This window comes from Azospirillum sp. A26, from assembly GCF_042604635.1.
Taxonomy (GTDB): Bacteria; Pseudomonadota; Alphaproteobacteria; order Azospirillales; family Azospirillaceae; genus Azospirillum; species Azospirillum palustre.
This window is the reverse complement of sequence record NZ_CP170472.1, coordinates 2482194-2931331: the sequence shown is the minus strand read 5'-3', so window position 1 is coordinate 2931331 and position 449138 is coordinate 2482194. Positions and strand designations below refer to the sequence as shown.

Annotated in this window: 427 protein-coding genes and 9 tRNA genes (2 of these 436 cut by a window edge); 184 read left to right on the top strand and 252 right to left on the bottom strand. The window is 67.6% G+C overall.

The annotated features are described in order from the left end of the window. From ABNQ39_RS14695 to htpG, 3 genes are all read left to right on the top strand, one after another. A protein-coding gene (locus ABNQ39_RS14695; RefSeq protein ID WP_109048046.1) for a glutathione S-transferase family protein crosses the window boundary here: on the top strand, positions 1-463 show its 3' portion. The gene continues 206 nt to the left of window position 1, outside the view; the window shows 463 of its 669 coding nt (coding positions 207-669); its start codon lies beyond the left edge, outside the window; the stop codon is at positions 461-463. Between the two features lie 94 nt (positions 464-557). After that, positions 558-2195, top strand: coding sequence for a hypothetical protein (locus ABNQ39_RS14690; RefSeq protein ID WP_376958255.1), 1638 nt, complete (start codon positions 558-560; stop codon positions 2193-2195). Between the two features lie 213 nt (positions 2196-2408). Further along, complete coding sequence (gene htpG, locus ABNQ39_RS14685; RefSeq protein WP_376958254.1) at positions 2409-4289, top strand: molecular chaperone HtpG; 1881 nt, start codon at positions 2409-2411, stop codon at positions 4287-4289. A 67-nt stretch (positions 4290-4356) separates the two neighbouring features. On the opposite strand, the gene ABNQ39_RS14680 is transcribed toward htpG, so the two are convergent. Further along, positions 4357-5541: a sensor histidine kinase gene (locus tag ABNQ39_RS14680; protein WP_376958253.1), complete on the bottom strand. Its 1185-nt coding sequence runs from the start codon at positions 5539-5541 to the stop codon at positions 4357-4359. Between the two features lie 458 nt (positions 5542-5999). Here ABNQ39_RS14680 and ABNQ39_RS14675 point away from each other — a divergent pair, with 458 nt between their 5' ends. The 4 genes from ABNQ39_RS14675 (at position 6000) to ABNQ39_RS14660 (ending at position 8293) form a co-directional block, all read left to right on the top strand. Next, complete coding sequence (locus tag ABNQ39_RS14675) at positions 6000-6431, top strand: Fur family transcriptional regulator (RefSeq protein ID WP_042701979.1); 432 nt, start codon at positions 6000-6002, stop codon at positions 6429-6431. 199 nt (positions 6432-6630) lie between these two features. Next, positions 6631-6996 carry a hypothetical protein gene (locus ABNQ39_RS14670; RefSeq protein WP_376958252.1) on the top strand — a complete coding sequence of 122 codons (366 nt, stop codon included), beginning with the start codon at positions 6631-6633 and terminating at the stop codon, positions 6994-6996. A gap of 99 nt (positions 6997-7095) precedes the next feature. After that, positions 7096-7842, top strand: coding sequence for an HAD family hydrolase (locus tag ABNQ39_RS14665; protein WP_376958251.1), 747 nt, complete (start codon positions 7096-7098; stop codon positions 7840-7842). Positions 7843-7918: 76 nt separating this feature from the next. Next, the gene (locus ABNQ39_RS14660; RefSeq protein ID WP_376958250.1) at positions 7919-8293 is read left to right on the top strand and encodes a response regulator; all 375 of its coding nucleotides are present in this window, start codon (positions 7919-7921) and stop codon (positions 8291-8293) included. Here the strand turns inward: ABNQ39_RS14660 and sigJ are convergent. From sigJ to ABNQ39_RS14610, 10 genes are all read right to left on the bottom strand, one after another. After that, positions 8290-9195, bottom strand: a complete 906-nt coding sequence (gene sigJ, locus ABNQ39_RS14655) for an RNA polymerase sigma factor SigJ (protein ID WP_376958249.1) — start codon at positions 9193-9195, stop codon at positions 8290-8292. The two genes, ABNQ39_RS14660 and sigJ, sit on opposite strands and share 4 nt — an antisense overlap. Further along, complete coding sequence (locus tag ABNQ39_RS14650) at positions 9192-9644, bottom strand: carboxymuconolactone decarboxylase family protein (RefSeq protein ID WP_376958248.1); 453 nt, start codon at positions 9642-9644, stop codon at positions 9192-9194. The genes sigJ and ABNQ39_RS14650 overlap by 4 nt, the downstream gene beginning before the upstream one ends. A 98-nt stretch (positions 9645-9742) precedes the next feature. After that, on the bottom strand, positions 9743-10000 hold the full coding sequence (locus ABNQ39_RS14645; RefSeq protein WP_376958247.1) for a hypothetical protein: 258 nt from the start codon (positions 9998-10000) through the stop codon (positions 9743-9745). Between the two features lie 16 nt (positions 10001-10016). Continuing rightward, positions 10017-10505 (bottom strand): DsrE family protein, encoded by a 489-nt coding sequence (locus tag ABNQ39_RS14640; protein WP_376958246.1) that lies wholly within the window; start codon positions 10503-10505, stop codon positions 10017-10019. A gap of 33 nt (positions 10506-10538) precedes the next feature. After that, positions 10539-11327 carry a HesA/MoeB/ThiF family protein gene (locus ABNQ39_RS14635; protein ID WP_376958245.1) on the bottom strand — a complete coding sequence of 263 codons (789 nt, stop codon included), beginning with the start codon at positions 11325-11327 and terminating at the stop codon, positions 10539-10541. A 97-nt stretch (positions 11328-11424) separates the two neighbouring features. Continuing rightward, on the bottom strand, positions 11425-12216 hold the full coding sequence (locus ABNQ39_RS14630; RefSeq protein ID WP_376958244.1) for a hypothetical protein: 792 nt from the start codon (positions 12214-12216) through the stop codon (positions 11425-11427). 156 nt (positions 12217-12372) lie between these two features. Continuing rightward, on the bottom strand, positions 12373-13332 hold the full coding sequence (gene cysK / locus ABNQ39_RS14625) for a cysteine synthase A (protein WP_376958243.1): 960 nt from the start codon (positions 13330-13332) through the stop codon (positions 12373-12375). 110 nt (positions 13333-13442) lie between these two features. After that, entirely contained in the window at positions 13443-13898 is a 456-nt protein-coding gene (locus ABNQ39_RS14620) for an RrF2 family transcriptional regulator (protein ID WP_012972993.1), read from the bottom strand. Positions 13899-14098: 200 nt separating this feature from the next. Next, positions 14099-14392, bottom strand: coding sequence for a DUF2218 domain-containing protein (locus ABNQ39_RS14615; RefSeq protein ID WP_376958242.1), 294 nt, complete (start codon positions 14390-14392; stop codon positions 14099-14101). Between the two features lie 36 nt (positions 14393-14428). Then, on the bottom strand, positions 14429-15055 hold the full coding sequence (locus ABNQ39_RS14610; protein WP_376958241.1) for a PadR family transcriptional regulator: 627 nt from the start codon (positions 15053-15055) through the stop codon (positions 14429-14431). Positions 15056-15262: 207 nt separating this feature from the next. Here ABNQ39_RS14610 and ABNQ39_RS14605 point away from each other — a divergent pair, with 207 nt between their 5' ends. From ABNQ39_RS14605 to ABNQ39_RS14580, 6 genes are all read left to right on the top strand, one after another. Beyond that, positions 15263-17203 carry a hypothetical protein gene (locus ABNQ39_RS14605; protein WP_376958240.1) on the top strand — a complete coding sequence of 647 codons (1941 nt, stop codon included), beginning with the start codon at positions 15263-15265 and terminating at the stop codon, positions 17201-17203. A 53-nt stretch (positions 17204-17256) separates the two neighbouring features. Further along, positions 17257-18261, top strand: coding sequence for a thioredoxin-disulfide reductase (trxB, locus tag ABNQ39_RS14600; RefSeq protein ID WP_376958239.1), 1005 nt, complete (start codon positions 17257-17259; stop codon positions 18259-18261). Between the two features lie 134 nt (positions 18262-18395). Further along, the gene (locus ABNQ39_RS14595; RefSeq protein WP_376958238.1) at positions 18396-19406 is read left to right on the top strand and encodes an ABC transporter permease; all 1011 of its coding nucleotides are present in this window, start codon (positions 18396-18398) and stop codon (positions 19404-19406) included. Next, positions 19403-20323: a nickel transporter permease gene (gene nikC / locus ABNQ39_RS14590; protein ID WP_376958237.1), complete on the top strand. Its 921-nt coding sequence runs from the start codon at positions 19403-19405 to the stop codon at positions 20321-20323. Before ABNQ39_RS14595 ends, nikC begins: the two co-directional genes overlap by 4 nt. 4 nt (positions 20324-20327) lie before the next feature. Further along, complete coding sequence (locus tag ABNQ39_RS14585) at positions 20328-21188, top strand: ABC transporter ATP-binding protein (RefSeq protein WP_376958236.1); 861 nt, start codon at positions 20328-20330, stop codon at positions 21186-21188. A gap of 5 nt (positions 21189-21193) precedes the next feature. Next, on the top strand, positions 21194-21970 hold the full coding sequence (locus tag ABNQ39_RS14580; protein ID WP_376958235.1) for an ABC transporter ATP-binding protein: 777 nt from the start codon (positions 21194-21196) through the stop codon (positions 21968-21970). A gap of 22 nt (positions 21971-21992) precedes the next feature. On the opposite strand, the gene ABNQ39_RS14575 is transcribed toward ABNQ39_RS14580, so the two are convergent. The 3 genes from ABNQ39_RS14575 to ABNQ39_RS14565 are packed head-to-tail and all read right to left on the bottom strand — an operon-like array spanning position 21993 to position 24464. Beyond that, positions 21993-22238 carry a helix-turn-helix domain-containing protein gene (locus tag ABNQ39_RS14575; protein WP_376958234.1) on the bottom strand — a complete coding sequence of 82 codons (246 nt, stop codon included), beginning with the start codon at positions 22236-22238 and terminating at the stop codon, positions 21993-21995. A gap of 31 nt (positions 22239-22269) precedes the next feature. After that, positions 22270-22545, bottom strand: a complete 276-nt coding sequence (locus ABNQ39_RS14570; protein WP_376958233.1) for a BrnT family toxin — start codon at positions 22543-22545, stop codon at positions 22270-22272. Between the two features lie 50 nt (positions 22546-22595). Beyond that, positions 22596-24464: an EAL domain-containing protein gene (locus tag ABNQ39_RS14565; RefSeq protein WP_376958232.1), complete on the bottom strand. Its 1869-nt coding sequence runs from the start codon at positions 24462-24464 to the stop codon at positions 22596-22598. A gap of 626 nt (positions 24465-25090) precedes the next feature. On the opposite strand from ABNQ39_RS14565, the gene ABNQ39_RS14560 reads away from it, so the two are divergent. Next, positions 25091-26641 carry a helicase HerA domain-containing protein gene (locus tag ABNQ39_RS14560; RefSeq protein WP_376958231.1) on the top strand — a complete coding sequence of 517 codons (1551 nt, stop codon included), beginning with the start codon at positions 25091-25093 and terminating at the stop codon, positions 26639-26641. Positions 26642-26663: 22 nt separating this feature from the next. Here the strand turns inward: ABNQ39_RS14560 and ABNQ39_RS14555 are convergent, their stop codons facing one another. Continuing rightward, positions 26664-27200: a substrate-binding domain-containing protein gene (locus tag ABNQ39_RS14555; protein ID WP_376958230.1), complete on the bottom strand. Its 537-nt coding sequence runs from the start codon at positions 27198-27200 to the stop codon at positions 26664-26666. Positions 27201-27397: 197 nt separating this feature from the next. Here ABNQ39_RS14555 and ABNQ39_RS14550 point away from each other — a divergent pair, with 197 nt between their 5' ends. Further along, a complete protein-coding gene (locus ABNQ39_RS14550; protein ID WP_376958229.1) occupies positions 27398-28291 on the top strand; it encodes a LysR substrate-binding domain-containing protein in 894 nt (297 codons plus the stop codon). A gap of 38 nt (positions 28292-28329) precedes the next feature. Here ABNQ39_RS14550 and ABNQ39_RS14545 read toward each other — a convergent pair whose 3' ends face one another. Beyond that, on the bottom strand, positions 28330-29355 hold the full coding sequence (locus tag ABNQ39_RS14545; protein WP_376958228.1) for a zinc-binding alcohol dehydrogenase family protein: 1026 nt from the start codon (positions 29353-29355) through the stop codon (positions 28330-28332). A gap of 241 nt (positions 29356-29596) precedes the next feature. Between ABNQ39_RS14545 and ABNQ39_RS14540 the strand changes: the two genes are divergently transcribed. Beyond that, positions 29597-29866, top strand: a complete 270-nt coding sequence (locus ABNQ39_RS14540) for a hypothetical protein (protein ID WP_376958227.1) — start codon at positions 29597-29599, stop codon at positions 29864-29866. A gap of 20 nt (positions 29867-29886) precedes the next feature. Here the strand turns inward: ABNQ39_RS14540 and ABNQ39_RS14535 are convergent, their stop codons facing one another. From ABNQ39_RS14535 to groES, 6 genes are all read right to left on the bottom strand, one after another. Next, positions 29887-31053, bottom strand: coding sequence for a hypothetical protein (locus tag ABNQ39_RS14535; protein ID WP_376958226.1), 1167 nt, complete (start codon positions 31051-31053; stop codon positions 29887-29889). Between the two features lie 186 nt (positions 31054-31239). Then, positions 31240-31947: a response regulator transcription factor gene (locus tag ABNQ39_RS14530; protein WP_376958225.1), complete on the bottom strand. Its 708-nt coding sequence runs from the start codon at positions 31945-31947 to the stop codon at positions 31240-31242. Positions 31948-32370: 423 nt separating this feature from the next. Next, positions 32371-33288: a DMT family transporter gene (locus ABNQ39_RS14525; RefSeq protein WP_376958224.1), complete on the bottom strand. Its 918-nt coding sequence runs from the start codon at positions 33286-33288 to the stop codon at positions 32371-32373. A 17-nt stretch (positions 33289-33305) separates the two neighbouring features. Beyond that, positions 33306-33695 carry a hypothetical protein gene (locus ABNQ39_RS14520; RefSeq protein ID WP_376958223.1) on the bottom strand — a complete coding sequence of 130 codons (390 nt, stop codon included), beginning with the start codon at positions 33693-33695 and terminating at the stop codon, positions 33306-33308. A 256-nt stretch (positions 33696-33951) separates the two neighbouring features. Continuing rightward, the gene (gene groL / locus ABNQ39_RS14515; RefSeq protein ID WP_376958222.1) at positions 33952-35595 is read right to left on the bottom strand and encodes a chaperonin GroEL; all 1644 of its coding nucleotides are present in this window, start codon (positions 35593-35595) and stop codon (positions 33952-33954) included. Between the two features lie 48 nt (positions 35596-35643). Continuing rightward, a complete protein-coding gene (groES, locus tag ABNQ39_RS14510) occupies positions 35644-35934 on the bottom strand; it encodes a co-chaperone GroES (protein ID WP_042702035.1) in 291 nt (96 codons plus the stop codon). Positions 35935-36382: 448 nt separating this feature from the next. Here groES and ABNQ39_RS14505 point away from each other — a divergent pair, with 448 nt between their 5' ends. The 3 genes from ABNQ39_RS14505 to ABNQ39_RS14495 all read left to right on the top strand — a co-directional run bounded on the left by ABNQ39_RS14505 (position 36383) and on the right by ABNQ39_RS14495 (position 38498). Then, positions 36383-36619 (top strand): hypothetical protein, encoded by a 237-nt coding sequence (locus ABNQ39_RS14505; protein WP_376958221.1) that lies wholly within the window; start codon positions 36383-36385, stop codon positions 36617-36619. A 174-nt stretch (positions 36620-36793) separates the two neighbouring features. Beyond that, a complete protein-coding gene (locus ABNQ39_RS14500; protein ID WP_376958220.1) occupies positions 36794-37288 on the top strand; it encodes a lysozyme in 495 nt (164 codons plus the stop codon). A 136-nt stretch (positions 37289-37424) separates the two neighbouring features. Further along, on the top strand, positions 37425-38498 hold the full coding sequence (locus ABNQ39_RS14495; RefSeq protein WP_376958219.1) for a COX15/CtaA family protein: 1074 nt from the start codon (positions 37425-37427) through the stop codon (positions 38496-38498). A gap of 207 nt (positions 38499-38705) precedes the next feature. On the opposite strand, the gene ABNQ39_RS14490 is transcribed toward ABNQ39_RS14495, so the two are convergent. The 8 genes from ABNQ39_RS14490 to ccoN form a co-directional block, all read right to left on the bottom strand. After that, the gene (locus ABNQ39_RS14490; RefSeq protein ID WP_255635713.1) at positions 38706-39368 is read right to left on the bottom strand and encodes a Crp/Fnr family transcriptional regulator; all 663 of its coding nucleotides are present in this window, start codon (positions 39366-39368) and stop codon (positions 38706-38708) included. Between the two features lie 182 nt (positions 39369-39550). Further along, positions 39551-39754, bottom strand: a complete 204-nt coding sequence (gene ccoS / locus ABNQ39_RS14485) for a cbb3-type cytochrome oxidase assembly protein CcoS (RefSeq protein WP_109048081.1) — start codon at positions 39752-39754, stop codon at positions 39551-39553. Continuing rightward, on the bottom strand, positions 39660-42194 hold the full coding sequence (locus ABNQ39_RS14480; RefSeq protein WP_376958218.1) for a heavy metal translocating P-type ATPase: 2535 nt from the start codon (positions 42192-42194) through the stop codon (positions 39660-39662). Before ABNQ39_RS14480 ends, ccoS begins: the two co-directional genes overlap by 95 nt. A 49-nt stretch (positions 42195-42243) precedes the next feature. Then, complete coding sequence (locus ABNQ39_RS14475) at positions 42244-42774, bottom strand: FixH family protein (RefSeq protein WP_376958217.1); 531 nt, start codon at positions 42772-42774, stop codon at positions 42244-42246. 226 nt (positions 42775-43000) lie between these two features. After that, complete coding sequence (gene ccoP / locus ABNQ39_RS14470; protein ID WP_376958216.1) at positions 43001-43891, bottom strand: cytochrome-c oxidase, cbb3-type subunit III; 891 nt, start codon at positions 43889-43891, stop codon at positions 43001-43003. Positions 43892-43894: 3 nt separating this feature from the next. Next, positions 43895-44056, bottom strand: a complete 162-nt coding sequence (locus ABNQ39_RS14465) for a cbb3-type cytochrome c oxidase subunit 3 (RefSeq protein ID WP_012972963.1) — start codon at positions 44054-44056, stop codon at positions 43895-43897. Between the two features lie 15 nt (positions 44057-44071). Continuing rightward, complete coding sequence (ccoO, locus tag ABNQ39_RS14460) at positions 44072-44809, bottom strand: cytochrome-c oxidase, cbb3-type subunit II (protein ID WP_376958215.1); 738 nt, start codon at positions 44807-44809, stop codon at positions 44072-44074. Positions 44810-44830: 21 nt separating this feature from the next. Beyond that, positions 44831-46327 carry a cytochrome-c oxidase, cbb3-type subunit I gene (gene ccoN, locus ABNQ39_RS14455; protein WP_376958214.1) on the bottom strand — a complete coding sequence of 499 codons (1497 nt, stop codon included), beginning with the start codon at positions 46325-46327 and terminating at the stop codon, positions 44831-44833. A gap of 246 nt (positions 46328-46573) precedes the next feature. Here ccoN and ABNQ39_RS14450 point away from each other — a divergent pair, with 246 nt between their 5' ends. After that, a complete protein-coding gene (locus ABNQ39_RS14450; RefSeq protein ID WP_376958213.1) occupies positions 46574-47161 on the top strand; it encodes a hypothetical protein in 588 nt (195 codons plus the stop codon). 65 nt (positions 47162-47226) lie between these two features. Beyond that, the gene (locus ABNQ39_RS14445; protein ID WP_376958212.1) at positions 47227-48438 is read left to right on the top strand and encodes a class I SAM-dependent rRNA methyltransferase; all 1212 of its coding nucleotides are present in this window, start codon (positions 47227-47229) and stop codon (positions 48436-48438) included. Positions 48439-48556: 118 nt separating this feature from the next. Here ABNQ39_RS14445 and gluQRS read toward each other — a convergent pair whose 3' ends face one another. Next, complete coding sequence (gluQRS, locus tag ABNQ39_RS14440) at positions 48557-49414, bottom strand: tRNA glutamyl-Q(34) synthetase GluQRS (protein ID WP_376958211.1); 858 nt, start codon at positions 49412-49414, stop codon at positions 48557-48559. 77 nt (positions 49415-49491) lie between these two features. Beyond that, positions 49492-49659: a hypothetical protein gene (locus tag ABNQ39_RS14435; RefSeq protein WP_014248815.1), complete on the bottom strand. Its 168-nt coding sequence runs from the start codon at positions 49657-49659 to the stop codon at positions 49492-49494. Between the two features lie 422 nt (positions 49660-50081). Here ABNQ39_RS14435 and ABNQ39_RS14430 point away from each other — a divergent pair, with 422 nt between their 5' ends. Next, the gene (locus ABNQ39_RS14430; protein ID WP_376958210.1) at positions 50082-50645 is read left to right on the top strand and encodes an HNH endonuclease; all 564 of its coding nucleotides are present in this window, start codon (positions 50082-50084) and stop codon (positions 50643-50645) included. Positions 50646-50716: 71 nt separating this feature from the next. On the opposite strand, the gene ABNQ39_RS14425 is transcribed toward ABNQ39_RS14430, so the two are convergent. Further along, positions 50717-51316 carry a demethoxyubiquinone hydroxylase family protein gene (locus ABNQ39_RS14425; RefSeq protein ID WP_376958209.1) on the bottom strand — a complete coding sequence of 200 codons (600 nt, stop codon included), beginning with the start codon at positions 51314-51316 and terminating at the stop codon, positions 50717-50719. Then, complete coding sequence (locus tag ABNQ39_RS14420; RefSeq protein ID WP_376958208.1) at positions 51313-51849, bottom strand: disulfide bond formation protein B; 537 nt, start codon at positions 51847-51849, stop codon at positions 51313-51315. Before ABNQ39_RS14420 ends, ABNQ39_RS14425 begins: the two co-directional genes overlap by 4 nt. A gap of 239 nt (positions 51850-52088) precedes the next feature. Here ABNQ39_RS14420 and ABNQ39_RS14415 point away from each other — a divergent pair. After that, positions 52089-52173, top strand: a tRNA-Leu gene (locus ABNQ39_RS14415). Positions 52174-52205: 32 nt separating this feature from the next. On the opposite strand, the gene ABNQ39_RS14410 is transcribed toward ABNQ39_RS14415, so the two are convergent. After that, complete coding sequence (locus ABNQ39_RS14410; RefSeq protein WP_376958207.1) at positions 52206-52559, bottom strand: carboxymuconolactone decarboxylase family protein; 354 nt, start codon at positions 52557-52559, stop codon at positions 52206-52208. Between the two features lie 192 nt (positions 52560-52751). On the opposite strand from ABNQ39_RS14410, the gene ABNQ39_RS14405 reads away from it, so the two are divergent. The 3 genes from ABNQ39_RS14405 to ABNQ39_RS14395 all read left to right on the top strand — a co-directional run bounded on the left by ABNQ39_RS14405 (position 52752) and on the right by ABNQ39_RS14395 (position 53624). Further along, positions 52752-53135: a rhodanese-like domain-containing protein gene (locus ABNQ39_RS14405; protein ID WP_376958206.1), complete on the top strand. Its 384-nt coding sequence runs from the start codon at positions 52752-52754 to the stop codon at positions 53133-53135. Between the two features lie 85 nt (positions 53136-53220). Further along, entirely contained in the window at positions 53221-53442 is a 222-nt protein-coding gene (locus tag ABNQ39_RS14400; RefSeq protein ID WP_376958205.1) for a hypothetical protein, read from the top strand. Positions 53443-53450: 8 nt separating this feature from the next. Beyond that, entirely contained in the window at positions 53451-53624 is a 174-nt protein-coding gene (locus tag ABNQ39_RS14395) for a hypothetical protein (protein WP_376958204.1), read from the top strand. Positions 53625-53713: 89 nt separating this feature from the next. On the opposite strand, the gene ABNQ39_RS14390 is transcribed toward ABNQ39_RS14395, so the two are convergent. Then, positions 53714-53798, bottom strand: a tRNA-Leu gene (locus tag ABNQ39_RS14390). A 255-nt stretch (positions 53799-54053) separates the two neighbouring features. Here ABNQ39_RS14390 and ABNQ39_RS14385 point away from each other — a divergent pair. Beyond that, on the top strand, positions 54054-54227 hold the full coding sequence (locus ABNQ39_RS14385) for a hypothetical protein (RefSeq protein ID WP_167421852.1): 174 nt from the start codon (positions 54054-54056) through the stop codon (positions 54225-54227). Positions 54228-54260: 33 nt separating this feature from the next. Here the strand turns inward: ABNQ39_RS14385 and ABNQ39_RS14380 are convergent, their stop codons facing one another. Then, positions 54261-54506, bottom strand: coding sequence for a hypothetical protein (locus ABNQ39_RS14380; RefSeq protein ID WP_222527524.1), 246 nt, complete (start codon positions 54504-54506; stop codon positions 54261-54263). Positions 54507-54726: 220 nt separating this feature from the next. Continuing rightward, positions 54727-55512, bottom strand: a complete 786-nt coding sequence (locus tag ABNQ39_RS14375; protein ID WP_376958203.1) for a competence/damage-inducible protein A — start codon at positions 55510-55512, stop codon at positions 54727-54729. Between the two features lie 66 nt (positions 55513-55578). On the opposite strand from ABNQ39_RS14375, the gene sfsA reads away from it, so the two are divergent. From sfsA to ABNQ39_RS14360, 3 genes are all read left to right on the top strand, one after another. Then, a complete protein-coding gene (gene sfsA, locus ABNQ39_RS14370; protein WP_376959793.1) occupies positions 55579-56316 on the top strand; it encodes a DNA/RNA nuclease SfsA in 738 nt (245 codons plus the stop codon). Between the two features lie 60 nt (positions 56317-56376). Further along, a complete protein-coding gene (map, locus tag ABNQ39_RS14365; protein ID WP_098740647.1) occupies positions 56377-57186 on the top strand; it encodes a type I methionyl aminopeptidase in 810 nt (269 codons plus the stop codon). A gap of 564 nt (positions 57187-57750) precedes the next feature. Further along, positions 57751-64530 carry a cadherin-like domain-containing protein gene (locus tag ABNQ39_RS14360; protein ID WP_376958202.1) on the top strand — a complete coding sequence of 2260 codons (6780 nt, stop codon included), beginning with the start codon at positions 57751-57753 and terminating at the stop codon, positions 64528-64530. A 92-nt stretch (positions 64531-64622) separates the two neighbouring features. Here the strand turns inward: ABNQ39_RS14360 and ABNQ39_RS14355 are convergent, their stop codons facing one another. The 29 genes from ABNQ39_RS14355 to ABNQ39_RS14215 all read right to left on the bottom strand — a co-directional run bounded on the left by ABNQ39_RS14355 (position 64623) and on the right by ABNQ39_RS14215 (position 92334). Beyond that, positions 64623-64829 carry a hypothetical protein gene (locus tag ABNQ39_RS14355; RefSeq protein ID WP_376958201.1) on the bottom strand — a complete coding sequence of 69 codons (207 nt, stop codon included), beginning with the start codon at positions 64827-64829 and terminating at the stop codon, positions 64623-64625. Positions 64830-64997: 168 nt separating this feature from the next. Further along, positions 64998-65759: a lysozyme gene (locus ABNQ39_RS14350; RefSeq protein ID WP_376958200.1), complete on the bottom strand. Its 762-nt coding sequence runs from the start codon at positions 65757-65759 to the stop codon at positions 64998-65000. A 72-nt stretch (positions 65760-65831) separates the two neighbouring features. Continuing rightward, positions 65832-66314, bottom strand: coding sequence for a DUF4376 domain-containing protein (locus ABNQ39_RS14345; RefSeq protein ID WP_376958199.1), 483 nt, complete (start codon positions 66312-66314; stop codon positions 65832-65834). A gap of 8 nt (positions 66315-66322) precedes the next feature. Then, positions 66323-68422, bottom strand: a complete 2100-nt coding sequence (locus ABNQ39_RS14340; RefSeq protein ID WP_376958198.1) for a hypothetical protein — start codon at positions 68420-68422, stop codon at positions 66323-66325. Then, positions 68419-69330 carry a hypothetical protein gene (locus ABNQ39_RS14335; RefSeq protein WP_376958197.1) on the bottom strand — a complete coding sequence of 304 codons (912 nt, stop codon included), beginning with the start codon at positions 69328-69330 and terminating at the stop codon, positions 68419-68421. The genes ABNQ39_RS14340 and ABNQ39_RS14335 overlap by 4 nt, the downstream gene beginning before the upstream one ends. Before the next feature lie 3 nt (positions 69331-69333). Continuing rightward, positions 69334-70908 carry a hypothetical protein gene (locus ABNQ39_RS14330; protein WP_376958196.1) on the bottom strand — a complete coding sequence of 525 codons (1575 nt, stop codon included), beginning with the start codon at positions 70906-70908 and terminating at the stop codon, positions 69334-69336. Beyond that, entirely contained in the window at positions 70908-77729 is a 6822-nt protein-coding gene (locus tag ABNQ39_RS14325) for a tape measure protein (protein WP_376958195.1), read from the bottom strand. The genes ABNQ39_RS14330 and ABNQ39_RS14325 overlap by 1 nt, the downstream gene beginning before the upstream one ends. Before the next feature lie 30 nt (positions 77730-77759). Further along, positions 77760-78014 (bottom strand): hypothetical protein, encoded by a 255-nt coding sequence (locus ABNQ39_RS14320; protein WP_376958194.1) that lies wholly within the window; start codon positions 78012-78014, stop codon positions 77760-77762. 14 nt (positions 78015-78028) lie between these two features. Next, positions 78029-78418, bottom strand: coding sequence for a hypothetical protein (locus ABNQ39_RS14315; protein ID WP_376958193.1), 390 nt, complete (start codon positions 78416-78418; stop codon positions 78029-78031). Positions 78419-78498: 80 nt separating this feature from the next. Then, positions 78499-78975, bottom strand: coding sequence for a hypothetical protein (locus ABNQ39_RS14310; protein ID WP_376958192.1), 477 nt, complete (start codon positions 78973-78975; stop codon positions 78499-78501). Positions 78976-79067: 92 nt separating this feature from the next. Then, positions 79068-79487 carry a hypothetical protein gene (locus tag ABNQ39_RS14305; protein ID WP_376958191.1) on the bottom strand — a complete coding sequence of 140 codons (420 nt, stop codon included), beginning with the start codon at positions 79485-79487 and terminating at the stop codon, positions 79068-79070. Beyond that, a complete protein-coding gene (locus ABNQ39_RS14300; RefSeq protein WP_376958190.1) occupies positions 79487-79789 on the bottom strand; it encodes a head-tail joining protein in 303 nt (100 codons plus the stop codon). Before ABNQ39_RS14300 ends, ABNQ39_RS14305 begins: the two co-directional genes overlap by 1 nt. 6 nt (positions 79790-79795) lie before the next feature. Then, on the bottom strand, positions 79796-80125 hold the full coding sequence (locus ABNQ39_RS14295; protein ID WP_376958189.1) for a hypothetical protein: 330 nt from the start codon (positions 80123-80125) through the stop codon (positions 79796-79798). Between the two features lie 3 nt (positions 80126-80128). Continuing rightward, positions 80129-81154, bottom strand: a complete 1026-nt coding sequence (locus ABNQ39_RS14290) for a major capsid protein (RefSeq protein ID WP_376958188.1) — start codon at positions 81152-81154, stop codon at positions 80129-80131. 11 nt (positions 81155-81165) lie between these two features. Continuing rightward, complete coding sequence (locus ABNQ39_RS14285; RefSeq protein ID WP_376958187.1) at positions 81166-81525, bottom strand: head decoration protein; 360 nt, start codon at positions 81523-81525, stop codon at positions 81166-81168. Then, positions 81522-82061 (bottom strand): hypothetical protein, encoded by a 540-nt coding sequence (locus ABNQ39_RS14280; RefSeq protein WP_376958186.1) that lies wholly within the window; start codon positions 82059-82061, stop codon positions 81522-81524. Before ABNQ39_RS14280 ends, ABNQ39_RS14285 begins: the two co-directional genes overlap by 4 nt. Then, on the bottom strand, positions 82058-82906 hold the full coding sequence (locus ABNQ39_RS14275) for a S49 family peptidase (RefSeq protein ID WP_376958185.1): 849 nt from the start codon (positions 82904-82906) through the stop codon (positions 82058-82060). The genes ABNQ39_RS14280 and ABNQ39_RS14275 overlap by 4 nt, the downstream gene beginning before the upstream one ends. Positions 82907-82920: 14 nt before the next feature. Continuing rightward, the gene (locus ABNQ39_RS14270; protein WP_376958184.1) at positions 82921-84516 is read right to left on the bottom strand and encodes a phage portal protein; all 1596 of its coding nucleotides are present in this window, start codon (positions 84514-84516) and stop codon (positions 82921-82923) included. Next, on the bottom strand, positions 84516-84749 hold the full coding sequence (locus ABNQ39_RS14265) for a phage head-tail joining protein (protein ID WP_376958183.1): 234 nt from the start codon (positions 84747-84749) through the stop codon (positions 84516-84518). The genes ABNQ39_RS14270 and ABNQ39_RS14265 overlap by 1 nt, the downstream gene beginning before the upstream one ends. After that, positions 84746-86821 carry a terminase gpA endonuclease subunit gene (locus ABNQ39_RS14260; protein WP_376958182.1) on the bottom strand — a complete coding sequence of 692 codons (2076 nt, stop codon included), beginning with the start codon at positions 86819-86821 and terminating at the stop codon, positions 84746-84748. The genes ABNQ39_RS14265 and ABNQ39_RS14260 overlap by 4 nt, the downstream gene beginning before the upstream one ends. Next, a complete protein-coding gene (locus ABNQ39_RS14255) occupies positions 86805-87323 on the bottom strand; it encodes a terminase small subunit (RefSeq protein WP_376958181.1) in 519 nt (172 codons plus the stop codon). Before ABNQ39_RS14255 ends, ABNQ39_RS14260 begins: the two co-directional genes overlap by 17 nt. 89 nt (positions 87324-87412) lie before the next feature. Then, positions 87413-88159, bottom strand: a complete 747-nt coding sequence (locus ABNQ39_RS14250; RefSeq protein WP_376958180.1) for a hypothetical protein — start codon at positions 88157-88159, stop codon at positions 87413-87415. A 383-nt stretch (positions 88160-88542) separates the two neighbouring features. Further along, a complete protein-coding gene (locus ABNQ39_RS14245; protein ID WP_376958179.1) occupies positions 88543-88806 on the bottom strand; it encodes a hypothetical protein in 264 nt (87 codons plus the stop codon). Continuing rightward, a complete protein-coding gene (locus tag ABNQ39_RS14240; protein ID WP_376958178.1) occupies positions 88803-89594 on the bottom strand; it encodes a DNA-methyltransferase in 792 nt (263 codons plus the stop codon). The genes ABNQ39_RS14245 and ABNQ39_RS14240 overlap by 4 nt, the downstream gene beginning before the upstream one ends. A gap of 72 nt (positions 89595-89666) precedes the next feature. After that, complete coding sequence (locus ABNQ39_RS14235; protein WP_376958177.1) at positions 89667-90173, bottom strand: host-nuclease inhibitor Gam family protein; 507 nt, start codon at positions 90171-90173, stop codon at positions 89667-89669. A 1-nt stretch (position 90174) separates the two neighbouring features. Beyond that, positions 90175-91173 (bottom strand): tyrosine-type recombinase/integrase, encoded by a 999-nt coding sequence (locus ABNQ39_RS14230; RefSeq protein ID WP_376958176.1) that lies wholly within the window; start codon positions 91171-91173, stop codon positions 90175-90177. Continuing rightward, on the bottom strand, positions 91170-91352 hold the full coding sequence (locus ABNQ39_RS14225; RefSeq protein ID WP_376958175.1) for a hypothetical protein: 183 nt from the start codon (positions 91350-91352) through the stop codon (positions 91170-91172). Before ABNQ39_RS14225 ends, ABNQ39_RS14230 begins: the two co-directional genes overlap by 4 nt. A 12-nt stretch (positions 91353-91364) precedes the next feature. Continuing rightward, on the bottom strand, positions 91365-91619 hold the full coding sequence (locus tag ABNQ39_RS14220) for a hypothetical protein (RefSeq protein WP_376958174.1): 255 nt from the start codon (positions 91617-91619) through the stop codon (positions 91365-91367). A 103-nt stretch (positions 91620-91722) separates the two neighbouring features. Beyond that, entirely contained in the window at positions 91723-92334 is a 612-nt protein-coding gene (locus ABNQ39_RS14215) for a hypothetical protein (protein WP_376958173.1), read from the bottom strand. An 18-nt stretch (positions 92335-92352) separates the two neighbouring features. On the opposite strand from ABNQ39_RS14215, the gene ABNQ39_RS14210 reads away from it, so the two are divergent. Further along, entirely contained in the window at positions 92353-92484 is a 132-nt protein-coding gene (locus tag ABNQ39_RS14210; RefSeq protein ID WP_376958172.1) for a hypothetical protein, read from the top strand. 17 nt (positions 92485-92501) lie between these two features. On the opposite strand, the gene ABNQ39_RS14205 is transcribed toward ABNQ39_RS14210, so the two are convergent. Then, on the bottom strand, positions 92502-92792 hold the full coding sequence (locus ABNQ39_RS14205; RefSeq protein ID WP_376958171.1) for a hypothetical protein: 291 nt from the start codon (positions 92790-92792) through the stop codon (positions 92502-92504). Positions 92793-92904: 112 nt separating this feature from the next. Here ABNQ39_RS14205 and ABNQ39_RS14200 point away from each other — a divergent pair, with 112 nt between their 5' ends. The 3 genes from ABNQ39_RS14200 (at position 92905) to ABNQ39_RS14190 (ending at position 95569) form a co-directional block, all read left to right on the top strand. Further along, positions 92905-93444 carry a LexA family protein gene (locus tag ABNQ39_RS14200; RefSeq protein ID WP_376958170.1) on the top strand — a complete coding sequence of 180 codons (540 nt, stop codon included), beginning with the start codon at positions 92905-92907 and terminating at the stop codon, positions 93442-93444. A 2-nt stretch (positions 93445-93446) separates the two neighbouring features. Beyond that, positions 93447-94712 carry a Y-family DNA polymerase gene (locus ABNQ39_RS14195; protein WP_376958169.1) on the top strand — a complete coding sequence of 422 codons (1266 nt, stop codon included), beginning with the start codon at positions 93447-93449 and terminating at the stop codon, positions 94710-94712. A gap of 290 nt (positions 94713-95002) precedes the next feature. Continuing rightward, entirely contained in the window at positions 95003-95569 is a 567-nt protein-coding gene (locus tag ABNQ39_RS14190; RefSeq protein ID WP_376958168.1) for a hypothetical protein, read from the top strand. Positions 95570-95865: 296 nt separating this feature from the next. Here the strand turns inward: ABNQ39_RS14190 and ABNQ39_RS14185 are convergent, their stop codons facing one another. Genes ABNQ39_RS14185 through ABNQ39_RS14175 form a run of 3 tightly spaced genes read right to left on the bottom strand, consistent with a single transcriptional unit; the run spans position 95866 to position 98005 of the window. After that, positions 95866-96561, bottom strand: a complete 696-nt coding sequence (locus ABNQ39_RS14185; protein WP_376958167.1) for a DUF3102 domain-containing protein — start codon at positions 96559-96561, stop codon at positions 95866-95868. A gap of 5 nt (positions 96562-96566) precedes the next feature. After that, positions 96567-97187 carry an AAA family ATPase gene (locus ABNQ39_RS14180; protein WP_376958166.1) on the bottom strand — a complete coding sequence of 207 codons (621 nt, stop codon included), beginning with the start codon at positions 97185-97187 and terminating at the stop codon, positions 96567-96569. Further along, positions 97184-98005: a hypothetical protein gene (locus tag ABNQ39_RS14175; protein ID WP_376958165.1), complete on the bottom strand. Its 822-nt coding sequence runs from the start codon at positions 98003-98005 to the stop codon at positions 97184-97186. The genes ABNQ39_RS14180 and ABNQ39_RS14175 overlap by 4 nt, the downstream gene beginning before the upstream one ends. 516 nt (positions 98006-98521) lie before the next feature. On the opposite strand from ABNQ39_RS14175, the gene ABNQ39_RS14170 reads away from it, so the two are divergent. The 4 genes from ABNQ39_RS14170 to ABNQ39_RS14155 all read left to right on the top strand — a co-directional run bounded on the left by ABNQ39_RS14170 (position 98522) and on the right by ABNQ39_RS14155 (position 101674). Then, positions 98522-99607: a ParA family protein gene (locus tag ABNQ39_RS14170; RefSeq protein ID WP_376958164.1), complete on the top strand. Its 1086-nt coding sequence runs from the start codon at positions 98522-98524 to the stop codon at positions 99605-99607. Positions 99608-99635: 28 nt separating this feature from the next. After that, positions 99636-100682 (top strand): hypothetical protein, encoded by a 1047-nt coding sequence (locus ABNQ39_RS14165; protein ID WP_376958163.1) that lies wholly within the window; start codon positions 99636-99638, stop codon positions 100680-100682. 46 nt (positions 100683-100728) lie between these two features. Further along, positions 100729-101322, top strand: a complete 594-nt coding sequence (locus tag ABNQ39_RS14160) for a hypothetical protein (RefSeq protein WP_376958162.1) — start codon at positions 100729-100731, stop codon at positions 101320-101322. Between the two features lie 64 nt (positions 101323-101386). Next, positions 101387-101674 carry a HigA family addiction module antitoxin gene (locus tag ABNQ39_RS14155; protein WP_376958161.1) on the top strand — a complete coding sequence of 96 codons (288 nt, stop codon included), beginning with the start codon at positions 101387-101389 and terminating at the stop codon, positions 101672-101674. A 14-nt stretch (positions 101675-101688) separates the two neighbouring features. Here ABNQ39_RS14155 and ABNQ39_RS14150 read toward each other — a convergent pair whose 3' ends face one another. The 5 genes from ABNQ39_RS14150 to ABNQ39_RS14130 all read right to left on the bottom strand — a co-directional run bounded on the left by ABNQ39_RS14150 (position 101689) and on the right by ABNQ39_RS14130 (position 104473). Then, a complete protein-coding gene (locus tag ABNQ39_RS14150; protein ID WP_376958160.1) occupies positions 101689-101856 on the bottom strand; it encodes a hypothetical protein in 168 nt (55 codons plus the stop codon). Then, the gene (locus ABNQ39_RS14145) at positions 101856-102134 is read right to left on the bottom strand and encodes a hypothetical protein (protein WP_376958159.1); all 279 of its coding nucleotides are present in this window, start codon (positions 102132-102134) and stop codon (positions 101856-101858) included. Before ABNQ39_RS14145 ends, ABNQ39_RS14150 begins: the two co-directional genes overlap by 1 nt. A gap of 3 nt (positions 102135-102137) precedes the next feature. Further along, positions 102138-103001, bottom strand: a complete 864-nt coding sequence (locus ABNQ39_RS14140) for a hypothetical protein (RefSeq protein ID WP_376958158.1) — start codon at positions 102999-103001, stop codon at positions 102138-102140. Positions 103002-103675: 674 nt separating this feature from the next. After that, complete coding sequence (locus tag ABNQ39_RS14135; protein ID WP_376958157.1) at positions 103676-103921, bottom strand: hypothetical protein; 246 nt, start codon at positions 103919-103921, stop codon at positions 103676-103678. A 288-nt stretch (positions 103922-104209) separates the two neighbouring features. Beyond that, the gene (locus ABNQ39_RS14130) at positions 104210-104473 is read right to left on the bottom strand and encodes a hypothetical protein (RefSeq protein ID WP_376958156.1); all 264 of its coding nucleotides are present in this window, start codon (positions 104471-104473) and stop codon (positions 104210-104212) included. 129 nt (positions 104474-104602) lie between these two features. On the opposite strand from ABNQ39_RS14130, the gene ABNQ39_RS14125 reads away from it, so the two are divergent. The 6 genes from ABNQ39_RS14125 to ABNQ39_RS14100 all read left to right on the top strand — a co-directional run bounded on the left by ABNQ39_RS14125 (position 104603) and on the right by ABNQ39_RS14100 (position 107823). Continuing rightward, positions 104603-104923 (top strand): hypothetical protein, encoded by a 321-nt coding sequence (locus ABNQ39_RS14125; RefSeq protein WP_109048454.1) that lies wholly within the window; start codon positions 104603-104605, stop codon positions 104921-104923. Positions 104924-105574: 651 nt separating this feature from the next. Further along, positions 105575-105961: a ribbon-helix-helix domain-containing protein gene (locus tag ABNQ39_RS14120; RefSeq protein ID WP_376958155.1), complete on the top strand. Its 387-nt coding sequence runs from the start codon at positions 105575-105577 to the stop codon at positions 105959-105961. Between the two features lies 1 nt (position 105962). Next, positions 105963-106145 (top strand): hypothetical protein, encoded by a 183-nt coding sequence (locus ABNQ39_RS14115; protein WP_376958154.1) that lies wholly within the window; start codon positions 105963-105965, stop codon positions 106143-106145. Beyond that, the gene (locus ABNQ39_RS14110) at positions 106142-106462 is read left to right on the top strand and encodes a hypothetical protein (protein WP_376958153.1); all 321 of its coding nucleotides are present in this window, start codon (positions 106142-106144) and stop codon (positions 106460-106462) included. Before ABNQ39_RS14115 ends, ABNQ39_RS14110 begins: the two co-directional genes overlap by 4 nt. Positions 106463-106492: 30 nt before the next feature. Further along, positions 106493-106780, top strand: coding sequence for a hypothetical protein (locus ABNQ39_RS14105; RefSeq protein ID WP_376958152.1), 288 nt, complete (start codon positions 106493-106495; stop codon positions 106778-106780). Next, a complete protein-coding gene (locus ABNQ39_RS14100) occupies positions 106762-107823 on the top strand; it encodes a tyrosine-type recombinase/integrase (RefSeq protein ID WP_376958151.1) in 1062 nt (353 codons plus the stop codon). The genes ABNQ39_RS14105 and ABNQ39_RS14100 overlap by 19 nt, the downstream gene beginning before the upstream one ends. 136 nt (positions 107824-107959) lie before the next feature. Here ABNQ39_RS14100 and ABNQ39_RS14095 read toward each other — a convergent pair. The 6 genes from ABNQ39_RS14095 to ABNQ39_RS14070 all read right to left on the bottom strand — a co-directional run bounded on the left by ABNQ39_RS14095 (position 107960) and on the right by ABNQ39_RS14070 (position 113882). Then, positions 107960-108034, bottom strand: a tRNA-Thr gene (locus ABNQ39_RS14095). Between the two features lie 103 nt (positions 108035-108137). Further along, positions 108138-110066, bottom strand: a complete 1929-nt coding sequence (gene recQ / locus ABNQ39_RS14090; protein WP_376958150.1) for a DNA helicase RecQ — start codon at positions 110064-110066, stop codon at positions 108138-108140. A 413-nt stretch (positions 110067-110479) separates the two neighbouring features. After that, positions 110480-110923 (bottom strand): (deoxy)nucleoside triphosphate pyrophosphohydrolase, encoded by a 444-nt coding sequence (locus tag ABNQ39_RS14085; RefSeq protein WP_161958144.1) that lies wholly within the window; start codon positions 110921-110923, stop codon positions 110480-110482. Continuing rightward, positions 110920-111519 carry a GNAT family N-acetyltransferase gene (locus tag ABNQ39_RS14080; RefSeq protein ID WP_376958149.1) on the bottom strand — a complete coding sequence of 200 codons (600 nt, stop codon included), beginning with the start codon at positions 111517-111519 and terminating at the stop codon, positions 110920-110922. The genes ABNQ39_RS14085 and ABNQ39_RS14080 overlap by 4 nt, the downstream gene beginning before the upstream one ends. Before the next feature lie 21 nt (positions 111520-111540). After that, positions 111541-112779 carry a bifunctional glutamate N-acetyltransferase/amino-acid acetyltransferase ArgJ gene (gene argJ, locus ABNQ39_RS14075; RefSeq protein ID WP_376958148.1) on the bottom strand — a complete coding sequence of 413 codons (1239 nt, stop codon included), beginning with the start codon at positions 112777-112779 and terminating at the stop codon, positions 111541-111543. A gap of 134 nt (positions 112780-112913) precedes the next feature. Continuing rightward, on the bottom strand, positions 112914-113882 hold the full coding sequence (locus tag ABNQ39_RS14070; RefSeq protein WP_376958147.1) for a peptidylprolyl isomerase: 969 nt from the start codon (positions 113880-113882) through the stop codon (positions 112914-112916). 449 nt (positions 113883-114331) lie between these two features. Here ABNQ39_RS14070 and secA point away from each other — a divergent pair, with 449 nt between their 5' ends. The 3 genes from secA (at position 114332) to ABNQ39_RS14055 (ending at position 120567) form a co-directional block, all read left to right on the top strand. Continuing rightward, on the top strand, positions 114332-117067 hold the full coding sequence (gene secA / locus ABNQ39_RS14065; RefSeq protein ID WP_376958146.1) for a preprotein translocase subunit SecA: 2736 nt from the start codon (positions 114332-114334) through the stop codon (positions 117065-117067). A 113-nt stretch (positions 117068-117180) separates the two neighbouring features. Continuing rightward, a complete protein-coding gene (mscL, locus tag ABNQ39_RS14060; RefSeq protein ID WP_376958145.1) occupies positions 117181-117666 on the top strand; it encodes a large conductance mechanosensitive channel protein MscL in 486 nt (161 codons plus the stop codon). 129 nt (positions 117667-117795) lie between these two features. Continuing rightward, positions 117796-120567 carry an EAL domain-containing protein gene (locus ABNQ39_RS14055; RefSeq protein ID WP_376958144.1) on the top strand — a complete coding sequence of 924 codons (2772 nt, stop codon included), beginning with the start codon at positions 117796-117798 and terminating at the stop codon, positions 120565-120567. Positions 120568-120580: 13 nt separating this feature from the next. On the opposite strand, the gene ABNQ39_RS14050 is transcribed toward ABNQ39_RS14055, so the two are convergent. Then, positions 120581-121063, bottom strand: coding sequence for an SRPBCC family protein (locus tag ABNQ39_RS14050; protein WP_376958143.1), 483 nt, complete (start codon positions 121061-121063; stop codon positions 120581-120583). Between the two features lie 53 nt (positions 121064-121116). Then, positions 121117-121440 (bottom strand): DMT family transporter, encoded by a 324-nt coding sequence (locus tag ABNQ39_RS14045; protein ID WP_109449673.1) that lies wholly within the window; start codon positions 121438-121440, stop codon positions 121117-121119. Positions 121441-121655: 215 nt separating this feature from the next. On the opposite strand from ABNQ39_RS14045, the gene ABNQ39_RS14040 reads away from it, so the two are divergent. From ABNQ39_RS14040 to ABNQ39_RS14030, 3 genes are all read left to right on the top strand, one after another. Then, on the top strand, positions 121656-123224 hold the full coding sequence (locus ABNQ39_RS14040; protein ID WP_376958142.1) for a lysine--tRNA ligase: 1569 nt from the start codon (positions 121656-121658) through the stop codon (positions 123222-123224). A gap of 496 nt (positions 123225-123720) precedes the next feature. Further along, positions 123721-124629 carry a hypothetical protein gene (locus ABNQ39_RS14035; RefSeq protein ID WP_376958141.1) on the top strand — a complete coding sequence of 303 codons (909 nt, stop codon included), beginning with the start codon at positions 123721-123723 and terminating at the stop codon, positions 124627-124629. A 251-nt stretch (positions 124630-124880) separates the two neighbouring features. Beyond that, positions 124881-126044, top strand: a complete 1164-nt coding sequence (locus ABNQ39_RS14030) for a DUF2336 domain-containing protein (protein WP_376958140.1) — start codon at positions 124881-124883, stop codon at positions 126042-126044. A 12-nt stretch (positions 126045-126056) separates the two neighbouring features. Here ABNQ39_RS14030 and ABNQ39_RS14025 read toward each other — a convergent pair whose 3' ends face one another. Next, complete coding sequence (locus tag ABNQ39_RS14025) at positions 126057-126542, bottom strand: hypothetical protein (RefSeq protein ID WP_098740657.1); 486 nt, start codon at positions 126540-126542, stop codon at positions 126057-126059. A gap of 270 nt (positions 126543-126812) precedes the next feature. Between ABNQ39_RS14025 and mdh the strand changes: the two genes are divergently transcribed. The 7 genes from mdh to frc all read left to right on the top strand — a co-directional run bounded on the left by mdh (position 126813) and on the right by frc (position 136677). Next, positions 126813-127781: a malate dehydrogenase gene (gene mdh, locus ABNQ39_RS14020; protein WP_376958139.1), complete on the top strand. Its 969-nt coding sequence runs from the start codon at positions 126813-126815 to the stop codon at positions 127779-127781. A 130-nt stretch (positions 127782-127911) separates the two neighbouring features. Beyond that, positions 127912-129108 carry an ADP-forming succinate--CoA ligase subunit beta gene (gene sucC, locus ABNQ39_RS14015; protein ID WP_174475077.1) on the top strand — a complete coding sequence of 399 codons (1197 nt, stop codon included), beginning with the start codon at positions 127912-127914 and terminating at the stop codon, positions 129106-129108. Between the two features lies 1 nt (position 129109). Then, positions 129110-129985 carry a succinate--CoA ligase subunit alpha gene (sucD, locus tag ABNQ39_RS14010; RefSeq protein WP_174475078.1) on the top strand — a complete coding sequence of 292 codons (876 nt, stop codon included), beginning with the start codon at positions 129110-129112 and terminating at the stop codon, positions 129983-129985. Between the two features lie 306 nt (positions 129986-130291). Next, a complete protein-coding gene (locus ABNQ39_RS14005) occupies positions 130292-133246 on the top strand; it encodes a 2-oxoglutarate dehydrogenase E1 component (protein WP_098740660.1) in 2955 nt (984 codons plus the stop codon). 41 nt (positions 133247-133287) lie between these two features. Continuing rightward, entirely contained in the window at positions 133288-134541 is a 1254-nt protein-coding gene (odhB, locus tag ABNQ39_RS14000; RefSeq protein ID WP_376958138.1) for a 2-oxoglutarate dehydrogenase complex dihydrolipoyllysine-residue succinyltransferase, read from the top strand. Positions 134542-134842: 301 nt separating this feature from the next. Further along, positions 134843-135316 carry a PAS domain-containing protein gene (locus ABNQ39_RS13995; RefSeq protein ID WP_376958137.1) on the top strand — a complete coding sequence of 158 codons (474 nt, stop codon included), beginning with the start codon at positions 134843-134845 and terminating at the stop codon, positions 135314-135316. Between the two features lie 110 nt (positions 135317-135426). After that, positions 135427-136677 (top strand): formyl-CoA transferase, encoded by a 1251-nt coding sequence (gene frc, locus ABNQ39_RS13990; RefSeq protein ID WP_376958136.1) that lies wholly within the window; start codon positions 135427-135429, stop codon positions 136675-136677. A gap of 160 nt (positions 136678-136837) precedes the next feature. On the opposite strand, the gene ABNQ39_RS13985 is transcribed toward frc, so the two are convergent. Continuing rightward, the gene (locus ABNQ39_RS13985; RefSeq protein WP_376958135.1) at positions 136838-136984 is read right to left on the bottom strand and encodes a hypothetical protein; all 147 of its coding nucleotides are present in this window, start codon (positions 136982-136984) and stop codon (positions 136838-136840) included. Positions 136985-137240: 256 nt separating this feature from the next. Next, entirely contained in the window at positions 137241-137657 is a 417-nt protein-coding gene (locus ABNQ39_RS13980; protein WP_376958134.1) for an HRDC domain-containing protein, read from the bottom strand. Between the two features lie 201 nt (positions 137658-137858). Between ABNQ39_RS13980 and ABNQ39_RS13975 the strand changes: the two genes are divergently transcribed. Continuing rightward, the gene (locus ABNQ39_RS13975; RefSeq protein ID WP_376958133.1) at positions 137859-138884 is read left to right on the top strand and encodes a hypothetical protein; all 1026 of its coding nucleotides are present in this window, start codon (positions 137859-137861) and stop codon (positions 138882-138884) included. A gap of 113 nt (positions 138885-138997) precedes the next feature. Beyond that, entirely contained in the window at positions 138998-139210 is a 213-nt protein-coding gene (locus ABNQ39_RS13970; protein WP_174475085.1) for a hypothetical protein, read from the top strand. Positions 139211-139379: 169 nt separating this feature from the next. On the opposite strand, the gene ABNQ39_RS13965 is transcribed toward ABNQ39_RS13970, so the two are convergent. After that, a complete protein-coding gene (locus tag ABNQ39_RS13965) occupies positions 139380-139853 on the bottom strand; it encodes a ferritin-like domain-containing protein (protein WP_109049693.1) in 474 nt (157 codons plus the stop codon). 176 nt (positions 139854-140029) lie between these two features. On the opposite strand from ABNQ39_RS13965, the gene hrpB reads away from it, so the two are divergent. Further along, positions 140030-142603 carry an ATP-dependent helicase HrpB gene (gene hrpB, locus ABNQ39_RS13960; RefSeq protein WP_376958132.1) on the top strand — a complete coding sequence of 858 codons (2574 nt, stop codon included), beginning with the start codon at positions 140030-140032 and terminating at the stop codon, positions 142601-142603. A gap of 359 nt (positions 142604-142962) precedes the next feature. After that, positions 142963-143193, top strand: a complete 231-nt coding sequence (locus tag ABNQ39_RS13955; protein ID WP_376958131.1) for a hypothetical protein — start codon at positions 142963-142965, stop codon at positions 143191-143193. Here the strand turns inward: ABNQ39_RS13955 and ABNQ39_RS13950 are convergent. After that, positions 143174-144934 (bottom strand): ATP-binding protein, encoded by a 1761-nt coding sequence (locus ABNQ39_RS13950; RefSeq protein ID WP_376958130.1) that lies wholly within the window; start codon positions 144932-144934, stop codon positions 143174-143176. The genes ABNQ39_RS13955 and ABNQ39_RS13950 overlap by 20 nt on opposite strands. A gap of 770 nt (positions 144935-145704) precedes the next feature. On the opposite strand from ABNQ39_RS13950, the gene lepA reads away from it, so the two are divergent. Together lepA and ABNQ39_RS13940 are read left to right on the top strand one after the other, a co-directional pair. After that, on the top strand, positions 145705-147507 hold the full coding sequence (gene lepA, locus ABNQ39_RS13945) for a translation elongation factor 4 (RefSeq protein WP_109049688.1): 1803 nt from the start codon (positions 145705-145707) through the stop codon (positions 147505-147507). A 158-nt stretch (positions 147508-147665) separates the two neighbouring features. Then, the gene (locus ABNQ39_RS13940) at positions 147666-148265 is read left to right on the top strand and encodes a hypothetical protein (protein ID WP_376958129.1); all 600 of its coding nucleotides are present in this window, start codon (positions 147666-147668) and stop codon (positions 148263-148265) included. Positions 148266-148332: 67 nt separating this feature from the next. On the opposite strand, the gene ABNQ39_RS13935 is transcribed toward ABNQ39_RS13940, so the two are convergent. After that, complete coding sequence (locus ABNQ39_RS13935) at positions 148333-149421, bottom strand: asparaginase (RefSeq protein WP_376958128.1); 1089 nt, start codon at positions 149419-149421, stop codon at positions 148333-148335. A gap of 51 nt (positions 149422-149472) precedes the next feature. Then, complete coding sequence (locus ABNQ39_RS13930) at positions 149473-149697, bottom strand: hypothetical protein (RefSeq protein ID WP_376958127.1); 225 nt, start codon at positions 149695-149697, stop codon at positions 149473-149475. A 158-nt stretch (positions 149698-149855) separates the two neighbouring features. Between ABNQ39_RS13930 and ABNQ39_RS13925 the strand changes: the two genes are divergently transcribed. The 3 genes from ABNQ39_RS13925 to ABNQ39_RS13915 all read left to right on the top strand — a co-directional run bounded on the left by ABNQ39_RS13925 (position 149856) and on the right by ABNQ39_RS13915 (position 153627). Further along, positions 149856-150815, top strand: coding sequence for a LysR substrate-binding domain-containing protein (locus ABNQ39_RS13925; RefSeq protein ID WP_376958126.1), 960 nt, complete (start codon positions 149856-149858; stop codon positions 150813-150815). Beyond that, entirely contained in the window at positions 150812-151759 is a 948-nt protein-coding gene (locus tag ABNQ39_RS13920; protein WP_376958125.1) for an SH3 domain-containing protein, read from the top strand. The genes ABNQ39_RS13925 and ABNQ39_RS13920 overlap by 4 nt, the downstream gene beginning before the upstream one ends. A 62-nt stretch (positions 151760-151821) precedes the next feature. Then, positions 151822-153627 carry a DUF3369 domain-containing protein gene (locus tag ABNQ39_RS13915; RefSeq protein WP_376958124.1) on the top strand — a complete coding sequence of 602 codons (1806 nt, stop codon included), beginning with the start codon at positions 151822-151824 and terminating at the stop codon, positions 153625-153627. Between the two features lie 45 nt (positions 153628-153672). Here the strand turns inward: ABNQ39_RS13915 and ABNQ39_RS13910 are convergent, their stop codons facing one another. From ABNQ39_RS13910 to rpmI, 5 genes are all read right to left on the bottom strand, one after another. Continuing rightward, positions 153673-154086, bottom strand: coding sequence for a response regulator (locus ABNQ39_RS13910; RefSeq protein WP_376958123.1), 414 nt, complete (start codon positions 154084-154086; stop codon positions 153673-153675). A gap of 373 nt (positions 154087-154459) precedes the next feature. Continuing rightward, positions 154460-156871: a phenylalanine--tRNA ligase subunit beta gene (pheT, locus tag ABNQ39_RS13905; RefSeq protein WP_376958122.1), complete on the bottom strand. Its 2412-nt coding sequence runs from the start codon at positions 156869-156871 to the stop codon at positions 154460-154462. 12 nt (positions 156872-156883) lie between these two features. Then, positions 156884-157951: a phenylalanine--tRNA ligase subunit alpha gene (gene pheS, locus ABNQ39_RS13900; RefSeq protein WP_376958121.1), complete on the bottom strand. Its 1068-nt coding sequence runs from the start codon at positions 157949-157951 to the stop codon at positions 156884-156886. Positions 157952-158087: 136 nt separating this feature from the next. Then, positions 158088-158459: a 50S ribosomal protein L20 gene (gene rplT / locus ABNQ39_RS13895; protein WP_098740681.1), complete on the bottom strand. Its 372-nt coding sequence runs from the start codon at positions 158457-158459 to the stop codon at positions 158088-158090. Positions 158460-158495: 36 nt separating this feature from the next. After that, on the bottom strand, positions 158496-158696 hold the full coding sequence (rpmI, locus tag ABNQ39_RS13890; protein ID WP_012975158.1) for a 50S ribosomal protein L35: 201 nt from the start codon (positions 158694-158696) through the stop codon (positions 158496-158498). Between the two features lie 521 nt (positions 158697-159217). On the opposite strand from rpmI, the gene ABNQ39_RS13885 reads away from it, so the two are divergent. Both ABNQ39_RS13885 and ubiB read left to right on the top strand, forming a co-directional pair. Beyond that, positions 159218-159994: a class I SAM-dependent methyltransferase gene (locus ABNQ39_RS13885; RefSeq protein ID WP_109049679.1), complete on the top strand. Its 777-nt coding sequence runs from the start codon at positions 159218-159220 to the stop codon at positions 159992-159994. 6 nt (positions 159995-160000) lie between these two features. Beyond that, positions 160001-161539 carry a 2-polyprenylphenol 6-hydroxylase gene (ubiB, locus tag ABNQ39_RS13880; protein ID WP_376958120.1) on the top strand — a complete coding sequence of 513 codons (1539 nt, stop codon included), beginning with the start codon at positions 160001-160003 and terminating at the stop codon, positions 161537-161539. Between the two features lie 43 nt (positions 161540-161582). Here ubiB and ABNQ39_RS13875 read toward each other — a convergent pair whose 3' ends face one another. Beyond that, the gene (locus ABNQ39_RS13875) at positions 161583-162509 is read right to left on the bottom strand and encodes a 2-hydroxyacid dehydrogenase (protein WP_376958119.1); all 927 of its coding nucleotides are present in this window, start codon (positions 162507-162509) and stop codon (positions 161583-161585) included. A gap of 79 nt (positions 162510-162588) precedes the next feature. On the opposite strand from ABNQ39_RS13875, the gene ABNQ39_RS13870 reads away from it, so the two are divergent. After that, positions 162589-163248: a pseudouridine synthase gene (locus ABNQ39_RS13870; protein ID WP_376958118.1), complete on the top strand. Its 660-nt coding sequence runs from the start codon at positions 162589-162591 to the stop codon at positions 163246-163248. Here the strand turns inward: ABNQ39_RS13870 and ABNQ39_RS13865 are convergent. The 6 genes from ABNQ39_RS13865 to ABNQ39_RS13840 all read right to left on the bottom strand — a co-directional run bounded on the left by ABNQ39_RS13865 (position 163190) and on the right by ABNQ39_RS13840 (position 172347). Beyond that, positions 163190-165010 (bottom strand): acyl-CoA dehydrogenase C-terminal domain-containing protein, encoded by a 1821-nt coding sequence (locus tag ABNQ39_RS13865; protein ID WP_376958117.1) that lies wholly within the window; start codon positions 165008-165010, stop codon positions 163190-163192. The genes ABNQ39_RS13870 and ABNQ39_RS13865 overlap by 59 nt on opposite strands. Before the next feature lie 37 nt (positions 165011-165047). Further along, positions 165048-165974 (bottom strand): electron transfer flavoprotein subunit alpha/FixB family protein, encoded by a 927-nt coding sequence (locus ABNQ39_RS13860; protein ID WP_376958116.1) that lies wholly within the window; start codon positions 165972-165974, stop codon positions 165048-165050. 53 nt (positions 165975-166027) lie between these two features. Further along, positions 166028-166777, bottom strand: coding sequence for an electron transfer flavoprotein subunit beta/FixA family protein (locus ABNQ39_RS13855; RefSeq protein WP_376958115.1), 750 nt, complete (start codon positions 166775-166777; stop codon positions 166028-166030). Positions 166778-166918: 141 nt separating this feature from the next. Continuing rightward, positions 166919-168583, bottom strand: coding sequence for an acyl-CoA synthetase (locus tag ABNQ39_RS13850; RefSeq protein ID WP_376958114.1), 1665 nt, complete (start codon positions 168581-168583; stop codon positions 166919-166921). 157 nt (positions 168584-168740) lie between these two features. Beyond that, positions 168741-169463 (bottom strand): response regulator transcription factor, encoded by a 723-nt coding sequence (locus ABNQ39_RS13845; RefSeq protein WP_376958113.1) that lies wholly within the window; start codon positions 169461-169463, stop codon positions 168741-168743. A 79-nt stretch (positions 169464-169542) separates the two neighbouring features. Then, the gene (locus ABNQ39_RS13840; protein ID WP_376958112.1) at positions 169543-172347 is read right to left on the bottom strand and encodes a cache domain-containing protein; all 2805 of its coding nucleotides are present in this window, start codon (positions 172345-172347) and stop codon (positions 169543-169545) included. Between the two features lie 233 nt (positions 172348-172580). On the opposite strand from ABNQ39_RS13840, the gene ABNQ39_RS13835 reads away from it, so the two are divergent. Both ABNQ39_RS13835 and ABNQ39_RS13830 read left to right on the top strand, forming a co-directional pair. Then, the gene (locus ABNQ39_RS13835) at positions 172581-172904 is read left to right on the top strand and encodes a DUF485 domain-containing protein (protein WP_376958111.1); all 324 of its coding nucleotides are present in this window, start codon (positions 172581-172583) and stop codon (positions 172902-172904) included. Next, positions 172901-174583 carry a cation acetate symporter gene (locus ABNQ39_RS13830; RefSeq protein ID WP_376958110.1) on the top strand — a complete coding sequence of 561 codons (1683 nt, stop codon included), beginning with the start codon at positions 172901-172903 and terminating at the stop codon, positions 174581-174583. Before ABNQ39_RS13835 ends, ABNQ39_RS13830 begins: the two co-directional genes overlap by 4 nt. A 71-nt stretch (positions 174584-174654) precedes the next feature. On the opposite strand, the gene ABNQ39_RS13825 is transcribed toward ABNQ39_RS13830, so the two are convergent. Further along, the gene (locus ABNQ39_RS13825) at positions 174655-174876 is read right to left on the bottom strand and encodes a hypothetical protein (protein WP_376958109.1); all 222 of its coding nucleotides are present in this window, start codon (positions 174874-174876) and stop codon (positions 174655-174657) included. A gap of 37 nt (positions 174877-174913) precedes the next feature. Next, positions 174914-177031, bottom strand: a complete 2118-nt coding sequence (locus ABNQ39_RS13820) for a sensor histidine kinase (protein ID WP_376958108.1) — start codon at positions 177029-177031, stop codon at positions 174914-174916. A gap of 242 nt (positions 177032-177273) precedes the next feature. On the opposite strand from ABNQ39_RS13820, the gene ABNQ39_RS13815 reads away from it, so the two are divergent. Both ABNQ39_RS13815 and ABNQ39_RS13810 read left to right on the top strand, forming a co-directional pair. Beyond that, complete coding sequence (locus tag ABNQ39_RS13815; RefSeq protein ID WP_098740695.1) at positions 177274-177516, top strand: hypothetical protein; 243 nt, start codon at positions 177274-177276, stop codon at positions 177514-177516. After that, entirely contained in the window at positions 177513-177746 is a 234-nt protein-coding gene (locus ABNQ39_RS13810) for a hypothetical protein (RefSeq protein ID WP_174473292.1), read from the top strand. Before ABNQ39_RS13815 ends, ABNQ39_RS13810 begins: the two co-directional genes overlap by 4 nt. Before the next feature lie 28 nt (positions 177747-177774). Here the strand turns inward: ABNQ39_RS13810 and irrA are convergent, their stop codons facing one another. The 3 genes from irrA to ABNQ39_RS13795 form a co-directional block, all read right to left on the bottom strand. Then, positions 177775-178197: an iron response transcriptional regulator IrrA gene (gene irrA, locus ABNQ39_RS13805; protein WP_376959792.1), complete on the bottom strand. Its 423-nt coding sequence runs from the start codon at positions 178195-178197 to the stop codon at positions 177775-177777. Between the two features lie 251 nt (positions 178198-178448). After that, a complete protein-coding gene (locus ABNQ39_RS13800; protein WP_423321381.1) occupies positions 178449-179846 on the bottom strand; it encodes an NAD(P)H-dependent flavin oxidoreductase in 1398 nt (465 codons plus the stop codon). 254 nt (positions 179847-180100) lie between these two features. Beyond that, the gene (locus ABNQ39_RS13795) at positions 180101-180844 is read right to left on the bottom strand and encodes a glycerophosphoryl diester phosphodiesterase (RefSeq protein WP_376958107.1); all 744 of its coding nucleotides are present in this window, start codon (positions 180842-180844) and stop codon (positions 180101-180103) included. 66 nt (positions 180845-180910) lie between these two features. Between ABNQ39_RS13795 and ABNQ39_RS13790 the strand changes: the two genes are divergently transcribed. Then, a complete protein-coding gene (locus ABNQ39_RS13790) occupies positions 180911-181948 on the top strand; it encodes a lysine-2,3-aminomutase-like protein (protein WP_376958106.1) in 1038 nt (345 codons plus the stop codon). A 10-nt stretch (positions 181949-181958) separates the two neighbouring features. Here the strand turns inward: ABNQ39_RS13790 and ABNQ39_RS13785 are convergent, their stop codons facing one another. The 6 genes from ABNQ39_RS13785 to ABNQ39_RS13760 all read right to left on the bottom strand — a co-directional run bounded on the left by ABNQ39_RS13785 (position 181959) and on the right by ABNQ39_RS13760 (position 187745). Beyond that, the gene (locus ABNQ39_RS13785; protein WP_376958105.1) at positions 181959-182306 is read right to left on the bottom strand and encodes a GIY-YIG nuclease family protein; all 348 of its coding nucleotides are present in this window, start codon (positions 182304-182306) and stop codon (positions 181959-181961) included. 79 nt (positions 182307-182385) lie between these two features. Further along, positions 182386-182916: a tryptophan-rich sensory protein gene (locus tag ABNQ39_RS13780; protein WP_376958104.1), complete on the bottom strand. Its 531-nt coding sequence runs from the start codon at positions 182914-182916 to the stop codon at positions 182386-182388. 49 nt (positions 182917-182965) lie between these two features. Further along, positions 182966-183991 (bottom strand): DNA polymerase III subunit delta, encoded by a 1026-nt coding sequence (gene holA, locus ABNQ39_RS13775; protein ID WP_376958103.1) that lies wholly within the window; start codon positions 183989-183991, stop codon positions 182966-182968. A gap of 18 nt (positions 183992-184009) precedes the next feature. Beyond that, on the bottom strand, positions 184010-184516 hold the full coding sequence (gene lptE, locus ABNQ39_RS13770) for an LPS assembly lipoprotein LptE (RefSeq protein WP_376958102.1): 507 nt from the start codon (positions 184514-184516) through the stop codon (positions 184010-184012). Between the two features lie 52 nt (positions 184517-184568). Then, positions 184569-187133 (bottom strand): leucine--tRNA ligase, encoded by a 2565-nt coding sequence (gene leuS, locus ABNQ39_RS13765; protein ID WP_376958101.1) that lies wholly within the window; start codon positions 187131-187133, stop codon positions 184569-184571. A gap of 72 nt (positions 187134-187205) precedes the next feature. Further along, the gene (locus ABNQ39_RS13760) at positions 187206-187745 is read right to left on the bottom strand and encodes a DUF3576 domain-containing protein (protein ID WP_376958100.1); all 540 of its coding nucleotides are present in this window, start codon (positions 187743-187745) and stop codon (positions 187206-187208) included. Between the two features lie 335 nt (positions 187746-188080). Between ABNQ39_RS13760 and ABNQ39_RS13755 the strand changes: the two genes are divergently transcribed. The 3 genes from ABNQ39_RS13755 to ABNQ39_RS13745 all read left to right on the top strand — a co-directional run bounded on the left by ABNQ39_RS13755 (position 188081) and on the right by ABNQ39_RS13745 (position 192118). After that, positions 188081-189244 carry a porin gene (locus tag ABNQ39_RS13755; RefSeq protein ID WP_376958099.1) on the top strand — a complete coding sequence of 388 codons (1164 nt, stop codon included), beginning with the start codon at positions 188081-188083 and terminating at the stop codon, positions 189242-189244. 328 nt (positions 189245-189572) lie between these two features. Next, the gene (locus ABNQ39_RS13750) at positions 189573-190667 is read left to right on the top strand and encodes a porin (RefSeq protein WP_376958098.1); all 1095 of its coding nucleotides are present in this window, start codon (positions 189573-189575) and stop codon (positions 190665-190667) included. A gap of 362 nt (positions 190668-191029) precedes the next feature. Next, entirely contained in the window at positions 191030-192118 is a 1089-nt protein-coding gene (locus ABNQ39_RS13745) for a porin (protein WP_376958097.1), read from the top strand. Between the two features lie 75 nt (positions 192119-192193). Here ABNQ39_RS13745 and ABNQ39_RS13740 read toward each other — a convergent pair whose 3' ends face one another. Continuing rightward, positions 192194-192778: a hypothetical protein gene (locus ABNQ39_RS13740; RefSeq protein WP_376958096.1), complete on the bottom strand. Its 585-nt coding sequence runs from the start codon at positions 192776-192778 to the stop codon at positions 192194-192196. A 168-nt stretch (positions 192779-192946) separates the two neighbouring features. Here ABNQ39_RS13740 and ABNQ39_RS13735 point away from each other — a divergent pair, with 168 nt between their 5' ends. Continuing rightward, positions 192947-193690 carry a YggS family pyridoxal phosphate-dependent enzyme gene (locus ABNQ39_RS13735; protein WP_376958095.1) on the top strand — a complete coding sequence of 248 codons (744 nt, stop codon included), beginning with the start codon at positions 192947-192949 and terminating at the stop codon, positions 193688-193690. A gap of 27 nt (positions 193691-193717) precedes the next feature. Here the strand turns inward: ABNQ39_RS13735 and ABNQ39_RS13730 are convergent, their stop codons facing one another. The 3 genes from ABNQ39_RS13730 to ribA all read right to left on the bottom strand — a co-directional run bounded on the left by ABNQ39_RS13730 (position 193718) and on the right by ribA (position 196740). Next, positions 193718-194281 carry a L,D-transpeptidase family protein gene (locus ABNQ39_RS13730; RefSeq protein WP_376958094.1) on the bottom strand — a complete coding sequence of 188 codons (564 nt, stop codon included), beginning with the start codon at positions 194279-194281 and terminating at the stop codon, positions 193718-193720. After that, positions 194278-195246 (bottom strand): hypothetical protein, encoded by a 969-nt coding sequence (locus tag ABNQ39_RS13725; protein ID WP_376958093.1) that lies wholly within the window; start codon positions 195244-195246, stop codon positions 194278-194280. Before ABNQ39_RS13725 ends, ABNQ39_RS13730 begins: the two co-directional genes overlap by 4 nt. A gap of 216 nt (positions 195247-195462) precedes the next feature. After that, positions 195463-196740 carry a GTP cyclohydrolase II gene (ribA, locus tag ABNQ39_RS13720; RefSeq protein ID WP_376959790.1) on the bottom strand — a complete coding sequence of 426 codons (1278 nt, stop codon included), beginning with the start codon at positions 196738-196740 and terminating at the stop codon, positions 195463-195465. A gap of 292 nt (positions 196741-197032) precedes the next feature. Here ribA and ABNQ39_RS13715 point away from each other — a divergent pair, with 292 nt between their 5' ends. Further along, entirely contained in the window at positions 197033-197551 is a 519-nt protein-coding gene (locus ABNQ39_RS13715) for a glycosyl transferase (protein WP_376958092.1), read from the top strand. A 150-nt stretch (positions 197552-197701) separates the two neighbouring features. Further along, entirely contained in the window at positions 197702-198406 is a 705-nt protein-coding gene (locus tag ABNQ39_RS13710; RefSeq protein ID WP_376958091.1) for a response regulator transcription factor, read from the top strand. 183 nt (positions 198407-198589) lie between these two features. Here ABNQ39_RS13710 and ABNQ39_RS13705 read toward each other — a convergent pair whose 3' ends face one another. Then, a complete protein-coding gene (locus ABNQ39_RS13705) occupies positions 198590-199387 on the bottom strand; it encodes a hypothetical protein (protein WP_376958090.1) in 798 nt (265 codons plus the stop codon). Positions 199388-199638: 251 nt separating this feature from the next. On the opposite strand from ABNQ39_RS13705, the gene ABNQ39_RS13700 reads away from it, so the two are divergent. The 3 genes from ABNQ39_RS13700 (at position 199639) to ABNQ39_RS13690 (ending at position 202170) form a co-directional block, all read left to right on the top strand. After that, positions 199639-200526 carry an MBL fold metallo-hydrolase gene (locus tag ABNQ39_RS13700; protein WP_376958089.1) on the top strand — a complete coding sequence of 296 codons (888 nt, stop codon included), beginning with the start codon at positions 199639-199641 and terminating at the stop codon, positions 200524-200526. A gap of 203 nt (positions 200527-200729) precedes the next feature. Next, entirely contained in the window at positions 200730-201548 is an 819-nt protein-coding gene (locus ABNQ39_RS13695) for a YcbK family protein (protein ID WP_376958088.1), read from the top strand. A 40-nt stretch (positions 201549-201588) separates the two neighbouring features. Beyond that, on the top strand, positions 201589-202170 hold the full coding sequence (locus ABNQ39_RS13690) for a histidine phosphatase family protein (RefSeq protein ID WP_376958087.1): 582 nt from the start codon (positions 201589-201591) through the stop codon (positions 202168-202170). Between the two features lie 57 nt (positions 202171-202227). Here the strand turns inward: ABNQ39_RS13690 and xth are convergent, their stop codons facing one another. Beyond that, on the bottom strand, positions 202228-203022 hold the full coding sequence (gene xth / locus ABNQ39_RS13685) for an exodeoxyribonuclease III (RefSeq protein WP_376958086.1): 795 nt from the start codon (positions 203020-203022) through the stop codon (positions 202228-202230). A gap of 10 nt (positions 203023-203032) precedes the next feature. After that, positions 203033-203716: a fumarylacetoacetate hydrolase family protein gene (locus ABNQ39_RS13680; RefSeq protein WP_376958085.1), complete on the bottom strand. Its 684-nt coding sequence runs from the start codon at positions 203714-203716 to the stop codon at positions 203033-203035. Between the two features lie 412 nt (positions 203717-204128). Here ABNQ39_RS13680 and ABNQ39_RS13675 point away from each other — a divergent pair, with 412 nt between their 5' ends. Continuing rightward, a complete protein-coding gene (locus ABNQ39_RS13675; protein WP_244560711.1) occupies positions 204129-204623 on the top strand; it encodes a MarR family winged helix-turn-helix transcriptional regulator in 495 nt (164 codons plus the stop codon). Positions 204624-204824: 201 nt separating this feature from the next. Here the strand turns inward: ABNQ39_RS13675 and ABNQ39_RS13670 are convergent. Then, positions 204825-204915 (bottom strand) — tRNA-Ser (locus ABNQ39_RS13670). A 96-nt stretch (positions 204916-205011) separates the two neighbouring features. Beyond that, positions 205012-205806: an alpha/beta fold hydrolase gene (locus ABNQ39_RS13665; RefSeq protein ID WP_376958084.1), complete on the bottom strand. Its 795-nt coding sequence runs from the start codon at positions 205804-205806 to the stop codon at positions 205012-205014. A 115-nt stretch (positions 205807-205921) separates the two neighbouring features. Here ABNQ39_RS13665 and ABNQ39_RS13660 point away from each other — a divergent pair, with 115 nt between their 5' ends. Beyond that, positions 205922-207172 (top strand): glycosyltransferase family 4 protein, encoded by a 1251-nt coding sequence (locus ABNQ39_RS13660; protein WP_376958083.1) that lies wholly within the window; start codon positions 205922-205924, stop codon positions 207170-207172. A 56-nt stretch (positions 207173-207228) separates the two neighbouring features. Further along, entirely contained in the window at positions 207229-208107 is an 879-nt protein-coding gene (locus ABNQ39_RS13655; protein ID WP_376958082.1) for a TIGR01459 family HAD-type hydrolase, read from the top strand. Between the two features lie 62 nt (positions 208108-208169). Here the strand turns inward: ABNQ39_RS13655 and ABNQ39_RS13650 are convergent, their stop codons facing one another. Further along, a complete protein-coding gene (locus tag ABNQ39_RS13650; protein WP_376958081.1) occupies positions 208170-208487 on the bottom strand; it encodes a ribbon-helix-helix domain-containing protein in 318 nt (105 codons plus the stop codon). Between the two features lie 274 nt (positions 208488-208761). On the opposite strand from ABNQ39_RS13650, the gene ABNQ39_RS13645 reads away from it, so the two are divergent. The 4 genes from ABNQ39_RS13645 to ABNQ39_RS13630 all read left to right on the top strand — a co-directional run bounded on the left by ABNQ39_RS13645 (position 208762) and on the right by ABNQ39_RS13630 (position 212830). After that, entirely contained in the window at positions 208762-209958 is a 1197-nt protein-coding gene (locus ABNQ39_RS13645; RefSeq protein WP_376958080.1) for a hypothetical protein, read from the top strand. Positions 209959-209968: 10 nt separating this feature from the next. Then, positions 209969-210949, top strand: coding sequence for an SH3 domain-containing protein (locus ABNQ39_RS13640; protein WP_376958079.1), 981 nt, complete (start codon positions 209969-209971; stop codon positions 210947-210949). A 252-nt stretch (positions 210950-211201) separates the two neighbouring features. Then, complete coding sequence (locus ABNQ39_RS13635) at positions 211202-211468, top strand: hypothetical protein (protein ID WP_063633438.1); 267 nt, start codon at positions 211202-211204, stop codon at positions 211466-211468. 198 nt (positions 211469-211666) lie between these two features. Next, complete coding sequence (locus tag ABNQ39_RS13630; protein ID WP_376959789.1) at positions 211667-212830, top strand: TIGR03862 family flavoprotein; 1164 nt, start codon at positions 211667-211669, stop codon at positions 212828-212830. Positions 212831-212859: 29 nt separating this feature from the next. Here ABNQ39_RS13630 and ABNQ39_RS13625 read toward each other — a convergent pair whose 3' ends face one another. From ABNQ39_RS13625 to ahcY, 3 genes are all read right to left on the bottom strand, one after another. Continuing rightward, positions 212860-213174 (bottom strand): CcdB family protein, encoded by a 315-nt coding sequence (locus tag ABNQ39_RS13625; RefSeq protein WP_376958078.1) that lies wholly within the window; start codon positions 213172-213174, stop codon positions 212860-212862. Further along, positions 213174-213467 carry a type II toxin-antitoxin system CcdA family antitoxin gene (locus ABNQ39_RS13620; RefSeq protein WP_376958077.1) on the bottom strand — a complete coding sequence of 98 codons (294 nt, stop codon included), beginning with the start codon at positions 213465-213467 and terminating at the stop codon, positions 213174-213176. Before ABNQ39_RS13620 ends, ABNQ39_RS13625 begins: the two co-directional genes overlap by 1 nt. Before the next feature lie 119 nt (positions 213468-213586). Continuing rightward, positions 213587-214885 (bottom strand): adenosylhomocysteinase, encoded by a 1299-nt coding sequence (gene ahcY / locus ABNQ39_RS13615; RefSeq protein ID WP_376958076.1) that lies wholly within the window; start codon positions 214883-214885, stop codon positions 213587-213589. A gap of 219 nt (positions 214886-215104) precedes the next feature. Here ahcY and ABNQ39_RS13610 point away from each other — a divergent pair, with 219 nt between their 5' ends. Continuing rightward, positions 215105-216196: a PA0069 family radical SAM protein gene (locus ABNQ39_RS13610; protein ID WP_376958075.1), complete on the top strand. Its 1092-nt coding sequence runs from the start codon at positions 215105-215107 to the stop codon at positions 216194-216196. Positions 216197-216246: 50 nt separating this feature from the next. Here ABNQ39_RS13610 and ABNQ39_RS13605 read toward each other — a convergent pair whose 3' ends face one another. The 4 genes from ABNQ39_RS13605 to ABNQ39_RS13590 form a co-directional block, all read right to left on the bottom strand. Continuing rightward, positions 216247-216927: a hypothetical protein gene (locus ABNQ39_RS13605; RefSeq protein ID WP_376958074.1), complete on the bottom strand. Its 681-nt coding sequence runs from the start codon at positions 216925-216927 to the stop codon at positions 216247-216249. A 296-nt stretch (positions 216928-217223) separates the two neighbouring features. Further along, a complete protein-coding gene (locus tag ABNQ39_RS13600) occupies positions 217224-217496 on the bottom strand; it encodes a hypothetical protein (protein ID WP_376958073.1) in 273 nt (90 codons plus the stop codon). Positions 217497-217601: 105 nt separating this feature from the next. Beyond that, positions 217602-218915 (bottom strand): MFS transporter, encoded by a 1314-nt coding sequence (locus ABNQ39_RS13595; RefSeq protein ID WP_376958072.1) that lies wholly within the window; start codon positions 218913-218915, stop codon positions 217602-217604. Positions 218916-218921: 6 nt separating this feature from the next. After that, on the bottom strand, positions 218922-220580 hold the full coding sequence (locus ABNQ39_RS13590; protein ID WP_376958071.1) for a tetratricopeptide repeat protein: 1659 nt from the start codon (positions 220578-220580) through the stop codon (positions 218922-218924). 157 nt (positions 220581-220737) lie between these two features. On the opposite strand from ABNQ39_RS13590, the gene ABNQ39_RS13585 reads away from it, so the two are divergent. Next, complete coding sequence (locus ABNQ39_RS13585) at positions 220738-222318, top strand: adenosine deaminase family protein (RefSeq protein WP_376958070.1); 1581 nt, start codon at positions 220738-220740, stop codon at positions 222316-222318. Positions 222319-222529: 211 nt separating this feature from the next. Here the strand turns inward: ABNQ39_RS13585 and tagF are convergent, their stop codons facing one another. The 6 genes from tagF to ABNQ39_RS13555 all read right to left on the bottom strand — a co-directional run bounded on the left by tagF (position 222530) and on the right by ABNQ39_RS13555 (position 232121). After that, on the bottom strand, positions 222530-223282 hold the full coding sequence (tagF, locus tag ABNQ39_RS13580; protein WP_376958069.1) for a type VI secretion system-associated protein TagF: 753 nt from the start codon (positions 223280-223282) through the stop codon (positions 222530-222532). After that, complete coding sequence (gene tssM, locus ABNQ39_RS13575; protein ID WP_376958068.1) at positions 223279-225498, bottom strand: type VI secretion system membrane subunit TssM; 2220 nt, start codon at positions 225496-225498, stop codon at positions 223279-223281. Before tssM ends, tagF begins: the two co-directional genes overlap by 4 nt. 10 nt (positions 225499-225508) lie before the next feature. Continuing rightward, positions 225509-226864, bottom strand: a complete 1356-nt coding sequence (gene icmH / locus ABNQ39_RS13570) for a type IVB secretion system protein IcmH/DotU (RefSeq protein WP_376958067.1) — start codon at positions 226862-226864, stop codon at positions 225509-225511. Between the two features lie 221 nt (positions 226865-227085). Beyond that, positions 227086-229539, bottom strand: coding sequence for a transglycosylase domain-containing protein (locus ABNQ39_RS13565; RefSeq protein ID WP_376958066.1), 2454 nt, complete (start codon positions 229537-229539; stop codon positions 227086-227088). A gap of 357 nt (positions 229540-229896) precedes the next feature. After that, positions 229897-231381: an ATP-binding protein gene (locus ABNQ39_RS13560; protein WP_376958065.1), complete on the bottom strand. Its 1485-nt coding sequence runs from the start codon at positions 231379-231381 to the stop codon at positions 229897-229899. Beyond that, on the bottom strand, positions 231378-232121 hold the full coding sequence (locus ABNQ39_RS13555) for a response regulator (protein ID WP_376958064.1): 744 nt from the start codon (positions 232119-232121) through the stop codon (positions 231378-231380). Before ABNQ39_RS13555 ends, ABNQ39_RS13560 begins: the two co-directional genes overlap by 4 nt. A gap of 268 nt (positions 232122-232389) precedes the next feature. Between ABNQ39_RS13555 and ABNQ39_RS13550 the strand changes: the two genes are divergently transcribed. The 4 genes from ABNQ39_RS13550 (at position 232390) to ABNQ39_RS13535 (ending at position 237545) form a co-directional block, all read left to right on the top strand. Further along, on the top strand, positions 232390-232986 hold the full coding sequence (locus tag ABNQ39_RS13550) for a Spy/CpxP family protein refolding chaperone (protein ID WP_376958063.1): 597 nt from the start codon (positions 232390-232392) through the stop codon (positions 232984-232986). 213 nt (positions 232987-233199) lie between these two features. Beyond that, positions 233200-235725 (top strand): helicase-related protein, encoded by a 2526-nt coding sequence (locus tag ABNQ39_RS13545; protein ID WP_376958062.1) that lies wholly within the window; start codon positions 233200-233202, stop codon positions 235723-235725. A 179-nt stretch (positions 235726-235904) separates the two neighbouring features. Beyond that, positions 235905-236336: an RNA-binding S4 domain-containing protein gene (locus ABNQ39_RS13540; protein WP_376958061.1), complete on the top strand. Its 432-nt coding sequence runs from the start codon at positions 235905-235907 to the stop codon at positions 236334-236336. A gap of 114 nt (positions 236337-236450) precedes the next feature. Then, a complete protein-coding gene (locus tag ABNQ39_RS13535) occupies positions 236451-237545 on the top strand; it encodes a Tim44 domain-containing protein (protein WP_376958060.1) in 1095 nt (364 codons plus the stop codon). A gap of 246 nt (positions 237546-237791) precedes the next feature. Here the strand turns inward: ABNQ39_RS13535 and ABNQ39_RS13530 are convergent, their stop codons facing one another. From ABNQ39_RS13530 to ABNQ39_RS13480, 11 genes are all read right to left on the bottom strand, one after another. Beyond that, the gene (locus ABNQ39_RS13530) at positions 237792-238859 is read right to left on the bottom strand and encodes an ABC transporter ATP-binding protein (protein WP_376958059.1); all 1068 of its coding nucleotides are present in this window, start codon (positions 238857-238859) and stop codon (positions 237792-237794) included. A 19-nt stretch (positions 238860-238878) separates the two neighbouring features. Continuing rightward, entirely contained in the window at positions 238879-240078 is a 1200-nt protein-coding gene (locus tag ABNQ39_RS13525) for an extracellular solute-binding protein (protein ID WP_376958058.1), read from the bottom strand. Positions 240079-240264: 186 nt separating this feature from the next. Further along, positions 240265-241191 carry a GGDEF domain-containing protein gene (locus tag ABNQ39_RS13520; protein WP_376958057.1) on the bottom strand — a complete coding sequence of 309 codons (927 nt, stop codon included), beginning with the start codon at positions 241189-241191 and terminating at the stop codon, positions 240265-240267. Between the two features lie 112 nt (positions 241192-241303). Beyond that, positions 241304-242869 (bottom strand): chromosomal replication initiator protein DnaA, encoded by a 1566-nt coding sequence (gene dnaA, locus ABNQ39_RS13515; RefSeq protein WP_376958056.1) that lies wholly within the window; start codon positions 242867-242869, stop codon positions 241304-241306. 523 nt (positions 242870-243392) lie between these two features. Further along, on the bottom strand, positions 243393-243653 hold the full coding sequence (gene rpsT / locus ABNQ39_RS13510; RefSeq protein WP_149201672.1) for a 30S ribosomal protein S20: 261 nt from the start codon (positions 243651-243653) through the stop codon (positions 243393-243395). 195 nt (positions 243654-243848) lie between these two features. Beyond that, on the bottom strand, positions 243849-244625 hold the full coding sequence (locus tag ABNQ39_RS13505; RefSeq protein ID WP_376958055.1) for an enoyl-CoA hydratase: 777 nt from the start codon (positions 244623-244625) through the stop codon (positions 243849-243851). 108 nt (positions 244626-244733) lie between these two features. After that, positions 244734-245186, bottom strand: a complete 453-nt coding sequence (locus tag ABNQ39_RS13500; protein ID WP_376958054.1) for a hypothetical protein — start codon at positions 245184-245186, stop codon at positions 244734-244736. A 12-nt stretch (positions 245187-245198) separates the two neighbouring features. Beyond that, entirely contained in the window at positions 245199-246041 is an 843-nt protein-coding gene (gene mutM / locus ABNQ39_RS13495) for a bifunctional DNA-formamidopyrimidine glycosylase/DNA-(apurinic or apyrimidinic site) lyase (RefSeq protein WP_376958053.1), read from the bottom strand. Positions 246042-246269: 228 nt separating this feature from the next. After that, positions 246270-247220, bottom strand: a complete 951-nt coding sequence (pip, locus tag ABNQ39_RS13490; protein WP_376958052.1) for a prolyl aminopeptidase — start codon at positions 247218-247220, stop codon at positions 246270-246272. 144 nt (positions 247221-247364) lie between these two features. Further along, positions 247365-247441 (bottom strand) — tRNA-Arg (locus ABNQ39_RS13485). 199 nt (positions 247442-247640) lie between these two features. Further along, positions 247641-247717: transfer RNA gene (locus ABNQ39_RS13480), tRNA-Arg, on the bottom strand. Positions 247718-247949: 232 nt separating this feature from the next. Between ABNQ39_RS13480 and gpt the strand changes: the two genes are divergently transcribed. Both gpt and ABNQ39_RS13470 read left to right on the top strand, forming a co-directional pair. Beyond that, the gene (gene gpt, locus ABNQ39_RS13475; RefSeq protein WP_012975236.1) at positions 247950-248444 is read left to right on the top strand and encodes a xanthine phosphoribosyltransferase; all 495 of its coding nucleotides are present in this window, start codon (positions 247950-247952) and stop codon (positions 248442-248444) included. A gap of 169 nt (positions 248445-248613) precedes the next feature. Beyond that, positions 248614-250266 carry a hypothetical protein gene (locus ABNQ39_RS13470; RefSeq protein WP_376958051.1) on the top strand — a complete coding sequence of 551 codons (1653 nt, stop codon included), beginning with the start codon at positions 248614-248616 and terminating at the stop codon, positions 250264-250266. An 18-nt stretch (positions 250267-250284) separates the two neighbouring features. Here ABNQ39_RS13470 and ABNQ39_RS13465 read toward each other — a convergent pair whose 3' ends face one another. The 4 genes from ABNQ39_RS13465 to ABNQ39_RS13450 form a co-directional block, all read right to left on the bottom strand. Beyond that, positions 250285-251112 (bottom strand): ABC transporter permease, encoded by an 828-nt coding sequence (locus ABNQ39_RS13465; protein ID WP_376958050.1) that lies wholly within the window; start codon positions 251110-251112, stop codon positions 250285-250287. Further along, positions 251109-252059: an ABC transporter permease gene (locus ABNQ39_RS13460; RefSeq protein ID WP_376958049.1), complete on the bottom strand. Its 951-nt coding sequence runs from the start codon at positions 252057-252059 to the stop codon at positions 251109-251111. Before ABNQ39_RS13460 ends, ABNQ39_RS13465 begins: the two co-directional genes overlap by 4 nt. A gap of 42 nt (positions 252060-252101) precedes the next feature. Continuing rightward, on the bottom strand, positions 252102-253607 hold the full coding sequence (locus ABNQ39_RS13455; protein WP_376958048.1) for an ABC transporter substrate-binding protein: 1506 nt from the start codon (positions 253605-253607) through the stop codon (positions 252102-252104). 112 nt (positions 253608-253719) lie between these two features. After that, the gene (locus ABNQ39_RS13450; protein WP_376958047.1) at positions 253720-255543 is read right to left on the bottom strand and encodes an extracellular solute-binding protein; all 1824 of its coding nucleotides are present in this window, start codon (positions 255541-255543) and stop codon (positions 253720-253722) included. A 164-nt stretch (positions 255544-255707) separates the two neighbouring features. Here ABNQ39_RS13450 and ppa point away from each other — a divergent pair, with 164 nt between their 5' ends. Next, positions 255708-256265, top strand: a complete 558-nt coding sequence (gene ppa / locus ABNQ39_RS13445; RefSeq protein ID WP_012975242.1) for an inorganic diphosphatase — start codon at positions 255708-255710, stop codon at positions 256263-256265. A gap of 96 nt (positions 256266-256361) precedes the next feature. Further along, positions 256362-256565 (top strand): DUF2283 domain-containing protein, encoded by a 204-nt coding sequence (locus tag ABNQ39_RS13440; protein WP_376958046.1) that lies wholly within the window; start codon positions 256362-256364, stop codon positions 256563-256565. Here ABNQ39_RS13440 and ABNQ39_RS13435 read toward each other — a convergent pair. After that, a complete protein-coding gene (locus tag ABNQ39_RS13435) occupies positions 256509-257567 on the bottom strand; it encodes an NAD(P)H-binding protein (RefSeq protein ID WP_376958045.1) in 1059 nt (352 codons plus the stop codon). The two genes, ABNQ39_RS13440 and ABNQ39_RS13435, sit on opposite strands and share 57 nt — an antisense overlap. 101 nt (positions 257568-257668) lie before the next feature. On the opposite strand from ABNQ39_RS13435, the gene ABNQ39_RS13430 reads away from it, so the two are divergent. Continuing rightward, a complete protein-coding gene (locus tag ABNQ39_RS13430) occupies positions 257669-258604 on the top strand; it encodes a LysR family transcriptional regulator (protein WP_376958044.1) in 936 nt (311 codons plus the stop codon). Positions 258605-258606: 2 nt separating this feature from the next. On the opposite strand, the gene ABNQ39_RS13425 is transcribed toward ABNQ39_RS13430, so the two are convergent. Beyond that, positions 258607-259557, bottom strand: coding sequence for an L-lactate dehydrogenase (locus ABNQ39_RS13425; RefSeq protein ID WP_376958043.1), 951 nt, complete (start codon positions 259555-259557; stop codon positions 258607-258609). A gap of 186 nt (positions 259558-259743) precedes the next feature. Here ABNQ39_RS13425 and ABNQ39_RS13420 point away from each other — a divergent pair, with 186 nt between their 5' ends. Both ABNQ39_RS13420 and ABNQ39_RS13415 read left to right on the top strand, forming a co-directional pair. Next, positions 259744-260214, top strand: a complete 471-nt coding sequence (locus ABNQ39_RS13420; RefSeq protein WP_376958042.1) for a DoxX family protein — start codon at positions 259744-259746, stop codon at positions 260212-260214. A 167-nt stretch (positions 260215-260381) separates the two neighbouring features. Continuing rightward, entirely contained in the window at positions 260382-263093 is a 2712-nt protein-coding gene (locus ABNQ39_RS13415) for a bifunctional acetate--CoA ligase family protein/GNAT family N-acetyltransferase (protein ID WP_376958041.1), read from the top strand. A 319-nt stretch (positions 263094-263412) separates the two neighbouring features. On the opposite strand, the gene modD is transcribed toward ABNQ39_RS13415, so the two are convergent. Genes modD through ABNQ39_RS13390 form a run of 5 tightly spaced genes read right to left on the bottom strand, consistent with a single transcriptional unit; the run spans position 263413 to position 266812 of the window. Next, positions 263413-264243, bottom strand: coding sequence for a ModD protein (modD, locus tag ABNQ39_RS13410; RefSeq protein WP_376958040.1), 831 nt, complete (start codon positions 264241-264243; stop codon positions 263413-263415). Between the two features lie 29 nt (positions 264244-264272). Then, positions 264273-265268, bottom strand: coding sequence for a magnesium transporter CorA family protein (locus ABNQ39_RS13405; protein ID WP_109490515.1), 996 nt, complete (start codon positions 265266-265268; stop codon positions 264273-264275). Further along, positions 265265-266170: a bifunctional methylenetetrahydrofolate dehydrogenase/methenyltetrahydrofolate cyclohydrolase FolD gene (gene folD, locus ABNQ39_RS13400; protein ID WP_376958039.1), complete on the bottom strand. Its 906-nt coding sequence runs from the start codon at positions 266168-266170 to the stop codon at positions 265265-265267. The genes ABNQ39_RS13405 and folD overlap by 4 nt, the downstream gene beginning before the upstream one ends. Position 266171: 1 nt before the next feature. After that, a complete protein-coding gene (locus tag ABNQ39_RS13395; RefSeq protein WP_376958038.1) occupies positions 266172-266525 on the bottom strand; it encodes a DUF167 domain-containing protein in 354 nt (117 codons plus the stop codon). Between the two features lie 2 nt (positions 266526-266527). Further along, the gene (locus ABNQ39_RS13390) at positions 266528-266812 is read right to left on the bottom strand and encodes a YggT family protein (RefSeq protein WP_109095889.1); all 285 of its coding nucleotides are present in this window, start codon (positions 266810-266812) and stop codon (positions 266528-266530) included. 317 nt (positions 266813-267129) lie between these two features. On the opposite strand from ABNQ39_RS13390, the gene ABNQ39_RS13385 reads away from it, so the two are divergent. Beyond that, positions 267130-267205: transfer RNA gene (locus ABNQ39_RS13385), tRNA-Ala, on the top strand. A 176-nt stretch (positions 267206-267381) separates the two neighbouring features. Beyond that, positions 267382-268890, top strand: a complete 1509-nt coding sequence (locus tag ABNQ39_RS13380) for a DUF6538 domain-containing protein (protein ID WP_376958037.1) — start codon at positions 267382-267384, stop codon at positions 268888-268890. Positions 268891-268899: 9 nt separating this feature from the next. On the opposite strand, the gene ABNQ39_RS13375 is transcribed toward ABNQ39_RS13380, so the two are convergent. The 7 genes from ABNQ39_RS13375 to ABNQ39_RS13345 all read right to left on the bottom strand — a co-directional run bounded on the left by ABNQ39_RS13375 (position 268900) and on the right by ABNQ39_RS13345 (position 277821). Beyond that, complete coding sequence (locus ABNQ39_RS13375; RefSeq protein WP_376958036.1) at positions 268900-269826, bottom strand: restriction endonuclease; 927 nt, start codon at positions 269824-269826, stop codon at positions 268900-268902. Positions 269827-269830: 4 nt separating this feature from the next. Then, positions 269831-270706, bottom strand: a complete 876-nt coding sequence (locus tag ABNQ39_RS13370; protein WP_376958035.1) for a hypothetical protein — start codon at positions 270704-270706, stop codon at positions 269831-269833. Between the two features lie 14 nt (positions 270707-270720). Then, positions 270721-271464 (bottom strand): M48 family metallopeptidase, encoded by a 744-nt coding sequence (locus ABNQ39_RS13365; RefSeq protein WP_376958034.1) that lies wholly within the window; start codon positions 271462-271464, stop codon positions 270721-270723. A 4-nt stretch (positions 271465-271468) separates the two neighbouring features. Further along, complete coding sequence (locus tag ABNQ39_RS13360) at positions 271469-274492, bottom strand: type I restriction endonuclease subunit R (protein WP_376958033.1); 3024 nt, start codon at positions 274490-274492, stop codon at positions 271469-271471. Positions 274493-274516: 24 nt separating this feature from the next. Continuing rightward, complete coding sequence (locus tag ABNQ39_RS13355) at positions 274517-275782, bottom strand: restriction endonuclease subunit S (RefSeq protein ID WP_376958032.1); 1266 nt, start codon at positions 275780-275782, stop codon at positions 274517-274519. Further along, a complete protein-coding gene (locus ABNQ39_RS13350) occupies positions 275772-277262 on the bottom strand; it encodes a type I restriction-modification system subunit M (protein WP_376958031.1) in 1491 nt (496 codons plus the stop codon). Before ABNQ39_RS13350 ends, ABNQ39_RS13355 begins: the two co-directional genes overlap by 11 nt. A gap of 109 nt (positions 277263-277371) precedes the next feature. Then, on the bottom strand, positions 277372-277821 hold the full coding sequence (locus tag ABNQ39_RS13345; RefSeq protein ID WP_376958030.1) for an IS1096 element passenger TnpR family protein: 450 nt from the start codon (positions 277819-277821) through the stop codon (positions 277372-277374). 98 nt (positions 277822-277919) lie between these two features. Here ABNQ39_RS13345 and ABNQ39_RS13340 point away from each other — a divergent pair, with 98 nt between their 5' ends. Continuing rightward, entirely contained in the window at positions 277920-279350 is a 1431-nt protein-coding gene (locus tag ABNQ39_RS13340) for a hypothetical protein (protein WP_376958029.1), read from the top strand. On the opposite strand, the gene ABNQ39_RS13335 is transcribed toward ABNQ39_RS13340, so the two are convergent. Further along, positions 279294-279941 (bottom strand): DUF6538 domain-containing protein, encoded by a 648-nt coding sequence (locus ABNQ39_RS13335; protein WP_376958028.1) that lies wholly within the window; start codon positions 279939-279941, stop codon positions 279294-279296. The genes ABNQ39_RS13340 and ABNQ39_RS13335 overlap by 57 nt on opposite strands. 897 nt (positions 279942-280838) lie before the next feature. Between ABNQ39_RS13335 and ABNQ39_RS13330 the strand changes: the two genes are divergently transcribed. Further along, the gene (locus ABNQ39_RS13330) at positions 280839-281348 is read left to right on the top strand and encodes a hypothetical protein (RefSeq protein ID WP_376958002.1); all 510 of its coding nucleotides are present in this window, start codon (positions 280839-280841) and stop codon (positions 281346-281348) included. Positions 281349-281354: 6 nt separating this feature from the next. Here the strand turns inward: ABNQ39_RS13330 and ABNQ39_RS13325 are convergent, their stop codons facing one another. The 3 genes from ABNQ39_RS13325 to ABNQ39_RS13315 all read right to left on the bottom strand — a co-directional run bounded on the left by ABNQ39_RS13325 (position 281355) and on the right by ABNQ39_RS13315 (position 282940). Then, positions 281355-281591 (bottom strand): hypothetical protein, encoded by a 237-nt coding sequence (locus ABNQ39_RS13325; protein WP_376958003.1) that lies wholly within the window; start codon positions 281589-281591, stop codon positions 281355-281357. A 220-nt stretch (positions 281592-281811) separates the two neighbouring features. Beyond that, entirely contained in the window at positions 281812-282123 is a 312-nt protein-coding gene (locus ABNQ39_RS13320) for a hypothetical protein (RefSeq protein ID WP_376958027.1), read from the bottom strand. Positions 282124-282358: 235 nt separating this feature from the next. After that, the gene (locus tag ABNQ39_RS13315; protein ID WP_376958026.1) at positions 282359-282940 is read right to left on the bottom strand and encodes a tyrosine-type recombinase/integrase; all 582 of its coding nucleotides are present in this window, start codon (positions 282938-282940) and stop codon (positions 282359-282361) included. A 500-nt stretch (positions 282941-283440) separates the two neighbouring features. Here ABNQ39_RS13315 and ABNQ39_RS13310 point away from each other — a divergent pair, with 500 nt between their 5' ends. The 7 genes from ABNQ39_RS13310 to ABNQ39_RS13280 all read left to right on the top strand — a co-directional run bounded on the left by ABNQ39_RS13310 (position 283441) and on the right by ABNQ39_RS13280 (position 287229). Beyond that, positions 283441-283857 (top strand): hypothetical protein, encoded by a 417-nt coding sequence (locus ABNQ39_RS13310; RefSeq protein WP_376958025.1) that lies wholly within the window; start codon positions 283441-283443, stop codon positions 283855-283857. A 58-nt stretch (positions 283858-283915) separates the two neighbouring features. Then, positions 283916-284284, top strand: coding sequence for a hypothetical protein (locus tag ABNQ39_RS13305; RefSeq protein ID WP_376958024.1), 369 nt, complete (start codon positions 283916-283918; stop codon positions 284282-284284). A gap of 413 nt (positions 284285-284697) precedes the next feature. Beyond that, positions 284698-285060, top strand: coding sequence for a helix-turn-helix transcriptional regulator (locus tag ABNQ39_RS13300; protein WP_376958023.1), 363 nt, complete (start codon positions 284698-284700; stop codon positions 285058-285060). Between the two features lie 270 nt (positions 285061-285330). Then, positions 285331-285702, top strand: a complete 372-nt coding sequence (locus tag ABNQ39_RS13295; RefSeq protein WP_376958022.1) for a hypothetical protein — start codon at positions 285331-285333, stop codon at positions 285700-285702. Between the two features lie 50 nt (positions 285703-285752). Beyond that, positions 285753-286142 (top strand): hypothetical protein, encoded by a 390-nt coding sequence (locus tag ABNQ39_RS13290; RefSeq protein ID WP_376958021.1) that lies wholly within the window; start codon positions 285753-285755, stop codon positions 286140-286142. Positions 286143-286186: 44 nt separating this feature from the next. Then, the gene (locus ABNQ39_RS13285) at positions 286187-286627 is read left to right on the top strand and encodes a hypothetical protein (protein ID WP_376958020.1); all 441 of its coding nucleotides are present in this window, start codon (positions 286187-286189) and stop codon (positions 286625-286627) included. Positions 286628-286644: 17 nt separating this feature from the next. Next, positions 286645-287229 (top strand): hypothetical protein, encoded by a 585-nt coding sequence (locus ABNQ39_RS13280; protein ID WP_376958019.1) that lies wholly within the window; start codon positions 286645-286647, stop codon positions 287227-287229. Between the two features lie 8 nt (positions 287230-287237). Here ABNQ39_RS13280 and ABNQ39_RS13275 read toward each other — a convergent pair whose 3' ends face one another. Continuing rightward, entirely contained in the window at positions 287238-287405 is a 168-nt protein-coding gene (locus tag ABNQ39_RS13275) for a hypothetical protein (RefSeq protein ID WP_376958018.1), read from the bottom strand. Between the two features lie 340 nt (positions 287406-287745). Between ABNQ39_RS13275 and ABNQ39_RS13270 the strand changes: the two genes are divergently transcribed. Next, positions 287746-288489, top strand: a complete 744-nt coding sequence (locus ABNQ39_RS13270) for a flagellin (RefSeq protein ID WP_376958017.1) — start codon at positions 287746-287748, stop codon at positions 288487-288489. A gap of 696 nt (positions 288490-289185) precedes the next feature. Here the strand turns inward: ABNQ39_RS13270 and ABNQ39_RS13265 are convergent. Genes ABNQ39_RS13265 through ABNQ39_RS13255 form a run of 3 tightly spaced genes read right to left on the bottom strand, consistent with a single transcriptional unit; the run spans position 289186 to position 290982 of the window. Beyond that, positions 289186-289587: a hypothetical protein gene (locus ABNQ39_RS13265; protein ID WP_376958016.1), complete on the bottom strand. Its 402-nt coding sequence runs from the start codon at positions 289585-289587 to the stop codon at positions 289186-289188. 46 nt (positions 289588-289633) lie between these two features. After that, on the bottom strand, positions 289634-290029 hold the full coding sequence (locus ABNQ39_RS13260; protein WP_376958015.1) for a hypothetical protein: 396 nt from the start codon (positions 290027-290029) through the stop codon (positions 289634-289636). Positions 290030-290040: 11 nt separating this feature from the next. After that, the gene (locus ABNQ39_RS13255) at positions 290041-290982 is read right to left on the bottom strand and encodes a ParA family protein (RefSeq protein WP_376958014.1); all 942 of its coding nucleotides are present in this window, start codon (positions 290980-290982) and stop codon (positions 290041-290043) included. Between the two features lie 778 nt (positions 290983-291760). Between ABNQ39_RS13255 and ABNQ39_RS13250 the strand changes: the two genes are divergently transcribed. Further along, on the top strand, positions 291761-291925 hold the full coding sequence (locus ABNQ39_RS13250; RefSeq protein WP_376958013.1) for a hypothetical protein: 165 nt from the start codon (positions 291761-291763) through the stop codon (positions 291923-291925). A 278-nt stretch (positions 291926-292203) separates the two neighbouring features. Then, complete coding sequence (locus tag ABNQ39_RS13245; RefSeq protein ID WP_376958012.1) at positions 292204-292530, top strand: MucR family transcriptional regulator; 327 nt, start codon at positions 292204-292206, stop codon at positions 292528-292530. Between the two features lie 31 nt (positions 292531-292561). On the opposite strand, the gene ABNQ39_RS13240 is transcribed toward ABNQ39_RS13245, so the two are convergent. Next, positions 292562-292915: a hypothetical protein gene (locus tag ABNQ39_RS13240; RefSeq protein ID WP_376958011.1), complete on the bottom strand. Its 354-nt coding sequence runs from the start codon at positions 292913-292915 to the stop codon at positions 292562-292564. Between the two features lie 35 nt (positions 292916-292950). Then, positions 292951-293139: a hypothetical protein gene (locus ABNQ39_RS13235; protein WP_376958010.1), complete on the bottom strand. Its 189-nt coding sequence runs from the start codon at positions 293137-293139 to the stop codon at positions 292951-292953. Between the two features lie 1751 nt (positions 293140-294890). Between ABNQ39_RS13235 and ABNQ39_RS13230 the strand changes: the two genes are divergently transcribed. Continuing rightward, positions 294891-295676, top strand: coding sequence for a hypothetical protein (locus tag ABNQ39_RS13230; RefSeq protein ID WP_376958009.1), 786 nt, complete (start codon positions 294891-294893; stop codon positions 295674-295676). A gap of 770 nt (positions 295677-296446) precedes the next feature. Here the strand turns inward: ABNQ39_RS13230 and ABNQ39_RS13225 are convergent. From ABNQ39_RS13225 to ABNQ39_RS13215, 3 genes are all read right to left on the bottom strand, one after another. Then, positions 296447-296857: a hypothetical protein gene (locus tag ABNQ39_RS13225; protein ID WP_376958008.1), complete on the bottom strand. Its 411-nt coding sequence runs from the start codon at positions 296855-296857 to the stop codon at positions 296447-296449. A 560-nt stretch (positions 296858-297417) separates the two neighbouring features. Continuing rightward, complete coding sequence (locus ABNQ39_RS13220) at positions 297418-297834, bottom strand: hypothetical protein (RefSeq protein WP_376958007.1); 417 nt, start codon at positions 297832-297834, stop codon at positions 297418-297420. 122 nt (positions 297835-297956) lie between these two features. Next, the gene (locus tag ABNQ39_RS13215) at positions 297957-298256 is read right to left on the bottom strand and encodes a hypothetical protein (RefSeq protein ID WP_376958006.1); all 300 of its coding nucleotides are present in this window, start codon (positions 298254-298256) and stop codon (positions 297957-297959) included. A gap of 231 nt (positions 298257-298487) precedes the next feature. Here ABNQ39_RS13215 and ABNQ39_RS13210 point away from each other — a divergent pair, with 231 nt between their 5' ends. From ABNQ39_RS13210 to ABNQ39_RS13200, 3 genes are all read left to right on the top strand, one after another. Further along, entirely contained in the window at positions 298488-299261 is a 774-nt protein-coding gene (locus ABNQ39_RS13210; RefSeq protein WP_376958005.1) for a hypothetical protein, read from the top strand. Between the two features lie 379 nt (positions 299262-299640). Then, positions 299641-300222: a recombinase family protein gene (locus ABNQ39_RS13205; RefSeq protein WP_376958004.1), complete on the top strand. Its 582-nt coding sequence runs from the start codon at positions 299641-299643 to the stop codon at positions 300220-300222. Positions 300223-300445: 223 nt separating this feature from the next. Then, complete coding sequence (locus ABNQ39_RS13200) at positions 300446-300682, top strand: hypothetical protein (RefSeq protein WP_376958003.1); 237 nt, start codon at positions 300446-300448, stop codon at positions 300680-300682. A gap of 6 nt (positions 300683-300688) precedes the next feature. On the opposite strand, the gene ABNQ39_RS13195 is transcribed toward ABNQ39_RS13200, so the two are convergent. The 5 genes from ABNQ39_RS13195 to trpB form a co-directional block, all read right to left on the bottom strand. Then, positions 300689-301198 carry a hypothetical protein gene (locus ABNQ39_RS13195; protein ID WP_376958002.1) on the bottom strand — a complete coding sequence of 170 codons (510 nt, stop codon included), beginning with the start codon at positions 301196-301198 and terminating at the stop codon, positions 300689-300691. Between the two features lie 885 nt (positions 301199-302083). Further along, complete coding sequence (locus ABNQ39_RS13190) at positions 302084-303442, bottom strand: bifunctional folylpolyglutamate synthase/dihydrofolate synthase (protein ID WP_376958001.1); 1359 nt, start codon at positions 303440-303442, stop codon at positions 302084-302086. A 52-nt stretch (positions 303443-303494) separates the two neighbouring features. Further along, on the bottom strand, positions 303495-304541 hold the full coding sequence (gene accD / locus ABNQ39_RS13185) for an acetyl-CoA carboxylase, carboxyltransferase subunit beta (protein ID WP_376958000.1): 1047 nt from the start codon (positions 304539-304541) through the stop codon (positions 303495-303497). A gap of 157 nt (positions 304542-304698) precedes the next feature. Continuing rightward, a complete protein-coding gene (gene trpA, locus ABNQ39_RS13180; RefSeq protein WP_376957999.1) occupies positions 304699-305547 on the bottom strand; it encodes a tryptophan synthase subunit alpha in 849 nt (282 codons plus the stop codon). Positions 305548-305567: 20 nt separating this feature from the next. Then, the gene (gene trpB / locus ABNQ39_RS13175; RefSeq protein WP_376957998.1) at positions 305568-306785 is read right to left on the bottom strand and encodes a tryptophan synthase subunit beta; all 1218 of its coding nucleotides are present in this window, start codon (positions 306783-306785) and stop codon (positions 305568-305570) included. Between the two features lie 227 nt (positions 306786-307012). Between trpB and ABNQ39_RS13170 the strand changes: the two genes are divergently transcribed. Then, positions 307013-307897: a response regulator gene (locus ABNQ39_RS13170; RefSeq protein WP_376957997.1), complete on the top strand. Its 885-nt coding sequence runs from the start codon at positions 307013-307015 to the stop codon at positions 307895-307897. A gap of 31 nt (positions 307898-307928) precedes the next feature. Here ABNQ39_RS13170 and ABNQ39_RS13165 read toward each other — a convergent pair whose 3' ends face one another. Continuing rightward, the gene (locus ABNQ39_RS13165) at positions 307929-308138 is read right to left on the bottom strand and encodes a cold-shock protein (RefSeq protein WP_376957996.1); all 210 of its coding nucleotides are present in this window, start codon (positions 308136-308138) and stop codon (positions 307929-307931) included. 336 nt (positions 308139-308474) lie between these two features. Next, positions 308475-309890: a sigma-54-dependent transcriptional regulator gene (locus tag ABNQ39_RS13160; RefSeq protein WP_376957995.1), complete on the bottom strand. Its 1416-nt coding sequence runs from the start codon at positions 309888-309890 to the stop codon at positions 308475-308477. A 220-nt stretch (positions 309891-310110) separates the two neighbouring features. Here ABNQ39_RS13160 and coaBC point away from each other — a divergent pair, with 220 nt between their 5' ends. The 4 genes from coaBC (at position 310111) to ABNQ39_RS13140 (ending at position 318367) form a co-directional block, all read left to right on the top strand. Then, positions 310111-311346, top strand: a complete 1236-nt coding sequence (coaBC, locus tag ABNQ39_RS13155; protein ID WP_376957994.1) for a bifunctional phosphopantothenoylcysteine decarboxylase/phosphopantothenate--cysteine ligase CoaBC — start codon at positions 310111-310113, stop codon at positions 311344-311346. 47 nt (positions 311347-311393) lie between these two features. Continuing rightward, on the top strand, positions 311394-311861 hold the full coding sequence (gene dut, locus ABNQ39_RS13150) for a dUTP diphosphatase (protein WP_376957993.1): 468 nt from the start codon (positions 311394-311396) through the stop codon (positions 311859-311861). A 272-nt stretch (positions 311862-312133) separates the two neighbouring features. Further along, positions 312134-315898, top strand: coding sequence for an ATP-binding protein (locus ABNQ39_RS13145; RefSeq protein ID WP_376957992.1), 3765 nt, complete (start codon positions 312134-312136; stop codon positions 315896-315898). Between the two features lie 174 nt (positions 315899-316072). Next, positions 316073-318367 carry a PAS domain-containing sensor histidine kinase gene (locus tag ABNQ39_RS13140; protein ID WP_376957991.1) on the top strand — a complete coding sequence of 765 codons (2295 nt, stop codon included), beginning with the start codon at positions 316073-316075 and terminating at the stop codon, positions 318365-318367. Positions 318368-318399: 32 nt separating this feature from the next. Here ABNQ39_RS13140 and ABNQ39_RS13135 read toward each other — a convergent pair whose 3' ends face one another. Further along, the gene (locus ABNQ39_RS13135) at positions 318400-319437 is read right to left on the bottom strand and encodes an NAD(P)/FAD-dependent oxidoreductase (protein WP_376957990.1); all 1038 of its coding nucleotides are present in this window, start codon (positions 319435-319437) and stop codon (positions 318400-318402) included. A gap of 323 nt (positions 319438-319760) precedes the next feature. Here ABNQ39_RS13135 and ABNQ39_RS13130 point away from each other — a divergent pair, with 323 nt between their 5' ends. The 7 genes from ABNQ39_RS13130 (at position 319761) to trxA (ending at position 329711) form a co-directional block, all read left to right on the top strand. Then, positions 319761-320198: a hypothetical protein gene (locus ABNQ39_RS13130; protein WP_376957989.1), complete on the top strand. Its 438-nt coding sequence runs from the start codon at positions 319761-319763 to the stop codon at positions 320196-320198. A gap of 55 nt (positions 320199-320253) precedes the next feature. Next, a complete protein-coding gene (gene tsaE, locus ABNQ39_RS13125; RefSeq protein WP_376957988.1) occupies positions 320254-320739 on the top strand; it encodes a tRNA (adenosine(37)-N6)-threonylcarbamoyltransferase complex ATPase subunit type 1 TsaE in 486 nt (161 codons plus the stop codon). After that, complete coding sequence (locus ABNQ39_RS13120) at positions 320736-321764, top strand: aminoglycoside phosphotransferase family protein (RefSeq protein WP_376957987.1); 1029 nt, start codon at positions 320736-320738, stop codon at positions 321762-321764. The genes tsaE and ABNQ39_RS13120 overlap by 4 nt, the downstream gene beginning before the upstream one ends. Position 321765: 1 nt before the next feature. Then, positions 321766-322518, top strand: a complete 753-nt coding sequence (locus ABNQ39_RS13115) for a nucleotidyltransferase family protein (RefSeq protein ID WP_376957986.1) — start codon at positions 321766-321768, stop codon at positions 322516-322518. A 60-nt stretch (positions 322519-322578) separates the two neighbouring features. Further along, on the top strand, positions 322579-325542 hold the full coding sequence (gene addB, locus ABNQ39_RS13110; protein ID WP_376957985.1) for a double-strand break repair protein AddB: 2964 nt from the start codon (positions 322579-322581) through the stop codon (positions 325540-325542). 175 nt (positions 325543-325717) lie between these two features. Next, entirely contained in the window at positions 325718-329239 is a 3522-nt protein-coding gene (addA, locus tag ABNQ39_RS13105; RefSeq protein ID WP_376957984.1) for a double-strand break repair helicase AddA, read from the top strand. Positions 329240-329387: 148 nt separating this feature from the next. Then, positions 329388-329711 carry a thioredoxin TrxA gene (gene trxA, locus ABNQ39_RS13100; protein ID WP_376957983.1) on the top strand — a complete coding sequence of 108 codons (324 nt, stop codon included), beginning with the start codon at positions 329388-329390 and terminating at the stop codon, positions 329709-329711. A gap of 91 nt (positions 329712-329802) precedes the next feature. On the opposite strand, the gene ABNQ39_RS13095 is transcribed toward trxA, so the two are convergent. Then, positions 329803-330657: a hypothetical protein gene (locus ABNQ39_RS13095; protein ID WP_376957982.1), complete on the bottom strand. Its 855-nt coding sequence runs from the start codon at positions 330655-330657 to the stop codon at positions 329803-329805. A gap of 122 nt (positions 330658-330779) precedes the next feature. Between ABNQ39_RS13095 and ABNQ39_RS13090 the strand changes: the two genes are divergently transcribed. From ABNQ39_RS13090 to gyrB, 5 genes are all read left to right on the top strand, one after another. Beyond that, a complete protein-coding gene (locus tag ABNQ39_RS13090; RefSeq protein ID WP_376957981.1) occupies positions 330780-331655 on the top strand; it encodes an SDR family oxidoreductase in 876 nt (291 codons plus the stop codon). 169 nt (positions 331656-331824) lie between these two features. Then, entirely contained in the window at positions 331825-333627 is a 1803-nt protein-coding gene (locus ABNQ39_RS13085) for a hypothetical protein (RefSeq protein WP_376957980.1), read from the top strand. Positions 333628-333779: 152 nt separating this feature from the next. Further along, a complete protein-coding gene (gene dnaN / locus ABNQ39_RS13080; protein WP_376957979.1) occupies positions 333780-334910 on the top strand; it encodes a DNA polymerase III subunit beta in 1131 nt (376 codons plus the stop codon). 64 nt (positions 334911-334974) lie between these two features. Next, positions 334975-336153, top strand: coding sequence for a DNA replication/repair protein RecF (gene recF / locus ABNQ39_RS13075; RefSeq protein ID WP_376959788.1), 1179 nt, complete (start codon positions 334975-334977; stop codon positions 336151-336153). A 90-nt stretch (positions 336154-336243) separates the two neighbouring features. Next, positions 336244-338727, top strand: a complete 2484-nt coding sequence (gene gyrB / locus ABNQ39_RS13070) for a DNA topoisomerase (ATP-hydrolyzing) subunit B (protein WP_376957978.1) — start codon at positions 336244-336246, stop codon at positions 338725-338727. A gap of 100 nt (positions 338728-338827) precedes the next feature. Here gyrB and ABNQ39_RS13065 read toward each other — a convergent pair whose 3' ends face one another. Then, on the bottom strand, positions 338828-339571 hold the full coding sequence (locus ABNQ39_RS13065) for a hypothetical protein (protein ID WP_376957977.1): 744 nt from the start codon (positions 339569-339571) through the stop codon (positions 338828-338830). 258 nt (positions 339572-339829) lie between these two features. After that, positions 339830-340600 (bottom strand): SDR family oxidoreductase, encoded by a 771-nt coding sequence (locus ABNQ39_RS13060; protein WP_376957976.1) that lies wholly within the window; start codon positions 340598-340600, stop codon positions 339830-339832. A 102-nt stretch (positions 340601-340702) separates the two neighbouring features. Between ABNQ39_RS13060 and ABNQ39_RS13055 the strand changes: the two genes are divergently transcribed. The 3 genes from ABNQ39_RS13055 to ABNQ39_RS13045 all read left to right on the top strand — a co-directional run bounded on the left by ABNQ39_RS13055 (position 340703) and on the right by ABNQ39_RS13045 (position 342251). Further along, positions 340703-341143, top strand: a complete 441-nt coding sequence (locus tag ABNQ39_RS13055) for a winged helix-turn-helix transcriptional regulator (protein WP_376957975.1) — start codon at positions 340703-340705, stop codon at positions 341141-341143. A gap of 423 nt (positions 341144-341566) precedes the next feature. Then, positions 341567-341794 carry a hypothetical protein gene (locus tag ABNQ39_RS13050; RefSeq protein ID WP_376957974.1) on the top strand — a complete coding sequence of 76 codons (228 nt, stop codon included), beginning with the start codon at positions 341567-341569 and terminating at the stop codon, positions 341792-341794. Positions 341795-341903: 109 nt separating this feature from the next. Beyond that, positions 341904-342251, top strand: a complete 348-nt coding sequence (locus ABNQ39_RS13045; RefSeq protein ID WP_376957973.1) for a hypothetical protein — start codon at positions 341904-341906, stop codon at positions 342249-342251. 69 nt (positions 342252-342320) lie between these two features. Here the strand turns inward: ABNQ39_RS13045 and ABNQ39_RS13040 are convergent, their stop codons facing one another. From ABNQ39_RS13040 to ABNQ39_RS13025, 4 genes are all read right to left on the bottom strand, one after another. Then, complete coding sequence (locus tag ABNQ39_RS13040) at positions 342321-343130, bottom strand: transglutaminase-like domain-containing protein (protein WP_376957972.1); 810 nt, start codon at positions 343128-343130, stop codon at positions 342321-342323. Positions 343131-343363: 233 nt separating this feature from the next. Continuing rightward, positions 343364-345682: a phosphoenolpyruvate--protein phosphotransferase gene (gene ptsP, locus ABNQ39_RS13035; RefSeq protein ID WP_376957971.1), complete on the bottom strand. Its 2319-nt coding sequence runs from the start codon at positions 345680-345682 to the stop codon at positions 343364-343366. Positions 345683-345684: 2 nt separating this feature from the next. Continuing rightward, complete coding sequence (locus ABNQ39_RS13030; protein ID WP_376957970.1) at positions 345685-346770, bottom strand: NAD(P)H-dependent flavin oxidoreductase; 1086 nt, start codon at positions 346768-346770, stop codon at positions 345685-345687. 52 nt (positions 346771-346822) lie between these two features. Then, positions 346823-348058 carry an aspartate kinase gene (locus ABNQ39_RS13025; RefSeq protein ID WP_098740796.1) on the bottom strand — a complete coding sequence of 412 codons (1236 nt, stop codon included), beginning with the start codon at positions 348056-348058 and terminating at the stop codon, positions 346823-346825. A gap of 183 nt (positions 348059-348241) precedes the next feature. Between ABNQ39_RS13025 and ubiG the strand changes: the two genes are divergently transcribed. Continuing rightward, positions 348242-349036, top strand: a complete 795-nt coding sequence (ubiG, locus tag ABNQ39_RS13020) for a bifunctional 2-polyprenyl-6-hydroxyphenol methylase/3-demethylubiquinol 3-O-methyltransferase UbiG (RefSeq protein ID WP_376957969.1) — start codon at positions 348242-348244, stop codon at positions 349034-349036. 17 nt (positions 349037-349053) lie between these two features. On the opposite strand, the gene ABNQ39_RS13015 is transcribed toward ubiG, so the two are convergent. From ABNQ39_RS13015 to ABNQ39_RS12970, 10 genes are all read right to left on the bottom strand, one after another. Then, positions 349054-349596: a Uma2 family endonuclease gene (locus ABNQ39_RS13015; RefSeq protein ID WP_376957968.1), complete on the bottom strand. Its 543-nt coding sequence runs from the start codon at positions 349594-349596 to the stop codon at positions 349054-349056. A gap of 147 nt (positions 349597-349743) precedes the next feature. Further along, positions 349744-350202, bottom strand: coding sequence for a PTS IIA-like nitrogen regulatory protein PtsN (ptsN, locus tag ABNQ39_RS13010; protein WP_109095955.1), 459 nt, complete (start codon positions 350200-350202; stop codon positions 349744-349746). 34 nt (positions 350203-350236) lie between these two features. Beyond that, positions 350237-350827: a ribosome hibernation-promoting factor, HPF/YfiA family gene (gene hpf / locus ABNQ39_RS13005; protein ID WP_098740800.1), complete on the bottom strand. Its 591-nt coding sequence runs from the start codon at positions 350825-350827 to the stop codon at positions 350237-350239. 152 nt (positions 350828-350979) lie between these two features. After that, positions 350980-352596, bottom strand: a complete 1617-nt coding sequence (rpoN, locus tag ABNQ39_RS13000) for an RNA polymerase factor sigma-54 (RefSeq protein ID WP_376957967.1) — start codon at positions 352594-352596, stop codon at positions 350980-350982. Between the two features lie 33 nt (positions 352597-352629). Further along, positions 352630-353421 carry an LPS export ABC transporter ATP-binding protein gene (gene lptB / locus ABNQ39_RS12995; protein ID WP_376957966.1) on the bottom strand — a complete coding sequence of 264 codons (792 nt, stop codon included), beginning with the start codon at positions 353419-353421 and terminating at the stop codon, positions 352630-352632. After that, positions 353418-354314 carry an LptA/OstA family protein gene (locus ABNQ39_RS12990; RefSeq protein WP_376957965.1) on the bottom strand — a complete coding sequence of 299 codons (897 nt, stop codon included), beginning with the start codon at positions 354312-354314 and terminating at the stop codon, positions 353418-353420. The genes lptB and ABNQ39_RS12990 overlap by 4 nt, the downstream gene beginning before the upstream one ends. Further along, complete coding sequence (gene lptC / locus ABNQ39_RS12985) at positions 354311-355096, bottom strand: LPS export ABC transporter periplasmic protein LptC (RefSeq protein ID WP_376957964.1); 786 nt, start codon at positions 355094-355096, stop codon at positions 354311-354313. Before lptC ends, ABNQ39_RS12990 begins: the two co-directional genes overlap by 4 nt. A gap of 52 nt (positions 355097-355148) precedes the next feature. Then, positions 355149-356186 carry a KpsF/GutQ family sugar-phosphate isomerase gene (locus ABNQ39_RS12980; RefSeq protein ID WP_428846394.1) on the bottom strand — a complete coding sequence of 346 codons (1038 nt, stop codon included), beginning with the start codon at positions 356184-356186 and terminating at the stop codon, positions 355149-355151. A gap of 178 nt (positions 356187-356364) precedes the next feature. Next, positions 356365-356991 (bottom strand): ribonuclease D, encoded by a 627-nt coding sequence (locus ABNQ39_RS12975; RefSeq protein ID WP_109490480.1) that lies wholly within the window; start codon positions 356989-356991, stop codon positions 356365-356367. A 121-nt stretch (positions 356992-357112) separates the two neighbouring features. Then, positions 357113-357199: transfer RNA gene (locus ABNQ39_RS12970), tRNA-Leu, on the bottom strand. Between the two features lie 278 nt (positions 357200-357477). Here ABNQ39_RS12970 and ABNQ39_RS12965 point away from each other — a divergent pair. Together ABNQ39_RS12965 and ABNQ39_RS12960 are read left to right on the top strand one after the other, a co-directional pair. Further along, the gene (locus ABNQ39_RS12965) at positions 357478-358449 is read left to right on the top strand and encodes a complex I NDUFA9 subunit family protein (protein ID WP_376957962.1); all 972 of its coding nucleotides are present in this window, start codon (positions 357478-357480) and stop codon (positions 358447-358449) included. A 196-nt stretch (positions 358450-358645) separates the two neighbouring features. Continuing rightward, entirely contained in the window at positions 358646-359833 is a 1188-nt protein-coding gene (locus ABNQ39_RS12960) for an MFS transporter (RefSeq protein ID WP_376957961.1), read from the top strand. 97 nt (positions 359834-359930) lie between these two features. Here ABNQ39_RS12960 and ABNQ39_RS12955 read toward each other — a convergent pair whose 3' ends face one another. Next, positions 359931-360731, bottom strand: coding sequence for an undecaprenyl-diphosphate phosphatase (locus tag ABNQ39_RS12955; RefSeq protein WP_376957960.1), 801 nt, complete (start codon positions 360729-360731; stop codon positions 359931-359933). Between the two features lie 385 nt (positions 360732-361116). Here ABNQ39_RS12955 and ABNQ39_RS12950 point away from each other — a divergent pair, with 385 nt between their 5' ends. Further along, positions 361117-362565, top strand: coding sequence for an NAD(P)-dependent oxidoreductase (locus tag ABNQ39_RS12950; protein ID WP_376957959.1), 1449 nt, complete (start codon positions 361117-361119; stop codon positions 362563-362565). A 96-nt stretch (positions 362566-362661) separates the two neighbouring features. Then, a complete protein-coding gene (gltB, locus tag ABNQ39_RS12945; protein ID WP_376957958.1) occupies positions 362662-367209 on the top strand; it encodes a glutamate synthase large subunit in 4548 nt (1515 codons plus the stop codon). Positions 367210-367319: 110 nt separating this feature from the next. Here the strand turns inward: gltB and ABNQ39_RS12940 are convergent, their stop codons facing one another. The 3 genes from ABNQ39_RS12940 to ABNQ39_RS12930 form a co-directional block, all read right to left on the bottom strand. Beyond that, positions 367320-367826: a GNAT family N-acetyltransferase gene (locus ABNQ39_RS12940; RefSeq protein WP_376957957.1), complete on the bottom strand. Its 507-nt coding sequence runs from the start codon at positions 367824-367826 to the stop codon at positions 367320-367322. Continuing rightward, positions 367823-368473: a glutathione S-transferase family protein gene (locus ABNQ39_RS12935; protein ID WP_376957956.1), complete on the bottom strand. Its 651-nt coding sequence runs from the start codon at positions 368471-368473 to the stop codon at positions 367823-367825. Before ABNQ39_RS12935 ends, ABNQ39_RS12940 begins: the two co-directional genes overlap by 4 nt. An 82-nt stretch (positions 368474-368555) precedes the next feature. Then, positions 368556-369713 (bottom strand): GGDEF domain-containing protein, encoded by a 1158-nt coding sequence (locus tag ABNQ39_RS12930; protein WP_376957955.1) that lies wholly within the window; start codon positions 369711-369713, stop codon positions 368556-368558. A gap of 227 nt (positions 369714-369940) precedes the next feature. Here ABNQ39_RS12930 and ABNQ39_RS12925 point away from each other — a divergent pair, with 227 nt between their 5' ends. The 3 genes from ABNQ39_RS12925 (at position 369941) to ABNQ39_RS12915 (ending at position 372816) form a co-directional block, all read left to right on the top strand. Next, on the top strand, positions 369941-371320 hold the full coding sequence (locus ABNQ39_RS12925; protein WP_376957954.1) for a leucyl aminopeptidase family protein: 1380 nt from the start codon (positions 369941-369943) through the stop codon (positions 371318-371320). A gap of 81 nt (positions 371321-371401) precedes the next feature. Beyond that, entirely contained in the window at positions 371402-372271 is an 870-nt protein-coding gene (locus ABNQ39_RS12920; protein ID WP_376957953.1) for an AraC family transcriptional regulator, read from the top strand. A gap of 44 nt (positions 372272-372315) precedes the next feature. Continuing rightward, a complete protein-coding gene (locus ABNQ39_RS12915) occupies positions 372316-372816 on the top strand; it encodes a DUF2000 family protein (protein ID WP_376957952.1) in 501 nt (166 codons plus the stop codon). Between the two features lie 40 nt (positions 372817-372856). Here ABNQ39_RS12915 and ABNQ39_RS12910 read toward each other — a convergent pair whose 3' ends face one another. Further along, positions 372857-374053 (bottom strand): sensor histidine kinase, encoded by a 1197-nt coding sequence (locus ABNQ39_RS12910; RefSeq protein WP_376957951.1) that lies wholly within the window; start codon positions 374051-374053, stop codon positions 372857-372859. 69 nt (positions 374054-374122) lie between these two features. Then, on the bottom strand, positions 374123-374620 hold the full coding sequence (locus ABNQ39_RS12905) for a low molecular weight protein-tyrosine-phosphatase (RefSeq protein ID WP_376959787.1): 498 nt from the start codon (positions 374618-374620) through the stop codon (positions 374123-374125). Positions 374621-374728: 108 nt separating this feature from the next. Between ABNQ39_RS12905 and cobB the strand changes: the two genes are divergently transcribed. Together cobB and ABNQ39_RS12895 are read left to right on the top strand one after the other, a co-directional pair. Next, positions 374729-375469 (top strand): Sir2 family NAD+-dependent deacetylase, encoded by a 741-nt coding sequence (gene cobB, locus ABNQ39_RS12900; protein ID WP_376957950.1) that lies wholly within the window; start codon positions 374729-374731, stop codon positions 375467-375469. After that, positions 375462-376088, top strand: a complete 627-nt coding sequence (locus ABNQ39_RS12895) for a uracil-DNA glycosylase family protein (RefSeq protein WP_376957949.1) — start codon at positions 375462-375464, stop codon at positions 376086-376088. Before cobB ends, ABNQ39_RS12895 begins: the two co-directional genes overlap by 8 nt. Positions 376089-376113: 25 nt before the next feature. Here the strand turns inward: ABNQ39_RS12895 and ABNQ39_RS12890 are convergent, their stop codons facing one another. Beyond that, positions 376114-376464 carry a metallopeptidase family protein gene (locus ABNQ39_RS12890; RefSeq protein ID WP_083896940.1) on the bottom strand — a complete coding sequence of 117 codons (351 nt, stop codon included), beginning with the start codon at positions 376462-376464 and terminating at the stop codon, positions 376114-376116. 141 nt (positions 376465-376605) lie between these two features. On the opposite strand from ABNQ39_RS12890, the gene ABNQ39_RS12885 reads away from it, so the two are divergent. Next, entirely contained in the window at positions 376606-376908 is a 303-nt protein-coding gene (locus ABNQ39_RS12885) for a 4a-hydroxytetrahydrobiopterin dehydratase (RefSeq protein ID WP_109490466.1), read from the top strand. 101 nt (positions 376909-377009) lie between these two features. Then, positions 377010-377321 (top strand): polyhydroxyalkanoic acid system family protein, encoded by a 312-nt coding sequence (locus ABNQ39_RS12880; RefSeq protein WP_098740825.1) that lies wholly within the window; start codon positions 377010-377012, stop codon positions 377319-377321. 74 nt (positions 377322-377395) lie between these two features. Here ABNQ39_RS12880 and ABNQ39_RS12875 read toward each other — a convergent pair whose 3' ends face one another. From ABNQ39_RS12875 to ABNQ39_RS12865, 3 genes are all read right to left on the bottom strand, one after another. Then, entirely contained in the window at positions 377396-378445 is a 1050-nt protein-coding gene (locus ABNQ39_RS12875; protein WP_376957948.1) for a site-specific tyrosine recombinase XerD, read from the bottom strand. A gap of 43 nt (positions 378446-378488) precedes the next feature. Further along, a complete protein-coding gene (locus tag ABNQ39_RS12870) occupies positions 378489-380279 on the bottom strand; it encodes a hypothetical protein (protein WP_376957947.1) in 1791 nt (596 codons plus the stop codon). 136 nt (positions 380280-380415) lie between these two features. Then, a complete protein-coding gene (locus ABNQ39_RS12865) occupies positions 380416-380556 on the bottom strand; it encodes a hypothetical protein (protein ID WP_167393297.1) in 141 nt (46 codons plus the stop codon). A gap of 368 nt (positions 380557-380924) precedes the next feature. Here ABNQ39_RS12865 and ABNQ39_RS12860 point away from each other — a divergent pair, with 368 nt between their 5' ends. The 5 genes from ABNQ39_RS12860 to ABNQ39_RS12840 all read left to right on the top strand — a co-directional run bounded on the left by ABNQ39_RS12860 (position 380925) and on the right by ABNQ39_RS12840 (position 384859). Continuing rightward, the gene (locus tag ABNQ39_RS12860) at positions 380925-381632 is read left to right on the top strand and encodes a shikimate kinase (protein WP_428846401.1); all 708 of its coding nucleotides are present in this window, start codon (positions 380925-380927) and stop codon (positions 381630-381632) included. 51 nt (positions 381633-381683) lie between these two features. After that, entirely contained in the window at positions 381684-382829 is a 1146-nt protein-coding gene (aroB, locus tag ABNQ39_RS12855) for a 3-dehydroquinate synthase (protein WP_376957945.1), read from the top strand. A 150-nt stretch (positions 382830-382979) separates the two neighbouring features. Then, entirely contained in the window at positions 382980-383468 is a 489-nt protein-coding gene (locus ABNQ39_RS12850) for an SRPBCC family protein (protein ID WP_376957944.1), read from the top strand. Positions 383469-383635: 167 nt separating this feature from the next. Next, positions 383636-384097 carry a CBS domain-containing protein gene (locus tag ABNQ39_RS12845; RefSeq protein WP_376957943.1) on the top strand — a complete coding sequence of 154 codons (462 nt, stop codon included), beginning with the start codon at positions 383636-383638 and terminating at the stop codon, positions 384095-384097. 114 nt (positions 384098-384211) lie between these two features. Further along, a complete protein-coding gene (locus tag ABNQ39_RS12840; protein ID WP_376957942.1) occupies positions 384212-384859 on the top strand; it encodes a DUF2889 domain-containing protein in 648 nt (215 codons plus the stop codon). A gap of 60 nt (positions 384860-384919) precedes the next feature. Here ABNQ39_RS12840 and ABNQ39_RS12835 read toward each other — a convergent pair whose 3' ends face one another. Together ABNQ39_RS12835 and ABNQ39_RS12830 are read right to left on the bottom strand one after the other, a co-directional pair. Continuing rightward, complete coding sequence (locus ABNQ39_RS12835; RefSeq protein ID WP_376957941.1) at positions 384920-385387, bottom strand: ribbon-helix-helix domain-containing protein; 468 nt, start codon at positions 385385-385387, stop codon at positions 384920-384922. Between the two features lie 302 nt (positions 385388-385689). Further along, complete coding sequence (locus ABNQ39_RS12830; RefSeq protein WP_085087049.1) at positions 385690-385965, bottom strand: BolA family protein; 276 nt, start codon at positions 385963-385965, stop codon at positions 385690-385692. Positions 385966-386115: 150 nt separating this feature from the next. Between ABNQ39_RS12830 and ABNQ39_RS12825 the strand changes: the two genes are divergently transcribed. The 5 genes from ABNQ39_RS12825 (at position 386116) to cobT (ending at position 390704) form a co-directional block, all read left to right on the top strand. Next, positions 386116-386760 carry a J domain-containing protein gene (locus ABNQ39_RS12825; RefSeq protein ID WP_342210695.1) on the top strand — a complete coding sequence of 215 codons (645 nt, stop codon included), beginning with the start codon at positions 386116-386118 and terminating at the stop codon, positions 386758-386760. Positions 386761-386834: 74 nt separating this feature from the next. Continuing rightward, positions 386835-387839, top strand: a complete 1005-nt coding sequence (cobS, locus tag ABNQ39_RS12820) for a cobaltochelatase subunit CobS (protein WP_109490458.1) — start codon at positions 386835-386837, stop codon at positions 387837-387839. Between the two features lie 45 nt (positions 387840-387884). Continuing rightward, on the top strand, positions 387885-388433 hold the full coding sequence (locus tag ABNQ39_RS12815; RefSeq protein ID WP_376957940.1) for a ribbon-helix-helix domain-containing protein: 549 nt from the start codon (positions 387885-387887) through the stop codon (positions 388431-388433). Next, positions 388430-388828: a PIN domain-containing protein gene (locus tag ABNQ39_RS12810; RefSeq protein WP_376957939.1), complete on the top strand. Its 399-nt coding sequence runs from the start codon at positions 388430-388432 to the stop codon at positions 388826-388828. Before ABNQ39_RS12815 ends, ABNQ39_RS12810 begins: the two co-directional genes overlap by 4 nt. 4 nt (positions 388829-388832) lie before the next feature. After that, positions 388833-390704: a cobaltochelatase subunit CobT gene (gene cobT, locus ABNQ39_RS12805; protein WP_376957938.1), complete on the top strand. Its 1872-nt coding sequence runs from the start codon at positions 388833-388835 to the stop codon at positions 390702-390704. Between the two features lie 65 nt (positions 390705-390769). Here cobT and ABNQ39_RS12800 read toward each other — a convergent pair whose 3' ends face one another. Further along, a complete protein-coding gene (locus tag ABNQ39_RS12800) occupies positions 390770-392848 on the bottom strand; it encodes an adenylate/guanylate cyclase domain-containing protein (protein WP_376957937.1) in 2079 nt (692 codons plus the stop codon). Positions 392849-392955: 107 nt separating this feature from the next. After that, positions 392956-394431 carry a M48 family metalloprotease gene (locus tag ABNQ39_RS12795; protein WP_376957936.1) on the bottom strand — a complete coding sequence of 492 codons (1476 nt, stop codon included), beginning with the start codon at positions 394429-394431 and terminating at the stop codon, positions 392956-392958. 256 nt (positions 394432-394687) lie between these two features. Here ABNQ39_RS12795 and ABNQ39_RS12790 point away from each other — a divergent pair, with 256 nt between their 5' ends. Both ABNQ39_RS12790 and ABNQ39_RS12785 read left to right on the top strand, forming a co-directional pair. After that, positions 394688-395527: a thermonuclease family protein gene (locus tag ABNQ39_RS12790; RefSeq protein WP_376957935.1), complete on the top strand. Its 840-nt coding sequence runs from the start codon at positions 394688-394690 to the stop codon at positions 395525-395527. Beyond that, positions 395524-396384 (top strand): c-type cytochrome, encoded by an 861-nt coding sequence (locus ABNQ39_RS12785; protein ID WP_376957934.1) that lies wholly within the window; start codon positions 395524-395526, stop codon positions 396382-396384. The genes ABNQ39_RS12790 and ABNQ39_RS12785 overlap by 4 nt, the downstream gene beginning before the upstream one ends. Positions 396385-396420: 36 nt before the next feature. Here ABNQ39_RS12785 and ptsP (ABNQ39_RS12780) read toward each other — a convergent pair whose 3' ends face one another. From ptsP (ABNQ39_RS12780) to ABNQ39_RS12745, 8 genes are all read right to left on the bottom strand, one after another. Continuing rightward, positions 396421-398292, bottom strand: coding sequence for a phosphoenolpyruvate--protein phosphotransferase (gene ptsP, locus ABNQ39_RS12780; protein WP_376957933.1), 1872 nt, complete (start codon positions 398290-398292; stop codon positions 396421-396423). Further along, the gene (locus tag ABNQ39_RS12775; protein WP_149229309.1) at positions 398282-398584 is read right to left on the bottom strand and encodes an HPr family phosphocarrier protein; all 303 of its coding nucleotides are present in this window, start codon (positions 398582-398584) and stop codon (positions 398282-398284) included. Before ABNQ39_RS12775 ends, ptsP (ABNQ39_RS12780) begins: the two co-directional genes overlap by 11 nt. A 9-nt stretch (positions 398585-398593) precedes the next feature. Then, the gene (locus ABNQ39_RS12770; RefSeq protein ID WP_042690507.1) at positions 398594-398992 is read right to left on the bottom strand and encodes a PTS sugar transporter subunit IIA; all 399 of its coding nucleotides are present in this window, start codon (positions 398990-398992) and stop codon (positions 398594-398596) included. 119 nt (positions 398993-399111) lie between these two features. Next, on the bottom strand, positions 399112-400104 hold the full coding sequence (gene rapZ / locus ABNQ39_RS12765; protein WP_376957932.1) for an RNase adapter RapZ: 993 nt from the start codon (positions 400102-400104) through the stop codon (positions 399112-399114). A gap of 17 nt (positions 400105-400121) precedes the next feature. Then, complete coding sequence (locus ABNQ39_RS12760) at positions 400122-400580, bottom strand: HPr kinase/phosphorylase (protein WP_376957931.1); 459 nt, start codon at positions 400578-400580, stop codon at positions 400122-400124. Positions 400581-400778: 198 nt separating this feature from the next. Beyond that, positions 400779-401177 (bottom strand): hypothetical protein, encoded by a 399-nt coding sequence (locus ABNQ39_RS12755; RefSeq protein WP_376957930.1) that lies wholly within the window; start codon positions 401175-401177, stop codon positions 400779-400781. Positions 401178-401403: 226 nt separating this feature from the next. Next, the gene (locus ABNQ39_RS12750; RefSeq protein WP_376957929.1) at positions 401404-403158 is read right to left on the bottom strand and encodes a stimulus-sensing domain-containing protein; all 1755 of its coding nucleotides are present in this window, start codon (positions 403156-403158) and stop codon (positions 401404-401406) included. Then, positions 403130-403825 carry a response regulator transcription factor gene (locus ABNQ39_RS12745; protein ID WP_109052301.1) on the bottom strand — a complete coding sequence of 232 codons (696 nt, stop codon included), beginning with the start codon at positions 403823-403825 and terminating at the stop codon, positions 403130-403132. Before ABNQ39_RS12745 ends, ABNQ39_RS12750 begins: the two co-directional genes overlap by 29 nt. A gap of 261 nt (positions 403826-404086) precedes the next feature. On the opposite strand from ABNQ39_RS12745, the gene ABNQ39_RS12740 reads away from it, so the two are divergent. The 3 genes from ABNQ39_RS12740 (at position 404087) to ABNQ39_RS12730 (ending at position 408390) form a co-directional block, all read left to right on the top strand. Continuing rightward, the gene (locus ABNQ39_RS12740; protein WP_376957928.1) at positions 404087-404995 is read left to right on the top strand and encodes a HugZ family protein; all 909 of its coding nucleotides are present in this window, start codon (positions 404087-404089) and stop codon (positions 404993-404995) included. A 496-nt stretch (positions 404996-405491) separates the two neighbouring features. Then, entirely contained in the window at positions 405492-407315 is a 1824-nt protein-coding gene (locus ABNQ39_RS12735; protein ID WP_376957927.1) for a phosphoenolpyruvate carboxykinase (GTP), read from the top strand. 292 nt (positions 407316-407607) lie between these two features. Beyond that, positions 407608-408390 (top strand): DUF1003 domain-containing protein, encoded by a 783-nt coding sequence (locus tag ABNQ39_RS12730; protein ID WP_376957926.1) that lies wholly within the window; start codon positions 407608-407610, stop codon positions 408388-408390. A 28-nt stretch (positions 408391-408418) separates the two neighbouring features. Here ABNQ39_RS12730 and ABNQ39_RS12725 read toward each other — a convergent pair whose 3' ends face one another. The 9 genes from ABNQ39_RS12725 to ABNQ39_RS12685 form a co-directional block, all read right to left on the bottom strand. Next, entirely contained in the window at positions 408419-410137 is a 1719-nt protein-coding gene (locus ABNQ39_RS12725; RefSeq protein WP_376957925.1) for a hypothetical protein, read from the bottom strand. 179 nt (positions 410138-410316) lie between these two features. Continuing rightward, positions 410317-410556, bottom strand: a complete 240-nt coding sequence (locus ABNQ39_RS12720) for a hypothetical protein (protein ID WP_376957924.1) — start codon at positions 410554-410556, stop codon at positions 410317-410319. 151 nt (positions 410557-410707) lie between these two features. Further along, entirely contained in the window at positions 410708-411151 is a 444-nt protein-coding gene (locus ABNQ39_RS12715; RefSeq protein ID WP_098740852.1) for a ferritin-like domain-containing protein, read from the bottom strand. 113 nt (positions 411152-411264) lie between these two features. Next, positions 411265-411858, bottom strand: a complete 594-nt coding sequence (locus ABNQ39_RS12710) for a YgjV family protein (RefSeq protein WP_376957923.1) — start codon at positions 411856-411858, stop codon at positions 411265-411267. A 656-nt stretch (positions 411859-412514) separates the two neighbouring features. Next, a complete protein-coding gene (locus tag ABNQ39_RS12705) occupies positions 412515-412763 on the bottom strand; it encodes a hypothetical protein (protein ID WP_109052293.1) in 249 nt (82 codons plus the stop codon). A 203-nt stretch (positions 412764-412966) separates the two neighbouring features. Then, positions 412967-413040: transfer RNA gene (locus tag ABNQ39_RS12700), tRNA-Gly, on the bottom strand. A gap of 47 nt (positions 413041-413087) precedes the next feature. After that, positions 413088-413954: a lysophospholipid acyltransferase family protein gene (locus ABNQ39_RS12695; protein ID WP_376957922.1), complete on the bottom strand. Its 867-nt coding sequence runs from the start codon at positions 413952-413954 to the stop codon at positions 413088-413090. 7 nt (positions 413955-413961) lie between these two features. Beyond that, positions 413962-414852 (bottom strand): GNAT family N-acetyltransferase, encoded by an 891-nt coding sequence (locus tag ABNQ39_RS12690; RefSeq protein ID WP_376957921.1) that lies wholly within the window; start codon positions 414850-414852, stop codon positions 413962-413964. Positions 414853-415263: 411 nt separating this feature from the next. Beyond that, positions 415264-415677, bottom strand: coding sequence for a MucR family transcriptional regulator (locus ABNQ39_RS12685; protein WP_014249126.1), 414 nt, complete (start codon positions 415675-415677; stop codon positions 415264-415266). Between the two features lie 89 nt (positions 415678-415766). Here ABNQ39_RS12685 and ABNQ39_RS12680 point away from each other — a divergent pair, with 89 nt between their 5' ends. Next, the gene (locus tag ABNQ39_RS12680; RefSeq protein ID WP_098740857.1) at positions 415767-416021 is read left to right on the top strand and encodes a sulfurtransferase TusA family protein; all 255 of its coding nucleotides are present in this window, start codon (positions 415767-415769) and stop codon (positions 416019-416021) included. Positions 416022-416024: 3 nt separating this feature from the next. Here ABNQ39_RS12680 and ABNQ39_RS12675 read toward each other — a convergent pair whose 3' ends face one another. Further along, complete coding sequence (locus ABNQ39_RS12675) at positions 416025-416495, bottom strand: GNAT family N-acetyltransferase (protein ID WP_376957920.1); 471 nt, start codon at positions 416493-416495, stop codon at positions 416025-416027. Next, entirely contained in the window at positions 416492-417277 is a 786-nt protein-coding gene (gene tsaB / locus ABNQ39_RS12670; protein WP_376957919.1) for a tRNA (adenosine(37)-N6)-threonylcarbamoyltransferase complex dimerization subunit type 1 TsaB, read from the bottom strand. Before tsaB ends, ABNQ39_RS12675 begins: the two co-directional genes overlap by 4 nt. 221 nt (positions 417278-417498) lie before the next feature. Here tsaB and ddpX point away from each other — a divergent pair, with 221 nt between their 5' ends. The 3 genes from ddpX (at position 417499) to ABNQ39_RS12655 (ending at position 420047) form a co-directional block, all read left to right on the top strand. Further along, positions 417499-418047: a D-alanyl-D-alanine dipeptidase gene (gene ddpX, locus ABNQ39_RS12665; protein ID WP_376959786.1), complete on the top strand. Its 549-nt coding sequence runs from the start codon at positions 417499-417501 to the stop codon at positions 418045-418047. Positions 418048-418274: 227 nt separating this feature from the next. Next, positions 418275-419327, top strand: a complete 1053-nt coding sequence (locus tag ABNQ39_RS12660; protein WP_109096003.1) for a polysaccharide deacetylase family protein — start codon at positions 418275-418277, stop codon at positions 419325-419327. Positions 419328-419504: 177 nt separating this feature from the next. Further along, positions 419505-420047, top strand: a complete 543-nt coding sequence (locus tag ABNQ39_RS12655; protein ID WP_376957918.1) for a hypothetical protein — start codon at positions 419505-419507, stop codon at positions 420045-420047. 95 nt (positions 420048-420142) lie between these two features. Here the strand turns inward: ABNQ39_RS12655 and ABNQ39_RS12650 are convergent, their stop codons facing one another. Together ABNQ39_RS12650 and ABNQ39_RS12645 are read right to left on the bottom strand one after the other, a co-directional pair. Beyond that, a complete protein-coding gene (locus ABNQ39_RS12650) occupies positions 420143-420346 on the bottom strand; it encodes a hypothetical protein (RefSeq protein WP_376957917.1) in 204 nt (67 codons plus the stop codon). 12 nt (positions 420347-420358) lie between these two features. Next, positions 420359-420643, bottom strand: a complete 285-nt coding sequence (locus tag ABNQ39_RS12645; RefSeq protein WP_376957916.1) for a hypothetical protein — start codon at positions 420641-420643, stop codon at positions 420359-420361. 337 nt (positions 420644-420980) lie between these two features. Between ABNQ39_RS12645 and dnaK the strand changes: the two genes are divergently transcribed. The 3 genes from dnaK to ABNQ39_RS12630 all read left to right on the top strand — a co-directional run bounded on the left by dnaK (position 420981) and on the right by ABNQ39_RS12630 (position 425616). Continuing rightward, complete coding sequence (dnaK, locus tag ABNQ39_RS12640) at positions 420981-422897, top strand: molecular chaperone DnaK (RefSeq protein ID WP_109052287.1); 1917 nt, start codon at positions 420981-420983, stop codon at positions 422895-422897. A gap of 151 nt (positions 422898-423048) precedes the next feature. Continuing rightward, positions 423049-424200: a molecular chaperone DnaJ gene (dnaJ, locus tag ABNQ39_RS12635; RefSeq protein WP_376957915.1), complete on the top strand. Its 1152-nt coding sequence runs from the start codon at positions 423049-423051 to the stop codon at positions 424198-424200. Between the two features lie 225 nt (positions 424201-424425). Then, on the top strand, positions 424426-425616 hold the full coding sequence (locus ABNQ39_RS12630) for a GGDEF domain-containing protein (RefSeq protein ID WP_376957914.1): 1191 nt from the start codon (positions 424426-424428) through the stop codon (positions 425614-425616). 6 nt (positions 425617-425622) lie between these two features. Here ABNQ39_RS12630 and thpR read toward each other — a convergent pair whose 3' ends face one another. From thpR to ABNQ39_RS12610, 4 genes are all read right to left on the bottom strand, one after another. After that, positions 425623-426174: an RNA 2',3'-cyclic phosphodiesterase gene (thpR, locus tag ABNQ39_RS12625; protein ID WP_376957913.1), complete on the bottom strand. Its 552-nt coding sequence runs from the start codon at positions 426172-426174 to the stop codon at positions 425623-425625. Between the two features lie 79 nt (positions 426175-426253). Further along, positions 426254-427297: an NADP(H)-dependent aldo-keto reductase gene (locus ABNQ39_RS12620; RefSeq protein WP_376957912.1), complete on the bottom strand. Its 1044-nt coding sequence runs from the start codon at positions 427295-427297 to the stop codon at positions 426254-426256. Between the two features lie 28 nt (positions 427298-427325). Then, positions 427326-428492, bottom strand: coding sequence for an FIST signal transduction protein (locus ABNQ39_RS12615; RefSeq protein WP_376957911.1), 1167 nt, complete (start codon positions 428490-428492; stop codon positions 427326-427328). Between the two features lie 6 nt (positions 428493-428498). Continuing rightward, positions 428499-429119, bottom strand: a complete 621-nt coding sequence (locus tag ABNQ39_RS12610) for an arylesterase (RefSeq protein ID WP_376957910.1) — start codon at positions 429117-429119, stop codon at positions 428499-428501. Positions 429120-429231: 112 nt separating this feature from the next. Here ABNQ39_RS12610 and ABNQ39_RS12605 point away from each other — a divergent pair, with 112 nt between their 5' ends. The 3 genes from ABNQ39_RS12605 (at position 429232) to ABNQ39_RS12595 (ending at position 433402) form a co-directional block, all read left to right on the top strand. Further along, positions 429232-429999, top strand: a complete 768-nt coding sequence (locus ABNQ39_RS12605; protein ID WP_376957909.1) for an ABC transporter ATP-binding protein — start codon at positions 429232-429234, stop codon at positions 429997-429999. Positions 430000-430004: 5 nt separating this feature from the next. Continuing rightward, positions 430005-432530 (top strand): ABC transporter permease, encoded by a 2526-nt coding sequence (locus ABNQ39_RS12600; protein WP_376957908.1) that lies wholly within the window; start codon positions 430005-430007, stop codon positions 432528-432530. 146 nt (positions 432531-432676) lie between these two features. Further along, the gene (locus tag ABNQ39_RS12595; protein WP_063635611.1) at positions 432677-433402 is read left to right on the top strand and encodes a Bax inhibitor-1/YccA family protein; all 726 of its coding nucleotides are present in this window, start codon (positions 432677-432679) and stop codon (positions 433400-433402) included. Between the two features lie 106 nt (positions 433403-433508). On the opposite strand, the gene ABNQ39_RS12590 is transcribed toward ABNQ39_RS12595, so the two are convergent. The 7 genes from ABNQ39_RS12590 to ABNQ39_RS12560 all read right to left on the bottom strand — a co-directional run bounded on the left by ABNQ39_RS12590 (position 433509) and on the right by ABNQ39_RS12560 (position 441494). Next, on the bottom strand, positions 433509-434237 hold the full coding sequence (locus ABNQ39_RS12590) for an SAM hydrolase/SAM-dependent halogenase family protein (protein WP_376957907.1): 729 nt from the start codon (positions 434235-434237) through the stop codon (positions 433509-433511). 86 nt (positions 434238-434323) lie between these two features. Next, a complete protein-coding gene (gene phoB, locus ABNQ39_RS12585) occupies positions 434324-435028 on the bottom strand; it encodes a phosphate regulon transcriptional regulator PhoB (protein ID WP_109452346.1) in 705 nt (234 codons plus the stop codon). Between the two features lie 114 nt (positions 435029-435142). Next, positions 435143-435889 (bottom strand): phosphate ABC transporter ATP-binding protein PstB, encoded by a 747-nt coding sequence (pstB, locus tag ABNQ39_RS12580; protein ID WP_376959785.1) that lies wholly within the window; start codon positions 435887-435889, stop codon positions 435143-435145. Between the two features lie 89 nt (positions 435890-435978). Then, positions 435979-437295 carry a phosphate ABC transporter permease PstA gene (gene pstA / locus ABNQ39_RS12575; protein WP_376957906.1) on the bottom strand — a complete coding sequence of 439 codons (1317 nt, stop codon included), beginning with the start codon at positions 437293-437295 and terminating at the stop codon, positions 435979-435981. After that, positions 437288-438670, bottom strand: a complete 1383-nt coding sequence (gene pstC, locus ABNQ39_RS12570; protein WP_376957905.1) for a phosphate ABC transporter permease subunit PstC — start codon at positions 438668-438670, stop codon at positions 437288-437290. Before pstC ends, pstA begins: the two co-directional genes overlap by 8 nt. A gap of 26 nt (positions 438671-438696) precedes the next feature. Then, positions 438697-439743 carry a PstS family phosphate ABC transporter substrate-binding protein gene (locus tag ABNQ39_RS12565; protein WP_376957904.1) on the bottom strand — a complete coding sequence of 349 codons (1047 nt, stop codon included), beginning with the start codon at positions 439741-439743 and terminating at the stop codon, positions 438697-438699. Between the two features lie 128 nt (positions 439744-439871). Continuing rightward, the gene (locus tag ABNQ39_RS12560) at positions 439872-441494 is read right to left on the bottom strand and encodes an ATP-binding protein (protein WP_376957903.1); all 1623 of its coding nucleotides are present in this window, start codon (positions 441492-441494) and stop codon (positions 439872-439874) included. 161 nt (positions 441495-441655) lie between these two features. Here ABNQ39_RS12560 and ABNQ39_RS12555 point away from each other — a divergent pair, with 161 nt between their 5' ends. Then, the gene (locus tag ABNQ39_RS12555) at positions 441656-442261 is read left to right on the top strand and encodes a helix-turn-helix domain-containing protein (RefSeq protein WP_376957902.1); all 606 of its coding nucleotides are present in this window, start codon (positions 441656-441658) and stop codon (positions 442259-442261) included. A 59-nt stretch (positions 442262-442320) separates the two neighbouring features. Then, positions 442321-442833 carry a GNAT family N-acetyltransferase gene (locus ABNQ39_RS12550; protein ID WP_376957901.1) on the top strand — a complete coding sequence of 171 codons (513 nt, stop codon included), beginning with the start codon at positions 442321-442323 and terminating at the stop codon, positions 442831-442833. A 337-nt stretch (positions 442834-443170) separates the two neighbouring features. Here the strand turns inward: ABNQ39_RS12550 and ABNQ39_RS12545 are convergent, their stop codons facing one another. Next, the gene (locus ABNQ39_RS12545; RefSeq protein ID WP_376957900.1) at positions 443171-443332 is read right to left on the bottom strand and encodes a hypothetical protein; all 162 of its coding nucleotides are present in this window, start codon (positions 443330-443332) and stop codon (positions 443171-443173) included. Positions 443333-443439: 107 nt separating this feature from the next. Continuing rightward, positions 443440-445704, bottom strand: a complete 2265-nt coding sequence (locus ABNQ39_RS12540) for an NADP-dependent malic enzyme (RefSeq protein ID WP_376957899.1) — start codon at positions 445702-445704, stop codon at positions 443440-443442. A 307-nt stretch (positions 445705-446011) separates the two neighbouring features. Here ABNQ39_RS12540 and ABNQ39_RS12535 point away from each other — a divergent pair, with 307 nt between their 5' ends. From ABNQ39_RS12535 to hemW, 4 genes are all read left to right on the top strand, one after another. Continuing rightward, entirely contained in the window at positions 446012-447316 is a 1305-nt protein-coding gene (locus ABNQ39_RS12535; protein ID WP_376957898.1) for an MFS transporter, read from the top strand. 39 nt (positions 447317-447355) lie between these two features. Continuing rightward, positions 447356-448075 carry a ribonuclease PH gene (gene rph, locus ABNQ39_RS12530; RefSeq protein WP_109084942.1) on the top strand — a complete coding sequence of 240 codons (720 nt, stop codon included), beginning with the start codon at positions 447356-447358 and terminating at the stop codon, positions 448073-448075. A 189-nt stretch (positions 448076-448264) separates the two neighbouring features. Next, positions 448265-448864, top strand: coding sequence for an RdgB/HAM1 family non-canonical purine NTP pyrophosphatase (gene rdgB / locus ABNQ39_RS12525; protein WP_376957897.1), 600 nt, complete (start codon positions 448265-448267; stop codon positions 448862-448864). A 2-nt stretch (positions 448865-448866) separates the two neighbouring features. Next, a protein-coding gene (hemW, locus tag ABNQ39_RS12520; protein WP_376959784.1) for a radical SAM family heme chaperone HemW crosses the window boundary here: on the top strand, positions 448867-449138 show its 5' portion. It continues 898 nt past the right edge of the window; only the first 272 of its 1170 coding nucleotides appear in the window; the start codon lies at positions 448867-448869; its stop codon lies beyond the right edge, outside the window.

Sequence of the window (449138 nt, the reverse complement as noted above, 5' to 3'; positions counted from 1 at the left end):
ATATCTGGAGGAGGCCTATCCCGACACCCCCCTGCTGCCGCGCGAGATCGCGGCACGGGCCGAGGTGCGGCGGGTCGCCGACTGGTTCCTCCACAAGTTCGAACGCGAGGTTGCGGAAAACCTCGTCGGCGAAAAGCTGATCAAGCGGCTGTCCGGCCAGGGCCACCCCTTCGCGCCGGCGATTCGCGCCGGGCTGGCCAACGTCACCTACCACCTCGACTACATCGCCTTCCTGTCGGAGCGCCGGCCCTGGCTGGCCGGGTCGTCCTTCACCCTGGCGGACATCGCCGCCGCGGTGCAGCTGTCCTGCCTCGACTATATCGACAACGTGCCGTGGGACCGCAGCCCGGAGGCCAAGGACTGGTACGCCCGGATCAAGTCGCGCCCCAGCTTCCGCGCGCTGCTGGCCGACAACATCACCGGCTGCCCACCGCCGAAGCACTATGCCGACCTGGATTTTTAATATCCTGTTTGGATTTCGCCCAAGAGGGGCATGGACCGGCCGGGCGTATCAAGATTAACGTGCTCCCTAAATCGTATTTGGGAGTAGTTGCTCGATGCGTCTCCGCCGTTCTTCGCCCGCTCCGGCCCTGCCGGTCCGTTCCCTCAGGCCCGCCCTGATCGCCGGCGGCATGCTGGCTCTGGTGGCCGGCTGGTCGCCCGCCCAGGCGGCGCCGGCCGTCGACGATGCCGGCGCCAAGGCGCTCGCCGCGTCGCTGAAGAAGGACCTGCCCCGCTGGTTCCCGCCGCCCGCCGAGGATGGCGAGGGCATCGGCTTCGAATGGCAGGGCGAACCGACGGTCAAGCCGGCCGGCGACCATTACGACGTCGCGCTGCCGCGCCTGTCGGCCGAGGATGCGGAAGGCACCCTGTTCGACATCGGCACCATCCTGCTGGCGGTGACGCCGAAGGACGACAGCCAGTACGGCGTGTCGATCACCCTGCCCAGCGCCATGAAGGTGCAGAACCTCGACGACAACGACGAATATGTCGATGCCGCCACCATCACCATCGGCAAGCAGTCCTTCACCAGCACCTGGTCGGGTGCGCTGGAAACCCTGCTGACGGTCGACGGCGCCTTCAACGATCTGGCGGTCACCGCCGCCGGCGGCAAGGGCAAGGTGTCCATCGCCACCATGACCATGGTGCAGGATCTGAAGCCGGAGACCGGCACCGGCGGCGCCACCCTGTGGAGCGGCCCGGCCGCCTTCGCCTTCGGCGGCCTGTCGGTGCAGGACGACAAGAACAAGGAGCTGCTCAAGATCGGCGGCGTCACCACCGAGGCGACCTACAGCCGCGTCGACCTGACCAAGGTCAGCGCGCTGCAGAAGCTGTCCGAGCAGACCGCCGCCAAGGGCGTGGCGCCGACCAGCTCCGAACTGCTGCCGAAGCTGCAGGGCATGTTCGGCGGCATCAGCGGCGCGATGCGCCTGTCCAACCTGTCCTTCGTCAATCCGGAGGACGGCACCGCGGTGGCTCTCGGCCATCTCGCCTTCCGCAGCGGCTTGACCGATCTCGATCAGGCGATGTCCACCGCCAGCATGGGCATCGAGGCGCGCGACTTCACCATGACGCCGTCGCCGGCCCCGGTCGCCTTCACCCCGCGCGCCTTCGAAATGAAGCTGTCGGTCGCCAAGATGCCGAACAGCGCCCTGTGGAAGGCCTTCACCGAACTGGCCAAGTCCGCCGAGGCCGAAGAGGCCCCTCCGGCGAAGAAGGGCGCCAAGGCCAAGGCAGCCGCCCCCGCCTCGCCCTCGTCCGACGTGATCATGCAGCAGGCGATGGCTGCGATGGGCGAGGCCGGGACCGAACTGCGCATCGACGCGCTGAACCTCGACACCCCGGCGACGGCCGGCACCGCCACCGGCGCGGTCAAGGTCGCGACCCAGGCCGCCTTCGGCGTCACCGGCGGCGCCACCGTCCTGCTGCGCGGCATCGACGCCGCGGTGAAGGCGATGCAGCCGGCCCCCGGCGCCAAGCCGGACAAGGAGACCCAGGATCTGCTCGCCGGTCTGGCGATGGTGCAGGCGCTGGGACAGGCCGGCAAGGACGACACCGGCGCCGACACCCGCACCTACAAGATCGACATCACGGACGCCGGGCAGCTCCTGCTGAACGGCGCCGACATGACGGCCCTGCTGGGCGGCGGCAGCGAGCCCGCCCCGGCCCCGGCGGAAAAGCCGAAGAAGAAATAAGGGATCGGGTACGGGGTGTGGGGGGCCGATCCGCCCACACCCCGCCCACACCCCGCCTCCACAACACCACCCCCCTGCGGCACTCCACCGCGACACCCCGCCGCACACCTCCCGCGGTTGCACGGCACAAGCCTCTTGAACGGCCGGGACGCTTTCACATATCTCCGCCGTCTTGACGCCACCACCCGTGCAAAAACCAACGAAGGTGCCCCCATGACCGAGGAACGGCTCAGTTTTCAAGCCGAGGTCAGCCGTCTGCTCGACATCGTCGCCCACTCGCTCTACAGCGAGAAGGAAGTGTTCCTGCGCGAACTGGTCTCCAACGCGTCGGACGCCTGCGACCGCCTGCGCTACGCGGCGCTGACCCAGCCGGAACTCTCGGCCGACGATCCGAACCTCAAGGTCCGCCTGCTGGTCGACAAGGACGCGCGGACCCTGACCGTCGCCGACAACGGCATCGGCATGAACCGCGACGATCTGGTCGAGAATCTCGGCACCATCGCCCGCTCCGGCACCGCCGCCTTCATGAAGTCGCTGGAAGGAACGGAGACGGGCGACGGCAAGAAGGACGTCAACCTGATCGGCCAGTTCGGCGTCGGCTTCTATTCCGCCTTCATGGCCGCCGATAAGGTAACGGTCCTGACCCGCAAGGCCGGCGAGGCCACCGGCTGGCGCTGGGAGTCCGACGGCAAGGGCGAGTTCACGATATCCGAGGCCGACGGCCTGCCGCGCGGCACGCAGATCGTCCTGCATCTGCGCGCGGGCGATGACGAGTATCTCGACGAGGCCCGGCTCGGCGGCATCGTCCGCAAATATTCCGACCACATCGCCATCCCGATCCTGTTCGGCGAGGGCGAGGAGGCCAAGGCGCTGAACAGCGCGTCGGCCCTTTGGACCCGGTCGAAGTCGGAGATCACCGCCGACCAGTACAAGGAATTCTACCACCATGTCGGTCACGCCTTCGACGATCCGTGGCTGACCCTGCATTGGCGGGCAGAAGGGGCGCTGGAATACACCAACCTGCTCTATGTGCCCTCGACCAAGCCGTTCGACCTGTTCGATCCCAAGCGCGCCCACCGGGTGAAGCTGTACGTCAAGCGCGTCTTCATCACCGACGCGGCCGAAGGGCTGATCCCGCCCTACCTGCGCTTCGTGCGCGGCGTGGTCGACAGCGAGGATCTGCCGCTGAACATCAGCCGCGAGATGCTGCAGCACAACCCGATGCTGGCCAAGATCAAGGCCGGCATCACGCGGCGCGTCCTGTCGGAGCTGTCGAAGAAGGCCAAGGACAGCGAGAACGCGGCCGAGTACGACAGCTTCTGGGAAAACTTCGGCGCGGTGCTGAAGGAAGGCCTCTATGAGGACTACGAGCACCGGGACGAGTTGCTGAAGCTGCTGCGCTTCCGCACCACCGCCGGCGACGAGCTGGTGTCGCTGGAGCAGTATGTCGCCCGCATGAAGGAGGGCCAGGACGCCATCTTCACCATCAGCGGCGACGACATCGACACCTTGCTGCGCAGCCCGCAGCTGGAAGGCTTCAAGGCCAAGGGCGTCGAGGTCCTGCTGCTGACCGACCCGGTCGACGAGTTCTGGATGCCGTCGGTCGGCGTCTATGAGGGCAAGCCGTTCAAGTCGGTGACCCGCGGCGGCGCCGATCTCGGCAAGATCAAGGGCGAGGAGACCGAGAAGCCGGAGGAGAAGACGCCGGAGGGCGAGCTGACCGACCTGCTGGCCCTGCTGAAGCTGACCCTGTCCGACGCGGTGAAGGACGTCCGCAAGTCCGAACGCCTGACCGACAGCGCCGTCTGTCTGGTGGCCGACGACAACGACATGGACATGCATCTGGAACGCCTGCTGAAGCAGCACAAGCAGCTGAACGGCGAGGTCGGCAAGCGCATCCTGGAGATCAACCCGTCGCACGCCCTGATCAAGCGGCTGGCCGACCGGGCCAAGGGCAGCGGCGCCACCGACGCGCTGGAGGATGCGGCGTGGCTCCTGCTCGACCAGGCCCGCATCGTCGAGGGCGAACCCCTGCCCGACCCCGCCGCCTTCGCCCGCCGTCTGGCGAGCGCGATGGAGAAGGGGCTGGCGTAAGGATCGCCAGCGCCGGGAAAGTCTGAAGGAAAGCCCCCTTCTCTGATGAGAAGGGGGCTTTTCCGTTCTAGCCCCGCCCTACCCGCCGGGGTGGGAAGACCAGCGAGATGGTGGTGCCCTCGTCGCGGCGGCTGACCACGTCCATCCGGCCGCCATGCAACTCGATCAGCCGCTTGGTCAGGGGCAATCCCAGGCCGGTGCCGACCTGGGCGCGGGCCAGCGCGCTGTCCACCTGCCCCCAGGGCTCCAGCGCCTTGGCCAGTTCCTCCCCGGTCATGCCGATGCCGGTGTCGTGCACCGACAGCCAGAGCGCACCGTCCGCCGCCAGACGGCCGCGCAGCGTCACGATGCCGTCGGCCGGCGTGAACTTCACCGCGTTGGACAGCAGGTTCAGCAGCATCTGCCGCAGCTTGCGCTCGTCCGCCCGCAGCGGCGGCAGGTCCAGCGGCACCGCGGTGGCGATGCTGACGCCATGGCGCGCGGCCCGTTCGGCCAGCAGCCGCGCCGTGCCGATCGCCACCCGCACCACATCCACCGTCCCGTCCACCAGCTCCAGACGGTCGGCATCGGCCTTCGACAGGTCGAGCAGGTCGTTGATCAGCTCCATCAAATGCCGGCCGCTTTCGGCGATGTCGCGGGCATATTCGCGATAGAGCGGAATGGCGTGCGGTCCCAGAACCTCCTGTTCCAGCAGTTCGGCGAAGCCCATCATCGCCGTCAGCGGCGTGCGGATCTCGTGGCTCATGTTGGCGAGGAAGGCGGTCTTGGCACGGATCGCCTGCTCGGCCTGCCGGCGCGCCTCGTCCAACTGGCGGGCGCGCAGTTCCGTCTGTTCGGCGGAGCGCGCCATCAGCCCGGTGACCGTGCCGACGCCCAGATAGCGGTCTTGCTCCACCACCAGGAAGCCGGTCACCAGCGCCGCCGGTTTCAGCCGCGCCAGCCGCCGCCCGATCTCCGCCAGAGGCGTCGCCCCGTCGATCAGCAGCGGATGCGGGTCCATCAGCTCGGCGACCATCCGCGTGCCGCTCCCTTCGCCGATCCCCTCGCCGCCGCCCTCCTCTCCGCCGCCGTCCGGCAGCAGCCGGCCGCGCTCCAGCAGTCCGGCGACGCGGCCGTCGCCGTCGACCACCGGCAGGGCGGCAAGCTCCGGCTGGCGCTGGAACCGGGCAAGGGCGGCGGCGCACTCCTGCGAGGAGGAGAGCGGAGCGACCGGAACGGCCAAGCCGGCGGCGGTGAAGGCGGGTTCGTCCATATGCGGCTCCGCCGTGAACGAAGAGGTGGAAGGCGGGAAATCGAACGGCGTCACTGCGGCTTCCCTCCTTCCTGTCGGGCATTGTCGGGCCCGGTTGACTGTCAGTCGAACGCACCCCCGGATCGGGGGGCATTCCCTTCGGGAAAACCTAGCAGCGGATTATGAGCAATTGGTTTCCACCCCGCTCCATGACGGCATTGCCCGATAGACTGAAAGTATTATGCCCTTGGCAGTAAAACCGTCCTCTGCTCGGCCGTCCGGCGGGAACGTGGGTGTTTGAGAATGTCTGCGAAACACAGTATGATGGTCGGGTATTCGGGGTGCCGCGAACGGCTGGCCGGGGCGAATTGCACGATCGCCTCCGTTGCCGGCTCGTTCCGCTGGCGTTCCGGGCATCAGGGAGACCGGAGGGGCGAACCGCCGCCCGTCGAACGAAGACAGGATTACAGGGGATGTCCATGCCCTCGCGCCTCGAAGAACTGTGCGTGAAGAAGGGATTGAAGATGACCGACCAGCGCCGCGTGATATCGCGCGTGCTGTCGGAGGCGACGGACCATCCCGATGTGGAGGAGGTGCATCGCCGTGCATCCGCCATCGACCCGCGCATTTCCATCGCCACCGTCTACCGGACGATGCGGCTCTTCGAGGAGGCGCATGTCATCGACCGACTCGATTTCGGCGACGGCCGCGCCCGTTACGAAGAAACCAGAACCGATCATCACCATCATCTCATCGATGTCGACTCGGGTGAAGTGATCGAGTTCACCAACGATGAAATGGAGCGGCTGAAGGAAAGCATAGCCCGCGAATTGGGCTATGACCTGATCGGCCATCGGTTGGAACTGTACGGCGTCCCGCGCAAACGCCGTGCCGATAAATCTGAGTCTTAACTATATACGGAACTTGTTTTCGATGCGCACAAGGGGTGGCGGCTGACTTTGCCACCATCCGGAATCGCCACCCGCATGACGGGTGGGTCAGGCGATCATCGCTTGCGGGGTGCATCGGGTGCCGGTCTGGACCTTGCGGGGCGCTGGCCCAAGGTTAGGCGAGGAGCAAACCTCAAAACAGACCGGAACCGGCCGCACCATGGATGACCGTCCCAACAACCGCCAGGGCCTGCCCCCCCACACCCGGCCCGAGAGCCCGCCGAGCACGGCCGGGCCCGCCTCCCCGACCCTCGACCCCGTTCTGGAACGGCTCGACCGCCTGTCGGATCTGCTGATGCGCCGCATCGACCGGCTGGAGGAACGGGTCCGCAGCCTGGAGCAGGACAATGGCGAGATCATCAACCTGCTGATCGCCGTCAAGGCCGGGCTGGAGGAAGCGTCAGGCGACCTGATCGCCCAGTTGGAGGAAGCCGACGACGGCTCCGGGCAGGATGACGGCTCCGACGATGGCTCCGAAGACGGACCGCTGTTCGAGGTGCCCTGCGGCCCGAACATGCTGCATTGACCCGGACAAGCCATCCGCCTCCGCATCGGGTCAGGTCTTCCTCGATGTCGACCTGAAACTCCTTGCCCGCCGCCCCGCGGCGGCCGGATAACTGCGGTCATGCAAACGACGTCATCCCCGCCGCATGGCCTGGAGCCTCAGACCGGCATCACGCCGCCCCCACCGCTGCCGGCGGCAACGCCGGAGCCGCTCCTGGGGGCGATGCCGGAGTCGCCGGTCTCCGGGCCGGCCGGAGTCGCCTTCTTCGACTTCGACGGGACGCTGATCCATGGCGACAGCCTGCCGATGTTCGTCGGCGAGGTGATCGGCCGGCGCCGCGCGGCCCTGGCGCTGGCCGATGCCATCCGTTCGGCCCTGCATCGCCATGTCCGCGGCCGCGGGCCGGGCTGCGACTTTCCGGGGTCGGTCAAGGCGATCTACCTGAAGCGCACGCTGCACGGTCTGCCGGTGGCCGACGCGCTGGCCGCGGCCGAACGCATGGTGCCGCGCGTGCGCTGGCACCAGCCGATGCTGGACGTGCTGAAGGAGCACCGCCGCCAGGGCCGCCGCGTGGTGATCGCCACCGGCGCACTCGACCTCTACATGCCGGCGCTGCTGCGCGGGCTGGAGGTGGACGATCTGCTGGCGACCGGCATGGAGGTGGTGGACGGCAGGCTGACCGGACGGCTCAGCACCGCCAACTGCGTGCGGCTGGACAAGGCGGAACGGGTGACCGGCTGGATCGCCGGCCATGGTCCGGTCGCCGCCACCTGGGGCTATGGCAACCATCCCAGCGACCTGCCGATGCTGGCGCTGATGCACAAGGGCGAAGTGGTCCGTATTCGACGAAGGTCTAACCGCAGGTAGCAGGCGTTTACAACCCGGGCGCCCGCCCGCATACTCCGTCCGTCCATAACAAAAACATGATGGACGGAGGGGAACCGTGGCTTTCAGCATCGATGCCGACATCCGGATGCCGGTCTATGGCGGACGCCGCGCCGTGATCGCCGATGCCGACCTCGTCCAGCGCGAGGCGCTGGCCGGTCACCTGTCCGGCCGCGGATTTCAGGTCTCGCAGACCGACGACGCGCTGGAGGCGCTGACCATCATCGGTGCCGAGGCGCCGGCCGTGGCCCTGCTTCCGCTCGACCATGAGGGCGACGACGGCGACCGCGCCGCGGCGCTGGCGGCCATGCTCTATCCGCAGACGCGCATCCTGATGACCGGCCCGCGCATGCCGAACCTGCCCTTCCCCATCCTGCCCCGCCCGGTCGATCTGGCCGCGCTGGACCGCTGGCTGGACGAGGCGACGGCTTAAAAGACGGCGACGCGCTCCAGCTTTTCCGGGTTGGCGATCTGATAGACCCGCAGGATCCTGCTCCCGGTGTCGCCGCAGGGGGCGATGTCGAAGGCCCACACGCTGCGGAACGCCCCGCCAAGGTCGGCCAGCAGCCCCGGCCCGCCATTCACCCGCACCGGGATGAAGCCAAAGCTGACGCCGCGCTTGCGCTGGACGCCGATCAGGAAGCGGGCGATGCGGTCGGCGCCGAACAGCGGGTTGACCGCCGTCCGCACCATCCCGCCGCCGTCGCTCAGCCATTGGGCGTCGTCGGACAGCAGGGCGACGATGGCGGCATAGTCGCGCCGGACGCTGGCCTCGGCGAAGGCATCGGCCAGACGCCGCCCGGCATCCGCGGCGTTGGCCGGCTGGCCCCAGGCGGCGGGCTCGGCCAGCCTGGTGCGGGCGCGCCGCATGATCTGGCGGCACCCCTCCACCGACTTGCCGAGCATCGCCGCGATCTCCGCATAATCGAGGTCCATCGCCTCGCGCAGGACGAAGACCGCCCGCTGGTCCGGCGCCAGCCGCTCCAGCAGCAGCAGCATCGCCAGCGGCACCGACTCGGGATCCATGCCGTCCTCCGGCTCGGAGTCCCAGCCGGCGACCTCCGGTTCGGGCAGCCACAGCCCGTAATAGCGCTCCCGCGCCACCCGGGCGGACCGCAGCCGGTCGAGCGCCAGCCGCGTCACCAGGGTGGTGAGATAGGCGGGGGCCGACCCGACACTGCCGGGCGCCACGGCCGACCAGCGCAGCCAGGCGTCCTGCAGCGTGTCTTCCGCCTCGGCCACCGAGCCGAGCAGCCGGTAGGCCAGGGCGCGCAGCCGCGCCCGCTCGCCCGCGAAGGCGGCGAGCGCGGTGTCCGGGTCGGCCAGCGCCGTCATGCCGCTATCCCGACGGCGGTGCCCTCGATATGCTGGGCGATGCCGATGCGGTTCCAGGCGTTGATCTGCGCCACCGTCGCCGTCAGCTGGGCGATCTGCTCGGCGTCGAAATGGCGTTGCAGCTCCCGGTACGCCTCGTCGATGCGGTCATGCTGGGTGCGGGTCAGCACCTCGGCCCAGGCGAAGGCGGCGCGCTCGTCCGGCAGGAACAGGTCCGACCGCTCCCACTCCGCCACGGCGGCGATGCGCTGGTCGGACTGGCCGTCGTGGCGGGCCTCCTTGCTGTGCATGTCGATGCAATAGGTACAGCCGTTGATCTGCGACACGCGCAGGTCGATCAGGTGGATCAGCCCGGTCGGCAGGCCACTGCCGCGGATGGCCTTGGTGATGGCGAGCATCGGCGTGTACAGGGACGGCGCGTCGGCGGCGACGGTGAAACGGAAAGCCATGGTGTTCATCCTCGTCTGGAGTGTCATCGCCCCTATGACGGGCCGCATGCCTCCGGCGTGACGCATGGCTGCCCCGCGCTCCACTCAAGCCCTGGCTTTCAGGCGTCGCTCAGCATTCCCACCGCGTCGCGCAGGATGGCGACCTTGGCGGCGAACCGCCCCTGCGGATCGCTCTCGCCGATCAGCTGGATCATGATGCCGAGGGCATGGGCGACCCGCGGCGCCATCCCCGGCCGCTCGCGCACGCGGGTGGCAAGCGCGGCCAGTGCCGGCCGGTAGGGACGCCCCTCGAACCCGTCGGTGGCGATCGACTCGAACCGGTTGGCGAGGTCGAGGATTTCGCGGTTGTCGCTCATGCGCGTTCCAGCCGTGTCAGACGAACAGCATGGCGCCGCCGCCGGGCGCCTCATTCAGGAAGGTGACGACGCCGCCGGTGGCGACCGGCACGTCCGCACGCAAGCAGACGCCGGGCGGCAGCCCCAGCGCCCGCAGACCCATCTCGCAGGCCATCACCGTGACGCCCATGGCGACGCAGGCCTCCAGCAGTTCCTCGAAGGTGGCGAGGCCGTGGGTGGCGAAATAGCGGTCGCGCGCCACCGGCGTGCTGCCGTCGTCGGCCGGGTCCAGGTCGTGCCAGCCCAGCACCCCCGGCTCCGTCTCATGAACCAGGGCGCGCAGGGCGCGGCCGGTGAAGAACAGCGTGACCTTGCGGTTGGTGGCGGCCGCGGCGCTGGCCATCACCAGCGCGTAATGGACCCGGTCGAATCCGCCGGCGAACAGCACGATGGACAGGGCCGATGTCCCACCGGCTCCGGCAGCCGGCACAGGATTCAGCATGGTCTCAGGCAGGGCAGTGGGCATGATGGCCGCCTCCCATGTTTGCCACGGCGCCCGTCAGTGGGCGGAGAGGTCGTGGATCGTTCGATGATCGCCGCAAAGCGCGCAGTCGGGATCCCGCTTGATGGCGATGCGCTGATAGGACGCATAGAGCGTGTCCATCATCAGCAGGCTGCCCGACAGGCTTTCGCCCAGCCCCAGCAGTTCCTTCAGCACCTCCGTCGCCTGCAGCGAGCCGACGGAACCGGCCAGCGCCCCCAGAACGCCGCCTTCCGAACAGGACGGCACGGTGCCGCGCGGCGGCGGTTCGGGGAATAGGCAGCGATAGCAGGGGTGCGGCGCCCCCAGATGCGCCTTGAAGGTGGTCAGTTGCCCGTCGAACCGCAGGATCGCCGCCGACACCAGCGTCTTGCCGGCCAGGAAGCAGGCGTCGTTCAGCAGGAAGCGCGTGGCGAAATTGTCCGACCCGTCGGCGACGAGGTCGTAGCCGGCGATCAGATCCATCGCGTTGTCGCGGTTGATCCGCGTCCGGTGCGCCTCGACCCGGACATCGGGGTTCAGCGCCTGGATGCGGGCGGCGGCGCTCTCCACCTTCGCGAGGCCCAGCGTCGATTCGTCGTGGATCACCTGCCGTTGCAGGTTCGACAGATCGACCGTGTCGTCATCGACGATGCCGATGGTGCCGACGCCGGCCGCCGCCAGATAGAGCAGCAAGGGCGCGCCCAGGCCGCCGGCACCGACGACCAGCACCTTGGATCGCAACAGCTTTTCCTGGCCGATGCCGCCGACTTCCGGCAGCACGATGTGGCGGGAATAGCGGTGAAGCTGGGTGTCCGTGAAGTCCATGGCCCGCAGCATAGCGCAAGGACGGGCCGTTGCAGCAACATTCGATGCCGCGATTTCCGAGAAGCCGGCAGCGCGCAATCGCCGCGCTGGAGCCCCCTCAGGCCCTGGTCGAAGTCGTCGCCCCTTGGGACGCCCACTGCTGCAGGCGGGCCTGCCGCTCGCGCAGCGTCTTCTGGATGGCGCTTTCCTGATTGGTGCCCGATTCCGTCAGGTCCGGATTGCGCGGGACCAGTCCCAGCCGGAAATCGGTCGGCGACTTCAGGTCGGACGGCGGCACCACCACCATGGTGTATTGGCCGGGTTGCAGCTTGTAGGTCGGCTTTTGCAGGAAGTTCTGCTGGGCATCGGGCTTGCCCGAGTCGCTGGCGGCGACCACCTTGCCGTCCTTGTCCATCATCGCCCAGCGCGTGTTGGGCAGCGAGATGTCGGCGGTGAAGGTGCCGCCCTGCACGACGTTGAAGGTGTGCTTCTGGACGCCGGTGTCGCCGTTCCCCGGTGGCTGGGCGGTGCCCTTCAAGCTCGCGCCGCCGGCCGTCACCAGGATGTTCTGCTTCTCGGTGACATCCATCGAATAGTCGCGCACGCCCGCGGCACGGTTGGCCTGGGAAAAGGTCGCCGTGTAGGTGCCGGGACCGAGCCGCGCGCTGGCATCCGCCGTCGATTCGTTCGACCGGAGGCTGGTCACCACCTCGTTGCGGTCGTTGCGGATTTCGACGTTGGTGAAGCTGTTGTTGATCTTGAAATTAAATTCGCCGGCCTTGCTGACCGTAAAGGTCTGGCTGTCGGCATTCGCCCCGTCCGCCCCGATCTTGGTCGTCTGCCCCTTGAACTGGGAGAAGGCGCTGCTCGACAGGTTCGGGACGTAGGTGGAGGTGGAAATATCCGTCATGGCGGTCACTCCCCGGCGTCGGCACGGACGGAAACGACGTTGCTGATGCCGGGGAGTTTAGCCGAATTCGCAAAATCCGTCAAATTTCGGACCGGAATTTCGCCTTCAGGCTGCGGAGCGGGGGCGGACCACGCCCCCACCCACGCCAATGCCTTTTTATTCAAGCCCTTCGAACAGGGCGGTCGACAGGTAACGCTCGGCGAAGGACGGCAGGATCACGACGATCTGCTTGCCCTCATTCTCCGGACGGGCACCGATTTCGAGCGCGGCGGCCAGCGCCGCACCGGACGAGATGCCGACCGGCACGCCTTCCAGGCGGGCGACCGAGCGGGCGGTCTCGAAGGCGCGCTGGTTGGAGATGCGCACCACCTCGTCGATCAGCTCCTTCTTCAGGATGTCGGGCACGAAGCCGGCGCCGATGCCCTGGATCTTGTGCGGACCGGGCATGCCGCCGGACAGGACGGGGCTGTCCTCCGGCTCCACCGCCACCGCCTTGAAGGAGGGCTTGCGGGCCTTCAGCACCTCGGCGGTGCCGGTCAGCGTGCCGCCGGTGCCGACGCCGGAAATCAGGAAATCGACCTGACCGTCGGTGTCCTTCCAGATCTCCTCCGCCGTGGTGGCGCGGTGGACGGCCGGGTTGGCGGTGTTCTTGAACTGCTGCAACAGATAGGCGTTCGGGTCGGCGGACAGGATCTCCTCCGCCTTGCGGATGGCGCCCTTCATGCCTTCCGCCGCCGGGGTCAGCACCAGCTCGGCACCCAGCAGCTTCAGCATCTTGCGCCGTTCCACCGACATGCTTTCCGGCATGGTCAGGATCAGCTTGTAGCCCTTGGCGGCGGCGACGAAGGCCAGCGCGATGCCGGTGTTGCCGGAGGTGGGCTCGACCAGCGTGGTGCGGCCGGGGGCGATGGTGCCGGCGGCCTCGGCGGCCTCGATCATGGCGCGGCCGATGCGGTCCTTGACGCTGGCCAGAGGGTTGAAGAACTCCAGCTTGCCGATGATCTGGGCCTTCACCCCCGACTCTGCGGCGAGACGGTCCAGCCGCACCAGCGGCGTGGCGCCGATCGTGTCGAGGATGCTGTCGTAGATCTTGCCGCGGAACTCCGGTGCAGCCATGATTCCACCTCTAAGATTTGTGTTATATGTGATTTCAACACCCCAGGCGGAGCATTATCCAGCACAGGGAGCCTGTCAAACGGGAAGTGGCGCCACCCAAGTCCCCTGCGTCAGATGGTGAAGTCGATGCGGTCCTCGGTCTCGCTCTCCACCCCGGCGCGGCGCGCGCGCATGCACAGATCCTCGATGGTGATGGTGTCGAGCTTGGCCATGCATTCGTCCTGGAGTTCGCCCCACAGCGGGCGCACCACCTGATGGCCCAGCACCGAACCCGCCGGCTCCTCGATGGGATCGGTGGCGGTCTCCATCGCGCGGACGACCTTCACGATCTCGCCCAGCGTGATCCGCCGCCGCTCGCGCGCCAGCCGGTAGCCGCCGCGAGGGCCCCGCACGCCGGCCAGCACGCCTTCGCGCACCAGCTGTTGCAGCACCTGCTCCAGATAGCGCTTCGGAATGCCCTGGCGCCGGGTGATCTCGCCGGACTGCACCGGCTCGGTGCCCGCGTTGTAGGCGATGTCGAGGACCGCCTCGATGGCGAACATCAGCTTCTTGGAGATGCGGAGCATCACGAACGACTCCCGGTATTCTGACCGTGGGCGGCCGACGGTGGAACCACCATCCCCTCCCCCACTTCCGCCTGTTGGTTAAGAACCGTTTTACACCGCTGATGCGGTAATTCTCAACAGGATTTGTCGCAGACAGACTCGGGAAAATGCGCCGCCTCGTCCGGCGGGGTGCGGCCACCCCACCCCATCAGCCCGCCCCATCAGTCCACCGGCGTCCAGGCCACCTCCCCCAAATCCTCGCGGAAGGCGAAGCGCTTGAGATGGTCGATCACCACCTCCTGCATGCGCTCCATCTGTCCGGCATCCTCGATTTCAATCGTCAGGGTCAGCCCCGCATCGTCGGCCGCCATCCGGCAGCGGCGGTCGGCGGCGAAGGGGACGAGCCCCTGGGTCTCGTCATAGACGACCTCGAACTTGTGCGCCCAGTGCTTGCACAGCTGGGTCATGTAGCGGCGCCCGTTCGGGGTGGCGATGCGTGCGGTAGATGCGGCCATGTCCTCGTCTCCTGTCCGGTCAGATGCGTTCGACGCTCAGATGCGTTCAACCTTGCGGGCGGCGTCATCGATGATGTCGGCGATGGACTGGGTCTGCTCCGCCGTCAGGTCGCCGCGCGACAGGCGCAGCCGCAGGGCCAGCTTGAAATTCTCGATGGCGCGGTGGATCTGCGGCGAGGATTCGCGCTGCTGCCGGGCCCGCGCATGGGCGATGCGCTCGCGCACCGCGGCGACCGACGGCTCCGCCGCCTTCAACGCCTCCGAGCCTTCCGGCGTGATCTCGTAGAGCTTCTTGTTGCCCTCGGTGGCGCCGACGCGGATGTGGCCCTGTTCTTCCAGCAGGGTCAGGGTCGGGTAGACGACGCCGGGGCTGGGGCTGTAGGCGCCGCCGACCATCTCCTCGACCGTCTTGATCAAGTCATAGCCGGAGCGCGGCTTCTCCGCGATCAGCCACAGCAGGACGAGGCGCAGGTCGCCATGGTCGAAGACCCGCCGCTCGCCGCGGCCGCCGCGGCCCTGACCGCCCCAACCGTGACCGCCCCAGCCTTCCCAGCCGCCGCGATGCCCGGGACGCCCGTGACGGCCGCGTCCTTCCGGAGCCTCGTCCTCGAAGTCGGGACGCGAGAAACGGCGGCCATGTTTGTGAAACAGATGCCGAAGCATGAAACCCTCATCTGATGCAGTTTCGATATAACGAAAACTTAGATATATCGAAACACGCTCTCTGACAAGGGGGATGCGTTCGCCGGGACACGCTTCGGGCGCCCGCGGGCCGCGACAAATCACGTTCGTCCGCAAATCACTGTCGCCCGCCCGGCCGAAGCGGCTATAACCGACGCCCCGGCTTTGCTTTCGCGCGTGTGTGCCCTGATGCCCCTTCGGATCGAGACCTTTTCCAACGTCACCGGCGGTTCCAGCTTCTTCAAGGCGGTGGGCCACCCGCTGGCGGCGCCCAAGGCGGCGATCCTGATCGCGCGGCTGGCCTCCTTCGGCCCGGTGGCGGTCTACGACCCGCTGGGCCTGCTGTCGGGGCTGGCGGAGTTCTACGACCTGTCGTCGATCGACGTCTGCGGCATCTACGTCCAGGACGTGGAGAAGGTCGGGCAGGAGGTGTTCGGCCATGCCGCCCGCCCGGTCACCGACCTGCCGTCCAGCAACGCCCGCACCGTCTTCGTCGTCGCCTTCGATTCGCAGCGCTTGGAAGGCCACATCGCCCATCTGATCCCGAAGCAGGCCGGCGTCGTCTCGCTCGACGCCATGCGCGTGCCGGAAGACATGCTGAACGATCCCGGCCATTACCTGTCGAAGTTCAACTGGGCGACCAACTTCGCCTGGTTCCGCGACGGCGACGGCCACCACACCCGCGTGGTGTCGGCCAACTACTGGCCGCGCTACGGCGCCAAGGGCACCCGGCTGTGGGCCTGCCTGTTCGACGGCGAGGGCCGCCCCATCGCCGACTGGACGGAGCCGATGCCGCCGACCGACGGCACCGTGGTGATCGACAGCCGGCAGGTGCGCGAGCGCTTCAACCTGTCGCCCTTCTGCGGGTCGCTGTTCCTGCACATCATCGGCGCCGCCGGGCATGATGTGGTGAAATACGCGCTCGACACCTATGGCGACGACGGCACGGTGCTGTCCTGCACCCACGACGCCAACGCCTGGCCGGCCGACCTCTATGCCGGCCTGCCGGCCCCGCGCGAGGGCGAGCGGGTGTCGTTGTGGATCCAGAACAGTCACCCGACCCCGATCCCGGCCGGCGCCGTCGGCCTGAACCCGATGGGCTCGTCCGACATCCGCACGCTCGACCGGGCGGTCCCCGCCTTCGCCACCCTTGAACTGGACGTCGCCAGCCTGTTCCCCGAGGCGCGCTGGCCCCAGCAGTTCGAGGTGCAGGCCGGCAAGCATTTCGTCCGCCCGCGCTACGAGATCGTCGCCGCCGACGGCCGCCGCCGCATCGCTCACGCCAATGTCGAGCGCACCGACCTGAAGCCGGACCCCAAGCTGCCGCTGCTGACCGGCGGTGCGGTGGACAAGGGCGTGGTGGGCAAGGGCCACATCCTGCCGGCGCCGCTGCTGCCGATGGGCCGCTGGCGCACCATTCTGCTGCCGACGCCGATGAGCACGGCGCAGACCGAACTGCCGGTGAAGGCCGTGGTCTACGACCGCAGCGGCACCGCCGTCGCCGAACACCGCTTCGGCAACCTCAAGCGCGCCGACAGCGTGGCGCTGGACGTCACCGGGCTGGTCGCCGACAAGACCGCCGACAAGACCGTCGTGGATGGCTGGGGCCATGTCGAACTGGTCTATGATTTCGAAGCCGGAACGATTGCCGACGGCTGGCTGCACGCGCTGGTCCGTTACGAGGACGTAACGACCGGCCATGTGGCGGAGACCAGCTTCGGCAGCCACATGTTCAACATGGCGATGGTCTACCGCGACGAGCCGCAGAGCTACCATGGCCGTCCACCCGGCCTGTCGACCCGCCTGTTCCTGCGGCTGGGCACCGATCCGTGGGACACGCTCTGCCACCTCGTCTACCCTGCCTCGACCCGGTGGCATGCCACCTCCGACACCAGCCTCGTGCTGGTGCGGCGCGACGGGGTGGAAGTGGCGCGCAAGCGGCTGGCGATCCCCTGTGGCGGCTCGCATTTCTGGCGTTATCGCGAGATGTTTACGGAAGCGGAACGGTTGGCTGCCGGCGATCACGCCTATGTGCTGATCCGCGACACCACCTGCCGCCTGTTCGGCTACCATGGCTGCCTTGCGGCCGGTGACACCGCCTTCAGCCTCGACCATATGTTCGGCTTCTAGAACCGTTCGAACACGCACACCGTCATTCGCCGATACACTGCGGGATCAGACCCATGGCCACCACGCACCACACCAAGGTCCTCATCATCGGCGCCGGCCCAGCCGGCTACACCGCCGCCATCTATGCCGCGCGCGCCAATCTGGAGCCGCTGATGGTCCAGGGCATGCAGCCGGGCGGCCAGCTGATGATCACCACCGATGTGGAGAATTTCCCCGGCTTCGCCGATCCGATCCAGGGCCCCTGGCTGATGGAGCAGATGCAGAAGCAGGCGGAGCATGTCGGCACCAAAATGGTGTTCGACCTGATCACCGACGTCGACTTCACCAAGCGTCCCTTCGTCTGCAAGGGCGACAGCGGCGACACCTACACCGCCGACAGCGTCATCATCGCCACCGGCGCCCAGGCGCGCTGGCTCGGCATCTCGACCGAGGAGATCTACCGCGGCTTCGGCGTGTCGGCCTGCGCGACCTGCGACGGCTTCTTCTTCCGCGGCAAGGAGATTGCGGTCATCGGCGGCGGCAACTCCGCGGTCGAGGAGGCGCTGTACCTGACCAACCACGCCAGCAAGGTCACGGTCATCCACCGCCGCGACAGCTTCCGTGCCGAACGCATCATGCAGGACCGCCTGTTCCGCCACCCGAAGATCGAGGTGGTGTGGGACAGCACGGTCGAGGAGATCGTCGGCGAGGGCGATGGCACCATGGGCAACCCGCGCGCCGTCACCGGCGTCCGCATCAAGAACGTCAAGTCGGGTGACGAGCGCGTCATCCCGGTGGCCGGCGTCTTCGTCGCCATCGGCCATGTGCCGGCGACCGGTATCTTCCAGGGCAAAGTGGAGATGGACGAGTCGGGCTATATCGTCACGGTGCCCGATTCGACCGCCACCAACATCCCCGGCGTCTTCGCCGCCGGCGACGTGAAGGACAAGGTCTACCGCCAGGCGGTCACCGCCGCCGGCATGGGCTGCATGGCCGCCTTGGAAGCCGAGCGCTGGCTCGCCCACCACGAGCCGGCCGCCGGCGCACACGGCGATCCCAGCCCGGCCGGGACCTGGTGAGCTGAAGCGGTCCGCCCCCTTCTCCCATCGGTCTGTACAGTCCGGGAGAGGGGGCGCCCCCTTACGCTCTTGACGGTCTTTCCACAAAGCTCCGACTGTGATTCCCTGATGCGTCCAATCGCGAGGGAGTCCTCTTGCCTACGCTGAAACGCGGCCTGACCCTGCTGGTCACGGTGGCCGCCACCCTGCTGGGCCTGCTGCTGGTCACGTTCCTGATCGGCCGCGTCGTGCCGATCGATCCGGTGCTGTCGGCGCTCGGCGACCGGGCGAATGCCGACAGCTATGCGCAGATGCGCACGCAGCTCGGCCTCGACCTGCCGCTGTGGCAGCAGTTCCTCCGCTATGTCGGCGACGTGGCTCAGGGCGACCTCGGCACCTCGGTGCTGACCTCCCGCCCGGTGCTGGAGGATGTGCTGCGCGTCTTCCCGGCGACGCTGGAGCTGGCGACGGTCGCCGCCATCGTCGGGGCGGTGCTGGGCATCCCCGCCGGGGTGTTCGCGGCGGTCAACCGCGGGCGCTGGCCCGACCACGCCATCCGCCTGCTCGGTCTGCTCGGCCATTCGGTGCCGATCTTCTGGCTCGGTCTGATGGCGCTGTTGCTGTTCTACGCCAAGCTGGACTGGGCGCCGGGGCCCGGACGGGTCGACGTCTTCTACGAGGGGATGGTCGATCCGGTGACCGGCCTCGTCACGGTGGACGCCCTGCTGGCCGGCGAGACCGACATCTTCTGGAATGCGGTCGGGCATCTGGTCCTGCCCTCGGCGATCCTCGGCCTCTACTGCGTCGCCTACATCGCACGGATGACCCGCGGTTTCATGCTCGACCAGCTGCGCCAGGAATACATCACCACCGCCAGGGTGAAGGGCCTGTCCGAGACCCGCGTGGTCTGGGGCCATGCGCTCCGCAACATCACCGTGCCGCTGATCACCGTCATCGCCCTGTCCTATGCCAGCCTGCTGGAGGGATCGGTGCTGACCGAGATGGTGTTCGCCTGGCCCGGCCTCGGCCTCTACATCACAAATTCGCTGCTCAGCGCCGACATGAATGCGGTGCTGGGCGGGACGCTGGTGGTCGGCACGGTCTTCATCGCGCTGAACCTGCTGTCCGACCTGCTCTACCGCCTTCTGGATCCGCGAGCCCGATGACCGCGCGCACCGACACCCAATCCGCCGGCTGGCGGGACTGGCTGACCACCGACACGCCGCAGTCGCGGGCCCAGGCCCGGCTGGGGCGCGCCTGGGCCGGCTGGACCGCCTTCCGCCGCAACCGGCTGGCCGTCGCCGGGCTGCTGATCGTGCTGGCCCTGGTCGTCGTCGCCGCATTGGCGCCGGTGCTGGCACCCTACCCCCCCTATGCCCAGGATCTGAACGGCCGGCTGCTGCCGCCCAGTGCCGCCCACTGGCTGGGGACCGACGCCTTCGGCCGCGACATCCTGTCCCGCCTGATCCATGGCGCGCGGCTGACGCTGATGATCGTGGCGCTGGTGGCGGCGACGGCGCCGCTGGCCGGGCTGGTGATCGGCACGGCTGCCGGCTATTTCGGCGGCTGGGTCGACACCGTGCTGATGCGCATCACCGACATCGCTCTCGCCTTCCCCAAGCTGATCTTGGCGCTGGCCTTCGTCGCCGCACTCGGCCCCGGCATCGAGAATGCGGTGATCGCCATCGCCATCACCTCCTGGCCGCCCTATGCCCGCATCGCGCGGGCGGAAACGCTGACCGTCCGCCGCGCCGACTTCATCAGCGCCGCCCGGCTGCAAGGGGCGTCCAGCCTGCGCATCATCCTCGGCCACATCATGCCGCTCTGCATCGCCTCGCTGATCGTGCGGACGACGCTGGACATGGCCGGCGTCATCCTGACCGCCGCCGGCCTCGGCTTCCTCGGCCTCGGCGCCCAGCCGCCGCTGCCGGAATGGGGGGCGATGATCGCCAGCGGCCGGCAATATGTGCTGGAGCAATGGTGGGTCGCCGCGATGCCGGGCCTCGCCATCTTCATCGTCAGCCTGGGCTTCAACCTGCTGGGCGATGGGCTGCGCGACGTGCTGGACCCGAAGGGGGACTGAAGCCATGGCCGACAAAAAGACGGCGGACGACGCTCCCCTGCTGGAGGTCTCCAACCTGCGCGTCGCCTTCCCCACCCGCACCGGCATGGCCGAGGCGGTGCGCGGCGTCTCCTTCACGCTGGGGCGGGAGAAGCTGGGCATCGTCGGCGAGTCGGGCTCCGGCAAGTCGATGACCGGCCGCTCCATCCTGCGCCTCGTGCCCTCGCCGGGCCGGGTCACCGCCGACCGGCTGGCCTTCAACGGCGAGGATCTGCTGGCGGCGTCGCCCAGGCGCATGCGCGACATCCGCGGCCGGCGCATCGCCATGGTGATGCAGGACCCGAAATACTCGCTCAATCCGGTGATGACCGTCGGCCGCCAGATCGCCGAGGCCTACCGCGTCCACAGCAAGGCCGGTGCCGCCGAGGCGAAGCGCCGCGCGCTGGAGATGCTGGCCGCCGTGCGCATCCGCGATCCGGAGCGGGTTTATGACCGCTACCCGCACGAGGTGTCGGGCGGCATGGGCCAGCGCATCATGATCGCCATGATGCTGATCCCCGACCCCGACCTGCTGATCGCCGACGAGCCGACCTCGGCGCTCGACGTCACCGTGCAGATGCAGGTGCTGGCGATCCTCGACGACCTCTGTTCCCAGCGCGGCATGGGCATGATCTTCGTCAGCCACGATCTGAACCTCGTCGCCTCCTTCTGCGACCGCATCCTGATCATGTATGCCGGCCGGGTGGTGGAGAGCTGCCGCGCGTCGGAGCTGCACGCGGCGCAGCACCCCTACACCCGCGGCCTGCTGGCCAGCCTGCCCAGGATCGACGAGCCGCCGGGCGACCTGCCGGTGCTGAGCCGCGATCCCGCTTGGTTGGGAAGATGATGACGATGATCGACATCCAGGATTTGCGGGTCCGCTTCGGCCAGGGGGCCGACGCCGTCACGGCGGTGGACGGCGTCACCCTGTCGGTGCGCGAGGGCGAGAGCTTCGGCCTCGTCGGCGAATCCGGCTCCGGCAAATCGACGGTCCTGCGCGCGGTCAGCGGCCTGAACGACGAGTGGACCGGCCGCATCGCCGTCGCCGGCGCGGAGCAGGGACCGGTGCGGCAGAAGGGCTTCTACAAGCTCTGCCAGATGGTGTTCCAGGACCCCTACGGCTCGCTGCACCCGCGCCACACCGTGGATCGCATCCTGGCCGAACCCATCGCCATCCACGGGCTGCGCGATGCCGACGCCCGCATCGACCGGGTGCTGCGCGATGTCGGGCTCGGCCCCGCCTTCCGCTTCCGCTACCCGCACCAGCTCTCCGGCGGGCAGCGCCAGCGCGTCGCCATCGCCCGCGCCCTGGTGCTGGAACCGCGGGTCCTGCTGCTGGACGAGCCGACCTCGGCGCTCGACGTGTCGGTGCAGGCGGAGATCCTGAACCTGCTGCGCCGGCTGCGGGCGGAGCACGGCCTGACCCTGGTGCTGGTCACCCACAACCTTGCCGTCGTCGCCAATTTGTGCGACCGGCTGGCGGTGATGAACCGCGGCCGTCTGGTCGAGGAGATGAGCGTCGAGGAGCTGCGCCGCGGCGCCGCGCGCCAGCCCTACACGTTGCAGCTCCTGCGCGCCAGCCAGGGCTACGACCGCGCCACGGCGGAGAGCTTCCGGGATTATGCGTGAGGGGGCGCCCTCCGCTTCGCACTCACTCGGCCGCCAGAACCTGGGCGACCATGTCCGGCTGCTTTTCGATGACGCGCAGGTAGGACGCGACGGCGGCATCAGGCTCCCGCCGCCCCTGCTCCCACTCCTGCAAGGTGCGCAGCGGAATGCCGAAGCGCTCGGCGAAGGCTTCCTGCGACAGACCGGTCGAACGACGGACCCGCTTCGCCAGAGGCGGATGCCTCATGGCGGCAAGTTGCTCGTCGGTGAAAATTTCGTGGTCGCTCATCGGGATCACCTTGGGTCTAGGATGCCGTTGCTCAAGCGTTGGCCTTGAAATAGTGGGCTGCTTCACGTTTGTCGGCCTCCCGCACGGAAATGAATCTTACCCCCTCCGCACGTTCAGTATAGGTGACGGCGTAGACCTTGCCTTTGACCATGCCCAGCGCGTTGAAGCGCTCCTCGCCATAATCCATGGACAGATCGAGAGCTTCGATCAGATCGCGGTCACGAAGGACCTCGGCCCCAAAGGACAGGTCCAAGCCGTGCTTGCGGCGATTGAGCAGGTTCTTGACTGGATCGAAAGGCTCGCCCATGGAAACCAATACTACGTCATTGACGGAGTTTGCACCAGAGGGATGTCACTTCAACCCAGCCGCACCACGAACAGCTTGTCCTCCGCCCCCTTGGCGGCGGTCTTGTGGTCGGCGATGGCGGCGTTGATGGCGTCGGGGGTCAGCCCCTGGCTGCCGGGCGGGATCACCACGGCGACCCCGCTGGCCGCCAGCAGCGGGAAGCGCCGCACGGCGCCATAGCGGTCCTTCGCCAGGAAGCCGCCGCTGACCCTGGTTTCGGCGTCGTACAGGCTTTCGGCGTCGGAGCGGAACAGGGCCAGCAGTTCCGCCAGCCGGGCGAGCACCTCGCCCTCCCCGCCGCCGCTGACACCCAGGAAGAAGTCATCGCCGCCGATATGGCCGGCAAAGGCGTCGGCGTCGATGGAGGCTCCGGCGCTGCCGGCCCAGGCCTTCAGCCGCTCGCTGAACATCAGGATGGCGCGGTCGCCCTGGCGGAAGCCGAAATTGTCGTTGAAGGGCTTGAAGTTGTCGAAATCCAGATAGGCCAGAACATGGCCGCGGCTGGGGTCGGCCAGCGCTCCTTCGATGTGGCGCAGGATCGCCGCGTTGCCGGGCAGGCGGGTCAGCGGGTTCTGGTCGGTCGCCATCGCCAGGTTGCGCTCATGCACCAGCCGCAGCAAGGCACCGCTCGACAGCACGCCGGCATAGGCGCCGCCCTCGACGATGACGATGCCGTCGGCCGCCGACTCGGTGGAGAAGGCCTCGATCACCCGGTCCAGCGGGGTGGAGATGTCGCAGACCGGCGAGCGGATGACCAGATCGTCCAGCCGGTCGCCCAGGCCGCGGTTGCGCAGCAGTTCGCCGCCGAAGCGTGAATAGACGAAGCGCTTCAGGTCGCGCTCGCGGATCAGGCCGAGCGGCCGATCATGCTCGTCGATGATCGGCGCGATGGCGGCGCTGCCGTCGCGGCGGAAATAGTCGAGCAGCTCGGTCTTGCGCGAATCGACCCGCAGCGGCGGCAGCCGTTCGATCACCTCCGACAGGCGGCGGTGCGACTCGCTGGGCTGGCGCCGGTCCTTGCGGTTCAGATCCTCGACCACCGGATAGCGGTTGGGCAGGGCGGTCAGATCGACGCGCGGTCGGGCGATCAGGAAGCCCTGGGCGAAATCACAGCCGAGGTCCCGGCAGGTGTAGAACTCGGTGTCGGTCTCCACCCCCTCCGCCACGATCTGGATGCCCAGCGCATGGGCATGGCCGGCCAGCGCCGCCACCAGCGCCCGCTTGCGCGCGTCCGCATCGATGCCGGCGATGAAGAAGCGGTCGATCTTCACATAGTCCGGCCGCGCCTCGTACAGCGTGCGCAGCCCGGAATGGCCGACACCGAAATCGTCGATGGCGATGCCGGCCCCGCTCTGGCGGAAGCGGTCGACCGCAGCGTCCACCGCGACTCCGCTGGGCACCGGGCGGCTTTCCGACAGCTCCAGCACGATGCCGCTGTTGCGCGAGGCGGCAGGGTCGCGGGCAAGCCAGGGCGCGTCGGGCCGGCCGATCAGCCGGGCGTCGAGGTTCAGGAACAGCTTCGCCTCGTTCCAGCCCGACAGCGCACGGTAGGCGGCGACCGCCTTGGCGTGCAGCGCGGTTTCCACCGTCGCCAGCAGGCCGGCGGCCTCGGCGGCGTCCAGCAACTCGCCCGCATTGGCGAAGCCGGTGCGCTCGAACCCGCGCAGCAGCGCCTCATAGCCATGGCAGCGGCCGGAGCGCAGCTGGACGATGGGCTGGAAGGCGTAGCGCAGGGATCCCACCGCCGACGCCCAATCGAACGATGCGGCATCATCGTCAGCGGAGCGGACGGCGTTCCAGCCCGCGCCATAGGAGTCGGCGCGGTCGCTCTCCGGCCTCCCGGTCTTGGCTCCGGCTTTTGTGGTGGTCAGCACAGTCATCGCTCGGTCCGCCAGCGCCGATCGCGCATGGGGTCGGCATCCGCTTGTAACAGAGCTTGTTTGCGGTTTCATGACCGTGGGATCAGGTTGTTGCGCAACGCGATCACCTGCCCGAGAGGCAGGAGCCGGCTCGGCCTGAAAATCCGGTTGATCAGAACCGCTCATGCGCACGGTGCGGTGGAATGCGCATTGCCCGCACCACCGCGCATCGCTATGCATGCAATGGTGGGAACCGGGCGGCGGACAGGCCACCGCCCGCGTCCCACCTACCTGGGAGCACGGAGTGGAAAAAGCACTCGTCCTCCTGGTCCTGGTGCTTCAGCTGATCAAGGCGATCCTCGATCTGCTGAAGTAACCGGACCGGACGGGGGGTGCGGTGCCAGCCGCACCCTCCTGTCCACCAGAATATGGGCAAAATCTCCCTCCGCCGCAAGCCCCAGCCCACCACCGGAACGCTCATCCGCACCGCTCCGGCTCAATCGACCCGAGAGTGATCGCCCGGTCCCGGCCGGCATGTCCCGAATCGAATCCTCGTATTGCCGCGCCCGCCTGCGCTATAGGAAGCCCCTCCCTCTTTCAGAGTTGCGGTTCGGGGGGCGGTTCGGGTTGAGCGGGAGGCGAGCGGGATGAAGGTCGGCATCGACATGGGGGCGACGAACGCGGGCAGCGCCGCGACGCTCGACCTGGAGGAGCTGCTGGCGACCCGTCTGCTGGTCCAGGGCAATTCCGGGTCCGGCAAGTCGCACCTGCTGCGCCGGCTGATCGAACAGAGCGCCCCATGGGTGCAGCAGGCGGTGATCGATCCGGAGGGCGACTTCGTCACGCTGGCCGAACGCTTCGGCCATGTGGTGGTGGAGGCCGATGCGCACAGCGAGGCCGCATTGCAATCCGTCGCCGCCCGCGTGCGCCAGCACCGCGTCTCCGTCGTCCTGAACCTGGAGGGGCTGGACGCGGAAATGCAGATGCGCCACGCCGCCGCCTTCCTGGGCGGGCTGTTCGATGCCGACCGCGATTTCTGGTATCCGATGCTGGTGGTGGTCGACGAGGCGCAGTTGTTCGCCCCGTCGGCGGCCGGCGAGGTGTCGGACGAGGCGCGCAAGGTCTCGCTCGGCGCCATGACCAACCTGATGTGCCGCGGGCGCAAGCGCGGGCTGGCCGGGGTGATCGCCACCCAGCGTCTGGCGAAGCTGGCGAAGAACGTCGCGGCCGAGGCGTCGAACTTCCTGATGGGCCGCACCTTCCTCGACATCGACATGGCGCGCGCCGCCGACCTGCTGGGCATGGAGCGCCGGCAGGCGGAGATGTTCCGCGATCTGGAGCGCGGCCATTTCATCGCGCTCGGCCCTGCCTTGTCGCGCCGGCCGCTGCCGCTGCGCATCGGCGCGGTGGAAACGCAAGGCCGCACCGGCAGCCCGAAGCTGATGCCGCCGCCCACCACCCCGGTCGAGGACGCCCGCGACCTGATCTTCACCACCACCGGGCCGGAACCGCCACGCTATGTGCGCCGCCCCTCCACCTCGGCCAGCGCCGACCTGATGGCGCAGCTGGCGCGCGGCCGCCCCACCGCCCCGCCGCCGCCCGACGACGGCACCGCCGAACAGCCGGCCCTGCTGCCGCTGGAGCCGGAGGAAACCGTCGAACAGGCCGCCGAGCGCGAGGCCCAGTATGGCGAGGTGCTGGCCGAGGTGCTGGCCGACCCGGAGGCGCCCTACCGCTCGCTCGCCGTTCTGTACCAGGATTTCCTGGTGCGCTGCCGGGGCCGCGGGGTGGATGGCGACCGGCTGGCCCTGCCCGCCTTCCGCCGCCGTCTGGCGACCGCCCGCGCCGGGGCCGGCAACGGCGACGATCCCGCCTGGCAACGGGCGACGGAGGTCGCCGCGACGCTGGCGGAGGACATCCAGCCGGTCTTCCTGCTGCTGGCCCGCGCCGCCCTCGACCATGCCCCCTGCCCGTCCGATGCCGATGTGGCGCGCGCCTGCGGCAGCCGGTCGAAGGGACGCGGCCGCCGCCTGCTGACCTACATGGAACAGCGCGGCTTCATCGCCAGCCGCAGCGGCCTGGGCAACACCCGCGCCATCACCCTGCCGGCGCTGGGCTGGGAAACCGCGCTGGGAGATCCGAACGCTGACGACGCGGCGGACGCATCCGACGAGGGCGGGCTGTTCGCGGCGGGGTGAGCCCTCCTCGGCTCCCCGCCGTTCAGCTACCGGCGGTCGGCGCGCTCACCGGCTTGCCGGGCTGGCCCCAGCTGGCGACGAAGTCGTTCACGCCGGGAACCGCCATCATGTGCGAGTCCTTGACGTATACGAAGCGTTTCGGCCCGAAGCCGTACTCGGTCATCGTGATGCCGGCGGAGCGGCAGCGCTGATACTCGGCCGCGCCGATCGGACGGTCGGAGGCCACCATGTCGGGATGGTCCAGCCCGACGCCGCCGCAGAAGGCCCGGAAGCCGGAGGCGGTGCCGCGGGCGTCGAGATGCGGCTTGGTGTCGGGACCGCCGGTGTATTTGGCGGCGGCCTGATCGATGGTGCCGCGCAGGGCCGGGCTGCCGACGATCCAGATGCCGCGGGCCTCCGGCGGCGGCTTGGGCACGGCCGGCGGCGGCAGGGCGGCGGTCTGTTGCGGCGGCGGGGTGAGGCCCGGCATCTGGCAGCCGGCGAGCGAAGCCGCAGCGGCAAGTGCGAGGGCCAGATGTTTGAAAGCCACTCTGCCGGCCGGAGCGGGAAAACGGGTCATCGGGCGTCTCTCTCCTCAAGGATCGTCATGCCGCCGGGCGGCAAGGCCCGGAGGGCTCTGACAATGAGAACGCCACCGGCCCGCTTCAACGGCACGCCCGCCATATGCCGATTGCCGTGCCCCGATGCACCGCTCGCCATCCATGAACAATCGCGATAAGATGGCGGGGATCGATCACCATATGGAATGCATTGCCGATGTCCCTGCCCGACCTGGAGATCGACGCGCTGCGCGCCTTCGTCACGGTGGCGGAGGCCGGCGGCTTCACCGCGGCGGCGGAGCGGCTGGGCCGCACCCAGTCGGCGATCAGCGTCAAGATCAAGAAGCTGGAGGACATGCTCGGCCGCCGGGTGTTCGAGCGCACCAGCCGGTCGCTGGCGCTGACCCATGACGGCGAAGTGCTGATGGGCTATGCTCGCCGCCTGCTGGACCTGAACGACGAGACGGTGCGCCGCTTCGCCGAACCGGCGGCGGAGGGCGAGCTGCGGCTGGGCGTGGCCGAATATTTCCTGTCCGATCATCTGCCCCATGTGCTGCGCCGCTTCGCCAAGCTGCATCCGCGGCTGCACATCGATGTCCGGGTGGGCATGTGCAGCGATCTGGTCTCGGCCCTGGATGGCGGCGAGCTGGACCTCGTCATCTCCCGCCGCGATGCCGGCGACACCCGCGGCCGGGCCATCTGGACCGAGCCGATGCGCTGGATCGCCGCCCCCGGGCTGGAGATTCCGGCCGACGGCCCGCTGCCCTTCTGCGCCCTGCCGGCGCCCTGCGTCTTCCGCAACCGCGGACTGGCGGCGCTGGGCGAAACCGGACGGTCCTGGCTGGTGGTCTACACCAGCGCCAGCGTCATGGGGGTGCAGGCCGCCGTCCGCGCCGGGCTGGGGGTGGCGGTGCTCAGCGAATCCTCGGTGCCCGATGGCGTGCGCCGGCTGGGGGTGGAGGACGGGCTGCCCGAACTGGGCGATGTCGAAATGGCGATCTTCGGCGAGACGCCGCGCAACCGCCGCCTTGCCGAACCGCTGGTCGGCTTCATCGTGGAGAGCCTGGCGGCGATGCGCCCGGCCCGCCCGCCGCTCGCCCTGGCCGGTTAAAAAGACCGGGCACGCGCGGACAGGCCGGAAGACGCGGATCAGAAGCCTTCCAGCACCACCTTGCCGCGGGCCTTGCCGGATTCGATCAGGGCATGGGCCTTGCGCAGGGTGGCGGCGTCGATGCGGCCCAGCGTCTCGGTCAGGGTGGTGCGCAGCGTGCCGGCATCGACCAGCCGCGACACTTCGGTCAGCAACTCGTGCTGGGCGATCATGTCGTCGGTCTGGAACAGCGGCCGGGTGAACATCAGCTCCCAGTGCAGCGAGACGCTCTTGCGCTTCAGCAGGCGGACGTCGATGGGCTCCGGATCGTCGATCAGGCCGATGTGACCCTGCGGCGCCACCAGCTCGACCAGGTCCTGGAAATGGCGGTCGGTCGCGTTGGTGGAGAAGACGTAATCGACACCGGCCAGCCCCAGCGCCTTCACCTGCTCCGCCATCGGCCGGCTGTGGTCGATCACGTCATGGGCGCCCAGCTCGCGCACCCAGTCGGCGGTCTCGGGACGCGACGCGGTGGCCAGCACCCGGACCTTGCTCAGCCGGTGGGCCAGCTGGATGGCGATGGAGCCGACGCCGCCGGCCCCGCCGACGATCAGCAGCGACTTGCCCTCACCCGCATTGTTCCCATCGCCATCCTGCGGCAGGCCCAGCCGGTGGAACAGCATCTCCCAGGCGGTGATGGCGGTCAGCGGCAGGGCGGCGGCCTCGGCGACGCTCAAGCTGGCCGGACGGGCGCCGACGATGCGCTCGTCGACCAGATGATATTCGCTGTTGGTGCCGGGCCGGTCGATGGAGCCGGCATAGAACACCGCGTCGCCGGGACGGAACAGCGTCACGTCCGGCCCGACCGCCTCGACGACACCAGCGGCATCGAAGCCCAGGATGCGCAGGTCGCCCGCGGTCGGCAAGGCGTTGCGGCGGACCTTGGTGTCCACCGGGTTGACCGACACCGCCTCCACCCGGACCAGCAGGTCGCGGCCGGTGGGGGCCGGGCGGTCGATCTCGACATCGATCAGCGCGCCGGCATCGGCGATGGGCAGGGACTTGCGGAAACCAACGGCTTTCATGATCGCCTCGTCTTCTGAATGGGGAAGAAGTCGAGACACAGGATGGCGGCGCCGCCCCGATATGTGAAATTCATAGTTCTTGTTTCATCCATCGGATTCCGGGATGGACGCAGCCCCGGCGGAAGAGCGTCGAGACTCATGACGCCAAAGAGGTATGGAATAGCCGGGCGGGCTGCGGTGTTCGTACAGATGACCGGCCTCACCGTCGAAGCCGGGCCATCGTTGGACAGGAAGCACGGCCATGCGCACCAATCGTCTCCGAATCCTGACCGCCCTGCTCCTGGCTGCGGGGGGTGCCGCCCTGACCGGCTGCGTCGCTTACGATCCTTACTATCCCGCCTACAACGAGCCGGTGGTGGTTCCGCCGCCGACCGTCTATGCCGTGCCGCCGCCGGTGGTGGTCGGGCCGGGCTATTACCGCCGCCCCTGGAACGACCATTGGCATGGCGACCGCGGCTGGGGCCCGGGACGCGGCTGGGGCCCCGGCAGGGGACCGCGCGGCTGGCGTTGATCGTAGGGAACCGACGGTTCTCAGACGGCGTTGGCCGGCACGCAATCGGCGCAGTTGCGCAACACCAGCACGGTGTGGTCGTCGTCGCTCACCGCACCGTCGCGCAGCAGAACCAGCGCCGCCAGCGTCGGTTCGACCCCGTGCAGGTCGCGGTGGATGAACAGGGCGGGCAGCCGGGCGCACCCGCCGGTGTAGAGCACGACATGCTCCCCCGGTGCCCAGCGCAGATGGACCGAAGCGGGGGCCAGCGGGTTGAAACCGATCATCGCCCAGCGGGCGCCGAGCGCCGTGATCTCCTGCCGGCGCACCACCGCCCCGGCCAGGGTGCCGAGCGCCGTGTAATCCACCGCACCGCCATCGAAGCGCAGGACCGCGACGGCCGACCGCCCGATCCGCGTCAAGGTCCGGTCATGGGACAACCCCAGTTCGGGCCGCCCCTTCAGGTCGCGCCGGATGGCGTTGACCACGACGGGAGCCGGCAGCCCCGGCACCGTGGCGGCGACCACCGCCTCCATCTGCCGCACCACGGCGGGCGTCATCATCGTGGGAGGGTGCGCGCTGAGAGTTTGCGTGGCGCCGCTTTGACCCTTGCCGTCCTCCGGACCGGCATCGGCGGCGGTGTCGCCATCGACCATCAAGGCGATGCCGCAAGGGCCGTCCCCGCCACGGGCGGGGGCACAGCTGACGAACCAATGGTCGATGAAGGGACCGCCGCGCGCGGCATCGCCGCCGCTCCGCTCGACCGTCACCGCCCCGGCCTGGGCCAGGGTGCCGGCCGGCGGCGCATCGTCCGCACCCGGCCGCAGGACACGGGCCAGCAGCGCGAGCCCGATGCCCGGCGTGGCATGAACATGGAACCGGTCGGCCTCGCCGCGAACGGATTCCAACGCCGCGTCAAGCGCGGGGAGACCGCCATCCGGCGTTGACGGGGTCAGTGCGACAGTTTTGGGATCGCGGTCGTAGGCCAGGCATTCGACGCCGGCCCCGCTGCGCATCCGCGCGATCAGAATGGTCCCGTCCGGCCGGCCAAGAGCATAGTCGGCCAGCATGGCCACCAGCCGGTCCAGCCGCGCCGCCTCGTCCACCGGCAGCACCCCGTCGGCCCGTTCCGCCGCGATCCGACGCGCCGTGGCGATGTCGTCGGGCGACGCCACGGCGATGCGACGGTGACCATGATCGGGGAACATAGAACCGCTCCTGTCAGCGCTCTGGTTGCTCTTCCCCGGAACTTTACAATCCTCTTCCGGTCAAGCCCACGGAAAGCACTCGCCGGCCTTCAATTTTCAACCGGCCGTGTCTGACGGAGCCGCAATCCGGCAAGGGCGGCGGCCCGCAAAGACGGTCCCCGGCGACGGCCCCCGGGGATTGCGGCATCAGGATGCCGCCACCTCCATCAATGCGGCCGGCTGGCGGATCGACATGGGATGCGGCAGGTCGCGGGCGCGCAGCAGCTCCGCCGACTCCCAGAGGCGGCCCAGGCCGACGATGGAGCGGCAGGCGGTCTTTTCCATGATGCGGGCGCGGTGGACCTCCACCGTCTTGATGCTGATGCCCAGCTCCCAGGCAATGGTCTTGCTCTGCTTGCCCTCGACGATCAGTTCCAGAACCTCCGACTCGCGGCGGCTCAGCAGGGCGAGCCGGCGGACGGCGTCGCGGCTGCGGTCGCGCTGCTGGGCATGCGGGCTGCCGGACGCCAGGCAGGCGCGCAGCCGCTCCAGGAAGGCCGGGATGGCGAAGGGGCGGGCGATGCAGTCGACCGCGCCGGCCTTCATCGCGGCGACGGCGGCGTCGACGTCGCCCTGCTCGGTCATCACCAAGACCGGCAGGTCGTGGCCGTGCAGCGAGGCCTCGGCCATGAACTCCATGGCGGTCATGTCCGGCAGGTCGCTGCGCAGGACGATGCAGGAGGACCCGGTGCCCAGCACGGCCAGCGCATCGGCGGCGGTGCTGTGGACACGGCAGGCGATGCCGACCGCGCCCAGCGCCCGCGAAAGCGTGCTGCGCGACATCAGGTCGCCATCGACAATGTGAACGAGGAAGGTGGTTTGCGGATAAGCGGGCGCGGAAATTTGCAGGGGCATCTTGGGACCTCCACCACATCGGGCCGGCGAACAGCGCCGGCTCTCCATGACAGCCGATCCGTGTTCGAACCGCCGCCATGACCGACATTTTAGCGGTCATCCCTTATTGACCGCTGCAATCGCGAGGGATAGCGGACCTGTCTAAAAGGATACCAGGGATACTACACCGGCGAAAACTTCAACAAGAACGCCGATCAAAGCGCTATCCCACGGTACAACCCGAAACCAAACGGCGAATGCTCCAAGTATTTTCGCAAACTCAGCACCCGGACGATCTACACGCCGACAGGCAACGCTGGCTGAACTTTATCACAAGACAAGAAAAGCCATCCGGATCGTTTGTTGTGATCGCCGGGTTCAAAAATTATCTTCGCGGGAATTTAACGTTCCGCGCAGACTTTCCGGCTGTAATCCCGTGGCCGCTCAGGCGCGGCGGCGGGTCGCCAGGAGGATGCCGGCGGCGATCAGGGCGATGCCGATCCCATGGTAGAGGTGCGGCTGCTCGCCCAGGAACAGGATGGCCAGCAGGCTGCCGAAGACCGGCACCAGATGGATGGCGAGGCCGGCGGTGTTGGGACCGAGAAGCTCCACCGCCCGGTTGAAGCAGAGATAGGCGGCGATGGACGGGAACAGCACGGTGTAGCCGACCGCCAGCAGCGTGATGCCGCTGGCCTGGACCGGATGGCCGCTCAGGCTTTCCCAAATGTAGAAGGGCAGCAGTTCCACCGCACCGATGGCGAAAGTGACGACGACGAAGCTCAGCCCGTGGATCGCCGGCCGGCGGCGCAGCAGCGTGGTGTAGGCGGCATAGATCACCACCGCCGCCAGCATCCAGACGTCGCCGGCATTCAGTTCCAGCCCCAGCAGGGTTCCCGGATCGCCGTGCGAGATCAGGGTCATCGCGCCGACCAGCGAGACCGCGATCCCCACCCCCTGCATCGCCCCGATCCGGTCGCGGAACAGGACGAGGCTCATCAGCACGATCATCACCGGCATCGACGATTGCAGCATCACGCAGTTCAGCGCGGTCGTCGTGTTGAGCGCGATGTATTGGAGGGTGTTGTAGATGCCGATGCCCAGCGTGCCCAGCAGCAGCACGCTCTTCCACCGCGCCAGGATCGGCGTGATGTCGTGGCGCAGATGCGGCCAGGCGAAGGGCAGCACCACCAGCATGCCCAGGAACCAGCGCCAGAAGGCCAGCCCGATGGGCGGCACCGACCCGGCGACCGCACGCCCCAGGACCGCGTTGCCCGCCCAGAACAGGGGCGGCAGCATCATCAGCAGCCAGGCCTGATCGGCGAGACGGGATCCCTTGACGGAGGCGGTGCGGTCGGCGGGCATGGCGCTGTCCCGTGCGTTCAGCTGCGGCGGCGGGGCGAGGCGAAGACGCTCGCCGCGGTCACGGCGGCGCTGCGGTCGCTGCTGTCCTCGGCACGGAAGACGCTTGCGCGGGCTTCGCGGCGGGGATGGCGCGGCGCGTCCTCACGACCTTCGCCCCCCCGACCCTCGCCACGGCCCTCACCTCGGCCCTCGCGGCCTTCACGGCCCTCGCGGGCAGGCTTGACGGGCTGGCGCAGTTCGGCGTCGAGTTCGGCGATGCGCTTGACCAACGCTTCACGGATGGCGGGGGCCGCGTGGGCTTTCAGCGTCGCCAGCTGCTCCTTGAGCTGAACCAGCTGGCGCTGCTTCTGCTCGCGGGTGCGCTTGATGGCGACGTTGTCGGAATGCTGGCCCTCGAAGGAGCGCATGGAACAGGCCCTCGTTTAAAAATACGGAAGTCAGGAGGCCGGCGCCCCACGCTGGGGTGCCCGGCAAGAGAGGGGCGGATTATTGGGAGGCGACCGCGGCAAAGCAAGGCGGACTTCACCTTGACTTTTCAGGGTTGGGGCGTTTCAGGAACAGGGTGGCGCTCCGCCTCCGTCCCGGCCATCCGGGCAAAGGAAAGGGGCGCCCCCTTGCGGAGGCGCCCCTTTCCGAACCGAAGGACGGTCGGACGTCAGGCTATTAGAAGCCCATGTCGTCCATGCCGCCCATGCCACCCGGCATGCCGCCCGGAGCAGCCTTCTTCTCCGGCTTCTCGGCGATCATCGCCTCGGTGGTGATCAGCAGGCCGGCGATCGAGGCCGCGTCCTGCAGGGCGGTGCGGACCACCTTCACCGGGTCGATGATGCCGGCGGCGACCAGATCGGTGAACTCACCCTTCTGGGCGTCGTAGCCGAAGTTGGCGTCGTTCTGGTCGAGCAGCTTGCCGACCACGATCGAGCCGTCGGTGCCCGCGTTGTAGGCGATCTGACGGACCGGGGCCTGCAGGGCGCGGCGGATGATGTCGATGCCGACGCGCTGCTCGTCGTTGACCGGGGTCAGGGCGTCCAGGGCCTTGGTGGCGTACAGCAGGGCGGTGCCGCCGCCGGCGACCACACCCTCTTCCACCGCGGCGCGGGTGGCGTGCATCGCGTCGTCAACGCGATCCTTGCGCTCCTTCACCTCGACCTCGGTCGCACCGCCGACGCGGATGACGGCGACGCCGCCGGCCAGCTTGGCCAGACGCTCCTGCAGCTTCTCACGGTCGTAGTCCGAGGTGGTCTCCTCGGCCTGGGCGCGGATCTGGCCGCAACGGGCTTCGATGTCGGCCTTGTCGCCGGCGCCGTCGACGATGGTGGTGGTCTCCTTGGAGATCACGACCTTCTTGGCGGTGCCCAGCATGTCGAGCGTGACGTTCTCGAGCTTGATGCCGAGGTCTTCGCTGATGACCTGGCCGCCGGTCAGGATGGCCATGTCCTCCAGCATCGCCTTGCGGCGATCACCGAAGCCCGGGGCCTTGACGGCGGCGATCTTCAGGCCACCGCGCAGCTTGTTGACCACCAGGGTGGCCAGCGCCTCGCCCTCGATGTCCTCGGCGATGATCAGCAGCGGACGCGAGGACTGGACGACGGCTTCCAGAACCGGCAGCAGCGGCTGCAGGCCCGACAGCTTCTTCTCGTGCAGCAGGATGAACGGGTTCTCGAGATCCGCGACCATCTTGTCGGCGTTGGTCACGAAGTACGGCGACAGGTAGCCGCGGTCGAACTGCATGCCCTCGACGACGTCCAGCTCGGTGTCCAGGCTCTTGGCCTCTTCCACCGTGATGACGCCCTCGTTGCCGACGCGCTCCATCGCCTGGGCGATCATCTTGCCGATCTCGGCTTCGCCGTTGGCGGAGATGGTGCCGACCTGGGCGATCTCGTCGTTGGTCGTGACCTTCTTGGCGCGGCCCTGGATGTCGGCGACGACGGCGGCGACGGCGATGTCGATGCCGCGCTTCAGGTCCATCGGGTTCAGGCCGGCGGCGACCTTGGTCACGCCTTCGCGGACGATGGCCTGGGCCAGGACGGTGGCGGTGGTGGTGCCGTCACCGGCCAGATCGTTGGTCTTCGAGGCGACCTCGCGGACCATCTGGGCGCCCATGTTCTCGAACTTGTCGGCCAGCTCGATTTCCTTGGCGACCGACACGCCGTCCTTGGTGATGCGCGGAGCGCCGAAGGACTTCTCGATCACGACGTTGCGGCCCTTCGGGCCCAGCGTGACCTTCACGGCGTCGGCGAGGATGTCAACGCCACGCAGCAGCTTTTCGCGCGCGGAGGGGCCGAACTTGACGTCTTTGGCAGCCATGTCTCGATTCCTTTAACGTGTAAATTTCGAAGGGTACGGGCGGAGGACTTAGGCCTCGATGACGCCCATGATGTCCGATTCCTTCATGATCAGGTAATCGACGCCTTCGATCTTCACTTCAGTGCCCGACCACTTGCCGAACAGAATGCGGTCGCCGGCCTTGACGTCCAGCGCCACGACCTTGCCCGACTCGTCACGGGCGCCCGGGCCGACGGCGATGATCTCGCCTTCCTGCGGCTTTTCCTTGGCCGTGTCGGGGATGATGATCCCACCCTTGGTCTTGGTGTCGGACTCCAGACGCTTGACGACGACGCGGTCGTGCAGCGGGCGGAACTTCATGGAATGCCTCCTTGGATCAAGGCTTGGTTCTGACTGACGGAAATTGGCGCGGGCGGCGGCTGTTAGCACTCCAGCCCGGCGAGTGCCAGACAGCTAATCGAAGCGGATTGTGGATTCAAGAGGCTCGTTTCGGAATTTGCCGCAAATGTCTGCAACACTCATCCGATCCTGCCTATAGCACATTGATTCAAAATGATATTCCCACATTGCGGCAGACAGCCGGCGCGGGCAAATTTCTTCAAACGGTCACGAAGAAACCGCCCCTTCCGGCAGCGGACGCATCGCCGGCACAGCGAAAGGGCGGAACCGGGCACTGCCAAATCCATCCAATCCCCCCAACCGCTCCCCCGCCTCCCGCACGTCACGCCTGTGATTGCCGTCACAGCGCCATCCGGCGGAATTTCCTAAAATTTTAGAGAAATCGGCACTGGATAAGGTGGAGGGCGGGATGATGGCGAAGCGGCAGGCGGACGGCTGGACCGGTACTCATGCGGCCGACCGCCTCCAACACAAGCGGGCGGCCCGAATCGCCTCCGCTCCGGGATCGGGCAAGCGGGCACGGTGGCGGGAGCATGAGAGCCGGCTGGTGGAGGCTCTTCTGGAGTTCACCACCATCGCCGGTCTGTTCGCCCTGCTCTTCGCTCTGTTCGTGCTGTTCGGCGCCGCCCAGACCCTGTCACCGTGAGTCTTTCGCCCCGATCTCGCGCACAGTTCCCCTGCCGCGCACTCTCCGCCGCACATCCTTGCAATTCGCGACAAGTTCAAATCCACACTTCCCGCTTCACGCGTATTTCACATAGGATCGCCGCCGATACGGGCGGTACCACCACGCCCGGCGCGCCAACCGGGAGTTCCATCCATGACCATCCAGCCGGTCTGCCAAGCCGCGGTCGATCTCGTGAAGCATTTCGAAGGTCTCTACCTCAACGCTTATCTGTGCCCGGCCGGCGTTCCCACCATCGGATACGGCCATACCGCCGGCGTGACGATGGGGCAGACCATCACCGTCGAGCAGGCCGACGCCTTCCTCGCGTCCGACCTGGCCCAGGCCGCCGGCCATGTCGACGCATTGGTGACGGTACCGCTGAACGACGACCAGCGCGGCGCGCTGGCCTCCTTCGTCTTCAACCTCGGCGCCGGCAGCCTGCAAAGCTCGACCCTGCTGAAACTGCTGAACGAAGGCAATTATGCCGACGCCGCCGGCCAGTTCGGCCGCTGGGTCTATGCCACGGTGAACGGCACGCCGACCAAGCTGCCGGGCCTCGTCGCCCGCCGCGCGGCCGAGGAGGCGCTGTTCCAGAGCCAGACCGCCCAGCCGAAGACCGGCGTCACCACCGAGGACGGCACCCCCTGATCCTGGCCTGATATCAGGCTCCGATATCGAAGCCCGATCCAGCATTCCGGCAGGCGCCGGGCACGAGCCGTTTGACGGGACGGGATGTTCGCCCCACATTTGCGGACATCCCACCGCCGCGCTCCGGAATGCCGCCTTGACCGCCTTTGCCTCCGACGGCCTCGCCGCCGCCACCCGCCCCAATCCGAACCGGCCCATCGCCGTCTGGCTGCTGGTCTGCGCCGCCATGGTGCTGACCATGGCCGTGATCGGCGCCATCACCCGGCTGACGGAATCCGGCCTGTCGATGGTGGAATGGAAGCCGCTGATCGGCATCCTGCCGCCGCTGTCCTCGGCGGAATGGAACCGGGTCTTCAACCTGTACAAGGCGACGCCGGAATTCCGCATCTACAACAGCCACATGGATCTGGCCGGCTTCCAGTCGATCTTCTGGTGGGAGTGGTTCCACCGGCTGTGGGGCCAGTTGATCGGGTTCGTGTTCCTGATCCCCTTCCTGCGTTTCTGGATGCAGGGCCGCATCTCGTCGGAGCTGTGGCCGAAGCTGGCCGGCCTGTTCCTGCTGGGCGGGCTCCAGGGCGGCATCGGCTGGTTCATGGTGAAGAGCGGGTTGGTCGATTCGCCGAACGTCAGCCATTACCGGCTGGCCCTGCATCTCAGCACCGCCATCCTGATCTACGCCCTGCTTCTGCGCACGGCGCTGGGCCTGCTCGATCCGCTGCCGATGGCGGGCTGGCGGCCGGAATCGGCGTCCTTGCGCCGCCACACCGGCTGGGCGCTGGGGCTGGTCGCCGTCACCATCGTCTGGGGCGCCTTCGTCGCCGGGTCGGATGCCGGCTTCGCCTACAACACTTTCCCGCTGATGAACGGCCACTGGATTCCGCCGGAGGTCGACACGCTGACCCCCTGGTGGCTCAACCCGGTCGAGAACACCGCGGCGATCCAGCTGATCCACCGCACGCTGGCGATCCTGACCGGCGTGGTCGTCCTGGTGCTGGCCGCCCGTGTCCTGAACGCCCGCCTGCCGGGACGCGCCGGCCGCGCGGCGCTGGCGTCGGGCGCGATGGTCCTGCTGCAAATCGCGATGGGCGTCGCCACGCTGCTGACCGTGGTGTGGACGCCCATCGCCGCCGCTCATCAGGCCGGCGCCATTCTGGTGGTGTCGATGCTGGTCTGGCTGCTGTTCGAACTGCGGCCGGTCGGGCGGGAGTAACGCGCGCCGTATTCTTGCCGGCTTGCGGGCGCGGCCGGCAAGATCGACACGGATTACACGGATTTTCCTATGGCTTGCCGGCGCGGATGCTCCTCGGCAGGCACAAGCCCTGCGGAGGAACATCCGTGAAATCCGTTTTCTAATCCGTGAAATCCGTGGAAAATTTGCCAGACACGCCTGCACCCCGCGAAAGCGCGAGGCGCCGCGTCACGCCCCTTCGGCCAGATCGTACATCGCGTCGAGGTCGGCGATCAGGACCTTGTTGCCTTCCTGGAGCGAGATCACCCCGGCGGTCTTCAGCTGGGTGAAGGTGCGGCTGACGGTTTCGGTGGTCAGGCCCAGATAGTCGGCGATGTCGGCCCGGCTCATCGGCACGAAGACCGGGTTTTCCTTGTGGCCGCGGCGGGCGGCGCGCTGCGACAGCATCAACAGGAAGGAGCAGATCTTCTCCTTCGCCGTCTTGCGGCCGAGCAGGAGCATCTGGTCCTGCGCGGCGGCCAGCTCGTTCGACGCCATCGAGAACAGGCGCCGCTGCATCTTGGGGAATTCCTCCAGCAGCGCATCGATCTTCTTGCGCGGGAAGCGGCAGAGCGAGGCGCTGGTCACCGATTCGGCGGTGTAGGCATAGCTGTCGTTGACCGCCAGCCCGAGGAAATCGCCGGTCACCAGGAATCCGGTGATCTGGCGGCGTCCGTCCGGCAGCAGCTTGTACAGCTTCACCGTCCCGGAGGTGACGTTGTAGAGCGCATCGGATGCGTCGCCCTCGGCGAACAGGGTGTGGCCGGCATCGATGCGCACATTCTGCAGAATGTCGGCAAGACGGCGCAATTCCTCGGGTTCCAGCGCGGCGCACACCGTCAGGCTGCGCACGGGACAGGCCCCGCAGGGATTCATTTCCGTCGCAGCGCTCTTTTCCCGAGCGCGAACCGTATCAAAAGGTGGCATGGAGGAACCCAGCCTTTCATTCCGCATGGGCCCATATTGGTGGCAATCGCTCAGAATCGCAACCTTGCACGCATACAACCTTTTCTATGCCCATACGAGATTTGGCACTATTGCCCGCGCACGGCCTCCGCCGGCTTGGCCGGCTCACCGCCCGCGCGGGGTGCTGACGGCAGGTCGTCGTCGAACAGGACGCGGTGGGCCGCCCCGTCCAGATCGTCAAACTGGCCGGACTTCAGCGCCCACAGAAAGGCCGCCAGCCCCAGCCCGCCCAGGCTCAGCGCAATCGCGATCAGATAGAGAAGCTCGTCCATCACCCGAATCCTTACCCGGCAGTTCCCGAACGGCGATGTCCCGCACGGGAAGATCCTTGACGACGGCGCCGCGGGCCAGCCGCAGCGCGTTCAGAATGACGATCAGCGACGACGACGACATCGCCAGCGCCGCCAGCAGCGGCGTCAGCATGCCGCCCATCGCCAGCGGCACGGCGCACAGGTTATACACCAGGGCGATCCCGAAATTCTGCCTGACCAGACGGCCGGACCGGCGGGAAACCTCCACCGTCTCGACGATCGGGCGCAGCAGCCGGCCCTGGAACACCACGTCGGCCGCGGTCTGGCTGACATCCACCGCGGTGGAGGGCGACATCGACACCGCGGCGGCGGCCAGCGCCGGGGCGTCATTCAGCCCGTCGCCGACCATCAGCACGGTGCGGCCCTGCCCGGCCAGTTCGGCCAGCGCCGCGGTCTTGTCGGCCGGCGTCTGCTCGGCCCGCCAGTCGGCGATGCCCAGCCGCTCCGCCACCGCCGCCACGGCACCGCGGCGGTCGCCAGACAGCAGCTTCACCTCCAGCCCGCGCGCCTTCAGCGCCGCCACCACCGCGGCGGCATCCGGGCGCGGGGCGTCGAGGAAGACGATCCGCCGCGGCTCCTCGCCCGGACGGGCCAGCCACAGCTCCGGACCGGCGGCATCCTCCGCCTCCAGCGGCGCGCCGGTGAAGCGGCGGCTGCCCAGCCGCACCTCGCCGTCCGCCGTCTGGAGGGACAGGCCGGCGCCGGCGATCTCGCGCACGCCCGCTGCCACCGGCACCTCGGGCGCGGCGGCGGCCAGCGCACGGGCCAGCGGGTGGCGGCTGGCCGCGGCGAGCGAGGCGGCCAGCGCCAGATCCTCCGCTGACAGCCCCTTCGCCGACAGCCCGTCGAGCTGTGGCACCGGGCGCCCTTCGGTCAGGGTGCCGGTCTTGTCGAACACCACCGTGTCGATGGCGGCGAGCCGCTCCAGTGCGGTCGGGCTCTTCAGCAGCGTGCCCTGGCGCATCAGCCGGCCGCTGGCGATCACCTGCACAACCGGCACCGCCAGCGCCAGCGCGCAGGGGCAGGTGATGATCAGCACGGCGATGGCGTTCATCAGCGCGTCCTGCCACACCACCCCGCCCAGCAGCATCCAGCCGGCGAAAGTGGTCAGCGCGGTCAGATGGACGACAGGAGCGTAGAGGCGGGACACCCGGTCGGCGATGGCGACATATTTGGCGCGGCCCTGCTCCGCCACCTCCATCAGCCGGACGATCTCGGCCAGCAGCGTGCCCTCCCCCACCGCGGTGACGGTCAGGCGCAGCGGTGCGGTCAGGTTGAGGGTGCCGGCGAAGACCTGATCGCCCGGCCGCGCGGTGCCCGGCACCGTCTCGCCGGTGATCAGGCCGGTGTCGAGGTCGGACACGCCGTCGGACACCCGGCCGTCGACGGGGATGCGCTCGCCGGCCGCGACCAGGATGACGGTGCCGGGGACGACCTGCTCCGGCGCCACCACGGCACTGGTGCCGTCCTCTTTCAGAATGGTGACGGCATTGGCGCGCAGGCCCAGCAGCTGTTCGGCCGCCGACCGCGCCCGGCCGCGCGCGCGCTGGTCGAGATAGCGGCCGACCAGCAGGAAGAACAGCAGCATGACGCCGCCGTCGAAATAGGCGTGCTCGCCGCTGTGGATGGTCTCGAACAGGCTCATGCCGGTGGCGAGCAGCACGCCGATGGTGATCGGCACATCCATGTTGGTGCGGCCGTGGCGCAAGGCCGACAGCGCCGAGCGCGCGAAGGGACGCAGCGCATAGGCGATGGCCGGCATGCAGATCAGCGCCGAAATCCAGTGCATCAGGTCGCGGGTGGCGGTGCCCATGCCCTGGCTGTGACCGGCCCAGACCGACACCGACAGCAGCATGACGTTGCCCATGGCGAAGCCGGCCACCGCCATGGCGCGCAGCAGTTCCTTCTCGCTCTTGGCCTGGGCGCCGCCCAGCCGGTCGGGGTCGAAGGGAACGGCGCGGTATCCCAACTGGGCCACGGTGCCGACCACCGCGTTGGCGTCGGTCGTCTCGGGCGTCCAGCGCACGGTCAGCCGCCGCGTGGTCATGTTCATGCGGGCCTGCCCGACGCCCGGCTGGCGGTTGAGCGCCGATTCGATCAGCCAGACGCAGGCCGCGCACTGCATGCCGTCGACCATCAGGTGCAGGCTGCGGCTGCCGTCCTGCTCGTCGCGGGCGTGCGGTTCGTAATCGACCGCCGGGGCATCGTCGGGACGCAGCGGGCGGGCGGTGGGATCGACGCTGCGGCGCTCGTAATAGCGCTCCAGCCCCAGCCCGCGGACAAGGTCGTAGGCGGCGGCGCAGCCGGTGCAGCAGAACGGCCCGGCGCCATCGCCGGCGGCAAGGCCGCCACCCTGCGCGCCCTCGCCAAGCTCTTGTCCGCAATGGAGGCAGACGGTCATCTCGACATCACCCTGACTGTCCCGGTCGCGGCGCCTTCGTTCGCCGCCTTCACTGCACCCAGACGCGCTTCTGGTCCTGATAGTCGCCGCTGGCGTGGGTGATGACGAAGCGCATGTCCCACTGGCCTTCCAGGTCCAGTTCCACCGCGGCGCCGTAGCGGCCCTCGCCCAGATAGGGCAGCGAGAGGGTCTTGTCATGCCCCTCGGAGATCGGACGGATCATCGTCACGGTGACGGCGGCATCCTTCAGGACCTGACCCTGCTTGTCGCGGACGGTGATGGCGATCACGCCCTTGCGCGGTTCGGTGCTGGTGAAGTCCGGCTGGACCTGCCAGCCGCGTTCCACCTGGGCGCGGGCTCCGGCCAGATCGCTGTTGTAGCCGAGCCCCTTGATGAAGTGGTTCTCGGTCTCGATCCCGGTCCAGCTCGACACCGCGAAATGGACCATCACCCCGTTCACCGCCAGGACGATCATGAAGACGCCGACGAAGATCCAGGGGATGTACCATCCCGGCTGGCGCGGTGCCTTCGGGCGTTTCGGCGGGAGGGGGCGGTTTCCGGTGGTGGTGCTGATGCTCATGTCGCTGGCTGCCCTTCGACTGGTCGGCGGCGTTTGATCGCGGACACTATGGCGACCGATTGCCGCAGGGACATTGCGATGGATCAAATGACAGGAAGTTAACGAACCGGCCGGCCGAAGCCCAAAAATCCCAGAGAACCAGAAATCCCAAAGAAAAAGGCGCCGGGGAGTGACCTCCCCGACGCCCTTTCCGGTCGGTTCCGCAATGGCCCGCCCGGACTTTGGCTTACTTGCCGCCGCCCAGGTTGTGGACGTAGACGGCCAGCGACTTGATCGTCGCATCGTCCAGACGCTTGGACCAGGCCGGCATGACGCCGGCGCGGCCGTTGGTCACCGTCTCGACCAGCGTCTGCTTGTCGCTGCCGTAGAGCCAGTTGGCCTGTTTCAGCGGCGGAGCGCCGACACCGTCGACACCGGCGGCAACCGAACCCTGGGCCGCGTCGCCGTGGCAGGCGGCGCAGTTCTCGTCATAGACGGTCTTGCCCTTGGCGGCCTTGCCCGCATCGGCGGTCTTGCCGTTCAGCGACAGCACATAGTCCGTGACCTGATCGATCTGGTCGCGGTTGAGGATGCCGTCCTTGCCGAAGGCGGTCATGCCGACGTTCGGCGTGCCGCGGGTGTCGCCGTCATCCGAACGGATGCCGTGCTGGATGGTCTTGTAGATGTCGGCCGAGGAGCCGCCCCACAGCCACACGTCGTCGGCCAGCGTCGGGAAGCCCTTGGCACCCTGGCCGCCGGCGCCGTGGCAGGCGGCGCAGTTCTCGTTGAAGTAGGACCGGCCGCCGGCCATCGCGAAGCCCAGCAGGTCCTTGTCCTTCTGGATTTCGTCGACCGACTTGGCGGCGATGGCGGTCAGGAACTTGGCCTGGCCGGCCTTCGCCTCCGCCATCCTGGTGTCCAGCTCCTCGCGCTGGGAATATCCCAGGATGCCCTTCGTGTAGGTCTTGCCCAGCGGCCAGGCCGGGTAGAACACGTAGTACACCATCGCCCAGGCGATGCAGACGTAGAAGAGATACAGCCACCACTTGGGCAGCGGATTGTTCAGCTCGCGCAGTCCATCCCACTCGTGGCCGGTGGTCTCGACGCCGGACAGCTCGTCCTTGTAATTCTGTGCCATGGTCTAAAGCTCCTGACCATCATCCTTGAGCGGGATCTGGGCGGCGTCGTCGAAGGTGCGGCGGTTGCCGGGCCACATGGCGTAAACCAGGATGCCCGTCAGCAGCAGCATCAACCACACCGTCCAGAAGGACCGAAGCATCACCGTGATCGAATCCAAGTCCATGGATTCCTCCCCCGATTACTGCTGCAACTGCTTGGACTGGTACTTGGTGAAATCCACCATGGTGCCCAGCACTTGCAGGTAGGCGACGAGAGCGTCCATTTCGGTGACCGCCTTTTCGCCGGTGAAGTTCGCCACCACGGCCTTCGGATAGCGCTTCATCAGCCCGGCGGTGTCGCCGTCGGGGTTCTTCTGCGCTTCCAGGTCGGCCTTGGCGTTGGCGATCTGCTCGTCGGTGTAGGGAACGCCGACGATCTTCAGCGTCTTCAGGTGGTCGCCGATGTCGCCGTAGCTCAGCGGACGATCCTTCATCCAGCCGTAGGTCGGCATGATCGACTCCGGCACGACCGCGCGCGGGTTCACCAGATGGGCGACCTGCCAGGCGTTGGAGTATTTGCCGCCGACGCGGGCCAGATCGGGACCGGTGCGCTTGGAGCCCCACTGGAACGGATGGTCGTACATCGACTCCGCCGCCAGCGAGTAGTGGCCATAGCGCTCGACCTCGTCACGGAACGGACGGATCTGCTGGCTGTGGCAGTTGTAGCAGCCTTCGCGCAGGTAGATGTTCTGCCCGGCCAGTTCGAGCGGGGAGTAGGGGCGGACCCCCTCCACCTTCTCGATGGTCGATTCGATGGTGAAGAGCGGGACGATCTGAACCAGACCGCCGATCGACACGGTGATCAGCACGAGCACGATCAGCAGAAGGGTATTCCGCTCGATCAGGTCGTGGCTGAAGCCCTTTTTATCCTGAGCCATTTCTCGCATCCTTCCCTAGCGTCAGGCCGCGCCGACCGTCGCCTTGTGCGGCGTGGTGACATAGGGCTTCTCGATGCGGACATCGCCCTTCGCCGTGCGCCACAGGTTGTAGACCATGATGAGAGCGCCGGTGACGAACAGGACGCCGCCCATCGCGCGGATCACGTAGAACGGGTGCATCGCCGCGACGGTCTCCACGAAGGAGTACTGCAGGAAGCCCAGGTTGTCGTAGGCGCGCCACATCAGGCCCTGCATGATGCCCGACACCCACATGGCGGTGATGTAGAGCACGATGCCGATGGTGGCGGTCCAGAAGTGGTAGCTGACCAGACGCATGCTGTAGAGCTGCGAGCGCTTCCACAGCACCGGCACGAGATAGTAGATCGCGCCGAAGGAGACGAAGGCGACCCAGCCGAGAGCGCCGGAGTGCACGTGGCCGATGGTCCAGTCGGTGTAGTGCGACAGGGCGTTGACCGGCTTGACCGACATCAGCGGGCCTTCGAAGGTCGACATGCCGTAGAAGGCGACCGAGGTGACCAGGAAACGCAGGACCGGGTCGGTGCGCAGCTTATCCCAGGCGCCCGACAGGGTCATGATGCCGTTGATCATGCCGCCCCAGGACGGCATCCACAGCATGACGGAGAAGGTCATGCCCAGCGTCTGCGCCCAGTCCGGCAGGGAGGTGTAGTGCAGGTGGTGCGGGCCGGCCCAGATGTAGAGGAAGATCAGGGTCCAGAAGTGGACGATCGACAGGCGGTAGGAATAGACCGGCCGCTCGGCGCGCTTGGGCACGAAGTAGTACATGATGCCCAGGAAGCCGGCGGTCAGGAAGAAGCCGACCGCGTTGTGGCCGTACCACCACTGCACCATGGCGCTCTGGACGCCAGATACGAAGGTGTAGGACTTCATCCCGAACAGCGACACCGGGATGTTGATGTTGTTGCCGATGTGCAGGATCGCGACGGTCAGGATGAACGCCATGAAGAACCAGTTCGCCACATAGATGTGCGACTCGCGCCGCGTCATCACCGTGCCGATGAACTGGACCGCATAGAGCACCCAGGTGACCGTCAGGTACAGGTCGAGGATCCATTCGGGCTCGGCGTATTCCTTGCCCTGGGTGAAGCCCAGGACATAGCTCAGCGCCGCGAGCACGATGAAGACGTTGTAGTTCCAGAAGATGAACTTCGCCAGCCCTTCGCCCCCGAAGAGATACTGGCGGCAAGTCCGCTGGACCGAATAGAGCGAAGTGGCGAACAGCACATTGCCGCCGAACGCGAAAATCACGGCCGAGGTGTGGACCGGGCGCAGGCGCCCGAAGCTCGTCCACTCCAGCCCGAGATTCAGCGCCGGGAAAGCCAGCTGCAGAGCGATGAAGGTGCCGGCCAGGAAACCGACCACGCCCCAGAACACTGCAGCGATCACGAAGAGTCGGATGGCGTCCTCATGGTAACGCACGTCTTCCGACACCCGCTGGCTGCCCAGGGTGGCCCCTGAAGTCAGAGTCGCTGATGTCATACAATCTCTCCCGTTTGCCCCGGGCGGCCGCGGGGCCGCGCCTTCTGGGTTGCACCACCACTGGGTACGTACTGTTAAGGAGCGGGACAGGTTGCACTCGGAAATGCCGAAAGGGACGCCGGGCGCGCCTGTCTCCAATGGCGCCCACTATGTGTATGGGGGGGTTCTGCAACATTGATCTACGTCAACGACCCTTCCGCCCCGGGGCTGCCATCGTTCAGTGTCCTTGCAATCGGCCGGGCTGAAATGGACGACGGTTTCATCGCTAAACCCCTTGGTCGGCGCCAGATCGACCAGGCCTACCCACTGGTCTGCGCCATGGCGCCGGGCCTGGGGGTCGACCAATGGCGCGCATTTGCCGCAGCGGTTCTGGACAGCGCAACCCTGGGGAGCAGTACGGAAGGTGCCGCCGGCGACGGGGCCGCCAGGGAAGGCCGCCTGCCGGCAAGCCGGGGCATCATGACCGTGCAGAACGCGCAGGGGTACCTGCACGGCCTGTTCTCCTACACGGCCGAACCGCACCTGCTGCACGGGCGGACGCTGTGCGTCGACAACTTCGTCGTGCTCGACCTGTTCGACGTCGCCGGCGTGGCGGAGGCCCTGCTGCGGGCGATGGAGGGGCTGGCCCGGCGGCTGGGCTGCGCCGCCATCCACACCACCCTGCCCGACCGGTTCGCCCGGCCCGATTCCCTTCAAGACTCCCGCCGCGACCCGATCCCCGACTGCTTCCGCACCGAAGGGCACCGGCAGGAGACGATCCGCTTCTGCAAGGATCTGGTGGTGGTCAACGACAATGCCGTGACGCCGGCGGAGGGGCGGCGCGACGCGGAATAGGCGAAGACGGCGGGAAAGACAGGCGGCCATTGCGCGCCGCCGATTTGCCGCTAGGATGCGGGCCCATGAGCGACACCGGCACCAAACCCGTCAAGAAATACCCGGCGATCCATCTGCAGTCCGGCCGCCAGCGGCGCGTCATGCAGGGACACCCCTGGGTCTATTCCAACGAAGTCCAGATGGACACCACCGCCAAGGCGGTGCCGCCCGGCAGCCCGGTGCGGCTTCTGGACCCCGGCGGGACGCCGCTGGGCATCTACACCTTCAATCCGCACACGCTGATCGCCGCCCGGCTGCTGTCGAACGACCCGGCGACCGTGGTGGACCAGACCTTCATCGCCGACCGGCTGCGCCGCGCGGTGGAGTTGCGCGACCGGCTGTTCAGCCGTCCCTTCTACCGCGTCGTCCATGCCGAGGCGGACGGGCTGCCCGGCCTGATCGTTGACCGCTTCGACGACGTGGTGACGGTGCAGGCCAATTCCGTCTTCATGGACCTCCGGATCGACGAGATCCTAGCCGCCATCGACGAGGTGATGGCGCCGCGCGCGGTCATCCTGCGCAACGACGGCAGCCAGCGCGCGCTGGAAGGGCTGGCGGAGGAGACCCGGCTGGCCAAGGGCGAGATCGACGGCTCGATCTGCCTTGAAGAGAACGGCGCCACCTTCTTCGCCAACCCGCTGGACGGCCAGAAGACCGGCTGGTTCTACGACCAGCGCGACAACCGCGCCTTCATCGCTTCGCTGGCCAAGGGCGGCCGGGCCATCGACTTCTACAGCTACAATGGCGGCTTCGGCATCCAGTGCGCGGTGGCCGGCGCCACCCAGGTGATCGCGGTCGACCGCTCCGCCCTGGCGCTGGAGAACGCCACCCGCGCCGCCGAGGCGAACGGCGTCGCCGACCGCTTCGAGGCACGCAAGGCCGACGCCTTCCAGGAGATGGAGCGGCTGGGCACGGCCGGCGAGACCTTCCAGGTCGTGGTCGCCGATCCGCCCGCCTTCGTGAAGTCGAAGAAGGATCTGGCGGCCGGCAGCCGCGCCTACCGCAAGATGGCGCGGCTGGCGGCGAAGATCACGGCACCGGGCGGCTATCTGCTCTGCGGGTCGTGCAGCCACAATGTCGATCCACTGACCTTCGCCGAACTGGTCGCCCGCGGCCTGCACGACGCCGGCCGCACCGGCCGCATCCTGCGCAGCGCCGGCGCCGGGCCCGACCACCCGGTCCACCCGCACCTGCCCGAGTCGGCCTATCTGAAGGCGCTCGTGCTGCAATTGGACTGAGTGCTGCCGGCCTGAGCATCAGGGGCGACGGGGGGGACGTACACAGGAGGTACGTCCCCCCGTACGCCTCCAGCCCCGGCCCGGCGGCGGCACATACGCCTGCTGACCGGACCGAGTCCTATCCTGCAAATCCCGCCATTGCCCGAACCTCGGCCGGGCTGCGGCCCTCGTCCCGCAGCGAACGCAGGGACTGGGCGCGGTCACGCTTGGCCAGCCGCTCGCCCGCCGCGTTCCGCAGCAGCCCGTGATGGTGGTAATCGGGGGGATCGTAGCCCAGCAGAGCCTGCAACAGCCGGTGCAGATGGGTGGCGAAGAACAGATCCTCACCGCGGGTGACCAGAGTCACACCCTGGAGATGATCGTCGACGGTGACGCTGAGGTGATAGCTGGTCGGCGTGTCCTTGCGCGCCAGCACCACGTCGCCCAGCAGCTCCGGCGTCGCCTGCTGCCAGCCCTGCGTCCGGTCGTGCCAGCGCAGCGGTCCGGTCAGCCGGCAGGCGGCCTCCACATCGAGTCGCAGCGCCCAGCCGGTCCCGGAGGCGTCGCCCCGCTCGATCCGTTCGGCACGCTCCTCGGCGGAGCGATGGCGGCAGGTGCCGGGATAAAGCGGCCCATCGGGGCCGTGGGGAGCCGCACCGGCCCGCGCGATCTCGGCGGCGATGTCCTTGCGGGTGCAGAAACAGGGATAGAGCACGCCCAGCGACTCGAGCCGAGCCAGTGCAGCGCGGAAATCGTCGAAATGGTCGGACTGGCGGCGGATCGGACCGTCCCAGTCGAGGCCGAGCCACGCCAAATCCTCGATCAGGTCGCGCTCGTACTGCGGACGGCAGCGGTTGGGGTCGATGTCCTCGATCCGCAACAGGAAGCGGCCGGCGGCGCTGCGGGCGGCGGTCCAGCCGAACAGCGCGGAATGGGCATGGCCCAGATGCAGATGCCCGGTGGGGCTGGGGGCGAAGCGGGTGACGAGATCGCTCATTCCCGCTTTATAACGGCTGGCGTGACCTGGATGTAAGCGCAGATCGGACAGGACAGCCGATCAAGCGGAAGGACGGTTCAGATATAGGGATTGTCGCGGATCGGCTCGACCGGGATCTCTTCGCCTTCCAGATAGAGTGCCAGACGGCGGCGCAGCTCGCGGTCGAACGCATCGATGCGGATCTGGCGCTCACGCTCCTCGCGTTCACGGCGCTTCTGGGCGAGGTCGATGATGACGGCGGTCATGGCGGACTTTCCTCGGGGTCGCTTCCGGCCGGTTCGGACCGGCGGGATCGGCTTGGATCAACGAGGTCCACCATCGCGCCGTCATGGTTAACGAGGGGTAAGCGCGCAAGGCAGGCGCGACTGTTTTTTACCGATGTCACAGCCATCGCGGGTGGTGCCGGCTGACCGCCTGCCCGCCGCATCCCCGCCCGCTCCCGGCTTGCCCACAGCGCGAAAAAGGTTACACAACGGTGAAGAAATTCGGACGCACCGGGTCAAGATATTGAGTCCCGGCCGCCGATCCACTATGTATCTGGTTGTCCCGGAGGACGATTCGGCCGCCGGGTACAGCAGACATGACCCCGCGCACGGTGCCGCAGCAGTGTCGCGTGCCGGGATCCAGACACGGTCTCAGACAACGGTTACAGACAAGGGAGTGGCCATTGGCTCCACCACCCGATCACTGTCCGGCTCTGGTGCTGAACGCGGATTTCCGCCCGCTCAGTTACTTCCCCTTGTCGCTATGGTCCTGGCAGGAAGCGGTCAAGGCGGTCTTTCTGGAACGGGTCAACATCGTATCGCACTATGACCGGGTCGTCAGATCCCCCAGCTTCGAAGTCCAGTTGCCCAGCGTCATCTCGCTGAAAGAGTTCATCCCGGCCTCGCGCCGCCCGGCCTTCACCCGCTTCAACGTCTTCCTGCGCGACCGCTTCACCTGCCAGTATTGCGGCCGCCCCTTCCCCACCCACGACCTGACCTTCGACCATGTGATTCCGCGGTCCCGCGGCGGTCGGACGACGTGGGAAAACGTCATCACATCCTGCTCGGCCTGCAATCTGGCGAAGGGCGACCGCCTTCCCCATGTCTGCGGCATGATCCCCCTCAGTCCGCCCTTCCAGCCCAGTGCCTACGAGCTGCAAGAGAACGGACGCGCTTTCCCGCCAAACTTCCTCCATGAAAGTTGGCGGGATTTTCTTTATTGGGACTCGGAACTGGACCCGATGTAAGGCAGGTGCCGCGGTATCAACGGATGGGGGCCACTGCCGGCCCCTGCATCCGCCGCCTCAAACCCACCCCATCACACCCGTTCCGCCACCCAGATCACCGCCCGCGTGCCGGCCTTGATCGCCGCCGACAGCAGCGGATAGCCCGCCGCGCGCTCCGCCTCGTTCTGCAAGCCGATGTTGCGGTGCTCGACCTCTTCCGCCTGGAATTTGCGGATGCTGTCGGACAGCTCCTGCTCTTCCCCGCCGAGATGAGGCAGCTGCGCCTCGTAATGCTCCTCGATCACCTCTTCGACCGCGACGGTGCAGGCCATCGCCGCCCGTTCGCCGAGGATCGCGGTGCCGGCGCCCAGCAGGAAACCGGTGACGTGCCACAGGGGTTGCAGCAGGGTCGGCCGCACCCGGCGCCGGTTCAGCTGCTTTTCGAAATATTCGAGATGGACCAGCTCCTGCTCGGCCATGTGGCGCAGGGTCTTGCCGTGGCGGCCCTTGCCCATGACGGCGATCTGGCCCTCATAGATGCGCTTGGCGCCATATTCGCCGGCATGATCGACGCGGACGATGCGGGCCAGCCGGTCGCGCCGCGGCAGGTCGCCGGGCAATGCGCCGGGCAGCGTGCCGTGACGGGGGGCACCGTGACGGGAACTGGCGGTGGGAGACGTCGTTTCACTCACAATGCGGTCCTCGACACCGGGGTGCGGGTGTAGGCGATGCGTGCCGCGGCGAAGGCGTAGGCCGCCAGCACCAGCGAGATCACAACGTTGTAGCCCGCCATGGAGATCCCGAACAGCGACCACGCCACTTCATCACAGCGGGTGACCGGGGCGGCCAGCACCTGGGCGCGCAGCGCCTCCAGCGAATTGGCCGCGGCCGAGCCGCCGCAGGACGAGGTGCCGGCCCACCAATGCTGTTCCACCCCGACATGATAGGCGGCGATGCCGGCACCGGCCAGCAGGGCCAGCCCGCTCGCCACCAGCAGCGCGTCGCCCAGCCCCTTCCAGCGGCGGAACAGCCAGGTCACCAGCCCCAGCACCATCACCGCCACATAGGGCCAGCGCTGCATGATGCACAGCACGCAGGGTTGGTAGTTCAGCACGAACTGGAAGAACAGGGCCGACAGCAGCACCCCGGCACTGGCCAGCGCCAGCAGCAGGGCGGCGATGCGGGGATCTTCGAAGGCACGGGAGAGGAAGGGCTTGGTCGTCATGGCCGACAAGGTAGCGCGTGCGAGGCCGTTCGGCCAGCCGTCCGCAACGCCCGCAGCACGCCTGCGACGGCATGACAGGGCGGCGGCATCGGCAGGGAATAAGCGGCACCGCGGCTGCGTCGCCGCGGGCTCGGTCGAAGGGCGAGACGGACCGGACCGGTACAGCGAACGGAGATGCCCGGACACCCGTTCTTTTGCACTTTCCGTTTCCGGACTGTTGCGCTAGAAGAAGCGTCGCTGCGGGCGTGGTGAAATTGGTAGACGCGCCGGACTCAAAATCCGGTTCCGCAAGGAGTGTCGGTTCGAGTCCGACCGCCCGCACCACCCGATCCCCTCTTATGGGATCAAGGTTCCGGTCAGCCGGACGTTTTTTCGGTGAACTGGTCGAACGCTTCGACCGCCTGGGCGGCATACATCACCGACGGCCCGGCGCCCATATAGACCGCCATTCCCATCGTCTCCATCACCTCGTCGCGGGTCGCCCCCTGCTTCATCGCCGCTTCGGCATGAAAGGCGACGCAGCCGTCGCAACGGATCGCCACCGCAATGGCGAGCGCGATCAGTTCCTTGGTCCTGGTGTCCAGCGCATTTGCCTTGAGCGCCGCCTGGGCCATCCCGGAAAAGGCCTTCATGACCTCCGGGGCGCCGCCGCGCAGTTCACGGATGGCGCCGGACAACTCGCCGGTCATCTGCGGCCAGTTCTTGTGCATGGGTCATCTCCTGGTATCGAAAGGACGCGCACCGGACTGCCGGGTCGCCGCCCGGCCGGAACCGCCTTGGCGGAAAGAAGGCTGCGGGCGACATCGCCCCATTGACTTAATATTAGAATACACTAATTTATTGGTCAAAGGCAATCCGATGCCGGCGCCCATCCCGCAATCCCTTTTCAAGGATCGACTCTGATGTTCCTCTGCTCCCTGATGCGACGCCTGCTTCCGACCGCGCAGCCCGACAAGCAGGGTGGCGCCGACCGGATCCAGCAGGTCGATCCGCAGACCGCCATTCGCTGGCAGGCCAAGGGCGAGGCGGTGATCGTCGATGTCCGCGAACCGCATGAGCACGCCGCCGGCCACATCCCCGGCGCCATCCTGAACCCACTGTCGCAGTTCGACCCGTCGCGCGTCCCGGTTGAGCCCGGCAAGCATCTGGTCTTCCATTGCCAGGGAGGCATGCGCTGCGGTCCCGCTGCCGAGCGCATGATCGCCGCCGGCTACACCGGCACCGTCAACCGTCTGCGCGGCGGCTTTTCCGCCTGGGCCAATGCCGGCGGCCCGGTGGAACGCTGACGGGTCCCCCTCAAAGCCGCTGGCCTGCGCGTCACGGTGGACGTATGTGTCTGTCGGTCACAGACAGATATGCAGGGACCGTCGAATGAAGCCCGCCCCCGTTCCTTCCACGGCCTCTTCCCCGATCGTCGTCGACGAAACCGGACCGCAGAGCTTCACCCTCACCGTAACGTTCGACGGCCAGCGGTTCGAGTGCGGCAGATACATCAGCCGCGCCGCGGCGATGCAAGCCGGCCGCCTGTTCCTTCAGCGCAAGGAGGGAGAAGCCGCAAACGGCCGGACAAAACGAAAGCCGGGCAGGAAGTGACGCCCGACATGCCGCCCGATGACGACCGCACCCGCCTCGCCGCCAATGTCGGCGCGGCCATCGCCGTCATGATCGTTCTTGCTCTGGGATACTGGCTGATGGGCGCCCTGATGCATCAGTCAAAGACCGAGGACTGTCTGCTGGCCCATCGGCGCAGCTGCGGCACGGTCGAGCTGCGATGAGACTTCCGGTCGCCGGCCCGAAGCCATCGCCGCATCGCCGCATCGCCGCCCGCCGGCGGCAAGACTGAAATTTAACAGCGCCGTCAAAATGGTGCGGGCGGTGGGACTCGAACCCACATACCTTACGGCGAGGGATTTTAAGTCCCTTGCGTCTACCGGTTTCGCCACGCCCGCGCCCCGGACTCTGCCATTGCAAGTCGGTGCTTGTGCACCGGTTCGACAACGGCAAAGCTCATGCCTACGGACCGGCTCCGCGCTGCCCGCGGAGATTGCATACCAGGATATGCAACGCACCGTTCCGTGGTCATGACTTAGACAATCGCGGGGCTGCGGGTCAAGGGGCCTTCGCAATACCGCAGGCATTCCCATATCGAAGGATGCGCAACTGGGGGCCGGCCCGGACCGGTTCGGGGACAGGAAGGAGATGGCGTGAGCGAGACGCAATGGATGTCGCTGGTGGCGCTGCTGATGGTCGCGGTTCTGGTGGTGCCGGCGGCCCTTCGCCGCAACCGCGGGGTGGTGCTGCGCAATGCGGCGCTGTGGCTGGCGCTGATCGTCGCCCTCGTCTGGATTTACGACCGCTTCGGACCGTTCGGCAACTGACCGCCCCCCTGCCCCAGCATTATGCCCCCAGCGTTATGGGCGGGTGTCCTCGTTCATCGTCATGATGCCGATTCCCATCGACACGCTGCCGAAGGTCAGCATCAGGCCGGCATAGAGCATTACCGTGGCGGTGATGCCGTATTCGCTGCTGCCGATCAGGGTCGCCAGCTTGGCGACGTCGAACCACAACAGCCCGGTCGCCAGCACCACGGCGCCGACGATGCCGGCGAAGAGGTGGCGGAGAAGAAACAGCAGCGCTGATTTCTCGAAGCTCTTCATGGCGGGGCTCCCGCGGCGGGCAAGACGGAGATGAGAGAAATTCAGAGTCTGCCTGATGCCTCAATAAGCATCAGACAGACTCTAACCTTTTGGTTTTCCGTGCAATTCACGCTTCAAGCGATTCCGCTTGAACCGATCACACTCTAATGTAGGACCGGATCGGTCCGCGGCAATCGATCCGCCGACATATCACTCGTCAGAGCGGCCGCCATACCCGCCACTATCCTTTCGTACCGACCGTGAGGGTCGGCGTGCCGCCAAGACCGCGGATGATCTCCACCAGTTCGTCGGCCGCACCCGTCACCTCTGCCTCGTCGGTGCCGCGCAGCACCAGGCTGACGCCGAAGAAGCCGTTGCGGAAGTAAGGATAGCTGCCGATCTCCAACGCCGGATGGCGGTCCTGCAGGGCCGACAGCTCGGCGGCGATCACGCCCTCGCCCAGTTCGCAGGCCACCGTGCGGGCATGCAGCGCCGGGCCTCCGGCCAGCCGCGGCAGGATGCCGTCCAGCATTGCCCGCATGATGTTGGGCACGCCGGCCATGACGAAGACATTGCCGATCTGGAAGCCCGGCGCCTGGCTGATCGGGTTGTCGATCAGGATGCCGCCGGCCGGGACATTGGCCATGCGCAGCCGCGCCTCGTTCAGCTGGCCGGCGGCGTAATGGCGCTCAAGCCGGGCCACGGCCTCCGGATTGCGCTCCAGCGCCACGCCGAAGGCCTTGGCGACGCAGGCGGCGGTGATGTCGTCATGGGTCGGACCGATGCCGCCGGTGGTGAAGACGTAGGTGTAGCGGGCGCGCAGGGCGTTGACCGCGGCGACGACCTCCTTCTCCACGTCCGGCACCACACGCGCCTCGCGCAGCCGCACACCGATCTCCGTCAGCTTTTCGGCGATATGCCCCAGGTTGGCGTCCTTGGTGCGGCCCGACAGGATTTCGTTGCCGATCACCAGCACGGCGGCGGTCGGGTTGGTTCCGGTGGGGTTTGCGGCGGCTTCGGACGTCATCTGGCGAGGATCTCCATCGGAACGCACTTGTCGGGCGGGAAGGCCAAGGGTAGCGTCGCCGCCAAGATGCGCTTTCCCACCCCCCTTCTTCAAGGCCGCCTGATCCGCCGCTACAAGCGGTTTCTCGCCGACGTCCTGCTGGACGGGGTGGAGGTGACGGCGCATGTCCCCAATTCCGGCAGCATGATCGGGCTGGACATCCCCGGCTCCGCCGTCTGGCTGTCGCGCTCCGACAATCCCAAGCGCAAGCTGGCCCACACGCTGGAGCTGGTGGAGGCCGCCGCCCCCTGGGGCGAGGGGCTGGTCGGCGTCAACACCGGCCATCCCAACGCCCTGGTCGCCGCCGCGATCTCGGCCGGCACCATCCCGGAGCTGGCCGGCTACGACCGGCTGCGGCGCGAGGTGAAATACGGCCGCAACAGCCGCATCGACGTGCTGCTGGAGGACGATCCGGCCAAGCCCGGCGCCCGTCCCCTCACCTATGTCGAGGTGAAGAACGTCCATCTGCGCCGCCCCGACGGCCCGCATGGCGACGCCGCCGAGTTTCCGGACTGCGTCACCGCCCGCGGCGCCAAGCATCTGGAGGAGATGACGGCGATGGTGGCGCAGAGCTGCCGCGCGGTCATGCTCTACCTTGTCCAGCGCGGCGATTGTTCCCATTTCCGCACGGCGGCCGATCTCGATCCGGCCTATCATGACGGACTGCGCCGCGCACTGGATTCGGGGGTGGAGGCGCTGTGTTGGTCTTGCGCGATCACGCCCGAATCGATTGAATTGGACCGGCCGCTGCCGATCCGGCTTTAGGGTCGCGGCAGCAGGCCTTCGGCATCCGGCTTTTGGTTACCTGGCATAGGGGCTTTCGTCTTGGAACAGGATCACGTCGAATCCAACCGCGTCCGCCTTCATGGTCCGGAGGGATTCGAAGGCATGCGCAAGGCCGGTCGTCTCGCCGCGCTGGCACTGGACTACATCGTCCCCTATGTGCAGCCGGGCGTCACCACGGGCGAGCTTGACCGCCTGCTGGAGCAGTTCATCCGCGACCATGGCGGCATCCCCGCCCCGCTGGGATATCGCGGCTTTCCGCGCGCCAACTGCATCTCGGTCAACCATGTCGTCTGCCACGGCATTCCCGGCGACAAGCGTCTGGTCGACGGCGACATCCTGAACATCGACGTCACGCCGATCGTCGACGGCTGGTACGGCGACAGCAGCCGCATGTATCTGTGCGGCGACGTCGGTGTGAAGGCGCGCAAGCTGGTGGACGTCACCTATGACGCGCTGATGATCGGCATCGCCGCGGTGAAGCCGGGCGCCACGCTGGGCGACATCGGCCATGCCATCCAGACCTTCGCGGAATCGCACCGCTTCTCGGTGGTGCGCGACTTCTGCGGCCACGGCGTCGGCCGCGTCTTCCACGAGCCGCCGTCGGTCCTGCATTACGGCAAGCCGGGCGAAGGTCTGGTCCTGCGGGAAGGCATGATCTTCACCATCGAGCCGATGATCAACACCGGCCGCCCCGACGTGAAGATCCTGGGCGACGGCTGGACCGCCGTGACCAAGGACAAGTCGCTGTCCGCCCAGTTCGAGCATTCCATCGGCGTGACGGCGGATGGGGCGGAGATCTTCACCCTGTCGCCGGCCGGCTACACGAAGCCGCCTTACCCGGTGGAGTAGGGTTGACGGGTTTGTCGGGGGTGAAAGGCGGGCGCCGTGTCGGGAGATGCGGCGCCCGAGTTGTTTGCGGCAACCGCCAAGCACTCGGTCGACCGGCGCCGCGACGGTCAATAGAGCAATACCTCCGAAACGACCAAGGGCCCGGCAATTTCTTGCCGAGCCCTTGAAGAAACTGGTGCCGCAACAGGGATTTGAACCCCGGACCTACTGATTACGAAAACGTTGACTTTGTTGGCTATCTTGAGATCTTCCCACTTCCACCCATCATCGTGCCCTAAGGAATTTCAATGAGTTAGGGAATAGGTGGGAAAGTCGGACCCCCTCTGACCTGACGGGCAAAATTGCATTCCGCACCCTCCTGGGGTTTGTCCGGAAACCCGTCCGACAAACAAATTTTCCGGGAAGCCATCCTCAGCGCAGGTTTCCTGACAGTTTGGCAACTGGCTATCAAACGGCGGTTTCCCGGACGAACACCATCATCTTGCTCAACTCACGCAAGAATTGACTTCATGTGCATTCCATTCGTACAGCTAACACTCCAATCGCTTGGGGGAGCGCTGTCCGATGTCCATCCTGACGGGTACCAGTGGAAACGATACGCTCATCGGTGGCTTGACCGATGACGAACTGTACGGTCTGGATGGCGACGACCGCCTCGATGGTGCCGGGGGCGCCGACAGCCTGTTCGGCGGGGCCGGCAACGATACTCTGACTGGTGGTGCAGCCGATGCGGTGGCGGGCGCCACCCTGGCCGGCGGCAGCGGCGACGACCTCTACCTGATCGCCAACCCTCTCGACCGGATCGTCGAGGCGGCGGGCGAAGGCACCGACGAGGTCCGCACCGGCTTGTTCGCCTACAGCTTGGCCGATGGGGTCGAGCACCTCACCTATACCGGCTCGGCTGCCTTCGCCGGTACCGGCAATGCGCTCGACAACCGCCTCACCGGCGGTGCGGGGGCCGACAGCTTGGTCGGGCTGGACGGCAACGACACGCTCGATGGCGGCTTGGGTGCCGACACCCTGGTTGGTGGGCTTGGCAACGACGTCTATCTCGTCGACGATGCCGGCGACGTCGTCACTGAACTGACCGGCGAAGGGACCGACGAGGTCCGCACCACGCTCACCGCCTATACGCTCGGCGCCAACATCGAGTCGCTGACCTTCACCGGCGCCGGTGCCTTCAGCGGCACCGGCAACGAGCTGGACAACCGCCTCCAAGGCGGAGCCGGCAACGACACCCTGGCCGGCGGGCTGGGCCTCGATACGCTGATGGGTGGGGCGGGCAACGACACCTACATCATCGACGATGCGGCCGATCTGGTGGTGGAGGCCGCCGGCGGGGGCACCGACGAGGTGCGGACCTCGCTGTCCGCCTTCACCCTGGCGGCCAATGTCGAGGTGCTGACCTACACCGGCTCCGGCAGCTTTGCCGGCACCGGCAGCGCCGGCAACGACACCCTGCGCGGCCGGGCGGGCGACGACACGCTGATGGGGGCCGCCGGCAACGACTGGCTCGACGGCGGCGCCGGTGCCGACAGCCTGATCGGCGGCAGCGGCAACGACACCTACATCGTCGACGATGCGGGCGACCAAGTGGTTGAACTGGCCGGCGAGGGCAGCGACACGGTGCGCAGCGCCGTCGACTACACGCTGGGCGGCAATGTCGAGGCGCTGGTGCTGACCGGTGGCGCCCTCACCGGCACCGGCAATGACCTCGACAACAGCCTGACCGGCACGGCGGCAGACAATGTCCTGACCGGTCTGGAGGGCAACGACACGCTGAATGGCGGGGCGGGAGCCGACACCCTGATCGGTGGCGCCGGCAACGACACCTATGTCGTCGACAACATCGGCGACGTGTTGGTCGAACTGCCAGGCGAGGGCATCGACACGGTGCAGAGCTCGATCAGCCATACCCTGCTGGCCGATTTCGAGAACCTCACCCTGACCGGCTCGGCTGCCCTCACCGGCACCGGCAACGCGGCCAACAATCTGCTTATCGGCAATGGCGCGGCCAACCTGCTGACCGGTCTGGAGGGTGACGACACGCTGAACGGCGGCGGCGGGCCCGACACGCTGGTCGGCGGCACCGGCAATGATTTCTATGTCGTCGACAATGCCGGCGATGTGGTGGTCGAGCAGGCGGGCGAGGGTACCGACACGGTGAACGCCTCGGTCAGTTGGACGCTGGGCGCCAACATCGAGAACCTCACCCTGACCGGCTCGGCGGCGATCAATGCCACCGGCAACGAACTGAACAATGTGCTGACCGGCAACAGCGGCGCCAACGTCCTGGACGGCGGGCTGGGCGCCGACAGCATGGCCGGCGGAGCCGGCAACGACATCTACATCGTCGACGATGCTGGCGACGTGGTGACGGAGCTGACCAGCCAGGGTACCGACGAGGTGCGGACCAGTTTGGCGGTCTACACGCTTGGCGCCAATGTCGAACTGTTGACCTACGCCGGCAGCGGCCCGTTCAGCGGCAGTGGCAACGATCTGGCCAACCGTCTGGCCGGGGCCGGCGGCGATGACAGCCTGTCGGGTGGCGCAGGCAACGACACGCTGATCGGCGGGGCCGGAGCCGACACCTTGGACGGCGGGACCGGCACCGACACCGCCAGCTACGCGACGGCCGCGGCCGGGGTGGTTGTCGATCTGGCGAGCGGCAGCGGCACGGCGGGCGATGCGGCGGACGACGTGCTGCTGTCGATCGAGAACCTGACCGGTTCGGGCTTCGCCGACACGCTGTCGGGCGACGGAGGGGCCAACCTGCTCGACGGCGGGGCCGGCAACGACAGCCTGACGGGCGGCGCCGGCAACGACACGCTGATCGGTGGAGCCGGGGCCGACACGCTGGATGGCGGGTCGGGCAGCGACACCGCGAGCTACGCCACCTCGGCCACCGCGGTGGCGGTGGACCTCGCGGCGGGCGGCGGCAGTCTCGGCGATGCGGCGGGCGACGTGCTGCTGTCGATCGAGCATCTGACCGGCGGGGCCGGCAACGACACGCTGCGCGGTGACGGTGGCGCCAACCGGCTGGACGGCGGTGCCGGCAACGATGTGCTGGAGGGGCGCGGCGGCAACGACACGCTGGTCGGCGGCTCGGGCAGCGACACCGCGGTCTATGCCGGCAGCGTGCGCGACTATGTGGCGACGAAGGTCGGTTCCGACTGGACGATCCAGGCGACGGCGTCTGGCGAGGGCAACGACACGCTGCAGGGGGTGGAGTGGGTGCAGTTCGCCGACGCGCTGCTACGGCTGGACGCCAACAACGCACCGCTGCTGCCGGGCAACCTGAATTCTGCCACCGACGAGGACGCGGCTGTGCTGTCGGTGGATTTGCTGCAAGGGGCCTTCGACTTCGAGGGCGGCCCGTTGTCGGTGACGGGGCTGAGCCAGACTGGCGGGCCGGTGGCGGCGGTGAGCGTGAGCAACGGCGTGCTGGGGCTCGACCCGGCGCAGTTCGGCTGGCTGGCGGCGGGGCAGAGCGCCAACCTGACCTTCGCCTATGGGGTGTCGGACGGCAGCGACGCCACGCCACGGACTCTGACGGTGACGGTCGCCGGCCGCAACGATGCGCCGGTGGTAAGCGGGCCGGTGACGGCGGTGACCGACGAAGATGCGGCGGCGCTGGTGGTGAACCTGTTGCAGGGGGCGAGCGATCCGGACCAGGGCGACGTTCTGTTGGTGACGGGCTTCAGCCAGACCGGCGGGCGGGCGGTGAGCGTGACGCGCAACGGCTCGGCGCTGACCATCGATCCGGGACAGTTCAACGATCTGGCGGCGGGGGAAAGCGCCACGCTGACCTTCGGCTATGGCGTGACTGACGGCATCGCGACCACGGCGCAGTCGTTGAGCGTTACCGTGCAGGGCAGGAATGATGCACCGGTGGCGGCCGACGATGCGCGCGGCTTGAACAGTCGCAAGCCATTGGTGATGACGGCTGCTTCCCTTCTGGCCAATGACCGCGATCCCGATGGAGATCCGCTCCACATCGTCTCGGTTCAGGAGGCGGTCGGCGGACATGTGTCGCTCGATGCAAGCAACAACGTCGTGTTCGTGCCTGCTCCAGATTTCAACGGGACGGCCAGCTTCGAATACACGGTTTCCGACCCCTATGGCGCCATGACAAATGGGATGGTCAGGGTGACGGTCGATGCACCTCCCTTGGCTTTGGGAACTACGGCATCGCTAGTCGCAGGAGTCCAGACGATTGTCGGGCAGGCAACCGGGCCGATTGATTTCGTGATCGACCAGGGCCGCCTCACGACGTTGACCGACGGCGGCTATGTGGCGGTGTGGTGGACGGCGGAAGGCAACAGCTCCGATGTGTATGCCCGACGCTACGGGGCCGATGGCGCGCCGGCAGGAGAGGCGTTCGGGGTCAACACCGTTACCACCAACAGTCAGGGGTCGGCGGTGGTGACCGCGCTGCCTGATGGGGGCTTCGTCGTGGCATGGCATTCGATGGATGGCCCCTGGCTGAATGCGACCAGCGGCATTATTCAGCAGCAGCGTTACGACAGCAGCGGCACGAAGGTGGGTACCGAAGAGACGGTCAACGGCAACACCGGCACTCTTCCACGCCGCTTCCCTTCAGTGACAACCTTGGCCGATGGCGGCTGGGTGGTGGCGTGGACCGCCAAAGGGCAGCCTGGCGATCCTGAATGGGGCAGTTACGCCCAGCGCTACGACGCCCAGGGCCAGAAGATGGGAGGAGAGGTCCACCTCAACAGCTATACGGCTGATTCGCAAAACAACCCGGTCGTCACTGCGTTGGCCGACGGCGGCTGGGTGGCATCCTGGGTGTCGGGCAACGGGCAGGACGGCAGCCTGAGTGGCGTCTACATGCAGCGCTTTGACGCCTCAAACCAACCGGTCGGCGGGGAGGTTCGCGTCACCACCACTACTGCGGACCATCAGAGCTACGCGACACTGACCGGCCTGCAAGACGGCGGCTGGGTGGTCGTCTGGGCCTCGCGCTTTCAGGACGGCAGCGGCTACGGAGCATACGCCCGTGTCTTCAACGCCAACGGTACGGCGCGCACCGGCGAGGTGATGCTGAACCAGTTGACCCCAGGCGACCAGTATCAGCTTTCCGTGCGCGGACTGGCCGACGGCAGCTTCATGACCGCTTGGGTTTCGGCCGATGCGACGAGCTATCTGGTGGAAGGACGGCGCTTCTCCGCCCAGGGACAGGCTCTGGGCGGTGAATTCACCTTGAGCGACGGACGAATTCCGACTGCCCTCACGGTGAATGGGCAAGGAAGCTATCCGTATCAGGCACCGGCGCTCACGGCCCGCCCTGATGGCGGCTTCACCGTGTCCTGGCGCCAGCCTTCCGGCAGTGGAACTGCAATCGTTACACGTAGTTTTATGGCGAGCGATGTGCCGCCGATCGTATCGGCCAATAGTGGCGCCACTGGCCAGGGAACCATACTGAGCGGCGAAGCGCTGGTGTGTTCTTCGCATGTTCAAGGCGAACGCTGGGGGGCGGGGGGCCTGCAACAACTCACTCATTACCAATTCGTCGATCAGACCGGTGGGGAGGGGAGCGGCTATTTCACCGTGAATGGCGTGCGTCAGGAGACCGGTACCGACATCCTGGTCTCGGCCGATGAACTCGGCACGGTTCAATGGCACGGCGGTACAGGCATCGGCAGCGATGACTTTCGGGTCCGCGGTTCCGACGGCGTGCGCTGGAGTGACTGGGCCAGCGGGACTATGACAACACTGCCTCGAAGCAGTTCGCTGATTACAGGCCCAAGCCGGCAAATCGGGCAGGCAACCGGGCCGATTGATTTCGTGATCGACCAGGGCCGCCTCACGACGTTGACCGACGGCGGCTATGTGGCGGTGTGGTGGACGGCGGAAGGCAACAGCTCCGATGTGTATGCCCGACGCTACAGGGCCGATGGCGCGCCGGCAGGAGAGGCGTTCCGGGTCAACACCGTTACCACCAACAGTCAGGGGTCGGCGGTGGTGACCGCGCTGCCTGATGGGGGCTTCGTCGTGGCATGGCATTCGATGGATGGGCCCTGGCTGAATGCGACCAGCGGCATTATTCAGCAGCAGCGTTACGACAGCAGCGGCACGAAGGTGGGTACCGAAGAGACGGTCAACGGCAACACCGGCACTCTTCCACGCCGCTTCCCTTCAGTGACAACCTTGGCCGATGGCGGCTGGGTGGTGGCGTGGACCGCCAAAGGGCAGCCTGGCGATCCTGAATGGGGCAGTTACGCCCAGCGCTACGACGCCCAGGGCCAGAAGATGGGAGGAGAGGTCCACCTCAACAGCTATACGGCTGATTCGCAAAACAACCCGGTCGTCACTGCGTTGGCCGACGGCGGCTGGGTGGCATCCTGGGTGTCGGGCAACGGGCAGGACGGCAGCCTGAGTGGCGTCTACATGCAGCGCTTTGACGCCTCAAACCAACCGGTCGGCGGGGAGGTTCGCGTCACCACCACTACTGCGGACCATCAGAGCTACGCGACACTGACCGGCCTGCAAGACGGCGGCTGGGTGGTCGTCTGGGCCTCGCGCTTTCAGGACGGCAGCGGCTACGGAGCATACGCCCGTGTCTTCAACGCCAACGGTACGGCGCGCACCGGCGAGGTGATGCTGAACCAGTTGACCCCAGGCGACCAGTATCAGCTTTCCGTGCGCGGACTGGCCGACGGCAGCTTCATGACCGCTTGGGTTTCGGCCGATGCGACGAGCTATCTGGTGGAAGGACGGCGCTTCTCCGCCCAGGGACAGGCTCTGGGCGGTGAATTCACCTTGAGCGACGGACGAATTCCGACTGCCCTCACGGTGAATGGGCAAGGAAGCTATCCGTATCAGGCACCGGCGCTCACGGCCCGCCCTGATGGCGGCTTCACCGCGTCCTGGCGCCAGCCTTCCGGCAACGGAACCGCCATCGTCACCCGGACCTTCACGGCCTCACCTACCACTCTGGGCTCCTACATTGGCACCACCGGCAGCGATGTCCTGTTCGGTTCCACTGGGAGTGACATGCTGACTGGAGGAACCGGAGCAGACAGGTTCTTGTTCACCGGTGCAAACCATGGCATCGACACAATAACGGACTTCCAATCCGGGGTAGATCGGATCGAGTTGGTGGGAGTTGGTTTCGGCAACTTACCGGTCGGCCCGCTCGACGCCAGCCACTTTGCTCTCAACGCACCGGCGGATATGGACGACCGTATTGTATTCAGTACCACGACAGGCCAGCTTTCCTACGATCCTGACGGCAATGGATCTTTGGCGGCGACGCCCATTGCTTTGCTGAACGTTCATTCTCTTTCGTCAGACGACATCTGGGTAGTGGCGCAATTCTGAGGCTGGCGCTTCCGCTTCCCTTTACGTTCGTGCTGGTTGTCCGTCAAAGGGTGGTTTGTCGGAAAGCTTGATTGCAGGATGCAAGGTCCATGTCAGCGCGCCGGCGTCCATCCGCACAGCTGGACGCCGGTCAGATTGTGCGCCAGCAGCTGCTCGGCCGTGCCGTCGGTGAGCACGTCGGCCCGGCTGGTGTAGATCGGGCGGAAGGCGGTACAACCGCCCTCAGTCCCGGCTCCACTGGTCGCGCAGCCGCTCAGCAGCGCCAGCAGGATGCCGGCGCAGATCGTCCTCAATGCCATGGCGCACCTCTGCGTTCCGGAGTGCCTGTGTGGTCGACTCGAGGGCGGCATCCTGCCGCCCTGCCCGGCGCTGAAGCGCGCCGAAGGTGGCGATCCCCGCCAGCATCACACTGACGAGGATCAGGGCGGTAGCCGCTCGGCCCCAGCCCGTGGCGAGGAAGGCCAGCATCAGGCCGCCTTGCGCTGGTCATCCCAGCGCCGGTAGAGCATCACTGCCACGGCCAGCCCCAGCAGGGCGGCCACCGCCCAGCCCATCGCCCCGGACGGCAGGGTCTCCAGCAGCTCCTTGATGGCGGTCGAGACGTCACGCGCCTGGTCCAGCAGGACAGCAACGCCGGCGAGGCCGAGCGCACCGCCTCCGCTGACGGCGCTGACCGACTTGGCCATCGGCTTCATCGCCGGCGCCAGCTCGGCAACCCGGCTGACGGGGTGGGCCTCGTCCGACAGAAACAGTGCCGCCTCGGCCGCCCGACGCTTGACCAGGCCGGGCATGACCTTGCCGGCGCCGCGCGTCCATTTGGCGAACTCAGCCGCGGCGCCGGCGGCGTCACCAACGTTCAACTTGCGCAATATCGTGCTGGGCTGGCCGGTCTTCAGCACGACGAACCCATCCTTACCGGCGTCCTTGCCCTTGGCTTTCCGGCCGACACCGACGTTCATGACGAACGCGGTCAGCGCCCCGCGCCGGTTGTCGCTCAGCTCGACGGTGACGGCGCGGTCGACCACCGCAGCGGCGGCAGCCAGATCGTCCTGCAACAGCTGCTCGGCCTGCGCCTCAGTGATGCGCAGGCCCGGCCGCACATCCGGGCCGGTGTGGCCGTAGCCGATCGTCCAGGGTGCCCCGCCGGTGGCGGGATCCGGGTAGGCGGTGAGGCGGAGGCCTTCTGCCTCCTTCACCAGCTCGACGGCGGCTTGCGGAATGGCACGCATGGGATCCTCCGGGCATGAAAAAGGCCGCTCGCGGCGGCCGGGTCGGTCAGGGGTTGGAGTGTTGTCGCGGCGTCAGTCGGGCCAGCCGGCGGCGATGTCCACCGCCAGCACGGCGGCGGCATCCGTGGCGGCATCGATGGCGTCGTGCAGCTCACCCTCCCGGTCGAAACAGGCCTGAACGTGATCGGCAACGGCATCGGCGATGCCGATGATCTGCACCCCCGTCAGGTCCACCCACTCACCGCCGGCTGCCTTCCACCGAAACGTCATGTCCGGGTTCTCACGGGCCTTGGCACGCTTGCCCAGGATCAGCGTCTTGGACCGGTCGTCGGTCGCGACGGTCACACCGCGGATGACGATGCCGCCGGTTTCCTTCTGCCACCGAAGGGCGGTCGCTGCGCCCTTGCGCGCCGCTTTCACTTCGTCCAGCGGGATCGGCTCGATAGTCCATTTTCGGGTGATGCGGCCGGTGCCTTCGTCAGTCGTCTCGATGAAGGCACCGGTCATCCGGTGGGTCTTTGCGTCGAAGGTCTCGACGTTGTCGATCTCGTCCATGGGTCGCCTCAGTTGAAAGCTGCGAAGCCGGTGGGGGCTGCCGCCGTCTGCTGACCGGCGGCAAACGCGAAGGTCAGGCCGGCGCCGCTGCTATTCACAGAATAAGAGGGGAATACCGCCGTGCCGGCCGGAATGGTGTAGGCGGGGCTTGTCCCCGCCACAGGGTCGCCACCGCCTCCCCACACAGCGACGCCGGAAACCACCTTGCCCATCCACAGCCCGCGGGAGGATGGATTGTAAGCGAAGCACAGCCTATCCCCGGCCGACCATGCGGAACTGAAGGCGGAGGCGGAGCCGTTGTTTCCCTTGTTGCCGTTGGCGAGATAGCCCCAACCATAGGCGCTGTTCGTCAGATAATCGGTGACAGGGGCCAAAACGCCAGCCACGCCAGCATTGCTTGTCCCAACTGTGTTGACCACCACTTCCCAGTACACCGGGATCGATATGTAATTGGCAGCGCGGCCTGAAGCCACCACCCCGTCCGCCGTCGTGACGGTGCGATTGCTGTTGGAAAGCGTGGCATTGCCGGACTTGTCGGACGTGCTAAGCGCTTGGGTGGTGTAGGCTCCAAGCGCGCTTCCGTTGGCCCGCTGGTAAGACAGCATTTTCCAGTTGCCGGACCCCAGGCTTTCCATCCGGCAAGTGTCGCCGGCTGCCGCGCTGATGTCACCTCCGCCGGTCAGGATGGCGCTGGTAGCGTTGTAAGTCAGCGTGACGGAGGTGGCGAAGGTGATGTCTCGGTGCGCGCCAGCAGCCACGGTGCCCCAGGCCGTGATCGGACCGGTGCCGGCGGTGACCTTGATTGCCTTGGCGGTCGTGCCGCCGATATCGACGGTGGCCGCCGACGCAATAGAGGTCGCCGTATCCTCGCCGCTACCGATAGCCGTGCCATTGATCAGCACCTGACCTGTCGCAGAGGTCAGGTTCAGTGCGCCGGCACTGGTGCCGATCGAAGGGGAACCGCCGTTGCTCCCGCTCAAGGTGAGATAGCGGGTCGCCCCAGCCACCGGATTGACTGCGGCCTGCAAAGAGTGGTCGCCGCCGCGAAACAGAACAGGGCCGGTGCCCTTGGTCTTGAGATTGATGCCGATGTTGGCATCCGCTCCGATGGGGATCAGATACGGATGGTCGCCGGCCACGGCTGCTGAGACGGTCAGGCAGTTGGCGGCGCTTGCCATCGGGACGGCCCGCAGGCTCTCGGTGCCCCCGGCGACCAGCGAGACGGTGTTCGCACCACCGAGCTGTGCCAGACCGGTGTCGGTATCGCCTGTCACAGCCCAGCCGGGCGCCGCGACCGTGCCTGCGCCGAAGGTGGTGGGGGCGTCGCCGGCCCGGCTGAAGCCGACCGCCACAGGGTCTCCGGCTGCGAAGCCCCCCGGCCCGGTGCCGCCGGTCAGCGTGATCTTGCGATAGCCGGTCCCGTCCACCACAGTGCCGGTGACCTGATACTCCAGCCATTTGGTTGTGTCGGTCCGGTGGCCGATCCGCAGCGTGCCCTTGACCGCGTTGGTGCTGGCTGTCCACCGGTCCAGCACCGCGGCGATGCTCGCACCGGAAGCATCCAGGTTGTCGACAAAGAGGGCTGTCGCAGCGGCTACCGTGGCGCTGTTCAGCCTCACCTTGCCGTTGCCGGGATCGGCGTCGGCCGTCGCCGTGTCCCAGGTCAGCCTGACCGACGGGATCGACCCGCCGGCTGCCGCCGCATACTGGCCGGCAAGGGTGGCGCTGGTAGCGGCAGCCGTGGCGCTGCCGGCCGCCGCACCGGCGCTGGTGGCGGCAGCGGTCGCGTTGCCACTGGCTGCGGTCGCGCTCCCGGCCGCCGAGCCCGCGCTGCCGGCGGCGGCGAGTTCGGAGGTATGGGCGGCATCGGCACTGCCCGCCGCTGCGGTGGCAGTTCCAGCTGCCGCCGTCGTCTTTGCCGAGAGGTCGGTGTAGACGTCGCCCATACCCTGGGCGACCGTGCCGATGTCCTGGATGCAGGGATCCCAGTTGTCGGCCATGCCACCGACACCGGTGAGGCCGCCCGGGTTCTGCGCCGTCTTTTCGTCGCCGTTGTAGTAGCTCAGCAGCCGCTGGGCTGCCGCCAGCATGGTGGCCAGCGTCGTCATGTCGTCACCTCACCAAGATTGATCGTGGCGGCGCTGTGCAGGTCGTTCAGATACTTCTGGCTGAAGTCCTCGATGACCTGGAAAAGCCCGCCATAGCGGTAGCAGTCGAAGGCGCTGTCGGTGTCCGGCAGCCACACCGCCGGCCGGTCGGCGTCGAGGAAGTTGACCAAGTCGAACAGGCGGTCGCGGTCGCCGGCCTCGTTGACGGTGCGGTCGAGCGTGGCGGTCCGCCGGCCGCGGCCGGGCTCCACCGCCACCCCGCCGCCGGCCAGCTCGGTCACCTTGCCGCCGCGGCGGTAGCCTTCCGCCGACGCACCGACATGGCGGTCGAATGCCAGGCTGTCGCCGGCCCAGCCGAAGCCGATGCGATAGGCCTGCTCGGTCGTGCTGTAGCGGCTGCCGGTCACCCGGTAGGCCGGGCCGTAAACCGTCCAGCGCAGCACCTGCGCGCTGCACAGCGGCATCGTCACATGGATGTTCGTCGGGTAGCGCAGGAACTCCCGCGCGCCCAGCTGGCCCAGCACGGTGTTCTCACCGCCGAAGCGCAGGGTCTTCGGATCGTAGAGACCGGGCAGCACCAGGCGGTCGATGCCGCTGGCATGCTGGGTGGTGAAGGCGAGCGAGGTCCGCGCGCTGGTCTTGAAGGCCTCCAGCCGGATGCGGCCGGTCTTCCACAGGTTGGTGCGGTAGAGCCCGGCATAGGTCAGGTCGATGGGCCGGTCCCACTCCCATTCCAGCACCACCGGCTCGTCCCGGCTGCCGATCCGGGTGGACACCGCGGCGTCCACCAGCGGCAGCGTCTTCAGCGCATCGAGCGGCGCCGTTGCTGCCCAGTCGGCCGCGGCACCGGTGATGGCGCAGTCCTGTTCCGACAGCTCATTGATATGAGCCAGAAGTCCGGTGGCCATGGCTCACCGCGCCACATAGAGGGTGGCACCGCCGGTCCGGTCGGCGATGGTCCGGCCGTAGACCACCACCGGCGCCCCATCGGCGAAGCCGGCGATGTCGTCCTCCACCGTCACGGTGTCGCCGATCCAGATGCCGGGCGCCCCGTCCAGCGCCGGCAGCTCGTAGAGGGTGGGCGGCGCCGACAGCTCGGCCACCCAGGCCGGCAGCTCGGCCGCCGCATCGGCGCTGAAGGTCAGGGCGGTCTCGACGGTGGCCACCTTGGCCGAGCTGCCCCAGGCGGCGGCAATCGCCGCGTCGGTGGCCGATGGCACCTCGACCCACTCCTGGGTCCAGCGGGTGGCGTCGGCCGCGGTGGCGTCGGTGGCGGCGCTGCTGGACGGGCTGGGGTTGTGGGCGCAGCGCAGCACCACCTGTTTGGCCGGCGGGTTGTGCTGGCCCTCGACATATTGCAGGCCTGTGGTGGTGCCGGCAGCGCTGCTGTAGGCCCGGACTGCCGCAGCGGCGGTGGGACGGGGAACCCGCGTCACCACCAGTTGGCCGTCGGTGCCGACAAACCAGCCGCCCCGCGGTACGCTGCCGACGAACTTGGCATAAGCGGCGGCATGGGTGGTGCCGTCGCCGGCGGCGAGGAAGAGCCCCACCGTGCGCGGCACCGCGTCGATACCGGCGCTGTCCACCGTGCTGGCCAACCCGGCACCGGTGGCCAAGGCGGCGATCAGCTCCCCGATGTAACGGCGGTAGAAGCCATTGAACGTCCGGCCAAGCACCTCGACCCGGAAGTCGGCATACCTCACCGTGGTGGTGACGATCCCGCTGGCAAGGTCGACCGTGAAGTGGGCATTGTCCGCCGGCACCGTGCCGCTCTGCTTGGCCACCCCGACACCGGAAGACCAGCCCCGCGGCACGTCCTGCACCGGCTTGCCGCCGCCGACGGACCAGCGGTGATACCCGTCGACGATGCCGAGATAGGTCGGCCGCGCCATCGGGCAGTGACCCAGCGGCAGCTCCTTCAGCGTGTCCTTCAGCTCGGCCGGCCCTTCATAGCCGCCGGTGCCCTTGTAGCGCTCGGTCTGGATCGGCGTGTCGTAGTCGAGGCGGGAGTCGTAGATCGGCAGGGCGATCTCGGTGCGCTTGGGCTTGGGCTGACCCACCCGGGCGGTCCAGATGGTCACCGCCTCGGCCAGCGGCGCCCCGTCCTCGATCTCCCGCTCGGTCACCGCCTGGATGACATAGTCGCCGGTCAGCAGCAGGTTGAGCGGCCGGTCATCGAGGGCGAGGCGCGACCACGCGCCGGTGTCGAGGTCCTGCACGGTGGCGAAGCGCTGTCCCGGATTGCGCGAGGCCTCGTTGCGCAGCACCAGATCGCCGATCCGCAGCTCGGCCTGCCCGTCCGCAGCCCCCAGGCTGCCGACCGACACCGACGCGTCGGCGCCGGCGGTCACCAGCGGCAGCCAGGTGACGTTCGGCGGGCTGTCGGCCGGGCCGGACTGGTAGCCGGGGAAGGTGGCCAGCGGCAGCCGGTGGCGATGGCCGCTGGGGCGGTGGAACAGGGTGAGGTCGACGAGACGCACCTTCATCAGGCGGCCCTCCGGGTGTTGGCAAGTTTTCTGGGCAGGTCGCCGGTGGCCGCCTCGACGCGGGCCAGCAGGGCGGCGGCATCGGCGCCGATGCGGGCGCGCTGGGTGAGGGCGTCGTGGCCGATGGCGCGGACTTCGTCGCGCAGGCCCTCCACCGCCTCGAGCAGCTCGGCCACGCCGGCGCCGCCGGCGTCGAGGTCGGGACGGCGGAAGGAGACCGTCGGTGCCGGCGGAGACAGGCCGCTCACCGCCGCGTCGAAGGCCGACGCGATCCGCAGGCTGTCGGCGCTGGAGGCCACCGCCGCCCCACCGCCCTGCCACAGCAGCTCCGGCCCGCGTTCCCCCACCCACACGGCGCCGGGTGGGGTGGACAAGGTGCCGGTGGCAAAGCCGGGGATGCGCCGCGTCCCAGCCAGCACCTCATCGATGCCGGCCCGCAGGAACCATTCGGCCAAGCTGAAATCTGGATTGGCTGCCCGCGCGGCCTGAATGTCCGGGAATTGTCCGAAATTCGCCTCGATGTCGGCAGCACTGAAGGCCTGCAACCGTCTCCGCTTGTCGGCGGTGGAAACCGCGGACTCGAAGCGGCCCGCCTTGCCCGCGGTTGTGGCGAGCCAGATGTTGAAGGCTTCGTCGATGCCCCCTTGCCATCCTATCCGCCGGGCAACACCCAGTTGATCACCGGCCGACAGGCTGTCCCATTGCGCCTGTACAGCAGCCGAAGCTGCGTAGCGGGCAGAGTTGACCGTGGTCGGCTGGGTCGTTCCGGGCGTCGTCCCGGTCAGCGTCTGGAGCGGGGACAGCGCGGCCTGCCAGACGGCAAAGCTCTGGTCCATGACGTCGCGCAGGCCGGACAGGCTGCCCAGCTGACGCTGCCCCATCGATGCCGCGTCGGCCCGGGCGCGTTGCAGCTCCTTCAGCTGGTCCTGCGCCACCTGCAGGTCCTGGGTGGCGGTGTCGAGGCTCAGCCCGCCGGTGTCGCCCAGCTCGGCAAAGACCCTGTCCACCTTGTCGAACAGCACCGACGCGGTGCCGCCGCTGGCCGCCTTCTCCAGCGCCACCAGGGTGGGGCCGACCTGCAGCAGGGTTTGCCGGGCGGTGTCCTTGTCGGCATCGGTCGAGCGGCTGTCCTGCAGCACCGCATAGGCGGCGTCGAAGCGGTCGCTTGCCTCCTGGATCTTCTGCCGCGGTGCCAGCGGCGAGTCGTCGCCCTCGCGCAGGGCGGCACGGGCGTCCTTGAACTGCTGGGCGGCCTGCAACAGGGCGATGGCGCCGGACTGGATGGAGTCGACCACCTCCTGTTTGGCGGCGATCTCGCGGTCATAGGCGTCCAGCAGGTCCTGCTGTGCCAGGGTGAAGGCTTGGGCACCCCGCTCGGCCGCCTGCACCAGGCGCAGTTGGGTGGTGTCGTAGCCGGCAGCTCTGGCGTCGGCCAGAGCCGCCGCCTGCTGGGCGTCCAGCGCGATCAGCCCAGCGCCGCGGCTGTTGCCGAGCGCCGCAATCATCCGGCCGGTGACGTCAGCCTGCCAGGATGCCTTCTGCGCCGCCTTCCCGGCCGCATCGGCGCTGTCGCTCCACGCCTGGGTGAGATAGCCCACCATGGCGGTGTACTGGTCGCCGCCGATGGTGCCGTCGTAGAGCGCACCGTTCAGCCGGCCCAGCGCCACCCGCTCGGCCTCGATGGTCAGCGTGCCGGCGGCAGCGGCCCGCTCCACCCCGTCGATGACACCGGCCAGTCCGGCTACCGCCGCGTTTGCGCGGTCGAGACCAAGCCCCTGCAGCCGGTCCAGGGCGCTGGATTTGGCGTGGGGGTCGATCAGCGCCTCGATGGCGACCGCACCCTGCCGCTGCACATACGCCACCGCCTCGGCGTAGCTGTCCTGCAGCTTCTTCGTGTAGCGCGTCGCCAGCTCGGCCACTTCGCCGGTGGTGTAGCCCAGCGACAGCAGGGCCGGCCGGAACTGTTCGAACTCGATCTCGGCCTGCTTGGTCGCCGCGGCCATGCCCACCAGCGGCTTTGCCGCCGGGCCGAGACCCATCATCGCCTCGATGCCCTTGCGGGCGGCGGCGGTCAGCTCGGTCTCGGTCGCCAGCCCCAGCTCGCTGGCCTTGCTCCGCCAATCGGTGATGTTGGTTTTCACCGACTCGCCGATGGCCTTGGCGTTCTCGGTGAAGGTCTTCAGCAGGTTGTTGGTCGGATCCAGGCTGGCGTTCATCACGTCGAGCTGCTGGCGGAAGCCGGCGGCGAAGCCCAGGTCGTTGGCCAGATCCTCGGCCTTGGTCGCCTTGGACGTGCTCAGCGCCTTCTTCACGTCATCGTTGACGCCGGTCAGCTGGCCGCTGCCGATCAGCCCCTTCAACGACTCCCGCATATAGAAGGCGATGGCTTCGTTCTGGTCGGTGAACGCGGTCTTCTGCCCCGCCTTTTCACCCACGGTCGGGGTGACGTACCACTTGCCGTCTTTCGCGAACTGCTGGATGAGCCCCGTGTTCGCGCCGTCACCGCCGGTCAGCTTGCCGCCGATGCCCGTGACGAGCACGTTCATGGCGGTCGCGACCCCGTCAGTGATCTGCTGCATCTGGCCGGCGTCGGCGCCGTTGTCCGCCAACGCCACGTCGGTGCGGAACCCGCCCGTACCGTTCAGGACGATGTTGCCGCTGCTGTTGGGGCCGACGGTGGGCTTCTGGGAGCCGCCGATCGCCATGACCGCCGCCAGCACCGCCGCGGCGACCCAGCCGTACACCGGGATGGCGGACAGGGCCGCCGTCGCGCCCGCCATGCCGCTGACGCCGGCCGCCGAAGCCGCAGCGCCCATCCCCATGGCGCCCATAGCGGCAGTTCCAGCCGCCATGGATCCGACGCCAAGAGCGGCACCGGTCAGGCCGCCCCCGATTTTGGACCCGCCCATGAATCGGTTGGACAGGTAGGCGCCGCCCATGCCGCCGATCATGCCGTACGGGGCGGCGGCGCTGAGGGTTCCGCCCAGCCCGAGACCGGACCCTCCCACACCCCCGGCGCCGGCGCTGAAGGCTGGTGAGGTCTCGCTGAGCATGGCGATCTGCGACGCCTGGACTGCCGGACTTGCAGCCACAACGGCGCCGTTCGCCAGCGTGACCGTAGGAGCGGCATACCCAACGGCGGCAGCGGTCGGGGCGATGCCAAACACGCTTGTGCCGATCTGGTCCACGATCCCCGTCGTGCTGAACCCCAGCTTGTCGGCAGCCCAGCCGGCACCTTTGCTCAACGCCGTATTGGTCAGGCTGCCGGTCAGGCCGCTGCCCGGCCCCGCCTGTCCCATTTGCCCGCTGCTGCCGCCGAAGAAATCGAACGCCGTGGGCAAGTTGCTGCCCGTCACCCAGTTCTTCAGCGGGTTGATGAGCGCCATCTTCAGCGCGAGCTGCTGCAACTCCACGCTGACGGTGCCGATGGCGTCCGCCCACGACATCGTCGACTTGCCGGCGGCGGACAGCTTCTGCAGAATGGCATCGAAGCTGCGGTCGCCGAACCGCTCCAGCTCCTGGTAGGCGGCGTTGGTCCGCTCCAGCGCCAGGTTCTGCCGGGCGAGCGCTTCGGCATTGGCCAGATAGGCCTGCCCCTCCCGGCTGGCGGCGTCAATGTTGCGGTCGCGCAGATCGATCAGCGCCTGGGTGCGCGCCAGCTCCACCGCGCGCATCTCGGCCGAGGCGCCGATCAACTGCAGCTGCTTCTGTCCCAGCTCCAGCTGGTCGCGCTGCTGCTGAAGCATCGGCCCGGCCGCCGCGGCCGACTCCAACTGCTGCGCCTGGGTCAGCAGCTCGATGTAATGCGCCTTCGCCTCGTTGTATTTTTGAGTCCCTTCCTCGCCTTCCTTCAGCGCCAGCGTGTGGGCCTGCTCGGCCACCTCGACCGCCTTGACCGCCTTCGGACCCTGTTCGTAGGCGTCCATCAGCGCCCGGGCCGAGCGGATGCGGTCCTGGATCGGCTGGTCGGCGTCCTTGCGCAGCTGCTGGACGGTCAGCGCCTCCACCTGCGCCTCGGCCGCCGCCGCAGCATCGCCATAGCCCTTCAGCCCGGCCGCCGCCACGCGGTTGGCCGCCGCCGCCGCGCGCTGGGCGGCTTCGCCCTTGCCGGCCGCCGCCGCCAGCCGCTGCTGGGCGGCGACGTCCATAGTGAGCTGGGTGACCTGGGCGCCCACCTCGCCGGCCAGCTCGGCCCGCGCCTTGCGCAGCAGCTGGGTGCGGGTGCTGCCCTCCTGCGCCGGGTCGAGGCCTTCGCGCAGCCGCTTGGCGACCTCCACCTCGACCTCGGCCGCCTTGATCGTCGCCGGGTTGCCCGATGCCCGCGCCCGGGCCAGCTTTTCGGTGGCGTCGGCCTCCAGCGTCAGCAGCCGCACCGCTTCCGCCGACTCCGCCGGAACGATCCGGCTCTTCAGCCGGCCGCGCACGACGTCGCGCTGGGCGTCCCAGCTCTGATAGGCGGTGTCGTCGGAGGACCGGCCGCGGTCCTGCAGGCCGGTGACGACAGGGGTTTTCTGCTCGGGCGGCGGCCCGACCACCTCCCCGACGCGGCGCTCCAGCCCTTCCGGCAGCGACAGGGTCCAGCTCTTGGCCCCCAGCTCTGCCAGCTTGGAGGCCACGCCGCCCACGGCCGAGCCCAGCCCGGCGAAGCGCGAGGCGGCGGTGTCGGCGGTCTGGCCGGCGGCGAGCACCGCCTTGGCCGCCTCGTCGGCCGGATTGGCCAGCAGCGCCAGCCGGGCGGCCAGTTCCTTCGCCGTCTTGGCCGCGGCTTCCGCCTTGGTCGCCGGATCGGCCAGACGCTGCGCCAGCTCCAGCAACGGCTTGCCGGCGGCGCCGGCGTTGCGGCCGACCTCGTCCAGCACGCGCACCAGGTTGGCGATGGCCTCCGGATCGTCGGCCGCGGCCGAACGGAAGGCCTGGAACGCGACGCGCAGCCGGTCCACCCGGTCGGCCGCCAACCCCATCCGCTCGTAGACGCGGGCCGAGCCGGCGCTGTCGGTGGACACGTTCCAGTCGCCCGACACCGGCCGCGCCACCGAATCCGGGCGGTAGACCGCTGCCGACGCGGCGCTGCGCTGGGCGGCGATCGCCTTGGCCTGCTCGGCCAGAGCCTCGTCCAGCTTGATCCGGGTCACCGCCCGCATGCTGTCGGACAGGCGCCCGTACTGGGTGGCCAGCTGCTCGACGTCCGCGGCCGAGTCCTTCACCGCGTCCTGGGCGGCGCGCTGCGCGTGCTCGAAACTGTCGGCCGCCGCTTCGGCCGCCGTGGTGCGGGTGGCGAAGACCGCCACCGCCGCGGCACCGGCCAGCAGCGCCGCCCCCCACGGCCCACCGACCACTCCGAGCATGCCGGCGCCGGCGGCCTTCACCCCGTTCCAGGCCGCGGTCAGCAGCGAGGCCCGTTGCGCCAGAGCGACGCTCGCGGCGTTGGCGCTCACCGCCATCGTGGTGAGGTGGGCGTCGGCGACCACCACGGCCTCGCCGGCCGCGGCGGTGGCGAGCTGGGCGGCGCGCAGCCGGGCGAGCGAGGCCATCTTTTCCGCGTCGGCAGCAATCGAGGCCTCGCGCGCCATCACCACCGTGGCCTCGGCATCGCGCTCGGTCGCAAGCGCCTTGGCCAGCACATAGACGTTGGTGGTGAGCGCCGTCTTGGCCCGGGCCGACGTCAGCGCCGACTCTGCCGATGCCAGCGTGGTTGCGGCACTGCTGGCGGCGGCGGCCTTCGCCGCGAACTCCGCCTCGGCCGCCTGCACCGTGGCGACGGTGGCGGCCCGCGCCGTCTGCACCCGGATCAGGTCCTGCGCCGCCGCCAGCTTCTCGGCATTGGCGGCCTCGGCCGTAGCCACCGCCTTCGCGTAGAGGGCGACGCGCTGGTCATTAATCGCCTGGGTAACCGCGGCAATGCCGGTCGGCATCGTCCGCGCCGCGGCGATGGCGCCCAGCGCCAGGGCGGCACCGCCGGCAGCCTTGGTCACCGCATCGAGGTTGTCGGCCAGCACCAGGATGCCGGACGAAATGCCGGCGGTCAGGCCGACCGCCTGATTCATCCGGCCGATCTGGCGCTGGGCGGTGTTGGCCAGCACCGTCAGGCTGTCCGACACCGTCGTGGCCATGTGGCCGAACTCGGTGTCGATGGCGGTGCTCTGCTTCAGCAGCGCGGTCACCACCTTGTCGGCGGTCAGCGCTCCCTGCTCGGCCAGCGACTTCAGGGCGCCCCGCGGCACGCCCAGCCCCTCGGCCAGGGCCTTGGCCAGCCGCGGCGAGGCCTCCATCACCGAATTGAACTCGTCGCCGCGCAGCACGCCGCTGGCCATCGCCTGAGACAGCTGCACCAGCGCGCCGGCGGCGGTGCCGGCCTCGGTGCCGGAGATCTTGAAGGTCTTGGAGATGGTCTCGGTCAGCCGGATCACCTCGCCCTGGGACTTGCCCATGGTGAGGGCGGCGTCGGCCAGCGAGGTGTAGAGCCCGACGGTCGGCTCCATGGCCGAGCGGGCGCGCTGCGCGGCCTGAAACAGCTGCTCCTGGACGGCCACCGCCTTTTCGCCGGCACCGGCATAGAGCGCGATCTTCGAGGCGGACAGACTCCAGGCGTCGGCCGCCTTGATCGCTTCGCCGGCCCCCTGCGCCAGCCCGATGCCGGCGACCACGCCGGCGACACGGCCGGCAGCGCTGCCCAGCGCGTCGAAGCTGCCAGCGGCCCGCCGCACGGACCCGTCGACGCGGCCGGCGAACCGGTCGACGCGGGCTTCCGCCTGCGACAGCACCCGCCGCAGGCCGCTGTCGTCCGCACCGACCGGCACCATCATGCCGGGGAAATCAGCCATGCCGGTCTCCGAAAACAGAAAGGGCGCCGGTCACCCGGCGCCCCTGCCCTTGCCCATGCCCATGTCTGGACCCGGGCGCTTCAGGCCGAACACGGCCCGCGCCCGCTCCTTCAGCTCCGCCGTGTCCTTGGGCTTGCGCTTCTGGCGCTTGGCCCCCGGTGTGGTGGCAGCGAGGAAATCGACCTTCCCGTCCAGGGCCAGCTGGATGTCGGGGAACGGGGCGTCCAATGCCTCGCTGCGCGACCATCCCAGCCAGCCCGTGGCGTACTGGAACATCCGGTCCATGTACTCCGGGAAGGTCAGCCGGCTTCCCCCGACGCGGCGGCCTCGCTCTCCGGTTCGGCCTTCCCGGCCTTGGCGGCGTCCGTCTTCGGCGCCTTGCCACCGCCGGCGAGGAAATTGAGGAACAGCAGCACCTGCGGCGCCACGACGACGACACCCTCGGCGAAGATCGCCTCGGCGGTGGCTTCGGCCTGCTTGCCGACGCGGCCGGCGGCGGCGTTGACGACATTCACCAGCGTGTCGAAGTCGAAGGCGTTGGTGTTGGTGAAGGCCTGCTGCAGCCCGCCATACAGGCGGCAGATGGTGCGCGAGGCGCGGACGTTGGCGAACAGCTCGACGTCTTCGCCGTCGAGGCTGACGGTCATCACGCCGTGCGCGAAGCGCGGCGCCGTGCTGGGGACGGTCATGGCAGGATCTCGCTTTGGACGGGGAGAAAGGCCGGCAGCCAGGGCGGGCTGCCGGCATAGGGGGAGGTTGGCTCCGGCGCTTACGGCGCGTCGGCCGCCACCTCGATCGGCTCGGCGTCGATTTCGAGGCCGACGCTGGCCTCGATCACCTTGTCGTTGCCGCCGATTTCGGTGGTGTAGGACATGACGTAGGCGCGCAGGTAGATCGTCGTCGGCGTGCCGCCGTCCGGAGCGTCGTCGAACTCGATCTTGACGTTGTAGGCCGCCTTGCGGTTCTTCGCCGCGGCGCGGATCGCCGTCTGGCCGGCGCCGGTCGGAACGCGGGCCAGCTTCAGCGTGCCCGAACCGTAGTCGACGGTGCCCTTCTTCTTGTGGACGGCCCCGTCGCCCAGCGTCTTGTAAGTGACCTTTTCGAAGGTCTCGCCGAAGGCGCCGATGTCCTCGATCTCTTCGACCTCGGTCCAGGCGAGCGCCTTGTACTGCGCTTCGGTGGTGCACAGGGCGGTGGTGGAAAGGAACAGGCGCGTGCCGGCGCTCTGAACAGCGTTGCCGCTCATGGGTATGCCCCTCCTTCGGGCAAAGAAAAGGCCGCCCGAAAACCGGGCGGCTGGGGAAGCTCCGGAGATTCCGGAGGGTTCAGGCGTCGGACTTAGGCGGTGGGCTGGCCGAAACCGGTCTGGTAGGTCACGGCGAACTGCAGGCGGGTCACCCCGGCCTTCATCTCGCCGCCGGTCAGGCGGTCGGTGACGGTCCGTACCAGCTCGATGCGGTCCAGCGTCCCGCCGAACCTGCCGCCAGCAGCAATCGCCTGCTCGATGCGCAGGGCCATGGCGTCGAGCCGGTCGTCCAGGTCGGCGCCGGCGCGGACGTAGCCATCGACATAGAGGTCCATGCGCCGCATCTGGCGCCGGCTGCCCATGGTGAGTTCCTGTATCGCCTCATCCGGCGTGAACAGGCCGATGCAGGGCAGCGCGTCCGGCTGCAGCGGATCGTCCCGGTTGGCGGTGACGGGGGCGACGGCCCCCAGCGCCGCAGCGATGGCGGTGCGGATCCGGGTGCGGGGATGCATCAACGCGCCTCCCGCAGCAGCAGGACGGTCATACCCTGTCCGTCCGGCCGCGGCTCGGACACCGTGAAGGGCAGGCCGCGCACCTCGATGGCGGCGCCGGCGGGCACCGGTCCGCCCATGTCGGCGTCGACCACGGCCAGCGAGGTCATCAGCGTGGAGACCGGCCCGTCGTCGGTCTCCACCTGGTAGTGCCGGCGGTCGAAGATGCCGATGACAGTGACGTCGGACCGGCCGGGCCGGCGGATCACCGCCGGCTCACCGAAGGCACCGACACAGGCGGCGTTGAGGTCATCGAAGACCATGGCCGATCACCCCTGCAGAGCGGCCCAGGCCCGGTCACGCTGGTCGGCGGTGACGTCCGCCCCCAGCACGTCGCCCAGCGCCTTCAGCTCCGGCTTGCCGCCCTTGAAGTGCTTGGCGTTGGCCGGGTCCAGCTTGCCGATCGCCGCGATGATGCGGTCGAGCGGCAGCTCTTCCCCCTCGGCCACCTCGCCAGCCTTCACCCAGCGGGCGAAGCCGCGGGCCACCAGCGAGGCGGCCTGCTCGTCCTCCGGATCCTTGACCTCGATGACGGCCCCCGGCCGCAACGTGGTCTCCCTGGCCACCTTCACGGTGGCCAGCAGGCGCAGCTTGGCCATGGATCACCTCACCGTCGCGCACATGCAGGCGTTGGGACGCCGCGGGTAGACCAGCGGCGCCGACTGGCTCAGCAGCATGCGCCGGCCCGGGTTCTCTTCGATCCAGCTCTTGGGGAAGACCTCCAGGGCCTGGTAGCCGGCGCGCGGGTCGAGGATGGCGCCATGGGCCTGGATGCCCTCCATGGCGCCGGTGGCGCCCAGCAGCACCGTGTGATCCGACAGCAGCTCCTTGGTGGCGCCATTGTCCTTGTACGTATCGTTGTACGTATAGAACTCCACCATGCCGATCCGGCCCTTGAACACCGGGGTACCGGGCACGCCGGGCTGGAAGCCCATCTGCACGATGGCGGCCTGCCCCAGGTTGCGGTCGAGCACCTTCTCCAGCTTGGAGTCGGCCTCGAACAGGGCCCAGGCCTTGGCGTCCATCACCACGACATTGACCGCGGCGCCGGACTTCCGCCCCACCAGGTCGATCCATTCCGACATGTCGGCATAGGGCGACACCCCGGCCTCGCCCCAGCGGGCGGCGCCGGACAGCACCAGCGACAGATCGCCGTCACGCTGGAAGTCCACCAGGACCTCCGGGTAATCGTCGCCCTTCACCACGCACTTGCCGGTGCGCAGGACCTCGGCCGCCATCACCTCTTTGCGGCGCAGGATCTGGTTCAGCTGGCGCTGCAGCTTACTGCCCAGAATGGCTTGCTCGCGGGCGCCGGCCGACAGGGTGCCGGTCAGCGGTTCCCCGGCCAGCCGGCGCAGCGGCTCGCCCGGCTTGATGTCGTGCAGCGGCTTCACATAGGCCGGGGCGAACATCCTGGTTTCATAGCCGGTGTCCGACCCGACGCGGCCGGCAGCGAGCGGCGAGACGAAAGGGGCGATCTCGATGTCATCGACCTCGACGTCGAAGACGATCTTTTCGTCGTCGCTGAAGCTGGCCAGCGGGAAGAACATGTTCAGCAGGAAGCGGGGGGCCTTGGCGCGCAGCGACTGCAGCACCCCCAGCATGGCAAGGGTCGAATAGATGTCCATGGGTGGGGTCCTCAGAGGAAGATCGACAGGTCGCGCAGCGCGTCGGCCGCCGACGCGGCGGAGTGGCCGGCGCCGAAGGTCAGTTCGCCCGGGTTGAACTCACCGGTGAAGTAGACGACGGCCTGGATGTCGGCCGCGGTGGCGTCCACCGGTTCGGCCAGCACCGCGCGCACCGCTTCGGAGCCGTCGCTGGAGGCGGCGGCCGACAGGGTGAACGTCTTGCTGGCGGCGATGCGGCCGAGCACGGCGCCAGCCGGGAGCACGCCGGCGCCGCTGGCGATCGTCACCAGCCGGGTGACGCGCGGGAAGTCGCCGGCGATCAGGGACGGCAGCGGCTGACTGGTCATGGAGGAGAAGCTGGCGGAGGTCATCGGGTGCCGTCCTTCTTGGGAATGAGCCCGACGGCGGCCATGCTGGCCAGCACCGCGGCGGCGGCCTTCTGGTCGTCGCTCATGGTGGCGGCGTCGGTGGAGGCGCCGACGGTCGGGTTGGGGTGGGCGTCCATGGCGGCGAGTGCCAGCGGGTTGCCGGTGGAGGCGCCGGGCTCGGTGGCGCCGATGGGAGCGGCCTCCAACACGGCACAGGCCTGCTCGACCGTCAGGTCGGTGTTGAAAGCCAGATGGGCGGCGAGCTGGACGCGGCCGGCAGCGGCCGACGCGGCGAAGATCGCGGCGCCTCGCTCGCGCTCGCTCGGGGCGGCGGCCTGCTGGCTGCCGGCGGTCTTGTCGCCACCGTCGCCGTCACCCGGCGCAGGCGTCTCCTTGCCGTCTTCCTGGTCCTGCTGGTCTTCCTGGTCGGCGCCGTCGCCGGTGCCGGTCTTGGTGGTGTCGGTGCCCGCCTGGGTCTCCCCGTCCGCCGCCTTGGAGCGGCCGAAGGGGTTCAGGTGAGCGAAGCTGAACGTCTTCACTGGGTGTCCCTCACATGATCCACCAGGGCCGAAAAGGCCCGGTCGGGTGGCAGGACCGCATCGGCCAGCCCAAGGCGCACGGCCTCGGCGGTGCCGACCGGCCCCTCAAAGCAGCGGGCCTCTGTGGCGAGGACCGCCGCCACGTCGATGCCGCGGGCGCGGGCGACGGTTTCGGCGAAGAGCTGGCGCAGCGCGTCGACCTGCCCCTGCCACTCGGCACGCACCGCCTCGGGCAGCGCGGCGTAGGGGTGACCGTCGGTCTTGTGGGCGCCGGACTGGACGATGGTCGGCTTCAGCCCGGCCTCCTCCAGCATGCGGGAATAGTCCCAGTGCATCAGCCAGACGCCGATCGATCCCACCCCACCGGTGCGCGGCACCGCGATGCTGTCGGCGGCGCAGGCGATGGCGTAGGCGGCGGAATAAGCCTCTTCGCTGCAGATCGCCCCCACCGGCTTGGCCGCGGCCTTCTTCGCGGCGACGATCCAGTCCACCAGGTCGAAACAGCCCTGGGCGATGCCGCCGCCGCTGTCGATGTCGAGGCAGACGGCGCGGACGTCCGGATCGGCGAAGGCGTGCGCCAGTTGGAAGCGCAGCCCGTCGTAGCCCGTGACCCAGCTGCTGCCGATGTAGCCCAGCTTGGGCACCAGCAGCCCGGCGACCGACACCACCGCCACGCCCCGGTCGACCTCGTAGGGCCGTCGCGTGCCGTTGACCTCGCCCAGCCGGGTGCAGCCGGCCGGCAGCTCCCCGCCGGCGCGGTTCGCCTCGGTCAGCTGCACCATGCGGGCAGCCGCCGTCTCGGCCCAGGCTGGGGACACCAGCACGGGCTGCATCGTCTTCAGCATGTCGAAAGGCTCCGTTACGCGCCGGCGGCAGCCGGCTCGGGCTGGTCAGGGGTGGGCATGAAGTTGACTTCGGGCAGGGTCAGCCCGCGCGCCTTCAGCGCCTCCTGCTCCAGCGCGATCTGGTCCAGCAGGTCATCGAGGTCGCGGCCCTGGTCCAGCGCCTCGTCGCGCAGGGTGGAGATGCCGAGCCGCACCCGCATCGCCGCAGCGGTGATTTCCTTGACCGGGTCCACCCAGCCACGGGCCGGACCGCGCCACACCCCGCGCAGCCACGCCTGCCGCCGCGCCCGGCTTTCCGAAAAGCCCGGCAGGTCGAGATAGCCGCGCCACACCGCCTCCTCCAGCACCAGGTCGAGCGTCGGCCGGCACCAGGTCAGGGTCTTGTGCATGCGCAGGAACAGCACGAAGCGCCAGCCCTCCAGCAGCGAGGCGCGGGCGCTGGAGTAGTTGGTCTTGGAGAAGTCGCGCATGAACGTCTCGTAGGTCATGCCGATGCCGGTGGCGATCAGCCGGCTGACCGTGGTGACGAACCCGTCCATGCCGGCGCTGGGGCGGTTGCTCGAGTAGCCCTTCAGCGTCTCGCCGGGCAGCAGCCGCGGGATGGCGCCGCCCGGGCCGATGCCGAGTTGGACCGACGGCTGGGCGTTGCGCATGTCCATGTAGCTGTTGGCGTCGCCGAACAGGTCCAGCAGCGTCTGGCCGTCGGCCGGGCTTTCCAGCACCGCGGCGATCACCGCATTGACCACCGCCGCCTGCAGCTCGGCCCGCTGGAACCGGGCGCGTTGCTTCAACTCGGTCATCACCGGCGCGAAGACCGACACGCCGCGGTGCTGGCCCGGCCGCTTCTGGTCGAAGGAGTGGATCACCACCCGCCGTCCGCCCGGCCCGCGCAACGGCACCCGCTGCCACTCCGCCGCCGCCATCGCCCACGGCATGAACAGGTCGCCCGGGTGGCTGCTGCGGACATGGTAGGCGACGGGTGCCCCGTACTCGTCGATCTCGACACCGTCGCGCAGGCGCGGATCGCCGATGCGGTCCTGCGGGTTGGACAGGCGGTCGGCCTCCACCGTCTGCATGACGGTGGCGAAGCGGCTGCCCAGCCGGCGCTGCCGCTCCGGCAGCCACAGCGCCAGTTGCAGACTTTCGCCGACGACAAGGTCGGACTGCACCGACTGGCGCAGCATCGCGCCGAAGGGCAGCTGGCCGGTGACATCGCAGGCGTCGCGGTCCTCGCTCCACTCGTGCCAGATCGACTCGATCCGCCGCGCGGCCTCCTGCGCCTCGTCGCGGCCGATGCCCAGCGCGCGGTAGTCCGGCATCGACTGGAAATCCAGCCCGAAGCCGATGGCGCTGTCCTTCAGCGACTGGACGGCACCGGAGACCAGGGCGTCGTTACGCTCCAGGTCGCGGGCACGGGCGACGATGGTCTGGCGGTCGCCGTCGAGGTCGGCATCGGGCGAGCCCGCCGCCGGCGTCCAGTCGCGCAGCTCGGGCGCGTTGCCGGATCCGGCGAGAAAGGCGCCCATCGCCGCCTGCACCCGCGCCCGCCGGATCTCGCCCTGGGTGATCGGTCGGCCGTGCCGGTCGAGGATGACGGGAGCGGTGGTCATCAACCGATCGTCCGGACATAGGGCGACACCGCCGGACCGCGCCGGCCCTTGGCCGCAGCGATCTGGCGCTCCAGCGAGGCGATGTAGCTGGCCAGCTGGGTCGCGTTGGCCGGGGCGTATTCGACCACGCGGTCGCCGAAGCGCACGCTGACCGTCTGCCGGCCGAGCCGCAGGGCATGGTGCGCGGCCCGCGCGTCGGCGAGCCACGCCTCCAGGGTGGTGACGTCGGTCATAGGTACAGCTCCCCTTTGTCGGTCGAGGCCGGCGGCGCCAGCGCCACCGGTTGGACGGCTACGGCCGGCTGGCTCAGCCTGCGCGCCCGCGCCACCGCCGCGGCGATCGCGTCGGCCGGTGTCGGTTCCGCGTCGGTATCGCCAACGGCTTCAGCGGGCGCTGCATCGACTTCCGCCTCGCCCAGCTTGACGTATTTGCCGGACAGCGCCTGAAGGCCGCACACGGCGGCGTAGGCATAGACGAAGCACACCCCGGCCTCATGGGCTTCCGACGGCTTCTGCCACACCGTGTATTGCTGGCCGCGCGGGACGATCAGCCGCTCGCGGGTGAGCTGGGCGAAGAACTCGTCGTCCAACTCGCGGGCACCGTCGACCGGCGCCTGTGGGAAATGCACATGGCGCGGCCCGGGCTTGTCCACCGCCAGGCTGCCATAGGCCCAGTCACGCGCGGCGTTGCCGCCGATCATGTACCAGACATGGCCCAGCTTGCTGGACGGCTTGCGCGGCCACACCTTGCCCCGCTGGCCCCGGCTTTCCGAGCGGCCCTTGATCGCCCACACCCGGCGGGAGCGGCGCTTGTTGGCGAAGGCATAGACCTCCTGCGTGTGGTGGCCGCCGCTGTCGATGCAGCTGGCCCGCACGTCCAGCGTGGTGCCGTCCGGCTTGCGGAAGCGGCGCAGCAGCACGCCATCGTCCAGCGCTGCCCACACCTCGCCCTTGGCCGGATCGCCCGGCAGGACGAAATGGCCGATCAGCCAGACCTCCAGCCCGCGGCCCCAACCGTAGACGGAGGCCTCCAGCCGCGGGTTCACCTTGCCGGACTGGACGTCCACCCCGACGGTGATGAACTCCACCCCCGCCGGCACTTCGGCCGGGTACGGCTCCATGCGGTCGATGAAGCTGCTGCTCTTCACCTCCTGCCCATAGATCGCCCGATAGGGGCGGCCCAGCCGCAGGTTCATGAAAGGCTGCACCAGGCTGGCCGGGTCGGCCTGCGCCTCCAGCCATTCCTGGACGATCACCGTCCAGGCGGCGTTGGGATTGAGCGACATGCCCGTCCACAGGTGCATGCCGACATGGCCGGGCACCTTCGCCTTGGCGGTCGGGCGCCATTCGCCGTTGGCGTCCATCCACGCCTTGTGCCGCTCCTCGATGACGCAGCCGCAGGTGCCGACGTACCACACCTTGTCCAGGGTGCCTTCGGCGTCCAGGCTCCATTTCAGCCCGTGCGGCACGTCCGGCCCGCCCCAGTCCAGATACTGCCAGCCGTCGAGCTGGCCGGTGGCATCCGAGCATTGCGGGCACGGCACGAAGTATCGGCGCTGGTCCGACGCCAGCCATAGCTTCCACACCCGGCTCGTCTCGTACAGCAGCGGGGTGGAACCGCGCACCATCGAGCGGTTCCAGAAGGTTTCGCCGCGGGTCCAGAACAGCTTGAGCTTGTCGCCCTGGGTCTTGGCCCCGGGCGTCCAGCCGTCGCCGTCGATTTCGTCGGCGAACAGGAAGCGGGCCGAATAGCGGCGGAAGGCATCGTCCGACGCGGCGCCGACCACGCGCACGCTGGCGCCGTTGCTCAGCTGGTAGAAGGTGGCGTTGTCCTGCTTCTCCCCCTTGCGGGTCGGCCGCATCAGCGGCTTCAGCGCCGGCGTGTCGCGCAGCATCGGGGCGATTTCCCCGCTGCCGAAGTCTTCCGCGTCCGGGATCGTCGGCTGGGCGATGGCGCACAGCGTCGGGTCCTGGTGGAGGTGGTAGGCCACCGCCAGCGTGGCACAGCGCGTGTAGCCGACGCGCGCCGCCTTCAGCACGGTCAGCAGCGGCACAGCCGGATCGCACATCAGGTCCACCAGACCACGCTGGTAGCCGTAGAGCGTCACCTTGCCGTGCTCGGCCCCGGTGCCCTTCGGGATCCAGCCGAAGCGCTCGGCCCACACCGAGCCGCTCATGCGCTCCTGGAACTTCAGGCTGCCCTCGAACAGGGCCAGCAGCGCCCGGCGCAGCTCGCCCCGCCCGGTCCGGTAATCGCCGTGACGGTGGGCGCTGACCCGCGCCGCCGCCTCAAACCCGCGGTTCATCGCCCCAGCTCTTGACCAGCTCGTCGCGGGCGGCGTCGAAGGCCCGGTTGATTTCCGTCTCCGCCATCGCCTGGATTTCCGGCGCCCCGGTCATCGCCGCGGCGCGGCCGGCGATCTTGGCCACCGCGTTGGACAGGCCGGTGCGCAAGGAAATGCAGAAGCCGGCGACGTCGGCCGCGGCCTCATGGCGGTTCACCACTTCGTTCAGCGCCTCGTCGGCCTTGATCTCGGCCACCACCGCATCGGCCACCGCCTTGCGGCGCTTGGCTTCGTCGGCGGTGATGACGCCGATCTCGCCCTCGTAGCCGGCGGCGACGTCGGCCACGGCGCGGTCCACCAGCCAGCGGTGGACGTCGGCGGTCGCGAAGGCCCATTCCCGGCCCTTGGCCCCCTTCTCCGCGAAGGGGCAGCCGTCGCGCACCCACGCGTCGACGGTGGGCAGGCTGACGCCGAACAGGTCGGCCAGCTCCGCCCGGTTCACCCGTTGGCCCGGTTTGGACATAAACAAAAACCTCGATCCGAAAATTTCTCAGAGGGTGGACCGGTGCGGCCCGAATTACCCTCGTGGGTGGTACCCCCCGGAAGGACCCGTCACCGCCGGGCGGCGAAGCGGGCGTTGACCGTCCGCACCGCCTCCTCCAGCCGCCGGCCGATGTTGGCCCGCACCGCCCGCTCGACGATGTCGTGGAAGCGGAAGCGCGGGCGGTAGCTCGGCGCCCGAACGAAGATCACCACCGGCCGGGCGTCGGCGCCGTCGCGCTGGTAGATGCCCGGCGGCAGCCCGCCGGCGTTGCCCGGCAGAGCGGCGAAGTAGCCGTTGCGCCGCCGCTTCTTCCTGCTGCGGGCGCTGTCGCTCCGGTTGGCCGTGTATCCCTGCTCTCCGAAGGCCCGGGTCTGCGACAGGATGCGCACCACCTCGGACCGCCGCATGTTGCCGTAGGCGTCCAGCCTGGCTTCCTCACCGGGGACGGCGAACATGCCGGCCGGCAGCAGGCCGGCGGCCCGCAGCTGGCGCTCCATCCGCTTGTCCCGGCGCGGCCCGCCCTCGACATTCGGCAGCAGGTAGCGCGCCGCCGGTGTGCCCTTGCCGGCATCGTCTTTGAAGCCCACCCAGGCCACCGGGTCCGCCTTGGTGGCGGGCCGGACGAAGGTGGACTTGATCGTGTAGGGCGTCGGCCGGTCGAAGGTCTCCGGCAGCGCCTGCTGCACCGCCAGCTTTGCGTCCTGCGCCGTCCTGGTCAGCGCCATTGGCAGGGCGTAGCGGGTGAGCTGGTCTCCGTACTGGCGCAGCGCAGCCTTAATCCGCTGGGCAGACGCATGAATCCGTGGCTCGGTCACTCTGTGAACATTCCAGTCGGCGCATAAGTCGCAGATTTCATACAACTGCGTGCGGCACCAAGCCCTTTGACACCAACGGAGAGTATAATGAGAGTGATTTTCACCGAAGCACTCCAGACGATCGGATGCTGCCATGGGCGAGAAGAATCAACCAATCGCCGTCTGCCTGTCCTGCCGAAAACCGTACTACGCATTGGCACCCGTCTTTGACGTGTGCATGGCCCAGACCGCTTCCGGACGCTGCGAAGGCGAGGTTGTCATCCGATGGAGCAACGATGACTGGGTTATCTGCCCATCCTGTGATGGCAGCGGTTGCCCTCGCTGCAATGATGTAGGGTGGCTGCCCGCTCGTCCGTAAAACGTTGGCACGCCCCTACATCCCCTCACTGTCTGGGGTCGGCGCCACTGTCAAAGTGTTCACGCGTGAACACTTTGGATGGCCGGCGGAGGCGGTCCCGGACGTCGAGCGCCAGCAGCACCAGCCGCCCGGCCACCAGCGCCACCGTGCCCCAGAAGGCCAGTTCCTGCGCCGGCCCATGCAGGGCGTCGAGCCACCAGCCCATGGTGCCGCCGATCGTGACGATGACGCCGTCGGTGGCGGTGCGGGCGGTGAGGCCGTGCATCACGTCCTCCAGATGCATGGTCATGCCGCCAGTTCCTCGGTGAGGTTGGCCAGCCGCTGCCAGCCAGCCTCGAAATAGCGCCGGTCGCGCTCGATGCCGATGAAGCGCCGGTCCGTGGTCAGGGCGGCATGGCCGGCCGACGCGCTGCCGAAGAACGGGTCGAGCACCGTCTCGCCCGGCGGGCAGACGGTGCCGATCAGCTCGGCCAGCAGCCCCACCGGCTTCTCCGTCGGGTGGGCGCCGAACCGCACCGGCGCATGACGCAGCACGTTGGCGACGTTCCGGCGCAGCGGCTCCGTGCCCTTGCCCTTGGTGAAGTGGTGGATCAGCTCGTGCTGGTGACGGAAGTGCGTCCCCATGCCGAAATAGGTCTTGTCCCACACCAGCAGCCCCACCCGCTTCAGGTCGGCGCTTTCCATGGCGTCGGCCGCATGGCCGGACAGGAACAGCGCGGCCTCGCCCCCGTCGATGGCATCGGCCAGATGATCGCCCATGCGCCAGTCGATGAAGGCCAGCACATGGCCACCCGGCTTCAATACCCGCTGCCACTCCATGGCGCAGCTGCGCAGCAGGTGGAAGAAGCCGCGCGTGCTCAGGCTGTCGGAGCCGAACCACCGGTCGCTGGCGCCCTTGGTCGACCGCGTCATGGTCTTGCCGTAGGCAGTGCGGCCGGCCTCACGGGTGGCCCCGCTGGAATAGGGAACGTCGGTCAGCACCAGGCCGACCGAGCTGTCGGGAAGCTCCCGCATCCGGTCGATGCAGTCGCCCAGCATCAGCGTCGCGGCGCCGATCGTCACGGATTGGGAGATCATTGCGGAAGCCTTGGATTTCAGCCGTTTTTCAGGGGGTAGCTTGCGATAATGCCGATTTTCGCAAGCTCGGTTTCAGGCAGTCGCCACCATCAGCGGCTTGACGAAGAAGGCATCATCCCCGCCATCGATGGAGACGCCGGGGATGGTCACCGCCACCTTCGGCTCCGCCAGCAGGGCGGCCCGGTCGACCTCGCTCTTGGTACGGAGGAAGCGCCGCAGCTTGCGGTCTTCCTCCAGCCGCTTCAGCAGCGCGTCGACATCCGCCACCACCAGCTTGGCCGTCGTCTTCTTCACGCCGATCATGCCGGTGGGCAGCGCCACCGACTTCTTGGTCCCGGTCAGCAGGCTGGCCCGGTTGGCGTCGAAGTAGCCGCGCAACAGCTCCGTGTCGGCGGCGATGGCCGTGCGCAGCACCGCCGCCGCGGTCTCGTAGGCGAGGTTGGCCTGGGCGACAGCCACGTCCAGCGAGGCCTTCAGCCGGCCGAGCTGCGCCTGCGCAGCGCCGATCCGGCCGACAACGGCCGCGGCTTGGTCCTGGGTGCGCACCCTGCGCACCGGAGCGGCGACGGTCTCGCCCATGTCAATCCTCCGCAATGAGCGCCGCCATCTGGCCAGCCAGATCGGCGCGGTTGTCGTCGTAGATCTGCAGGGTCTGGACGTTGCGATGCCGGCTGAAGCGCTGCACCGCCCGGATGTTGCCGTTGCTGGCGTCCAGCGCCGCGGTGATGGCCGAGTGCCGCAGCCCGTGCGGCCGGGTGGCGATGCCCACCCCGGCGCCCAGCTCACGCACCACGTCATAGACGGCGGCGCCGGTCAGGCGCCCCTCGCCCCGGCCGGCGGCATCGAGGCGATGGAACAGCGGTCCGGGGTCCTTCCCCCGCACCGCGATCCACGCATCGAGCGCCGCCCTGGTGGCGGCCGGCAGGGTGACCCGCTCGCGCTGGGTCCGCCCCTTGCCCAGCACCGCGACGGTGCCGCGCCGGCTCTCGTAATGCTCCAGGTCCAGCGACACCACCTCGCCGCGGCGCAAGGCCACGTCGTGCAGCAGCCGGACGATGGCGGTGTCGCGCAGGCCCTTGGCGTCGGTGCGCTCCTTGGCTTGCGCCACCATGGCCCGCACGCCGTCCCGCCCCGGTCCCCGCGTGTCGCGGTAGGCAACGGAATCGACGTTCTCCGCGTCCAGCGTCCAGCTGACCAGGCCCAGCGTGTTGCCCAGCTTGACCACCGACCGCAGCGCCGCCAGCCGGCGGTTGACGGTGGCGGGTTGGAGCTGGCGCCGCAGCATGTCGGTGCGGTAGCCCAGCGCCAGGGCGTTGGCCTGCCCATGCTCCACCGCCAGCAGCATCCGCACCGCCTGTTCGGCGGTGGCGGCGAAGGCGGCGAGCCCATCCTGCCGGGCGACGAAAGTCCGGAAATCCTCATGATCCCGCCGGTAGGCCCGCACCGTGTTGGCCGAGCGCCCGGCATAGAAGGCGTCCAGCAGGTGTTCCTGGATGCGGTCCAGCCGCAGCGCCGGGGCGTGGCGGGCGTCGCTGACGTCCTGTCCGGCCGGATCGCCCGGAAGGACGGGAAGGCTCATCCGTCGATGGCGTCGCGCAGCTCGGCCACGGTCATGTCCTCCGGCAGCTCGCGCAGCATCGCCGCGACCTGCTGGCCGAAGAACTCGACCGCGCCGTCCGATGGGCACACCGTCACCGGGTCGCTGTAACGGGTGAGGCCGGCGCCGGCGGCGACCGCCTCGCGGATCAGCTCGTCCATCCTGCTGTCCTGTCAGGAAAGCTGCACGACCGTCCGTGCATCGGCCAGCCGGCCGGCGGCGTGATCGCGCAGCATGTCGAAGAGAGGCGCGCACTCCTCCACCAGCTCGATCAGCCAGGGCGCGCGGATCCAGCCCTGCCGGGTCCGGATATCGATGGCCTCGATGTCGGCGCGGAAAGGTCCGCCCTGGTAGGTGATGCGCACGGCGAAATGACGATCCACCGGACCGAGCTGAAGGCACAGCACGCCGTCCCATTCGGTCCGCATGGCCAGCCCCCGGACAGCAGAAGGCCCGCCGCGACATCTGCCGGGCGGGCCTTCCTTCACACGCAATTCGTCCCGCTCACCCTGTCAAGGTATTGACCTTTCGTCAAGGATTATATTCCCATGGCGTTGCAGGCACGCTAAAGCCGGTGAGCACATGATCGCGCAGGCTCCAGCCGCCGATTCGCTCCAGCAGTTCCGTCATCCCGGCGTGCCAGCCGGCATAATCGGTGTTGGCCTCGACGATGTCGGCATCGCTGTGGGCAGGCTCCAGCGGGCACCATTTCACCTGCACCTGCCGGCGCCCATCGCCGAAGGAGCGGAAGTGGAAACCCCGCTCGTCCTCGACGATCCGGCGCTGCCCGCGGGCGTCGAAGAGCGATTGCCCGCGCAGCACATAGCGCTTGGCCAGCTCCGACCGCGTCGGCACGAACTCCCACCGCTCGGCCGTGACATGCCGGTATCGGCCGCGCGCCTCGCTCGGCCGCTTCACCGCGACCATGGCAGGCACCAGCGGCAGCCAGTCCGGCCGGGTGCCGGATCGCCCATGGAAGCGGACGAGGCGCCGCTGCCACGGGTCCAGCCACCCCACCGCGTTGGCCACCGCCTCGGCATCGGGATGGACCGTCACGGCGATGCCGCGCACCGGTCCGCCGCCGTCCACCCGGTCGCCGGTCTCATGGCGGCGCAGCAGCTCGGCCACGCCGTCGCCGCTCACCCCTTGAGGCTCCCATCCATGGTCATTCGCCGCGGCCTCAATGTCGAAGAGGCCGGACTGGACACGGTCGGCCTGCTGATCGCGCAACGCCCAGGTCACCAGGCTTTCAAGGTCGAGGCGCCGGCGAGTGTCGCAGTGGGCAAAGGCTAAGGCCACGATGCCCCCGATCAGGCTGCAACCGGCACGGCCACCGGCTGGCACAGCGCGCCAGGAAACAGCATACCGATTCCCACCACCAGCGTGTCCAGGGCCTCCATGGAGATCTGCCCCGGATCGATGCGGCCGGTGTGTTGCAGGTAACGCGCTTTGGCGAAGAGGTCTTGTGGCGTCAGGATGTCACCCTTGACCAGGACCTCCTCCAAGTTGCCACGCAAAGCCTCGATGTGGTCGGCATCGCCGCTGCCCAGCGCTTCATAGGCGAGGAATACAGGCATCAGCTTGGAATCATTGGCAAGCATGGGGCGACCTCCGGCGACCACCCGGCGGCACACATCCGCCAGGGTCGTTAGGATTGTTTGCCCAAAAGGATTACCAATTCCTTGCGACAAATTGCGCGGACAGGATTTTTTGTTGCTTTTCCCCCTCATGGCTTCGTGGAACCGCTGTCAACCGATCAATGTTCTTGAAAAGTTCCTATGCAGCGCCATCCTGACGGCCAGTGTCAGCAGCAAGGAGGAAGCCATGTGCGAGCCGCAATTGGTCTACATGCGTTCGTGCCCAATTGCCTCATACGATGCCATGATCTCGGCAGGCTTCCCCAGCCCGGCGGCCGACTATGTCGAAGGCCGCATCGACCTTGCGGAGGTGCTGGTGCCGCACCCCAGCGCCACCTTCACCCTGCGCATCTCCGGCCACAGCATGACGCGCGCCGGCATCCACGATGGAGATTTGGCGATCGTCGACCGAAGCCTGACGGCTCGGCATGACGACGTTGTGGTGGCCGTGCTGGATGGTGAGCTGGTGTGCAAGCGCCTGCTGGTCCGGCGCGGGCGCTATTACCTCGCACCGGAGTCGGATGATCGCGCGTATCAGGTCATCGACGTCACCGATCGCCACGACTTCGAAGTCTGGGGCGTCGTCAGCGCGACAATCCGGATCCACCGGGGCTGACGATGGCCAGCACCTTCGCCCTGGTGGACTGCAACAATTTCTATGTGAGCTGCGAGAGAGTCTTCAACCCGCGGCTGGAGGGGGTGCCGGTCGGTGTGCTGTCGAACAACGACGGCTGCTTCGTCGCCCGGTCGGCCGAGTTGAAGGCGCTGGGCGTCACCATGGGCCAACCCCTGTTCGAGGTTCGTGACCTCGTCCGCCGCCACAATGTCCGGGTCCTGTCCAGCAACTATGCTCTCTACGGGGATCTCAGCGCCCGCGTGACCGATTGCCTGCGGGGCTTTGCTCCGGCTCTGGAGGTCTATTCGATCGACGAGTCGTTCCTCGATCTGACCGGAATAACGGGCTCCCTGCCCGCCTATGCCGCCGATATTCGCCGGACAGTGCGGCGCTGGACTGGCATTCCGACCTGTGTCGGGATTGCCCCTTCCAAGACCCTGGCGAAGCTGGCGAACTTCGCCGCCAAGAAAGCCTTGCGAGATGATAGCGGCGTCTGCGACATGACCAGCCCGGACGTTCGGGAAGCGATCCTCGCGCAGGTGCCAATCGCTGAAGTGTGGGGCATAGGGCGGCGATCAGCCGAAAAGCTGGCGAAGTTGTCGGTTCACACGGCAGCCGACTTGCGCGACCTCGACCCGCGGCTCGCCCGTCAGGTGCTGACGGTGACCGGCGAAAGGCTCGTCTACGAGCTGCGCGGCATCGCCTGCATGCCGCTCGATCTGGCGCCCAACCCGCGTAGAACCATCGCGGTGACGCGCTCGTTCGGCCAGCCGGTGACGGTGTGGGATGAGATGCGCGAGGCCGTGGCGACCTACGCCACCAGGGCGGCGGAGAAGCTTCGTGCGGAGAAACTCGCGACCGAAGCTGTCCAGGTGTTCTGCCACACCTCGCCATTCCGCCCCGGTCCAAGCTACAGCAATGCGGTGACGGTGGAGGTGCAGCCGGCAAGCAGCGACACCTTCCAACTGATCGCTGCGGCAATCGCTGGCGCCCGCCGGATCTGGCGTGACGGCTACGACATGAGCAAGGCCGGCGTGATCCTGACCGGCCTGATCCCGGAGGGAAAGGTGCAGCCCGACCTGCTCCAGGCCGCTGATCGGCAGCGCGGCGCGAAGCTGATGGCCGCGCTCGATGCGGTCAACACCAAGATGGGACGGAACACCCTTGTGCCGGCGGCCACCATCGGCCGCTCTTGGCGCATGCGTCAGGACCAACGTTCGCCCAGCTATACCACGAAGCTGGACGAAGTGCCGGTAGTGCAGGCCTGACGGACCTGGAATCTCTTTCTTGTTAAACGATTGGCACCCCAACCTTCACGCCAACCGCATAGTAGGGGTCCTTATGCATCCGGAAGAGATGTGAGCTGGACGCAAAGCGCCTTCAAAAAACATTATGCCGTTATGGTTTAAGGGATTTAACTTTTAAGAGAATTAAGTTTCTTGATCTTCCTTTTATGAGACTGATGATGCATGACCTCTACTTCTTATAAATTCCTTGAAAGCCAAAACGCAAATACGATAATATATCATAACAACATCAACATAAGAGAGTATGCAGCGTGTCACTTATTAGCATTTTCCGCAAGATCGACAGGTTCTACCACTATGTGGATGCAAAAGCATACCTAATCCTTATGATTGTATATATACTTCTTGGATATGTATTTTCATACAAATTCAATGACTGGACCTATTTGGAACGCTGGTCCTCGCTTATAGTTGTTTTTGGACTTATACTTCTTTCCAGAAGATATCTTAGACTTGGCCCTCGCGAGATATTTTTACAAGATACAAGAATTGCCAGCAATCGAGCCCCACAAACAACGGAAGAAATTGAAGAAAGAGATCAGCTTATCAGAGACATTGAAGCCATCAAAACCGGTTTTGTTATTTCTTTAGTTGGAACAGTGCTTTGGGGATGGGGATCAATATTTCCATGGCTTCCTCCACTTTTGCTCCTGATATTCCCTCTTCTCTGGGTGTCAGACTACTTTAATGACAAGAGGATAATTAACAGCACGTCAAACAATACAGAAGAACAAGAAAGCTGCACGCCAGAGACACCAGAGACACCAGAGACACCAGAGACACCAGAGACACCAGAGACACCAGAGACACCAAAATGATTGAAATATCATCTTGCTAACAACAAAAACCTTCGCCCTATCTGCAAAAAACCTTATGATCTGCTGTGGCGAATTTTCGTTGAGAAAACGATTTTCCGGCAATATTTGGATGCTATCAGATAAGTTATAGGGGTGCACCACTCCATTCCTCTCAGCACAGATGCCAGAATATTAGGCTGTTAATAATAGATCAAAGCTGGACCTCTATTAAAGTAGCCAAATCATCAATCTTTAGAGAAGAGGGAAAGCGTTTCGATATATAAACTCGGGCACAAATTCAACTGTCTGTAGGCTCATCACGATAGGCCCTCCAACAACCTGTTATGCAACTCCACCACATGCCGGACTACCTCGGCCGCGGCCGGGTCGGGTGCGACCATCACCAGCAGATAGCGGCGCACGCCGTCCAGCTCGACGGTGATGGCGCCGGGGTCGTCCGGATCCGTGCTCCACGGCAGCGACAGCGCCGCCGCGAAGCGTGACTCGCGCGGCGGCGCCGGGGGCGGTGCAGCCACCTCCCCCACCGGCCGGGCCGGCGCCGGCGTCACCGCCGGCACCTTCAGCGCCTCCACCTGCCCACGTGTCACCGCCGGGTGGATCGTGCCGGCGTCCAGGGCCTGCTGGCGGGTGTCGTCCGGCAGGGTGGCGATGGCGTAGAGGGTGCTCATCGCTTCCGGCAGGCGGTCCAGCGGCACCTGCCCCTCATCGACGAAGGCGGCGATCTCGCGCAGCTTGCGGGCGGTGGAGGTGCTGAACGGAAGGTCGGTCGCCACCATCGCCTCGTACTCGCCATGGGGCAGAGCCGCCTTGGCCTCGTTCAGGCGGCGGCCGACGGCGATGGTCGCCTCCAGCGCGTTCGACCATTCGCGGCGGATGTCGGCGGCGAACTCGGCCCGCGTGGTCAACTGGCGCGGGGTGGCCAGCATCGACAGGCGGGCGTCGCCCAGGCTGCGGTGGGCGGGCGGCTTGGGGCCGGAGTCGGATCGGGACATGCGGGTCAGCCCTCCATCGCGGCGGACAGGTGGAGCCAGAGGTCGCGGAACAGCGGGCCGGTGCGGGAGCCTGGGATCTCCGCGGTGCCCAGCCCGGCGATGAAGCTGCGCGGCACCTCCTGAAGCTGCGGGATCTCCACCGGCGCCACCGCCCCCATGGCGGAGACAATGGCGCGGGCGTCGGCGATCTCGCGCAGGCGCGGCACGACCTGGCTCAGCAGCAGACGCATCGGCCGGCGCCGGGCGCGCAGGTAGGGCAGCATGGCCTGCATGCTGACCAGATCCTCCGGGCCGGGGCGGACGGGCACCAGCACCAGATCGGCGCAGTCGAACAGCAGGGCGGTCGCCTGGGCGAAGTTCTCCACCGCGGTCGGGGTGTCGATCACCAGCAGGTCGAGGCCGTGCGGAGTCGGCCGCTCCGTCACCGCGCCCAGCGGGCGCTGTTCGTGGAGGATCGGGGCGGCGTCGGCCGGGCGCAGGCCGTGCCAGTGGGTCAGCGAGCCTTGCGGGTCGGTGTCGAGCGTGCCCACCCGCCGGCCGGCGACGGCGGCCGCGACGGCCAGATTGCGGACGGTGGCGGTCTTCGGACCGCCGCCCTTCCCCTGGACCACCAGGATCGTCCTCATACACGGTCCCCCTGCCCTGCCCGGCCCGCCTGGGCGGCGATGGTCTGGCGGATGATGGTCGCCTCGCGTTCCAGGATTTCGGCGATGGTGTCGAGCGGGGAGTTGATCGCCTCGGTCGCGGCCTTCAGCGCCTTCAGGGCGTCGCTGTGGGCCTTGATGGCGTGCATCAGGCGGAAGCCCTCCTGCCGCAGCTCGGGCGGCAGGGCGCGCAGATGGGCAAGCGCGAGGTCCATGCTCTCCTCGCGGGTCCGGGCGGGCGGCGGGGGCAGAGCGGCGGGCTCATCCGGCCGGGCGGCGGACAGCGAGGCGATGTCGATCCGCTCGCCCCGGCGCAGACGGTCGAGCGCCCGGTCGGTCAGGGCGGAGCGCGCCCGTTGCTCCTCCTCCTGCCCGATCCGTCGGGCGCGGCGGTCGATGGCGTCGAGGTCGGCGCGGGTGAGGACCGGCGCCAGGGCAGGATGCGCGGCCCCGCCGGTCACGGCGTCGAACAGCTCGACGATCTGGATGGTGACGGTGATGGCGCGTTCGGTCTCGGCCTTGGTGCAGAGATAGACGGCCTGCTTCTTCGTCAGCCAGAACTCGGTGGCGGGGCGTCCGCCCTTCCGGGAGGTTTGCGCCACCGTGGCGCAAACCTCCCCGAACCGTTCCAGCACCTCGCGATGCCGCTCGATGAGCTTTCGAATGTCGCGGACTTGGGAGAAGCCCAGAACCTCCGCAAGGCGGAGGTCGAGAACACGCGGCTCGCCGCTGACAGTGGTGTCGATGTCAGACAGAGATAATGTGGGCGTGACTTGCCCGTTATCGCCCATGGTGATCATGGCGAAGCCCTCTTGTGCGGCATTGCCGGCAACAGGAAGGCTTCTGAGGACCGCCCTGGTGCCGGGGGCTCAGAACCTGCACAAGCCAGGCCGGACTATTCCCCTTGCGGGTGTTGTATTATCCGACCCCCGACGAAGGGCCATGCTACGGACGGAATCCGGGCATGAAAAGAGCCGCGTTGCGAAAATCGCACGGGCGGCTATCCGCTTGTGGGGAGGTTCTGAGGCTCCGGGGGAAGAGTCGCTCCGTTGGGGGTGGGGCGTCAAGGGTAGCGAGAGAGTGCTTCCCACATTCCAGATCTTCCACATGTTTCCTTAGAGACCAACATATGCATGTATGATAATCTACATATAACATTTTTGTAGCGCTTCGTGTCGAACAACGCTTACCATAAGATGCTTCCTGAAAAGACTTGAGGTGCGTAACGGTGTATCTTTCTTTCGATAACTGATCCATCTCAATACACCACCCAAAGATGCTGTCTTCCAATCAGCGGACAAAAAAGAGGGCATAAAATGGAAATGAGAGTTTATTCTTTCTATAATAACAAAGGCGGCGTTGGAAAAACGACGCTATGCTGCAATTTGGCAACCAACTATGCAGCAAACAATCCTTCTAAAAAAGTTCTTGTAATTGATATGTGCCCTCAGGCGAATGCCTCACAATTCCTTCTTGGTGGCGGACAAGCTGGCTACAATGTCAACCAGAGGATTCAAAGGACCGCCGGAAGAAAGAATATTGTTGGATTTATTGATTGGATGTTGAAAGGCAATTCAAGTTTCACCACAAAGCCCAGGCAGGCTTACAGTGTTTCTGTCAACACGTATAACAAAAACATTCCGAGCAATCTACATTTAATTGCTGGAGACTCATTTCTCGAGTCACTTTCTCTAGCTCTTAACTATGCAGTAATCAATCCAGCGAATAAAAATTCCTGGAGAGATTATATGACTTCAATAAGGAAGCTCTGCGAATTTGAGTATGAGCAAGAATCAGATAAGTATTCTTCGATGACTGTATTCATCGATTGCAATCCTAGTTTCTCAATCTATACGCAAATGGCGTTGGTTTCTTCGGACTATGTCATACTTCCGGTTATGGCCGACTATAGCTCTCTTGAAGGAATTAAGGGCATATTCATGCTTCTATATGGAGAATATCCATCAGAAGTAAATAAGAAATACGCAGAGGATATTGTTACATTCCCAGGCCAAATCAAGCAATTTGGCCTTAACCTTCCTAAGATATACGAGATCATTTTTAATAATTACACGGCAAACCGAGGAGTTGCCACCGCATACGAATCATTGAGAGGAGAAATCATTGATTATGCTTACGAACAAAAAACGAGATTCCCTCAGATGTTTGCAGAAACAGATCCGCCTTCCGTAACAAAAAGCGATTTCATGAAGAATTATGTCTCAAATATCAAAGATTTTCACACCGCTGGAAAAGTGTCAGCCTCTCTTGGCATACCAGTCATGTCTCTTCCAAAGCACTCCTCCTACGTCATGCCGGATGGAGAGAAAGTAAACCTTCCAGCAGGCAATTACTCTCTATCAATTGACGAAATTAAGCATCTCACAACAAGAATTATGTAAATATCAAAACTTTCCTTAGAGGCTAAAAATGGCAGGCGGCGAGCGGCGATCAGTAACCATTTACTACAAGCGCCTTGCAGATGATGCGAATTATCTCGGCGACCAAACCTTAGAGCAGGCCGTCCGCGAGGCATTGAACAGGCCTGTAGAAGGTGCACGCATCAAGGACTTGTGGCGCGCTCGCTGCCGTGCAAACCCCAAAGATGATCGCGAGAACGTTTTCATCAATCATCATCAAGATGATGGAAACCTTCTGTTCGGTGATCTTGTTTGCTTCACCCAGGGGCGAGCGCAAGCCCTTCTTGCGACGCCAGGCGATGTTGATGAGGTCGATGTAGCGCAGTTTCCACCACCAGAACGCCATGAATTTTTGAACTCCATGATGTTCTGGATGTTGATTGGTAATCATGCCTTTATCATCCAGTCGCCTGGACTACGTAGTGAGGCTCTAGAGGTCTACTTCTCATGGTTCCTTACCGTTAAAACCAATGTGTGCGACCATCGGCTTCAAGTTATCCTGGCCGATGAACTCAACGTGGCCAATGCTGGCGGCGCTGGCGTGGAGGATGTGACTTCGATTGTCATCGGCGGACGGGTGACAGGCCAATCCCTCGCTGCCTCCGATGCAAGAGAGGTCATCCAGCCCGGCGGGGTCGATGCCGTACGCGTCCGACGCGAGCAACGCGATCTGGCGGAGGTGACGGAAGCAGGCGACACTGGGTTTGCTGACAGGGTTTTGAAGGCGGTATATGGCGACCAGGAAAGGGTCAATGCGGCCTTGCGGGCGATGCCGGAGGACGCCACCTTAAAGGTATCGGTCAAGCTCGGCTACGAGCGGCCAAAGAAGGATCTGGATCGCTCCGCGTTGAGAAATCTTCTGATCGCTGCCCGGAATTTGCCGGACAGTGATCTTTCGGCAGATACGAAATCGGGAAAGATCAAGGGCGACGTGATCCGATTGACCTATGGACCGAGGGTCTTGGTAATTGGCGATCTGCTGGATCGGAACGACGTTAAGCGGGCTATGGTTGAAGCTTATCGAAACTTCATCGATAACGGTCGGATTGAACCGTGAGCCTTCCCCGGCTGGCACCCGGATCTGGAGAACGAGCTGAGCGCCCATGAACAAGCGCTTCTTGTTGTATCTTGTGATTACGATAGGAAGCGCTGCAATCCTTGCGGCGTTCGTATCCGTGCCTGACCTCAAGAAAGTATCAACCGTGATTATGGCGCTTTTCGGCGCCCTCACTGGCTTCCTTGTTAACTTGATGATGAGAACCGCTCAAGCGTTGGAAGGGCAAGGACTTAAAGCATCGGAACTGATAGAAATATCCGAGCTTCTAAGAGTACAGCAGAAAGGATGGCGGAAGCTTTTCTATCTGTACATCCTTGTTATTATTTCAATTCTATCTATATCTCTCTCACCAGATATTTGGGAAGTTACAATACGTAACGTCAAAATAAATTTTTCTATGGTCGGTCCTACGATATTTGGCACCATTCTAGCTGTCGCTCTTCTTCGCAGCTTGTCGATGCTCACCGGTATTGAAGCATTACAAGAACTGCGCTCCAGCCTTCTGATTGGCGCCGCGAAGCGTAAAGAGCAGGAGGCTCGGGAAAAGGCTTTGTCAGAAATCACCTACAAGCCTGGGCCAACAAACCCGTCCTATGGCCGGACTATTCCATTCCCCGGAGCCAACCCTCCTGCCGGCTAACTTCGCCACCTACGGCACCAAGACCGGCAATTACCACTGACCGGCCAACGCCAAGGAGGGCGCCATGCGGATCAAGACCCACCCCGGCGAGGTTCTGCGCGAAGAGTTCCTCGTCCCGCCCGATCTCTCGGCCCATGCGCTGGCCCTGGCTCTGCGCGTGCCGGCGCCCCGCATCGGGGAAATCGTCAACGAACGGCGCGGGATCACCGCCGACACCGCCTTGCGGCTGGCGCGCTATTTCGGCACCACGCCGGAATTCTGGCTGAACCTTCAGATGGCGCATGACCTGTCCGCTACCGCCGCCGACCATGGCGAGGAAATCCAGCGCAGCATCGCCCCCCGCGCCGCCTGACTGGGCCGGCGGCGTCACTCCGCATCGGATCGCCGCCGCTCCAGGCGCAGGCCCGGCAGCAGGATCGTCACGTCCGCCCGCCGTCCCAGCAGCCAGCGGGCGGCGCAGCGCCCCAGTTCCCACCCGAAGCCGCCCAGCGTGGCGGTGCCGAGCAACGCGAAGACCAACCCCAGCGCGCCCATCACCGCGCCCCCTCGGGCTGTCGGCACCGCGGATCGGCGAGGCGCAGCCGGATCAGGTCCGCCGTGGTCAACAGGCGTTCGTCCACCTGGTGCAGCGCGCCGCAGCGATAGACCCGATGGCCGGCGGCGCGCAGGGCCTGGACGGCGCGATAGAGGGCGTCGGCCTCGCGCTGGGGCTGCACCGGCCGGTGGCGCGCGGTGCGGGGCGGATCACCAAGATCCAGGCGAAGCTGCCGCTCGGGCCGGCGGCGGGACAGGGTGCCGGGCTGGACGGGCATGGCTCAGGCCCTCCCCGCGATCCGCGCGAAGGCCGAATCGGCGGCGACTGGCGGAACGGCGACGGTGATGTCCACCGCATCGACATGGAACAGCCGCAGCAGCTCCAGCTCGTAGGCCGCCCTAATCCGGTCGGCAACGCAGCGATTCGGCGCGGTGACGGTCAGCCTGCGATCCCCGGATAGCCCAAGCCTGCATCCCCGGAACCACGTCGCATGCTGGACGGCGCCGATCCGGCGGGCGATGCGAGCGTGGCCGTCGCGCTCGATGCCGGTGGCGGATGGCGGCGGGCTGGCGCCGGCGCTCGCGTGTGGGCTCGCGCGCGTGGGTTCACGGGTTTTATCACAGGGTTTGGCCGACACCGGTGTCGGGCGATGAAGGCCGGTTCCGGCGGGCGATCCGGGGGCAGTTGGCGGGCGTTCGGCGCTTTGGCCGACTCCCGTGTCGCCGACACCGCTGTCGGGCGATGGATCGTCGGACGGATCGGGGACGTCGCCGGCCGGGCCGTCCTCGCGCTCCAGCCAGTCCAGGCACAGGCGCATGCGGGTGGGCTGGCCCCGGCCACCGGCGCGGTCGCGGACGATGACGCCGGCGGCCAGCAGCGCGCTGCGCGCCCGCTCCACATCACGGGTGGACAGGGCGCAGAGCCGCGCCACCGCCTCCACCCCGGTCCAGGTCAGCAGCAGGCCCAGCGCCTCGAACATCTGGCGGTTGACGCGCTCCAACATCACGAGGGCGACCAGCTTGTCGCGCGGCTTCAGCGCCGGGCAGGCCAGAACGGCGCAGCGGAAGCGGCCGACGGTCTCGCGGAAGGCGGCTTGCGGCTTGGCGGCGGGGACAGGGGTGGTCGAGGCAAATGGCAAGGACATGGGGGCACCTCCCCGGCGGCGCGGTGACCGGCCGGCGGCAATGCGGCTCCCTGCGGGCACACGACTCCGTGGCTGCAAGGAACAGCGGATTTTAATCCTGATTTCTGATACCCTCCGGACACGCATCGCCGCGTTCCCGCCGTGGGCACGGCAGGGACAAAGGGCATTGGCGATGATTGCGGTCCTAGCGGGGCGGCCTCGGCGGGGCCGTCCCGTCTCAGGGCGGGGCGCGCGGATACAAGGGCCAAGCTCCGGCGTTCACCGCCGCGCGGGCGCGCAACGGTGGGGACAAGACGGGTGCGGCGCGGCCACCGGCGAGGGCGGACGCTGGGCACCGGATGACGGGGGCTTACGGGGAGAAGCCGGCGCCGGTCAGGGTGGCGCGCGTGGCGATGCCATCGGGCAAAGCTCCAGGGTTCACCGGCGCGTGGGCGCGCGGCGGCAGGGGGTGAAGACGCGCATCGCTTCCGGCCGTCTGGCGGCCGAAAGCGGCGCGGTCTTCAAAGTCGATGGGGGCGGCTGACTGGCGACCGTCGAGCGGCCGCACGGCGGGCCGCGCGCCATGGCGCAGCCGGCGCGATGGCGGGCAACGGGGCGGGCTTCGCAGTAGAAGCCGTTGGTTTTCTGGATAGATCTGGGATCCGAAGGGGGGCTGGCTGTCGGGCGGCGCCCGATCATGCGGATCCCCGTTGCGGCGATGCTGGCCGCAAGGGATGCAGGCGGTCGGTGGCGCGCTGCATCAGCGCCAGCAGCCCGGCCGCGTCGTCGTCGGGCAGATCGGCGAGGGAGTCGCGGTGGCAGAGCGTCCGCACCAGGCGGTCGACGCTGCACCATGTCACCGCGGCGGCGGCCTCGAAGGCTGGCCAGGCGGCCAGGACGGCGCGCTGCGCGTCGGTGAGGGCCGGGTCAGCGGGGGGCATGGCTGGCCCCAGACAGGGAAAGCGGCCGGAGTCTGCTGACGACTCCGGCCGCGGCCGCTCCGCCGGTACGGACAAGGAACCCGGCGGATCGGTGGCTGTGGCGACGGGCAACGCGGCCGGCGGGACTCGGGACGCTCCCGATTGACCGGGCCGGGCAGCCGGCGCCTGATTCGGCGGTGGGACAGTGTCGCGCCCAAGCCGGAGCTTCGGGGTTGCGCAGTCGCTCAGTGCGAGCGATGCTTCCCGCCGAAACAACCGAGGGTGTGGCGTCTTGCCGGGTCTCCCTGTTCATTTCCGCCTCTTCCCGCGCGGCTTTCCCAGGATCGGCGCGCACAGGTCGCTGGCGGCCAGCGCGATGGGATCGGTCATGAAGTCGTGGGGAATCACCGCCTCCATGGCCCGCAGGGTCGTGGCGGTGGGGTTGCCTTCCTGGCGGAGCACGTCACGCACGGTGCTGGGCGGCACGGCGGCGGCTCGGCCGAATGACTCCGCACTCCAGCCCTGATGCCGGGCGAAGGCGCAGATCCGATGAATCGAGGCATCGATGTGCATGACGTGCTTCATGCCCATCAGAATTCAACGCTATACCGTGAATGTCAAGGGGGCTCATCGGTGCTGCACGAGATAGATTCATCGGCACAGCGTTCTCGCGCTTTTGCACGGGGTCCGCATAATGCCGGCATGGATACGCCGCCCAAGACCGACATCGCCGCAGCACTCAATCGTGTTCTTCAGACGCACAAGGAGCGCCTGCGGTCCAAGAACCATTGGGCTGGCCTGTCGAAGCTGCCAGCCACAACGGTTCTGGACGCGTTCAATGGCGCCAACAGCACCATCGACACCCTGACCAAGCTTGCGGAAGGCGCCGGCCTGTCACTGGCCGAGCTGCTGGCCTATGGCGATCCCGACTGGGAAATGCAGGTGAAGACCCGCCGGACCTTCCGTTCCTGGTCTACCGAGGATTTCGATGCCCTGATCCGGGTTCTTGAGCGGCGCACCTAGCCGCCCGGCTCCGGCGCATTCTCATCCAGCGATCGATCAGCGGCAGGATCTTGTCCGCGCCCTCGCGTCGGCACAGCTGCGTCACCAGCTCGACCGCGCGATCCTCGCGCGCCTTGCGATGCGATAAGTCTTCGGTCTTTTCGTTCTTCGGTGTGTTCGGCACCGCCAACCCCCCATAAATCAACACTCTACCGGGGCCGGCCCCGGTAGGCGGACAGGTGTGCGGCTGGGCACGGGTGCGCGCCCCGGCTCAGCACGGCTCATCGATGCGGTTGGCAGCCGCGTGGGTGGGGAGATGGCGTCTCCCTGCCTCCGCCTTCCTGGATGGGAAGGTGCGAGGCGCCGGCATCCTATGGCACCACCCCGCCGGGGTAAAAGAAATAGTTGCATCGTTTCTCAACCAGTTTCCACAAGTTGCGCGATGGCAGCCGGCGGCGAAGGCGATCCCGCCGAGTGGCACCCGGCAGGGCTTCAGAATGGTCGCTTTACCGTGATTTTTGCCATTGACGAAATCACGGTATACCGCCCATCCTAATACAGGGTATGGCGTGAACGCCAGCACCCTTGGATGCAGGCGCTGTTGGAGTGCGACCGATGAAGGGAGCGATCAAGGTCCCGTTACAACGCAGGGACGGACCGCAGAACGTTGCGATGGATCGAAGCTTCGGCGATCTGTCGGGGAAGATGGAGCACACGCTGCGCCACATGGCGCCGGCGCTGCCGAAGGACGGGGCGACGCCGCTGGTCACCTACAACGTGGTGATCGCCAACCGCCGGATCTCGCATCGGACCTCGATGCGGCTGGACGTTACGTCCTGGCTGCTGCTCGACCACATTGCCGAGCTGGAGGGCTACGCAAACCGCGACGTGCTGGTCAGCGCGGTGCATGACCGGTTCCACGCCACCGATCTGCCGCTGACGGCGATGGTGCGGCTATTCCTGCAAACCTACACGGCGCCGGAAGCGGTGCTGGAGTTCCTGGGGGAAGCGCGCCGGCCATACGGACGCGGCTTCGTCGCCAACCCACTGAAGAACTGACATGACCTGCGCACGGCAAGAGACCGCGGCATGGGCCTGCCTCGTCCAGTGGCACCTCGAGGAAGCCGGCCGGGCCGAACTGGAGGCTGGGGAGACCGGCTTCCCCTTCCGACGCAAGCGCCTGCTATCCGCCGCGCTCTATCACCGCGACTGCGCCGAACTGGCGCGGGAGGAACTGCCGTGATCTCCACCCTCGAAGCCACGGATTGGCAGGTGTGCCACGCTGCCCGGTTCGACACCCCGGCCGACGTCCGCCGGATCCAGTTCCGGCAGGGCGAGCGGCTGGTCATCCTCGCCGTCGGCGAGGTTCCGGTCGTGTGCGACATCCTCGCCCCCGGCGTCTACAGCGTGGACATCCCCACCCACTACCCGCGCGCCGTCTTCCCCGTGCTGGTGGTCGCCGTGCCCTCCCCCATCGCCTACCTGCTGGCGCATGGCGGACCGACGCGGGCTTTGCCGGCGGTGCCGCTGGCCGACCCGCACACGGGAGGCCGAACGTGACCGTTGCCCTTTGCCGGATGGAGGTGAGCCTTGGCCGCCCGAGTCTCTGACCTCGAAGGCTTGCCGTACTGGCCGCGCATGCTCAGCCGCGCCCAGGCGGCAAGCTATGTCGGTGTTTCGCCCAGCCAGTTCGCCAAGGAAGTCGAGGAAGGCCGCTGGCCGGAGCCTGAACGCCGCGGCGGCGCAGGCCGGCGCACCGCCCGTCTGCTGTGGGACCGGCTGCTGCTGGACAGACGGCAGGACGAACGCAGCGGGCTTGTGCAACACTCATCCACGACGGGCACGGCGGGCGCTGACGAATGGGCAAGGTGGAGTTGACGGTCCTGCGCATGAAGCGGGTGGCTGGGCGCTGGTATTGGCGCACCACCCCGGCGGTCAAGGCGCTGGGCTTCAGCGACGAAGCTCTGGGCGATGACACGGACAAGGCGATTGCCCGCGCTCGCGAACTGAACGCAGAGGTCGAGGCCGAGCGGGTCCGCCGCTCCGGTCTTCAGCCCGCGATCCTCCCGAACAGCGTGGCCGACCTCATCGCGAAGTATCAGGCCTCCCCGCAGTACGCCAAGCTCGCGCCGAAGACCAAGCACGAATACCGCCTCCTGCTTAACCGGATCGAAAAGGTGGCCGGCAACAAGATGGTGGCCAGCATCACCAGGGCGTGGCTGGTGACGGGCTATGAGGCCGTGCAGAAGAAATCCGGCCTCGCCACCGCCAACGCGGTGATGCGGGTCTGGCGCATCGTGCTGGGCCATGCCTGCGACCGCGGCATGATCGACGCGTCGCCGGCAGATGGAATGCGGCTGATCGGCACGCAGGCCCGGACGCAGCTGTGGACACCGGATCAGGTCGAGACCTTCTGCGCCGCCGCCATCGAGGCCGGCCGGGAGTCACTGGCGCTCGCGGTTCGTCTGGCGCTCGACATCGGCCAGCGGCAGGGGGACATCCTGGCGCTGAAATGGTCGGACTATGACGGCACGGCGTTCAGCCTGGTGCAGGGTAAGACCAAGCACGCCCTGCGGGTGCCGGTGACGCCGTCGATGCAGACGCTGCTGGGGAAGGTGAAGCGCGACGCCGTGCAGGTGATCGTCAGCGAGGCGACCGGCCGGCCCTATCAGAAATTCCACTTCGGCCATGAGTTCGCCCGGATCCGTGCGCTCGCCCAGTTGCCGGCGGAGCTTCAATTCCGCGATCTGCGCCGCACCGCTGCCACCGAGTTGGGCGCGGCCGGCGCCACCGATGACGAGATCCGGGCGGTGACGGGGCACCGGTCCCGCGGCGTGGTCGCAGTCTATGTCCGGCCCGACGATCGCATGGCGGCGGCTGCGCAGAGGAAGCGCCATAAGGGAAGAAAAGCGCAACCTTGAGCAGAACATCCCGGAACGCTGCCGGAACGGCGAAAATGGGCAAGTGGGAAAACGCAAATTTTGCAGGTGGGAAAACGCTACATCTGCCGGAAATGAAAAGGCCCCGAAAGCTGTTTGCTTTCAGGGCCTTAGAAACTGGTGCCGCAACAGGGATTTGAACCCCGGACCTACTGATTACGAATCAGTTGCTCTACCCCTGAGCTACTGCGGCGTCGTTGTGGCGCGGAACATAGCGAGGTGCTTCGCGGGATGCAAGCGGTGAATTTCAGAAAAATCGGCGGCCAGTCCTCAAAGCTGCCACGCACCCGAAAGCCTTACCCGTGCTGCCGGATCACCTCCAGGAAGGCGTCGGCGTAGCGTTCCAGCTTGCGGCCGCCGACCCCCGGCAGATGGGCGAAGCTGGCGTGGTCACGGGGGCGCTGGGCCACCATCTCCAACAGCGTGCTGTCGTGGAAGATCACATAGGGCGGCACGCTTTGCGCCTTGGCCAGAGCCGTCCGGCAGTCCTTCAGTGCATGCCACAGCGCGTCGTCCGCCGCCGACAGCGCTCCGCGGGCGCCGGAGCGCGACACCCCCTCCCCGCTCAAGCCGCCGCCGACCGATCCGCCCCGCGCGGTGTGCCGGCGCAGCGCGTCGTGGACGCCGCGGCGGCGCTCCAGCACCGGATCCTTGCGCAGCTTGACCACCCGTTGGCCCTTGATGACGGCCACCCCGGCATCGGTCAGGCGGAAACCGCCATAGCCCTCCAGATCGACGGTCAGCAGTCCGGTCGCGACAAGCTGGCGGTAGACCGACTGCCATTCGACCTTGGTCAGCTCCTTGCCGACGGCGAAGGTCTTCAGCTGGTCATGGTTCTGCTGTACCACCTTCTCGGTGGCGTTGCCGACCAGCACGTCGATCAGGTGGCCGGCGCCATAGCGCTGCCCGGTGCGGTAGACCGCCGACAGCGCCTTCTGCGCGGCGATGGTGCCGTCCCAGGTCTCGACCGGGTCCAGGCAGGTGTCGCAGTTGCCGCAGGGCTCCGGCAGCGTCTCGTTGAAATAATTCAGCAGCACCTGACGGCGGCAGTCCGACGTCTCGCAGAAGCCCAGCAGGGCCTCCAGCTTGCCGCGCTCCACCCGGCGGTGGCTGTCGCCGGCCTCCGATTGCTCCAGCATCTGGCGCAGCATCACCACGTCGGCCATGCCGTAGGCCATCCAGGCATTGGCGGGCAGCCCGTCGCGGCCAGCGCGGCCGGTCTCCTGATAATAGGCCTCCAGGCTCTTAGGCGGGTCGAGGTGGCAGACGAAGCGGACGTTCGGCTTGTCGATGCCCATGCCGAAGGCGACGGTGGCGACCATCACCAGTCCCTCGCTCTTGATGAAGCGGTCCTGGTTCGCCTCGCGCGTCTCGGCGGGCAGCCCGGCATGGTAGGGCAGAGCCTCGCGGCCTTGGCTGTTCAGCCAGGCCGCGACCTCCTCTACCTTGTTGCGCGACATGCAATAGACAATGCCGGCGTCTTCCGGATGGTTGTCGCGCAGGAAGGCCAGCATCTGCTGGCGCTCGCTCTTCTTCGGCACCACGCGGTAGGTGATGTTGGGCCGGTCGAAGCTGGACAGGAAGACGCGGGCGTCGGTCAGCCCCAGCTTGTCCTTGATCTCGGCGCGGGTCTGCACATCGGCGGTGGCGGTCAGCGCGATGCGCGGCACCGTCGGGTGGCGTTCGTGCAGGATCGACAGTTGCAGATATTCGGGCCGGAAATCATGCCCCCACTGCGACACGCAATGCGCCTCGTCCAGCGCGAACAGCGCCAGCCGGGTGCGGTCGAGCAGATCGAGGAAGCGCGGCGTCACCAGTCGTTCGGGGGCGACATAGACGAGGTCGATCTCGCCCTGCACCATCGCCCGCTCCACCTCCCGTGCCTCGGCCGGGCCGAGGGAGGAGTTGAGGAAGGCGGCGCGCACGCCCAGTTCCCGCAATGCGGTCACCTGATCGCGCATCAGGGCGATCAGCGGCGACACCACCACCGTCACCCCGTCGCGCACCAGCGCCGGGATCTGATAGCACAGCGACTTGCCGCCGCCGGTCGGCATCAGCACCAGCGCGTCGCCGCCGCGCACCACATGGTCGATGATGTCGGCCTGCTGGCCGCGGAAGGAGTCGTAGCCGAATACCGTCCGCAGCGCGTCGAGCGCCGTGGCCGGCCGTTGACCGGGGGCATCGTCCGACGCACCCGGGTTGCTGTAGGAAAACAACGAATCCACGCCGATGCGGTTCAGGAAAGTGGTGCCGGAGATCCGGCTTGTCGTCTCAACGCCCCATCATGTCGCACAGATCGCCTCCGGGGCAAAGCCGCAAAGGGTCACGCCCGGGAACAAAGGTCGGACCTGCCCGGACGGCCACCGGCCGACACCACACATTGGTGTGAAACAGTGGCGTCTGTTCATCGTCCGCGTGTAAACTGAAAACGGCGGATGGATTGGCCATCCGCCGTTTCAGAAGGAGGAAGGTGGCATGAAGAAGATGCCGTTCTTCCTGGTGCTCCAGTGGCGGAGATGGCGGATCGAGATCCGCTTGATCCGGCGCTAAGCACTGGAAGCGTGCCGGCGGGTGCAGCAACACCCGCCGGCCACCTCCATACACTATAGTCCCGTTTGGACTATTTTTCAACGCAGGGTCACAGCAGATCCCGCAGCATCGCCACCAGCGGCACGTCGGCCGGCGGCATCGGGTAATCGCCCATCCGGTTCGGGTAGACCCAGGCGAGCGTCTGCCCTTCCCGCGGCATCACGTCGCCTTCCCACACCCGGCAGACATAGAGCGGCATCAGCAGATGGAACCGCTCGTAGCTGTGCGAGGCGAAGGTGAAGGGGGCAAGGCAACTGGCCGCCGTGTCGATGCCCAGCTCCTCCTTCAACTCGCGCACCAGCGCCGCCTCCGGCGTCTCCCCGGCATCGACCTTGCCGCCGGGGAATTCCCACAGGCCGGCCAGCGACTTGCCGGGCGGACGCTGGGCCAGCAGCACGCGCCCGTCGGCATCGACGAGCGCCACCGCGACGACCAGCAGAACCGGCAGCGAGCCGGGTGCGGGGGTGGAGCTGGGATCGAAACAGGCGGTCATGCGGAACCCTCTCGGCGGGCCGGCCACTCGGCGGCGGTGATTTCGAAATAGGGCGCCGACATGCTTCGCCCGCGGGCGGGAAAGTCTTGCCGGCGTTCACCCCGCTGCCGCAAACCGGCTTTGCGTAGCAAGGCCTGGGACGGCAGGTTGTCGGGATCGGTGGCGGCCCAGATCTGCGACAGGCCGAGCGGATCGAAACCGACACCCAGCATCGCGGTCACCATCTCCAGCCCATAGCCGGCACGATGGTACGGCGTCCCGACCCAATAGCCGATCTCGGCGCTGTCGGGCCGGCCAAGGTCTGGCTGCAATCGGTCCAACTGCAACCCGACGCTGCCGACAGGGACGCCATCGGCTGTCCGCACCGCCAGAAAGGCGAGAGCGGCGCGGTCGGCATGGTTCCGCGCCGCCAGTTCCACCCAGTCATGACCGTCGGCAACCGTGTAGGGATGCGGGACCCGGGCGAGCCAGCGCGCAACCTCCCAGTCGCCGATCAGCGGCACGAAATCCGGCACGTCCTCATGCCGGAAGGCGCGGAGCAGCAGACGCGGCGTCGCAACGCTGTCGGGCCAGGGCTCCGCTCCGCCACCTGTCAAGCCGTCAACTCCGCCAAACCGTCAGCTGCGATAGCTGCCGTTGATGTCGATGTAGCCGTGCGTCAGGTCGCAGGTCCACACCTTCGCCGTCCCCTTGCCCAGGCCGAGGTCGATGTCGATGTCGACCTCCTTGCCCTTCATGTGGGCGGTGACCGGCGTCTCGTCGTAACCCGGGACTTCCATCCCCTCGGCGCAGATCAGGGTGCCGCCGACGGTGATCTTGATCAGGTCGCGGTCGGCGCGCTCGCCGGCACGGCCGATGGCGGCGACGATGCGGCCCCAGTTGGCGTCCTCGCCGGCAATGGCGGTCTTGACCAGCGGCGAGTTCGCCACCGTCATGCCGATCCGCTTGGCGGCGGCGTCGCTGTCGGCGCCGCGCACGGTGATGGCGATGAACTTGGTCGCCCCCTCGCCGTCACGCACCACCTGCAGCGCCAGATCGAGCAGCAGATCCTCCAGCGCGGCGCGGAATTCCGCCAGCTCGGCGGCATCGGCGCTCGCCACCGGGGCGTTGCCCGCCTTGCCCGTCGCGAACAGCAGCAGCGTGTCGCTGGTCGAGGTGTCGCCATCGACGGTGACGGCGTTGAAGGTGCGCTCGGTGAACTCCGACAGCATGTCCTGCAGCGCGGTGGCGGCGATGGCGGCGTCGGTGAAGACGAAGCCCAGCATCGTCGCCATGTCCGGCGCGATCATGCCCGAGCCCTTGGCGAAGCCGGCGATGGTCACCGTCGTCCCGCCGATCCTGGCGGTGCGCACCGACCCCTTCGGGAAGGTGTCGGTGGTCATGATGGCGCGGGCGGCCTTCTCCCACGCGGCCGAATCGGCGGCAAGGGTCGGAGCCATCGGCGCCAGGCACTTGCCGATGGCGTCGGCGGCCAGCGGGATGCCGATCACGCCGGTCGACGCGATATAGACCTCGTCCGGGGCGCAGCCGGCCAGTTCGGCGGCGGCGTCGACGGTCGCCTGCACGGTGGCGTCGCCCGCCTTGCCGGTAAAGGCGTTGGCGTTGCCGGCATTCACCACCACGGCGCGGGCCGAACCCTTGGGCAGGCTGTCGCGGCACCAGATCACCGGGGCCGAGCAGGTCAGCGACCGGGTCAGCACGCCCGCCACGCTGGTGCCGGGATCCAGCACGGCCAGCAGCAGATCGTCGCGGCCCTTGTATCGGATGCCGCTGTTCGCCGTGGCGATGCGCACGCCCGCGATGGGCGGCAGCGTCGGGAAGCTTGCGGGAGCCAAGGGGGAGAGGGTCGTGGCCATGACGGAAATTCCCGTGGTGGGGAGTGGTAGTGGTGGTGGCGTGGTGGAGCGATAACTGTCGGAGCCTCAGGCCCCCGTCGCCCTCGTCTCCGCAGGTGCGGGGAACGGGACGACGGGGGCCGGAGCGCCGGAGCTTACTTTTTCGCCGGTTCCGCCGGAGCGGCAGGGGCCGGGGTGGCCGGAGCGGCCGCCGGCTCTTCCTTCGGCATCGGCGAGCCGTCGAGCTGGAAGGTCTCGATCTTCGCCTTGCCGCGCAGTTCCTCGACCAGGGCGGTGACCATGTCCTTCGACAGGGTCTGTTCCAGCTGCGGCTTCACCTCGTCCAGCGTCGGCTGCGGCTGGGTCCGCTTGTCCTCGACCTTGATGATGTGATAGCCGAACTGGGTCTTGACCGGCTCCTTGCTGATCTCACCCGGCTTCATGGCGAAGGCGGCGTTGGCGAAGGGCTCGACCATCGCGTCCTTGGTGAAGTAGCCGAGGTCGCCGCCCTGGGCCGCCGCGGCGGCGTCCTTGGACTTCTCCTTGGCCAGCTTGGCGAAATCGCCGCCCTTCTTCAGCTGGGCGATGATGGCCTTGGCCTCGTCTTCCTTCTCGACCAGGATGTGGGCGGCCTTGACCTCCTCCTGCGCCGGGTTCTCCTTCAGGTATTCCTGATAGGCCTTGTTCAGCGCCTCCGGCGTCACGCGGGCCTTGATTTCCTTCTGGATGTAGGCGCGCTGCACCGCGCGCTCCTCGGCGCGCTTGATCTCGTCCTTCACCTCGGCCGAATCAGCCAGACCGGCCTTGTAGCCGGCCGAGGAGACCAGCTTGCCGCTGACCAGCTGGTCGATCACCGCCGGATAGATCATCTCGATCGGCATCTGCTGCACCTGCGGCGGCAGCTGCGAGACCATGCGGGTGACGTCCGACTTGTGCAGCTCCTCGCCGTTGACGCGGGCGACCACCGGATCGGCCGGGGCGGCCGGCGCCGGAGCAGTGGCGGCCGCCGGGGCCGGAGCGGCCGGCGCCGGGGTGGCGGGAGCCGGCGTCTGGGCGTGGGCGGCCAGCGCGATGCCACAGGCGGCAACCGACAGGAGCGCGGTGCGGAACACTCGTTGAACCATGGCGTGTCTGTTTCCTTCCGGCGGATGCTTCACAATTGGGCGGCCGATGGGTCGGCGCCCGTTTCGCATGGTCTGCGGCATCGGAGCCATCCGCCGCTCCGCGCCCGATTCCGCAGGGGATTAAGCATGGCTAAGCCGCGCGGGGCAAGGGTCCCCATTGTCCCGCACGCGGCCACCGCCCATTAGCTGTGTTCCGCCGCAGGGGATACCAGCCCCCACCGGCGCCGGCCAACCGCCGCGGCGCTTTCTGGACGCGAATTCATCAAACGGTCATGCCCTGAGCGCCCTGCCGCCGGTCAACCGCCGCCCCGCCGCCCCGCCTTGCCCCTCGGCGCAAATGCCGCAACGGCGCCCCCGCCGGCCCGGTCTCGTTGACAGCGCCTTGCCATAGTCCTATGTGAGACCCGTCGATAGGCTGGCCCACATTCCGCTTTACTCCCGAGGTTTTCATGTTCGGCGCTCTCGCCCGCAAGATTTTCGGCACCGCCAACACGCGCGCGGTCAAGGCGCTGCACAAGACCGTGGCTCAGATCAACGCGCTGGAGCCGTCGGTCGCCGCGCTGTCGGACGACCAGCTGAAGGGTCGCACCGACTGGCTGCGCGAGCGGCTGGCCAAGGGCGAGACGCTGGACGACATCCTGCCCGACGCCTTCGCCACCGTGCGCGAGGCGGCCAAGCGCGTGCTGGGCCAGCGTCACTTCGACGTGCAGCTGATGGGCGGCATGGTGCTGCACAGCGGCAAGATCGCCGAGATGCGCACCGGCGAAGGCAAGACGCTGGTCGCCACGCTGGCCGTCTACCTGAACGCGCTGGAAGGCAAGGGCGTCCACGTTGTCACCGTGAACGACTACCTCGCCTCGCGCGACAGCGGCTGGATGGCGCGGGTCTACGGCTTCCTCGGCCTGTCGACCGGCTGCATCGTCCATGGGCTGGACGACGACGAGCGGCGCGCCGCCTACGCCGCCGACATCACCTACGGCACGAACAACGAGTTCGGCTTCGACTATCTGCGCGACAACATGAAGTTCCGGCTGGAGGAGCTGGTCCAGCGGCCCTTCAACTTCGCCATCGTCGACGAGGTCGACTCGATCCTGATCGACGAGGCGCGCACGCCGCTGATCATCTCCGGCCCCTCGACCGATTCGTCGGAGATGTATGTCCAGGTCGACCGGCTGATCCCGATGCTGGTGGCCGAGGATTACGAGAAGGACGAGAAGCACCGCACCGTCAGCTTCACCGAAGCCGGCCAGGAGCATATGGAGCAGCTGCTGGCCGAGGCCGGGCTGCTGAAGACCGGCGGGCTCTACGACATCCAGAACGTGGCGCTGGTCCACCATTCGCAGCAGGCGCTGCGCGCCCACATGCTGTTCCAGCGCGACAAGGACTACATCGTCAAGGACGACAAGGTCGTCATCATCGACGAGTTCACTGGCCGCATGATGGACGGCCGCCGCTTCTCCGAAGGTCTGCACCAGGCGCTGGAAGCCAAGGAGAAGGTGACGATCCAGCGCGAGAACCAGACGCTGGCCTCCATCACCTTCCAGAACTACTTCCGCATCTACCCGAAGCTGGCCGGCATGACCGGCACCGCGCTGACCGAGGCGGCGGAGTTCGGCGAGATCTACGGGCTGGAAGTGGTCGACATGCCGACCAACGTCCCGGTCAAGCGCATCGACCATGACGACGAGGTCTATCGCACCGCGACCGAGAAATACCACGCGATGACCGACCTGATCGAGGACGCGCGCAAGCGCGGCCAGCCGGTCCTGGTCGGCACCACCTCGATCGAGAAGTCGGAACTGCTGTCGGAGCTGCTGACCAAGCGCGGCATCCCGCACAACGTCCTCAACGCCCGCCACCACGAGCAGGAAGCCTACATCGTGGCGCAAGCCGGCCGCGCCGGCGCGGTGACGGTCGCCACCAACATGGCCGGCCGCGGTACCGACATCCAGCTCGGCGGCAATCTCCAGATGCGGATCGAGGTCGAGCTGGCCGAGATTCCCGAAGGCCCGGAGCGCGACGCCCGCATCGCGCAGATCGAGGCCGAGATCGCCGAGGCGCGCGAGACGGTCAAGCAGGCCGGCGGCCTCTACGTCATCGGCACCGAGCGGCACGAGAGCCGCCGCATCGACAACCAGCTGCGCGGCCGTTCCGGCCGTCAGGGCGACCCCGGCACCTCGAAGTTCTTCCTGTCGCTGGAAGACGACCTGATGCGCATCTTCGGGTCGGAGCGGATGGACAGCATGCTCCAGCGTCTCGGCCTGAAGGAGGGCGAGGCGATCATCCATCCCTGGATCAACAAGGCCCTGGAAAAGGCGCAGCAGAAGGTCGAGGCGCATCACTTCGAGGTCCGCAAGAACCTGCTGAAGTTCGACAACGTCATGAACGACCAGCGCAAGGTCGTCTACGAGCAGCGCCACGAGGTGATGGAGAGCGAGGACATCGCGGAGGAAATCCGCGAGATGCGCCACCAGATCATCGCCAACATGGTATCGACGGCGATCCCGGCGAACAGCTACTCCGAGCAGTGGGACATCGGCGGCCTGCACGAGGCGGTCAACCGCGTGCTGGGCATGGACCTGCCGGTCCAGGAATGGGCCAAGGAAGAGGGCATCGCCGAGCCGGAGATCGAGGAGCGCGTGCGCGAGGCCGCCGACCGCAAATATGCGGACAAGGAGGAGGCCTATGGCGCCGAGACGATGCGGCATGTCGAGAAGAGCATCCTGCTCCAGATCCTGGACCAGGAATGGAAGGACCACCTGCTCCAGCTCGACCATCTGCGCCAGGGCATCAACCTGCGCGCCTATGCCCAGAAGGACCCGCTGAACGAGTACAAGCGCGAGGCCTTCGAGCTGTTCGACAGCATGCTGATGGCGCTGCGCGAGCAGGTCACCACCATCCTGATGCATGTCGAAATCCGCATGGCGCCGTCGCAGGAGGAGCTGTTCGCCCGCCAGATGCAGGAGATGCACGAGGGCCGCATGGACCCGGCGCTGGCGATGGCGGGCGATGCCGAAGCGCTGCCCGACGGCATGGTACGCGCCTCCTCGCCCACCTCCTCGCTTTTGGGCACGCCGGAAGACCAGCCGCTGCCGGCCGAGGTGATGGAGAATACCCCGCGCAACGCCGCCTGCCCCTGCGGCTCCGGCAAGAAGTTCAAGCACTGCCACGGCCGCATGGCCTGAGGGTTGACCTTATCCCCCTCTTCCCCCGACCCTGTCCGGGGGAAGAGGGACCTTATGAAACCATCCTTGCTCCGTCCCGTTTCCCTTCCGTGACCACGGAGAAACGGGACGCCATGTTCGAAGAATTCAAGAAATTCATCAGCCGCGGCAATGTCGTGGAGCTGGCGGTCGGCATCATCATCGGTGCCGCCTTTACGGGAATCGTCAATTCCCTGGTTAAGGACATCCTGATGCCGCCAATCGGCTGGGTCATGGGCGGCATCGACTTCTCCAATTATTTCTTCAACCTGTCGGGCGGCCAGTACGATTCGCTCCAGACCGCCGAAAAGGCGGGTGCGGCCACCATCAACTATGGCCGCTTCATCAACGCCTGCATCAATTTCCTGATCGTGTCGGGCGCCCTGTTCATGATCGTCCGGCAGGTCAACCGGCTGCACATCCTGCACAAGGAAACGCCGAAGGTGCCGCCGCGGCAGGAACAGCTGCTGGAGGAAATCCGCGACGCCCTGCGCGCCCAGGCGAATGACCGGGTGAACGACCGGGCCGGCAACCAGTCCAATCCCCGGCCCGCCGCCCCGCCCGCCGACCGCTCTCCCTGATCCCGAGCCGGGCGCGTCCGCCGGCTGCCATCGCTGCGGGAGCTTGTCACAAGCGCGCGAGAACCCTTCGTTGCCGCAGCTTGTCGAACGGGTTACCCTCTTGGATAAGCTGGCGATGGCGGCGAGGAGATGGCCTCGCACGCCTGCGCTGTCCATGACCTCGGCAAGGGCCATGTCCATGTCCGCCACGCGCTGCCCATCGACTGTTCCGTCCGGGGCGTCTCCATGAGGCCCAAGGCGAGGCCCAACGCCATCCCCAAGGCGATCCGCAGCGCGCGGACCGCGGTCTCGCGGGTGCTGGCGATTCTGCTGCTGTCGCTTCTGGCCGGCGACCCGGCGGCGGCGATCAACACGCCGGTGCCGGCAGCGCTGCCGGATGCCGGTCCCCGCCCGGCCGAGATCCGGGTGACGCTGGACAACAACTACCCACCCTACAGCTTCCACACGCCGGACGGCGCCCATGTCGGCATCGTCAGGGACATGTGGATGCTGTGGTCGCAGAAGACCGGCATCCCGGTGCGGATGATGCCGCTCGACTGGAGCCTCGCCCGGCAGGCGGTGGACAAGGGCGACGCCGACGTCATCGAGACCATCTTCCGCAACAGCGCCCGCGAGGCGATCTACGATTTCTCCAAGCCCTACGCCCGCGTCGACGTGCCGATCTGGTTCAGCGCCGACCTCAGCGGCATCACCGGGGTGGATTCGCTGCGCGCCTTCACGGTGGGCGTGAAGGACAGCGATTTCTGCATCGAATGGCTGACCGACCAGGGCATCACCGCCTTCCAGCGCTATCCCGGTTTCGAGGCGATGGTCGATGCCGCCTCGCGCCAGGAAACCCGGGTCTTCTGCATGGACGACCCCTCGGCGCGCTATTACATGACCAAACGCGGGGTGCAGGGGCGCTTCCGCTACACCGAGCCGCTCTACACCGGCGAACTGCACTGGGCGGTGCGCAAGGGCAACGCCGCCCTGTTCCGCCTGATCGCCGACGGCTTCGCCCGCGTCGCCCCGGAGGAGCGCAAGGCGGTGGAGGAGCGCTGGCTCGGCCGTCCGCTCACCGGTCTGGTCAGCCCGCAGACGATGGACCTGCTGGTCAAGCTGCTGGCCGGGCTGGCCGTCCTGGGCGCCGGCGCGCTGGTCTGGGTCCTGCTGCTGCGCCGGCAGGTCGAAAGCAAGACCGAGAGCCTGCGCACCGCCGTCACCGCTTTGACCGCCAGCGAGGAGCGCGTCCGCACCATCTTCGACAACGTCACCGACGCCATCTTCATCCATGACCTGGACAGCGGGGAGATCCTGGAGGTCAACCGCCGGATGAGGGAGATGTACCGGGTGGAGGGCGCCCCGCTGTCCGACCTCACCGTCGAAAAGCTCAGTTCCGGCGTGCCGCCCTACACGCGGGGCGACGCCGCCGCCCGGATCCACAAGGCCGCGGACGGCGAGCCGCAGCTGTTCGAATGGCATGCCCGCCGGCTGGACGGCTCGACCTTCTGGGTGGAGGTCAGCATGCGGCGGGCCGTGATCGACGGCAACGACCGCCGGCTGCTGGTTCTCGTCCGCGACATCACCGAACGCAGGGCGGCGCAGGAGCGGATGGAGTATCTGTCGCGCCACGACGCGCTGACTCTGCTGCCCAACCGCATCCTGGTGCAGGACCGCACCGAGCAGGCGCTGGCCCGGTCGGAGCGCAACGGCCGGCTGGTGGCGCTGGTCGCCTGCGGGCTGGACCGCTTCAAGACGGTGAACGACAGCCTGGGCCACGCCGTCGGCGACGCGCTGCTGCGCGCGGTGGCGGACCGGCTGAAGGCGGCGGTGCGCGACACCGACACGGTCAGCCGCGGCGGCGGCGACGAGTTCATCCTGCTGCTGTCCGGCCAGTCCGACGTCGATTCGGTGGTGGAGATCGTCGCCTCCCTGCACGAGGCGATGGCCGCTCCCTTCCAGGTCGGCGGGCAGGAACTGATCCTCACCCTGTCGTCGGGCGTGGCCATGGCCCCGGCCGACGGGAAGGATTTCGCCACCCTGCTGAAGAACGCCGACACCGCACTCCACCATGCCAAGGCGGCCGGCCGCGACACCCACCGCTTCTATGCCGAGGCGATGAACGCCGAGGCGGTGGCCCATTTGTCGACCCGCAGCGGCCTGCGCCGCGCGCTGGAGCGGGGGGAGTTCCTGATCCATTACCAGCCGCAGGTCAGCCTGGAGACCGGCGCCGTGACCGGCGCGGAGGCGCTGGTGCGCTGGAACCACCCGGACAAGGGCATGGTGCCGCCCGGCGATTTCATCCCGATCGCCGAGGACAGCGGCCTGATCGTGCCGATCGGCGCCTGGGTGCTGACCGAGGCCTGCCGGCAGGCGGCGCAATGGCATACCCAGGGGCTGCCGCTGTCGGTGGCGGTCAACCTGTCGGCCTTGCAGCTTCAGCGCAGCGACCTCGTGGCCACGGTGACGCGGGCGCTGACCGACAGCGGGCTCGACCCGCTGCTGCTGGAGCTGGAGCTGACCGAATCGATGCTGATCCAGAACACCGACCTGGTGATGGACAATCTGCGCCGGATCAAGGCGATGGGGGTGCAGGTGTCGATCGACGATTTCGGCACCGGCTATTCCAACCTGTCCTACATCGGCCGTCTGGCGGTGGACAAGCTGAAGATCGACCGCAGTTTCGTCGCCGACCTCACCCGCAACCACGACAGCGCGAAGATCACCGCCGCCGTCATCCAGATGGCCCACAGCCTGAACCTGACCGCCGTGGCGGAGGGCGTGGAGGATGCCGAGACTCTGGAGGCCCTGCGCGGCCTGAACTGCGACTTCGCCCAGGGCTATTTCCTCGGCCGCCCCGGCCCCGCCGAGGCGGTGGAGCGCGCCGCCCGGCAGGTGAACCCGTTCAGGGTCGGGGTGTAGGCAGCCCCTTTCCCTACAGGACCTTCACCAGGGCGACCATCTGGTCGAGCGCGGCGCTCCATCCCTGCTGGAAGCCCATCTCCTCGTGCTGCGTCTTCGTCGCTTCGTCCTTGTGGAGCGCGACGGCGGTATAGAGGGTGCCCGCGGCCGTCGCTTCGAAACTGACGGAGGCGGTGAGGAAGCTGTTGCCGGTGGGGCGGTAGCCCGGCCCGAGGGCGGAGGTGAAGACCAGCAGCGTCTCCGGCACGACCGCAAGGTAGCAGCCGATGTTGTCGTTCTTCTCGCCGTTCGGCCCTTCCATGACCGTGCGGAACAGGCCGCCCGGCTTCAGGTCGATCTCGCAGGCGGTGGTCCGCCAGGGGGCCGGCGTGAACCATTTCATCAGCAGCTCCGGCTCGGTCCAGGCCCGCCAGAGCAGCGCCGGCAGAACCGGAACCTCGCGCTTCAGTTCAAGATCGAGCCGCGGATCGAAGACGGCAGCGGTCACAGTGGTCATGGTGTCCTTTCCTCCCGTTCGTTCAGGTCCGGCCCCCGGCCGTCCGATTTCGTTTACGCCGGCCCGCTCGCCATGTGCAGGCTGATCACCCCGGCGACGATCAGGAGGATGCCGACCACCTTCATCACCGTCAGCGACTCGCCGAACACGAAGACGCCGATGGCGGCGATGGCGGCGGTGCCCGTCGCCGACCAGATCGCATAGGCGATGCCGACCTCCATGCTGCGCAGAGCCTTGGCCAGCAGCAGGAAGGCGATGCCGTAGCACACCACCACGACCGCCGCCGGGCCGAGCCGCGTCATCCCGTCCGACATCTTCATCGCCGACGTGCCGACGACCTCGAACAGGATCGCCACCACCAGATAGAGCCAGCTCATCGCCCCGAAGCCCCGCCAAACCCATCGACGCCCGCAAGGACGATCCCGCAGGCCGCGCAGGATGGACCGCCCGACCGGGGGCCGCAAGTGGCCCGGAACACGTACCCCGCCGGACTCTCGCGCCGGACGCCCAAGGTTGACGCCACGCCCGCCCGGCCCTAGGGTCTTTGCCCTCATTCCCAACTTTATCTTTGTGGTTTCGAAAGGGTCCGACGATGACCGGCGAACGGGATCTGGCGTTGCAGGCGAAGGCATGGCCGTTCGAGGAGGCGCGCAAACTGGTCGCGCGCTTCGCGAAAGCTCCGCCCGCCAAAGGCTATGTCCTGTTCGAGACCGGTTACGGTCCGTCGGGCCTGCCGCATCTCGGCACCTTCGGCGAGGTGGCGCGCACCAGCATGGTGCGCCACGCCTTCCAGACCATGAGCGACATTCCGACCAAGCTGTTCTGCTTCTCGGACGACATGGACGGGCTGCGCAAGGTCCCCGACAACATCCCCAACAAGGAGATGGTGGCGGCCAATATCGGCAAGCCGCTGACCCAGGTGCCCGATCCCTTCGGCACCCATGACAGCTTCGGCGCCCACAACAACGCCCGGCTGCGCGCCTTCCTCGACAGCTTCGGCTTCGAGTACGAGTTCCAGTCCTCCACCGACTGGTACAAGTCGGGCCGCTTCGACGAGGCGCTGCTCGGCATCCTGCGCCATTACGACGAGGTGATGGCGGTGATGCTGCCCACGCTCGGCGCCGAGCGTCAGGCCACATACAGCCCCTTCCTGCCGGTCTCCCCCTCCACCGGCCGCGTCCTCCAGGTGCCGATGCTGGAGCGCAACGTCGATGCCGGCACCATCGTCTTCGAGGACGAGGACGGTAAGAAGGTGGAGCTTCCGGTCACCGGCGGCCATGTGAAGCTGCAATGGAAGCCCGACTGGGGCATGCGCTGGTTCGGCCTCGGCGTCGATTACGAGATGTACGGCAAGGACCTGATCCCGTCGGCCGACCTCGCCGGCAAGATCTGCAAGATCCTCGGCGGCACCCCGCCGGAAGGCTTCAATTACGAGCTGTTCCTCGACGACAAGGGCCAGAAGATTTCCAAGTCGAAGGGCAACGGCCTGACGATGGAGGAATGGCTGGCCTACGCGCCGCAGGAAAGCCTCGCCCTCTACATGTTCCAGAAGCCGAAGTCGGCCAAGCGCCTCTATTTCGACGTCATCCCGCGCGCCGTCGACGAGTATCTGACCTTCGTCGACAGGGTCCATGGCGAGGAGCCGGCGAAGAAGCTGGAGAACCCGGCCTGGCACATCCACAACGGCAAGCCGCCGGCGGTGCGCTCCGACGTCTCGTTCAACCTGCTGCTCAATCTGGCCGGTGCGGCGAATGCCGAGACCAAGGACGCCATGTGGGGCTTCATCCGCCGCTACGCGCCCGACGCCACGCCGGAGAACAGCCCGTTCCTCGACAGCATGGTCGGCTATGCCGTGCGCTACTACCAGGATCAGGTGAAGCCGACCAAGCAGTTCCGCGCGCCGACCGACGCCGAGCGCGCGGCCTTGCAGGACCTGCTGGTCAAGCTCGACAGCGTGCCGGCCGACGCCCGCGCCGACGTCATCCAGAACGAGGTGTTCGAGGTCGGCAAGGCCCATGGCTTCACCGAGCTACGCGCCTGGTTCCAGGCGCTGTACGAGGTTCTGTTGGGCCAGACCACCGGCCCGCGCATGGGCTCCTTCATCCAGCTTTACGGCATCGAGGAAACCAAGGCGCTGATCCGCGAGAAGCTGGCGGCCTGACGCTGCGGTCCGCATAGGATTGGAAAAGGGGGGTGTCGCGAGACGCCCCCTTTTTTCGTTTGCGAACATTCCCTGGCGCGATGGTTTTCGAATTTGATCGTTCGCCCGTCCCGCAAGCGGCCGCTTGCCCATGAAACGGGCAGAAATCTGCCTTCCCGCATAGGGGCTGGGCAAACCAAACTCTATTTCATACCGCGCTATGCGGATGTCGCACCGCACCAATACGAAAACCGTGGTACCGCTAACACGGCTGTGGGCTTAAACTCCGCCTCGTTACTGCATTTTGCAGTGCGTTTCCTCCCTAGACTAAAGGCCGCGCCCAATTGGGACGCGGCCCTTTTTTTGCCCGCAACGCCCCTTCCCTTCCCCCTGCCCCGGCCCCGCCCTGTGATGGCCGTCACAGCCGGATTAGATAAAATGCCGGATAAATTGTTCCGGTAACCGCGTCCGGCCCACATGCCGGCCGGCTGGGATGAACCGGGAGGGAGGGCGTGGGATGACCGCCGATCAGCCGCCGTTCGAACGCCACCATCGCACGGCCCAGGCTCTGGTCAGCACCTTTCAGGAGGCGCTGGAGCCGCAATTCACCGCCAAGGGCGTCCTGTCGCGCGAGGAATTCACCCGCGCCATGGGGTTGATGATGGCGCACTGGCCGTCGGTGCTGCCGCTGTTCGCCTCGATCTGTCAATCCTGCACGGCGTCGAGCTGCGGGGGCTGCGGCGGAGGCACCGGAACACTCGGGGAAGAGCCGCCGCAGATCGGGGCCGGCGGGCGCCGCCGCGACTTCGTCACCCGCCTGATGGTTTCGGCCCTGCGCAGCCGGCTGCCCGACAGCATGGATCCGATCACCGGCGCCAGCTTTCCCCAGGTGATCCTTCCCGGCCTGCAATCGACCCTGACCGCCCTGTTCTACGAAAAGGAATGGGAAGCGATGAACGCCAGCGTCATCGCCCTGTTCAACCGGCTGGGGACCGACCGCGATGGCGAGGTCTGGCAGCGGCTGGCGCATGAGGAGACGCTGGCGGTGCTGGCCGACACGCCCTTCATCCGGGTGATGCTGCGTTTCCGGCAGTTCCACCAGCAGCGCCAGACCTTCATGCGGCGGATGACCGACCAGCTGCGCGACCGCCATTTCGTCTTCGCCGAGGAGCATTTCCAGACATTGTTCGACGCGCTGTTCGGCCGGCTGCGCGACGGGCTGCGCACGGAACTGGGCCGCGCCCGCACCGACATCCAGTATGGCGAGGGCACGGCGGAGGCGCTGCTGCGCATCTTCGACCAGTTCGACAAGCACCGGCTGGAACAGTCCGTGCCGGTCCGCGTGCTGGGCGGCCGGCAGATGCCGCGGCCGATGCTGGCGCAGCGCAGCATGCTGGGCAGCACCCCGGCGGCCAAGCGGCGCTGAGGTCCGCCGCCAAACGTGTGGGATGTCACGGGCCGGATGTCACAGGCCGCACCGCCGCCGAATTAGGGGGCCGTTAACCAGGGGGGCGTTTCGATGGTTCGCATGATCCCACAGCTGCCGCTCCGCTCCGGCCGCGGCCCAACCACAAGGCTTCAGGTCCGGTGACAGCCCGGCGCTCCCCGTCCCGTCCCTCGGCCCACCCTTCCGCCCATCTCCCGCCGGAGACGGAGTGCGGCGTCGCGCCCGAGCTGATGGACTATCTGTTCGCCGAGTCGCCGGAACCAACGTCAGCGCCAGCCCCGGTGCGGGAACCGCCCCCCGCTGCCGCGCCCCGGCCCGGACGCGGCATCGCTCGTCAGGTCGGCGACGTTCTGGTCGAATCGCGGCTGGCCGGCATGGGCGATGCCGACGTGCGCTCCACCCTGGCCCGCAAGCTGTGCCGGCTGCTGCCCGACCTGCCGCCGGGCGGGGCCGACACCGTCAGCACCGTCGCGACCCGCGCGCTGGAGCAGCTGGCCCGCGACCACATCGTCCGCGTCCGCGAGGCGCTGGCGACGGCGATCAAGGACATCGCCTGCGCCCCGCCCTCGGTGGTGGCGACGCTGGCGCGCGATGTCGAACGGACGGTGGCGGAGCCGGTGCTGCGCTGCTGTGCGGCGCTCGGCGACGAGGACCTGCTGGACATCGTCGCCGCCGCCCCCGCCGGCTGGGCGCTGTCGGCCATCGCCCGGCGCCACAGCATCGGTGCCGCCCTGTCCGACGCCATCGCCGGCAGCGGCCATGCCGAGGCGACCGGCATCCTGCTCGACAACAGCGGTGCGGTGATCGCCGAACCCACTCTGGAAGCGCTGGTGGAGCAGTCGGCCCACCATCCCGACTGGCGGGAGAAGCTGGCCCGCCGCCCGGCCCTGCCCCGCCGGCTGGCGCTGCGGCTGGCCGATTTCGTCGATCTGGCGGTGGTCGAGGCGTTGCGCCGCCGCGGCGATCTCGACGACGCCACGGTGGCGGAGATCGCCGCGACCACCCGCCGCCGCATCGACTGGGCCGAGGCGCCCGACTCGGCAGAACCGCCGGAACGCCGCGCCGTCCGTCTGCACCGGCAGGGGAAGCTCGACGAAACGGCGCTCAGCGATGCGATGTCCTGGAACGAGACCGGCTTCGTGCGCGCGGCGCTGACCTTGCGCGCCCGCGTGGCGCCGGAGGTGGTGGATTTGATCCTCGACGCCCACGACCCGCAGGCGGTCACAGCATTGGTCTGGCGCGCCGGCCTGTCGATGCGCTGCGCCATGCAGATCCAGGCGCGCGCCGCCGGCATCCACCCGCGGGCGATGCTGAACGCCCGGCAGGGCAGCGGTTTCCCGCTGTCCGCCGCCGAGATGGCCCGCCACCTGGAACGCTACGGCGTCGGGCCCTGACTGTTTTCAGCCTTACTGCACGCCGCCGCGCGGCATCGGCTGGCGCGGCGTGGCGCGGCCGGTGTGCGGGATCGGGGCGTCGGGCGACGGCTCCTTGTAATAGGGGCCGCGGTCGGTCGGGCCTTCCATCGCCTCGGCCGGGGTGACGATCTGCTCGCCGGTGCCGGCGTCGAAGGCGATCAGCGCCTGCTGGCGCACCTTCAGGCAGGCGTCGCGCTTGGCGGAGATCTCCGCCGACTGCGTCCCGTCCAACGTCACCAGCGGCATCACCCAGCTGGAGCGCTGGTTGTCGGGGATCGAGGTGTAGACGTAATTGGTCAGCGGCCGGCAATAGGCGGCGCTGGCCTCCGCCGCCGGGTCTGTGATCGGGGCGGCGGCCATGGCGGCGGTGTAGTCGCCGACCGTCTGGGCCTGGGCTGCACCGGCCCCCAGGACACCGGCGGCAAGCGCCAGCGACATGGTCAGACCGGGAATGAAACGGGCCACGAGCTTGGCCATCTGCGCTCTCCTTCGACCATATTCGAACAAGGTAAGGACCGGACGCGAACCATACGTATAAAGCCCAACGCTCCGGCGTTTGGAAAGGATCATCGGGGGTGCGACGCAACGCTGCAATGCTCCGCTTGCGGTCATGCTTGCCCTCCGCGACAAAACGCGCTACCTACGCTTCCGAAATCTCGGGGCGCTGGATCCCTAAGACGTTAGAATGACCAACGGTTCTAGTCTCCCGCTGAATGGGGGACGCTCAAACGTTTTAGGGAACGCTCCATGGCTCGCAAGAAGATTGCGCTCGTCGGTGCCGGCCAGATTGGCGGCACGCTGGCTCTGCTCGCTGCCCAGAAGGAACTGGGCGACGTCGTCCTGTTCGACATCGTCCCCGGCACCCCCGCCGGCAAGGCTCTGGATCTCGCCGAGGCCGCCCCGGTCGAGGGCTACAACGTCAGCCTGACCGGCGGCAACGACTACTCGGCCATCGAGGGTGCCGACGTCGTGATCGTCACCGCCGGCATCCCGCGCAAGCCGGGCATGAGCCGCGACGACCTGATCGGCATCAACAGCGGCGTCTGCAAGACCGTCGGCGAGGCCATCGGCAAGCACGCCCCCAACGCCTTCGTCATCGTCATCACCAACCCGCTCGACGTGATGGTGTGGGTGCTGCAGCAGGCGTCCGGCCTGCCGCCGGAGCGCGTGGTCGGCATGGCCGGCGTGCTCGACTCGGCCCGCTTCCGCTACTTCCTGGCCGAAGAGTTCAACGTCTCGGTCGAGGACGTCACCGCCTTCGTGCTGGGCGGCCACGGCGACACGATGGTCCCGCTGGTGCGCTACTCCACCGTCGCCGGCATCCCGCTGCCCGATCTGGTCAAGATGGGCTGGACCACGCAGGAGAAGCTGGACGCCATCGTTCAGCGCACCCGTGACGGCGGCGCCGAGATCGTCAAGCTGCTGGGCAACGGCTCGGCCTTCTACGCCCCGGCCGCGTCCGCCATCCAGATGGCCGAGTCCTACCTCAAGGACCAGAAGCGCGTTCTGCCGGTCGCCGCCCACCTGAGCGGCCAGTACGGCCAGGACGACCTCTACGTCGGCGTCCCGACGATCATCGGCGCCGGCGGCGTCGAGAAGATCATCGAGATCGAGCTGAACGACGAAGAGAAGGCGATGTTCCAGAACTCCGTCGCCGCGGTGAAGACGCTGGTCGACGTCGTCAAGAAGCTGGACGCCGAGAAGGCCGCTTCCTAAAGAACGGATCGCGCGGTCTCCGGCGTCTGCCCGGCCCCTGTCCGGGCCGGGTGGACGCCGGTGGTGCGCCCGTCTTGTCCTTCAGTCGACCCGTTCTCGTCAGCCGAAACAAAAAACAGATGGACGCCCGATGAACATCCATGAGTACCAGGCGAAAAGCCTGCTGAAGAAGTACGGCGTCGCGGTTCCCCGCGGCGGCGTTGCCTACACCCCGCAGGAGGCCGAGACGGTCGCCCGCGAGCTGGGCGGTCCGGTCTGGGTCGTGAAGTCCCAGATCCACGCCGGTGGCCGCGGCGCCGGCCGCTTCAAGAACAACCCCGAGGGCAAGGGCGGCGTCCGCGTCGTCAAGTCGATCGAGGAGGTCGGCAAGAACGCCGCCGAGATGCTGAACAGCGTCCTGGTGACGAAGCAGACCGGCGCGGAAGGCCGCGAGGTCAAACGCCTCTACATCGAGGAAGGCGCCGACATCAAGCGCGAGCTGTACCTCGGCATGCTGATCGACCGCGCCACCGGCCGCGTGACGATCATGGCCTCGACCGAAGGCGGCATGGAGATCGAAGAGGTCGCCCACAACACGCCCGAGAAGATCATCAAGGTCGCGGTCGACCCGGCCACCGGCATCCAGGGCTACCACACCCGCAAGGTCGCCTTCGCGCTGGGGCTGGAAGGCAAGCAAGTCGGCGCCGCCGCCAAGTTCATCCAGGCCGCCTACAAGGCCTTCGTGGACCTGGACTGCGCCATCGTCGAGATCAACCCGCTGATCGTCACCGGCTCGGGCGACATCCTGGCGCTCGACGCCAAGATGAACTTCGACGACAACGCGCTGTTCCGTCACAAGGACGTGGAAGAGCTGCGCGACGAGGCCGAAGAGGATCCGTCGGAGATCGAGGCCGCCAAGCACAGCCTCAACTACGTCAAGCTCGACGGCAACATCGGCTGCATGGTCAACGGCGCCGGCCTGGCGATGGCCACCATGGACATCATCAAGCTGTATGGCGGCGAGCCGGCCAACTTCCTCGACGTCGGCGGCGGCGCCACGAAGGAGCGCGTCACCGCGGCCTTCAAGCTGATCCTGTCCGACAGCAACGTCGAAGGCATCCTGGTCAACATCTTCGGCGGCATCATGCGCTGCGACGTGATCGCCGAGGGCGTGGTCGCCGCGGCGCGCGAAGTGCACCTGCACGTTCCGCTGGTTGTGCGCCTGGAAGGCACCAACGTCGATCTGGGCAAGAAGATCCTGGCCGAATCCGGCCTGCCGATCCTCTCGGCCGACAACCTCGCCGATGCCGCCGAAAAGGTGGTCAAGGCCGTGAAGGAGGCCGCGTAACATGGCTGTTCTCGTCGACAAGAACACGAAGGTGATCTGCCAGGGCTTCACCGGAGCCCAGGGCACCTTCCACTCCGAGCAGGCCATCGCCTACGGCACCAAGATGGTCGGCGGCGTCACGCCGGGTAAGGGCGGGGCCAAGCACCTCGACCTGCCGATCTTCGACACCGTCGCCGAGGCGGTCGAGAAGACGGGCGCCAACGCCTCCGTGATCTATGTGCCGCCGCCGTTTGCGGCCGATGCGATCCTGGAAGCCATCGACGCCGAGATCCCGCTGGTGGTCTGCATCACCGAAGGCATCCCGGTGCTCGACATGGTCCGCGTCAAGCGCGCCCTGAACGGCTCGGCGACCCGCCTGATCGGCCCGAACTGCCCCGGCATCATCACGCCGGACGAGTGCAAGATCGGCATCATGCCGGGGCACATCCACAAGCGCGGCAAGATCGGCATCGTCTCGCGCTCCGGCACGCTGACCTATGAAGCCGTCGCGCAGACCACGGCGGCCGGCCTCGGCCAGACCACCTGCATCGGCATCGGCGGCGACCCGGTCAACGGCACCAACTTCGTCGACAGCCTGGAGCTGTTCGTGAAGGACCCGGAGACCGAGGGCATCATCATGATCGGCGAGATCGGCGGCGACGCCGAAGTCCGCGGCGCCGAGTTCATCAAGGCCTCGGGCACCAAGAAGCCGGTCGTCGGCTTCATCGCCGGCCGCACGGCTCCTCCGGGCCGCCGCATGGGCCATGCCGGCGCGGTGATTTCCGGCGGCAACGACACCGCCGACTTCAAGATCGACTTCATGAAGTCGGTCGGCATCGCCGTCGCCGACAGCCCCGCCAGCCTGGGCTCCACCATGCTGAAGGTGTTCAAGGGCTGATCGCCTGCGGGCGTCACGGCGACGTGACGCCCGCGGCCTCAGGCCTTTGAAAAGAGGACGCCTTTCGAAGAGGTTGACGGGCGGGACGCTGCGGTGCCCCGCCCGCCGCCCCTTCGGCCTATCCTCTTGGACGGTTGGTCCTGGGAACCCATATGCAAGCGTCGGCGGTGCGTACGGCATCCCACCTCGCATCCCACCGGCTCCCCTCGCCGGTTCTTGCACATGGGTATCCATCGATCTCCCGCCCCCTTCATCACTCGCGATCATCTCCCACAGGGAATCGGGCTCACGGCCCGAGGTGAAACCATGTCGGCAAATCTGGAACAGACCTCGTTCCTCTTCGGCTCGAATGCCGGTTACGTCGCCGAGCTCTACGCCAGCTACCTGTCCAACCCGGCCGCCGTCGATCCCAGCTGGAACAGCTTCTTCCAGGATCTGGACGAGGATTCGCGCGCCGTCCTGGACGAGCTGCGCGGCGCGTCCTGGACCGTGTCCGATCTGGAGGACCCCAAGGCCAAGCGCGACCCGGTCGCCGAGAGCTTCATCGTCGCCACCCCCAACGGCGCTGCCACGAACGGCGCCGCCGCGGCGATGAACGGCCCCGGCAACGGCGCCATGCTGTCCCACACCCAGCAGGTCTATGGCGGCATCAGCCCGCAGCAGCTGCGCGCCGCCACGCTGGACAGCATCCGCGCCCTGATGCTGATCCGCGTCTTCCGCGTCCGCGGCCACATGAATGCGCATTTCGACCCGCTGGGTCTTGAGAAGCGCGAGCCGCACCCGGAACTGGATCCGGCGACCTACGGCTTCGGCCCGGACGACCTCGACCGTCCGATCTTCCTGAATTACTCGCTCGGCCTGGAAACGGCGACGCTGCGCCAGATCCTCGACATCCTGCACAAGACCTATTGCGGGACGATCGGCGTCGAGTTCATGCACATCCAGGACCCGGAAGAAAAGGCCTGGATCCAGGAGCGCATCGAGGGCGGCCGCAACCACACCGACTTCACGGTGAACGGCAAGCGCGCCATCCTGGAGCGGCTGACCGCGGCCGAGGGCTTCGAGAAGTTCCTGCAGCTGAAATACACCGGCACCAAGCGCTTCGGCCTTGAGGGCGGCGAGTCGATGATCCCCGCGCTGGAGCAGATCCTGAAGCGCGGCGGCCAGCTCGGCCTTAAGGAGGCCGTCGTCGGCATGGCCCACCGCGGCCGTCTGAACATGCTGACCAACTTCATGGGCAAGCCCTTCTCCGCCGTCTTCTCGGAGTTCCAGGGCAACCCGTCGAGCCCCGAGGACGTCCAGGGCTCCGGCGACGTGAAGTACCATCTCGGCACCTCGTCGGACCGCGACTTCAACGGCAACATCGTCCACCTGTCGCTGACCGCCAACCCGTCCCACCTGGAATGGGTCAACCCGGTCGTGCTGGGCAAGGTGCGCGCCAAGCAGCAGCAGCGCCGCGACCTCGAGCGCGAGCAGGTGATGGGCGTGCTGATCCACGGCGACGCCGCCTTCGCCGGCCAGGGCATCGTGGCCGAGACGCTGGGCCTGTCGGAGCTGCGCGGCTACCGCACCGGCGGCACCATGCACTTCATCATCAACAACCAGATCGGCTTCACCACCAACCCGACCTATTCGCGGTCGGGCGTGTACTGCTCCGACATGGCCAAGATGGTGCAGGCGCCGATCTTCCACGTGAACGGCGACGATCCCGAAGCCGTCGTCCATGTCAGCCGCATCGCCATCGAGTTCCGCCAGAAGTTCAAGCGGGACGTCGTGATCGACATGGTCTGCTACCGCCGCCACGGCCACAACGAGGGCGACGAGCCGGGCTTCACCCAGCCGATCATGTACAAGAACATCCGCTCCCACGCGACCACGCGCGAGCTGTATGCCAAGCAGCTGGTGGCGGAGAACGTCATCACCCAGTCCGAGGGCGACCAGATCACCCAGGACTTCATGAAGAAGCTTGAGGCCGAGTTCGAGGCGTCCAGCACCTACAAGCCGAACAAGGCAGACTGGCTGGAAGGCAAGTGGGCCGGGCTGGAGGCGCAGGGCGCCAACACCGCCCACCGCGGCGAGACCGGCGTGGAGCTCGACAAGTTGAAGCAGATCGGCTTCAAGCTCTGCGAGTACCCGAAGGACTTCGCGATCAATTCCAAGATCGCGCGCCAGCTGGAAGCCAAGAAGAAGACGCTGGAGACCGGCGAGGGCATCGACTGGGCGACCGCCGAGGCGCTGGCCTACGCCACGCTGGTCGCCGAGGGCACCGGCGTCCGCCTGTCGGGCCAGGATTCCGGCCGCGGCACCTTCTCGCACCGCCATGCGGTGATGTACGACCAGAACACCGAAGAGAAGTACGTCCCGCTCTGCCACGTCAGCCCGGACCAGGCGACCTTCGAGGTCCATGACAGCCCGCTGTCGGAAGCCGCGGTCGTCGGCTACGAATACGGCTATTCGCTGGCCGAACCGCACAATCTGGTGCTGTGGGAAGCGCAGTTCGGCGATTTCGCCAACACCGCGCAGACCATCATCGACCAGTTCATCTCGTCGGGCGAGTCCAAGTGGCTGCGCATGTCCGGCCTGGTGCTGCTGCTGCCGCACGGCTACGAGGGCCAAGGTCCGGAACACTCGTCCGCCCGTCCGGAACGCTTCCTGCAGATGTGCGCCGAGGACAACTGGCAGATCTGCAACGTGACGACGCCGGCCAACCTGTTCCACGTCTTCCGCCGCCAGATCCGCCGCAGCTTCCGCAAGCCGCTGGTGCTGTTCACGCCGAAGTCGCTGCTGCGCCACAAGCTGTGCATCTCCGACCTGTCGGAGATGGGTCCGGGCAGCACCTTCCACCGCGTGCTGGGCGAGACCGCCAACGATCTGGCCGCCAACGACAAGATCCGCCGCATCGTCGTCTGCTCCGGCAAGGTCTATTACGACCTGCTGCAGGAGCGCATGAGCCGCGGCATCAAGGACGTCGTCATCCTGCGCCTGGAACAGCTCTACCCGTTCCCGAAGGATGCGCTGGCGGCCGAGTTCGCCAAGTATCCGAACGCCGAGCTGGTCTGGTGCCAGGAAGAGCCGGAGAACCAGGGCGCCTGGTTCTTCGCCGACCGCCGCCTGGAAGCCGTGCTGAAGGACGTCGGCCACAAGGCCGGCCGCCCGTCCTATGTCGGCCGCCCGGCCACCGCCTCGCCGGCGACCGGCCTGCTGAAGCGCCACAACAAGGAGCAGGCCAAGCTCCTGGATGAAGCCCTGACGGTCCGCTGACCCTCACCCAAGCGAACAAGAAGACGAACGAGGAATAAGAAATGGCTACCGAAATCAAGGTCCCCACGCTGGGTGAGTCCGTCTCCGAGGCGACGGTCGCCCGCTGGCTGAAGAAGGCCGGCGAGGCCGTCGCCATGGACGAGGCGCTGGTCGAGCTGGAGACCGACAAGGTCACGCTCGAGGTGAACGCCCCGGCCGCCGGCGTGCTGGCCGAGATCGTCGCCGCGGAAGGTGCGAACGTCGAAGTCGGCGCCCTGCTGGGCGTCCTCACCGAAGGCGCCGGCGCTGCCGCCGCCCCGGCCGCCGCCGCTCCGGCCGCTGCTCCGGCTCCCGCCGCCGCCCCGGCCCCGGCTGCCGCCCCGGCCGCCGCCGCCGCTCCGGGCAACATCGCCGCCTCCGGCCCGGCCGCCCGCAAGCTGGCCGACGAGAAGGGCGTCGACACGTCCGCCATCGCCGGTTCGGGCAAGGACGGCCGCATCACCAAGGGCGACGTCATCGCCGCCCCGGTTGCCGCTCCCGCCGCCAAGCCGGCCGCTCCGGCTCCGGCCCCTAAGGTCCAGTGGGCCGCCGGCACCCAGGGCGACCGTCCGCGCGCCGCTCAGGAAGAGCGCGTCCGCATGACCCGCCTGCGCCAGCGCATCGCCGAGCGCCTGAAGGAGGCCCAGAACAGCGCCGCCATGCTGACCACCTTCAACGAGGTGGACATGTCGGCGGCGATGGCCCTGCGCGCCGAGTACAAGGACTATTTCGAGAAGCGCCACAAGGTGCGGCTCGGCTTCATGTCCTTCTTCGTCAAGGCCGCCGTCCAGGCCCTGAAGGAGATCCCGGCCGTCAACGCCGAGATCGACGGCACCGACATCGTCTACAAGAACTACTATGACATCGGCGTCGCCGTCGGCACGCCGCAGGGTCTGGTGGTTCCGGTGGTGCGCAACGCCGACCAGCTGGACTTCGCCGGCGTCGAGGGCACCATCGCCGCGCTCGGCAAGAAGGGCCGCGACGGCAAGCTGTCGATGGACGAGCTGACCGGGGGCACCTTCACCATTTCCAACGGTGGTGTCTACGGCTCGCTGATGTCGACCCCGATCATCAACCCGCCGCAGTCGGCCATCCTCGGCATGCACAAGACGATGGACCGCGCGGTCGTCGTCGGCGGCAAGATCGAGGTCCGCCCGATGATGTATCTGGCGCTGTCCTACGATCACCGCATCATCGACGGCAAGGAAGCGGTTACCTTCCTCGTCCGCATCAAGGAGCTGATCGAGGATCCGCGCCGCCTGCTGCTGGACGTCTGATCCGACATAACGGGCTTAACGAGGCAAGGGAGGGCTCCGCCCCTCCCTTGACCCACCCGCCGGGGGCCATCCGCCCCTGGAACCCTGAAGGGGCGCCGCAAGGCGCCCTTTTTCTTTTTGCCGCCTCCCCCAAAAGGTTCGCGCAAACAACAGTTCGCAAAGCGCTCAAATCCTCTTGCCAGAGATATGGTATCTGGTATACCGTATCGATAATGTCAGTGCGGCGGCGGTTTACGGGCCAGCGCCGCACCGGCTCCCCCGGTGCCCAATCCAAGAGGGGGCGGGCACCAAGGAGATCGACATGGACGAGAGGACAGCAGCGGGTTCGCCCGCGGTTGTGGATTGCGAACAGCTGGTGGCGGTGATCGGCGATGCCGTCATCGTGTCCGATCCGGCCGGCGCCATCACCTTGTGGAATGCGGCGGCGGAGCGGATGTTCGGCTTCACTGCCGACGAGGCGATGGGCAAGTCGCTCGACATCATCATTCCCGAACGCCAGCGCCAGCGTCATTGGGATGGGTACGAAAACACCATGGCCACCGGCGAGACCCGCTACGGCCATGACCTGCTTCGGGTTCCGGCGGTCCACAAGGACGGGCACAGCCTGTCGATCGCCTTCACCGTCGCGCTTTTGCGCGGGACCGACGGTGCGGTGACCGGGATCGTCGCCGTGGTGCGGGACGAAACCGCCCGCTGGACCGAAGAGCGGAAATTGCGCCGCCGCCTCACCGACCTCGAAGCCGCCGCCCAATCAGGCGTCGCTGCGGCCGGCTGAGTGCGAGCGGACCACGGGAGCAGGCCCTGAAGATCGAATCAGGGCCGATCTCCGAAGATCGACTCCAGCAGACAAACTGAAACAACGCGAAATAAGGGAGTGTTGCAGTCATGACCAAGCCGCTCGAAGGCATTAAGATCATCGACTTCACCCACGTGCAGGCCGGCCCCGCCTGCACCCAGCTTCTGGCCTGGTACGGCGCGGACGTGATCAAGGTCGAGCGTCCGGGCGCCGGCGACGTCACCCGCAGCCAGCTGCGCGACATCCCGGATGCCGACGCGCTGTACTTCACCATGCTCAACAGCAACAAGCGCTCCCTGACGCTGGACACCAAGACCGCCGAGGGCAAGGAAGTCCTGACCCGTCTGATCAAGGAATCCGACGTGCTGGTCGAGAATTTCGGCCCCGGCGCGCTGGACCGCATGGGCTTCAGCTGGGACAAGATCAAGGAACTGAACCCCGGCATGATCGTCGCCTCGGTCAAGGGCTTCAGCGACGGCCACCATTATCAGGACCTGAAGGTCTATGAGAACGTCGCCCAGTGCGCCGGCGGCGCCGCGTCGACCACCGGTTTCTGGGATGGCCCGCCGACCGTGTCCGCCGCCGCTCTCGGCGACAGCAACACCGGCATGCACCTCGCCATCGGCATCCTGACCGCCCTGATGGCCCGCACCAAGACCGGCAAGGGCCAGAAGGTCGCCGTGTCGATGCAGGACAGCGTGCTGAACCTCTGCCGCGTCAAGCTGCGCGACCAGCAGCGCCTGGACCGCGTCGGCTACCTGGAGGAATACCCGCAGTACCCGCACGGCAAGTTCACCGACGTGGTTCCGCGCGGCGGCAATGCCGGCGGCGGCGGCCAGCCGGGCTGGGTTCTGAAGTGCAAGGGCTGGGAGACCGATCCCAACGCCTACATCTACTTCACCATCCAGGGCCATGCCTGGGCGCCGATCTGCAAGGCTCTGGGCCGCGAGGAGTGGATCGACGATCCGGCCTACAACACGGCTCTCGCCCGTCAGGACAAGATCTTCGACATCTTCGCGATCATCGAGGATTGGCTGAAGGACAAGACCAAGTTCGAGGCCGTCGACATCCTGCGCAAGTACGACATCCCGTGCTCGCCGGTGCTGTCGATGAAGGAGATCGCCAACGACCCGTCGCTGCGCGCCAGCGGCACCGTCGTCGAGGTCGACCACAAGCAGCGTGGCAAGTACCTGACCGTCGGCAGCCCGATCAAGTTCTCGGACATGACGGTCGAGGTCACCGGCTCCCCGCTGCTCGGCGAACACACCGACGAGGTCCTGGCCCAGCTCGGCTACAGCAAGGACCAGATCGCGGCCATGCACGGCGCCAAGGTGGTCTGAAGCCGGGTCTGAGGCCGATTGCCCCCGGCACGCCCCTCTCCCTTCGGGGAGAGGGTTGAGGCGAGGGGGCATCCGGCGGACTTGCGGCAGACTTGCGAAAACAAAAAACGGCGCCCCTTCCGGGCGCCGTTTCCTTTTTCCCAACCGTCCAATCCCGCCGTCAAATCTTCCGACCGCGCTCCAGATCGTCCAGGATCTCGTCCGCCCGGCTGGTCAGGGTGTGGGCGAGCCGGTCGTACTGCCCGTTGCCGGTCATGCGGGCACGCCGGGCGGCTTCCGCGCCCAGCTTGGCCAGTTCCTGAGCCATCTTCCGATAGTCCGGAACCATGGTCCACACCGCGTCCGCCGTAGCCACGTGCGGTGCTGCGGCACGACGTTTCGGATGATCCTTCGAAGCCACAGCCATCCCATCCACCGGTGCCAGTGAAGGGGAAATCCTGGCATACCAAGCCGCCCGAACCAACTGACGCTTACGGCAGTTCCGCCACAGCTTTTGGCTGTGCACCGCCTTGCCGAATCGGATAGGACTCCGCCGGTGCTCGTCCCGGAGTAGAACAAGCCGGTCAATCGATCAGCAGGTCCAGCGTCGAGCGCACCACCTGCACGATCTCGCCGCCCTGGGGCGAGATGGCCTGTCCGCGGGCATTCACGATGATCGACAGCTCATGCTCCGTCGTGGGAGCGAAGCGGGCGATCTCCTGCACCAGATCGTCGGCCAGGATGGCGTCGCGCGTCACCCCGGCCTGGGCGGCGGCCCTGTCGCGCCAGCCGTTCAGCGCCGCGGCGATGGCGGCCTCGATCTGCTGCGATTCCTCCTTGCGGCGGAGGTCGGTGAACAGCACCAGCACGCGCCACGCCCCGTCGGCATAGGCGGTTTCGATGCGCTGGACCTCGACCGTCCGCAGGAAGCTGGACAGCTCCGCCTGCGCCTCTTCGGCGGCGGCGTCGGGAATGCTGAAGGTGCGGATCTCGGTGCTCATCGCCCAATCCTGTTGTAAGGGGCCAACCCTGCGGCAAGGCCGTCCTCCATGGTCGGAGCCTACACACAAACGGCACGTTCGGCAAACCGGGACCCTGCGGCGGAGGTGTTCCGGGACCTTGGGGATACCCCCAATTACCGCGTGTCGATTCGCCTCCCCCGCGCGTTGTGGGAGGAGCCGCAGCACGCCCGGAGACGCCCGATGTCCCATCTCGACCCGCAGGAGCTTCACCCGGAACCGCAATCCGTTTCCCCCGACGCCGGGGAAGCCGCCGCCGCGGAAACGCCCAGGCGCGGCAGGCGGCGCTGGGGAGTGCTGGGGACGGTGCTGATCGCACCGCTGGTGCTGGCCGGGCTGGCGGCGCTGGGGGTGCTGTGGACCGGGTCTATGCTCTACGACCAGCCCTTCGCCTGGTACAATCTGAACCGCATCAACACGGTTGCCGAGCGGGCCGCCCGCCTCCCCAATTCGGTGATGGTGGTGGCGCTGGGCGACACCGCCCTGCGCGACGCCACGCTGGACGAGCACGGCATGGCGAAGGTCGCCGCCGAGCGCGGCGTGCCCAATCTGGAATTCCTGCGCATCGTCCACCGTCAGGCCCAGTTCGCCGATTTCGAGCCGCTGCTCGACCGGCTGATCGCCGTCAAGCCGACGCTGATCCTGATCGACCGCAACCTGCTGACCGCCAGCCGCGGCCCGGTCGACGAGCTGCAGCGTTACGGCAACGGCCTGATGCGCCTCTATCGCGGCCAGACCTATGTGCAGGATCAGGTGGCCCTGCAATACCGGCGCGGCTGCGGCCCGACGCCGTCGGCCTGGCTGACTGGCGGGGCGCCCGGTGCCGTCGCCGGTTCCACCGCCACCGAGCGGCAGGTCCGCGCCTTCATCGACCGCGCCTGGGCCGCCGGCATCCGCGTCGCCCTGATCGAGGTGCACAGCCGCCCAGCCCGGCAGGTGCCCAGCCTGATCTCCAGCGCCTCGGCCGCCGAGCCATCTGCCCAGCCCACCGCCGCTTCGCTGCCCTTGTGGAACTACGGCGGCGGCGCCGTGGAGCCCGAGGACTACGAGGGTGCCGCCCCCACCGCCGCCTGCGATCAGGCCAGCGCCACCGGCCGCAACGCCTTCTCGGTCTGGCTGACCGGCGGCATCGCCGGAGCGCTGCGCGGCGCTCAGCCCGACCGCATGCCCGGCCGCGCTCCGGTGACGGAGGCCGCCTCCCTGCCCTGAGCGCCCCTCCCAAAATGACGCAGTGCAAACGTCGCCGTTCTTTCCGCCTTCCGGTTAAACCACTTTTTGTTTATGGTTTTGCCGTCGGGCGAGTCGCAACAGGAGACGGATGCATGGCTTCCATCATGATCAAGAAGGCCGGCGAAGGGCTGGTCTCGCAGGCCCACCGCAGCGCCGACGTCGGCCCGACCAGCGGCAGCTCGGTCGTTTATGAAATCCAGAACGTGCCGGGCGGCGTCAGCGTCGACGACGTGATCGCCGCCTTCAAGACCTACCAGCCGGCCGACAAGGTGTACGAGATCGACTGGTCCGCTTTGTCAAAGTAAGCGACTGGCCCGTCTCAAGATCCCCTCTCCCCCCCGGGGAGAGGGTTAGGGTGAGGGGGTTGCACAGCGAGGATTTCCAAGCATCGCCCACTGCCCGCTCCCCACTGAATTCACCTCATGCATCCCCCTCACCCCGACCCTCTCCCCGGGGGGGAGAGGGGGAAGCCACTTACCCCTGCAAAGCCGGATAGCGCTTGGCCCACACCTCCAGCTGGGCGACATGCTCGGCCTCCTCGGCGGCGAACTCCTCGGCCATCATGCGGACCTCGGCGTCGGTGGTGGTCTTCGCCACCTCGGCGTAGAAGGCCTGCCCGCGCCGCTCGCTGTCGAGCGCCAGCTCCAGCGCGTATTCCACCGTCATCAGATAGTGCGAGCCTTCCATCGAGGCCGCTTCCGGGCTGTCGCCGTCCGGCCACTGGAAGTCTTCCGGCGCCAGATCGGGGATCTTGCGGAAGCCCGACCGTTCCCGCGCCTCGGCCAGATGCAGGCGCGAGAATTTCGCCATCTGGCCGAAGAAGGCCGCGACCTCCTGGTTGCCATAGGTCTTCATCGCCTCCGACAGGTCGGAGAAGCGGTTGGCGGCGTCCTCCTCCAGCGCACAGGCGTGGGCGAGGAACAGGGCGGCGTCGTGGATATCGGTCATGGGTCCCTTTGAGGTGCGAAAAAGCCCGACGACGGCAAAACCATACAGTTTTTAAGGCCATCGGTCGCGACCCCTCTCCCGCTCCCCCACCCCTGCGACCTTTTGGCGCGTGCCGCGCCTGCCGGCGCCCGAAAAGCATTGCCTTTCGCTCCGGTTCGCGGCAGCAGACTCCCCCCATGAGCAAGCCCGCCTTCCCCGCCCTGCCGCCCCTTCCAATAGATCCCGTCCTGCCCGCCCTCCTGGAGGCGCTGGACAGCCGCGGCACCGCCGTGCTCCAGGCCCCGCCCGGCGCCGGCAAGACCACCCGCGTGCCGCTGGCCCTGCTGGAGGCCGGTTGGCTGAAGGGCCGCAAGATCCTGGTGCTGGAGCCGCGGCGCCTCGCCGCCCGCGCCGCCGCCCGCCGGATGGCGTCGATGCTGGGGGAGGCGGTGGGCGAGACCGTCGGCTACCGCGTCCGCCTCGACACCAAGGTCGGCCCGAAGACGCGGATCGAGGTGGTGACCGACGGCCTGTTCCTGCGCCAGCTTCAGGAGGACCCGGAGCTTCCCGCCGTCGGCGCCGTCCTGTTCGACGAGTTCCACGAGCGCGGCATCGACAGCGACCTCGCCCTCGCCCTGGTGCAGGAGGCGCGCGGCGCGCTGCGCGACGACCTGCGCCTCGTCGTGATGTCGGCGACGCTCGACGCCGCCCCGGTCGCCGCCCTTCTCGCGGACGCGCAAGGCACCGCCGCGATGGTGACCAGCGAGGGCCGCGCCTACCCGGTCGAGACCCGCCACCTCGATGCCCCGACCCAAGGCACCCGCATCGAGGACGCGGTGGCTGCCGCCGTCCGCCGCGCGCTGCGCGAGGAGCCCGGCAACGCCCTGGTCTTCCTGCCCGGCGTCGGCGAGATCCGCCGCGTCCAGTCGCTGCTCGACCAGTCCGACCTCGGCCCGAACACCGTCATCGCCCCGCTCTATGGCGACCTGTCGGCCGAGGCGCAGGACCGCGCCATCGGCCCCACCCCGCCCGGCCAGCGCAAGATCGTGCTGGCGACCTCCATCGCCGAGACCAGCCTGACCATCGAGGGCATCCGCATCGTGGTCGACAGCGGTCTGATGCGGGTTCCGCGCTTCGACCCGCGCGGCGGCATGACCCGTCTGGCGACGGTGAAGGTCAGCCAGGCTTCCGCCGAGCAGCGCCGTGGCCGCGCCGGCCGTTTGGAGCCCGGCGTCTGCTATCGCCTGTGGCCGGAGGCGACGCACAAGGCGCTGGCCCCCTTCACCACGCCGGAGATCGCCGACGCCGACCTCGCCCCGCTGGCGCTGGAGCTTGCGGTGTGGGGAGTGTCCGACCCCGCCAGCCTGTCCTGGCTCGACCAGCCTCCCACAGCGGCGATGGCCCAGGCGCGCGAGCTGCTGACCGGCCTCGGCGCTCTCGACAAATCGGGCGCCATCACCCCGCACGGCCGCCGCATGGCCGGCTTCGGCGTGCATCCGCGTCTGGCCCACATGATGCTGGCCGGCAAGGCGATGGGCCAGGGCGCGCTCGCCTGTCTGGTCGCGGCCCTGCTCGGCGAGCGCGACATCGTCCGCAGCCAACCCGGCTTCCGCGACGCCGACCTGCGCCTGCGTGTCGATCTGCTGCGCGGCGAGGAGCGCGGCGGCCAGGGCGCGGCGCGCGGCCTCAGCGTCGACCGCGGTGGGGCGCAGCAGGCGGTGAAGCAGGCCCGGCAGTGGCGCCGCCAGCTCGGCGTGCGCGACGACGACGCGATGGACTCGAACGCCGTCGGCCTGCTGGTGGCGCTCGCCTATCCCGACCGCATCGGCCAGCACCGTCCCGGCGGCCAACCGGGCGGCGTGGCGGCACAGTATCGCCTGTCGGGCGGGCGCGGCGCCTATTTCCAGCAGGCCGAGCCGCTGTCGGCTGAGGAGTGGCTCGCCATCGCCGACCTCGACGGCGCCGCCCGCGAATCGCGCATCTTCCTGGCCGCCCCGGTGACGCTGGCCGATCTGGAGGAGAGCTTCGCCGACGACATCCGCACGGAGACCATCGTCGCCTGGGACGCGCGCGAGCAGACGGTTCTGGCGCGGCGCCGCCGCATGCTGTTCGCCCTGATCCTGAAGGACGAGAAGCTGGCCAAGCCGCCGGCCGAGGCGATGACCGCCGCGATGATCGAGGGCATCCGCGCGCTCGGCCCGACCTGCCTGCCCTGGACCGACGAGCTGCGCAAATGGCGCACCCGCGTGATGTTCCTGCGCGCCCGCGAGGGCGACGCTTACGACTGGCCCGACCTGTCCGACGCCGCCCTGATGGACGGTCTGGAGGAGTGGCTGGCCCCCTTCCTCGACGGCGTGTCGCGCCGCGCCCATCTGGACCGCATCGACCTGTCGAGCGCGCTGCGCGCCCTTCTGCCCTGGGACCTCAAGACCCGCCTGGACGCCGAGGCCCCGACCCACGTCGAGGTGCCGAGCGGCTCCCGCATCCCCATCGACTATGACGGCGAGGAGCCGGTGCTGGCGGTGCGCTTGCAGGAGATGTTCGGCCTGGCCGAGACCCCGCGCATCGCCGGCGGCCGGGTGCCCCTGCTGCTGCACCTGCTGTCCCCCGCCCGCCGCCCGGTCCAGGTCACCCGCGACCTCGCGAGCTTCTGGGCCAACGCCTACAAGGCGGTGAAGGCGGATTTGAAGGGCCAGTACCCGAAACATTACTGGCCCGACAACCCGCTGGAGGCGGAGCCGACCGCGCGGGCGAAGCCGAGGGGGCGGTAACGGCCCGCCCCGCACCGCACCACCCCCAATCCCCTCTCCCCCCTGGGGAGAGGGTCAGGGTGAGGGGGCAGCAAAGGCGCCAGCCTTTGCCAGGGGATTGCGAAGGGGCAGCATGCCCCTTGGCGGCGCGCCAAAGCGCGCCCGTCACCCTCTCCCGCCCTGGGAGAGGGCGGGGACCCGCGCCGAAGGCGTGGGGAGGGTGAGGGACACCCCGAGAGTCCCGAACCGCATTGCCTCTCGCGCGTCCCCTGCCCGCGCGAAGGCAAATCTGATAGCCGCATCCCCTCGCCTAGCGCATACTCAAAGCGCTTAACCAGCCGCTGCGTTGAAGAACCCCGAGGACGCCAGGAAACCCGAGAATGCGGACCTTGCATGATTTGCGCGACGAGATGCTGGCGGTCGCCCGTGGCACCCGCCCAGTTCCCCCGGTGCAATCCGTCACCAATGGCGAGGCGGTCTCCGGCCTTCCCGGCGTCCTAACATCTGCCAGCAAAGCGCTGACGCAATTAGTTACTGCCGAAATCCCGGAAACAATTAGCCACCTCACCAAAATTACGGAACGAACAAAGATTAATGAGACAAAGACCTAACCAGCCACTCCAAATCATTTCTTGCAGATGATATGATACTCTCGTAAGACTCTATGAATATACCATCAGCAAGCCTATTAATATCTATTGTATCAACCCGCCCCTTTCCGGCCATTATTATTTCCATCCTTGCTTTTGATGAAAGCTTACTAGATAGATCATCCCTATATTTCTCTGCCTGCGCTATATCGTCTCTTGTGATGCTGTGAAACGCACGCTTGAACTCGACCAGTAGATATCTATCACCGTAATCTTGAGACAGAAGCAAATCCGGCCTTTTTGATGCACGATTACCCTTAAACGAGGATCCACAGTAGCTCTCTATTATTTTGCGCAAAGTAATGTTGGAAGACATTAAAGAATATTTTCTTCCAAACACCCAAAGGCTATTTTCAATAGCTTGATGAATATCCTTCTCCAACGTTTCCGGCTTTCGAATTAGCTCATCAAGATAGTCGAGAAACTGTAGCCGGCGATTAGCCTGGATAGCTATCGTCGAAAGCTCGATCAAACCAAACTGCTCAAGTGACGCAGCAAAATTACTTACATCCCCATGGCTAGAAGCGGCTATTTGATCTATGATAGCCCAATAGACGTCGTGCTCCATTGCATCCAGAGCAACTTCTACCACAGTCACAACCCGCTCATCACTTTCTCCGTAAAACTTATTCAAAATTCTTTCTACAGCCTCTTGAGCATATTTACGGCGAAACTCAGGGATCTCTTGGAGCCTTTGCCTGACCTTTTTCTCAATCCGCGCCTTCTGTAAATTCATCTCTCTGTAATGGACAGAGCGAAGCACTTCCTTAATAGTTTTAACCACATACTCCTTAACCTCTATGTAAGCTTTGCTGTTCTCAATTATAGCCCCCCAATCAGCTGTCACAGCATCCTCAAGACCTGTAAGCTCGACTTCCCCATAAACACGTTTGACCAGCTTTTGTGGAATTTCATCGTCTTCATCCAATCCGAACAGGACAGGCCTGCCAACAGTTTTCCCATCAACTCTAAGAATAATGCCCGGAAACTTTGGAATTTTCCTGCCATCCGCTACCGTAAATCGCAAATTTACTAACCCAGCGTCTGGCAATTCTGCAGATGCGTGAGATGATTGCCCTGGAACGTCTTCAATGGACAGCTGCACATTATTCACAAAAACCCTGAACCCATCCTCTCTGCCATATTCATGAATTAGCAATTCACGCAAGCGATCAGGATTCGGAAAATTCAAACTCTGGTCGAGGCTTGAGAGAACAATCTTCGTCCCAGTCGCTGCCCCTACAAGGGGCTCATCTGAAAAAGGTAACGGTACCGCTTCAAGGTCATTCGGATTTTCGATAAGTGATTTCTTGTCTATCAAAATTTTGCATTGCCGACCCCGAGCTACCGCCTCAATTGCCATATGACCAGCAACCATAAGTCCGGAAAATTTTCCGATTCCTTTTCTTCCCTTAACCCTGCGATTAAATTTCGGAGTTCTTTCGCCGGTTCGCGCACGCTTATCGCTCGCGATATTAAGGTATTCGCTTCGAAGTTCATGCCCCGTCATTCCACTACCATCGTCCTGAACGATGATGGCGTCATTAGTCAGAGGCGCAGGAAGAGTGATCCAAACATTATTGGCATCGGCATCCCAGGCGTTATCAACAAGCTCTTTGAGAGCCGCCTCACTGGATCTGTATGTCTCGCCAAGCAACCGGGTCAGGCGGGTAGCGACCGAAAAGTGGGCAATATTGGTCATATTGAAACGCCACAATCAATTGTCCGACTTTTCCCACGGTAGCACACACTGGCTTTCGACTCAATTATTGTGCGGCGCACAGCAACTCTGGGCGCCAAAAATGAGATTTCATTAATAGATTTTCAAGCAAATTTGCCTCCATGAACGATTCAATGTCCGATACACAACCAACTTTGAAACTGCTCCTCAGTTACCTATCGAAGCACTGTTGGTTCACACCATCACCGAAGCCCGCTCACGCGCTGTGGCCGGCCAAACCATTCCGCTGCGCGATGTCGCCGACTGGCTCAGAAATCGGGGTGTCCCAACGAACTCCCAACCCATCGCAACATTAATCCAAGCCCCTACTTCACTTTCCACCCCACTCTTACCCCTCTCCCCCATCCATGCTACGCTACGCCCTCCCCCACCCGCGGAGGGCACCGCATGCCCCGACAGTGGCGATCCGCCACCTCCGCCCGCTCCGCCGAAGCCGCCCCGCGGCCCGTCCTCCCCCCACACGCCCGCCCGGATGGAACACTGAACACCCCCCGGAAAACCGTTCCATCCTGTTCCACACGTTCCACTCCCCGCCGGCCCTCTGCCCCGCCCGCCCCCGATGGAACAGTGAATACCCCGCCGAAAAACGTTCCATCCCGTTCCACCCACCCCTCACTCCGCCCCTCCGCAACCGCCCGTACGCCCTCCGCGGCCCCCGCCGACACACCATCATTGCGCCCATCCCCTGTCCGCCCTATGTTCCCGGCAAACTCTCGCTTGTTTGGGCCCCGATGACTGACCTCTCGCACATACGCAATTTCTCGATCATCGCCCACATCGACCATGGCAAGTCGACCCTTGCCGACCGGTTGATCCAGCAGTGCGGCGGCCTCGACGCGCGCGAGATGCGCGAACAGGTGCTCGACAGCATGGACATCGAGCGCGAGCGCGGCATCACCATCAAGGCCCAGACCGTCCGCCTGCTCTACAAGGCCGAGGACGGCAAGCAGTACACGCTGAACCTGATGGACACCCCCGGCCACGTCGACTTCGCCTATGAGGTCAGCCGCAGCTTGGCCGCCTGCGAGGGCTCAATCCTGGTGGTCGACGCCTCCCAGGGGGTCGAGGCGCAGACGCTCGCCAACGTCTATCAGGCGATCGACAACAACCACGAGATCATCCCGGTCCTCAACAAGATCGACCTGCCCGCCGCCGAGCCGGAGCGGATCAAGCAGCAGATCGAGGACGTGATCGGCCTCGACGCCTCCGACGCGGTGGAGATCTCGGCCAAGTCCGGCCTCAACATCGGCGCGGTGCTGGAGGCGGTGGTCAAGCGGCTGCCGCCACCCAAGGGCGATGCCGACGCGCCGCTGAAGGCGCTGCTGGTCGACAGCTGGTACGACCCCTATCTCGGCGTCGTCATTCTGGTGCGCGTCGTCGACGGCGTGCTGAAGGTGAACCAGAAGGTGCGCTTCATGGCCGCCGGCAGCGCCCACGACGTCGACCGCGTCGGCGTCTTCACCCCGAAGGCGCTGCTGACCGGCGAGCTGCGGCCGGGCGAGATGGGCTTCATCACCGCCGCGATCAAGGACATCACCCAGACCAAGGTCGGCGACACCATCACCGACGAGCGCAAGCCGGCCTCCGAGGCGCTGGCCGGCTTCAAGCCGTCGATTCCCGTGGTGTGGTGCGGCCTGTTCCCGGTCGATGCCGCCGATTTCGAGCGGCTGCGCGACAGCCTGGGCAAGCTGAAGCTGAACGACGCCAGCTTCCATTACGAGGCGGAGACGTCGGCGGCGCTGGGCTTCGGCTTCCGCTGCGGCTTCCTCGGCCTGCTGCATCTGGAGATCATCCAGGAGCGGCTGGAGCGCGAGTTCAACCTCGACCTCATCACCACCGCCCCCTCGGTGGTCTACAAGCTGACGATGACCGACGGGACGGTGCGGGACCTGCACAATCCGGCCGACATGCCCGACGTGATGCGGATCGACCACATCGACGAGCCGTGGATCAAGGCCACCATCATGCTGCCCGACGAGTATCTCGGCGGCGTCCTCCAGCTGTGTACCGAGCGGCGCGGCCAGCAGATCGAACTGACCTATGCCGGCGCCCGCGCCATGCTGGTCTATCGCCTGCCGCTGAACGAGGTGGTGTTCGACTTCTACGACCGGCTGAAGTCGATCAGCCGCGGCTATGCCAGCTTCGACTACCAGATGGACAGCTACGAGGAAGGCGACCTCGTGAAGCTGTCGATCCTGGTGAATGCCGAGCCGGTCGACGCCCTATCGATGATCGTCCACCGCAGCCAGTCCGAACGCCGCGGCCGCCAGCTCTGCGAACGGCTGAAGGAGCTGATCCCGCGCCAGCTGTTCAAGATCGCCGTGCAGGCCGCCATCGGCGGCAAGATCATCGCCCGCGAGAGCATCAGCGCCATGCGCAAGGACGTGACCGCCAAGTGCTACGGCGGCGACATCAGCCGCAAGCGCAAGCTGCTGGACAAGCAGAAGGAAGGCAAGAAGCGCATGCGCCAGTTCGGGCAGGTCGAAATCCCGCAGAGTGCCTTCATCGCCGCGCTCAAGATGGGCGACGAGTAAGGAAAACGGAAAGGCGGGCTTCGGTCCGCCTTTTTTGTGCAGATCGGCAATTCCGTACAACTTGCGCAACAAAACGGCCGTTCGGGTGTCATCACACCCAGGACGGTGCCGCTCCCGCGCGGCGCCTCCCCTGTTGTGGTTCAATCCGGGAGGATGACATGCGCAAGTTTCTCGCCGCCGCGGTTCCGGCCCTGATGCTGATGGCCGTTGCCGCGCCCGGCCATGCCCAGACCGGCGGGTCCGCCAAGTCCAACGCCGTCGCCAACGGCACGATGGACACCGGCGCCCGCGACGTCCAGGCCAGCCGGGACATGATCGGCAAGCGGGTGGTCCACCGCCATGGAGGCCCCGTCGCCGGCACCATCCAGAACGTCACCACCGGCGCCGACGGCCAGACCATGGTCGAGCTGAAGCTGGCCAAGTCCGGCCAGACCGTCATGCTGCCCCCGGCCTCCTTCGAGCGGCGCGGCAAGCAGGTCGTCGTCATGCAGGACCAGATGGAGCTTCAGCAGCTCGCCCAGTACAGCAGCCAGGCCAACACCGGCTACGGCAGCTCGACCGGCGGCGCCATGGGCGGCCAGATGGGGAGCGGCCAGATGGGCGGCATGGGCTCAGGTTCGATGAACCAGGGCACGATGAACCAGGGTTCGATGGGCAATGGCTCCATGGGCACCGGGACCATGAACCAAGGCACCATGGGCAACGGCACGATGAACCGCGGCACCATGGCCCCGGCCCAGCCCGGCATGGGCCAGTAAGCCGGGCCTGTAAGCCAGTGCCGGAGGCGGACGGCCCGCGCGGCCCCCGCCTCCGGCCGGGCGGGTCTCAGTCCCCGATCACCGTCAGCTCGCCGGCCTGCGGCACCGGCATCGCCGCCTTGACCGCCGCCGCGTCCAGCCCGTCGGCGAACAGGCAGACCAGCTTGGCGTAGCTGGCTTCCGGCGTCATGTCATAGGCGCCGACCGCACCCACGGCAGCCAGCCCGGTGGCATAGGCGCCGGGCAGCACCGCGCCGCGCTGCACCTGGGTGTTGTCCATCAGCACGACCCCGGCCTTCACCGCCGCCGACAGCGCTTGAAGGAAGTCCGGATCGGTCGAGCCGTTGCCCTCGCCATAGGCCAGCACGATCGCCCCCTTCGCCGCCGGGCTGGTGCCGGTCAGCATCGCCGACACCGTGCTGGCGCGGATGCCGGGATAGAGCCACAGCATGATAACGGAGAAGCCCGCCAGCGCCGCCGGCAGGGCGTCCAGCGCCGCCATCCGCTTGGCCCGGTTGTTCGGCTCGGCCAGCGAAACCTGCTTGTCCGGCATCGGCAGCCAATGCGGCTCGTTGCGGGCGAACACGCTGCCGATGGTGGCGAGCGGCGGGAAGTTGGGGGAATCGAAGCCGGCGAAGCGGTTGGCGTCGACCTTCGACGACCGGTTGCCGCGCAGCAGCTTGGTGTCGAAATAGACGCAGACCTCCGGCACCGGCAGGGTGCCGGCCGCCACGATGGCGCCGACCAGATTGGCCGACGCATCGCTCAGCGTGAAGGACAGCGGCACCTGCGATCCGCTGAACACCACCGGCTTCGACAGGCCGGGCAGCAGGAAGGACAGGGCCGACGCGCTGTAGGCCATGCTGTCGGTGCCGTGCAGCACGACGAAGCCGTCATACCGGTCGTACACCGACAGCAGCCGGCGGGCGATGGCGACCCAGTCCGCCGGCGTCATGTTGGAACTGTCGAGCGTGCGGTCGAACCAGTCCATGGTCCAGCTCAGGTCCGGATAATCCTTTATCCGGTGGTCCGACAGGCCGGGCACCGACAGGGCCAGCTTTTCGAACTCCATGCCCGGCACCGGCGCCAGCGCCCCGTTGGGATTGGTCACGCACCCGATGGTGCCCCCGGTGTACAGCACATAGACCCGCGCCATCGCCCACTCCTGCCCGCATAGTTATCGGCGGCAGGATAGGCTGCGGATTGCCTACTTCTCAAGACGCTGGCGGCCCGGAGTTGCCAGCGGCAACCGCACGGACGACGGCGCGTGATCCACCGTCAGACGATAACCCAACGCGGGCACGGTCGACGGCAGCGGATTGTAGGCGAGGCGGAAGCGCCGCGGTTCCGGCATGGCCGGGGTCGGGATGGCGGGCGGCTCCATGCGGGCGGCACCGAGAACCGTGCCGGTCCAGGCGGCGAACAGCGACATGATCGGAAACTCCAAAGGGGTCGGAGGCCGACAATGGGGGGTCCGCCAATCCCTTGGAAACGAATAGGCATTATGGTGTCATCACGATTCGTAATGACCGCGCCGTTGCGGACGGGCCGGCGCTCTGCTTGAATAAGCGGCAACTTCCGGTTCCCCAGATGCCCGCCAATCTCGATACCGACCTGCTGCGCGCCTTCGTCGCCGTGGCCGACAGCGCCAGCTTCACCCGCGCCGGCGAAAGGCTGGGCCGCACCCAGGCGGCGGTCAGCCAGCAGGTGCGCCGGCTGGAGGACACGGTGGGCAAGCGCGTGTTCGAACGCGACACCCACGGCGTGCGCATGACCCGCGACGGCGAGGTGCTGCTGGCCTATGCCCGCCGCATGCTGACCCTGAACGACGAGGTGCTGGCGCTGATGCACCGCAGCCCGACGGTGGCGAGCGTGCGCATCGGCACCCCCGACGACTACGCCACCATGCTGCTGCCGGAGATCCTGGCCCGCTTCAACGCCGCCTATCCCGACGTGATGGTCGAGGTCGTCTGCGACAACAGCCCCGATCTGGTGGCGGAGATCGAGAAGGGCCGCTACGACCTGGCGCTGATCACCCGCAAGGCCGGCGAGGCGGGCGGCGAGCTGGTGCGGCAGGAGCCGGTGTCCTGGGTCGCCCCGCCGCTCGACCCCGCTTCGCCGCTGCCGGCCTACCGTCCGGTGGAAAGCCTCGATCCGCTGCCGCTGGCTCTGTTCCCCAAGGGCTGCGTCGTGCGCGACATCGCCGTCGCCGCCCTGGACGGGATCGGGCGCGACTGGCGCGTCGCCTTCACCAGCAAGAGCGTCGTCGCCGTCCATGGCGCGGTGATGGGCGGGCTGGGGGTGACGGCGATGGAGGCCTGCACCGTCCCGCCCAGCCTGCGCCGCATCGGTGCGGCCGAGGGCTTTCCCGACCTGCCGGACGTCGACATCGCCCTGCACCGCGCCCGCGGCACGGCGCCCAAGCCGGTGCGGCTGCTGGCCGACGCGATCCACGACCTCGTCGGCGGCCAGTTGCTGGGCCGCCGGAAGCCGCCGCTTGCCCCGCCGCCCGCCGCGTCACCGGTGTCCGCCAAGGAAGCCGCCCAATGATCGCCGTGCCGCCCCGTTGCCTCCTCCCGGCGCTCGCCCTTCTCCTCGCCTGTGCCGGCATCGTTGCAGCAACCCCGCCGGCCTGGGCGCAGAGCCCCGTCGCCATCGGCGCCCCGCTGACCGGCGAGGTGGTGCTGAACCGCGACATCGAGGTGCGGATCGGTCCCAGCGAGGATGCCCGCATCGTCATGACACTGAAGCAGGGCAAGGCGCTCAACGCACTCGGCACGCCGCGCGGCACCTATTGGACAGAGATCGCCATCGGCGGCCAGCCCATCGGCTATGTCCCTGCCGATTCTCTGGACCCGGCGCTGATGGTCACCGGCCGGCCGGCAATCGGCGGCGAAGGGCCGCGGCCGTCCAAGCCCGCCGCCAACCAGCCGGCGGACGCGCCCGCACCCCACCGCAGCGCCGCGGTCGTCCCGCGGGCGGCCTGGGACAAGGCGGCGCAGACCCCGGCGGAGGGTTATGTCGTCGCCGCCGGCCCGATTTCCGCGACCGAGATCCTGGCCAACCGCAAGCGGCGCAGCTTCACCCTGCGCAAGGGCGACGTGGTGGCGCTGATCGGTGCGGCCGATGGCGAGGCGACGCTGGCCCTGCCCGCCGGCACCCGCGCCCTGGCGCCGGTCCAGGGGCTGGTCGGGGTGGCCGCCCCCTATCCGCTGCCGGGGATGCCGCCGGTCGAGCCGGGCATGCTCTACGGCATCAAGCTCGGCGAATATGTCAGCTACGCCGAGGGTCTGCGCGCCTGGAAGGAGTTCACCGCCGGGCCGGGCAGCGCCTATCGCGACCTGCCTGCGATGGTCTGGCCGGTGTTCCGCAAGGGCCGGCTGCTGTACGAGGTCGGCGTCGCCCCCTTCACGCGCTTGCAGGTCGACACCGCCTGCGGCACGTTGGCACAACGTGCGCTCGATTGTACGGTGATCGAGCTGGATACGTTTTGATGAACGACCGCCATGCGGGCCGGCCAAGCCCGTCCTCATGACCCTTTCACGAATGAAGAGCCATGACCGACGCCGACCCGACCGGACCTGAGGACGCCCCCCGCACCGATCCGGCATCCGAGCCGGCCCCCGAGTCGGCAGACGAGGATCTGGTCTTCCTCGACGACACCGCCCCGGAAGACGCCCTCGGAAATGGCCCCGAAGATGGTGCCGCCGCCGGGGAGGCGCCCGGCAGCCGCTGGACCATGCTGATTGTCGATGACGAGCCGGAGGTCCATGCGATCACCAAGCTCGTCCTGTCCGACTTCGCCTTCAAGGGCCGCAAGGCCCGCTTCCTGTCCGCCCATTCGGCGGCGGAGGCCCGGCGGATCCTGGCTCGGGAGAGCGACATCGCGCTGATCCTGCTCGACGTGGTGATGGAGACGGAGGATGCCGGCCTGCGGCTGGTCCACCACATCCGCGAAGAGCTGCAGAACCGCAACGTGCGCATCATCCTGCGCACCGGCCAGCCGGGACAGGCGCCGGAACGGGCGGTGATCCTCGATTACGACATCAACGACTACAAGGCGAAGACCCAGCTGACCGCCCAGCAGCTGTTCACCACCACGGTCGCGGCGCTCCGCTCCTACGAGGACATCGTGGCGATCGACGCCAACCGCCGTGGCCTGGAGAAGATCATCGAGGCGTCGTCGTCGCTGTTCCGCGCCCGCTCGATGAAGCTGTTCGCGGCCGGCGTGCTGACCCAGCTGTCGGGCCTGCTGGGGGTAGGGCCGGACGCCATCCTGTGCGTGCAGCGCGGCGGTGCCGGACGCCGGGGTAGCAGCAACCAGCCGGTCGAGGCAGCAACCGGCAACAGCCTCTATGTGCTGGCTGGATCGGGCCGGTTCGAGGATCTCATCAACGAACCCGCCGCCGGCCATGTCGATCCGGCGGTGCTGGCCGCGGTGACCGCCTGCCTGGAAAGGCGGGCGCATGTCTTTGCCGGCGACCATTGCACGCTCTACATCCGCACGCCGAACGACCGGGAAACGGTGGTCTACCTGCGCTCCAACCGGCCGCTGTCGGAGTTGGACCGCAAGCTGATCGAGGTGTTCTGCGGCAAGATTTCCGTCGGTTTCGACAATCTGCACCATTACGAGCAGCTCTACCGCGCCCAGCAGGGCACGCTGGCGGCGCTGGCCGATCTGGCCGAACGCGGCCGCGGCGCGCTGACCGCCGACGGACCTGCCAAGGAGGGGGCCGCCTGCACTGAAATGGGCGCGGATGCAGCAGAGGACGGGACGGGGGGCGACCGGTTCAGCCGGTCGCTGCGCATCGCCGCAATCACCGAACGGATCGCCCGCCGCCTGCATGCCGACGCTCTCTTCGCCGACACGCTGGACGAATCGACGCTGGAGATCATCGGCCTCGCGGCCATTCTGCACGACATCGGCAATGCCGCGGTGAACTCGGCGATCCTGTCGAAGCCCGGACCGCTCGATGCGGCGGAGCGCAGCGCCATGCAGGCCCACACGCTGGCCGGCGCCAACCTGCTGAACCAGGCGAGCCATCTGGCCGACGGTCCGACCCATCTTCATCTGGGGGCGGCGGTGGCACGCTGGCACCACGAGAACTGGGATGGCACCGGCTACCCCGACGGCCGCACCGGGGCGGCGATCCCGCTGTGCGCCCGCATCGTCGCCGTTGCCGACGCCTATGATGCCATGACGCGCGACCGGCCCTATCGTCCGGCGCTGGGCCGCGATCAGGCCGTGGATGAAATCCGCCGGCTGGCCGGTCTGCGGTTCGACCCGGCGGTGGTCGATGCCTTCCTCGCCGTGCTGCCGGAGATCGACCTGCCCCGTTCCGCAGCAGGACCGGCCGCCTGACGGGCCGGTTGCAGCAACCTCACCTTCACTCGGAATAAATCGGCCCTACCGGCTGCACAGCGCTTCGACCGCCTCGCGCAACGGCCCGACCTGAACCGGCTTCAACAGCAGCTCGCAGCCCATCAGTTGGGCCTCGTCGCGGCGCTCGGGCGTGCTGTCGCCGGTCAGGATGATGGCCGGGACCTGCTGCCCGGTTTCGGTGCGGACTCGCTCCACCACCTCGCGGCCGGTGCGGCCGGCCGGCAGGTAATGGTCGGCGATGATCAGGTTCGGCACCCGGCCCAACCCACCGAGCTGTGCCTCCAGCGCGGCGGCGCTGAGCGCCTTGACCACCTCGTACCCCCAGCCGTCCAGCAGAATCGCCAGCCCCTCGACGATCGAGCGGTCGTCGTCCACCACCAGGATGAGTGGCCTGCCGGACTCCGGTTTGGTTGCCTGACCGCCCGCTGGATCAACCATAGACTTCCCCCGCTTCGTCGCTTGCAGTGTGATGGGCATTCGACTTGCCAAGGCAATGCACGCATCGCCTGTGCCGTAATCGTGACATCGAACACATCGTGGGTCCACCGGGGACAAACAATCCTGCCCCCCAATCTTCCCATAGATCAACGTCCTGGCGTCAAACATTGAATTGCAACAAACAGCCCCAGAGTTTTCCCTTAGCGAATGCACTCGAGATTCATCAATCAGCAATTCATCATATGATTGCGCGGTGGGCTATCTTGAAGGAGCCTTTCGTGAATCCTTCAGGTAGGACAAACGAAAAGAGCCCCCGCCGAAGCGGAGGCCCTGTCTCTTACACAACGGTAATTTCAACCCCGGAGGGTTTTTCTCAAGCGCGTAGGCTTCCTCCGGTCGCCTTGACCACCGCCGCGACGATTTTCTGGCCGACGGCTTCGATCGCTTCATCGGTCAGGGTTGCGGTGGTCGGCTGGTAGGTGACCGACACGGCGACCGACTTGCGACCTTCACCCACTCCCGGCCCGTCATAGACGTCGAAGACTGCGACATCCTTGACCAGCGCCTTGTCGGCGCCCTTGACGGCACGGAGGATCTTGTCGGCCTCCACCTTGCGGTCGACGACGAAGGCGAAATCGCGCTCCACCGGCTGGAAGGCGGAGAGCTGGACCATCGGCTTGGCGGTACCACCCTTCTTCTTGGGCAGCGGCACGGCGTCCAGCATCACCTCGAAGCCGACGACCGGCCCCTTGACGCCCAGCGCGTCCAGCACCGACGGATGGATCTCGCCGAAGCGGGCCATCACGGTGGGGCCGAGTCGCAGCACGCCGGAACGGCCGGGATGATACCAGCCCGGCGCATCGGTGGTGACCTGCAGGTTGCCGGCCGGGGCGCCGACCGCCTCCAGCACCGCCAGCGCATCGGCCTTGGCATCGAACACGTCGACCCCGCGGGCCTTCTCCGACCAATGGCGCGGCACAGCCGCACCGGCACGGATGCCGGCGGCGACCGTATCCTGCCCGTCCGGCGCCGGGGTGCGGAAGGCCGCCCCGACCTCGAACAGGCGCACGTCGGCGAAGCCGCGGTCGGCATTGCGGCCGGCGGCCTGGATCAGGTTGGGCAGGACCGACGGACGCATGACGTCGAGATCGCTGCTGATCGGGTTGACCAGCCGCAGGCCGGGCTCGCCACCGCCGAACAGCCCGGCGACCGGGCCGGACAGGAAGGACCAGGTCACCGCCTCCGACAGGCCGCGGGCGGCCAGCGTGCGCTTGGCCAGCGCGACGCGGCGCTGCTTCAACGTCAGGGCCGGGCGGGTCAGCACCGTCTCGCGCGGCAGCGGCGTCGCCGGGATGGCGTCGAAGCCATGGACGCGCAGAACCTCCTCGACCAGATCGGCCTCGCCATGGACATCGGCGCGCCAGGACGGAACGCCGACGACCAGACGGCCCTCGGCATCCTCACTCTCGATGGTGAAGCCCAGATCGGTCAGGATCTGAACCTGACGCTCACGCGGCAGATCGACGCCACCCAGCGCGGCGACGCGGCCCGGACGCAAGCTCAGGCTGCGCTTCCACTGCGGCTCGGCCCCGGCGACCACCAGTTCCGACGGCTCGCCGCCGCACAGTTCCAGGATCAGTCGGGTGGCGCGTTCCATGCCGGCGAACACGGCGGCCGGATCGACGCCGCGCTCGAAGCGGTAGCGCGCATCCGAATCGATGCCCAGCCGGCGGCCGGTCTGCGCCGTGCGCACCGGGTCGAACAGCGCCGCCTCGACGAAGACGTTGACAGTCGCCTCGGTGCAGCCGGTCGGCTCGCCGCCGACGATGCCGGCCAGAGCCTCCGCCCGCTCGTCGTCGGCCACCACGGTCATGGCGGCGTCCAGCGCGTATTCCTTGCCGTTCAGCGCCGCCAACGTCTCGCCCTCGCGGCCCATGCGGACGGTGATGTTGCCCTTCACCGTGTCGGCATCGAAGACGTGCAGCGGACGGGCGGCGTCGAAGGTTAGGTAGTTGGTGATGTCGACCAGCGCCGAGATCGGACGCAGGCCGATGGACACCAGCTTGTCCTGCAACCACTTCGGCGACGGGCCGTTCTTCACGCCGCGGATATAGCGGCCGACGAACAGCGGGCAGGCCTCGGGCACATCGATGCTAACCCCGACCGGGCTGGCGAAGGTCCCCGCGACCGGCGAGGCGTCCAGATGCCCCTCGGTCAGCGGCTTCAGCGTGCCCATGCCGGCGGCGGCGAGGTCGCGGGCGATGCCGCGGATCCCGGCGCAGTCGGCGCGGTCGGGCGTCAGGTTGATGTCGATGACCGGATCGTTCAGCCCGGCATAGTCGGCGAAGCCGGCGCCGACGGGGGCGTCGTCCGGCAGCTCGATGATGCCCTCATGCTCGTCGGACAGCTTCAGCTCGCGCTTGGAGCACATCATGCCGTTCGACTCGACGCCGCGGATGACGCCTTTCTTCAGCGTGATGTCGGAACCGGGGACATAGGTCCCCTCCGGCGCGAAGACGCCCTTCATGCCGGCGCGCGCATTCGGGGCGCCGCAGACCACTTGCAGGGTGCCGGCGCCGGTATCGACCATCAGCACGCGCAGCTTGTCGGCGTCCGGGTGCTTTTCGGCCGAGACGACATGGGCGACGCGGAAGGGCGCCAGCTCCTTCGACCGGTCTTGGATGCCTTCGACCTCGAGCCCGAGGGCGGTCAGCTTCTCCGTGATCTGGTCGAGCGAGGCGTCGGTCTCCAGATGGTCCTTCAGCCAGGACAGCGTGAACTTCATGGGTCCGGCTCCTTAGCGCGTCAGGCCGTGGGCGATGTTGGGAATGTCGAGGGCGGCGAAGCCATAATGCTTCAGCCAGCGCAGGTCGGCTTCGAAGAAGGTGCGCAGGTCGGGGATGCCGTATTTCAGCATCGCCACGCGCTCCACTCCCATGCCGAAGGCGAAGCCCTGGTACTTGGTGCTGTCGATGCCGCAGGCTTCCAGCACGTTCGGATGGACCATGCCGCAGCCGAGGATTTCCAGCCAGTCGCCGTAATTGCCCAGCTTCAGCTCGCCGCCCTTGCGCGAGCAGCCGATATCGACCTCCGCCGACGGTTCGGTGAAGGGGAAGAAGCTGGGGCGGAAGCGCAGCGGCAGGTCGTCCACGTCGAAGAAGGCGCGGCAGAACTCCACGAGGCAGCCCTTCAGGTGCCCCATGTTGGTCGCCTCGTCGATGACCAGCCCCTCGATCTGGTGGAACATCGGGGTGTGGGTCATGTCGTAGTCGGAGCGGTAGGTGCGGCCCGGTGCGATGATGCGGATCGGCGGCTTGTTGTTCAGCATGGTGCGGACCTGCACCGGGCTGGTGTGGGTGCGCAGCAGCATCTTCTTCTCATCTGCGTCGGGCAGATAGAAGGTGTCGTGCATGTCGCGCGCCGGGTGGCCGGGCGGGAAATTCAGGGCGGTGAAGTTGTGGAAATCGTCCTCGATATCCGGCCCTTCGGCGACCGAGAAGCCCATCTCGGCGAAGATGGCGATCATCTCGTCCATCGTCTGGCTGATCGGGTGGATGCGCCCCTCGGTCTCGGGGCGGACCGGCAGGGTGACGTCCACGCGCTCGGCCTCCAGCCGCGCCTTCAGGTGGGCTGCGGCGAGGTCGGCCTTGCGCGCGTCGATGGCGGCGGCGATCTCGTCCTTCAGCGCGTTCAGCGCCTGACCGCGCTCCTTGCGTTCGTCCGGCGTGAGGTTCCCCAGCTCCTTCATGAAGCCGGTGATGCGCCCCTTCTTGCCGAGCGCGGAGACCCGCACCTCGTCCAGCGCCGAGAGGTCGGCGGCGGCGTTGACCTGCGACAGAAGTTCGTCTTTCAGCGCGTCGAGCATGGCGGTTCCCGGCAAGCGTGGGGAAGAAAACGGTGCAAAAAGAAAAAGGGAGCCGGCCCAGCGGCCCGGCTCCCTTCTCTTACAACTGACGCCGTGACGGCAAGCGTTCCCTGACATGCAGGAAACGCGAGGCGCGTTACGCGGCGGCCTTGGAGGCGAGCGCGGCCTGGGCCTGGTCCACCAAGGTCTTAAAGGCCTCCGGCTCGCGCGCGGCCAGATCGGACAGGACCTTGCGGTCGATCTCGATGCCGGCCAGCTTGATGCCGTTGATGAAGCGCGAGTAGGTCAGGCCGTACTGACGGACGCCGGCGTTGATGCGCTGGATCCACAGGCCGCGGAAATCGCGCTTCTTGTTGCGGCGATCGCGATAGGCATAACGAAGAGCCTTCTCGACCTTCTCGACCGCAATGCGGAAATTCTTGGAGTTGCGACCCCGGTAGCCCTTGGCGAGCTTCAGGATCTTGCGGTGACGGGCGTGCGTCGTGACGCCGCGCTTAACACGAGCCATGGTTCAGTCCTTCCGAAATTCTATGATATGCCGAGATCAGGCGTTGCGCAGCCAGTTCTTCAGCACCGTGCGGGCGTTGGAGTCGCACAGGGTCATCATGCCGCGCGCGTTGCGCTTCATGTTCGGGGACTTCTGTTCCAGGCAGTGGCGCTTGTAGGCGGCCTGAGCGCGGACCTTACCCGTGGCGGTCACCTTGAAGCGCTTCTTGGCGCCGCTCTTCGTCTTCAGCTTGGGCATTTTCGTTTCCTGGGTGGAAATGAGGCGGAATTCCAACGGACGGGTGGGCATGCCCTGAGCCTTCCGGCCCAGCCTCGCCGCCCGTGGAAGGCTGCGCTTATACGCGCGGGGACGGCGCGATGCAAGGGGGATGTGGCGGAGAGGCTTTCTGCAACGCCATGCACCCAAGGCTCCTCTTCGGCCTTCGCGGGGATGAGACGACGTTGGGGCAGTCCCAGTTTTGCCGGTCCCCCTCCTGCGGACACGCTTTCCGTGCTAGGATTTCAGACCCACCCCATGCGATGGAGCACCGGATGGAACATCGGCGGAAAACTGTTTCACCCTGTTCCATCCTGCATCGGACGGACGGCCCGCCGCCCAACCGCACCCCGTGGAACAGACACGCAAAACTGTTCCACGCCGTTCCATCGCAGACACCTCCCGGCCGGCGCCCCCCTCCGCCCTACGCCATTCGCCGCAGCGGCTTCCGCATTGCACGCCCCCGCTGGCGCATGGCCCCTGCCCGCGCTATCTTCCCGGCCATGAGCGACCGCATCCCCGACCCGCAAAAACCCGCGTCCGGTGCCGAAGGCAACTGGTTCGGCTTCACCCCCGTCGATCCGTCCGCCAAGTCCGGGCTGGTCCGCGCCGTCTTCGACAGCGTGGCGACCAACTACGACCTGATGAACGACCTGATGTCGGGCGGCATCCATCGGCTGTGGAAGGACACGCTGATGGAGATGGTGGCGCCCAAGCCGGACATGACCCTGCTCGACGTGGCGGGCGGCACCGGCGACATCGCCTTCCGCTTCCTCAAGAAGGGCGGCGGGGCCGCGGTGGTCTGCGACATCACCGAGGCGATGGTGCGGGTCGGCCGCGACCGCGCCATCGACCGCAACATCCTGTCCGGCGTGCAATGGACGGTCGGCGACGCGGAACGGCTGCCCATCGCCCCGCGCTCGGTCGACGCCTACACCATCGCCTTCGGCCTGCGCAACGTCACCCGCATCGACGAGGCGATCAAGGAAGCCCACCGCGTCCTGAAGCCCGGCGGCAAGTTCTACTGCCTGGAATTCAGCCACGTCGTGCTGCCGGTTCTGCGCGAGCTGTACGACGTCTATTCCTTCCAGGTGCTGCCCTTCATGGGCCGCGTGGTGGCGAAGGACGAGGCGAGCTACCGCTATCTGGCCGAGAGCATCCGCCGCTTCCCGCAGCAGGCCGATCTGGCCAGGCGGATCGAGGCGGCCGGCTTCGGTGCGGTGCGGGTGCGCAACCTGTCGGGCGGCATCGCCGCCATCCATTCCGGCTGGCGGATCTAGGCTCCCGTGTTCCGCATCCTGCGCAACCTGATCCGGATGGCCGTCATCGGCCGGACGGTCGCCCGCCACGACGCCCTGCCCACCAGCCTGCTCGGCACCGCCCCCGGCCTGCTCTGGCTGTGGCGCCGGGTCGCCCGCAAGGGCGTGCCCGGCCGCGAGGGCGAGCGGCTCGCCCGCGCGCTGGCCGAACTCGGCCCCACCTACATCAAGCTGGGCCAGCTGCTGTCCACCCGTTCCGATCTGGTCGGCGAGCGGATGGCGGTCGATCTGGCCGAGTTGCAGGACAAGCTGCCGCCCTTCCCCGGCCATCAGGCCCGCGCCATCGTCGAGGCGGAGTTCGGCCAGCCGGTCCAGGCGCTGTTCCAGAGCTTCGACGACAAGCCGGTCGCCGCCGCCTCCATCGCCCAGGTGCATTTCGCCGTCACCGCCGACGGGCAGGAGGTGGCGGTCAAGGTGCTGCGTCCCGGCATCGAACAGGCCTTCGAGCGCGACATCGACCTGTTCTACCGGCTGGCGGCGCTCGCCCAATGGGTCCTGCCCAGGCTGAAGCGGCTGCGTCTGACCGAAATCGTCGACACTTTCGCCCGCACCTCGCGGCTGGAGATGGATTTGCGGATGGAGGCGGCCGCCGCGTCGGAGCTGGCGTCGAACTTCAAGGACGACGACACCTTCAACGTGCCGAAGGTCGATTGGGAACGCACCGGCGGCCGGGTGCTGACGCTGGAGCGCATCCGCGGCTTCAAGGTGGACGAGCCGGCCCGCATCTCCGCCGCCGGTTTCGACCGCGACGAGATCCTGGCGATGGCCTCGGCCAGCTTCTTCAATCAGGTCTTCCGCGACGGCTTCTTCCACGCCGACCTGCATCCCGGCAACCTGTTCATCAATGAACAGGGCACCATCACCGCCGTCGATTTCGGCATCATGGGCCGGCTGGACCGCGAGACGCGCTATTACCTTGCCGACATGCTGATCGGCTTCCTGACCGGCGACTACCGCCGCGTCGCCGTCGTGCATTTCGAGGCCGGCTACGTGCCGCGCCACCAGTCCATCGAGATCTTCACCCAGGCCTGCCGCGCCATCGGCGAGCCTTTGCAGAACAAGCCGCTGGCCGACATCTCGGTCGGCCGGCTGCTGGCCCAGCTGTTCGCCGTCACCGAACAGTTCGAGATGGAAACCCAGCCGCAGCTGCTCCTCCTGCAGAAGAGCATGCTGACGGCGGAGGGCGTCGGCCGGCTGCTCAACCCCAACATCAACATGTGGGAGCTGGCCCGGCCGCTGATCGAGGAGTGGATGCGCGAGAACCGTGGGCCGGAAGCGCAGTTCATCAACGATGCCGGCGCCATCCTGAGCACCGTCCGCCGCATTCCCGCCCTGGTCAGCGAGGCGGAGCGGGTGACCCGCGACATTTCGGAAGGCGGCGTGCGCCTGCACCCGCAGACCGTCCGCCAGATGCTGAACGGCTGGGAAACCCGCCGCCGCTCGGACCGCGCCGCCCTGTGGGTGATCGCGGCCCTGCTGGCGGTGATCGCGGTTCAGATGTTGTGATGTCGTCGAGCGTAAGCCCTGGCCTACGCTCGATAGGAGAAGGTCAGTAGCCGCGGCTGCGGTCCACCAGATTGGGTATCGGCCGGCCTTCGCGGAGCGCCGTCACCGCGGTGGCCACCTGCCCGGCGCACAGCGACGGGTGGGTGACCCCGGCGACATGGGGGGTGATGCGGACCCGCGGATGGCGCCAGAGCGGATGGTCCTCCGACAGCGGTTCCGTCGCGAAGACATCCAGGCTGGCGCCGCGCAGATGCCCGCTTTCCAGCGCATCCAGCAGGTCCGACTCGACCAGATGCCCGCCACGGGCGGCGTTGACGACCACCGCCCCCTTGGGCAGGGCGGCGAACAGGCCGGCATTCATGATGCCGCGGGTCTCGTCGGTCAGCGGCAGCAGGCAGACCAGCACATCGCACTGCGGCAGCATCGCCGCCAGCCCGTCGGGACCGGAGAAGCTCTCCACCCCCTCGATGCTCTTGGGGCTGCGGCTCCAGCCCATCAGCCGGTATTCCAGCGTCCGCAGCGTGCGGGCCGAGGCCGCCCCCAGCTCGCCCATGCCCAGGATGCCGACCGTCACCTCGGACGCCGGACGATGGTCCAGCTGTTCCCACCGCGCCTCGGCCTGGAGAGCGGCGTAGCGGTCCATCAGCCGGTGCCAGTACAGAACTTGGAAGACGACGTAGCCGGCCATGTCGGCCGTCAGCCCGTCCGCCACCATGCGCACCAGCGGCACGTCCGGCAGGGTCGGATCCAGCAGGATCGGCTCCACCCCGGCGCCCAGCGACACGATCAGCTTCAGGTTGGGCAGGGTCGCCAGCATGCCGGCCGGCGGCTTCCACACCACCGCGACCTCGATGTCGGCGACGTCGCCGGTCTCGGGCCAGACACGCATCTCCAGGTCGGGAAGATGACGGGCGATTTCCCGGCGCCAATCCTCGGCGCTGTCGCTGGCGGAGCAGAACAGAAGCGTCACGGCCGAACCCCTGCTATCTAGATCGGTGTTGGGGTGCGAACGATAGCGCCTTTCCCGAACTCCGCAAGGAAGCAAGCCAGTGCCGCGCCTGATCCTGCTGAACAAGCCCTATGGCGTGCTGCCGCAATTCACCGACGACCAGGGCCGCCCGACCCTGGCGGAGCTGGTTCCGGTGAAAGGCGTCTATGCCGCCGGCCGGCTCGACCGCGACAGCGAGGGGCTGCTGGCGCTGAGCGACGACGGCCCGCTGATCGCCCGCATCGCCTCGCCGGCCAACAAGATGCCGAAGACCTACTGGGTGCAGGTGGAAGGCGTACCGACCGACGAGGCGCTGGAAGCGCTGCGCCGCGGCGTCACGCTGAAGGACGGCCCCACCCTGCCGGCCGAGGCGCGGCGGATGGACCAGCCCGAGTCGCTGTGGCCGCGCGATCCGCCGGTGCGCTACCGCGCCGCCATCCCCACCAGCTGGATTGCGCTCACCATCCGCGAGGGACGCAACCGGCAGGTCCGCCGCATGACCGCGGCGGTCGGTTTCCCCACCCTGCGGCTGATCCGCTGGGCCATCGGCGACTGGACGCTGGACGGGCTGGCGCCGGGGCAGTGGCGGGAGATCCCCCAACCGCCCGCGACTCCCTCGACTGGGGCAAAGACCCCGGCACCAACCGGCAAGCGCGGCCCGGTCAAGCCGCGCCGAACAGCTGCTCCTCGCTCAGCGCCATCACGCTCGCGGAGCCGTTGACGACGGTCGCCCGCAGCGCCGCAGCCTTGGGCAGCACATGGGTGGCGTAGAAGCGGGCGGTCAGCGGCTTGGCCGACAGGAAGGCGGTGTCGGCATCGCCCTCCGCCAGCCGCTCCGCCGCCACCTTGGCGGCGCGGGCAAGCTGCCAGCCGCCGACGACCACTCCCATCAACTCCAGCAGCGTCACCGACGCGGCGGCCGGCAGGCGCGGATCCTGCTTCGCCGCCGTCAGCACCCAGGCAATCGCCTGTCTGGCCTCATGCACCGCGCTGACCAGTTCGGCACCGGTGACGCGCAGCGCTTCGTCAGTATGGCCTGACAGCTCGCCAGCCAGCGCCGCGATCTCGTCCAGCAACCCATTGGCCGCCGCCCCGCCATCGCGCAGGAGCTTGCGGTTGATCAGGTCGTTGGCCTGGATGGCGGTGGTGCCCTCGTAGATCGTGGTGATGCGGGCATCGCGCAGGTGCTGGGCGGCGCCGGTCTCCTCGATGAAGCCCATGCCGCCATGGACCTGCACACCGTCCGACGCCAACTGCTGGCCGGTCTCGGTGCACCAGCCCTTGGCGATGGGGGTCAGCAGATCGACCAGCAGGGCGGCGCGGCCGCGGGTGGCCTCGTCGGCATGATGGTGCGCCACGTCCACCGCGGCGGCGGCGGTGTAGAGGATGCCGCGCATCGCCTCGATCCGCGCCTTCATGCCCATCAGCAGGCGGCGGACATCGGGATGGTTGACGATGCCCTTCGACTGGCCCTCGGTCCAGCCCAGCGGCTTGCCCTGCACGCGGTCGCGGGCATAGGCCAGCGCCTGCTGATAAGCGCGCTCGGCGATCGACAGGCCCTGCATGGCGACGTTCAGCCGGGCATGGTTCATCATGGCGAACATGTATTCCAGGCCGCGGTTCGGCTCGCCGACCAGGAAGCCGGTCGCCCCGCCCTCGTCGCCGAAGGACAGCACGGCGGTCGGGCTGCCGTGGATGCCCAGCTTGTGCTCCAGCGACACGCACTTGACCTGATTGCGGTCACCCAGGCTGCCGTCCGGATTGACCAGGAATTTCGGCACGACGAACAGGCTGATGCCCTTCACGCCGGGAGGCGCATCGGGCAGGCGGGCCAGCACCAGATGGACGATGTTCTCCGTCAGGTTATGGTCGCCGTAGGTGATGAAGATCTTCTGCCCGGTGACGAGGTAATGGTCACCGTTCGGCACCGCGCGCGACCGCGTGGCGGCGAGGTCGCTGCCCGCCTGTGGCTCGGTGATGTTCATGGTGCCGGTCCACTCGCCCGAGATCATCCGGGGCAAATAGAGGTCCTTCAGCGCCTCCGAGCCATAGAGCTGAACCGCGTTCACCGCTCCCTGCGTCAGCATCGGGCAGAGTGCGAAGGCCATGTTGGCGGAATGCCACATCTCCTGCACCGCGGTGTTCAGCAGGTTGGGCAGCCCCATGCCGCCGCGTGACGGATCGAAGGGCAGCCCGTTCCAGCCGCCTTCCACCAGCGCCTGCCACGCCGTCCCCCAGCCCTCCGCCGTGCGGGCGACGCCGTCGGCGCCGAGCTTGGCCCCTTGGACATCGCCGATGCGGTTCAGCGGCGCCAGGACATTCTCGGCGATCTTTGCCGCCTCGCCCAGGATGCTGTCCACCATGTCGGGGCTGGCATCCTCGAAGCCGGGCAGAGCCGCCACCTCGGCCATGCCGGCGAGGTGGTCGAGGACGAAGCGGATCTCTTTCAGCGGCGGGGTGTAGGGGGTCGCGGCGGCGGTCATGGGGGACCTCTTCGGGTAACGGAGGGAATGAACGAAATCAGATGGCCTGCTGCAACTCCGGCAGGGCCTTGAACAGGTCGGCGACGAGGCCGTAATCGGCGACCTGGAAGATCGGCGCCTCCTCGTCCTTGTTGATGGCGACGATGACCTTGCTGTCCTTCATGCCGGCCAGATGCTGGATGGCGCCCGAGATGCCGACGGCGACATAGAGGTCCGGCGCCACGATCTTACCGGTCTGGCCGACCTGATAGTCGTTCGGCACGAAGCCGGCATCGACGGCGGCGCGGCTGGCCCCGACCGCGGCCCCCAGCTTGTCGGCGATGGCCTCCAGCAGGTGGAAGTTGTCGCCCGACTGCATGCCGCGACCGCCGGAGATGACGATGCGGGCCGAGGTCAGCTCCGGACGCTCCGACTTCGACAGTTCGGCCGAGACAAAGCCCGACAGGGCGGGATCGGCAACGGCGGCGATGCTCTCGACCGCCGCGCTGCCGGTGGCGGGTGCTGCCTCGAAGGCGGTGGTACGGACGGTGATCACCTTCACCGGGTCGGCCGACTGCACGGTGGCGATGGCGTTGCCGGCATAGATCGGCCGCTCGAAGCTGTCGGCGGCAACCACAGCGGTGATGTCGGAGATCATCGCCACGTCGAGCAGGGCGGCCACGCGCGGCAGCACATTCTTGCCGGCCGAGGTGGCGGCGGCCAGGACATGGCTGTAGCCGGCGGCGAGCGACACCAGCAGGGACGCGACCGGCTCTGCCAGGGCGTGCTCGTAGGCGGCATCGTCGGCGAGCAGCACTTTGGCGACGCCGGCCAGCTTTGCGGCCTGCTCCGCGGCCGGGGCGGCGTTGCGGCCGGCGACGAGGATGTGGACATCGCCGCCGAGTTTGGTGGCGGCGATCACCGCATGGGCGGTGGCGGGCTTCAGGTTGGCGTTGTCGTGGTCGGCAAGGATCAGGATGGGCATAGGGCGGTTCCTCTGTCGGGCGGGGTGGGGAGTGCGGGCGCCGGGGCCGGCGCTCAGATCACCCGCGCCTCGGTCTTCAGCTTGTCGACCAGGGTAGCGACGTCCGGCACCTTGATGCCGGCCTGACGCTTGGCCGGCTCGGCGACCTTCACCGTCTTCAGACGCGGCGTGACCTCGACGCCCAGGCTGTCCGGCGTGACGGTCTCCAGCGGCTTCTTCTTCGCCTTCATGATGTTGGGCAGCGAGGCATAGCGCGGCTCGTTCAGGCGCAGGTCGGCAGTCACCACCGCCGGCAGCTTCAACGACACGACCTCAAGCCCGCCGTCGATCTCGCGGGTGACTGCGACGGCATCGCCTGTCGGGGCGACCTTCGAGGCGAAGGTGCCCTGGCCCCAGCCGAGCAGCGCCGCCAGCATCTGGCCGGTCTGGTTGCAGTCGTCATCGATGGCCTGCTTGCCGAGGATGACGAGGCCGGGGGCCTCCTTGTCGACCAGCGCCTTGAGGACCTTGGCAACGGCCAGCGGTTCGGTCGTCACGTCGGTCTGCACCAGGATGGCGCGGTCGGCACCCATGGCGAGCGCCGTGCGCAGCGTCTCCTGCGCCTGGGTCGGGCCGACGGAAACCACCACGATCTCGGTCGCCGTGCCGGCTTCCTTGAGACGCACGGCCTCTTCGACGGCAATCTCGTCGAAGGGGTTCATCGAGAACTTCACGTTGGACGTCTCGACGCCGGACTGGTCGGTCTTCACCCGGATCTTGACGTTGTAGTCGACGACGCGCTTCACGGCGCAGAGGATCTTCATGGCGCGGGTCCCTTTGGAAATGGGCGGCGTGCAGGCATGGGAGGGCGTTGCCCCGCTTTCTCCTCCGTCAGGCGGTGGAGAGAGCGGGCGCTTTGGCCGACATGCAGGAAAGGGTTAGGGAGAGGGCAATGCGCCCGCCCCTTACAGCCCCTCGGTCTGCTTGCGCAGGACGTATTTCTGGATCTTGCCGGTGGAGGTCTTCGGCAGCGGGCCGAACACCACCGTGCGCGGGCACTTGAAGTGGGCCATGTGCGACCGGCAGAAGGCGATGATGTCGGCTTCAGTCGCGGTGGCGCCGTCCTTCAGGGTGACGAAGGCGCAGGGCGTCTCGCCCCACTTCTCGTCATGGCGGGCGACGACGGCAGCCTCCAGCACATCGGGATGCTTGTAGAGCACATCCTCAACCTCGATGGACGAGATGTTCTCGCCGCCGGAGATGATGATGTCCTTCGAGCGGTCCTTGATCTCGACATAGCCGTCCTCATGCCAGACGGCGAGGTCGCCGGTGTGGAACCAGCCGCCGGCGAAGGCCTCTTCGGTCGCCTTGGGGTTCTTCAGATAGCCCTTCATGACGTTGTTGCCGCGCATCATGATCTCGCCCATCGTCCGGCCGTCCTTCGGCACCGGCTCCAGCGTGAAGGGATCGGCGACGACCACCGCCTCCAGCATCGGGCCGCGCACGCCCTGGCGGGCCTTGATCGCCGCCTTCTCGTCCAGCGACAGGCCGTCCCAGCGGTCGTGCCAGACGCAGACCACGGTCGGGCCATAGCATTCGGTCAGGCCGTAGACATGGGTGACTTCCCAGCCCATGCGCTCCATCCCGGCGATGACGGCGGCGGGCGGGGCGGCGCCGGCGACCATCACCTTGACCTTGTGCCCGATGCCCTGCTTCAGCTCGGCCGGGGCATTGTTCAGCATGTTGAGGACGATGGGCGCGCCGCAGAAGTTGGTCACCCGCTCGTCGCGGATCAGCTTGAGAACGGCGTCGGGGCGGACCTGACGCAGGCAGACGGCAGTGCCGGCGGTGACCGCGATGGTCCAAGGGAAGCACCAGCCGTTGCAGTGGAACATCGGCAGCGTCCACAGATACACGGGCGCGTCGCCCATGTTCCAAGACAGCGCGTTCGACACCGCGTTCAGGTAAGCGCCGCGGTGGTGATAGACGACGCCCTTCGGGTTGCCGGTGGTGCCGGAGGTGTAGTTCAGCGCTATGGCCTGCCATTCGTCGGCCGGCAGGGTCCAGGGATGCTCGGCACCGACATCGCCGATGAAGGACTCATAATCGCGGTCGCCGATCAGCTCGCCGCCGCTGTAGGTCGGGTCATCGATGTCCACCACCGGGATCGGCGCGTCGAGCAGGGCCAGCGCTTTCCTGGCGACGCCGGAGAACTCGCGGTCGACGATCAGGATCTTCGCCTCGCCATGCTTCAGGATGAAGGCGATGGCCTCGGCATCCAGGCGTGTGTTGACGGCGTTCAGCACGGCCCCGGCCAGCGGCACGCCGAAATGGGCCTCGAACAGTTCCGGCGTGTTGGCGGCCAGCATGGCGACGGTGTCGCCAGTGCCGATCCCCACATTCGCCAGCGTCGCGGCCAGACGGCGCACACGGACGAAGGTCTCGGCCCAGGTCCGGCGCACCGGGCCATGGACGACGGCCAGGCGGTCGGGCCACACGGCGGCGGCACGCTCCATGAAAGTCAGCGGCGTCAGGGCGACGAAATTGGCGGCATTGCGCTCAAGGTCGCGCTCGTACGGATTGGCGCGGACATCGACGCCTTGAGTCGCTGCGGTGGCAGTTTCACTCATCGGACCGTTCTCCCCAGGGGTTCTTTGTTGCGCGCCGGCATTGGGCGCGGCGGTATTGGAAACAGCCTGTACCAGATCAGCTTTGCGCAACTTTCTCAGGATTATGACCAATTGTTATTGGGGTTGTTGCGGCGCAAACGCAGTGGAGGTGCCTCTTTCAGCGCAACCAGCTCACATCGCCGGCGAACAGGTAGCCGGCACCATAGACCGTCTTGATCAGCCGCGGCGCGCGGGGATCCTCCTCGATCTTCTTGCGGATGCGCGAGATGCGGACGTCGATGCTGCGGTCATAGGGAAAATCGTCGCGATCCTGATCCGGGCCCTGGAGATGCTCGCGCGACAGCACGCGCTTCGGCGCCTTCAGCAGCATGAGCAGAAGCGAGGCTTCCGCTGCGGTCAGGCTCTCCTGCCGGCCGTCGTCGGCGGTCAGCGTCAGGTTGCCGAGATCGAACACCCAGGGACCGAAACGCGCCCGCGCGGTCTCCGCTGCGGCGGTGGCGCCGGCCAGCTGTTCGCGGCGGCGGATGGCGCTGTTGACGCGGGCGACCAGTTCCCGCGACTCGAACGGCTTCACGATGTAATCGTCGGCGCCAAGCTCCAGCCCCAGCACCCGGTCGGAGGTGCCGCCGCGCCCGGACAGGATGATGACGCCGAAGCGCACATCCTCCCAAAGCTCGCGCACCAGGGTCAGCCCGTCCATGTCCGGCAGGCCGAGATCGACCAGACAGAGGTCGGGGGCCTGACGCTGGATCGCCGCCCGCGCCTCCCGCCCGTTGGCCCAGCCGGTCACCTCATAGCCGTAGCTTTCCAGCACCTCCGTCACCAGCCGCCGGATATCGGCCTCGTCCTCGATCACATAGATGCGCTTCTTCTGTCCCACGCGCGTTTCCCCTCGGCACTCGTCGCCCTGCTTTTTTCCAGGTGCGTTCTATTGGGTGCGTTCTGTCTGCCCAACTGTATCAGGCCGGCGCGGGTTCGGCGGCGTGGCCGATGGCCGCCACCAGGTCCCGCTTGTCCCATGGCTTGCGCAGTATGACGGCATCGGTGGGGACGTCGCCATACTCGACGGCGAATCCGCTGACCAGAACCACCCGCATGGCCGGCCGCAGCAGCCGGGCGCGCCGCGCCAGCTCCACACCGGACAAGCCGGGCATGACGATGTCGGAGACCAGCAGCGACAGCCCGTCGATCTGCTCCACCAGTTCCGCAGCCTCGTCGCCGCTCGCCGCCTCCACAACCGAAAAGCCGAGATCGACCAGTTGCTGGCGCATCACCTGCCGGACGTCGTCATTGTCCTCCGCCACCAGCGCCAGTTGGCCGGACCAGCCTCCGGGCTGCAGTTCGACCGCTGCCGCCGGGTCTGCCTCCTGCAGGCGGGGCACAGGTTCGGCGCGCGGCAGCAGCAGGGTGACGGCGGTCCCTTCTCCCGGCCGGCTGTCGATGCGCAGATAGCCGCGCGACTGTTTGACGAAGCCGTAGACCATCGACAGCCCCAGACCGGAGCCAAGGGCCTTCGTCGTGAAGAAGGGCTCAACGGCGCGAGCCAGCGCCTCCGTCGTGAAGCCGGTGCCGGTGTCGGTGACGCGGATTTCCAGATAATCGTCGGACCGCACCGGCTCGTCGAAGGACTGGTCGCCTTCCACCTTGCGGATGCCGACGGCGATGTCGAGCCGCCCGCCGTTCGGCATGGCGTCGCGTGCGTTGATGGCGAGGTTGACCAGTGCGTTCTCCAACTGGGTCTGGTCGGCGATGGTCCAGCATTCCCGCCCCTCCCCCGGCACACCGATGGCGATGGAGCTGGGGAAGGACCGGCGCAGCAGAACCGCCATGTCGCGCAAGAGGCCGCACAGTTCGATCGGTTCCGGCTTCAGCGGCTGCTGGCGGGAGAAGGCGAGCAGGCGGGCGGTGATGTCGGCGCCGCGCCGACCGGCGCGCTGGGCCGGCTCCAGATAGGCGTCGAGCCCCTCCACCGCCGTGTAGCGGTCGCGCGCCGCCGACAGGTTGCCGATGATGATCGACAGCAGGTTGTTGAAGTCGTGCGCCAGCCCGCCGGACAGCTGTCCGACCGCCTTCAGCCGCTGCGCCTCCACCAACTGGCGCTCGGTCTGCTTCTCGTCGGTGATGTCGAGGGTCAGGACGAACAGACCGGTGACCGCGCCCTCCTCCTCCCGGCCCTCGCCCCGCCCCTCGCCACGATGGGGGATCAGCGTGGTCTTGGTCACCATGGTGCCGCCATGGCGTGGGAAGGCATATTCGAAGGTCACCACATCCCCCGACAGGCAGCGGTCGAGGTGGGGGGCGAGTGCCGCCATCGCCCGCCGGCCGACGACCGACCCCAGATCACGGCCGATAACCGCCGCCTTGTCGCGCTCGACCAGTTCGGCCCAGCGCAGGTTGGCGAAGGTCAGCCGGCCGTCGCGGTCCAGCCCGGCGATGCAGGCGGGGATCGCATCCAGGATCACGCGCTGCCGGGTCTCCGCCTCGGCCAATGCGGCGGTGCGGTCGCGCACCCGGCTGTCCAGCGTGGCGACGGTGTCGCGCAACTGGCGGACCATGCCGTCGAAGGCGGAGGCCAGCAGCCCGATCTCGTCGCCGCGGCGGATGCCGCTCTGGGCGCCGAGGTCGCCGGCCCTTACCTGCACCGCGGTGTCGGCCAGCCGGCGCAGCGGCCGGACCAGCCGCCCGACGGCGATGTAGCCCAGCAGGCTTCCCGCCGCCATCAGCGCCATGCCGATGGCGAGGATGCGGTTGCCCAGCACCACCGACGACCGCCGCAGCTCGTCGACATAGACCGACGAGGCGATGTACCAGTCGAACCCCTCGAAATGCCGGACCCAGCTGATCTTCTCGTAGGCGTAGTTGCCGGGATCGTCGGGCTTGTCCCACAGGTAGGTCAGCGGCTCCCCCCTCGCCGCGGCGACCTTCAAATCCTCGGCGATGGGACGGCCGGTGGCGGAGTTCAGCCGGTCACCGAAGGCCGTTCCCTCGATGTTCGAATTCGGGTGGATGATCATCCGGTTCGCCGAATCGAAGATGTAGAGATAGCCGGTGCGGGCGATGCGCAGCTTGCGCAGGGCCTGGCGCAGATCTTCGATGGCGTCGGCCTTGCGCCGCTCCACCTCGGCGTCGACGTCGGCCAGATAGGCGCCGGTGCCGACGATGATGCCACGCCGGGGCAGATCCTTGAAGAAGCTCAGCTTCGGCGCCCGCTCGTCGCCGTTTGGCCGCCACCACGGATAGGTCTGGAAGCCTTCCCCCTCCCGCTTGGCGGTGGCGACGATGGTGGGCAGGATGTGGCGGCCCAGATTGTCGCGCAGATCGTCGGCCTTGCGCCCCTGATAGTCAGGCGAGGGGTGCGACAGGATCACCGAATCGTAACCGATGGCCCAGACATAGTCGCCGTTGCCGTAGCGGAAGGCGTGCAACCCATCCATCGCCTCGCGCCGCGCCTGCTCCATCGTGATCTCGCCGCGGTCGGCGCGGGCATAGACATGCTCGATATAGCCGACGGCCAGTTCCAGCACGTCGCGCAGCCGGGTCTTGTAGGAGTCGACGGTCGCCACCCGCTGCTCCTCCAGCCCGCCGCGGATGCGGCTGACCAGTTCGAACACGTTGTCGAGGATGGTGCGGCTGGCGTCGCGTTCGATCTCGTAGGCCTTCTCCTCGATGAAGGGGACCGAGAAGACGTAGGCCGCCGCGGAGAACAGCCCGAGCGAGATCAGGATCGCCGAGAACAGCCGGAGGAACAGGGGCGAACGGATCATTTTCCGGGCGGGGCTGGCGGGATGCGGGGGGCGGCGGGATCCCCGCCATCATTCCAGCTTCACCGCCGCGGCTCAACGCGAATCGGTGAGATTGTTGCCCGAATTGCACTGAAACAATTCGTCATATTTCCGGGAAATTTGCGAAACAGTGTTTTGTTAGCCGGAAGGACATAAGCCCAGCCCCATCAATTCGGGTCGGGGCAAACCAAGGACGTTCAGCGTCTGGAGGAAACATGCACTCCCCCGCCAACACTCCCGTCTACGAGAGGGTTCGCCGGAACCCCAAATTCCACGAGCTGGTGCGCCAGCGCAGCCGGCTGGCCCTGATCCTGTCAGCCGTCGTGCTGGTCGGCTACTACGCCTTCATGATGGTGGTCGCCTTCGCGCCCGACTTGCTGCACAAGCCGATGTCCGACGAGTCGTCGCTCAGCATCGGCTTCCCGATCGGAGCCGCGATCATCATCCTGTCCTGGCTGCTGACCGGCGTCTATTCCCATTTCGCCAACGGCCGCTTCCAGGACCTGACCGACGAGATCACGCGGGAGACGCTGCAATGACCGCCCGCCGGATCCTCCTTGCGGCCAGTGCCGCCACCCTGTTCGCCACCCTCGCCGCCGTGCCGGCGATGGCCGCCGGCGATGTCGGGCAGCTGGAAAAGCAGCCGATCAACCTGTCGGCCATCGGCATGTTCATCGCCTTCGTGCTGATGACGCTGGGCATCACCTATTGGGCGGCCAGCCGCACCCGGTCCACCTCCGACTTCTACACCGCGGGCGGCGGCATCACCGGCTTCCAGAACGGTCTGGCGATTGCCGGCGACTACATGTCGGCGGCGACGCTGCTCGGCCTGTCGAGCCTGGTGTTCGCCAAGGGCTATGACGGGTTCGTCTACACCATCAGCTTCTTCGTCGGCTGGCCGATCATCCTGTTCCTGCTGGCCGAACGGCTGCGCAACCTCGGCCATTTCACATTCGCCGACATTGCATCCTACCGGCTGGACCAGGGCAAGATCCGCACCTTCGCCGCCATCGGCTCGCTGACGGTGGTGTGCTTCTATTTGATCGTCCAGATGGTCGGCGCCGGCCAGCTGATCAAGCTGCTGTTCGGGCTAGACTACAACGTCGCGGTGATCGTCGTCGGCGTGCTGATGGTGGTCTATGTCACCTTCGGCGGCATGATCGCCACCACCTGGGTGCAGATCATCAAGGCAGTACTTCTGCTGGGCGGCGGCATGGTCCTGGCCTTCCTGGCGCTGTCGCGCTTCGGCTTCAGCCTGGAGGCCATCGCCAAAAGCGCCATCGCCTCGCACAAGGACGGCGTGAAGATCATGGGGCCGGGCACGCTGCTGGCCGACCCGGTGTCGGCGGTGTCGCTGTCGCTGGGCCTGCTGTTCGGCACCGCCGCCCTGCCGCACATCATGATGCGCTTCTTCACCGTCCCCAACGCGCGCGAGGCCCGCAAGTCGGTCTTCTACGCCTCCGGCTTCATCGGCTTCTTCTTCCTGCTCGTCTGCATCCTTGGCATGGCGGCGATCACCATCGTCGGCACCGACCCTCAGTTCTTCGAAGGCGGCAAGGTCGGCGGCAAGCTGATCGGCGGCGGCAACATGCCGGTGATGCATCTGGCCAAGGCGCTGGGCGGCGACCTGTTCCTGGGCTTCCTGTCGGCGGTCGCCTTCGCCACCATCCTGGCGGTGGTGTCGGGCCTGGCGCTGGCCGGCGCGTCCGCCATCGCCCACGACCTCTATGCCCGCGTCATCCGCAAGGGCGAGGCGACGGAGCGCGAGGAGATGCGCGTGTCCAAGATCGCCTCGCTGGTGCTGGGCGTGCTGGCCGTCGTGCTGGGCATCGCTTTCGAGAAGCAGAACGTCGCCTTCCTGGTCGGTCTGACCTTCGGCGTCGCGGCGTCGGTGAACTTCCCGGTGCTGATCCTGTCGATGTACTGGAAGGGCCTGACCACGCGCGGCGCGCTGGCGGGCGGCATCGCCGGCCTGATCTCCGCGGTCACGCTGGTGATCCTGTCGAACGCGGTGTGGGTCGTGGTGCTGAACAACCCGGCCCCCATCTTCCCCTACGAGCAGCCGGCCCTATTCTCGATGACGCTGGCCTTCCTCGTCACCATCGTCGTCTCGAAGCTGGACAGCAGTGCGTCGGCCCGCGCCGAGCGCGAGGCCTTCGAAGACCAGTTCGTCCGCTCCCAGACCGGCATCGGTGCCGCCGCCGCGGCCAAGCACTGATCGCCTGACGGCCCGACACTCCAATGGAAGGCGCCCTTCCCCAGACCCGGGGAAGGGCGCCTTTCTTTATGTCAGCCAGCCGAAACGCTGTTGTCCTTGCGGCGCGACAGCTGGACCTGCCCGTCCAGGCATTTGACGTAGCCGGTCTTGCCCGGTTTCAGCCCGTCCAGGATGGTGACCAGCGCGCGGGGGATCGCCGCGAATTCCTTGGAGCCGCGCGACTGGCCGTTGTAGACGGCGATGTGTGCGCGCAGCGTCTCCTTGGACACCGGCTTTCCGTCATTCCCGATCATCTCGTCCGCCTTTCGATGCTCTTGACCGCCGACAGGCTTACGCCGGCAACCCATCCGCTGCAACCGGCCGGCCGGTACGGTCGGCGGGGAAGCGGATGGTGGCGGCGGTGCCGCGGCCCGGTTCGCTGTCGATGGACAGGTTGCCGCCATGCAGGGCCATCAGGTCGCGGCAGATCGACAAGCCCAGCCCGGTGCCGCCAAACCGCCCGGAGATGCTGCTGTCGGCCTGCTGGAACGGTTCCAGGATGCGGGCCAGCGCATCGGCGGCGATGCCGATGCCGGTATCGCGCACAGTGATGGCGATTCTGCCATCCCCTTCGCGCACCGCACTTACCGTCACCCGGCCGCCGCGCGGGGTGAATTTGACCGCGTTCGACAGCAGGTTCAGCAGCACCTGGCGCAAGGCGCGCTCGTCGGCCAGCAGATTGGGCAGGTCGGGGGGGCATTCGACTGCCAGCGTCACCCCACCGACATCGGCCGGCACCGCGGCCAGCGCCCGGCAGGTCTCGATGGCTTCGGCCGGCTCCATCCAGCTTTCATCCAGCGTGTAGCGCCCGGCCTCCAGCTTCGACATGTCCAGCACGTCGTTGATCAGGTCCAGCAGGTGGCGGCCGCTGTTCTGCACATGACGGGCATAGTCGCGATAGCGCGGGCTGCCCAGCGGACCGAACAGCTCGTGCAGCATGATGTCGGAAAAGCCGATGATGGCGTTCAGCGGCGTGCGCAGCTCGTGGCTCATGGTCGCCAGGAAGGCGCTCTTGGCCCGGTTGGCGGCCTCCGCCTGATCGAGCGCCGTGGCGAGCCTTTCGGCGGCCTCGACCCGCTCGGTGATGTCGCGCGCCTCGACCACCAGCACCGTGACGACGCCCCCGTCGTCATAGACCGGCTTGATCGTCACATCCATCACGCGGGTGAGCCCGTCGGCGACCACATCGGTCTCGTAACGGACGAAGCGCCCCGAGGCCGCCTTTTCGATGGACTGGCGGAAAGCCGCCGCCAGTTCGTCAGTGCGGGCCCAGCCGCGGAACTCCCAGGCGCGATGTCCGACCAGCGCTTCGGCGGGCAGGCCGGCCAGGGCGCAGGCCGGCCGGTTCAGCGCCAGCACCCGGCCGTCCGGCGCCAGCAGCCCCATGATCTGGAAACTGCTGTCGAACAGCGCCTGCGAGCGCCGCTCGCTGGCGCGCAATGCCTGTGTCGTCGTCTCCAGCCGGCCGAGCTGCCGCAGCGCCAGCCAGGCCAGCAGCAGCACCACCACCGACACCGCGGCGGTTTCGACGATGCGCTTCCAGCGGTCGTTATACCAGCTGGCCAGCACGTCGTCGGTCCGGAGGCGGACATAGACGTAGAAGGGTAGCCCCCCCACGCGGCGGACGGTGCCGATCCGCTCACGCCCCTCGGTCGGGTCGAAGCCGGACAACGTCCGCGCGGCCTCGCCAGCGGGCAGGCGGGGCAGGATGCCGGCGAAGATGGCACGGTTCTGATCGAGAGACGCGCTGAACCGGGAATGGGCGAGGACCACCCCATCCTCGCCATAAAGCAAGATGATGCTGCGCGGCCCGATGTTCTGCGTCGCATAAAGCCGGGCGAAGCGGTCGAGGTCGAGCAGCCCCACCGCCACGCCGCTGCCGTCCGCCAGCGGCCGGACGATTGCCGCACGCCAGCCGCCGCCCTGATCCTGATAAGGCCCGATGAAGGAGGCCGACCTGCCGGCCGTCGCCTTGGCCAGCGGGGTTCCGGCAACCGATGCCGGAGCGTCCAGGCCGGAAGACTGCCGAACCCGCCCGTCCGGCTCCACGATCAGCAGGGTCCGCAGAGCCAAGCCCGGTCCGGAGCCCATGCCGGGTGCATCAGGCGCTTCGCCCAGCAGGTAGGCGGGAATCCGCCCGCTCTCCGTCATGCCTCGCAGGGTATAGCCGGCCACGGCCATGACGCGGCGGGCATCCTCCTCCAGCAGGGTCGACAGGTTCGCGGTCTGGCGCAGACCATCTTGGATTGCCCGGCCGCGCGTCCGCTCAAGGTCGGCATAGGCGACCAGCCAGAAGCCGGCGATCACCGCCACAAGCAGGCCAATGCGCAACGCAGCGACGGGCGGCAGAGACGATAAGCGCCACCACGTCCCGCGTCCGCCACCGTCCGGTTCGGAGAGATCCGTCAAAGGAAATGGTCCGCCGCGTCTGAATGCTGGAGAGGCGTCAAGCCGGAACGGCCGGACGCGACGAACTGTAGCATGCCGACACGGGCATTTTCACGTTCGCTTACCCCTGATCCGGGCAGTATCAGGGATGTGGGGACCGCCTGTCGTGCGTGGGAAGAGTTTGGGGGAAAAGTTTGGCTCGACAAAGCCCGCAGCCCGCGCTTCTCTGCCCGGCGACGATGTGAAGGAGGATCCCGTCGGGCATGCTGCAGGATTTCATCGATAGCCTGTCCCAGGGGCCGCTCCTGGGGTTGATGCTGTTCCAGGTCGCCATCGTCTGGCCGCTGTCGCGCATCCTGCGGCGGGCCGGCTTCTCGCCGCTGTGGGCCCTGTTCTCCCTGGTGCCGCTCGGGCATGTGGTGCCCATCGGCGTGATGGCGCACAGCCGATGGACGGTGCTCCCAGCACGGCAGGCGCGCAAGGTCAAGGCACGGAGGACGGCATGACGGAGACCGTGATCCAACTCGGCTTCTGGGAACTGCTGATCGGCTCCATCGTCACGATGTACATGCTGATCGCCGGCGGCTGGGTTCTGGCCAAGGCAGGGCGCAGTCCGCTGTGGATCCTGCTGCTTCTGTTCCCCTACCTCAACGTCCTGGCGGTCTGGGCCTTCGCCTTCATCCGCTGGCCCTTCGTCGACCGCGCCCCCGCCCCGACGCAGCCTGACGAGGGCTGAGCACCGGACCATCGGCAAGGGGGCAGGATCAGACCTCGTCCTCGACCAGGCGGACGATCACGTCAACGCGGGCAACGCGGGTGCCGGCGGGGGCGGCCGGCAGGTTCTGCACCGTCAGCCGGTCGGCGGGGATGTCCTCCAGCCGGCCGGTGGATTCGACGAAGAAATGGTGGTGGTCGCTGGTGTTGGTGTCGAAGTAGGACTTGCCCGCCTCCACCACCACCTCGCGCAGAAGGCCTGCGGCGGTGAACTGGTTCAGCGTGTTGTAGACGGTCGCCAGCGACACCGGCAGGTCGGCGGCCAGCGCCTCGCAGTGCAACTGCTCCGCCGTGACATGCCGGTCGCAGCCTTCGAACAGCATACGGGCGAGGCCAAGGCGCTGGCGGGTCGGGCGCAGTCCGGCGCCGTTCAGCCGGTCGAGGGCTCGCTTGAAGGGGCGTTCGGCGGTCATCATGGGCGAGGCACCCGTACTGTCGACAGTGGGATCGGACACGGAGTCCAAAACAGAACCGCGGCACTAGGCCGCATTCTGTTTAAGAGTAAAACCATTCGGAAAGCTCACGCAAGCCATTGTCGCAGCGACGTCAATGGAGACATGGTTTGGGGAGCCGCCCGAACCGGATGAATGCCCGTAATGGCCCAATGCAAAGGCCGCCGACGGTTTCCCGCCGACGGCCTTGCCCATCCGGTGGATGCGACCGGTCAGTAGCCGGTGGCGATCCGTTCGATCAACTGCTTCACCGTGGGGATAAAGCCGTCGTTGTAATAAGGATCGCTGGCGAAGCGGTATGCGTTGTGCCCCGCGAACATCAACTGGTTTTCGCAGTCGTCAGTGTGGCTGACCGCCTGGAGCGTCTTCTGGATGCAGAAGGAACGCGGATCGGCGCGCTTGCCCGTCGTGCCTTCCTCGTTCTGCGCCCAGTTGGAGAAGCCGCAGGCCGACAGGCAGCCCATGCAATCGACCTGATCGTGCAGAATCTTGTCAGACTGCTGGGGAGTGACGAAGACCAGCGTGCTGTCCGGCGTCTTCAGGGCGGTGGTGAAGCCCTGGGACAGCCACCCCTCGGCGCGCTGCTTGTCGCTCTCGGTCACGTAGACCGGACGGCCGCGCGGACCGACCGGGAATTCGGCCGAATGCTCGCCCACCGGCTTGGACAGATAGGCGACCTGACGCTCGGACCGGGCCATCAGATCCAGCAGGAAGGGGTTCTTCACCGCCGACGAGTAGAAGCCGGTGGGGGAGAAGCGGTTCAGGAAGACGTCGCCCGGCTGCAGCGCCACCAGCTTGCGCTTCCACGCCATGGAGATCGGGCTCTCCTGGGTCAGCAGCGGACGGGTGCCGAACTGGAAGGCGATAGGGCCCAGGTCGGGATTGTCGATCCAGTCCTCCCATTCCGACAGCCACCAGACGCCGCCCGCCATCACGATGGGGGTGTCGTTCAGCCCGAAGCTGTTCATCATCTGGCGCAGGGCCAGGACGCGGGGGAACGGATCCTCCGGCTTCTGCGGGTCTTCGGAGTTGGACAGGCCGTTGTGACCGCCGGCCAGCCACGGATCCTCGTACACGACGCCGCCGAGATGTTCCCGGAACTTGTGGTAGGCGCGCAGCCACAAGGCGCGGAAGGCGCGGGCCGACGAGACGATCGGATAGTAATGGACGCCGTAGCTCACGGCGATCTCGGCAACCTTGTAAGGCATGCCGGCGCCGCAGGTGACGCCGTGGATCATGCCCTGGGCGCCTTCCAGCACGCCATGCAGGATGTGCTCGGCGCCGCCCATTTCCCACAGGACGTTCATGTGGATGCGGCCCTGGCCGTTCGACGTCTCGTGCGCGATGCGCGCCTGGGCGATGCCGCCCTCGATGCCGAAGGCGATCAGCTCGTTATGGCGCTCGCGCCGGGTCTTGCCATTATAGATCTGCGGCAGAAGGTTGCCGTTCTCATCATAGCTGTCGGCGTTGACACCCGAGAAGGTGCCAATCCCGCCGGCAGCCGCCCAGGCGCCGGAGCTTTCGCCGTTGGAAACGGCAATACCCTTGCCACCCTCGACGAGCGGCAAAACCTCCCGGCCGGACATCGGCAACGGCTTCAACGCCTTCAACGAACCCTCCAAAGACCGAACGTGGCATCCCGTGGGACGCCGGACCAAAGCGGCGGACTACCGGACGACGAAAAGCTCCGCCGGAATCCGCGTGGGTTCCGGCTGGATCGCCAGTGCGGTTCTATATATGAGGAATTGGCGCGCCCGACGAGCGGATTCATCCCCCCGCGCAAAAAACGTTCATGAATTGCCGCAGTCGCGAACGGAAGCGTCAGCATATCGACCGGTCCGCCGGCGGATCATCGGGCTCCCCATCAGGCGTCCGCCGCCAGTTCGTCGGCCAGCCGGCCCGGCGCATCGGTGAAGACCGCCGACACGCCCCAGCCGAACAGCGTCCGGGCGCGCTCCGCGTCGTTGACGGTGTAGGCCAGCACCGGCCGGCCGGTGGCGCGGTACTCGGCCACGCTGTCCGCCGTCTGGCGGTCCTGGTGGACGTTCAGCGTCGCCGCGCCGATCCGGTCGGCAATGGAAGCCCAATCGGTGGGAGGGTCCCACATCAGGTAGCCGCGCGGGATCTCCGGCCACAGCCGCTGCGCCACCTCCAGGCAGGGAACCTCGAAGCTGGAGAGCAGAAGCGGCCGGTCGGACGGCCACAGCGGGCGCAGGGTGTTCAGCGCCACCTCCGCCGTAATCTCCTCCTGCCCCGGATAGGGCTTGATCTCCAGGTTCAGGCCAAGGCCCAGGTCATGGACCAGCGCCACTGCCTCCTCCAGCGTCGGCACACGCTCGCCGACGAAGGCGGCATCGAACCAGCGCCCGGCGTCGAGCGTCTGCAGTTCCGCCAGATCCAGCAGCGGGACGGCGCCGCTGCCGGTGGTGGTGCGGTCCAGCGTGTCGTCATGGATCAGCACGGGGCGCTGGTCGCGGGTCAGCATGACGTCCACCTCGACCCAGCGGGCGCCCTGGCGGGCGGCTTCGCGGATCGAGGCGAGGGTGTTTTCCGGGGCGCTTTCCTTGGCGCCGCGATGGCCGATCAGGCGGGGAAGAGTCGACAGCATGGGTCTCGCAGGAGTAAGAGCGGTCGCTTTCCTACATGACCCATTCCGTCGAAGCGGGAAAGAGCGATGAAGGCCCTGCACAGCGTTTCCGATCTGGTGGCCGCCGGGCTGATGACGCCGGAGGCCGGCGACGCCGTGCGTACGGTCGCCGACCGCTATGCCGTGGCGCTGACCCCGTACCTGCGCGAGACTCTGGCCGGACGCATGGATCCGCAGGATCCCCTCTATGCCCAGTATGTCCCCTCCCCGGCCGAGGCGTACAGCACGCCGGAGGAACTCGCGGATCCCATCGGCGACGTGGCGCGCAGCCCGGTGAAGGGCATCGTCCACCGCTATCCCGACCGGGTGCTGCTGAAGCCGCTGCACGCCTGCGCGGTCTATTGCCGGTTCTGCTTCCGCCGCGAGATGGTCGGTCCGGGCGGCGAGGCGCTGACCGCCGAGGAGATGGATGCCGCTCTGGCCTATATCCGCGGTCACGAGGAGGTGTGGGAGGTCGTCGTCACCGGCGGCGATCCGCTGCTGCTGTCGCCGCGCCGGCTGCGCGGGATCGTCCAGGCGCTGTCGGCCATGCCGCATGTCGGTGTCGTCCGTCTGCACAGCCGCATTCCCGCCGCCGATCCCGACCGTGTCACCCCGGATCTGGTGGAGGCCCTGACCGCCCCGGATCTCGCCACCTGGGTCGCCGTCCACATCAACCATGCCGACGAACTGACCCCGCCGGTGCGGGCAGCCCTCGCCCGGCTGGTCGAGGCCGGCATCCCGCTGGTCGGCCAGACCGTGCTGCTGAAGGGCATCAACGACAGCCATGCCGCGCTGGAGGCTCTGTTCCGCGGGATGGTGCGCAACCGGGTGAAGCCCTATTACCTGCACCATCCCGACCTTGCCGCCGGCACCAGCCATTTCCGCCCGACGCTGGCGGAGGGGCAGGCACTGGTGACCGGCCTGCGCGGGAAACTGTCCGGCCTGTGCCAGCCGACCTATGTGCTCGACATTCCCGGAGGCCATGGCAAGGCCCCGGCCGCCCCGGCCTGGATCGAGGAGCAGGGCGAGGGCGGCTATCGCGTGACCGACTTCACCGGCCGCGTTCACGACTACCGCGGCTGAGCGCTCGCCCTCAGATTGCTTCCGCCCGCAAAGCCGCGACCCAATGGGCGACCCGCGCCTTGAGGGCGGCGGCGCGGGCGAAGGCAAGCTCCTCGTCCTCCAGCGGTTCGACGATTTCGAACGCCAGCGACTCGGCGCCATGGGCGTTCCAGGCCGCCTGAAGGCTGCGGTGCGGACAACCGCCCATCTTCAGTTGGAACCAGAGGCGGTTCTGGATCTTGTCGAGGTCAGGCGCCCCGCCCACCCACACCGCACCGGCGGCCCCGCAACGGACAGCGAAGACGCCGGCCACGCTTTTGCGCTCCTTATAGGCGGCCAGCGCCGCCCTGCGATTCTCTTTCCCAACCATGGCCGCCATAGCCTTCGTTCCCCCGCAGGTTATCAGTCCCGACTGATTATACCCGGGTGATATTCCGCGCAAGGTTTTTATCCGGGTATTATCCCCAAAGGGCGGGTGTCCCGAACAGCGGATCGGGGTTGATGAGGGCGTTGTGGATGCCGACCACCGAGGCGAAGCCGGTCCACAGAATCAGTGGAGTCCAGATCAGCGCGATGCTTCGGTCGTCCCGCGCCACCAGCGCGATGCAGATCGACGTGATGACGAAGAAGCACACCGTCCAGGCTGCGGCGAGGATCGAGCTGCCCAGCGTGAAATAGACGAAGCTGAAGGTGGCGTAGATCAACCAAGTCACCGCCTGGAGGCCGATCAGCAGCCCGCGGCTGCGGATTTGCCGCGCCGGGTCGATCAGGCGGATGTCACCCCAGATCTGGAAGACATTCAGCGTGAACCACATCACCGGGAAGACCCAGCCCGGCGGCTGCAGGGGCGACGGATGGTGGCCGGCGAAGGGCTGCCCGCCCCGCTCGACGAAGCCCCAGGCGTTGACGATGACCCAGAACAGCAGGGGTTGCCACCAGCGGACCCGGAAGGGGGCGGGCGGTGGCGCGGTGTAAGTGGCGTCGCTCATGCTCCGCCAGATAGCGCGCCGCCCCCAACGGTCAAGTCAGCGCCATCCTTCAGCGCCGGGCTCCCAGTGAGGCGAGCTGAAACAGCACGCGGGCGCACAGGGTCTCGTCCGGCATGTTGGTGCGCTTGCAGTCGGCCTCGGCATCGACCAGCCGCTCCAGCGCCTGACGGACATGGTTGGGCGACCAGTGGCGGGCTTGGCGGACCAGCCGGGTCTTCAGCTTGAAGAAGACCGGCGGACGCAGCGACTCGACGGCGGCCTCCGGCGACTTGCCGGCAGCGACCTGAGCGGTGAGCAGTTGCAGCCGCTGGAAATGGCGCTGGGCGCCGCGCAGGATCGGCACCGGCGAGGTGCCCTCGGCGAACAGCCGCGCCAGCGAGCGGTCGAGCGTCGCGAAGTCACCCTCCGCCGCTGCCCACACCGGCTCGTCCATCGACAGGGCGGCGCTGTCGCCGATGCAGGCCTGGGCATCCTCCAGCCGCACGCGCTTCTCGCTGCCCATATAGAGCGCCAGCTTTTCCGCCTCGCCGCGGGCGACCATGCGGTCGCCGACGAGGTTGCCGGCCAGAAAGCTCAGCACGTCGGGATCGGCGGTCAGCCCATGGCCTTGCAGAATGTCGGCGATGACGCGGCCGAGCGACGCCTCCTCCTCGACATAGCAGGGAATGGCGGCGGCGGCATCGTCCCCCTCGAACAGAAGCCGCAGCTTGGAGCGGGCCGAGAGGTCGCCCGACTCGACCACCACCAGGCTGTCGCCCGGCGGCGGATTTTCCAGAAAGGCGGTAAAGGCGGCGGTGGCGTTGTCCTCGGCATCGCGGACGCGGATCAGGCGCCGGCCGCCGGTGAAGGAGATCGCCGCCGCCTCGTCCGCCAGCCGCGCCGGATCGTCGGCGATGGCACGCCCCTGGAACTCGGCGACGCGGAAGGGGTCGGACAGGTCCGGCACCACCGTCCTGCCCAGCGTCTGGGCGCGGTCGCGGACGAGCCCCGAGTCGGGACCATAAAGCAGCACCGCCCGAACCTTGCGGTCCGGGCTGCGCAGAAAACCGTCGATCGCCTTGGGCTGGAGCTTCACCCGTGCATCCCCGGCCGGTCAGGACCCACGGCCGAGAAACATGGCGACGCGGGTGGTGATATCGTTGGAGATGTCCTCGAGCGCCCGGTCATAGGCGTTCTGCACCGTCGCGATGGCGGCGTAATGCTGCTCCAGCGTGTTGTAGCTGACCATCGAGCGCGAGCTGGACTGGAACACCACCTGCCCGGTCTGGGTGTCGGTCAGCCGGTAGGGGGCGTTGACCAGCAGCTGGGCGCGCACCGCGGTGGCATCCTTCTGCAAGGCCAGCTTCTGTTCCGATGCCGTCAGCGACACATCCAGCCGGTAGCGCGGATTTTCCGGCCGCTCCGACGGGTAGAATTTGTCGATCAGCAGGTTGCGGAGCTTCTGCCCTTCCCGGTTGGGGATCGACGCGATGTCGACCTCCATCAGCCGCTCCGACGCGGCGGCCCCGATGCCCTTGCCACCATAGAGCGGCTGGAACCCGCAGCCCGACAGCGACACGGCGGACAGGCCGAGCGCGAGGGCGAAAAGCCCCCGCGCCATGGCCTGACGGAGTGGGGCCCGGCGGACCGGGCCCTGGCGGATCGATCTGGGATCAGACGACGACATTGATCACCCGGTTCGGGACGACGATGACCTTGCGCGCCGGCTTGCCGTCCATGGCGCGCTGGACGTTGACGTCGGCAAGCGCCGCCTGCTCCGCCGCATCCTTGTCCATGTCGCGCGGCAGCTCCAGCGTGGCGCGCAGCTTGCCGTTGACCTGGACCGCGACCTTGACGCTGTCCTCCACCACCAGGGCGGGATCGGCCTCCGGCCAGGGCTGGTCGGCCAACAGGCTGCCGTGGCCCAGCTGCGCCCAAAGCTCCTCGCCCAGATGCGGCATCATCGGACCGACGAGACGGACCAGCGACTCGAAGCCCTCGCGCAGGACCCAGCCCTCGCCTTCGCCCTTGCCGTCCAGCTCGCCGAGCGCGTTGGACAGCTCGCGAACGCGGGCGACCGCCTTGTTGAAGCGGAACTTGTCGAGATCCTCAGACACGCCGGCGATGGTCTTGTGGACAAGGCGGCGGGCGGCCTCGGCCTTCGGGCCGAGCGACTCGGGCTTCGGCGTGCCGGCGGCAGGCAGGTCCGCTTCGGTCATCATCCGCCACAGGCGGTTGATGTAGCGCCAGGCACCGTCGATACCGGCCTCGGTCCATTCCAGATCGCGTTCCGGCGGGCTGTCGGACAGCATGAACAGGCGGGCGGCGTCGGCACCGTAGGTGCCGATGATGTGCGCCGGATCCACCACGTTCTTCTTGGACTTCGACATCTTCTCGACGCGGCCGACATTGACCGGCGCGCCGGTATCGGCCCGGACCCAGTCGCCCTTGTCGTTCTTCGTCAGGTCGGTCGGAGCCAGCCAGGCGCCGGTGCCGGAGTCCTTGTAGGTCTCGTGGTTGACCATGCCCTGGGTGAACAGGCCGGTGAACGGCTCGTCCAGGTTCAGGTAGCCGCAGGTCTTCAGCGCGCGCGTCCAGAAGCGGCTGTAGAGCAGGTGCAGGACCGCATGCTCGATGCCGCCGATATACTGGTCGACGCCCAGCCAGTAATCGACCGCCTCGCGGGTGAAGGCCGCATCCTCGGTCTTCGGCGAGCAGAAGCGGGCGAAATACCAGGACGACTCGATGAAGGTGTCGAAGGTGTCCGTCTCGCGCAGCGCCGGCTTGCCGCACTGGGGGCAGCCGGTGTGCTTCCAGGTCGGATGATGGTCCAGCGGGTTGCCGGGCTTGTCGAAGGTCACATCCTCCGGCAGCACGACCGGCAGCTGGTCGTCGGGAACCGGAACGATGCCGCACGACTCGCAATGGATGACCGGGATCGGGCAGCCCCAATAGCGCTGGCGGGACACGCCCCAGTCGCGCAGGCGGTACTGGGTGGTCCGCTCGCCCTGCTCCGCCGCCTCCAGCCGCTTGCCGGCCTCCTCCTTCGCCGACTCGGTGTCGAGTCCGTCGAGGAAGGCGGAGTTCCGCAGCACGCCGGGACCGGTGTAGGCCTCGGTCCCGACCTCGAAGGCGGCCGGGTCGGCATCGGCCGGGATCACCACCGGGCGGACCGGCAGACCGTATTTGCGGGCGAAATCCAGGTCGCGCTGATCATGCGCCGGGCAGGCGAAGATGGCGCCCGTGCCGTATTCCATCAGCACGAAGTTGGCGACGTAGATCGGCAATTCCCAGGACGGATCGAAGGGATGCACGACCGTCAGCCCGGTGTCGAAGCCGCGCTTCTCCGCCGTCTCGATCACTTCCTCGCTGGTGCCCAGCCGGTTGCATTCGGCGATGAACTCGGCCAGTTCCGGGCTGGACGCGGCCAGTTCGGCCGCCAGCGGGTGATTCGGGGAGATCGCGGCAAAGGAGGCGCCGAACAGCGTGTCCGGACGGGTGGTGAAGACCTCCAGATCGTCCTCGCGCCCCTTGATCTTGAAGCGGAAGCGGACGCCGGTGGACTTGCCGATCCAGTTCTCCTGCATGATGCGGACACGCTCGGGCCAGCGGTCCAGCGTCTCCAGGCCCTTCAGCAGGTCTTCGGCATAGGCGGTGATCTTCAGGAACCACTGCGACAGCTTGCGCTTCTCGACCAGCGCGCCGGTGCGCCAGCCGCGGCCATCGATCACCTGCTCGTTGGCGAGAACGGTGTTGTCCACCGGGTCCCAGTTCACCCAGGATTCCTTGCGGTAGGCGAGGCCCGCCTTCAGGAAATCCAGGAACATCTTCTGCTCGTGGCGATAATACTCCACGTCGCAGGTGGCGATCTCTCGGTCCCAGTCGATGGACAGGCCCATCGTCTTCAGCTGCCCGCGCATGGTCGCGATGTTCTCGCGCGTCCAGGCGGCGGGATGGACCTTCTTCTCCAGCGCGGCGTTCTCGGCCGGCAGGCCGAAGGCGTCCCAGCCCATCGGGTGAAGGACGTTGAAGCCCTTGGCGCGCTTGAAGCGCGCGATCACGTCGCCGATGGTGTAGTTGCGGACGTGGCCCATGTGGATGCGCCCCGACGGATAGGGGAACATCTCCAGCACATAGTATTTGGGGCGGGAGGCGTCCTCGCGCGCGGTGAAACAGCCCTTGCTGTCCCACACGCCCTGCCACTTCGCCTCGGTTTCCTTGACATTGTAACGCGACATGAGCGCGACGCCGTTTTCCGTTGTACCAGATGCTCGAAAGGCCGGGATACCAGCCCGGACCGGCCGCCCGTGTCAGCGGGCGGCGGCGTTCTGCGCCACGCGAAGCTGGCGGGCGCGGGTCAGCACCGCGTCCTCCAGGGTGCCGGCGGTTTCCGGCCCGACAGCGATGTCGCGCCAGTCGTTGCCGGTCCGCTGCTGCTTGAACACCGACACCCGGACGCCGTCGGCGCGCAGTTGGCGGTCCATGATGTAGAGGTTGACCTTGAACCGTTCGTTCGGCGAGTCGGGCGGGGTGTACCAGTCGGTCAGGATCACGCCGCCGAACGGATCGGCCGAGGCGATCGGCATGAAGGACAGGGTGTCGAGCGAGGCGCGCCACAGGAAGCTGTTCACGCCGATGCCCCCGGCCGTGTCCTGGTCGCCACCACGCTTGTTCTTGCCGAACAGGTTCAGACCGCCGTCGGTGCCGAGCAGGCTGCCGAACTTGTAGTCCTTGTTCTTCATCTGCTCTTCGACGGTTTCGGTCTTGCCGCCCCAGCTTGCGCAGCCGGCGATCGAGACGGAAGCCGCGAGCAGTACAGGGACAAGGCGAAGGGCGGTCGAACGGCGCATGGTCGGGAACCCGGTTTAGAAAAGGGGTTGCCGCGCGCGAGTCACGCGCGGAATGCCGGTGAACAGACCATAAGTGGACGGCACCACGCAACAGCGGAAGCGTCTTTGCCCCACCCCGTCACAACAGGACGACAACAGGCGAAGCCTGCCGGGTTGCACTGTGACGGGCTCGCCAAGGGGGTCCTTCTTAGTGTGCTCCGTGCGACACACTGTCCCCCCAATGCAGCAATCCCGGAGATTTGCCGCTTGCTGGCGAGGGCGGGGGTGCGTACGAAAGTCTCAGCCAGGACGTCAACCAGGCTGAAACATCTGCTGCCAGGATGGAGGCAAAAATCATGACCCGTTATCTGCTGGCCGGCGCTGCCGCCGCCGCTCTCGCCCTCGGCGCTGGCGCCGCCAACGCCCAGGCTAAGTTCGAAGTCAAGGTCGGCGGCGACGCCTACTTCGAAGCCGGCTACGTCGATCAGGATCTGGACTCCGGCCTGCGTTCGACCGAATTCCGCAACCGCATGCGCATCAACATCATCCCGTCCGCCAAGGCCGACAACGGCCTGGAGTACGGTGCGCGTATGCGTCTGCGTGCCAACGCTGGCACCAACAACGCCCGCAACACCGACGCCGACCGCGCTTACATCTTCGCGCAGGGCTCCTTCGGTCAGGTCCGCCTCGGCGTGACCAACTCGTTCAACGACGAGACCTACACGACCGCCCCGCTCGACTACCTGCCGCTCGGCATCTACGACGCCCTGCCGGCCTGGATCGGCACCACGGCCAACGGCCTGAACAGCGGCGCCGCCCCGACCGTCACCAACGGCAACACGATCATCACCCAGTCGCTGGTGGCGGAAGCCAACTCGACCAAGATCGTGTACTTCTCGCCGCGCTTCGCCGGCCTGCAGATCGGCGCCAGCTACACCCCGCGTAACGACAGCTCGGCCACCGACGTCAACCGCGTCAAGCCGGTTGGCACGTTCGCCGCTGGCGGCGCTGGCACCTACACCGACATCGTCGAAGTCGGCGCCAACTACAACAACACCTTCGGTGGCGTGACCGTTAAGGCCAGCGCCGGCTACAACTGGGGCCGCGCCGTCGACGACGTCGTCGGTTCCAACTACAAGGATCTGAACGCCTGGCAGGCTGGCGCTCAGGTCGGCTACGCCGGCTTCGCCATCGGCGGCGGCTACATCGACTACGGCAAGTCGGGCCAGAACAAGCGTCCGGGCGTTGCCACCGAGAACACCCGCAACTGGGTTGTCGGCGCTCAGTACACCGCCGGCCCGATCGTTGTCGGTGCCAACTACAAGAACGGCAAGGACGCCGGTTCGTTCTTCACCGCCGGCGACCGCGAGCTGCAGGTCTACGAAATCGGTGTCGGCTACACCGTCGCTCCGGGCCTGACCGTCCAGGCTCAGTACGACCACTTCAAGCTGGACAACGACGCCTCGCTCCGCGACGACAAGGGCGACGTCGTCCTGGTCCGCTCGATCCTGGCGTTCTAATCGATCTTTCGATCGAACGTCCGGCAACGGATGGAAAGGGCGGTGGCTTCGGCCACCGCCTTTTTTCTTGCCCAGCCTTCCCCTTGCCAACTTTGTAGGCAAGCCGCCTGATTTTCAGTCCAACCAAAGAGCAAAATTCAGCCACTCTTGGATTTTTTAATCATTCCAACCAGTTATGGGTGTGTTTTTGTTGCAACTGTGTTGCGAATGCGAAGGCGCACCGCAGTTTGCCTCTTGCCGGAGTAATTGGAGAGCGGTTAAGTCTTGCTTACAAAGACAACCGACCGCTCCCGGCCAAACGGGGCGTACGCATAAGGATGGATAATCCATGAAGCGCTCTCTCGTCATCGGCTGCGCCGCCGTTGCCCTCGCCGCCGGCTGCGGCACCGCCTCGGCCCAGTCCAAGTTTGACGTCATCCTGGGTGGCGACGCCTTCTTCCAGGGCGCCTATGTCGACCAGGACAACGACAACGGCCTGCGCAAGACCGAATTCGCCAACCGCTTCCGCCTGACCGTCACCCCGACGGCCAAGGCCGACAACGGCCTGGAATACGGCGCTCGCCTGCGCCTGCGCGCCTCGGGCGGCACCAACAACAACCGCCAGACCGACGCCGACCGCGCCTATATGTTCGTGAACGGCTCGTTCGGTTCGATCCAGGCCGGTGTCGTCAACGGCCCGTCGGACGACTCGGGCGTCATCGGCCCGAACGTCGACGGCATCTCGGGCAGCCCGGACGGCTGGGTGTTCAACTACTACGGCGTGACCTCGCTGCCGTACGTTGTCGGTTCGCTGCGCACGCTCGAGTCGGGCGACGCCAGCACGAAGATCGTCTACTCGACCCCGAGCTTCGCCGGCTTCAAGCTGACCGCCGCCTACACCCCGACCTACGGCAGCAGCAACACCAACATCGAGCGCCGCAAGAACGTCACCTACAACGACATGGGTGAAGTCCAGGCCTACTATAAGGGCGCCTTCAGCGGCGTCGGCATCGAAGCCAGCGTTGCCTACCAGTTCGCCCAGGCCCCGACCGGCTTCGAAGACCTGTCGTCGATCCACAGCGGCGCCACCGTCACCTTCGGTCCGTTCGCCATCGGCGGCAGCTATGCCTTCAGCGGCGACAGCGGCTACCGCAAGGGCCACGCTGGCGTTGACGACAACCAGGTCTGGCTGGTCGGTGCCCAGTACACCATCGGCCCGGTCATCCTGGCCGCCACCTACACCGATGCCAAGGGCGCCAACGTCGGCACCGGTGCCTTCTCCGCGGCTGACTATGCCCGCGCCCACGTCTACCAGGGCGGCGTGACCTACGCCGTGGCCCCGGGCCTGACCACGGGTCTGGAATACAGCTACGTCGACAACAAGTCCGGCGGTCGCAACAACGATGCCAACATCGTTCTGTGGGACACCCGCTTCTCCTTCTAAGGGACGGGTTCCTGGCAGCAAACGTGAAGGCGGCGGAGAAATCCGCCGCCTCTTTTTTTGTCCATTTTCCAGACGACAGACAGGCCGGAGCGTGCCGAACAGGCCCACACCAGACCCCATCCGAAATAGGTAACCCCTTGGCACAGGACCACTGACCGCGACACCCATTAAGTCGGCAAGTATTTGATATATACATTTACATGATCCGGAGTTCCGTGCTTTCCACGCCACTGTTCTCGGAGTGAGGTGACTTCCACCCTTGCCGCCACTTGTCGGAGTGCCGGTTGCGGGACTAAGTCTGGAGTCACAAGATACCGCTCGCGCCCCAACCTGACGGGACGCATGCACCGAGGATGACATCCATGAAGCGTTCTCTCGTCATTGGCTGCGCCGCCGTTGCTCTCGCCGCCGGCTGCGGCACCGCTTCTGCACAGTCCAAGTTCGACATCCTGCTGGGCGGCGACGCCTATTTCCAGGGCGCCTATGTCGACCAGGACGACAACACCGGCCTGCGCAAGACCGAGTTCGCCAACCGCTTCCGCCTGACCGTCACCCCGACGGCCAAGGCCGACAACGGTCTGGAATACGGCGCCCGCCTGCGCCTGCGCGCCGCCGGCGGCACCAACAACAACCGCAGCACCGACAGCGACCGCGCGTTCATGTTCGTCAACGGCGGCTTCGGCACCGTCCAGGCCGGCGTGATCAATGGCCTGTCGGACGAATACGGCATCATCGGCCCGAACATCGAAGGCATCGAAGGTTCGCCGGACGCGCAGTTCCTGAACTACTACGCGAACGCCAACGGCGCGCCCTATGCGCTGGGCAGCCTGCGCACGCTGGAGTCGGGCGACGCCAGCAGCAAGATCATCTACCTGACGCCGAGCTTCGCCGGCTTCCAGGTCGGCGCCGCCTACACGCCGGTCTATGGCAGCAGCAACACCGACATCAACCGCCGCAAGAACAGCACCGCCTATCGCGACATGGGCGAGGTCCAGGCCACCTATAAGGGCGAGTTCGGCGGTTTCGGCCTGGAGGCGAGCGCCGCCTATCAGTTCGCCAAGGCGGCCAGCCAGCTTGAGGATCTGTCCTCGGTCCATGTCGGCGCCAACATATCCTACGCCGGCTTCAAGGTCGGCGGCAGCTACGCCTTCAGCGGCGACAGCGGCTATGCCAAGGGCACCCGCGGCGTGGACGACCAGCAGGTCTGGATCGTCGGCGCCAACTACGATTTCGGTTCGGTGATCCTGGCCGCCACCTACACCGACGCGAAGGGCATCGACAGCAACTTCGCCGGCCTGAACTCCCGCGCCCATGTCTGGCAGGCCGGCGTGACCTACACCGTTGCACCAGGCCTGACCACGGGTCTGGAATACAGCTATCTCGACAACAAGGTCGGTGGCGTGAACAACGACGCCAACATCGTCCTGTGGGATACCCGCTTCGCCTTCTGAGCGGCAGGCTCCAGCGGCGGATACGAAAAGGGCGACGGAGCGATCCGTCGCCCTTCGTCGTTTTCCGCGACCCGCTTATTTCTTGGGAGCCGTTTTGGCATCCTTGTCGGTCGTGTCGCACAGCATGAACAGCACCGACGACTCCAGCGGCGTCCAGACCAGCAGGTAGCGCTCCTTGTCGCGGTCGCCGAGGAAGACGATCGTCTCCGAATCGCTGACGGACTTGGGATGGATCTCGCCCAGCAGGTAGCCCATGCGGCCGTAATTCGCCATGGTCCCCTGGAAGATGTAGTCCAGCCGCTCCTGATCGTCCTTCGCGACCTCCCAGCCGAACTGTTCCTGCCGCACGCAGCGGCGGCCATATTCGTCCAGGACCTTGTCCATGAAGCTGCGATAGGTGCCGTCGTCGGTCAGCGGGTAGGCCGGCTCGCTGAAGCGGACCTTGGTCATCGGCGACCCCAGCATGACCTTGGCCTTGCTTTGCTTGGCACCGGGCTTCGCCGGGGCGGCGGCCTTTGGGGCCTGCTTCGGATGCTCTTCGGCATGGGCGGGGCTGGCGGCGGGAACGGCGACGCACCAGACGGCCACTGCGGCGGCGAGCAGGCCGGCAGGAACGGCCGGCGTCAGGGCGGAGAGCAGGGAACGAAACGGACTCCGCATGCGGAGGTCTCCTCGATATGCAAAACGATGACGATACCCGCGCCGGCGATCCGCCGGCGATGTGGATGCGTCGGGCATGGTCGCTTGGGGCGCTTGCGTTTCCGCGGACCGTCCGCTAACACGCCGCGGAAGCGCTGTACACCCGCAGCGACCGGATTGGGGGCGGCCATGACGACGACGCAGGGCACTGGCAAAGATACGCAAACCGGCGCCGAAGCAGGCGGTTCCACGGTTGCGGACAGCGTGACGGCACGGCTCGACTCGGTGCGTCGTGCCATTGCGGAGACGGCGTCCGCCTGCGGGCGCGACAAGAAGGCCGTGACTCTGGTCGCGGTGTCGAAGACCCATCCGGCCGAAGCGGTGGAGGAGGCGCTTGCCGCCGGCCAGCGCGTGTTCGGCGAGAACCGCGTGCAGGAGGCCAAGGGCAAGTTCCCGGCGCTGAAGGAGCGCTTCCCCGACCTGGAACTGCATCTGATCGGGCCGCTCCAGACCAACAAGGTCAAGGACGCCGTCGCCCTGTTCGACGTGATCCAGACCCTGGACCGTCCGAAGCTGGCCGAGGCGCTGGCGGAGGAAATGGCGAAGTCCGGCCGCCGGCCACGCTGCCTGATCGAGGTGAACACCGGCGAGGAGCCGCAGAAAGCGGGAATCGCTCCGGCAGAGGTCGAGGCTTTCCTGGCCGACTGCCGCGACCGGCTGGGGCTGCCGGTCACCGGGCTGATGTGCATCCCGCCGGTGGACGAGGAACCGGCCATGCATTTCGCCCTGCTGGCCGAGATGGCGCGCCGGCTGGGTCTGCCGGAGATCAGCATGGGCATGAGCGGGGATTACGAAACCGCCGTCCGCTTCGGCGCCACCCATGTGCGTGTCGGCACGGCGATCTTCGGTGCGCGTCCCTACCCGGCCCAATGAGGTCCGGACCGGGGTTCGACAGCAGCATCAGGCACCCGGGTCGGCAACGCTGAGCGCGCTGCCCGGCCCGCAGTCCTTCAGCAGCCGGAGCATGTCCTCGGGCGCCAGCGCGACGCAGCCGGCGGTCGGCGTCCGGTCGGGACGGACAAGGTGCAGGAACACGGCACTGCCCATTCCCGGCACCACCGGGTCGTCATTGTGCCCCATCACCACCACGATGTCGTAGACGTGGTCGTCCCGCCACATCTCCTCATGGCTGGCCGGATAGGGGCGGATGATGGGCCGGTTGTAGGCGGGATCCTCCGGCGCGTCGCACCAGCCATCCTGCTCGGCAATGGGATGGAGCGGCAGCCCGGTCTCCGGCGGCGGCAGCCTGTCGGCACGCCACAGCACACGGCGCAGTGGGAACCGGCCGATGGGAGTGGCGCCGTCGCCCTCCCGCTTGTCGCCTCGCACACCACCGCGCCCCAGCACGCAGGGCGCCTCCCCGCCCGGCCAGCGCAGGCGGCCGGTGGTGACCGGACCGACGCCGTCGGGTCCGACCTTGTCGGTGCCGGGGCGATCCGGCGTCACACCGATCTCGATGCTCATCCCGAAACCCGCGTGGTGCTGGTGGCCGCCTGCGCCGCTTTGCGCGACTGCTCATACTTGGCCAGATTGCGCATCATCGTCTCCGACAGCATGTCCGGCGTGACTGGAGCCGATCCGACGGCCGATGAAGCGGCCGGCGTGGCGTCGCCCGGCTGGGCGGAGGGCGGCTGCCCGGTGCCGGCCTGCGGCTGGCCGCCATTGGCCGCCGTGGCGCCGATGGCGCGGGCGGAGGCGGTCACCGCTCCCGGAACCGGCGCCGCATAGCGGGGGGCGCTGTGCTTCGCCAGAGCCGAACTGGCCAGCGGGGTGTCGCGCGCCGGCATCTTGCTGGGGTGCAGGGCGGTGCCGGCGGCAAGCTGCGCGGTGAGGGCCGGCGAGGCGTCTGCGGATGCGGCTTTGGCAGCGGCCGGCGACGCGGCGGCAAGCCGGATCGGCTGTCCGGTGGCGGCGGGAGCCGGCGACGGTGCGGAGGCGAGGTCGGCCGGCTTGGCGGCGGCCAGCGACGCGGCAAGCCCGGCGGCAGGCGCCTGCTGCGGCTCCACGGGGGAGCCGGACGCTGCCGGCCCCCCCGAGGCGTCCGCGACGGCAGTGGAGGCGGCGGGATGGTCACCTCCCCCAAAGCCGAGCGAGGCCATGACCGTTTCACCCACATCCTGACCCGTCGCCTGTTCGATCACCGCGTTGGCGATGGAGGCCATGCCGCCGATCACGCCGCCATACAGCATGTCGCCCATGATCCGCATGGAGGGCTGGATGGTGTCGCCGGTGATCTCGCGATAGACGGTGCTGACGATCGGGATGTGCTGCAGCGGGTTGATGATGTCCAGGAAGTCCCAGAAGGACATGTCGCCCTGGATTTCCACCGGGCCGCCATTGTGGCCGTCGTTGATGACCGGCGACGCCTTCTCGCGCGGCACCGCACGCTGAACGGCGCTGCTGTCGATGGTGGTGGCGTCGATGGCCATGGGCGGTCTCCCGGCTCGGTGGTCACGACAGATACAGCAAGCGCCGTGCCAAGTACCCATGCCCGAACCGGGGCGGAATCACCCGCTTCGGGAGGATCCGGACGGTCAGCACCCGGAATCCGATTCCCAGCACCGCATGAACAATAGGAGGGGCGGCAAGAACTGCCGGGCCGGCATGGCGATTCCTGCCCTGCCGGCTCAAGCCGGGCTGAAGCCTCAGAACATGTGGCCGCTGCGTTCCGCCTTGGTGCGGAGATAGGCCTCGTTGTGGCCGTTGGCGGGGAAGATGTGGGCCACGCGTTCCACCACGGCGATGCCGCAGCGGGCGAGCTGGCGCAGCTTTTCCGGGTTGTTGGTCATCAGCCGGACGGAGTCGAAGCCAAGCTGCCGCAGCATCTCCGCCGCCGGCAGATAGACGCGCTCGTCGGCCTCGAAGCCGAGGATTTCGTTGGCGTCCACCGTGTCGAAGCCACGGTCCTGGATGCGGTAGGCGCGCAGCTTGTTGACCAGCCCGATGCCGCGCCCCTCCTGTGCCAGATACAGCAGCACGCCGCTGCCCTGCCGGGCGATCTCGGCGATGGCGCCGCGCAGCTGGTCGCCGCAGTCGCAGCGCAGCGACCCCAGCAGATCCCCGGTGAAGCATTCCGAATGCAGGCGGGCCAGCACCGGCTGCGCCGGATCCGGCTCGCCGATGACGATGGCCAGATGCTCCGGCCCGCCATCGGCCGGGCGGAAGGCGTAGATGCGCGTGTTCTCCGACCCGACCAGCGGCACCCGCGCATCGGCGACGCGGCGCAGGGTCCGCACCACATGCACGCGGTAATCGGCGACGTCCGACGCCCGCACCAGCAGCAGATCATGCTCCGCCGCCCACTCCGCGGCGCTGACCGCTGCCTCACCCGGAACCGCCCCACCCGGAATCGACAACGGCAGGTCGGCGGTGATGGCGGCGGGCAGCAGGCGGGCCAGCCGGGCGAGGTCCACCGCGGCGGCCTCGCGGCTGCCGGGGCAGGCCTCGGTGGCGGTCAAGCCGGCCGGCAGCGCATCCTGGGCCTGCGGATATTGTTCGGGATCGGCCAGCGCATGGGCCTGGTCGGCCGTCAACCCGCCGGGCCGGTCGAGCGTCATGGCGCCGAATGCTTCCGCCGCCGCACCGGGCGCCTGATCGTCGGCGATGTCGCTCGCCGGCTGCACCGCACCAGCGGCGGCCAGCCCCAGAACGACGGCGCGGCGGCGGGTGACCGCCAGCCGGGGAGTGCCGCCGGTCAACGCCTTCAGCCGGTCCACCGTGTCGAGCGCCACCGACTCCACCGAGACCGCAGCGCCGACGGTGCCGTCGGCCGTCTCGATCGCCACCACCTCGCCCCGGCGCAGGGCGGCCAGAGCCCGGTCGACGGCGCGCACGGCGGCCTCGTCGATCGGAGCCGCTTTGGGAGCTGCCGCGGACGCGGACAGGGTGACCGTTGTGGTGGCGGAGGAGTGTTCGGCTTGCATCGTCAGCGGCTTTGCGTAGCGGGTGCGCCGGCTCCGGCGCGAAAAACGGGACATGGTGCGTTCGGCGGGCGAAGCAAAGCGCAGGTGGCGCGCCCCTGTCCAGCGATTCCCGCGCGCCACACCGTTGCCGAAGGCGCAACGATCCTGCCAGCCTGCCCGGCCCAGGAGCCCTTCGAGGCTGGATCGGGATGGAATGCCGAACGGAGTCGGCACCTCCAACGGGCTGCTCCGCCGCCGGAACCCTGGGCGTTAGGATGACAGCCACAGCCCTTCAACCGGGAGACCTTCCCCCGTGACCACCCGTCCGATGCCCCCTGACCAGCCCGCTTCCGTGCATCTGGTGATGCCGGCCGATCTTCCGGCCGACGCCTATGGCCGCCGCATGGTCGAAGCGCTGCGCGCCGCCGGGGCCGGCATCACCATCCATGCCCTGCCCGGCCCGCACCCGCAGGTCGATCCGTCGGCGATCCTGGCGGCCGACGTCGCGCTGGCACGGCTGCCCGACGGCGCTCCGGTCCTGCTGGACGGTAACGCCCTGGCGAATCTCGCTGCCAGCCTGACGGCCGACAGCCGACGCCTGCGCTTCACCGCTCTGGTCGAACGCCTGCACTGGGCGGACCCCGCGCTGCCCGCCGACGAGGCCGCGGCCCGCCGCAATCTGGAGCAGGGGGCGCTGGCGCTGATGCGCCGCATCGCAGTGCCGGACGACACGGTCGCCGCCACCGTGCGGGATCTGGGCGTTCAGCCTGACCGGATCGTCCGTGCCGAGCCGGATGCGGAGGGGGCGGCGGCATTGCTGGCGGTCCTCTGAGGGCCTCGGCAAGGGCCGCTACCCCTCTCGCCACAAGCCATCACGACAATCCACCGGCGCCATGCTACTAAGGCGCGGCCCCGGCACTGTCGCCGACGGCATCCGTCTCCCGATCCCGTGCCGCAGCCCCGTGCAGCCCCCATACAGCCCATGACCATCGCAAAACGCATCCTCCTGGTCGATGACGACACCGCCCTGCGCCAGTCGCTGGCGGAGCAGCTTCGGCTGCTGGAGGAGGTCGAGACAGAGGAGGCGGGCGACGGCGCGGGTGCACTGAAGGCGGTCCGCGCGGCGGCCGAGGCGGGAACCGGCTTTTCCGCCATCCTGCTCGATGTCGGGCTGCCGGACATGGACGGGCGCGACGTGTGCAAGCTGCTACGGCGCGAGGGTGTGCGCTGCCCGGTCATCATGCTGACCGCATCGGCCAGCGATGCCGATACCATCCTGGGTCTGGAGTCCGGCGCCAGCGACTATGTGACCAAGCCCTTCCGCCTGGGGGTGCTGATCGCCCGCCTGCGCGCCCAACTGCGCCAGTTCGAGCAGACGGAGGATGCGGTCTTCGCCATCGGCCCCTACAGCTTCCGCCCCGGCGCCAAGCTGCTGCTGGACGAGGCCGCCAACCGCAAGATCCGCCTGACCGAGAAGGAAACGGCGATCCTGAAATACCTGTACCGTGCCGGCGATCTGGTGGTCGGGCGCGAAACCCTGCTGGGGGAGGTCTGGGGCTACAACGCCGCGGTCACCACCCACACGCTGGAGACCCACGTCTACCGCCTGCGCCAGAAGATCGAGGCCGATCCGTCGAATGCCCGCATCCTGGTGACGGAGCCCGGCGGCTATCGTCTGGTGCCCTAACCGCCGAGCGACTGATACCGCCGAACATAAGTCCTGACTTATGTTCGGCGGTAAGGGCCGCGACGGCGGCCCCGCAGGCCTGTGCCTGCGCAGGCAAGCGGCCGGATGGCCGCGCCCGCCGATTGAGGGCGAGCGTAAAGCCTGATGTGTCAGGCTTTACGCTCGATAGTATGAGGCCGCAGGTCACCGTCCGACGGGGGCCAGCCCCCGCCGGCTTCCCCGTTCGGCGATGGTGACTTCGCCGGAGAAACCCAGCCAGCGGTGACGCTCGCCCGCCTGAGGCTTGGCATTGGGTTTGGCATAAGACTTCGTTTGTTGGTTGCCCAGCCGGGCGGCACCCAGGCCGCAGGCGGACGGACCGACCCACAGCCCGCGGCCGCGCGGCACCACCGGCAGCAGCCGCAGCTTGCGCCCGACGATCGCCATCCGGCGGCGCCAATGGGCGACGTCATGCGGCGAAACGCCGACCCGGCGCGCGATCTCGCGATCCGACAGCAGCGCGCTGCCGGGATCCTGCAGCAGTTCCAGAACGGCGCGCCGCTTGTCGGTGTCGGCATGGCGGGAGTGCTTGCGCTCCAGCGCCTTGCCCATGTCCCACAGCTTCTCCGCGGTTTCGCGCGCCAGGGTGCGCCAGCGGTCGGCCTCCTCGCGCTGGCGGTCGGCATCGCCCGCCGCCTTGTCGAGCTGCCGGCGCAAGGTGGCGAGTTCCAGTTCCAGATCCTTCACCTGTCGGCGCAGACCACGGACCAACTCGTCCGGCGGCGGCGGCGGAGCCGGCGCGGGGGCGGATTCGGATGGATGGACGGTCGGCGGCGGTTCGGGAGCGGGCGGCACCGGCGTGCGTGCGCGCTCCGCCAGATCGCGGAAGGACAGCCCGGCACGGGACAGCATGATGCGGGCGGCGCGCAGTGCGGACAGCGCCTCGCCCTGATGCTCCGACTCGGCCATGGCGAGGACTTTGGCGAGCTTGTCAGGATCCATCCGCGTCGGGTTCCGCCGGAGCCGGTCCCCACCCGCGCGGGGACCTGGGAGAAGTCATGCCGCGCACCACGCGACGAGGCCCCAACCTACCACATCTTATGGGTTTGGACAGATGCCCTTCGTAGGGTGGCGACTCGCGACACGCCGCGTTCGAAAGCCTTGGCCGCCATCCGTGGGAGTCGCCCGGAAGAGAAACGGGCGGGAGAGATTTACTAGACTTGGACAAGCTTGGCAGCCACGATGGCGCCGTCATGACCGTTCGTTCCACCATCAATCCCGCGCAACCGCCAGCCCAGGACGGGGCCGGCGACGCCTCCCCCTTTGTCATGCGCTTCTGGGGGGTGCGCGGCAGCATCGCATCGCCCGGCCCGACGACCGTGCGCTATGGCGGCAACACCGCCTGCATCGAGGTTCGGTGCGGCAGCAGCCACATCGTCTTCGATTGCGGCACCGGTATCCGGCCGCTGGGCGAGTCGCTGTCCCGCGAAAGCGTTCCGGTGAACATCGACCTGCTGCTGACCCACAGCCATCTCGACCACATCAGCGGCCTGCCCTTCTTCGCCCCGGCCTTCGATCCGGCCAGCCGGATTCGGCTGTGGGCCGGCCATCTGCCGCCGGAGCGGCCCTTCCGCACCGTGCTGGCCGACATGATGACGGCACCGCTGTTCCCGGTGCCGGTCGAGATCTTCCGCGCCGACTGCCAGTTCCGCGATTTCCAGGCCGGTCAGACGCTGGAGCTGGCACCGGATGTCGTGGTGCGCACCTGCCGCCTCAACCATCCCGACGGTGCCACCGGTTACCGGGTGGAGCATGGCGGCCGCAGCCTGTGCATCCTGACCGACACCGAGCATCCGGCCGAGGGCCGCGATCCGGTGATCCTGGACCTGCTGCGCGGTGCTGACGTGATGGTGTATGACAGCACCTACACCGACGCCGAATACCCGTCGCGCGTCGGTTGGGGCCATTCGACTTGGCAGGAATGCCTGCGGCTGGCCGAGGCCGCCGGAGTCGGCCGCGCGGTGATCTTCCACCACGACCCCGGCCGCAGCGACGACGCGCTGGACGTCATCGCGGCGGAGGCTGAGGCGATGCGACCCGGTTCGCTGGTCGCCCGCGAAGGGATGGAGTTGTCCCTCTAACAAACGGCACTGTTCTTACCGGTTGAATCACCAACAATCAGATCTAATGAACAAAAGCGCTTGTGCGTGTTCAATACGCCACAGGTTGCTTTGTCACACTGGCCTCCTGTGACAATCTTGGTATTAGATCGGTGTGCAACCCCGCCTGGATTGGGGCGGGCGGGGTCGTTGAAGCGTGCAAAGCTCGGGGGAAAGCGATGCGCATGACCGGTCGTGCCTTGGGGATGCTTGCCGTGCTGACCGTCGCGACGCAGCTTGGCGGCTGCGCCACCACACCGCCGCTGGAAAGCGCGAAGCTGAACAGCGACCCACGCAGCGTGGTGCTGCACCACCCCGCCAGCGGCGAGACGACGTCCGTCACCTACTGGCGTCCCGGCGACGGATACGATCCGGCCGCAATGCGCGAGATCGCCGTCCTGTTCCGCGACCGCCGCAGCGACGAGGTGATCCCGGTCGATCCGGGCTTGGTCGACATGCTGGTGGAACTGCGCCAGCGCGTCGGCGCTCCGCCTGAGTCGCCGATCCGCATCACATCGGGCTACCGGTCGAGCGCCAGCAACGCCAGCCTCGCCCGCACCAACCCGAACGTCGCCGAGAACTCCTACCACATGCGCGGACAGGCGGCCGACTTCTCCATCGCCGGCATCCCGCCGTCGCGTCTGGCGGAGGAGGCGGCGGCAATGCAGCGCGGCGGCTACGCGATGTACGCCCACACCGGCCATGTCCATGTCGACACCGGCCCCTTCCGCACCTGGACGCCGAAGACCGGCGAACCGCGCGCACCGCAGATCCTGGAGGCGCAGGCCCGTGCCCGCGCCAGGGCCCAGGCGCTGGCCCAGAAGAGCAGCGGCAAGGGCCACGTCCAGCTGGCCGACGCGGGGGCCAAAGCGGGCAAGCCTCCGGCCAAGCCGGCCAAGGCTCCGGGGAAAGCGGCAGCCCTCGCGCGGCCCGATCTGTCGCGCGTCCGCGTGGCCCTGGCCCAGGTGAAGGAAATGCCGGTGCAGAAGACGGCGAAGCGCTAAACTGCCGGCGCATCCCCGTCATCCGCGTCCTGGTACCGTCATGACCACTCTGTTGATCCTCCGCCACGGCCCGACCGCCTGGAACGCCGAAGGGCGCATCCAGGGCAGCATCGACGAGCCGCTGTCCGACGCCGGCCGCGCACGGGTCGCCCGCTACCGCCTGCCGCCCGAGTCGGGCGGACTGCGCTGGGTCGCCAGCCCGAAGCGCCGGGCCTGGGAAACCGCCCTGCTGCTCGGCCTCGATCCCAAACCGGAACCGCGGCTCGTCGAGATGGATTGGGGCGAGTGGGAAGGCCAGCGCACCGAGGAGTTGCGCGCCGACGGCCGCATGCCGGCCCGCCACGACCGGCTGGGGCTGGACTTCAAGGCCCCCGGCGGTGAAAGCCCGCGCGAGGTGCAGGCCCGCCTGCGCTCTTGGCTCACCGATCTGGCGGCGGAGGGGCATCCGACCGGCGCCGTCGCCCACAACGGCATCCTGCGCGCGCTCTATTCGCTCGCCACCGGCTGGGACATGCGCGACGACCCGGCGGAGGAGCTGCGCAACGGCTGCGCCCACCTGTTCCGGCTGACCAGGGACGGCACGCCGGAACTGCTGCGGTTGAACATCGGCCTGCTCGAGTAAGGCTTTACCGGAGCTAGGGGGCGTAACCGCCCCCTCCCCCCGTCAGGCAGTCAACCATCAGACATCCAGATCGACGATCACCGGCACATGGTCCGACGGCTTGGGTTCCCAGCCGCGGGCATCGCGCAGCACCTTGATGCCTTTCAGCGCGCCTTCGAGCGGCGGCGTCACCCAGATATGGTCCAGGCGCCGGCCGCGGTTGGAAGCCGCCCAGTCCTTTGCCCGATAGCTCCACCAAGTGTAGAGCTTCTCCTCCGGCGGAACGAATCGGCGCAGGGCGTCGACCCAACCGGCCGAAGCCTGCATCGCCGCCAGCTTCTCGACCTCGATGGGCGTGTGGGAGACCACGGACAGGAGTTCCCTGTGGCTCCACACATCCTGCTCCAGGGGCGCGATGTTCAGGTCGCCGACCAGCACCATCGGACGGTCGGGCGTCCGTTCCGTGCTGAGCCAGTGGGTCATCTCGTCCAGGAACTGGAGCTTGTGGGCGAACTTGTCGTTCACCGCCGGGTCGGGGATATCGCCGCCCGCCGGGATGTAGACGCTGTGCAGTTCGATCCCGCCCGGCAGATGGGCCAGCGCGTGGCGACAGTCCTGCTTGCCGCACCAGTGCTGGACGTCGTGCGAAGAGAAGGGCAGGCGCGACAGAATGGCGACGCCGTTGTAGCTCTTCATCCCGTGGATGTGGGCGTGGACATAGCCGCGCTCCGCCAACGGGCCGAGCGGGAAGTCGGCGTCCACCACCTTGGTTTCCTGCAGGCAGATCACGTCCGGCTGCTCCTCCTCCATCAGGCGGAGGAGGAGGTCCAGACGCATGCGGACCGAATTGATGTTCCAGGTCGCGATGCGCATCGGCGGCGGCTCAGGCGATGGTCAGCGTCAGGGTGCCGACGCCCTCGACCGCACCGGTCAGCACGTCGCCGGCCACCACCGCGCCGACGCCCTCCGGCGTGCCGGTGTAGATCAGATCGCCTGGTTGCAGTTCGACCAGCCCGGACAGGTAGGAGATCGTCTCCGCCACCGACCAGATGAGATCGGACAGGTCGCCCTTCTGCCGCGGCTCGCCATTCACCTCCAGCGTGACGGCACCCTTGGCCGGGTGGCCGATGTCGGCGACGGTGCGGATTGCGGAGCAGGGAGCCGACTGGTCGAAGCCCTTGCCCATGTCCCAAGGCTTGCCTTCCTTCTTGGCGGCGTTCTGCAGGTCGCGCCGGGTCATATCGAGCCCGACGGCATAGCCGAACACATGCTCCAGCGCCCGGTCGACCGGGATGTCGCGGCCGCCGGTCCCAATCGCCACCACCAGCTCGATCTCGTGATGCAGGTTGGCGGTCTTCGGCGGATAGGGGATGGTGGCGCCGTCGGCGACGATGGCATCGGCCGGCTTCATGAAGAAGAAGGGCGGCTCACGGTCGGGATCGGCGCCCATCTCGCGCGCATGGGCGGCATAGTTGCGGCCGACGCAGTAGATACGCCGCACCGGGAACGGATCGCCGCCCGTGACGGGGACGGCCGGCTGGGACCACAGGGGAATGGCGAAGGCCATGGCATCGGCTCTCTGGTTGGGACACTGTCGAACAGCTAACCCGAAAGCCGGCAACGGACCAAGCGCCCAACCATCCGCCCTGCCCTGCAAAGCGCTCCAGCTTACCGGGGCAGGTTCGGGGCGGGTCCGTCTGGAAACGAAGACGCCCGGTCTGGGGGGGACCGGGCGTCGGAAGCTCCGATTCGGGAACCCGCGCGCGGCAGGGGAAACCGCAGGGCGGGCGATCGGCGTCGAATCGGCGTCGATCACTTCTTGACTCTTCAAGATGGAATTTGTCCGCGCTCCCACCAATACGCCAGACGCATATCTGGCATGCATAGCCTATCGCCTGTGCAGTTCTTGCTGACAAACGAAAGCCATACCCGCATTTTATCCGTTCATCCGATAATTCATCCAAAATATGGCATCCACGGTGACTGACAACGAGCGTTCCACCCCCGCCGACCGGCGGTCGCGTCTGCGGCCCGGAAAGAACGGCAAGCTTGCCCTCGGCCCCCTTCCCGAGCTCGTGGGGTACAACCTGCGCAAGGCTCAGGTCGCGGTGTTCCAGAGCTTCCAGAACGCGGTCGCTCCGCATGACATCACGCCCGGCCAGTTCGGCGTGCTGATCATGATCCGGGAGAATGAAGGCCTGTCGCAGTCCGATCTGGGCACGGCGGTCGGCATCGACCGGTCGACCATGGTCGCGGTGATCGACCGGCTCGAGTCGCGCGGCCTCGTCGTCCGCGCCCCGTCGCCCAACGATCGCCGCTCCTACGCGCTGCGCCTGTCGCCGGAAGGCCAGACGCTGATGGACGACCTGATCCCGCGCGTCCAGGCTCATGACCAGGGCATGGTCAAGGACCTGTCTCCGGAAGAGCAGGCGCAGTTCATCGACTTCCTGCGCCGCGTATCGCGGTCGAAGTAAGGGGCGAGTCCCCTTCCGTTCCAGGCACCGGAAACGACTGACAGCCCGCCCCGCACCGGCAATCGCCAGGTGCGGGGCGGGCTTTTCTATTTGGGGTGCGTGGGAGCATGGCTGCGGATGATCCGCCGAAGAACAGCGCAAAACAAAAAAGGCTCAGCTTGTCAGCTGAGCCTTTTTTACGGGTCTAACCCGGAAACTTAGTGGCGGAGGGAGAGGGATTCGAACCCTCGATACGCTTTTGACGTATACACACTTTCCAGGCGTGCGCCTTCAACCGCTCGGCCACCCCTCCGTAGAGGCCCGCGTTATAGCCAGAGGTTCGCGGCGATGCAAGCCTCCGTTTCACGCAAACGACGTTTTTTTGGCAGCATACCGAACCGCACCACTCTCATCCGCCCAATCCATCCACCAGGGCGCCGACGGTGCGGCACAGCAGATCCAGATCCTGGGGACGAGACAGGCGGTGGTCACCGTCCTTCACCAGCGTCACGCGGACATCGTCGGCGGTCAGCGCCTCGGCAATGCGCAGGCTGAGCTGCCAGGGGACATCGGGGTCGCGCTGGCCATGCAACAGGCGGACGGGGCCGTCGAAGGCGATGGGACCGCGCAGCAGCAGATGGGTGCGGCCGTCCTCGATCAGGGCGCGGGTGATCGGCTGCGGCTCGGGACCGTAGTCCGAGGGGCGGTTCCAGACACCCGCCTCCATGATCTGGCGGCGGATGTCGGCTTCGAAGATATCCCACATCAGGTCTTCGGTGAAGTCGGGGGCCGGCGCGATGCCGACCAGCCCGGCTACCCGCTCCGGCCGGCGAAGCGCAGTCAACAGCATCATCCAGCCGCCCATGGAGGAGCCGACCAAGATCTGCGGCCCGGTCGTCACCTCGTCCAGCACCGCCAGCGCGTCGTCGGCCCACAGGCCGATGGTGCCGTCGGCGAACCGCCCGCTGGAAGCGCCATGGCCTTGGTAGTCGAAGCGGGTGAAGGAGAGGCCGCGCGCCACCGCCCAGGCTTCCAGCGCCGTCGCCTTGCCGCCGGTCATGTCGGACATGAAGCCGCCAAGGAACATCACGCCCGGCTTGCCCCGCCCGGACGGGCCGGCAGGGATGTGGTGATATGCTATGGTCGCGGCACCGCGCGTTAGGCTATGGTGCGCGCCGCCCGGTTGGGCTGCGGTTTCGGTCATACGGTCACCTTCGACAACGGACACCGGCACGCGGTCGGGCACCGGGCTCGATGGGGCACCGGCTTGCCGGGCTCCGCGGCCGGTCCCGGGCCGCCCCTTGCGAGCAGCCGGCATCATGGATTTCGACCCCCACCTTACCACCGACCATTCCCCGCGCAACGCGGACGCCCATCAGGACACCCCTGTTCCCGGCTGGCCCGAGCATTGGCCGGGAGGGAGGGCGCCGACGGTGCTGCAGGTGGTGCCGACGCTGGTCACCGGCGGGGCGGAGCGCGGCTGCATCGACATGGCGCTCGCCCTGCAGGCGGCCGGCGGTACGCCGCTGGTGGCGTCGCAGGGCGGGCCGATGATGCGGGAACTGGACCGCGCCCGCATCGCCCATCTGACGCTGCCGCTGGCCTCCAAGAACCCGCTGACAATCCGCCGCAATGCCCGCCGGCTGGCCGCCATCATCCGCGAGCACAAGGTGGACATCGTCCATGCCCGCTCCCGCGCGCCGGCCTGGAGCGCGTGGCTGGCCTGCCGCGAGACGGGTGCACGCTACATGACCACCTTCCACGCGCCCTATAATTTCGGCTCGGGGCCGGTCGGCGGGCGGCTGAAGCGCTGGTACAATTCGGTGATGGCGCGCGGTGAGCGGGTGATCGCCATCTCCGGCTTCATCCGCGACCATGTGCTGGGCAACTACCCGGTCGATCCGCAACGGGTGCGCGTCATCCACCGCGGCATCGACCGTGGCGTCTTCGCCCCCGACCGGGTCAGCCCGGCGCGGCTTGTGACGCTCGCCAAGCAATGGAACCTGCCGGACGACCGGCCGGTGATCCTGCTGCCCGGCAGGCTGACCCGCTGGAAAGGCCAGATCGTGCTGATCGACGCGCTGGCCAAGCTGGGACGCAAGGATGTGCTGGCCCTGCTGGTCGGCTCCGACCAGGGTCGCACCGGCTACCGGGAAGAGTTGGAGAACCGCATCGCCAATGCCGGCCTGCGCGGCGTGGTGAGGATGACCGACCATTGCAGCGACATGGCCGCGGCCTACCTGTTGTCGACGGTGGTCGTCTCCGCCTCGCGCGAACCGGAAGCCTTTGGGCGAGTGATCGTCGAGGCGCAGGCGATGGGCAAGCCGGTGGTCGTCTCCGCCATCGGCGCCTATCAGGAAACCGTCGTCGCCGGCGAAACCGCCTGGGTGGTGCCGCCGGACGATCCCGACGCGCTGGCCCGGGCACTGGACGAGGCGCTGTCCCTGACGCCGGAGCAACGGGACGCCATCGGCGCCCGCGCCATGGCGTTCGTCGCAGACCGCTACACCAAGGACCGCATGTGCGCCGACACGCTGGCGGTTTATGCGGAGTTGCTGCAACCACGCTGAGATCGGCCTGTCGATGCAATCCGATCTTTGTCCTTCCACCGAACCGACCGGACACCATGGCCGACATCCGACAGATTTCCGGCATCGCCGAGGTCATCGACCGCTATGACGGGTTCATCTTGGACCTGTGGGGCGTGCTGCATGACGGCGAACAGCCTTATCCCGGCGTGCCCGACTGCCTGGACCGCATGCGCGCAGCCGGCAAGACGATTTGCCTGCTGTCCAACGCGCCGCGCCGCACCCCCGGCGTCATCGAGAAGCTGGACGGCATGGGGCTGGGGCGCGAGCGCTACCACCATGTCATGACTTCGGGCGAGGCGACCTACGAGGCGCTGCGCAACCGCGACGATCCCTGGCACGCCGCCCTCGGCCGGCGGCTCTACCACATCGGGCCGGAGCGCGACATCGACGTCTTCTCCGGGCTCGGCTATCAGGTTGCCGCCACGCCGGAGGACGCGGATTTCGTCGTCAACACCGGCATCGTCACCTTCGGCGAGACGGTAGCGGACTATCAGCCGCAACTGGACGCCTGTCTGGCCGCCGGTCTGCCGATGATCTGCGCCAACCCCGATCTGGTGGTGATGGTCGGGCCGATGCTGGTGATCTGCGCCGGCACGCTGGCCGCCCGCTACGAGGAGATGGGCGGCGACGTGCGCCAGCACGGCAAGCCCCATGCCCCCGTCTATGAACGCTGCTTCAAGCTGCTGGGAATTGCCGACAAGAGCCGCATCCTGGCGGTGGGCGACAGCCTGCGCACCGATGTCGCCGGTGCAAATGCCGCCGGAATCGACGTTGCGCTGGTCACCGCAGGCATCCATCAGGAGGAACTGGGCGGTGCGGCCTGGGGGGCTGCGGTCGATCCGGTCAATCTGCGCGCCCTGGCCGATGCGTCGGGTCACATGCCGACCTACGCGGTTCCCAGCCTGCGCTGGTGAAACCGGTGGACGGGAGCGCATAGACCGCTCCCGTCACACCTGCCCCGCCATACCCGGTTCCGTCAATCCAGTGGAACGGCGTCGTCCATCGCCCTGCCCAGAAGAGGCGACTGGCCATCTTCCGAAAAACCGCGCTGGCCGATGGCGGTGCGGTAATAGCTGACGATGAAGACGCGGATTGAGGCTGTCAGGTTCGCCTCCCCACGTCGTTCGTCGATCTGGGTACAGATTTCGTTGAGGGTCATCTGCTCCCGCTCACAGATTTCCTTCAGCGAGTCCCAAATGTACGGCTCCATTCTTAAACTGGTTCGGCGGCCGCTCACCTTGACATTGCGGCAGAGCAGCCCCGGTCCGTCTTTACCTCCGCCCGTGCCCTCCATCGGAAACCCCGTTCCCCATCCGTTGCGTGTCCCGATCTCTCGATACGGGGCCAATACATCCATTTGTGTGACCATATTGCAAGTGGCGTGTGGCGTCCAAGTCCAATTCGACCCATGGCTGCGGATTGACGCGACAATCCGGCGCAGGCGGGTATTCCATCCAACCACAGATCGGCAGGTTGCCGGGAAAAGCCGCTTCCCTTGGCTGGAACCTTCGCTATACCAGTGCCGGACGGCGGACATTGGACGGCGGACACGGGGGAAAGGATCGGCGATGAGGCGACCGGGAAACGGACGATTCGCGGCCAGCATCATAGCCGGTGCCGGGCCAGGCTTCGGCGCACCCCTCCTCGCCGCTTGGATCGCAATCGGCATACCGGTCGAAAGTGTCTGGGCTGCGGAGACCACTGCCCCCGCCAAGCTTCCCACGGTCGAGACGATCCCGGACTCCCTCCTGCGTGCGCGGATCGAGGCGCTGCTGCCCGCTCCCTGGCGCCTCGAGTCGCTGAGCGTCGAACCGCTGCCGGAACCGCAATCTTCGGAACCGCAGGTGGCGGCACGGGTCAGCGCCAAGCTGGTTCTGGGCGGACCGACCTATCTGGTGGACAGCCGTGAAGGGCCGGTGACCTTCCTGCGCCCGGCGGCGGAGGCCGGACTGAGCAAGAGCTGGGTGGCGACGGCGCTCGCCACCCGCGGTGCCGGCGGCTGGACGGTGGCGCTGACGCCACAGTCCCCCGGCCTGCTCGACGGCATCGGCAAGCCGGTCGCCGAATTGCCCGGCCGCACGGTCGTGCTGGGCACGCCGGAAGCCAAAAGCCTGCGCGAGCAACTGGACCGCGACGCCGCCCAGCGGCTGGCCGAGGACAGCGAACGCCGGCGGCGCGAGGAGGAAAGGCTGGCCCAGCAGACCGCCGCCGCCAAGGCCGAAGCCGCCCGCGCCGAAACGGAGCGCCGGGCGGTCGAGGCGCGCATCGCCCAGGTCGCCGATCTGCGCGGCAAACTGACCGGCACGGACCGCGCGGCGCGGCTGGCCGCTTTCGAAGCGGCGCTGGGCGGCAACGACCCGGCGCTGCGCCAGACGGCGATGGAGGCGGCGCTGCAAAGCCGCGACCCGGTGGTCGCCAACCTCGCGCTGAAGGACTGGATCGCCCGCCACCGCGCCGTCCCGGTCCAGCTCTACGCCACCAAGGAGGATCCGAGTTCCGAGGTGGTGGTGCAGAATCTGGGGCCGATGACGCTGGAGATCGACGGGTTCAGCCCGGTCAACGGCGCGCTGGCCGGCAAGCTGGGGGCGCCCGGCTACAGCATCGCACGCCCGTCCAGCATCGTCGGCACGCTGGCGCAGACCGAACTGGCGGTGAATTCCTTCGGTTGCGCGTTGACCCTGCGGCTGGCCGAACACCGGACGCTCGACGGGCTTCTGCGCTGCCAGACGCTGCCGACGCTGATCGCCCGCATCACACTCGACTGAGGAGGGGGCGATGGCTGGAGCGCGGCTGATCGCCTGGCTGCGGATCGCGGCACCGGCCCTGCTGCTGGGCGGGCCGTTCGGCTGTCCGGGCGCGCTGGCAGACAGCGCGGCCGAACGGCTGACCCCGTCGCCCGCCCCCATCGTCGCCCTTCCCCGCCTGACGCCGGCACAGGCGCTTTCCCCACCTTTGACCCCCGGCGTGGTCTGGGAGCATCCCCCGGAAGCCCCCGGTCCCTTGTCGGGTCCGCTCTTACCGCCCGGCCCGCACCCTGCTCCGCCCCCGATGGCGACCGCTGTCGCGAAGGCGCCCGATCCCAAGGCCGCGGAGGCACCGCCGGCCGTCAAGGCTCCGCCGCTGCCGGCGATGAAGCCGCAGGTCGAGGCGGTGCCCCAAGCTGTCGCCAAGGAGCCGGCTTCACAGGACATCCCTGCCAGGCAGCCTTCGGTCGTTCCCGCTCAACGGCCCGCGCAACGGCCGATGACCGCCACCGCCGGCATCTATCTGCGGGCGACGCCGGACGCCAAGGGCCGGATTCTCGACACGGTGGAAAAGGGCGAGCGGGTGACGGCCTTCGGCGCTCCAGCCGACGGCTGGCAGCGGATCGGCCGAAGCGGCAAGCCGCAGGGCTACGTCACCAGCGCCTATCTGGCCGAAGCCGTGCCCACGCGGACCGCCGGCACCGAGCCCGCAACCGCCGCGAAGCCCGGCCGCTATGCCAGGGCGGACCGCGAGGACCGCGGCTGCGCCCTGCCCGACGACCTGCCCGGACGGGTGCAGCGGCCGAAGATCTCCGGCGGAACCGTCGCCCGGCTGCGGGCATCCGGCAATCTGCGGGTCGCCCCGGTCTGCGACGCCAAGGTCCTGGATGTTCTGGAGGCCGGCGAACGCGTCACCGTGCTGGAGGCCGTCGGCGGCTGGTACAGGGTGGGGCGGAAAGGCAAGGCGCTGGGCTATGTCGGCGCGCCCCTGCTGGCCCCCGTCGCACGCTGAAGCGGCGCCTTTCCACGGCCCTCTCCATGGCTGGTACGAGGCTACCCGGAAGGACCCGCCCCGGCCCCCCGTGAAGGGGCTTGTTCGGCCGTGAAAAAGGATTCTACAACAAGGGGGAGGCCGAACTTTCGCGGACGAACGGAGCCCCCGACGCGCCCGTTTCCTCCGACGGTTCGGCCACCCCCGCCGGCCATGCGGCGCCGGTCCGGCCGGGCGGGGACGCGAAGCACGACCGGAACGAGGATTCACACGATGTCGACCCAACACAAGCAAGCCATGGACGCGGTCCTGCAGGCCGCCGCGCACGACATCGTCGCCACCCTTCAGGAGCGGGACATCACCGACCGCCACAGCGAGGAAGGGGACCTCGTCGTCCTCGACGTCGCCATCCTGCATGCCTACCGCATCTTCATGCGCATCTGCGAGGAGAACGGTCTGGACGTCGATGCCGGCTATTTCGCCGACCTCGCCGCCGATCTGGCCGAGGAAGTGGCCCAGGACCAGGATTACGAGGACTGATCTGCGGCCCCCCGGGCGAACGCACCCGGGGGATTGCTCCAGCGATCCTCGGCCGAATCCCGAATGCCCCCGTCCGTCCCGGCGCAGCCACGGGACGGACGGGGGCACTTCCTTTTGTAAAGGCGTCTCCAAGTGCCCCATACCTCCCCTGACGTGGCCCTGGATGTGGCGATCGTCGGCGCCGGCCCCGCCGGGTTGATGGCGGCGGAGATCGCCGCGGCCGCCGGCCTGCGGGTCGCCGTGTTCGACCACACGCCCACCCCGGCGCGCAAGCTGCTGCTGGCCGGGCGCGGCGGGCTGAACCTGACCCATTCGGAACCGCTCGACCGTTTCCTGCCGCGCTATGGCGCCGCCGAGCCGCTGTTCCGCCGCCTGCTGGCCGGCTTCTCGCCCGACGATCTGCGCGGCTGGGCGGCCGGGCTGGGCATCGAGACCTTCGTCGGCAGCAGCGGCCGTGTCTTCCCGGTGCAGATGAAGGCCTCCACCCTGGTGCGTGCCTGGCTGCGGCGGCTGGACGGGCTGGGCGTGACCCTGCACAGCCGCCATCGCTGGACCGGCTGGGATGCGACCGGCGCCCTGACCTTCCGCCATGGTGAAGCAAGCGTGACCGTGGCCCCGCGCGCCACCCTGCTGGCGCTGGGCGGGGCAAGCTGGCCGCGCACCGGGTCGGACGGCGGCTGGGTTCCGCTGCTGGAGGGGCTGGGGGTGGAGGTCGCGCCGCTGGTTCCCTCCAACATGGGGTTCGAGGTGCCCTGGTCCGATCACCTGCGCGACCGCTTCGCCGGCCAGCCCGTCAAGAGTGTCGGCCTATCCGCCGCCGGCCGCCGGCTGAAGGGCGAGTTCGTCATCACCGAGACCGGGATCGAGGGCGGGGCGGTCTATGCGCTGAGCGCACCCTTGCGCGATGCCATCGCGGCGGAAGGCTGGGCGACCCTGACGCTGGACCTGCTGCCGGACATGGCCGAAGCGGAAGTGGTCAAGCGCCTGCGCCGCCGCGGTGCGGAGTCGCTGTCCACCTTCCTGAAGAAGTCGCTGTCCCTGACCGGCCCGCGCGCCGCCCTGCTGCGCGAGTTCGCCCCTGCCGCCGACCTGACCGACCCGGTGGCGCTGGCCCGCCAGATCAAGGGGCTGTCGATGGTGCTGACCGGCGTCCGTCCCATCGAACGCGCCATCTCCTCGGCCGGCGGCGTCCGCCTGTCGGAGCTGGACGAGCGGTCGATGCTGACCCGCCGCCCCGGCCTGTTCCTGGCCGGCGAGATGCTGGACTGGGAGGCGCCGACCGGCGGCTACCTGTTGCAGGGCTGCTTCGCCATGGGTGTGGCGGCCGGCAAGGGAATGGTGGAGTGGCTGGGGCGACGGTAAGAACGTGCTGTGAAGGGTGCCGGCATCTTCTACCGGCCTTGAGCGACCAAAGCATCGAGTGATGCAATAATGCGGAGATGCTCGGCGTCGAGGTTGCTGATCGACGGTCCGAGCATCCTGGTGGGAATCGTCGCTGTTTGCAGCGGGTTCATCAGAACTTTGACGTTTTCCACCGTGAATTCCGGATTCAGCGTCCGATCATGGTAGGAAATCTCGCTGGCCAGGACCAGCGGCACCACCACCCGATCAGAGCGATCCTCCCAACGGTCACTTTGCACGACCAGAAGATATGGAATTGCAGTCCTGCTCCGCCCCGGATTGCGATGCACATCAAACTGCGGCATCAGCGGCTCTCGTCTTCCGGCATGAAATCGCTGTTCCATTCATCGGCGAATCGCCCGTGCTTCTCGTCGAACGCATTCCACGCAGCAGCAACTTTGCGGCGATGTTCCAAATCGTTATCGCTCTTCTGGCGTTCATCCTGCATCCAGGCCGCCAACAGGGACTCGATTGTGTCCGACAGGTTGTCGGTGTAGCCCTCGGCGAGCCGCAGCAGATCCTCGTTCAAGGTGATATCGACGCGCCGCTTGGATGCATTCGCATCATAGCCCGCGTTCCCCTTACCGATATGGCTCATGCCATCCTCCGCAGCACTTCCACCGTATGGTGATGCCGCTTACGCCAAGTGGCAAGCGCCGCAAAGAAAAAAGGGCCGCCCCATTGGAGCGGCCCTTCTTCATTCAATCCCACAACCGCTTAGTAGCGGTAGTGGTCCGGCTTGTAGGGGCCGGCGGCGTTGACGCCGATGTACTCGGACTGCTTGTCGGTCAGCGTGGTCAGCTTGGCGCCGATCTTTTCCAGATGCAGGCGGGCGACCTTCTCGTCCAGGTGCTTGGGCAGGACGTAGACCTTGTTCTCGTAGTTGGAGGCGTTGGTCCACAGCTCGATCTGGGCCAGCACCTGGTTGGTGAAGCTGGCGCTCATCACGAAGCTGGGGTGGCCGGTGGCGCAGCCCAGATTGACCAGACGGCCCTGGGCCAGGACGATCAGGCGCTTGCCGTCGGGGAACACGACCTCGTCGACCTGCGGCTTGACCTCTTCCCAGACCAGATTGCGCAGGGCGTCGATCTGGATCTCGCTGTCGAAGTGGCCGATGTTGCAGACGATGGCGCGGTCCTTCATGGCCCGCATGTGGTCGAGCGTGATGACGTCGACGTTGCCGGTCGCCGTGACGAAGATGTCGCCCAGCGGAGCGGCCTCGTCCATGGTGATGACCTGATAGCCTTCCATCGCCGCCTGGAGCGCGTTGATCGGATCGATCTCCGTCACCATGACGCGCGCGCCCTGCGAACGCAGAGAAGCGGCCGAGCCCTTGCCCACGTCGCCATAGCCGGCGACGACGGCGACCTTGCCGGCGACCATCACGTCGGTGGCGCGCTTGATGCCGTCGACCAGCGACTCACGGCAACCGTAGAGGTTGTCGAACTTCGACTTGGTGACGCTGTCGTTCACGTTGATAGCCGGAACCTTCAGCGTGCCCTTCTTCATCATCTCATAGAGACGATGGACGCCGGTGGTGGTCTCCTCCGACAGGCCGCGGACGCCGTCCAGCATCTCCGGATACTTGTCGTGCATGATCTGGGTGACGTCGCCGCCATCGTCCAGGATCATGTTCGGGGTCCAGCCGTCCGGGCCGCGCAGCGTCTGCTCGATGCACCACCAGAACTCCTCCTCCGTCTCGCCCTTCCAGGCGAAGACCGGGATGCCGGCGGCGGCGATGGCGGCGGCGGCCTGGTCCTGGGTCGAGAAGATGTTGCAGGAGGACCAGCGCACGGTGGCGCCGAGCGCGGTCAGCGTCTCGATCAGCACGGCGGTCTGGATGGTCATGTGCAGGCAGCCGACGATGCGGGCACCGGCCAGCGGCTTGGAGGTGCCGAATTCCGACCGCAGGGCCATCAGGCCCGGCATCTCGGTCTCGGCGATGGTGATCTCCTTGCGGCCCCAGTTCGCGAGGCTGATGTCCTTGACCTTGTAGTCCGTGAATTCGGCGGCCATGAGGGATGACTCCTGGTGGGCGGTGACGGTCGGGCAGCGGAATTCCAGGCACGCCGGATCCCCGGCCCTGCCGCTGTCATTGGCGATGGATGTATCAGCGCTCCCGGAACCATGCAAGCATAAAGATATCTTTATGTTTGTTCGGTAGCGGAAGCAATGGCGGAGCCCTGCCTCGTTTGTTCGCTTTACGTTCCATTTTGCCCCGGCTAAGCTGCCGGCATGGATGAGATACGGCGATCCCCGATCAAGGGCCGCGGGGCGGTCAGCAACGCCACCGGGCGGTTCGAACGCGAGACCCGCGTCCTGACCGACGATGGCTGGACCGGCTATGCGGAGAGCGGCAACGAGGCGCTGTCCGATCCGGTCCGCACCAGCGTCTCGCCGGCCTCGGCCAAGTCGATCATCACCGCCAACCAGTCGCCCGACATCCCGTTCGACCGCTCGGTGAACCCCTATCAGGGCTGCGAGCATGCCTGCATCTATTGCTTCGCCCGGCCGACCCACGCGTATCTGGGCCTATCGCCGGGGCTGGACTTCGAGACCAAGCTGTTCGCCAAGCGCAACGCGGCGGAGCTGCTGGCCAAGGAGCTGCGGGCGAAATCCTATGTCTGCCAGCCGCTGGCGCTGGGGGCCAACACCGATCCCTACCAGCCCATCGAGCGGACGGAGGGCATCACCCGCCGGGTGCTGGAGGTCTGCCGCGACTTCAACCAGCCGGTCAGCATCATCACCAAGTCGGCGCTGGTGCTGCGCGACCTCGACATCCTGGCGCCGATGGCAGCACAGGGGCTGGCGTCGGTCGCGGTCTCGGTCACGACGCTGGACCGCGATCTCGCCCGGACGATGGAGCCGCGGGCCAGCACCCCGCCGCGCCGGCTGGAGGCGATCCGCGCCCTGTCGGACTCCTGCGTGCCGGTGGCGGTCCTCGCCAGCCCGATGATCCCGGCGCTGAACGACCATGAGCTGGAAACCATCCTGGAGGCGGCGGCCGGCGCCGGGGCGACTGCCGCCAACTACATCCTGCTGCGCCTGCCGCTGGAGATCGCCTCGCTGTTCGAGGAATGGCTGCGCGTCCACGCCCCCAACCGCGCCGACCGCGTGCTGAGCCTGATGCGGCAGAGCCGCGACGGCGCGCTCTACCGCTCCGGGTTCGGCACGCGGATGAAGGGCAGCGGCCCCTATGCCGAGCTTCTGCGCCACCGCTTCAAACTGGCCTGCCGGAAGCACGGGCTGGGCGGCCGGAGCTGGCAGCTCGATTGCAGCCGCTTCCGGGTGCCGCCGGCGGTGGGGGACCAGCTGTCGCTTCTGTGAGGGGATGGAACAGCGTGGAACAGGCGGACAGGCGATGTTGCATCGCCGGCCTACCGGCGCCAGGAGAAGGGACCGGCGGCGCGGCGGCTCACCGGGCCAGGGTTGAGGTTGGGATACTCTTCATACTGGTTGAGGGTATAGGGGAAGACGCCCTTCGGTCCCGTCGCTTCCGGCTGGGCCAGGACGGCGGCGACCAGGGCCGGGCTGGGCGGGGTGCGTTCGCGCAGTTCGCCGGGGATGTCGTCGTCGAGTTCGGGGACGGTGACGGCGGGCGGGTCTTCCGGACGGGGGGCGGGCCGGGGAGCAGGATTGGGAGCGGGGTCGCGGGCGGGCTGATCGAGGCCGGCGAACAGGCCGAGCCTCTCGGCCAGCCAGCGGACGGTGGCGGGGTCGCCCGACGTGACCAGCCGCTCGATCTGCTCGGCGACCAGGATGCGCAGGGAGGACAGGCGCAGTTCCGCCTCGCGGTTCAGCGCCTGCCGTTCCCACCACACCCTGTGACGGAAATCCTTGGAGCCGTAATAGGCGCGCCAGAGTGTCGTCCGGCTGCATCCCATGGCGCGCGAGACCTGAAGGAAGCTGTTGCCGCGGGCCAGCATGCCGGCGGCCATGATCCATTGTTCCTCATGGAACTGCGAACCGGGGACCAGCGAGCCTTCGGACGGAGTCGGCGGCTCTTCGGCCCAGCGTGGGAACTGGTCGTTGGTGAAGCTACGGCTGTCGAGGGGCATGGGTCGGCTCCGCAGAAAGGTGGGTCTGCGGGAAGCGTATAAGAATAATTTCCTTTATGGCGGAATTTTTGCAACGGCCGCCGGTACGGAGGGTCGAGGCATCGGGAGCAAGATTCACACGGATTTCACGGATTTAGACACGGATTTCACGGATTTTTCTTGAACTTGGCGACGCTCCGAGTTCCCCGACACAGGTCGCTTCGGAACGCCACATCCGTGAAATCCGTGCTGAAATCCGTGAAATCCGTGTCGATCTTGCCCCCGTCTCCAGGGCTCCCCGCCCGGACGGACCGCCGTCAGGGGCGGCGGAACATCCTGGTCCAGGGCGTCGGCACGTCCGGGGTCTTTGCCTGATCGGATTTCGACAGCGCCGACAGCGGCAGGCGGCCGGTCGCCAGCATCGCCATCACCAGCGCCGGATGCGACGGGCCGGAAGTGTGCTGGCCGTCGGAGCCGGACTGATCGGGCTGACGATCCCCGCCATTGGCCGGGCCGCCATCCGGGCCGGGCTCCTCGTTCAGCGCCTCGTTGATGCGGGCGAAGGCTTCGATGTCTTTGATGTGCAGCATGGTCCGTACCCCTCGGCTTCGACTTTTGTGCGTCGCAGCAAAAACGAAGGTAACAGCTCTGCCCTCGAATGGTCTCATGTGCGGCGCTTTGACACAGGCCCTTTTTTAGCGGGCCGGTTCGCGAACCGCCAGCATAAGCCCGAAGCCGATGGCGAAGAAAGCCAGAACCGTCGCCATGCCGGCGCGCTGGCTGGCGAAGGCCTGGGTCGCCAGCCCGAACAGCAGCGGTCCGAAGAAGCCGACGAAGCGGCCGGTCAGCCCATAGAGCCCGAACATCTCCCCCGCCATGCCCGGCGGGGCGAGCCGCGCCATCATCGACCGCCCGGCCGCCTGGGCCGGCCCGAAGAACAGCCCGAGCCCGAGCGCGAAGATCCAGAACCACAGCCGCTCGGTCGCCAGCAGCAGCGGCACCGAACAGGCGGTCATGCCGGCCAGCGCGATCAGGATCACCGGCTTGGCCCCCGCCCGGTCGTCCATCCAGGCGAAGCCGATGGCCCCCGCCCCCGCCACCACATTCAGCGCGATGGCGAAGACCAGGATCTCCTCGAAGCTCATGCCGAAGGTCCCGGCGGCGAAGAGGCCGCCGAAGGCGGTGATGGTGTTGATGCCGTCGCGGTAGAAGGCGCTGGCGATCAGGAAGCGCCCGACCTCGCGGTAACGCCGGGCGTGGCGCAGCGTGGCGAGCAGCGTCGCCACCCCCTCGCGCGCCGCCCGCAGCAGGCCATGGCCGGTCGCCGGCTCGTCCGGCACCCACAGGAAATAGGGCAGCGCGAACAGCCCGTACCACGCCGCGGCCAGCAGGGCGGTGGCGCGGACATTGGCCTGCTGGCCCCAGTCGGCCCATTCCATCCCGAACAGGCCGAACAGCGGGGCCGGCGCCTGGACGAAGCAGACCAGCGCCAGCACGAGGCAGGCCAGCCCGCCGAAATAGCCGATGCCCCAGCCCCAGCCCGACACCCGGCCGAGCAGCCGCGCCGGCACCAGCCCCGGCAGGGTGGCGTTGTAGAAGACGTTGGCCAGCTCGAAGGCCACGGTGGCGACCACGACGCAGGCGAGCGCGAAGGCGGCGTCGGCCGGGTCGGGACGCACCCACCACAGCGCCGCGGTGAACAGGACGGTCACCAGGGTGAACAGCGCCATCCAGGGCTTGCGCCGCCCGGCCCGGTCGGCGACGGCGCCCAGCAGCGGGCTGAGCAGCGCGATGGCAACGCCGGCCACGGTCATCGCCGCACTCCACCGCGCAGTGCCCTCGACCGGGTCGCCGACGACGCCGCGGGCGAAATAGACCGAGAAGACGAAGGTGGTGATGATGGTGTTGTAGGCCGAATTCGCCCAGTCGTAGAGGCACCAGGAGACGATGGCCCGGCGGGAGGGGATGTCGCCGGCGGGACTGTCGCTGGACGGGACGGCTTCGGTCACGCCCGCTTACTCCCGCTCGCCCCCGGCCAGCCCGTCCACTCCGAAGGAGATCTGGTTGTTGTCGTAGCGGGCGACGATGCGCAGGCGGTCGCCGGCCGACAGCGCGATCGGCTTTTCCAGGAAGGTCATCGCCTGCTTCCAATGGTTGGTGCGCGACCGGCTTTCCGACTTGTAGACCACCTCGTCGTCCATGAAGAGGTCGAACCAGAAGGCGACGCCGTGGCAGGTGCCGGCGGTGACGATGGTCACGTCGATCACCCGCTCGCCCTCCTCCGGCATGTTGCGGGTGAAGTCGAAATCGAGCGCGGTGAAGGGCTTCGACAGCGGGGTGTGGGCGTCGGCGCCGAGGTCGATCTGCTGGTAGCCGGGCGAGCGGAAGACGTCGAAGCTGCCCATGTCGAAGCCGTCGATGGTCTCGACCGGGTTGATGCGGGCCAGCTCCGGCGTTTCCACCAGCATGGCGTAGACGGTGGAGGCGCGCGGGATGACGGCGCCGCCCGGCTTCACCAGATGGGTGCGGGCATGTTGCAGCACCGACAGCATGCGCGGGGCCAGCATGCCGATGTTGATCAGCTCCGACACGAAGACGTCGGCCTTCTCCGGCAGATCGCCGCCCTCGCCCACCGTCAGCTGGGTCGACAGGCGCGGCACCACGTCGATGCGGTCGCCATAGCCGTTGCGCGCCACGGTTTCCTTGGCGACGCGGGCGAGGATCGGGTTGACCTCGCAGGTCACCACCTTCCCGGCACCGGCGCGCGCCGCCATCATGGCGACGATGCCGGAACCGGTGCCGATCTCCAGAACCAGCTGGCCGGGCTTCACCGCCCGTTCCAGCGACTGCTTGTAGGCCTCGTTCCGCTCGAAATCGTTGATCATCGGCAGGTGCCAGCCGGGCACCGCGTTGGAGTAGATCAGCCGGCGGGTGAACTTCACCATCGGGTGGTCGGGGGCCTGCTCGCGCGCCGCCTCGATCACCTCGATGGCCTCGGCGGCGCGGTCGAGGCTTTGCAGCACATGGGCGAGCCCGACCTGGGCCGGGACGAAGCGCGGGGCGGCGGCCAGCACGGTGCGGAATTCCGCCTCCGCCTCGGCCAGCCGGCCGCGGGTGGAGAGCAGCTCCGCCAAGCTGTAATGCACGTCGAGATAGTCGGGCGCCTGGGCCAGCGCGGTGCGGAAATGCTCCTCCGCCTCCTCAAGCTCGCCCAGTTCGCGCAGGGTGGCGGCGAGGAAATGGTGCATCTCCGGCGCTTGCGCCCGCAGGTCGAGCGCGGCGCGGAAACAGTCCGCCGCCTCCTCCAGCCGGCTTTGCGCCTTCAGCGCGTTGCCGAGGTTGCCGTGCAGCTCCGGCAGCCGCGGGTTGAGGGCGAGGCCGGCGCGGAACGCCTCCTCCGCCTCCGCCGGGCGGGCCTGCTGGAAAAGCAGGCTGCCGCGGCTGTTGTGGAAGGACGGGTCGTTGCCGTTCTCCGCGATGGCCTGGGCGAACAGGTCGAGCGCGTTGTCCGGATGGTCGGTGTGGGCGGCGACCAGCCCCAGCAGATGCAGCGCCTGGGCGTTGTGCGGGTCGGTGGTCAGGATCGCCCGGCAGACCTGTTCCGCCCCCGCCAGATCGTTGCTGCGGAAACGCTTGGCCGCATCGAGCAGGGTCGGGGCGGAAGTGTCGGTCATCGCGGCGGGCTCCAGGATGGGCGGGAACACGGAAAGGTCGCCGCACCATACCGGGAATTGCCGCCCTGCTACAGCCTTTCGATCCGCACAGGACGGTTGTGTGTGCGCGATTATCAGAGCATCAATACTCGCAAAAGGAGAATGTGGAGTCGGGACCATGCTTGATGTGCGAGTGATTGGACGTGTGAGGGGCGGCGTGACCGGCGCGCTGGCGGCGACGCTGCTGCTGGCGGGCTGCGCCACGGCGGAGATGGGCGGCGGCAGCGGCGGCGGCGGAATTGACGCCGGCGGGTCGGCGGCGGCGCGGCGGTTCCAGGCGGTGCGGACCAGCCCGCCGGAGCTGCGCGCCTTCCTCTACCGCATGCCCAAGGGTGCCGACCTGCACAGCCACCTGACCGGCGCCGCCTATGCCGAGACCTACATGCGGATGGCGGCGGATGCCGGGCTCTGCTTCGACGTCAAGGCGCTGACGCTGGTGGCGCCGACGGCGCAGGCACCCTGCGGCGACGCCAAATCGGCCCGGCCGGGCGCCGCGGCGGTCATCGCCGACGGCGTGCTCTACCCGGTGGCGCTGGACGCCCTGTCGACCCGCGATGCGCTGCCGGTCTCCGGCTACAGCCTGCACGACCAGTTCTTCGCCACCTTCGGGCGCTTCCGCGCCGCCAACTCCGTCCCCAACTCCACTGGCGACCTGCTGGCCGAGGTGGTCGACCGCGCCGGCCGGCAGGGCGAACGGCATGTCGAGCTGATGGTGTCCTTCGGCACCGGCCCGGCCGCCGCCATCGGCAAGTCCTTCCCCTGGACGCCGCAGGCGGCGGCCGACTTGGCCGGAACCGCCGACCGGCTGATCGCCGCCGGGCTTCCCGCCCTGGTCGCCCCGGCCCGGCAGGAGATCGACGCGGCGGAGGCGCGGATGCGCAGCGTCCTTGGCTGCGGCACCCCGGCGGCGCGGCCGGGCTGTGCGGTGTCGGTGCGCTATCTCCAGCAGGTGTCGCGCACGCAGAGCCCCGGCCCGGTCTATGCCACCACCCTGTTCAACGCCCTGCTGGAGGCGCAGGAGCCGCGCGTCGTCGGGCTGAACTTCGTGGCGCCGGAGGACAACCCGGTGGCGCTCGACGATTATGACCTGCACATGCGCATGGTGGCGGAGGCGAAAAGGCGCCAGCCCGGCACCAACGTCGCGCTGCATGCCGGCGAGCTGACGCTGGGCCTCGTCCCGCCGGAGCGGCTGCGCGACCACATCCGCAAGGCGGTGGAAATCGCTGGGGCCAAGCGCATCGGCCATGGCGTCGACGTGATGTATGAGGAGGATCCCCACGGCCTGCTGCGGACGATGGCCGGGCGCAAGGTGGCGGTCGAGATCAACCTGACCAGCAACGACAAGATCCTGGGCGTCAGCGGCAAGGCGCATCCCCTGCCGGTCTATCGCGCCGCCGGGGTGCCGGTGGTGCTGTCGACCGACGACGAGGGCGTCAGCCGGATCGACCTGACCAACGAGCTGCAGCGCGCGGTGGAGGAGTTCGGCTTCGGCTATGCCGACCTCGTCGGGCTGGCCCGCGCCAGCCTGGAGCACAGCTTCCTGCCCGGCGACAGCCTGTGGTCCGCCCCCGGCTGCACGCCGCCGGTGGGCGAGGACGCCTGCCGCGCCGTGACCGCGCGCAGCGAGAAGGCGCGGGTGCAGTGGGGGCTGGAAGAGGCGCTGGCCCGCTTCGACCGCGAGATGGCGGAGACGCGGTAATCGGCCTGACTGTGACTTCCTGAGATGGAAAACAATATTGACACGGATTACACGGATTTAGACACGGATTACACGGATTTTTTATAATAGCGGCCCGGTTCAAGCGCTTCGACAAGGCGAAAGCATCCGTGAAATCCGTGCTTTAATCCGTGAAATCCGTGTCGATCTTGCCCGCGATCTTTGATCGACTCGAGAATATCGAGCCCCTCCCCTACCCCTCCTCGGCGTTCTCCCAGCCCCAGCGGGCCCAGGCGCCGTCGAGGAAGGCGGTCAGGCGGGGACCGGCGGGAAGGCCGGGGCAGGACAGCAGCGACGGCGCGATCCGGCCGGCGCCGCGGGTCCACCACAGGCTGGCATCGGCGCGCAAGGGGCCGGACAGGCGGTCGAGCAGGGCGCGGGTGGCGGGGCTGACGCGCTCCGGTTCCGGCCGGCCAAGGATGGCGAGGCGGGCCGGCAGCCCCTCCACATCGGCACCGGCGCGGCAGGCGTCGGCGGCGAGGGACTCGGCGCGGGACAGCCAGGCGCCGCAGGCGGCGGGCGCGTCGGCGATGTCGAAGCCGGCGGGAAGGCCGGCGGCGATGGTGAAGGGATAGAGGCGGCCGACCCGGTCGGCGCTGGGCATCCAGACCCCGACCAGCGGGGTGGCGCCGCACAGGCCGGCCGACAGGGCGAAGCGCCAGACCGGGGCCTGGGCGAACAGCGGCTCCCACTCGGCACCCAGACGGCGGCCGGCCTCGCCCAGCGCCGCGGACAGCCAGCGGTCCCAGGGGCCGAGCACCGCAGACGGCAGGCCATAGCCGATGAAGTCGCCGCGGGCCGGCACCTTGCCGTGGAATCCCACCACCGGATCGGCCCCGGCGGCCAGTCCGCCGCCGCCAAGGCCGCTGCCGAAACCGGGCGCCCGCAGCAGCGCGGCCCCCGCGGCGGCCAGCATCCCGCGCGGCGTCGCGAACCCTCCCGTCATGGCTGGGCGGCCCGGCCGGGCTGGGAAGGCGTCTGGGAAGAGGCCTGGGGCGTCGATTGCGCCAGCACCTCCAGCACGCGGGCGACCAGAACCTCGTCGGGCGGGACCGGGGCGAAGCCGACGGCGAACAGGGCGGCCAGATGGTCGCCCAGCGCACGGCGCCGCGCCTCGTTGGCCGGACCGGGCAGCGTGCGCTGCCAGTCGAGCGCCAGCCATTCCGCCATGGCGCCGGCATCCATCGGCTCCGCCCCACCAGCCGTTTGCCCGCCCGCCATCTGCCCGGCGATCATGCGCCCGGTGATCATGCGATAAACGCGCAGGGTCTGGCGCAGCTGGTCGGGCACGGCCCAGTCGGCGCGCAGCCGCTCCTCCAGCCGCAGGGCGATGCGGGCCAGGAACTGGCTGCGCAGGGCGCGGCGGTAGGCCTCCTGCGCCGGGGCGGCGATGCGGCCCCCCTGGTAGAGCCCGCCGGCCAGGGCCGGACCGGCCCATAGCTCACCGGCCCACATCTGCCCGGCCCGAAGCTGCGCATCGTCGAACGCGAACGGCAGGGCGCGCAGGGCATCCAGCGCCGGCAGGATCGCCGCGGGATCGGCATCGTCCACCCGGACCAGGGAGCGCGGCGGGGTGTCGAGCGGGCGCAGCGCCGCCTCCACCGCCGCGGCGCCGGCATCGGCGCGCTCCAGCAGGGCGGCGTTGCCGCGGACGCTGACCAGCCACCAGCCGGCGACGGCCAGGGCGAGCGTCAGCGCGGCGGCGGCGGACAGCAGCGCCCGGCGGCGGCGGGCGCGCTCCACCCGCTGGTCGACCCGGGCGAGGTTGGCCTCCGGGAAGACCACGTCGGGCAGCAGCCGGTCGAGGAAATAGGTGGAGGCCCGGCTGCCGCCCTCGGGGTCGCCCTCGGGGCCGGGATCGGGCAGGGCGAGCGAGGTGTCGGTCTGGGTGGCGCTGGTCAGATAGAGGCCGCGCAGGCGCGGGGTCTCCTCGCCATGTTCGGAGCCGAAGGCGGTGTCGACGATGTCGGCCAGCGCCGGCTCCAGTTCCGCCACGCGCAGCGGCAGGGCGAAGGCGTCGCTGCGGCGGCGGATGTCCGGCTCCTGGTGCAGCCGGTCGAGCAGCCGCTCGTCCAGCCGCCGCACCAGCCCGGCATAGAGGTCGCGGAAGACGGGAAGCGGATCGCTGGCGGAGTTGGGGGCAGAGTCGGGGGCGGAGCCGGGCGCCGGCTCGTCCGCCGGCAGGGTCAGGCCCCAGACCTGCCCGCGCGCCTCGCGGTCGAGCGGGTCGAAGAAGGTGGCGAAACCGTCGAGCAGGTCCGCCTTGGTCAGCAGCAGATAGACCGGCAGGCGCACGCCCAGCTGCACCCGCAGCTCGTTCAGGCGCTGACGGATCAGAATGGCGTGGTTGCGCCGCTCGACGTCGGTCCAGCCGGTCAGCTCGGGGATGCTGACGGTGAGGAGGACGCCGTTGGCGGGCTGGCGCGGACGGTGCTCCTTCAGGAGGTCGAGCAGGCCGGACCACACCCGGCCGTCCACCGCGCGCCGGCTGTCCTGGGTGGTGTAGCGGCCGGCGGTGTCGATCAGCACGGCGCGGTCGGTGAACCACCAGTCGCAATTGCGGGTGCCGCCCAACCCCGCCAACGGCCCTGCCACCGTGCCGTCGGCCGGGCGGGCGGCGAGGCCGGCGTTGGCCAGCGCCGTGGTCTTGCCCGAACCGGGGGCGCCGATCACCAGATACCAGGGCAGCTGGTAAAGGTAGCGCCCGCCCCGGCGCGTGCGCAGCTGAGCCAGCGCGGCGTCGAGCTGCTTGCGCACCGTGCCGATCTCCTCCAGCGAGGCCTTCAGCTCCGGGTCGCGGCGGGCGGCCAGCACCTCCAGCAGGCGGGTGTTGGCGGCACGCTCGCGGGCGTCGATGCGGCGGTTGACGGCGATCCAGCCGGCCAGCGCCAGGACCAGCGGCAGCAGGCGGACGCTCCAGTCCGGCTGGATGGACGGCAGCAGATGCGGGGCGACGGAGGCGGCCAGCCGCGGCAGCAGCAGCCAGCCGGCCAGCCCCAGCGCCAGCACGCCCGACAGCGACAGCACCCAGCGGCTGCGGGCGGAGCGGTACGGCGACGGAGCGGCGGCGGGTTTCCGGCGGCGGACGGCCGTCTTCGCCACCGCCGTGGCAGCCGTCTTCGCCGCCGGGGCGCCGGCCTTGGGGGAAGGGGGTTCGGCCATGGCGGGCGCCCTAATGCGGGTAGAGGCGGATGTCGATCCGCCGGTTGGCGTCGCGACCGGCCTGCGTGTCGTTCAGCGCGACCGGCTCCTGGTCGCTATGGCCCTCGGCCGACAGGCGGGCGGGCGGCAGCGAGCGCTCCAGCAGTTTGCGCACCGCCTCGGCGCGGGCATTCGTCAGGGATTGGGCCGTCAGGGATTGGGCCGTCGGGGATTGCGCGGCGGGAAGGCGGCCGCCCGGCGGGGTCTGGTCGTCGGTGTGGGCGACCACCAGCACGCTGCCGGGTTCCGCCGCAAGGGTCTGGCCGACCCGCTCGACGATGGCACGGTGGCGCGCCTTCACGGCGTCGCCGCCGGTGGCGAACATCGCCGCCGCCGGAATGCGGATGACCAGGGCGCCATCCTCCCCCGCCAGCACCTCGACGGCGCCGGTGCGGATTTCCGGGGCGAGCTGGCCGGTGATGCGGGCGATCAGCGCAGGGCCGGCGGTGGGCGGCGGCGGCGGGACCAGCCGGGCGATCTCGATCGTGCGGTCGGGCAGCAAGGCGGCGATGCGGGCGACCACCGGCTCCGCCTGCCGGTCGAGGCTGCCGGCGAGATGGACGTAGAGGCCGGACAGGCCGAGCACCACCACCGCCCAGACGATCCAGCCCGGCACGGCGCTCAACGGATTGCCGAGCGGCCGGAACGGCTCCGCCACCCCGGTCCAGGCCGGCGACAGCTCCGCCGCCATGTCGCCGCGGGCGCGGCGCAGGATGCGGTACAGCTCGTCGCGCAGGCGGGCGAGGTCGTGGGCGCCGCCGGGCCTGTCGCGGAAGCGGCCCTCGAAGCCCAGCGACACGCAGGCGTAGAACAGCTCCAGCGTGTGGCGGTGGCGGCGCGGATCGACCAGCATGCCGTCGAGCAGTTCGAGGAAGCGCACGCCGGCATCGGGTTCGGCGACCGCGACCCCGCCATGCCCGGCGGCACGGGCGACATCGTCCAGCGTCACCGAGAGCGCGATGCGGGCGGCGCGGATGGCGGCGGCGTCGAGGCTGGCCGCAGCAGCGGCGCGGTCGAACCGCTCCAGCGCCGCGGCGGCGGCGGCGCGGGGCGGGTCGCCCAGACTGCGGTCGCGGAGCGCGCCGACAAGCGCCAGCGCCGGAGCGGCGGCGCTGAGCAGCGGGTTGAGGGAGGAGGCGGGCGGCCGTGGACCCGGGCCGTCGTGCCGGCGGGAGGACGGCGGCGAAGCGGAGGAGGGAGCGGCGGGTGCGGGGCCTTCGGACGCCAGCGCGGCAAGAACCGCGGCGAGCGGACGCTCGTCCTCCTCCGCCTTCGCCCTGTCCGCCTCAGCCACCTCCGGTCCGTCCAATCGCTCGTCCGCCTGCATCTGTCGTCCGCTCTGGAGAAATCCGGGGGGAGGTATAGCAGGGTCGGGGTGCCGGGGGGAACTTGAAGCCCTCTCCCGCCCCGGGAGAGGGAGGGGACCCGCCGCGAAGCGGTGGGGAGGGTGAGGGGCTATTCGAACATGGATCCCGATCCTTGGCTCACCCCTCACCCTTCCCATGCTCCGCATGGGCCCCTTCCCTCTCCCGGGACGGGAGAGGGAGCCTACCGCACCCCGCTGTTGCTGTAGTCGTACTGCACCCTGGGGGCGGTGCCGGACCCGCCGGCGATCTTCTCGATCAGCGAGCCGATGCCGCCGGGCCGCGCGTCGGCGGACGCCACCGGCACCCCTCCCTGCGGCCCGGCGCCCGGCGGCAGGATTGCCGGCACCACGCTTCCAGGCGGCGGGGTCCAGGCCGGGGCACCGTCCAGGCCGGGGAGCGGGCGGGCGGGCTTGCCGGCGTGGGCGTCCAGCATGAACTCGCGCCACAGCTTGGCCGGCAGGGTGCCGCCGGTGACCTTCTTCATCGCCTCGTTGTTGTCGTTGCCCAGCCAGACGCCGGCGACCAGATCGGCGGTGAAGCCGACGAACCAGGCGTCGTGATAGTCCTGGGTGGTGCCGGACTTGGCCGCCGCCGGGCGGTTCAGCTTCGCGCTGCGGCCGGTGCCGTAATCGAGCACGCCGGTCATCATGCGGGACAGCTGCACCGCATGGGCGGGATCGACCACCGGGCCGCCGCCGCCGCCCTGGCGCCGGTAGAGGACGACGCCGTCGCGGCTCCTGATCTCGGTGATGGCATAGGCCCAGACGGGGACGCCGCGGTTGGCGATGCCGGCATAGGCGCGCACCAGCTCCAGCGGCGTCACCTCGCTGGTGCCGAGCCCCAGCGACAGGTCGCGGGTGAGCGGCGAGGAGATGCCGAGGTTCGACGCGATGCGCCGCACCCGGTCGGTGCCGACCCGGTCGATCAGCCGCGCCGTCGCGGTGTTGGAGGAATGGGCCAGCGCCGAGGCCAGCGTGATGCTGCCGCGGTACTTGCCGTCGTAATTGCCGGGGCTCCAGTTGGCGAGCTGCACGGGAGCGTCGTCGATCATGCTGTCGGGGGTCCAGCCCGACTCCAGCGCGGCCAGATAGACGAAGGGCTTGAAGGCCGATCCCGGCTGGCGCAGCGCCTGGGTGGCGCGGTTGAACTCGCTGCCGTCGTAATCGCGGCCGCCGACCAGCGCCCGCACCGCGCCGTCGGGGCTCATGGCGACCAGCGCCCCCTGGCGGACGTTGGCGGCTGCGCCGGGACCGGCCAGCAGGGCCTCCAGCCGCTGTTCGGCGGCGCGCTGCATCCGCAGGTCCAGCGTGGTGCGGACGATCACGTCGCCATGGTCGGGGCCGGCGAAGCCCGGCACCAGATCGGTCACCCAATCGGCGAAATAGCGGCCGTCGCCGCCGGGCTTGCGCTTGGGCGACGGCTTGGCGGTGCGGGCGGCCTCGTACTGCGGCTGGGTCAGGTAACCGGCGTCCAGCATCGCCGCCATCACCACCCGCGCCCGCTCCGCCGACTCGTCGGGGTTGGAGCTGGGGGCGTAGCGCGACGGCGCCTTCAACAGGCCGGCCAGCACCGCCGATTCGCGCACGTCGACCTCGGTCGCCGGCTTGCCGAAATAGGTGCGGGCGGCGGCGTCCACTCCGAAGGTGCCGGCGCCGAGATAGACGCGGTTCAGGTAGGCGGTGAGGATCTGGTCCTTGGTGAAGCGGCTCTCCAGCCACAGCGCCAGCATCGCCTCCTGGATCTTGCGCTTCAGCGATTTCTCGGGCGTCAGGAACAGGTTCTTGGCGAGCTGCTGGGTGATGGTGGAGCCGCCCTGCACCGCCCGGCCGGAGCGCCAGTTGACATAGACGGCGCGGGCCAGCCCCAGCGGGTCGATGCCGAAATGGCTGTAGAAACGGCGGTCCTCGATGGCCAGCACGGCGCCGACCAGATGCGGCGGCAGGTCGCGCACGCTGAGCGTCGTGCCGTGCAGGTCGCCGAAGCGGGCGAACTCGCTGCCGTCGGCGGCCAGCACGGTGATCGAGGCGCGGCGTTCGAACTGCGCCACCTTGGAGATGTCCGGCAGGTCGAGCGCGAACCACGCCAGCACCGCACCCAGCCCGATGCCGCACCAGATGGCGGCGACGAGGCCCCACTGGACCAGACGCCTCATCCAGCCGCCGCCGTTGCCGCCGTTTTTCCGGGCCGGCTGCGGCGCCCGGCCGGGGCGGCCGGCGGGCTGGGCCGAAAGCTGCGGGGACGGGGGCTGGCTGCCGCCGGACCGACGGGCGGGCTGCTTCGGTTTCGGCAAGGAGATCCTTGGAAGGGAGATGGGCGGCAGGGTGAAGCTGGGCAACTTGAAGATGGGCAGGCCGCGGGACCGGCGGCGGGGCTGCTTGTAGGGCGTGGCCGGCGGCGCCGCCGACGGCGGCGGGGACTTGCGGCGCGGCTTGCCTTTGCCGGCGGTCGCCAGCCGGTCGCGGACAAGCTCGACCGCCTTGGCGGCGAACAGGCGCGCGAACTCTCCGGCCGTCAGCCGGTCGAGCGGCGACGGGTCTTCGCGGGTGCGGACCGGGCGGGGACCGGCGTAGAGCTGGCTGCCCCGGCGCTGGTCCGTCCCATGGTCCGTGTGGTGGTCCGGTCGGTCGGCGGTCACGGCGCGCTCGCTGGCCCTGTCAGGTCTATGTGGGGAGTGCGGGAAACGTTCCCGCTTCGATCCTCATACGCTCACCTCATACGCTCACTGCCGCCCGGCCGGAAGGCCGGTCGCGGGCCGGCGATTATTTGTCTCCCGACCGTGGCGAAAGGATGACTCTATCCGAAATTTCAGCTCCGCTCTCCCACCCCTTCTTCCCCCCTCTCCCCCCGGGGAGAGGGTCGGGGTGAGGGGGATGCACAGCGGGGATCCGATGAGGAGCGGGAAGTGCGCGATGCTTGGAAAGCCACGCCGTGCGACCCCCTCACCCTAACCCTCTCCCCGGGGGGAGAGGGGATCCGAGGCGGGAGAGGGAGTCTACAGCGGCAGCGTCACCGTCGCACGCAAACCTCCTTCCGCGCGGTTCGCCAGCGTCACGTCGCCACCATGGCCGCGGATGATGCTGCGGGCGGTGGACAGGCCCAACCCGACGCCGCCGGTGTCGCGGGAACGGGAGCGCTCCAGCCGGTAGAAGGGGGCGAAGACCTTCTCGAACTCCGCCTCCGGGATGCCGGGGCCGTCGTCGTCGATGTGGATCAGGGCTTGGGCATGCTGTCCGGTGCCATGCAGGCCGCCGTCCGGGCCGGTCTCCAGCCGGACGGTGAAGCCGCCGCCATATTTGATGGCGTTGTCCATCAGGTTGGCCAGCGCCCGGCGTAGCGCCACGGTGCGGCCCTCCGCCACCGCGTGGGCGGGACCGTCGTAGAGCGCGCGGTGGCCGGCATCGACGCGGTCATCGCACAGGCTCTGCAGCAGGTCGGCAAGGTCGAAGCGGCCGCGCGGCTCGCGCTGGGCGTCGTCGCGGGCGAAGGCCAGCGTGGCGGAGATCATCGCCTCCATCTCGTCGAGGTCGGCCAGCATCCGCCGCTGCATCTCCGGATCGTCGACCAGCTCGGCGCGCAGGCGCAGGCGGGTGATCGGCGTGCGCAGATCGTGGCCGATCGCCGCCAGCATCTGGGTGCGGTCGGCGACGAAACGGGCGAGGCGCGCCTGCATCCGGTTGAAGGCGCGGGTGGCGGCGCGCAGCTCGCGCGGGCCTTCCTCGGGCAGGGGCTCGGCCTGCCCGTCGACGCTGAGCCGTTCGGCGGCGGCGGCGAAGCCGGCCAGCGGCGCCGTCACCCGGCGGGCGGCGAGCAGCGACACCAGCAGGATCACCGCGACGATGGCGCCCATCCACAGCACGAAGCGGACGATGCCGAAGGGGCCGGGCAGCGGTTCGCCGCCGGTGAAGCTGAGCCAGGAGCCGTCGCCGAGCCGCACCGACAGCCGGACATGCGGCCCCCAGTGCCGGGGCTCGTCGCCCGCCATGAAGGGCGGCGGCGGTGGGGCGTCCTTACGGGGCGGGCGCTCGACCTCGATCAGGATGTTGCGGTCGGAGGTGTCGAGCTGCTCGCCCAGCCGGCGCTTCAGCCCTTCGAACCGGCCGCCGGAATAGGCGTTGGGCGACAGCGGCGGCGGCCGGTCGGGGCGCAGCTCCACCCGCAGGACCGGGTCGTCGATGGCGCGCACCACCCGCTCGCGCCCCTGCGGCGGCGTGCTCTCCACCAGCTGGACGATGGCGGTGATGCGCTGGATCAGCACGTTGGGACCGTGGATCGGCGGCCCCTCGCTGCGGTCGGTCAGATAGACCAGCGCGCTGATCGCCTGGGTCAGCAGCAGGGCCAGCACCACCGTCAGCGCGATGCGCGCGGCGAGGCTGTCGGGGAAGCGGAAGGGAAGCCGGCGGAAGGCGCCGCGGCGGCGGGCGAGTCTGGCCTTGGCCGTTTCCGGCTGGGACTTGGCCGTTTCCGGCTGGGCGGTCATGGCGCCAGCCCACCATTGGAGACGGTGGGGGTGAAGAGATAGCCGCCGCCGCGCACCGTCTTGATCAGCGTCGGCTCGGCCGGATCGGGTTCGATCTTGCGGCGCAGCCGGCTGACCTGAACGTCGATGGAGCGGTCGAACGGCACCGCCGAACGGCCGCGCGCCAGATCGAGCAGCTGGTCGCGGGTCAGCACGCGCTGCGGATGCTCGACGAAGGCGACCAGCAGGTCGTATTCGCCGGCCGACAGCTGGACCAGCACGCCGTCGGGCGAGCGCAGTTCGCGCTTGGTGAGGTCGAGCGACCAGCCTTCGAAGCGCAGCACCGTGCCGGCCGCCGCCGGCGCACCCGCCACCGGCGGGGCGGAGACGCGGCGCAGCACCGCCTTGATGCGGGCCAGCAGCTCGCGCGGGCTGAAGGGTTTCGCCAGGTAATCGTCGGCGCCCATCTCCAGCCCGACGATGCGGTCGGTCTCCTCGCCCATGGCGGTCAGCATGATGACGGGGGTCTGCGCCGTCTGCGGCGCGGCGCGCAGGCGGCGGCAGAGCGACAGCCCGTCCTCCCCCGGCAGCATCAGGTCGAGAACGATCAGGTCGACGCGGGCGCCGTCGAGCGTGCGCATCATCTCCGCCCCGTCCCGGACCCCGGTGACCCGGAAGCCATGCTTGGTCAGGAACTGGGCGACGAGGGATCGGATTTCGCGGTCGTCGTCGACGACGAGGAGGTGGGGCGTGCGGTCCATGGTCCCATGATCGGGCGAGGCGCCGCGGGCGTGAAGGGGAAATGTGTAACGCCCGGTTACGGGGGCGCCCGCGGTTACACTCTGTTACCAAATGACCGGTTTGCGGACATTCGACCGCAACGTTCGGCGCCCATTGTCTGGTCATCGGGACAGCGGCGGCGATGAGGCCGGCACCGTCCCAGCGGAATAAGCCCCCTCCATCCGGGGTTTAGACAGCACCGTGATCCCCAACCGTGATCCACGGTCCAAACACTGAGGAGTCGTCACCATGAAACGCGCCCTTCTGACGTCCGCCCTGCTGGTCGCCGGTCTCGGCGTGGCCGTTCCGGTCTTCGCCCAGGGTGGTCCGCAGCCCGGCGGCCCCGGCCCGGCCGGCGGTCCCGACCGCCACTTCGCCCGCATGTGCGAGGACCAGGAGGCCCGTCTGGCCGGCAAGCTGGCCTATGCGGAGAAGAAGCTGAACATCACCGAGCAGCAGCGCGCCGCCTGGACCAAGTTCGCCGACGCCGCCCGCTCCAGCCTAAAGCCGACGCAGGATCTGTGCGTCAAGTTCAAGGACACCCCGCCGCCGGCAGCCCTGCCGCAGCGCCTTGAACGCGCCGAGCAGATGATGCAGGCCCACCTCCAGCAGGTCCAGACCGTCCGCCCGGCCCTGACCGACCTCTACGCCCAGCTGACGCCCGACCAGCAGAAGCAGGCCGACCGCATGCTGAACCCGGGACCGGGCGGCATGGGCGGCCGGATGGGTCCGCATCATGGCGGCCCGATGGGCGACCATGACGGCCCGCGCCATCACGGCATGGGTCCGGGCAAGGGCCCCGGCCCGGGCCCGGCGCCGGCACCGCAGGAGCCGCCCAAGGGCTGACGTAACAGACAGGTTCCCGGCGGCGACCCCAAGCCCCCCAACGCAGCCGCCGTGAGCCCGAGGGCCGCCGACCCCCCAGTCGGCGGCCCTTGTCGTCTTTGGAAAAAATTCCCTCTCCCTCTGGGGAGAGGGGGATCTCTTGAGCTTAGGGGGGAGCGATAAAGACAAGCCGCCGCTTGCATTGCGGCCTTCCGCACCCCAAAGCTTAACCCCATGACGTCCTCTCACGCTTCGGCGGGCGGCGGTCTCGGGCGGGGGGGCCGTGTGGTCGCCGTGCTGGGGCCGACCAACACCGGCAAGACCTATCTGGCGATCGAGCGCATGCTCGGTCACCGGTCCGGAATGATCGGCTTTCCCCTGCGCCTGTTGGCGCGGGAGAATTATGACCGCATCGTCGGGATCAAGGGGAAGAACGCGGTAGCACTGGTCACGGGGGAGGAGAAGATCCTGCCCCCCAACCCGTCCTACTGGGTCTGCACCGTCGAATCGATGCCGCTGGACCGCGCCGTCGATTTCCTGGCGGTGGACGAGATCCAGCTCTGCGCCGATCCCGAGCGCGGCCACATCTTCACCGACAGGCTGCTGAACGCCCGCGGTATGGTCGAGACGATGGTGCTGGGCTCCGATTCGATGCAGCCGATGATCCGCCGGCTGGTGCCGAAGGCGGAGTTCATCAGCCGGCCGCGCTTCTCGCAGCTGACCTATGCCGGCCACAAGAAGCTGACGCGCCTGCCGCCGCGCTCGGCCGTCGTCGCCTTTTCCGCCACCGACGTCTATGCCATCGCCGAGATGATCCGGCGCCAGCGCGGCGGCACCGCCGTGGTGCTGGGCGCGCTCAGCCCGCGCACCCGCAACGCGCAGGTCGGGCTCTATCAGGCGGGCGAGGTCGATTATCTGGTGGCGACCGACGCCATCGGCATGGGGCTGAACATGGATGTCGACCATGTCGCCTTCGCCCGCATCGTCAAGTTCGACGGCTTCGCCCCGCGCCGCCTGCGCCCCGCCGAGGTGGCGCAGATCGCCGGCCGCGCCGGCCGCCACATGCGCGACGGCACCTTCGGCACCACCGACGAGGTGGGGGAGCTGGACGCCGACCTCGTCACCCGCGTCGAGAACCACGAGTTCGAGACGGTCAAGACGCTGTCCTGGCGCAACAGCGAGCTGCGCTTCGACACGCCGGGCTTCCTGTTGAAATCGCTGGAGGAACGGGCGCCGCTCCAGGAGCTGTCGCGCGTGCGCGAGGCCGACGACCATCTGGCGCTCCAGGCGCTGGTGCGCGATCCGGAGATCATGGATCTGGCGCGCGGCCGCGACGCCGTGAAGCTGCTGTGGGAGGTCTGTCAGGTCCCCGACTTCCGCAAGGTGCTGTCGGATGCCCACACCAAGCTGCTCGGCCAGATCTTCCGCAGCCTGCGCACGCCGCTGCGCCGGCTGGACGACGATTGGGTGGCGAAGCAGATCGCCCGGCTCGACCGCACCGAGGGCGACATCGACGCGCTGGTCGCCCGCATCGCCCATATCCGCACCTGGACCTACATCTCCAACCGGCCGACCTGGCTGAAGGACCCGCTGCACTGGCAGGAACGCACCCGCGCCATCGAGGACCGGCTGTCCGACGCCCTTCACGAGCGGCTGACCCAGCGCTTCATCGACCGCCGCTCCGCCACGCTGGCCCGCACGCTGAAGGACGGGCGCTCGCTGCTGGGCGGCGTGCGCGCCGACGGCGAGGTGGTGGTGGAGGGGCATGTCGTCGGCAAGCTGGAGGGCTTCCGCTTCGTGCCCGACGCGCCCGACCGCTCCGACGAGGCGAAGTCGCTGCTGACCGCCGCCCGCCGCGCGCTGCGCGACGAACTGGCCAAGCGGCTGCGCGCCTTCGAGGCGGAGCCGGACGACGCCTTCGCGCTGGGGGCCGACGGGGTGCTGAGTGCGGACGGGTTGCCGGTGGCGCGGCTGGCCGCCGGCCAGTCGGTGCTGGCGCCGCTGGTGGTGCCGTTCGACGACGGCATGCTGGACCAGGCCCAGCGCGAGCGGGTGCGGGCGCGGCTGGAGCGCTGGCTGAAGGACCACATCGCCGCCCGGCTGAAGCCGCTGTTCGCGCTGTCCGCCGCGCAAGCCCTGTCCGGCGCCGGCCGCGGTCTGGCCTTCCAGCTGGTGGAGGGGCTGGGGGTGCTGCCACGGCAGCCCGTCGCCGACATGGTCGAACGGCTGGAGCGCGAGGATCGCAAGGCGCTGACCGGGCTGGGCGTCCGGCTGGGGGTGTCTCACCTCTATCTCACCGCACTGGCCAAGCCGGCGGCGGTGACGTTGCGCGGGCTGCTGTGGGCGGTGTCGAAGGGCCATCCGCTGCCCGTCCCGATCCCGCCGCCCGGCCGGGTGTCGGTCGAGGCGCCCTTGGGGAAGGAAGGCGGCGCGCCGCCGGCCTTCTGGGAAGCCATCGGCTATCCGCTGGCCGGCGGGCGGGCGCTGCGCGTCGACATGCTCGACCGGTTGGAGACCGAACTGCTGACCGCGTCCAAGGCCAATGCGCCGATCCGCGAGGTGGCGCTCGGCCAGCGCGTCGGCCTGTCGGCGGAGGAGTTGGGGGCGCTGCTGACCGGGCTCGGCTATGTGCGGATGGTGGCCGAGGATGGGGCGGTGACCTGGAAGCGCAGGCGCCCGCAGGGGAACCGGCAGCGGCGCGAGAAGCCGACCAACGAGGACCACCCGTTCGCCAAGCTGCGGCAGCTTTCGGGGATGTGAATAAGTGTGGGGAGTGGAATGAACGCACAGCCGATCAGCGCCTATTGTCCCTCTCCCCCCCGGGGAGAGGGTCGGGGTGAGGGGGATGCATTGCGTGCCTCCCGCAAAAATCCCGCCGCGCGTCCCCCTCACCCTAACCCTCTCCCCGGGGGGGAGAGGGGATCTTCGGAGGTCATTCAATGACCGACAGCGAAGACTCCACCCCCGGCCGGCTGCGGATCGACAAGTGGCTTTGGTATGCGCGCTTCTTCAAGACGCGCAGCCTCGCCGCCAAGCTGTGCAACGACGGGGGCGTGCGGCTGTCGGGGGCGGTGGTGTCCAAGGCGCATGCGGCGGTCAAGCCGGGCGACGTGCTGACCTTCGCCCAGGGGCGGCACATCCGCGTCATCAAAGTGGTGGCGCTGGGCAGCCGCCGCGGCCCGGCGCCGGAGGCCCAGGCGCTGTACGAGGATCTCGCCCCGCCGGTGCCGGAGGAGCGCTTGCAGGATCCCTATCGCGCGCCGTTCCAGCCGCCGGGCGCCGGGCGGCCGACCAAGCGCGACCGCCGGGCGATCGACGCCCTGCACGGCGACGGCCCGATGGGCGATGTTTGGCAAAATGAGACCGATTAGGCGGCTCTGCTGATTGTTGCTCGAAAAAAGTGAGACCGCCTCTTAAACGGAGGCGGGACCACCCCCATCTGGGAAGGCTGGATAACCGACCAGATGCGACAAGCGAGCACGATCATGAGCGAGAAGACCCGACCTTCGAGCCTTTCCGCCCCCTCTTCAGCGAAGCGCGGCGCCCGCGCTGCGACCGCCGTGGCGGTTGCGCTGGTGATGGCGCTGGCCGCCGGAACCGCCGACGCCCGCGCCGGCAAGAGCAGCTCCTCGGGCAGCCGAGGCAGCCGCACGACCGAGGCGCCGGCCGCCACCAGCACCGCCCCCAACTCCGTGTCGCCGATGGAGCGTTCGACCGCCCCGGCGGCGTCGCCCGGCATGCAGCGCCCCGGCGCCGCGGCCACCGCCCCGGCGGCTGCGCCCTCGCGCGGCTTCTTCGGCGGCGGCTTCATGTCGGGCCTGATGGGCGGCCTGATCGGCGCCGGCATCGGCGCGATGCTGTTCGGCGGCGGCTTCTTCGAGGGGCTGGGCAGCTTCGCCGGCATCCTGGGCTTCCTGCTGCAAATCCTGCTGGTCGTCTTCCTGGTCCGGCTGGCCATGCGCTTCTTCCGCAACCGCTCGCAGACCGCGAACACCGCGGCGTCCGGCGGTCCGCTGGGTGGGAACCGGCCGGCCTATGCCGGCGGCCCGCAGGCTGACCAGATGAACCGCGACGCGGCCGACGCCGGCTACAACCCGATGGGCAACCGCGGCCTGGGCGGCGGGATGGGCGGCGGCAATGCCGGCCCGGCCCAGCGCCGTCAGGCCGCCGACGAGATCGGCATCCAGCCGGCCGACTTCGAGTCGTTCGAGCGGCTGCTCGTCACCGTCCAGACCGCCTACGGGCGTGAGGATGCCGACGCGCTGCGCGCCGCGACGACGCCGGAGATGTTCTCCTACTTCAGCGACGATCTGGCCGAGAACCGCAGCCGCGGCGTGGTCAACAAGGTCAGCGACGTCCGCCTGCTGCAAGGCGATCTGGCCGAGGGCTGGCGCGAAGGGGCGCAGGAGTACGCCACCGTCGCCATGCGCTTCGCGCTGGTCGACGTTACGGTGGACCGCGCCAGCGGCCGGGTGATCGAGGGCAACGCCTCGCAGCCGACCGAAGCGACCGAGCTGTGGACCTTCGTCCGCCCGCGCGGCGGCCAGTGGCAGCTGTCGGCGATCCAGCAGGCCAGCTGACGCCTGCGGGTGAAGGAATGCGAAACGCCCCGGCCAATCGGCCGGGGCGTTTTCGTTTGTGCGGAGTGTGTTGTTTTTCGCCCCGGGATCCCCTCTCCCCCCCGGGGAGAGGGTTAGGGTGAGGAGGGCGCGTGGCGAGGATCTTCGAGAATCGCCCAGCTCCCGCTCTCTTATCGAAGCCACGCTGTGCATCCCCCTCACCCCGACCCTCTCCCCGGGGGGGAGAGGGGGATATTGGAGGGAGTCTCAAGCCGTCGGCAGCACCACCGCGTCAGCGGCGCGGAAACCCAGCCGGGCGGTCTCGCCGGGGACGAAGGCAGGCTCCTGGCCCAGATGCGGCATCTGCACGGTCAGGCCGCCGTCGAGGAAGGCGTTGACGAAAGCGCCTTCGAAGTCGCTGTGGCTGACGCGGGCGGTCAGGCTGTTGTCGCTCTCGCCCGCCCCCAGACGTTCCGGGGCCAGACGCTCCGGCCGGACGAACAGGGTGGCGCGGTCGCCGACCGCCAGTCCGCGCGGGTTGCGCCCGCGCAACGGCCCGAAGGCGCTGTCGAGCACCGCCCAGCCGTCGGCCGTTTGCGTCACCCGCCCGGCGAAGCGGTTCGCCTCGCCGACGAAGGAGGCGACGAAGGCGGTCTCCGGATGGTCGTAGATGGTCTTGCCGTCGCCCACCTGCTCCAGCACGCCGCGCGACATCACGCCGATGCGGTCGGACATGGTGAGCGCTTCGCCCTGGTCGTGGGTGATGTAGATGAAGGTGACGCCGGTGCGCTTCTGCAACTCGCGCAGCTCGGCGCGCATGTGCTGGCGCAGCTTGAGGTCGAGCGCCGACAAGGGCTCGTCCAGCAGCAGCACCGCCGGCTCCACCGCCAGCGCGCGGGCAATGGCGATGCGCTGGCGCTGGCCGCCGGACAGGTCGGTCACCCGCTTGTCCGCCGTGTCGGGCAGCGCCACCAGCTCCAGCAACTCGCGCACGCGGCGCTTGCGGTCGGCCGACGGCACGCCGCGCACCTCCAGCCCGAAGCCGATGTTGTCCGCCACCGTCATCAGCGGGAACAGGGCCAGGTTCTGGAAGATCAGCGCGGTCGGCCGCTTGTTCGGCCCGATCCCCTTCATGTCGCGGCCGCCGATGCGGACAGCGCCGTCGGTCGGCTCCATGAAGCCGGAGATCATGCGCAGGATGGTGGTCTTGCCGCAGCCCGAGGGCCCTAGGAAGCTGAAGAACTCCCCGGCCGCGATGGTCAGCGATACGTCGCGGACGGCGACGGTGTCGCCGAACCGCATGGTGACGTGGTCGAGTTGGACGTCTTGGCTCATGGCCCCTGCTGTGTGCGGATCACGCCGCCAGGAAACGATCCTGGTACTCGTTGCGGATGGAGACGTACCACGCCTCCTGGATCGGCCACCACCACAGCTTCTGCAGGGCGTCGCCAGGATAGGCGTCGGCGAAGAACTGCTTGTTCAGGTCGGTCAGGTGGGCCTCGGCGCCGACCGCAGTGCTGGAGATGCCGGAATGGTTGGTGTAGAGCGCGCCGGCCTCGGGCGTGTAGAACCAGTTGATCCAGGCATAGGCGTTCTCCAGGTTCTCCGCCTTCTTCGGAATAGCGAAGCCTTCCATCCAGGCCAGCGCACCCTCCTTCGGCGCGACGAAGCGGACCGGCAGCCCTTCCTTGCGCAGCGTCACGGCGCTGCTGTCCCAGGTCTGGCCGATGACGCAGCCGTTGGTGCGGAAGGCGCCCTGGGCCTCGTTCTCGTTGGTCCAGAACTGGGCGACCGACTTCTTGTTGGCGGCGGCCACCTTCAGGATGGCGTCGAAGTTGGCGCGCGCCTTCGCCTCGTCCTTGAACTGGTCGCGGACCGGGTGCGGCAGCTTGCCCTGGCTTTCCAGCCACAGCGCGATGCCGATCAGCGAGGAGTGGCCGCGCACCGTCACCTTGCCAGCGTTGGCCGGCGCCCAGAGGTCGCCGTAGCTGGCGGTGCCGTAGGCGAGCGGCGCCTTCTTCATGTCGTAGGCCAGCGCTTCCGTGCCCCAGTCGGCCGGGGCGAAATAGCGCTTGCCACCGACGACGCCGCCCATGCCGGCGGAGCCCTCGACCGACGACTTCAGGCAGCCGTCCCACTTCACCTTGGCCTCGTCGATCGGCTGCACCAGCTCGAACTCGACATAGTTCGGCACGCGGTCGACGGTGGGGTGGATGATGTCGAAGCCGGCGCCGCCGGTCGCCTTCAGCTGGTTCAGCAGCTCGTCGTTGGTGCCGTACTCGGTCAGGGTCGCCTTCACGCCGGTCTTCTTCTCGAAGTCGGCCAGCATGTCCGGGCTGATGTAGCCGGCCCAGGAGAAGATCTTCACAGAACCCGACGCCGCGTGGCCCTCGCGCAGGACGAAGGGACCGACCGAGGCGACACCGGCGGCGGCGGCAGCGCTTTGCAGCAGCAGGCGGCGGGTGAAGCTCTTGGCGGCGCGCTGGGTCTCGGCGCTGGACCGCTGGGATTCGGTCTGGGCGTGATCGAGCGTGGTGTGAACGATCTTGGACATGACGTCCGGTCTCCCTGGCTCTTGGATGGCGTTTGGACGGGCGGCGTTTCGGCGCGTTGGCGCAGCCCCGCTCAAGACGCAAAGTGTGCCTGAGATAAAAGCCGCCCGTCCATGGGGGAAGATGAAGCTCCGCCAAACTTCATAGAGCCGTCACATGGAAAAAAGGAGATCCTGGGAGGAGGATCGTCACATCACATAGAAGCGCGCCTTCACCGTCACGCCCTCGGCGCCGCGCAGGACGGTGCGGTTGCGGCCGCTGCGCTTGGCGAAATAGAGCGCCTCGTCGGCCTGGGTCATCAGGTCGTTGACCGAGACGGTGTCCTGGTCCAGACACATGCCGATGCTGACGGTGAAGCCGAAGCTGGCGCCGCTGCCGGTCTCCACCGTCAGCTCGGCGGTGGAGCGGCGGATCGCCTCCACCCGCGCCAGCGCCCCCTCCAGGTCGCCCGACGGCAGGCACAGGCAGAACTCCTCCCCGCCCAGCCGGCCGAGGAAGCCGCCGTCGGGCACATGGGCGGCGCAGTGGTCGGCGAAGCGCTTCAGCGCGAAATCGCCGTTGCTGTGGCCATGGGTGTCGTTGATCGCCTTGAAATGGTCGATGTCGAACATGGCGACCGCCATGGGCGAGCCGGTCTCCTTCGCCACGCGGTAGGCCTGCTCCAGCTTTTCCATGAAATGGCGGCGGTTCAGCACCCCGGTCAGGTAATCGGTGTTCAGCATCTCCACCATCACCCGGTGCATGCGGGTGATGCGCTCGCCGGCCCGCACACGGGCGCGCAGCATCGGCAGGTCGATGGGCTTGGCCAGGAACTCGTCGGCACCGGCCTCGAAGGCCTCGACCCGCCGGGCGGTCTCGCTGTCGCCGGTCATCAGGATGGTGAAGGTGCGGTGCTGGTCGTCCGCCGCCCGGATGTGCCAGCACAGTTCCATCCCCGTCATCACCGGCATTTCCAGGTCGGTGACGACGATGTGGATGTCGTGGCTGCGGTAGAGGGCGAGCGCCTGCCCGCCATCCTTGGCAAGCAGAACGCGGTACCCGCTGCTTTCCAGCTCTTCCCGGATCAGTTCGCGAAAGAAATTGGAATCGTCGGCGACAAGAATAGTCGTTTCCACCAGCACACCCATGTCGTCGGCGAAGAGTCCGTGCGCGCGGACCCTAGCAGACTTCACAACACGATGGCATAGCGGCGTGGCAACACACCGGGACCGGTGAATGGGATGTTTTTCAGCTTTCCAGCATGCGGCGCAGCAGCTCGACGTCTTCGGCGAAGGACGGATCGGTGGCGCGCAGCTCGTCCACCTTCTTGACCGCATGCATGACCGTGGTGTGGTCACGGCCGCCGAACTTGCGGCCGATCTCCGGCAGGGAGCGGGCGGTCAGCTGCTTGGCCAGATACATGGCGATCTGGCGCGGACGGGCCACCGCACGGGCGCGGCGGGCGGAATGCATGTCGGCGACGCGGATGTTGTAATGCTCCGCCACCCGCTTCTGGATCTCGTCGATGGTGACGCGGCGGTCGTTGGCGCGCAGCAGATCGTGCAGCACCTCCTGCGTCGTCTCCAGCGAGATGGAGCGGCCGACCAGCTCGGCATGGGCGACGATGCGGTTCAGCGCCCCTTCCAGCTCGCGCACGTTGGACGTGATCTTGTGGGCGAGGAATTCCAGCACCTTCATCGGGATGCTGGCCTGGAGCGCGTCGGCCTTGGCCTGGAGGATGCCCAGCCGCAGCTCGTAGGTGGTCGGGTGGATGTCGGCGACCAGTCCCCAGCCGAGGCGGGAGCGCAGCCGCTCCTCCATGCCTTCCAGGTCGGACGGGCTCTTGTCGGCCGAGATGATGACCTGCCGGTTCTGGTCGACCAGCGCGTTAAAGGTGTGGAAGAACTCCTCCTGGGTTGAGTCCTTGCCGCTGATGAACTGCACGTCGTCGATCATCAGCACGTCGACCGAGCGGAACTGCTGCTTGAAGGCCATCGTGTCCTTGAAGCGCAGCGCCCGGATGAACTGGTACATGAACTTCTCGGCCGACAGGTACAGCACCTTGCGGTTCGGGTCGTTCTTGCGAATCTGCCAGGCCAGCGCGTGCATCAGGTGGGTCTTGCCCAGCCCGACCCCGCCATAGAGGAACAGCGGGTTGAAGGTCACGGTGGTGGCGTCGGCGACGCGCCTTGCGGCGGCATGGGCCAACTCGTTCGGCTTGCCGACGACGAAATTCTCGAAGGTGAATCGCGGGTCGAGCGCGGCGGACAGGTCGGACCGGTCCTCCAGAATCGCAGGCACCGCGGTCGGCGATTCGTCGGACGCCCCGCCATAGGAGGCCGAGGTGTAGACGGTGGACGGGGCCTGCTCGCCTGAGAATCCGGACGGCGCCCCCTGCTGCGCCCCCTGCGGAGGGGCGGGGCGCGGCGCCGGGCGGGAGTCGGCAGCGCGAGAATCGAAGCCTCGCGCCTCGAATCCACGCGAATCGAAACCGCGGGACGGGGCGGGACGGTCGTCGATGTCGTCATTGTCGGCGACGAGCGCCGCCGGCGGATTCGTGGAGGCGACGATGACGTCGATCGACTGCACCTCCGGATTCTCGCCGGACCAGAGGGCGCGGATGCGGTCGGCATAGTGGGTCAGCACCCAGTCGCGCATGAATCGCGTGGGCACGACGATGCACACCTCGCCGCCGATCAGGCTGGCGACGGACAGCGGCTGAAGCCAGCTCCGATAGGCGATCTCGCCCACCTCTTCCTTCAGGCGTCCGCGAATGCGCGCCCACTGCTGATCCAACGACACGCCGACCGACATGCTCCCTTACCCCCGCTCCTTCCGCCGGCCGGCCAAAACCGGATGGCCGCCGTCTGGTCCAGCCCGAATGACTCCGGGCAAGGAAAAACCGAACGGAACACTATATCCAAAAGGCACACGCAAGAGTCGACGGGATTGAAAATCCCGCCCCAGGCGCGACAGCTTGTAAGTAAAAGAAGATCGTGCGAACGACCGGGACTCAACAAGCCCTGATCCGGCGTAAGACCTTCAGTATTTCTCTGCTGTGTTCAGACGGACACAGAGTGTTGCATCACCCTATTTCGCCCGACCGAATGGACCAAAAGTCTAACCATGCTGCGGAAATCTGGCAATGGGACAGATGGCGAACGGGCCAAAAAGATAAAAACGTTCGCATTGCCCGCATGACCGATCCCGAATCTCATACACGACTCTCAGAACAATCTAAGACAATTGTCGAGCATCCGCATATTTACTTTAAACGCAAAAAGCCGCGCCCCGAGTCACGGGCGCGGCTTTTTGAAAGCAGCGGATGCTGGCTCTATCAGAGAGACTTGATAGCAGCCGACAGACGCGACAGCTTGCGCGACACGGTGTTCTTGTGCAGCACGCCCTTCGACACGCCGCGCATCAGCTCCGGCTGAGCGGACTTGAACGCCTCGGCGGCGGCGGACTTGTCGCCGCTCTGGATCGCGCCCTCGACCTTCTTCACGAAGGAACGGATGCGGCTGATGCGGGCACGGTTGACTTCCGTGCGACGCTCGGTCTGACGAATGCGCTTTTCAGCGGACTTATGATTGGCCATGGAAACCCTACTCCGAACGACACGGCTGTCGTGATGCGAGCGCGCCTTATACGCGGCAGCGCACCGCGAGTCAAGGCGTGGACGCCCGATGATTTTGACTAATCGTACTTGAACGACATCTTGATGGGATCTGGACCGTCCCCCGCAAGATGCAGGGGACGGCTCCAGCGGCAGAGTCGAAGCTGGCGCGACGACTCAGCGATGCTTCCAGCCGGCCTGGCGCTTCTCGGCGAATGCGGCCATGCCTTCCTTCTGGTCTTCGGTGGCGAAGGTCGAGTGGAACAGGCGGCGTTCGAAGCGGATGCCCTCGGCGAGCGTCGACTCATAGGCGACGTTGACCGCCTCCTTCGCCATGGCGATGACCGGCTGCGACAGCGAGGCGATCTTGGTGGCGACCTTCACCGCCTCCTCGACCAGCTCGGCGGCCGGGACGATGCGGGAGACGAGGCCGCAGCGCTCGGCCTCGGCGGCATCGATCATGCGGCCGGTCAGGACCATCTCCATCGCCTTGGACTTGCCGACGAAGCGGGTCAGGCGCTGGGTGCCGCCGGCACCGGGAATGGTGCCGATGGTGACCTCGGGCTGGCCGAACTTGGCGGTGTCGGCAGCCAGGATGAAGTCGGCCATCATCGCCAGCTCGCAGCCGCCGCCGAGCGCGAAGCCGGCGACCGCGGCAATGGTCGGCTTGCGGCACTTGGCCAGCCGCTCCCACTTCGCCGTGATGAAGTTGGAGTTGTAGACATCCATATAGGAGAAGCCGGCCATCTCCTTGATGTCGGCGCCGGCGGCGAACGCCCGCTCCGACCCGGTGACGACGATGGCGCCGATGGCGCTGTCGGCCTCGAAGGCGTCCAGCGCCTGGCCCAGCTCGGTCACCAGCTGGTCGCAGAGTGCGTTCAGCGCCTTCGGACGGTTCAGCGTGATCAGGCCGACCGGGCCGCGCGTCTCGACGAGGATGGTTTCATAAGACATGGCTGCAGCACTCTCCCGATGGGGCGAGCCCGGTTGCTTCCGGGACTCGTGGTTGTTGAGGGTCGTTCGATGGCTAGGTTGCCGCGAGTATGGCGGGTGTTCCCGCGATCAGCGCGGCGTCAAAGTGAAGCGGACGGCGGTGCCGGCGGCGGTCCCGGCGGCGGCTTTCGCCTTTTGGGCGGCCTGCGGGAACTCCAGCCGCAGTTCCTCGCCCTCGCGGACGAAGACGCGGTCGGCGGTCCGGCGCCAGCCCAGCTGCGGCAGGGTCTGGTCGTAGAAGGCCAGCACCGCCTGTCGCGGCACGTCGCCCGACAGCACGGCCTGGACGATCCGTCCGCCCGGCTTGTCGAAGACCAGCGGTTCCGATTCGGCGGACGCCAGCCCCGGCATCACCGGCACATCGGTGGTGCCGGGGACGAAAGGCCCGGACTCGGCTGCGGCAAGCTGGGCTGCCAGTGCCGAAGGAATGGGAATGAGGAAGCTCCCCAGGCCCGCAACTGCGGGGCCGGCAAGGAGGAAAGCGGCGGACGCCGCCCGGAGCATGGCCGGTAGAGCCGTCATGCCCCAGCTATATCACCGTTGGCGCGCCGCACAAAAGAAAGTCGAGCGGCCCGACTGTACAATCCGCTGAACGCCCCCCGTCCGTGCCCGGTCGCAGTCGCACTCGGGGCAGCCCTCCCCCTCCCGGTCGTAGACGGCGAACTGGTGCTGGAAATAGCCCAGCTCCCCCGATGCCTGCCGGTAATCGCGCAGCGAGGAGCCGCCGGCGGCGATGGCGCGCTCCAGCACCTCGCGCACCGCGACGGCGAGGCGGTCGACCTCCCCGGCGGTCAGGCTGGCGGCGGTCCGGGTCGGCAGGATGCCGGATCGGTAGAGCGCCTCCGACACATAGATGTTGCCCAAGCCGGCGACGATGCTCTGGTCGAGCAGGGCGGCCTTGATCGGCGTGATCTTGCCGGCCAGACGGCGGGCGAGGTCAGGGCCGGAGAATTCGTTGCCGAGCGGCTCCGGCCCCAGGTTGCGCAGCAACGGGTGGTCGCCCAGCGCGTCGGCCAGCGTCAGGTCCATCAGCCCGAAACGGCGGGCGTCGTTGAAGGTGACGATGGTGCCGGCATCGGTCTCGAACACCACATGATCGTGCTTGTCGAAGACGTCGGGCCGTTCCGGCGCGATGATCATGCGGCCGGACATGCCGAGATGGGCGATCAGCACGCCGCCGTCATCCAGATGCATCAGGATGTATTTGGCGCGCCGCCGCACCGACGTGACCACGCGCCCGGTCAGCCTTTCGCAGAAGCGCGGCGGAAAGGGGGTGCGCAGGTTCGGCCGCCGCTGCTCCACACGGACCAGCCGCCGGCCTTCGAGATGCGGGGCGAGACCCCGGCACACCGTCTCGACTTCGGGAAGTTCAGGCATCGGCAGAGTGTGGGGTGGGAGGGGGATCGGCGCAAGGGCGGTTGCTTGGAGAGTGCGGGAGCGGCGGGCAAGATCTCCACGGATTTCACGGATGTGGCGTCCCGAAGCCGCTGCTCCGGGAAATTTGCGGGCGCCGCCAAGCTCAAGAAAAATCCGTGTAATCCGTGTCTAAATCCGTGACATCCGTGTTCATCTTGCTCCCGCCTCAGCGACTCCCCGAAGCTCCCGTCACCGATATTCCTTGAAGCGCTCCGTCGCCTGGATCAGCGCGGCGCGGATGCCGGGCTCCATGGCGGAATGGCCGGCGTCGGGGACGATGCGGTAGTCGGCTTCCGGCCAGGCGCGGTGCAGCGCGTCGGCGGAGATCACCGGGCAGACGATGTCGTAGCGGCCCTGCACGATCACCGCCGGCAGATGGCGGATGCGGTCGACGTCGCGCAGGAGCTTGTCCTCCGGCGTGAAGCGGTTGGAGCGGAAGTAATGCGCCTCGATCCGCGCCAGCCCCAGGGCGTGGCGGTCCTCGCCGCTCGCCGCGATCAGGTCGGGCGACGGCAGCAGCGAGGAACAGCTTCCCTCATAGATGCTCCACACCCGTGCCGCGGCCATGCGCACCGTCGGGTCGGACGAATCGAGCCGCTTCCAGAAGGCCTCCAGCAGGTCGCCGCGCTCGTCCTCCGGGATATGGCCGGCGAAGGCGGCCCAGGCCTCGGGGAAGAGGATGCGCATGGAATAGAGGAACCAGTCGATCTCGCTCTTCCGCATCAGGAAGATGCCGCGCAGGATCAGGCCCAGGCAGCGGTCCGGATGGGTCTGGGCATAGGAAAGCGCCAGCGTCGAGCCCCAGGAGCCGCCGAACAGGTGCCAGCGCTCGATGCCGAGATGGCGGCGCAGGGTCTCGATGTCCTCGACCAGCCGTTCGGTGGTGTTCTCGCGCGTTTCGCCCAGCGGCGTGGAGCGGCCGGCACCGCGCTGGTCCATCACGACGATGCGGTAATGGGCGGGATCGAAGAAGCGGCGGTGGGTGGGCGAGGCGCCGGCCCCCGGACCGCCATGCAGGAACATCACCGGCACGCCGCGCGGGTTGCCCGCCTGCTCCCAATAGACCGTGTGGATCCCGTCGACGGCAATCGTGCCGGTCTGGAACGGGTCGATGGGCGGATAGAAGTCGCTGCGGGGCATGGCCATGCATCCAGTGGTGCGGGCCCCGAGTGTAGAGGAGCCACCGGGGCTTGCGCCAGCGCGACGAGGCTCATCAGCGGAACCCCAAACGACAAAGGCCGCCCGGAGGCGGCCTTGCATGTCGAACACTGTGCTTTTGAAGAATGGCGCGCCCGAAGAGATTCGAACTCCTGACCCTCAGATTCGTAGTCTGATGCTCTATCCAGCTGAGCTACGGGCGCCTTATCCACAGAACTTATCTGCCAAGCATCTCGCCGTCGAAGTATCCCCCGGCGTCGAGGCGCGCAACCTACTCAAATCCGTCATCGAAGGCAAGCGATTTTCGCGAAGAAAAACACCGGCGCCGAGCGGCGGATTTCGACGATGTCCCAGACGACAAAGGCCACCCAGGAGGTGGCCCCTTGTGTCGAACGGGAAGGATGGCGCGCCCGAAGAGATTCGAACTCCTGACCCTCAGATTCGTAGTCTGATGCTCTATCCAGCTGAGCTACGGGCGCTTTATCCATCGTCTGTCCCGGCGTCGGCGGCAGGCCGTCGGCGTCGAGGCGCGCAACATACTCAGAAGCCCCCTGCCCCGCAAGCGCTTTTTTCACGAATTTTCGCCCCGCCCGGAAGCTCCCTGCGACGCCCCCTGCGACCGTGGGTCCCGAACAGCCGAATCGCCCCGGATTGCCGGGCGGCGGCGGCTGGGTTATACAGTCCACTTGCTGTTTTTGGAGAGTCAGTACCGTGGCCGAAGCCCCCTTCAACAAGCATTTCCCGGTGTCCTGGGAAGAGCTCCACCGCAATGCCAAGGCGCTGGCCTGGCGCCTGATCGACCGCGGCCCGTGGAAGGGCATCATCGCGATCACGCGCGGCGGCATGGTTCCCGCGGCGATCATCGCGCGCGAGCTTGAGATCCGCATGATCGACACCGTCTGCGTCTCCAGCTACGACCACCAGCAGCAGCGCAACGCGACGATCCTGAAGGGCGTCGAAGGCGCCAAGGCCGGCGACGGCGAGGGCTGGCTGATCATCGACGATCTGGTAGACACCGGCAAGACGGCGGAGATCGTGCGCAAGATGCTGCCGAAGGCGCATTTCGCCACCGTCTACGCCAAGCCGGCCGGCCGCCCGCTGGTCGACACCTTCATCACCGAAGTCAGCCAGGACACCTGGATCCACTTCCCCTGGGACATCGAGCTGCAATTCTCGCAGCCGATCGCCAAGCAGCGGAACGGCTGACCGGCGCCCGACCGGCCCGAACCGGGGCGCGCCCTTTCCGTCCGGCCCCATCCGGCCGGGGAGGGCCCGCCCGGTTCATTACATAAAAATTTACGGTTTGCGTCCTAAATGACGCGCGGTGGAGCGCCTGCGCCCGCCGACGCCTTCAACATCGCGTGGCGGCCCGCGCATGAGCGACGAATTGACCGGCGATCTGCGCCCGGATGAGCTGCACCAGGAAGAGCTGCGCCAGAAGATCGACGCCCTGGTGACGCGGCTGCCGGCCAGCCTCGTCTACAGCCTGCTGAGCGAGATCGAAGGCATGGACAGCGAGCCGACCGACCGGGTCCAGCTCGTCCGCCAATATGTCATCGAGTATCTGAACCGCCAGCGCACCAACCGCGCCCGCCGCCTGTTCACCAACCTGTTCGAAGCCTTCCTGATCGACGACGACGTGCTGTACCATTCCGGCGTCTCGATCCCCGGCATGCTGCAACGGGTCGATGTCGGCGCCCTGTGGGAAGCGCTGAGCCGCGACGCCTTCCCCCTGCTGGCGGTCGAGGCGCAGGAAACGCTGGACGAGATGGCGCGCGGCGACGTGATCGACCGCATCCTGCGCTCCCCCGTCGCCATGGTGATGAAGGAGCGGATGCGCGTCGCGTCGGTGAAGCATCTCGACGCCGTGCTGGCGAACAAGAAGGCGGCGGACGAGCTGCTGGCCGGCATGTCGCGCAACCGGCCGCGCCGCACCCGCCTGATGTCGGGCTTCCTGGAAAAGACGCCGCACATAGACCTCGCCACGCTGCGGCTGATGCATCTGATCCTGACAGGAGCCGAGGGGCCGGTGAAGCCGGTCGCCGACCGGCTGGAGGATTTCCCCGCCAGCTGCAGCGGCGAGATGGAGGCGAACCGGCTGGCCGACCTGCTGCTGGACGCCACCGAATCGCTGCGCGACCGCTGCGGCGACGATCTGGCGGCCATGCTGCCGCTGTCGGTGCTGTCGGTGAAGCGCAACTATCCGGTGGCGGCGCTCTATATCCGGCAGAGCGGCGTCGATCCCGGCCGCGGCGACGCCATGACCGCGGCGCTGACCGGCCATTTCATCGGCGTCACCCGCGCGCTGACCGCGGCGCTGAGCGTCGTCCTGAAGCTGAACGAGCGGGTTCCCGGCTCCGCCATCCGGCCCAGCGCCAAGGAGAAGGCGCGGCTGGAGGCGCTGGTGCAGCGGCTGGACCAGCTGGTCCACGCGGCGATCTCGGCCGGGCTGATGGAGGACCGGCGCAGCGAGCCGGCCTTCCGCAACGCCTGGACCCAGGCGGCGAAGATCATCGGCAGCCGCGTCGCCGCGGTGGCGATGGAACGCTCCGCCCAGGCCGCCGCCGCCCGGCGCCAGCCGGTGATCGACCATGCCGACATCGTCTGGCTCGACCGGCTGCTGTGGCGCTGGCAGGCGATGTCGCGCGACTTCGGCTTCGAGACCTACGATCTGGTGAAGTGGCGCGAGACCCTGCTGGAGGAGCTGCGCGCCAACGTCGAGAAGGCGATGAAGTTCGAAGAGAGCGATCCGCTCGACGAGCGGATGGAGCATCTCCTGCGCATCAACGCCATCGCCGGCGTGTTCGGCCAGCGGGTCAGCGCCTGGATTCCCACCTTCAGCCACAACATGACCCGCCTGCTGTCGCACCGTCTGGAGCGCGGCGGCGAGCTTGGCGACGACGAGCAGGCGATCATCGACGACCTCGTCGCCACGGCACGCACCGAGGTGGGCAAATCGCGCTATTGGAAGAGCAACGAGCTGATGGACCTGATCGAACTGTCGGAGCGGACGCGGCAGGTAGGGTGAGCGGCCAGCCCCTCCCCTTCACATCACCCCCGACGACCGGTGCCGCGGGTCGAGCCAGTCGCGCAAGCCATCGCCCAGCATGGTCAGCCCCATGACGCTCAGCGCAATCGCCACACCCGGAAAGACCGCCTGCAAGGGGGCGGTGAACAGGTAGGTCTGGGCGTCGCCCAGCATCTTGCCCCAGCTGGGGCTGGGCGGCTGGATGCCGAGGCCGAGATAGCTCAGCGCCGCCTCGTTGACGATGGCGACGGCGAACAGGATTGTGGCCTGGACCACGACGATGCCGGCGATGTTGGGCAGCACATGCACCAGCGTCACCGACAGCGGCCCCCGCCCCAGCGCCAGCGCCGCCCCGACGAAGGGACGCCGCCACACCGCCAGCGCGGCGCCGCGGGTGACGCGGGCCAGCACCGCGGCGTTGAACAGGGCCAGCGCCACGACGACGTTGACCGCCCCGGCACCCAGGGCGGCGGTCAGCAGGATCGCCGTCAGCACGGCGGGAAAGGCGAAGACCAGATCGCCCAGCCGCGCCACCGCCTCGTCCCCCCAGCGTCCCAGCGCGGCGGCCAGCAGCCCCAGCGGCACCCCGCCCAGCAGCCCCAGCCCGACCGCCGCCGCGCCAACGGCCAGCGAGTTGCGGGCGCCGACCATGATCATCGACAGCACGTCGCGCCCAAAATGGTCGGTGCCGAGCCAGTGGGCGGCGGTGGGCGGCTTCAGCCGGGCGATCACCCGCACCTGCTCCGCCGGGTAAGGCGTCCACAGCAGCGACAGCAGGGCGATGGCGACCAGCAGCAGGGTCAGCCCGGCACCGAGATGGAGGGAGAGCGGAAGGCGGCGCTTCACGACGCTCCTCCTTTCGGCCGCGGATCGGCCAGCGCGCAGGCGATGTCGACCAGGGCGTTCACCAGCACGACGAACAGCGCCAGCAGCACGACCACCCCCTGCACCACGATCAGGTCGCGCTGGCCGATGGCCTGATAGAGCAGCCGGCCCAGCCCCGGCAGGGTGAAGACATTCTCCACCACCACCGCGCCGGCCACTAGGAAGGAGATCTGCAATCCAAGCACCGTCGCCACCGGGATCAGGGCGTTGGGCAGGGCATGGCGCAGCAGGACGGCCATGCGGCCCACCCCCTTGGCGCGGGCGGTGCGGATATGGTCCTCGCCCAGCGTGTCGAGCACGGCGGTGCGGGTGACGCGGGCGAGGATGGCGGCCTCCGGCACCGCCAGCGCCAATGCCGGCAGCAACAGCGCCTGCAACGCCGGGCCGATGCCGGCGCTCCAGCCGGGAAAGCCGCCGGCCGGAAACCAGTGCAGGGTCAGCGAGAACAGCAGGATCAGCAGGATGGCGATCCAGAAGCTGGGCATCGATACGCCGAGTTGCGCGAAGCCCAGCACCGCCCAGTCACTTCCCCTGCCCCGCCGCGCCGCCGCCAGCAGCCCGAGCGGCAGGGCCAGCATTGTGCTGAGGACGAGCGACAGCAGGGACAGCGGCAGGGTCACCGCCAGCCGCTCCGCCACCAGATCGGCCACTGGGCGGGCATAGGTCAGGCTGACGCCAAGGTCGCCGCGCGCCAGCCCGCCGACCCAGTGCAGGTAGCGGGTAAGGATGGGCCGGTCGAGCCCCATCTGGCTGCGCAGCGCGGCCAGCGTGTCGGGCTGGGCATCGATGCCCAGCATCAGCAGCGCCGGGTCACCGGGAACCAGTTGCAGCACCGTGAAGACCACGATGCTGGCCAGCCAGACGGTGACGATCAGGCTGACCAGCCGTCGCAGCAGGAACGCAAGCACGCGGGGGCTATCCTTACTTGGCCAACTCGATTTGCCTCGCCGTCACTTCCAGGAAACGCCGGTGACGTCGTTGGCCTGGACCGGGCGGTTCACCCACATGCCGGTGAGGTTCGCCTTCTGCACCGTCACCGACGGCAGCATGAAGAGGAAGCCGTTGACCGCATCCTCCGCCAGAACCTTCTGCTGCTCGCCGTAGAGGGCGTTGCGCTTCGCCGGGTCCTGGGTGCGGTTCAACTCGTCGTTCAGGGCGTTGAAGCGCTCGCTCTTGTAATTGAAGTAGTAGTCGGGCCGGGCGTAGATGTCGATGTCCAGCGGCTCGGTGTGGGCGATCATGGTCAGGTCGTAATCCTTGCCCTTGAACGTCTTTTCCAGCCAGGCCGCCCACTCCACCGGCTCGATCTTCGCCCGGATGCCGACCTCGGCCAGCATGGCGGCGACCAGTTCGCCGCCGCGGCGCGCATAGGGCGGCGGCGGCAGGCGCAGCGTGGTGTCGAAGCCGTTGGGATATCCCGCTTCGGCCAGCAGCGCCTTCGCCTTGGCCGGGTCGTAGGGATACATCCCGGTCAGGTCGACATAACCCTCGCGGTGCGGCGGGAAATGGCTGCCGATGGCGACGCCGTTGCCGTAGAGCACGCCCTCGATCAGCATCTGGCGGTCGATGGCGTGGGCCATGGCGCGGCGGACGCGGACATCGTCGAAGGGCTTGCGGGCGTTGTTGGTCGACAGCAGCGTCTCGCCCTCCGTCGAGCCGACCATCACCGTGAAGGTCGGGTCGTTGCGGAATTCCGACAGCGCCTCGTAGGTGCTGAACAGGGTGAAGGCGTCGATGTCGCCGGCCTTCAGCGCCGCCACCTGGGCGGCCGGATCGCTGATGAAGCGGAAGGTGACGCGGTCGATCTTCGGCTTCGCCCCGTCATAGTCGGGGTTGCGCACCAGCACGACGCGGTCGCCTGCAACCCAGCGGTCGAACTTGAAGGGGCCGGTGCCGATGGGCTTCTGCTTGTTGGTCGCCGCCGATTCCGGGGCGACGATGGCGGCGTCGCCGCTCGCCATGTGGAACAGGAACAGCCCGTCGGGGCGCGACAGGGTGACGACCGCCGTCTGCGGGTCCGGCGTCTCCACCTTGGCGATGGGGGCGAAATAGGCCTTCTGCGCGTTCACCGACTCGGCGGCGCGGGCGCGGTCGAGCGTGAACTTCACGTCGGCGGAATCGGCGGTCGTGCCGTCGTGGAACTTGGCGTTGGGGCGCAGGGTGAAGCGGTAGGTCAGCCCGTCTTCCGACACGCTCCAGCGCTCCGCCAGTCCGGGCACAAGCCTGCCGTCGGCATCGACGCGCAGCAGCGGTTCGAACAGGTTGGCGTAGGTGACTTCCTTGATCGCCCCGGCCGCACCGGCGCTGGGGTCCAGATGCGGCGGCTCCAGCGCCATGCCGACGACGAGGTCGGTGCGCGGCTGGGCCAGCGCCGCCTGCGATGCGGCGGCCAACGCCAGCGCGGCGGTGGCAATGGCGGCGGCAGCAAGGGTGAAGCGCGGCTTGGCGGTCGGCATGGTTGGCAAACTCCCCCGTCTCGTCGTTACCGACGGTCTCTTTGCCGCGATGATGCGGTGCGGCGAGGGAGAGCGCAAGGGAAGCCGCCGGTGGTTTTCATTGTCCCGTCAGCTATTCCACCCACCAGCTTTCCAGCATCGGACCATAGAGCGGGGTGACGGCGGGACGGTGCAGGGTCGCCCAGCGGGCGATGCGGTCGACCGGGCTGTGATAGAGCGGGACCATATAGTGTCCCCACAGCAGGACGCGGTCGAGCGCCCGCACCCGGCCGACCAGAGCGTCGCGCGTGGTGGCGGCGGCGATGGAGCGGGCCAGCGCATCGACCACCGGATCGCGGATGCCGGCAAGGTTGCGGCTACCCTCCTGTCCGGCCGCATCGGATCCGTAATAATAGAGCTGCTCGTTGCCCGGCGACAGGCTGGACGCCCACCAGCGCATGGTCATGTCGAACTCGAAACGCTCCAGCCGGGCCTGGAACTGGGCGCTGTCCACCGTGCGGACGCGGGCCGAGATCCCCAGCGGCTCCAGCGAGCGGGCGAACTCCAGCGCTACCCGCTCCTCCGACGGGTCAGACAGCAGGATTTCGAAGGCGAAACGGTTTCCGGCATCGTCGGTCAGCCGGCCGTCGCGCACCCGCCAGCCGGCCTGCTCCAGCAGCCGCAGCGCGTCGCGCCGGTTGGCGCGCAGACCGGCCGGCCCGTTGCCACTACCATTGCCGTTGCTGCTACCGTTGCCGGTTTCCGGCAGGGTGAAGGGCTTGGTGAAGAGATCGGGCGGCAGGCGGTCGCGGAAGGGCGCCAGCGCCTGCAACTCCTCGCCCTGCGGCAGTCCCCGGGCGGCAAGCTCGGAGTTGGGATAGTAGCTGGCGGTGCGGGTCAGCAGACCGTGGAACAGGCTGCGGCCGATCCAGTCGAAATCCGGCGCCATCCCCAGCGCCTGGCGGACCCGGACATCGGCGAACAGGGGGCGGCGGGTGTTGAAGATCAGGCCGCGGGCCGGTTCGGGGCGATGGTTGGGCAGTTCCTCCCGGACGATGCGGCCGTCCCGCAAGGCGGGACCGTCGTAGCCGGTGGCCCATTTGGCCGGATCGCTTTCGTAACGAACGTCCCCCTGCCCCGCCTTGAAGGCTTCCAGCGCCACCGAATCGTCGCGGTAATAGTCGAACTCCAGCCGGTCGGCATTGAACTGCCCGACACGGACCGGCAGGTCGCGGCCCCAATAGTCGCGCACCCGCTCGTAGACGATGCGGCGGCCGGGATCGACCGAGGCGACGCGGTAGGGGCCACTGCCCAGGATCGGCTCCAGCGTCGTCCGGCTGAAATCGCGCCCCGCCCAGAAGGCCTTGGAATGGATCGGCATCAACCCCATCAGCAGCGGCATCTCGCGGTCGATGGTTCCGTCCGGGTTGGGGGCGAAGGTGAAGCGGACGGTCTGCGGGTCGGGCGCCTCGGCCGCCGTGACCTTGGCGTAGAACAGGCGGCGGTTGGGGGTGCCGTCCCGTCGCTGCGCCTCCAGCGAGAACAGCACGTCGGCGGCGGTCAGCGGCGTGCCGTCGTGCCAGCGCGCCTTCGGGTCGATGTGGAAGGTGACGGCAGAGCGGTTGTCTGCCACCTCGACCCGGTCGGCTAGCAGGCCGTAGAGCGAGAAGGGCTCATCCCACGAGCGCGTCAGCAGCGTCTCGAAGACATAGCCCATGCCCAGCGCCGGCACGCCCTTGACGATGTGCGGGTGCAGGCTGTCGAAGCTGCCGGTCACCGCCTGCCGGATGGTCCCGCCCTTGGGTGCCGCCGGGTTGACATAGGGAAGGGCGGTGAAGTCCGCCGGCAAGGCCAGATCGCCATGCATGGCGATGCCATGGTGCGGCTGGCCGGCCAGACCCGGATGGGGCGCCAGCACGGCCAGAAAGGTGAAAAGAAGGAGGATCGGACGGGCCATGACCGGCAGGGTTGCCGCTTTGCCGCACCTGCGCAAGAGCCCGCGCAAGTTCCTTGGACTCAGGGTGCGTTCCGCCTAAACTCCCGCCCCGCGTGGCGCCGGACCGGGCATCGGCGCCAAAACAAGAACGTGCCCTGAATACGCCAGTCGAAGGAACGCGATACATGGATCTGAGCAAGCTCGCCGCGGGCAAGAATGTGCCCTGGGACGTGAACGTCGTCATCGAGATTCCGATCGGCGGCCAGCCGGTGAAGTACGAGGTCGACAAGGACTCGGGCGCCGTGTTCGTCGACCGTTTCCTGCACACCGCGATGTTCTATCCCTGCAACTACGGCTTCATCCCGCACACCCTGTCGGGTGACGGCGACCCGGTGGACGTCTGCGTCGTCGGCCAGCACGGCGTCGTCCCGGGCGCGGTGCTGCGCTCGCGTCCCATCGGCGTCCTGTACATGGAGGACGAGGCCGGCGAGGACGAGAAGCTGCTGGCCGTTCCGGTCGACAAGCTGCACCCGTTCTACACCGACGTGAAGAACTACACCGACCTGCCGGCCATCGTGACCGAGCAGATCGCCCACTTCTTCGAGCACTACAAGGATCTCGAGAAGAACAAGTGGGTGAAGGTCCGCGGCTGGGGCAACGCCGAAGAGGCCGCCAAGAAGATCGAGGAAGGCCTCGCCCGCGCCCTGGAAGCCAACAAGGGCAATCCGGGTCCGGTGGTCTGAGGGTTATGTTCTACCAGCCTCTCTCCCCTTGCGGGAGAGAGGCTCTCCTCCATATGTTCGGTTGATCTACGATAACGGCCAAGTCGGCCGCCCGTCATGAAAACCAGCTACGATCCCAGCACCGACAGCCTGTACATCGAGGTCCGTCCGCTGCCATCGAAACGGACGGTCGAGATCGAACCGGACGTCATGGTCGATTACGGCGCCGATGGCGAACCGGTCGGTTGTGACATTCAGCACGCTTCAGCCAAAACCGACCTGATCGGCCGCCTGATCCTGATGCCGATGGCTGCCGAATAAGGCTGGACCGTTCTCTCGATCCGCTGCCTGCACCGCGAGATGCCCCAGCCCTTCAAGGGTCCGGCGCACTGCAAGCTCCAGCGGCGTGTGCGGTTCCTCGCCCAGGAAGGCCAGCAGGCGGCGGTTGTCCAGCCGCACCGGGCGTTGCCAGAGATAGCGCATCTCGCCGAGCTCGCGGAACAGCGGCACCGCCACGCCGGCCAGCCGCAGCAGCCACCAGGGCATCCGCCGCACCGGCAGGCCGGGCTTGCCGAGGGCATGCGCGATGGCCGCGACCATCCGGCTTCCATCGGCATCCCAATGGCCGTCCATATGGAACATCGCGTCGTCGCCCAGCTCCGCCTCGCGGTCGAGCAGGCGCATCGCCGTTTCCGCCACGTCGGGCAGATAGGCCCATTGATGGCCGATCCCCGGCCGGCCGGGCTGGTTGATGCGGGTCGGCGGCTTGCCGGGCGTCAGCAGGCCCTGGCTGAACCAGTTGTTGGCGGCCTTGGGTCCGAAGAAGTCGCCGCAGCGCAGGATCAACAGTTTAGCCCCCTGCTCCACCGCGCGGTGCAGGCGGCGCTCCATCTCCACCCGAATGACGCCCTTGCGGGTCAGCGGGGTCTGCGCCGCGGTTTCCGGGATCAGCGGGAAGACGTCGGGGCCGTAATTGTAGACGGTGCCGGGCAGCAGGATGCGGGCGCGGTTGGCGATGGCGGCAGCGATGCTGTTGTCGACCATGGGTAGAACCAACCGGTCCCAATCCTTGTAGCCGGGCGGGTTCACCGCATGGACGATCAGCGCCGCCCCCTCGGCCGCCGCTGCCACGTCGGCGGCGTTCATCGCGTCGCCGACCACCCACTCGATGCCGTCCGGCTGCGGCTGCTGGGCTGGCTTGCGGCGCAGGCCACGGACGGTCCAGCCACGCGCCGCCAGCGCCCGCGCCAGTTCGCCGCCGACCCCGCCGGTCGCCCCCAGAACCAGAGCGGTCCTACCCATGCCGGTCATTTGTCCTGCCATCGCCGCCTCCATCGCCTTTCGCTTGGTGATGGGGACAGGATGGGCCCGACGGACAGCTGAACGGAATTGTCGAACTGCGGCTAACCACTATACTGAAATCGATGAACCAGCCGCCGCCCAGTTGGGACCTTTACCGCAGTTTCCTGGCCGTGATCCGCGAGGGGTCGCTGTCCGCGGCGGCGCGTGCCCTTGGGTTGACACAACCGACGCTGGCCCGCCATGTCGCGGCGCTGGAGGAGGCTGTCGGCGGCTCGCTGTTCGTGCGCTCGCCGCGCGGACTGGACCCCACCGACGCGGCGCTGGCGCTGAAACCGCAGGCGGAGGCGCTGGACGCGGCGGCGGCCAGCCTGTGGCGCACGGCGTCAGGCTATGGCGGGAAAGGTGACGGGACGACGGGGGGCGGGGCGGAGGTGCGCGGCACGGTGCGGGTCACCGCCAGCGAGGTGGTGGGCGCCCGCATCCTGCCGGCGATCCTGGCGGACTTGCGCGACCGCCATCCAGCATTGGAGATCGAACTGGTGCTGTCGAACGCCGTCGACGATCTGCTGCAACGCGATGCCGATGTGGCGGTGCGGATGGTGGAGCCCGACCAGCAGGCGTTGCTGGTCAGGCGGATCGGCGTCGTCAGGCTCGGCATGCACGCCCGCCGCGACTATCTCGACCGCCACGGCAGTCCGCAGTGTCTGGAGGATCTCGGCCATCACAGCCTGATCGGCTTCGACCGCGAGACTCCCGACATCCGTTCCATGATGCGGCGGGCGCCGGGCCTCACCCTGCCCCGCTTCGCCCTGCGGTCCGACAGCCATCTGGCCCAACTGTCGGCCATCGAGGCCGGGTTCGGCATCGGCATCTGCCAGGTCCCGCTGGCGCGGCGGACTCCCGGTCTGGTCCGGCTGCTGGCCGACGCCTTCGACATGCCGATGGGCATGTGGGTCGCCATGCACGAGGATCTGCGCTCCACCCCCCGCTGCCGCGCCGTCTTCGACGGGCTGGCGGCGGGGCTAAAGGATCATGTGTCGGCGGATCCTGTGACGTAGCGTCAACCGGTCCAGCCCATCCGGCGTTCGACGCCGTCAGCCGCTTCCTTCAGGATTTCGGCGCTGCGGCGGAGCGCCGTCTCCTCCTCCGCCGACAGGTTGGGCAGGATGGTGTCCACCACGCCGCCGGCGCCGATGACGCGCGGCAGCGACAGCACCAGCTGCGGCACGCCGCAGACATCGTCGGTCAGCATGGCGCAGGTCGCCACCATCCGTTCGTCGGCGCCGATGGCCGAGACCAGCCGGGCCAGCCCGCCGCCGATGCCGAAGGCGGTGTGGCCTTTGCCGTTGATGATGCGGTAGGCGGCGCGGCGCACGCCCTCATCGATGGCGGCGCGGTCGTCCGCTGTCAGGCTGCGGCGGAGCTGGCTTGCCGCCTGCTCGACGGACAAGCCGGCGACGGTGGCGCTCGACCACAGCAGAACCTCCGAATCGCCATGCTCGCCAACCACATGGGCGTGGACGGAGCGCGGCGTCACCGCAAGCTGTTCGGCCAGCAGGGCGCGGAAGCGCGCGGTGTCCAGCACAGTGCCGGAGCCGATGACCCGGTTGCGCGGCAGGCCGCTGATCCGCGTGGCGATCTGCGTCATCACGTCGACCGGATTGCTGGCGACCAGCAGCACGGCGTCGGGGGCGGCCTTCAGCACCTCCGGAATGATGGCGCCGAACACCTTGGCGTTGCGTTCCAGCAGCTCCAGCCGGGTTTCGCCCGGCTTCTGGGCGACGCCGGCCGACAGCACGACCACCCCCGCCCCCTCCAGCGCGGCGTAGGGGCCGGCGCGGACGGTGACGGCATGGGTGAAGGGCACGGCATGGGCGATGTCCTGGGCCTGGGCCTGGGCCAGCGCCTCGTTCATGTCGACCAGCACGACCTCGCTGGCCGCGCCGGTGGTCACCATGGCGAAGGCGGCGGTGCTGCCGACGAACCCCGCCCCGACGATTCCGACCTTCATGCAGTCCTCCCCGAACCCGTTTCACGGTGAATTGTGCTGGATCAATGATGGAAATAAAAGAACTCAAATAATGGCGGGGTGTGTCGCGGACTGATTTCCGCCCCCCTGCCTGTCAGCCAGCATTCCCATCAGCGGTTTTCCAGCCAAACAGGCGAAATTCACTAGAATTTTAAGGATTGACCGATCATGTCCACTGGAATCGCAAACGCTAGAGGGTCCCATGCCGCCGATGGCGCATCGCCGCTCGCCGCCCTGATCGGCCCGGCGGTTCTGCCCGACCGCTTCTCGCCGACGCTGGCGATGAACGGGGTGCGCATTCTGCTGGGTCTGTTCTACACCCCGCATGTCTACCAGAAGCTGAGCGGCATCGACGCCTCCCTGGTCTTCTTCGCCAAGGCCGGGCTGGAACCGGCACCGCTGTTCCTCGGCCTCGCCATCCTCTGCGAATCCCTGGCCCTGGTGACGCTCGTCGGCGGCTTCTTCACCCGCTGGACCGCCCTGCTGTCCGCCGGCTGCATGGTGGTGGCCGCCTATGCCACCTTCGCCACCAAGGGGATCAACTGGTACTGGGCCAAGGGCGGGGTGGAGTATCTGGTGCTGTGGGGGCTGCTGTCCCTGGCGGTGGCGGCGGACGCCTGGCGCCGGACCTCGAAGTAAGGACGGCGCGACGAAACGCCTCTTGCCCAATGGTCATACCGGACCTTAGTGTTGCGGCGCAGCAAATGGCGGGGATGAAAGTCCGGTCCTGTGCTGTTCGTCATCAAAACCGTCGGTAGCCCATGGCACACTGGGGGCCGGCGTCTTTCCCCGCACCGGATCCGGTCATGACCGTTCGCAACCTCGACAAGCTGTTCAAGCCCGCCTCCATCGCCCTGATCGGCGCCAGCCGCAAGCCCGGCACGGTGGGGGCGGTGGTGGCCCGCAACCTGTTCCAGGCCGGCTTCGACGGGCCGGTGATGCCGGTCAACCCGACAGAGCGCGCGGTGGAAGGGGTGCTGACCTACAAGACGGTGGACAGCCTGCCGATCACGCCGGACCTGGGCGTCATCTGCACCCCGCCCGACACGGTGGCGGCGACCATCGACGCGCTGGGCAAGCGCGGGACCAAGGCCGCCATCGTCATGACCAAGGGCATGTCGGCGGACCAGACCCAGGCGATGCTGGACACCGCCAAGCCCTATCTGATGCGGGTACTGGGCCCGAACAGCCTGGGCGCCATGGTGCCCGGCCGCGGCATGAACGCCAGCTTCGCGCCGGTGGCGCCGCGCAAGGGCGACGTGGCGCTGGTGGCGCAAAGCTCGATGGTGCTAACCTCGGTCGCCGACTGGGCGACCTCGCGCGGGATCGGCTTCTCGCATCTGGTGTCGCTGGGCGACCGCGGCGACGTCGATTTCGGCGACCTGCTGGACTATCTGGCCTCCGACGTCACCGTGCGCGCCATCCTGCTCTATATCGAGAGCATCACCCAGGCCCGCAAATTCATGTCGGCCGCCCGCTCCGCCTCGCGCCAGAAGCCGGTGATCGTCATCAAGGCCGGCCGGTCGGACGAGGCGCAGGAGGCCGCGGCCAGCCACACAGGCGCCCTGGCGGTGTCGGACGCCGTCTATGACGCGGTGTTCCGCCGGGCCGGCGTGCTGCGGGTCAACGATCTGGCCGAGCTGTTCGACGCCGCCGGCACGCTGGGCACCGGGGTGCCGATCACCGGCGACCGGCTGGCGATCCTGACCAACGGCGGCGGCATGGGCGTGATGGCCACCGACAAGCTGATCCAGGCCGGCGGCCGGCTCGCCGCCATGGCGCCCGAGACGCAGGAGGCGCTGGCCAAGGCGCTGGGGCCGCAGCCGGGCGGGGGGCAGCCGGGCGGCGCCCCCTTCCGCAACCCGCTGCGCATCGGCGCCGACGCCACGCCCAAGCGCTATGCCGAGGCGCTGAACGCGCTGATGCAGGACACCGGCAACGACGCCGTGCTGGTCCTGCACTGCCCGTCTGCCCTGACCGACAGCGAGGCCATCGCCCAGGCGGTGGCGGAGACGGTGCAGGCCAACAAGGCGCGCCGCCACCCGGTGCTGACCAGCTGGATCGGCGACCAGTCGGCGGTGGAGGCGCGCAAGCTGTTCGCCGACGGACGCATCCCGACCTACAGCGGCCCGTCCGACGCGGTGCGCGCCTTCATGCATCTGGTGCGCTACCGCCGCAGCCAGCAGCTTCTGATGGAGACCCCGCCGTCGGTGGCTGAGGATTTCCAGCCCGATGAGATCACCGTGAAGAAGGTGATCTCCCGCGCCATGGCCGAGAAGCGCGAGTGGCTGAGCGAGTATGAGGCCAAGCGCGTGCTGGCCGCCTACGGTATCCCGGTGGTCGACACCCGCGTCGCCCAGACGCCGGAGGAGGCCGCCGCCGCCGCCCGCGTCATCGGCGGGCCGATCGCCCTGAAGATCCTGTCGCACGACATCACCCACAAGTCGGACGTCGGCGGCGTCGCTCTCGGCCTGACCAGCCCGGAGGACGTGAAGGCGGAGGCCGAAGCCATGCTGGCCCGCGTCGCCGAGCTGGCGCCGGAGGCGAAGATCGAAGGCTTCACCGTGCAGGAGATGGCCGTCCGCCCCGATGCTTACGAGCTGATCGTCGGCATGACCGAGAACGAGATGTTCGGCCCGGTCCTGCTGTTCGGCGAGGGCGGCATCGGCGTCGAGGTGGTGGAGGATTACGCGCTGGCCCTGCCGCCGCTGAACATGAAGCTGGCGGCCGAACAGATGAGCCGCACCCGCATCCACCGCCAGCTCCAGGGCTACCGCTCGCGCGCCGCGGTCGATCTGGACGCGGTGGCGCTGACGCTGAACAAGGTCAGCCAGCTGGTCGTCGATTTCCCCGAGATCGCGGAGATGGACATCAACCCGCTGCTGGCCGACGCAGAGGGCGTGACGGCGCTGGACGCCCGCATCAAGGTCGGCGTGCCGGCCCTGGCCGGGGCGGCGCGGCTGGCGATCCGCCCCTATCCGAAGTCGCTGGAAGACCGCATCACCATCAAGGACGGCCGCCAGTTCTTCGTCCGCCCGATCCTGCCGGAGGACGAGCCGCTGGTGCACCATCTGGTGGAGAACCAGACGGCGGAAGATTTGCGCCTGCGCTTCTTCGCCCCGCTGAAGCGGCTGTCGCACCAAGCGGCAGCACGGCTGACCCAGATCGACTATGACCGCGAGATGGGGCTGATCGCCGTCGGTCCCGACCCGCAGACCGGCGACACCATCATGTATGGCGTCGTGCGCATCACCGCCGACCCCGACAACCGCCGCGCCGAATATGCGGTGATGGTGCGGTCCGACATGAAGGGCCAGGGTCTGGGCTATATCATGATGAACAAGATCCTCGATTACGCCCGCTCGCGCGGCATCAAGGAGGTCTATGGCGAGGTTCTGCGCGAGAACACCAACATGCTGAACATGTGCCGCGCGCTGGGTTTCGTCCGCAAGGAGAACCTGGACGAGCCCGGCGTGGTGGAGGTCCGCATCGAACTGGGCGGCGGGCTGGCGGCGTAAGAGTTTCTATACCGGCGGTTGACTACAGGCACGGATGGGGCAATATCAGGCTTGGCGGGCAGGGGGATTCCGGCCCCCTGTCCGCCAGCCCGATGCTAGCTGAAGAGATCAAGCAAGCGCTTGACGATCTCCAACGCCAGGATCAGGAGTTGGAGGATTTCCTTCATCCTCTGTTCTCCTTGTGCGCAGCGGGGATGGCGGCCAGTCCGCCATCCCGTCCGCACCGCCACCTTGGCGCACGCATAGGTATTGCGGAAGCGCTTTCACTCGCAAAATCAGGAATTTCAGGGATTGCGGCTCGCTGCCGCAGTCTTCGCCGTTACGCCGGCCCCAGCAGTACCTTCACGTCGGCGGGCTGACCGAAGAAGGGGGCCGAGGTGATCAGCAGCCGGCAGCCGGCCGCAGCATAGGCGGCGGCGTTCGCCTCGGTCACGCCACCGGCCGGGGCCACCACCGGCGGCGGTGTCAGGTGCCTTGTCGCCTCGATCACCGCGCGGGCGGCGGCGGGCGGCAGCTTTTCCAGCTGGATCACGTCGGCGCCGGCCTGCGCGAAGGCCAACGCCTCCTCCATCGACCCGACCTCCACCACGATCTTCTTTTCCGGAGCCTTGCGGCGCAGCGCGGCGATCCAGGCCTCCGGAGAGTCGCTCAGGAAGGCGCGGTGTTCGGGGAAGACCAGCAGCGTTTCCGACAGGCCCAGCCGGTGCATCACCGCCCCGCCCGCCTGCACCGCCTTGACGCTGAGGTCCTTGGCGCCGGGGAAGTTCTTGCGGGTGCAGGCGACGGTCACGCCGGGGGCGGCCTCGACGATGCGGCGGGCGCGGGTGGCGATGCCGGAGGCGTATTCGACCAGCGTCTGCGCCACCTTCCAGGCATGGTGCAGCGCCCCGGCCGGGCCGTCCGCCTCGAGGAAGAGCGCTCCGGCCTCGACGGCGGTGCCGCTGGGCTCGACGCGCAGGACCCGGCCGCCGGCCCTCTCCACCAGACGCGCCGCCTCCTCCGTCCCCGCCAGCACCATGGCACCGCGGGCGGCGAAGCTCATGCGGGCATGACGGGCGGCGATGCCGAGCGAACCGGTGGTCAGGTCGCCGTAGGGAACATCCTGCGCCAGAAGCGCATCGAGGGCGGCGTCGGGCAGGATGGTCGTCATCGGCGGGATTTCCCTGTTGTAAGGTGGGTTTACAGCCAGCCGCGCCGGCGGAAATACCAGAGCGGGACCACCGCCGACAGCACCATCAGCAGGATGGCCATCGGGTAGCCGAACTCCCAGTCCAGTTCCGGCATGTGCTTGAAGTTCATGCCATAGGCGGACGCGATCAGCGTCGGCGGCATCAGCGCCACCGAGACGACCGAGAAGATCTTGATGATGGCGTTCTGTTCGATGTTGATCAGGCCCAGCGTGGCGTCGAGCAGGAAGTTCGCCTCGTGCGCCAGGAAGCCGGCATGTTCGGTCAGGGACCGCAAGTCGCGCGTCATCGTCTTCAGCGCGGTCTTCTGGTCCTTGTTCAGCCGCCCGCCGCTGACCGAGGTCATGAACACCACCAGCCGGTCGAGGCCGGCCAGGCTGTCGCGCACCTTGTGGGTCAGGTCGCCGGCCCGGCCGATGCCGCGCAGCACGTCCTGCAGCTCGTCCGGCTTCTTGGCCGCCTTGCCGAAGCCGCCGCCGTCCAGCGAATCGTCGAAGACGCGGGCCGACAGTTCGTCGATGCGGCCGCCGACCAGCTCCAGCACGTCGGCGACCCGGTCGATCACCGCATCGAGCAGACCGAACAGCGCGCTCTCTCCCGTCGCCAGCAGTTCCGGCTGGCGGACACAGCGGGCGGCGAAGGTGATGACCGGCAGCGGTTCGGTGTAGCGCAGCGTGATCAGGTGGCGCGGGGTCAGCACGAAGGTCAACTCGCCCTGCTCCGGATGGGGCGAGGTGGCGCGCGAGATGATGGGAGAGGTCATGTAGATCCCCTCGCCCTCGACATAGAGCTGGCTGGAGGCCTCGATCTCCTTCATCTCCTCGCGCGTCGGCAGATCGCAGCCGGTCAGCGCGCCGACATGGGCACGCTCCGCTTCGGTCGGACGCAGAAGGTCGATCCAGACCGCACCGCCCGGCAAAGGCTCGCCGAGTTCCAGCGGCTGGCGCACCACCCGCCCGTCCTCGGCACGGGCATGGACGGTGATCAAAGGGCAGCCTCTTCGGGCACCGGCGCGCCGGCGGCGCGGCAGGCCGCGGCCAGCGTGTTCAACATCAGGCAGGCGATGGTCATCGGGCCGACGCCGCCCGGCACCGGCGTGATGGCGCCGGCGACCGTCACCGCCTCGTCGAAGGCGACGTCGCCGACCAGACGGGTCTTGCCGGGCTCCGCCGCCGGGACGCGGTTGATGCCGACATCGATCACGGTGGCGCCCGGCTTGATCCAGTCGCCGCGCACCATCTCCGGCCGGCCGACCGCCGCCACCAGGATGTCGGCGCGGCGGCATTCGCCGGCCAGATCGGCCGTGCGGGAATGGGCCAGCGTCACCGTGCAGTCGGCCTGGAGCAGAAGCTGCGCCATCGGCTTGCCGACGATGTTGGAGCGGCCGAGCACCAGCGCACGCTTGCCCTTCAGGTCGCGGCCCAGCGTGTCGCGGATCAGCAGCAGGCTGCCCAGCGGCGTGCAGGGGACGATGGCGCCCGGCTGGCCGGTGGCGAGCAGGCCGGCATTGACGACGTGGAAGCCGTCGGCGTCCTTTTCAGGGACGATGCGGGCCAGCACCTTCTGGGTGTCGATGTGCTTGGGCAGCGGCAGCTGGACCAGGATGCCGTGCACGGCGGGGTCGGCGTTCAGACGGTCGATCAGCGCCAGCAGGTCGGCTTCGGCCATGTCGGCCGGCTCGTGATGGTCGAAGCTGTTCATGCCGAGTTCGACCAGCGCCCGCTCCTTGGAGCGGACATAGACCTGGCTGGCCGCATCCTCGCCCACCAGCACGACGGCCAGACCGGGGGTGACGCCATGGCTGGCCTTCAACGCCGCCACGCCATCCGCCACCCGCGCACGCAGGCCGGCCGCAAAGGCCTTGCCGTCGATGATCTTCGCGTCCGCCATGCTACTCTCCACCCTCGCTGCCCACATCGTCGATCAGGGGCGACAGCCGCGCCAGCAATGCCGCCGGGTCGCCCGCCACATGCAAAATCTTGTTCCGGTCGGTGGCGCCGGCCACCACGGTCAGGCTGGTCTTGGGCAGTTTCCACGCCTTCGACAACAGTTTTATGACGGCCTCGTTCGCCTTGCCGTTTTCCGGCACCGCCGTGACCGCCAGCTTGAGAACCCGTTTCCCCTCCCCCTTCGCATCGACCGTATCGGCCGTGCCGGTCACCGCGTTGCGCGACGCCTTGGGCGTCACCCGCAGCGCCACCCGCAGCCCGTCGGCCACCGCCTCGAAGGGGGAAGAGGACGCCACGGTCAGAAGCGCGGCCAGTATTGGGCCATCAGGTTCTGGATGAAGGAGATCGCCAGCAGCACGACGATGGGCGACAGGTCCAGCCCGCCCAGGTTGGGCAGGACGCGGCGGATCGGGCGCAGCACCGGCTCGGTGATGCGGTACAGGAAATCGCCGATCAGATAGACCGCGCGGTTGCGCGTGTTCACGATGTTGAACGCCACCAGCCAGCTGAGGATCGCCGACAGAATCAGGACCCAGAAGAACAGATCCAGGATGGTGTTGATGAGCAAATACAGCGCGATCATGCCGGGCCAGCTCCAGTGCGGTTTTGCGACGGCCGCGCGCAGAGGGTTGCGCAGCGGGCGCCAGCCTTTTCCGGGCACCCTAAGCATAAGCGGAGAGGCCTGTCCAGTACGGCGGCCCGCCGATCGGCCGGGCGGCCTGCGGCGGATCGGCCGTCCTATGCCCCGCCCTGCGCCCGACCCTGCGCCCCATCCCAAGCCCCCTCCCACGTCATCGCACGCACACGTCATTTTTTCTGAATCAGGCGCTTGACAGCACCCCCCGCGATGGACAATATCCGCGCCACGCCGGGGCGACGAAGACGCAACGGTGTGAGTGTGGGGCCGTAGCTCAGCTGGGAGAGCGACGCGTTCGCAATGCGTAGGTCGGGAGTTCGATCCTCCTCGGCTCCACCAATCACCCCCAAGATATTGATACGACACAGGAATTCGCTCGGAAGCGGCGGAATTCCCCGCGGTGTGACACCGCCCTGTCGCACGCGGCGTCGACCGAATCGCCTCCATCCCCTTCAATATCCGCCGTTTCAGCCCGCCCAGGGTGTCGCACATCCCTGTCGCCCAAGCGGCGTTCCATGGGGCTGTGGCTGCGGGGAGCCGTCTGGCAATTCCGAACCCGTGTCCCCGCCGACCTCCAGGGGGTTCTGGGCCGGACCCACATCAACCGATCCCTGAAGACCAGCAGCTACCCCGACGCCATCCGGGCGGCCCGTAGGGTGGCATTCGAGATTGAGCAGGACTTCGAGGCGGCCCGTGGGGGCACCGGGGGCGACCCGGCCCACGCCGCGTGCGACAGGCCCTGTCCGTCGCCGCCGGTCCCCTCGGTGACGGCCAACACCGTCCTGCCCGATTTCATCGGCCCGGCCATCCACATCGACCTGGACCTGCTGGCCAGCCGCATCGCCGAAAAACTTCAGGCAACCCAACAGGTCTTCGTGGAGACGGCTGTGCCCGCCGCTGAACCCGCCAAGGCGAAGACCATCCAGCAAGTCTACGACGCCTACATGGCCGATCCCGGCGTCATTCGGTCCGGCAAGACCGTCCTGGCTTACGAGACTGTGTTCGGCCTGCTGATCGAGATCATCGGCCAGGACACGCCGGTGTCCGACATCGGCCGGGAGACCTGCCGCGAGGTCATGGACACCCTCCGGTGGCTGCCTCCCAACTCAACCAAGCGGTACCCCAACCTGACCGCCCGTGAGATCGCCCAAAAGACACGCGACGCCGGTAAGGCATCCGGCCTCAGTCCGGCGACCGTGAACGGCTATATGACGAAGCTGTCCGCTCTCCTGACCTGGGCGGTCAACGAAGGGTTCATCGACCGGAATCCGGCGAAGGGGCTTGGCGTCGTGGACACCACCAATCGCAAGGACAAGCGGCAGCCGTTCACCCCGAAGCAGCTTCAAGCCATCTTCACCGCCCCGCTCTACACCGGTTGCCAGGACGACGACTACGGCTATGCCAAGCCTGGAGACGCCCGTCCCCGGCGGGGACGCTTCTGGGTGCCGTTGATCGGCTTGTTTTCGGGCATGCGGCTCAACGAGATCTGCCAGATGAACACTGAGGATGTCCGGGTGATCGACGGCACCCTGTGCTTCGTCGTCACGGCCGAGGCGATCAAGGGGACCGACGATAAGCGGCTCAAGACCGGCAGCAGCGAGCGGGTCATCCCGGTCCATCCGACACTGCTCGCAGCGGGATTCGAGGAATACGTCAGCGAGCAGCGGCGGAAGAAAAACGCCAAACTGTTTCCCGAGCTACTTCCGGCAAAAACCGGATATTATTCCGACGTTTTCTCGAAGTGGTTCCGCCGGTTCCTACAGAAGGCGGGAGCGTCGGCGGGCCGGACTTGCTTCCATAGCTTCCGTCACAATTTTCGCGACGCTCTCCGAGAGGCTCGGGTTGACCGTGAGCTTGCCCTGGCTCTTGGCGGTTGGGCCGGCGACAACGGCGACATGGGCTCGGAAAGTGCCGAGTTCTATGGCCGGGGGTTCCGGGCATCCACCCTTCTGGAGGCCATCTCAAAAGTCCGCTACCCGGAACTGGACCTTGGCCACCTGATGCTCGCCCCATTCCCGGCGTAGGCCCGGCTGCTACTCGAAGAAGTCCTCGTCCACCCTCTTGATGTGCAGGGTCTCCTCGATCCTGCATCCAACCTCGTGCCGGATCATCAACTTGGCAAGTTGGATTCCGTCGATCAGCACGATGCGGGTGCCCAACCGGTCGGCCGTCTCCCTGGCTGACGCGGTGAAGGCCGAGGTGGTGACGAACAGCCCCTTGGTCGCCTTGAACAGGTTCAGGCTGCCGAAGAAATCGCGGATCGCTCCCGCCCCGACGGTATTGCCGTCGGCATACCGCTTGGCCTGTACATAGACCCGATCCAGCCCGAGCGGGTCCTGGTCGATGACGCCGTCCACGCCGTCGTCGCCGGACTTGCCGACCAGAGCCTTGTCGAGTTCCGTGACCGAACCGCCATAGCCCATGGTGATCAGCAGGTGGACCACGGTTTTCTCGAAGAAGGCCGGCGTACCGGATCGCACCCGCTGAAGGATCTCTTCCGCCAAGGACGCCTCGATCCGCAGATGGGCCTGCCGCATAACCTCATCTGGAGTCAGCGGACTTTCGGCAACCGGCAACACGACCTCGGCACTCTCAGCAGCCCCAGCCGTCTCGGCCTCGCCGTCGCGGAAGCCCTTGAAACTCGGGAATTGCTCCAGGAACCGGATGGTGATCCGCTCCGGTGGTGAGTTCAGCACGTCCCGGCCGGTCGGCGTGATGCGGAAATGTGCCCGCCGGGTGAGGTCCACCAACCCGGCTTTCGTCAAGTAGCTCTTCGCCCAATGGACCCGATTGGCGAAGGTCGTCTGCCGCCCCGAGGGTAGAAGCTGGGCTCGCTCCTCCTCGGTCAACGCGAACACGTCGGCAAGCTGGTCCACCACATCGCCGATGCGGACCTCGCCACCCCCGGCGGCGGTCTTCAGGACGGGGAGCATCAGGGTCTGGAAATCGGGAATTGCCATAGCGTCATCCATTCCGATACTCGAAGGCCAAGCCAACAAGCTCTTTCAGTACATCGCTATGCTTCTTCACATCCCCTCTTCCGATTCTAATTCGATACTTCTCCCATCGAGCATCATATTCGAGCTTGTCGAGGCCGGCGTTATCGATCTTGGCATCAATTTCCTCTGACTTTTTTAATTTGATCTCAAGTGTCATATGGCCTTTCTTGGGCCTGAAAGTAATAAAATTGTTTGGTTGACCATTTCTGGCGAGACCAATGTAGAATTTATTGTACTTTAACTCCAAAGAAGGATCGAACTCCCTTACGATTTCCAAAGCATTATCTGCCATGGCAACCGTCTCTTTAGTTCCCTTTATCTGCTCCCAGTAAGAACGGTCAGTTGGAACTGCTTCTGCATCCTCATCTTCGTCGACAAGCCCTCTCGTCAGCTCGTCGAGCACCTTCGTGAAAACCAATGTCAGATGCTCACCAACCTTAAACGCCTGCATCTGAACTGCTATGATAGGCACTGTACCGTTAAACAAGGAAACAACATTCAGGAATCTGCTTGTTATGTCTTCTGCTACCAAGACGGCACAATGCTCATACTGAGGATATCTCTTTCTTTCGATATCCCAATACTCGATTGTCCGAATGATATGTGCTTCGTCAGTTGCTCCAAGTTGGAGCTCAACTTCATAGCGGCGTTTTGTCTCTGAATCTTGAAGAAGCAGGTCAAGCCGTCCAGCACGCGGCCGAATCCTCTCACGGTCCCTGAGAACCAAGTCCCCAAGCCCAAGTATGTTTGGATCATCTGCTATGCGATCCTGCACCCACTTCTCACTGTATTCTCTGTTGGATTTCAAAAGAATACGCTCTGGCTTCACGTAGCTATTCATTATCAAATTCCCTCTTAAATTTCTGGCTCCACGCGTCGCAACGTCAGGAAATGTTCGTTCTGGTCCAGCCACGCCTTCCGGGCCTCCCAGTCCGGCAGGATGGTTCCGACCAGCCCCCAGAAGGACCGGTCGTGGGTGCGGTGCCGCAGGTGGCAGAGTTCATGGACCACCGCATATTCCAGCACCGTCCGGGGGGCGAAGACCAACTGCCAGTTCAGGTTCACGACGCGGTCGATCCCGCAGCTTCCCCAGACATGCTTTTGGTCCTTGACCCGGACATCCTTTGGCTTCAGCCCGTTCGGCTCGCCGTGCCGGCGGACGAGGTCGGCGACATCCTGGCGGAGCCGCTTCCTCAGCCACAGCCGCAACGCCGATTCGATCAAGTCGTCGTGAGAGGCGAGAGCCACGGACCGCGGGCAGCCGACCAGGAAGCCGTTGCGGTAGGCGACGCTCACAAGTGTGTCGTCGCACGGCTCCACCCGCAGCCGCATGAGCCGGCCGCGGTAGGGGATCTTGGCCCCGCTGACGAACCGCCGGACTGCGTTGGAGCGGGCCATCCGCTCGGCCATGTGGCGGGTCTGCTCGTACAGCCACGCCCGACGGCGATGGAGCACGCCGGCAATCTCGTCCTCGGTGGCAGCGGTGGGCACGACCACCTCAACGCTGTCCGGGGTGACGGTTATGCGTGCCCGCGTCGCCGCGTCGGAGCGACGCAGGACATAGGGGATCTCGACGCTGCCGACCGTCAGCATGGGCATGGGATCAGACCTTGGCGAACTGCTTGAGGGCGAATTCCTCGACCTGTTCGGAGACCTCCTTGAGGTTCCCCAGGCCGAACTCGTGGACCAAGCCGCGGACCTGCTGCCGCAGCGACCGCCGCAGCCCCTCCTTCTCCTGCCACAGCCGCGGGGCGGTCGCATCATCCTCGTAGAGGGCGGCGATCCGCTCCGCCAGCCCATTCGCTCCATCCCCGGCGTCGAAGGCCAGGAGGACCTGGAGGATGCCATAGGCCCCCTGCGACATCCCGGCGTCCTCATGGGCGGATGCCTCGGCTTCCAGGTCCTTGGCGAGGTCCTCCGCCATCTTCAGGGTGTCGGCCCAGGAAAGCTGGGCACCCTCCAGCTTCTCCAGCAACTCCCGCAGCCGGTCGGAGAATTTGCCGTACTGGTGGGCGTTCTGTCCCAGCCGCTCGTAGACGACCTTGCGGAGTTCGGTGGTCTTGCGGATCGCCGCCGTCCTGAGGTCGTCCTCGGTCTTGCCCTCGACCTTGAAGTCCTCCCAGAACTCCGGGTCGGTGATGTGGCGGAGCTTCACCGTCACGCTCAGCCCGGTGGCGTCGAGGTGGCGTTCCAGCATGTCGCGGATCTTGCGGCTGTAGGACCGCTGGTCGAACGCCTCCCGCTTCTCGATGGCCTGGGTGGCGTACTGGAGGAACAGGGCCACCCACTTCAGGTCAGCGGTGAACTCCAGCACGCAAGGGTCCGGGCTGACGGCCTCGTACAGGCCGATGAACTCGCGGGCCGCCTTGCGGAAGTCGATCCACAGCTTCTCGTCGGGTTTCAGCCGGGCGACAAGCTGGTCGAACTCGGCCTTCAGGCTGTCCTTGTCCAGTCGCCCGCCGGCCCGCTTCACCCCCTTCATCATGTGGAGCACGGCGGCGTGGGCGGCCCGAAGCTGGTTGCGGAGGTCGTCGAGGTCCCGCATGGCGTTGCGGACATCGTCGGTCCGGTAGGAGGCCAGAGCCCTGTCCAGATGGGCCGACACGCCGATGTAGTCGACGATCAGCCCGTTCCGTTTGCGGGCGTCGGCAACCCGGTTGGTGCGGGCGATGGCCTGGAGCAAGCCGTGCTCCTTCAGCGGCTTGTCGAGATACATGACGGATTCGGCGGGGGCGTCGAACCCGGTCAGCAGCTTGTCGCAGACGATCAGGAAATCCGGCCGGACGCCCTTCTTGCCGAACGCCTTCTTCACATCGATCTCGGCCTTGTCGTCCAGATAGTGGGCGACAAGGTCGTCGCGGATCGACTGGGTGTACGCGTCCTCGCTCGGCTTCCCGTCCTCCTGCGATGACGAGTAGACACAGGCCGACATGTCCGCCGCCATCGCCTGGGCGTCCTCGACGGGCATACCCTCGGCGGCCAGATCGGCGGCGATGACCGCATCCAAGGCCCGCTTGTAGAGGATGACCGCCTCGCGGTCGAAGGCGACGACCTGGGCCTTGAAGCCGTCGGGTCTGGCGTATTCCTTGAAGTGGGTCCAGATGTCGTAGGCGATCAGGGCGATCCGCTTCGGGTGCTTGACCAGATCGGCGACGGTCACGCCCCGCTTCTTCAGTTCCGCCAGCTTGTCGTCCGGCAGGTCGGCGAACCACTGGTCGAACAGGATGTCGATCTTGGCCTCGTCGATATGCCAATCCGTCTTGCGGCCGGTGTAGTAGATCGGCACTGTCGCCCCATCGGCCACGGCGTCGTCGATGCCGTACTTGTCGAGATAGCCCTCCCCGACCACGCCGAAGTTGGCGTAGGTGTCCTTGTCGTCCTTCTTGATCGGCGTGCCGGTGAAGCCGAAGAAACGGGCGTCGGGCAGCGTCTTCCGCAGGAAGGCCCCGAGGTCCTTTTCCTGGGTGCGGTGGGCCTCGTCCACCATGACGATCCAGGTGGCGGAGTTCGCGACCGCCTCCTCGGACCCCTGGAACTTGAAGATGGTCGAGAGGGCCATCAGCCCGTCCGTCTTGCCGTCCATCAGGGTCCGCAGATCGCGGATGCTGCCGATGTCGGTCGGGTTCGGCAGGCCGCAGGCGGTGAAGGTGGTGGTGATCTGGGTGTGCAGATCCACCCGGTCGGTCAACACCAGGATGTTGGGGTTGGTCAGTTCGGGCGAGTCTACCGTCCGGTGGGTCTTCAGCTTCAGGGCGGCGAAGGCCATGGTCAGCGACTTGCCCGACCCCTGGGTGTGCCAGACCAGCCCCCGGCGGTGCCGGTTCTCCACCACCCGCTCGACAATCTTGTTGACCGCCCGGAACTGCTGATAGCGGCACATCTTCTTGACGATGCCCTCCTCGGTCTTCTCGAACACCACGAAGTGGGCGATCAGGTCGAGCAGGCGGGACGGCTCCAGCAGGCACCACAGCCCCTTGGACAGCTCGTCGGTGAAGTCGGCCTCCCGGCGGGGCCACGGGTCCCGCCACGCCGCGAAGAACTTCGACGGGCTGCCGGTGGAGCCGTAGAGGCAGTTGGTGCCGTCTGTGACGATGTTGAAGACGTTGGACAGGAACAGCCGGGGGATGTCCCACTCATACTGGCGGATCTGGTCGAACGCCTCGCCGGTCTTGTCCTTGTGGTTGATCGGGCTCTTGCACTCGATCACCACCACCGGGATGCCGTTCAGGTGAACCACCACGTCGGGGATCCGGGTCCGTTCGGCCTTGACGCGGAACTGGTGGGTGACGGTCAGCCGGTTGTTGGCCGGGTTGGTGAAATCGACCACCCGCAGGGTCCGCCGCGTCGCCTCCCCCTGCACCGGCCGGCTGAAGTCACCGCGGAGCTTTTTGAGCCACACTTCGTTGTCGGTGACCGACACGAGGTCGGCGTAGGCGGCTTGGGCGTCGGCCAGGGAGACGCCGTTGATCCGCTGGATGGCCTCGACGAGGTGGGGGCGGAACAGCACTTGGTTCTCGCCGTCCCGCAGGGCGGCATTCTCCTCCGGCGGGACGAAGCGGTAACCCATGGCCTCAAGGCAGGCGATGGTGGGTTGCTCGGCGAGATGCCATTCCATGCCCTGGGCCACGGTGCTGCTCCCTGTGGTCGTGCGTTATAAAGCGGGGGATAAGGCGTCGGCGGAGACCCGCTTCCGGCCGGTCAGGAGGTCGGACATAAGGGCGGACTTCAGCCGTTGCAGCCTAGAAATTTCCGCCTCCGCAAGCCAAAGTTGTGCGTTCAATTCAATAACACGACTAGAAATCACTTCCTGTTCAACCATGCTAGGCAGAGGAACCAGCATTTTCTTCATAGCAGAAACATTGAAGTGCTTTTGTGCCATCCCACCCTCAGACCGGAGAACCTGCTCTCGCCCGATTGGGCTGTTAATTAGGGCAGACAAGAAGTGAGAGTTCACCTCTTTTTGGTTTGGTCGAGCAAAAATGATGTCAATGCAATTTGCTCCCGCAAATTCAGGGGTAACTACGCAAGATGTTCCCGTATAGCCACTCCTGACAACCAGTACATCACCAGCTTCAAGTCGCGACTTCGCAAGCTGTTCGTTTGCCTCAGGCGAGATATAAACCCAATTTGAGTCTTCAACGCGACCTTCACGAACATTTGCAGAGCGGAAGCATTTCACGCCTTCCGGCACATAGTACTGGGCTGGCTGCACAACGATGCCAACACTGATACGCTGGCAGATATCGTCTACAGTCACGACCTCCCAAGCCTCGGGAAGCACCCCGATTTCCGTCTGCTTGAAGCGGGTATGCCTGATGCCCTTGGTCAGCAAATGGTTCAGCACGCTCTGCTTGACCGTGCGGGTCTGTTCGATAACCGCCTGCGTCGCGGCGATGGCTTCGTCCACGCTGGACAGGATTTCGGCGATGCGGCGTTGCTCGGAGAGCGGCGGCAAAGGGATCTGGAAATCGAGAATATCCTGCTTAGTGATATTAGGATCTTTGCGACTACTTGCAGCAATTTTCTTCCAAGCCGGTCGGCTATATACAAGACAATAGTTAAGGAAATGTGGAATTACGCGTTGACGGTTAGCTATAATTGCAGAGACAGCTTGGTTTGTTGCGGCATATACTTGCAATATACCTGTCCTACCAATCTGTTGGAATCCACCATACATGGCAACAAGAACTGTTCCCGGAGGGTGTATTTCACACGACGTATCAGCGACAGCTTTTTCTGTAATTCTCTCGGCGGTTTCACACAACAGCCCGTCTGTCAGATCGCCCGTCTTTACCCACGGATGGCCAAATTCGCTAAAATATAGCTCCTGCTTTTCTCTTGAAGGCGTCGCTCCTGCCTTCACACGTGCAATATCGCCTATCTTCACCAGCGGCCAGGATGCGGGGCTACCGGACATGTCCAAGCTCCTTCAGGAAGCCCATCATCCGGGCCTCGGCGGCGTCCCGCTGCTCCCGTAACTCCAGAAGCTTCTGGACCTCCTCACCCACGTCCAAGTCCTCCTCCTCCTCGGTCAGGTGGACATAGCGGTTGATATTGAGGTTGTGGTCGTTGCCGGCGATCTCCGCCATTGGCACCACGCGGGCGAGCCGATCCAAGTCGGCGTAGTCGTGATACGCCTTGGCGAGCGTGGCGACGTTGGCGTCGGACAGGTGGTTCTGGGCCTTACCCTCGATAAACTGCTCAGCCCCGTTGACGAACAGCACTTTCCCCTTGCGGTCCTTCGGCTTCGACTTGCGGACGATCACGATGCAGGCGGGAATACTGGCCCCGTAGAACAGGTTCGGGGCGAGGCCGATCACCGCCTCGATCAGGTCGTCCTTCAACAGGCCCTCGCGGATGCGGCCCTCCGCCCCGCCACGGAACAGGATACCGTGGGGCAGGACCACCCCCAACATGCCGTCCTGCCTCAGGCTGGCGATCATGTGCTGGACGAAGGCGAGGTCGCCGTAGGATTTGGGCGGGCAACCGTAACGGTCGCGGCCGAACCGGTCGCCCTTGCTCCACACCTCGTGGCCCCAGTCCTTCAGGGAAAAGGGCGGGTTCGCCAGCACCCGGTGGAAGGTCCGGATCGCCTTGGTGCCGTCGCCGGTCAGATGCTTCGGATCTAGCAACGTGTCGCCACGGGCGATGTCGAAGTCCTGGATGTCGTGCAGGAACAGGTTCATCTGGGCGATGGCCCAGGTGTTCAGGTTCTTTTCCTGCCCGCACAGGGTCAGGCTGCGGGCGTTCCTGCCCTGCCGCTCCAGATGGTGGAAGGATTCCAGCAGCATGCCGCCCGATCCGCAGGTCGGATCGTAGATCGACGTGCCCTCCTCGGGCCGCAGGCACTCCACCAGCAGCCGCACCACCATCTTCGGCGTGTAGAACTCCCCACCCTTCTTCCCGCCATCGTCGGCGAACCGTTCGATCAGGTATTCGTACGCCTGCCCCAGAACGTCCGGCTCCACGTCGGCGTTGCGGAGACGATGCTTCTCGAAATGCTGGAGCAGCTTCTCAAGCTTGGCGTCGGGGAACCGCTCCTTGTTGTTGAAGTCCACATCCTGGAAGACGCCCCGCAGGCGGTGATTGGCGTCTTCGACGGCGTGAAACGCGGCGTTCAGTTGTTCGCCGATGTTGGTCGTGTATGTACGCACATCCTTCCAGAACCGTCCCTCGGGGATGTGGAAGCGGTGCTCGTCCGGGTCGGCGGCCAGTGCGGCGTCGCCGTACTTGGCCAGCCGCTCCTCGTATTCCTCCTCCCACACGTCGCAGAGCCGCTTATAGAACAGCAACCCGAAGATGTAGTGCTTGTAATCCGACGAATCGATGGAGCCCCTGAGGATATCGGCGGCCTTCCACAGATGGGATTCAAGCTGGTCCAGGGTCAGAACGGCCATCGCAAGCCCAACGTCTCTTCAAAAGTGTGCAAGTCGGCGGCACTCTATCAGACCGGGTGCGGCAGGCAACGGCGTTGACCGGGAGCGGGGCTGCGGCAGGGTGGCCGGCTCAGTCCTCCTCGTCGAAATCCTCGTCGGGGTCCGGGTACTGGGGCGGGGCCTTGCCGACCGACGAGACCACCCTCGGGTAGCGTTTGCGTGGTTCCCGCTCGCCGACGGCCAGGACCTCGACCCGGAACCGCCACTCGTCCCCGTAGTCGAACAGGAACGTCATCGCCTTCCCGACCTTCGGGAACACCTGGGCCACCGTCGTCTTCTTGACGCTGAAGGAGTCGCTGCCCTCGCCCATGTCGGCGAAGAGTTCATACCGGGGCTTGGCGTCGTAGATGTTGCCGGTGAGCTTGGGGAAGAACCCGAAGGCGTGGTCCAGGTCGAAGGCGTAGCCCCGGACGATGGCCTCGGCGAGATCGTAGAGGGAGCGGTCGCTCGGGATCTCGATGTCCCGGTAAAGCTTGGGCCGAAGGGCGGCCCGGACGATGTGGGTGGCGGCTTCGGCCATGGTATTGTCCTCCTGTCGGTGCGGTGGCCCGCCGCGTTACGCCTGCGGCAGGCTTTCGCGGATATCGGGGACGCCGGCCAGAAGATGGCGTCGGGCTGGTGGTTGACGTAGGCGAGGGAAATGTACTCGTTCCAGTGATTGGCGGTCGGGCCGACCTTCAGCAGGGCTTCTGCATCCGCAGCCTTCCGGCCCCCGGCAGCGGCCATCCGGGCAACCTCGCGGGCGATGTAGTCCAGGAACCGCTGCTCCACCCCGTCCAGCACCACATAGGGCGTCGTTACCACCACATGGTGGCCGATCTCCGGGATCGGCGGCGGCAGCAGGCGGGTGTACCAGAGTTGGCCGGTTTCCCCGAGATACCCCCTCGCCGAATGGCACCGCAGGACCTGCTGCGTGACGATCTCCTTCAACAGCACCAGCAGTCCGTTCAGGCCCATGTGGACATAGAAGCCCATGCGGGACTCCTGCATCGGCCGGACGATGTCGTCGACCTCACCTGTGACTTGCATCCAAATGTGATTATGCGATTCTGCGATGCCCGTGTGCTGCTCCTGAGGTTCCGGATGATTAATAACATTCCCGTCGCAGCGGAACTAGAAGAGACTTCGCTAAGACTGTATTTTACCGCTTGGTCATCGCTGTTTGAGATCATCACGGAAAAGTCATGGGAGTATTTAGATGCCGACGACCATGACGCGATTGAGGACTACATCAGGTTGGCTCAGCCAGATCTTCAAATGGTATATTCATTGATACAGCAGTCTCAGGAGTTAGGCCTGAAGGCAAAGTTGTGCAGTGTTAGCCCGTTCCTTTTGCTTCTTGGCCAGGACGTACGGTCTTGGGCTAAATCCAACGCAGACTTCTCTTCATTTCGTACGATTGATGCATCAGACCTCATGAGGGTAGCTGATGCAATTTTCCCCGGCGTATTCTCAGAAAATTTCAAGCAGCAGTACGAGAATGTGCGAGGTAATCGGAACAAGATCCAACATCTCGGTGCTTATAAGGACAAAATTGATCCCATGGTTCTAGTTGACATATTGGCAAACCAGTATGCCGAGTGTTACCCGAATCGGAAATGGCTCCCCGACAGGCTTTCACATCAATCGAGAACAAGGTGGTCCTCGTTCTATGATCGTCGTTGGAATGAACGTTCCACCGTTATGACCGAGTTGCCGAAAGTTTTTGAGGCACTAACGAACCATCAATACAAAAAGTTGTTTGGGTTTTCTAAGAAAACACGTCGCTATGCCTGTATATCGTGCATTAGTGATGCAGGAGAAATGTCAGAACGGGGCGATATACACACGGCTACCCTGGTGGAAGGGGTGAATAAAGTCTACTGCCATCTATGTGAGAGCGAGTACGAGGTTCGAAGGATGCAGTGCAAAAATCCAGAATGCAAAAGTGATGTTATTGGGGACGACACAGAAAACGTGGACACGTGCCTGCTGTGCGAAAGCCACAACGAATCAAGCGATCACAAGGGCGATCTCACGGGCGGTCAGGTTGGGGTACCGCTTGGTTGAGTTGGGAGGCAGCCACCGGAGGGTGTCCATGACCTCGCGGCAGGTCTCCCGGCCGATGTCGGACACCGGCGTGTCCTGGCCGATGATCTCGATCAGCAGGCCGAACACAGTCTCGTAAGCCAGGACGGTCTTGCCGGACCGAATGACGCCGGGATCGGCCATGTAGGCGTCGTAGACTTGCTGGATGGTCTTCGCCTTGGCGGGTTCAGCGGCGGGCACAGCCGTCTCCACGAAGACCTGTTGGGTTGCCTGAAGTTTTTCGGCGATGCGGCTGGCCAGCAGGTCCAGGTCGATGTGGATGGCCGGGCCGATGAAATCGGGCAGGACGGTGTTGGCCGTCACCGAGGGGACCGGCGGCGACGGACAGGGCCTGTCGCACGCGGCGTGGGCCGGGTCGCCCCCGGTGCCCCCACGGGCCGCCTCGAAGTCCTGCTCAATCTCGAATGCCACCCTACGGGCCGCCCGGATGGCGTCGGGGTAGCTGCTGGTCTTCAGGGATCGGTTGATGTGGGTCCGGCCCAGAACCCCCTGGAGGTCGGCGGGGACACGGGTTCGGAATTGCCAGACGGCTCCCCGCAGCCACAGCCCCATGGAACGCCGCTTGGGCGACAGGGATGTGCGACACCCTGGGCGGGCTGAAACGGCGGATATTGAAGGGGATGGAGGCGATTCGGTCGACGCCGCGTGCGACAGGGCGGTGTCACACCGCGGGGAATTCCGCCGCTTCCGAGCGAATTCCTGTGTCGTATCAATATCTTGGGGGTGATTGGTGGAGCCGAGGAGGGTCATGAGGGGGCGATCCGCTGGTCGGGATGGCGACATTGTCCGGCACTGCCTACGCGGCGTCGAGACGTAGCTGAATTCGACCGGAAACGGTCACGTCCGCCAATGTTCCAGAGCCGTCTGGATCGGCCCCTCAAGCGGCCGGGACGCCGCTGCGGAGGGCACGTCGGGCAGGGGCAGAATCGAGCCAGACAAGCGAACGTTGCCCGACAGCGTGCGGGGATAAGGGGGCAAAACCTTATCTCTCTGAGAGAGATAAGGCTTGGCCGACTCCCTTATTGCCCGTCACCCTCCCGGACAAAGTCCGTTGTAATCCGCGACCGGCCGGCTGCGGGTTTGCTGCGGCGGAGCCGCCGGGGCCTTGCACAAGCCTTCGGTTGGCTTGATCGGCGGCGGCGAGCCGCCGCCGTGCGGAGCGACTGGGTTCGGGCTCGCGATGCTCGCCCGAGCCCGCGTCGCTCCGCGGTCTGCTTCGCAAGGATGAGACGGGAGGTATGGGCCGGTTTCGACCCTGGCCGGCCGTCCAGCCCGGTTGCGGTTTCGCCCCGGCTTGGGGCGGATCGGGGCCATGCCGAACCTTGAAGCCGACGCCGGTCTGGCCGAGGCCGATGAAAAGCCGGGCCAGGATCGGGTGCCGCCGTTGAATTTTGCCCCAGCCCAGGCCGGGCTGGTACCAGTGGAGGCGGAGCCCAACCGGAGACGCCGATGTCGAAGCCAGCCCAACCGGTCGAGGACCGGATCGTCGAACATGTCGAATACGACGCCGAGACGTGCTGCTGGCTCTGGACCGGGCCGATGAGCAGCAGCGGCTACCCGGCCTTGAAGATCGAGGGCCGGAAGGAACTGCTCCGGCCGTTGATGTACCGGGAGGCTTTCGGGGAGCCGCCGCCGTCGAAACACACCAGCCGCCCCCAGATCCGGATGACGTGCAGGCAAAGGACCTGCATCTGCCCGGAGCACATGATCGTGCTGACCGACGAGGCCCGCGAGCTTCAGCGGCTTCGCCGGCAGATCTTCCAGGAGGGCTTCCGGCAGTTCCAGCGAGACCCGAACAACCCGAAGCTCCGTCGGCTGGTGTCGGCGGGCTACATCACCTGGAAGGCCAACACGATCATGGCGGAACGGCAGCAGGCCCGCGAAGCCGCCGAGAGCCCGGAGGTCCAGGCGATCATCGACAGCGTCCGCCGCAGGGCGACCATCACCGGGGTGACCTGAGGCCAATCAGGCCCAGGCGGTATGCAACTGGTCCAGAACCTCCTCGGAGGTGCAGCCGGCCTGCACCACGATGCGGTCAGGGCCGTCCAGACGGGCGTCTAGGATGGTGACGCCTTGGTCTGCCGGTTCGAAGAAGGAGCGAAAGCGGACCCAGTTCGGGCCATCCAGAACTAGGACGGCGACATGGTCGTGGGGCTGGAGGGATCGGTGGCTGCGGTTGAAATAGACCTCGCTGGCCTTCATGGCGGAACCTCTGATTGGCTGGTTGGCGGGCGGCCCCGTGACGGGCTCCGGGTATTTACCGACCGGGTTCCCGGCGGCCGTCCCGCCCGTCCAGGACGGCCTGCATCGCCGTGGCCATGCCGCTCCGCATCGGCGTCGAGCCGGCGGACGCCGCATCCAAAAGGTCCTGGCGACCATCACCGGGTCGGCCCCCACCTGATGGGATGGGGGCCTTTGAGGGTCAGACCTCCTGCGGAAGGACGCGGATATCCCTCCAACGAAACTTAGCGTATCCCATGCCGCCGGGGTGGTCGCACCCCAAGGCAAACACGCAACAGAGCGTATCCCCGTGCGACAGCACCTTCCAGCGGGTGACCGAATAGAGCTTGTTCATCTGATGAACTTCGGCCCAGAACCGGTCCATGTACTCGGCCAGGATCTGGATGAAAAAGACATACTTCCGCTGGGTGACGGCGTCCCACTCGGCGGCTGCCTGATTCCCAAACTCTTTGTCGAGCCCCCGCATCCGGCTCACGATGTCCTGGTTGATCATCTCCATGATCTCCTCAGTGGTTGGTGATGAGGAGATTTTGCGTGACCCGGAACAGGGAAAGCGAAATACAAATATGACCCGACAGAAGAATCTCAGGCCCCCACAATCGCCAAGCCCCCGGCACCAGCCGTTGGACTTGTTCTGATCGACCTCGCCACCTTGCCATCAGCGTCGAAGCACCGGCGGCCCTGATCCAGGAGGTCCTGGACTTGCCCCGTTGCCCCGCCGACCGCCGTCAGACCAGATCGACGAGCCGCCGCTTCGCCTCGGTGTCGGCCTCGATGTACCGGCTGGTGGTCTGGAGCGACCGGTGCCCGGCAAGCTCCATGACATCGCGGAGCGACCCACCGACCGTGCTGGCCTTGCGGGCGGCGTGGGTGATGAAGGTGCGGCGGCCGGAGTGGCTGCTGCACCCGGTGAAGCCCAGCCGGCCGTAGAGGTCGTGGAACCATCGGACCACCGACCCCGCCGACATCGACCGGCCCCGCTCACTGTAGACCACCGGGTCCTCGGGCCGCGGCGTCCGGACCCGGTGCAGTTCGACCAGGGCGACGCGGAGGTCCCGGTTCAGCGGCACCAGCCGGCCCGACCCCATCTTGGCCGCCCGGTCCTCCAGGTGGAGCACATCGGCGATGTCGCCGTTGGCGTCCATCACCATCGACCACGTTACCGACGCGACCTCCTTGGCCCGGAGCCCCGCCTTGGCCGACAGGAGGAACATGACCGTGTCGCGGGCCGCGTTGCGGGTCCCCGACAGGTAGGCCAGGACCGCCTTGGCCTGGGTCGCCGTCAACACCTTCGCCTGCCTGCCCGCCATGCCAAACTCACCAGAAAAGCCGCATCTCAGGCCAGACTATGCCAAGTCCGGAACCTGTCAACGCGACCCCCAGCGTGGACCCGTTGGGAATCCTGGACTCACCATACTTCCCGGAAAATATGGTGAGAGGACAACGGGGGCTCCGGACTCCGGGCCGGCAATCCCGACCGGAGCGACAGGCCGGAGGCCCAACCCTGGAATCTCCAACGAGATGGTCGCCAGGATCTTCGAGCGGCACCGCCGATGAGCCGAACCGTCAAGGCCGACCCGATACCGGATCGAATGGCTCGTCGCAAACGAGGTCATCGTGCCTCTAGTCGCTTAACTGGGGACCGCCGGTCACATTGCGGTCACCAACGCCCTGATGAGAACAATGTAGCACCGGCCCCCCTCAGGATGCAGGACCAGACGTAGTACCGACATACCGCAGCGTCGAAGGGGGCTCGCTTGACAGGTTTCGAATCGGGTGTAGTCGAATGGGATCAAGGCAGGAGTAAACCATGCCCGATCCTCTCGATTGGCTCTTTGACCGATACGGCTGTCGCCCTCGTTCCCTCCAGAAAATGATCGAACTCGCGGATCGGCTCCCCACTCGATGGAACTCCGTGCAGGAGGGCCGCTACCGCGACCGCATGATCCGGCTGGCCAACACCGTGCTGGAGGTCTCGAACGACACCACCATCACCGACAGGCTCGCCGCGTTCCGTGAGCGGTTCACCGACGCTACCGCCCTGGAGATTCAGCGGTTCGTCATCTACTTGGTCTACTTATCGCTGCCCGACCAAGGTTGGCCGCAGCCCGTGGGGTGGGACTCCGAGGCCGGGTGCCCGCGGGTGTACCACATCGACTCGCTGCGGGAACACGCGGAAAGGCTCGTGCTGACATTGGTCGCACTTCGCCTTCGCGACGAAGCGTAACAGCCCGACCCGTACACCTCCTCTGCTCCACCGATGCGGTGCTGTGCGGGACCGAACGATGAAGCGGTTGTGGAAATTGGTCGAGTACTCCATCGGGTCCTGGGTCGTCGCCATCGGCATCGATCTCGGGTCTGGGAGTATCGGCGTCGGCTTTGACCTACGACCGACCTACTTCTGGGTTGAGGTTGGCCCACTATACTGCGATTTCTGTCATGACGAGCCCTGGCCATTCAGTCCGGATGAGATCCCAAACTGGACCTTATGCCTTCGCAGGTGGGTCGTGGGGAAGCTCGAAGCCCGACTCCAAATCGACTGGAATATCTGGCGGCTCGGTGTCTGCATGGCCGACACCTGTGACTGGGGCGTCTATGTCGGGCCGGCCAATCTCCAGCTAGAATACGGAAAACGCTACGCTGAAGACCGCTGACGCGGGGCACCTCGTCTTCAGCAGCCGTCCACTCGTTAGAACCCCGCGACTAAACTCCAGGTGGGATGGTTGTCGCCGACTTGCGACATCCGAACCGACTCTCCTCATGACAATGCCGACCACATTGAATTCCCGCCCGCCGGTTCCCGGTCGAGAACCCAAAAGCTCAACCGCAACACAGGGGCGTCGCCCGGCACTGGTAGGTCATCCTGGCCGGGGTCGCCGATGGCGATGATGTGTCGGCCTCCCGGAGGCCGCAGACCCGGATGCCAAACGGCACGACGGCGGTCGAGAAGCCTTCCCTCCCCATGTTGTGGTTTCCTTGGTGAAATATTATCTCGTCATCATGGTAGCTTCATGGTGCCTACCTCAAGGAAACCTGAACCTGCCCCGGTGTAAACCAGGGGTAAGGCATGGGTGGCGAACTCAAGGCTCAGATGGCAGCCCTGATCCGGGCAAGTCGAACTGGTCATGGCATGACCCAGGAGGACCTCGCCGACCGGGCGAACCTCAGCGTGCAGTCAGTGTCCGCGTTGGAGAATGCCAAGTACCTGCCGGCCCTTGACACCCTCGTGGATCTGGTTGAAATCCTTGGCCTCGATGTCACCGACGTGGTCTCCCCGTCGCACGTTCCGGAACACCGCCTTGCTCAAGAGGCCAAGGCCAAGTCGCTCCTCCGCCGGCTCGACGACGACCTCCTGATGGTCGCGATCCGGCAGATCGAGGCCCTCGTGGAACACGCGGAACGGGCCGGACGGTCGGCGAAACGGCCGTAACTCTCAACAGCGTCGAGTACCGTCGCGTCCTCCGGGCGTGATCTGAACACCATCGCGTCATTGCCTCCAGGTTGAAACTACCTGCCATCGGTTGGGCGGTAACCCGATGACGCTTCTTCCGTCGGTTGAGGTTAATGCTTGCTTTAACTTTCTGTGCTATAACACAATGGAAAGCAGGTGTTATGAGCGGGGTATGTATGCTCACTCAGGCCGATGGCGTTGAGGAGCCCCCCTGCCAGCCCACCGACGCCATTGAACCGCGAGCACGTCATGAAGATCCAAATGGTGAATCCCACCACGAAGGACATCAGAACCCTCACCACCGAGTTCGACTGGGTAGCCCTGCTGTCAGTGTTCATCTTCGGCATCCCTCACTTCCTCCGCGGCCTTGCCATGCAGGGGTGGATCATCGTTGGCCTGAACGTCTGTTCGCTGGTGACGGCTTTTCTGCCTCTGACGCCCGACGGGATGCTCATCATGAGCATCGTCGAACTCCTGATCTCCATTGGCGTTGCCATCGTGTTTGGCCTGAAGGGCAGCGAGCAGTACGCCAAGTCCCTCTTGGTCCGCGGGTATGGGTTCCGGAATCCGGACGGCGAACTGGCCCAGGCGGCCCGCACGAAGTGGTCCATAGCGACCTGAACTTTCGCTCCATTCCGCCAAAGGGACCAAACATGCGGGTAGTGTCGATCATGGTGATCCCCGTCCTGGCCGGCGTGGTGGGTATTACCGCCCCGGCCATCGGCCAAGACAAGTACCACCGTCCCGAGGTCCTGAACGCGATGCTGAGCGGGGACACAGGATCGGTGAAGCCGCGGAACGAGACCGAGAACACCGCGATGATGGGCTACACCATCGGCTTCCTGGGCAAGCTGGACAAACGATGCTCCGTATTGAACGACGCCGAGAAGTTCACCCTGGGCGTTGCCGAAGTCCTTGGAACGGCGGGCGGCATACCGCTGATCCTGTCGGCGGCGAACGGCGAAAGCGACGCAAACAAACTCGCCAACGACTACGGGTGCCGGTCTCGCGAAGTTCAGAAGATCGTCAAGGCGATGCTGAGTGCCGACCTGATCAAGTGATCTGGGTCGGCTCAGAGGGAGTCTCATCAACGATAGGGCCGACTATGAGAATTTTGATCGTCCTGATTTCCCTTCTGATCGCCACTACCGTTCAGGCCCAGGGCTTACCCTGGGTGACCGGCAATGCGAAGGGGTGGTTCGTCGCGACCAAATTCGACCAGAAGGGCAACAAACTGATCATCACCTGCGATGCGGCTACACAGGAGCGGGCGGCGGTGCTGTACCTGCCAACGATCCCTGTCCGGGGCTCTGGCGTATTGGATGTCACGCTCGGACTGAACGGCACGCTGGTTCCCGCCGGGTCCTGGCAGATCTTCCAAGGTGGGGTGGCCGCCAAGGACTACGCCGCAGTCGTCGATCTGGTCGAGAAGATGAGCGACGCATTCGTGATCGATGTTTATCTAGCTTACCAACCCGGAGCCAGTTTCGATAACATCGGCTTCGACGAGGTCAGCAAGGGGTTGGCCCAGGCGTGCGGCCGATAGGCGGGAGCCCGGCGGTGATGCACCGGATCACGGCGACCTCGGCAGTGCTGATGGTCATGCTGGCAATCGTGCCCGGCTGCCGGCAGGCAGGGCCAGGAGTTGGGATCCGCCAGCCCTACGACGGAGCGACGCCCTACCGTGACGTTGCCATCCCATCGGGGCGAGGCGGTGACCCTCCGGCCGAGGCGACCGGCCGTACGACTTGCCCGAACGACGATGTCGTCTACGACGGCTGCCTGCGGAACCTGCACCAGCAGCCCCGCGAGTTCTGGGAGCAGTACCAGCGGGAAGCCCCGGCTCTCCGCGACGGCTTCCTGACCTGTAGCCGGCTGCGGGATGAGTTCGGCGACTGGGTCCGGTTGAAGCGGAACGAACTCCGCCGCAAGGACCGCCAGTGGAACATGGAGACCGGCTACCTGCCGCACTCGGTGGTCGATCAATCGAGCCATACGATCCAGCAGATGGCTTCGGCCTTTTCAGTGACCGAGTACACCCAGATCGTCAACGCCGGGGCTCGCCCTGAACTGTGCCGCGAGCGGGTTCTGTTTTGGAAGGCCCAGATCCTCGGGATTACGGAGAAGTTTCCGCCGCTTCAGCGGTAGGCTCGGGGTTAGCGGATTTCCTGTACGGTGTCATCGGCCATCCGGCATTGCCATGCCGTCGTCCTGCCGGTCTGCTGATCGAACACCGGCTGGCACAACGTCTGCTGCATAAGCTTCCAGCGGTGAGGAAAGTCCCGATAGGCCGGAATCGGATCGGGCCGCAGGTCAGGGGCCACGCCCCCTCCCGGCGGAGCGTCGCGACCGAATGGATCGGCGAGGTGCTGGATCTGCGGCGGACGGTACACGGGTTGCTGAGCCGCTGTCGATGTCGGCATCCCGCATCCCATGGCAATTATCAGACCGATCATCAGCCCAATGGTGTAGCCCCGCCGGGCCGATCAGCCGGGCTGGATAGGCAGCCTTTTCTCTGTTGGGAAATTCCTGCATAGCGTCCCCGAACACAAAGTTTCCTTGATATCAATCGTGGAGTGATCGCGATAATATCCTAAGTAATTCACGAATTGCATCAAGTTCACTTGTTGCATTGATGAGTCGCAGCAGCAAAGCTTTCGCCCCATGGCCGCAACCGACCTTCAGTTTCCCGCCGCTATGCGGGCGAACCTGCTGACCCTCCAGGTCACTGGGCAGAAGCTCGCGACGGCCCAGGAGCAGCTTGTGACAGGGCTGAAAGTTAACACCGCCCTCCATAGTCCGCAGGTGTTCTTCGCCGATAGGACCCTGACCCAGCGAGCCGGCGACCTCACGGTCATGAAGGACGCCATCGGGCAGGCGATCAGCACCATCCGGGCTGGTGACGCAGGCATCACCGGCATCGACAAGTTGCTCCAGCAGGCACGCGGGCTCACGACGGCAGCCTTGCGTAGCCTCGGCATTGATCCAGCATCCCTGGCGGATCGAAAGAACCTCGTGGGCCAGTTCGATACCCCGCTGGAACAGATCAACGGCGTAGCCCGCGACGGCCAATACGGAGGCAAGAACCTGCTGCTTGGCGATGGATCCCGGCTCTACGCTACTCCGGAATCCAAAGCGAAGATTCAGGAGTTGATCGGAATCCGTCGGGCTCGCGTGACCAACGTCTCGGAGCCGGACGAATACCAGATGGTGGTCACCGGCAGCGGCCGGATCACCGGTGCGGTCAGTGACATCGTAGACGCAGAGCAGAACTTGGGACTCAGCAGCGTGCGGAAAAAGTCTCGTCGGAGGTCAGGAGCCACATTATGCGGTGTTCACCTTGGCGATTGGGCCGCAATCACCTACCTCCTTTGCCTGCTTTTTTTCCGCAGCCTGTTAAGGCTCTGAGGGTCAGCGACGTTCAGAGGCCGTCGAGCGGGGACTTTAACCCCATTTCGGTCAGCATCTCCGGAGGGACGGGCACGGACAAGACCGTCACGGTGACCAGCCCCCTGACAGCTACACCCAGCGATTCCTATCCCGCGTCATCCGTCGACCTCGGGGTTGACAACAATCTTGTGTTCGACCCTGATCCCTTAACCAGGACGCTCACAACATTTAGCCGGGCAAGCCAAGCAACGGGGCCAGCCTCAAGACCGCCCTCATTGAACCGGCTAATCACTCAAACGACATGCTGGTGGCCTTCGACGCATCCCATATGGATGTGGTCACGGTCGAGAGTCAGAACCTCCAGGTCCATGGGAAGGGCCTGTAGGTCGATTGGGCCAGAATGGTGGACGGCCGGACCGACATCGAGACGCCATCCAGGGCCTCGACACGGCCGACCAGAGGCTACGGGCGGCCTCCCAGACCCTCACGACCGGGCTCAGCATCTTGACGACCCGCGAAGACTTCACGAAGGGGTTCTCGGAGGTGCTGCAGGAGGGCAACAAGCTCACCCAGGCGGATCAGAACGAGGAGGGATCGAAACTACTGACTCTGCAGATCGCCAGCAGCTTGGCCAGACGGCGTTGAGTTTCGCCAACCAGCGTCAGAAGGCAATTCTGTCGCTATTTCGGTAAAACATTCGTCTGACGAGTCTCATCATTTCCAAGATCCATTTGACCAATTGCCCGGTGAGAAACCTGGATCTCCAACCGTATAAGGTGAATTCGGTCGTCCGATAGTAGGAGAAGCTAATTCAAAGAAATAACTCAATCTGCGTTGATCAGAATATTCCATCTCGCCTTGGAAGTAACGCTCCCTCAATTGGGAAAATGCTTCTTGATCCACGGCAGGCCAGAAATGAATCATACGGTTTATCAGCATAAGCCGGTTCTTGATAGATTCGTCTTCGCTACTAGGCTTATTTAAGATGTCTGACCATTGCAAATTACTTTTTTTTATCATTTCTGAAGCTGATCTTCCTGCATTCAATACTTCTCCATCCGCGTTACTCCCCAGCATTCCTAATAATTTTGCCAGCCTATCGAGGTTTATATTCATATACTCTGCTTCCCTTTCGGCTATTATATTTTTTCGGAGTTGGTAGCTACTTCACATCCCGGGCGGCTCGAATCATAGAATCCATCTGTCCGGCTTCAATATGCCGCAGAATCAGGTTTACTAATGCATTGCGGCTTTGACGCTTTGATGTAGTTATGCCGAGGCGAGCGGCCAAACGTGTCAAATTGTTTGTTGTAAATATCTGCTCATTTTCCGAGAAAAACTGATCAATCTCGGTGAGTGACATTGCTTTGAGTTTTTCTTCTATGCCTTCTGGAAGCTCATCCACGCCAGTTGACATTTCCAATTTTGAGGACTGTTTCTTTCCTCCTTCTATTGAAGAGAGCACGCTGTCAAGCGTAGAGCTAATACTACTGTTAGGCATCGATCGCAATATTTTTGCAACAGCCTCAAGCATTTCAGCCAAATCGTGGGAATTCATCTGTATCCCTCTTACTTAATTCTGGAGACAAACTCATTGACAACGCCTTCAAGGTACTTGGCTTGCTTCTGTGCATTCGCATGAGATCTGGGAAGGTCTTTGTAGGCGAACACGGGCAGATTCATTTGAGCCGCAGTGGTAATGCCATCACCGTCAGTTACATAGTTGTCGAAAACGGCATGGATGCCTTGCTGTGCAATCGTTGACTTAAAGATTTGATTGTGTCCATCTTTGGGGCCGCCGCCATACTCGTCAACCATGTTGAAGATTATACCACCGAACTTCGTATCGGTATACGAGCCAGGAAGTCCGGCATAGGTCCACATTGACCTATAATCGTTGTTAAACTGATCCATGTACTGCTTGATGGAAGAGATTCCAACAGTGGACAGAAAGTCCGGTATGGCAGGTATTACATAGTAATCGCTTGAGAAGAATGCATTCTGGGTAACAAGATTGACGTTTGGAGGGCAATCGAGCAACACATAATCGTATTCGCCCGCTACAGCACCGATCAACTCCTTAATAATAGAAAGTTTTTCGATCTCAAATTTCGTTTCTTCCCTATGATCCTTGCCAACCCTTTTTTCTCTTGCCAGCTTCATATCCAACAATGTTAGTTCTTGGTGAGACAGAACAATGCCGATGTCCACAAAAACGTGGCCGGCACTATGATTAACCTTTTTTTGCTGGATTATGTTATGGGCGTTTGTGGAGCTTCGAGAGAAGTAATTGTCAAACACACTTTTCAATGTTTCTCCCTTTTTTGTGTAAGTGTGGTTGATGTAGTCAGTGGCACCAATAGCAAGAAATGATAAATTACATTGAGGGTCAAGATCGACCAAAAGAACTTTCTTGCTATGTTGCAGAACGAGCCCAGCTGCGAGGTGAAGAGTTAATGTTGTCTTTCCAACGCCACCTTTCCAATTGATCATGCTAACAACCTTTGGCATTGCCGTCTCCCAGGAATTAAGTTGTGTAAGTTAGAAAGTGCGGAGAAATATCACGTGGCCCATCCCTGCAGCAAGCGGGTTTGAACGCGAGTTCATAGAGTTTTCCTCGCATGGTAGTGGGGCATCGGTGTGGGGCCTCTACAAGCAACATATGCTCACCCTCACCACCCCCCTCTGCCATGTGGCTGCCTACTAAATGACACCTAACTTGACTCGCATTTGAGGAAGGGTATATCAGAACATAACAGGAACGCTTGAATGGACTGATGAGCCGTTGCGTTGCCACAGCCGCTCTCAGAGTGGCGATCCAGGCCATCGAACGCATGGGAGACCAAGTTGGTAGTCGTGCTCTGCCCATCGGCCTCTCATCTATCGACACGGATCTGCCCAATCCCGGCCTGCGAGCGGGTGTCGTTCACGAGGTCCTGAACGACGACGCGGCTTAAGTAGGGTTCGTAGCGGCGGTCCTGGTCCGACAGGAAGGTCCCGTTTTCTGGCTCTGGTCCCAGACGGCCGGTTCGTCGCTCCATACCATGGTCTCCACCAATTCGGCTTCGATTCTCGTCGGATGCCGCTAACGGCCAGCATTGGCGACCCCTTGTGGTAGTCGAGTGCAAGTATGGCGGCGTGAACACGCACAACCTGATCACGTACTCGCAGAAGGCAGCCGCCCACCGGACCCTGCATCCGTACCTGAGGTACGGCCTTGTAGTCGGCGGGTACCAGGGCAGCATCCCCGGCCGTATGCTCGCGGGCCGAGTTTGACTTCCTGGCTGTGGTGCCGGCGACCGCTGAGGAGGAGCATTTCGGGAAGCTGGCGGCCCTGCTGGCCCAGGAGGTCGGCTTCGCCCGCACCCTGTCGAACGCGACCAAGAACGGCACGTTGGGTGACGGGGGTCAGGTGATCCACCGGCCGCTGGTGACGAACTGGCCCATGTCGTAGCAGTCGGCAGGGCCAAGTTCACGGTAGCTGGCGGTGACATACCCGTATATCCTCTCACCGGTTCAACCGCTAAGATACCTCATATCCGACAATCTCCAAAACCTTCACGCCAATGTCAGGGGTCCGAACTCAGGTTAACGGGTCACACCAAATAAGCGAGCCGTGTCAGTCCCACTGCGAACCAGCATTCCTCGGGATTGTTGATCCGGCTTGATCACAGCCGAGAACGTTCACGATTCGCTCGCAAAAATTAACCTGAGTTCAGAGCCCTGGCCAATGTGGCCCGAGTGGTCTCGGCCTACCTGACCAATAACCGGGTTTCCCCCCGGCGATCTGCCCAGCTTGATCCAGACTACCGCCCTCTCCAGCCACTTCGCCAGCCGGCTTCGGTTGCCCAGGCGACGCCCGCCATAAGGCCCGCCGTGCCGATCAAGCGGTCGGTGACCCCGACGACCATCACGTGCTTGATCTGCGGTCAGGTCGGCCGAATGCTCAAGAGGCACCTTGCGTGCGAACACGGCTCGACCCCGGACGAATACCGGAAGGTATTCGGACTTCCATCCGAGTATCCCAGATCAGTACCCGCCGTGCAGGATTGGCTTTAGTAGCCTAGCATCACCTGTCTGATGCGGTGAATTAGACATACTGAATGGAGCAGTCCCGCTGGAATTCATCCCAGTCAATTCGCCCAATGATTTTTCCGAACTTCTGCTTTTCCTCTTCAAAAATTGGAAGCAGAGAGGCACTGCCCGCATTAGCTTCAACTTCAATCCCACAGCCGTCTACGTTGAACTGCACCCAATGGGTATCCGTTGGGTTCCACGGACAAGTGAGAATGTCAACGAGAAGCTCGTACGGAAGGGATTCACCGTTCATCTCGTGGTTAAATCGGTAGGACAGCTTAACCTCAGAATAGCAACAACGAGAAAACCCGGCTGCGAATGTTTGAGCCAGAAATTTCGAAGCACTGAGGCAGGCATCGATGTTCATTGGTGGCATCCTTGTATACGCATACAGAGCGAGTTTCACTGCATCAAAGATCGAGCATAGCTCGGATCGGCCATTTCCTCCGCCAGCATGGACAGGATCTGGAAGTCGAGATCAATGGCGTCGTCGTTCACGGCGAGATCCGTCACGGCGTTGAACAGCAGGCTGGAGATCCGCTCGGCAACAATCGGTGGGATGTTTTCACCGAAAATTCGGTAGGCTTTCATCTGCTTGCCTCTTTGGCTGAGTTGACGTTGGTCCTGACAGAAGCACTACAGGCTCGAAAATGCTGAAGTCAAAATTCCAGATTTGATTTTCGGGCGGCTGAATGGATCGGATTTAGAGTAACGCTCCCTAATTCGAACATTTCCGGTCCAACTTATGTGACGATGGCAAGGTTGATCATGATGGAAGTCGCGGTTCCATCCACAGGTACCCATGTTCATCAGGGAGCATCATCTCGGCTAGCTTGCGAAAGTTCATTATTTTCTCTCTCTCAACGGTTGGTGCGGTTGGGTTATTGATCCCGAGCCTACGTAGGTGGAATTGCTCAAGTCAAAATTCCCGACGATGCCGGAAGGCCGCATGGGGGGATGAGCGACAGGCTGATGACCACCGTAGAATGGTCAGGCAGCGGGCAGGCCGGCTTCGATGTGCCCGCCCTGGAGCGGCTCGGGCATGCTGACGCTTGGCAACCCATTGGATTGGGCCGCGGGGAAGCCCTGTTGCAAGGCCGAGCACTGGGTATCGAACCCTTGCCGCTATTCATAGCAGCCAACGCCAGAGCCCAGCCGGGGACAACCGCGGACCGGTCGAGCGGGGGACGAACCCGACTTGGACCTGCTGGCGACGCGACTACTCAGCAGCATCTGGAGCAGCCACCGGGCGAGGTACGCTGGATCGCTCGGGTAATTTCCTTGCTCTGCTCCAGGTCGTTCTGCCTCGCCCCGAAGGCCGCCGGGCCAAGCGGGTCTGGCCGGAGGTTTTCGCCCTCGGGGGCTTGCTGACAATGGTATGGCGGCCCCGGCTCGACTTGTCGGAAACCGGCCAGGAAACGATCTGGATAGCGGTCACGGCTGACATTGACCTAACGCCCGGCCAGGGGTCGGCCCTGCCATCGCCCCAGGCACCCCTCGCCGAGCCCAGCCGGCGGGGGTCGGCTGCTCGGGAAGCATGCCCCGCTTAATCTGCGAGACCGTCGTCGGGGCTAGTGCCGGTCTGCCGAGTGACCGCTCGGACGCCCGTGTTCGCGGCTAGGGACTCTTGGACGTGCCGGACCAGATTCGCCTCCATCGGCGGCCAGCCGATTCGTGTAGCTTTCGCCCGAGCGGCACACGACACATCGCATCCGTACCCGGATTGGAGCCTGTTCATGCATTCGGAGGTCGTAGCCGAGACTAATCGCGACGGCCTCCCAGACCTTCTCCGGCGTGCTTCAGGGCCAGATGGATCGCCATCGTCTCGGCCTCGGCTCTACAGATCGCTTTCGGGTGGTTATAGGGATAATGACGGGCTGACCAACGATTCTCATCGCCTAATCGAAATCTGAGGCAACGTGGGCGTCCGGGGCCTCGACGCCGATGGCGGAGAGCGATTCCTAGCGATTCATGCCGTCCTGAACGGGTGGGACGGCCGTCTGGAACTCTACCGATATATACTGGGACGCCGCCGGGGCGGTCATCGCCAAAGAGGCCATTACGACCGCCACCGAGATCACTTGGAACCGCTCCGGTCATTCGGGCCAGGAGTACCCGCATGTGTTTGTCCTGACTTTCGACCCCATCGAGTGGCACCCCTTCCGCTCCATCTTCGAGCCAACTACTGGCAAGTCGTCACCCGACCCCGCGTCAGCAAGGATGACAAGGAATCTGTGGACCCTGTATGGGGTGTGCCGCGACGCGGCCTTTTCGCTTGAAATTGAGCGGCCTCCCAAATACTCGTATTCACAATAAGGTACCACCCCATAGAGGAGAGAAGCGTGTCCATTTTTGATGATTTATTAACCTTAAAAGGGCTGATCACAATCTCGGTTGGTACCCTAATTTCGATCCGAACTGCTAGGGTAAGCATTTCATCGACCAGGATAACTGGCAGCGTGATTGTCAACGGAAACGGAAATTTTGTAGTTAATTATAATAATTCACTTGATCACGAACGAGATAGTTATGACGCATACTGGAAAATTGCTGGCGTTTTATTCATTGCAGCCTACATATATCTAGGAGAATTTGTTAACGGCATTATCGGCCCAATTTCTGTATTTGGACCGGTGCTCGCAGTATTTGGAGCTTGGCTGATGCTCAAAAGGCTGTCATGGGCAGGGTTACAGGGGACATTCTTCGTTATTCCAGCCGTAATAGCTGTGCATTTTGTTGATGCTTCCGCTCCATATCTTCCGGTGACGGCCAAGCTGGCATCAGGGATACCAGACGGTATCGTCCAAGGCTTTCGCACCATTGGAACACATCCAACCTACTTTGGAGGAGTTTTGCCATACCTGAAGTCCATCGGGCAAATCTTGGAACCAGTCTTTTATGGAATGATTCGGGTTCTTGGTATTACGACTCTACTTTTCTCATCACTTCATGCTGGACTATGCTTCCTGGAACACCGTAATCCGAATAACGCACTAAGTGTGACAGTATCTCATACGGTTGTAGCATTGATAGGATTCTACTTAGCGGTCGGGTTCTACGAAGCGGCGATGTACGGCGATCTCCAGTACCTTATCGATGTGACGAAGAGAGCATTTCCATTTTTCTGACAGCAAGATTAGCTCGACCAGCCGAGTGGAAGCTCCGTGAGATAAATGGTTTTAGTACAGCCTGCGACTCTCCAATCTTCTCTAGGTGAATTTGGAGGAATTCCACTACCCACAGCTTAACCATCAGAAGGTCAGCGTCGGGCAGAACAACAGATCGCAGGGGGCGGATAGCTGACGAGATGGTTTATCTCAATCTTATGGCATCCGGAGAGATTGCTTCCGCCCCCCAGTACTGCTCTTGGTCTTCGCCCTTTCGATGCCATCTCGCGTAGACAACGGAGTCCCACCGCATCGCAAACTCGCTGGCAGTTCGCTTAACAGGCATCTGATCCGTGAGATTGTCAATTTATGAGATCAAGACGTTGACCCTGATCACATTCGCAGCGGGCCAAACAGCCGATGCAGCTTGGGTCACATGCGTTCAAATCAGTGAGCAGATATCGGTCTGCTGGTCGGGGGGACCTGTGGCATCATGTTTACATGATCACCAATTAGGGCGGGTTTCGCTGGTGTCCCGTTCCGTGGAACTTGTCCAGTGGCAATCAAGAGACCTTTGTCAATCCGGCCTGCGGCTTCTTGGGACATGTCGGAAACTTCAGTGAAGTTGGCGGCAAAATCGTAGCTTCGACCGGATGACCTGATCGTGATGAGTAAAAGGCCCATTTCCACAGCCGAAGAGATTCGGCAATCTCAGTGCCCGTCACAGGTAAATAAAACGTTATGAATGCAGTCGACAATATGCCAACCCTCTTTTATAATGGCCCTCTATCTTAATCAGTAACGATCCTATGGAAATTTGTGTTGCTTCGATACGTCTTGATGTGTTCGACCTTGCAGGTTCTCAGGTAATGCCTCCAGTCGATATACTTGATTATTTTCTCGAAATGCTCTTTACTCCCCTTCCCACTTCCGTACTCCTCTACTTCATCGTCACAGACACAAAAGCTCATGCCATGGGTCTCCCTGACGCTGTCAATGCAGTATTCCACAATACAGCGGCCACCATCCCCCAGATCCAGTGGCGTGATCCTCACGTTAAGCCCACGAAAGACCTCTTCGCTCCCATTCACGAACTGGTACAAATTCTTGAGCACGATCTCCGATTCTACATCGAGCAAGAAGGTGCTCATATACTGATCTGCGAGAGATTTTGCAGAATAGGCACACTCGAAGATATTCATCGGCTTTCTCCTCTCTTCGTTTGTCTAGACGTTGCTTCCTGTTAACTCGATCTTTCGCCACACCTTAGCTGTAAGTAGTGCCGTATGGTTCCGCTCAATAGGTGGCGTAGGCTATCGCGATGACCTTGTTGAATACGTCCGCGGTAATCAAGGTTATCCAAGTCATATCAACGACGACCTGAACCAGTCGCAGTTACTTCAAAATGCGGCCTGCCTACAGGATGCTGGAGTGCTGGGTATTCATGTCCCTGGGATCGACGTTCAGCGTATGAACCGGCGAGATCAGCGGGGCATTCCCCAGCAGGACGGCACAAGGCCGGCCATTCTTAATCCCGCAAGTCTCGGGTGGCGATGCCGCGAGTACGACCATACCGAGCGACGCCAGGGCGTTTGAAAGCTTGGGCAGTGCTCTGGGATCCGGAACCCCATAGATTAAAGACTGGGCCCGCAGCCCCCTTCTTTACGTGAACTCCGTCGCCATGCACATCCTGACGCGGCTCTGGGCAGCATCCGCCAAGCTCCACCACTGGAGACCCTGAGGGGGGCGGCGACCTGGATAACTACTGCCGCCCTGACGATATGACCGGCTGTTCCATCTTTGATGCGGATTTGGACACCGACCGAATGATGGCGGGCTTCTTACAACCCGCTACGCCACAAATTGCCAAGAAGGCTTCCCAGTCGTATCGAGCTGACGAATCTTTAAAATCGAGTTGTTCTTTGATGATGTTAAAACCGTCTTCCGTTGTTATCGCAGCAGCAGAGCCAACACCGTTGGTCATGTCATCAATGGCCATGAAGGTCACCTCAAGCTGCCCCGGCATGGCCTTGCTCCTGCTTATGCAGCCGCTCATGGATATATTTCTGGATCCAGCTTCCATATCGAAAACAAGATAATCGAAAACTCCGTAATCAATCAAATATCGGAACCGCTTGACCATTTCATCTGCCGCATAAAGCCAAGTTTTGCTTAACATAGTGTACCCTATCTCGTCTTTTGGAGAGGCACTCTCGCACGGAGGTCTGATGAGAGTGCCTCTTACGGCCGAATGTCAAAAAGTGATTCTTGAAATTCAGCTAGTTTTTATTGTTCTGCTCCCTAATTACCTGCATTGAACAGGCACTGAATGAGCTTTCCCACCGCATCCTGGATGGCGTATTTGGCCGGATTGGGCAGGCCACACCCGGTTCCCCGATTTGCAGCAGCCATCAGGACTTTGGTCGCCACCGGATTGAACTGAATGGTCAGTTGGCCGTCGGCGATAACAACCATACCATCGCCGTAAGGGAGACCCATTGTTCCACCGGTAATATAACCGTCGTTGATCTCACCAACGAAAATGTGGTCAACAATTTCTTCGTCTGTCATTCCAGACGCAATCATCTGCATTTCGTTCACGTTGCTTAATCCTTTTGCTTTTGACCGGTATTTTTGCCGATCAATGTGGGACAGTGCTGAACTCCTTCGCGGTCACCCGAACCTTATCTTGGGCCGGTCTGCCGCTTGGTTCGGAAGTGATGATCTCGCAGGCTCAACCAAAATGGCATACCTTGCCTTCAATAAATTTTTCCTTGGAAATACAGTAAGATAAGTACATAAAATCCATCAATTTTATGCGGAGGATCTGCAATGGCTCGCAGGCCAATTATTCATACCCTGGTTGTGGGCTATATCCGTAGCGGCTCGACCATCAAGAGCAGCATCCTCAGTGATGAACAGGAGGAGCTAATTTGCGAGTGGTCAAGAGAGCAAAAAGCAAAGGTCCTGGGAATCTATGCAGATGCTCAATTCGATCAGTACGGAATCAAGATTAGTCTTCCATCCCTGGAGCAAGCTCTCGAATGCTGCGAGAAAACAGGGGCAACATTCGTTTACGTGACCCTTGGTCAAAAACGAAAAAGTGCTATCCTTAACAGACTGATAGATGAAAAGTCCCGTGGCGGGGCTGCGTTTAAGGTTGTTTCAATATCACAGAATTTCTCTTATGCGGTGAAGAAGAAATTCATATCTGCAAGGCCAAGAATATTCATTGCAGAAAATGGCAAAAAAATAGTGCGTTTGCCACCGGATACTCCTGACGCTGGAAGCCCCCTCTCTTCGTGGGTGAGGGAACGGAAAATGTCGTCTAAGCGTTACAAGAATTTTGTTCATTTTCTGAAAAATCATCTTGAAACAAAGATAGAAGCATACATGCAAATCGGCTTAACTGATAGGGAGATAGCCGATGAATTAACAAAAATGGGCGTTCGATCAGCTTATGGAAAAATTTGGACAAAGCAAAACATTCAAAAACTAAGAGAGGCTATTAAATCTGAGTCGTTCAAGGAGTTCAAGGACGTTTGGAATATGCAAAAGGATATTGAAGAATGCTGGCTGAATGAAAGCGACAATACCGATCTGTAGAATTTCTTTGAATATGTAACCTAAGCAAGCAGGACGTTACGGCCGTGGGCGTCGCTATAATTTGCGATGACCACATCCTAGTACAGGTCGACTATGCTGCACGGGAGATCATGGAGTGGCTCCGCAACGAATGGACCTGACTTCAACTCCATTAAAGCATTGCCCATTTGCCTACCCAGTCCTCCAGTCCTCCTTTCGGCGGCTGTTTCGAACCCCCTTCCGGAATCGGTCCCCCAATCCCGTTGGGAATGCTGGTTACAACCGCCCTCTACGGCCCCATTCGGGAATCATCAGCACCGGAATATCCAGTGTTCAGCAATGAGTGCCACCGGGGCCGGATTTGACAGTTTTGGAACCCATGGTTCACTGAGGCCTTGAGTTGTCAGGAACCGAGGACGCCATGCTGGTCGGCTATGCCCGCACATCTACCCATGATCAGGTCGCCGGCTACGAGGACCAGATCGACTGCCTGAAGCGGCTCGCCGTCGAGAAGGTCTTCGGCGAGCAGGCATCGGCCATGGGAGAACGGCCCCAGCTTGAGGCGTACCTGGATTTCCTGCGGGAGGGCGATACCCTGATCGTCACCCGCCTGGACCGGCTGTGCAGGTCGACCGCTCACTTCTGCGAGGTGTTCGACCGGCTGGAGCGGAAGGGGGCGGCGATCCGCGTCCTCGATTTGGGCATCGACACCAGCAGCCCCACCGGCAGGATGATCGCCGAAATCGTCGTGGCGGTGGCGACGTTCGAGCGACGGCTCCTGCTGGAGCGGCAGAGGGTCGGCATCGCCGCAGCCAAGGCCCAGGGCAAGTACCAGGGCCGAGCCCCCACGGCCCGGCGGCGATTCCCCGAGGTGCTCGAATTCCGCCGGGCCGGCGTGCTGCCGGCTGAGATCGCCACCCGGCTCGAGATCAGTCGGTCCAGCGTCTTCCGAGCCCTGCGGGAGGCGAAGGCATCCGCCTGATCCACCACGCCGTTCCCGCGGCAGGTCCGTGAGGAGCCTCAGGCCGCGAGGCAAGTTCCGGGCAGATGCCTTTTCATCGCGATGCCGACGCCGATGCGGAGCGGCATGGCCACGGCGATGCAGGCCGTCCTGGACGGGCGGGACGGCCGCCGGGAACCCGGTCGGTAAATACCCGGAGCCCGTCACGGGGCCGCCCGCCAACCAGCCAATCAGAGGTTCCGCCATGAAGGCCAGCGAGGTCTATTTCAACCGCAGCCACCGATCCCTCCAGCCCCACGACCATGTCGCCGTCCTAGTTCTGGATGGCCCGAACTGGGTCCGCTTTCGCTCCTTCTTCGAACCGGCAGACCAAGGCGTCACCATCCTAGACGCCCGTCTGGACGGCCCTGACCGCATCGTGGTGCAGGCCGGCTGCACCTCCGAGGAGGTTCTGGACCAGTTGCATACCGCCTGGGCCTGATTGGCCTCAGGTCACCCCGGTGATGGTCGCCCTGCGGCGGACGCTGTCGATGATCGCCTGGACCTCCGGGCTCTCGGCGGCTTCGCGGGCCTGCTGCCGTTCCGCCATGATCGTGTTGGCCTTCCAGGTGATGTAGCCCGCCGACACCAGCCGACGGAGCTTCGGGTTGTTCGGGTCTCGCTGGAACTGCCGGAAGCCCTCCTGGAAGATCTGCCGGCGAAGCCGCTGAAGCTCGCGGGCCTCGTCGGTCAGCACGATCATGTGCTCCGGGCAGATGCAGGTCCTTTGCCTGCACGTCATCCGGATCTGGGGGCGGCTGGTGTGTTTCGACGGCGGCGGCTCCCCGAAAGCCTCCCGGTACATCAACGGCCGGAGCAGTTCCTTCCGGCCCTCGATCTTCAAGGCCGGGTAGCCGCTGCTGCTCATCGGCCCGGTCCAGAGCCAGCAGCACGTCTCGGCGTCGTATTCGACATGTTCGACGATCCGGTCCTCGACCGGTTGGGCTGGCTTCGACATCGGCGTCTCCGGTTGGGCTCCGCCTCCACTGGTACCAGCCCGGCCTGGGCTGGGGCAAAATTCAACGGCGGCACCCGATCCTGGCCCGGCTTTTCATCGGCCTCGGCCAGACCGGCGTCGGCTTCAAGGTTCGGCATGGCCCCGATCCGCCCCAAGCCGGGGCGAAACCGCAACCGGGCTGGACGGCCGGCCAGGGTCGAAACCGGCCCATACCTCCCGTCTCATCCTTGCGAAGCAGACCGCGGAGCGACGCGGGCTCGGGCGAGCATCGCGAGCCCGAACCCAGTCGCTCCGCACGGCGGCGGCTCGCCGCCGCCGATCAAGCCAACCGAAGGCTTGTGCAAGGCCCCGGCGGCTCCGCCGCAGCAAACCCGCAGCCGGCCGGTCGCGGATTACAACGGACTTTGTCCGGGAGGGTGACGGGCAATAAGGGAGTCGGCCAAGCCTTATCTCTCTCAGAGAGATAAGGTTTTGCCCCCTTATCCCCGCACGCTGTCGGGCAACGTTCGCTTGTCTGGCTCGATTCTGCCCCTGCCCGACGTGCCCTCCGCAGCGGCGTCCCGGCCGCTTGAGGGGCCGATCCAGACGGCTCTGGAACATTGGCGGACGTGACCGTTTCCGGTCGAATTCAGCTACGTCTCGACGCCGCGTAGGCAGTGCCGGACAATGTCGCCATCCCGACCAGCGGATCGCCCCCTCATGACCCTCCTCGGCTCCACCATTTTCCCCTTCCCTGGAAGGGTGAGACAAGTCGGTAGAAGGTCAGCGGGCGTTGCCGGGAACGGCATCTGGCCCGCTTTTTCGTTTTGGGCCTTGCGCAGCCAGCAGACGTTGCCGACGGACCCGATGGCCCGCCGGCATCCATGATTGGAAAACTCGAAAGGCTCACCCGTTCTCCGCCAGCACCGTCCCGGCAAGGTAGAGCGAGCCGCAGATCAGCACGCGCGCCGGGCTCTGCCGGCCGGCCACCAGATCGGCAAGGGCGGAGTCCACCCCGTCGGCGGCGGCGTGGTCGCGGATGCCGCAGAGATTGGCGGTCTCGCAGGATTCCTCGGCGGTGAAGCTGGCTTCCTCGCCAGGGATCGCCACCGCGCGCAGGGAATGGGTGAAGGGAGCCAGGGGCCCCAGGAACTCGAACGGATCCTTGCTGGACAGCATGCCGTAGATCAGCAGCAGCGGCAGAGGAGAGCCGCCATCCGATCCCTCATCCGCTTGCCCGCGCGACCAGTCGACCGCCTGGCGGGCCAGAACCTCGCCTGCCGAATCGTTGTGGCCGCCGTCCAGCCACAGCTCCCAGCCCGCGGGCAGGCTTTCGGCCAGCGGGCCGCGGGTCAGCCGTTGCAGGCGGGCCGGCCATTCGACGCCGGCAAGGCCGCGGCGCACCGCCTCGTCGTCAACCGCCAGCGGCAGATGGTCGAGGCAGGCGATGGCGACGCCGGCATTGGTGATCTGGTGGGCACCGGCCAGTCCGGGCATCGGCAGGTCGATCCGGCGCCTAGCGCTCTCGAAGCGGAAGCCGTCCGGACGCTCTTCCACCGACCAGTTCTGGATCGGCGCGGCGATGGCGTTGGCGCGCAGGTTCAAGGCCTTCAGCGCGTCGGCTTCCGGCTGCGGCGCCAGGACCACCGGGACGCCGGGCTTGAAGATGCCGGCCTTCTCGCTGGCGATCTCCAGCAGCGAGTCGCCGAGGAACTGGCGGTGGTCGTAGGAGATGCGGGTGATCGCCGTCACCGCCGGCCTGTCCACCACATTGGTGGCGTCCAGCCGGCCGCCCAGCCCGGTTTCCAGCAGCACGACGTCGGCCGGCACGCGGGAGAAGGCGAGGAAGGCGGCAACCGTCGTCACCTCGAAGAAAGTGATCGGGTTGCCGGCGTTGGCGACCTCGCACTCCTCCAGCAGGGCGGCCAGATGATCGTCGTCGATCAGGCGTCCGGCAAGGCGGATGCGCTCGTGGAAGCGGACGAGATGCGGCGAGGTGTAGACATGGACGCGATGGCCGGCCGCCTCCAGCATCGCGCGCAGGAAGGCGACCGTCGATCCCTTGCCGTTGGTGCCGGCGACATGGACCACCGGCGGCAGCTTCCGCTCCGGATGGTCCAGCGCCGCCAGCAGACGGTGCACCCGGTCCAGCGACAGGTCGATGATCTTGGGGTGAAGCCCCTTCAACCGATCCAGAACCGGGTCGGAACGGGTCGCCGCCAGCCTTGCGGACGGGTTGGCCAGCGGGGTCGGGGCGTCGCTCATGATCGTCTCTGGTCGGATGGTCGCAGGAGTGCTGCCGCTGGGGTATGGCCGGTCAGTCGTCGCCGGCCTGGACCGGCTCCGCCGTGGAGGCCGGCTGGGCCGCGGTCGCCTGGGTGACAGGCGGCAGACCCGGCTGCGGCGTGCCCGGCTGGGCCACCGCCGCCTGAGGCAGCTGGGCCGGTTCGCCACCAGCGCCCTGGGCAACACCCTGGGCGGCGGTCAGGTCGAGATCCTCGACCACCGCGTCGATGCGCGGCGTCATCAGCAGGCCGATGGTGCGGACCAGTGTCGGGCGCAGGTCGCGGCGGTGGACGACCATGTCGACCATGCCGTGCTCCAGCAGATATTCGGACCGCTGGAAGCCTTCCGGCAGGGTTTCGCGGATCGTGCTCTCGATCACGCGGGCACCGGCGAAGCCGATCTGCGCGCCCTTCTCGGCGATGTGGATGTCGCCCAGCATGGCGAAGCTGGCGGTGACGCCGCCGGTGGTCGGGTCGGTCAGCACCACGATGTAGGGCAGGCCGGCTTCCTTGACCATCTCCACCGCGATGGTGGTGCGCGGCATCTGCATCAGCGACAGGATGCCTTCCTGCATGCGGGCGCCGCCCGAGGCCGGAACGACGATCAGCGGGGCGTTCTTCGCCACCGCCAGACGGGCGGCGGTCAGCAGCCCTTCGCCGACGGCGATGCCCATCGACCCGCCCATGAAGCCGAAGTCGAAGGCGGCGACCACGGCGGCATGGCCGCCGATGCGGCCCTCGCCGACGACGATGGCGTCGGTGCGGCCGGTCTTGGTCTGGGCCTCCTTCAGGCGGTCGGTGTAGCGCTTCTGATCGCGGAACTTCAGCGGGTCGGCGACCGACTTCGGCAGCTCGACGCCCTCATAGGCGCCGTCGTCGAACATCGTCTCCAGCCGCTTGACCGGGCCGAGCCGCATGTGGAAGCCGCAATGCTGGCAGACATGGAGATTGTCCTCCAGCTCGCGGTGGAACAGCATCGACTCGCAGCTCGGGCACTTGTGCCAGAGGTTGTCGGGCACTTCCTTCCGGGCATAGAGCGCGCGGATCTTGGGACGGACGTAGTTGGTAAGCCAGTTCATGGAACGCCTTTCAACGACATGGCGGTACGCCGAAGCCCGGCGGCGGCCGGACATCGGGTCCGTGCCGCACCGGGCTCTTCAGCCGGTCGTCGCGCCATGAGCGATCGTGTTGCAGGTGTCGTAAAGCGGTTTGCCGTCGTTGTAAACCGTCCGTCCCTCACCCCCGCGCCGCGCGCACGCCCTTGGCCAGTTCGCCGACGAAGCCCAGGACATCCTCGACCGTGCCCGACTTGACGCCGCCGGACGCGTCGAGCCCGTCGGCCAGACGGGTGACGATGGCGGAGCCGACCACGGCGGCGTCGGCGACGCGGGCGACCTCGGCGGCCTGATCCGGCGTCTTGATGCCGAAGCCGACGGCGATCGGCAGGTCGGTGTGGCGCTTCAGCCGGGCGACCGCCGCGTCGATGGCGGTGTTGGACGCGCTGGCGGTGCCGGTGATGCCGGCGATCGACACGTAATAGACGAAGCCCGAGGTGTTGCGCATCACGGCGGGCATGCGCGCCTCGTCGGTGGTCGGCGTCGTCAGGCGGACGAAGCTGACGCCGGCCTTCACCGCCGGCAGGCACAGCTCCTCGTCCTCTTCCGGCGGCAGGTCGACGACGATCAGCCCGTCGACCCCGGCCTCGCGCGCGGCGGCCAGGAAGGGCTCCACCCCATAGGCATGGATCGGGTTGAAATAGCCCATCAGGATGATCGGGGTGTCGGCATCCAGCTTGCGGAAGCCGCGGACCATCTCCAGCGTCCTGCGCACCGTCATCCCGGCCTTCAGCGCGCGCAGCGAGGAGGCCTGGATCGCCGGGCCGTCGGCCATCGGGTCGGTGAAGGGCATGCCCAGCTCGATCAGGTCGGCGCCGGCGGCCGGCAGGCCGTTCAGCACTGCCTGCGACACGGCCGGATCGGGATCGCCGGCGGTGATGAAGGTGACCAGACCGGCGCGGCCCTCCGCCTTCAGCGCATTGAACCGGCGGGCGATGCGGCCGTCGGCCAGGACGTCCACGCTCTTCATGACGGCACTCTCCACGGCGCTCACAGTTCCACTCCCAGATGCTTGGCGACGGAGAAGATGTCCTTGTCGCCGCGGCCCGACAGGCACAGCACCATCAGGTGGTCCTTGGGCAGGGTCGGCGCGCGCTTGATCACCTCGGCAAGGCCGTGGGCGGATTCCAGCGCCGGGATGATGCCCTCGGTGCGGGCGCAGATCTGGAAGGCGTCCAGCGCCTCCTGGTCGGTGGCATAGGCGTATTCGACGCGCCCCACGTCATGCAGCCAGCTGTGCTCCGGCCCGATGCCGGGATAGTCGAGGCCGGCGGAGATCGAGTGGCCTTCCAGGATCTGGCCGTCCTCGTCCTGCAGCAGATAGGTGCGGTTGCCGTGCAGCACGCCGGGACGCCCGCCGTTGATCGAGGCGGCATGGTCGAGCGGCCCCTTCTCGATGCCGCGGCCGGCGGCCTCGACGCCGATCATCTGCACCGTAGGCTCGTCGAGGAACGGATGGAACAGGCCGATGGCGTTGGAGCCGCCGCCGACGCAGGCGACCAGGCTGTCGGGCAGGCGGCCTTCCAGTTCCTGCATCTGGGTGCGCACCTCGTCGCCGATCACCGACTGGAAGTCGCGGACCATGGCGGGATAGGGGTGCGGGCCGGCGGCGGTGCCGATGATGTAGAAGGTGTCGGAGACGTTGGTGACCCAGTCGCGCAGCGCCTCGTTCATCGCGTCCTTCAGCGTGCCGCTGCCGGACGTCACCGGGCGGACTTCGGCGCCCAGCAGCTTCATGCGGAAGACGTTGGGCTGCTGGCGGGCGATGTCGGTCTCGCCCATGTAGATGACGCAGGGCATGTTGTAGAGCGCGCAGACCGTCGCGGTCGCCACGCCATGCTGGCCGGCGCCCGTCTCGGCGATGATGCGGGTCTTGCCCATGCGCCGGGCCAGCAGGATCTGGCCGATGCAGTTGTTGATCTTGTGCGCGCCGGTGTGGTTCAGCTCTTCGCGCTTGAAGTAGATCTTGGCGCCGCCCAGCTGCTCGGTCAGGCGTTCCGCGTAATAGAGCGGGTTGGGCCGGCCGACATACTGCTTCAGCTGCTGGCGCATCTCCCCTTCGAAGGCGGGATCGGCGCGCGCCTCGCGATAGGCCTTCTCGACTTCCAGGATCAGGGGCATCAGCGTCTCGGCGACGAAGCGGCCGCCAAAGATTCCGAAATGCCCGCGCTCGTCGGGACCGGAGCGGTAGGTGTTCAGTTTGGTCATCGTCTGCGGCACTGCCTGAAGTCGAAGGGAAGCTGTTTGTCAGGTGGGCGGCATCGGGTCCGGACACCGGCCAAGCGCGACACCATACCGGCGGGACGCGCCGATTTGAAGCGCCGGACGGCGGGACTCCGTGAATACCACCCGTCCGCATACATGGAGCGGGGCTTTGCAGCGGCAAGGCCGCGCCCTATACACTGGCGCCTTCTTCATTGCGGAGCATGCTTGCGATGACTGAGCGGACGCCGCCGTCGCTTCTCCCCACGGACGGTCAGCCGGCGCCATGCCGGATTCTGGTGGTGGAGGACAGTCCGCTGAACCAGATGCTGGTCACCGCCATCCTGGCGCAGGCCGGGCACCGCGCCGACACCGCCAACAACGGGCTGGAGGCGGTGATGGCGGCGCAGGCCGGCGGCTACGACCTGATCCTGATGGACCTGTCGATGCCGGAAATGGACGGGCTGACCGCCACCCGCCTGCTGCGCGACCTCCCGGGGCCGGCCGGCCGGGTGCCGGTGGTGGCCATGACCGCCGACACCGACGAGGCCGACCGCGTCCGCTGCCGGCACGCCGGCATGAACGACCATGTCGCCAAGCCGGTCGACCGGGTGCTGCTGCTGGAGACGGTGGAGAAATGGTTGCGGGCCTCGGCGGTGCAGGCATCGGCGGCCCCGGACATGCCGGCCGGCTTCGGCCTCTGCGCGTCGGCCGCGCCGGCGGCGGCGGGGGAGGTGCTGGACTGCGAGGTGCTGGCCCAGCTGGCGCAGGATCTGGATGCGGATCTGCTGACCGACGTGCTGCGGCAGTTCGTGGAGGAGACCCGCGAACGGGTGGCGCGCATCGCCGGGGAAACCGACCGCGCCGTCCTGATGCGCGAGGCGCACACGCTGAAAAGCACCGCCGGGACCTTCGGCGCCACCGCCCTGTGCAGCGCCGCCCGCGCGCTGGAGATGGCGTGCCGGGCATCCCTGGCGGAGCGGGAGGAGGCCGGAAAAGCGGATGGGGACGGGGAAGCGGACGGGTCGGCGGACACGGTGGAAAGGCTGTGCGGCGATATTCCCCGGCTGGCCGGGGATGCCATCGCGGCCTACCGCGCCGCCGGGTATCCGGTCTGACTGTATCCGGTCCGACTTTAGCGCGGGCCCGTCACTCGACGACGCTGATGTTCACGGCGGAGTCCTTGCCGTTGTCGCCGCGTTCCACCTCGAATTGGACACGCTGGCCCTCCGACAGGGCATGCAGGCCGGAGCGCTGAACCGCGGTGATGTGCACGAACACGTCCTTCGAACCGGCTTCCGGCGCGATGAAGCCGTACCCCTTGGTGGTGTTGAACCATTTTACGGTGCCGTTGGTCATGGGCCTCCCCCTTAGTCACTGCAAGACAAGTCTTTGGCAAAACGACTGGGTCCAAGATCGCCGGCATCGGCCGCGCCGTGAGGCCTGCCGGGCAAGCGGAACCAAGACATTGTGCGGGGAGGCTAGCCGCATGCTGTGGTTGCGGGCAATTCCATCTCACGGCATAGGACTAACGACGGCCAAGTCCGGAGTGGAATTACGACCAAGGCGTCGAAGCTTTGTCGAAGGGTATTAGCCCGTTTCTTGACGGATTCCGGGCATGACGTGGATTTTCTTGCCGAAATAAAGGGTTAGATCGAAGCCGGACTGACGCGTCGATCCGGTCGCCAGCCGGGGCTACAGCTTCCCCTCGGCCTGCCAGGCCAGACGCTTGCGGTAGATCGTCGAGGCGCTGATCTGCAACAGGGCGGCGGCGCGCGGAATGTTGCCGTCGCAGGCCGCGATGGCGTCCTCGATGGCGTCCTTCTCGACCTCCCACAGCGGCTTGATGGCGTCGGGGGAGAGCGGGACATGGGGCCGCGGGGCGGCGCCGGCGCCGGCCGGCGCGGCGGCGGCCAGGACCTGCAACGGCTGCGGCGTGCCGAGAGGCGACGGCAGCATCTCGGGCGTCACGGTGTCGCCGTCATGCAGGACCGCGACGATGCGCACGACATTCTGCAATTGGCGGACGTTGCCCGGCCAGTGGTAGTGGCGCAGCGCATGTTCGGTCTGGGGCGAGAAGCGGGTGAAGCCCTTCTTCTCCTCCTTGGCGAACTCGGCCAGATAGTGGCGGGCGATCTCCAGCACGTCGTCCTCGCGCTCGCGCAGCGGCGGCAGATGGATGGGGATGACGTGCAGGCGGTAATAGAGGTCCTCGCGGAACCGTCCCTCCTCCACCTCGCGCAGGGGATCGCGGTTGGTGGCGCAGACGATGCGCAGGTCGACCTTCTCCAGCTTTGAGCCGCCGACGGGGGTGAAGGTCCCGGTCTGGATGAAGCGCAGCAGCTTGGTCTGGAGATCGGGCGCCAGCTCGCAGATCTCGTCCAGGAACAGGGTGCCGCCGTCGGCGCGCGCCGCCGCGCCCTCGCGGTCGGACACCGCCCCGGTGAAGCTGCCCTTCACATGGCCGAAGATCTCGCTTTCCATGAGATCCTTCGGGATGGCGCCGCAGTTGATGGCGATGAAAGGGCGGGCCGCCCGCTGGCTCTGGCGGTGGATCGCCTCGGCGCAGACCTCCTTGCCGGTGCCGGACTCACCGGTGATGAAGACGGTGGCGCGCGAGGAGGCGGCGCTGTCGACGATGCGGTAGACCGCCTGCATCGCCAGCGACGAGCCGATGAAGCCGTGGTAGCGGGCGCGGTTCAGATCCTTCTCGAAGGTGTCGACCAGCTGGGCCAGCCGCAGCCGCTCCATCGCGTTGCGGACCGTCACCACCAGCCGGTCGGCGGAGAAGGGCTTCACCAGGAAATCGTAGGCGCCGTAGCGCATCGCCTCCACCGCCGCCTTCACCGAGCCGTGGGCGGTGATGACGATGACGGCGCAGGGCAGCGCTTGGGCGTCGATGCGTTTCAGCACCTCCATCCCGTTCATGTCCGGCAGCTGCAAATCCAGCAGAACCACCATCGGCGCGCCGCCGTTCAGCTGCGCCAGCGCGTCGGCCCCGGTTTCAACCGAGATGACGGTGTGGGATTCCTTTTTCAGGTATTCCGCGTAGACACGGGCCAGCGAGGGCGTGTCTTCGATCAGCAGGACGGGGATGGAACCTGGCGGCATGCTGTGTGCGACACGCGAAGGTAGGGACGGGACAGCTCCTATTGTCTAACAGATAATTCTGAAAATCCCACCCCTACGCGCATGGGGCAGCCACGAACATATCGAAATCGTCAACGGACCGAATCTGTCGCGGCCCGGCCGCTTGCCGGGGGCGGCGCGATGAACTATCAGCAACGGTCATGAGGCGTCGGGACGACAGCGTCTGAAAGAGGGGGTTCGCATGGCCGATCACGCCATTCTGGCCGGCAAGCGCGTTCTGCTGGTCATCGCCGGCGGCATCGCCGCCTACAAGAGCCTGGATCTGATCCGCCGCCTGCGCGAGCGCGGCGTGACGGTGCGGGCGGTGCTGACCGAGGCCGGCGCCCGCTTCGTCACCCCGTTGTCGGTACAGGCGCTGACCGAGGATACCGTCTACCGCGACCTGTGGTCGCTGACCGACGAGTCGGAGATGGGCCACATCCGCCTGTCGCGCGAGGCCGACCTGCTGGTGGTGGCGCCGGCCACCGCCAACCTGCTGGCGCGGATGGCCGCCGGCATGGCCGACGATCTGGCCGCCACCGTGCTGCTCGCCACCGACAAGCCGGTGCTGGTCGCCCCCGCCATGAATGTGCGCATGTGGCAGCATGCCGCGACCCAGGCCAACATGGCGCTGCTGGAAAGCCGCGGCGTGCGGCGCGTCGGCCCCAATGAGGGCGTGATGGCCTGCAACGAATACGGTCCGGGCCGCATGGCCGAGCCGATGGAGATCGTCGACGCCATCGCCGGCCTCTTCGCACAGGACGCCCACCGGCCCCTGGCCGGACGCCGCGCCATCGTCACCAGCGGCCCGACCCACGAGCCGATCGACCCGGTGCGCTACATCGCCAACCGCTCGTCCGGCAGGCAGGGGCACGCCATCGCCGCGGCGCTGGCGACGCTGGGAGCCGAGGTGACGCTGGTCAGCGGCCCGACCCGCCTGCCCGACCCGGCCGGATGCAGCGTCGTCCATATCGAGACGGCGCGGGAGATGCTGGCCGCCTGCGAGGCGGCCTTGCCGGCCGACATCGCCGTCTGCGCCGCCGCGGTGGCGGACTGGCGCGTCGACGGTGCCGGCGACCGCAAGCTGAAGAAGGACGCGGGCGGCCCGCCCGCCCTGGCGCTGACCGAGAACCCCGACATCCTCGCCACCCTGTCCCGCCCCGGCGACCGCCGCCCGGCCCTGGTCGTCGGCTTCGCGGCGGAGACCGGCGACGTGCTGGCCTATGCCACCGCCAAGCGCGCCCGCAAGGGCTGCGACTGGATCGTCGCCAACGACGTCTCCCCCGGCACCGGCACCTTCGGCGGTAGCGACAACACCGTCCACCTGATCCGTGCCGACGGGGTCGAGTCCTGGCCCACCATGGCCAAGGACGCCGTCGCCGCCCGGCTGGCCGGGGCGGTGGCGGAGCACTTCACCAAGGATTTCAAGGCGGAGTAGCGTCTACCCGGCGCCCGTCCCGCCATCCGAACACGAGGAACCGTTCCATGTCCTCCACCCTGTCGCCCACCGTCGCCTTCCTCCGCCTGCCCGGCAACGACGACCTGCCGCTGCCCTCCTACGCGACCGATGGCGCCGCCGGCTTCGACCTGCGCGCCGCGGTGCCGGCGGACGCCCCCGTCACGCTTGAGCCCGGCAAGCGGGTGCTGGTGCCGACCGGCTTCGCCGTCGGGCTGCCGGCGGGGTGGGAGATGCAGATCAGGCCGCGTTCCGGGCTGGCGGTGAAGAACGGCGTCACCGTGCTGAACACGCCGGGCACCGTCGATTGCGACTATCGCGGGCCGGTCGGCGTCTGCCTGATCAATCTGGGCGAGGAGCCCTTCACCATCGCCCGCGGCGACCGCATCGCCCAGGCGGTGATCGCCCGGGCGCCCCAGGCGGCGCTGGTCGAGGTCGCCTCGCTGGACGAGACCGCACGGGGTGCCGGCGGCTTCGGGTCCACCGGCGTCGCCTGAAAACCCTTCCCTTGACTTATACCAGCGGTTCTTGATCCTGACCTGTCAGGATCAAGGGCTTCGGCGGCATGGGCCGCCGCCGTGCCGGTCGGTACGGATACCAGCGGTCATCATCAATGACCTCTGGTATTAAACCGCCCCCGACTTCGCCCCACCCGTCCTCCGCTTTCTATGGCATGATCGCCCACCCGATAGAGGTAAGTTTGGCGACAGGCGAGGGGGTGGGCATGCGAAGTCCGCGGCTGAACCCGGGGCTGCCCCTGGGGCGGAGCGTGGCGTTCCGCATCCTGGCGGGGTTGACGGTCATCGGCGGGCTGGCCGCGGCGACCAGCGTCGTCGCCGTCTCGCTGTTCTCCCGCTTCCACCAGGGGTACGAGCAGATCGCCACCGCCAAGGTGCCGGGGCTGGTCGCCGCCGCCCAGCTGGTGCAGCAGAGCGGCGCCGTCGCCGCCGTCGCCCCCGCCCTGGTCGCCGCCCAGGACCAGACCGCGCGCGAAGCGGTGATGGCGCGGATGGGCGACCAGATCGTCCGGCTGGAACAGCTGATGGCCCGGCTGATCGCTCATGGCGGCGCCGTGCGCTTCGCCGATCAGGCCGGCGGCACGGAAAACCGCCGCGCCGAAAGCAGCCGGGCAGATTTGGGCGAACTGGACCGCCGCAAGAACGAGCTGGTCGGCACGCTGCTGACCCTGAACGCCCAGGTCCGGCAGCAGCTGGCCCTGACCGCCGAGACCAGCGTCCGCGCCCAGGCGCTGGCCTCCCTGACCGGCCGGCTGGGCGCCGCCGAGTCGCAGGAGGCCGAAGGCACCTGGCAAATGGAACTGCGCGCGGGTCTGCCCGACGCCGAGGCGGCGGAGCGCGGCCGCGCGGCGCTGGAACGCTGGCGCCGCGAGCTGACCGGCGCGGCGACCACCCTGCTGGCGGCGCTGCGCGCCGACCGCGACGGCCAGCTGGACCGTCTCCAGGCCGACACCCGCACCGCGCTGGACAATGCGGCGGAGGCGCTGGCCCTGCTGCCGGCCGAACAGGCCGCCCGGCTGGAACCGTTGCAGCGCGAGCTGGTGGAGCAGGCGTTCGGGCGCTCGCCGCTGTTCTCGCTGCGCGAGGCGGAGCTGTCGCTGCAACGGTCGATCAAGCGGTCGGCCGCACGCAACCAGGCGGTCTCCGACCAGCTGGTCGGCATCGTCTCCGACTATTTCCTGGCGGTGGAGCAGGATGTCGCCCACCGGTCCGGCGAGTTCGAGCGGGTGATCCGCGACGGCGAGCGGGCGGTGATCGCCATGGCCGTGCTGTCGATCCTGGGCGCCGCCGCCATCTTCGCCTACATCCACCGCAATGTGGTGGCGCGGCTGCGCCGCCTGCGCAGCGCCATGCAGGCGGTGGAAACGGCCGGGCCGGCCAAAATGCCGGGCCTGGCTCCGGACCCGATGCCCGATCCGCTGTCCGATCTGGACCTGCCGGCCGCCACCCCGTCCGGCAGCCGGGACGAGATCGGCGAGATGGCGCGCGCGCTGTCCTATTTCGTCACCACCATCCGCGCCCGGGAAAGCGCGCTGGCCGACGGCGAGCGCCGGCTGCGCACCATCCTGGAACAGAGCCCGGTCGGCGTCTCGATCGGCCGCGCCGACGGCACCGTCGCCTTCGCCAACGCCCGCGCCGCCGAGCTGGCCGGCCGGCCGCTGGAGGATTTCGTCGGCAGCCGCCACGCGCTGGCCCTGCCCGGCGCCAGCATCAGCCGGGGCGGCACCGGCCAGGACTGGGAGGCGGAGAGCGGCGGCGTGCTGGTGCGCGATGCCGAGGTGGCGGTCGACCGCCCCGACGGCAGCCGGGTCTGGGCCTTGCAGACGCTCCAGCGCACCAGCTTCGAGGGCGAGCCGGCGGTGCTGGCCTGGAGCTACGACATCACCGCGCGCAAGCAGGCGGAGGAGGCGCTGCGCAGCGCCAAGGAGCAGGCGGAGATCGCCGCCCGGTCCAAGGCGGAATTCCTGGCGACGATGAGCCACGAGATCCGCACGCCGATGAACGGCGTCCTGGGCATGCTGGAGCTGATGGCCCTGACCCCGCTGGACGAGGAGCAGCGCACGCTGGTCTCCACCATGCGCGACAGCGGGGCGGCCCTGCTGCGGATCATCGACGACATCCTGGATTTGTCGAAGATCGAGGCGGGCAAGCTGGAGCTGGAGGAGCTGGAGCTGCGCCCGGCCGATCTGGTGGAGGGGGTGTCCGACCTTCTGGCGCCCCAGGCCCACCAGAAGGGGCTGGCGCTGATCTGCGCCATCGACCGGTCGGTGCCGGAGCGGCTGCGCGGCGATTCCGGCCGGCTGCGCCAGATTCTGTTCAACCTGACCGGCAACGCCATCAAGTTCACCGACCGCGGCCGGGTGGTGCTGCGCGTCGGCACCGCGGCCCCGGACAACGCCGACCCGGTCCGACCCGGCCATGTCCGCCTGCATGTGGCGGTGGAGGACACCGGGATCGGCATCGGGCCGGAGGGGCAGGCCCGGCTGTTCCAGCCCTTCAGCCAGGCCGACAGCTCCACCACCCGCCGCTTCGGCGGCACCGGGCTGGGGCTGGCGATCTGCACCCGGCTGATCGAGCGGATGGGCGGGCGGATCGGCGTCACTTCGGTGCCGGGCAGCGGATCCACCTTCTGGTTCACGGTGGAGCTGCCGCGTGCGCCGGACGCCCTGCCGACACCATCCTCCACACCGCTGGACGGCCTGCCGGTCCTTGTCGCCGACGAGGACGAGGTGCAGCGCGCGGTGCTGGCCTGCTATCTGGAGCAGGGCGGCGCGGCGGTGACTGTCTCCTCCTCGGTGGCCGACGCGGCATCGAAGCTGGGGCGGGGCGGCTTCGGGCTGCTGGTGACGACGACGGCGCTGGCCGGCCGGCTGGACCCGCTGGCCGGTGCCTGCGCTCCGGGATTGCCGCGGCTCCTGCTCGGCGACGGGCGGACGGCAGGCGGCGGGGTGGCGGGCAGTGGAGCGGCAGGCGGCGGGGCGGTCGCCTCTCCCCACACCGTTTCAGGATCGGCGGCCGGACTGGTTCAGCCGGTCCACCGCGCCGCCCTGATCCGCGCCGCGGCCACGCTGACCGGCCGCACGCCGCCGGATGCCGCCGGCGCGGAGCCGGCCGGCCAGCCGCCGGCACGCGGTGCCGATTCCGGTGCCGCGGCGTACGCACCGGCGGACTCGGCCGGCCACGGCCCCATCCTGGTGGCGGAGGACCATCCGACCAACCAGCAGGTCGTGCTGCGCCAGCTGCGCCGTCTCGGCTATGCGGCGGAACTGGCGGCCGACGGCGAGCAGGCGCTGGCGGCCTGGCGCGTCGGCCGGCACCGGCTGATCGTCACCGACTGCCATATGCCGGTGATGGACGGCTATGAGCTGGCCCGCCGCATCCGGGCGGAGGAACGGGACGAGCGGCGGCGCACCTCCATCGTCGCCATGACCGCCAATGCCCTGTCCGGTGAGATGGAGCGCTGTCTGGCCGCCGGGATGGACGACTACCTCGCCAAGCCGGTGACGCTGGCGCAGCTGTCCCAGATGCTGGGCCGCTGGCTGGAGGCCCGCCCCCTGCCGGCGGAAGCATCGGCGGAGGCTCCCGCACCCGCACCGATACCCGCTCCGGCCGCCGTGGAGGAGGCGCTTCCGGTTCTCGACCTCGGCCATGTGCGCGAAACCTTCGGCTGCACGGCGGAGAACGGCTTGGATGACGGCACGCTCGACATGATGGATTTCTTCATCGAGACGACGCGCCCGACGCTGGAGCGGGTGCGGCAGGCGCTCGACTCCGGCGACCGCGAGGAGGCGCGGGCCGCCGCCCATTCGGCCGCCGGGGCGGCGCGGACCGCCGGGGCGAAGGCGCTGGCCGCCGCCTGCACGGCGCTCGAACGCGCCGTCGTCGAGGGGCGCGAAACCGACGCGGCCCGCCATGCCCAGGCCATGGCTGCGGCCTTTCCCGAGGTCGAAAAGGCGATTTGCGCCCTGCGCCACACGAAAGAGACGGTGCCCAGCCCGGAAGAGAGCATGGCGTGACCGGACGTGTCGGAGCGAAATCTACCTTGACGGGAACGGCAATCCGAAAAGACGCAAGGTCGGCGGGTGTCGCTTGTCGGTGGGAAAGGGCTGAACTACTCTGCACATCTTGAATCATTTCGACAGATTCAGCCGGGCAGTTACCAAGCACCGGCAGTCCCGGGGGTGAAGAGCGTGGTCGGTCTCGCTGGCTTCTTTTGGAACAAGGAACCCCGGCGCCAAGCCGATGACGCCGCCACAGACCGCGACCGCTGGCGGGCGATGCTGGCCGCGACCCCGCAGCCCTGGTGCGCCTGGACCGACCGGGGCGAATGCCTTCTGTCCGACGAGGCGGCGGCCCTGCTGGGCATTTCCGATTGCGCGTCATTCGCGGACACCCTGACGGCCCCCGACCTCGGCCCCGCCCTGGCCCGTCTGCGCCGCGACGGCGAGCCCTTCCGCTGCGAGGCGGCGGTCCCCGACGGACGGCGGCTGGTGCTGACCGGCCGGCGCGGGCGGGCGGGCGACACCCACTGCGACGTGGTGTGGATCGAGGATGTGACCGTCGCCCGCGACGCCGCCAAGGATGCCACCCAGCGCCAGGAGCAGGCGGCCGGGGTGGCGCGCTCCCGCCTTGCCGATTTGCAGGCGATGGCCGACGCGCTGCCGCTGCCGGTGTGGATGCGCGACCGCTCGTTACGGCTGTCCTGGTGTAACCGCGCCTATGCCCGCGCCGTGGACGGCGACCCCGACACGGTGGTGGCGGAGGGGCGGGAGCTGACCGCCACCGGCCGGGCGCTGGCCGAACGGGCGCGCAGCGGCGGCTTCGCCCAGTCGGACCGCGCGCCCGTGGTGATCGGCACCGAACGCCGCCTGCTGGAGGTGACCGAGGCGCCGCTGCCGCTGACCGACGGCGGCGGCACGCTGGCGGTCGGCTACGCCCTCGACCTCACCCCGCTGGAGGAGCTGCGCGGCGAGCTGGACCGCCATCTGACCGCCCACGCCGAGGTGCTGGAACGGCTGGGCACCGCCATCGCCATCTTCGGCCCCGACACCCGGCTGACCTTCTTCAACCAGGCCTATGCCCGGCTGTGGGACCTCGACGAGGCGTGGCTGCGCGGCGAGCCGACCAACGCCGAGCTGCTGGAGGAGCTGCGCGCCCGCCGCCGCCTGCCGGAATATGCCGACTACCAGACCTTCAAGCGCGAGCGGCTGACCCGCTACACCCATCTGGTCGAGCCGGTCGAGGAGATGCTGCATCTGCCGGACGGCACCACGCTGCGCCATCTGGCGGCGCCGCATCCGCAGGGCGGGCTGATCACCATCCTGGAGGACGTGACCAACACGCTGGCGCTGGAATCCTCCTACAACACCCTGATGGCGGTGCAGCAGGAGACGCTGGACAATCTGGCGGAGGGCATCGCCGTGTTCGGCGGCGACGGCCGGCTGAAACTGTCCAACCCGGCCTTCGCCCGCATCTGGGATCTGGAGGACGGCGACCTGCATGGCGAACCGCACATCGCCGACGTCATCGAGCGCATGCGCCCGCTGCTGGAGATCGCGGCGGCTGACAGGGGGGCGGACAAGAGCGCCGACAGGCCGGGCGAGGCCGCCACCTGGGAGGCGGTGAAGGAGGAGCTGATCGGCGCCACGCTGGAGCGCAGCGTCCGCTCCGGCCGGGTGGAGCGCAGCGACGGGTCGGTGGTGGAGTTCTCCACCCTGCCGCTGCCCGACGGGGCGGTGCTGAACAGCTATCTCGACGTCACCGACGGCGCCCGGCTGGAGACGGCTCTGCGCGCCTCCAACGCCGCGCTGGAGGCCGCCGACCAGCTGAAGAGCGAATTCATCGCCAACGTCTCCCACCATCTGCGCACGCCGCTGAACGGCATCATCGGCTTCGCCGAGGTGCTGGCGAACCAGTATTTCGGCGAGCTGAACGCCCGGCAGATGGAGTATGTCCGCAGCATGCTGGCGGCCGGCCAGCGCCTGCTGGAGCTGATCGACGACGTGGTCGACCTGACCAGCCTGGGCGCCGGCGTCACCACGCTGGAACGTGGGGCGATCAGCCTGCCCGACCTGCTCGACTCGGTCGCCGGCCTGACCCGCGAATGGGCGCGGCGCGAGGGGCTGCGGCTGGAGGTGGTGGCGCCGGACGCGCTGGGCGAGATGGAAGGCGACGGCAAGCGGCTGAAGCAGGCGCTGTTCACCCTGGTGGTGGGCGCCATCCGCAACCCGCCGCCCGACCGCCGCATCCGCCTTGCCGGCGAGCGGCTGAACGGCAGCATCACCCTGTCGGTCAGCGGCGCGGCCCCGCCCGATGCCGACCCGCAGGGTGCCGCGGCGCTCGGCATCTCGCTGGCCCGCAACGTGATGGAGCTGCATGGCGGCCGGCTGGAACTGGACGAGACCGGCAGCGCCGGCTACCGCAGCGCCCATGTCCGCTGCATCATGCCGGTGCGGGCGCCGGCGAACGGGGTGAGGGCGGGGTGAGAGCCGGATAGGCCCCCGCCCCGCCGGGTTTCCTACGCCGCGCCCGGCACGCCCTTCGAGGTGGAATATTCGAAATGCAGCGCCTCGCCCGGATAGACCAGCGGGCGGATGGCGTGGGCGGCCTGGGCCGCTTCGGCGAAGCCGCAGAGGATCAGCTTCAGCTTGCCGGGGTAGGTCGCGATGTCGCCGATGGCGAAGACGCCCGGCACGTTGGTGCCGCAGCCGGGCTGGGCCACCGCAATGTGGCTGCGCTCCAGATCCAGACCCCAGTCGGCGATGGGGCCGAGATTCATCGACAGGCCGAAGAAGGCCAGCAGGGCGTCGGCCGGCAGCGCCTTTTCCTCGCCGTCCAGCGTGGCGACGCGCACGGCGGTCAGCCGGCCGTCCGCGCCGTCCAGCCCGGACAGCTGATAGGGCACCACCATCTCGACCCGCCCCTCGCGCACCAGCGCTTCCATGCGGGCGACGCTTTCGGGGGCGGCGCGGAACTTCGGGCGGCGGTGGACGACATAGACGCGCTCCGCCACGTCGGCCAGCGAGATGGCCCAGTCGACGGCGCTGTCGCCGCCGCCGGCGATCACCACCTTCTTGCCGGCAAAGTCCTGGCGGCGGCGCACCATGTAGAAGACCGACTTGCCCTCATAGGCCTCCAGCCCGTCGAGCGGCGGGCGGTTGGGGCCGAAGGCGCCGCTGCCGGCGGCGATGACGACCGCCTGGGTGTCGATCTTCGTGCCGATGCTGGTCTCCACCAGCCAGCGCCCGTTGTCCTGGCGGGTCAGCTTTTCCACCTGCTGGCCCAGGTGATAGGTGGGCGAGAAGGGGGCGGCCTGCTCCGCCAGCCGGTCGATCAGGTCGGCCGCCTCGATCGAGGGATGGGCCGGGATGTCGTAGATCGGCTTTTCCGGGTAGAGCGCGGTGCACTGGCCGCCGACCATGTCCAGCGCGTCCACCACATGGCAGCGCATCTTCAGCATGCCGCATTCGAACACGGCGAACAGCCCGACGGGGCCGGCGCCGACGATGACGACATCGGTGGTGAGGACATCGTTGCTGGAAGCGGTCTGCGACATGAAAGCCAATTCCTTGAGACGGGTGCCGGGAGTGAGGATGGGAAAGGGACGATGGGAGAAGGAGGGCGACCCCTTCCATTGTCCGCATTTCCCGGCCGGGTCAACCCCCAGCAAGGGAAAGGCGGTGCTGTGCCGCAAGAGGGGCCGGCCCATGGTCTCGCCAAGGGGCGGAAGGGTCAGAGGTTTTACAATTTTGTATAAATTCGCTTAAATTTGTCGATTGCGCACTGGAGCGTGCAAGGCCGACAGTGGAGAGGTGCGGCGGATGGCCGGGACAGTCGGCCCGGACGCCGGCCTGCACGCCAGTCGGGTGGAGGCCCGGGATGAAGGAACTTCGCTGTCTGGTCTTCACCGACCAGGAGGTCGTGCGGGCCGTGCTGGATCGCCGGCGCCGGGTGAAGGATACGCTGCCGGTCGGCACCGTCTCCAAGGTCGCTTACCACCGTACCGAAGGGCCGGACCAGACCGGCATCGAAACCCGTCTGACCATCACCGACGACGACGGTGCGGTGACCGAACTGGGGTTGCCCGAGGCCGAGGTGACGGCGGCGCTGGTCGGCCACTGCATGGGCCGGCGCATCCCCCTGCCGGTGGCGTCCGACAAGATGCTGCACCTGATCAACGGCGCGCTGACGCTGATGATCACCATGAACTTCAACAAGGCGCCGCGGCTGGTGGTCACCGCCGGAGCGGACGGCGGCGGACCGGGGCCGGCACCGGGCTCCGACCGGCTGTCGCCCAAGCGGCGGATCGGACGCTAACCCACTCTTCTTTCCGGCTTGCGGGCGGGCGGCGGCTTCGCACAGTATCCGCGCCATGCCGGACACTCCCCTCCACACCGTCATCCTCCCCCTGCCCGACGAGGCCGCCACCGCGGCGCTGGGCCGCCGGCTGGGCGCCGTCCTGCGGCCGGGCGACCTCGTGGCCCTGCGCGGCGACCTCGGCGCCGGCAAGAGCGCGCTATCGCGGGCCTTGATCCGCAGCGTCACCCATGAGGACGCCGAGGTGCCGTCCCCCACCTTCACCCTGGTGCAGACCTACGACACCGCCATCGGCCCGGTCTGGCATTTCGACCTCTACCGCCTATCGGGACCGGACGAGGTGTATGAGCTGGGCTGGGACGATGCGCGGGCCGAGGCGGTGGCGTTGGTGGAATGGCCGGACCGGCTGGGTCCGCTGCTGCCGCCCGACCGGGTGGAGGTGACGATGGAGCATGACGGTCCGGACGCCCGCCGCGCCACGCTGACCGGCCATGGCACGCTTTCGGCGCGGGTGGCCGCCGCCGACTGGACGCTGCCATGACGGATGTGACAGCGGCGCGGCAAGCCGAGATCGCCGCCTTCCTGGCCGCCAACGGCCTGTCCGATGCGGTGCGGCAGCCGCTGGCCGGCGATGCCTCCGCAAGGCGCTACGAGCGGCTGCGCAAGGCCGATGGCGGCACGCTGATCCTGGTCGATACGCCCGCCCCGGCCGAGGACCTCGTCCCCTTCATCGCCATCGGCGCCGAACTGGCGGCCATTGGGCTGTCGGTTCCCACCGTGCTGGCGGCGGATGTGGAGCGGGGGCTGGCGATCCAGGATGATTTCGGAAGCGAAACATTCACGCGCCTGCTGGCCGGCGGTGCCGATCCGCAGCCGCTCTATGAAATGGCGACCGACGCGCTGATCGCGATCCACCGCGGCTGGCCGGAGGGGGCAGCGCAACGCCTCGCCCTGCCCATCTACGACCCGGACCTGTTCATCGCCCAGACCCGGCTGTTCCTCGACGCCTATATGCCGGTGGTGCTGGAACAGCCCTTGAGCGACAAGGATCGTTCCGATTTCGATACGGCCTGGCGGGCGGCGCTGGAGCCGGTCTGCGCCGGGGCGCCGTCGCTTCTGCTGCGCGACTACCATGTCGACAACCTGATGCGGCTGGACCGGCCGGGGGCGAAGGCCGCCGGGCTGATCGACTTCCAGAGCGCCGGCTGGGGGCCGCGGGCCTACGACCTCGTCTCGCTGCTGGAGGATGCGCGGCGCGACGTGGCGCCCGCTCTGGCCGAGGCGATGGTCGCGCGCTATCTCGCAGCCTTCCCCGACACCGATGCCGCCGCCTTCCGCCGCGCCATGGCGGTGCTGGGGGCGGTCCGCCACACGCGGATCGTCGCCATCTTCGTCCGTCTGGCGCTGAGCCAGGGGCGGCGGTCCTACCTTGTCCATCTGCCGCGGGTCTGGCGCCTGCTGGAGGCGCAACTGGCGAAGCCGGAGCTTGGGCCGGTCGCCGGCTGGTTCGACCGCCATCTGCCGCCCGCCGCCCGTTCCGCCTTCGTCGTTCCGGAGACGACCTGACATGACCGTGACCATTCCCGATACTGCGCCCCAAACGGCCATGGTGCTGGCCGCCGGCCAGGGCCTGCGCATGCGCCCGCTGACCGACCACCGGCCGAAGCCGCTGATCCCGGTGCTGGGCAAGCCGATGCTGGACCATGCGCTCGACCGGCTGGCCGAGGCCGGCGTCGGCCGCGCGGTGGTGAACAGCCACTATCTGGGCGCGATGATCGGTGAGCATCTGAAGGACCGGACGGCGCCGGCCATCGCCCTGTCGCCGGAGGATACGCTGCTGGAGACCGGCGGCGGGGTGAAGAAGGCCCTGCCCCATCTCGGCACGGCGCCGGTCTATACGGTGAATGCCGACATCTTCTGGCTCGACGGCCCGGTGCCCGCCCTGCGCCGACTGGCCGCGCACTGGAACCCGGCGGAGATGGACGCGCTGCTGCTGATGATGGCGACGACCAAGTCGGTCGGCTATGACGGGCTTGGCGACTATCACATGGACCCGCTGGGCGGGCTGACCCGCCGGGCCGAGCGCGAGCTGGCGCCCTTCGTCTATGCCGGGGTGCAGATCGTCAAGCCGGAGCTGTTCGCGGCGGACACCCCCGACGGCGCCTTCTCCACCAACCTGATCTGGGACCGCGCCCAGGCGGCAGGCCGGCTGTACGGCCTTGCCCATGACGGGCTGTGGTTCCACATCGGCACGCCGGCCGGGCTGAAAGAGGCGGAGGATCTGCTGTCCATCGGCGGCACGCGGGCGGTGGCGCATTGAGGGCCGGGCTGGCGTATACTCAATCGGAAGTGGCCCATCCCCGGAACTGATCGCAGGCTCATGACCCTCCCCAAAGTCTACAGCATCCCCGCGGGCGCGCCCTTCGTCGACATGCTGGCGGCGGGGATCATGGAGCGGGTGGGTGGCGACCCGATGGCCCTGGCCGGGGTCACCGTGCTGCTGCCGACCCGGCGCGCCTGCCGGGCCTTGCAGGCGGCCTTCCTGCGCCGCTCCGGCGGGCAGCCGACGCTGCTGCCGCGGATGGCGCCGCTGGGCGAACTCGATGCCGGCGACCTCAGCCTGACCGAGGAGGAACTGCCCGACGTGCCGCTCGACCTGCCGGAGGCGATCTCGCCCTTGAACCGGCAGATGACGCTGGCGCGGCTGATCCTGGGGGCCGAGGGGCTGTCGGCGACCACGGCGCAGGCGGTGCGGCTGGGCGCCGACCTCGGCCGTCTGATCGACGCGGTGTGGACCGAGCGCGCCGGCTTCGAGAAGCTGGAGTCGCTGGTTCCGGCGGATTATGCCGAGCACTGGCAGGTCACGCTGAAATTCCTGCGCATCATCACCGAGGTGTGGCCTGCCATCCTCGAATCGACCGGCCAGACCGACCCGGCCAAGCGCCGCAATCTGGCGCTGGAGACGCAGGCGGCCCTCTGGCAGGCCGCCCCGCCGCCGGGCATGGTGATCGCCGCCGGCTCCACCGGCTCCATCGTCGCGACGACGGAACTGCTGGCGGTCATCGCCCGGCTGCCGCACGGAGCGGTGGTGCTGCCCGGCCTCGACACCGGGGCCGACGACACGATCTGGGACGCCATCGCAGGGGACGAATCCCATCCGCAGCACGGGCTGTCGCAGTTGATCCGCCTGCTGGAGGTGGAGCGGCACGAGGTGCTGCCCTGGACCGATGCGCCGGAACCGCGCGGTGCCCGCGCCCGCCTGATCGCCGAGGCGATGCGCCCGGCGGCGACCACCGAAGGCTGGCGCGAGTTGTCCGGGGTGGACGCCGCGGCGCTGGACGGGCTGACCCGGATCGACGCCGCCACCTCGGAGGAGGAGGCGCAGGTCATCGCGCTGCTGATGCGCCATGCGCTGGAAACCCCGACGAAGACCGCGGCGCTGATCACCCCCGACCGCAATCTGGGCCGCCGGGTCGCCATGGCGCTGGCGCGCTGGGGCATCCTGGTCAACGATTCCGGCGGCCAGCCGCTCGCCCACACCGCGGTCGGCACCTATCTGCGGCTGACGGCGGAGCTGGCGGCGAGCCGCGTCCATCCGCTGGCCCTGCTGGCGCTCGCCAAGCACCCGATGGCGGCGGGCGGACGCGACTCGGCGGATTTCCGCGCCGCCGCCCGTGCGCTGGAGCGCGTCGTGCTGCGCGGCCCCCGCCCGGCGGAGGGCTTCGACGGCGTGCTGGCGGCGCTGGAACAGGCCGAGCGCTTCGACCATGAGGAGCAGCAGGAGTTCCTGCGCACATGGCTGGTCGACATCGGCCAGCGCGCCGCCCCCTTCCTCGAGGCGCTGGCCGGCGAGACGCCGCTGGCCGACCTCGTGCGCGCCCATGTCGCCTTCTGCGAATCGCTGGCCGCCGACGACGAACTGACCGGGGCGGAGCGGCTGTGGCGCCAGGACGACGGCGAGGAGGCGGCGCGCTTCATCCACGACCTGCTCGATGCCGCCGACGGCTTCCCGGCGATCCCGGCCAAGGATTACCCGGCCCTGCTCGACGCGCTGATGAGCGCGCGGGCGGTGCGTCCCCGCTATGGCCTGCACCCGCGCCTGTTCATTCTGGGTCCGATGGAGGCGCGCCTCCAGCATCTCGACCTGACCATCCTGGGCGGGCTGAACGAGGGAACCTGGCCGCCGGCCGCCTCCGCCGACCCCTGGATGTCGCGGCCGATGCGGCGCGATTTCGGCCTGCCCAGCCCGGAACGGCTGGTCGGCATGTCGGCCCACGACTTCGCCCACGCCTGCGGCGCGCCGCAGGTGGTGCTGACCCGCGCGGCACGGGTGGAGGGCACGCCGACCGTGCCGTCGCGCTGGCTCCTGCGGCTGGAAACCGTGCTGAAGGCGCTGGATCTGGACGGCGTGATCGAGGAGCGCGGGGCCTGCTGGCTCGGCTGGGCGCGCGAGCTGGACGAGCCGGACCGCGTGCAGCCGGTGGCGGCGCCGGAGCCGCGCCCACCGCTGGCCGCCCGGCCGCGCAAGCTGTCGGTGACCGAGATCGAGACCTGGATGCGCGATCCCTACGCCATCTATGCCCGCCACGCCCTGCGGCTGCGCGCACTCGACCCCATCGCCGCCGATCCGGGCGCGTCGGACCGCGGCCAGATCATCCACGACACGCTCGACGCCTTCGTCCGCGAGCATCCCGGACTGCTGCCGCATGACGCGCTCAACCGGCTGATCGCGCTGGGGCGCGAACGCTTCGGCCCGCTGCTGCGCAGTCATCCCGACGTCTGGGCCTTCTGGTGGCCGCGCTTCGAACGCGTGGCCGGCTGGTTCGTCGATCTGGAGCGCGAGCGCCGCCCCCGCATCCGCCCGCTGGCGACCGAAGTGCCGGGCCGGCTGGAGCTGTCCGGCCCCGGCGGCCCCTTCGCCCTGACCGCCAAGGCCGACCGCATCGACCGCGGCCCCGACGGGCTGGTGGTGATCGACTACAAGACCGGCACCCCGCCGAGCGCGCGGGAGATCGAGCTTGGCTTCGCCCCGCAGCTGCCGCTAGAGGCCGCCATCGCCGCGGCCGGCGGCTTCAGCGGGGTGGACAAGGGCGCGGTGGCCGAGCTGACCTTCTGGCGCCTGTCCGGCGGCGATCCGGCCGGCGAGGAGAAGCCGGTGAAGGGCGACCCGGCGTCCCTGGGCGAGGAGGCGCGGGCCGGTCTGGAGGCGCTGATCGCGCAGTTCGACGACCCGAACACGCCCTACCGCTCCCGCCCACGGCCGGCGATGGCGCCGCGCTATACGGACTATGCGCATCTGGCCCGCGTCCAGGAATGGTCGTCGGGCGGCGGGGAGGGCGAGTGATGGGGTTCGCTCGATCCGGGGACAATCTCCCTCTCCCCCCCGGGGAGAGGGTCGGGGTGAGGGGGAAGCGTGGCGTGCCTGCCCCAAAGTTCCTGCGGTGCATCCCCCTCACCCTAACCCTCTCCCCAGGGGGGAGAGGGGATAAACGCCTGCCCCGGCACCGGAAGCATCGCCCATGACCATGACCGACCTGTCCCCCCGCACCCTACCGCTCGATCCCAATGTGGCGCAGCGGCGGGCGTCCGATCCGACGGCGTCGGTCTGGGTCGGGGCCTCGGCCGGCTCGGGCAAGACCAAGGTGCTGACCGACCGGGTGCTGCGGCTGATGCTGTCGGGCACGCCGCCGGCGCGCATCCTCTGCCTGACCTTCACCAAGGCCGCCGCGGCGGAAATGGCGATCCGCATCAACCGGACGCTCGGCCTGTGGGCCACCCTGCCCGACGACGCGCTGGAGGACCGGCTGGCCGACCTGTGCGGCGAGCGGCCGTCGATGGAGGCGCGGCTGAACGCAAGGCGGCTGTTCGCCCAGGTGGTGGACTGCCCCGGCGGCATGAAGATCCAGACCATCCACGCCTTCTGCCAGTCGCTGCTGCGCCGCTTCCCGCTGGAAGCCGAACTGGCGCCGCATTTCGACGTGATGGACGACCGCACCGCCGACGGGCTGCTGACCGAGGCGCGCGACGCCGTGCTGCATGCCGGCCGCACCGAGCCGGACAGCCCGCTCGGCCGTGCCATGGGCCGGCTGACCGGCGAGCTGAACGCCGAGGATTTCGCCGGGCTGCTGGCCGAGCTGGCGAGCCAGCGCGGGCAGGTGGAGAAGCTGTTCGAGCGTTTCCACGGGCTGGACGGTCTGATCGACGCCATCCACGACACGCTCAAGGTGCCGCCTGGCGTGACCGAGGAAACGATCCTCACCCATGCCTGCCATGACGACCAGTGCGAGCCGCCGGCCCTGCGCGAGGCCTGCCGGGCGCTGTCGGGCGGCAGCGCCAGCGACCAGGAGCGCGGCATCGCCATCCAGCACTGGCTGGACGCCGCCGACCGCCGGGTCCGTGCCTTCGAGGCCTACAAGCGCCTGTTCCTGACCGCGGAAGGCAGCCCGCGCAAGACGCTGATGACCAAGAAGCCGGCCACCGCCTACCCGCAGGCGCTGCTCTCCCTGCAAAAGGAGGCAGAGCGGCTGGTCGAGATTTCGGAGCGGGTCAAGGCCGCCGGGGTCGCCGCCTCGACCACCGCCCTGCTGACGCTGGCGCAGGCGATGCTGGAGGCCTACCGCGAGCGCAAGGCGGCCCGCGCCCTCTTGGATTACGACGATCTGATCCTGGCGGCCAACCGGCTCTTGAGCGGCAAGGACGGCACGCCGCGGGTACCCTGGGTGCTGTACAAGCTGGACGGCGGCCTGGACCACATCCTGATCGACGAGGCGCAGGACACCAACCCCGACCAGTGGGCCATCGTCGCCTCGCTGGCCGGCGAGTTCTTCGTCGAGCTGGAGGCCGCCGCCCCCGACGGCAAGATCCGCACCGTCTTCGCCGTGGGCGACGAGAAGCAGTCGATCTTCAGCTTCCAGCGTGCCGATCCCGCCGAATTCGCCCGCATGCGCCGCCATTTCCAGGACAAGGCGGAGGTGGCGCAACGGACATGGGCGGGGGTAGACCTCGACATCTCCTTCCGCTCGACCTCGGCGGTGCTGGAGACGGTGGACGCCGTCTTCGCGCTCGACCATGCCCGCGACGGCGTGGCGTCGGACGCCAGCCCCGTCATCCGCCACCGCGCCTTCCGCCGCGGGCAGGCCGGGCTGGTCGAGCTGTGGCCGCCGGTGAAGCCGGCGGAGGCCATCGAGACTCCGGCCTGGGCGCCGCCGGTGGCGCGCGAGACCGCCGACTCGCCGTCGGCCCGTCTCGCCTCGGTCATCGCGGCGACGGTGCACCGCTGGATCGACGGCGGCGAGACGCTGGTGGCCAAGGGCCGGCCGGTGCAGCCCGGCGACGTGATGGTGCTGGTCCGCCGCCGCACCGCCTTCGTCACCGAACTGGTCCGCGCGCTGAAGGACCGCGGCGTGCCGGTGGCCGGCGTCGACCGCATGGTGCTGACCGAGCAGCTCGCCGTCATGGATCTGGTGGCGCTGTCCGACTTCCTGCTGCTGCCCGACGACGACCTGACGCTCGCCACCGTGCTGAAGGGGCCGCTGATCGGGCTGACCGAGGAGGCGCTGTTCCGCGTCGCCCATGGCCGGCGCGGCACGCTGTGGCGCTCGCTGGTGGCGCTGGCGGAGACGGAACCGGACTTCCGCCCGGCCCGGCGCTATCTCGGCGACCTGCTGGCGCGCACCGACTTCTCGGCGCCCTATGAGCTGTTCGCCGGCCTGCTGAACCGGCCCTGCCCGGCCGACGGCCGGTCGGGGCGGCGCGCGATCCTGAAGCGGCTCGGCCCCGACGCCCAGGACCCGCTGGAGGAGTTCCTGGCCGTCTGCCTCGCCTTCGAGAAGACCGAGCCGCCGTCCCTGCAGAATTTCCTGGCCTGGCTGGCGGCCAGCGACGCCGAGATCAAGCGCGAGCTGGAACAGGGCGGCGGCACCGTGCGGATCATGACCGTCCACGGCTCCAAGGGGTTGCAGGCGCCCATCGTCTTCCTGCCCGACACGCTGGGCAGCCCGACCCAGAGCCCGCCGATCCTGTGGCCGGACGACGACTGCCCGGTGCCGCTGTTCGCCGCCCGGCGCAGCCAGGAGGACGGGCTGTGCGCCGAGGCGCGGGCGCGGGCCAACCGGCGGCGCGACCAGGAATACCGCCGGCTGCTCTATGTCGCGCTGACGCGGGCCGAGGACCGGCTCTACATCTGCGGCCACCAGGGCAAGCGCGAACCGTCCGACGATTGCTGGTACCGGCTGGTCGAGGAGGCGATGCGCGACAACGGCGTGCAGCATCCCTTCGACTTCACCGGCCTCTGCCCCGACGGCTGGGCGGGCGAGGGCTGGCGGCTGGTCGGCGCCCAGACCGCCGTGGTGCCGCGCCATGTCGAGACCGAGGAGAGCGCCGCCGCCGAGCCGCCGCCGCCCTGGATCGGCGAACCGCCGCCGGGCGAGCCGGAACCGTCGCGCCCGCTGACCCCGTCGCGGCCCGACGGCGAGGAGCCGGCGGTGCGCTCGCCGCTCGGCAACGACGACGGCCAGCGCTTCCGCCGCGGCCTGCTGGTCCACCGGCTGTTGCAGACGCTGCCCAACCTGGCCGAGGCGGCGCGGGAGGCCGCCTGCCGCCGCTTCCTCGCCCGCCCGGCGCACAAGCTGACGCCGGAGCAGCAGGATGCCATCGCGCGGGAGACGCTGGCGGTGCTGAGCCATGCGGAGTTCGCGCATCTGTTCGGCCCCGGCTCGCGGGCGGAGGTGCCGCTGATCGGCGTGGTGGCGCTCGGCGACGGCAGCCGGGCGCTGGCCGGCCGCATCGACCGGCTGGCGCTGACCGGGGATACGGTGTGGATCGTCGACTACAAGACCAACCGGCCGCCGCCGCGGGATCTGGAAGACGTTCCAATGGTTTACCGGCGCCAGATGGCGGCCTACCGCGAGGCGTTGCGCGCGGTCTATCCGGGGCGGCGGGTGCGTTGCGTGCTGCTGTGGACCGACGGTCCCTACACCATGGAGCTGCCGCCCTCGGTGATGGACGCGGCGGCGGCCGGACTGGCACCCAGGGTGGGGTGAGGAGCGGCCGGCGGCTCACCCGAAAGATGGGGTGACTTGACCGGCCGGGCGCCTCCGCCCTACATTTTGCTCAATTCCACTGACGGGGCGATGGCCGCCGGCCTTTCACAACCGGTCCGCGGCGCTTCCGAATCCAGCACGAGGTCACATGAGCACCACCATCAAGGTTACCGACGACAACTTCGAGCAGGACGTCCTGAAGGCCGGCGGCCCGGTCCTGGTCGATTTCTGGGCGGAATGGTGCGGGCCCTGCAAGATGATCGCCCCGGCGCTCGACGATCTGGCCGGCGAGTATGCCGGCAGGGTCACCGTCGCCAAGCTGAACATCGACGAGAACCCGGACACCCCGACCAAGTATGGCGTGCGCGGCATTCCGACGCTGATGCTGTTCAAGGGCGGCAGCGTCGCCGCCACCAAGATCGGCGCCCTGCCCAAGGGCGCCCTGTTCCAGTGGGTCGATTCGGTCCTGTAAGCGGCCCAACCGGTCGCTGTTAAGAAAAAGCCCCGCCCGCGGTCACCGCGGCGGGGCTTTTTCTTTTGGAGGCCGTAGGGGGAATCCCCCCTCACTGCACCTTCTTTTCCTTCGCCTTGTCCTTGCCGGCATCCCCCGCGACCTCCGCGGTGCGGGCGAGGTTGTCGGCGGCGGCGCGGCCCCATTCGCTGTCGGGGGCGACGCGGCGGGCCAGCGACCAGTCGTCGCGCGCGGCCCCCAGATTGCCGCCCAGCGCCTTGACGTTGCCGCGCAGCAGGATCGCCTCCGGATCGCCGGGCTTCAGCTCCAGCGCCTGGTCGATGTCGGCCAGCGCCTGCCGGTAGTTGGACAGCGCCTTCTGCGCGCTCGCCCGGTAGAGGTAGGCGTCGGCCCGCTTCGGGTCGCGGGTCAGCGCCGCATCCAGATCGGCGACGGCATCCCAGAAGCGCTCCCCCTCCGCACGGGCGAAGGCGCGGTCGATCAGCAGGTCGACGTCGCCCGGCGTCTTGTCGAGCGCGGCGCTGTAGAGCCGCTCCGCCCGCCCCTGGTCGCCGGCCCGCAGCCATGCCCAGCCGGCGCGGCCGAGCAGCGAGGCGGCGGCCCTGGGATCGTCCTTGCCCAGCGTCGGCACCAGCGCCTCCATCTGGGCGCCGGCCGCCTTGAAGTCGCCGGCATGGAACAGCGCCAGCGCCTCGCAGAGCTTCGCGGAGTCGCCGCCACCCTGCTGCTGCCAGCGCCTGGCGTCGGCCATGGCGGCGTCCGGGTTTGCCTCCGCCTTGGCGGCGCAGGCCTGAAGCTCGCGGTTGCGGTCGAGGGTGGAGGGCTGTCCGGAGGATGAAGGCCCGGAAGATGAGGGCCCGGCCTGGGCGGCCGGCAGGGGGGCCGGCACGGCGGCGAGAAGCCCAAGCGCGAGAGCGCCGGAAAGGTAAAGATTGCGTCGGGTCATGGTGCCTTTACACTCCGCCATCGCCGGGCGGGGCGCAAGTCCGCAGGCCCGGTCCCGGTGTTACACAGTTCGGTGCTACACAGTTTGCCGCCCCTCCGCCGCTCCAACCGGAACCGCCCGCGATGACCGATCCCCGCCTGTTCGTCTTCGGCCTCGGCTACAGCGCCCGCGTCTTCGCCGACCGGCTGCGCGCCGAGGGCTGGCGCATCGCCGCCACCTGCCGCAGCGAGGAGAAGAAGGCGGAGCTGGAGGCCCAGGGCATAGAGGCCTTCCTGTTCGAGCGCGGCCGGCCGCTGGCCGATGCGACGGCGGCGCTGGCCGGCACCACCCATCTGCTGGTCAGCATCCCGCCGGACGGCAAGGGCGACCCGGTGCTCGACCAGCATGCCCGCGATCTGGCCGACCTGCGCACGCTGGACTGGGCCGGCTATCTGTCCACCACCGGCGTCTATGGCGACACCGGCGGCGAGTGGGTGAGCGAGGCATCCTGGCTGAAGCCGACCGGCGAACGCCAGAAGCGGCGGGTGGAGGCGGAGCGCGGCTGGCTGAACCTGTACCGGCAGTATGGCGTGCCGATGCATCTGTTCCGGCTGGCCGGAATTTACGGCCCCGGCCGCAGCGCCATCGATTCGGTGCGCGACGGCATCGCCAAGCGGGTCGACAAGCCGGGTCAGGTCTTCTGCCGCATCCATGTCGACGACATCGCCGGCACGCTGCGGGCGTCGATGGCACGGCCGACGCTGGGCGCCATCTACAACGTCGCCGACGATCTGCCCAGCCCGTCGCACGAGGTGGTGGAGTATGCCTGCCGCCTGCTGGGGGTGGAGCCGCCGCCGTTGGTGCCGTTCGACCAAGCGGAGATGTCGCCGATGGCCGCCAGCTTCTACGCCGATTGCCGCCGGGTGAAGAACGACCGCATCAAGCGCCAGCTCGGCGTCGCCCTCTCCTATCCCGACTATCGCGCCGGGCTGGACGCCCAGCTGGCGGCGGGGCTGTAGCGAAGACCAGGGGCAAACAGTAAAGCTAAGGTTACAAAGCAATTCCCTGACATATACCGGTAATCATAAGACTTTTCCGAAGACACGCGTGGAATTAGCAGAAGATATTTAATAATCTCGCGGGATCATAAGCGCCCAGGCGACGACCATCCCGCGAGGTGTTGTGCGCATGAACAGCACGCCGACGGCCACCCTCTCCACAGCATCCCTTGCCGCATCCCCGGCCTCTTCGCCGGGTGGGCCCTCGCCGGGCGGGAGCGCCACCGATGTCGCCGCCTTCCGCCGCCAGATGGACGAGGTCGTCGCCCGCATCCCGATGCACGCCATCCGGTCGGTGCTGGACGCGGTCGAAGGGACGCCCAGCCCGAACGGCGAACGGGCGCGGCACCTGCGCGATGCGCTGGTCGACCATTTCAACCGCCTGCGGCCGATGAAGGCGCGCCGCCTGTTCACCAGCCTGTTCGAACCCTTCCTGGTCGACGACCCCGTTCTCTACCGCTCGGCCGAGTCGGTGCCGGCACTGATCCAGCGGGTGGACATGGGCGGCATCTGGTCGGCGCTGACCCGCTATGCCTTTCCGGGGCTGGCGGCGGAGGTGCAGAGCCGGCTGGACGGCATGGCGCGCGAGGCGATGCTGGATGCCGTGCTGGCAAGCCCCGACGCGATGGCGATGCGCGAGCTGATGCGCAAGGAGGCGCTCGACTTCCTCTACGCCATGGCCGGCGACCGCAAGCTGACCGACCGCTTCCTGGCGCTGGCCAATGACGAGGCTCATCACGACGCGGCGCTCCGCACCCAGTATCTCGGCCGCAAGGCGCCGATCGACGGCGACCTACTGGGCTTCGTCCGCGCCCTGCTGGAGCACAACGCGGTGCTGGTGCCGCTGACCGAGCGCATGCGCCGCGACATCGACGAGATGCGGATGGGGGACGTGCAGGGTGCCGGCGACCCGCGGTCGGCCGCGCCATCGTCCGCCATCCCATCGTCCGCTGAGGTGGACTGTCAGTCGGCGCTGATGGTCGGCTTCGTCCGCCGGGTGCGCGACCTCGGCCTGCCCTTCCGCGACCAGTCGCAGCTGCTGGCCTGGTTCGCCCCGCTCTACGGGCTGAACGTCAAGCGGCGCTACGACGTGTTCCTGCGCCATGTGCGCGAGCATGGGGGGCCGGCGGTGCGCGAGTCCCACCCGCTGCTGCGCGCCCTGCTCTGCCATTTCACCGCCGCCTGCACCACCATCCGCGAGGTGGTGGACGGCATGTTCGGCGACATGGACATCCCAAATGGAGAGATTGGGGATGGCGGAGTCCTCTCCGCCCCCGCCCCGACCCGCGCCCTGCTCCACGAGGCGGTGGAGCGCTTCGACCGGGCGCTGACCGCGCTGTCCGGCACCGGCTTCCTCGCCAGCCGCTCGACCGGCCCGGCCCTGCGGGCGGAACTGGCGGCGGTCAGCCGCGAACTGACCGGCACGGTGATGCCGGCGCTGGCCGCCCGGATGCAGGCGGCGATGAACGCCCGCCACGCCCCGGTGCCCGACCATGAGGACATCGTCTGGCTGCTGGAGCTGGTGTGGCGCTGGGGCCGCACGCTCGGAGCCGCCGGCTATGCCAACCCGGAGCTGAAGTCGCTGCGCCTCTATGCGGTGGAGACCGGCCGGCTCGCCTTCCTCCAGGCGATGAAGGCCGAGCCACAGGAGAGGCCGGCCCACCGCATGGCCCACATGCTGCGCATCCGCCGGCTGATGGCGGCGATGGGCGAGACGGTGGACGGCTGGATCAGCCCGGTCAGCCAGGGCCTGCAGCGGGTGGTCTACAGCTATCTGGAGACGGATGGCGAGATCGCCGGGGACGAATGGGCGGTGATCGACGCCTTCGTCGCCAGCGTGCGCAGCGAGTTGAGCCGGTCCCGCAACTGGCAGAGCGCCGATTTCGTCGATATCCTGCGCCTGCATGAGGCAAGACGGCGCGCCGAGGCGTGAATCCCCTTCGGCCAAAGGCCTTAGCCGCAACAATTTGGTTCGACGACCCCGTCGATGTGGTATGATGCGCGCCCGCTCGGGGCGGGACGGCCGGACGACGGCCGGCCTCCCGGCGGGCTTCGCAAACTCAGCCCCGCCGAGACGACGCCAGCATGAACATCACCATCGAACGCGCCGCCCTTCTCCGTTCCCTGGGTCACGTGCAGAGTGTGGTCGAGCGGCGGAACACCATTCCGATCCTGTCCAACGTCCTGCTGCGCGCGGGCGACGGCGAACTGTCGCTGGCCGCCACCGACATGGACCTTGAGATCGTCGAGACGGTCCCGGCGACGGTCGGGCGCCCCGGCGGCACCACCGCCCCCGCCCACACCCTGTTCGACATCGTCCGCAAGCTGCCCGACGGCAGCCAGGTGGAGCTGGACATCGGCGGCGACGGCACCATTCTGACGCTGCGCGCCGGCCGGTCGCAGTTCAAACTGTCCTGCCTGCCGGTGGAGGATTTCCCGCAGCTGTCCAGCGGCGAGCTGAAGCACAATTTCTCGGTCGCCGCCGCCGACCTGCGCGGGCTGATCGACCGCACCCGCTTCGCCATCTCCACCGAGGAGACGCGCTATTACCTGAACGGCATCTACCTGCACGCCGCCAAGAGCAAGATGGGCAGCCTGGAGACGCCGGTGCTGCGCGCCGTCGCCACCGACGGCCACCGGCTGGCGCGGGTCGAGATGCCGCTGCCGGACGGGGCCGAGGGCATCCCCGGCGTCATCATCCCGCGCAAGACCGTCACCGAGATCCGCAAGCTGGTCGACGAGGCCGCCGACCGCATCGAGCTGTCGATGTCCGACAACAAGATCCGCTTCGGCTTCGACAGCGTCGTCGTCACCTCCAAGCTGATCGACGGCACCTTCCCCGACTATGAGCGGGTGATCCCGGTCGGCAACGACAAGGTGATGGAGGTGGACGCCAAGCTGTTCGCCGCCGCCGTCGACCGCGTCGCCACCATCTCCACCGAGAAGAGCCGGGCGGTGAAGCTGTCGCTCGTCCGCGGCGCGCTCACCCTGTCCGCCACCAGCCCGGAATCGGGCAGCGCGACCGAGGAGCTGGAGGTCAGCTACGCCGAGTCCCCCCTGGAAATCGGCTTCAACTCTCGCTATCTGCTGGACATCACGCAGCAGATCGAGGGCGAGGGCGCCCAGTTCACGCTGGCCGACGCCGCGTCGCCGACCATCATCCGCGACGTCGCCGACTCGACCGCGCTCTACGTCCTGATGCCGATGCGCGTGTGATGGGGCTGCGGGGATCCTCCCCGCCCCAGGCGGAACGGACCAGTTGCAGCACACGGCAGTTTCGATGAGCGGCGGCGTGTCCGCCGCAACTCCGGCTTTCGCTCCGGCCCTGGCGGTCAGGCGGATGACGCTGACGCGCTTCCGCGGCTACGACTCCGCGCGGCTGGAGCCCGACCGCCGGCCCGTCGCCCTGATCGGCCCGAACGGCGCCGGCAAGACCAATCTGCTGGAGGCCGTCAGCTTCCTCGCCCCCGGCCGCGGCATCCGCGGCGCCCGGCTGGCCGAGGTGGAACGGCTGGGCTCGCCCCCCGGCGCCGGCTGGGCGGTGGCGGCGACGCTCGACACCCCGCTGGGACCGGTGGAGATCGGCACAGGCCGCGAGCCGCATGACGGAAGCCGCAGCTCGGAGCGCGACCGCCGGCTGGTGCGCATCGACGGCCACCCGGCCAAGGGCCAGACCGCGCTCGCCGACCATGTCGCCATGGTCTGGCTGACCCCGCAGATGGACCGCCTGTTCCTCGAAGGGTCGAGCGGACGGCGGCGTTTCCTCGACCGTCTGGTCTTCGGCTTCGACCCCGCCCATGCCGGCCGGCTGTCGCGCTACGAGCATGCCTTGCGCGAACGCGCCCGCCTGCTGCGCGACGGCCGCTTCGACGAGGGCTGGCTCGGCGCGCTGGAGGATCAGATGGCGACCACCGGCATCGCCGTCGCCGCGGCAAGGCGCGAGGTTGTGCAGCGGCTGCGCGCCGCCTGCGCCCGCTCGGTCGGCCCCTTCCCCGGCGCCGACCTCGCCGTCGCCGGCACGGTGGAACGCTGGCTGGACGAGGGGCCGGCGCTGGCGGCGGAGGATGCGCTGCGCGACAGCTTGCGTGCCGGACGCCGCGCCGATTCGGACGGCGGCGGCGCGTTGGTGGGACCGCACAAGAGCGACCTCGCCGTCCGCCATGCGCCCAAGGACATGCCGGCGGCGCTGTGTTCCACCGGGGAGCAGAAGGCGCTGCTGATCGCCATCGTCCTGGCCAACGCCCGGCTGCTGGCGGCCGAACGCGGCGCGGCGCCGATCCTTCTGCTGGACGAGGTGGCGGCCCATCTCGACCCCGAGCGGCGCGCCGCGCTGTTCGGCGAAATCCTGGCATTGGGCGCCCAGGCCTGGATGACGGGCACCGACGAGGGGGTTTTCGACCCGCTTGGGGACGACGCCCGCCGCTTCCACATCGAAGACGCGCACATCCGCCCCGGATAGGGGTGGAAATCCGGGAAAAATCCCGGAAAAAAAGCATGCTGACGCACGCTAAACCGCCGTATCCGCAACCGAATCTGTTATAGTCGACGCATGGCACAGGAAGCACTGAAGAACGACCTCCCGCAGTCGGAGCCCCAGCAGGCGGACTACGGGGCGGAGTCGATCACCGTTCTGCGCGGGCTCGATGCCGTGCGCAAACGCCCCGGCATGTACATCGGCGACACCGACGATGGATCCGGCCTGCACCACATGGTGTACGAGGTGGTCGACAACGCCATCGACGAGGCGTTGGCCGGCTATTGCGACAAGGTCGAGGTCGTGCTCAACGCCGACGGATCGGTCACGGTGCGCGACAACGGCCGCGGCATCCCGACCGACATCCATTCGGAGGAAGGCGTCTCGGCGGCCGAGGTCGTGATGACCCAGCTCCATGCCGGCGGCAAGTTCAACCAGAACAGCTACAAGGTCTCCGGCGGCCTGCACGGCGTCGGCGTCTCGGTGGTGAACGCGCTGTCGGAAACGCTGGATCTGCGCATCTGGCGCGGCGGCCGGACCTGGACCATGCGCTTCCGCCATGGCAATGCCGAGGCGCCGCTGGCCGACGTCGGCGAGGCGCCGATGGTGCCGGAGAAGGGCAAGCCGCTGTCGGGCACCGAAGTCACCTTCATGCCCTCGACCGAGACCTTCACCAACATCGAGTTCGATTTCGCCACGCTGGAACACCGGCTGCGCGAGCTGGCCTTCCTCAACTCCGGCGTCCGCCTGCTGCTGACCGACGCGCGCGGGGTGGAGCCGAAGGTGCAGGACCTGCATTACGAAGGCGGCCTGGAAGCCTTCGTCAGCTGGCTCGACCGCTCCAAGACGGCGCTGCACAAGCCGGCGATCACGCTGAAGAACGAGCGGCCGACCGAGCATGGCGGCGTGGTGACGGTGGAATGCGCGCTCCAGTGGAACGACAGCTACCACGAGACGACGCTCTGCTTCACCAACAACATCCCGCAGAAGGACGGCGGCACCCACCTCGCCGGCTTCCGCGCCGCGCTGACCCGCGCGATCAACAACTACGCGACCGAATCCGGCATCGCCAAGAAGGAGAAGGTCAGCCTGTCGGGCGACGACGCCCGTGAAGGCCTGACCTGCGTCCTGTCGGTGAAGGTGCCGGACCCGAAATTCTCCAGCCAGACCAAGGACAAGCTGGTCTCGTCGGAAGTCCGCCCCGTCGTCGAGGCGGTGGTGGGCGAAGCGCTGGCCCAGTATTTCGAGGAACATCCGGCCGACGCCCGCCGCGTCATCCAGAAGGTGGTGGAAGCCGCCGCCGCCCGCGAGGCCGCCCGCAAGGCGCGCGACATCACACGCAAAAGCTCGCTCAGCATGTCGTCGCTGCCGGGCAAGCTGGCCGACTGCCAGGAGCGCGACCCGGCTCTGTCGGAACTGTTCATCGTCGAGGGCGATTCGGCCGGCGGTTCCGCCAAGCAGGGCCGCTCGCGCCAGTCCCAGGCCATCCTGCCGCTGCGCGGCAAGATCCTGAACGTGGAGCGGGCGCGGCTGGACAAGATGCTGGGTTCGGCGGAGATCGGCACGCTGATCGCGGCGCTGGGCACCGGCATCAGCGACGAGTTCAACGCCGACAAGGCGCGCTACCACAAGATCATCATCATGACCGACGCGGACGTGGACGGCAGCCACATCCGCACCCTGCTGCTGACCTTCTTCTTCCGGCAGATGCCCGACCTGATCGAGCGCGGCTATCTCTACATCGCCCAGCCGCCGCTCTACCGCATCAAGCGCGGCAACGCCAAGGAACGCTACCTGAAGGACGACCGGGCGCTCGAAGAGTATCTGGTCGAGGCGGCGCTGGGCGACCTGTCGGTCCGGCTGTCGGACGGCTCCCTGCTGATCGGCGAGCAGTTGGCCGCTCTGGTCGAGCAGGCCCGCACCGCGCGTCCGGCGATCGACACGCTGTCGCGCAAGGTCGGCAACGCCATGGTGGTGGAGCAGGCGTCGGTCGCCGGCACCCTGTCCGCCGCGCTGGCCGACGACAAGGCGGCCGCCGAGGCGGCGGCGCAGGCGGTGGCCGAGCGGATGAACGGGCTGGACGCCGACGGCGGCTGGCGCGGCGAGGCGCTGCCCCAGGGCGGCTATGCGGTGATCCGCGCCCGGCGCGGCGTCACCCACCGCCACCTGTTCGACACCGACCTGCTGAAGAGCGGCGAGGCCCGCCGTCTCGACGGGCTGGCCGCCGACCTGAAGCGGGTGTTCGGCACCGCTGGCAAGGCTTTCGAGAAGCAGAAGGAAAGCCGTGCCCTGACCGGCCCGGTCGCCCTGTTCGACACGGTGATGGAGCTGGGCCGCCGCGGCGTCACCATCCAGCGCTACAAGGGCCTGGGCGAGATGAACCCGGACCAGCTGTGGGAAACCACGCTGGACCCGACCAAGCGCTCGCTGTTGCAGGTCCGCGTCAGCCACGTCGATCAGGCGGAGGAGGTCTTCTCCACCTTGATGGGCGACGTCGTCGAACCGCGCCGCGAGTTCATCCAAGACAACGCCCTGAAAGTGTCGAACCTGGACGTGTGATCGGGGTTGAAGGATCTCACATAAGGTGAGGCCGTCGCGGATAAAGCGAGGCGGATTAGAAAGTTGGTGATATTCGGCAGCGCAGATCGGATATCGCCAACTACTTTTCCGGTGTGTCTTCCAAGAAATTAGCAACCTTTAATCTGGTCGTACCATGGCTTGGGTGCCAAGCATCAATCAAACCCTGCCGCCTTTCCCCAGGAACTGCAAACATAACATTCACTGAAATGTCACCGACGTGATAAAGCCAGGTCGCGAAGCGGACTTGGTTATCGTGCGATGTAAGCGCAAGCCACATATCGGACATCCCGGTAACAGGCTGACTTGTAAACATCGCCCCGCAACCAAACCGTAAGAAAATTTTTGGATGGGCTACGCCATTCTTAATTGCCTCAGAAAATTCACCCAAACTTATTGGAACATCATTTCCAGCGATATGGCATCCAAATAACTTTGTAAAATACAAGTGGACATTAAGCATTTCACGCTTAGTATCGTACCGAAATATTTTCGTGGTTCGTATAAATTTTCCCGGCTGGATATGACGATCATGCTCTCGGAGAGCGAGTGACAACTTCTCCCATGCGCGGTCGTGAGACTGAGTTCGCGCGTTATTACAATTAGCGCATAGACGCCCTGGTGATTTGAGCGCAACTACGTTAAGACCTTTTATTACCTGATTTACCTCGTTGGCATCGTGCTTATAGAGTGGATTGTTCTGTGAGACGTGACCAAAAACGGAACGCAGGTCAGAGCGTTTGTTCATATGCTCGCCTGTGGTCGCAATATTTCCGCAAATCCAACATGTTGAAGACATCAAAGCCCCCAAATTCGTCATTTTCACGAGCGGACTGTCCGTTTCCGTTTTTGCTCTACTCGCCTCATGATATGCGCGTTTGGATGCCCAACGCCTCATTTTATGCGGGACACAGCTTCAACTTATCTAAAAACGACGATCAGTAGATCAAAGTCTTACGATGCGCTAGGCCTCAGGTTATGTGGAATCCTACAGGGTGGCTTCGGTCAGTTAAGCGACAAGAAAAAGCGGAGCCTTCGCGGCTCCGCTTTTTTACATCCAAACGGCGTTGCCCTTTCCGCATCCCTACTGCTGCGCTTCGCGCGCCTTGCGGGCCATCTCGTTGAGCGTGGTCACCGCCTCGTCGAACCGGTGCTCCGCCTCGGCCTGGCGCTGGAAGGCGACGCGCTGCACCAGGATCTCGCGCGGGGTCGGCTGTTGCTGGAACAGCGCCATCACCTCGTCGATGAAGTCGGCCAGCGGCAGATAGCCCGGGCGGGTGGCCTGCCCGGGGGTGAGGTCGGTCTGGACCGCCGGCGGCACCAGTTCGATGACCTCGATCTTGCCCTTCAGCGCCTCGCGCAGGGCGACCGTGTAGAGGTGCATGGCCGCCTTGGTCGCCGAGTAGGTCGGGGCGGACACGAGCGGCACGAAGGCCAAGCCGGAGGTGACGTTGACCAGGGCGGCATCGGGCTGGCGGCCCAGATGCTCGACCAGGGCGTCGGTCAGCCGGATGGGGCCGAGCAGGTTGGTGGCGACGGTCGCCTCCGCATCGCCAAGGTCGCGCTGCCGATCGAGCGCCTCGAAGCGCATGATCCCGGCATTGTTGATCAGCACGTTGAGAGCGGGATGCTCGGCCGTCACCCACCGGGCGAAGTCGGCGACTCCCGCGGCGCTGTCGGCATCGAAGGTCATGGCGTGCATGTCCGGACGGCCGGAGATCGCGTGTTGCAGCACATCGTCCCGGCGGCCGGCGACGATCACCCTGTTGCCGAGATCATGAAAACGGTGGGCCAGAGCCTTGCCGATCCCTGAGCCGCCGCCCGTGATCAGGATGGTGTTTCCTTCGGTCTTCATGAGCGTGACTTTCGCTGTTGTCCGCCCGAAAGCTATCGCCCACACTCTCCAGACAAAAGTAGGCACCGGAAAGATTTATACGCACCGAAAGGAGAGCGTAGGATGCGCAAGGCTTTGCCTGACCCGCAGATCGAGGCACGGCGCCGGCAGCCGCCTCCCGAGACGGTCGATCCGGCCATCGAGGCGCTGGTTCACGACATCATCGGCAAGGTGGCCGACAAATGGACCATGTTGATTCTCGAAGCCCTGCATGAGCACGGCACCTTGCGCTTCACGCAGCTCGGCAAGGTCGTCGGTCGGATCAGCCAGAAGATGCTGACCCAGACCGTGCGCCAGATGGAACGGGATGGCCTCGTGCGGCGGACGGTGCATCCGGTCATTCCGCCGCATGTGGATTACACGCTGACGCCGCTCGGCGAGAGTTTGGGAGCGGCGTTCTGCGGCGTGTGGATCTGGGCGGAGACGCACCACGCCGAGATCGAGCAGGCGCGGGCCTCCTTCGCCGAGCGAGAGGCGGTCCCTCAGGTTTCGGAGAGCGCCTGATTTTTCGATATCCGTCTGCGCCCCAGCATAGGCAACAGGACGGGAAGATGCTGGATTCATGAAATAATCCAGATGGAAATCCCGGTTCCGTCGATTGGGAAAATCTTCGGAAAACAAACTCTTTACAATACGCATTGTAAATCTTCGACCGGATTACCATTTGGAGTATACCGAAGGCCACCCCAGGCTTGCTTGTTTTCCGCCAAGGATCTCTCGTCCGAGGCTCTTCCTGGCGTGACTCGATCCGGATGGCATGGCCATCGCCTCTGGCGATACCGACCATCGCCGGAGAACACCCACGGAGAACAGCCATGGATGCCAGGACAAGCCTTGCCATCCTCGTTCCGAACCGCCACGCCGGCTGGATAGCCCGGACGAACGGGTTCGTCTCTCCGTCCTCGACATCCTGATCGGAGGACCGCCATGACATCCCTGTTGCACTCCATCGCCGGGCAATCGCCCCTTGGTGCCGACGTGCTGCGCGAACAGCTGCGCTGGACGGACGCCGAGCGCCGCTGGCATCCCGCGCCGCACGGCGCGCCGACAAATCGGCTTCCCCACGACTTTCCGCCCCCCGGCAATGCCAGCCTGTTGCGGGGCGCCATGCTGACCCGTCTCACCATGGCCGGCGCCGCCGCTGTCAGAGCGTGATCGGCTCGGGCCGACTGGCTCGAGGCATGACTCTCGCGCGAGAAATCCACAAACCGACCTCCATCCGATGCCCGACAAGCAGCCGATAGACGTCAAGGAGCAGTGACTCATGAGCCTCGCAGCCCATTACCTCGTGTCGTGCCGAAAGGATGGCTGGTTCGTCGGACTGGAGGGAGAGCGCTACGGCCCCTTCCCCAACGGCAAGACCGGCGCGCTGATCGCTGCGGTGCAGCACGCCAACCATGCCGGAAAGGACGGTCATGACGCCCGCGTGCTGCTCCGTGCGCCCGACGGCGCCGTCAGCACCGTCTGGGTCTTCGGCACCGACAGCTATCCGTCGCCCTGGGTGGAGGATTTGCACCGGATCGCGCAGCAGCCCCGCCGCCAACGCGCCCGCGCCTCCGCCGTTCCCGACCTTGCCGCCGCCCCTGTCCCGCAGCCTTCCCTGGCGCTGTGAAGTCCCCGGTGCCGGACACCGGGCGGGGTCCCGACCCCGGCCCGGCTTGACCGAAGGGACAGGCGTCGATTACGCGCCGATCTCGTCCGTCCAGACCCGGAACTCTGTCAGCGTGTTGGGGCCGAAGGTGTGGGTGAGCGGCACATCGGCCGCATCGCGCCCCTGCGCGATCAGGATGCGTCCGATCCGGGGCGCATTGTTGCGCGGATCGAAGACATGCCAGCGGCCGCCCAGATAGACCTCCATCCAGGCCGCAAAATCCATCGGCCCGTAGGGCGGCGGCTGGCCGATGTCGCTGATGTAGCCGGTGCAGTAGCGCGCGGGAATGTTCATCGCCCGGCAGAAGGCGACCGCAAGGTGGGCGAAGTCGCGGCAGACCCCGCGCTTCTCGGCATAGGTCTGGGCGGCGGTCCGCGTCGGGCGGGAATGCTCGTAGCCGAATGTCACGTGGTTGTGGACGAAGTCGCAGATCGCCTGAACCCGCGCCCAGCCCGGCGCCGTGCCGGAGAACAGCCGCCATGCCTCGTCCGACAGGACGTCGGTCTCGCAATAGCGGCTTCCCAGCAGGAACAGCAGCGTGTCGGCCGGCAATTCGTCGACGCGGTGCTGGACGGCGCCGTAATCGACCGGGTCCTGCGCCCCGCTGTCACGGATGATGCTGTCGGCGCTGATGGTCATGGCACCGGCGGGCGCGACCAGCCGGCTGCACCAGTTGCCGAAGCTGTCGCGATAACCCTGGATCGGCGCCGGAACGCTGGTGACGATATGGTCTGGCCGCTCCAGGTCGCCGACGCGGGAGTAATGCACGTTCAGCATCACGATCATGGGGGTGGGGGCCGGAAAGCTGAAATTCAGCTGGTAGCCCAGGCGTATGCGCATGAATGCCCTCCGATGAAAAAGCGTGCTGGCGCTGGCGGTTACAGGTGTCGTTCCCGAGGCTGAAGAAGATCGAGGGAAAAGGATACTTATTTTATGGTATCGGCCAGCCAGCCCGGCAGGAATGGCAAATAAAAAAGAGCGGACCCACACCGGATCCGCCCATTCTTTTCGCGACCTGCCTGAAAAAAGAGCAAACTACCCGCAACGGCGGCCCTGCGCACGCCCGGCCGGCATCAGAAGATCACGCCGTGATCCTTGCCGAAAGTCTTCAGCTTGTCGCGCAGGCTGTGGTCGGCACCGGTGTAGAGCCCGCTCATATATTGCCGCAGGGCGGCGACGTCGAGCGAGCGCAGCATGGTCTTCACCGGACCGACGGACGGCGGCGACATCGACAGGGTGCGGAAGCCGACGCCGATCAGCGCCATGGCATCCAGCGGCCGCCCCGCCATCTCGCCGCAGATGCTGAGCGACACCTTGTGCCGGCTGCATTCGTCGACCAGACGGCGCAGCACGCACAGCATCGACGGCGACAGCGGGTCGTAGCGGGTCGAGGTGCGCGGGTTGCCGCGGTCGGCGGCGAACAGATACTGGGTCAGGTCGTTGGAGCCGACCGACAGGAAGTCCAGCTTCGGCAGCAGGGCCGGGAGTTGCCACAACAGCGACGGCACCTCCAGCATCGTGCCGACGCGCAGGCTGCTGGGCGCCTCGATCCCCTGGGCAGCAAGACGCTTCAACTCCAGCTCCAGCAGGCGGCGGGCGCCGTCGAACTCGGCGACCTCGGCGATCATCGGGAACATCACCGACAGCGGCCGGCCGGCGGCGGCCAGCAGCAGGGCCCGCAGCTGCTGGCGCAGCAGCGACGGGTGGTCCAGCCCGATGCGCACGGCACGCCAGCCCAGCGCCGGGTTCTCCTCCTCGCCGCCGGTCATGTAGGGCAGCATCTTGTCGCCGCCGACATCCAGCGTGCGGAAGACGATCGGCTTGTGGCCGACCTCGTCCATGATGCGGGAATAGAGGGTCGTCTGCGCCGTCACGTCGGGATATGACGCCCGGACCATGAAGGGGATTTCGGTGCGGTAGAGCCCGACGCCCTCCGCCCCGCTGGCGGTCAGGTGCGGCAGGTCGATCAGCAGGCCGCAGTTCAGCTGGATGGAGATCGGCACGCCGTCGCGCGTCACCGAGGGCAGGTTGCGGATTTCCGCATACATCTGCTCCTTGCGGTGCTGCAACGCCACCGCCTCGCCGAAGGCCATCTGGATGTCTTCGGCCGGGCGGATGAAGACAGAGCCATGGTCGCCGTCGACGATCAGCTGATCGAGCGGCTCGATCCGGTTCAGCGCGTCGGCGGCCTGAACCACCGGGATGTTGAGCGCGCGGGCGACGATGCAGACATGGCTGGCCGGCGACCCCTCCTCCAGCAGCAGGCCGCGCAGGCGGGTGCGGTCGTAATCCAGCAGCTCCGCCGGCCCCATCGAGCGGGCGACCAGGATCATGTCGTCCGGCAGGGTGGCGCCGTCGGTGGTGCCGGTCTTGCCGGCCAGATGTTGCAGCAACCTGTTGGTCAGATCCTCGAAATCCATCAACCGTTCCCGGATGTAGGGATCGGTCAGATGGCTCATGCGGGCGCGGGTGTCGTTCTGGACCTGCTGCACCGCCGCTTCCGCCGTCAGCCCGACGCGGATCGCCTCGCGGATGCGCGACAGCCAGCCGCGGTCCTCGGCGAACATCCGGTAGGTCTCCAGGATGTCGCGCGGTTCGCTGAGCCCCGCCAGCGACGCAGCTTCCAGCAGATCGTCGATGGCGCTGTGCATGGTCTGGAGCGCGGTGTTGAAGCGCTCCAGCTCGGCATCGGCATCCTCCGCCACCATCTGGCGGACGGTCAGCTGCGGCCGGTGGATGACGGCGAGGCCCATGGCCAGCCCGGCGCTCATCGCCGTGCCCGACAGGCGGGCCGGCGCCAGCACGGGATCGCCGGTGGTGGTGACCTCCACCGGGTTGACCAGCTCGCTCTGGGCCACCAGCTCGGCGACGACCATGGCGATGGTCTGGAGGGTCTCGACCTCCTCCTCGACATAGCGGCGGCGGTCCTTGTGCTGGATGACCAGCACGCCGCGCACCTTGCTGCCGCGCAGGATCGGCACGCCGGCCAGCGACTGGAACGGGTCCTCGCCGGTTTCCGGACGGTAGGCGAAGCTGGGATGGGAGGGCGCGTTGTCCAGCGCCACCGGGCGGGCATGGCCGGCGATGTAGCCGACGATGCCCTCGCCCACCCGCAGGCGGGTGTTGTGGACGGCGGTCTTGTTGAGGCCCTCGGTGGAGAACAGCTCCAGCACCTCGCCGGCGCGCATGACGTAGCAGGAGCAGACGTCCGCCTTCATCTCCGCCGCGATCAGCGTGACGATCTTATCCAGCCGATCCTGCCCCGACCCCGACCCGGCCATGATGTCGCGCAGCCGGGCGAGCAGCCGGCGCGACGAGGTGCCGTCGAAGCGGGGATGCACACCCCCGCCCATACCGCCGTCACCGGCTGCCGTGTCGAGGGTGTCGGTCATCGCTACAGCGCTCCCACCGTCGGCTCCGTCATCACGCTTAACGATGCCTCATCCATCGCCCGCCGTGCCAGCGCCGATTCGGCCTGGGCGATCAATTCGGCCAGGATTTCGGCCACCGGCTGTTCGCGGGTGACCAGCCCGACGCTCTGCCCGGCCATCAGGGAGCCGCTCTCCACGTCGCCCTCGATCACCGCGCGGCGCAGCGCGCCGGCCCAGAAATGCTCGATCTCCAGCATGCCTTCGTCGCGGCTCATCGCGCCGGAATCGACCCTGGCGATAACGTCGCGCTGGAATTCCATGAAGCGCTTGGACGCCTCGTTCGCCAGCGCGCGCACCGGGATCACCGGGAAACGCGGGTCGATCTGCACCGACGGCTGGGCGTCGCGGGCGGACGCCCGGATGAAGGCCTGCTTGAAATTGGGATGGGCCACGCATTCGGTGGCGCAGACGAAGCGGGTGCCGACCTGCACGCCGGCGGCTCCCAGCTCCAGATAGGACAGGATCGTCTCGCCCCGGCCGATGCCGCCGGCGACGAACACCGGGACATCGCGCAGGTCGGGCAGGATCTCCTGCGCCAGCACGGTGGTGGAGACCGGGCCGATGTGGCCGCCGGCCTCGGTTCCCTCGATCACCAGCGCGTCGGCGCCCTGCTTCACCAGCCGCCGGCCGGCCCCCAGCGTGGGGGCGAAGGCCATCGCCCTGGCGCCGCCATCCTTGATGCGGCGCAGGGTGGCGCCGGTCGGCAGGCCGCCAGCGACGACCACATGGCCGACCGTCTGCTCGCGGCAGACGTCGATCAGCTGGTCCAGCGCCGGGTGCATGTTGATCAGGTTGACGCCGAACGGCTTGGTCGTAAGCGCGCGGGTGCCGGCGATCTCCACCGCCAGCTGGTCCGGGGCCATCGAGCCGCAGGCCAGCACGCCGAAGCCGCCGGCGTTGGAGATGGCGGAGACCAGATGCCGTTCCGACACCCAGCTCATCGCACCGCCCATCACGGCGGTGCGGGTGCCGAGAAAGTCCCGGCCCCGCTGCCAGAGCCGGTCGAGCCGGGCCGATGCTGCCGCCGCGTATGATGTGGCGTCGGTCATGGCCGGCCCTCTCCTGATGTTCCCGTCCCCGGCACCCGGGTCCCGCCTGCGATCAGGCGGCGTCCAGGCCGTAGGCGGTGTGCAGGGCACGCAGCGCCAGCTCGGCATACTCTTCGGCGATCAGGACCGAGATCTTGATCTCCGAGGTCGAGATGACCTGGATGTTGATGCCCTTGTCGGCCAGCGCCTTGAACATGCGCTGGGCGACGCCGGCATGGCTGCGCATGCCGACGCCGATGACCGACACCTTGACCACGTTGGCATCGGAAATGATGCGCTTGTAGTTCAGGGTGGACTGCGCATCCTCCAGCACCTTCACGGCGCGGGCGATGTCCGCCTTGCCGACGGTGAAGGTCATGTCGGTCGACTTGCCGTCTTCCGACACGTTCTGGACGATCATGTCGACGTTGACGGCGTTGTCGGTCAGCGGACCGAAGATGGCGGCGGCGACGCCCGGCTGGTCGGCGACGCCCACCAGGGTGATCTTCGCCTCGTCGCGGCTATAGGCGATGCCGCTAACAACTTCCTTTTCCACGATCTCGTCCTCGTCAACAACCAGGGTTCCGGGAAGCGAACTGCCCGCAGCGGCTTCGAAGCTCGACAGCACCTGCACGCGCACGCGGTGGTTCATCGCCATCTCGACCGAGCGGGTCTGAAGCACCTTGGCCCCCTGCGAGGCCATCTCCAGCATTTCCTCGTAAGTGATCTTGTCGAGCTTGCGCGCCTTGGTGACGATGCGCGGGTCGGTGGTGTAGACGCCGTCCACGTCGGTGTAGATGTCGCAGCGGTCGGCCTTCACCGCCGCCGCCAGCGCCACCGCCGAGGTGTCCGAGCCGCCGCGGCCCAGCGTGGTGATGCGGCCATGCTCCGACACGCCCTGGAAGCCCGCGACCACGGCGACTTCGCCGGTCTGCAGGGACTTTTCCATTTCGGTGGTGTCGATGGAGACGATGCGCGCCTTGCCGTGCGTGTCGTCGGTGCGGATGGGAATCTGCCAGCCGGCCCAGGAGCGGGCGGGAATGCCGAGCGACTGCAGGGCGACGGCCAGGAGACCGGAGGTCACCTGCTCGCCCGATGCCACGACCGCGTCATATTCGCGGGCGTCGTGCAGCTTGTCGATTTCGTTGCAGTATTTGACGAGCTGGTTGGTCACGCCGGACATCGCCGACACGACGACGGCGACCTGATGCCCCGCCTTCACCTCTTGCTCGACCTTCCGGGCCACGTTCTTGATGCGGTCGATGTCGCCGACCGACGTGCCTCCGAACTTCAGGACGATCCGCGCCATACCTCACACCATGTCTGGCCGCCCGGTCATGCCGTCTGGATCTCGCCATCTGGGTCATGCGGGTCGGCTGTGCGCACCCCCGCTCCACCGTTGCCGGCGCGGGGCGGCGTATCCATACTCCGTCGCTGGAAGCGAGGCAAGTTGCCCGCGCCCGTCCCGCCTCACAGTTTACGGATTTTCACCATGACCGCCTCATCCTCCGCCTTCCCGCACGCGTCCGCAACCGCCCCCATTGGCGGAATGGGCGGCGGAACCGTGGATCCGGAGGATGTCGCCCGCTTCTCCGCCATCGCCGCCGAGTGGTGGGACCCGGCCGGAAAGTTCAAGCCGCTGCACCGGCTGAACCCGCTGCGCCTGACCTACATCCGCGATGCGGTGTGCAAGCGGCTGGGCCGCGACCCGCTGGCGCCGAACCCGCTGGCCGGCCTGCGCATCGTCGACATCGGCTGCGGCGGCGGCCTGCTGGCCGAACCGCTGGCGCGGATGGGCGCCACGGTGGTCGGGGTGGATGCGTCGGAGAAGAACATCAAGACCGCCGCCACCCATGCCGCCGAGACCGGCACCGCCGTCGATTACCGCGCCACCACCGCCGAGGCGCTCGCCGCCAGCGGCGAGACGTTCGACGTGGTGCTGGCGATGGAGGTGATCGAGCATGTCGCCGACGTTCCCCTGTTCGTGAAGTCGCTGTCCGATCTGCTGGCGCCGGGCGGCGCGCTGTTCCTGGCAACGCTGAACCGCACGCCGAAGTCCTTCGCGCTCGCCATCGTCGGGGCGGAGTACATCCTGCGCTGGCTGCCGCGCGGCACCCACAATTGGCGCCAGTTCCTGCGCCCGTCCGAACTGAACGCCATCGTACGCCCGTACGGCCTGAGCGTACGCGACCTGACCGGCATCACGTACAACCCGCTGAGCGACGAGTTCCGCCTGAACGCGCGGGATTTGGACGTGAACTACATGGGCTGGGCGGAACGGGGGTGAGGGGGCGTGATCGCCCCTCAATCCTCGTACACCGCGTCCAACGGCAGAGAGAGGTCCAACGCGGCCAGTATGACTGGACCGTCGCGCACGACATCGACGGTCCAGCCGACGCCGTCGCGGCGGTAGATCTCGACCAGACGCTCGCTCTGGGAGACCAGGACGATCTCGCGCAGGGAGGTGATCTTCTGGTAGTTGGTCCGCTTCTCGCGGCGGTCGATGGCCTCGGTGCTGTCGGACAACACCTCCACGACGAGGACCGGGTCCTTGACCACATAGGGGTCGTCGTCAGCGGCACAGGTCGCCACGATGTCGGGATAGTAGTAGGCGTTCGCCGCCTCCACCCTGACCTTCACGTCGTTGGTGAAGGCGTCACATCCACGACGCAGTGCCGCCTGCCGGATCGCATATCCGAGACGTGCAACGATCCGTGCATGGTTCAGGCTCGCTCCGACCATGGCGAAGACCTCGCCGTCGACATATTCGTGCCGCACCTCAGCGGTCCGTTCGGCGGCGAGATAGTCCTGCGGCGAAATCCAGGGCTTGCGCTGTGCGTTTCCCATGGCCTTGGCCCCCGTCAAACAAGTCGGCTCGGCCCAGTGTACCAGCCCGGCCGTCGCGACACTAATTGGTGTTCAAGCGCCAAAGAAAAAGGGCCGCGCACGAGCGTGCAGCGGCCCTTTGGCTGTCTGCCCCTCACTGGCGGCCCGTCAGTTGGACGGGCTCGGCTCGTGCTGGGTCAGGAGCGCGTACATCGCGTCGCCCGACTGGGCTCCGCGCAGCTTCTCGCACATGGACTGGTCCCGCAGAAGGCGCGAGACGCGGGCAAGGGCCTTCAGGTGATCGGCTCCCGCCTGTTCCGGGGCGAGAAGGAGGAAGATCAGGTCGACCGGCTGCTCATCGATCGCATCGAAATCGATGGGCCGCTCCACACGGGCGAAGACGCCATGGACGCGGTCCAGGCTGGACAGCTTGCCGTGCGGGATGGCGATGCCATGGCCCACGCCGGTCGTGCCCAGCCGTTCGCGCTCCAAAAGCACGTCGAAGATCGCCCGCTCGTGCTGACCGGTCAGCTCGGACGCTTTGCGCGCCATCTCCTGCAGGGCCTGCTTCTTGTTGCCGGCCTTCAGGTTCGGGAGGATGGCGTGCGGAGAAATGAGGTCGAGCATGACGCTTATTGACCGGCGAGACGGGTCGGCGCCGTCAGGCGCCGGCCTTCTCCGCCGGGTCGACCCAGCCGATGTTCCCGTCGGCGCGGCGGTAGACCATGTTCAGGCGGCCATGCGCACCGTTGTGGAACATCAGGGCCGGAGCCTGCGCCAGCTCCAGGCGCATCACCGCCTCGCTGACCGACAGGGTGGCGATGCTTGTCTCCATCTCGGCGACGACCATCGGGTTCGCGGCGCCGTCGGCGGCAGCCTCGACCTCCTCGTGATGCTCCTCGGTCTCGGCTTCCAGCACCCGGTAGCTCGCCGGGAGGGCGGCGCCGTTCTCGGCCGCGTGGTGGTCGCGCAGGCGGCGCTTGTAGCGGCGCAGGCGCTTGGCCAGCTTCTCGCAGGCGATGTCGAAGGCCGGATAGGGTTCGGTGGCGTCGCCGGCGCTCTGCAGGACGATCCCGCGGCCCACATGGGCCTGGATATCGGCCTTGTAGAGGTGCGCATCCTTGGTCAGGATCACGTTCGCCTCGATCGGCTTGTCGAAGTACTTGCCGACCACGGCGTTCAGGCTGTCGGCCACATGGGTGCGCAGAGCGTCACCCACATCGAGCTGCTTGCCTTTGACGGAGAGTTGCATGGTGGAACGTTTCCAATATTGGTCCGCTGGGGACGGTGTAGACACGACGTCCGAAGATGTCGGGCTCATAGATGCTGATCCGCCGCTTGCGGGCCGGGACGATAGGCAAGGGTCACCGGACTGTCAATCGAGCCCTCCCCCGCCCGAACCGCTTACATGCGTGACATCTTGGCACGGCGTCGCTGCACCGATGACGGTATTTTCATCGCTTCACGATACTTCGCGACCGTCCTTCGCGCAATGTCGATCCCTTCCGCACGGAGAATCTCCACCAGTTTGTCGTCGGACAGCACATCGTCCGGCTTCTCCGCATCGATCATGGTTTTGATGCGGTGCCGAACCGCTTCTGCGGAATGGGAGGCCTGCCCGTCCGCACCCTGGATTGCGGAGGTGAAGAAGTATTTCAGCTCGAAGACGCCGCGCGGGGTCGCCATGAACTTGTTGGTGGTGACGCGGCTGACTGTGCTTTCATGCATGCCGATGGCCTCCGCGATGTCACGCAGGATCAGCGGTCGCAGATGCGAGACGCCATGGATGAAGAACGCATCCTGCTGGCGGATGATCTCGCTCGCCACCTTCAAAATGGTGGTGGCGCGCTGGTGCAGCGACTTGACCAGCCAGTTGGCCGACTGGAACCGCTCGGAAATGTATTCCTTGTCGGCCTTGTTGCGGGCGCCGTCGGAGATGCGGGCGAAATAGCGGTGGTTGACCAGCACCCGCGGCAGCGTGTCCGGGTTCAGGTCGATCAGCCAGCCGCCGCCGGGATTGGCGCGCATCAGGATGTCGGGGGTGACCAGCTGGGCCGGGGTGTGGTCGAAGGCCAGCGCCGGCTTCGGGTTCAGCTTGCGGATGTCGACGACCATGTCGGCGACGTCCTCGGCATCGACGCCGCAGACCTTCATGATGGCCGGCAGGTTGCGGGCGGCCAGAAGCTCCAGATTGTCGAGCAGCGCCGCCATCGCCGGATCGAGCCGGTTCTTCTCGCGCAGCTGGATCGCCAGGCATTCCTTCAGCGAGCGGGCGAAGATGCCCGGCGGGTCGAAGCGCTGGCAGGCGGCCAGCACCCGCTCCACCCGGTCGGCGCCGCAGCCGAGCTGCTCGGCCATCGCCTGGGCGTCGAAGCCGATCAGCCAGCCGGCCTCGTCCAGCATGTCGATCAGGGCCAGCCCGATCAGCTGGTCGCCCAGGTCGGGCAGGTCGATCTTCAGCTGTTCGGTCAGATGGTCGCGGAGGTTCTTCTCGCTGGTCAGCGTCGCTTCGAGGTTGCTGTCGTCATCCTCGAAACCGCTGCGGCCGCCGCGCTCGCCATAGGAGCCGTAGACCTCGCTGCCGCCGTCCGAGCCGTCAGAGAAGCGGTCGTCGCTGTAGACATTCTCGAAATCGGTGTCGAGCGGCGATTCCGACGAGGAGGCCATCGTGTCCGACGAGGTCATCTCCACCGTGTCGCGGGTGCGCCCGTCGCTCATCGGCAGGGCCGGCCCGTCGTCGCGGCCGTTCAGCCCGTCGATGCTTAGGCCGTTGGCCTCCATGCCGCCGGGGCCGTCCAGCCCGCCCGGCGCATCGCTGCCGTCCGCCGGCCCCACCGGATCGCTGCCGCCGTCGGCCGCTCCGCCGTCGCGCTCCAGCAGCGGGTTCTGCTCGATCTCGCGGTCGACGAAGTCCGACAGTTCGATGTTCGACAGTTGCAGCAGCTTGATCGCCTGCTGCAGCTGCGGCGTCATCACCAGGGTCTGGGCTTGTCGAAGGTCGAGACGTTGAGCAAGCGCCATGGCTGTGGAACCGGAACCAGTGGAAACGGAGGGCTACAGACTGAAGCGGTCACCGAGATAGACCCGGCGAACCCCCTCGTGCGCCACGATCTCGTCGGGCCGTCCCTCCATTAGTACCACACCGTCGTGCAAAATGTATGCCCGATCGACGAGGTCCAATGTTTCACGCACATTGTGGTCGGTGATCAGCACGCCGATGCCACGGTCGCGCAGATGGCCGACCAGCTCGCGGATGTCGTTCACCGCGATGGGGTCGATGCCGGCCAGCGGCTCGTCCAGCAGGATGAAGTGCGGCTGCCCGGCCAGCGCGCGGGCGATCTCCACGCGCCGCCGCTCGCCGCCCGACAGCGCCAGGGCGGGGGATCGGCGCAGATGCGTCACCGAGAATTCGGCCAGCAGCTCGTCCAGCATCGCCTCACGCGCGTCGCGGTCGCTCTCGACCACCTCCAGCACCGAGCGGATGTTGTTCTCCACCGTCATGCCGCGGAAGATCGAGGCTTCCTGCGGCAGATAGCCGATGCCGAGCCGGGCGCGGCGGTACATCGGCAGCGCGGTGATGTCCTGGCCGTCCAGCGTGATCGTGCCGGAATCGGCGGCGATCAGCCCGGTGATCATGTAGAAGCAGGTTGTCTTGCCGGCGCCGTTGGGGCCGAGCAGCCCGACCGCCTCGCCGCGCTGGACGCTGATCGAGACGTCGCGCACCACCGGCCGCTTCTTGAACGACTTGCCGAGATGCTGGGCCACCAGCCCTTCGGTCGGGACGGCGGCGGTGGGGATGGTGCCGGCGGGAGCGGCGCCGGGCCCGTTCGCGGTCAGCACGGTCACTGCTTCTTGCCCGCGGGCGCGCCGGGCCCGTTCTTTTCGCCGGGAATGAGCAGGCCGCTGACCCGGCCGCCGGCGTCGCGGCCGGCGATGACGCGGTTGATCTTGGTGTTCATGTTCATCTCGGCGGCTTCGCCGTTCAGCTGGTTGTCGCCGCGGGTGATCTTCACGTTGCCGATCAGCACCGCGACATTGTCGGCGACCGAATAGACCAGCTTTTCGGACAGCGCCACATCGGTGGGGGTGGTGACGACGATGTTGCCGGAGCCGTCGATCCGCTCCATCTGGGTGGTGCCGTCCGGCATCTTCTTCAGCCGGCCGATCAGCACGTCGGCGCGCAGCCGGTCGTTGCCGCGCACCGCCACCGCGTCGCCGCGCGCCACGGTCAGGTCCTGCGCCTCGTAATATTCCAGGCTGTCGCGGGCGGTGACCACGTCCTTGTTGGTGATCAGCCTCAAATCCCGGCCGGTGACGACGGCGACCTGCTTGTCGACGTCATAGACGCCATGGTCGCCGAACACCTGCTGGTTCGGGCTGACGATGCGGACGTTGCCGTCGGCCACCAGCTGGAACACCTCGTTGCCCTTGCCGGGAACCTCGCGGTAATAGGCGGTCAGCACGTCGGCAAAGACGGTCGAGTCGTTGCGCTTGGCCGACGCGTTGCCGCGCGCGACATAGGCGCGGACGTCCTGGTGCCATTCGATCGCCTGATCGGCGTTGATCTCCACCGGCTGCTTGCCGCCCATGCCGGGCAGCCCCTGGGCGAAGGCCGGCCCTGGAACCAGGGCTCCGAAAGAGAAAAACCCGCCGGCCAGGATGGCCGACAGGGTCAGGGCAATACGGAACGGGGCAATACGGAGTGTAGGGGGACGGAATGGCGACCGTTTGGACGTCACGGCTTCTTGCTCCCGGGGCGCTCGGCGGCCTGGACCTCGGCCTTCGACTGGTTGAGGAAGACGACATTCTTGCCGCGGTCCGTCATGCGGAAGCCGACGGCGTTGATCTCGCCCTGCGGACCCTGGCCGGTCACCGCCTTGTCGCCCCAGGCGTTGCCCTTGCGGATGTCGGCCTCGGCCTCGCTGGTGGTGAACTCGTTGCCGTCGTCGCGCAGCACATGCACGTTGCCGCGCATCAGCAGGATGCCGGTGGCTTGGTTGTACCAGCCCTTGTCGGACCGCATGGTCACCCAGGTGCCGGCGGTCTCCGTCATCTCCGCCTGCGGGTCGTCCAGCAGGACGATGTCGGGCTGGTCGGCCGACTTGTCGGCCTTGGCCGCCACCAGCGAGAAGGGCTGGTTGTGTTCGTCCAGGCTGAAATAGCGCGGCTTCAGCATCTCGCTCTGCCCGGCGTCGGCGCTGACGCGGGCGCTCTGCGGGCTGTTCAGCGACGGCCAGGCGGCCAGCAGGGCCACCATCGCCAGCGCCGCCGCCGGCAGCACGAACTTCATTGCGGAAACGAAACGGCTGTAGACCCGGCTGACCGGACGGGTGTCGCGCCGCCGGTGCGCCCGCAGCGCCGCCGGCGGTTCGGCGGCCGCCGCCGGCATGCGGCGGTCCGGCGCGCGAAGATCCGGCCCACCGGCGGACAGGCCGCCGATGGAGGTCTGCCCGGCGCTCGGGGCGGGGGCGGGGCGGCCGGCTGTCGTACGATCAGGGCTGCGCAGGTCGTCCAGGCTCAAATTTTCGTCCCTCCGGCTCGGCGCTTCGCTTCCATCATGGACAGAACAATCGTCAGGCCGCACCGGCGCGCAGGACATCGTGGATGTGCACGATGCCGAGCGGCCGGTCGGCCTCGATCACGAACAGGGTGGTGATCTTCTTGTCGTTCATCTCGCGCAGCGCCTCGACGATCAACGCCTTGGGGCGGATGGTCTTGGGCCGCGGCGACATGATGCTGTCCGCGCGTTCCGCCAGAAGCTCCGGCGTCAGATGACGGCGCAGGTCGCCGTCGGTGATGATCCCGGCCAGCGCCCCGGCATCGTCGGTCACCCCGACGCAGCCCAGCCGCTTGGCCGTCATCTCGAAGATGACGTCGGACAGCGGCGAGTCAAGACGGCACAGGGGCAAATCCTCGCCCTTATGCATGATGTCGGTGACCTTCAGCAATGCGCGGCCCAACTGGCCGCCGGGGTGGAACTCGCGGAAATCGGCGGCGGAGAAGCCACGCCGTTCCAGCAGGGCCACCGCCAGCGCATCGCCCAGCGCCAGCATCATGGTGGTGGAGGTGGTGGGCGCCAGACCCAGCGGGCAGGCTTCCGGTTCCGGCGGGATGACCAGCGCCACGTCGGACTGTTCGGCCAGCGCCGAGACGGCCCGCCGCGTCATGCCGATCAGCGGAATGCCGAAGCGGCGGGTGTAGGCGATGATGTCGGCCAGCTCGTGCGTCTCGCCGGAGTTGGACAGCGCCACCACCGCGTCGATCTTGGCGATCATGCCGAGGTCGCCGTGGCTCGCCTCGCCCGGATGGACGAAGAAGGCCGGCGTGCCGGTGGAGGCCATGGTGGCGGCGATCTTGCGGGCGACATGGCCCGACTTGCCCATGCCGGTGACGATCACGCGGCCTTCGATGCCCTGCAGGATGTCGAGCGCCCGCAGGAACTTGCCGTCGAGGCTGTCGGCCAGCGCCAGCAGCGCATCGGCCTCGGTCCGCAGGACGCGGGTGGCGCAGGCGAGATCGCGGTTCTCCACCGGGCTGGACCCGGTCGAGGCCGCAGCACTGTCGGTCAGGCTGGACGTGATAACACTGGTCAAGGCTGTCATGCCTTCCATTCGCAAGGCCCGGCGATGGGCCGTTCACAAACACGGCGCCTGCCCGGAGGACTCCCGGCAGGCGCGTCGTGCAGTATGCCCACCGGCGGACGCCGGGTCAAATCAACGCCCGGTCAGGGGCGGTTGGTCGCAGATCGCCGCCCTCTCCCGCCCCGGTCAGGGAGCGATCATCTCGCTCTTAGTGCGCCAGAATGTCCGGGGTTTCCCAGCCGCCGAGATCCAGCTCGCCGCGGGCGGGCAGGAAGTCGAAGCAGGCCCGGGCCAGATGGGTGCGGCCCTCGCGCGCCAGCATGACGTCCAGCTTCGCCTTCAGGTCGTGCAGGTGCAGCACGTCCGACGCGGCGTACTTCATCTGGTCGGTGGTCAGTTCGGGCGCGCCCCAGTCGGAGGACTGCTGCTGCTTGGAGATTTCCACGCCCAGCAGGTCCTTGCACAGATCCTTCAGGCCATGGCGGTCGGTGAAGGTGCGGACCAGCTTGGAGGCCACCTTGGTGCAGTAGACCGGCTGGCAGCCGACGCCCAGGTAAGCCTTCATCACCGCCACGTCGAAGCGGGCGAAGTGGAACAGCTTGGTCACAGTGGGATCGGTGAGCAGGCGCTTCAGGTTCGGCGCCTCGTACTGGCCGGGGCGGAACTGCACCAGATGGACGGCACCGTCGCCAGCCGACAGCTGCACCAGGCAGAGGCGGTCGCGGTGGGGGTTCAGCCCCATGGTCTCGGTGTCGATGGCGACGCAGTTGTCGCGGGCGCCGGCGCCGAGGTCGAGGCCGTCGGGGAGGTCGCCGTCATGAAGGTCGATGGGCATGGTCGCGTCCCGGGGTGGTCAGGCCCCCGGCCATGGACCCTAGAAACGACGAACGCCGCTCTGCACGTCCTCCTTCTCAATCGAAGGAGCTGTGCATGCGGCGCAGCCGGGTAGAAAGAAATGGTGCCCAGGAGAAGACTCGAACTTCCACGACATTTCTGCCACAGGTACCTGAAACCTGCGCGTCTACCAATTCCGCCACCTGGGCTCGGTGCTCGGTGTGTGGGCGGTTGTTTAATGATCCTTCCGGGGGGCGTCAACAGCTTTTTTCCGGCCCCTTCATTTTTTTGCCACATCGCGGGTTTTCGCCCCCAGGCGCCCGGCCGCGACGATGCAGTCCCTAGATTGGGGGCGGTCCATTCGCTATAAGCATGGCCGCAGTTCCAGCAGTCCTCTATGGCGACACACAGTCGGACGACGCGCGGGGGCGCGCGCTAAAAGCGCGAAGACCCCGGTTTCGGCGCGCAACGGCACGGGAGACGGTCGATGTCCTATCGCACTCAGGTTATCACGGTGTTCGGCGGTTCGGGCTTCATCGGCCGCCACCTGATCCGGCGCCTCGCCAAGTCGGGCGCCCTCATCCGCATCGCCACCCGCAACCCGGGCAAGGCCGGCTTCCTGAAGACGGCCGGCGCCGTCGGCCAGATCGTGCCGTTCGCCACCGACTGCGCCGACGACGTGTCGGTCGCCCGCGCCCTCCAGGGGGCGGATGTCGCCATCAACCTGCTGGGCGTGCTGTACGAGCGCGGGAGCCAGAGCTTCCAGGGCGTGCATGTCGACGCCGCGTCGCGCATCGCCCGGCTGGCCGCCGCCGCGGGCGTCAACCGGCTGATCCAGATCTCCGCCATCGGCGCCGATGCCTCCTCGCCGTCGGTCTATGCCCGCTCCAAGGCGGCCGGCGAGCAGGCGGTGCTGTCCGCCTTCCCGGCGGCGACCATCCTGCGCCCCAGCATCGTCTTCGGGCCGGAGGACAATTTCTTCAACAAGTTCGCGGCGATGGCGCAGAAGGCCCCGGCCCTGCCGCTGATCGGCGGCGGCAAGACCCTGTTCCAGCCGGTCTATGTCGGCGATCTGGCCGACGCCGTGATCGCGGCGCTGGACAGCGACGCCAGCCGCGGCAAGACCTACGAGCTGGGCGGTCCGCGCATCTACACCTTCCGCGAACTGCTGGAACTGACCCAGAAGAACATCCAGCGCCACCGTCCGCTGGTGACCATCCCCTGGAGCGCCGCCGAGTCGCTGGCAGGCATCCTGGAGAAGGTGCCGGTGCTGGCCCCGGCCCTGACCCGCGACCAGGTGGCATTGCTGAAGCAGGACAACGTCGTCTCGCCGGGCGCGCTGGGCTTCAAGGATCTGGGCATCGCCGAGCTGGCGGCCTGCGAGGTGATCGTGCCGACCTACCTGTCGCGCTTCATCGTCGGCGGCAAGTACAGCGGGCAGACCAATAACGCCCATTGAGGCAACTCCCGCCTACGGGCGGGTCCGTTCCCCAGTGCCTTCCGAAAGCCCCGGCCGCCGCGCCGGGGCTTTTGCGTTGAGGAGACCGGGGGGCCGCCGCCGCTCCCGTCGCGGGCATGGCACGCCTGCCCCATCGCCGCTTGAATTCCCCCGCCGCCGCCGTCATGTGGGCGGTTCAACCACGGCGGGAACGGTGATGACGGGAGCAGAGGATATCCGGGGCGTGTCGGGCCGGATGGCGGAACAGGCATCGGCCGCGCGCTGGGCGACCGTCGCCGCCTTCTTCCTGAACGGCACCGTCTTCGGCGTGTGGGCGACGCAGATCCCGCTGCTGAAGAACCGGCTGGACCTCAGCCCGGCGGTGCTGGGTGCCGCCCTGCTCTGCCTTGCCGTCGGCGCCCTCACGGCGATGATCGCCAGCGGGCCGCTGCTGGGCCGGCTGGGCAGCGCGCCGGTGACGCGGGTGACCGCCCTGCTGTTCGCCGGGCTGCTTCCCCTGCCCTCCCTGGTGCCGGACGTGGCGACGCTGTGCATCGTGCTGGCGCTGTTCGGCGCGTCGGGCGGCACCATGGACGTCGCGATGAACGCGCAGGGCGCGCTGGTGGAGCGGCGGATGGGCCGGCCGATCATGTCGTCGCTGCACGGGATGTGGAGCCTCGGCGGGCTGGCCGGAGCGGGCCTGGGCGGGCTGCTGCTGCCGCTGATGGCGCCGGCGGTGCAGGCCGGGCTGGTGTCGGCCGGGCTTCTGGTGCTGTTCCTGGCCTTGCAGGGGCGTTTCCTGCCCGACCGCAACGCCGGCGGCGGCGGGCTGGTGCTGCCCGACCGCAAGACCCTGCTGCTCGGCCTGCTCGCCGCGATGGCCTTCATGGGCGAGGGCGCCATCCTGGACTGGAGCGCCATCCATCTGCGCGACGATCTGGGCGCGCCGGCCTCCATCGCCGGCATGGGGTTCGGCGTGTTCTGCGCCGCGATGGCGGCCGGGCGTTTCAGCGGCGACCGGCTGCGCCACCGCTTCGGCGGGGCGACGCTGATGCGTGCCGGCGGGCTGCTGGCCACGGCCGGACTGGGCTGCGTGCTGGCCGGGGGGATCGTCGCGGGGGGAGCACCGGTGCTGGCGATGGTCGGCTTCGGACTGACCGGGATCGGCCTGTCGAACGTCGTCCCGGTGCTGTTCAGCACGGCGGGGTCGGTGGACAGCGGTCATCCCGACCATGCGGTCGCCGCGGTGTCCACCATGGGCTATGCCGGCGTGCTGGCCGGTCCGCCGCTGGTCGGCTTCATCGCCGAGGCCACCAGCCTCGCCACCGCCTTCGCGATGATCGCGCTGCTGGCGCTGGGCATGGCCGCCGCCGCGGCCCGTGCGGTGCCGCGGCGGGTGGTTTAGCTTTTTTGCCCTCAATCGGCGGGCGCGGCCATCCGGCCGCTTGCCTCCGCAGGCATGGGCCTGCGGGGCCGCAGTCGCGGCCCTGGGCCTGCGGCCATTACAGATAAAGGAACGCCAGCATGCCGGTGCCGACGGCGATGCGGTACCAGCCGAACGGGGTGAAGCCGTAGCGGCCGACGAAGTCGACCAGCGTCTTCACCACCAATGCTGCTGCGATGAAGGCGGTGACGAAGCCGACCAGGATCAGCAGGCCGCTGTCCAGGCTCATCACCGACCAGTTCTTGTAGAGGTCGTAGACGGTGGCGCCGGCCATGGTCGGCACCGCGAGGAAGAAGGAGAACTCGGCCGCCGCCTTGCGGTCGACACCCATCAGCAGGGCGCCCAGGATGCTGGCGCCCGAGCGCGACACGCCCGGCACCAGGGCCAGGCACTGGCAGAAGCCGATCTTCAGCGCCAGCGGGGCGGAGAAATTCTCGATCTTGTGGTAGCGGGCGACCGGGATCAGCCGCTCCACCAGCAGGATGGCGATGCCGCCGACGATCAGCGCGATGCTGACCACGGTGGGGTTGAACAGCACCGACTTGATGATGCCGTGCAGACCGGCGCCCAGCACCATCGCCGGCAGGAAGGCGATGATTACCGCCATCACGAAACGCCGGGCGCCGGGATCGTCCTTCAGCCCTGTGGCGACATGCCACAGCCGCTGGAAATAGACGACGCAGATCGCCAGGATGGCACCGAGCTGGATCACCACTTCGAACACCTTGCCGGGCGGGCCCTCGAAGCCCAGCAGTTCGTCCAGCATGATCAGGTGGCCGGTGGAGGAGACAGGCAGGAACTCGGTCAGCCCCTCAATCAACCCCAGGAGAGTGGCGTCCAGATATTGATCGATCATCATCGCGGCACGTAGCCTTCGGCACGGTGAATGTTGCAGCGCTTATAGCAGGCGGCGGCCGGGGTTGGCGATGGCGTGGCGTCGGTACCCCTATTCGGGCGATAGTCCTGAATTGGGACTAATTTTCTGTCGTGTTTTTGTGACACCCCACCGCCACGCCCACGCATTACAGCCTTGCGGAAGAAAAGGTCAACAAACCGGACCTATCGGTGTTTTTGTGCTTCCGCGGGGTGGGCGCATGCGTTATATGACGAGCGTCCGCCACTTCGCGGACGTTCGATTTCAACCCAGCCGGTCGGTGTAGGCCATAGCCGCAGCCCCCGGTCAGGCCCAGCAAGGCGATGCCCCCGCGACAGCGGGCGGGGCCGCGAAGCAAGGAGCAGACGTCATGGCGAACCAGAAAATGTTGGGCTTCGTGCACACCGCGCAGAAGATGCCCGACAAGCGGTCTGCCGCCGACCGCCGCCAGGACTTCGCCGAGATCTACGCCCGCTTCAGCAACGAGCGCGCCGGCGAGCAGGCCAACCGCTGCTCGCAGTGCGGCGTTCCCTTCTGCCAGGTGCACTGCCCGGTCTCGAACAACATCCCGGACTGGCTGAAGCTGACCGCCGAGGGCCGTCTGGAGGAGGCTTACGAGGTCTCCCAGGCCACCAACAACTTCCCCGAAATCTGCGGCCGCATCTGCCCGCAGGACCGGCTGTGCGAGGGCAACTGCGTCATCGAGCAGTCGACCCACGGCGCCGTCACCATCGGCTCGGTCGAGAAGTACATCAACGACACCGCCTGGGAAAACGGCTGGGTCAAGCCGCGCACCCCCGTCCGCGAGCTGGGCCTGTCGGTCGGCGTGGTCGGCGCCGGCCCGGCCGGCCTCGCCGCCGCCGAGGAACTGCGCGCCAAGGGCTACGAGGTCCATGTCTACGACCGCTACGACCGCATGGGCGGCCTGCTGGTCTACGGCATCCCCGGCTTCAAGCTGGAGAAGGACGTCGTCGCCCGCCGGGTCCAGCGTCTGGCCGACGCCGGCGTCATCTTCCACTCCAATTTCGAGGTCGGCCGCGACGCATCGCTGGCCGAGCTGCGCGAGCGCCACGTCACCATCCTGATCGCCACCGGCGTCTACAAGGCCCGCGACATCCAGGCCCCCGGCTCGGGGCTGAAGAACATCGTCCCGGCGCTGGAATACCTGACCACCTCCAACAAGGTCGGGCTCGGCGACTCCATGGAGGCCTATGAGGACGGCTCGCTGAACGCCGCCGGCAAGAAGGTGGTGGTGCTCGGCGGCGGCGACACCGCGATGGACTGCGTGCGCACGGCGATCCGCCAGGGTGCGACCTCGGTCAAGTGCCTGTACCGCCGCGACCGCAAGAACATGCCGGGCTCGCAGCGCGAAGTGGCGCATGCCGAGGAAGAGGGCGTCGAGTTCGTCTGGCAGGCGGCTCCCGAAGCCTTCACCGGCAACGACGTGGTGACCGGCGTCCGCGCCGTCCGCATCCATCTGGGCGTCGCCGACGCCACCGGCCGCCAGACCCCGCAGGTGATCGAGGGCTCCGACTTCACCGAGCCGGCCGACCTCGTCATCAAGGCGCTGGGCTTCGAGCCGGAGGATCTGCCGGGCATGTTCGGCTCGCCCGACCTGACCGTCACCCGCTGGGGCACGCTGCTGGTCGACCACCGCACCAAGATGACCAGCCTGGACGGCGTCTTCGCCGCCGGCGACATCGTCCGCGGCGCCTCGCTGGTGGTGTGGGCCATCCGCGACGGCCGTGACGCCGCCGACGCCATGCACGCCTACGCCCAGACCGTCGGCGCATCCAAGCTGGCCGTCGCGGCCGAGTAAGCCGCTCCTTCTTTCCGCTATCAGAACACCGTCTACCCCAGGGGGCCTTCCCTTCGGCCCCCCAGGTCAACGTCCAGACTGTGAAAGGGTCGTTCCATGACCACCGAATTGAACCAGGGTGAGCAGTTCGTCGCTGATTTCCGCGCCAACGCCGCGGCGCTGACCACTGCCCACGCCTACAATCCGGCCGACGAGCACGACGCCTGCGGCGTCGGCTTCATCGCCGCGATCGACGGCAAGCCCCGCCGCTCGGTGGTCGAAAAAGGCATCGAAGCCCTGAAGGCGGTCTGGCACCGCGGTGCGGTGGACGCCGACGGCAAGACCGGCGACGGCGCCGGCATCCATGTCCAGGTGCCGCAGAAGTTCTTCAAGGACCACGTCAAGATCATCGGCCACCTGCCGCCGGAGAACAATCTGGCGGTCGGTCAGGTCTTCCTGCCGCGCATCAGCCTGGACGCCCAGGAAGCCTGCCGCTGCATCGTCGAGACCGAGATCCTGGCCTTCGGCTACTACATCTACGGCTGGCGCCAGGTGCCGATCAACGTCGACATCATCGGCGAGAAGGCCAACGCGACCCGGCCCGAGATCGAGCAGATCATCATCGGCAACGCCAAGGGCGTGTCGGACGAGCAGTTCGAACTCGACCTCTACATCATCCGCCGCCGGATCGAGAAGGCGGTGCAGAACGAGCGCATCAACGACTTCTACATCTGCTCGCTGTCGGCGCGCTCGATCATCTACAAGGGCATGTTCCTGGCCGAACAGCTGTCCACCTTCTACCCGGACCTGACCGACGACCGCTTCGAGTCGTCCTTCGCCATCTACCACCAGCGCTATTCGACCAACACCTTCCCGACCTGGCCGCTGGCCCAGCCCTTCCGCATGCTCGCCCACAACGGCGAGATCAACACGCTGAAGGGCAACGTCAACTGGATGAAGGCGCACGAGACCCGGATGGAGCATCCGGTGTTCGGCGCCAACATGGGCGACCTGAAGCCGGTCATCGGCGTCGGCCTGTCGGACTCGGGCGCGCTCGACAGCGTGTTCGAGGTGATGGTCCGCGCCGGCCGCACGGCGCCGATGGTCAAGATGATGCTGGTGCCGCAGGCGCTGACCAGCTCGCAGACCACGCCGGACAACCACAAGGCGCTGATCGCCTACTGCAACTCCGTCATGGAGCCGTGGGACGGCCCGGCCGCGCTCGCCATGACCGACGGCCGCTGGGTCGTCGGCGGCATGGACCGCAACGGCCTGCGCCCGATGCGCTACACCATCACCACCGACGGCCTGATCATCGGCGGCTCCGAGACCGGCATGGTCAAGATCGAGGAGAACCAGGTGGTCGAGAAGGGCCGCCTCGGGCCTGGCGAGATGATCGCCGTCGATCTCCAGGCCGGCAAGCTGTTCAACGACCGTGAGTTGAAGGACCATCTGGCCAGCCAGAAGCCGTGGGGCCAGTGGGTCAGGAACACCACCCATCTGGACGAGCTGGTCAAGACCGCCGCGCTGAAGGGCGAGCCGTCGAACATGGAGAAGGAGGAGCTGCGCCGTCGCCAGATGGCCTTCGGCCTCGCCATGGAAGACATGGAGCTGATCCTCCACCCGATGGCGGAGGACGGCAAGGAGGCCATCGGCTCGATGGGCGACGACAGCCCCATCGCCGTGCTGTCCGACAAGTACCGCGGCCTGCACCACTTCTTCCGCCAGAACTTCTCCCAGGTCACCAATCCGCCCATCGACAGCCTGCGCGAACGCCGGGTGATGAGCCTGAAGACGCGTCTGGGCAATCTCGGCAACATCCTGGACGAGGATGAGAGCCAGACCCGGTTGCTGCAACTCGACAGCCCGGTGCTGACCACCGCCGAATTCCACGCCATGCGGGACTATATGGCCGACACCGCGGCGGTGATCGACGCCACCTTCCCGGTGGACGGCGGCCCCGACGCCCTGCGCGACGCCCTGCGCCGCATCCGCCAGGAGGCGGAGGACGCCGTGCGCGGCGGCGCCAACCACGTCACCCTGACCGACGAGGCGATGGGCCCGGCCCGCGCCGCCATCCCGGCGATCCTGGCGACCGGCGCGGTCCACACCCACCTGATCCGCTCCAACCTGCGCACCTTCACCTCGCTGAACCTGCGCACGGCGGAGTGCCTGGACACCCATTACTTCGCGGTGCTGATCGGCGTCGGCGCCACCACCGTCAACGCCTATCTGGCGCAGGAAGCGGTGGCCGAGCGCCAGCGCCGCGGCCTGCTCGGCTCGCTGTCGCTGGAGAAGGCGATGACGAACTACAAGAAGGCCATCGACGACGGCCTGCTGAAGATCATGTCCAAGATGGGCATCTCGGTCATCAGCAGCTACCGCGGCGGCGGCAACTTCGAGGCCATCGGCCTCAGCCGCGCCCTGGTCGCCGAGCATTTCCCGGCGATGGTCAGCCGCATCTCCGGCATCGGCCTGAACGGCATCCAGAAGAAGGTGCTGGAGCAGCACGCGCTGGCCTATGCCGGCGAGGCGCTGCCGCTGCCGGTCGGCGGCTTCTACCGCTTCCGCAAGTCGGGCGACCGCCATGGCTGGGAGGGTGGGATCATCCACACCCTGCAGCAGGCCGTCACCAACGACAGCTACACCACCTTCAAGAAGTATTCCGAGCAGGTAAACAAGCGGCCGCCGATGCAGCTGCGCGACCTCTTGGAGTTCCGCACCACCAAGGCTGCCGTTCCGGTGGACGAGGTGGAGAGCATCACCTCGATCCGCAAGCGCTTCATCACGCCGGGCATGTCGATGGGCGCGCTGTCGCCCGAGGCGCACGGCACGCTGAACGTCGCGATGAACCGCATCGGCGCCAAGTCCGACTCGGGCGAGGGCGGCGAGGATCCGGCGCGCTTCCGTCCGGACAAGAACGGCGACAACTGGAACTCCGCCATCAAGCAGGTGGCGTCGGGCCGCTTCGGCGTCACCGCCGAGTACCTGAACCAGTGCCGCGAGCTGGAGATCAAGGTCGCCCAGGGCGCCAAGCCCGGCGAGGGCGGCCAGCTGCCCGGCTTCAAGGTGACGGAGATGATCGCGCGGCTGCGTCACTCGACGCCGGGCGTCATGCTGATCAGCCCGCCGCCGCACCACGACATCTACTCGATCGAGGATCTGGCGCAGCTCATCTATGACCTGAAGCAGATCAACCCGGACGCCAAGGTCACGGTGAAGCTGGTCAGCCGGTCGGGCATCGGCACCATCGCCGCCGGCGTGGCCAAGGCCAACGCCGACATCATCCTGATCTCCGGCAACTCCGGCGGCACCGGCGCTAGCCCTCAGACCTCGATCAAGTTCGCCGGCCTGCCCTGGGAGATGGGCCTGTCGGAGGTGCATCAGGTCCTGACGCTGAACAAGCTGCGCCACCGCGTGCGGCTGCGCACCGACGGCGGCCTGAAGACCGGCCGCGACATCGTCATCGCCGCCATGCTGGGTGCGGAAGAGTTCGGCATCGGCACCGCCAGCCTGATCGCCATGGGCTGCATCATGGTCCGGCAGTGCCATTCCAACACCTGCCCGGTCGGTGTCTGCGTCCAGGACGAGAAGCTGCGCGAGAAGTTCGTCGGCTCGCCGGAGAAGGTCGTCAACCTCTTCACCTTCCTGGCCGAAGAGGTCCGCGAGATCCTGGCCAAGCTGGGCTTCCGGTCGCTGACCGAGGTGATCGGCCGCACCGACCTGCTGCATCAGGTCAGCCGCGGCGGCGCCCACCTCGACGATCTCGACCTCAACCCGCTGCTGGCCCAGGTCGATCCCGGCGAGAACGCGCGCTACTGCACGCTCCAGGGCCGCAACGAGGTGCCGGACACGCTGGACGCCCGCATCGTCGCCGATGCCCGCCCGCTGTTCGAGGAAGGCGAGAAGATGCAGCTCGCCTACAACGCCCGCAACACGCAGCGCGCCATCGGCACGCGGCTGTCCTCGATGGTGACGCGGAAGTTCGGCATGTTCGGGCTGCAGCCCGGCCACATCACCGTCCGTCTGCGCGGCACCGCCGGCCAGTCCTTGGGCGCCTTCGCGGTCCAGGGCATCAAGCTGGAGGTGATGGGCGACGCCAACGACTATGTCGGCAAGGGCCTGTCGGGCGGCACCATCGTCGTCCGTCCGGCGACCAGCAGCCCGCTGGAGTCGAACAAGAACACCATCATCGGCAACACGGTGCTGTACGGCGCCACCGCCGGCAAGCTGTTCGCCGCCGGCCAGGCCGGCGAGCGGTTCGCGGTGCGCAACTCCGGCGCCACCGTGGTGGTGGAGGGCTGCGGCTCCAACGGCTGCGAGTACATGACCGGCGGCACGGCGGTGATCCTCGGCAAGGTCGGCGACAATTTCGGCGCCGGCATGACCGGGGGCATGGCCTACATCTACGACCCGGAGGACTCGCTGCCGCTCTTCATCAACGAGGAGAGCGTCATCTTCCAGCGGATCGAGGTGCCCCATTACGAGGCCCAGCTCCGCGCGCTGATCGAGGAGCACGTCGCCGAGACGCAGAGCCGTTTCGCCGCCGAGATCCTCAACGACTGGCAGCGTGAACTCGGCCACTTCTGGCAGGTGGTTCCGAAGGAGATGCTGCACCGTCTGGCCGTGCCGGTGACCCTGCCGCGCGCCATCCCGGCGGAGTGACGACACCCCCCCTGCCCCGCCCTCACCGGCGGGGCGGCGGGCGGATGCGGAAACGGCGCGCCATCCGGCAGGACGGCGCGCCGTTTTCCGTTTCAGCGGGTCGGAACAGGCTACAGATCTCGCTCCATCACGATGCTGTCGAAGCGGTTTCCGGGTGGGAACTCCATCGAATTCCGACCGGTCGCCACGAAGCCGGCGGAGGCATAGAACTCCTCCGCCACCAGACTGGCGTAGCACATCATCCGCGATGCGCCCGCCCCGGCGGCATCGGCGAAGCAGCGGTCGAGCAGCGCCCGTCCGACGCCGCGGCGCAGCCAGCCGGGATGGGTGGCGAAGTGCCGGACATGGGCCAGCCCGGCTTGCTGTGGACGCGCCGGCTCGCCCGGCCAGTCGAAGCTCCAGCCGCCGCAACCCGCCGGCGTGCCATCCGCGGCCTCCGCCAGATAATAGGTGCCGGCGCCCAGCAGCGCCGGATTCGAGCGGGTGATGATGGGCAGCACCCGGTCCATCACTTCGGGCGGATAGCCGGCCGGCATCAGGGTCGGGTAGCAGGCCGACAGCACCGAGTTCACCGCCGGGGCGTCCTCCGGCCGCGCGATGCGGATGGTGACGCTCACGGTTGCAGGTCCCACGGCTCGTCCTTGGCAGCCGCGGTCCACTCCCGCATCGCCGGCAGCGCCAGCACGGCGTCCATATAGGCGCGCGACACCGGCGACACCGCGACGCCATAGGTCTCCAGCCGCGTCACCACCGGGGCGAACATGGCGTCGGCGATGGTGAAGGCGCCGAACAGGAAGGGCCCGCCGGCCGGGCCGCCGAAGCGGGTGCGGGCATCTTCCCACAGCGCCTCGATCCGGGCGATGTCGGCGGCGGTCGCCTCGGTCATGCCCTGGCCCTTGCGGTCGCGCTTGAGGTCCATCGACATGGTGGTGCGCAGCGAGACGAAGCCGGAATGCATCTCCGCCGACACCGAGCGCGCCACCGCCCGCGCCGCCCGGTCCGCCGGCCACAGCCCGGCCTGCGGCGCCAACTCCGCCACATACTCGCAGATCGCCAGCGAATCCCAGACGGTCAGCCCGTCATGGATCAGGGCGGGCACGCGGCCCGACGGCGACTGTTCGGCGATGCGCGCGGCGGTGTCCGGCTGGCGCAGGACAATCACCGTCTCGGCAAAGGCGACCCCGGCCTGCCTGAGGGCCAGCCAGGGGCGCAGCGACCAGGACGAATAGGCCTTGTTCCCAATCACCAGGGTCGGATCGGACATCGGACGGCACCTTTCGCGCGGGAGAAATACGGTGGGAACAGTTGGAGCGACGGATTGCGCCTTCACGCAACCGCCCCCCTTCTTACGCCGGCACGAGGTCCTGGGGAACCCGTGGCGCGTGCGCGACGCGGTTGCGGCCGTCGCGCTTGGCGTCGTAGAGCGCCATGTCCGCGGCATGGACGAGGTCCGGCCAGCGTTCCCCCAGCCGGGCGACCTGGGCGACGCCGATGCTGGCCGTCACCCCCAGCGCGCTTCCCTGATGCTGGAATGGGATCGCCTGGATGGCCTCGCGGATCCGCTCGGCGACCGGCAGCGCGTCGGATGCCCGCAATTCCGGCAGGAACAGCAGAAACTCCTCCCCGCCCATCCGCGCCAGCACATCGTCGGGGCGCTTCAGATTGCGCAACGTCGCCGCCACGGCGACCAGCACGGTGTCGCCGGCGGCATGGCCGAACCTGTCGTTGATCCGCTTGAAATGGTCGAGGTCGATGCAGAAGACGGTGTCGCCCGGACGCAGGTGGTCCGGCACCATCCGTTCCAGCCAGCGCCGGTTGCCGACCCCGGTCAGGCTGTCCAGTTCCGCCATCAGGCTCAGCTTGCGCTCCGCCCGGTCGGTCGCGACGCTGTAGATCAGGATCGAGACGGCGAAATTGCCCAGGATCTGGATGAAGAACTCCCAGGCCAGCCAGGGCACGAAATCCGCGACGAAGAGAATGGCCACGGCCCCCAGCAGGAACGACACCCCGCTGAGTGCCAGCACGGCCGCCAGCGGCCGGCAGGACGGCAACGGCTCGACCCGCCGGAGCCGCGTCACGATCCGCGCCGCCAGCAGCAGGCAAAGCGCCGCATTCAGATGGAAAACGATGGCGCGAAGCGTGTTATCCAGGTGGAAGCCGGTCGCCCAGGCGACGATCCAGACCGAAACCGGATAGAGCGCCAGCAGGCGCCACCCCCGCGGCAGGCGCCCGGACCGCAGGCGTTCGATCCCCAGCGCCAGCAGCCCATGCCCAACCACACCGAGCAGCAGGCTGCCCAGGGTCCAGACGGTCTTCGGCAGCATGGCCTGCTCGCCGAAGCCGGCCAGGACGCCGCCGATCCCCACCAGGGAAAACGCCGCCGCCAGCATGCCGAACCCCGATGCGGGAACGTCCCGCCACCGCGCGAGCAGAAAGACGGCCGCCCCCACCAGAAGTGACGACTGGTACAGAAACAGCACCGTGGCGATGTCGAGCACAATCATGGACGGCAACGCCGGTTGATGATCACGGGGTCTTATACCGTGAACGTCGCTGTTGGTGAACCGGGTCGACGAACCGGACACCCGACGCCCATGCAGATCGACGGAAACTGCTCCTCGCAAAGCGTTTCACGCCACCCCTTTCCACCCGGCTCCAGGCGCGCCATCCTTGGGGGATGGGCATCCGCATCGGATGCGTGACGTGATCTCGTAAAAAGGAACCCCCCGTCTTGCTCGCCACCCTGCTTGCCGTCGACGGTCCCGACACCGTCGCCCTCACCCCCGTGACCAAGGCCGGGCTGGCCGACTGGCTGGCGGCGCAGTCGCCGGCCACAGCCTCCTGGGTCAAGGCCGTGGGCTTCACCGGCGAGGCCGGATCGACGGTCTTCCTGCCCGGGCCGGACGGCGCCGTCGCCCGCGTGCTGGCCGGCGTGTCGGCGGTCGACGATCTGTGGGCCTTCGCCGGCCTGCCCGCCGCGCTGCCGGCCGGTTCCTACCGGATCGACACGGCGCTGGACGCGCGGGCGGCGACGCGGGCGGCGCTGGGCTGGGCGCTCGGCAGCTACCGCTTCAGCCGCTACAAGAAGCCGCCGGAAAAGGGCTTCGCCGCCCTGGTCTGGCCGGCGGAGGCCGACCGCGGCGAGGTGGAGCGGGCGGCGACCGCCACTTGGCTCGTGCGCGATCTGGTCAACACCCCGGCCTGCGACATGGGTCCGGCCGAGCTGGCCCAGGCGGCGCAGGATCTGGCGGCGGAATTCGACGCGGCGGTGGAGGTCATCGTCGGCCAGGATCTGCTCGACCGCGACTATCCGGCCATCCATGCCGTCGGCCGCGCCAGCCCGCGGGCGCCGCGGCTGGTCGATTTGCGCTGGGGCAACCCGGAGCACCCGAAGGTGACCATCGTCGGCAAGGGCGTCTGCTTCGACACCGGCGGGCTGGACCTGAAGCCGTCCTCGGCCATGCTGATCATGAAGAAGGACATGGGCGGTGCCGCCCATGCGCTGGCGCTCGGGCGGATGATCATGATGGCCGGGCTGCCGGTGCGGCTGCGCGTGCTGGTGCCGGCGGTGGAGAATGTCGTCGCCGGCGACAGCTTCAAGCCGCAGGACGTGCTGAAGACCCGCAAGGGCCTGACCATCGAGGTCGGCAACACCGACGCCGAAGGCCGCCTGATCCTGTGCGATGCGCTGGCCGAGGCGGATTCGGAGAAGCCGGAGCTGCTGATCGACTTCGCCACCCTGACCGGTGCGGCCCGCGTGGCGCTCGGCCCGGACCTGCCGGCGCTGATGTCGAACAACGACGCGCTGGCCAACGACCTGGCCGAGGCCGGGACCGCAATCGACGACCCGATGTGGCGGCTGCCGCTGTGGGCGCCCTACCGCAAGGGGCTGGACAGCAAGGTGGCCGACATCAACAACGTCACCGCCAACGGCTTTGCCGGCGCCATCACCGCCGGGCTGTTCCTTCAGGAATTCGTGTCGAAGGAAACGCCCTGGGCGCATCTGGACACCTATGCCTGGAACGGCTCGGCCCGCCCCGGCCGTCCGGAGGGTGGCGAGGCGCTGGGCCTGCGCGCCGCCTACGCGGTGATCGCCAATCGGTTCGGCTGACCGTCCACGGCGGTGGAGACTGGGGAAAAGGGCGGGAGGCGGCCAACGCTGTCCCCGCCCCTTCACCCCTCGGGGAATGGAATGGGATCGCACCACAACGCAGGAAGCGCCGGCGGACAGGACAACTGGGTGGCGGTGCGCCGCGATGCGGAGACCGGCATCGAGACCATCCGCGCCCATTTCCGCGGCCATGCCTATGACCTGCACGACCATGACGAGCTGCTGGTCGGCGTCACCGAGCAGGGGGTGCAGGCGTTCCGCTGCCGGCGGCGGCTGCACACCAGCGTTCCCGGCCGCGTCATCCTGATCGAACCCGGCGAGGCCCATGACGGCCACAGCCCGGGGGAGGATGGCTTCACCTACGCCATGCTCTACCTGCCGGTGCCGCTGCTGACCGCCCGCAGCGAGGCGCTGCGCAGCCTGACGCCGCAGGGAGCCGGCCTGCCGCTGGGCTTCCGCGACACGCTGGCCGACGATCCCGGCCTCGCGGCGACGATCCGCTCCGCCTTCCTGGCCCTGCACCAGCGCGAGGGGCGGCTGGCCCGCGACCTGTCGCTGGACCGGCTGGCGGCGAGGCTGGCCGGCCATTTGGCACCGCCTGAGGAGCGCCGGGCGCTGCGTCCCGACCGCGCCGCCGCCGTGGTGCGCGACCTGCTGCATGCCCGGATGGCCGAGGATGTCGGGCTGGACGAGTTGTCCGCCGCGGCCGGCGTCGACCGGTTCCGGCTGAACCGCGCCTTCCGCGCCGCCTTCGGCCTGTCGCCGCATGCCTATCTGGTCCGGCTGCGCCTGCGCACCGCCCGGCGCCGGCTGGCCGAGGGCGAGGCGCCGGCCCTGGTGGCGGCGGAGGTGGGGTTCGCCGACCAGAGCCATCTCGGCCGCTGGTTCCGCCGCGCCTATGGCCTGACACCGGCCGCCTACCGCGATCTGTGCACGAACGTTCCAGACTGAGGCGCCGCCGTCGGGCATCTGAAGGGGCAAAGGAGATGATTGCCATGCCCGACAGCACAATGCCCGCCAGCCTGATACCCGATAGCCCGATTCCCGATAGCCCGATGCCCGAAACCGATCCCGCGGATGCGCCCGTCCGCTTCGACACCAAGGTCGCGCTGGTCGTCCGCGCCGATCTGGCGGTCTGGCAGAAGCTGAACGTCGCCGCCTTCCTCGCCACCGGGATCGCCGCCGCGGCGCCGGACGCGCTGGGCGAGGCGTATGTCGACGGCGCCGGACGCCGCTATGGCCGCATGCTGGGCCAGCCGATGCTGATCTTCACCGCCGACAGCGACCGGCTGCGCGCCGTCCGCGATGCGGCGCTGGAACGGGGGCTGACGCTGGTGCCCTATGTCGCCGCCATGTTCGCCACCGGCCACGACGCCGCCAACCGCGCCGCCTTCCAGGCCGAGGATGCGGATGCCCCCGATCTGGTCGGGTTGGCCCTGCGCGGGCCGAAGAAGGCGGTGGACAAGACGGTGAAGGGCCTAGCCCTGCACGGGTGAGGGCGGCGGATGAACGCCCGAGGTAGCGTCAACCCGCGCGTCACAGCTCCTGCGGAACGGTGATCGTCACGCTGGTGCCGCCGCCCGGCACGCTGTCGATGGCGAGCCGGCCGCCGAGCGGGCCGGTCACCGTGTTGAACACCACCGCCAGCCCCAGGCCCTTGTGGCCGCGGTTGCGGGCGGTGGTGAAGAAGGCGTCGGTCAGGGTCGGCAGGTTGTTGGCCGGAATGCCGGCGCCGCGGTCGCGGACGATCAGGCTCCAGGCAGGGACCGCATCCAGCGTCGCCGGCTCCACCGTCACCTCGACCTCGCCCGGACCGCCGCCATAGCCATGGGCGGCGGCGTTGGCGAACAGATGGTGCAGCACCCGCTCCAGATGCGGGGCATAGCCGATCCACGGGCAGGCGGCGCCGGAGACGATCCGGACGGCCAGCGGCAGGTCGGGATGCTGGACCGCGAACAGGCTCGCCGCGTCCTCCGCCATGCGGCGCAAATCCAGCGCCTCCAGCGGTTCGGCGGTCTGGCAGGCGGCGATGGCGGAAAACGCCTCCACCAGTTCCACCGCGCGGGCGAGGTTGGCGTCGAGCAGGGCCGCCGGCTCCCGCAGCTCCTCGGTCGACAGCGGGCCGTTGCCGGGACGGGCCAGATCCCGCAGGTGGCTGGCGGTGGTGACGCAGACGCCGAGCGGCGTGTTCAGCTCATGCGCCAGCCCGGTCACCGCCTGGGTGATGGCGCGCTGGCGGGCCAGCGCCGATTCGGCGATGCGGGCGCGCCGCTCCAGATCCTCGCGCACCACCCGCTCCGACACCTCGCGGATCATGCGGCTGAGTTCGCGCAGCAGCTTCGCCAGCAGGTCGGGCGAGGGCGAGATCAGCGCCAGGAACAGGTCGCGTTCCAGTTCGAACACCGTGACCGGCGTGGCGGCGATGACGGAGGCGGAGCGGGCGCCGCCGTCGATCAGCGCCATTTCGCCGAAACAGTCGCCGGCGCGGCGGAACCCGACCTCCACCTGACCGCCGAACGGATCGTCGCGCACCACGCGCACCGTGCCGTCCAGCAGGACGTAGAGCGAGTCGGCGCTGTCGCCCTCGCGCATCAGGACGGTGCCGGCCGGGGCGGCGAACACCCGCCCGCGCGAGGCCACGGCCGCGCGCTCCTCCGGCGAGAAGGCCTCGAACAGGACGATGCCGTCGAGGATTCCGCCGGGCGCGGTCGTGCCGGTGGTGGCGCTGGTCATGGTGACGGGATGCTCCGAATGGGCCTTGTCCCGACAGCATAGAGCAAGCAGCCGGGAAACCGCGAGACGTTACCCGAGGCTTTCGCGAATCGGAAACCGGCTTTCGCGCGACAGGCGGTCCAGCAGGCCGCGCGCCCCGGCCTCGCACAGGTCCAGCACCTGCTCGAAACCGTCGGGGCCGCCATAATAGGGATCGGGCACCTCCCGCCCTTCCACCCCCGCCGCATCGTCCAGGAACAGGCGGAGCGCCGCGGTGGCGCCGGCCGGGGCGATGCGGCGCAGCTGGGCCAGATGGCCGTGGTCCATTGCCAGGATATGGTCGAAGCGGGTGAAGTCGTCCGCCGCCACCTTGCGGGCGCGCAAGTCCGACAGGTCGACGCCGCGTGCCAGAGCCGCACGCACCGTGCGCGGATCGGGCGGCTCACCGACGTGATAGCCGTGGGTGCCGGCGGAGTCGGCGCTCACCAGGGCGCCGAGCCCGGCGCGCTCGGCCAGATGGCGGAACACCCCCTCGGCGGTCGGCGAGCGGCAGATGTTTCCCGTGCAGACGAACAGGACCTTGAGCACCCCTGGCATCCCTCTTCCTCGTTTCCTGCGGCTTTACTTCCGGACGTGACGGGCGTACGCCGCAACAGTTTTCCACATGACCGGTTTCCGAACCGCTAAGGGGATCCCATGCCCGCTCCCGCGCTGACCAACCGCCTGCGTCCGACCGACCGGATCGTCATCCTGACCGGGGCCGGGATTTCCAAGGAGTCGGGGCTGGACACCTTCCGCTGCGCCGGCGGCATCTGGAGCCAGGTCGATCTGGAGGATGTGGCGACGCCGGAAGGCTTCGCCCGCGACCCCGATCTGGTCCATCGCTTCTACAACGACCGCCGCCGCGGCCTCGCCGATCCGGCGGTGCAGCCCAACGCGGCGCACAGGGCGCTGGCGGAGCTGGAGCGGCGCTGGAAGGGCAACGTCCTGCTGGTGACGCAGAACATCGACGATTTGCACGAGCGCGGCGGGTCGAAGGCACCGCTGCACATGCATGGCGAGCTGCTGAAGGCCTTCTGCCTGCACTGCCGCACGGTGGTGGAGGTGCAGGGCGACCTGTCGGTGCACGACCATTGCCTGACCTGCGGCCGCAAGGGCGGCATGCGGCCCGACGTGGTGTGGTTCGGCGAGATGCCCTATCAGATGGAGCACATCCAGCAGGCGCTGGAGGAATGCGACCTGTTCGTGTCGGTCGGCACCTCGGGCCATGTCTATCCCGCCGCCGGCTTCGTGGCGGAAGCACGCTCGGCCGGCGCCTATACGGTCGAGCTGAACCTGGAACCGTCGGAGGGCGCGTCCTATTTCCACAGCTCGATCCACGGCCCGGCGACCCAGGTGGTGCCGGCCTTCGTCCAGGATTTGCTGACGCTTGTCTGATGAACCGGTATCCGATGACTGGGATGAGGGCGGTTCGGATCTCGACCGCCTGTTCGCGAAGGTGCGCGCCTGCACGCTGTGTGCGGGGGTGCTGCCGCATGGCTGCCGGCCGGTGCTGCGCGGCAGCTCCGCCGCCCGCCTGCTGATCGTCGGGCAGGCGCCGGGCGCGCGGGTGCATGCCAGCGGCATCCCCTGGGACGATGCCTCCGGCGACCGGCTGCGCAAGTGGCTGGCGATGGACCGTCCCGCCTTCTACGACGAATCCCGCATCGCCGTGGTGCCGATGGGGCTGTGCTATCCCGGCACCATGCCGAAGGGCGGCGATTACCCGCCGCGTCCGGAATGCGCGCCGCTGTGGCACCCGCCGCTGCTCGACGCGCTGTCGGGCGTGCGGCTGACCCTGCTGATCGGGCAGTACGCCCAGGTGCGCTACCTGGGCGAGCGGCGCAAGGCGACGATGACCGAGACGGTGGCGAACTGGCGGGACTACGGCCCGGCCTTCATGCCGCTGCCGCACCCGAGCTGGCGCAACACCGCCTGGCTGAACCGCAACTCGTGGTTCGAGGAGGATCTGGTGCCGGCCCTGCGCCGCCGGGTGGCGGACGCGCTGGACGGCTGAACCGCCCTCCCCTCGCCTGCTCCCCCTACTCCATCGTTTCGATCCGTTCCATGTCCTCGTCGGAGAAGCCGAAATGGTGGCCGATCTCGTGGATCAGGACATGGCGGACGATGGCCGGCAGTTCCTCCCCCGTCTCGCACCAGTAATCGAGGATCGGGCGGCGGTAGAGGAAGATCATGTCCGGCCCGCCGCGCAGGTCGGCGACGCTTTGCCGCGTCAGATCCACGCCCCGATAGAGGCCCAGCAGGTCGAATGGGCTTTCCAGCTCCATCTCCCGCTCGGTATCCTCATCCGGGAAATCCTCGACATGGATCACGAGGTTCCCGACCGGGGCGAGCAGCTCCGCCGGGATGGTGTCGAGCGCCTCTTCGGCCATGCGCTCCAGGTCTTCGACCGTGGGCGGAACCGTATGGGGACCTGAAGGTTTCCGTATCATGCCGCAGAAGGTAGCGAACCGCCGCCCGTTCGCCAAGAAGCTGCGGGCGGCAAAAGAGAGACTTAGGAAAGGGAGGTCATCATGTCGGATCGTCTCGTCGGCGCGCATCGCCAGACGGCGCTGAAGGAACTGCACGGCTGGGCGGAGGTGCTGGAGCGCGACGCCATCCGCAAGACCTACCATTTCGCCGATTTCCCCGCCGCCTGGGGGTTCATGAACCAGGTCGCCCTGCTGGCCGAGAAGACCGGCCACCATCCCGAATGGTTCAACGACCTGGGCCGGGTCGAGGTGATCCTCTACACCCGCAACAGCGACGCGGTGACCCAGGCCGACGTCGACTTCGCCCATCGCCTGGACCAGATGGCGCCCCTGCACGACCGCTGAGTGACCGCCGGGGCGGGACCCATCGCCCGCGCCCGGCGTTATTCCTGTTCCGCCGCCGACCGGGCGGCGGGACAACACCGTGCAGTGCGGAGCCGCCGACCATGCCGAAACCCCTGACCCTGTCCATCCCCCATTCGCTCGGCCGGGCGGAAGCCAAGCGCCGGCTGGTCGACGGCATGGGCGAGGTGCGGGCGCGCCTGAGCGCCGTGTCGGCCAGCGTCGACGACAGCTGGACCGACGACCGCCTGAACTTCCATGTCGTGGCGCTGGCCCAGACCATCGCCGGCCACATCGACGTGCTGGACGACCGGGTCGAGATGGAGGTGCAGCTGCCCTGGGCGCTGGCCCTGCTGGCCGACAAGATCAAGAACAAGGTCTCGCGCCAGGGCACGCTGATGCTGGAGAAGAAGTAAGGATTGCGGGGAAGGTTGCGCGCTGCGTCAGCCGACATTCCCCCCTATCCTTACCTGCCCCATCCTTACCTGCCCTACCCCTCCGACGCCTCTTCCACCTTGCGGCGCGCCAGCGGGTGGTGGTCGTGCATGACCCGCTTCAGACGTTCCGTCACGACGTGGGTGTAGATCTGCGTCGTCGCGATGTCGGCATGGCCCAGCATCTTCTGGACGGAGCGCAGGTCGGCGCCATGGTCGAGCAGATGGGTGGCGAAGGCGTGGCGCAGCACGTGGGGGCTGACCTTCTCCGGATCGATGCCGGCGTCGATGGCCAGTTGCTTCAACAGCTGGGCGAAGCGCTGGCGCGTCAGGTGCCCTTCGGCGGAGATGCGGGACGGGAACAGGAAGGGGCTGTGCCCGGCCTCCCCCCCTGCACCGGCGGCCGGCGGGATGAAGTGGCCGCGGAACGGGATGTAGCCGGCCAGCGCCGCCAGCGCCGGGTCTGACAGCGGCACCATCCGCTCCTTGCCGCCCTTGCCGCGCACCAGCAGGCCGCGGCCGTCGCGCATGATCGCGGTCATCGGCAGGCCGACCAGCTCCGACACGCGCAGGCCGGTGGCGTAGAGCACCTCCAGCAGGGCCACCAGCCGCAGGCCCTCCGGCCCGCCGCGCGCCTCGGCGGTCGACAGCATGGCGCCGACCTCCGCCTCCGTCAGGATCTTGGGCAGCGGACGGCCCTGCTTGGGGCTGTCGAGCGGCGAGGCGGGATCGTCGGTGCGGCGGCCTTCGGACAGCAGGAAGCGGTAGAACTGCCGCATCGCCGACAGCCGCCGCGCCACGGTGCGGGGGGCGCCGTCCTTGCTCTGCACCGCCAGATAGGCGCGCAGATCCTCGGTGCCCGCCGCCTCCAGCGCCACGCTGCGCTGGGCCAGCCAGCGGCCGAGGTCGGCGAGGTCGCGCTCATAGGCCAGCCGCGTGTTCACCGCCGCCCCGCGCTCCGCCGTCAGCATGTCGAGGAAGGCGTCCAGATGCGGCGAGGTGGCGAGCGGGCGCGGCTTGCACGGCCGGCCGCGCCGCTTGGCGCCAACTTTTGTGGCGGCTTTGGTAGCGGCCTTCTTGCTGCCGGGGCTTTTGCTGCCGGTCATTGTGTCGGCGTCATGGTGGTGGCGGGCTCCACGGGGCGGAAGGTCATTCGGATGTCGATGTGGCGGGGCCGATGACGGCGGCCATCGCCTCGCGAACCAGCGCGCGGGCGTCGGGTTCCAGCCCGACCGCCTTCAGGTTGGCCGCGACGCGGGCGGTGACGACGGGCGGCAGGGTCGCCGGTCCGGCCTCCCCAAGCAGGATCAGGGCGACGGCCACCGTCTCGCCGATGCGCCCGCCGGCCGCGGCGTCGCCCAGCCGCTGCCAGAAAGCGGGATCGACGCCGGCCTCGCTGCCGCTGGGCGGGCCGGCACCGTCGGTGACGGTCATCCAGGCCTCGTCCGGGACGGCGACCCCGGTGGCCTGGAGAAGCGCCAGCTGGCCGGCGATCCGGCTGCGGGCGGCGGTGTCGGCGCCGCGCAGCGCCTCATCCAGCCATTCGGTCAGGGCCCTCGGGTCTTGAGCCCCCTGCCCTGTCGCCACCACCGCCAGCGGCCACAGCCAGGCGGTGTCGGCGCTGCGGCCGCTGCGCAGGGCCAGATCGTGCCAGCGCCGCGCCTGATCGAGCCGCCCCTGCGCGTAATAGAGCCGGGCCGCCGCCGGGGCCAGCGCCGCGGCGTCGCCGGTCGGCGACACGCCGTCGAGCAGACCGGCGGCGGCACCGCCGACCGGCCCGGCGCGCAGACGCGGATCGACCAGCTCCATCGCCAGCGCGGCCAGCGCGACGCGCCGACGCCCATCCATCGCCGCCGCCATCGCCTGATGGACCAGCGCGCGGGTGCGGGCGCCGCGGTCGCGCCGGGCGATGTCGCGGACCCGCAGCAGCTCGTCCCCCACCGCCGGCACCTGGGCGTAGAGATCCTGCAGCTGGCGGGCATCGAGGAACAGGGATGCCGCCGCCCGCTCGCCGGCGGCAGCGCGGGTGGCGGGATCGACGGCGGGGTTGGTGGCGATGGCGGCCAGCGCCGGCAGATTGTCCAGCGGCAGCCGGTCGGGCGGCACGCCGATCCGCGCGATGCGCAGGGCGGCGAGCAGCAGCGCCAGCCCGTCCGCATCGGCTTGCAGCGACAGCGAGCGGGCCGGCGGCGGGGTGGCACCGGCCAGCGCCTCGGCAACCGGCAGGAAAGGGTCGGACCGGCGGCTGTCGCGCAAGACCGCCAGCGCCTCGTCCGTGCCGGCACGGTCGCCGGAGCGGGCACGGCAGAACAGGCCCAGCTTGGCCCAGTAGGCGGAGGCGAAGCTCTTGCCGCGGGCCAGCGCGCGCGGGCAATCCAGGCCGCCGCGCACCAGCTCCGCATCGGTCAGCGCCCTGGCCGCCGGCTCGTCCGCCACCAGCGCCGCCGGCAGGCGCCCGGCCAGCTCGGCCGCCCCGGCGGGATCGCCGAGCCGCGCCAGCTTCTCGATGCGCAGGGCGCCGAGGCGGCGGGGCGGCGGGGCCTCCCCGGTCGCGACCGCCGGAGAGCCGGCGCTCAGCAGCAGACGGCGCTCCAGCGCCTTGACGGTGGGAGACGGGGTATCGACCGGCAGGGCGGCGATCAGCGCGAGAAGCTCTGCCCGGCCGATGCCGCGCCAGGGGTCGCCGCCCAGCCCCTGCAAACCGTCGAGGAGGCCGGCACCGTCCGGGTCGGGCGCCCCCAGCGGCGCGCGCGCGACCGGCGCCGGCCGCGCCACCACCGGCGAGACGGCGGGCGGCGGCGTGACGATGGGCGGATAGGCCGGCACGATGACCGGAGCGGGGGCGGAGGACCGGGGCTGGACGGGGGTTTCCACCGCGGCGTCGGGCGTCAGCCGGACCGGCGGGCCGAAAGCCTGGGCGGCGGCTTGGGCGGCGGTCATGGACCAGCCGGCCGCCAGCAGCCCGGCCAGCAGCGGTACGGTTCCCTGTCGGGCACCCTGGGGTCGGGCGCCCTGGGGCCGGCCACTCTGGAGCCGGGCGGGGCCGGGTCGGACGCTTCCGGCCGATGGTCGGGGTTCAGCGCGGGAAGCGCTCATCCGGCAGAACCTTCTCCACCGTTTTCGACGGAGCCGGCAGGTCCCACGAGGCGAGGAACACCATGCCACCGGCGATCACCAGCAACAGCAGGACGAAGAGGATCGAAAGAAACCGGCTCATGGCACCAGGGACGTGTTGTGTCGGAAAACGGAGGATCGGAGCGGAGCTACCATGTCCTGCATCCGCAGGGCTTGGGACAAGCAAGGGCTTTTCTGCTAAAGCATCCGCGGCCCCGGCCGGTGGCCGGAGGACGGCGCAGTGTAGCCACAGGTTGGACCGCGGCGCAACCCGTCCACCGGGCCATTCACCGGCTCTGCGGCAGGATGCGGGGCAGGGATTGGCAGAACCGGAGCGCTTGTGCCGGCCAGCTTTCGGCGGGTATGAGTGTTGTCTGTTGCAGCGGTGTGACGGCCGGCGAAGACGCCGGCATGCTGGCGCCGGGAGTGCGGGTGGCGGATCGGATGGATGTGATGGGACTGCGCAAGGCGATGACGGCCCAGGGCCCGGGGACAAGTCCGGGAGCAGGCCCGGGCACGGGTGCGGCGGAGGATGCGGTGCCGCTGCTGCCGCGCACCGTGGTGCTGGTCGGGCTGATGGGGGCCGGCAAGAGCGCCATCGGGCGCCGGCTGGCTACGCGCCTGCACCTGCCCTTCCGCGACGCCGACACCGAGATCGAGGCGGCGGCCGGCTGCACCATCGCCGAAATCTTCGCCCGCGACGGCGAACCGGTCTTCCGCTCCGTCGAACGCCGCATCATCACCCGGCTGGTGAAGGACGAGCCGGTGCATATCCTGGCGACCGGCGGCGGCGCCTTCATGGATCCGGAAACCCGCGCCGCCATCCGCCAGCACGGCGTGTCGGTCTGGCTGCGGGCCGAACTGGACGTGCTGGTCGCCCGCACCGCCCGGCGCACCCACCGCCCGATCCTGAACCAGGGCGATCCGCGCACCATCCTTGGCCGGCTGATGGAGCAGCGCTATCCCGTCTATGCCGAGGCCGACCTGACCGTGGTCAGCGACGAACGGCCGCCCGACGTGACGGTGGAGCTGGTGATCGACGCGCTGGAGGCGCGTTTCGGCGTCCAGCTTCCCCACCGCCAACCCCAGGGGCAAGCTCAGGGGCAAGGCCAGCGCGGCGCCCGGCCCGGAAAGCCCGACGCCCCAAAAACCGATACCGCCAAAACCGACACGCCCTGATCCCCGCCTCCCGCCCCTTGTCATGAACCACCAGCTTCGCGGACTGCCCCGATGACCTCCGTCAACGCCACCACCCCGGCCGCACTCGACACCGTCCGCCTGGAGCTGGGCGCCCGCAGCTACGACATCCTCGTCGGCGACGGGGTGCTGGCCGATGCCGGCGAGCGCATCGCCGCCATCACCCGCGGCCGGGCGCCCATCGTGGTGACCGACGCCAACGTCGCGCCGCTGCATCTGGACATGCTGAACGCCGCGATGCTGGAGGCGGGGATCGCGCCGCAGCCGGCCATCGTCCTGCCGGCCGGCGAGAAGACCAAGGACTTCGCCCATTTCCAGCAGCTGATGGACGACATACTGGGCCGCGGCATCGAGCGGTCCACCGTCCTGCTGGCGCTGGGCGGCGGGGTGATCGGCGACATCACCGGCTTCGCCGCGGCGTCCGCGCTCCGCGGCATCGACTTCATCCAGGTACCGACCACGCTGCTGTCCCAGGTCGACAGCTCGGTCGGCGGCAAGACCGGCATCAACAGCCGTCACGGCAAGAACCTGATCGGCGCCTTCCACCAGCCGCGCCTGGTCATCGCCGACACCGCCACGCTCGACACCCTGCCGCGGCGCGAGGTGCTGGCCGGCTATGCCGAGGTGGTGAAATACGGCCTGATCCGCCAGCCCGACTTCTTCGCCTGGCTGGAGCGGCACGGCCGGCGGGTGGTGGACGGCGACAGCGACGCCCGGCGCCATGCGGTGACGGTCAGCTGCCGCGCCAAGGCCGACATTGTCGGTGTCGACGAACGCGAGAGCGGTGACCGGGCTCTGCTGAACCTGGGCCACACCTTCGGCCATGCGCTGGAGGCGGCGACCGGCTTCGGCCAGACCCTGCTGCATGGCGAAGGGGTGGCGATCGGCATGGTGCTGGCCTTCGACCTGTCGGTCCGGCTCGGGCTGTGCCCGGCCGAGGACGCGCGGCGCGCCCGCGCCCATCTGGCCGATGTCGGCCTCCCGGTCCGCCCGGCCGACATCCCCGGCGTCGCCTGGGACGTCGACGGGCTGGTGCGGTCGATGGCGAAGGACAAGAAGGTGCAGGACGGCCGCATCACCTTCATCCTGGCCGACCGCATCGGCAACGCCTTCACCCGCCGCGACGTCGATGCCGCCGCCGTCCGCGCCGTTCTGGCCGAGTCGGTCCAGCCCGCCTGATCCTCGCCTATCACGGATAATCCGTCTTTCGCACAATAGCAGCGACAGCGGTTGCCCGCCCATACTTCCTCCAAGACCGCGGCCATCCGGCCGCGGCAGCGATGAAGACCGCGGCCATTCCGTCCGCGGCGCGGAAGGGGAGGATGGGCGATGAAGGCGATGCTTGGAATGACGGCGGCGGTCGGGCTGCTGCTGGCGGCGGCGCCGGCCATGGCGCTGGAGGTGCGCGAACAGGCGACGATCAAGGCGCCGATCGAGCAGGTGTGGAAGCAGATCGCCCCCTTCTGCGCGATCGGCGACTGGCATCCCGCGGTGGAGGGCTGCACCCTGCGCAAGACCGGTGACAGGCAGGAACGCGACATCGCGCTGAAGGGCGGCGGTGCCCTCCAGGAACGGTTGACCGGCCTTTCCGCCGCCAAGCACCGGCTGCGCTACACGCTGCTGACCGGGCCACTGCCGGTTAAGAACTACAACTCCACCATCCGGCTGAGCGCGGTGGACGCCCACACCACCCGCATCACCTGGTCCTCGCGCTTCCAGGCCAGCGGCGCCTCGGACGCGGACGCGCGCAAGACCATCGCCGGCATCTACACCAGCGGCTTCGACGGGCTGCGCAAGCGGCTGGAGTCCGGCCAGTAACGGCACCGCCGCCAGCAGTGACCCGGCGCATGCGGGAAGTTTCAAACAATCAGTTCTATTGACGATTGGTCCATCAAGCTGACAGGATCGTGTATGCCGCGCTGCGAAATCGCGGTCGAGTGCATCGTTCGTCCACAAAACCTGCAATCACGAGGGAGATGGGACACATGCCGACACGCCGACTGATGCCCGATGTCATCAAGAACCAGGAACTGACCTGCCTGCCGCCGGGCGCCACCGTGCGCGACGCCGCCACGCTGATGGCGCAGAAGCGCATCGCCGCGGTGCTGGTCACCGAAGGGAGGACGCTGAAGGGCATCGTCACCGAGCGCGACATGACCGCCCGCGTGGTCGCGGCCGGGCTCGACCCCGACACCACCCTGCTGTCGTCGGTGATGACCGCCGATCCCGACACGCTGGAGCCCTCGGCGACCGCGCTGGAGGCGCTCGACCTGATGGAGCGGCACCATTACCGCCACCTGCCCATCGCGGTGGACGGCGAGGCGGTCGGCATGGTGTCGATCCGCGACCTGTTCGCCGTGGTGCGCACCCATCTGGAGGACGAACTGCGCAGCCGCGAAGCCTACATGTTCGGCAGCGGCTATTCGGCCGAGGCCACGCTGGGCTGACGGCAAGCTTGACCCATAGGTAACGCTGCGTTGCGGTGGGGTCGGGTTGACCGGGCGCCCGGCCCCACCGATAGTCGAGGGTGAGCCATCCTCTTTGCTGAACTGGAAAGCCCGATGTCCGCGCCCTCGCTGTCCGCCCCCGCCGCGCGCGAGCCGATCCACACCCGTCGTGTCACCTGCCAGGGCTTTCGGCGTGCCGACGGGCTGTGGGACATCGAAGGCCACCTGACCGACGTCAAAAGCTATGGCTTCCACACGGAGGAGCGCGGGCATCTGGAGCCGGGAACCCCGATCCACCAGATGTGGATGCGCCTGACCGTCGACGACAAGCTGACCGTCCAGGCGGTGGAGGCGGTGACCGAACACAGCCCCTACAAGGCCTGCGGCAGCATCACGCCGCAGTTCCAGCAGCTGGTGGGTTTGCGCATCGGACCGGGCTGGACCCGGGCGGTGAAGGACCGGCTGGGCGGAGCGAAGGGCTGCACCCATCTGGTCGAGCTGCTGGGTCCGCTGGCGACCACCGCCTTCCAGACCGTCTACCCGATCCTGGCCCGCGAGGCGGCGGACCGCGCGAAGGCGTCCGGCAAGCCGGCCCAGGACGACGGCAAGCGGCCGGTGCTGCTGAACATGTGCCATATCTTCGACAGCAACGGCGAAGTGGTGCGCAGACATTGGCCTGCGCACTACACCGGCCATGATCACGCCGGCCCTCAAAACGAAGACCAAAACGAAGACGCCGCCCGGGAAGAGGCGGCGGAATAGGACGGCCTTCGCCCCGGGCGCCCGCCGGACTTCAGCCGGGCGGGCGTCGGGTGGTGCCGCTCAGCCGTCCAGACCGGGCTGGCCCGGACCTGCGGCCTGGGTCGGACCGGGGGTCTGAGCAGGCGTGGGGAAGCTGCCGCCCGCGGCGACCGCGGCCTTGACACCGTCCTCCTCGTCAGCCATCGGCAGCTCGAACGGCGTGCCGACGAACGGGTCGCTGCCGCCATGGCCGGCACGCAGATGACCGTCCTCGGTGCAGGCCCGCCGGTAATAGGACGCGATGAAGACTCGCACGGCCGATGTCAGGGTGACATCGGCGTCTTCCGGCTTGATGCCCTTGCGGCGCGCCTGTTCCTCGATCCGCTCCTTGATCTGGGTGCAGAGGCGGTTGACGGTCAGGCCTTCCCGACGGCCGATCTCCTCCAGAGCATCCCACATCGACGGTTCCAGCCGCATGCTCGTGCGGTGCCCGCCGATCATGATGTTCTGGCTCCTCAGCGGTTCCACCCCCGCATGGGAAGTGATCACGCGCTTTTTCTTCGGCCCACGCTTCGCCATCCGCAGCCCCTTCCACGAAGCCGCCGGCGGACATGCGAAGTTTGTGTCCGCCACGGCGCGATAAATGGTTGCATATATCATACTTTACTAAACGCAGCGGGAAATGCAACCACGCTAGCGTCTCTCATTCTTACAAGTTTTCCTAAAATCGACTCTTGGTTGCATCCATATGTATGCTATTTCAGCCGCTCAACCGCTCGTTATTTGAAGCGCACGAACGACCGGTATGAGCGCCCTTAAGGACGGGATGCGTGCAGGCTTTCCGGCCCCGGTCAGGCCCCGGCTTCACCGGGGGCGTGGGTGGTCAGCCCCAGCGCATGCACCCGCTCGCGCAACTCGTCGGCCAGCAGCGCATAGACCATCCGCTGGCGCTCCACCCGCGACTTGCCGGCGAAGGCGGCGGAGACGACGGTGACGTGGAAGTGGGTTTCCCCGGCGGCGTCCGCCCCGGCATGGCCGGCATGGCGGGCGCTGTCGTCGACGACCTCGAGCCGGTCCGGCGCCAGTCCGGCGGTCAGCTTTTCGCGGATGCGGGTGGCGTATTCCATGGCGGATCCTGATGTCTCGTCGCTGGTCGGGGAGGGATTGGAGCGGCCGCGGCGGGACGTCGTGACCCGGCCGGCGCGCCAACGGTCAGGAGACGGTGCGATCCCTGCCCTGTCAAGCGTCTGTCAAGCCCGGCGACCCGCAGATTGCGGATGACGGAAGCTCGATTCGGCGTGCTTGCCAGAGGCACCGGCTCTTCCCATACTTGGCCGATGACCAGGAACCGCGCCCGCTCCAGTTACGACAGCTACGCCGCCCCGCGCGCGGCCACCCGTGTGTGCGACCATCCCGATTGCGTCGCCGCCGGCGAATTCCGTGCGCCGAAAAGCCGCAGCAGCCTCAACGAGTACTGGTGGTTCTGCCTGGAGCATGTCCGGGAGTACAACCGGGCCTGGGACTATTACGCCGGCATGTCCACCGACCAGATCGAGGCGGAGGTGCGCCAGGACACGACCTGGCAGCGCCCGAGCTGGCCGCTCGGCAAATGGGCGACGCAGGAGCGCTTCATCCGCGACCGCGTGGTCAACGGCTTCAGTTTCGAATTCGGCCAGGATACCGGCAAGACGAAGAACGAGGAAAAGGCGCACCGGCGCCACCACGCCCGCACCGAAGAGGAAAAGGCGCTGGCGGTCCTTGAACTGACTCCGCCGGTGGACTTCGCACGGATCAAAGCACGCTATCGGGAGCTTGCGAAAAAGCATCATCCCGATGCCAACGGCGGCGACAAGGCTGCGGAAGAACGCCTGAAAGAAATCAATCAGGCCTACAATACGCTGAAAGCCTGTTATGCTGCCTGAACCCCCGTTGGCGGGCCGGGTCAATCCCGCGGCCGCTGGACAACCGACACTCGCTGGAACGTAAGAAACCACCCATGGCTTCCCAAGGAGCGACCCAGGCCAGCTCGGCCCTGTTCGACCACAAGCCCGACACGACGGTCTCGGTGCGTGAGGTCTTCGGCATCGACAGCGACATGCAGGTGCCGGCCTTCAGCCAGCGCTCGGAGCATGTGCCCGACCTCGACAGCGCCTACCGCTTCGACCGGGACACGACTCTGTCCATCCTCGCCGGCTTCGCCTACAACCGCCGCGTCATGGTCCAGGGCTATCACGGCACGGGCAAGTCGACCCACATCGAACAGGTCGCGGCCCGGCTGAACTGGCCCTGCATCCGCGTCAACCTGGACAGCCACATCAGCCGCATCGACCTGATGGGCAAGGACGCCATCGTTCTGCGCGACGGCGTGCAGGTCACCGAATACCGCGAGGGCATCCTGCCCTGGGCCTTGCAGCATGCCTGCGCCCTGGTGTTCGACGAATATGACGCCGGCCGCCCCGACGTGATGTTCGTGATCCAGCGCGTGCTGGAGGTGGAAGGCAAGCTGACGCTGCTCGACCAGAACCGCGTCATCCGCCCGCACCCGGCCTTCCGCCTGTTCGCCACCGCGAACACCGTCGGCCTCGGCGACACCACCGGCCTCTACCACGGCACCCAGCAGATCAACCAGGGCCAGATGGACCGCTGGAACATCGTGGCGACGCTGAACTACCTGCCGGTCGACGCCGAGATGAAGATCGTCCAGGCCAAGGTCGCGTCCTACGACGACGCCCGCGGCCGCGACACGGTGGCGTCGATGGTGCGTCTGGCCGACCTGACCCGCGCCGGCTTCATCAACGGCGACATCTCCACCGTCATGAGCCCGCGCACGGTGATCACCTGGGCCGAGAACGCGAAGATTTTCAGCGACGTCGCCTTCGCCTTCCGCATCACCTTCCTCAACAAGTGCGACGAGGTGGAGCGGCCGACGGTGGCCGAATACTACCAGCGCTGCTTCGGCGTCGAGTTGCCGGAGACGGGGGTCCAGGCGAACCTCGTGTGAGGGGTCGGCTGATAGACCGGGCGGCAGACCGGGCGGAGGAGAGCGATGGGATACGCATGGATCGGACCGGACGGGAAACTCACGCTTCCGCAAAGCGTGCGTGACCGGCTTCGGCTCGGTCCCGGCGAGTCCCTGCGGGTCGAGGTGACCGGCGACGATCATGGCCTCGCGCTTTCCCCTGCCTCGCCGCCTCTGGAGCCTTTCCTGTGGGATGCCCTGGCGGACATCGCGAAGCGGGAAGGGCGCTCTGTCGAGGAGCTGTGCGATCTGGTGCGCGAGCGGATCGCCGCCATCGCCCGCCGGGGTGACCGGGCACCGGACGATGGACCGCAGGCCTTGGCGTCGGCATTGCGGGTCTACATCACCGGCTACTACCGCCGGGCCTGTGAGGGGGGGGAAGCGACCGCCGCGGACCCGTTCGCCGGCACGCCTCTGGCCTTGCCAGGGATTGCGGCAACCGCGACACCCTCCCCTCCACAACACCGGATCGAGGATCTGTTCGGCATCGCCGGCCGGTTCCACCCGCCGGTGTCGGTCGAGGAGATGGACGAGGCCATCCAGGATGCCGCCGCCGAGAGATTCCGGCGGACATGATCGGACTGGACACGAACACGCTCGTCCGCCTGATCGTCGACGATGACCAGGAACAGGCCGCCCGCGCCCGTAGCGCCGTCAGCCGTGCGGTGGCGGAAGGCAAGCGGCTGTTCGTGAACAGGATCGTGCTGGCGGAGGTCGTCTGGGTGATGGAGCGGGCCTACAAACGCCCGCGTGCGGAGATCTGCTCGATCCTCGACCGCCTTCTGAACACCGTGGACCTGATCGTCGAAGACCGCGAAGTGGCGCTTGAGGCCCTGGAGCGTTACCGTGCCGGCCCGGCCGGTTTCGCCGACGGGCTGATCGCCGTGGGCAACCGGGTTTCCGGCTGCGCCTGCACATTGACATTCGACCGGAAGGCCGCGCGCCTGCCCGAATTCCAACATCCGGCTTGATGAAATGACCACCCAGAACGACACCCCCGTCGAAGCCTTCAAGCGGTCCACCACCGCCACGGTGCGCGCCATGTCCCGGCGGGCGGAGGTGCAGGTGGGCTTTTCGTCCGACCCGCCGGGGCTGTCGGGCCAGCGCGTGCGGGTGCCGCTGCCGGCGCGCGACCTGAACCCGGTCGAGGTCGCCAAGCTGCGCGGGGCGGCCGACGCCGTGGCGCTGCGGCTGCGCCATCACGACGCCACGGTGCATGCCCACCGCATGCCGCTGGGCGACGCCGCCCGCCAGGCCTACGACGCGATGGAGCAGGCGCGCTGCGAGGCGCTGGGCAGCCGCGACATGGCCGGCGTCGCCCACAATCTGGAAGCGGCGCTGGAGGATCGCTACACCCGCCAGGGCTTCGACCGCTTCGACGACCGCGGACAGGTGCCCTTGTCGGAGGCGCTGCGGATGATGGCGCGCGAGGCGATGACCGGTGCGCCGCCGCCGCCCGCCGCCGCCCGCGCCGTCGACCTCTGGCGCCCCTGGATCGAAGAGCGGCTGGGCAAGGACATGAAGGGCTTGGCCAGTTACGCCGGCGACCAGGAGGCCTACGCCAAGGCCGTCCGCCGCCTGCTGGCCGACCTCGACATGGAAGTCGGGCAGGAAGCCGACCAGGAAGAGGAGGAGGACCAGCAGACCCAGTCCTCCGAGGACGAGGAGTCGCCCCAGCACGGCCAGACCCGCGGCCAGGACGAGGACCAGTCCGACGCCGAATCGATGGCCTCGTCGGAGATGCAGGACTCGTCGGAAGCCGGCGAGAGCGCCGAGGAGGGCGCCGGCGAGGAAGGCGACATGGAGATGGGCGAGGGCGAGGGGGCGGAGGAGCCCGCCGGCCCCGGCCAACCCTGGCGCAACGACCTCAACCGCCGCAACGAGCCCGATCCCAACGCCTACAAGGCCTTCACCACCCAGTATGACGAGGTGGTCGACGCCGCCGACCTCTGCGACCCGGCGGAGCTGGAACGGCTGCGCCATCTGCTGGACCAGCAGCTGCAGAATCTGCAGGGCGTGATCTCCAAGCTGGCGAACCGGCTGCAGCGGCGCCTGATGGCCAAGCAGCAGCGCTCCTGGAACTTCGACCTGGAGGAGGGCATCCTCGACGCCGCCCGGCTGGCCCGCGTCGTCGCCAACCCGGTCCTGCCGCTCTCCTTCAAGGCGGAGAAGGAGATGGATTTCCGCGACACCGTGGTGTCGCTGCTGATCGACAATTCCGGCTCGATGCGCGGCCGGCCGATCTCCATCGCCGCGATGAGTGCCGACATCCTCGCCCGCACGCTGGAGCGCTGCGCGGTGAAGGTGGAGGTGCTGGGCTTCACCACCCGCGCCTGGAAGGGCGGGCAGGCGCGCGAGGCCTGGGTCGCCGGCGGCAAGCCGCCGCATCCCGGCCGGCTGAACGACCTGCGCCACATCGTCTACAAGGCGGCCGACATGCCGTGGCGCCGGGCCCGCAAGAACCTGGGCCTGATGCTGCGCGAAGGCATCCTGAAGGAGAACATCGACGGCGAGGCGCTGCAATGGGCGCACAACCGGCTGCTCGGCCGGCCGGAACAGCGCCGCATCCTGATGGTGATCTCCGACGGTGCGCCGGTGGACGATTCGACCCTGTCGGTGAATGCCGGCAATTATCTGGAGCGCCATCTGCGCCAGACCATCGAGCAGATCGAGACCCGCTCGCCCGTCGAGCTGGTGGCGATCGGCATCGGCCACGACGTGACCCGCTATTACCGCCGCGCCGTGACCATCGTCGATGCAGAGCAGCTGGGCGGCACGATGATGAACAAGCTGGCCGAACTGTTCGACGAGGACGACCGCCGCGGCGGCCGTCGTGGCTGGCGCTGAGGTAAGGAAGCGGGCAGGGGCGTTTCCAGATTTTCCAATGACTTAACTGGAAACGCCGGCCTGTTTCAGGGTGTATCCTTACCTGCGAACACCGGCTTGGCCGTCTCACCCGCCACCGGCGGGGGTGCGGCGGACGGCGCCGCCGTGCCGGCTGCCGGGGATGGCGCCGACACTGGCGTCGCCGCCTTCGCCGCGTCCTTCTTCTCCTCCTCCAGCACCAGGCGCCAGAGTTCGGTCATCCCGGTGCGGCCGCGCAGCGACCGGCCGCCCTGGCGGACCAGCGGCACGGCGTCCTTGCCCTTGGCGGCGGTGACGCCGCTGGTCAGGACGATCACCTCGGACTCGCCCTGAAGGGCGGCCGACAGCTCCTCGATCCGGGCGGCGACGTTCACGGTGTCGCCGACGATGGTGTAGTTGATCCGGCTGTCGGAGCCGATGTTGCCGACCACCACCGGGCCGCTGTGCAGCCCGACGCGGACATGGATCGGCGCCCGGCCCTCGGTGAGGCGGCGGCGGTTGTCGGCGCGGATGGCGTGGTGGATCGCCAACGCCGCGCGCAGCCCGCGGACGGCATGGTCCTCCTGCGCCTCGGGCGCCCCCCAGAAGGCCATCAGCGAATCGCCGATGAACTTGTCCACCGTGCCGCCCTCCGCCTCGATGCAGGCGGCGAGCAGGGTGAAATGCTCGTTCAGCAGGGCGGCGGTGTCGGCGGCGGCCATATGCTCGGCCATGCGGGAGAAGCCGCGGATGTCGGTGAACATCACCGTCACCTCGCGCTGCACCGAATCGAGCCCGCCCTCGGTCTCGCGCTGGCGCATCAGGCGCAGGACCAGCGCCTTCGGCACATAGGTCTCGAACCAGCGCAGGCCGGCGACCATGGCGTTGAAGGCGGTGGCGGCGCGCGCCATCTCGCGCAGGCGGGAGTCGGGCAGGTCGGGAATGGCGCGGAATTCGAAGGCGCGGACGCGGTCGGCAGCCTCGGCCAGCCGCGCCACCTGCCGGCTGATCCGCCGCCCGACCAGCAGCGCCACCCCGACCGACACCAGCAGGATGGCGAGGCCGACGGCGCCGGTGATGTAGAGCCGGCGGACCTCGACGTTCAGCTCGCCGTCGCGATAGCCGATGCCGATGATCCAGTCCTGCTGGCCGTAGCCGGCCATCTTGCGGGTCAGGAAGATGTAGTCGCTGCCGAGAACCTGGACGGCGCGCGCCTCCACCCGCTTCTTCAGCGACTGGACGGGCACGCCGCTGGACCACAGCGCCGCCAGCGCCGGGTCGTCGACCTGATCGGTGCGCGGCAGCGGCGGACCGTCCAGCTTGCCAGAAAAATCGAAGCTGCGGCCGACCAGCGCCGGATGGGCCAGCACATGGCTCTGGTCGTACAGCACGAAGGCGTTCAGCCCCTGCTCCACATACAGCACCGACAGGAAGCGCGACAGGTCGCCCAGCGACACGCCGACCGCCACCTGCCCCAGATAGCGGCCGTCGCGCCGCACCGGCTGGTAGAGGGTGACGAAGCTGTTCTGCGCCTCCTTCAGCCAGCGCGGATCGGCCCAGGTGGCGGCGCTGCGGTTGGGGCCGTCCAGAATCTCCGGCGGGATGTCGCTGTCGCCCTGCATGTCGAAGGGATCGGCGACCAGCCCGCCGTTCAGCCGGCCGACGCGGACGCCGGTCAGGTCCGGGCGGACGAAGGCGAGGCCGGTGACGTCGGGCGCACCGGCCAGCGCGCCGCGCAGCGTGTCGATCATCGCCGTGTTGTCGCCGGCGCGCAGGTCGCCGCGCTCGATCAGTCCGGCGACGAAGCGCGCCATCTCGCGCGCGGGGTCGAGCTGGTGGCGGACCCGCACCTCCACCCCGGCCAGCGCCAGATCGGCCTTGTCGTTCAGCAGGGCGAAGGTGTTGGTGCTGGCGCTGACCAGACCCAGCACCAGGACGCTGGCGACCGCCGCCAGCATCAGCGAGCCGAACCCCGCCACCAGCACCGCGGCGATGGGCAGCCGCAGGCGCCGGCGCCCGGCGGGCTTCGGGCCGGCTTTTCCCCCGTTTTTCCCAACAGCCTTCGCCGCCGCCTTGCCGGCCGGCTTCACGGCCGTCGCCGGAAGGGGCGGAGCAATCTTGGGGCGCGCTGACGGGGTATCGGACATGCGCGGCAGCCTACCCGCCCATCCGGCCGGCGGCAACCCGCGGGGCTGTATCCTTACGCGGATTTCATGCCGTCATGCTCATGCTGGGGGTTGCCGCTACCCCAGCCCTATTCCCCGACAATCACCTTCACCCGCTGGCCGGGTTGCAGCGGCGTGCCGGGCGGCAGGTCGTTGATGATCCGGAACAACTCTTCGGCGTAGGGTTCCTGCGGCATGCGGCGGACGAGGCCGGCGACGCTGTCGCCGGGCTGCACCGCCGTCACCTGCACGCGGCGGGGACGGAAACCGGCGGCCTCCTCCGCGGTCATGCGGTGGAAGCTGTTGGCCGCCGCCTGGAAATCGCTGTCGAAACGAGCCAGCGATCCGGCGGGCGCCAGGAAGGTGAAGCGGTACATCTTCCCGTCCGGCGCGCGGATCGCCACCAGACGGATGTCGGCGCTGGTGCCGTCGGACTCGCCGCGCGTGGTCGCGGTGGCCGCCGCCATGCCGCCGATGGTGAGGCGCTGGAGGTTGGACAGAGTGGCGGTCTTGCCCCACACGCCGGTCAGGAAGCTGGCGGGGTCGGACACGCCGGCCGCCGATCCGCCGTCGAAGGCCATGGCGGTGCCGTTCGGCCCCTTGGCGACCACCTGATCGGCGCCGTTCAGCAGCGAATAGCCCTGCGGCACGGTGAAGGCGATGCCGAGCTGCGGGTGGGCGAAGGTCCGGCCGCGGACATAGCCGTTCTCCGGGCTGTCGCCATAGATCATGCCGTCGACCGCCGCCAGGTAAGGATCGCGTGGGCGGGCGCCGCCCGGCGGGATGGCGCGGGCGAGGTCGGCGGCGCGGCGAACGCGCTCCTCGGTCGCCGGATGGCTGGCGAGGAAGTCGAAGCCGTCCCCGCCCTTGTTGCCGGCGCGTAAGCCCTCATACTGGCTGTCGCGGCGCAGCGTCTCCAGGAAGGTCGCCATGGCGAAGGGGTCGTAGCCGGTCCGCCGCAGCGTCTCGACGCCGAGCTGGTCGGCCTCCAGCTCCTGCTCGCGCGAATAGCTGGCGACGACGGCGGTGCCGCCCAGCCCGGCCAGCTGCGCCAGCGTGTCGTTGCCGAACACCAGCCCGACCCCGGCGGCGAGCAGCCCGGCGATGGTTTGCCGGGTCTGGCGCTGCGCCGAATGGTGGGCGGTGACGTGGCCGATCTCGTGCGACAGCACGCCGGCCACCTCGGCCTCGTCCTTCGCCAGCGCCAGCAGGCCGCGGGTGACGTAGACATAGCCGCCGGGCAGGGCGAAGGCGTTGACCACGTCGCTGTCCAGCACGGTGAAGGTCCAGGGATCGCGCGCCAGCGCCGTGGTGGCGGCGAGCTTGCGGCCGAGCTGGTCGATGTAGCCCTGGAGCCGGGCATCCTTCACCGCCCCGCCGAACTGCGCCAGGATCTTCGGGTGTTCCTGCGCCCCCAGCGCCGCCTCGTCGCCGCCGGACAGCACGGTGTCGAGCAGCCCGGCGCGGGCCGGCGCGGGCGCGACCAGGGTGGGCGTCACCGCCGCCAGCATCAGGGTGGCCAGTGCGGCGCGGAGGGACTTGCGGAAGGGGAGATCGGTCGGCATACCCGTCAGAACCCCGCTCGGCGGCGGATGTTCCGCAAGGACGGCCTTCCCGATGACACTTGTCACGCTCCAGCTTGTGCGCCTGCCGGTCTTATACCAGTGCCGGAAAGTTCCGACCTGCGGTCGGCACTTTCCAGCCCCTCAGACGCCGGGCGGCCCGCGTCCGCGGGCCTTGGCTTCGCGGGCATGTGCCCGCGCGGCCGCCGTCGCGGCCGATACCAGGGTCAAAAGTCAAAACTTTCTGACCCTGGTCTTATTGCTGATTGGCCTGCTGCTGTGCGGCCTGTTGCCGGTCGCCGCCTCGGCGGACGGGCTGCGGGTCACCGCCGTGCTGGACGGCGACACGCTGGAGCTTGAGGACGGCCGCCGGGTCCGGCTGGCCGGGATCGACGCGGCCAAGCCGCCGCGCAACGCCAACCCCGCCGATGGCCGCATCTGGCCGCTGGCCGAGGCGGCGAGCGCGGCGCTGACCGATCTGGCGCTGGGCCACCGCGTCGTCCTGCACGGGCCGGCGCCGACCGACCGCCATGGCCGGCTGCTCGCCCATCTGGTGCGGGAGGACGGGCTGTGGCTGCAATCGGCGCTGCTGGTCCGCGGGCTGGCGCGGGTCCACACCCGGCCCGACGCCCGTGCCTATGCGGCGGAGCTGCTGGCCGGCGAGGAGACCGCGCGCAATGCCGGGCGCGGGCTGTGGCGCAGCCGGGTCTATGCGGTGCGCGACGCCGCCGACCCGGAGGAGCTTTTCCGCGACCGCGACAGCTTCCAGCTGGTGGAAGGGGTGGTGCTGGCGGTGTCCAAGAGCGGCGGCGAGAGCTGGCTCGATTTCGGCACCGACTGGCGCAGCGACGTCACCGTCCATATCGGCCGCGCCGCGATGCGCGAGGTCATCCGCGCCGGCATCGACCCGCTGTCCTACGAGGGCCGCCGGGTGCGCGTGCGGGGCTGGATCACGCTGCGCAATGGCCCCATGATCGAGATCACCCATCCCGACCAGATCGAGCGGCTGGAGCGGGAGCCGGCCTCCGCCGCCCCGCAGCACACCGGCGCCGATGACGAGTCCGGGGATGACGACGAAGGGGAGGACGATCTGGAATGAGGAAGCCGTCGCTTGGGCCTGTGGCTGGACGCCTGCTTGCCGCCCTGTCTTTGCTGCTCGTGGCTCTGCCGCTGCATCCGGCACTGGCAGGCGGGCCGGCGCTGACCATCGCCATCGCCGGAACCGAGCGGGTGTTCGACCGCGACACCCTGCTGGCCCGGCCCGACGCGGTGACCGTCGACATCCCGGCCGACATCTCCTACGGCCGGCCGATGAGCTACCGAGCCGTGCCGCTCGCCAGCCTGCTGGGCACTGCGGACTTCCCGCCCGGCACGGTGCTGGAGGGGGTGGCGTCGGACGGCTTCACCGCGCAGTTGCCGCCGGAGCTGTGCCTGCGCAGCGGTCCCGACGGCGCCGTCGCCTTCCTGGCGGTGGAGCCGGCCGACCGGCCCTGGCCCAACCTGCCGGGCAAGGAGGTCTCCGCCGGCCCCTTCTATCTGGTCTGGGTGCGGCCCGAGGCGTCGGGGGTGCGCAGCGAACAATGGCCCTATCAGCTGGCCCGCATCGTCAGCTCCGACGATCCGCTGCGCCGCTGGCCGCAGCTGGCGGTCGAGCCGGGCCTGCCCGCCGACTCGGCCATCCGCGCCGGACAGGCGGTGTTCATCACCCAATGCATGGCCTGCCACACGCTGAACGGCGCCGGCAGCGCCACGATGGGCCCTGACCTGAACCGGCCGATGAACCCGACCGAATACCTGACGCCCGCCGGGCTGAAGACGCTGATCCGCGACCCCCGCTCGGTCCGGACATGGCCGGGCCAGCAGATGCCGGGCTTCGACCCGTCGATGCTGAGCGATGCCGATCTGGATCGGGTCGTCGCCTATCTCGGCCATATGGCGGGGCGGAAGGCGCCGTGAGAGGGGGGCTTTCGCCCCCATCCCACCGGTCTTACCTCACAGGGTCGCGTTGAAATCGTCCAGCAGCGTGGCGATGCGGCCGCTGTCGCTCTGGTCCATGATGACGCGGGCGCGGCGGCCCGCCTCCACCAGGTCGAGCGAGCGGATGCGCTTCTTCACCGCCGGCACCGCCAGCGGCGCCATCGACAGCTCGCGCACGCCCAACCCCAGCAGCAACGCCGTGTAGCGCGGATCGCCGGCGATCTCGCCGCAGACCGACACCGGGATGCGGGCGCGCAGGGCGGCCTCCACCGTGAACTGGATCAGCCGCAGCACGGCCGGATGCAGCGGGTCGTAGAGGGTGGCGACCTGTTCGTCGGCGCGGTCGATGGCCAGCGTGTACTGGGTCAGGTCGTTGGTGCCGATGGAGAAGAAGTCGGCGGCATAGGCCAGCGCGTCGGCGGCCAGCGCCGCCCCCGGCACCTCCACCATCACGCCCACCGGCGGCAGCGGGTCGGCGATGGCGACGCCGCGGCGGCGCAGCCGGCGGGCGACCTGCCCCATCATCTCGCGCACCTTCTGCACCTCGGTGACCGAGGCGATCATCGGCAGCAGGATGCGCAGCGGACCGTGGACGCCGGCGCGCAGCATGGCGGCCAGCTGCGTCTCCAGCAGCTTCGGTTCGCGCAGGCCGAGGCGGATGGCACGCAGCCCCAGCGCCGGGTTGGCCGGCTCGCCATAGCGCCCGGCCATCCAGCCGGCCAGCTTCTCGCCGCCCAGATCCATGGTGCGGGCGGTGACGGTGCGGCCGCCCATCCCCTCGATCATGGTGCGCAGCACGGCGTACTGCTCATCCTCGTCGGGCAGATGGTCGCGGTTCATGAACATGAACTCGGTCCGCAGCAGGCCGATGCCCTGGGCGCCATGTTCCAGCGCGTGGTCGAGATCGCGCGGCAGCTCCAGATTCGCCATCAGCGTGATGGCGGTGCCGTCGCGGGTGACGGCGGGCAGCTTGCGCAGGCTTTTCAGCCCCTGGCGCTCGCGCTCGCGGGCGGCGCGACGCTCGCTGTAATCGGCCAGCACGTCGGCCGGCGGGTCGATCAGCACGCGGCCCTGCAAACCGTCGACGATGACCGTCACGCCGTTGCGCACGCCGGCCAGCAGGCCGGGGGCGCCCAGCACCGCCGGCAGGCCGAGCGAGCGGGCGAGGATGGCGGTGTGCCCCTCCGCCCCGCCCAGCACGGTGGCGAAGCCGCCGACGACGGTGGGGTCGAGCAGGGCGGTGTCGGCGGGGGTCAGCTCCTCCGCCAGGATGATGCTGCCGGGGGGCAGGCTGCTGAAGGCCCGGTATTCCTGCTTCATCAGGTTGCGGGTCAGCCGCCGCCCGACCTCGCGGATGTCGTCGATGCGGGCGGCGAGATAGGCGTCGTCCATGCCGGCGAAGGTCGCGGCGATGGCGGCGATCTCCGCCTGGATGGCGGCCTCGGCGTTGATGCGGTCCTGCTTGATGCGATGCTCCACCCCGCGGGTCAGGCGCGAGTTGGTGACCATCGACAGGTGGGCGTCGAGCAGGAAGCCGATCTCCTCCGACGCCGAGTCGGGCAGGACGAGCGCCTTGCTCTTCAGCTTCTTGATCTGCCGGCGCGCCTTGGTCGCCGCCTCGTTGAAGCGGGCGACCTCAGCCTCTACCGCGTCGGGAGCAACGACATATTCGGGGATGGCGACGGCGCCGCTTTCCACCACATGGGCCGGGCCGATGGCGATGCCGGGCGACACGCCCAGGCCGCGCAGGGCGCGCGCCGCAGCGCTGGCGGCCGTGCTGGCGGACGCGCTTACCGGCTCGGGCGACGGGGTCCCGCCGGAACCGCCGCGGTCGGGGCCGGATACCGGGCCGCCGGTCTGGCCGGCGGGGGGCAGATCATTCTTCATCGAACTTGCGGTTGATCAGGTCCAGGAGGGCGTCCATCGCGGCATCGGCCTGGGCGCCGCTGGCGCGCAGCTCCACACTGGTGCCGGGACCGGCGGCCAGCATCATCAGCCCCATGATCGACTCGCCGGACACCACGGATTCGCCGCGGCGCACCGAGATCTCGGCATCGAAGGTGGCGACCAGCTTGACGAACTTGGCCGAGGCGCGCGCGTGCAGGCCACGCTGGTTGGTGATGGTGGCGGTGCGGCGGATTTCGCCGTCGGCGGATGCCGTGTCGTCGGGGGGGCTCATTGCAGGCGGTCAGTCCGACAGGAGGGTGGAGGCGACGTTGATGTATTTCTGTCCGGCATCGCGGGCGGCGATCACCGATTTGTCCAGCGGCTCGGTCTTGCGCACGCTGGCGAGCTTGATCAGCATCGGCAGGTTGACGCCGGCGATCACCTCGACCTTCGCCTTGTCCATGATGGAGATGGCGAGGTTGGACGGCGTGCCGCCGAACATGTCGGTCAGCACCACGACGCCCGACCCGTCATCGACCTCCGCCACCGAGTTCAGGATGTCCTGGCGGCGCTGTTCCATGTCGTCGTCCGGGCCGATGCACACGGCGCGCACCTGCTGCTGTTCGCCCACCACGTGGAACAGTGCGGCGATGAATTCCTCGGCCAGCCGCCCGTGGGTGACAAGAACCATACCGATCATGGGACATCCTTCAAGGTTGGGTCCTCCCCGGAGACCTGCGCGAGGGCCGCCGCGGGGCGGCAGCGCTCATCGCATCTGGATCGTTGGTTGGACGCATGGTCGTCAAGGCGCAATTTGCATCATCCCTGATGGTTGGCCTGCTGGTTGGCCTGCTGGCTGCCGGCTTGCTGGTTGTTGGCCTGCTGGCTGGAGGCGGGGCCGGCCCCGGCGGTCCGCAAGCCCAGCCGTTCCAGTTCGCGGTGGCTGAGATTGACCCGCAGCCCCTGGTCCTTCAGCCACGCCGCCAGCCGTTCGGCGATGAAGACCGACCGGTGCTTGCCGCCGGTGCAGCCGATGGCGATGGTCAGGTAGCTCTTGCCTTCCTGGTTGTAGCGCGGCAGCAGCGGGCGCAGCAGCTCCGTCAGGTTGCCGAAGAAGGCGGGGAAATCGGGGTCGCTCTCCACCCGCGCGGCGACGGCCGGGTTCAGGCCGGTCAGCGGCCGAAGCTCCGGGTCGTAATGCGGGTTGGTCAGGAACCGCACGTCGAAGACCAGATCGGCTTCGCGCGGCAGGCCCTGGCGGAAGGAGAAGGAGGTCACGAACACCTGCAAGGCTGCCTGGGCGTCACGCCGGAAATGCCCGGACAGGATGCGCCGCAAATCGTGAATGGACAGTTGCGTCGTGTCGATGGTGACGTCGGCTTCCTCCTTCAGCGGGAACAGCAGGGCGCGTTCGCGCTGGATGCCGTCGGGTACCGTGCGGTCCTCCGCCAGCGGGTGGCGGCGGCGCGTCTCGGTGAAGCGGCGTTGCAGCACCTCGTCGCCGCATTCCAGGAAGACCAGCCGGACGTCGAGATCGCCGTCGCGCCGCAGCTCCTCAAGCTCGTCGAGGAAGTTCTGCGCGGAAAAGTCGCGGGTGCGGCTGTCGATCACCAGGGCCAGCGGCCGGCGCTTCGGATCGGCCTGCCGGATCAGCGCCGGCACCAGCGACAGGCGCAGATTATCCACCGCCTCGTAGCCCAGATCCTCCAGCGCCTTCAGCGCCACCGACATGCCGGCCCCCGACATGCCGGTCACCAGAACGATGCGCCCGCGGGCGGAAGGGGCGGCAGGGTCGGTCGGCACGTCGGACATCAGAGTGTCGGGAGGTTTCATGATAGGGCCGAGAGGCTGGCGGGCACCCGGTCCAGCCGTCCGCCGCACAGGCTGGCGGCGGCAAGGCGGATCTTCGCGGGTGTGGAGGCATCGAAGGCGTGCAGGCCCAGGCGGGGCAGGGCGACGCCCAGCAGCGTGTCGGTCTCCGCCTCCGGCAGGCGGTCCACCGCGTCACGCTCGAGCAGGTCGACGACGAGACCGACGGGGGCCGGCCCGGCCGACGGAACGGGAAGAATGCCGACGCCCCGCACCTCCAGCAGCCCGGCCAGGGCGGGCGGGGGAGAGGCGGTCAGGCGGCCGGATTCGCAATGCAGCGCCACCCGGTCATCCGCGACCAGCAAGGCTCCGCCATCGATCAGTCGCAAGGCCAAATCCGATTTTCCCCGTCCGGACTCCCCACGCAGCAGCACGCCGATGCCGGAGAGCAAGACGCAGGTGCCGTGAATCGTCACCATAGTCTGGCGAAGGTGAGACGTGGCGCAGGTTCTGTCAATGGGAACGGAACGGTGTCCCACAAGGTCAGGCGGGGAAACCTGTCCGGGATCCCCCATCCGCTTCCAACCGTTCTTTCGGTGCGGACAATGACCGGGCGAACGGTCGGGCGGAGAGCGCCGGCGCGGATGGTGCCGATGCTGGCCGGGGTGGGCGCGCCGTCAGGCGCCCGCGGCGCCGCGGGGGGTACGGCGGATCGCCTCCAGCTCCATGGCGAGGGCGTCGCGGCGGCGGATCATCTCGTCCAGATCCTCCAGCTCCGCCGCCTCCTGGCAGGCGTCGCGGAAGTCCTTTTCCCGCTTCAGCCGAACCAGCAGGACCTTGTAGTTGTCGGCGATGCTGGCGAGGTGGCGCTGCGCCCCCTGGAGGGCCTCGGCGAGCTGGGTCCGCTCCCGCGCGGATTGCCGCATCATCCTTGCCAGTTCGCCCTGCTGCCGGCCGGCATCCCGGATCAAACGGGCCAGACGGTAGCGGCGCAGGTCGACGACGTCACCCGGCGTGGCACCGGCAACAGCACCCGGGGTGGCGGAACGGCGGCCGGTCGGGGACAGGGTATGCACGGAGGAGGATTCGGGTGGAACGCACTCAGGCATGACAACCCCACATCTTTGTCCCGGGGTATGGCCACCCTCCCGTTGCCACATGGTGCAGGCCCATACAACCGGACCGGCATGGTCCGACCGACCCAGCAGCCGACAAGCGAGAACGACCGGGATCATGATCGATGCTTGGACAGGGCTTGTCTAGCCGAGAGTGGGAAGGAAGTCTGAAATTCCGCAGAGTTTCTCACAACAAAGGCAGAGTCACCACGAAGTCGGCGCCCTCGATGGTCCCGTCCGATACATGACGATTTTTCGCAAATACAGAACCATTGTGTGCACTGACTATCTGCTTAACGATCGACAGACCGAGACCGGAGTGGGTTCCGAATTTCTCGCCCGCCGGACGTTCGGTGTAGAAGCGGTCGAAGATCGCCTCCTCCTTGCCGTCGGGAATGCCCGGCCCCTGGTCCGACACCACCACCTTGACGCTGCGCCCGCTGCGCCTTGCGGTCAGCCGCACCGTGCCGCCGGGCGGCGAGAAGGAGAGGGCGTTGTCGATCAGGTTCTGGAACAGCTGGGTCAGGCGCCCTTCCAGCCCCGGCACCACCAGCCGCTCGGCGGCCGGCAGGTCGAGCACGACCCGCGGCGGCCGCGTCCCGCCATCCTCGCCATCGCCGTCCCCGGCCGCCACCCGCTCGTCCAGGGTTGCGGCAACCGTCTGGCGCAGTTCCGCCAGCATGGTCAGCAGCAGGCCGATGTCCACCGGCTCCGGCTCCGCCCGCGACAGTTCGGCATCCAGGCGGGAGGCGTTGGAGATGTCGCTGATCAGCCGGTCCAGCCGCTGCACGTCGTCGGCGATGATCGCCATCAGCCGGTCGCGGTGGCGCGGGTCGCTGACGCGCTCCGCCGTCTCCACGGCGCTGCGCAGCGAGGTCAGCGGATTCTTGATCTCGTGGGCGACGTCGGCGGCGAAGCGTTCGATGGCGTCCATCCGCGTCCACAGCGCGTCGGTCATCTCGCGCAGCACGCCGGACAGCTCGCCGATCTCGTCGCCGCGGCGGGTCAGGTCGGGGATTTCGGCGTGGCGCCCGTGGCTGGTGCGCAGCCGGTCGGCGGCCTGGGCCAGCCGGCGGATCGGTCGGGCGATGGTGCCGGCCAGATAGAAGGACAGGCCGATGGTCACCAGCAGCGCCACGCCGAACACCCGCAGGATGTCGAAGCGGACGGAGCGGATGGCGCGGTCGATCTCGCCGCCGCCGCGGGTCAGCAGAACCGCCCCCAGCACCTCGCGGTAGCGCTGGACCGGAACCGCCACGGTCAGCAGCAGTTCCGGGTCGCCGCCGGCCCCGTCGACGCGCCAGACGGTGGCCGCTGCCTCGCCGACCAGCGCCCGCTCCACGTCGGGGTTGGGCTGGCCCGGCTGTTCGCGGTAGACCGGCAGCCCTTCGCGGCTGGGCACCACGTCGATCAGGCGGGTGTAGAGGTCGTTGATCGCCCGGCTGACCGGATCGCCGGATGGCGGGGTAGGCAGCTCGCGGATTTCGATGCGGCCCTGCGATCCTACCAGCACCCGGCTGTCGGACAGCATGTGCCCGTCGATGTCGAAGAGGCGGGTGCGGGTCGAGGTCGCCTCCGCCAGCCGGCGGATCATCGGCCGCGCCAGTTCGGGCGCCAGTTCGAACCGCTCGCCGCTCTCGTCGCCGGTGGGGGAGGGGGCGGTCAGGATGCGGTTCACCGCCCCTTCGCCGAGCGCGGAGGCGAAGATGCGGGCCTCCGTCGCCAGCGCCTCGGTCTCCGCCTGGATCAGCCGGTCCTGGTAGCGCCCGAGATAGAGCAGCCCCGCCAGCAGCACCAGCAGCGCCAGCACGTTCACTGCGAGGATGCGCAGGGTCAGCGGCGAGACGCCGCCCAGCCTCCGCCGCCTGCCGCCCCTTGCCCCGCCCCCTGCTCCGCCGAGCGTGGACACTGCGTTATTCCTTGTACCGGTAGCCGACGCCATAGAGCGTTTCGATCTGGGAGAAGTCGGCGTCGACGGCCTTGAACTTCTTGCGCAGCCGCTTGATGTGGCTGTCGATGGTGCGGTCGTCGACATAGACATGCTCGCCATAGGCCGCGTCCATCAGCTGGTCGCGGTTCTTCACATGGCCCGGCCGCTGGGCCAGCGCGCGCACCAGCAGGAACTCGGTCACGGTCAGGTCGATCGGCTGGCCCTTCCAGCTGCAGGCATGGCGGGCGCCGTCCAGCAGCAGCGGGCCGCGGGTGATGATCTGGCCGGGATCGACCTCCGGGCTCTCGCCGCGCAGGGCCTCGCGCCGCAGCAGCGCCCGGATGCGCTCTATCAGCAGGCGCTGCGAGAAGGGCTTCTTGATGTAGTCGTCGGCGCCCATGCGCAGGCCCATCAGCTCGTCCAGCTCGTCGTCCTTGCTGGTCAGGAAGATGACGGGCATCTGGCTGGTCTGGCGCAGGCGTTGCAGCAACTCCATGCCGTCCATGCGCGGCATCTTGATGTCGAGCACGGCGAGGTCGGGCGGGCGCTGGCTCAATCCGCGCAGCGCCTCGGCGCCGTCGGTGTAGGTGCGCACGTCGAAGCCCTCGGCCTCCAGGGCGATGGAGACCGAGGCCAGGATGTTGCGGTCGTCATCCACCAGGGCGACGGTGTGGGCCATGGTCGTAACTGATCCTATCGAAGCGGGGCAGGGACAGTGGGAAACGGACAGTCGGGAACAGGTTGCAGCGGTCGAACTGCCGGGACCCGGTAATGTTAGCGGAAACATCAGGCATAGGACGAGTGGTCATTCCAATACTTTATGCCAGAGTCCAGGTACCAGCGGCAGTTTTCTCTTTTCCCGCAGCATTTGTATGGGCCAATATGGCGGCAATGCGGCGCCGAACAACGGTGCCGCGCGGGAGAACGCGCTCGTTTTGGAATGAGTTTTTCGAACGCCCTTTCCGCGTCCTCTCCGACCGGCGCCACTGCGGACGGCCAGGGGGGCGCGACGCCGCCGGGCACCGACCGGAGCGGTGCGGCTCCGGCGACCATGGCTCCGGCCCTGCGTGCCCGACGCCTGATGCGCGCCTGCGACCGTGCCGCGCTGGCGACCGCTCAGCGGCCGCCCGACGAGGGCGCCGGCGCGATGGCGGACGCCGCCGGCTGGCCCTACCCCTCGCTGGTGCTGGTGGCGTTCGACCATGACGGCAGCCCGCTGCTGCTGCTCTCCACCCTCGCCGATCACACGCGCAACCTGCTGGCCGACGGCCGGGTCGGGCTGCTGTTCGACGGCACTGCCGGGCTGGCGCAGCCGCTGACCGGCGCGCGCCTGTCGGTTCAGGGCCGGGCCGGGCGGTCGGACGATCCGGAGCACCGCGCGCGCTACCTGCGCCGCCATCCCGACGCCGCCCTCTATGCCGGTTTCGGCGACTTCGCGATCTACCGCGTCGCGGTGGAGCGCGCCCATCTGGTCGCCGGCTTCGGCCGCATCCACTGGCTGTCCGCCGCGGAGCTGGACCTTCCCGCTGCCGCCCCTGCCTTGGCGGCGGGCGAGGCGGCGCTGCTCGACCGTCTGAACGGCGAGGGGTACGGCCCCCGGCTGGCGCCCGCCGCCGATGGTGAAAAGGACGGCTGGAGCGTGACCGGGATCGACCCGGAGGGATGCGATCTGCGACGCGGGGGGTACGTCGCCCGCGTCGATTTTGAGCAGAGAATCCATGACCCCGAATCGGCTAAACTGATGCTGGACACGCTGGTCCGGCCGCCGGACGGGTCGGGACAACCCGGAGGATCGACATCCGGGACAACAACGGCTGGAACCCCACCGGACGGCGGCGGAGGCACCTGACAGCCGTGCCGCCGCACAAGAACAAGAAAAAGATCGAAGAGAACAAAAAGAACGGTCAGCGAAAAACGAAGCCGAGAGAGACGAGAAGCCAACCGTCAGCCTGCCAACCGTTAGAATGAACGACCAGCCGAGAGGTCGCTTCGACACCACCGGGCGCCGCACCAAAAACAAAAACGCGGCGCGCGGGCACGCGCAACCAGGAGAACACTTCAGTGGACCATAACGGATCGACCCGTTTCCCGTCCGGGCCATTGGCCCCCAGACCTGTCGCCTCAGGACCGCCTTTTGCACCGTATCGTCGCCGCACCCTGCCGGTGCCACGCATCGCGGCGGGTTCGCAGCCCGGCCGCCCGTTCGGACCGGCATGCCGCTGATGCGGCGGATGCCATCCATCTGACACGACAACGGACGAAAGAACGGCCGGACCGGCCGCGGGATCCCCGGACAGGGGCATGCCCGGCGCGGCGACACCGGCCCAGCCTTCGAGAGGGACGATATGACTGGTAACACACGGACGCGGAACAAGAAGCTCCTGGCCTGGGTCGAGGAGATCGCCCTGAAATGCAAGCCGGAGCGCGTTCATTGGTGCGACGGGTCGCAGGAGGAATATGACCGTCTCTGCAACGAGATGGTCGAGGCCGGCACCTTCATCCGCCTGAACGAGGCCAAGCGCCGGAACTCCTTCCTCTGCCGCTCCGATCCGGGCGACGTCGCCCGTGTCGAGGACAGCACCTACATCTGCTCGAAGACGCGCGAGGAAGCCGGTCCGACCAACAACTGGATGGACCCGGCCGAGATGAAGGCCAAGCTGGACGGCCTGTTCGAGGGCTGCATGCGCGGCCGCACCCTGTATGTGGTGCCGTTCAGCATGGGTCCGCTGGGCTCCGACATCTCGCACATCGGCGTGCAGATCTCCGACAGCCCCTATGTCGCGGTCAACATGCGGATGATGACCCGCATGGGCCAGAAGGTGCTGGACATCCTGGGCGACGGCGACTTCGTTCCCTGCCTGCACTCCATCGGCGCCCCGCTGGAGCCCGGCCAGCCGGACGTGGCCTGGCCCTGCAACGCCGATAACAAGTACATCGTCCATTTCCCCGACGAGCACCGCATCGTCTCCTACGGCTCCGGCTATGGCGGCAACGCGCTGCTCGGCAAGAAGTGCTTTGCGCTGCGCATCGCCTCGGCGATGGGCCGCGAGCAGGGCTGGCTGGCCGAGCACATGCTGATCCTCGGCGTGGAGAGCCCGGCCGGCGAGAAGACCTATGTCGGCGCCGCCTTCCCGTCGGCCTGCGGCAAGACCAACTTCGCCATGCTGGTCCCGCCGAAGGAGTTCGAGGGCTGGAAGGTCCGCACCATCGGTGACGACATCGCCTGGATCAAGCCGCAGCCCGACGGCACGCTGCGCGCCATCAACCCGGAGGCCGGCTTCTTCGGCGTTGCCCCCGGCACCAGCGTGAAGTCGAACCCGAACGCGCTGAAGACGCTGGACCACAACGTCATCTTCACCAACGTCGCGCTGACCGACGACGGCGATGTCTGGTGGGAAGGCCTGACCGACGAGACGCCGGCGCACCTGATCGACTGGCAGGGCAAGGACTGGACGCCCGGTTCCGGCCGTCCGGCCGCCCACCCGAACAGCCGCTTCACCGCCCCCGCCGCCCAGTGCCCGTCGATCGACCCGGCCTGGGAGGATCCGGCCGGCGTTCCGATCAGCGCCTTCATCTTCGGCGGCCGCCTGTCGAAGACCTTCCCGCTGGTGTTCGAGGCCTACAACTGGCGCGAAGGCGTCTATTGGGCGGCGACCATGGGCTCGGAGGCGACCGCCGCCGCCGTCGGCCAGGCCGCCATCCGCCGCGACCCGTTCGCCATGCTGCCCTTCTGCGGCTACAACATGGCCGATTACTGGAACCACTGGCTGTCGATGGAAGGCAAGGTCGAGAGCCTGCCGCGCATCTACCGCGTCAACTGGTTCCGCAAGGACGAGAACGGCAAGTTCGTCTGGCCGGGCTTCGGCGACAACATGCGCGTGCTGAAGTGGATCGTCGACCGCGTCCGCGGCCGCGCCACCGACGTGGCGGAATCACCCTTCGGCTATTCCCCGCGCTACCAGGATCTGAACTGGTCCGGCCTGAACTTCCCGGCCGACAAGTTCGCCAAGATCATGGACATCGACCGCAAGGAGGCCGAGGCCGAGGCGAAGGACCAGGAGGAGCTGTTCAACCGCTTCGGCGACCGCCTGCCCGAGGAGATCGAGCAGCAGCGCGTCGCCGTCCTGAAGCGGCTGGAGAACAGCCCGGACGTCTGGCGCATCGGCTGACCGCCCCGAGCGGGTCGCAGGTAAGGCCCATCGGTCAGGTAAGGATAGGGGCTGCCGCAAGGCGGCCCCTTTTCCGTTGGCGCTGGCCGTTCGGGGCGAAGATGAACCGGATTTCATCTGGATTTGCCCGATGGACAGCCAATGCGAGGGGCATCGCCGGCCCTGTCCAGTCTTTGCAAGGCGACCGCTTCCTTACCCGCGGTCTTCGCCTTTCGGTGATTTAACCGGATTGTCAAAATAATCAGGCATAAAGTCGCCCGCGCCGGAGTGTGCATGCAGGGAGGGCGACATCATGGCCGATCATCAGTTTCCACCGGAGGACGGTGACGAGCCCGCGGAACCGACCTATCCGTCCGGCGAGGAGGAGGCCGGCGGCCTGCTGGCGTCCAAGCGGCAGCCCTGCGCCATCAGCGGCAAGCGCCGGCCGAAGCGCGACCTGATCGCGCTCGACGCGCTGCGGCCCAGCCTGGCCGACCGCATCCGCCACGACCACCCGCATCTGGAGCATGACGCGCAGATCAGCCGGCAGGAGCTGGCGCGCTACCGCTCGCTCTATGTCGCCGAGCTGCTGAAGGAGGAGCATGGCGAACTCAGCGAGCTGGACCGCGAGGTCGCCGAAAGCCTCGCCCGGCACGAGACGCTGGCCGAGAACCCGGAGGAGGAATACGACGACCACCGCACGCTGGGCGAACGGCTGTCGGACGGCCTCGCCACCTTCGGCGGCAGCTGGGCCTTCCTGCTCTCCTTCGCCTTCTTCCTCGGCGTGTGGATGCTGATCAACATCATCGAGGGCGATGCGCGCGCCTTCGATCCCTATCCCTTCATCCTGCTGAACCTGCTGCTGTCCTGTCTGGCGGCCATCCAGGCGCCGGTCATCATGATGAGCCAGAAGCGGCAGGAGGCGAAGGACCGCCTGCGCTCCGAAAACGACTATCGCGTCAACCTGAAGGCCGAGCTGGAAATCCGGCACCTGCACGAGAAGATGGATTATCTGATCCAACGCCAGTGGCAGCGGCTGACCGAAATCCAGCAGCTGCAGCTGGAAATCATGCAGGAAAAGCGCCTGCGCAAATAAGCGGCCTCCGGCTGGAGGGGACGGCGCGTCAGCGCTTGCGCCGGCCGTCCAGCTCCAGCATGCCGCGCAGCGCCGCGATGGTCTTGCTGAGCGGCGTCGGCTCGCCGGCGGGTTTGCCGGACATGTCCTCTTCCGGCGGCGCCACATCCGGTGCCTGGATGCTTTGCGGACGGACGGCGTCCGGCGCCGCCGGTCCGCCGCGGACCTGGCGTGGCTTGCCGGCACGGGGCTTCGGCTGGGCCGGCGGGGGCACCGGGGGAGATGCCGGCGGGTCGGCGTTCACCTCGTCCTCGATCAGCCCGCGCAGGGCCTTCATCGCCTCCTCGATCTCGCGCTCCTGGGCCGAGCGGCGCCCGGCTGGGGCCGTGTCGAGGGAGGCGGACTCCGGTGCAGCCGACTCCGGCTCCGGGTCGGGATCGCCCCAGCCGGCCGGCAGCGACCAGCCATCGTCGTCGTCCCGCCCGGCCGGCAACTCGTCATCCTCCTCATGAGGAAGAGGCTTGTCCACCGGCTTTGCCACGGACCTGTCGGCCGTCTGGCCAGCGCCGCGCGACGACCTGCGCGGCGGGGGCGGAGCCTCTTCCTCCTCCGTCCCGCTCGCCGCATCCTCGATCATCGACCGCAGGGCGGCCAGGGTGCGGTCGAAGCCTTCCTCATCCTCCGGCGGCGGCGGGCGCAGGGCGCGGCGTTCGGCGCGGTGCTGATCGAAGTCGAGCGGTTCGGCGGCCGGCGGCGGCACAGGCTTGGCGGGACGGGAGGCTGTGGCGGGCTTTTCCGGGTCGCGGATGGCGAAGGACAGGATGTCCTCCTCCGACGGTTCCTCGCCGTCCGGTTCCTCGTCGTCGAAGCCGTCCTCGTGGTCGTCGTCCTCCGCGTCCGCTGCCCAGGGGTCGGCATCGGTCTCGCTATCGGGATCGGTATTGGTATCGGCCCACTCGTCCTCGAAATCCCGGCGCACCAGAACCTTGTGCGAGAAGACCGGCGGTTCGTCATCGTTGGGAGCGGCGGTCGGCTGCGGCATGGCGCCGTCCCGCTTGTCCCCCTGATCGTCCCCCCGATAATCATCGAACTCGTCATCCGACCCATAGGCCTGCGCCAGCAGCTGGCGCATCGCCATCAGCGTCTCGTCGTCGCCATCATCATCATCGTCCGGAATGCCCGCAGGCCCCGGTTCCGGCACCGCGTCGTTGGCCGGGAATTTGGCCGTACCCCTCGGATCGGCCGCAGTCGGCTCCTCATCCGGATCGTCGTCCCACTCGTCGGCCGGCGAGCTGCGGCCAAGCCGGGCCGCCATGTCGGCGAGGGAAACCGGCTCCCACAACGGTTCGGCCTCGCCGTCTCCCGGCCCGTCGGCCACGAGGTCGGACAGCGGAAGCTCCGACAGGGGCTTGGCGCGAGTGGAGGCGGGGGGAGGCGGCGGAGCGGGCGGTTCCCTGTCCACGGCCTTGTCCGGACCATTGTCTCCCCGTAGCGACGCGAGCAGCCCGTTCAGCGCCGCCAGCGGCGCGTCGAAGGACGGTTCGTCAGCGGTGGGGGCAGCGGCGGGGGCCTCCGGAACGATCAGGATCGGCCGGCTTTCGATGTCGCGGGAGTCGCAGCGCGAGCAGCGGTAATGCGGCGCGATCGACAGGACCGGGTAATTGGGGCCGAAGCGCCGTTCCAGCATGGCACGGGGCAGCACGCCGCCATGTCCGCAGGCGCGGCAGCGCAGTTGCACGTCGGCGTCGATGTCGCGGAGGAACAGCATACGGGCCATGCCGCGCAGTATAGCGGCGGCCCCGCAGCTTTCCCATTCGTTTCAATCCGCAATCCGTCGGTGCTGACGGCTTGCCGCAGCGGCGGAGCTGGCAGACGGAAGCGGGGTGGACGGCGCCCGGAAAGCGGTCGCCCAGGCGGTCGCCGGGCCGGGCACCGTCCACATAACGCTCAGACCGCGCGGGTGACGGTCAGCCCCTGTTCGGTCAGGCTTTCGAAGACGTCCTTGAACTTCCGCAGGTAACGGGTGCGGTAGGCGTCGAAATCGGCGGCGATGGCCGCCTCGGCATTCTGGGACTTCTCGAATTCGGACACGCGGTGGGCATTCTCGGCGCGATACAGGGCGAAAGCGCCCTTCGTCACCAGATCGTTGCCGGTCAGGTCCGCAGTCTTCGGTTTGTCGCTGTTCATCAATCCATGTCCAGGTGGAGTGGACATCCGGCCACCGGAGCCGGATGATCGGCAATGGCAGCGGCACAACCCTGCGGCCGTACCGGTTCGTTGCAGCCATTGGAAAAAGCCTACGCCCGCTTTTCCACACCCGCAATGCTGCGACGCACCATCAAGCCACCACCCCACGCAGGGCCGCCATGCGGTCCCGGTCGACGCGGATGCGGTCGAGATGCTGGGCGATCACCGCGGTGATCGGCAGCGGAAGCTCCTTCGCCATCGCCTCGTCATAGCGGCGCAGGCATTCGCTTTCGCCACGCTCGACCTCGGTGATGATGGCGGCCCGGTCATGGCCGAGCACGGTGGATTTGAGTTCCAGGAAGAAGCGGTGGGCACCGCCGAACATCGTGCCGCCCATGTCCGGCGCCCCGCCCTGTTCGGCGACCAGCCGCTGAATCTCGCGCACGATGGCGCCGCGCTGGGCGGCGAGATCGTTGAACAGGGCCTTCAGATCCTCGTCCTCGGCGGATTCGGCAGCCTGCCGGTAGCCTTCGTGGCTGTCCTCGACGATCCGGATCAGCTCGTTCAGCGTATCGACGATCTCGTCCTTTTCCATGACGGCAAGCCCTCCCATGCGTCCCCTACGCTGCCACAACCAATGCGCAGGGCCGAATGTTCCCACCAGCCACCGGGAGCACTCCGGGAGAGACAGGCCAGACGATGACGCCTTTATGCCGTCACTTGGCCGGAGGGGTTGCGCGTGTGGAACGGACGGCCGCGGAAGATCCCCGCCCGCCACAGGCCGATGCAATGACCGGAGAGACCCATCGCGTCGGACACCAGCCCGAAGACCGAGCCGGCCAGCAGATTGTGTCCCGACCCGACCAGGGTCGCCAGGATGAAGAACAGGCGCATCCGCCCGACCTCGCTCTGCCAGCGGCCGAGCGTGGCCAGCAGGAATCCGGTCGCCGACAGCGCCGACATCGGTCCCTGCCAGCTCAGCACCGCCACCGCCAGCGCCGCCGGAACGGTCAGCCCATAAAGAAGACCGAGCGCCCGGCCGGGGTGCCGGCGCAGGCGCACCGCCATCTGGATCAACCCCAGCCCGCACATCAGCATGCCGGTCTGGGCGCCCAGCAACAGGAAGTGAAGCAGGAAGAGGGAGGAGGCTGTCGCCTGCGCCAGCAGGATCGCCCGCCGGCCGCCGAGCAGCGTCGACAGGGTGGCCGCCGACAGTCCGGCGATGCCGGTTGCCGCAACCGGCGACAGCGTGACGGAGTGGGAGGTCAGGGTCGGAAGATAATCCAGCAGAAATGCCGTCATGGAACGCCTTCGCACGAAGAACATGCCGCAGTGCAGCGAAGGCGGCGGACGCTAGTCCCGGACGGTTAACCAGATATGAACATCGATGTGACCGGAAACAGACCAAAAGACGATCGGCTGGCAACCACCGAAAGTTGGGAAGCGCAATCATGTGTCTCCCGTCGTCAAAGCCGGTGATTATTGTGTGTCCTCTGTCCTGGCGCCCTGTGACGGAAATGGTTTTGAAAGATTGCACAGGTGCGGGCCCGGCGATTTCGGGTTGGATCCTGTCCATCCTTGTCGTTGGCAAAGCGGACCGCGGACGGCATTCTCGCCCCGTCACGGCGGCATCGTTATCGACGGCCTCGTTTTCGGAGGATTCGTTGCCGGGGCCGCCGGACCGGGATCGGGGGATCATCCGCAATCAGGGCGAACGCAATCAGGGCGAACCGGGGGAACCACCATGGCGCTGTATGGACGGCATCCCGCCTCATTGGGCTGGGAACCGAAGCCGAAGTCGACCAAGACCGGCGCATCGCGCGCGCATGCTGGCCGTGCCGGACGCAACGGGCCGCTGTGTTGTTCCTGCGGCCGGCCGATCCGTGCCGGCGACCCCCATTGGGCCGGACATGGCGATCAGAACCCCTGGCATTATGCCTGCGCCGAGCGCGCCGGCCTCACATGGTCATGGGCGGGCCGTCCGGCCGAACCGCCGCTTCCGGCCGTTGAACTGGACTGACCGCACCGGCGGCCAGCCCCGCCTGTGCTTCTTCACGCCCGCGCCGGTAGGCGTCGCGTTCGGCCTCGACGATGGCGTCGGCCAGACGCCGTTCGAACTCGCGCTCCACCAGGGCGGAGAACAGGTCGATGCGGAAGCGCGCCTGCAGCGAGCGGCTCAGCCTGCGGGCTCTTTCGATCGGCGGCATCGGCGGTTCCCCTCTCTCTGCTGAACGGCGTCGCCCAGCTTCAGAGATCGGGGCTCTTCGAGCAATTGCGCCATCGGCGAAGCGCCCACGCAAAAGAGAGCGCCCATCCGCACCCATCGGTGCGAACCGCCCGTCTTTGAAATTTCAAATTTTCAGGAAATGAAGCGGCCCAAGGCCGTATGCCATGCAGCCGGCATGGCGTTTGGAGCGGGTGAAGGGAATCGAACCCTCGTCGTAAGCTTGGGAAGCTTCTGCTCTACCATTGAGCTACACCCGCGCGCCCGCTGTTTATAGGCGAGTGCCGCATCGGATACAAGAGCGGAATCAAGCACTCGCGGCGGTGGGAGCGGGGGCCGGAGACGTGGCCTCCGGGGCCGGGGCGGGGACGGACGGACGGCCGGAAATGGCGCTGGCGACGCCGTCGGAAATCACCCGGTGGCAATGCTCGGCCAGCGCCTTGCGGCTGCTGAAGCCGTCGATGGTCACCGGCGGATGGAACTCCACCTCAACCGTCATGCCGCCCAGGCGGAAAACCTGCCACAGGTGCGGCGCCAGATCCATGTCGCCGTACCAGGCATAGAAGGGGCGGAAGGCGAAGCCCATCGGGATGCCGTCCAGACGGGTGGCGGCGACGCTGACCGGCTGCACCGTCACCGGACGGCCGTCGATGCGGCGGGCGGCGACGGCGAACAGGGCGGTCTTGAAGGGCAGGGTGCGGTTGCCGTCGCTGGAGGTGCCCTCCGGGAACAGGATCAGGCTGTCCCCGGTATCCAGACGGCTGCCGATATCGTCGCGCTGCTTGTCGACCGAGGCGCGGGCCTTGCGTTCCACGAACACCGTGCGTTGAAGCCGGGCCAGCAGGCCGAAGAGGGGCCAGGTTCCGACCTCCGACTTGGCGATGAAGGATCCGGGGATCTGCGACCCCAACGCTATGATGTCGAGGTAGGAGGAGTGGTTGGACACGAACAGCACCGGCCCGTCCGACACACGCTGGCCGCGCACCACCACATCCAGCCCGATCAGCCGGGCACAGGTGCCGTGATAGAAGGAGGGCAGGGTGCGGCACAGACGCCAGTTCCGCGCCACCGCCAGGGCCTGCAGCGGGATCAGCAGCAGCGTCCACAGCAGATAGACCGTCAGGCGCAGGGCGCCGCGGCCGGAGGAGCCCAGGGCGCGGGCGGTGCGGGTCATGGGGTCCTCAGCCGGCTTGGCTGTCGCGGCTGCGACGTTCGTAATGCTTGGCGTACTTGTCGGTGATCAGATCGCTCTTCACCACGATGCAGACGTCGGTGGTGTTGAACTGGTGGTCGATCACGGCACCGTCGCCGATGAAGCCGCCCAGCCGCAGATAGCCCTTGATCAGCGGCGGCAGGATGTTCAGCGCGCGGCGCGGATCGATCTGGTCCTTGGGCATGCGGTCCAGCGACACGAAGCGTTCCGGCAAGGCCGTCGCCCGCAGCTCCGGCGGGGCCAGATGATGGTGATAGAGGTAGGACAGCGGCTCCGCCAGCGCATCCGGATCGGTGCCGGGCAGGCTGGCGCAGCCGAACATCAGGGCGATGTCGTGCTGGAACACATAGGCGGCGATGCCCTGCCACAGCAGCTGCATGCTGCCGCGCGACCGATAGCCGGCATCGACACAGGAGCGCCCGAGTTCCAGCACCTCGCCGGGATAGCTGGCGAGGCGGCCGATGTCGTATTCGTCGCTGGAATAGAAACGGCCGACCTTCTCGGCGGCGGGCCGGCGGATCAGCCGGTAGGTTCCGACCACCATGTCGGGGCCGTTGCCGCGGGCATGGTCGATGACCAGCAGATGGTCGGCCACCCCGTCGTAATCGTCGAAATCACGGGAGCGGGCCTGCATCGCCGGCGAGGGAACCGCCGCCATCTCGTCATAGAAGACCCGGTAGCGCAGCGCCTGCGCCCAATCGATCTCTTCCGCCGAGCGGGCCAGCCGCACCTCCAGGGTGCCCAGGCGAATGCCGTCCGTCAGCTTCTCGCCACCGACACCGGGGTCGGGTGCGGACGCCTCGCGCCGCTCCGGGCTAGTCCGGGTCATGCCCGGCTGGTCCAAGCTTGCATCAGCCATGTCGAGGGTCCGCTGCGATGATGGTTCGGGACTATGCGCTGCGCCTCCCTGCCTGACGCCGCCGGACTGTAACGGCCGGGCCACGGCGGCCGGGCCGCAGCGGCTGGGTCGGGACGACAGAGTCGCGCGCGCCACAAGGCATAACACGATCCGCCGGTTGCCGGTCAACCGACATCGTAGCCGACAGCGCGGCACGCGGTCAGCCGACAGCCTTGACCGGCAGCGGATCGGCCTGCGTGAATTTGGCAGTTATGGAGTCTGGAGCGCCGGAGCGTGCGTCGGCGCCGATGCCCTGCCGGACGGGCCACCCGCAGCGAAGGCGGGAAGGACGGACGCGGAAGGGAAGGGAAGGGGGCGGAAAGGGCGGCGGCGCCGGCACGGCACCGGTCCGCCCTGCGGGACCCCCAATCCTCAGGCGCCGCGGCGGGCGCGGGTACCGAGACCGATCTGCTTGGCCAGCGAGCTGCGCTGGCGGGCGTAGTTCGGCGCGACCATCGGATAGTCGGCCGGCAGGCCCCAGCGGTCACGGTATTCTTCTGGGGTCATATTGTACGCCGTCTTGAGATGGCGCTTCAGCATCTTCAGCTTCTTGCCGTCTTCCAGGCACACAATATAGTCCGGCGTGACCGACTTCTTGATCGGCACGGCGGGCTGCGGACGCTCTTCCGCCACCACCGGTTCGGTGCCGACATTGGCCAGCGACTTGTAGACCTGCTCGATCAGAGTCGGAAGATCGGTCAGTGCGACTGTATTGTTTGAGACATGCGCCGCCACGATCTCCGTGGTCAGAGACAACAGCGCGTTGGAAGGGGACCCGTTGCTCATGTAAGCTTGCTCCGCGGCATTCGTACCTCACCATATAAAGAGGTTTCCTGCATCGTGCAATATCCATCCTTTGGAACAAAGAGGAATCGGTGACCGAAAAAATCTCCACAGACTTGTTTCTGGACATCACCTCGCAGGTTTGTCCGTTAACCTTCGTCAAGACCAAGTTGATGGTGGAGCGGATGGACGCGGGGCAGACCCTCGAAGTCCGGCTGAATGCCGGCGAACCCTTGGAAAACGTTCCACGATCCTTGATCGAGTTGGGTCACAGCATTCTGTCTGTCCACCCCGAACGAATGGATGAGCCGGATGGAGTCCACCGCCTGATCGTGCAGAAAAATTAACCCCTATGCCCCGTCAAGATTGCGGCGCAGGACAAGTGCGGCGACCCGTCCATCCGGTCGTTTGTAGTATCCAGGGCGGCGCCCGACGGAAAAAAAGCCGCTGGCCTTGTATAGACTCGAAGCTGCCGGGTTATCCTCGGCGACTTCAAGAAACAACGCAGTCGCGCCCAGGTCCTGCGATCCGCTGACCGCGGCCTCCACCAGCAGGCGGCCGATGCCGGCGCGGCGGGCCTGCGGCAGCACGCCGATGGCGAGGATCTCCGCATCCTCCGCCGCGACCCGGGCCATCACGAAACCGAGCGGCCGGTCCCGGTCATCGAGGGCGATGGCGGCGAAGCCGGCCGGCGGGACGATCAGGGTGGCGACCGACGCCTCGTCCCATGGATCGTCCGGAAAGCAGGCCTGCTGCAGGGCCGCCACCACCCCCGCCTCCAGCAGGCCGGCGGGGTGGAGGCGGACGGCGGCGGCGGTCATGCCGCGGCTCCTCCGCCCGGTACGGCTTTGCTCCCTGGCCTGGCTGCCGCGGTCTTCGGATCCCCGGTCTTCGACCCGCCCGTCTTCGGCCCCCCAGTCTTCGGCAGGGTGACGTCGGGCGGACGGAGATAGAAGGGTTCGGACGGCAGGCCGGTGGGGCGGACGGCCCCGAGCGCCGCCACCACGGCGGCATCCGGCAGCCCATCGCCGGACGCCAGCGCCAGATCTGCACGCCCGGCCAGCAGCGGCGCCACCGCCGCCGCCGCGTCACCGGCCAGCAGCAGCGGCCCGGGCGGGTAGAGCCCGTCGAGCCAGCCGGGGATCGCCGCCGGATCGGGCATCGCCGGATCGCCGACGGGGGCCAGCGCCGCGTCGTAGAGTTGAAGGAAGGGTTCCGCCCGCCGGCTGTCGACGGCAACCAGCAGGAAGCGGCCGGCACGCTCGGCGGCCGGCACGCCATGGGCGATGGCGTCGAAGCTGGTGATGCCGATCACCGGCAGATCCTGGGCGACGGCGATGCCGCGCGCGGCGGCCAGCGCGATGCGCAGCCCGGTGAAGGCGCCCGGCCCGACGGTGACGGCGATGCGGTCGAGTTCGGCGAAACCGGCGCCGGCATCGGCCAGCACCTCCTGTGCCAGCGGCACCAGCACTTCAGCCTGCCCGCGCGCCATGGGCGGGCTGCGCCGGACGGTCACGCGCGCGCCGTCATCCTGACCGGCCGTTCCATCCCATAAGGCCGCCGAACAGCCGGACGTGGCCGTATCCAGACCCAGAACCTTCATCACCCCACCTTCCCTGCCGCCGCAACCCGCGGACGGCCCGTTCATAATACGCAAGCCCGGCCGCCACGGATTTCCATCCCGCCCGGCATTCTCACAAAACGATACTCCCCCGAAACGGAACCCGTCCGCATGGGAATGGCAGACCCGCGACCATGGCAGACGGCGCCGCGGCCATGCTACAGGACGATCGTCTTCCTCATACGCCGACGGTTGCCCTGTTCATGCTGACCGAGATCACGCCTCCGGCCTTCGACATCGACCTGGAGCTTCTCTACGCCACCGCCGACAACCTGTCGGGCGTGCCGATCTACCGCTCGGCGGTGTGCATGCTGCACCCCGATGCGGCCCGGCGGCTCGCCGACGCCATCCGGCTGGCCCGCGGCATCGGCTGCCGGCTGCGGGTCTACGATGCCTTCCGCCCGGCGGAGGCGCAATGGAGGCTTTGGCATGCCTTCCCCGACCCCACCTATATCGCCGACCCGCGGCTGGGGTCCAACCACACCCGCGGCGTGGCGATCGACCTGACGCTGGTGGATGCCGCCGGCGTGCCCCTGGACATGGGCACCGGCTTCGACGCGATGACCGAGCGGTCGCACCATGGCCGCAGCGACCTGACCGCCGAACAGCAGCGCAACCGCGCCCTGCTGCTGGGCGTGATGGTGGGGGCGGGCTGGGAGCACTACCCCTCGGAATGGTGGCACTACCAGCTGCCGGATGCCGAACGCTACCCGCTGCTGACCGACGCCGCGGCCGGCGGCCGGCTGATGTAGGGACAGGGGCGGCCGGTACTGGCCCGAACTCAACTGCCCAAGCTCGTTTGCCCAAGCTCATTTCCACGTGTGCTGCGCCGCAGGCGTTCCATTGTTGCACGCGCGCACCGCATCTCTGCTCTCCGCAGGAAAGCGGCGGACAGCGCTTGTTCGCAGGACGGGGACTGTGGCACATCATTTGCGTTGGGGCGGAGGTCGCCCCGATCAGCCTTTTCCGCAAGGGCGCCATGCCGTTCCGTCGTGCCGTCTCGGTAGTCGCCGCCGCCGCGCTGTCCATCTGGACCGCGTTCGTGCCGGTGTCCCGGCCCGCCGCCGCCGAAGCCGCCTCTCCGCAAGGCGCCAGCGCGGTGGTGTTCGCCTATGACCGCTTCGGCGAGGACCAGAACCCGTCGATCAGCATCCGCATCGACCAGTTCGAAGCGCATCTGGACGAGCTGACCGACGGTGATTACACCGTCCTGCCCCTGCCGAAGATCCTGGACGCCCTGCGCACCGGCAAGCCGCTGCCCGACCGCACCGTGGCGATCACCATCGACGAGGCCAGCCGCTCCGCCTTCACCGAGGCGTGGCCGCGGCTGAAGGCGGCCAATCTGCCCTTCACCCTGTTCGTCGCCACCGACGCGGTGGACCGCGGCTCCCCCGCCCACATGACCTGGGGCGAAATCCGCCAGCTGGCGGCGGCCGGCGTCACCATCGGGGCGCTCGGCACCTCCACCCAGTCGATGCTGGCGCGCAGCCCGGATCAGCTCGCCGCCGACCTGCGCCGGATGTCCGACCGCTTCCAGGCGGAGCTGGGGCGGCGCCCGGCGGTCCTGGCCTATCCGCAGGGCGAATATTCGCTGGCGGTGCGGCAGATGGTGATCGACCAGGGCTTCACCGCCGCCTTCGGCCAGCAGTCCGGGGTTCTGCATCCGCAGGCCGATCCCTGGAGCCTGCCGCGCTTCGTCATGAACGAGACCTACGGCAGCGCCGACCGGTTCGAACTGGCGGCCAACGCGCTGCCGCTGCCGGTGTCGGACCTGACGCCCGACGATCCGCTGGTTACCGTCAACCCGCCGCCGCTGGGCTTCACCATCGCCGACGGGGTGGGCGACAGCTCCAAGCTGGCCTGCTTCGCCACCGGCCAGGGCCGCACCGCGCTGGAACGCATCGCCGAGGACCGGGTGGAGGTCCGCATCCGTGATCCCTTCCCGCCGGGCCGGGCCCGCGTCAACTGCACGCTGCCGGCCGCCGACGGCCGCTGGCGCTGGCTGGGCGTGCAGTTCCTGATCCCGGAATAACCGGCCGCATCGGCAGTTTCCGGGGCCGAGTCCGGGGCATCTCCGACCGCATCAATCGGGCATTGGCGGCCGGTTCCGCCGCGCCTATGGTGCCGCTTCCGGCGTGCCGCCGCGCGGCGCGCTGCGGTTTCCGGAACTGGGCGTTTTCACAAGCGGGCGATTTTTCGGGAGCGGGCCATGGCCGACGACACCTATTCAGCAAGCGGGCCGGGGGGCGGGCAAGGCGGCGCGCAGGGCTCCGACATCGGCTGGGCCGACACGGTGCGGTTCCGGCTGCCGGCCGGCTGGGCCGTCGATGTGGAGGAGCATGAAGACCAGCCGGTGGGCACCTTCCGGCCGCCGCCGCCGGCCGCCGGCGTTCTGCGGCTGGTGACCGACCGGGTGGTGCCGCGACCGGACTCCGGCGGCACCGCCGCAACCCTGCAGGAGATGGCTCTGCGCTTTGTCCGGCCGCAGGACCAGCGGGCAGGGGACCGGACCGTGGACAGCCGGGCCGACGGCGCCGTGATCGCCCAGGCGATGATGCGGACGGAAGAGGACGGCCGGGCGGAGACGCATTATCTGTGGCTGGTCGGTGCGGAGCGCGCCGATGCGGCAGGACCTGTCGCCGCGGTCGCCATGTTCAGCTTCGCGCTGCCCGACCTGATGGATGGCGACGAATCCTGCGCCGAGATGCTGGGCCGGATCGACGACGCCATCCGCAATGCGGAGATTTTGTGAGGCGGCAGGTTTTGTGAGGCGGAAAGCCATCCGCCTCTTCGAAACAAGGGTGCTGCACCAGGGTCTGCTGCAACACGGTCACGGGGGAGCGCCGGTCAGCAGTGGCCGGCCCCGGTGGCCATCAGCGCCTTCATGTGCAGCGCACGCGGGTCGTGGGCGACGGCGGCCTCCTCGGCCGCAAGGGCGGCGAGGCTGAGGAAGCGCACCAGATCGTCCAGATCGCATCGCGTGGCATCGCTCATCAGGCTGTCGAGGCAGGACTTGATGGCCAGGGCCACATCGCGTCGTTCGTCCATCATCGCGCTTCCCTTTCACACCTGTGTGACCAGCATCGCAATTGAACCGCATGGTTGGGCGGCGGCAGCGGCAGCATTGCCGGCCCCGTCCCTTGCGGTCATCCCCAATGGACAAACGAGATAGCATATTCCTTTTGAGTTTTCACTATTAGATTCTCCAAAACTTGAATAATCACAGCAACTGCGAATTGATTGCACACCGCTTTGCACGCGGTTGCTTGTTAATGAAAGGTTAACTTCCTTGACTAGTTCATGAGCTAAGGATTTATCTCTTGTAACACCTGTGACGATTTGAATCATCGCGCTTGAATATCGGGATACTCGTCCTTGCGTACTTGAATACGCAGGTATTCTATTGCCAGGCGCAACAGGACGGCGGCGGTGTGGCAAAGGATGTCGGGGACGCGTTTTTTCCCCGCTTTTGCAGGCCGAAAGGCGCGCCACCCTGTTGCAGCCCGAAACGGCTCCGCCTATATCTCCGCCAGCACGGGCCGGACCCGGGGGCATCGCTTTGATGTGTCGCCCCCGGACACCAGGACCCCAAGCGCTCCACCGACGTTTCACCGACCCTATGGGGATCGCGGCGGTGCCGGACCAGACGGGCCGCCACGCATCTGCCGAACGAAAGAGGCTGAACATGAGCAAAGTGATTGGTATCGACCTCGGCACCACGAACTCGTGCGTCGCCGTGATGGAAGGCGGCAGCGCCAAGGTGATCGAGAACGCCGAGGGCGCGCGGACGACGCCGTCCATGGTCGCCTTCAGCCAGGGCGGCGAGCGGCTGATCGGCCAGCCCGCCAAGCGCCAGGCGGTCACCAATCCGGAAAACACCCTCTTCGCCATCAAGCGTCTGATCGGCCGCCGCTTCGACGATCCGCTGACGAAGAAGGACCAGGGCCTGGTTCCCTACCGCATCATCTCCGGCGACAACGGCGACGCCTGGGTCGAGGCGCACTCCAAGAAGTACAGCCCCAGCCAGATCAGCGCCTTCATCCTCACTAAGATGAAGGAGACCGCCGAGAACTATCTGGGCGAGAAGGTCACGCAGGCGGTCATCACCGTCCCGGCCTACTTCAACGACAGCCAGCGCCAGGCCACCAAGGACGCCGGCAAGATCGCCGGGCTGGAAGTCCTGCGCATCATCAACGAGCCGACGGCCGCGGCACTGGCCTACGGCATGGAGAAGAAGGGGTCCGGCACCGTCGCGGTCTATGACCTGGGCGGCGGCACCTTCGACATCTCCGTGCTGGAGATCGGCGACGGCGTGTTCGAGGTGAAGTCGACCAACGGCGACACCTTCCTGGGCGGCGAGGACTTCGACAGCCGGATCATCGAGTATCTCGCGGACGAGTTCAGCAAGGAGCAGGGCATCGACCTGCGCAAGGACAAGCTCGCGCTGCAGCGTCTGAAGGAAGCTGCCGAGAAGGCGAAGATCGAGCTGTCGTCCACCACGCAGACTGAAGTCAACCTGCCCTTCATCACCGCCGACCAGACCGGTCCGAAGCACCTGAACATCAAGCTGACCCGCGCCAAGCTGGAAGCCCTGGTGGACGAGCTGGTGCAGCGCACGATCGAGCCCTGCAAGGCGGCCCTGAAGGACGCCGGGCTGAAGGCCAGCGAGATCGACGAGGTGATCCTGGTCGGCGGCATGACCCGCATGCCCAAGGTTATCGACGCGGTGAAGCAGTTCTTCGGCCGTGAACCGCACCGCGGCGTGAACCCGGACGAGGTGGTCGCCATCGGCGCCGCCATCCAGGGCGGCGTGCTGAAGGGCGAGGTCAAGGACGTCCTGCTGCTCGACGTCACCCCGCTGTCGCTGGGCATCGAGACGCTGGGCGGCGTCTTCACCCGCCTGATCGACCGCAACACCACGGTGCCGACGAAGAAGAGCCAGACCTTCTCGACCGCCGAGGACAACCAGAACGCCGTCACCATCCGCGTCTTCCAGGGCGAGCGCGAGATGGCGGCCGACAACAAGATGCTGGGCCAGTTCGATCTGGTCGGCATCCCGCCGGCCCCGCGCGGCGTACCGCAGGTCGAGGTGACCTTCGACATCGACGCCAACGGCATCGTCAGCGTCACGGCGAAGGACAAGGCGACCGGCAAGGAGCAGCAGATCCGCATCCAGGCCTCGGGCGGCCTGTCGGACGCCGACATCCAGAAGATGGTCAAGGACGCCGAGGCCCACTCGGCCGACGACAAGAAGCGCCGCGAGCTGGTCGACGCCCGCAACCATGCCGACGCCCTGATCCACACCACCGAGCGGACCATCAAGGAGAACGGCGACAAGATCCCGGCCTCCGACAAGACCGCCGCGGAGGCTGCCGTCGCCGAGCTGAAGTCGGTGCTGGACAGCGAGGATCTGGACGGCATCAAGGCGAAGACCGAGGCCCTGGCCCAGGTCTCCATGAAGCTGGGCGAGGCGATGTACAAGGCCGGCCAGGGCGAGGCCCCGGCTGCGGGCGGCGAGGCGCCGGGCGCCCAGCCGAACGAGCCGGGCGTCGTCGACGCCGACTTCGAAGAGGTCCAGGACGACAAGAAGAAGTCGGCGTAAGCCCGACGCCAGCTTCTTTTTGATACGGACCTGACGCGAGCATCGATGGCCCGCCGCCTTTCCCCGGCGGCGGGCCTTCGGTATGCTGGGGTCAGGCTCCGACGCGACGCGGACAGTTTGGACCAGAACGACTCAAAGGCGGTCGGCCCCCATGGCAAAACAGGATTATTACGAGCTGCTCGGTGTGGCGAAGAACGCCAGCGCGGATGAGCTGAAAAAGGCTTATCGCAAGATGGCGATGCAGTACCACCCGGACCGCAACCAGGGTGACAAGGACGCCGAGCAGAAGTTCAAGGAAGTCAGCGAGGCTTATGAGGTCCTGAAGGACGATCAGAAGCGCGCGGCCTACGACCGGTTCGGCCACGCCGCCTTCGAGAATGGCCGTGGTCCGGGCGCCGGTGCGGGCGCCGGCGGCTTCAACTTCGACTTCGGCGGCGGCGGCGGCTTCGCCGACATCTTCGACGAGATGTTCGGCGAGTTCATGGGCGGGCGCCGCGGCGGCGGCGGTGCGTCCGGCCGCGGCCAGGACCTGCGCTACAATCTGGAGATCGGGCTGGAGGACGCCTTCAAGGGCACCCAGACCACCATCCGCGTGCCCACCACCGTGCAATGCGACGGCTGCAACGGGTCGGGTGCCGCGGCGGGAACCCAGCCGATCACCTGCCCAACCTGCCAGGGTCACGGCAAGGTGCGGGCGCAGCAGGGCTTCTTCACCATCGAGCGGACCTGCCCCGGCTGCCACGGCGCCGGCAAGGTCATCAAGGACGCCTGCAAGAACTGCGGCGGCTCCGGCCGGCTGCGCAAGGAGAAGACCCTTCAGGTCAACATCCCCGCCGGCGTCGAGGACGGCACCCGCATCCGTCTGGCGGGCGAGGGCGAAGCCGGATTGCGCGGCGCGCCGGCCGGCGACCTCTACATCTTCCTGGCGCTCGCCCCGCACCCGATCTTCCAGCGCGACGGCGCCAACATCCATTGCCGGGTGCCGATCCCGATGACCACGGCGGCGCTCGGCGGGGCGGTGGAGGTGCCGACCATCGACGGCAGCCGCACCAAGGTGACGGTGCCGCCGGGCACCCAGTCGGGCCACCAGTTCCGCATCAAGGGCAAGGGCATGTCGGTGCTGCGCAGCGCCCAGCGCGGCGACATGTACATCCAGGCGGTGGTGGAAACCCCGGTGAACCTGACCAAGCGCCAGCAGGAACTGCTGCGCGAGTTCGAAGGCGCCGCCAAGGAAGGGTCGAACCCGCAGTCGGAAGGCTTCTTCGCCAAGGTGAAGGAGCTTTGGGAAGACCTGAAGGACTGATCCCGGCCATCGCCTGGGACAAACCCGACCTGTCTGGACGGGCGGCGCGTCGATGATGCGCCGCCCGTTACTTTTTGTCGCATACTGGGATCTTTGCATGTTTTCGACGGCTGCCGGGCGGTTTATGCGCAAAAGCCGTTGAAGGGGCGGTCATGCACGTGTAATCACCCAGCATGGCTAATCCATTGGCGACACGTCCGGCCGGTGCCGGGGGCAGGCTGCCGCATGCGGGTTGAGAGGCTTCTCGCCGCGCTGGTCGACGCCTTCGTCCGCAGCGACGAACTGCCCGATCTGATCCTGCCGGCGGGCCACTCGCCGATCCTGCAACGCCGCCGCGCCGCGATGATCCAGTCGCGCGTCCGCATGGTGGCGCTGATCTTCGGCATCCTGACGCCGCTGTGGATCGCCATCGACGTCACCGTCTTCGAATGGTCGCTGGCGATCTGGCTGATCCTGCTGCGCCTGACCGCCAGCGCCGCCTTCCTGGCGCTCGCCTTCGACCGCCGGTCGTGCGAGGACATGAGATGCGCCTGGTGGCGGCTGGCGGCGCTGCTGGCGATCCCGACCGTCTTCTTCGCCGTCTCGCACCCGCTGCTCTACAACCAGGGGGTCGACGACCTGCGCATCGCCGTCAGCGCCGGCTACGGCTATCTGCCCTTCGTGATGGTGGCGGGGCTCAGCGTCTTTCCGCTGACCGCGCTGGAAGGGGCGCTGTTCGCGGCACCGATGCTGGGCGCCCATCTGGCCGCCGGCTTCTACGGCTCGCTGGTGATGCCGTTCCCCTCATACATCAGCGCGCTGTGGCTGCTGGCGCTGATCGCGGTGGTGGCGACGCTGGCGGCGATCAGCCAGCTGCATTTCATGATCGCGCTGCTGGAGCAGGCGGCGCACGACGCGCTGACCGGCGCCTTCTCCCGCCGGATCGGCGAGGAGTTGCTGAAACTCCAGGTCGCCCATGCCGAACGGGCGGCGCAGCCGCTGACGGCGATCTTCGTCGATCTGGACGACTTCAAGGCGGTCAACGACCGCTATGGCCATGAGGAAGGCGACCGCGTCCTGCGCCATGCCGCCAACACCATCCGCAGCCTGCTGCGCCAGTCCGACGCCCTGATCCGCTGGGGTGGCGAGGAGTTCCTGGTCGTCATGCCCGACACCCCGCTGGACGGCGCGATGATCGCGGTGGAGCGCATGCGCCGCGCCGGCTTCGGCAAGCGGCCGGACGGCAGTTTGCAGACCGCCAGCATCGGGGTCGCCGAGCAGACCGCCGACCGTCCCGCCGATTGGGAAGCGCTGGTGGAGCTGGCCGATCAGCGCATGTACCGCGCCAAGCAGGACGGCAAGGACCGGGTGGTCGTCACCGGCACCGGAATCAAGCCGGACGCCGAGACCGATCCCTGGGACAGCATCACCGCCTGAGCGCAGTCAGCCGTCCACGGCGCCGTCCAACGGATAGTCCCGCAACGCCTCATAGACGGCGCCGCCGTTGCCGAGATGGCTGCGGTAGAGGGTGAGGCGGTCGACCGGCATCGGGCCGGCGCGGAACAGGCCGCGGTCGGACAGGAAACGGCCGATGCGGTCGGCCGGCGCATCCCTCAGCCGGGCCAGCGTGATGTGGGGGGAGAATTTCCGCTCCTCCGCCGGCAGGCCGCAGCGGACGATGGCGGACTCGACCTTGGCCTGGAGATGGGCCAGCGCCTCGTTGCGCTCCACCCCCGCCCACAGCACCCGCGCCTTGCGGCCGGCGCCGAACACGCCGACCCCGTCGAAGGTGAGCGCGAAGGCCGGCGCCCGCAGCTCCGCCAGGGCGGCATCGATGTCCATCGCCTGATCCTCCGGCACCTCGCCGATGAAGCGCAGGGTCAGGTGCATGTTTTCAGGTTCGGTCCAGCGCGCGCCGGGCACCCCACCGCCCAGACCGGCCAGCCGGCGGCGAACCTCCTCCGTCAGGTCGAGCGCGACGAACAGGCGGAGCATGGGGCACCTCCAGAGTTGCAGGACCGGTTGCTGCAACCACCCGCCCCCAGTCGATAAAGGGGGCGGGCAGCAAGGCGGCTTACGGGCACGGATCCGGCATGCGGTTGTGCACGGCGTCGATCTCCGCCATCACCTCGGGCGACAGGGTCAGGTCGAGGGAGTCGATGTTGGAGATCAGCGTCTCCATCGTCGTCGCCCCGATCAGCGAGGAGGTGACGAAGGGCTGCTGCAGCGTGAAGGCGATGACCATCTGGTTGGGCGCCAGACCGTGGCGGCGGGCGATGTCCAGATAGGCCTCGGTCGCCGCGTCGGCATTGACCGTGTTGTAGCGCGACGGCCGGTGGTCGAGCGAGCGGCGGCTGCCCGGCGGGATGGCGCCGTTCAGATACTTTCCGGTCAGCGTGCCGGCGGCGAGCGGCGAATAGGCCAGCAGCCCGACATCCTCGCGCAGGGCCACCTCCGACAAGCCGTTCTCGAAGGTCCGGTTCAGCAGGTTGTAGGCGTTCTGGATCGAGGCGACCCGCGGCAACCCGGCCACCTCAGCGGCGCGCAGGTAGCGCATGACGCCCCAAGGGGATTCGTTGGAAAGCCCGACATGGCGGATCTTGCCGGCCTGGATCAGCTCGGCCAGCGCCGCCAGCGTCTCCTCGATCGGAACGGCGTCCTGCTCCGGCTTGTGCTTGTAGGTGCGGACGCCAAAGCGGTTGGTGACGCGGTCGGGCCAGTGGATCTGGTAGAGGTCGATGTAGTCGGTCTTCAGCCGCGACAGGCTGGCCTCCACCGCCGCGAAGAGGTTGGCGCGGTCGAGCCGCGACTTGCCCTCGCGGATCCAGCCGAAGCCGCCGGCCGGCAGGCCGATGATCTTGCTGGCCAGGATCACCTTGTCGCGCTTGCCGCGCGACTGGAACCAGCTGCCGATCACCTCCTCCGTCTTGCCATAGGTGTCGGCGGTGGGCGGAATGGCGTACATCTCCGCCGTGTCCCAGAAATTGATGCCGCGGTCGAGCGCCGCGTCCATCTGGGCATGGCCTTCGGCCTCGGTGTTCTGGCGGCCCCAGGTCATGGTGCCCAGGCCGATGGCGCTGACCGACAGGCCGGTGCGGCCAAGCGGACGATACTGCATCCGGAACGTTCCTTATTCGAAATGATCTTTACAGGAAGAGCGTCAGCACGCCGGTGTAACCGTAGAGCCGGTTGTGCGACACCTCGCCCGAGGCGAAGAAGCCGGTCAGCGGGATGTCGCCGAAGACCTCGCGGATCATCGACAGCTCGGTATTGGCGGCACCGAACAGGCTGGGGCCGCGGGCGATGCAGCTGACATAAACCGCCCCCTTCGGCGTCGCCTTCACCCGTTTCTTGAGGCTGTCCAGCATCCTGCGCATGTCGGCGGCGGCGGTCTCCGCATCGCGGCGGGTGAACATCACCGGCTGGCCGGTGGTGACCCGGTCGGCGATGGAGAGCCAGCCGGCGCGCGGATCGATGGCGATCAGGTCGCGCACCAGATAATCCTGGGTGTCGGAGCCGACGATGGGCAGCCCGGCGCAGATCAACCCGGCGACCTGCCGCAGGTCGGCGGCAAGCTCCGGCCCGATGTCCTCCTTGAACACGTCGAGCGCCGGGCGGCCGTCGATCTCCAGGATCACGTTGTCGTCGCTGGCGGTGACGGTGCGCGTCGGCCCGATGGGGCGGCAACCCTGGGTCAGCGCGGTGGCGACCGGCAGCTGCGGCGCAAACAGCACGCCGGACACGCCGCCCTCGGTGACCGGGTCGGCATCCTCCGCCCCGGCGGCGATCTGCGGGAACTCCCCGCGCGAGGCGGTCAGGCCGCCGACCAGGAAGACGCCGGCCTCCTCCGACAAACGGGCGACCAGCCCGGCCATGTCGGCATGGTGCGGGTCGACATGGACCAGCGCCAGCGCCGCGCCATGCTTGTCCAGCCAGCCGCCGGCACTGCCGCGCAGCGGTTCAAACCCATCGGTCAGGGTGGGGAACAGGCGGAAGCTGTCCTCCGGCAGGCGGGCGGCCATGATCGCCAGCCCCGGCTCGTCGAACAGGGCGGCGCCGTTCGCCATCACGCCGATGCCGGCGGTGCCGACCCAATGGCGGATGCCGGTGACGCCGCGCAGCAGGGTGACGATGCTGGTGGCATGCTCCGCCAGCCCGTCGGTCAGGTAGAGGAAACCCAGGTTGCAGCCGGCGACCGGCCCCAGCCGGTCCAGGCAGGCCTTGACCGTCGGTCCCCACTCCGCCCCGGCGGCGCAGGCGGCGGCAAAACGGGTGTCGCTGTCCAGGATCGCGTTCATGGGGGTTACGGTCATGGCGGGTCAGCCTCCGGTCTTTTCTGTAGTCTTCTGGATTTGCGGCAGGCTGTCGAGCAGGGCGGCGACGGAGGGCAGGATGCGCTCGACGATCACCGCCACGCCCTGGGCGTTGGGGTGCAGCCCGTCCGGCTGGATCAGCGCCTGCTGCAACGCCACCCCATCGAGAAAGAAGGGATAGAGCGGCACATCGTAGGTCTTCGCGAGATCCGGATAGATGGCGTTGAAGCTGTCGGTGTAGGGCTTGCCCAGGCTGGGCGAGGCGAACATGCCGGCCAGCAGGGTCGGGACCTTGCGCTCCTTCAGCGTCTTCAGGATGGCGTCGAGGTTGGCCCTGGCCTGACCGGGATCGAGCCCGCGCAGCATGTCGTTGGCGCCCAGCTCGACGATGGCGGCGTCCGGCTTGTCGGCCAGCGCCCAGTCCAGCCGCGCCCGCCCGCCGGCGGTGGTGTCGCCCGACACGCCGGCATTGACGACGGTGACGCTGTAGCCCTTCGCCGCCAGCGCCTTTTCCAGCTGGCGGGTGAAGCCCTGCGGTTCCGGCAACCCATAGCCGGCGGTCAGGCTGTCGCCCAGCGCCAGCAGCTTCAACGGCTGCGCGGCAACCGCGCGGGTCGGAACGGTCATCGATGCCCCTGCGGCAACAAGAAAGGCCAGTGCGGCGCCAAGGGCGCCCGTGTTGAAAGCCCGGCGGGTCGTGCCATATGGCGATGGTCCATTCCGCTTGTGCGAGTGTCGCATGTCCAAGGCTCAGTCCCCTGCAACGTCGTCAAATTCCATCGCCCGCTCTTCAAACGAAATCATCGTTGAACTCGACGACGTCCACCTGAAATTGGACAGCGGCGCCGGACCCGTCAACATCCTGCGCGGCGTGAATCTTCAGGTAGCGGCCGGGGAGCGGGTCGGCGTCGTCGGCCCCAGCGGCTCCGGCAAGTCGACCATGATGATGGTGATGGCCGGGCTGGAACGCCCCAGCGGCGGCCTCATCCGCGTCGCCGGCCAGGATCTCGGGCGGCTGGACGAGGACGGGCTGGCCCGCTTCCGCCGCCAGCATGTGGGGATCGTCTTCCAGGCTTTCCATCTGGTGCCGACCATGACGGCGCTGGAAAATGTCGCCATCCCGCTGGAGTTCGCCGGGGTCGCCGATGCCTTCGACCGCGCCCGCGTCGGGCTGGAGCAGGTGGGGCTGGGCCATCGCATCCACCATTATCCCGGCCAGCTGTCGGGCGGCGAGCAGCAGCGCACGGCGCTCGCCCGCGCCTTCGTCACCGAGCCGTCGCTGCTGCTCGCCGACGAGCCGACCGGCAACCTCGACATCGACACCGGCGCCACCATCGTCAAGCTGCTGTTCGATCTGGCCGAGCGGCGCGGCACGACGCTGGTGCTGATCACCCACGACCAGAGCCTCGCCGCGCGCTGCGACCGCACGGTCCGGCTGGCCGACGGGCGGATCGCCGACGACGGGCAGGCAGCCCGGCGCGCGAAGCTCCAGGCGGCGGGGGAGTGAGGGGGATGACCGACCTCCGCCTCGCGCTCCGGCTTGCCCGGCGGGAGCTGCGCACCGGCCTGAAAGGGTTCTGGGTCTTCCTCGCCTGCCTCGCCCTTGGCGTCGCCGCCATCGCCGCCGTGCAGTCGGTGTCGAGCGGGCTGCTCGACGGGCTGGCGAGCGACGGGCGCTCCATCCTCGGCGGCGACGTCGCGTTGCGGCAACTCTACAATCCGCCGGCCGAGGAGCAGATGGCGGCGTTGAAGGCCGGCGGCCGGGTGTCGACCTCCGCCGAGATGCGGGCGATGGCCCGCGCGGATGACGACGTCCGGTCATCGCTGGTCGAGCTGAAGGCGGTCGACGATGTCTATCCACTCTACGGCGCGGTGACGCTGGACGGTGGCGGCGACCTGCGCGACGCGCTGGCGCAGAAGGACGGCCGCTGGGGTGCCGTGGTCGAAGCCAGTCTGGTCGACCGGCTGGGCATCAAGCCCGGCGACACCATCCATGTCGGCGAGGGCGCCTACCGCGTCGCCGCCGTGCTGGACCGCGAGCCGGACCGCGCCTCCTCCAACGCCTTCTCGCTCGGGCCGCGGCTGCTGGTGGCGCTGCCGTCGCTGACGAACACCGGGTTGCTGCAACCCGGCAGCCTCACCTGGTGGAGCGCCAAGGTGGCGCTGCCGCCGGAGACCGACCTGAAGGCGTGGCAGGAGGGGTTGCGCAGCCGCTTCCCCGACGCGCCGTGGCGGATGCGCGACTACACCAACGCCTCGCCGCAGATCGAGCGCTTTATCGACCGCATGACGCTGTTCCTGACGCTGGTCGGGCTGACCGCGCTGCTGGTCGGCGGTGTCGGGGTCGGCAACGCGGTGCGCAGCCATCTCGATTCGCGCGCCCGCACCATCGCCATGATGAAGTGCATCGGCGCACCCGGCGCCCTGGTCTTCCAGCTCTATCTGGCGCAGATCCTGGCGCTGGCATTGCTGGGCATCGTCATCGGGCTGGCTTTGGGCGCCGTGGCGCCGCTGGCGCTTGGCCGGCTGCTCGACGGCGTGCTGCCAGTGTCGGCCCACATCGGCGTCTATCCCGGCGCCCTGGCGCTGGCCGCCCTCTATGGCGTGCTGACGGCGCTGACCTTCTCGCTGTGGCCGCTGGGCCGGGCGCGCGAGGTGCCGGCGGGCGCGCTGTTCCGCGACGTGATCGCGCCGGCCGGTGGCCGGCCGCGCACGCCCTACACGGTCGCGATGATCGTGTCGGCGCTGGCGCTCGCCGGGCTGGCGGTGCTGACCGCCCACAACAAGATCTTCGCCCTGTGGTTCGTCGGCGGCTCCATCGCCACCTTCCTCGCCTTCCGAGCCGCCGCTGCCCTGGTCACCTGGGGAGCCGCCCGCGTCGGCCGGGTCAAGCGTCCGGGCCTGCGGCTGGCGCTCGCCAACCTGCACCGGCCGGGCAACCCGACGGCGGCGGTGGTGCTGTCGCTCGGTCTCGGCCTGACCGTGCTGGTCGCCATCGCGCTGATCCAGGGCAACTTCTCCCGCCGGGTGTCGGAGACCATCCCGCAGGATGCCCCCGCCTTCTTCTTCGTCGACATCCAGCGCGACCAGTTCGATCCCCTGCGCGACCTCGTCACCGCCGTCCCCGGCGCCAGCGCCTTCGAGGCGGTGCCCAGCCTGCGCGGCCGGATCGAGCGGGTGAACGGCCAGGACGCCGAACAGGCTCTGGTCAACCCGGAGCAGGCCTGGATCCTGGCCGGCGACCGCGGCATCACCTATTCGGCGACGCTGCCGAAACACTCAACCGTCACCGCCGGCAGCTGGTGGCCGACCGACTATGCCGGACCGCCGCTGATCTCCATCCACCAGAGCGTCGCCGAGGCTTTCGGCATCGGTCCCGGCGCCACCATGACCGTCAACATCCTGGGCCGCAGCTTCGAGGCGAAGGTCGCCAACGTGCGCTCCGCCGATTTCAGCAGCATGGCGATCAACTTCACCATGGTCTTCGCCCCCGGCACGCTGGAGGGGGCGCCGCAGACCTGGGTCGCCACCGTCCGCGCCACGCCCGACGCCGAAGCCCAGGTGCAGCGCGCCGTCCTGCAACGCTTCCCCAACATCACCATGGTGCGGGTGAAGGACGCGCTCGACACCGTGGCGGAGATGCTGGGCCACATCGGCACCGCGGTGCGCATCGTCGCCGGCATCACGCTGGCCGCCGGGACGCTGGTTCTGGCCGGGGCGGTCGCCGCCGGCCACCGCCGCCGGGTCTACGACGCGGTGGTGCTGAAGGTGCTGGGCGCCACGCGCGGCGACGTGCTGCGCGCCTTCCTGCTGGAATACGGGCTGCTGGGCCTGCTGACCGCGGTCATCGCCGGCATCATCGGCACGCTGACCGCCTGGGCGGTGCTGAAGTTCCTGATGCATTGGGAATGGAGCTTCCTGCCGTCGGCGGTCATAACCACCGCTTTGCTGAGCACGGCGATCACGCTGGCTTTCGGGTTCTATGGTACTTGGCGGGCTTTGGGCCAGCCTTCGGCGCCATTGCTTCGGAACGAGTGATTCCCGCGTCATGAAGCCGCAGGAAAAACGAAACGTGAAAGCTATTTCATCTGGAAAAACCGCTGCCGATTCCTATTGAACCGCCTGACGGACTCGCCAATATGTCCTGGCACGGGATCACCCTATTCCATCGAGGAAACCAAACCATGGCAGACCCGACCTATAACCGCTTCGCGACCGCAGGCCGCGCGACAGATCGGGGATACTTCGACGAAGGCCTGCGCCAGCACATGCTGCGCGTCTACAACTACATGGGTGCCGGCCTGATCCTGACGGGTCTGGTCGCGGCACTCGTGTCGTCCAGCCCGGCCATGATGGCCACCATCTTCGGCACGCCGCTGAAGTGGGTGGTGATGCTGGCTCCGCTCGCCTTCGTCATGGTGCTGTCCTTCGGCATCCAGCGCCTGTCCTTCGCATCGGCACAGATGATCTTCTGGGCCTATTGCGGCGCGATGGGCCTGTCGATGTCGGCCATCTTCCTGGTCTTCACCGGGGCGTCGATCGCGCTGACCTTCTTCGTCACCGCCGCGACCTTCCTGGCGATGAGCCTCTACGGCTACACCACGAAGGCCGACCTGTCGAAGATGGGCTCGTTCCTGATGATGGGCGTCATCGGTCTGGTGATCGCCGGCTTGGCGAACATCTTCTTCCAGTCGCCGGCCCTGCACTTCGCGATCTCCGCCATCGGCGTGCTGATCTTCACCGGCCTGACCGCCTATGACACCCAGGCGATCAAGGAAAGCTACGCCGAGGGCTACGATCACGAGAGCACCGGCAAGCTGGCCCTGATGGGCGCCCTGACGCTGTACCTGGACTTCATCAACCTGTTCCAGTTCCTGCTGCAGTTCCTGGGCCAGCGCAACAACGACTGAGCCTAAAGACATTCGACCCGAGACGCCTGATCGGACAAGCATCGGATCACGCGCCAGCCGCCCGGAAGCACCCGCTTCCGGGCGGTTTTCTTTTGTCCGGCTTTTCTCAGGACTCCACCGTCACCGGGTCGCCGACCGCCAGCCCCAGCACCCGGTCGGCCCGCCCGCGGTTGACGGCGATCTCCACCAGCCCGTTGGAGTTCTCGTACCACAGCGGCTCTCCCGGCCCGACGGCACCGAAGGTGCGGGCGCGGGCGATGCGGGCGCCACCGGCGGTCAGCACCGCATCGGCGGGCAGGGCGGAGGCCCGCAGGCCGGTCATGGCATTGCCGTAGACATCGACATAGACGATGCGCGGCAGTTCGTCCGGCCAGTCCGGACGGTCGATGGCGGCGGGATCGAGCGGGCTGCGCGCCACGGCATGCCCGGTGGCGAGGCAGGCGGCGACGGGGGCGAACAGGTCGCGGCCATGGAAGCTGGCGGACAGCCGGTCCGGGATCCAGTCGATTGTCCAGGCGTTTAGCGACGTTGTGCGGCGGGCGATCAACGCGAACAGGCCGTTGTCGGGACCGACGAACCAGCGCCCGTCGGCCTCCACCATCACCGGCCGCCTGTCGGTGCCGACGCCGGGATCGACGACAGAGAGAAAGACGCTGCCGGCCGGGAAGGCCGCAGCGTAGGCAGCCAGCAGATAAGCGGAAAGCTGCGGGTCGAAGGCGGGGGCGTCGGCGAACAGGTCGATGACCGGCACGGCCGGCGCCTGTTGCGCCAACACCGCCTTCATCTGGCCGGTGTAGGGACCGGAAAGCCCGAAATCGGTGAAGAGCAGGATCATGGGGGATATGGGGGAAGGCATGGGGGCCAGTCTCACCAATGCTGCGGTGGTTCTGCCCCCATCCTACCCCCATCCCAACCCTGGGCTCACACCGACTTGGTATCCAGCGCGTAGCCGGCCGACCGCACGGTGCGGATCAGGTCCAGCTCGTCCTCCTCATTCATCGCCTTGCGCAGGCGGCGGATGTGTACGTCGACCGTACGCGGCTCGACGTACACGTCATGGCCCCACACCAGATCGAGCAGCTGTTCGCGCGAGAACACCCGGCCGGCATGCTGCATGAAATGGCGCAGCAGGCGGAATTCGGTCGGGCCGAGGTGTACGTCCCGGCCGTTGCGGCGGACGCGGTGGGCGGCCAGATCCATCGTGACGTCGGCGAAGGTCAGCACCTCATCGGTCATGCCGGGCGACGCGCGGCGCAGCACGGCGCGCATGCGCGCCACCAGCTCGGTCGGGGAGAAGGGCTTGGTGATGTAGTCGTCGGCGCCGGAATTCAGGCCGCGCACCCGGTCGCCTTCCTCGCCGCGGGCAGTCAGCATGATGATCGGGATGTCGCGGGTCTTGGCGTTGCGGCGCAGCTGGCGGCAGACCTCCAGCCCGCTCATCAGCGGCAGCATCCAGTCGAGCAGGACGATGTGCGGCGTCTGCTCGCCGGCGGCCAGCAGGGCCTCCTCGCCGTCGCTGGCAGTGGCGACGCGGAAGCCTTCCTTTTCCAGGTTGTACTTCAGCAGCGTCAGGATGTCGGCCTCGTCCTCGACGATCAGGACGAGCGGCTTCAGGGCCGCGTTCATGGTGGCTCCGTTCACAGCGCGCGTCTCGACGTTAACCGGCATGGCACAGCCTTTTCAACAAAGGAGGGAAGAGGGGCGGGCATTGGGAAAGACAGGGGGCACACAGGGCGGATCTCAGCCATAGCGGCCGGTGATGTAGCCCTGGGTGCGCTCGTCGCGCGGGTTGGTGAAGATGTCCTCGGTGTCGTCGCACTCCACCATCTCGCCGAGATGGAAGAAGGCGGTGCGCTGCGACACGCGGGCGGCCTGCTGCATGTTGTGGGTGACGATGACGATGGTGTAGTTGGCCCGCAGCTCGTCGATCAGCTCCTCGATGTGGGCGGTCGCGATGGGGTCGAGCGCCGAGCAGGGCTCGTCCATCAGGATCACCTCGGGGCTGACGGCGATGGCGCGGGCGATGCACAGCCGCTGCTGCTGGCCGCCGGACAGGCTGGTGCCCGGTTCGCGCAGCCGGTCCTTCACCTCGCCCCACAGCCCGGCGCGCTTCAGCGAGGTCTGCACCACCTCGTCCAGCTCGTCGCGGCCGGAGGCCAGGCCGTGGATGCGCGGGCCGTAGGCGACATTGTCGTAGATCGACTTGGGGAAGGGGTTCGGCTTCTGGAACACCATGCCGACACGGGCGCGCAGCTGCACCGCATCGACCGCCTTGCCATAGACATCCTCGCCGTCGAGCGCGATCCGCCCGTCGACCCGGCAGCCCTCGATGGTGTCGTTCATCCGGTTCAGGCAGCGCAGGAAGGTCGACTTGCCGCAGCCGGACGGGCCGATCAGCGCCAGCACCCGGTTTTCCTGGATGTCGAGGTCGATGCCCTTCAACGCCTGCTTGGCCCCGTAGAACACCGTCACCCCGCGGGCGGTCATCTTGTTGGGCAGCGCGGCGCCCGCGTGTTGACCGGCACGGTCGCCGGCGCGGGGCCGCAGCTTCAGCGGGTTCTGAATGCTCATGACGCTCACCACCGTCTCTCGAAAATCTTGCGCAGGATCACGGCCGCGCCGTTCAGCAGGATCAGGACGCCGAGCAGGATCAGGATCGCCGCCGAGGTGCGCTCGGTGAAGGCCCGCTCCGGACTGTCGGCCCACATGTAGATCTGCACCGGAAGCACCGTGGCGCTGTCGGTCAGCCCATGGGGCACGTCGACGATGAAGGCGACCATGCCGATCATCAGCAGCGGCGCCGTCTCGCCCAGCGCACGGGCCATGCCGATGATGGTGCCGGTCAGGATGCCGGGCATCGCCAGCGGCAGCACATGGTGCAGCACCGTCTGCAAGGGCGAGGCGCCGACGCCCAGCGCCGCCTGACGGATCGACGGCGGCACCGCCTTCAGCGCGACGCGGGACGCGATGATGATGACCGGCAGCGTCATCAGCGCCATCACCAGCCCGCCGACCAGCGGGGCGGAGCGCGGCATGCCGAAGAATCCCAGGAACACCGCGAGGCCGAGCAGGCCGAAGATGATCGACGGCACCGCGGCGAGGTTGTTGATGTTCACCTCGATCAGGTCGGTCCAGCGGTTCTTCGGCGCGAATTCCTCCAGATAGACCGCGGCGGCGATGCCGGTCGGCACCGACAGCGCCATCGTCACCAGCAGGGTCAGCAGCGAGCCGGCGATGGCGCCGCCGATGCCGGCCTGTTCCGGCTCCCGGCTGTCGCCCGCCGTGAACAGGGTGGTGTTGAAGCCCTGCGCCAGCGCACCCGAGGCCAGCAGCGCGTCGGCGGCGGCGATCCTGGCGTCGCCGATCCCGCGCTCGCTCTCCGGCAGGTCGCGGCGGTAGGCGCCCTTCACCAGCTGGTCGATCTGGTCGTCGGCGCGGACCCAGATTGTCTGCGTCGTCCCGGCCAGCGCCGGGTTCTTCGCCACCATCGCCTCCAGCTCGTAGGGTGCGCCCGACGACAGCAGGTCGTTCAGCACGCGGCGGCCGGCACGGTCGGTCACCTGGGGGAACTGGGCGTAGAGCGCCCGGCGCAGCAGGGCGGTGTAGTTGCGGTCGGCGACCTCCGCCGGGTCGAGCGTCACCTCCAGCCGGATGCGGGCCTCCAGGAAGGCACTGGCGCCCTTCGTGACGATGGATCCCAGCAGCAGCACCAGCATCAGCGCCGCCAGCGCCACCGCGGCGGCGCCGGCCAGCCGGAAGCGGCGCTCCGCGGCATGGCGCGCGCGCAGGCGGCGGGCGAAGGCCTCGCTGCGCAGGCGCGACTTCGGTGGCGAGGAGGTAGGGGCGGAGGAGGGCGTCACGGCCGCCGCGTCCCGCTCGACGAGGTCAGTCATATTTTTCCCGATAGGTCCGGACCACCCGCAGGGCGACCATGTTGAGGCAGAGCGTGACGAGGAACAGCACGAGGCCGAGGCCGAAGGCCGACAGCGTCTTCGGGCTGTCGAACTCCTGGTCGCCGACCAGCAGCGTGGCGATCTGGGTGGTGACGGTGGTGACCGCCTGCAACGGGTTGGCGGTCAGGTTGGCGGTCAGGCCCGACGCCATGGTGACGATCATCGTCTCGCCGATGGCGCGGCTGACCGCCAGCATCACCGCGGCGACGATGCCCGGCAGCGCCGCCGGCAGGACCACCTGCCTGATGGTTTCCGACTTGGTGGCGCCGAGACCGTAGGAGCCGTCGCGCAAGCTCTGCGGCACCGCGTTGATGACGTCGTCCGACAGCGAGCTGACGAAGGGGATGATCATCACCCCCATGACGATGCCGGCGGCCAGCGCCGATTCCGAACTGACGTCCAGCCCCAGCGCCTCGCCGACCGAGCGCACGAAGGGCGCCATGGTCAGCGCGGCGAAGAAGCCGTAGACCACGGTCGGAATGCCGGCCAGGATCTCCAGCGCCGGTTTCAGCCAGGTGCGCACGCCGCGGCCGGCATATTCCGACATGTAGATCGCCGCCATCAGCCCGACCGGCACCGCCACTGCCATGGCGATCACCGTGATCAGCAGCGTGCCGGCGAACAGCGGGATCGCGCCGAAGGAGCCGCTGGATCCCACCTGATCGGCCCGCATCGCCATCTGCGGGCTCCAATGGGTGCCGAACAGGAAGTCGAGCGGCGAGACGACGGTGAAGAAGCGCAACGCCTCGAACAGCAGCGACAGCACGATGCCGACCGTGGTCAGGATGGCGACCAGCGAGCAGACGACCAGCGCCACCCGCACCACCCGCTCCACGGCCGGGCGGGCGCGCAGGTCCGGGCCGATGCGGTGGCGGCCCCAAGCCAGCCCGGCGACGGCGAGGCTGGCGCCGACCGCCAGCAGGCTCCAGCCGGCAAGATCGCGCAACGCGGCGTAGCGGCGCGCCGCCTCGACCACCAGCGGATCGGCTTCGCGCCCGGTCGAGATGCCGTGGGCGAGGTTGAGGATGTCGGCCTTCAGCAGGGCGACCGACTGGCCGTCGCCGGTGGTCAGCCGCTCCGGCAGGGCCGACAGCACCAGCTGCATGGCGAGCCAGCCTTCCGATGCCGTCCAGGCGATGAACAGCAGCAGCGCCGGCAGCCCGGCCCACAGCGCGACATAGACGCCGTGATAGGAGGGGACCGAATGCAGCTCCGCCACCCGCCCGCCGACGGACGCCGCGGCGCGCGACCGGCCGATCATGAAGCCGATCACGGTGAGCAGGGCCAGGATCAGGGCGAGGAGGGTCAGGTGCATGCGGGTTGCTCAGACAGGAGAGGTGTTCAGAACTGGAGCGGCGTCAGGTTGACCGCCTCGACGCGGGCGGTGTCGCGCAGCGCCTTCGGCTCCGGGATCAGGCCCTTGTCGACCAGATAGCCGTCGTCGCCCATCGCCCGTTCCGAGGTGTATTCGCCGATGAACTCGCGGATGCCCGGAATGACGCCGGCATGGGCGTTCTTGACATAGATGTAGAGCGGGCGGGCCAGCTCATACTTGCCGGCGGCCACCGTCTCTGCCGTCAGCTCCACCCCATCCATCTTCGCCGATTGCAAGGTGTCGCGATTCTGGTCGAGGTAGCTGTAGCCGAAGACGCCGAAGGCGTTGGGGTTGGCGAGCAGCTTCTGGACGATCAGATTGTCGTTCTCGCCGGCCTCGACATAGGCGCCATCCTCGCGGATCGTCATGCAGGCGCGCTCGCGCGCCTTCTCGTCGGGAACGGCCTTGGCGACCTCGGCCACCTTCTTGCAGCCTTCCAGCATCGCCAGCTCGTTGAAGGTGTCGCGCGTCCCGGAGGTGGGCGGCGGACCCAGCACCTCGATGGCCGCCTTGGGCAGCGACGGGTCGATGTCGGACCACAGCTTGTAAGGATTGGCGACCAGGGCGCCGTTGACCGGCACCTCCTTCGCCAGCGCCTTCCACAGCACGACGGTGGACAGCGACACCGGCGCCGCCTTCCGGGAGGAGGCGAGCGCGATGCCGTCATAGCCGATCTTCAGCTCGGTCATCGTGGTGACGCCGTTGCCGGCGCACTGGTCGATTTCCGACTTCTTGATCCGGCGCGAGGCGTTGGCGATGTCGGGATGGGCCGGGCCGACACCGGCACAGAACAGCTTCAACCCGCCGCCGGTGCCGGTCGATTCGACCACCGGGGTCTTGAACTTGCCGGTCTTGCCGAAGGCCTCCGCCACCGCGGTGGTGAAGGGGAAGACGGTGGAGGAGCCGACCGCGCGGATCTGGTCGCGCGACTGCGCCCGGGCCGGGGCGGCAAGGCTCAAGGCCAGGGTCAGGCCCAGGGCGGTCGCGGCGACAACATGGGTCCGGGTGGTCACGGGTGCCCCTCCTTGAGGAAACGGAGACTGGTCCAGCGGAATGGCGCGGACCATAGACCCGGAGGGCGACCGATTGATTACGTTTTTATGACGCTTTCATGACAGCGTCACAGAGCACCCAACCCCTCTCACACCCCGCCATATCCCCTCTCCCCCCCGGGGAGAGGGTTAGGGTGAGGGGGACGCGCGGCGGGAGCCTTGGGAACGATACGCAGCGTCTCCCCCTCACCCCGGCCCTCTCCCCGGGGGGGAGAGGGAGATTCAGCGGGCAGATAAACCGTGAAGGCGCTGCCCACCCCGACCTCGCTTTCGATGGTCAGCCGGCCGCGATGGCGGTTCAGGATGTGCTTGACGATGGCAAGCCCCAGCCCGGTGCCGCCCATGGCGCGCGACCGCGCGGCATCGACGCGGTAGAAGCGCTCGGTCAGGCGGGGCAGGTGGGTGCGGGCGATGCCGTCGCCGCGGTCGCGCACCGACACCGACACCATGGCGGTGCCGCCGCGCCCGGCCCGCTTGTCCTTCGCCACGCCTCCCGGCGCCGGCAGGCCGGCGAAGCCCACCGCCGCACCGTCGGCCAACGCCACGCTGACGGTCACGTCGGTGTCCTCGCGCGTATACTTGATCGCGTTGCTGACGAGGTTCTGGAAGACCTGGGTCAGCTGGTCCTCGTCGCCGACGACCGGCGGCAAATCCTCCGGCGCCTCCATGCGCAGGCGGATGCGGCGCTCCGCCGCCTTCAGCTGAAGCGCGGCGATGACGTTCTCCAGTTCCTCCACCACATCGACGCGCCCGTTGGGCTGCATGTGCTCGTCCAGCTCGATGCGCGACAGCGACAGCAGGTCGTTGACCAAGCGGGTCATGCGGCTGGCCTGATCGTGCATGATCGCCAGGAAACGATCCTGCGCCTCCGGATCGTCGCGGGCCGGGCCGCGCAGCGTCTCGATGAAGCCCAGCAGGGAGGACAGCGGCGTGCGCAGCTCGTGGCTGGCGTTGGCAATGAAGTCAGCCCGCATCTGCTCCGACCGGCGGGCGGCGGTCACGTCATGCAGGGTCAGGATCGCCATGCGGGCGACGGTGGGCGGACGCGGCGCCGGCTCCTCCTCGATCTCGCCATCCAGCAGCGAGGGGTCGGGTTCCTGCACCAGCCGCTGGAAGGGCTTCACCTGCGCCTCGAAGCTGCGCTCCACCGGGACCGGCAGGGTGAACTCGATGATGCGGGAGGCGCCGCCACGCAGCACCGAATCCACCGCCTCCAGCACCGCCGGCGTCCGCAGGGACGAGGCGAGGTCGCGGTCGACGATCTTGTCGCCGAACAGCTCCCGCGCGGTCTGGTTGGCCCGCACCACCTGCCGGTCGGCATCCATCAGCAGGAGAGGGGCGGGCAGGGCGTCGATCACCGCCTCGTCGGCATCCAGCTGCATCCGCACGCTTTCGGCGCGGCGCAGCCCGACCCGGTGCAGGCGGCCGATGGTGGCGGCCAGCGCCTTCAGCGCGGGCGGCGTGCCGGCCGGGGCCAGCGGCTCATCGGTTTCGGCCAGACGGGCAGCATAGTCGGTCACCGCGTTGGCGTCGCGCCGGTAGGTCCGCAGGATCTGGACCGCCCCCGCCAATGCCGCGATGCCCGCCGCCAGCGCTAGCCCGCCATGCAAGGCCCCGCTATAGACCGCCCAGGTCAGCACGCCGGCAAGGGGGGCCAGCATCAGGAGGATGGCGGTCAGAAGCGGGGTGGGCGGCGACGCCTTCTGGCGCATGGGGTGGCACCGGATTTGAGGGTGGAGACGGACCGGGAAAGCACGGGTCCGGCCCTTCTACACCATCGCCGCGACGCTCGCGCGACGGTCATAAAAGATTCATGGCGGAGACTGTGCGGCTGGCCGTTGACTCCAATATCCTAGAGCTTCATTCTATCTTCATGGAAAAGACGGAAAACGACATCGACAGCCGGCTTGCCACCCGGTTGCGTGCCCTGCGGGCGGACCGCGGCCTGACGCTGGACGGCTTGGCCGAACGGTCGGGCGTCAGCCGTTCGATGATCTCGCTGGTGGAGCGGGGGCAGAGCAGCCCGACGGCGTCGGTGCTGGAGCGGCTCGCCGCCGGGCTCGGCGTGACGCTGGCGACGCTGTTCGCCGAGGCCGAGCGCGCGGACGCCGACCCGGTGGTTCGCCGAGCCGACCAGATCGCCTGGACCGACCCGGCCACCGGCTATCGCCGCCGCAACCTGTCGCCGCCGGGCTATCCATCCCCCATCGAGCTGGTGGAGGTGGAGCTGCCGCCGGGCGCCCGCGTCTCCTACGACAGCGGCACCCGCGCCGCCATCGTCGAGCAGCAGATCCATCTGCTGGACGGCACCATCGAGCTGAGTGTGGGCGAGGTGACGCACCGGCTGGATACCGGCGATTGCCTCGCCATGCGGCTCGACCGGCCGACCGGCTTTCACAACCCGACCGACCGCACCGCCCGCTACATCGTGGCGCTGACCACCGAGGGGCGCGGCGGTTCAAACGCCGTCAAACGTTGAAGGAGCGAGCCATGGATGCTGCCGGCCTGGACCTGAACCGACAAAGCGGAGACGGTGCAATGACGGTCCGCGTGCTGACGGCGGACGAGGCCGGCGCCGCCGTGCCGGGCCTGAGCGACGTGCTGCTGGATTGCGTGGAGGGCGGTGCGTCGGTCAGCTTCATGGCCCCCCTCGACCGCGCCACTGCTGAAAATTTCTGGCGAAGCGTGGCGGCCGGGGTGGAGCGGGGAGAGCGCATCCTGCTGGTGGCGGAGGATGGCGACGACGTGCTTGGCACCGTCCAGCTGGTGGTCGCCCAGCCGCCCAACCAGCCGCACCGCGCCGACCTGTCCAAGATGCTGGTCCACCGCCGCGCCCGCTGTCGCGGCGTCGGCGCCGCCCTGATGCAGGCGGCAGAGGATGCGGGACGCGCCGCCGGCAAGACCCTGCTGGTGCTGGACACCGCCTCGCCCGAGGCCGAACGGCTCTACACGCGCGCCGGCTGGGTGAAGGTCGGCGTCATCCCGAACTTCGCCCTGTGGCCGCAGGGTGGGCTCTGCGACACGGCCTTTTTCTACAAGGCGTTGGGGTGAAGCTGTGAGTTCATGGGCGCTTCTCTCGACCGTCATCCCCCGCAAAGGCGATAGGCGCTAACTTGGAGTTTTGATTGTTGTCGAAGCCAAGCCCGTCCCTGATCGACTGTCATCCCCGCGGCGGCGGGGATCCAGGCTGATCGGCAACTAAACCTTTGGAACATCTGGATTCCCGCCTCCGCGGGAATGACGGTCGAGAAGCGCTCGATATGAGGCCGATGCGAAGTGGTTCAAACTTCAAGCGTCTCTCAGCAAGCCTCATAAAAGCTCACGAACTCTTGGTGACGTTCGGATTATCTGGACCGCAGAGAGAAGAATGTTGGTGACGATGCCAACGTCATCGTGAATGCACATCGTCGCGATCAATGTTGCCCTGGAAGTCAAGGGGCAGCCCTTGCGCAAGCAACTCCATCATCCGCCGATGCTGAATTCTGCGATCAACATCCGCTGATATGTCATCGCGGTTCGCTTCCGCCGCACCGACGAGACCATCCGGCATGGGCATCCCCTCCCAACACTTGGTGTCTGGAATAAACTATAGGATGCCCAGGCCAGCAAGGTCACGCCTCTTCCTCCACCAGGGCGGGAGAGGCGTCTTACCTCATCTCACCACGGCAGCGAGTCATGCGCCGCCAATGCTGCGGCGGTGACGATGTCGTTGACCGAGGCGCCCATGGTGACGATCTGCGCCGGCTTGTCCAAGCCGATCAGCAGCGGGCCGATCATCTGGCCGCCGGCCATCTTGTTCAGCAGCTTGGCCGAGATGTTGGCCGAATGCAGGCCGGGCATGATCAGCACGTTGGCCGGGCCGGACAGCCGGCAGAACGGATAGACCCGCTTCATCAGCTGGTAATCCAGCGCCACGTCGGCCGACATCTCGCCGTCATACTCGAAATCGACCCGGCGGCTGTCGAGGATCGACAGGGCTTCCCGCAGCGGATCGGTGTTCGGGTGCGGCGTCTGGCCGAAGTTGGAGAAGGACAGCATCGCGATCCGCGGCTCGTGCCCCATCTGCCGCGCCTTGGCCGCCGCACCGACCGCGATGTCGGCCAGCGTCTTGCCGTCGGGACGGACATGGACGGTGGTGTCGGCGATGAAGACGGTGCGGTTGCGGGTGATCGAGAGGTGCAGGCCGAACACCGGCTCGCTCGCCTTGGGATCGATGACGCGGCGGATTTCCTCGTAGGCGACGCCGAAGCTGCGGGTCAGGCCGGTCACCATGGCGTGGGCGTCGCCCTGCGCCACCATGCAGGCGGCGAAGACGTTGCGGTCCTGGTTGACCATCCGCTGGCAGTCGCGCAGCAGCGCGCCCTTGCGCTGCAGGCGGCGGTAGAGGTGGTCGGCATAACGGCGGTTGGCGTCCGACAGGCGGGCGTTGTGGATCTCGAACTGGACGTTGGGCTGCCCCATCGCCGTCAGCTGTTCGCGGATGACCTCTTCCCGGCCGATCAGCACCGGCGTGCCGTAACCGTGGGCGCGGAAGGCCATGGCGGCGCGGATCGTCCGCTCCTCCTCGCCCTCGGCGAAGACAACGCGGCGCGGGTTGGTCCGCACCTTTTCCAGGATCAGCTCCAGGCTGTCGGCCGTCGGGTCCAGGCGGGTGCGCAGGCTGTGCTTGTAACTGGTCAGGTCGAGGATCGGCTTGCGCGCCACGCCGCTTTCCATCGCTGCCTGGGCGACGGCGGCCGGGACGGTGACGATCAGGCGCGGGTCGAAGGGCACCGGGATGATATAGTCCGGGCCGTAGCGCAGCCGGCGCCCGGAATAGGCGGCGTCGACCTCGTCCGGCACATCCTCGCGCGCCAGCGCCGCCAGCGCCTTGGCGGCCGCGACCTTCATCGCCTCGTTGATGGTGGTGGCGCGGACGTCGAGCGCGCCGCGGAACAGGTAGGGGAAGCCCAGGACGTTGTTGACCTGGTTCGGGTAGTCCGACCGCCCGGTCGCCACGATGGCGTCGCCGCGCACCGCCTTGACCTCTTCCGGTGTGATCTCCGGATCGGGGTTGGCCAGCGCGAAGATGATCGGCTTGGCCGCCATCGACTTGACCATCTCCGGCGTCATCGCCCCCTTGGCCGACAGGCCGACGAACACGTCGGAGCCGGCCACCGCCTCTTCCAGCGTGCGCTTGTCGGTGTCGACGGCGAAGGACGACTTCCATTGGTTCATGCCGTTGGTGCGGCCGCGATAGACCACGCCCTTGGTGTCGCACAGGATGATGTTTTCACGTGAAACACCCATCGTGCAGAACAGCTCGGCGCAGGCGATGCCCGCCGCGCCGGCGCCGTTCACCACCATCTTCACGTCCTCGACCTTGCGGCCGGTGATGTCGCAGGCGTTGATCAGGCCGGCGGCGGCGATGATCGCGGTGCCGTGCTGGTCGTCGTGGAAGACCGGGATGTCCAGCAGTTCGCGCAGCCGCTCCTCGATGATGAAGCAGTCGGGCGCCTTGATGTCTTCCAGGTTGATGCCGCCGAAGCTGGGGCCGAGGAAGCGCACGCAGTTGACGAATTCGTCCACGTCGCGGGTGTCGACCTCCAGGTCGATGCCGTCGACGTCGGCGAAGCGCTTGAACAGCACCGCCTTGCCTTCCATCACCGGCTTGCCGGCGAGCGCACCCAGGTCGCCCAGCCCCAGCACCGCGGTGCCGTTGGAGATGATGGCGACGATGTTGCCCTTGGCCGTGTAGTCGTAGGCGAGCGACGGGTCTTCGGCGATGCGCAGGCAGGGGGCGGCGACGCCGGGGGAATAGGCCAGCGCCAGATCGCGCTGGGTGGTCAGCGGCTTAGTCGGGGTGATTTCCAGCTTGCCGGGCCGGCCGCTGGAATGCAGCAGCAGGGCCTCTTCATCGGTGACGCGCTTGGTGTCGGACATGGATGTCGTGTTCCTCAACGGAGTGTACAGCCCGTCGGTCGTCGTTGATGCTTTTTGTGCGGTGCGCTGCCGACGGTGGGGTCGCGATGGTACACGCCACACGCGCAACTCGCCAAGCCTCCAAAGCCCGCTTTTTGTACGAATCATGCATTTCTTTGACGATCAGAGACACATTCAGTTGGGATCGCGTCCTATCTGCTGCGCTCGCCTTGCATGACCATGGCGTTTGGGCAGGCCGGGCGACGGCTGTTACCATGCGGTGCACCCCCGCAATCCGCGCTTTTCCGCCTCTGCCGGAGCCTCCATCTTGTCCCAGGCCACACGCCCTGCGGCCCCCACCGCCCTGACGCCTGACGAACGCCGCATCACGCTGGTCATCGCGGCGGTGCAGTTCATCAACATCCTGGATTTCATGATGGTGATGCCGCTCGGCCCCGACTTCGCACGGGCGCTTGGCATTCCGGCGGCGCACATCGGTTACATCGGCGGCAGCTACACCGCCGCCGCCGCGGTGGCCGGGCTGATCGGGTCGATGCTGCTCGACCGCTTCGACCGGCGCCGGGCGCTTGCCGTGGCGATGGCCGGGCTGATCGTCTCCACCGCGCTCGGCGGTCTGGCCTGGGACTTCCCGTCGCTGCTGGCGGCGCGCGTGCTGGCCGGACTGTTCGGCGGCCCGGCCGTTGCGGTCGCCATCGCCACGCTGACCGATCAAGTGGCGCCGCAGCGCCGCGGGCAGGCGATGGGGGCCGTGATGTCGGCCTTCTCGCTGTCGGCCATCGCCGGGGTGCCGGTCGGGCTGGAACTGGCGCTCTATGGCGGCTGGCGCCTGCCGTTCTTCGCGGTGGCCGCCGCCGGGCTGGTCGTCGCCGTCGCCGCCATCGCCATCCTGCCGCCGCAGCGCGGTCATCTGGCTGCCGGGGCAGGGGCGGGAGTAAAGACCGGCGCCTGGGTGCGGATGACGGCGCTGCTGTCCCGCCGCAAGGTTTGGCTGGCCTACGCCACCGTGGCGCTGGTGCAGGTCCAGCAATTCATGATCGTTCCCAACATCGCCGCTTATGTGCAGGGCAATCTGGGCTTCCCGCGCGACCATCTCAGCCTGGTCTACATGACCGGCGGCGCACTGAGCTTCTTCGCATCCCGCTGGGCCGGCCGGCTGGTCGACCGCCATGGCTCCAGCGCCATCACCTTCGCGGCGACCGTGGGGTTGAGCGTCGTGATCTTCACCGCCTTCATCGGCTACCGTCCCTGGATGCCGGTGCTGGGGCTGTTTCCCTTCTTCATGACCTTCGTCGGTGTCCGCATGGTCGCCAACGGCGCCGCCTTCTCCCGTGTGCCGGACCCGCAGGAGCGCGCCGGCTTCATGGCGCTGGTGTCGGCGGTCCAGCATCTCAGCTCCGCCTTCGGCGCCTTCCTGTCGGCAGAGATCCTGACCAACGCGCCCGACGGCCGGCTGGAGCATGTCTCGACCATGGCCACGGTCTCCATCGCCATCGGGCTTGCCATTCCCTTACTGACCCTGTGGCTGGAGCGGGCGACGCGCCCAGCGGCGACGCTGTCGCCCGCCCCGATGGTCACGGACACCGTGCTGGACGGGGCGGGGCAGAGCCGTTAGCTTGCCGCCGATCTGCAAACGACCTTCGGAATGATGCCCATGCGCCCCTCCGGCCGCGCCTTCGACCAACTGCGCACCGTCTCCCTCGAACCCGGCTTCAGCCGCTATGCCGAGGGGTCCTGCATGGTGCGTTTCGGCAACACGCATGTGCTGTGCACCGCCAGCGTCGACGAGACGGTGCCGCGCTTCCTGAAGAACACCGGGCTGGGCTGGGTCACCGCCGAATACGGCATGCTGCCGCGCTCCACCCACAGCCGCAGCGACCGTGAGGCGGCCAAGGGCAAGCAGTCCGGCCGCACCCAGGAAATCCAGCGCCTGATCGGCCGCGCGCTGCGCGCCGTCACCGACCGCTCGGCGATGGGCGAGAAGCAGATCAAGATCGACTGCGACGTGATCCAGGCCGACGGCGGCACCCGCACCGCCGCCATCACCGGCAGCTATGTCGCCCTGCATCTGGCCTTCCAGCACCTGATGCAGATCGGCGCCCTGAAGACGATGCCGCTGACCGATCAGGTCGCCGCCGTCTCCTGCGGCCTCTATCAGGGCAACGCCGTTCTCGACCTCGATTACGACGAGGATTCCAAGGCGCAGGCCGATGCCAACTTCGTCCTGACCGGCAAGGCCGGCATCGTCGAAATCCAGGGCACCGCCGAGGAAACCCCCTTCTCCGAGCCGCAGTTCATGGAACTGCTGGCGCTCGCCCGCAAGGGCGTGACCGAGCTGGTGGCGTTGCAGAAGCAGGTCCTCGGCATCAAGTAATACCAGAGTCATAAAGTTTCGACTTTTGACCCTGGTATCGGCCGCGACCGCGGCCGCGCGGGCACATGCCCGCGAAGCCAAGGCCCGCGTCCGCGGGCCGCCCGGCGTTTGAGGGGCTGGAAAGTGCCGACCACAGGTCGGAGCTTTCCAGCGCTTATATAAGGCCGTTTCAGTCAGAGGTTCATGACCATGTCCGCTCCCCGCCGCTTCACCGGCGACACCCTCGTCATCGCCAGCCACAACAAGGGCAAGGTGCGCGAGATCGCCGACCTGCTCGGCCCCTATGTCGCCACGTTCACCTCGGCCGGGGAGCTGGGCCTGCCCGAACCCGAGGAAACCGGCACCAGCTTCATCGCCAACGCGGAGCTGAAGGCCAAGGCCGCAGCCGCCGCGGGCCATATGGCGCTTGCCGACGACAGCGGGCTGGTGGTGCCGGCGCTGAACGGCGATCCCGGCATCTACTCCGCCCGTTGGGCCGGCCCGACCAAGGACTTCGCCATGGCGATGCAAAAGGTCGAGGACGGTTTGGTGGGCAAGACCGACCGCAGCGCCTATTTCGTCTGCGCCCTGTCGCTCGCCTGGCCGGACGGCCATGTCGAGACGGTGGAGGGCCGCTGCTATGGCACGCTGGTGTGGCCGCCGCGGGGGCCGCAAGGCTTCGGCTACGACCCGATGTTCCTGCCAGACGGGCACGGGCTGACCTTCGGCGAGATGGACCCGGCCAAGAAGCACGAGATGAGCCACCGCGCCGACGCCTTCCAGCAGCTGGTGGAGCGGTGCTTCCGGTGACCATGTCCGATCCCGGCTTCTCCAGCCCCGGTTTTGCCATCTACGTCCATTGGCCCTTCTGCAAGTCGAAGTGCCCCTACTGCGATTTCAACAGCCATGTCCGCGAGCGGGTCGACCATGACCGCTGGCGGGCCGGGCTGCTGCGCGAGCTGGACCATTACGCCGACCTGACCGCCGGCCGCACCGTCACCTCGATCTTCTTCGGCGGCGGCACCCCGTCGCTGATGGAACCCTCCACCGTCGGCGCCATCATCGACCGTGTCGCTAAACGCTG

Bases quoted from the DNA above. Each gene is read 5' to 3' on its own strand.
- ABNQ39_RS14690 (WP_376958255.1), top strand. From the start codon at position 558: ATGCGTCTCCGCCGTTCTTCGCCCGCTCCGGCCCTGCCGGTCCGTTCC.
- htpG (WP_376958254.1), top strand. From the start codon at position 2,409: ATGACCGAGGAACGGCTCAGTTTTCAAGCCGAGGTCAGCCGTCTGCTC.
- ABNQ39_RS14680 (WP_376958253.1), bottom strand. From the start codon at position 5,541: ATGGACGAACCCGCCTTCACCGCCGCCGGCTTGGCCGTTCCGGTCGCT.
- ABNQ39_RS14675 (WP_042701979.1), top strand. From the start codon at position 6,000: ATGCCCTCGCGCCTCGAAGAACTGTGCGTGAAGAAGGGATTGAAGATG.
- ABNQ39_RS14670 (WP_376958252.1), top strand. From the start codon at position 6,631: ATGGATGACCGTCCCAACAACCGCCAGGGCCTGCCCCCCCACACCCGG.
- ABNQ39_RS14665 (WP_376958251.1), top strand. From the start codon at position 7,096: ATGCAAACGACGTCATCCCCGCCGCATGGCCTGGAGCCTCAGACCGGC.
- sigJ (WP_376958249.1), bottom strand. From the start codon at position 9,195: ATGACGGCGCTGGCCGACCCGGACACCGCGCTCGCCGCCTTCGCGGGC.
- ABNQ39_RS14650 (WP_376958248.1), bottom strand. From the start codon at position 9,644: ATGGCTTTCCGTTTCACCGTCGCCGCCGACGCGCCGTCCCTGTACACG.
- ABNQ39_RS14645 (WP_376958247.1), bottom strand. From the start codon at position 10,000: ATGAGCGACAACCGCGAAATCCTCGACCTCGCCAACCGGTTCGAGTCG.
- ABNQ39_RS14640 (WP_376958246.1), bottom strand. From the start codon at position 10,505: ATGCCCACTGCCCTGCCTGAGACCATGCTGAATCCTGTGCCGGCTGCC.
- ABNQ39_RS14635 (WP_376958245.1), bottom strand. From the start codon at position 11,327: ATGGACTTCACGGACACCCAGCTTCACCGCTATTCCCGCCACATCGTG.
- ABNQ39_RS14630 (WP_376958244.1), bottom strand. From the start codon at position 12,216: ATGACGGATATTTCCACCTCCACCTACGTCCCGAACCTGTCGAGCAGC.
- cysK (WP_376958243.1), bottom strand. From the start codon at position 13,332: ATGGCTGCACCGGAGTTCCGCGGCAAGATCTACGACAGCATCCTCGAC.
- ABNQ39_RS14620 (WP_012972993.1), bottom strand. From the start codon at position 13,898: ATGCTCCGCATCTCCAAGAAGCTGATGTTCGCCATCGAGGCGGTCCTC.
- ABNQ39_RS14615 (WP_376958242.1), bottom strand. From the start codon at position 14,392: ATGGCCGCATCTACCGCACGCATCGCCACCCCGAACGGGCGCCGCTAC.
- ABNQ39_RS14610 (WP_376958241.1), bottom strand. From the start codon at position 15,055: ATGCTTCGGCATCTGTTTCACAAACATGGCCGCCGTTTCTCGCGTCCC.
- ABNQ39_RS14605 (WP_376958240.1), top strand. From the start codon at position 15,263: ATGCCCCTTCGGATCGAGACCTTTTCCAACGTCACCGGCGGTTCCAGC.
- trxB (WP_376958239.1), top strand. From the start codon at position 17,257: ATGGCCACCACGCACCACACCAAGGTCCTCATCATCGGCGCCGGCCCA.
- nikC (WP_376958237.1), top strand. From the start codon at position 19,403: ATGACCGCGCGCACCGACACCCAATCCGCCGGCTGGCGGGACTGGCTG.
- ABNQ39_RS14585 (WP_376958236.1), top strand. From the start codon at position 20,328: ATGGCCGACAAAAAGACGGCGGACGACGCTCCCCTGCTGGAGGTCTCC.
- ABNQ39_RS14580 (WP_376958235.1), top strand. From the start codon at position 21,194: ATGATCGACATCCAGGATTTGCGGGTCCGCTTCGGCCAGGGGGCCGAC.
- ABNQ39_RS14575 (WP_376958234.1), bottom strand. From the start codon at position 22,238: ATGAGCGACCACGAAATTTTCACCGACGAGCAACTTGCCGCCATGAGG.
- ABNQ39_RS14570 (WP_376958233.1), bottom strand. From the start codon at position 22,545: ATGGGCGAGCCTTTCGATCCAGTCAAGAACCTGCTCAATCGCCGCAAG.
- ABNQ39_RS14565 (WP_376958232.1), bottom strand. From the start codon at position 24,464: ATGACTGTGCTGACCACCACAAAAGCCGGAGCCAAGACCGGGAGGCCG.
- ABNQ39_RS14560 (WP_376958231.1), top strand. From the start codon at position 25,091: ATGAAGGTCGGCATCGACATGGGGGCGACGAACGCGGGCAGCGCCGCG.
- ABNQ39_RS14555 (WP_376958230.1), bottom strand. From the start codon at position 27,200: ATGACCCGTTTTCCCGCTCCGGCCGGCAGAGTGGCTTTCAAACATCTG.
- ABNQ39_RS14550 (WP_376958229.1), top strand. From the start codon at position 27,398: ATGTCCCTGCCCGACCTGGAGATCGACGCGCTGCGCGCCTTCGTCACG.
- ABNQ39_RS14545 (WP_376958228.1), bottom strand. From the start codon at position 29,355: ATGAAAGCCGTTGGTTTCCGCAAGTCCCTGCCCATCGCCGATGCCGGC.
- ABNQ39_RS14540 (WP_376958227.1), top strand. From the start codon at position 29,597: ATGCGCACCAATCGTCTCCGAATCCTGACCGCCCTGCTCCTGGCTGCG.
- ABNQ39_RS14535 (WP_376958226.1), bottom strand. From the start codon at position 31,053: ATGTTCCCCGATCATGGTCACCGTCGCATCGCCGTGGCGTCGCCCGAC.
- ABNQ39_RS14530 (WP_376958225.1), bottom strand. From the start codon at position 31,947: ATGCCCCTGCAAATTTCCGCGCCCGCTTATCCGCAAACCACCTTCCTC.
- ABNQ39_RS14525 (WP_376958224.1), bottom strand. From the start codon at position 33,288: ATGCCCGCCGACCGCACCGCCTCCGTCAAGGGATCCCGTCTCGCCGAT.
- ABNQ39_RS14520 (WP_376958223.1), bottom strand. From the start codon at position 33,695: ATGCGCTCCTTCGAGGGCCAGCATTCCGACAACGTCGCCATCAAGCGC.
- groL (WP_376958222.1), bottom strand. From the start codon at position 35,595: ATGGCTGCCAAAGACGTCAAGTTCGGCCCCTCCGCGCGCGAAAAGCTG.
- groES (WP_042702035.1), bottom strand. From the start codon at position 35,934: ATGAAGTTCCGCCCGCTGCACGACCGCGTCGTCGTCAAGCGTCTGGAG.
- ABNQ39_RS14505 (WP_376958221.1), top strand. From the start codon at position 36,383: ATGATGGCGAAGCGGCAGGCGGACGGCTGGACCGGTACTCATGCGGCC.
- ABNQ39_RS14500 (WP_376958220.1), top strand. From the start codon at position 36,794: ATGACCATCCAGCCGGTCTGCCAAGCCGCGGTCGATCTCGTGAAGCAT.
- ccoS (WP_109048081.1), bottom strand. From the start codon at position 39,754: ATGGACGAGCTTCTCTATCTGATCGCGATTGCGCTGAGCCTGGGCGGG.
- ABNQ39_RS14480 (WP_376958218.1), bottom strand. From the start codon at position 42,194: ATGACCGTCTGCCTCCATTGCGGACAAGAGCTTGGCGAGGGCGCGCAG.
- ABNQ39_RS14475 (WP_376958217.1), bottom strand. From the start codon at position 42,774: ATGAGCATCAGCACCACCACCGGAAACCGCCCCCTCCCGCCGAAACGC.
- ccoP (WP_376958216.1), bottom strand. From the start codon at position 43,891: ATGGCACAGAATTACAAGGACGAGCTGTCCGGCGTCGAGACCACCGGC.
- ABNQ39_RS14465 (WP_012972963.1), bottom strand. From the start codon at position 44,056: ATGGACTTGGATTCGATCACGGTGATGCTTCGGTCCTTCTGGACGGTG.
- ccoO (WP_376958215.1), bottom strand. From the start codon at position 44,809: ATGGCTCAGGATAAAAAGGGCTTCAGCCACGACCTGATCGAGCGGAAT.
- ccoN (WP_376958214.1), bottom strand. From the start codon at position 46,327: ATGACATCAGCGACTCTGACTTCAGGGGCCACCCTGGGCAGCCAGCGG.
- ABNQ39_RS14450 (WP_376958213.1), top strand. From the start codon at position 46,574: ATGGACGACGGTTTCATCGCTAAACCCCTTGGTCGGCGCCAGATCGAC.
- ABNQ39_RS14445 (WP_376958212.1), top strand. From the start codon at position 47,227: ATGAGCGACACCGGCACCAAACCCGTCAAGAAATACCCGGCGATCCAT.
- gluQRS (WP_376958211.1), bottom strand. From the start codon at position 49,414: ATGAGCGATCTCGTCACCCGCTTCGCCCCCAGCCCCACCGGGCATCTG.
- ABNQ39_RS14435 (WP_014248815.1), bottom strand. From the start codon at position 49,659: ATGACCGCCGTCATCATCGACCTCGCCCAGAAGCGCCGTGAACGCGAG.
- ABNQ39_RS14420 (WP_376958208.1), bottom strand. From the start codon at position 51,849: ATGACGACCAAGCCCTTCCTCTCCCGTGCCTTCGAAGATCCCCGCATC.
- ABNQ39_RS14410 (WP_376958207.1), bottom strand. From the start codon at position 52,559: ATGCACAAGAACTGGCCGCAGATGACCGGCGAGTTGTCCGGCGCCATC.
- ABNQ39_RS14405 (WP_376958206.1), top strand. From the start codon at position 52,752: ATGTTCCTCTGCTCCCTGATGCGACGCCTGCTTCCGACCGCGCAGCCC.
- ABNQ39_RS14400 (WP_376958205.1), top strand. From the start codon at position 53,221: ATGAAGCCCGCCCCCGTTCCTTCCACGGCCTCTTCCCCGATCGTCGTC.
- ABNQ39_RS14395 (WP_376958204.1), top strand. From the start codon at position 53,451: ATGCCGCCCGATGACGACCGCACCCGCCTCGCCGCCAATGTCGGCGCG.
- ABNQ39_RS14380 (WP_222527524.1), bottom strand. From the start codon at position 54,506: ATGAAGAGCTTCGAGAAATCAGCGCTGCTGTTTCTTCTCCGCCACCTC.
- ABNQ39_RS14375 (WP_376958203.1), bottom strand. From the start codon at position 55,512: ATGACGTCCGAAGCCGCCGCAAACCCCACCGGAACCAACCCGACCGCC.
- sfsA (WP_376959793.1), top strand. From the start codon at position 55,579: ATGCGCTTTCCCACCCCCCTTCTTCAAGGCCGCCTGATCCGCCGCTAC.
- ABNQ39_RS14360 (WP_376958202.1), top strand. From the start codon at position 57,751: ATGTCCATCCTGACGGGTACCAGTGGAAACGATACGCTCATCGGTGGC.
- ABNQ39_RS14355 (WP_376958201.1), bottom strand. From the start codon at position 64,829: ATGGCATTGAGGACGATCTGCGCCGGCATCCTGCTGGCGCTGCTGAGC.
- ABNQ39_RS14350 (WP_376958200.1), bottom strand. From the start codon at position 65,759: ATGCGTGCCATTCCGCAAGCCGCCGTCGAGCTGGTGAAGGAGGCAGAA.
- ABNQ39_RS14345 (WP_376958199.1), bottom strand. From the start codon at position 66,314: ATGGACGAGATCGACAACGTCGAGACCTTCGACGCAAAGACCCACCGG.
- ABNQ39_RS14340 (WP_376958198.1), bottom strand. From the start codon at position 68,422: ATGACGACGCTGGCCACCATGCTGGCGGCAGCCCAGCGGCTGCTGAGC.
- ABNQ39_RS14335 (WP_376958197.1), bottom strand. From the start codon at position 69,330: ATGGCCACCGGACTTCTGGCTCATATCAATGAGCTGTCGGAACAGGAC.
- ABNQ39_RS14330 (WP_376958196.1), bottom strand. From the start codon at position 70,908: ATGAAGGTGCGTCTCGTCGACCTCACCCTGTTCCACCGCCCCAGCGGC.
- ABNQ39_RS14325 (WP_376958195.1), bottom strand. From the start codon at position 77,729: ATGGCTGATTTCCCCGGCATGATGGTGCCGGTCGGTGCGGACGACAGC.
- ABNQ39_RS14320 (WP_376958194.1), bottom strand. From the start codon at position 78,014: ATGGACCGGATGTTCCAGTACGCCACGGGCTGGCTGGGATGGTCGCGC.
- ABNQ39_RS14315 (WP_376958193.1), bottom strand. From the start codon at position 78,418: ATGACCGTCCCCAGCACGGCGCCGCGCTTCGCGCACGGCGTGATGACC.
- ABNQ39_RS14310 (WP_376958192.1), bottom strand. From the start codon at position 78,975: ATGAGCGGCAACGCTGTTCAGAGCGCCGGCACGCGCCTGTTCCTTTCC.
- ABNQ39_RS14305 (WP_376958191.1), bottom strand. From the start codon at position 79,487: ATGCATCCCCGCACCCGGATCCGCACCGCCATCGCTGCGGCGCTGGGG.
- ABNQ39_RS14300 (WP_376958190.1), bottom strand. From the start codon at position 79,789: ATGGTCTTCGATGACCTCAACGCCGCCTGTGTCGGTGCCTTCGGTGAG.
- ABNQ39_RS14295 (WP_376958189.1), bottom strand. From the start codon at position 80,125: ATGGCCAAGCTGCGCCTGCTGGCCACCGTGAAGGTGGCCAGGGAGACC.
- ABNQ39_RS14290 (WP_376958188.1), bottom strand. From the start codon at position 81,154: ATGGACATCTATTCGACCCTTGCCATGCTGGGGGTGCTGCAGTCGCTG.
- ABNQ39_RS14285 (WP_376958187.1), bottom strand. From the start codon at position 81,525: ATGACCTCCGCCAGCTTCTCCTCCATGACCAGTCAGCCGCTGCCGTCC.
- ABNQ39_RS14275 (WP_376958185.1), bottom strand. From the start codon at position 82,906: ATGCTGAAGACGATGCAGCCCGTGCTGGTGTCCCCAGCCTGGGCCGAG.
- ABNQ39_RS14270 (WP_376958184.1), bottom strand. From the start codon at position 84,516: ATGACCACCGCTCCCGTCATCCTCGACCGGCACGGCCGACCGATCACC.
- ABNQ39_RS14265 (WP_376958183.1), bottom strand. From the start codon at position 84,749: ATGACCGACGTCACCACCCTGGAGGCGTGGCTCGCCGACGCGCGGGCC.
- ABNQ39_RS14260 (WP_376958182.1), bottom strand. From the start codon at position 86,821: ATGAACCGCGGGTTTGAGGCGGCGGCGCGGGTCAGCGCCCACCGTCAC.
- ABNQ39_RS14255 (WP_376958181.1), bottom strand. From the start codon at position 87,323: ATGTCCAAACCGGGCCAACGGGTGAACCGGGCGGAGCTGGCCGACCTG.
- ABNQ39_RS14245 (WP_376958179.1), bottom strand. From the start codon at position 88,806: ATGACCATGCATCTGGAGGACGTGATGCACGGCCTCACCGCCCGCACC.
- ABNQ39_RS14240 (WP_376958178.1), bottom strand. From the start codon at position 89,594: ATGATCTCCCAATCCGTGACGATCGGCGCCGCGACGCTGATGCTGGGC.
- ABNQ39_RS14235 (WP_376958177.1), bottom strand. From the start codon at position 90,173: ATGGGCGAGACCGTCGCCGCTCCGGTGCGCAGGGTGCGCACCCAGGAC.
- ABNQ39_RS14230 (WP_376958176.1), bottom strand. From the start codon at position 91,173: ATGAGCCTTCCCGTCCTTCCGGGCGATCCGGCCGGACAGGACGTCAGC.
- ABNQ39_RS14225 (WP_376958175.1), bottom strand. From the start codon at position 91,352: ATGGACGAGCTGATCCGCGAGGCGGTCGCCGCCGGCGCCGGCCTCACC.
- ABNQ39_RS14220 (WP_376958174.1), bottom strand. From the start codon at position 91,619: ATGCGGACCGAATGGGACGGCGTGCTGTGCCTTCAGCTCGGTCCGGTG.
- ABNQ39_RS14210 (WP_376958172.1), top strand. From the start codon at position 92,353: ATGGTCATTCGCCGCGGCCTCAATGTCGAAGAGGCCGGACTGGACACG.
- ABNQ39_RS14205 (WP_376958171.1), bottom strand. From the start codon at position 92,792: ATGCTTGCCAATGATTCCAAGCTGATGCCTGTATTCCTCGCCTATGAA.
- ABNQ39_RS14195 (WP_376958169.1), top strand. From the start codon at position 93,447: ATGGCCAGCACCTTCGCCCTGGTGGACTGCAACAATTTCTATGTGAGC.
- ABNQ39_RS14185 (WP_376958167.1), bottom strand. From the start codon at position 96,561: ATGTCCCGATCCGACTCCGGCCCCAAGCCGCCCGCCCACCGCAGCCTG.
- ABNQ39_RS14180 (WP_376958166.1), bottom strand. From the start codon at position 97,187: ATGAGGACGATCCTGGTGGTCCAGGGGAAGGGCGGCGGTCCGAAGACC.
- ABNQ39_RS14175 (WP_376958165.1), bottom strand. From the start codon at position 98,005: ATGATCACCATGGGCGATAACGGGCAAGTCACGCCCACATTATCTCTG.
- ABNQ39_RS14170 (WP_376958164.1), top strand. From the start codon at position 98,522: ATGGAAATGAGAGTTTATTCTTTCTATAATAACAAAGGCGGCGTTGGA.
- ABNQ39_RS14165 (WP_376958163.1), top strand. From the start codon at position 99,636: ATGGCAGGCGGCGAGCGGCGATCAGTAACCATTTACTACAAGCGCCTT.
- ABNQ39_RS14160 (WP_376958162.1), top strand. From the start codon at position 100,729: ATGAACAAGCGCTTCTTGTTGTATCTTGTGATTACGATAGGAAGCGCT.
- ABNQ39_RS14155 (WP_376958161.1), top strand. From the start codon at position 101,387: ATGCGGATCAAGACCCACCCCGGCGAGGTTCTGCGCGAAGAGTTCCTC.
- ABNQ39_RS14150 (WP_376958160.1), bottom strand. From the start codon at position 101,856: ATGGGCGCGCTGGGGTTGGTCTTCGCGTTGCTCGGCACCGCCACGCTG.
- ABNQ39_RS14145 (WP_376958159.1), bottom strand. From the start codon at position 102,134: ATGCCCGTCCAGCCCGGCACCCTGTCCCGCCGCCGGCCCGAGCGGCAG.
- ABNQ39_RS14140 (WP_376958158.1), bottom strand. From the start codon at position 103,001: ATGTCCTTGCCATTTGCCTCGACCACCCCTGTCCCCGCCGCCAAGCCG.
- ABNQ39_RS14135 (WP_376958157.1), bottom strand. From the start codon at position 103,921: ATGCCCCCCGCTGACCCGGCCCTCACCGACGCGCAGCGCGCCGTCCTG.
- ABNQ39_RS14130 (WP_376958156.1), bottom strand. From the start codon at position 104,473: ATGCACATCGATGCCTCGATTCATCGGATCTGCGCCTTCGCCCGGCAT.
- ABNQ39_RS14125 (WP_109048454.1), top strand. From the start codon at position 104,603: ATGGATACGCCGCCCAAGACCGACATCGCCGCAGCACTCAATCGTGTT.
- ABNQ39_RS14120 (WP_376958155.1), top strand. From the start codon at position 105,575: ATGGATCGAAGCTTCGGCGATCTGTCGGGGAAGATGGAGCACACGCTG.
- ABNQ39_RS14115 (WP_376958154.1), top strand. From the start codon at position 105,963: ATGACCTGCGCACGGCAAGAGACCGCGGCATGGGCCTGCCTCGTCCAG.
- ABNQ39_RS14100 (WP_376958151.1), top strand. From the start codon at position 106,762: ATGGGCAAGGTGGAGTTGACGGTCCTGCGCATGAAGCGGGTGGCTGGG.
- ABNQ39_RS14085 (WP_161958144.1), bottom strand. From the start codon at position 110,923: ATGACCGCCTGTTTCGATCCCAGCTCCACCCCCGCACCCGGCTCGCTG.
- argJ (WP_376958148.1), bottom strand. From the start codon at position 112,779: ATGGCCACGACCCTCTCCCCCTTGGCTCCCGCAAGCTTCCCGACGCTG.
- ABNQ39_RS14070 (WP_376958147.1), bottom strand. From the start codon at position 113,882: ATGGTTCAACGAGTGTTCCGCACCGCGCTCCTGTCGGTTGCCGCCTGT.
- secA (WP_376958146.1), top strand. From the start codon at position 114,332: ATGTTCGGCGCTCTCGCCCGCAAGATTTTCGGCACCGCCAACACGCGC.
- mscL (WP_376958145.1), top strand. From the start codon at position 117,181: ATGTTCGAAGAATTCAAGAAATTCATCAGCCGCGGCAATGTCGTGGAG.
- ABNQ39_RS14055 (WP_376958144.1), top strand. From the start codon at position 117,796: ATGGCCTCGCACGCCTGCGCTGTCCATGACCTCGGCAAGGGCCATGTC.
- ABNQ39_RS14050 (WP_376958143.1), bottom strand. From the start codon at position 121,063: ATGACCACTGTGACCGCTGCCGTCTTCGATCCGCGGCTCGATCTTGAA.
- ABNQ39_RS14045 (WP_109449673.1), bottom strand. From the start codon at position 121,440: ATGAGCTGGCTCTATCTGGTGGTGGCGATCCTGTTCGAGGTCGTCGGC.
- ABNQ39_RS14040 (WP_376958142.1), top strand. From the start codon at position 121,656: ATGACCGGCGAACGGGATCTGGCGTTGCAGGCGAAGGCATGGCCGTTC.
- ABNQ39_RS14035 (WP_376958141.1), top strand. From the start codon at position 123,721: ATGACCGCCGATCAGCCGCCGTTCGAACGCCACCATCGCACGGCCCAG.
- ABNQ39_RS14030 (WP_376958140.1), top strand. From the start codon at position 124,881: ATGGACTATCTGTTCGCCGAGTCGCCGGAACCAACGTCAGCGCCAGCC.
- ABNQ39_RS14025 (WP_098740657.1), bottom strand. From the start codon at position 126,542: ATGGCCAAGCTCGTGGCCCGTTTCATTCCCGGTCTGACCATGTCGCTG.
- mdh (WP_376958139.1), top strand. From the start codon at position 126,813: ATGGCTCGCAAGAAGATTGCGCTCGTCGGTGCCGGCCAGATTGGCGGC.
- sucC (WP_174475077.1), top strand. From the start codon at position 127,912: ATGAACATCCATGAGTACCAGGCGAAAAGCCTGCTGAAGAAGTACGGC.
- sucD (WP_174475078.1), top strand. From the start codon at position 129,110: ATGGCTGTTCTCGTCGACAAGAACACGAAGGTGATCTGCCAGGGCTTC.
- ABNQ39_RS14005 (WP_098740660.1), top strand. From the start codon at position 130,292: ATGTCGGCAAATCTGGAACAGACCTCGTTCCTCTTCGGCTCGAATGCC.
- odhB (WP_376958138.1), top strand. From the start codon at position 133,288: ATGGCTACCGAAATCAAGGTCCCCACGCTGGGTGAGTCCGTCTCCGAG.
- ABNQ39_RS13995 (WP_376958137.1), top strand. From the start codon at position 134,843: ATGGACGAGAGGACAGCAGCGGGTTCGCCCGCGGTTGTGGATTGCGAA.
- frc (WP_376958136.1), top strand. From the start codon at position 135,427: ATGACCAAGCCGCTCGAAGGCATTAAGATCATCGACTTCACCCACGTG.
- ABNQ39_RS13985 (WP_376958135.1), bottom strand. From the start codon at position 136,984: ATGGCTCAGGAACTGGCCAAGCTGGGCGCGGAAGCCGCCCGGCGTGCC.
- ABNQ39_RS13980 (WP_376958134.1), bottom strand. From the start codon at position 137,657: ATGAGCACCGAGATCCGCACCTTCAGCATTCCCGACGCCGCCGCCGAA.
- ABNQ39_RS13975 (WP_376958133.1), top strand. From the start codon at position 137,859: ATGTCCCATCTCGACCCGCAGGAGCTTCACCCGGAACCGCAATCCGTT.
- ABNQ39_RS13970 (WP_174475085.1), top strand. From the start codon at position 138,998: ATGGCTTCCATCATGATCAAGAAGGCCGGCGAAGGGCTGGTCTCGCAG.
- ABNQ39_RS13965 (WP_109049693.1), bottom strand. From the start codon at position 139,853: ATGACCGATATCCACGACGCCGCCCTGTTCCTCGCCCACGCCTGTGCG.
- hrpB (WP_376958132.1), top strand. From the start codon at position 140,030: ATGAGCAAGCCCGCCTTCCCCGCCCTGCCGCCCCTTCCAATAGATCCC.
- ABNQ39_RS13955 (WP_376958131.1), top strand. From the start codon at position 142,963: ATGCGGACCTTGCATGATTTGCGCGACGAGATGCTGGCGGTCGCCCGT.
- ABNQ39_RS13950 (WP_376958130.1), bottom strand. From the start codon at position 144,934: ATGACCAATATTGCCCACTTTTCGGTCGCTACCCGCCTGACCCGGTTG.
- lepA (WP_109049688.1), top strand. From the start codon at position 145,705: ATGACTGACCTCTCGCACATACGCAATTTCTCGATCATCGCCCACATC.
- ABNQ39_RS13940 (WP_376958129.1), top strand. From the start codon at position 147,666: ATGCGCAAGTTTCTCGCCGCCGCGGTTCCGGCCCTGATGCTGATGGCC.
- ABNQ39_RS13935 (WP_376958128.1), bottom strand. From the start codon at position 149,421: ATGGCGCGGGTCTATGTGCTGTACACCGGGGGCACCATCGGGTGCGTG.
- ABNQ39_RS13930 (WP_376958127.1), bottom strand. From the start codon at position 149,697: ATGTCGCTGTTCGCCGCCTGGACCGGCACGGTTCTCGGTGCCGCCCGC.
- ABNQ39_RS13925 (WP_376958126.1), top strand. From the start codon at position 149,856: ATGCCCGCCAATCTCGATACCGACCTGCTGCGCGCCTTCGTCGCCGTG.
- ABNQ39_RS13920 (WP_376958125.1), top strand. From the start codon at position 150,812: ATGATCGCCGTGCCGCCCCGTTGCCTCCTCCCGGCGCTCGCCCTTCTC.
- ABNQ39_RS13915 (WP_376958124.1), top strand. From the start codon at position 151,822: ATGACCGACGCCGACCCGACCGGACCTGAGGACGCCCCCCGCACCGAT.
- ABNQ39_RS13910 (WP_376958123.1), bottom strand. From the start codon at position 154,086: ATGGTTGATCCAGCGGGCGGTCAGGCAACCAAACCGGAGTCCGGCAGG.
- pheT (WP_376958122.1), bottom strand. From the start codon at position 156,871: ATGAAGTTCACGCTGTCCTGGCTGAAGGACCATCTGGAGACCGACGCC.
- pheS (WP_376958121.1), bottom strand. From the start codon at position 157,951: ATGCTCGACGCGCTGAAAGACGAACTTCTGTCGCAGGTCAACGCCGCC.
- rplT (WP_098740681.1), bottom strand. From the start codon at position 158,459: ATGGCTCGTGTTAAGCGCGGCGTCACGACGCACGCCCGTCACCGCAAG.
- rpmI (WP_012975158.1), bottom strand. From the start codon at position 158,696: ATGCCCAAGCTGAAGACGAAGAGCGGCGCCAAGAAGCGCTTCAAGGTG.
- ABNQ39_RS13885 (WP_109049679.1), top strand. From the start codon at position 159,218: ATGAGCGACCGCATCCCCGACCCGCAAAAACCCGCGTCCGGTGCCGAA.
- ABNQ39_RS13865 (WP_376958117.1), bottom strand. From the start codon at position 165,010: ATGACCGCCGCCGCGACCCCCTACACCCCGCCGCTGAAAGAGATCCGC.
- ABNQ39_RS13860 (WP_376958116.1), bottom strand. From the start codon at position 165,974: ATGCCCATCCTGATCCTTGCCGACCACGACAACGCCAACCTGAAGCCC.
- ABNQ39_RS13855 (WP_376958115.1), bottom strand. From the start codon at position 166,777: ATGAAGATCCTCTGCGCCGTGAAGCGCGTCGTCGACTACAACGTCAAG.
- ABNQ39_RS13850 (WP_376958114.1), bottom strand. From the start codon at position 168,583: ATGAGTGAAACTGCCACCGCAGCGACTCAAGGCGTCGATGTCCGCGCC.
- ABNQ39_RS13840 (WP_376958112.1), bottom strand. From the start codon at position 172,347: ATGATCCGTTCGCCCCTGTTCCTCCGGCTGTTCTCGGCGATCCTGATC.
- ABNQ39_RS13835 (WP_376958111.1), top strand. From the start codon at position 172,581: ATGCACTCCCCCGCCAACACTCCCGTCTACGAGAGGGTTCGCCGGAAC.
- ABNQ39_RS13830 (WP_376958110.1), top strand. From the start codon at position 172,901: ATGACCGCCCGCCGGATCCTCCTTGCGGCCAGTGCCGCCACCCTGTTC.
- ABNQ39_RS13825 (WP_376958109.1), bottom strand. From the start codon at position 174,876: ATGATCGGGAATGACGGAAAGCCGGTGTCCAAGGAGACGCTGCGCGCA.
- ABNQ39_RS13815 (WP_098740695.1), top strand. From the start codon at position 177,274: ATGCTGCAGGATTTCATCGATAGCCTGTCCCAGGGGCCGCTCCTGGGG.
- ABNQ39_RS13810 (WP_174473292.1), top strand. From the start codon at position 177,513: ATGACGGAGACCGTGATCCAACTCGGCTTCTGGGAACTGCTGATCGGC.
- irrA (WP_376959792.1), bottom strand. From the start codon at position 178,197: ATGACCGCCGAACGCCCCTTCAAGCGAGCCCTCGACCGGCTGAACGGC.
- ABNQ39_RS13795 (WP_376958107.1), bottom strand. From the start codon at position 180,844: ATGCTGTCGACTCTTCCCCGCCTGATCGGCCATCGCGGCGCCAAGGAA.
- ABNQ39_RS13790 (WP_376958106.1), top strand. From the start codon at position 180,911: ATGAAGGCCCTGCACAGCGTTTCCGATCTGGTGGCCGCCGGGCTGATG.
- ABNQ39_RS13785 (WP_376958105.1), bottom strand. From the start codon at position 182,306: ATGGCGGCCATGGTTGGGAAAGAGAATCGCAGGGCGGCGCTGGCCGCC.
- ABNQ39_RS13780 (WP_376958104.1), bottom strand. From the start codon at position 182,916: ATGAGCGACGCCACTTACACCGCGCCACCGCCCGCCCCCTTCCGGGTC.
- lptE (WP_376958102.1), bottom strand. From the start codon at position 184,516: ATGGCGCGGGGGCTTTTCGCCCTCGCGCTCGGCCTGTCCGCCGTGTCG.
- leuS (WP_376958101.1), bottom strand. From the start codon at position 187,133: ATGTCGCGTTACAATGTCAAGGAAACCGAGGCGAAGTGGCAGGGCGTG.
- ABNQ39_RS13760 (WP_376958100.1), bottom strand. From the start codon at position 187,745: ATGCGCCGTTCGACCGCCCTTCGCCTTGTCCCTGTACTGCTCGCGGCT.
- ABNQ39_RS13755 (WP_376958099.1), top strand. From the start codon at position 188,081: ATGACCCGTTATCTGCTGGCCGGCGCTGCCGCCGCCGCTCTCGCCCTC.
- ABNQ39_RS13750 (WP_376958098.1), top strand. From the start codon at position 189,573: ATGAAGCGCTCTCTCGTCATCGGCTGCGCCGCCGTTGCCCTCGCCGCC.
- ABNQ39_RS13745 (WP_376958097.1), top strand. From the start codon at position 191,030: ATGAAGCGTTCTCTCGTCATTGGCTGCGCCGCCGTTGCTCTCGCCGCC.
- ABNQ39_RS13740 (WP_376958096.1), bottom strand. From the start codon at position 192,778: ATGCGGAGTCCGTTTCGTTCCCTGCTCTCCGCCCTGACGCCGGCCGTT.
- ABNQ39_RS13735 (WP_376958095.1), top strand. From the start codon at position 192,947: ATGACGACGACGCAGGGCACTGGCAAAGATACGCAAACCGGCGCCGAA.
- ABNQ39_RS13730 (WP_376958094.1), bottom strand. From the start codon at position 194,281: ATGAGCATCGAGATCGGTGTGACGCCGGATCGCCCCGGCACCGACAAG.
- ABNQ39_RS13725 (WP_376958093.1), bottom strand. From the start codon at position 195,246: ATGGCCATCGACGCCACCACCATCGACAGCAGCGCCGTTCAGCGTGCG.
- ribA (WP_376959790.1), bottom strand. From the start codon at position 196,740: ATGCAAGCCGAACACTCCTCCGCCACCACAACGGTCACCCTGTCCGCG.
- ABNQ39_RS13710 (WP_376958091.1), top strand. From the start codon at position 197,702: ATGACCATCGCAAAACGCATCCTCCTGGTCGATGACGACACCGCCCTG.
- ABNQ39_RS13705 (WP_376958090.1), bottom strand. From the start codon at position 199,387: ATGGATCCTGACAAGCTCGCCAAAGTCCTCGCCATGGCCGAGTCGGAG.
- ABNQ39_RS13700 (WP_376958089.1), top strand. From the start codon at position 199,639: ATGACCGTTCGTTCCACCATCAATCCCGCGCAACCGCCAGCCCAGGAC.
- ABNQ39_RS13695 (WP_376958088.1), top strand. From the start codon at position 200,730: ATGACCGGTCGTGCCTTGGGGATGCTTGCCGTGCTGACCGTCGCGACG.
- ABNQ39_RS13690 (WP_376958087.1), top strand. From the start codon at position 201,589: ATGACCACTCTGTTGATCCTCCGCCACGGCCCGACCGCCTGGAACGCC.
- xth (WP_376958086.1), bottom strand. From the start codon at position 203,022: ATGCGCATCGCGACCTGGAACATCAATTCGGTCCGCATGCGTCTGGAC.
- ABNQ39_RS13680 (WP_376958085.1), bottom strand. From the start codon at position 203,716: ATGGCCTTCGCCATTCCCCTGTGGTCCCAGCCGGCCGTCCCCGTCACG.
- ABNQ39_RS13665 (WP_376958084.1), bottom strand. From the start codon at position 205,806: ATGACCGAAACCGCAGCCCAACCGGGCGGCGCGCACCATAGCCTAACG.
- ABNQ39_RS13660 (WP_376958083.1), top strand. From the start codon at position 205,922: ATGGATTTCGACCCCCACCTTACCACCGACCATTCCCCGCGCAACGCG.
- ABNQ39_RS13655 (WP_376958082.1), top strand. From the start codon at position 207,229: ATGGCCGACATCCGACAGATTTCCGGCATCGCCGAGGTCATCGACCGC.
- ABNQ39_RS13650 (WP_376958081.1), bottom strand. From the start codon at position 208,487: ATGGAGGGCACGGGCGGAGGTAAAGACGGACCGGGGCTGCTCTGCCGC.
- ABNQ39_RS13645 (WP_376958080.1), top strand. From the start codon at position 208,762: ATGAGGCGACCGGGAAACGGACGATTCGCGGCCAGCATCATAGCCGGT.
- ABNQ39_RS13640 (WP_376958079.1), top strand. From the start codon at position 209,969: ATGGCTGGAGCGCGGCTGATCGCCTGGCTGCGGATCGCGGCACCGGCC.
- ABNQ39_RS13635 (WP_063633438.1), top strand. From the start codon at position 211,202: ATGTCGACCCAACACAAGCAAGCCATGGACGCGGTCCTGCAGGCCGCC.
- ABNQ39_RS13630 (WP_376959789.1), top strand. From the start codon at position 211,667: ATGGCGGCGGAGATCGCCGCGGCCGCCGGCCTGCGGGTCGCCGTGTTC.
- ABNQ39_RS13625 (WP_376958078.1), bottom strand. From the start codon at position 213,174: ATGCCGCAGTTTGATGTGCATCGCAATCCGGGGCGGAGCAGGACTGCA.
- ABNQ39_RS13620 (WP_376958077.1), bottom strand. From the start codon at position 213,467: ATGAGCCATATCGGTAAGGGGAACGCGGGCTATGATGCGAATGCATCC.
- ahcY (WP_376958076.1), bottom strand. From the start codon at position 214,885: ATGGCCGCCGAATTCACGGACTACAAGGTCAAGGACATCAGCCTCGCG.
- ABNQ39_RS13610 (WP_376958075.1), top strand. From the start codon at position 215,105: ATGGATGAGATACGGCGATCCCCGATCAAGGGCCGCGGGGCGGTCAGC.
- ABNQ39_RS13605 (WP_376958074.1), bottom strand. From the start codon at position 216,927: ATGCCCCTCGACAGCCGTAGCTTCACCAACGACCAGTTCCCACGCTGG.
- ABNQ39_RS13600 (WP_376958073.1), bottom strand. From the start codon at position 217,496: ATGCTGCACATCAAAGACATCGAAGCCTTCGCCCGCATCAACGAGGCG.
- ABNQ39_RS13590 (WP_376958071.1), bottom strand. From the start codon at position 220,580: ATGACCGACACTTCCGCCCCGACCCTGCTCGATGCGGCCAAGCGTTTC.
- ABNQ39_RS13585 (WP_376958070.1), top strand. From the start codon at position 220,738: ATGCTTGATGTGCGAGTGATTGGACGTGTGAGGGGCGGCGTGACCGGC.
- tagF (WP_376958069.1), bottom strand. From the start codon at position 223,282: ATGACGGGAGGGTTCGCGACGCCGCGCGGGATGCTGGCCGCCGCGGGG.
- tssM (WP_376958068.1), bottom strand. From the start codon at position 225,498: ATGGCCGAACCCCCTTCCCCCAAGGCCGGCGCCCCGGCGGCGAAGACG.
- icmH (WP_376958067.1), bottom strand. From the start codon at position 226,864: ATGCAGGCGGACGAGCGATTGGACGGACCGGAGGTGGCTGAGGCGGAC.
- ABNQ39_RS13560 (WP_376958065.1), bottom strand. From the start codon at position 231,381: ATGACCGCCCAGCCGGAAACGGCCAAGTCCCAGCCGGAAACGGCCAAG.
- ABNQ39_RS13555 (WP_376958064.1), bottom strand. From the start codon at position 232,121: ATGGACCGCACGCCCCACCTCCTCGTCGTCGACGACGACCGCGAAATC.
- ABNQ39_RS13550 (WP_376958063.1), top strand. From the start codon at position 232,390: ATGAAACGCGCCCTTCTGACGTCCGCCCTGCTGGTCGCCGGTCTCGGC.
- ABNQ39_RS13545 (WP_376958062.1), top strand. From the start codon at position 233,200: ATGACGTCCTCTCACGCTTCGGCGGGCGGCGGTCTCGGGCGGGGGGGC.
- ABNQ39_RS13540 (WP_376958061.1), top strand. From the start codon at position 235,905: ATGACCGACAGCGAAGACTCCACCCCCGGCCGGCTGCGGATCGACAAG.
- ABNQ39_RS13535 (WP_376958060.1), top strand. From the start codon at position 236,451: ATGAGCGAGAAGACCCGACCTTCGAGCCTTTCCGCCCCCTCTTCAGCG.
- ABNQ39_RS13530 (WP_376958059.1), bottom strand. From the start codon at position 238,859: ATGAGCCAAGACGTCCAACTCGACCACGTCACCATGCGGTTCGGCGAC.
- ABNQ39_RS13525 (WP_376958058.1), bottom strand. From the start codon at position 240,078: ATGTCCAAGATCGTTCACACCACGCTCGATCACGCCCAGACCGAATCC.
- dnaA (WP_376958056.1), bottom strand. From the start codon at position 242,869: ATGTCGGTCGGCGTGTCGTTGGATCAGCAGTGGGCGCGCATTCGCGGA.
- rpsT (WP_149201672.1), bottom strand. From the start codon at position 243,653: ATGGCCAATCATAAGTCCGCTGAAAAGCGCATTCGTCAGACCGAGCGT.
- ABNQ39_RS13505 (WP_376958055.1), bottom strand. From the start codon at position 244,625: ATGTCTTATGAAACCATCCTCGTCGAGACGCGCGGCCCGGTCGGCCTG.
- ABNQ39_RS13500 (WP_376958054.1), bottom strand. From the start codon at position 245,186: ATGACGGCTCTACCGGCCATGCTCCGGGCGGCGTCCGCCGCTTTCCTC.
- mutM (WP_376958053.1), bottom strand. From the start codon at position 246,041: ATGCCTGAACTTCCCGAAGTCGAGACGGTGTGCCGGGGTCTCGCCCCG.
- pip (WP_376958052.1), bottom strand. From the start codon at position 247,220: ATGCCCCGCAGCGACTTCTATCCGCCCATCGACCCGTTCCAGACCGGC.
- ABNQ39_RS13470 (WP_376958051.1), top strand. From the start codon at position 248,614: ATGAGCGACGAATTGACCGGCGATCTGCGCCCGGATGAGCTGCACCAG.
- ABNQ39_RS13455 (WP_376958048.1), bottom strand. From the start codon at position 253,607: ATGCCGACCGCCAAGCCGCGCTTCACCCTTGCTGCCGCCGCCATTGCC.
- ABNQ39_RS13450 (WP_376958047.1), bottom strand. From the start codon at position 255,543: ATGGCCCGTCCGATCCTCCTTCTTTTCACCTTTCTGGCCGTGCTGGCG.
- ppa (WP_012975242.1), top strand. From the start codon at position 255,708: ATGGATCTGAGCAAGCTCGCCGCGGGCAAGAATGTGCCCTGGGACGTG.
- ABNQ39_RS13440 (WP_376958046.1), top strand. From the start codon at position 256,362: ATGAAAACCAGCTACGATCCCAGCACCGACAGCCTGTACATCGAGGTC.
- ABNQ39_RS13435 (WP_376958045.1), bottom strand. From the start codon at position 257,567: ATGGCAGGACAAATGACCGGCATGGGTAGGACCGCTCTGGTTCTGGGG.
- ABNQ39_RS13430 (WP_376958044.1), top strand. From the start codon at position 257,669: ATGAACCAGCCGCCGCCCAGTTGGGACCTTTACCGCAGTTTCCTGGCC.
- ABNQ39_RS13425 (WP_376958043.1), bottom strand. From the start codon at position 259,557: ATGAAGGTCGGAATCGTCGGGGCGGGGTTCGTCGGCAGCACCGCCGCC.
- ABNQ39_RS13420 (WP_376958042.1), top strand. From the start codon at position 259,744: ATGTCCACTGGAATCGCAAACGCTAGAGGGTCCCATGCCGCCGATGGC.
- ABNQ39_RS13415 (WP_376958041.1), top strand. From the start codon at position 260,382: ATGACCGTTCGCAACCTCGACAAGCTGTTCAAGCCCGCCTCCATCGCC.
- modD (WP_376958040.1), bottom strand. From the start codon at position 264,243: ATGACGACCATCCTGCCCGACGCCGCCCTCGATGCGCTTCTGGCGCAG.
- folD (WP_376958039.1), bottom strand. From the start codon at position 266,170: ATGGCGGACGCGAAGATCATCGACGGCAAGGCCTTTGCGGCCGGCCTG.
- ABNQ39_RS13390 (WP_109095889.1), bottom strand. From the start codon at position 266,812: ATGATCGCGCTGTATTTGCTCATCAACACCATCCTGGATCTGTTCTTC.
- ABNQ39_RS13380 (WP_376958037.1), top strand. From the start codon at position 267,382: ATGGGGCTGTGGCTGCGGGGAGCCGTCTGGCAATTCCGAACCCGTGTC.
- ABNQ39_RS13375 (WP_376958036.1), bottom strand. From the start codon at position 269,826: ATGGCAATTCCCGATTTCCAGACCCTGATGCTCCCCGTCCTGAAGACC.
- ABNQ39_RS13370 (WP_376958035.1), bottom strand. From the start codon at position 270,706: ATGAATAGCTACGTGAAGCCAGAGCGTATTCTTTTGAAATCCAACAGA.
- ABNQ39_RS13365 (WP_376958034.1), bottom strand. From the start codon at position 271,464: ATGCCCATGCTGACGGTCGGCAGCGTCGAGATCCCCTATGTCCTGCGT.
- ABNQ39_RS13355 (WP_376958032.1), bottom strand. From the start codon at position 275,782: ATGTCCGGTAGCCCCGCATCCTGGCCGCTGGTGAAGATAGGCGATATT.
- ABNQ39_RS13350 (WP_376958031.1), bottom strand. From the start codon at position 277,262: ATGGCCGTTCTGACCCTGGACCAGCTTGAATCCCATCTGTGGAAGGCC.
- ABNQ39_RS13345 (WP_376958030.1), bottom strand. From the start codon at position 277,821: ATGGCCGAAGCCGCCACCCACATCGTCCGGGCCGCCCTTCGGCCCAAG.
- ABNQ39_RS13335 (WP_376958028.1), bottom strand. From the start codon at position 279,941: ATGGGGCTGTGGCTGCGGGGAGCCGTCTGGCAATTCCGAACCCGTGTC.
- ABNQ39_RS13330 (WP_376958002.1), top strand. From the start codon at position 280,839: ATGTCGAAGCCAGCCCAACCGGTCGAGGACCGGATCGTCGAACATGTC.
- ABNQ39_RS13325 (WP_376958003.1), bottom strand. From the start codon at position 281,591: ATGAAGGCCAGCGAGGTCTATTTCAACCGCAGCCACCGATCCCTCCAG.
- ABNQ39_RS13320 (WP_376958027.1), bottom strand. From the start codon at position 282,123: ATGATCAACCAGGACATCGTGAGCCGGATGCGGGGGCTCGACAAAGAG.
- ABNQ39_RS13315 (WP_376958026.1), bottom strand. From the start codon at position 282,940: ATGGCGGGCAGGCAGGCGAAGGTGTTGACGGCGACCCAGGCCAAGGCG.
- ABNQ39_RS13310 (WP_376958025.1), top strand. From the start codon at position 283,441: ATGCCCGATCCTCTCGATTGGCTCTTTGACCGATACGGCTGTCGCCCT.
- ABNQ39_RS13305 (WP_376958024.1), top strand. From the start codon at position 283,916: ATGAAGCGGTTGTGGAAATTGGTCGAGTACTCCATCGGGTCCTGGGTC.
- ABNQ39_RS13300 (WP_376958023.1), top strand. From the start codon at position 284,698: ATGGGTGGCGAACTCAAGGCTCAGATGGCAGCCCTGATCCGGGCAAGT.
- ABNQ39_RS13295 (WP_376958022.1), top strand. From the start codon at position 285,331: ATGAAGATCCAAATGGTGAATCCCACCACGAAGGACATCAGAACCCTC.
- ABNQ39_RS13290 (WP_376958021.1), top strand. From the start codon at position 285,753: ATGGTGATCCCCGTCCTGGCCGGCGTGGTGGGTATTACCGCCCCGGCC.
- ABNQ39_RS13285 (WP_376958020.1), top strand. From the start codon at position 286,187: ATGAGAATTTTGATCGTCCTGATTTCCCTTCTGATCGCCACTACCGTT.
- ABNQ39_RS13280 (WP_376958019.1), top strand. From the start codon at position 286,645: ATGCACCGGATCACGGCGACCTCGGCAGTGCTGATGGTCATGCTGGCA.
- ABNQ39_RS13270 (WP_376958017.1), top strand. From the start codon at position 287,746: ATGGCCGCAACCGACCTTCAGTTTCCCGCCGCTATGCGGGCGAACCTG.
- ABNQ39_RS13265 (WP_376958016.1), bottom strand. From the start codon at position 289,587: ATGAATATAAACCTCGATAGGCTGGCAAAATTATTAGGAATGCTGGGG.
- ABNQ39_RS13260 (WP_376958015.1), bottom strand. From the start codon at position 290,029: ATGAATTCCCACGATTTGGCTGAAATGCTTGAGGCTGTTGCAAAAATA.
- ABNQ39_RS13255 (WP_376958014.1), bottom strand. From the start codon at position 290,982: ATGCCAAAGGTTGTTAGCATGATCAATTGGAAAGGTGGCGTTGGAAAG.
- ABNQ39_RS13240 (WP_376958011.1), bottom strand. From the start codon at position 292,915: ATGAACATCGATGCCTGCCTCAGTGCTTCGAAATTTCTGGCTCAAACA.
- ABNQ39_RS13235 (WP_376958010.1), bottom strand. From the start codon at position 293,139: ATGAAAGCCTACCGAATTTTCGGTGAAAACATCCCACCGATTGTTGCC.
- ABNQ39_RS13225 (WP_376958008.1), bottom strand. From the start codon at position 296,857: ATGAATATCTTCGAGTGTGCCTATTCTGCAAAATCTCTCGCAGATCAG.
- ABNQ39_RS13220 (WP_376958007.1), bottom strand. From the start codon at position 297,834: ATGTTAAGCAAAACTTGGCTTTATGCGGCAGATGAAATGGTCAAGCGG.
- ABNQ39_RS13210 (WP_376958005.1), top strand. From the start codon at position 298,488: ATGGCTCGCAGGCCAATTATTCATACCCTGGTTGTGGGCTATATCCGT.
- ABNQ39_RS13200 (WP_376958003.1), top strand. From the start codon at position 300,446: ATGAAGGCCAGCGAGGTCTATTTCAACCGCAGCCACCGATCCCTCCAG.
- ABNQ39_RS13195 (WP_376958002.1), bottom strand. From the start codon at position 301,198: ATGTCGAAGCCAGCCCAACCGGTCGAGGACCGGATCGTCGAACATGTC.
- ABNQ39_RS13190 (WP_376958001.1), bottom strand. From the start codon at position 303,442: ATGAGCGACGCCCCGACCCCGCTGGCCAACCCGTCCGCAAGGCTGGCG.
- accD (WP_376958000.1), bottom strand. From the start codon at position 304,541: ATGAACTGGCTTACCAACTACGTCCGTCCCAAGATCCGCGCGCTCTAT.
- trpA (WP_376957999.1), bottom strand. From the start codon at position 305,547: ATGAAGAGCGTGGACGTCCTGGCCGACGGCCGCATCGCCCGCCGGTTC.
- trpB (WP_376957998.1), bottom strand. From the start codon at position 306,785: ATGACCAAACTGAACACCTACCGCTCCGGTCCCGACGAGCGCGGGCAT.
- ABNQ39_RS13170 (WP_376957997.1), top strand. From the start codon at position 307,013: ATGACTGAGCGGACGCCGCCGTCGCTTCTCCCCACGGACGGTCAGCCG.
- ABNQ39_RS13165 (WP_376957996.1), bottom strand. From the start codon at position 308,138: ATGACCAACGGCACCGTAAAATGGTTCAACACCACCAAGGGGTACGGC.
- ABNQ39_RS13160 (WP_376957995.1), bottom strand. From the start codon at position 309,890: ATGCCGCCAGGTTCCATCCCCGTCCTGCTGATCGAAGACACGCCCTCG.
- coaBC (WP_376957994.1), top strand. From the start codon at position 310,111: ATGGCCGATCACGCCATTCTGGCCGGCAAGCGCGTTCTGCTGGTCATC.
- dut (WP_376957993.1), top strand. From the start codon at position 311,394: ATGTCCTCCACCCTGTCGCCCACCGTCGCCTTCCTCCGCCTGCCCGGC.
- ABNQ39_RS13135 (WP_376957990.1), bottom strand. From the start codon at position 319,437: ATGTCGCAGACCGCTTCCAGCAACGATGTCCTCACCACCGATGTCGTC.
- ABNQ39_RS13130 (WP_376957989.1), top strand. From the start codon at position 319,761: ATGAAGGAACTTCGCTGTCTGGTCTTCACCGACCAGGAGGTCGTGCGG.
- tsaE (WP_376957988.1), top strand. From the start codon at position 320,254: ATGCCGGACACTCCCCTCCACACCGTCATCCTCCCCCTGCCCGACGAG.
- ABNQ39_RS13120 (WP_376957987.1), top strand. From the start codon at position 320,736: ATGACGGATGTGACAGCGGCGCGGCAAGCCGAGATCGCCGCCTTCCTG.
- ABNQ39_RS13115 (WP_376957986.1), top strand. From the start codon at position 321,766: ATGACCGTGACCATTCCCGATACTGCGCCCCAAACGGCCATGGTGCTG.
- addB (WP_376957985.1), top strand. From the start codon at position 322,579: ATGACCCTCCCCAAAGTCTACAGCATCCCCGCGGGCGCGCCCTTCGTC.
- addA (WP_376957984.1), top strand. From the start codon at position 325,718: ATGACCATGACCGACCTGTCCCCCCGCACCCTACCGCTCGATCCCAAT.
- trxA (WP_376957983.1), top strand. From the start codon at position 329,388: ATGAGCACCACCATCAAGGTTACCGACGACAACTTCGAGCAGGACGTC.
- ABNQ39_RS13095 (WP_376957982.1), bottom strand. From the start codon at position 330,657: ATGACCCGACGCAATCTTTACCTTTCCGGCGCTCTCGCGCTTGGGCTT.
- ABNQ39_RS13090 (WP_376957981.1), top strand. From the start codon at position 330,780: ATGACCGATCCCCGCCTGTTCGTCTTCGGCCTCGGCTACAGCGCCCGC.
- ABNQ39_RS13085 (WP_376957980.1), top strand. From the start codon at position 331,825: ATGAACAGCACGCCGACGGCCACCCTCTCCACAGCATCCCTTGCCGCA.
- dnaN (WP_376957979.1), top strand. From the start codon at position 333,780: ATGAACATCACCATCGAACGCGCCGCCCTTCTCCGTTCCCTGGGTCAC.
- recF (WP_376959788.1), top strand. From the start codon at position 334,975: ATGAGCGGCGGCGTGTCCGCCGCAACTCCGGCTTTCGCTCCGGCCCTG.
- gyrB (WP_376957978.1), top strand. From the start codon at position 336,244: ATGGCACAGGAAGCACTGAAGAACGACCTCCCGCAGTCGGAGCCCCAG.
- ABNQ39_RS13060 (WP_376957976.1), bottom strand. From the start codon at position 340,600: ATGAAGACCGAAGGAAACACCATCCTGATCACGGGCGGCGGCTCAGGG.
- ABNQ39_RS13055 (WP_376957975.1), top strand. From the start codon at position 340,703: ATGCGCAAGGCTTTGCCTGACCCGCAGATCGAGGCACGGCGCCGGCAG.
- ABNQ39_RS13050 (WP_376957974.1), top strand. From the start codon at position 341,567: ATGACATCCCTGTTGCACTCCATCGCCGGGCAATCGCCCCTTGGTGCC.
- ABNQ39_RS13045 (WP_376957973.1), top strand. From the start codon at position 341,904: ATGAGCCTCGCAGCCCATTACCTCGTGTCGTGCCGAAAGGATGGCTGG.
- ABNQ39_RS13040 (WP_376957972.1), bottom strand. From the start codon at position 343,130: ATGCGCATACGCCTGGGCTACCAGCTGAATTTCAGCTTTCCGGCCCCC.
- ptsP (WP_376957971.1), bottom strand. From the start codon at position 345,682: ATGACCGACACCCTCGACACGGCAGCCGGTGACGGCGGTATGGGCGGG.
- ABNQ39_RS13030 (WP_376957970.1), bottom strand. From the start codon at position 346,770: ATGACCGACGCCACATCATACGCGGCGGCAGCATCGGCCCGGCTCGAC.
- ABNQ39_RS13025 (WP_098740796.1), bottom strand. From the start codon at position 348,058: ATGGCGCGGATCGTCCTGAAGTTCGGAGGCACGTCGGTCGGCGACATC.
- ubiG (WP_376957969.1), top strand. From the start codon at position 348,242: ATGACCGCCTCATCCTCCGCCTTCCCGCACGCGTCCGCAACCGCCCCC.
- ABNQ39_RS13015 (WP_376957968.1), bottom strand. From the start codon at position 349,596: ATGGGAAACGCACAGCGCAAGCCCTGGATTTCGCCGCAGGACTATCTC.
- ptsN (WP_109095955.1), bottom strand. From the start codon at position 350,202: ATGCTCGACCTCATTTCTCCGCACGCCATCCTCCCGAACCTGAAGGCC.
- hpf (WP_098740800.1), bottom strand. From the start codon at position 350,827: ATGCAACTCTCCGTCAAAGGCAAGCAGCTCGATGTGGGTGACGCTCTG.
- rpoN (WP_376957967.1), bottom strand. From the start codon at position 352,596: ATGGCGCTTGCTCAACGTCTCGACCTTCGACAAGCCCAGACCCTGGTG.
- ABNQ39_RS12980 (WP_428846394.1), bottom strand. From the start codon at position 356,186: ATGGAAGGCATGACAGCCTTGACCAGTGTTATCACGTCCAGCCTGACC.
- ABNQ39_RS12975 (WP_109490480.1), bottom strand. From the start codon at position 356,991: ATGCCCATCGACCTTCATGACGGCGACCTCCCCGACGGCCTCGACCTC.
- ABNQ39_RS12965 (WP_376957962.1), top strand. From the start codon at position 357,478: ATGTCCTATCGCACTCAGGTTATCACGGTGTTCGGCGGTTCGGGCTTC.
- ABNQ39_RS12960 (WP_376957961.1), top strand. From the start codon at position 358,646: ATGACGGGAGCAGAGGATATCCGGGGCGTGTCGGGCCGGATGGCGGAA.
- ABNQ39_RS12955 (WP_376957960.1), bottom strand. From the start codon at position 360,731: ATGATGATCGATCAATATCTGGACGCCACTCTCCTGGGGTTGATTGAG.
- ABNQ39_RS12950 (WP_376957959.1), top strand. From the start codon at position 361,117: ATGGCGAACCAGAAAATGTTGGGCTTCGTGCACACCGCGCAGAAGATG.
- gltB (WP_376957958.1), top strand. From the start codon at position 362,662: ATGACCACCGAATTGAACCAGGGTGAGCAGTTCGTCGCTGATTTCCGC.
- ABNQ39_RS12935 (WP_376957956.1), bottom strand. From the start codon at position 368,473: ATGTCCGATCCGACCCTGGTGATTGGGAACAAGGCCTATTCGTCCTGG.
- ABNQ39_RS12930 (WP_376957955.1), bottom strand. From the start codon at position 369,713: ATGATTGTGCTCGACATCGCCACGGTGCTGTTTCTGTACCAGTCGTCA.
- ABNQ39_RS12920 (WP_376957953.1), top strand. From the start codon at position 371,402: ATGGGATCGCACCACAACGCAGGAAGCGCCGGCGGACAGGACAACTGG.
- ABNQ39_RS12915 (WP_376957952.1), top strand. From the start codon at position 372,316: ATGCCCGACAGCACAATGCCCGCCAGCCTGATACCCGATAGCCCGATT.
- ABNQ39_RS12910 (WP_376957951.1), bottom strand. From the start codon at position 374,053: ATGACCAGCGCCACCACCGGCACGACCGCGCCCGGCGGAATCCTCGAC.
- cobB (WP_376957950.1), top strand. From the start codon at position 374,729: ATGCCCGCTCCCGCGCTGACCAACCGCCTGCGTCCGACCGACCGGATC.
- ABNQ39_RS12890 (WP_083896940.1), bottom strand. From the start codon at position 376,464: ATGGCCGAAGAGGCGCTCGACACCATCCCGGCGGAGCTGCTCGCCCCG.
- ABNQ39_RS12885 (WP_109490466.1), top strand. From the start codon at position 376,606: ATGTCGGATCGTCTCGTCGGCGCGCATCGCCAGACGGCGCTGAAGGAA.
- ABNQ39_RS12880 (WP_098740825.1), top strand. From the start codon at position 377,010: ATGCCGAAACCCCTGACCCTGTCCATCCCCCATTCGCTCGGCCGGGCG.
- ABNQ39_RS12875 (WP_376957948.1), bottom strand. From the start codon at position 378,445: ATGACCGGCAGCAAAAGCCCCGGCAGCAAGAAGGCCGCTACCAAAGCC.
- ABNQ39_RS12870 (WP_376957947.1), bottom strand. From the start codon at position 380,279: ATGACCGCCGCCCAAGCCGCCGCCCAGGCTTTCGGCCCGCCGGTCCGG.
- ABNQ39_RS12865 (WP_167393297.1), bottom strand. From the start codon at position 380,556: ATGAGCCGGTTTCTTTCGATCCTCTTCGTCCTGCTGTTGCTGGTGATC.
- ABNQ39_RS12860 (WP_428846401.1), top strand. From the start codon at position 380,925: ATGACGGCCCAGGGCCCGGGGACAAGTCCGGGAGCAGGCCCGGGCACG.
- aroB (WP_376957945.1), top strand. From the start codon at position 381,684: ATGACCTCCGTCAACGCCACCACCCCGGCCGCACTCGACACCGTCCGC.
- ABNQ39_RS12850 (WP_376957944.1), top strand. From the start codon at position 382,980: ATGAAGGCGATGCTTGGAATGACGGCGGCGGTCGGGCTGCTGCTGGCG.
- ABNQ39_RS12845 (WP_376957943.1), top strand. From the start codon at position 383,636: ATGCCGACACGCCGACTGATGCCCGATGTCATCAAGAACCAGGAACTG.
- ABNQ39_RS12840 (WP_376957942.1), top strand. From the start codon at position 384,212: ATGTCCGCGCCCTCGCTGTCCGCCCCCGCCGCGCGCGAGCCGATCCAC.
- ABNQ39_RS12830 (WP_085087049.1), bottom strand. From the start codon at position 385,965: ATGGAATACGCCACCCGCATCCGCGAAAAGCTGACCGCCGGACTGGCG.
- ABNQ39_RS12825 (WP_342210695.1), top strand. From the start codon at position 386,116: ATGACGGAAGCTCGATTCGGCGTGCTTGCCAGAGGCACCGGCTCTTCC.
- cobS (WP_109490458.1), top strand. From the start codon at position 386,835: ATGGCTTCCCAAGGAGCGACCCAGGCCAGCTCGGCCCTGTTCGACCAC.
- ABNQ39_RS12815 (WP_376957940.1), top strand. From the start codon at position 387,885: ATGGGATACGCATGGATCGGACCGGACGGGAAACTCACGCTTCCGCAA.
- ABNQ39_RS12810 (WP_376957939.1), top strand. From the start codon at position 388,430: ATGATCGGACTGGACACGAACACGCTCGTCCGCCTGATCGTCGACGAT.
- cobT (WP_376957938.1), top strand. From the start codon at position 388,833: ATGACCACCCAGAACGACACCCCCGTCGAAGCCTTCAAGCGGTCCACC.
- ABNQ39_RS12800 (WP_376957937.1), bottom strand. From the start codon at position 392,848: ATGTCCGATACCCCGTCAGCGCGCCCCAAGATTGCTCCGCCCCTTCCG.
- ABNQ39_RS12795 (WP_376957936.1), bottom strand. From the start codon at position 394,431: ATGCCGACCGATCTCCCCTTCCGCAAGTCCCTCCGCGCCGCACTGGCC.
- ABNQ39_RS12785 (WP_376957934.1), top strand. From the start codon at position 395,524: ATGAGGAAGCCGTCGCTTGGGCCTGTGGCTGGACGCCTGCTTGCCGCC.
- ptsP (WP_376957933.1), bottom strand. From the start codon at position 398,292: ATGAAGAATGATCTGCCCCCCGCCGGCCAGACCGGCGGCCCGGTATCC.
- ABNQ39_RS12775 (WP_149229309.1), bottom strand. From the start codon at position 398,584: ATGAGCCCCCCCGACGACACGGCATCCGCCGACGGCGAAATCCGCCGC.
- ABNQ39_RS12770 (WP_042690507.1), bottom strand. From the start codon at position 398,992: ATGATCGGTATGGTTCTTGTCACCCACGGGCGGCTGGCCGAGGAATTC.
- rapZ (WP_376957932.1), bottom strand. From the start codon at position 400,104: ATGTCCGACGTGCCGACCGACCCTGCCGCCCCTTCCGCCCGCGGGCGC.
- ABNQ39_RS12760 (WP_376957931.1), bottom strand. From the start codon at position 400,580: ATGGTGACGATTCACGGCACCTGCGTCTTGCTCTCCGGCATCGGCGTG.
- ABNQ39_RS12750 (WP_376957929.1), bottom strand. From the start codon at position 403,158: ATGGCGTCGGCTACCGGTACAAGGAATAACGCAGTGTCCACGCTCGGC.
- ABNQ39_RS12745 (WP_109052301.1), bottom strand. From the start codon at position 403,825: ATGGCCCACACCGTCGCCCTGGTGGATGACGACCGCAACATCCTGGCC.
- ABNQ39_RS12740 (WP_376957928.1), top strand. From the start codon at position 404,087: ATGAGTTTTTCGAACGCCCTTTCCGCGTCCTCTCCGACCGGCGCCACT.
- ABNQ39_RS12735 (WP_376957927.1), top strand. From the start codon at position 405,492: ATGACTGGTAACACACGGACGCGGAACAAGAAGCTCCTGGCCTGGGTC.
- ABNQ39_RS12730 (WP_376957926.1), top strand. From the start codon at position 407,608: ATGGCCGATCATCAGTTTCCACCGGAGGACGGTGACGAGCCCGCGGAA.
- ABNQ39_RS12725 (WP_376957925.1), bottom strand. From the start codon at position 410,137: ATGCTGTTCCTCCGCGACATCGACGCCGACGTGCAACTGCGCTGCCGC.
- ABNQ39_RS12720 (WP_376957924.1), bottom strand. From the start codon at position 410,556: ATGAACAGCGACAAACCGAAGACTGCGGACCTGACCGGCAACGATCTG.
- ABNQ39_RS12715 (WP_098740852.1), bottom strand. From the start codon at position 411,151: ATGGAAAAGGACGAGATCGTCGATACGCTGAACGAGCTGATCCGGATC.
- ABNQ39_RS12710 (WP_376957923.1), bottom strand. From the start codon at position 411,858: ATGACGGCATTTCTGCTGGATTATCTTCCGACCCTGACCTCCCACTCC.
- ABNQ39_RS12705 (WP_109052293.1), bottom strand. From the start codon at position 412,763: ATGCCGCCGATCGAAAGAGCCCGCAGGCTGAGCCGCTCGCTGCAGGCG.
- ABNQ39_RS12695 (WP_376957922.1), bottom strand. From the start codon at position 413,954: ATGACCCGCACCGCCCGCGCCCTGGGCTCCTCCGGCCGCGGCGCCCTG.
- ABNQ39_RS12690 (WP_376957921.1), bottom strand. From the start codon at position 414,852: ATGGCTGATGCAAGCTTGGACCAGCCGGGCATGACCCGGACTAGCCCG.
- ABNQ39_RS12685 (WP_014249126.1), bottom strand. From the start codon at position 415,677: ATGAGCAACGGGTCCCCTTCCAACGCGCTGTTGTCTCTGACCACGGAG.
- ABNQ39_RS12675 (WP_376957920.1), bottom strand. From the start codon at position 416,495: ATGACCGCCGCCGCCGTCCGCCTCCACCCCGCCGGCCTGCTGGAGGCG.
- tsaB (WP_376957919.1), bottom strand. From the start codon at position 417,277: ATGAAGGTTCTGGGTCTGGATACGGCCACGTCCGGCTGTTCGGCGGCC.
- ddpX (WP_376959786.1), top strand. From the start codon at position 417,499: ATGCTGACCGAGATCACGCCTCCGGCCTTCGACATCGACCTGGAGCTT.
- ABNQ39_RS12660 (WP_109096003.1), top strand. From the start codon at position 418,275: ATGCCGTTCCGTCGTGCCGTCTCGGTAGTCGCCGCCGCCGCGCTGTCC.
- ABNQ39_RS12655 (WP_376957918.1), top strand. From the start codon at position 419,505: ATGGCCGACGACACCTATTCAGCAAGCGGGCCGGGGGGCGGGCAAGGC.
- ABNQ39_RS12650 (WP_376957917.1), bottom strand. From the start codon at position 420,346: ATGATGGACGAACGACGCGATGTGGCCCTGGCCATCAAGTCCTGCCTC.
- ABNQ39_RS12645 (WP_376957916.1), bottom strand. From the start codon at position 420,643: ATGATTCAAATCGTCACAGGTGTTACAAGAGATAAATCCTTAGCTCAT.
- dnaK (WP_109052287.1), top strand. From the start codon at position 420,981: ATGAGCAAAGTGATTGGTATCGACCTCGGCACCACGAACTCGTGCGTC.
- dnaJ (WP_376957915.1), top strand. From the start codon at position 423,049: ATGGCAAAACAGGATTATTACGAGCTGCTCGGTGTGGCGAAGAACGCC.
- ABNQ39_RS12630 (WP_376957914.1), top strand. From the start codon at position 424,426: ATGCGGGTTGAGAGGCTTCTCGCCGCGCTGGTCGACGCCTTCGTCCGC.
- thpR (WP_376957913.1), bottom strand. From the start codon at position 426,174: ATGCTCCGCCTGTTCGTCGCGCTCGACCTGACGGAGGAGGTTCGCCGC.
- ABNQ39_RS12620 (WP_376957912.1), bottom strand. From the start codon at position 427,297: ATGCAGTATCGTCCGCTTGGCCGCACCGGCCTGTCGGTCAGCGCCATC.
- ABNQ39_RS12615 (WP_376957911.1), bottom strand. From the start codon at position 428,492: ATGACCGTAACCCCCATGAACGCGATCCTGGACAGCGACACCCGTTTT.
- ABNQ39_RS12610 (WP_376957910.1), bottom strand. From the start codon at position 429,119: ATGACCGTTCCGACCCGCGCGGTTGCCGCGCAGCCGTTGAAGCTGCTG.
- ABNQ39_RS12605 (WP_376957909.1), top strand. From the start codon at position 429,232: ATGTCCAAGGCTCAGTCCCCTGCAACGTCGTCAAATTCCATCGCCCGC.
- ABNQ39_RS12600 (WP_376957908.1), top strand. From the start codon at position 430,005: ATGACCGACCTCCGCCTCGCGCTCCGGCTTGCCCGGCGGGAGCTGCGC.
- ABNQ39_RS12595 (WP_063635611.1), top strand. From the start codon at position 432,677: ATGGCAGACCCGACCTATAACCGCTTCGCGACCGCAGGCCGCGCGACA.
- ABNQ39_RS12590 (WP_376957907.1), bottom strand. From the start codon at position 434,237: ATGATCCTGCTCTTCACCGATTTCGGGCTTTCCGGTCCCTACACCGGC.
- phoB (WP_109452346.1), bottom strand. From the start codon at position 435,028: ATGAACGCGGCCCTGAAGCCGCTCGTCCTGATCGTCGAGGACGAGGCC.
- pstB (WP_376959785.1), bottom strand. From the start codon at position 435,889: ATGACCGCCCGCGGGGTGACGGTGTTCTACGGGGCCAAGCAGGCGTTG.
- pstA (WP_376957906.1), bottom strand. From the start codon at position 437,295: ATGACTGACCTCGTCGAGCGGGACGCGGCGGCCGTGACGCCCTCCTCC.
- pstC (WP_376957905.1), bottom strand. From the start codon at position 438,670: ATGCACCTGACCCTCCTCGCCCTGATCCTGGCCCTGCTCACCGTGATC.
- ABNQ39_RS12560 (WP_376957903.1), bottom strand. From the start codon at position 441,494: ATGCGCCAGAAGGCGTCGCCGCCCACCCCGCTTCTGACCGCCATCCTC.
- ABNQ39_RS12555 (WP_376957902.1), top strand. From the start codon at position 441,656: ATGGAAAAGACGGAAAACGACATCGACAGCCGGCTTGCCACCCGGTTG.
- ABNQ39_RS12550 (WP_376957901.1), top strand. From the start codon at position 442,321: ATGACGGTCCGCGTGCTGACGGCGGACGAGGCCGGCGCCGCCGTGCCG.
- ABNQ39_RS12545 (WP_376957900.1), bottom strand. From the start codon at position 443,332: ATGCCGGATGGTCTCGTCGGTGCGGCGGAAGCGAACCGCGATGACATA.
- ABNQ39_RS12540 (WP_376957899.1), bottom strand. From the start codon at position 445,704: ATGTCCGACACCAAGCGCGTCACCGATGAAGAGGCCCTGCTGCTGCAT.
- rph (WP_109084942.1), top strand. From the start codon at position 447,356: ATGCGCCCCTCCGGCCGCGCCTTCGACCAACTGCGCACCGTCTCCCTC.
- rdgB (WP_376957897.1), top strand. From the start codon at position 448,265: ATGTCCGCTCCCCGCCGCTTCACCGGCGACACCCTCGTCATCGCCAGC.